The following is a 371186-nucleotide window of genomic DNA, read 5'->3' on the forward strand; positions in this document are numbered from 1 at the left end:
GGCTCGACGGGTTCCGCATCCATGCCGAAAGCGATGACATCGTCTCTCGTGACCATGCCCGGGCTGCGTGACCGAGACAGCAGGAACCGGTCCGGTTGATCGGGGTCCCGGACGCTGACGTGACCGAAGACGTCGAGAACGTCGTTGTGCGCCAGGATGTGGCTCGCCAGCACGAGTTCGTCCGCCAGTTCCACGCATCCCCCTTCGGACCATCCGAGCCAGAAGCAATAAAGGCCATAATATCAATCTTTTGCCAACAGCAAACCTGCAGACCCCGGGCGCCGTGGCGTCAATGACCGGGTCCGATCGCTGGCCCTTCCCGATTCCCCTCTCCTCAGCCTACGATAGGTGTCATGCCCCCTATTTGAGCGGAGTCGGCCCTTGAGTGACCTTGCCACCGATCGAAACGCACCCGGCGGTGACGCCACGCTGAGGGCCTGGGTGGAGCACTGGGCATTCGAGCGACCGGATCATCCCGCCCTGCTCTCTCCCGCCGGCACCGTCACCTACGCCGAGCTGCACACGCAGGTGCAAAGGCTGGCGAGCGGGCTGCGGAGCGCTGGAATTCCGCGCGGATCGCGCATTGCCGCGCAACTGCCGAACGCGCAGCAATTCGTCATCGCCTACATCGCGACCAGCTATGCCGGCTGCGTTTTCCAGACCATCCACATGCCCTACAGGGAAGCGGAAATCGTGCCGCTCCTGGCACACGGCAAAAGCGCAGCCTTCATCGGGCTCGCCGAGAGCAAGGACTTCGCGCCTACTGCCTTCGTCACGAGTGTCCGCGACAGCCTGCCCGACCTGAAGCAGGTGATCGCGGTGGGCGGACCTGTTCCGCAAGGTGCCGTGTCCTACGACGAGCTGGCAGCCAGCGAAGCACATGACGACCTGCCGGTTCCGCGCCCGGCCGACCCTTACGTGCTCCTCTACACGTCCGGAACGACCTCTGCCCCGAAAGGGGTCATGGTGGCCTACGAGAATTTCCTGCCAAACGCCGCCCGCAGCGCTCCGGAACTGGGTGTGGACGGCACGTCGATCATACTGTCGGCCGCGCCGTTCACCCACCTCTACGGCACCTTCTCCATCAACCTGGCCCTGTCCGTCGGCGCGACGATGGCGCTGCTGCCGGTCTACACGCCGCCAGCATTGGCCGAGGCACTCGCCTCCTACCGGCCCACGCACCTGTTCTCAGCGCCGGCCCACATGGTGGCGGCGGAAGCAAACGGCTTCCTCGCGCCGGATCTCCTCAACTCCCTGAAGCTCCTGCAGATTTCGGGCACCGCCTGCCCGCCGGCGCTGGCGCGTACGGTGCAGGAGCGGCTGCCGAACGGCGTCGTCGGCCAGCTCTGGGGCATGAGCGAATTACAGGCCGGGGCCTTCAGCCGGCTCAATGATCCGGAAGAGGCCCGTACGGAGTGGGCGGGTCGCGCAAATCCGGGAACCGAATTGCGCATCATGGACGGCGACGCACCCTGCCCGCCAGGAGACGAAGGCGAGCTGCAGGTGCGCGGACCCTCGCTCTTTTCCGGCTACCTCGACAATGCGGAGGCGAGTGCGGCGGCCTTCACCGCCGACGGCTTCTTTCGGACCGGCGACCTGGCGGTGATGAACGAGGCGGGCTTCATCCGCATCACCGGACGGTCCAAGGACGTGATCAACCGCGGCGGCGTGAAGTTCAATCCGGCCGACGTGGAGGAGCTTCTCGACCGCCATCCGGCGATCGCCCAGTGCGCCATCGTTCCGGTGCCCGACGACACGCTCGGTGAGCGCGCCTGCTGCGTCGCGGTCCTCGCGAAAGGGGCGGAGCCGCCAACCCTCGACGTTCTGCGCGCCTACCTGACGGAGGCCGGCGTCGCCAAGACCAAGTGGCCGGAGCGGCTGGAATTCGTCGACGAGATGCCGATGACGCCGACCCGCAAGATCAAGAAGGCCGAGCTTGCGCGGATGATCAGCGACCGCGACCCACGCTGATCGCTCCCGCAGCCGGCTACTTGTCGTCGCGCTTCTTGTCGTCGGCGATGCAGTTGATGTGGCCATCGGTGAGCCGGTAGGCCCAGCCGTGGACATGCAGATCCTGGCCGCGCTCCAGCGCGTCGCGGACGATCGGGCTCTGCAGCACGCGGGCGCACTGGCTCTCCACGGAGAGCTCGCACAGCCGGTCGAAGCGCTTGTCGTCGTCGGTGATGGCTTCCAGCTCATCCCGGTGACGGGAAGCGATGTCGCGGATCGGCTGCAGCCAGTGGTCGACGAGCCCGTGCGGCGAACGCTCCATGGCGGCGCGAATGCCGCCGCAGCCATAATGGCCGCAGACGATGATGTGGCGGACCTTCAGAACGTCGACGGCGAATTGCAGCACCGACTGGCAGTTGATGTCGGAGTGGTGGACCAGGTTGGCGATGTTACGGTGAACGAACACCTCGCCCGGAGGCAGGTCCGTGATGACGTTTGCCGGGACCCGGCTGTCGGCGCAGCCGATCCAGAGATAGTCCGGCGCTTGCTGCTCGACCAGGCGCTCGAAATAATGCGGGTCGCGCTCGATCTGCCTGTGCGCCCAGTCCTTGTTCTGCTTCAGGAGATCTTCGAGCACGTTCGTCTTCCCTTCCCGCTGGATGCCTGTCATGGCGCGGCCGACACCGCCAGCCGACGTCCGGCCGTAAGCTAGACAGAATCCTCTCCGCGACAAGGGCTGCCGGCAAAGCTTCCGCGAAAAATGCGCCGGCCGGATGGCTGCCGCTCAGGCCGCCGTGCCGGCAGCCACGTCTTCCGCCAGCTGCGCGCGGAGATGGAAGTGCTGCACCTTGCCGAGCGCATTCTTGGGAAGCGCCTCGATGAAACGGATCTCGCGTGGAACCTTGAAGCGGGCCAGATGCGCCCGGAGATAGGCGATCACCGCATCCTCGCGCAGGTCGGAACCGGGTCTCGGCACCACGAAGGCGACCGGCACCTCCTGCCACTGCGGATCCGGCCGGCCGATCACGGCGGCTTCCAGAATCTCCGAGTGCTCGTGCAGGACACGCTCGATCTCGGCCGGGTAGACGTTCTCGCCGCCGGAGATGATCATGTTCTTCTTGCGGTCGTGAACGTAGAAATAGCCCTCGGCGTCGCGGGTGCCGATGTCGCCGGTGTGGAACCAGCCGTTGCGCAACACGTCGGAGGTGGCGGCCTCGTCGCCCCAGTACTCGTAGAGCACCGTCGGCCCCTTCACGATGATCTCGCCGGCCGTCCCCGGCGCCACCTCGCGGCCGGCCTCGTCGACCACCCGCGCCTCGCAGGCCAGTCCCGGCAGACCGATGGTGCCTTTGCGCATGATGGCATCGACGCCGCCGATGCGGGTGTAGATGCAGATCGGTGCGGTCTCGGTCGACCCGTAGACCTGCAGCACCTTCACGCCGCGGCTCTGGAAGGCCTCGATCAGCGGCTGCGGCACGATGGTGGAGCCTGCACCCACCGCCCGCAGCGAGGAAATGTCGACGCCGCGGGCATCGGCCTCCTCCAGGATTGCCGCCATGGTGGCCGGCACGACGACGGTGAGCGACGGCTTCTCGCGGGCGATGGCGTCAACGGCCGCATCGACCTCGAACCGGTCGTGAAGCGTGACGGTGGCTCCTGCCTGCAGCGCCGGGGTCGTCTGAATGTTGAGGCCGCCGACGTGAAACATCGGCAGCGTCGTCAGCACGTGATCCTGGGACGTGAGGTCATGGAGATGGCAGGAATGGATGGCGTTCCAGACCAGCGCGTCCTGGCGCAGCACGGCACCCTTGGGCCGCCCCGTCGTTCCTGAGGTGTAGACGATCAGCAGCGGGCACGTGGTGTCGATATGCGGGTTGCGGCCATCGCCCTCGACACCCTCAAGCACGTCTTCGAACCGCGAGCCGCCGTCGGGTGTGAAGTCCAGCCCCACCGCCCGACACTCGGGCACGGTTTCGGGCATGGCTTCCAGGACACCGGAGAATGCTTCCTCGAGGAACAGCACCTTCGCCGAGGCATGATCCAGGATGTAGAGGTGCTCCGGCACCGCCAGCCGCCAGTTGATCGGCACCAGCACGGCTCCGAGCCGGGCGCAGGCATAGAGCAGCACCAGATAGTCCGGCCGGTTGAGCGACAGGATCGCCACCCGGTCGCCCCGGCCGATGCCGAAGCGCGTCTTGAGGACGAACGCCGTGCGGTGGATCCGGTCCGACAGGCCGGCATAGGTCAGCACCTCCCCCTTGAACCGGATCGCCGGCTTGTCGGGCGTGAAGGCGGCATTGCGGTCGATCAGATCGGAAAGATCCATGGGCGGCTGTCCCCGAGGCGGCTCAAACGCTGATCCGGCGCGGCGGCGTCGGATCACATCAACTCCGGTTTGTGTCCGGGCCTTTGTCTTTGCTGCGCAAAGCCGGACGGAAAACCGGTACCCACTTTCCCTGGCTTTGCTCTAGTCGTCGCTCTCGCCGTCTTCGTAGAGCGCGGCGCGGCCGAGCCGGTCGACGCACAGCTCCGCCGTCCACGGCAGCATGAGGGCGCCGCAGCGGCTGTCGCGATAGATGCGCTCCAGCGGCAGCGATTTCAGCATCGACTGGCCGCCGCAGGTGCGGATCGCCAGTCGGGCGATGTCGTTGGCGAACTCCATCACCGTGTACTGGGTGGCGTAGGCGCGCAGCACCTGGTCCTTGGAGGGGTGGGCGCGGGCCTCGGTCACCGCCTGGAACCAGAGCGACTTCAGCTGTTCCAGCTTGATGCGCATTTCCGCCACCGCGATCTGCTTGGTCGGATACATGCGCCGCTTCACCGGCGGCATGCCGGGCACCTCGCCGCGCAGATAGGCGACCGTGAAGTCGTAGGCGGCCTGGGCCTGGCCGACATAGGTCGGCGCAAGCGTCATGAACATGTGCGGCCAGTTCGATGCGGCCTGGAAGTAGAGGCCACGCGGCATCAGCGCGGCGTCTTCCGGCACGAACACGTCATCGAAGATGAGCGTGCGCGAGACGGTGCCGCGCATGCCCAGCGGATCCCAGTCGCCGACCACGCTGACGCCCTTCGCGTCCGCCGGAACGGCGAGATAGAGCGTGTTGCGCCGGCTCTTCTTGCCGTCGCCCTCGGTCTCCGTGCACAGGACGCCGTAGTAGTTGGCGTTGCCGGAGAGCGAGGCGAAGATCTTCTTGCCCCGCACGATCCAGCCGCCCTCCATCGGGATCGCCTCGGTGGAAAAGGCCACGCCGCCCGCGGCCGCCGCACCGCCCTCGGAGAAGGGCTGGGCATAGATGGCGCCCTCCTCGACGATGCGCTTGTAGTGACCCGCACGCCGGCGCTCGTGCTCGGCACGGTCTTCCTCGCTCATCTCCAGGTCGTCGGCGAGCGGGCCGGACCAGAGCGTCGAGCAGACGTGCATGTTCCAGGTCAGCGCGGTCGCGCCGCAGTAGCGGCCGATCTCTGCGGCTACCAGCGAATAGCTCTGATAGTCGGCCCCGCCACCGCCGAAGCGCTCGGGGATGCAGAGCGCCAGCAGGCCGGCCTCGTAGAGGTCCTTGTAGTTCTCGGTGGGGAAGCGGGCCTCACGGTCATAGTCGAAGGCGCGCGCCGCGAACTTCGCCTTGCCCAGCGCGCGCGCGGTCCGGCACCACTCTGCCTGCTGGTCGCTCAGGCGGAAGGCGGTCGGATCGAACATCGGCGCATCGAGGTCGACCGTATCCACGTCAATGGCGGGAACGTTCATGGGGGATCTCCTCTGGTCAGGCTCGAGCTGCGCCGTCTAGGCCGGCGAGAAAGCCGCGCATGGCCTCGGTGAAGGCGTCGGGTTGGTCGAGGTTGGCGAGATGGCCGGCACCCTGCATCTCCACGAACGTGGAGCCGGGGATCTTGTCCGCCATGCGGCTCATCACCTTGGACGGGGCGCTGGTGTCCTCGGTTCCGGCAATCAGCAGGGTCGGCACGGAAATGTTGGGCAGGTTCGCGCGCTGGTCGAAGTCGACGAGCGCGTAGACCATCTGGCGGAAGCTGTCCTCGGTCGTCGCAGCGAGGGCGTCGCGGCCGATCGCGAAGCCCGCCGGGTCCGGGTTCGGGCCAGTGAGGCCACGCATCATGCCGTCGGCGAGTTCGGCCATGGTGCGACCGGCATCGAGCGGCGCCAGCCGGCCCTCGATGAATGTCTTCTGGAAGTCGCCGTCGGGTCGGCCGAAAGCGGGGCTGGTCCCGGTCAGCACGATCGCCTTAGGCGCGACCAGGCCGGCGGCAAGCGCCTCCTGAACGATCATGCCGCCGAGCGACTGGCCGACGAGCACCGCGTCCTTCGCATCGACTGCGTCGAGAAAGTCGCCGAGCGCGACGGCAAGGGTGGGCAGCGTGGCCTCGGACAGCGGCTCGGACGAGCCGTAGCCGGGCACATCCCAGGACATCACCCGCCAGGCCGGTGCAAACGCCTCCAGCTGCGGGCCGAACACCTCGCCGCGGCCGCCGATGCCGTGAATGAACACGATCGCCGGGCTGGACGGGTCCCCGCCTTCGCAATAGCCGAAGCGGCCGTCGGACGTGGACTTGCGCTCGATTGTGGCGGACCCGCCTGACATGCGGCTGTGCCTCCCGAGGGTTGCCGGATCGGCTGAGGATAGCACAGTGAAATTACATGAAAAGGAATAGTTTTAAGCCCAAAGCATACTCCGACCCTGCGCGCAAACCGCGTGCATGAGATCGGCCGTCCGGACAGGCGCCGCTCGGTCTCAGTCGTAGGGGAGCCCCACATAGTTTTCCGCAAGCGCCGTCTGGGCGGCGCGGGAATGGACGAGATGGTCCAGTTCCGCCCGCTTGACGCGCACGTCGAAGGCCTCTTCATCGAACTTGTGAAGCAGAGTGGTCATCCACCAGGAGAAGCGCTCGGCCAGCCAGATCCGCCGCAGAGCCTTCTCCGCGTAGTGCTCGATGCCGGTCTCGTCGTCCGCCCGATAATAATCGATCAGGGCGTTGGAGAGGTAGAAGACGTCGGAGGCCGCGAGATTAAGCCCCTTGGCTCCGGTCGGCGGAACGATGTGTCCGGCATCTCCGACCAGGAACATCCGGCCATAACGCAGCGGCTCGGCCACGAAGCTTCTGAGCGGCGCGATCGACTTCTCGATGGACGGGCCGGTGACAAGGTCGGCGGCCACGTCGGACGGCAGCCGGCTCTTGAGCTCTTCCCAGAACCGGTCGTCGGACCAGTTGTCGACCTTCTCGTCGGCCGGCACCTGCACGTAGTAACGGCTGAGAACGCGCGAGCGCAGCGAACACAGCGCAAAACCGCGCGGGTGACCGGAATAGATCAACTCCTCCGACACCGGCGGCGTCTCCGACAGGATACCCAGCCAGCCGAACGGATAGACCTTCTCGAAGACCTTCAGCCGATCGGCGGGGATCGCCTTGCGGCTCGGACCATGAAAGCCGTCGCAACCGGCGATGAACTCGCAGTCCAGGCGGTGGGTCTCGCCATCCTTTTCATAGGTGACGTACGGGCTGTCACTGTCGACGTCGTGCAGCGCGACATTCTCGGCGTTGTGGATGATCGTGCCGCCCATGGCGTCGCGCGCCTTGTAGAGATCCCGCGTGACCTCTGTCTGGCCGTAGACCATCACCGTCTTGCCGCCGGTGAGTTCGGCGAAATCGATCCGGAGACGGTTGTCTTCGAAGGCGATCTCGCACCCGTCGTGGATCTCGCCTTCCGCGTCCATGCGGTCGCCGACACCGGCGGCACGCAGCATGTCGGCCAGTCCCTGCTCCAGTACACCCGCGCGAATGCGCGACAGGACATGATCGCGCGAATGGCGCTCGAGCACGACGGTCTCAACCCCGGCGAGATGCAGACGCTGGGAGAGAAGCAGGCCGGAGGGGCCGGCACCGATGATTGCCACCTGGGTCTTCACGCAATGTCTCCCTTCGTGCACAGCCATCCCCTCCAGCCCGACGGCAGAGGCGGGGAACCGAGCTCATCTGATTGTCGTGCAAACGGGTCCCGGCGCGGGATCCAACAACCTATACGCGCCCGGAGGCTGACCGGTTCACCGACCAGCCTCCGATCAGGACCTCAAACGTCGAAAAAGACGGTTTCCTTCGGGCCCTGGCAGTGAATGTCGAGCGTGTAGGTCGGCGTACCGCCACCGTCCTTGCGCTCGGCAATCATCGTCCGGCGTCGCGGCGGCGGGACCATTGCGAGGATCGGGTCTTCGTCGTTGGACGCTTCGTCGGCGAAATAGACTCGCGTGTTGAGCTGCAGGTTCATGCCGCGCGCGAACAGCGTCAGCGAGATATGCGGCGCCATCAGCTTGCCGTCGATATTCTCCACCCGGCCCGGCTTAACGGTCTCGAAGACATAGTAGCCGGACTTCAGGTCCGATGCCGCACGGCCGAAACCGCGGAAGTCGGACGCGATCTCGCTTGAGCGCGGATCGAGCGGATGGCGGTAGCGGCCCTTGCCGTCTGCCTGCCAGACCTCCACCACCGCATCAACGATGGGCGCGCCGCCACCGTCCCACAGGTTCAGCTCCAGCTTGATCGCCTCGCCCTCGGTCTGCGGGCCGGCCACCACATGCAGATTCTCCTGGGTGCGCGTCTGCAGTCCTGCGGCGGAAGGCACAAGGCCGATGTGGACGTAAGGGCCCGCCGTCTGCGACGGGGTTTCACGAAGCAGCGTCACGGGCATCTTACAGGCCCTCCGGGCGGTTCTCGAAAAAGATCTGGCGCGGACCGCGCAGCACGATGTCGAACCGGTAGGCGAGACAATCGTGCGGCGTGTTGGCGGTGGTGTCGAGCAGCGCGGTCATCGCGTCGACACCGGCCTTGTCGGGCACGGCATTGACGATCGGGCAGATCGGAATCAGCGGATCGCCTTCGAAATACATCTGGGTGATCAGCCGCGTGGCAAAGGCAGGACCAAACAGCGAGAAGTGGATGTGCGCCGGCCGCCAGCTGTTGCGATAGTTGCGCCACGGATAGGCGCCGGGACGGATCGTGCGGAAGTGGTAGTTGCCGTCCTCGTCGGTCACGCAGCGCCCGCAGCCGCCGAAATTCGGGTCCAGCGGAGCGAGATAGTCTTCCAGCTTGTGGCGATAACGCCCGCCGGCATTGGCCTGCCAGACTTCAACCAGCGTGTTGGGCAGCCCGCGGCCATTCTGATCAAGAACCCGGCCATGGACGATGATGCGCTCGCCGATCGGCTCGCCATCCACCTGACCGTTGACGATCATGTCGTCGTCGTGCGGCGCCAGGTCGTTATGTCCGAAGACCGGACCGGTCAGCTCGGACATGGTCTGCGGTATCGACAGCAGCGCCTGCTTCGGTGCGCGCGCGATGGTGGACTTGTAGCCGGGAAAATCGGCGGCCGGATGCAGGTGGCGCTCGCGCGGCTGATAGGCCCGTGCGTAGCGCTCCTGCGCGTTACGCCGGTCCGTCAGCGGTCCGGCCCAGCTCAGGTGGCTGTGCTCGTTCATGTGTCCTGTTCCTCCCTCGCTTGAGGACCCTCGCCCTCGGCGAGAATTTGCTTGGCGATGGCGATGCACGTGTTGGCCGCCGGCACACCGGCATAGATGGCGACGTGGAGAAGCAGCTCCTGCAAATCCTCCATCGTCGCACCGGTGCGGCGCATGGCCCGCACATGCATGGCGAACTCGTCGTGGTGGCCGAGCGCGGCAAGCAGCGTCACCGTCACGATCGAGCGTTCACGCTTCGTGAAACCGGGCCTGGTCCACACGGAGCCCCAGGCCATTTCGGTGATGAGGCGCTGGAAGTCGGCGTCGAAGTCGGTCTTCCGCTCCTCCGCCCGGTCGACATGCGCGTCGCCGAGAACGGACCGGCGCGTGGCCATGCCCTGATCGAAACGCTCTTTCACGCCCTTCGTTCTCCCACCTGTTCGCAGCCCGGGTCGACGAGGCCGCCCCGGGACAACGCCCGAAGCTTTTTTCGCGCTCACCGTGTCGTTCTGACCGGGAGCGCGCAAGCTCGTCTTTGACATTGGTCAAAGCTAAATATGGGCAAGTGAACATGTAAAATGACTTTTTACGCCCGATGGATAACCATGTGGGCATGATTCCAGGTCGCGTGAAGTTCCGACATCTCCAGTGTTTCCTTCAGACTGCGCGGCTCGGCGGCGTTGCCAAGGCCGCGCAGAGCCTGGGCGTGAGCCAGCCGGCCGTCTCCAAGTCGCTGGCGGAACTGGAAGAAATCCTTGGCGTGGAGCTCATGGAGCGCAGCCGGGCGGGCGTGTCGCTGACGCCGGTGGGCGAGATGTTCCTGCGCTATGCCGGGGCGAGCGTTGCGGCGTTGCGCCAGGGACTGGACGGCGTTGCGCGCTCCAAGATGGCGGAAGAGACGCTTCTGACCGTCGGCGTGCTGCCCTCCGTCGCCGGCCGGCTCGTGCCAACCGCCGTCGACCGGTTCCGTCGAGCGAATCCTGGCGTTACGCTGAAGATCGTTTCCGGCCCCAACCTGCATCTGCTCGACCAGTTGCGCCTGGGGGCGCTCGACCTGGTGCTCGGGCGCCTGGGGGCTCCGGCCTCGATGGCCGGGCTGAGCTTTCAGCACCTATATTCCGAAACGGTCAGCTTCGTCGTGCGTCCGGGTCATCCGCTGCACGCCGCACCGGACCTGGATCGGATCGTGGACTACCCGGTCCTGTTTCCAGACAATGAGGCGGCGATCCGGGGAATCGTCGAGCGCTATCTCATCGCCAACGGGATCGGCCATATTCCCGACCGAATCGAAACGGTCTCGAACGACTTCGGCCGCGCCTACACGCGGCGCTCCGATGCGGTCTGGATCATCTCGTCCGGAGTGGTCGCCATCGATGTCGCGGAGGGGATGCTCGAAGTCCTGCCCTTCGACGTCGCTGACACCACCGGGCCGGTCGGCGTCACCACACGCGCGGATACCGAGATCGCGCCCGCAACGCGGCTCCTGATCGATGCCATGCGCCATGCTTCGACCAGCGCACAGCCTTAAGAAGATACATCATTTATTAACCATAATTTATTGATATAAAAAATAAAATCTCCCTCACCTCAGGTCGCAGATCAAGCGGGCCAGCTTGATTGTGATCGCAAATGGTTTCATGCGGGTTGCGGCATCGAATGCCACCAGATCCGGACCTCCTCCGCCAGCCCGCTTGGCGCAAGCTTCGCCACCAGGACGCCATCGAGGATCATGCGGGGTAGCGGATCGCCGGGCCGGCGTTCCGGCAGCCCAGTGCCAGTCGACTGTGCCCAGATCCGGAACAGCTCCTCCGAGGCGACCTGATAACCGACCCTCCAGTGAGCAATCCCGCCGTCGTCGCTTTCGGCAAGCACCTCATAGCCGACCGAGATGTCTTCCTGGAGCTTGATCCGGTCCCAGTAACCCGCGCGGGCCTCCGGCGAGTCCTGAACCTGGAAAGGCGTGTTGTGATAGCGGCCGTCGGGGGTGAAGAGCGCGGCGAACCCATCCGAATCCTTCGCCTCCCAGACCTCCTTGTAGCGCGCCATGAACGCGTGAATGCTCATCGCATTCCCCTCCCCTCCGGTGTCCTGGACGAACTTGGGCCGTATGGGGCTCTCAGGCAAGGCGCAGCAGGGCCGCACCGCACCGCGCGTCGGGCCGCGCCGGTCGAGACACTAGTCGGCGCAATCCGCACCCGTCGCAACCGGCCCTGGATGAAAGACGGAGATGCGGTTCCGGCCGGCCGACTTGGCTTCGTACATCTCGGCCGAGATTCGCCGGACCAACTCCATCACAGGCTCGCCATCGCGCATCTCGGAAACGCCGATGGAAACGGACAGATCGACCGATCGGCTTTCGCAGACAAACGGCTCGGCAGTTACCGATGTCCGGATGCGCTCGGCGATGGCTGCTGCCTCCTCGATATCGACCTCCGGCAACAGAAGGACGAACTCGTCACCACCCCAGCGCACGAGGGTTTCGTAAGGATGCGCCGACCGGCGAAGGCGTTCGGCCGCATCATGGAGAAGGCCGTCGATCGCCACATGACCGTGTCGAACATTGAGATCCTTCAGACGGTCGATGTCGACAAACAGCGCCGAACAGGTCGAACCATCCTGGCGCTGCCGCACCACACTTCGGTCGATGATCCGATTGAAGCCTCGACGATTGTAGGCACCTGTCAGCGCATCGCGCTCGGCCAGATCCTCAAGCAGGCGGGTCGCGTGCAGGATCTCGACCAGGTCTGAGCGGAGGGCCCCCAGCGTCAGCTGATCATCCCCCTCGAGCAAGGTGGCGAGGCGGTCGGCAACTGCGGGCGCAGACGTGCCAGTTCTTTGCGGATCCACGCTCCGCATTCCTTCCCTTGTCCCGCGTTTCCGCTCCGCCCGACTGGAGCGCGCCACGAAACATACCTGGTCCGCAACGTCCGCCGGCTTGCCGGCTTCTGCAGCGCATCAGACGGGCTGATGCCGGCAAGAAGCTTTCGTCATGCAGACGGACGACACTGCCGCTTCGCCCCCGAGTGCGGTAGCGTCCGACGACGCTTTTACACAACGGCTACTGCAATGCACAGATATCAGGATCGCATATCGCAGGGGGAGCCATGCGCTACTCGTTGAGCTCGCTGATTGCGAACACGCTGAACGGCCACAAGTCGTGGCCCGTCGCGTGGCGCAAGGCAGAGCCGCGCCCCGCCTACGACGCGATCATCGTCGGAGGCGGCGGCCACGGACTGGCGACCGCCTACTATCTCGCCAAGGAACACGGCCTCACCAACGTGGCTGTCCTGGAGAAGGGCTGGCTCGCCAGCGGCAACATCGGGCGCAACACGACCATCATTCGCTCCAACTACATGCTGCCCGGCAACACCCACTTCTACGAGTGGTCGCTGAAGCTCTGGGAGACATTGTCGCGCGAGCTGAACTTCAATGCGATGGTCTCGCAGCGCGGCGTCATCAATCTCGCCCACACGCCTGCCCAACTGGATGCGTATGCGCGCCGCGGCAATGCCATGCGGCTCGCCGGTGTGGATGCCGAACTCCTCGACCGGGCCGAGCTGGCGCGGCGTGTACCCGGTCTCGACCTGTCGGACGGCGCCCGCTTCCCGGTCCTCGGCGGGATCTGTCAGCCGCGCGGCGGCACCGTACGCCACGACGCGGTGGCCTGGGGTTACGCCCGCGCCGCCGACCGGCTCGGCGTCGACATCATCGAGAATTGCGCGGTGACCGGCTTCACCTTCGACGGCGACCGCGTCTCCGGCGTGGAAACGACGCGCGGCGCGATTGCCGCAAAGAAAGTGGGCGTCGCCGTTGCCGGGTCGACCTCGGAGGTCATGCGGCTTGCCGGATTCGACCGGCTGCCCATCGAGAGCCACGTCCTGCAGGCCTTCGTGTCGGAAGGGCTCAAGCCGTTCCTCGACACGGTGGTCACCTTCGGCGCCGGCCACCTCTACATCTCCCAGTCCGACAAGGGCGGCCTGGTCTTCGGCGGCGACATCGACGGCTACAACTCGTACGCCCAGCGCGGCAACCTACCCGTCGTCGAGGACGTGGCGGCCACCGCCTGCGCCATGTTCCCGTCCCTCTCGCGGCTGCGGCTCTTACGCTCGTGGGGCGGTATCATGGACATGTCCATGGACGGCAGCCCGATCATCGACCGGACGCCGAAGCCGGGTCTCTATCTCAATGCGGGCTGGTGCTATGGCGGCTTCAAGGCCACGCCGGCGTCGGGATGGTGCTTCGCCCACACCATCGCAAAGGACGAGCCGCACCCGCTGAACGCCGCATTCTCCCTCGACCGCTTCCGCACCGGCGCGCTGCTCGACGAGCGCGGCGCCGGCGCCACGCCCCGGCTTCACTGAGGCGCCCCCATGCGTATCCCCTGCCCCGTCTGCGGACCGCGCTCCGTGTCCGAGTTCACCTACGAAGGCGATGCGACCGTGACGCGCCCGGCGCTGGATGCCGACGCCGACGCCTGGTTCGCCGCCGTCTACCAGCGCGCCAACCCGCGCGGGCCGCATTCCGAACTCTGGCACCACATGGGCGGCTGCCGGTCGATCATCCGGGTCGAGCGCGACACCGGCACCCATGCCATCACCGGGGCGTCCCTCGTTTCACCCCATGAGGCCTCCGAATGACCGGCTTCCGGCTCGACGAGGGCGGCGCGCTGATCGATCGCGCCCGGCCTCTCTCCTTCCGCTTCGATGGTCACAGCGAGATCGGTTTTGCCGGCGACACGCTCGCCTCCGCGCTGTTGGCTTCCGGACACCGGCTCTTCGGCCGATCCTTCAAGTATCACCGACCGCGCGGCCTTCTCGGCGCGGGACCGGAAGAGCCCAACGCTCTGATGACGCTCGGCGATAGCAGCGACCGGGAACCCAACATCCAGGCCACCATGGCGGAGGTCTATGAGGGTCTTTCCGCGGAAAGCCAGAACCGCTGGCCGTCGCTGAAGCACGACCTGATGGCCGGGCCGCTCGCCCTCATGGCTCCCGGCCTCAAGGCCGGCTTCTACTACAAGACCTTCATGGGGCCTGGCCGAAAGGCCTGGGATTTCTACGAGCCCATCATCCGCCGGGCTGCGGGGCTCGGCCGCGCCTCCCACGCGCCTGACGACAGCCGCTACGAGAAGACCAACGCCTTCTGCGACGTTCTCGTCGTGGGCGGCGGACCGGCCGGGCTCGCCGCGGCGCTCACGGCGGCACGGTCTGGCGCGCGGGTCCTGCTCGCCGACGAGACCGCCGCCTTCGGTGGTTCCCTGTTTGAAAGCCTGGCCAGCCTCGACGGGATGGCCGCGCAGGACTGGGCCGAGAACGCCGTCGCAGAACTGACCGCCTTGCCGACAGTCCGTCTCCTCCCCCGCACAACCGTCTACGGCTACTATGACGGCAACGTGCTGGGTGCCGTGGAGCGGGTTCAGGATCATCTCGCCGAGCGCGATCCCGACCTGCCCCGCCATCGCCACTGGACCGTCCACGCAGGGCGCGTGGTTCTCGCCACCGGCGCCATCGAGCGGCCGCTGGTGTTTGCCGGCAACGACCTGCCGGGGGTGATGCTGGCGTCCGCCGTGGAGCGCTATCTCACCCGCTACGCCGTCGCGGCCGGCCGCTCCGCCGTCGTCTTCGGCGCCAACAATGCGATCTACCGCTCGGCGGAACGCCTGAAGGCAGCGGGCGTGGATGTCCGCGCCGTGGTCGACGCGCGCCCCAACCCGCCGCAAGAGCCGGCTCACCACATCGCCAGCGCCGGTATCGCGCTGCATGCCGGCACCCTCGTGTCGGAAGCGACGGGCCGGCGCGGACTGAAAGCCGTGCGGCTCGCCCGCGCCGACGCCTCCGGCCAGCCGCGCGACGGCTGGACCGAGACGATCGAGACCGAACTTCTCGCCGTCTCCGGCGGCTGGACCCCGACGATCCACCTGGCGAGCCAGGCTGGCGGACCGCCGGTGTGGAGCGCCGACCGCGACGCCTTCCTTCCGGGCACCCCTCGCGAAGCCTGGACGGCCGCCGGCGCGGCGAATGGCACCGCCGACCTAGCCGCGCTGATGGCGGACGGTGCCCGCGCAGCCGGCGAGGCCGCTTCGAGCCTGGGCTTCGATAGCGGCGTCACCGTCGTTCCGACCATCGAGGACCCGGATGCGACGGCCACCCCCGTCCGTCCCCTGCGGGCGATCCGCACCCGGAAGGGACGGGGCAAGGCCTTCGTGGACTTCCAGAACGACGTGACCGCCTCCGATGTGCGGCTCGCCCACCAGGAGGGCTACCGGTCGGTGGAGCACCTGAAGCGCTACACGACCCTCGGCATGGCCACCGACCAGGGCAAGACCTCGAACGTCAACGCCCTGGCACTGATGGCCGAGGCGCAGGGAGCCGCGATCCCCGAGGTCGGAACGACCCGCTTCCGTCCGCCCTACACCCCCGTTTCGCTCGGCGCACTGGCTGGTCGCGAGGTCGGCGCGCACTTCCGGCCGGTGCGGCGCACGCCGATGCACGACTGGCACGTCGCCCAAGGCGCCGACATGATCGCCGCCGGCGCCTGGATGCGGCCCCGGGTCTACCGGCGCGACGGCGAGAGCGTTACCGACGCCTATATCCGCGAGGCGCGCACCGTGCGCGAGGCCGCCGGAATGGTCGACGTCTCGACGCTGGGCAAGATCACCGTGCAGGGCCCCGATGCGGGCGAGTTCCTGAACCGGGTCTATGTCAACGGCTTCGGCAAGCTCGCTGTCGGCAAGGCGCGCTACGGCGTGATGCTGCGCGAGGACGGCTTCGTCTACGACGACGGAACCACCTGGCGGCTGGCCGACGACGACTTCCTGATGACCACGACGACGGCCAACGCCGCCGGTGTGCTGGCGCGGCTGGAAAAGCACCTCGCCGTGGACTGGCCGGATCTGCGCGTCGCCGTGGCCTCTGCCACAGACCAGTGGGCCGGCCTGGCCCTCGCGGGACCGAAGAGCCGCGAGATCCTGCAACGGGTCATCGACGACCTGGACCTCTCCAACGAGGGCACCCCGTTCATGGCAGTGCGCCGGGCGCATGTCGGCTCGATGCCGGTGATCGTCGCCCGCCTCTCCTTTTCAGGCGAACTGGCTTACGAGGTCCACTGCGGCGCGCGGGATGGGCTGGCGGTCTGGGAAGCCATTCACGAGGCCGGCCAGACGTCGGGTCTTGTTGCCTACGGGACGGAGGCGCTCGGCACGCTCCGCATCGAGAAGGGCCATGTCTCCGGTCCGGAACTCGACGGTCGGACCACGCTCGCCGATCTCGGCATGGCGAAGATGGCCTCCACGAAGAAGCCGTTCGTCGGCCAGGCGCTGATGGACCGCGCCGCCATGACCGTCGCCGACCGGAAGCTGATGGTCGGTCTGAAGGTCCTCGACGACCGGCCGGTGCGCACCGGCGCCCACATCGTTTCGGACACCATGCCCGAGAGCGTGGCGAGCCTCGGCCATGTCACCTCGCCCACCTACTCGCCGGCGCTCGGCTGCCATATCGCGCTGGCGCTCGTGTCTGGCGGAGGAAAGGAGGGCGATCGACTGACGGTGGTGGACCCCATCCGCAGCGGCGAGCACATCCCGGTGGAAGTGGTGTCTCCGCATTTCTTCGATCCGGAAGGAGACCGGCTCCATGGCTGATCCGAGAGACCCGTTCGCGGGAGCGCTTGCAGACGGGCAGTCCGGCGGCCGGACCAATGGCGAGCCGATCCGGATTGCGCCCATCGTCGGTGTGGCAGCGGCACAGGTCCAGGCCTGGCCCGGCCGGAAGGCGGACCTGGCCCACTCGCTGGCGCCGCTCGGCTTGACGCTTCCCGACGGCCTTGCCTTCACCGAAACCGGCGGGCGGCTTTGCGGGCGTATCGCGCCGGGCCGCTACCTGATCTTCTCCCCGGACACCGTCGCCGATATTGCAACCGCCGTGCCGGGCAGCGTCGGTGCAGTGGCCGACCTCTCGCACGCTCGCGCCGGCGTGCGCATATCCGGCGGCTCCGTCGAGGCCCTCCTGGCAAAGGGTGCGGCGCTTCCGTTCGACCCGGCCGGTTTTCCCCCCGGCACCCTCGCGCAGACCTCTATCCACCACATGGGTGTACTGATCTTGCGCCGGTCGGAGACGGTCTTCGACCTCTACGTCCTGACGAGCTTCGCGCGCTCCTTCGCCGACTGGCTGACAGACGCCTGCCGGGAGTTCGGCTGGATCACCGCGCATCCCACGAGATTGGCGCCAACCGCGGACGTACCGGCCTGAGCCTGCGGACAAGACCGTTGATCGCCGCGCCGCAACCGGCGCAGGATGCGCGATCGACGTTCCCGCCTCCGGATGACACCCCGTGACCGATTTTCCCGCCGGCTTCGACCTGAAGGCCCTGCGTGTCTTCCACGCCGTCGTGGAAGCCGGCGGCATGACCCCGGCTGCGCAGCGCTTGGGCATGACCCAGTCCGGCGTATCCCAGACCATCGCCGCGCTGGAACAGGCCGTGGGGGCCAACCTGTTCGACCGCTCGCTCCGCCCGATAGCCCTGACAGGCGCAGGCACGGTGCTGATGGAGCGCAGCCGGACGCTGCTCGAGGAGGCTGGCGGCGCCCTGTCCGCGCTCCGCGACCTCGATCAACGGCCTCGTGACTGCGTCACCATCGCCATGGCGGAAAGCATGGCGGGAACCACCGGGCCCCTGCTGGTGCGCCGACTGGGGCCGCTGGCCGACCATTGGCGCATCTGGTCTGGCATTTCACCCGACCACCACGCCGCCCTTCTCTCGCGCGCCGTCGATCATGTCGTTTCCGCCGGCGACGAACTGGACGGGTTGGACGGACTGATCCGCCACGACCTCGTGAGCGAGCCTTTCGTGGTGGTCCTGCCGAAACGGGAGAGATTACCGGACGGAGCGTTTCCGGATCCCGGCCGGCTGCCGTTCATCCGCTACACGCTGCGCTCGACCATCGGACGACAGATCGAGCGGCAGGTAAGCCGGCTCGGGCTCGACCTTCCCAACCGCATGGAGTTCGACACGGCGACGGGACAGCTTGCCGCCGTGGCCGACGGGATGGGCTGGTGCCTCACGACACCGCTCTGCCTCATCCAGGAGGCCCACCGGCTGGAGCAGCTGCAGGTGTTGCCCATGCCGCGCGGCGCCTTCACCCGGACCATGGCCCTGTTCGGCCGCTCCGACGATCCGGGAGACCTGACCGAACGCATCGCCGGAGAGCTGAAATCAATCCTGAGCGAAACGATCCGGCCACGGCTTACCACCGCCATGCCGTTCGCGGGAGAGCAGTTCACGGTGGCGCGAGACTAGGTCACCGGTCCGGCGGGTGTGTCGTTCAGCGACGGGCCGAAGGGGCCTCTGTCGATGCAGACGGCCCAGACCGGTCGTCCCGAGGCGATGACTCCGCCGGCATGCGACGGGCGCGCTCCAGAAGCATCGCGATCTCGTTGCCCAGATCCCAGTCGGCACCCATCGCTTCCTCCATCGGTTCGTGACGCGCTGGCCTTGCAGACGTCCAATGCAGGAACAGTGCCGGATCCGCTTTAGTCCGGCTGTGACCCGGATCACGGTAAAGCGGAAAACCAGAGGGCGGCCTGCCGCCCGCCCCCTGGTCTGGTGTATCAGAAACCGACCGCGCAGCCGTCCTTGCGCGGGTCGGAACCCGCCACGTAGCCGCGGTCGAGCTTGCGGATAGCCTGCGCACCCCCAAACCCGAACGCTTCGCCTGGCGCATCGAAGGTGATTTCGTGGCCGAGCGCCTCGAGGCCATCCAGTGCCGCCTTGCCGATCTCCGGCTCGATCGCTACGCGCTTGGCGTCCAGCACGCGCCAGCGCGGCGCGTCGCAGGCCGTCTGCGGGTCCTGTCCGAACACCTCCATCCGCAGCGCCATCTGCACGTGGCCCTGGGCCTGGATCGGACCACCCATCACGCCGAAGCTCGTGAGCGGCGCGCCGTCGCGCATGAGGAAGCCCGGGATGATGGTGTGGAAGGGCTTCTTACCGGGGCCCACCTGGTTTGGATGTCCCTCGGCAAGGCTGAAGCCGGCGCCGCGGTTCTGCAGGCTGATGCCGGTGTCCGGCACGACCACGCCGGAGCCGAAACCGGAATAGTTCGACTGGATGAAGGAGACCATCATGCCGTCGGCGTCCGCCGCGGTGATGTAGACGGTGCCACCATCCTGGAACGGGCCGGGCTGGAACGCCTGGGCTTTCTTCGGATCGATGAGCTTTGCGCGGTCCGCAAGGTAGTTCCGGTCCAGAAGATCGGAGGACGACACGCGGTCCATGTGGCGCGGATCGGCCACGTAGGCGTGCAGGTCGGCGAGCGCCAGCTTCATTGCCTCGATCTGGCAGTGCAGCGACTGCGGGCTGTCCATCTCCGGCCCGAGATCCAGCGAATCGAGGATGCCCAGCGCCATCAGCGCCGCGATCCCCTGCCCGTTCGGCGGGATCTCGTGCATGGAGACGCCGAACGCGTCCATGTCGATGGTGCCCACCCATTCCGGCCGGTAGTCGGCCAGGTCGTCGGCCGTCATCGCTCCACCACAGGCGGCGGAATGGGCTGCGATCTTCTCGGCAAGTTCGCCACGGTAGAAGGTCTCGCCACCACTCGCCGCTATCATCTCGAGGGATCGGGCCAAAGCCTCCGAGCGGAACACCTCGCCCGGCGCCGGTGCACGGCCGCCCGGCATGAACATGTCCGCGAAGCCAGGCTGCGGTGCCAGTTCGCGGGCGCCCAGCTCCCAGAGCTTGCCGATGATCGGCGTGACCACGAACCCGTCCCGGGCATAGCGGATGGCCGGCTCGAACAGGTCGGCGAAATCCAGCCGACCGAACTCGCGCGACAGCTCCGCCCAGGCCGACACCGCACCCGGCACCGTCACCGCCTCCCAGCCGCGAAACGGGATCTTCGTCTGTCCCGCGAACCGGTCCGGCGTCCAGCCGGCCGGGGATGGGCCCGAAGCGTTGAGCCCGTGCAGCTGCTCGCCGTCCCACAGGATCGCGAACGCATCGCTGCCCAGGCCATTGCCGGTGGGCTCCACGACCGGCAGCGTGATCGCGGCCGCGAGCGCCGCATCGACGGCGTTGCCGCCCTTCGCCAGCATCGCAAGGCCCGCCTGGGCGGCAAGCGGCTGCGAGGTGGCGACCGCGTTTTCGGCAAAGACGGGCGAGCGCCGCGACGGGTAGAGCGGCGTGGGATCAAAGCGCATCAATGGTCTCCTCAATTCGGTCGGCCGCACTTTGATATGTGATGCACATCTGCGCCACCCTTACTTCAACTGCCCGCGATGCACCCGATTAACCGCAATTCACGTTGACAACACCTGACAGATGATTAGGTAAACGTGTGACCAAGCAGCCGCGGGTCCCACATCCCGACGTTTTCTTTGACCAAGCGGCAGAAAGTGGCATTACCCACCCACATGAGTTTTGAAACGCTCGGACTGAGCGAAAAAGTGCTGAGCGCCGTTACCGCCGCCGGCTACACCCAGCCGACGCCGATCCAGGCTGGCGCAATTCCTCCCGTGCTCGAGCGGCGCGACGTCCTCGGTCTGGCTCAGACCGGTACGGGCAAGACCGCGTCCTTCGTGCTGCCCATGTTGACGCTCCTGGAGAAGGGGCGCGCCCGGGCCCGCATGCCGCGCACGCTGATTCTGGAGCCGACGCGCGAGCTGGCCGCCCAAGTGGAGGAAAACTTCACCCGCTACGGGGTCAACCACAAGCTCAACCTCGCCCTGCTGATCGGTGGTGTCTCGTTCGAGGAGCAGAACCGCAAGCTGGCGCGCGGCGTCGACGTGCTGATCGCCACGCCGGGCCGGCTGCTCGACCATTCCGAGCGCGGCAAGCTGCTTCTGCAGGGCATCGAGATCCTCGTCATCGACGAGGCCGACCGGATGCTCGACATGGGCTTCATCCCGGACATCGAACGCATCTGCAAGCTTCTGCCGCCGTCGCGGCAGACGCTGTTCTTCTCGGCCACCATGCCGAAGGAGATCCAGCATCTGGTCGACAAGTTCCTGTCAAACCCGGCGCGCGTCGAGGTCGCTCCGCCCTCGTCGACAGCGGAGAATGTCGCGCAGGCGCTGGTCGCCTCCAGTGACGATCCGAAGGACAAGCGCGCGACCCTCCGCCGCCTCATCGAGGAGTCGGAGGAGCTGACCAACGCGATCATCTTCTGCAACCGCAAGCGCGACGTGGGCGTCGTGGCCCGCTCGCTCGAGCGCCACGGGCTCAACGCCGGCGCCCTCCATGGCGACATGGACCAGCGCTCGCGCATGCAGATGCTGGAAGGCTTCCGCAAGAACACGCTTACCTATCTGGTGGCGAGCGACGTGGCCGCGCGCGGCCTCGACATTCCGGCCGTGAGTCACGTCTTCAATTTCGATGTTCCGCACAGCCCCGAGGACTACGTCCATCGGATCGGGCGCACCGGTCGCGCCGGCCGCACCGGCACGACCAAGATGATCGTGACGCCGGCCGACAAGCGCGCCGTCGACAACATCGAGAAGCTCATCGGCAAGGAAATCCCCTGGGAAGGGGATGCGGTGAGCGAGGAGGATTCCGGTGCATCGCGCGGCGGACGGCGCCGATCCTCCGGTGGCCGCCGCGGCAAGGACACCGCGGAGACGACGGACAAGCCGGAGGAGGCCAAGCCGTCCTCCCGCCGTCGTAAGAGCTCCAAGCCGGCTCCGGCCGAGACCGAGGTCGAGGTTGCGACCGAGCAGCAGGGTCCCGTGACCCAGGCTCCGGTCTCCCAGGCCCCTGCCCCGGCTGCTCCGGCTCAGGCTGCCGCACCCGCCAAAGGGCGGAACTCTCAGCGTGGTGGCCGTGGCCGCTCGCGGGAGAAAGAACCTGTGTTCGGCGAGAGCGAATTCGTGCCGGCCTTCCTGCTGCGCCCGGTTCGCCCGAGCCCGGCCCCGGCGGCCGACAACATCGCCGACGACGACGGCGACGATGCAGAGACGGCTTCGGGCGACGCGCTCGTCGACTGAGGCCCACGATTCCTGCCGGAAACGGCGGGGATTAACCCCGGGTTAACCGAGTTTAAGCAAAACTCCCCCTGAGCCTTTGGCCGCCTTGTTGGTGGCCGGACGAGTGATGGGGAACCTGCGTTGACCAACGTCGCCACCGACACCTCGCTTTCGCTTGCCAGGGCCGCGATCCAGGAAGCGCACCGGCGCGGCTTCTCGGTCGATGCCGACAGCTTCCGCGTCTGGTTCGCCTATGTCAGCGAGGAAGACCCCCTCGTCACCGGCTATATCGAACGGCTCGACCGGCGCGGCGAGGACATCAGCCGCGACGACATCGACCGGCTCCTGATGCTGCTTCCCGCCGAACCGCCGATGGCGGTGGCGGACGGCCTTGCCGCCTCCGGCGCCACCGCCGCGACGCCCCCCCGTCCCGCACCGATTCCGAAAGCCGTTGCCGAGGCCGTCGCCTCCGTCAGCGCGCCCGCACCGCGCGAGACCGCTGCGCCGCGCGCACGTCCGGCTGCCGTTTCCGCCGACGCCCGCCCGTCCTTTCCGCGTCCGCAGCCTAGCGAGGGCGAACCGACAGTCGGGCGCTCCACCCCCTTCGACAAGCTCTCGCAGCTGCCGAACCGTCACGCCTTCTCCAAGGACGTGCGCCGCCGCTGGCTGCATCCGGACGCCAAGCGCGGACCCCAGACCCTCTTTCTGACCTCCTGCCGCCGCCCCGGCGATGGGAGTGCGGACGGTGACGAGCTGATGATCTCGCCCATGCAGGCGGTGATGCTGGTGGCGCTCACCCGGGTGTTCGAGAAGCTTGGTCCGGTCTATCGCTACGACGCCCAGACGATCGGGCTGATCCTGTCGGGAGTGAATTTGCGCCAGACCGTGTCCATTGCAGAGGCCGTGCGCCGCAGCCTGGAGACCCGCAAGGACCTGATCGAGATGCAGGGCAAGGCGAAGGTCGTGTTTGCATCGGCGGCCGTCTCGCTCATGGCCGACGAGGACCCGGCCAAGGCCGTCGCTCTGGCCGACCGGTGCCTGGCCACGGCTGCGAAGTCCGGTGAAAGCCGTGTCGTGTGCGAGACCGACCCCGACGTGCAGGCGATTCCCGATCCCCGGCGCTCCGACCGCCCCATCGAGGACCAGTACGCCCGCATCCGCGCCCTCCTCAAGGCGCGCTGAGCGCTCCCGCTCATTCAGTTTCCCTCGACCGCTACTTTCTTCCTCCGCTTCGGCTTCGCCGCCTTGGCAGCCGCAGCCCGGCGCGCGGCTTCCACCGCCAACTCCGCCCAGCTCCGGAACTCGTCGGGTTCGTCGAGTGCGCTCTCCGGGATCGTCCAGTAGGTGGTGATGACGCGCGGCCTGCCCTTGGCCAGATAGGTGAAGGGCCGCGATCCGGCAGCCTCGAAGGCGGGGATTGTTTCCGCATCGGCCTTCATGTGCAGCACGCCGTCGGCGACGAGCGCAATCATCTGGTCGCCGAAATGGATCCCCTGTCCGCCGAACATGCGGCGCACGCGCACCGGCCCGACAGGCGCGAAGAGGTCGTCGATATAGTCGGGATCGAGCATGGGCCAGCCGGTGAACACGAGCGAGACACGATCATGCCGCGCGGTGGCCGCCGACACCAGCAGCGCTACTGGGCGAGCGTGATGCCCATGTCCCAGAAATCCGCCTCGAGCCGGGTCGCCTGCCGGAAGATGCCGGCAAGCGCCGCCCAGCGCGCCTCCGTGAGGCGTTCCTGGGCAAGCCGGTCGAGGGTCGCGCGGGCATCCGCCGCTGCGGCCTGAAACGCCTCTCCCGAATATTCGGCCACCCATTCCCGGTAGGGATTGGCGGATCCGAGCGCACCCGGCACTTGGGAAAGAGCGGCCCCAATCTCCGCATAGCCGATCATGCAGGGGGCCAGCGCCGTATAAAGATCGAGCAAGTCGCCGCGCTGGCCCGTGTCGAGCACGAAGCGGGTGTAGGCGACCGTCGCGCGCGCTTCCTCGGCGGATTCCAGGTCGGCTCGGGTGAGGCCCCAACGCGCCGAGATGCGCACGTGAAGGTCCATTTCCGTCTCGACGATGGCGGAAAGGCCCGCCGTCGCCGCGCGCAGGTCCTCCAGCGACGTCGCCTTGTAGGCGGCAAGCGCATAGGCGCGGGCGAACTGGATCAGAAAGAGATAGTCCTGGACGAGGTAATGCTTGAACGCCGCCTCATCGAGGTCGCCGGACCCCAGTCCTTCCACAAACGGGTGGCCAACATAGGCCGCCCATTCATCGGCTGCCGCCTCCTTCAAGCGCTCGAATACGTCCATGCGATGTCATCCGTCTGTGCGGTGTTGAAAAGTTGGACGTTTGAACGCCCCTTTCCCACTATCGACCCGCGCAGTCTCTTTCTTCAAAACGGACGAGAGGATCGGAAATCAGACATGTGTGGTCAAGCAAAGACCGGGAAGACCGCTTTTTCCGTACGCCGTCTCGACGCGAGCGACGTGGACTTACTGATGGAGCTGACCGCTTTGTTCGCTGCAGAGTTCGAGGATGCGGCTTCCTACGCCTCAAGCCCGCCGCGAAAAGACTATCTTGCCGACCTGCTCCGCGACGCGGGCTTTATCGCCCTCGTCGCGACTTCTGAGAATCGGATCATCGGAGGGCTTGTCGCTTACACCCTGCGCAAGTTTGAGCAGGACCGCTCGGAGGTCTACGTCTACGATCTAGCAGTAGCTTTCCATCGCCGTCGGGAAGGCGTCGCGACCCACCTTATCCAGACCCTTAAGCCCGTAGCCCGCGAACTCGGTGCATGGGTGATATTCGTTCAGGCCGATTACGGTGACACGCCCGCAATCGCGCTTTACGAGAGCGTCGGCGTCCGGGAAGAAGTCCTACACTTTGACATCCCGGTCTCCTGATCGTCAGAGCCCGGCATGAGCGCCGAGCGCCCGAAGACTCAGGCGTTCTCGAGGCTCGACGGGCGGAGTTCCACGGATTCGCCGCAACCGCAGGCCGAGACCTGGTTCGGGTTCTCGAAGACGAAGCCGGCGCGGAACTTGTCGACCTGGAAATCCATGCGCGTGCCGAGCAGGAACAGGACGGCGGAGGGGTCGACGAACACGGTGACGCCCTTGTCCTCCACCCTGTCATCGGCCGGGTTCGGCTCCTCGACGGTGTCCATGGTGTATTCCATGCCGGCGCAGCCGCCTTTCTTCACGCCGATGCGCAGGCCGGCGAGCGGCTTGTCCGCGTTTTCCATGATCTCGCGGACGCGCTCGGCGGCCGCCTCGGTCAGGGTGATCACCTGCGGCTTCGGTCTCGCTGCGGTCATTGCCAATCCTCCAGCAAACCCAGTTCGCGTGTTCGGGGTCGGGACGTTTCTTTTCATCCGCACGCTTGAGCGGGAACCGGGTTCCCAGTCTTGCCGAGCGTGCTACCCAAAAAAATCCAGGGCCACCCGGGCCTCGTCGGACATGCGGCTCATGTCCCACGGCGGATCGAAGACCATGCGCACGCGCACATCGCCCACGCCCTCGACGGTGGACACGGCGTTCTCGACCCACCCCGGCATCTCGCCAGCCACCGGGCAGCCCGGCGCGGTGAGCGTCATGTCGATGTCGACCGTGCGGTCATCGTCGATGTCGATCCGGTAGATCAGGCCGAGCTCGTAGATATCGACCGGGATCTCCGGATCATAGACGGTCTTGAGGGCCGCAATGATGTCGTCGGTGATCCGGTCGAGTTCTTCCTGCGGGATGGCCGAACCCTGCCCTTCGCCGGACGAGGTGGCGTCCGGCGCCACATCCGGGGCGGATTCAAGCGTCGTCTCATCCATGCCGGCACTCCTCATACAAAGAATCTATGGGCCTTCTCGATGCCCTCCGCAAGGCGGTCGACCTCTTCGACCGTGTTGTAGAGGGCGAACGAGGCCCGGCAGGTGGCCGCCACGCCGAGGTCGGCGAGCAGCGGTTCCGCGCAGTGCGTCCCGGCGCGAACGGCGATTCCCTCCCGGTCGAGAATGGTGGCCACGTCGTGGGCGTGGGCCCCCTCCATGTCGAAGGAAAAGATCGCGCCCTTGTCGGGCGCATTGCCCATCAGCCGGATCATGTTGAGGCCCGAGAGCCGCTCGTGGGCGTAGTCCCGAAGGCGCTGCTCGTGCGCGGCGATCCGCTCGCGGCCGATGCCGGTCATGTAGCCGAGCGCTGCGCCCAGCCCGATGGCCTGCACGATGGGCGGCGTCCCCGCCTCGAACTTGTTCGGCAGATCGCCATAGGTGATCCGGTCACGGCCGACGGTGCCGATCATCTCGCCGCCGCCCATGTAGGGCGGCATCGCCTCGAGATAGGCCCGTTTGGCATACAGCACGCCGATGCCGGTCGGCCCGTAGAGCTTGTGGCCGGTCATCACGTAGAAGTCGCAGTCCAGATCCTGCACGTCGACCGGCATGTGCACGGCCGCCTGGCTGCCGTCCACCAGCACCGGGATGCCGCGTGCATGGGCAATCCGGACCACTTCCTTGATCGGAACCACGGTGCCGAGCACGTTCGACATGTGGGTGATGGCGACGATCTTGGTGCGATCGGTCAGCGCGCGCTCGAAAGCCTCGATATCGAAGGAGCCGTCGGGCCGGACGTCGACCCATTTGAGCACCGCGCCGCGATGCTCGCGGTGGAAGTGCCAGGGCACGATGTTGGAATGGTGCTCCATGATGGAAAGCACCACCTCGTCGCCCTCGCCCAGCACCATACCGCCGTAGCTCGACGCCACCAGGTTGATGGCCTCGGTCGTCGAGCGGGTAAAGATCACCTCCTCGCTCGACGGTGCGTTGAGAAAGGCCGTCACCGTCTCGCGGGCGCCCTCGTAGGCCTCTGTCGAGGCGTTGGCCAGCGTATGCAGCCCGCGATGAACGTTGGCATAGTCGTAAGCGTAGGCCTGCTGGATCCGCTCCAGCACGGCCGACGGCTTCTGCGCCGAGGCGGCGTTGTCGAGGTAGCAGAGCGGCTTGCCGTGGATCTCGCGATCCAGGATCGGGAAGTCGCGGCGGACCGCCTCTACGTCGTAGCCGTCGGCGGCCGTGTCGATCGCATCGGTCATGGCATCACCCAAGGTCGAGGGCGGAGCGCATCCGCCCGGACAGCGCGTCGGAGATCTCCTCGTCGCCGATCCCTTCCACCGCACCGATGAGGAAGGACTCGATCAGGAGCCGCTCCGCCTGCCGTCTCGGAATGCCGCGGGAACGGAGATAGAACAGCGCCTGCTCGTCGATCTGACCGGACGTCGCGCCGTGCGCGCACTGAACGTCGTCGGCGAAAATCTCCAGTTCCGGCTTGTTCACCGCCTCGCAACCCTCCGACAGGAGAAGCGCGTTGGACATCATCCGGGCATCGGTCTTCTGGGCGTGGGGCCAGACGTTGATGCGGCCCTGGACGACAGCCTGCGCCCTGTCGTCGACCACCGAGCGGAAGCGCTCCTGGCTGACGCCATTCGGCACCTTGTGGTCGATGACCAGGGTGTTGTCGGCATGCTGCTCGCCCTTGATGAAGGTCGCGGCATCAAACGATGCCTCGACGAACTCACCCTCCACCCGCGCGAAGATCTGCGAGCGCGCGAGCTTCGCGCCCAGCGTCATCGTGAGGTGCGCGAAGCGCGCCTCGGTGCCGATGGTCGTGGTCATCGTGCCGACATGGGTCGCCGCAAGCGGCTCCGCCTGGAGCTTGGCCCAGGTGACGGACGCGTTGGCGGCCACTTCCAGCTCGATGGCGGCATTGGTCGTGTGGGCCAGGTCAGATGTCGCCTCGTGGCGCTCCAGGAAGCGAACGGTCGCCCCCTCGCCCACGAACACCGCGTGACGCGGCATCGTCGTGACGGCGGCGTCGCCTGCCACGACGTGCAGGAGTTCGATGGCCCGAGCGACGGTTGCACCCGCTGTGACGGAGATGACGACTCCGTCATCGAAAAGCGCCGTGTTCAGCGCCAGCATCGGGTCATCGACACCTGCTGCCAGGGATCCGACCCTTGCCAGCGCCGGATCCGCGCTGCCGGCAAACATCTCGGAAAACCCGTGCACGGAGACCGCGCCATCGAGCCCGTCGAGGTCGGAGAGCTCCGGCACGAAGCGGCCATTGACGATGGCGATGCGCGCCGGGGCGAAGCCCTCGCCGGACAGCACCGGAGCGGCCGCGAGCGCCGCCTCGGCCGCCTCCCGGCTTGCCGGTTCGGCTGCGGCGGGCAGCGTGCGCAGCGTCGCGCGCAGGTCGGTGTACTTGTAGGCCTCGACGCGGCGGTGCGGGAGGCCCTGGCCGCGGAACCGGTCGAACGCCTCCGCCCGCATCTCGCCGATCGGCCCTTCGCCGGTGCGTCCGCTCTCGGTGGCGGCGAACCAGTCCGCCAGCGCGGCTTCCGCCGGCGTGCGGTTGATTTCGGGTGACTGTGCCATGTGCGCCGTCTCCCTTACGCGGCCTCGACGAAGTCGGCGTAGCCGCGCGCCTCGAGTTCGAGCGCCAGCTCCTTGCCGCCAGTCTTCACGATACGTCCGCCGGCCAGCACGTGGACCACGTCCGGGACAATATGCTCCAGGAGGCGCTGGTAGTGGGTGATGACCACGAAGGAGCGATCCGGCGAGCGCAGCGCGTTGACGCCATCGGCGACGATCTTCAGCGCGTCGATGTCGAGGCCGGAATCGGTCTCGTCGAGGACGGCCAGCTTCGGATCGAGAACCGCCATCTGCAGGATCTCGTTGCGCTTTTTCTCGCCGCCGGAGAAGCCGACATTCACCGGACGCCGCAGCATCTCCTGGCTGATGTTCAGCTTCTCGGCCGCGCCCTTGACCAGCTTCATGAACTCCGGCGTCGACATGGCGTCCTCGCCGCGCTCCTTGCGCTGGGCGTTCAGCGACGTCTTCAGGAAGGTCATGTTGGCCACGCCCGGCACCTCGATCGGATACTGGAAGGCCAGGAACACGCCGGCGGCGGCGCGCTCTTCCGGCTCCAGCTCCAGGAGATCGACCCCGTTGAACAGCACCTGACCCTCGGTGACCTCGTACTCGTCGCGGCCGGCCAGCACGTGCGACAGCGTCGACTTGCCGGAGCCGTTCGGGCCCATGATGGCGTGCACCTCGCCGGCGCCGACCTCCAGGTCGATCCCCTTGAGGATTTCGCGCTCGTCGATGCGGGCGTGCAGGTTCTTGATCTGAAGCATCTTGGTCATCGTTCTATCGTCCGTGTTCCTCTTCGGACCCGTCGCCCGCCTCCGAGACATCGTCTCGTGGCGGCGCCGGGCCGGTGTCGTCGTTACCGCCGCGCCAGGTCCAGTCTCCGTCGGTCCGGGCGCGGGCGAGACCCAGGAAGGCCAGGGTCCAGATGAGCAGGAAGCCGAGCCAGAGGGCGGTGGCGGCGATCGCCGGGCCGGTCGAGGCGACGGCAACGGCCGCGCCGTAGCCAAGCGTGGCAACCAGGGCGACGGCGGCGTAAACGACCGTGGCCGCCCATCCCTGCCAGGTCACCGGGACGGCGCCGTAGCCCCACCGTTTCGGCCTGAACCAATATTCCGGAGCCATGCCGCGCCGTCAGCCGACCGAGCCCTCCAGGCTCACCCCGATGAGTTTCTGCGCCTCGACGGCAAACTCCATCGGCAGCTGCTGGATGACGTCCTTCACGAAGCCGTTGACGATCAGCGCGACCGCCTCTTCCTCGCCGATCCCGCGGGACCGGCAGTAGAAGAGCTGGTCGTCGGAGATCTTCGAGGTGGTCGCCTCGTGCTCGAACTTCGCCGACGGCGTCTTCGCCTCGATGTAGGGCACCGTGTGGGCGCCGCACTGATCGCCGATCAGCAGCGAGTCGCACTGGGTGAAGTTGCGCGCATTTGCCGCCCGCCGGTTGGCCTGGACGAGGCCCCGGTAGGTATTCTCCGACTTGCCCGCCGCGATGCCCTTGGAAATGATCCGGCTCGACGTGTTGCGGCCGAGGTGGATCATCTTGGTGCCCGAGTCGATCTGCTGGTGACCGTTCGAGATCGCGATCGAGTAGAACTCGCCGCGCGAGTTGTCGCCGCGCAGGATGCAAGACGGGTATTTCCAGGTGATGGCGGAACCGGTCTCGACCTGGGTCCAGGAGATCTTCGAGTTCGCCCCGCGGCAGTCGCCGCGCTTGGTGACGAAGTTGTAGATGCCGCCCTTGCCGTCGACGTCGCCCGGGTACCAGTTCTGGACGGTGGAGTACTTGATCTCCGCATCGTCCATCGCGATCAGCTCGACCACCGCCGCGTGAAGCTGGTTCTCGTCACGCTGGGGCGCCGTGCATCCCTCCAGGTAGGACACGTAGGAGCCCTTGTCGGCGATGATAAGCGTGCGCTCGAACTGGCCGGTGTTCTGCTCGTTGATGCGGAAATAGGTCGACAGCTCCATCGGGCAGCGCACGCCCGGCGGCACGTAGACGAACGAGCCGTCGGTGAAGACGGCCGAGTTCAGCGTCGCATAGAAGTTGTCCGTGATCGGCACGACCGAGCCGAGATATTTCTGGACGAGCTCAGGGTGCTCGCGGATCGCCTCGGAGATGGAGCAGAAGATCACGCCGGCCTTGGCGAGTTCCTCCTTAAAGGTCGTCACCACCGAGACGGAATCGAACACCGCATCCACGGCCACCCGGCCGGACGGCGCGTTCAGGCTGTCCTCATCAAGGGTGCTGGCCTCGCCCTGCTTGCGCACACCGGCGAGTATCTCCTGCTCCTTGAGCGGGATACCGAGCTTCTCGTAGGTCCGCAGCAACTCCGGGTCGACCTCGTCCAGGCTCTTCGGACCGTCCGTCGATTTCGGCGCGGCGTAATAATAGAGATCCTGGAAGTCGATCTTCGGATAGTTCACCCGCGCCCAGGTCGGCTCCTCAAGCGTCTGCCAACGCTTGTAGGCCTCAAGACGCCACTGAAGCATCCAGTCCGGCTCGGCCTTCTTTTGGGAGATGAAGGCGATGATGCTTTCGTCGAGGCCCTTAGGCGCCTTGTCGGACTCGATGTCCGTGACGAAGCCGTACTTGTACTTGTCTATGTCGATCGACTGAACCTGGTCGATCGTTTCCTGCACTGCTGGCATCGGTCTCTCCATCCACGGCGGGTTCAAGGCCCGCTGGCTGTCGAAGACGATCAAAATGCGACGCCGGATCACCCGGTCGCCGCGCGAAACGGTGGCTGACGCTCTGCCACACGGAAAGAAGCCGCTCCACGTCTGCCTCGGACGTGGTCGGGCCCAGGCTTACCCGGATCGCACCCGCCGCGAGATCGAACGGGACGCCCATGGCATCGAGGACATGGGAGGCGCTCACCTTGCCCGACGAACACGCCGAGCCAGAGGACACGGCAACGCCGGCGAGATCGAGCGCAATCACGGCCGTCTCGGCGCTCACGCCCTCGAGAGCGAAGGCCGAGGTGTTGGGCAGCCGGGCGGCGGATGCGCCGAACACCGTCACACCCGGAGAAATAAGCATGAGGTCGCGCTCAAACCAGTCCCTCAGGCCCGAAATCCGAGACTGATCGGCAAGCTTTTCAACCGCTTCCCGCGCTGCGGCACCAAATCCGGCGATGGCAGGCGGGTTTTCCGTGCCGGCGCGCGCCCGCGCCTCCTGTCCCCCGCCGGTGATCAGCGGCGGAATGCGCAGCCCGGCGCGTCGGACGACGGCACCAACGCCGCGCGGACCGCCGATCTTGTGGCCGGACAGCGTGAGAACGTCGCAGCCCAAGGTCTCGATGGACATCGGCAGCCGGCCCGCAACCTGGACCGCATCCACGTGCAACACGCCACCGGCGGCATGAACGATCGCGGCGGCTTCGGCGACCGGCTGGATCACGCCGGTCTCGTTGTTGGCGGCCATGACGGACACCAGGGCCGGCCCCTCGACCTCTCCGAGCATCCGCTCCAGCGCGGCCAGGTCGACGACACCGTCGAAATCCACCGGGATCGTTTCCACGGCGCCCGGACCGAAGCGGCCGCCAGCCATGACGGACGGATGCTCCACTGCGGAAACGAGCAGCCGGGCGAAGCGGAGTGGCCGCCCGGCGATCTCCATGTCCGGCGAAAGCGCGGTCTGGTTGGCCTCGGTACCGCCGCTGGTAAAGGTCACGCCGGCACTGTCGGCGCCGCAGAGCGCCGCGATCGCTGAGCGGGCGGATTCGATCAGCGCCCGGGCGGCACGGCCTTCGGAGTGCACCGACGAGGGATTGCCGACGAGGTCGAGCGCATCCACGACGGCATCGCGCGCGGCAGCCGACAAAGGCGCGCCCGCGTTCCAGTCGAAGAAGACCCGGCTCTTCGCCGTCGTCGCCATCAGAACCCCGATCGAAATCCGGAAAAATCTTGCATTGGGCGGCCTGGCTGTGGATAAACCCGCCCACCTCGTCACCATCCGACACCAAGCGGTGCGCGGGCCCGGAGGTCCGCTATCGATTTCGAATGGTTCCAGATTATCTTAGTGTAGGAAGGTGACCCTTGCCGTCAAGATTTTCCTATCTTGAACCGACCGTCAGCGCCACCTCCCCCCGCAACCGCCTCCTAAAGGATTCGTTCCGATGCCCGAAGTGATCTTCGCCGGCCCGGCCGGCCGCATCGAGGGCCGCTTCCAGCCGGCCAAAAGCCGCAATGCGCCGATCGGGATCGTGCTGCATCCGCACCCGCAGTTCGGCGGGACGATGAACAACCAGATCGTCTACAACCTCTTCTACATGTTCCAGAAGCGCGGCTTCGCGGTCCTGCGCTTCAACTTCCGCGGTGTGGGCCGTAGCCAGGGCGCCTTCGACCACGGCTCGGGCGAGCTCTCCGACGCCGCCGCCGCGCTGGACTGGGTCCAGACGATCCATCCCGACGCGCGCTCCTGCTGGATCGCCGGCTTCTCGTTCGGCGCCTGGATCGGCATGCAGCTCCTGATGCGCCGCCCGGAGATCGAGGGGTTCATCTCCGTCGCGCCTCCGGCGAACCTGCACGACTTCTCGTTTCTGGCGCCCTGCCCGTCGTCCGGCCTGATCATCCATGGCGACGCCGACAAGGTGGTGCCGCAGAAAGACGTTCAGACGTTGGTCGACAAGCTGAAGACCCAGAAGGGCATCATCATCGACCAGGAGATCGTGCCGGGCGCGAACCACTTCTTCGAGGACCGGGTCGATGTGCTGATGGATCACTGCTCCGGCTATCTCGACAAGCGTCTCGGCGAGACCTCCGACGCCGCCTGATCCGCCACGCGCGACCACCTTCACGGGCGGGCGATAATCCCGCCCGTGAAGGTGGTCAGGGACGGGCGACGATGCCGCCCGTGTGGGGCCGCCTGACGCCCGTGGTCATCGGGAACGTGATCGGCAGGCCGAGCATCGAGCGCACGGCAAGGTAGCCGAACGCCTGGGCTTCCAGGAAAGCCGCCGACCAGCCGAACACGTCGGCGCTCTTCGGAGTGAGCCCTGTCGACCTCTCCAGCGCTTCCATCATCACAGGGTTGCGGGCCCCGCCCCCGCCGATCGTCAGGCTTTTCGGATAGGCCGGCAGGATCTCCAGCCCCTTTACCACCGCACCCGCCGTCACCTCGACGAGAGTGGCTGCCGCATCTTCCGTCGAGAGGTGCGCCACCAGGGACAGGTCGAAGTGGCTTCGATCCAGCGATTTCGGCGCCGGCCGGGCGAAATAGGCATCGGACAGGTAGGCCTCCACCACCGCCCGATCGGCCGTCCCGGCCGCCGCCCGCGCCCCGCCCTCGTCCATCAGGACGCCGTGTCGCTCCTCCATCAGGTCATCCAGCATCGCGTTGCCGGGGCCGGTGTCGAAGGCGGTGGGGTCGCCGTTGGCGCCGATAAAGCTCACGTTGGCGACGCCGCCTATATTCAGGACGGCGGCGGGCAACTCCAAGCCCGCCTGCACCACCAGCGCCCGGTGGAACACCGGCACCAGCGGCGCGCCCTCACCGCCGGCCGCCACGTCGGCGGCGCGCAGGTCGTAGACAACCGGGATCGACAGATCGCGCGCCATCGCGCCGCCGTCGCCGAGCTGCATGGTCATGCCGCGGTCGGGCGCATGCATCACCGTCTGGCCGTGAAAGCCGACGACGTCCGGCGGAGTGTCCAGCGTGGCGGCAAAGGCCCGCACGGCCTCCGTCTGCTCCCGCGTCACCCAGGCTTCGGCCTCCGCCAAGGGCTCAGGCCGCGCCGTCCGGTCGTCGAGGTCGAGCGCCACGGCGTTGGCGCGCTTGAGCAGCCGGCGCAGGTCAACCGGATAGGGCGTGAACTGGGTCGGACCGAGGCTGACCGCGGCTTCGCCGTCGGTGACCACCAGCGCGGCATCGACGCCGTCCATCGACGTGCCGCTCATCAGCCCGATCGCGCGGTAGAGGCGGTTTTCGGCCTTTTCGTCGTTCAAAATCGACTCCGCATCTGGAATTTGACGGCAGGGCTGATAAACCGCGAGCCGAACAGCGAGGCTGACCGGCCCCGCCCGAGATACCACAGGATTCGCGTTCCATGCCCGGCTTCAAGTCAGAGTTCCTGCAGACGCTCTTCGAGCGCGGCTTCATCCACCAGATGTCAGATGAAAGCGGCCTCGACGAGCTTTTCGCCAAGGAAACTGTGACGGCCTATGTCGGCTATGACGCAACCGCGACCAGCCTGCACATCGGCAACCTGATCTCCGCGACCATGCTGCACTGGATGCAGGAGACTGGCCACCGGCCCATCGCGCTGATGGGCGGCGGCACCTCGATGGTTGGCGATCCCTCCTTCCGCGACGAGCAGCGCGGACTGCTCACGCCCGAGGCCATCAACGCCAACATCGCCAGCATCAAGCGGATCTTCTCGCGTATCCTGCGCTTTGGCGACGGCCCCAACGACGCGCTGATGGTCAACAACGCCGACTGGCTGCTCGGCCTGAACTATATCGAGTTCATCCGCGACGTGGGGCGCCACTTCTCCGTCAACCGGATGCTCTCCTTCGACAGCGTGAAGCTCAGGCTCGACCGGGAGCAGTCGCTCTCCTTCCTCGAATTCAACTACATGATCATGCAGGGCTACGATTTCGTCGAGCTGAACCGGCGCTACGGTTGCCGGCTGCAGATGGGCGGCTCCGACCAGTGGGGCAACATCATCAACGGCGTCGACCTGGGCCACCGGATGGGCACGCCACAGCTTTACGCCCTGACCACGCCGCTGCTCACCACCGCCTCCGGCGCCAAGATGGGCAAGACCGCCAACGGCGCGGTCTGGCTGAACGAGGACGTCTTCAGCCCCTACGATTTCTGGCAATACTGGCGCAACACCGAGGACGCCGACGTCGGGCGCTTCCTGAAGATCTTCACCCGGCTGCCGCTCGACGAGATCGCGCGCCTGGAAGCCCTCGGCGGGGCGGAGATCAACGAGGCCAAGAAGATCCTCGCTACCGAGGCAACCGCGATCGTGCATGGTCGCGAAGAGGCGGAAAAGGCCGCCGAGACCGCCCGCCAGACCTTCGAGGCCGGCACGCTGGCCGACGACCTGCCGACGGTGACGGTTCCGGCCGCTGAGATCGAGGTGGGCATCGGATTGCTGGAGGCCTTCCGCCGGGCCGGCCTCGCCGCCTCCAACGGTGAGGCGCGGAGGCATGTGAAGGGCGGCGGCGCCCGCGTGAACGACACGGTCGTGGACGATGAGCGCCGTATCCTGGGAAGCGCGGATCTGACGGGAGACGGCGTGATCAAGCTGTCGCTGGGCCGCAAGAAGCACGTGCTGCTGCGGGCCGAGTAGGCTCTCGGCCCGGATCGCCGCCGGAGAGGCTCAGTAGCGGTTGTTACGGGCGTCGCGCGGCGCCGGTGCCGGATAGGCCGGCGCGCCGTCGGCGTCCTCGGCCTCGAACAGGCGTCGGAAGATGCCGGGCGTGACGGCCGAGACCGGGTTGAAGGAGAAGGTCGGGCTCTTCATCGGTCCGTCTAGCCGGAAGGTCACGCCGAACAGGCCGCCGTCCTTGCCGCCGCCCAGGATCTCGCCGAGGATCGGCACCCGCCCGAACAGATTGTTGATGGCATAGGCCGGGATCACCGTCCCGGTGATGGTCATCCGGTCGCCCTTCAGATCGAGCACGCCTCCGGCGGTACCGCCGATCGCGGCCCCGCGCAGGACGGCGTCGGTGATCTGGATACGCCCCTTGTCCTCGGTGAAGGGGACGTTCAGTTCCTCAAATCCCGCCGTGGTCCGGGCATCGCGCGATGGCTGGAAAGCCAGCGGACGCGGATCGGAAGCGCTGCGGCCGGCGCTGCGCACTGTCCGGTCGATCAGGCTGGCCACCTGCGGGTCATCGGTTATCTCGAAGTTGCGGACGGTGACCTCGCCGATCGTGGGTTGTCGCCTGCGCAGGGTGGCGTCGAGCCGGCCCTGCCCCCCGGCCAGACGTTGGTAGAGACCGAGGAATCGGAGCAAGCGACCGGTGTCCGCCGCATCAACGGAGAGCGTGCGTGTCCCGTTGCCGCCGGGCGTCAGCCGCGCGACAATATCGCGCGACCGGCCACCATTGCTGGAACCGGTCAGGTCCAGCGCGGTGAGCTGGTCGCCGCTCATGCTCAGCGAACCCGTGAGGCCGGTCAGGCTGACGCCACCGTTGCCCTGCACGGTCGCGAGGTCCATGCGCAGGTTGAGGGGACCACCGAGACCGGAGCCTCCGGTCCCTCCTTCGTCCGCCTGGTTCTTGAAAGAAGACAGCAGGCCGCGCCCGTCCAGTGACGACCCCTTCACCACCACGTCGTAGCCCTTGCCGCTTCGCGTGACTGTCAGCTTCGCCTTGTCGGTGGGGCGCAATGCGAACCGGTCGAAAATCGCCGAAACCAGTTCGCCGTTCTCGATGCGCACCTTGCCGGTCACGTCCAGCCCGTCCGAGGTGACCTTGAGGTCGTTGACCTCGACGGTCTTCTCGTCCTCGACGAGGTCGAAGCTCGCCTTGGCCGGAACGCCGGCGCCCTTGGTCCAGCCAAAGCCCGGCACCGTGAGGCGCGCGTCCTTCAGGTTCGCCTCGACCCGGCGCTTGCCGTCGGTCGAATCCACGACGGTGATCTCGATCGGCCCGCCGAGAAGTGACCCGACGTCCCAGCCGCGCTTCTTCCGTTCCGCCTCGGTCAGAACGAAAGACACGTCGCCAGCCCTGCCCTCGTCCGCGCCGGAAAACACAGCCGTATAGTCGATGGTCGCCGTGACACCGTCCACCGTGGCCTTCCCCTTGAGCGTAGCCTCCGTCGGATCGGCGATGACGGAGAGCGTCGCGCCGCTGACGGTCATGCCGTTGATCGGCGCCTTGCTCGCGACGTCGCTCAACTGCGCATCGACCGACCATTTGAGCGCATCGGGCTCGATGGTCTGGCCCATGGGACCGACGGCCTCGATGGCGGCGGAAATGCTTCCGGAGAGATCGGCGGGCGTCACGCCGATCCGGCCCAGCGCATCGATGGGCTCCAGGTCGACCAGCGAGGCGATAGCGGCCGCAGCGCCTTCCAGCCGGGTGCGGATCGTGCCGATCGGCGGCTTCGCGGTGACGGAGGGGATGTCGACGTAGAAATCCTCCACCGCGATGCGCCCCCCTTCGGGCGGCACGAGGGCGGCCGAGGACGCATCAAGAGTCACGTGCCGGTCGACCACCGTGGCCGAGCCGGTGGCGTCGATCATGGCCGGCAAGTCGCCCGGCAGGACAAGCGAGCCGTCGCGATAGGTCACGGCGATGTCGATGTTCCGCTTCATGGAACTTTGGGTCGACGGATCGCCGTCCATGTCGCGCGGCAGCAACGCGAACAGCATCTCGCCGCTTTCGATCTGGCCGCTGCGCACGTTCTCGACCAGCCAGTTGCGGGCCTCGTAGCCGACGATGACCGGCCACATGCGCATCAGGGTGGCAGCCGACATCGGCGACAGGCTCAGGGCTGCGGCGAGGTTCGGGCCATGCGGTCCGAAATCGAACGATCCCGACCCCATCATCGCTCCCTGAACCGAGCGGGCAACGAACCGGTCGAAGGTCAGGTAGCTCCGCGACGGCACGATGGTACCGGAGACGTTCAGGACCGGGATATCGAGCGGCGGCCCATCGACGTCATCCGGCCCCATCCGGGCCGTGTCGGCGCTGAGCTCGTAGGTCCACGTGTCGCCGTCGTCGCGCGGCGGGGTGAAGGTCCCCTTGCCGACCAGCAGGGTCGCACCGGCAACGATCTCGAGCGGCTCGACTCTGACCACGTCGTCCTTCGCGTCCCAGGTCGCGGCGACGAGCAGCCGGTCGATTGTCCGCGGCGGATCCTTGGCGATCTTGAAGACGCCCTTGTCGACACCCAGCTGCAGCCGCGCCCGTTCCAGATCTCCCTCCGGGGAGAACCAGGCCACCAGTTCGGGAGCCAGCGAAAATCCCGACTCGATGATCGGCAGGGCGATGATGTCGGTGAGCCCGACACCATGCCCCCCGGCCACCAGGCGCGACCCGTCCGCGATGGTGGAGCGCTCGATCGTGTAGCGCCAGGCGCCGGAGTGGGCCTGGCCGCGCACGTCGATGGCCACGTCGCCGTCGGTCTCCGGCAGCGCCGTTCCGTCGATCCCGGAGAACACCCGGTCAGGCAGGCGCGGATCGGGATCGGGTATGCGAATTTCGCCGCCAGACAGCCGGAACTGCTTCAGCCCGTTCTGACGGGCAATGGCCGCAAGCCGCGCGAGCCGCTGTTCCACCTCCGGCAGGAAACCGAACGAAAGCGGGGGATCCGGCCTCTGCTGCACCTCGCCCGTCTGGTCGTCCGCGCTGCGGACCGGATAGTTGACGCTCAGCGCCGGATCGATGATCTCGATGGAGTGGACGCGCACTTCGCCCTTGAGCAGGGCGGCGGCGGAGATGTCGAATACGGACTTCGGCGCTTCCAGCGTGCCCGCCGGCCCCCGGATCGAAACCTCCCGGACCACGATTTCGAGCGCCGAACCGGGCGCCCAGCCGAGCGACACGCCACCGACGGCCACGCGACCGTCCTCACCCGCAAGGCTCGTGAGTATCGTCCGGACCGTCCGGTCCGCGATCGGAATCGTCAGCGGCGCCGAGTAGACACGGATCACCAGGAGCACGACGAGCAGCGCCAGACCGGCCGCCGCGAAGAACGCCAGCCGCGCAGCCTTCCGCGGGCGGGAGCGGCCGCCGCAGAAAAGATGGGGATGGAAGAGCCGCGTGGGCCCGCGTCCTGCTCTCATGCTCCTTCCGTCACACTCCCAAAGCGGTTTTCCGACACCGCGCTTGACCGCAGACGCGGCTCAGGCAAAACCGCTCTTCCGCATCCGGTGCGGGGCCGGCAGGCCCGCGCGCGCCCGGGCGTCGGCAACGAAACGCGTTACACGCACACGAGGGCCATTCGATGAGCACGCTGTCAGAAGGCGACCACGCGCCGGACTTCACCCTTCCAACCGACACGATGGGCGACGTTTCACTGAGCGCCCTGGTTGGCAAACCGGTCGTTCTCTACTTTTACCCGAAAGACGACACGTCCGGGTGCACCAAAGAGGCCCTCGCCTTCTCCGAACTGATGCCGCGATTCGAGGATGCCGGCATCCAGGTCCTCGGCGTTTCCCCGGATTCGGCCGAAAAACACGCCAAGTTCCGGAAGAAGCACGCACTTTCGGTTCCGCTGGCAGCGGACGAAGCCAAAGACGTATGTCAAAGCTATGGCGTCTGGGTGGAGAAATCGATGTACGGGCGCACCTACATGGGCGTCGAGCGCTCCACCTTCCTCATCGCGGCCGACGGCACGATCGCCCGCATCTGGCGCAAGGTGAAGGTGCCCGGCCATGCCGAGGCCGTTCTCGAGGCCGCCAAAGCGCTGTAGGCCGTCCGGCAACGAGGGGCAGGACATGGAGCTACCCGAACAGGGCGCCGGGCGCCCGGCCTCGCTCGCGGCCGCGGCGCGTACCATCGTCGCGACTGCCGACCTGGACGCCAAGATCGCCCTGTCGCGCCGGACCGCGGACCTCTGGTTCGCGCGACAGCTGTCGCTCAGACGGCCGACGCTGGACCCGCCTGCCCCGAAGCGGCCCGGTCGCCCCGACCGGCCGCAGTTGCTGGCCCCGCGCGACATGCCGCGACGCTCGGCCGACAGCCGGACGGGCCACATCGCACTCCTGCATGCCATCGCCCACATCGAGCTCAACGCCGTCGACCTCGCCTGGGACATCGTCGGCCGCTTCGCCGGCGAACGCGTGCCCCGCTCCTTCTTCGACGACTGGGTCACGGTCGGGCTGGAGGAGAGCATCCACTTCGGCCTGCTGCGCGACCGCCTGGCCGATTTCGGCGCGGCCTACGGTGACCTGCCGGCCCATGACGGGCTGTGGCAGGCCGCCGAGGAAACCAGGTGCGATCTTTCCGCCCGACTGGCCATCGTGCCGCTGGTGCTCGAAGCCCGCGGACTGGACGTGACCCCGTCAATGATCGAACGGGCCGAGACGCGCGGCGACGAAGCCGACGCCGCGGTCTTCCGGCGCATCTACGAGGACGAGAAGAAGCACGTCTACTTTGGGGCGAAGTGGTTCAAGTTCCTCTGCGACCGGGAGGGCCGTCCGTTCGAGCCGACCTTCCACGCGCTGGTCCGCAAGCACTTCCGGGGCGCGCTGAAGCCGCCCTTCAATGACCGCGCGCGCTCCGAGGCCGGCCTGACGCCCGGCTTTTACAGACCGCTGGAAACCATCCGCACCTGACCCGCCACGAAAAAGGGCGCCCCTTCCGGGACGCCCCATTCCAGAACCGCGAGGGCCGGATCGTCACTCGACGTCGGAGACCTCGGCGGGCGTGTCTCCGTAGGCACGCTGGGCCAGCGTGGCTTCCATGAAGCCGTCGAGGTCGCCGTCCAGCACGTCGGAGGGCGCGGTGCTCTCCACGCCCGTGCGCAGGTCCTTCACCAACTGATAGGGTTGCAGCACGTAGGAGCGGATCTGGTGGCCCCAGCCGATGTCCGACTTGGTCGCGGCCTCGGCCATCGCCTTTTCCTCCCGCTTCTTCAGCTCCGCCTCGTAGAGACGCGCCCGAAGCATGTCCCAGGCCTGGGACCGGTTCTGGTGCTGGGAGCGGCCCGCCTGGCAGGCCACGACGATGCCCGACGGCACATGGGTCAGGCGGACGGCGCTGTCGGTCGTGTTGACGTGCTGCCCACCGGCGCCGGACGCTCGGTAGGTGTCCACGCGCACGTCGGACTCGATGATCTCGATCTCGATGGAATCGTCGATCACCGGGTAGACCCAGATCGAGGCAAAGCTCGTGTGGCGGCGCGCCTGGCTGTCGAACGGCGAGATCCGCACCAGCCTATGCACGCCCGATTCCGTCTTCAGCCAGCCATAGGCGTTATGCCCTTTGACCAGGATCGTGGCGGACTTGATGCCGGCCTCTTCGCCATCGTTGACCTCGAGCGTCTCGACCTTGTAGCCGGCGCGCTCCGCCCAGCGCACGTACATGCGCAGGAGCATGTTGGCCCAGTCCTGGCTCTCGGTGCCGCCGGCACCGGCATGGACCTCGACATAGGCGTCGTTGGCATCGGCCTCGCCCGACAACATCGCCTCTACCTGGCGGCGGGCAAGCTCGGTCTTGAGCCCCTTGAGCTGATCCTCGGCGTCGGTGACCACGGTCTCGTCGCCTTCCTCCTCGCCCAGCTCGATGAGGCCCACCGCGTCGTCGAGCTCCTGCTCCAGACGACGCACGGCGGTGATCTGGTCTTCGAGCGACTGGCGCTCGCGCATCAACCCCTGCGCCACGGCAGGATCGTCCCAGAGGCTCGGGTCCTCGGCCTTCGCGTTCAGCTCATCGAGCCGCTTGAGTGCCTGTTCCCAGTCAAAGATACCTCCTCAGCAGGCCGAGCGCCTGCTTGATCTCTTCGACCGTGTTGGTCGTTTCCGTTCGCATGGTCTTGTTCCGGTTGGGTTCACGACGGCCGCACGGGCGGCGGGTTCATCGACATAAGGCGTTCGGGCGGCGCACACAATCGCCCACCCTCGCCGGACCGGGATCGTTGGCCGGCACGCGTGCGACGCCCCGGAGCGTGGACGGCGCAGGCCGCCCTCTCCAGTTCGTCGATTTTCCTGGGATCAGTAGAGGCCGCCGGTGCCCGACAGCACGGCCCGCTCGCTCTCCCGGGTGACGGACGAGCGCGACGACTTGCCGTTGTTCATGCCGATCACCGAGAAGGTGTCGCCCGGCGCGGTACCCGGCTTGAAGGCCTCGAGGATGACGCCGGATCCGCCGTTCGGGGCGGGCTGGCCGCTCTTCAGGTAGACCGGCACCAGCTTGATGCCTTCCGGGACACGGAACTCGACGCCCGGCTTGTCGGCCAGCGCCTCTTCCATGAAGTTGATGAAGATCGGCGCAGCGATCTGGCCGCCGGTGGCGCCGCGCCCCATCGGCCGCGGGTTGTCGTAGCCCACATAGACGCCAGCCACGAGATCCGGCGTGAAGCCGATGAACCAGGCATCGCGCTCGTCATTGGTGGTGCCGGTCTTGCCCGCGATGGGCTTGCCGAGCACCCGCACCCGCGTGGCCGTACCGCGCTGGACGACGCCCTCCATCATCGACGTGATCTGGTAGGCGGTCATCGGATCGAGCACGTACTCCGACTCGTCGATGATCGTCGGCTCCGGCTGGTTGTGCCATTCCTCGGCGACGCAGCCCTGACAGACGCGGTCGTCGTGGCGATAGATCGTCCGGCCGTAGCGGTCCTGAATGCGGTCGATGAGGGTCGGGGTCACCTTCTGGCCGCTGTTGGCGATGATCGAATAGGCGCCGACCATCCGCATGATGGTGGTCTCGCCGGCGCCCAGCGACATCGGCAGGTACGGCTTCAGCTGGTCGTAGATGCCGAAGCGCCGGGCGTACTCGACGATCAGCGGCATGCCCATGTCCTTGGCCAGCCGCACCGTCATCACGTTGCGCGAGCGCTCGATGCCGTAACGCAGTGTCGAGGGACCGGCGAACTTGCCGCCGTAGTTCTTCGGGCGCCAGACGGGCTGGCCGGGGCCCGGATCGATCTCGATCGGACCGTCGAGAACCACGCTCGCCGGGGTGTAGCCGTTGTCGAGCGCGGTTGCGTAGACGAACGGCTTGAAGGACGAGCCGGGCTGACGCCGGGCCTGGGTGGCGCGGTTGAACTCGCTCTCCGCGTAGCTGAAACCGCCGACCATGGCGAGCACGCGGCCGGTGTGCGGATCCATCGCGACGATGCCGCCGGACACCTCCGGCACCTGACGCAGCCGCCAGATGTCGTCGCCCTCTTCCGAGCCCTCGGCCTTCTGCACGTAGACGACGTCGCCGCGCTGGACCAGGTCGGTCATGTTGCGGGCGCTCGTATAGCGCGCATAATCCTGACCCGGCTCGGGACCCTGCTGGATCCGGCGCCACGCCACTTCCTTGAAGGGCAGACGCCCGCGCTCGCGATCCATGGACAGCGCGCCGGAGACGAGACGCGGCGGCTGCAAGCCGATCACTGCCTCGGTGTTGTCCACCGACAGAACGACGGCGAGACGCCATTCAGGCACGTCGGAATAGGCCTCGACCTCGCCGACCCGCTGGCCCCAGTCGGCGCCGTTGTCGAGGTCGACCGTGGTGACCGGGCCGCGCCAGCCGCTGCGCTTGACGTCGAAATCGATCAGTCCTTCCATCAGCGCGTTGCGCGCCATCACCTGATAGGCCGGATCGAGCGTGGTGCGGACCGACAGGCCGCCCTGATAGAGGCCCTTCTCGCCATACATCGAGGCGAGCTGCCGGCGCACTTCCTCGGCGAAATATTCCGACGCAACGAGGTGCGAGCCGGTCTCGCGGGGGGTCACCTTCAGCGGCTCGTTCTTCGCTTCCAGCGACTGGGCTTCGGTGATGAAGCCGTTCTCCAGCATGCGGTCCAGCACCCAGTTGCGGCGCTCGATGGCGCGCGCCGGGTCGCGGAAGGGATTGTAGTTGTTCGGCGCCTTCGGCAGCGCGGCCAGGTAGGCGACCTCGGCCAGGGTCAGCTCGTGAACCGACTTGTCGAAATAGACGAGTGCGGCCGCCGCGACGCCATAGGCGCCCATGCCGAGATAGATCTCGTTGAGATAGAGTTCGAGGATCCGGTCCTTGGTGTAGGCCTGCTCCATGCGCAGCGCCAGGATCGCTTCCTTGATCTTGCGCTCGATGGAGACCTCGTTGGTCAGCAGGAAGTTCTTCGCGACCTGCTGGGTGATCGTCGACGCGCCCACCGGACGACGGCCTGAGCCGCGGTTGCGGAAGTTGGTGGCGGCGGCCCGGAACACGCCGCCGACGTCCACACCGTTGTGGATGTAGAAGTTCTTGTCCTCGGCGGACAGGAAGGCTTCCTTGATGATGGACGGGATGGCCTGGATCGGCAGGAACAGCCGCCGTTCCGTGGCGTACTCGGCCACGAGGCTGCCGTCGGTCGCGTGGATACGCGTCATCACCGGCGGCTCGTAGTTGCGCAGCTGGGTATAGTCCGGCAGGTCCTCCGACATCTTGGAGATGTAGAAGCCGACGGCTCCGGCCGCGATCAGGCCGAGGACCGCGCCGATCCCCAACAGGTAGCCGAAGGTGTTCAGAATAAAGCGCATCGTGCCGTCTCAACTCCACCCGGTGCCGAACCGAAGCCGGTTGCCGCGCCTCCCCCGGACGCTGGCACCAGTCCGATAGCTGTGTCGGAGATCGGCATGCCTCATAAACCGATCCCGACCCTGCCAAATAGCCCGCCCCCGTCGGCGGAAAGGGTCAATTCATCGCGAGCGGCAGGGATAGCGTTCGCGGTCGCCCGCCTGCAAGCGATTATGACTGGGGTCCGTAAACCCCTCGTATATCGGACAATGCGCCCGAAAAGTGGTGGCATCGCGGCATTCAGCGCGTCACCTGCTCGCTTTTGCCCTGCGCGATCCGCGGCCCGAAGAAGCGCGTCACCGCCCCCGAGAGCGCGTCCGAGGCGCGATCGCGCCATTCCTCGTCGGTGAGAAGCTGCTCGTCGTGGGCGTTGGACAGATAGCCCAGCTCGATCAGCACGGAGGGAATGTCGTGCGCCTTCAGCACGCGGAAACGCGCCGACCGATGTGGATTTTTGTGCAGTTTGACCGCGGTGCCGAGTTCCTGGATGACGTCCTCGGCGAAGTGGTGGGAGAACACCTTCGTCTCCCTCCGCGCCAGGTCCACCAGAATGTCGGTCACCTCATCGGTGGCCTCGTCCGCCTCGATGCCGGCCAGTACGTCGGATCGGTTTTCCCGCGCGGCGATCGCCGCGGCCTGGGCGTCCGACGCCCGCTCCGAGAGCGTGTAGACCGTGGCGCCGCGCACATAGTTCTGGGGTGCCGAATCGGCGTGGATGGAAACGAACAGGTCGGCGCCGTAACCGCGGGCCACCTCGACGCGCTGGCGCAGCGAGAGGAAGGTGTCTCCCTCGCGGGTCATGCGCACCTCGACCGCGCCGGTCTTTTCCAGGTCCGCCTTGAGCTCGTTGGCGAAGGCCAGCACCACGTCCTTCTCGAACACGCCTCCCTTGCCGACCGCACCGGGGTCCACGCCGCCATGGCCCGGATCGAGAACCACGACGGGCCGGTCACCACCGACGGGCCCCGCGGTCTTGGCCAGTTCCGGCTCCGCACCGGCCCTCTTGCCGAGATTGGCCTTCACCGCCGCCTCGAAGGCTTCCTGGGAGGTCGCGACGAGGTCGAGGACGAGGCGGCCGGGCTGGTCGCCCACGGGCGGAAGGTAGAAGGAGTGTTCGACCGCCACCGGCCGATCGACATCAAGCACAATACGCGCCTGGCCCGGCGCGAACTGGCCGTAGCGCCAGGCCGACACCATTCCGGCGCCGTCCCGGCCGGCATCCGCCGGCAGATCGAAGGAGACATTGGCCAGATCGACGATGACGCGATTCGGATCGGACAGGACGAACGTCCCGAATTCGACCTCTCCGGCCACATCGATGACGAAGCGCGTGCGGTCCGCGTCGCCGCTCACCCGGGCGTCCGAAGCAAGGATTGCGGCGCCGGTCTCGTCGGCCGCCAAAACCGCCGGAGACGACACCGGAAACACGGCCAAAAGGCCCGCGATTGCTGCCGCGATCACGGTTGAGCGCATCCAGTCACACCTCTTGCTGCAGCCCCCAGGCCGACGCCTATATCCGATATCGCAGCCTGCGTTAACCGCCGCTTGATGGCCGGTGCCCAACTCGGGTGCACCGATCATTTGCTTGCCATCTGGCCGGTACGTCCGTAAATATCTGTACTGCGGATGATTTCCTGCGTCCGAGCCTCGCTTTCCCTCGCGGAAAGAGAGGCGCTGCCCTCCTTCCAGTCTTCGGGCAAGGTTCCTGTCGGGCAATTTCAACCCCGATCAGAATTGGAATGGCGGGCAAGCCGGGCTCGGGAGCGCTGCTTGCGCCGACGCCGTTTGCCATCGGGCCGTTCCGTTCAGTCGGGTGCCCATTTCAAGCCGTCGAAGCGCAGTCGCGTCCCTGCCGAAACCCTCGGCCATTCGCCCGCGCCGTCAGTGACGCCGCGGTCTATGGATAAAGTTCGTTTTGAGCGCGTGATCGATGCAGTCCCTGTCCACAAGCACTGAAAAGGCCCAGCCGGTCCGTCAGGACCGCGCCGCCCTGTGCTTCGGGCCACGCCGCCGCGCTCGCACACCCCTGTTCGTACTATCGACCAACATCGCCTCCGTCCGGCTTCTGGCGCGCGCAGGACCGCCGCCGTCGCCTGGATGCGCAGGCAAGGAGTTTGCGCCCTATGGCCAACAAAATGCTCGTCGACGCAGCCCACCCGGAAGAAACCCGGGTTGTCGTCGTCCGCGGTAACCGCGTCGAAGATTTCGATTTCGAAGCTGCCGCTCGCAAGCCGCTCCGCGGCAACATCTACCTGGCGAAGGTGACCCGCGTCGAACCGTCCCTGCAGGCCGCGTTCGTCGACTACGGCGGAAACCGTCACGGCTTCCTCGCCTTCAACGAAATCCATCCGGACTACTACCAGATCCCGCACGCTGACCGCGCCGCGCTTCTGGCCGAGGAGGCCGAAGAGGCGAAGGCCCAGAGCGGCTCCGACGACGCTGACAAGGCAGACAAGCCGAAGCGGTCGCGCCGGTCCAAGGCCAGCGACGACGCGGACGCCAGTGTCCAGTCGTCGGATTCCGAGGACGATGCCGACACCAGGGCGAAGGCATCGGACGGTGAAGACGGCGAGAACGGCGACGGCGGCGATGAGGACAGCGTGGAGTCCGTGGGCGCCGAAGACGCCATGGACGAGGTCATGGACCGGCGCAGCAGCCGTCCGGCCCGCAAGACCTACAAGATCCAGGAAGTCATCAAGCGGCGCCAGATCCTGCTCGTCCAGGTCGTCAAGGAAGAGCGGGGCAACAAGGGCGCCGCACTGACGACCTATCTGTCGCTGGCCGGCCGCTATTCGGTCCTGATGCCGAACACCGCCCGTGGCGGCGGCATCTCCCGCAAGATCACCAGCCCGCAGGACCGCAAGCGTCTCAAGGAGATTGCCGGCGAGCTCGAGGTGCCGGAAGGCATGGGCGTCATCCTGCGCACCGCAGGCGCCAGCCGCACCAAGGCGGAGATCCGCCGCGACTTCGAATATCTGCTGCGGCTGTGGGAGACCGTTCGCGACCTGACGCTGAAGTCGGTGGCGCCGACCCTCGTCTACGAGGAAGGCAGCCTGATCAAGCGCTCGATCCGCGATCTCTACAACAAGGACATCGACGAGATTCTCGTCTGCGGCGAGCCGGCCTACAAGGAGGCCAAGGACTTCATGCGCATGCTCATGCCGAGCCATGCGAAGAACGTAAAGCCCTATCGCGACATCACCCCGATCTTCACGCGCTTCGGCGTCGAGGCGCAACTCGACGCGATGTTCTCGCCGCAGGTGACGTTGCCGTCCGGCGGCTACATCGTGCTGAACCCGACCGAAGCGCTCGTCTCCATCGACGTGAACTCCGGCCGCGCCACCCGCGAGCACAATATCGAGGCCACCGCGCTCCAGACGAACCTGGAAGCGTCGGAGGAAATCGCGCGGCAGCTGCGCCTGCGCGACCTCGCCGGCCTCGTCGTCATCGACTTCATCGACATGGAGGAGAAGCGCAACAACCGGTCCGTGGAGCGCAAGCTCAAGGACTGCCTGAAGGTTGACCGCGCCCGCATCCAGGTCGGACGAATCTCGCACTTCGGCCTGATGGAGATGTCGCGCCAGCGCATCCGTCAGGGCGTGGTGGAAAGCTCCACGACGCTGTGCACCCACTGTCACGGCACCGGCATCGTGCGCTCCACCGATTCCGTTGCGCTCTACGTGCTTCGCTGCCTGGAGGACCACCTCCTGCGCTCCGCGAACCATCATCTCAACGTTCGCACGCCGGTCGAGGTCGCGCTTTACATCCTCAACCAGAAGCGGGCGCACCTGGCCGAGCTGGAGGTCCGCTTCGGGCTGACCATCTCCGTCACCGCGGACGACACGCTCGGCACCAAGCATCTGGAAATCGACAACCGCGAGCCGGTCGTCCGTCCGGAAGGCGAAGAGCCGCCGCAGGCCGTCATCGAGGTGCACGAGGAAGAGCCCGAGGAGCCGCAGGCCGAAACCGCGTCCGAGGACGGCGACAAGGAGCCGCGTCGCCGCCGCCGGCGCCGGCGGGGCCGCCGCGGCGGTCAGGACGTCGAGCAGGCCGGCGGCCGTGATGAGGCCCGCCAGCAGGATGCTTCCGCGGACTCCGACGAGACCTCGACCGACGAGGGCGACGGCGACACCGAGGCCGAGGTCGCCCAGTCCGGCGAGGACGACGAGAACCGGCCGCGTCGCCGCCGTGGCCGTCGCGGAGGTCGCCGTAACCGCCGCAATCGCGACGAGGCGGGCGAGGAGAATGGCGAGACCCGGGCCGATGGTGCTTCGGGCGACGACGCCGAACGGGCCGGATCCGATGACGCTGGTGAGGCGGCAGGCTCTGAGGTGGCCGAGACGGCGTCCGACGTGACCGAGACGGGGGACAAGCCGCATGAGCCTCCTCTCTCTTCCGAGCCGCCGCATGCCCCCGAGGCCGCGTCGGACGCCGACGGACCGGCCAAGACGGAAACCCCGGTTGTGGCTGAAGCCGCCCAGGAGCCCATCGCTGACGAGATGGCGGCGGCTGGAACCGACGAAGCCATCCTGACGGCCGCTAACGATGCCGGTGCGCCGGTGGATAGCGACGTGGAGACCGTTGTCGCGGCGGAAGAGATCGTCGAGGCCGAACCCGAGCCTGCTCAGAAGGACGAGCCGGTAGAGGCGGAGAAGGACGAGCGCGCTGCCCGTCTCCACAGCATCCACGGCACGCCGCAGACGTCCACGGAAGCAGCCGACCAGGGTGCGGCCGAAGCCGACGAGGAAGGCTCGAAGAGCCGCTCCAAGCGCGGCTGGTGGCAGCGGCGCAGCTTCTTCTGAGAAAGCTCGACCGGCCGGCTGCCGGGCGAACGAGAGTAACGAGAGGCCGGTGCGCGAGCGCCGGCCTTTTTCGTCAGCTGCGTCCGAGGTGGTGCGCCAGCCGCTCCATGCCTTCCACCATGGCCGCGTGCTGCCCCGCCAGCGAGAAGCGTACGAACCGGTGCCCCCCGACGGGATCGAAATCCGGTCCCGGCGTTACGGCGACGCCGGCCTCCTGCAGCAGCGCCCTGGAGAAGGCGACCGAATCGTCCGCGAATGGCGTGATGTCGGCGTAGAGGTAGAACGCCCCGTCGGCCGGCAGGATCGTCTCGAATCCGAGCTCCGGCAGCCGACTGCGCAAAAGTGCGCGATTCTGCGCATAGACTGCGCGCACCGCCTCCAGCTCTTCCCGCGCATCGAATGCCGCCAGCGCGGCGCGCTGCGACAGGTCGGGAACCGAGATGTAGAGGTTCTGCGCGAGCCGCTCGACCGGCCGCACCAGGCGGTCCGGCACGATCATCCAGCCGACGCGCCAGCCGGTCATGCAGTAATATTTGGAGAACGAGTTGACCACGATGGCGTCCGGCGACGTCTCCAGCGCCGAGGCGGCGCGGCGCCCCTCATAGACGAGCCCGTGATAGATTTCGTCGGAGATGAACCACATGCCGAGTTCCTCGGCCTTGCGGATCAACGCCTCGAGCGCGTCGGGCTCCATCATCGTGCCGGTCGGGTTCGCCGGGCTCGCCACCAGTACGCCGGCGATGGGACCATCCCGCGAGACCTGCTCCAGGTGCTCCGGCGTCAGCGCCCAGCGGGTTTCCGCGGTCGTCTCGATTTCCACCGGGATGAGGTCCAGGGCCTTGAGGATGTTGCGGTAAGCCGGGTAGCCCGGCGACGGCAGCGCGATGCGCTGGCCGGCGTCGAAGCCCGCGAGGAAGGCCAGCATGAAGCCGGCCGAGGACCCGGTCGTGACGATGACGTTTCCCGGCGACACCTCGACGCCGTATGTCTCCGCGTAGTGCCTTGCGATGCGCTCGCGGAGAGGGGCTCGTCCGAGCGCCTCGGTGTATCCGAGCGGGCCGGCAAGAGCTTCGCGCGCGGCATCCAGCACGGCCTTCGGAGCTGGAGCCCCCGGCTGACCGACCTCCATGTGGACGATCGACCGTCCTTCACCTTCGAGGCGTGTGGCCTCGGCCAGCACATCCATGGCGAGGAACGGATCGACCGCGCTGCGCTCCGAAGCCCCGGTCGGCCCGCGCCCCTTACCGTCCCGTTTCACCTCGGCGTCCAAATCGATCCTCCTGCGCTTCCGCGCCGCTCCCGCAAGAACTGCCGTACACAACCCCGCGAGCCGGGCCCGGGAAGCGGCTTGCCGCCGCGATCTCGCCCCAATTCGACTTTGGATTGAGCCGCCCTTGTTGCAGCGTGCTGGCCAGCTGGCCTACCAGAAAGCGGTTTGCTTCTGGTAGCCTTCCTGCGCGTCAGAAATCCAGACAATGAGCAACCGATTGTTGGTTTCCATGGCTGATCCCGTCCGTTTGCCTTCCGCTTCGTTGCGCCGCCACTCGCGGACCCGCGCGCTATTCTCCGGGGCACTGGCCATCGTGGCAGCCGCCCAGCTCGCGCTGGCCCCAATCTCGGCAGAAGCGCAAGGGCGCGGGATCTCGATCGTGCGCGACGCGGAGACCGAACAGCTGCTGCGCGATTATACCGCGCCGATCTTCCGGGCTGCCGGACTGTCCAACACCAACCCGGAAATCATCCTCAACAACGACGACTCCTTCAACGCGTTCGTCGCCACGCCCCGACGGATGTTCGTCAACACCGGCGTGATCGAGCGGTCGGAGACACCGAACGAAGTCATCGGCGTGCTGGCCCACGAGACCGGTCACATGGCCGGCGGTCACCTGATCCGCCTGCGCGACGCCATCGCCCGAGCTCAGGTCATGGCAGCGCTGTCGACGATTGCCGGCGTCGGCGCCATGGCAGCAGGCGCGGCGACGGGCAACTCGTCGGCCGGAGCCGGCGGTGCGGCGATCATCGGCGGCGGCATGAACGCGGCCCAGCGCTCGCTGTTCTCGTATCAGCGCAGCGAAGAGATCACCGCCGACCGGGCCGCCCTCACCTATCTGGAGCGCACGGGCCAGTCCGCGAAGGGGCTTCTGAAGTCGCTGAACGACATCGCCGACCAGCAGCTCTTCTCCACGCGCTACGCCGACCCGTATGCGCGGTCTCACCCGATTGCCCGCGATCGCATCGCGCAGCTGGAAGAGCGAGCTCAGAAGAGCCCGTACTGGAACGCCACGGATTCCGCCGCGCTGCAGCACCGCCACGACATGGTGAAGGCCAAGCTCAAGGGCTTTACCGAGCATCCCAACCGGGTGCTGCGCGCCTATCCCCGCTCCGACCGCAGCCAGCCGGCCCAATATGCCCGCGCCATCGTCGCCTACCGCACCGGAAAGCCGCGCGAGGCGCAACGCGAGATCGACGCGCTGATCCGTACCCAGCCCAACAACCCCTATTTCTGGGAGCTGAAAGGCCAGGCCTGGATTGAGTCCGGCAACCCCAAGCAGGCGATCGCCCCGTTGCGCAAGGCCGTATCCCTGGCACCGGCGCCCGGCCTGATCCGCATCATGCTCGGTCAGGCGCTGGTCGCCTCCAACGACCCGGCGCTGCTCGGCGAGGCCATCCAGCAGCTCGAACTCGGGCTCAAGGCGGAGCCGGACTCCGGCCTTGGCTATCGTCAGCTTGCCATCGCCTACGCCCGGCGCGGCGATATCGGGCTGGCCGACGTTGCCACGGCCCGCTCCATGATGATGCAGGGCCAGTTCGCCGAGGCGAAACGTTATGCCGCCCGGGCTCAAGCGAAATTGAAGCGCGGGACGCCCGGCTGGCTTCAGGCCGACGACATCCTCGCGTATAGCCCGCCCAGGATGGGGCGCTGAGGCGGCCCGACAAAACGACCCGATTCGCACAACCGGCGCCGAAGGCGCCTGAAGGAGATCAGCCCATGCGGCTTCGGACCGCCTGCCTCGCCCTCGCCCTGACCACGGCCAGCTTCGCCGTGCCGGCATCCGCCGCGGAATTTTCGGCCGACCAGAAGTCCGAGATTGAATCCATCGTCCGCGGCTATCTCCTGGAGAACCCGGAGATCCTGGAAGAGGCGTTCACCGCCCTTCAGGAGCGCCGCCGCCAGGCCGAGAGCGTCGCCCAGCAGGATGCGGTTTCCGACAACAAGGAGGCGCTGTTCAATTCGCCGCGTCAGGTGGTGCTCGGCAATCCCGAAGGCGAAGTCACCCTGGTCGAGTTCTTCGACTATAATTGCGGCTACTGCCGCCGCGCGGGCGAGGATCTCAACAAGCTGATCGAAGCCAATCCCGACCTGCGCGTCGTCCTGAAGGAATTCCCGGTGCTCGGACCGGAGTCGGTCGAAGCCGCGCAGGTCGGCATCGCTGTCAACGAGGTCGCACCGGATCGCTACGGCGAGTTCCACGATGCGCTGCTTGCGTCTGACGGCCGGGTCGATGCCCAGGCCGCCCTCGCGGTCGTCGAGCAGCTGGGGCTCGACCGCAGCGCCGTCGAAACCGCGATGGACGCCGACGTCGTCCAGGCGACCATCGAGGAAGTCTACACCCTGGCCAACGCCCTCGGCCTGACGGGCACCCCCTCCTACGTGGTGGGCGACACGGTGTTCGTGGGCGCGGTCGGCTACGACACGCTCCAGGGCCGTGTGACCGAACTCCAGTAAACGGGCCCGCAGCGCGGAAAAGCGCCGCCCCTTTCTCTCGGCGGCGCGCCGTCCTATAAGGGCAGCGCCTCGCAAGGGGCGCGGACGGTGGCGCGCGACCCCGAACCATCACCGTTTACCGAACGTTGATGGGGTCGGGCGCAGCATGGTGACGTGACGGGGAACCGTCGTGTCTCGCTGACCAGCAGCAGCCGTCGGAGAACGGCTCGGTTTCGAGCGGGCGAAGCGCACCCTCTCCCGCTGCAGCCGGAGCCGTGCCCACCAATGAAGAAGCTATTCCCGCAACGACAACCACCACCGGACATGTCCAGCTCAACATCCCCGATCGACCAGGACCTCATCCGCGCCCTTGCCGGGCTGCTCCACGAAACCGACCTGACCGAACTCGAGGTCGAGCAGGAGGGACTGCGCGTGCGCGTCTCGCGCGCCGTCGCGGCGACGGCGGTTGCGGCAGCACCGGCTGCGCCGGTCGAGCGCGCCGCTCTCGCCGAACCCGCTCCGGCCCGCGGCGGTCGTGACGCGTCTGCCGACGCCGTGAAGTCGCCGATGGTCGGCACAGCCTATCTCGCGCCCGAACCCGGCGCCCGCCCCTATGTCGAGGTCGGCGACACGGTTCAGGAAGGACAGACGATCCTGATCGTGGAAGCGATGAAGACGATGAACCAGATCCCGGCGCCCCGCAGCGGCAAGATCACCGCGATCTACGTCGAGGATGGTCAGCCGGTCGAGTTCGGCGAACCCCTCGTGGCAGTCGAGTAGGCGGCCGCGCGATGTTCTCCAAGGTCCTGATCGCCAACCGCGGTGAGATCGCGCTGCGCATCCAGCGCGCGTGCAAGGAACTCGGTATCAAGACCGTCGCGGTCCATTCGACCGCCGACGCCGATGCCATGCATGTGCGCCTTGCCGACGAAAGCGTCTGCATCGGCCCGCCGCCCGCCCGCGACAGCTATCTCCACATTCCCGCCCTCGTGTCCGCCTGCGAGATCACCGGGGCGGAGGCCATTCATCCCGGATACGGCTTCCTTTCGGAGAACGCGCGCTTCGCGGAAATTCTCGAGGCGCATGGCATCGCCTTCATCGGTCCCAAGGCGGAACACATCCGCATCATGGGAGACAAGATCGAGGCGAAGCGCACCGCCATGGAACTCGGCATCCCGGTGGTGCCCGGTTCGGAAGGCGGCGTCGACAACTACGCCGACGCCCGGCGCATCGCCGACGACATCGGCTACCCGGTCTTGGTCAAGGCGGCCGCCGGCGGCGGCGGACGTGGCATGAAGGTCGCGCGCAGCCCGCAGGAGCTGGAAAACGCCCTGGCCAACGCCCGGGCCGAGGCCCAGTCGGCTTTTGGCGATTCGTCCGTCTACCTCGAGAAATATCTCGGCACGCCCCGCCACATCGAGATCCAGGTGCTTGGCGACGGCAAGGGCAATGCGGTCTATCTGGGCGAACGCGACTGTTCGCTGCAGCGCCGCCACCAGAAGGTCTGGGAAGAGGCCCTTTCCCCCGCCCTCAACACCGAGCAGCGCGAGCAGATCGGCGAAACCGTCGCGGCGGCCATGCGCAAGCTGCAATATTCCGGCGCAGGTACCATCGAGTTTCTTTACGAGAACGGCGAGTTCTACTTTATCGAGATGAACACCCGGCTGCAGGTGGAGCATCCGGTGACGGAGATGATCACCGGCATCGACATCGTGCACGAGCAGATCCGCGTCGCGGCAGGCGCGTCGCTGTCCTTCTCTCAGGAAGATGTCACGTTCGAGGGCCACGCCATCGAGTGCCGCATCAACGCCGAGGACCCGCGCACCTTCATGCCGTCACCCGGTCGAATCTCGCACTTCCACACCCCCGGCGGGCTTGGCGTGCGGGTCGATTCCGGCGTCTACCAAGGCTACGTCATCCCGCCCTATTACGACAGCCTGATCGGCAAGCTGATCGTGCATGGGCGCAACCGCGTCGAATGCCTGATGCGCCTGCGCCGCTGCCTCGACGAGTTCGTCGTGGACGGGATCAACTCCACCATCCCGCTGTTCCGGGCGCTGGTCGACCATCCCGATATCGCCGACGGCCGCTATGACATCCACTGGCTGGAAGCCTATCTTGCCGAGACGAGCTGAAGGCGCCACCCTTGGGACTGACGGTTCGGGACCCGCCTGATCCGGGCGTGCCCCGAGACCGCAGCCAGGAGCCTTGCCGGTCATGGCCGAACCCCAGGACGTTCTCTTCGAGATCACGCCCCACGTGCTGCTCAAGGCCTATGCCTGCGGCATCTTCCCGATGGCGGAATCGGCAGACGATCCGGGATTGTTTTGGATCGAGCCCGAGCGGCGCGGCGTGCTGCCGCTCGATGGCTTTCACCTGCCGCGCCGGCTGCAGCGCACCGTCCGCCAGGACAAGTTCACGATCCGCATCGACACCGCACTGCCGCAAGTGATCGAGGGCTGCGCCACGCCCGGCGAGAACCGGCGCCGCACCTGGATCAACGCCCGCATCCACCGCCTTTACACGGAGCTCCACACGCTCGGTCATTGCCATTCGGTAGAGGCCTGGCAGGGCGACGCCCTGGTCGGCGGCCTTTACGGCGTGCGCCTCGGTGGCGTCTTCTTCGGCGAGAGCATGTTCACCGGCGCCCGGGACGCGTCCAAGGTCGCGCTGGTCCATCTGGTGGCACGGCTTCGCGCCGGCGGCTTCGTGCTCCTGGATGCCCAGTTCCTGACCGATCACTTGGCCCGGTTCGGCGCCCTGGAAATCAGCCGCCGCGTCTACCATACACAGCTGGAGGCCGCCCTGCCCGTGGACGCGGACTTCTTCGCCCTCCCCCGCCAAGCAAGCGGCGCGGAGGCGCTCGCCGCGCTCGGCCAGTCGATCTGAACCGCTGGCCGCGGGCCACTGAGCCGACATGCCTCCCTACACCTTGCTCATGGAATTGCCGCCATCGACCACGAAGGCGGAACCGGTGACGAACGAGGCACCATCAGAGAGGAGGAAACCGGCTGCATTGGCGATTTCTTCCGGCGACGCCATCCGCTTGAGCGCATGCAGCCCGCTAACAAAGGCCCGGGCATCCGGGTCGTTCGGCGCCATCTCCGTATCTGTCCCACCCGGGAGCAGGGCATTGGCTCTGATACCTCGATCGCCGTAATCAACCGCGATCGATCGGGCCAGTCCGATCAGACCCGCCTTAGCCGCCGCGTAGGCGCCCATTCCGGGCAGGCCGGTGGTGTGTCCCACAAAGGACGAGGTGAACACGATCGAGCCGCCCCCACGCGCCTGCAGCGCCGGCAGCTGGTGCCGGGCAAGGAGGAAGCCGCTCGTGAGATTGGTCCGCAGCACGCGCTCCCACGTTCCCACCAGAAGATCGCCGACTGGGGCCATCTCGCCCACCGTCCCGGCATTGTTGAAGGCGGCGTCGAGACCACCGAACGTGGAGACCGCAGCGTCGACCAAAGCGCGGGCGTGGTCTTCCTCACCAACGTCTCCTCGAACGGTCACGACGCTCGAGCCCAGGTCGCGGACCTCATCGGCAACGCGTTCGAGGCGATCCTTGCGGCGAGCTGACAGGACGAGGCGCGCACCTTGTCTCGCGAGTTGCCGCGCCGCGGCCGCTCCGATGCCACTGCTGGCGCCGGTGACGATGACAACCTTGCCTTGAAGAAACATGATTCCTGCCTCCGAGGTTTCGATGCGCGAAACCTGACGGAGACGGCCGACCACGGCGACCCGTTTTGCCACCGAAGCCGGGAGCAAGGCTCCTTATCGAGAAGCTTTAGTCCTCGATGACCGACGGGTCCGGGATCTCGTAGTTTTCCTGCACCGGACGGCGCGGCGGCAGCGGGAACCAACCGTCGGGCCGGGTGATCAGCCCCATGGAATCCTCCGCAAACTGCGAGGAATCGAAGCCGGGCGGCGCCGGCACGTCGGAGCGGACCACGCAGTCGGTGAGCCAGACGTCATAGACGGCATGGTCGACGGCGTTGAGACCTGGGCTGGAGGCGAACATCCAGCCCGTGAAGATGCGCTGGATCTTGTTGTCGAGCGTGATCTCGTCGATCTCGACGAAGCCGGTGGTCTTCGGCTCCTCGCTGGGCGGCTGCGTGTGGCAGGAGCGCGGGGTAACGCGGAGCGCGCCAAACTGGACCGTTTCGCCGACATAGACGTCGAAGGAGATGATCCGGCCGGTGATCTTGTCCAGGCCGGAGAAGCGGGCCACCGGGTTCTGGATCGGCTCGGCCATGGCAGCGGGTGCGGCCGTCGTCACCGCCAACGCCAGGGCGGCCGCGCTGACGATGCTCCGTACGCTCAACACCATGATGGAGGCTGACCTCTCGTCTTTCTTGCCGACGAACGCCCACGCGCCCGTCCCGCCGGATCGGGCATCTGCTTAGCACTTGACCGGCAGGCGGAAAAGGCCGCAGGCGACACGCCGCTCCGCGCCCCTCTCGACCCGTGGTCAGGCCGGCTTCGTCGCGGCGACGCGCAGCCGCACATAGTCGGCCGTCCAGTTTCCCGCCTCGTCGCACAGCGACGGCTCCAGCAGGGCGACCACCTTGTCGAGAACCGCCTCACGGTCGGCGCCGCAGGCGTCGAAGAAGGGAGCGCGGAACACTTCGAGCCAGGCCCGCATGCCCGCCGGCACCGGCGTCGGCCTCGGGAAGCGAAGCGTGCGCTCGACTGTGAAGCCGGCCCGCGACAGAACGTCGGCATAGGCGGCCTCGGTCGGGAAGTACCAGGGCTTGGCGAGTTCGGCCGGCAGCCTCCTGTCCTGCGCGGCAGCGAAAAGCGCCGTGACGATGGCCGCGCAATTGGCGAAGCCCCCGAATTCCGCGACGAACCGGCCGCCGGGTTTCAGCGCCCGGAAGACGCCCGCCGCCACAGCATCGGCGCCCGTCATCCAGTGCAGCGCGGCGTTGGAGAAAACCGCATCGAATTCCGGGCCGAACGCCAGGTGCTCGCCATCGACCCGATGCGCGTCTAGGCCACGGGCCTTCGCCGCCTCGACCATGTCGGCACTGGCATCGACCGCCACCACCGTGGCGCCGGCCGCGGCGATGTCCGCCGTCAACGCGCCGTCGCCACAGCCCAGGTCGAGAATACGTTCGCCTGCCTTCGGGGCAAGCCATTCGACCGCCCCGGCCCCGAGGGTTGCCACAAACCCCGCGTCCCGCACGTAGCGCTCCGCCGACCAGTCCTGCGCTTCCGGCATCGTTGTCCCCCTTACTCACCGATCAGGGCTGTCCTACAGGCCTCCCGCAGCACCCGCGGCGCCAATCGGCGCAGGGCGGGCATGCGGAGGGCCGCGGGGCGGCCCGCGTTAGAGCCGGCCCAGGGCCGCCTCGACCTTCACCCGGCGGCTTTCTGCCTCCTCGCGGCGCTCGCGCTGTTCCTCGACGACCTCTTCCGGAGCCCGCTCCACGAAGGACGGGTTGGAGAGCTTGCCGTCGATCTTCTTGATCTCGCCGGCGAGCCGGTCGAGCTCCTTCTTCAGACGAGCGCGCTCGGCGTCCAGATCGACCACGCCTGCGAGCGGCAGGCAGACCGCCACGTCGCCGAGGATGACCTGCGCTGACTGGGGCGGCGGCGCATCGGCCTCGGAAATCTGTTCCACCCGCGCCAGCCGCTTGATCGCCGCCTTGTGGGTGGCGATCCAACCACGCTCCTGCGCCCCGGCCCCGACGAGCACGATCGGAATCGGGGAGCCAGCCGGGACGTTGACCTCGGCCCGGACCGAGCGGATCTGGCTGATCAGGTCGACGAGCCAGTTGATTTCGCGCGCGGCCGCGTTGTCCGCCACGGCCCGCTGCGGCCACGCGGTGAGCGCCAGAAGCTTGCGACGCTGAATGCCGGCCTCCTCGGCCGTGCGCGCCCAGAGCTCCTCCGTCAGGAACGGCATGAACGGGTGCAGCAGCTTGACGATCTCGTCGAGGACCCAGGCCGTCACCGCCTGAAGCTCGCGCCTGGCCGGGCTGTCGTCGCCCTGCAGGACAGGCTTGGACAGCTCCAGATACCAGTCGCAGAAGGAATGCCAGGTGAAGGAATAGACGGCACCGGCCGCGTCGTTGAAGCGGTAGGTCTCGATGGCCTCGGTGACGGCGGCAGCGGTGCGGGCCGTCTCCACCACGATCCACTTGGACAGCGTCTCCTGGACACCATCGGGATCGAAGTCGGCCACCGGCTTGCAGCCGTTCATCTCGGCGAAGCGGGCGGCGTTCCACAGCTTGGTCGTGAAGTTGCGATATCCTTGGACACGCGCCGGCGAGAGCTTGATGTCACGGCCCTGGGCCGCCATCGCGGCGAGCGTGAAGCGCAGCGCATCGGCCCCGAACTGGTCGATCAGCTCGATGGGATCGATGACGTTGCCCTTCGACTTCGACATCTTGGCGCCCTTCTCGTCGCGGACGAGGGCGTGAATATAGACCGTGTGGAACGGCGCCTGTTCGGTGAACTGCAGCCCCATCATCATCATCCGGGCGACCCAGAAGAAGATGATGTCGAAACCGGTGACGAGCACACTGGTCGGATAGTAACGCGCGAGCTCAGGCGTCTTCTCCGGCCAGCCGAGCGTGGAAAAGGGCCACAGCGCCGAGGAGAACCAGGTGTCGAGGACGTCCTCGTCTCGGTAGAGCGCGACGCTATCCCCTGCCCCGGCCTCCCACGACGCCACGGCTTCCGCCTTGCCGGCCACCGAGGCCGGTCTACCGAACCGCTCAGACGCGGCCGCCAGCGCCTCGTCCTCGGTCTTGGCGACGAAGACGGCACCGTCCGGCCCGTACCACGCCGGGATCTGGTGGCCCCACCAGAGCTGGCGCGAGATGCACCACGGCTGAATGTTTTCCATCCACTCGAAGTACACGCGCTCCCAGTTGCCCGGAACGAAGGTCGTGTCGCCCTTGCGGACCGCCTCCATGGCAGGCTTCGCCAGCGTCGCGGCATCGACGTACCACTGGTCGGTCAGGAACGGCTCGATGACGACGCCGGAGCGGTCGCCGTGCGGCACCATGTGGACATGCGGCTCGATCTCGGCGAGCAGCTCGCGCGCTTCCATGAGGGCGACGATCGCGTCGCGCGCCTTGAAGCGCTCGATGCCGTGAAGCGCCATCACATCTGCGAAGTTGGCATCGTCGCCGACACCGGCGAGAAAAGCCTCGTTGCCGTCGAGAGAGAGGCGCGCCTCCTCGTCGAGGATGTTGATCATCGCGAGGTCGTGGCGACGTCCGACCTCGAAGTCGTTGAAATCGTGGGCCGGCGTGATCTTCACCGCACCGGAGCCCGTCTCCGGATCGGCGTAGTCGTCGCCGACGATCGGGATCCGGCGCCCGACCAGCGGCAGCACGACGTGCTTGCCGATGAGGCCCTGGTAGCGCGGATCGTCGGGATGCACCGCGACGGCGGTATCGCCCAGCATCGTTTCCGGACGGGTGGTGGCGACGACGATGTAGTCGCGCGTCTCGTACTCGGTGGGCTCGCCGGTCTCCTCGTCCCAGGCGATGGGGGCCTCGTAGGTCGCGCCACCCTCGATCGGGTAGCGGAAGTGCCAGAGGTTGCCCTTCACCTCGACCTGCTGCACCTCCAGGTCGGAGATCGCGGTCAGGAAGCGCGGGTCCCAGTTTACCAGCCGCTTGTCGCGGTAGATCAGCCCGTCGGCATGGAGCTTGACGAAGACCTCCAGCACCGCAGCCGAGAGGCCGTCGTCCATGGTGAAGCGCTCGCGGCTCCAGTCGCACGAGGCGCCGAGCCGGAACAGTTGGTTCTGGATGGTGCCGCCGGATTCCGCCTTCCACGACCAGACGCGCTCGACAAAGGCCTCGCGGCCCATGGAGCGGCGGTCCGGTTCCTGGCGCTCGGCGAGCTGCCGCTCCACCACCATCTGCGTGGCGATGCCGGCATGGTCGGTGCCCGGCTGCCACAGCACGTCGCGACCACGCATGCGCTCGAAGCGCACCAGAACGTCCTGCAGCGTGTTGTTCAGCGCGTGCCCCATGTGCAGCGAGCCGGTCACGTTCGGCGGCGGGATCACGATGGTGAAGGGCGCAGCCCCCTCTTTCGCCCCGGCGCCCGCCCGAAAGGCGCCGGCCTCTTCCCATTGATTGGCGATGCGCGGCTCAACGGCCGCGGCGTCATACGTCTTGTCGAGCATTGGGAACCAAATCCGGGGTTTGCGTGGCGTTCTCGCCGAACGTTCCGTTCGTAAAGCCCATAGCGGACCGTGCCGTCAACATGGGCAGCGTGCCGAAGGGCGCATCGGCTTCTTTGCCCGGCAAAGCGACGCCCCGACAGAAGAACCGCGCCTTGCGGCGCGGCTTGGAGTTGGTGGGAGGAAGATACGCGAAACCGTACGCACCACAGACCGGCGGGCGATGCACTGCGCACTATCCCGCCGCACGCTCGACCGCACCTGTCAGGCGCAGGGCTGGCCGACAGGCGTGACGCGAAAGGCGCGTCCCACCGGCAGGCCGTATCCGTCGTCATGTCTGCCCGGGCGAAAGCCTGCCCGGTCCGGCACGGCAACTAGCGTCGACGGGCGACGCGGTCGATCTCCTGCTGCACCATCCGTTCCACGATGGGCGGCAAATTCTGATCCAGCCAGTCCTGCAACATCGGGCGCAGACAATCCTGGACGACGTCTTCCAGGCTACGGCTTACCGGCTGCTCCACCCGGCGAGCGAGATCATCGAAGGCTGCTCCGACCGTCTCTTCGCTGCGTCCTGACATGAGCCGTCGGATCTCCTGAGCATCCGCCGCGACGAACGCCTGCGAGGCGAGGATCGTGGGGTCAGGATCGGCCGACTCGGGCGCTGCCCCCTCGGGACGGGAGAAAGGCTCGAAGCTGTGGGTGTCGACGGAATCGGCAGCCTGCTGCTCCTCCCACTCGGCAGGTGCGTTGTCCTGCAAATAGGCGAGCGGATCGTCGCCTTCGTCCTCGTCCGCGGTGAGCGCGGCGGAGAAGGCGTTCATTTCCGCCTCTCCCCAGGTGCCGGACTGCTCCTCGGAAGGAAAGGCTTCGCGGATGCTCTGCTCGATCAGGTCCGGCAGCGTCGCCGGGTCGAGCCCGCCGAAGTCATCCTCGAGGGCCGGTTCGGTCCCGAAGGCGTTTTCAAGACCGAATGCGGGATCCTGGATTGCCGTGCCCGGCTGTTCGTCATCTTCGGAGATGATGCGCCGGATGGATGCGAGAAGCTCTTCCATCGACGGGTCGTATTTCGGCTGCGCCGAAGCCATCGCTCTACTCCGAATCCCCTCGCAGCAGGACCGACGAAAGCCGGAGACCGCGAATCATCTGCCGTTAACCATGGTACCAGCAGCAGCGTGCGTGGCGAACTCGCACGGCGACTTTACCTGTGATGGAATAGGGGAAAACCCAGCGTTGCACGCGGCGCCAGAGGCGCCGCGGCTGTTACGCGGCCCTTGCCCGGCTGATCAGCGCCCGTCCGGGGTCCGCAGGCCGAACCACTTGTCCTTGACGGCCTGGTAGTGCTGCTTCGGCTGATAGCGCGCCACTTGCAGGCTGAGCTCATCGACGCCGAGCTGGCCGGTGGCGGACAGGAGCGCGTAGGCCGCAACGACCTTATTGCGCTCGGCCTCCACCAGCGTCACCTGGGCGCTGACGAGGTCGCGCTGGGAGTCCAGCACGTCCAGCGTGGTCCGCTGGCCGACCTTCTGTTCTTCGATCACGCCCTGCAGGGCGAGCTGCTGCGCGAACACACCCGTCCGGGCGGCCTGGATCGAAGCCACCGCGGCCTTGTAGTTCGCCCACGCAGAGACGATGGCCTGACGAACCTGGTCGCGGAGGATGTCCACCTGGATGCGCGCGTATCCGAGGTCTTCCTTCGCCTGGCGCACCTGGGCCGAAACGCGGCCGCCCTGATAGATCGGGATATCGACGTTCAGCGTCACCTGGGCGGAATCGGAATAGTCGGCCGTGCCGGTGTCGTAGGTCCGGCCGACCTGGCCGTTGAGCGACACTTCCGGCAGGAACTCGCCTTCGAGCGTCTTCACGTTGAAGAGCGCCACGTCGACATTGTGGATCGCCGACTGGATGGCCGGATGATTGTCCTGGCCGATGGCGAGCGAGCGATCGAGCGTCGGAGGCAGCTTGGGCGCAAGGTTGATGTTGTCGACCAGCTTGCGGGCCTCAAGCCCGGTCACCTGCCTGTAAGTCGCCTGGGCCGACGCCAGATTCGCCTCGGCGAAGTTCAGATCCGACTGCGCCTCGGCATAGCGCGCTTCGGACTGGCTGACGTCGGTACGGGTGCCCTCTCCGACCTCAAGCCGGTCGTTGGAAGCCTTCACCTGTTCGTTGAGGAACGAGACATCGCTCTTGCGCAGCGAAACGATGGAGGCGTTCTGGATCACGTCCTGGAACGCGGTGGCCGCGTCGAGCAGCACCGACTGCTCGGTGTTACGGAGCAGTTCGCGCTGGGCCCGGACTGCGGCCTCCGCCTGCGCCACGGAGTTCTTGGTCTGGAAGCCCAGGAACAGCGGTTGCGTGAAGGTCATCGCCATCGTCAGCGGGTTGTTGGTCCCGCTGGAGTTGAACTTCGTGCTCGTCACCGACGAATAGACGCCGTTGAGGGACGTGTACTGCGACGACGCCGACAGATTCGCGAACACCTGCGGGCGGATGCCCGACTTCGCGATCGGCACCCCTTCGTCGATCGAGCGGAGCTGGGCTCGCGCCTGATTGAGCGTCGGGTTGGTGGAATAGGCGGAGACCAGCGAGTCCTTCATGGTCTGGGCGGCCACCGGGGCCATTCCCAGGGTCAGAACAATCGCGGCGAGCGTCAGCGGGGCGACATGCCCGGCTGCTTTCGACGATCCAATACGCAACAAAGCCCCCTTTTCAGCGGCGACGAAGGCCCCGCTGGAAATGGTGTTTAACGGACCATTAAGAGGATGGTGTAGCGTCGATTTTTCCGAACGGAAATCCGCCAGCCGCACTTCCGGACCTTTCCCCGTGCGAATGCGGCAAATCGGCAACAGCCCCGAAATCTTGGAGATTTCGGGGAACCCTTTGATTCATATCAAAAAACGAACTCTGCCGGCTTCTCGAACCCGGGCAGAACGGCCGCGGCCGCGTTGAAGGTCGGCCAGCGTCCCACGGTATCGCCACTGCGGCGATAGACGGTCGCCATCGCGGCAAGGCCCCGCCCCTCGATCACCACGAGCCGGCCGCCGTCCTTGAGTTGGGCAGTGAGCGTGTCCACCGGGGTTTCGACCGCGCCATCGACGACGATCACGTCGTAGGGGGCCTCCGGCGCCCAGCCGGCCTCGAGCGGGCCGACGACCACGGCCGCGTTCTCCACGCCGACCCGGGTCAGCAGATCGCTGGCCTGATTGCCCAGATCCTCGTCCGATTCCAGGCCGACCACCGAGTCGGCCAGCCGGCCGACCACCGCGCACGGGTAGCCCGTGCCGGCACCGACGACGAGGACCACGTCGGTGCTCTCGATCTCCGCTTCCTGAAGCATCTTCGCGAAGATGGCGGGACGGGTCAGGAACCGGCCGCCATCGCCTGGCCGCGGCTCGATCAGAGCCACCGGCTCGTCGAGATAGGCAAGCGAGCGCCGGCTGGCAGGGAGGAAGACCTCACGGGGAATCTCGCCCATGGCGTCCTGGATCCGCCGATCGGTGACGTCGTAGGTCCGCAGCTGGTTTTCGACCATTCGGCTGCGCAAAGTGGCGAAGTCGACCATGAGCCTCGTCCCGGGTCTTGAAACTGTGCCTCTTGCCTTAGCGGCGCAGCCCCGCGGAGGCAAGCGCGCGACGCCCCGAACCGGGCGTGGCGCGTTGGCGCGTCACTGCGGCGCCCCGATGACCCAGCGCCGCTCCGTCAGGTCGAGGCCGCAGATTCCGTCGGCGATCCCCTTGCGCTCGGCATAGTCAGCGACGCGGTCCAGATAGTCCGGCTCGAAGGGCGCGGTCACGTTCCAGTTCTCCGGCCAGAAAGTCGCCATGCCGTTGATGGATGGAATGCGGAGGTAGGAGCCGATGATCATCGCATCGACACCATGCGCGTAGTAGCGGTTGACCGCGTCGTTGTCCGTCGGACCAATGCGCGGGTTGAAGACATAGAAGCTCCTGCACTCTGCAGGCGGCTTGCCGAGCGAATCCAGGAAGGCCTGCTCGGCGTGGCGGTCGGTGCGCAGCGCGCTTTCGCTGTGGCCCTGCTCGACGAGTATGACCAGGGCCACGATGGCGACCACGACGGAGGCCGCCCTGCCCCGCCGCGCGAAGAGATCGAAGGCGTAGGCCGTCACCAGGGCGACGACGGGCACGATAAACAGCAGGAACCGCACCGGCAGCCGAATGGCCGACGCACCCGGCACGCCAACGAAGACCGGCTGGAATGGCGCCATGGGACCGAACCGCAGCGCGAAGAGCGCCAGCACGACCGCTCCGATGCCGAGCGCGCAGGCCAACGTCGCCCGGCTCACGTCGGGCTCCGTCGCACGTCCCGCGGCCGCCTTGTGGCGGCGGTGGAACAGACGCAGCAGCCAGATCAGTGAAGCCAGGAACGCGACAAGCAGCACCGGCGACAGGCCATAAGGATCGGCCGGGTTGCCCCCGAGCGGGCGCATGATCCGGTCCATGACCCCACCCCACACCCAGTTGGAGCTGCCGACATTGAACAGCTCCGCCGGCAGCCGGGTCCCGGCTTTCATGGACGACACGGAGTGACCGCCATGGCCTGACTGACTGTAGAGCCAGAAAACGGCGATGGCCGCCAGCGCCAGACCGGCGACCAGGACGATCAGAGCCGGCGACGGACGTCGGATGGCCTTCCAGACGCGGTCACACAGGGCCCTGTCGAGAAGGATGGCAGCGACCAGCACAACCAGCATGAGGAGGACGAAGGCGAACAGCGAATAAAAGGACGTCATCGCCCAGAGATAGAAGAAGGCGACCACCGCCACGGAGAGAACGATGGCCCCGCCTCCGGAGGGCGACCGACCGCCCGAGCGGGTCAGCTTCAGGAAATGCGGCCAAACCAGCAGCAGGCCAACGGGCACGAAGGCCGTAAAGACCAGCTGGGCGTGCATGAGACGAATGGACAGGGAATTCGACCACAGTCCAACCAGCGCTGCGAACAGCGCCAGCAGCACGGACACCCCGAGCAGCCGCCGACCGACCAGGTAGGTCGCGACAAAACCGATCGCGCAGACGACGGCATTGGTGACTTCCAGGCTGACGAAGGGATCGAGGCCCGCCGCACGCGGCACAGAGTAAATCAGCCCCCCGGCCAGCAGCGCATCGCCGTAGCTCAGCGTGAACGCATTGGGGTAGAAGTAACGCGGCGAGAGCGGCGGATTCTGCCCCTGCAGCACCCCGTACCAGTGTTCAAGGACGGCGATGAAGATGCGGCCGTCGAAAATGTCGCCGCTGACCCGGGGCAATCCCTCCTGCAGGGCCGGGCCAAAAAGAACGGCGAGGCCGGCCGCGAGTGTGGCGAGGACGACGAGACCCTCGAACGGACGTAGGCGCGTGCGGGGTTCCTGGGTCACGTTCTGACGGATTCTCGGCTAAGGACGGTGGACGCGACCTATGTCGCGCGTGCGTTGTCGTCAATCAAGCCGATATCGCACACTTGCCGCATGGACCGGGTGCAACCAACTCCGGCCTTACCCGTTGTTCCGCCGTCGCGGCTTCGCCCCGAGGCCCGCTTGCCAGGATTGGCCCCTTCTTTCCATGCAGACCCTCCGTATCAGCCATCACACCCGCTACCGCTACGACAAGCCGGTGACGTTCGGCGAGCACCGCCTCATGCTCCGCCCGCGCGACGGCCACGACATGCGGCTGCTTGAGTCCAGCCTCGTCGTGAGCCCGTCGGCGGAGATACGTTGGGGTTTCGATACGTTCGGCAATTCCGTTGCGTTCCTGACCTTCACCGAGCCTTCCGACACGCTGGTGATCGAGAGCGAACTTCACCTGGAGCGCTACGGTCTGGACGAGGCGGTTCGCACCTTCGAGGAGCACAGCGCCGCTTTCCCCTTCTCCTATGACGCCGACGACCGGATCGACCTGGCGCCGCTGCTGATGATCCAGTGCCCGGAGGACCGGCCCGTCGTGTCCCGCTGGCTGGAAGAGGTAATGCCGGAGATCCCGGACGCGACCATGGCGGTCCTCGACCACCTGTCGAGCGCCATTCACGACAATTTCGAGTACCGGCGACGCGACGAGGAAGGCGTTCAGACGCCAGCCCAGACCATCTCGACCGCGAGCGGCACCTGCCGGGACTTCGCCTTCCTGTTCATGGAGGCCGCGCGCGACCTGGGTTTCGCCACGCGGTTCGTGACCGGCTACCTCTACGATCCCGCGGCCGACGGCGGGGACGGGCTGACGGGCGGCGGCGCCACTCATGCCTGGGCGGACGTGTTCATTCCCGGTGTCGGGTGGATGGAATTCGACCCGACCAACGAGATCGTCGCGGGCCACGAACTGGTCCGCGTCGCCTCGACCCGCTCGCCGCACCAGGCGCAGCCCGTGGGCGGCACGTTTGCGGGCGACGGCCAGTTCGCAGGCATGGAGGTCGAGGTGACCGTCACCAGGACGACGCAGGACCAGTAGGCGCGCGAGCGGTCATCAAATCGGCCATCAGGCCGCCGGGTTTCCGTGGCCGGCAGCCTTCAGACCGCCAGGTCAGCCTCTACGGGACCGAGGGCGAGCCCGTCGCCTCCGCGTCCCCCGCGCGAACGATGCGAAGCTCACGCAGCGCGTCGCCCATCACCTGCGCTGCCCCCCAGAGCGCCAGCGTCGCCATCACTGCGGCCACCCCGATGTCCGGCCACCCGGTCCCGGTGCCGAAAACACCGAGCGCCGCCAGCATCACCGCGACGTTGCCGATCACGTCGTTGCGGCTGCATACCCAGACAGAGCGCATGTTAGCGTCGCCCCTGCGGAAACCGGTGAGCAGGACCAGGCAGATCACGTTGAGGACCAGAGCCATCAGGCCGATGCTGCCCATAAGGTCAGCCGACGGCACCTCGCCACGCCAGGCGTACCAGCCGGTGCTGCCCACCACCCAGAGGCCGAAGATGCCCATGGATGCCCCCTTGGCGAGCGCCGCCAGGGCGCGCCAGCGCAGCGCCATTCCGAACACCATGAGGCTGATCGCGTAATTGCCGGCGTCGGCCAGGAAGTCGAGCGCGTCCGCCTGAAGAGAGGCGGACCCGGCCTGCAGGCCCGCAACGATCTCGACGAGAAAGCCCGCGACGTTGATCGCCAGCACCACCCACAGGATGCGGCGGTGTTTCGGGTCGGGTGCGCTCGGCGTGGCCGCACAGCAGGAGGCACTCATCACTCTGTCCTTTGCATCGTCCGCCGCCTACAATGAGGGTTGTAGTGACTACAGGGTCAACAGTGATGCCGGAGCGATATTCCATAGGCCAACTGGCCCGGTTGAGTGGCTGCAAGGCGGAGACGATTCGCTACTACGAGCGGATCCGGCTGATACCGCCGCCGCAGCGGGCCGCGTCCGGCTACCGCACCTATGGGGAGGATGACGTGCGGCGGCTGCGCTTCGTGAGGCACGGCCGTGAACTGGGCTTCCCCCTCGACGCCATCCGCGCGCTTCTCGACCTGTCCGACCACCCAAACCGCGACTGCGCGGCGGCGGATCGGCTCTGCTCCGCCCAGCTGGCCGACGTTAGAGACCGGATCCGGTCGCTACAGAGGCTGGAGGCCGAACTCTCCAGTATCCTCGACCAGTGCCGCGGCGGTCGCGTCGCCGACTGCCGGGTCCTTGAAGCCCTGTCGGACTAGTGCCGGTCCGCGGGGCCCGGATTGATCGAACTCGAGACGCCAGATCTCCACCGGCCTGATCAGGCGGCTCCCTGCTCCCGCAGGGACTGATACTGGGCGACGGCCACCCGTGACGCTGCGCGCTCCTCCCGGCTGGAGCGCTCAGGAAGATCCCCCTCATCAGCACCGGCAGCCAGGGCCTCCCAAGTCTCCCGCTTGGCCGCGACCAGCCCCGGCAGCCCGAACGTGGCCAGCATGTCCTGGAACGCCGCATGGGCCGCTGCGTCGAACGGCCAGGTACGGCCGTAGTGATCCTTCAGCGGGTGCGCGGGATGCAAATGACCGCAGGGCACCCAACCGTCCGGGATCGGATCGTTGGCGGCGTGGGTGCGGCCGGTTCTGAGGAGTTGCGGCAGAACGTGAGTGTGTGGACCTTCCGGGCTGCGCTCGTCGGGTCGGGGAACGCGCTGCCGGACCTCGGCTCGACCGAGTTTCGTGACGAAAACCCGGTTCGGCGACAGCTGCGGCATCTCCTGCATCAGCGTGTTGCCCGGCTCTGCAAGCGACCGGCCGCAGCCAGCGCGCAGGCGGGCGATCACAGCCGGGTCTGCGCTGCGCACGCAGATATCGGCCTGCAGCGTCCCCAGCCCCATGTCGAACAGGATCGCTTCCCGATCTCGTGGATCGACAGCGCTCTCGTCGGGACCAAGCTCGGTCAAGACCGTCCGCTGGTTCATGGCGCACTCCGCCTCCGGCAGGCACAGCGCAACGGCGTGATTCCAGCTGCCTGGGTTCTTCGCCGGCGTTTCGAAGGCCACCAGCCGCACGGTCGTGCCGGATTCGATGCGGATGGCACCCCGCCGCGTGGAGATGGAGGAAGCATCCGAAAAGTCGACAGCCTCATCCGCGTCGTAAAGAAACTCCGCGATGGCCCCGAAGGTGCCGAAGTTCCAGCCGGCCCTGGGGTCACGCAGCATCCCGCGCAGGAAAGCTTCCGGTTCAACGCGCGTATCGAGCTCACTCATCCTCATCCCTCTCCGTCGGCTTTTCGCAGGCGTGTCCACGGCACAACGAACCGCGCACCATCACGGCTGCCCAGTTCCACCGAGACGCCGTAGACGGCGGCAATCCTGTCCTCCGTCAGCACCTGTTCCGGCGTTGCGTCTGCCACCACGCGGCCGCGGTCGAGAAGCACCAGCCGGTCGCAGAAGCGCGCCGCCAGCGACAGGTCGTGCAGCACGACGACGACGCCCCCGCCCCGCCTGACGACCGCGGCCAGCAGCTCCATCACCTCGATCTGGTGATAGGGGTCCAGCGCCGCGATGGGTTCGTCGGCCAGCAGCATCTCCGCCTCGACCGCCAGCGCGCGGGCAAGCAGCACCCGGGTGCGCTCACCGCCCGACAGCGTGTCCACGGTCCGGCCCGCCAGCGCCTCGACGTTTGCGGCATGCATCGCGCGCTGGATCGCCTCTCGGTCGTGCTCCGGGTCGGAGGCGGCGAAGCGGCCGGCATGGGGGAGCCGGCCGATGGCGACCACCCGGTCCACCGTCAGCGGCCACTCGACCCCGCCGGACTGGGCGAGCATGGCAAGCCGGCGGGCCAGCGCGCGGCCATCCATCCGCGCGGCTGGCGCCCCGTCGTAGGCGAGTGTTCCGGCTTGGGGCGTGCGCAGCCGGGCCAGCACGGAGAGGAGCGTCGACTTGCCGGCCCCGTTCGGTCCGATCAGGCCGACGAGTTCGCCAGGCTCGGCTGCGACATCGACCCCCGAAAGGATCGACGTCGCACCGATGCGGACCGTGAGGCCCGTTCCCTCGATCCTCATCGCTCGACCCTCCGGTAGCGCCAGACAAGCGAGAACAGGAACGGCGCGCCGATGATGGCCGTCACGACGCCGAGTTGCAGCTCCGGCCGGGTCGGGATCAGCCGCACGGCAACATCTGCAGCAAGCGTCAGCGATGCTCCGCTCAGCCCGCTGGCGATCAGCAGCCGCCCTGGCCGATGGCCCACGAGGGGCCGGACCAGATGCGGCACGATCAGCCCGACGAAGCCGATGACGCCGGCGACCGCCGTCGCCGCCCCCACAGAGAGCGCCACACCGCCGACCACCATGGCGCGGACACGACGCAGGTCGAAACCCAGCGTGCGGGCGGTGGCCTCGCCCAGCGACAGGGCGTCCAGCGCCCGCGCCGTGGACAGGAGCATGACCCAGCCGACGACCATCGGACCCAGTGCAACCCAGACATGCGAGAAGCTGCGGTCGGCGAGCGACCCCATCAGCCAGAACATGATCTCCATCGCCGCGTAGGGGTTCGGCGCGAGATTCAGGGTCAGCGAGATCAGGGCGCCGGCGAGGCTGTTGATGGCTACGCCCGCGAGGATCAGCGTCGTCGTGCTCATGCCCCTGCCCGCAACGGCGAAAAGCAGCGCACCGACGAGAAGCGCCGCCAGGATGCCGCCGGCAGGCAGGATCAGGGGCGAAAGCGCCGCCAGGCCGGAATAGAACACGAGCACGGCCCCGAACGCCGCGCCGCCGGAAACCCCCACCACGCCCGGTTCCGCCAGCGGATTACGCAGGAAGCCCTGCATCACTGCGCCGGCGAGCCCGAGCGTGAACCCGACCAGCAGCCCCAGGATGGCGCGCGGCAGCCGAAGCTCGACGAAAACCAGCGCCTGCACCGTTTCCTCACCACGGAACGCGTCTCCTGTCGCCGCACCGAGATCCAGCGGCGCATAACCGACGGCCAGTGAGGCCGCGAAGAGCGCCGCCGTAAGCGTCGCCAGAAGCATCAGGAGGCCGCCATGGGAAACCATCCGCGCGCTCACGTCTCGCGCTCCCGCGCCTCTGCAGCGGCGCCTCTCAGGATCGACAGGGCCCTCGCAATTTCCGGGCCCGCGCACGTCCACAGCCGCGGCGACAGGCGGACGATGACCGGTTGGCTCGGCAGCCGACTCAGAATCGGGTGATGCAGCACCTCGTAGGCCCGCGCCGGCGCGCTTTCGGTAGCCGCGAGGATCAGAACATCGGGTGCAAGCGCGAGCAGCCGCTCCAGCGGAAGGTGCCGGTAGCTGCCGAGATCCTGCTCAGCCCCCAGATTCCTGAGGCCCGCCGCGTTGATGATGGTGTCCACCAGCGAGCCCGCGCCAACGGTGAAGCCGTTCGGCGCAAAAACCACTGCCGTCGGCCTCGCAACGTCGTCGATCGGGTCGCCTTCCGCGAACGCGGCCGCGATTTCATCGGCAAGCGCCTGGGCCCGGTCCGGCTCGCCGAGCGCCTCGCCGAGCCTGCGGATCTGCTCCTCCACCTGCGGCAGTGTCGCCGGGGCGTCGAGCTCCAGGAGCGTCTCGCCATTCCGGCGCAGGAAATCCACCGTGGTCCGGGTGGTGTAGCGACCGGCGACCACGAGGTCCGGATCGAAGCGCAGGACATCCTCCGCCCGCCCGTAGTTGACCGGATGATCCCGGGCCAGATCCGCCACGGTCGACTGCTTCGGATCGCGGGAAAGGAAGGTGACGGAGGCGATCTGCTCCGGCCGCGCGAGCCGGAGCAGCAGTTCGTCGGCGCAGAGATTGAGGGACACCACCCGCGACGGCGGCTCGGCGGAGGCCGTGCGTGGCGCCCCTGCGCCTGTCGCCAGTGCGGCAAGGACGGTCACGCCGTAGATCGCCGCCCGTGTCGGTGCCCGTCGGGTCATCAGAAGGTCAGCTTGACGCCGGCATAGGCGCTGATTCCCTCCGTGCCGTAGCCCCACACCTCATAATAGTCCTCGTTGAGAAGGTTGTTCACGCGCCCGTAGATCTGCGCGGTCTCCGTCACATCGTAGGACGCGGCAAGGTTGACCAGGGTGTAGGCATCGAGATCGATCACCGTCCTCTGGGTGTAGAATGCGTTGTAGACCCAGTCCTTTTGCGCACCGTTGTAGTCGATGCCGAGGTTGACGTTCGCCCGGTCGTCCAGGAAGCGGTAGTTGATGTCCACACTGGCGACGTTGCGCGGCCGGCGGATCAGCTCCGCCCCGGTGGAATCGCGGCCGTCGGTATAGGTGTAGGACGCCCGCACCGTCAGGGGATCAATGGGCGTCACCGACAGGCCCACCTCCACGCCGTCGACCTTGGAGGTGCCCGGCATGTTGACGGAGGTCTGGCCGGATCCGGTGATGAGATCCGTGATGCGCTGGTTGAAGTATGTGACGTCGGCCGTTGCCATGCCGCCGAAGAGCGTCTGGTCGACACCGACGTCCCAGCCTGTTGCTTCTTCCGGCTTCAGGTCCGGATTACCGCGGTAGGTGTTGGTGTAGCCGTAGAGCTCGAACGTGCTCGGATTTTTCACGCCGGTGCCGTAGGAGCCGCGCAGCTTTGTCCCGGTCTGCTCGATCCGGTAGGCCGCGGTGGCACGCACCGTTGTGGAGTCCTCGAAGATCTCGTTGAAGTCTTGGCGCACGCTGCCGGTGACCGTCAGCGCATCGAACAGGCCAAGCTGGTACTCGCCGACCAGCCCGGTGGTGTGAATGGACCGATCGAAGCTGGAATAGATGCTGTCGGAGGTGACCATGTCCTCCTCGTCTTGCACGGCGACCGTGAGCGTGTGCTCGGCGTCCGCGACGTTCGGCGTCTCGAAGAAGAAGGTCGATTGGTAGTCCAGCCGGCGCTTCTTGCCCTGGTAGATGCTCGTCACCACGGTCGGATCGAGATCGCGATACTTGGTCTTCTGGTCCGTGTAGGAGATGCCGGCCGTCTGTTCCCAGTGATGGTCGAACAGGCTGAGGCGGGCCTGAAGTCGGCTGTAAAGATCCTCGCCGACGGCGTCCTGGAGCGAGTCGATCGGCCCGGTATGGCCGTAGGCCGGAAGGTAGGCCTCGCTGTCGAGGTCGGTGCGGGTGCCCGTGTAGCGCACCACGCCGGAGACATCGATGTACTCATTCGGCGCCACGCTTCCCTTCGCGAATACCGTTCCGTTGCGATAGCTGTCCTTCTCGGTGTTGCCGAGGTTTTCGCTGGCAACCGAGACGCCATCGGTCTTGAAGCCCATGGCACTGGCGATGAAGTTGCCGTAGGCGTTGCCGCCGCTGACCGAGGCGCTGCCGTTGACGGTACCGAAGGAGCCGCCTTCCAGTCGCCCGCCGACCTGGGTACCGGGCTCGCCCGTCCGGGTAACGATGTTGATCACGCCGCCCACCGCATCGGAGCCGTAGAGGGCGCTCTGCGGTCCACGCAGGACCTCGATGCGTTCGATGTCGTCGGCCAGCAGGCTGGAGAAGTCGAATTCCGAGCCGAAGGCCGGGTCGTTCACCGGAATGCCATCGATGTAGACCTTGGTCTGGTTGCCTTCCGCACCGCGGATCCGCACCTGGGTGAGCTGCCCGGCGGGGCCCGTGCGGTAGACGGACACGCCCGGCACCTGCCGCAGCGCATCCGACACGAAGCGTGTCTCCTGCTCGCGCAGCTCCTCGCCGGTGATGACCGTGATCGCGCTACCGACCTTGTCGAGCGCGGTGGGCGCGAGATTGGCCGTGACCGAGATTTCCGGCAGGGCGATCACCGCCGCATCGCCGAGATCAGCGTCCTGGGCGAAGGCGGCGGTTGACAGCACCAGCGGCGAAACAGCGGCCGCAAGGACAGAGGCGCGGCGAAACAGGCTTCGCCGCCCGGCAGGGCAGTTGGGGAAAGACGACATGGAAAACCTCGTGCGGCACACGGCCGAATGGCACGTCACCGCGATCGAGGCCGTGCCGGGCGAGGAACCCGGCAACCGTACCCATCGAGACACCCCGCCCGATGCGACCGCGCGTGACCACGGATGACGGCAGGTCTCCTGACTCGCGGGTCCTCGTTCGTCCGCCGCCTTCCCAGAGCCAGGGGCTCCAGTGGCCTTCGCGCGGAGAACTCGCCGCTCACAGTTGCGGGGGCAGCCACGGAGTTGGCGCGTTCCGCCTCACCGTGTTCCCTATTGAGCCCTTGCGGGCACCGTCGGCCGGGAGCATCGTCTGCACCCCGCAGCGAGTCAAGCAAGCAGCGGACAATGCAGGCGGATACCCAAAAAAACGAGGACGGCCGCGCTTAGGCCTTGCGCGGGCTCCTGATCCGAAATACCTCTCGCATCCGCTTGGCGACGTGGCGGAGTGGTTACGCAGCGGACTGCAAATCCGATGTCAGCCAAGTGTTTTCAAGGGATTTTCTGAACTGTTCTCGTGACGTTCACGGTTTTGGGGCCTTTGATTTCAAAAGGCTTTTCGGATAGTTCAGAAAATTATCCGGCATCAGAAGTGCCGTTTCAGCCTCTCGATCCCTGACCTTGAACTCCGTGCAGAACGGCCCGAAGAAGCGGCTGTTCTGCCGCCGGTCGCGCAGATCGTAGTTGGCGCAGACCCGGTACTCGCCTGCCGGCATTTCGCAGTCCTTGCCGACGAACTCGTCAAAAGGCATCGAGATCGTGCCTCGGTTCGCCGGGCTATACGGGGCATAGTCGCTGCCGGAGCAGTGATAGGTGAAACGCTGACCCGGCTGCCGAGACGACACCGTCACAGCCCAGATCCCGTAGACGGGCCGATTGATGGTCCGGGTGTACTTGACCATCGGATCCTCGCCCTCCAGGTGGTCTGGCGCCGCAATCTCGACGTCGAACTAGGGCTGGGGCGTGGTGAGGTCGTCCATGATGCGCTGCGCCGGCCTCAAGAGAAGCATCAGCAGGAAACCCATGATGAAGGCCCGGCCGAGGAAGCCATCAGACACAACGAACTGTTTTTGGGGTCATCTCGCCCCCCCTGAATGCACGGGCAAATTCGATGAGGGTCTGCCGATCCCAATTTGCCGCGAAGCGCTTGAAGGTGAAGCCGGGAATCGAGAAGGAGTGAGCGCGCTCAGTCGAGCGGGACGTAGCGGGCGGAGACCCGGCCGGCGTGCGCACCTGATACCAACCACGGTCGGTGTGGAGGATCGTCAGCGGGATGCCTTGAGGGAGGCCACATCTATGATCTCGCCCATCGGCGACCGGCGGAAGTTCGACCGCGGCGCAGTCGTAGTGCCGTAAAGGGACATCAAGCCGGCCTCAGCGCGATCTCCACCATGGGGCTCTCCAACTCCACAGGTGCAAACCCCGCCTCCAGGCGGGCTTTGATGTCCGTTCTAGCGCGGTCTCCGATTTCGCGAGCGCCTCTCGCCGACAGCTCGAAGGACAGCCGGGTGTAGTCCCACTTGCCGCGCGGCCAGATGGTGAGGTTCCCCTCGACCTACGCGTGGGAGAGGACCGTCTCTAGCGTCGGCTCGATGTTGTAGGTGCGGCAGAGCTCGGCGGCGACTTCGATCATCGCGTCCCACTTCGCCTCCATGATCGGGTACTTGCCCGAATAGAATGGGCTTTCGTTGGCTCCGGCCATCCAAGCGAACGCGACACCAGCCGAGTCGGTATTGCAGGCGCGCGTGCGCGCCACCTAATTGCCGCGGATTGGCGCCGCGTTGTCCGCGATCAAGCGGTCGCCGGTGGTCGAGGTAGCCCCGCTGGACGCGGTTCTGGTAGGCGATCCAGTGCCGGCAGCCAGGGCGCCGGTAGATCCAGCGCTCGGCCTTCAGCCAGGCGAAGAAATCCTTCGGCCGCAGGCCCAGCGTCTTGGCCGCGTCGGTGATGCAGAGGGTGCCATCGGCCCGGCTCAGTGCTCGTAGGCCTCGACCTTCGGCAGCGCCGCCTGCAGGTCCGCCTCGAGGGCGATCATCTTGTCGGAGTAGTCGAGCAGGAGCGCCCGGAGCTGGGCCGGGTTGTCCAGGTCGACCGCCGGCCGGCTCTCCAGCTCCATCCAGCGATCGATGATGCGCGCCCGCAGGTCGTCCCTGTAGCCCGAGACCACAACCAGCGTGTCGCGTTTCGTGAGGTCGTAGACGTCCATCGGACGCCCGCCGCCCTCCGGCTGGACGCGCCGCGTAGTTTTACGGCTCTCCCGTAAAACTCCTGCAGCCATCAAACGGCGGATGGTTTCGACGACCTGGTTATGCCGCGTCTCGCAGAGCTCGGCGATCTCCCGGCTGCTCATGGTCAGCGGCTGCTGGGCAGGGATCAGCATAGTCCAGTCTCCTTCGCCCCGCGCAGTGCGCAGGGTCTCGTTCGCCCGGCGCGGTGCGCAGGGTCGTGTGACGCCCCGTTCGATGGGCCGGATGACCGCCTGTGGCGGCCGGTTCAACCGCTGATTGGTTATTTCCCGAGGCTGAGAGACCCTTCGGCCAAGCCGCCACAACCGGTGGTCGGTGACGGAAGGCGGATCAGCCAGCCTCGTATTCGTCCAGCGCCTGTCGCCCGCGCTCGGTCAGCGTCAGATGGCGCGTGTAGACGCCGCCGGAGGCGCAGATCAGCCGTCGCCGGTAGAACTGATTGAACTGCACCGCCCAGATCAGCCCCAGCAGCGGGATGTGCCGCCACCAGGGCCCCAGGTCGCGCATCAGGACGGCGTTGCGTGCGTTGAGCAGGCTGACGGGCCGGAAGCCGCCACGCTTGCGGCAGCGGCGCAGGGCGTCCGCCTGGGCTCGGGAGAGCCCTGCACGGCTCATTCCTCGGCCTTGCCCTCGACCGGCTGGGCTTCAGCCGGCTCGGCCGGTGCGTTCGGATCAGGCCCGTAGCCGAACCAACGGCCGGTGGCCTTCTGCTGGCGCTTCAGGTCGTCCAGCCACTTCCGGATCGCCCCCTGGTAGGAGACGTCGTGGAAGGGCGTGCCGTACATGATGTGGTGCCGGCCGTCCGGGCGCGGCTTGGACCAGAGACGCTTGAGGATGCCCCGGTTGGCCTTCACGTCAGGCACGTCCGCGATGCAGGCCGTTTTGAAGTAGTCGACCTCGAGCAGGGCCGACGGGATGAGGCTCTGGTAGTAGGCCGCAGCGTCCCGGCAGGTGATGACGCGCATCAGGAGCCGGTTGAGGCGCGGGTAGCGGTCGGACGGGCAGTTGAAGCCGAAGACCTCGAACACCTCGCCGTTCTGCCCGGTGATGACCCGGTTGAACATCATCCCGAAGACGCCCAGGACGTAGCCGTCGATCAGGACCACGAAGTACCATTCGGAGCGGGTGGTCCCCAGCTTGTGGGCCCAGAGATCGCGGTAGTAGAACGCCTGCCCCCGGGTGATGGGCTGGATCGCCGCCCGGCTGTCCTCGGTGATCTCGTAGTCCGGCGGCAGCATGGGTGCGCCCATCGGCGCGACCTCGGTGTCGCTGCGGTGTTGGACGACCATCTCCAGCTCGGGCGGCCGGTTGGCACAGACGAACTCGTCCCGCCCCCCGGCCTGATTGCCGAAGACGGACTTGCCCTCGAGCAGCGGGTGGATGCCCGATCCGTTGTCAGCGTAGCGGTAGAGCAGGCTCAGCGCCTCGGACCCCATCATGGTCTCGTAGAGGGTGTCGAGATGCGTCTTGACCTCGAAGTACGGCACCTTGGGATCCTTCCAGAGGATCGACGTGCCGACGGCCTGGAACATCTTTTCGTAGCCGCCGGACCAGAACGGCGGGTTGCAGTAGATGATGGCGCTGGGATCAGAGGCCGCCTCGGTGATGTGCTCCAGCATATCCCGGCCCTCGAAGCTGATGCCCTTGTTCTTCTCGGCCATCGCCCAGGCTTTCTCGGAAAGCTGCTGGATGTAGCGCTCCGGATCGCGCTCCAGTTCCTCCATCATCACGCGATGGAAGTGCTTTTCGCGGGTCCACTGCGAGAGCTTCATCGCGTAGAGGACGGCGCCGACAGCGTGCTCGGTGTCAAGCCAATCTTGAAGGTGTCCGAATTGTTCGCTTTCAAAGCGGACCTTGAGCTCCCGGATATCCCCCCCGAAGCCAGATGGCCGAGCATGCAGGAGAAGAGGTTGTGGGTTCCATTGGAGCCCGCCAAGATGCGGGTTCAAATAACCCTAGGACCTACCGAGTCCAGCGAGTGTAAACTATCGTGTCGGGGCAATATTCGGCGCAATACCCCTCCCAACTGCCCTGCATGTAAGCTTGTGGATGGTTCCCGAGGTCACTCGTCGGTATCGCCTACGCTCTCTAGGCTGGTTCATCAGCAAGTGCGGATCGATCACAGCCCACACTTCGCCCTAATACCAGAACAACAGACGCGATATCTCCAGAAGCCTCCTACTGAAGCGGAGCGCCCATGATTGAGGATGCGCGCCGATCCTCAAGAGACTGATTGAGTTTGGCCCTCAACATGGGCCTGCGACGTGCGCGGATGGGGAGTTCTCACGAAAAGTACAGCGTCTCTAGCCGGCGAGGCGACGCTCGATGAGCCGAGCGTAGATCGAGGCGCCGACGGGCAGGATGCCATCGTCGAGCACAAAGCCTGGATTGTGCAGCGGCATATCTCCTGCGTGGCCGACCCAGCAATAGGAGCCCGGCACGATCCGCAGCATGTCGGCGAAGTCTTCGCTGCCCATGAACGGCCGCGATCCGGTCTCCACGCCCTCCGTTCCGACCACGTCACCAACGGCCGCGGTTAGGGCGTCGGTCTCGTCGGGATGGTTTTCCAGTACCGTGAACACATCCCTCACGTCTGCCTCGATCCGGACATCGAAACTTTGGGCGAACCCCTCGCAGATGCCGACCAGCCGGGTCCGCATCAACGCGCCCATGTCGTCGTCGAAGAAGCGGATCGTGCCGCCGAGCACCGCCTCCTCCGGAATGACGTTGTAGGCGGTTCCGGCAACGATCTTGGTGATCGAAAGGACGGCGGCCTTCAGCGGGTCGACGTTGCGGCTGACGATGCTCTGCAGGCTCTGCGCCAGAGCCGTTGCAACGACGATGGGATCCTTCGCGTCCTGGGGGCGAGCGGCATGGCTGCCTCGGGCGTGGATCCGGATGTCGAAGAAAAACGCGCCGGCCATTGCCTTTCCCGGGAAGACGGAGACCTGGCCAGGCGCAAGGTTCGGTGCGTTATGGAGGCCATAGATCTCGTCGCACGGGAAGCGCTCGAAAAGACCCTCGGCGATCATCGCACGCGCGCCTCCGAGCCCCTCCTCGGCCGGCTGGAAGATGAAGATGGCGGTACCCGTGAAGTCTCGCGTCTCCGCCAGGTAGCGCGCCGCGCCCAACAGCATCGTGGTGTGGCCATCATGACCGCAGCCGTGAAACCGGCCGGGGTTCTGAGAGCGGAACGGCAGGTTGGTTTGCTCGTCCATGGGCAGGGCATCCATGTCGGCGCGCAAACCGACGCGGCGATCGCCGGGATGACGGCCCTGAAGAACTCCGACCACCCCGGTGCCACCGATGCCGGTGTGAGTCTTGATGCCCCAGGAGGCCAGCCTCTCGGCGACGATGGCTGCGGTGCGGGTCTCCTCAAAGCCGATTTCGGGATGGGCGTGCAGGTCGTGGCGAATGGCAACGAGTTCGTCGGTGAAGTCAGAGATCCGTGAAAGGACGGTCATGTCGCGCTTCCTGTTTTCGCTCCGAAACGGGGTGGCTCAGTCCGGGCCGGCGCCGTTCCGGGCGGGCTGCGCCCCCGCGCCGAGCAGGGCGATGGCGTCCGCGAACTCGGTCAGCTGTTCCAGGAGCCGCTGCCGGCCTTCTTCGCCCAGCGGCTCCAGGCGGCTGGCCTGGGCTGCGAAAACGACCGGGATGACCTTGTTGATGACATCCTCGCCGGCGGCCGTCAGCTGGATGCGAACAGTGCGCCGGTCCGAAGGCTCCGGCAGACGGGCGATGAGGTGCAGGTCCTCGAGCTTGTTGAGACGGCTGGTGAGGCCCGCCCCGCTCAGAAGGAGGTGGCCGGACAGCTCCTTCGGCGTGAGGCAGTAGGGAGCGCCGACCCGCCGCAGCGCGGTCAGGACGTCATAGGTGCCGCGCACCAGTCCGTAAGGAGCCAGAACATCGTCGATGAACCCCGTTGCCTGCAGGTGGATCTGGCCGATCAGCCCGTAAATGCGAACCGGCGTCGGGTCGATGTCGGGCCGTTCGGTCTGCCATTGGCGGAAGATCTCATCGACCTGCTCGCACGCAGCCCGGTTGTCGGCCGTGCGACGACGCGGCTTGCGTGCGGCTGCTGCATCCGCGCTGCGGCGCGGGCGGTCTCTGGGTGCCATCTCCGCTCCTTCTGCTTTCCAGCCCACGCCGCATTCGACCAGCCGACCTCTTCAAGGTGTCCAGCGGACAACCCGGCGTTCCACCAGTTCGATTGCGCCGAATAGCACGATGCTGATCAGGGTGAGCAGAATGATCGCCGCAAAGGCAAGAGGCGTCTGAGACTGGGAGGTGGACATGAGGATCAGATAGCCCAGCCCCTCCTGAGCCGCGACGAACTCTCCGATCACGGCACCGATGACGGCGAAGGTGATCGCGACCTTGCAGCCGGTGAACAGGTGCGGGAGGGCGGAGGGCATCCGAAGGCGACGGAAGATCGTCATCTCCGAGGCGCGCATGGATCGCATCAGATCGAGCATTCCCCTGGGCGCAGATTCCAGGCCGGTCACCATGTTGACCAGGATCGGGAAGAAGCAGACCAGCACGACAATGACGATCTTCGGCCACTCGTTGATGCCGAACCAAAGCGTGACCAGAGGAGCGATCGCCACCTTCGGCACCGACTGGAGCGCCAGCACGATCGGATAGATCACGCGCCGGGCCCGGGCGCTGAAGGCGATCGTCACGGCAAGCGGCAGCGACAAGGCGAGGGCGAGCGCGAATCCGAACACTGTCTCGCGCAGCGTGACCAGGCTGTTGAAGAAGAGCTCGGGCGCCCACAGCACGGCCGCGCTCCAGATCTCCGTCGGTGCCGGCAGGATCCAGGTCGGGACCTGAAAGACGCGCACGCCGAGCTCCCAGGCCGCCAGCACCAGGATGTAGATGATTGGGGTGGTCGCCCGATCGACCAGGGTGGACAGGGTGCGCGCCGTCATCGCCGACCCGGGCCAAAGAACATGGCTCTCACCGTCTGCATGATTTCATGGAAGCGTGGATGATTTTCCGTCTCGATTGTGCGGGGCCGGGGCAGGTCCACGGGAATGTCCGCGCGGATCACCCCGGGTCGTGCCGACATGACGACCACTCGGTCACCGAGAAGGACGGCTTCTTCGATATCGTGCGTGATGAGCAGGGCGGTGCGCGCCAGCTCCTGCCAGAGCCTGGAGAGCTCGAGGGAGAGCTCCTCCCGCGTCAGGGCATCGAGAGCGCCGAAGGGCTCGTCGAGCAGCAGGAGCTGGGGATCCGACAGCATGGCCCGGCAGAAGGCCGCCCGCTGCTTCATCCCGCCCGACAGCATCTGCGGCATGTGATGGGCGAAGTCGGCGAGGCCGGTGAGTTCCAGGAGCCGGAAGGCCCGCTCGCGCGCCTCGGCCCGGTCCATGCCGAACACGTCCGCGGGGAGCAGCACGTTGTCCAGGACGCTGGCCCAGGGAAACAGCACGTGGTCCTGGAAGACGATGCCGACATCTCGGGACGGTCCTTCAAGCGGCGCTCCGCTCCGCGTCATGGTCCCGGCGGACGGGCTCTCCAGCCCCGCAATCAATCGCAGCAGGGTGGACTTGCCACAGCCCGACGGGCCGACCACCGACACGAAACTGCCTCTCTCGATCGTGAAGTCGATCGGCCCGAGCGCGTGAACGGGCTCGCCGTCGCGACCGCTATAGGTCTTCGCGACACCTTGCAGCTCGATCATGGCCGGCGCACTTTCCGTGGCAGAACAGACATCGCCCCGGCCCATGGCCGGGGCGACAGGCGGGGCATGTCCCCGTGTGCAGCGAACCCGATGATCACTCGACGAAGCCCGGCGCGTAGACGTCCTTCGGGTCGACCTCGGTGTTGAGCTGGAAGTTCTCCGAGATGACCTCAACCGTGTTCTCCACGCGCACCGGGTCGATCTCGCCGAGCCTCATCCCTGGAACCTGAGCAAGTTCGGCGACGGCCTCCGTCTCGCCCTTGCCGACTTCCGGGGCGATCTGCTTCTGGTACTTGGCAAGGATCTCCGCAGCCTCTTCGGGATCGGCAAAAGCGTCCTCCATGCCCTTGATCGTGGCGCGGATGAAGGCCTTCACCATTCCCGGGTTGGTCTCGATGGTCTCGTCGCTGGCGATGATGCCGTTGCCGTAATAGTCGAGCACGTCCTTGTAGGCGAGGCGGCTCAGATCGTTCGGCGCAGCCGCCTTGGCAAGAAGCGGCTCGCCGACGATGAACTGGCCGATGGCGTCAGCACGGCCGGTGGCCAGCAGGGTGGGCAGCGAGGCGCTTTCCGCCGCCACCCATTCAACCTTGTCCGCGTCGATGCCGGCGGCCTTTGCGTAGGCCGGGAAGAGCACGCGAATGGAACTCGACGCGGTATCCGCGATGGTCTTGCCCTCGAGGTCCTTGGGTTCGGTGATGCCGCTGTCGGCGAGAGCGTACAGCGCCTGGGGCGGAGAAGCATAGACGATCGCAGCGAGCTTCACCGGAACGCCGTCGTTTCCGCGCGCGAGGACCAGCGAGCCGGTGTCGGCGAAGCCGATGTCGGCCGCCCCGGCGCCGACCTTCTTGATGGCGTCCACGGAGCCCTCGCCACGCAGGATGCTGACGTCGAGGCCTTCGTTCTCGTAGTAGCCTTTATCCAGCGCGACATAGTAGTAGGCGTGCCGGCCGTTGAAGCCGAAGTCGGTGATGAAGTTCACCTCTTCCGCCTGCACCGTGGAGTGGGCACCGCCGATCATCACGCGGCCAGTGCCGCATATCTCAGCATCTTCATCGTGTACCTCGACTGTTGTGGGCCGCTTCGGTCGCGGGTCGCATCCGGCATTGGATCCGGCTGGTCTGACCGGACGGGCGATTTCGAGGCGCACCCGGAGGCTTCGTCTTTCCCGAGCCCAGACACGCCGCTTTCATATCGTTCGATATCGAATGAAAAGAGCGTATGTGTGCGGTGCGAGCCGGTCAACGCGGCCAGGCGCCAAATGATGGGCAGGCCGGTTGGTTTTCCGCCTATTCGTGCAGCATACTGTTGCAATACAAGGCATCACGCACCCCTCTTGCCTGCTGGTTGCAGCCTGATTGGTGCTCACTTGACACTCTTCACCCGCCGCGAATACCGTTGTTTTATTCGCTATCGAACGATATGCATTCAAGCGCCCGCCCGGTCCACCGGACGGGAGACGGCGGTTGCGTGCCGCTGTGCACGCCTGTCGATTTCGGAAGGGCAAGGAATGGATCTCGGAACCAGAATCGCTGTCGTTGGCGCAGGGCTCGGCGGCCTGACACTCGCCGGCCTGCTCCAGGAACAGGGGTTCACCGTCACGCTCTACGAGCAGTCGGACGCCTTCTCGCGGATCGGAGCCGGGATCATCCTCAGCGCCAATCCGGTAAAGGTGCTGCAGCGTCTGGGACTGGAGGCGGGGCTCGTCGCCCGCGGCATCAAGCCCGATGCCTATGTCAGCCGGCAGTGGGACAGCGGCGAGACGCTGTACGAGATCCTGTTCGACGAGGCGTCGGAAGAGCGATACGGAGCCCCCTACCTCAACGTCCATCGCGCCGACCTGCACGATGTCCTGCAGCAGCCGCTGCAGCCCGGAACGCTGCGGTTCGCGCACCAGCTGGAAGGGATAGAGGACCGCGGCGAGACACTGCTACTTCGCTTCGCCAACGGCGCGACGGCGGAGGCCGACATCGTCATCGGCGCCGACGGGATTCGCTCGCGGGTCCGCGAAACGATTCTCGGCAGCGAGGAGCCGCGCTACACCGGCCGGATCGCCCCACGCGCGGTGTTTCCGAGCGCGCAGATGGACCGGCTGGCCATCCGCGACTGCACCAAGTGGTGGGGCCCCGATCGCCACATCCTGACCTATTACATGACCAAGCGCCGCGACGAGGTCTACGTCATGGGGGCCACGCCGGCTCCCGGCTGGGACGTCGAGCAGGGTGTGGTGGAGGGCAGCCGGGACGATTTCCTGGAGACTTTCGGCCACTTTCACGCCGATCTCGTCAGCGTGATCGAGAAGGCCTCCAACGTCACAATCTGGCCGATCTGCGATCGGCCGCGCAACGACCGATGGAGCGATCGCCGGATCGCACTGCTCGGCGACGCCTGCCACGCGATGCGGCCCTACATGGCCGCCGGAGGGGCAATGGCCATCGAGGACGCCGCCATCCTCACCCGCTGCATCGCCCGCTACGGCGATCCTAAAAGCGCGTTCGGAGCCTACGAGGCGACGCGGATTCAGCGGGTCGGGGAGGTGCAGCGCATCTCAATCGAGAACAGCTGGATGCACGGCCCGACCGACGTCGACTGGTTCTTCTGCTACGACCCCTGCACGGCCGAGCTGGCCGACCCCGCAACCGCCCGACCGGCCTGAAAGGTGAATCGCAATGGCCCTTCTGCCCCCTGATCCCATGACCGAGCGCGACCTCGTCGGCTACGGCGAGACGGTGCCGGACCCGGCCTGGCCGGGAAATGCGCGCATTGCGGTCAACTTCAATCTCAACGTGGAGGGTGGGGGCGAGGCTACGCTCGCCAACGGCGATCCCGTCTCGGAAGGTATGCTCAACGACATCGGCGTGGAGACGAAGCCCGGCAAGCGGGTGCCGCTGGTGGAATCCGTCTTCGAGTACGGGTCGCGGCGAGGTGTCTGGCGCGTCCTGGAGATCTTCCGGGAATTCGGGATCCGGATCAGCGTACTGGGTGTGGTGCGCGCGCTGGAACAGAATCCAGACCTCGCCCGCGCCTTCGTCAGAGACGGCCACGAGGTGGTCAGCCACGGCTATCGCTGGATCGACTATGTCGAGGTGCCGGAAGAGATCGAGCGCGAGCATATCCGGCTTGCGGTGGAGGGACTGACGACCCTCCTGGGAGAGCGGCCCCGCGGCTGGATGACGGGTCGGCCCGGCCCAAACACCCGGCGGCTGATCGCGGAGGAAGGTGGGTTTCTCTACGATCGCGATTCGCTGGCCGACGAGCTCCCCTACTGGCTGACTATAGCAGGCGGCCCGCACCTGGTGATTCCGTATTCCTACGAGACCAACGACAACCGGTTCAACGAGAACAGCGGGTTTTCGACGGCCGACGACTTCTTCACCTACATGCGCGATGCCTTCGACCTGCTCTATCGCGAAGGCGAGAGAGGGGCGCCGAAGCTTCTCTCGATCGGCCTGCATGACCGCCTGATCGGCCGGCCGGGGCGCGCCGTGGGCCTCATTCGCCTGCTGGAGCACATGCGCTCCTTCGAGGGCGTTTGGTTCTGCCGGGGAATCGATATCGCCGACCACTGGCGCACGACGTTTCCCGCCCCCTATCGGGCTGCGCCAGGTTGAGGACTGGCCTGCTGCCGATACCGTGGACAGCGGGACATGTTGTTTGACGGAACTGGAGGATTGAAATGCGGAGAAGGACGTTCAACCGAAGGACTTCCTCCTGCTCTCAGACGACTCGCGACCGGCAGAAAGAGGGCTTCGTAGGAGATCAATCATTGGGTTTATGACCTTCGCTGGAAGGCCCACTCGGCCTACCCGACGTCAAACGCGTAGTTGACGAATACATAACCATCGCCCTTTCGCGAAATTGTCCTGTTGGAATCGACTTGCAGCTCGGCGGAGAGCCGCTCGACTATCTCCTCATCGCTGAGGTTCGACACTTGCTCTTCGAGAAGGATTGCCGAGAAGCCGATGATCCCATCGTAGACCCAGCTCTCCAGCAGGACATCAAGCCCAGAAATTGTTCGGCGCTCCTTCCCCACAGAGCGCGTATCCTCATCCGATGGACAGTTCGCAAACGGGTCGATCATCCTGTTTTCTCCTGGACGCAGATGATTTCCTGTAGTCACGAGACCCAACAGAGAGCCTCGCCCGCAACGAAGCCCCTAGGTCGAAATACCCGTCTTGAACCCGTCCGACGCTCCTTTCACGAGGACTCGCCCGGGCAACGCAGCCTTCAGCTTGTCGAGATGGAGCCCCCAGACACTCCCGCCCTTCTGGTCAGCATCGAAACCGAAGATGACGAGGCGTGGCTCACAGTCGATCACGAGAGGGAGCTTCCCGCTTACCACCAGCGCCATCAGCTCATCGCGGACCGGCTTGCGAATGGATTTCCCGTCCATGTCCAGGAGATATGAAAAGGCCTTGCGGTAGGCGGCGCAGACATCGTCTCGGCGCGCGCTCAGCAGAGCTCCGTACCCATTGATCTGTGCGACGACTTTTGCCTCGACCTCCCCGCTCGCCCTGAGTTCCTGGTTGGAAAAGTGCTTCGCTTCGAAAAACGTCAGGCGAACCTCGTCTCCGGTCCGGCGAAGCGCGGCAAAGTCCATTCGAGGAGCCGTCGCCTTCCCATCAGCCGATCCACCAGCTCCGAAGGCAATTTCCACATCGACGATGTTGGGATTGCTCTTGATGATCCCATGGACGCCAATCTTTTCGAGACCCGCATAGGGCTCGGCGGCTCTTTTCAGCGATGCCACGTCCGACAGGTCCGAAAGGAACAGCTCGCCTGGATCCGTAATGTCAGGCCTACCAGCAACAATCTTTGTGTACTCCGGCCTATGCGAAGGCTTGAGCAAATACTTGTAGTGAACCGATCCGCACAGCTCGCCTTTCGGCAATGTCAGCCGCATAAGGCTACTGCCCTTGTAATAGGCGTTCAGGTAGCCGCCGCGAACGGCGATGAAGATATCCGGGTCATCGGCCAGATTGCGCCACCATCTGTTCTCGGCGGCGTATGCTGTATTCAAGGCGGCCACGAAGCCACCGGGCAACTCGCGATTGAACTCAGCCTTGGTCATGCTTCCCACCATTCTCCGTCCTCCTTGGTGTCGACGTTCTCAAACAGTTCGGGATATTGGTCTGTCGCAAAGCTGTGGATCGGGATCATCCGCTTCGGAGCCACGGCCTTTGCAAAGCGACGCAGATCGCTCACCGACGCGTGGCCGGACGTGTGGATCCGCGACATCGGCAGCCCGTTTTCCTTCATCCAGGCAAGGAACTGCCCGGCCGCATCGTCCTCCAGGTACCCCTCCCACATCGACCAGACGACACGCGCACCGCCTAGACATTCCGCCCGTGTCAGGTCGTCTGTCATCGATGGGCGAAAGAGCATCGCGGCCTCCGGTGCGATGGCCTTCAGCGCTTCGGGAAAGATGCGGTTCTCCCGGTAGGGGGAAATCAACTCGAACAGCTTGTTGCGCTTGACCCACAACCTCTGGCGAAACGGCAGGAACACGCGGACCCCGTCCCACCAGCCCTGCGGGATCCGGTCGTTGCCGGTCGCCCGCAAGATCTCCGCCGTGTAGAGGTCGATGATCAGCGTCCGCCCCGTCTTCTTGCAGGCTCGGAAGAGGGTCACGAGACGGTCGATGTTCTGGCCGGACGCATAGGTGAGGACCATGCCCGGTGTCTCGTGCATCAGCCCGACAAACTCGCTCTCGAGCTCAGCCTCTGTCGGAAAGCTCTCCCCGTCGGGGATACGACCGATGGAGGAGCCTTCCATGAGAAGAACGTCCACCTGCGCAGGCGGCCGGCGGAGCATCCGGTCGAACAGGGTCGACTTGCGCCCGTGCCCCCTGAAGTCACCGCTGTAGAAAAGCCGCTTGCCACCCGCCTCCACCAGAATTCCGTAAGCGTCGTAGGCCGAGTGATCGACCAGATAGGGCGTCAGGCGAAACGGGCCGAGTTCGAACGTCTCCCCATCCCGGAAGTGATGGAAGTTCCGGAATTCCGCGCCAGAAGGCGTGAATTGGGCTGCAGCCCTGAGGATGCGCTCGGCAGCTGCGCCGACATAGACAGGCACCTCGGGACGAATGAACTTTGCCAGGCCATAGTGGTCCTGATGGGAATGCGAGATGACGATGCCGAGCAGGCCATCGTCCGGTGTCCTGAAGCCGTTCACATCCGGCAGCAGGGCCTCTGCATTCTCTTCGCCGTCCAGCGGCAACCCCACATCGAGAACGATCCTCTTCTTCCCCTGCTCGATCTCGACGCACGTTCCTCCGATCTCCCTGGTGCCCCTGTGGATACGAACTCTCATTCCATCCCCCACGGCGCTCCGACATCCCGCGTGCTCCTGTAGTGCGGATCGCTCATGATGCGCACACGGTCACGCGGAAGCGCCCATGCCTCCAGGACGATCTCGACGAATTCCGTCCGCAGCAGCTTGCGGTCCGCCAGCAGGAGCCACGCATCGTCCGCTTCCCGGTAGTTCGCCCGCCCCCGCGGATAGGCCTCGTAGGGCACTCCCTTCAGCGACGGATCCGCGCGCTTCACGGCCCTCCAATGATCGACATGCCCGGTTTCAAGCGTGCGAAACCCGCCGACCAGCGGCACATGGTCTGCCGTCTCGGAAAGCTCCACGAAACGCGACCTCCCCTCACCCGCCGGAACGAACCAGAAGATGCCGAGGCGGGGCGCATTTCCCTTGGTCCTCTCCTTCATCGAAGCCCCCCGCTCTCTTGAGCAAGCCCCCCTGGTGACCAACGCGCGACCATTCCCAGGCCGCCTGTCGGACCCATGGGGGATGATGGAATGGTCGCTCAAAACCCGATCCGCCTTGCGATGCTGGGCTTGAGCGCGACTTCAGCCTCGATCATCCGGGCGAGATCGAGCGGATCGCTGACACCGAGCACTTCTGCCTTTCGCGCCACGACCGCGATGTCGCCGGGTGTGAGTTGCGAAAGCCGCCGAACGGATGGCGGGGCCTCTGCAGCGAAGAAGCGCCGGAAGGCTTCCTCTATCTGCTCCGGCGTCATCGGGCCGAACGTCACCTTGAAGAGGAATCGTCGCTGAACTGCCGGATCCAGCCGGTCGGCGAGGTTGGTCGTTGCGGCGAAGGGGGTCGGGTGCCGTTCCATCCAGGTCAGCATCTCGTTGACCTGGCCGACCTCCCAGTTGCGATGGGCCGTCCCACGATCGGCGAGAAGCGAATCCACCTCGTCGAAGATCAGGAATCGCTTCATTTCCGCTGCCTCCGCGAACGCCTCGGCGATGCGCTTCTCGGTCTCGCCCACGAACATGCCGAGAAGGTCGGACCCGCGCCTCTCCAGAATCTCAAGGCCGAGCCTGGACGCGAGATGGCGCGCGAAGGCGCTCTTGCCGGTGCCCGGTGGCCCGGACAGCAGGAAGGACAGGGCCCCGTGACCGGCGGCTGCAACCTGCCCTTCCAGGGTGGCAAGGTCGACATCCGCGTTGGAAAGGCATGCATCGAACGCGGCCGTAGCTCCGAGAGGTTCGGCTACTTGCCGGTGCCCCTGGGCGGTCAGAAGCGAGCGCGTCACGGCAATCGCGACCTCGCCTGCACTGCCATCCCCCCACGACACTAACGAAGCAGCGCGCACCCCGGTGCCGAGAAGCGCCGGCGTGGCGGGAAGCCTCGCGAGGCGATCCACGTGATCGCTCGAAAGCTCGACGTTGCGTGCGCTGCAGTGGCGCTCGACGATGCGCCGCCGTGTCGCCTGGTCCACTTCACGAAACCGGACGGCATAGAGCATGCGACGGAGCACCGCCTCTCCCAGCCGATCTGCATGGTTGGTAATCCAGATCATCGGCACCGGGCACGCTTCGACGATGCGGTTCATGAACACCTTGGAACCGGACCGGTTGGAAAACTCGCCATCGTCGACACCGGTGAACACGTCGTCGGCCTCGTCAACGACGAGGATGACCCGCCCGGCCCGTTGGGCGAGGGCTGAGGCGAACGCGAGGTGGGAGAGGCGATCGGCCCGCGAAGGTTCACCGCGCAGGTTCCGATCACCCTCTTCCGGGTTCAGCTCCCCGACGAAAACCACGTGCGCACCCACCTGCTCACCGATCAGCCGGGCGAACTCGGTCTTGCCGGTGCCGGGAGGTCCGTAGAAAAGAAAACCGGCCCCTTTCTCCTCCCGTTCGAGTGCACCGGCGACCAGCGCAATCGCGGTTCGAGCGGCATCGCCAAGATAGGAGAAATCGGTCAGCGCAAGGCTGGACGGATCTGACCGGCCAAGCAGGACAGACCGCAACCTGTCGGCATCGGTCGTTCTCTGGGACAGGAGATCGATGATCGTCGCGGACACCGCAACGTCTCCTCCCCCGCGATCCTCAAGCAGTCCGAGCTGATGAAGCGGGCTCCGCAGATCCGTCGCGCGGCGGGCCTGCCGAGGGGAGAGGCCGGCAAGGTGAGCCACGGTCGTCGCCGCAACCTCGTCTTCGACGCTGCGGTCCCCAACAACCGCATCGTAGAGTTCGCGGAACGCGGCCAGGTGGGTCAACCGGACCACTGCCCCGAGAAAGCTTGCATTCACCGGGTCGAGACGAAGCGTGTCCGCGATCCAGTCAAGGCGCTTCTGGAGAGCGGAACGGGCGGGCGCCTTCCCGTCGAGCTTGGGAACACTCCCGCTGGCAAAACGCAGAACCCTGCCCTGCAGGAGACCACGTTCGGCCTCGGCCTTATGCAGGAGGGCATCGATCGGAGAGATGCGGTAACCGAGCAACTCCCTGTTGTCCCGGTACCAGATAACAAGGTCGTCCAGGATCTCGCGCTTGGCGCGACCGGCGTCAGGTGTCAGGGCCGCCAGTGCATAGGTGCGGAGAACATGCTTCTCGTAGGCACCGAAGGGCTCGTCGAGAACGATCGGCATGGTTGCGGCCTGGCTGCGAAGCCGTCTTCTCGGAAGCATCATAGTCACCTCGACCTCGATAGGCTAGGAAGCCGCGCGTCCACGGAAAATTTCCGCAGACGGATCGCAGCCAGCGACGTCGAGCAACCTCGCTCGACCAGTTTTAGCGGGACCACACTCCGGTGGACGGGGGCCGCCCCGGCCGAAGGACCAGGGTCGGCCCGGCCGGCCTGGCGGCGGGGCTACCGCCGGAAACGGCGAAGACGCTTGGCCGTCGTAATCAGCGTGCCGTCGTTGGAAACGACGAGATAGGCATCGAGGCCCTTTTCCAGGCGGGCGTACGCCTTCGCTCCAATGGCACCGCGGACCCGCTGACGCGCGGCCCGGTCCATGAAGTACACATCCGCACCGGACGAGCGCTCGCGCCTGCCGTAGGCGAACAACACCTCGACCACCTCGCCGCGGATGCCGCGCTGGTTCATCCGGGCATTGGCGTGTGCGCTGACGAACAGTCCCTCCATGACGGTCACCTCTCCCTGCGTTCATCCGTTGCGTCGTCTGAGCCTAGAGATGACAGCAAGGGTCGACAAAAACGGTCGACCGTGTCGTGATGGGGCGTTTGCTGCCCGTCGAACCCGGGGAAGAACGAGCAATGGCGTATCAAAAGGCGCGTGATCTCCTGGACCTCGCAATCGCCCTTGCCGGCAGCCACTACGGGCTGACGGCGGCGGAAATCGAGGAGCATCTCGTCGAGCGTGGTTCATCGTCCGGACCATCGCCGAAGGCACTGGAACGCCAGCGCCAGAGGATGCTGGCCCAGATCGAAGCGCTCTTCGGCCCCGCCTTGCGGACGGAGACTGACGACGAGAACCGGCGGCGCTGGACGCTGAGGACCAACGACCTGGCAAAGATGCCGCTGGTCGAGCTCGCCGACCTGGTGGCCCTGGACCGTGCCGGCGAGCTCCTTGCCCAGCTTGGTGACCGGGACAGCGCCGGCCGCCTGGACCGACTACGGAACCAGCTACAGATGGCTCTCGACGCGCGCTGGCGGGCGCGGGTCGAGGTGGACTTGGAAGCGCTGCGGGAGGCCCAGGCGGTCTCCGAACAGCCGGGTCCCTATGTCGAGATTGATCCGGAAGTCGCGCGTGTCGTCAGCGAAGCCGTCCTGGCGGGAAACTGTCTCGGCTTTGACTATCGCGGCCCGGAGAAGACGACACCGCGCGAGGTCGAACCGGTCGGGGTGCTGGTCGGCCCACGTAGCTATCTCGTCGCGCGCATCCGCCAGACGTCCGCGTCCAACGGCCCCGGCCATTGGCGCATGGACCGCATCATCGCCCCATACATCATCGATGAACCGGCACGCCCGATGCCGAAGGGCTTCACCCTTTCGGGTCATGCCCGGCGCCTGTTCGGAACCTTCTGGAGCGAGGCGGAATACGAGGAGGTGGAATGGCGCTTCTCCCCGAGCGCAGCCCCTGCCGTCAGGACATGGCGCTTCCACCCGGACCAGACATTCCAGGACCACGAGGACGGATCCGTCACCGTGCGCTTCCGTGCTTCGGGCCACCTGGAGATGGCCTGGCACCTCTACCAGTGGGGCGACAGCGTCGAGGTCATCAAGCCGAAGGCCGTTGCCGACCTCGTTGCCGGCCACCAACGGCCGGACTTCCCCGCCTTGCCCTGAGGGGCCGACCGTATTTGTCGGCGAACGCAAGCAGGATCGGGATGGCAGGCACGTTTTCGGCGCAAGCGACGCAACTAAGGCTCCTAGGGTCCGCACCCTAGCTAAACTCAGCTGCCAAACTGTCCAAGAAGGCGGGACCACCTCACGTTAGAGTTGGGTGTGAAGGGGGCCAAAAGAGAGGGGCTAATGGCGGGAGATCCGGTGTCAGCTGCAATAGAGAGAGGCATAAGCACCATTGCCCTCGAGATCCCACGATGTGATGCCGAGCGGCACGGGGCTGAACTGTACGGTGCACCGGGGTTCTCGGTGTTCTCGCTGTTCGGTGACCGGGAGACAACGCTCTCCAGAGTTCTTGCGGACCTTCTCGATCCGAACGGCAGCCACGGGCAGGGCCTCGTTTTCGTCAACGCCCTGTTGGAGATGCTCAAGCTGGACAGGCTTAGCCGTCTAGACCGCTCGGTTGACGTCAGAACAGAAGCGCCCGTGCCAGTGAAGGGGCGGGACACGAACCGCCGCATCGACATTCTGATTGAGACCTCGGATCGGCTGATCGGCATCGAGAACAAGAAGTGGACGGGACAGAGCGAGAACCAGCTGGCTGACTATTGGGCCTACTTACAAGGGCGGGCCGGCTCGAGACTGCGCCCTGTGTTGATCTACATATCGAATGAGGATCCTGGCGACCGATCAATCATTAAGGTTCCGTATTATGATGAAGACGAGCAGAATCCATCGATTGACCGGCTGCTCCGGCTGGCTCGGAGAGACGTAAAGGCATCGCGTATCAGCGATTTCGTCGACGATTTTTGCAGCTGGATCGGTCGCACGTTTGCAGGTTCGGAGAGTAGCGGGATGGATGTCTACAAAGAGACAGTTCTCAGCGCAATACGGCAAAGCGGTAACCCTGAACAAAGAAAAGCCGTCGGCGCGGTACTGCTCTCAAAGCGGAATATTATTCGCGCTTATATTTGCAATATTGAAGAACACATTGTACAGCATATCAAGGCCGAAATACCTAATATTTCTGTGGTCGAGACACCCGATCGCAACAATACATGCCCATTATGTGAGTGTATTGAAAATAAATGGTGGTGGTGGGCTCTTCGGTGTCCCGATTGGCCAGCTCACTGTTTTCTCTACATTCAGTCTAATTCAGGTGGCCGGCGTAGTTTGATCTACGGCGTTGGCGCGTTGGATCCGGAGAGCAGTGACGGGAAGGATCCCAAGCACGAGCACTACCGTTCCGAGCGCATTGCTGAGCTTGACCAAGCCGTTTCTGCGTACAGCAGCGATGGTCGTCGTAGCCCGTGGAGCCGCTGGGACAAAAGCCTTCCAACAGCTGACTGGACGGCAGAAGCTATCGGTATCGCCCTCGTTCTAGGAGAGCGGTTTCCGGGAGAATACTTTGGAGTTGGCAAGTTAATTGAAGATTTTATCGGCCTAGCAAAGGCGATAAACGCAATCAAATCAAAATAGAGAAAATTTAGGGAATAGCGCGCCTCCTTTAGGCGGTCTATTTTCAGATTTAATACATCGCGCTTTGTTTTGAACCCCAAGCTTGGATCGCCGGCTTCTAGAGGTTTCCTGCTCTGATCACGGTGACGGGCTGGTTGCGCCACTGGGATTATGCAAATCGATCGGGACGTTGTACCCAATCGACCTGTGGGTTCTGACCTCGTTGTAGTCTTTGCGCCAATCCTCCAGCTTTTCGCGGGCATCGGCAAGGTCCATGAACCAATGGGCGTTCAAGCACTCCGCCCGGAGCTTGCTGTTGAACGCCTCGATGAAACCGTTGTCGGTGGGTTTGCCGGGCGCGATGTAGCGCCATTCGACGCGATGATCCTTCGACCAGGCGAGGATGGCGTTCGAGGTGAACTCCGTGCCGTGGTCGGAGACGATCATGCCCGGCTTGCCGCGCCGGCTGATCAGGTCCGTCAGCTCACGTGCCACCCCACGACCGGAGATCGACGTGTCGGGGATTGCCGCCAGGCAAAACGCGGGTCACGTGCGCGGTAGAGCCGGTAGATGCGGTTGATCCCCGACGGCTCGCCCTCCCGCCGCAGCAGGATGAACAGGCGCCGGTATCCGAAACGTCGCCGCTCGTTGGCGAGGTCGCGCAGCTTGCCGCGCAGCTTCGCCTTCACCCGGCGCTTGGGGTGCTTGTTACGCAATTGCAGGCCCAACTCGTTGTAAGTCCTGCGTGTCTTCTTGATGTTAACCTGCCAGCCCTCCCGTCGCAGCAGCACGTGTACGCGCCGGTAGCCGTAGCGGACGCGTGTCTCGCAAATCTCCCTGATCCTTTGTTCGAGGCCGGCCTGTCCGGTGCAGCGGGACTTCTAGTGGTAGCTCGAGGTGTCGAACCGCAGCGCCTGAGAGGCCCGGCGGATCGACACGCCCCAATCGACCAGCATCCCGTCGACCTGCTTGGCGCTTCCGGGCAGGCCTCAGAGCTTTCGGCGGATGATGTCCTGCAGCATCTCCCGATCGGGCGTAAGGTCGGCCACGATCTTCTTCAACCGCGCGTTCTCGTCTTCCAGGGACTTCAGCCGCCGCATCTTGTCGGGCAACAGCCCGCCGTATCGCTTCTTCCAGTTGAAGTAGGTCGCCTGGCTGAGGCCCGCCTTCCGGCAGACCTGGGCCACCGGCGTCCCCTCCTCGCCCTGTTTCAGGATGAACGCCTTCTGCGCCTCCGTGAACTTCGATGTCTTCATCGTTCTCAGCTCCTCTCCCAGCCGGGAAAGCCTAGCCGAAAACTCAAGCTTCAAACGGTCCAGTTCTCAGGGAGCAGAGCAAGTTCCGACTTCGCATTGCAGTCATTCGTCGGCGACGAGAGCCAAGAAAACCGTGCAGGGTCGAATTCTCCCAAATAGAGTGCTTCCACCAGCAATGTCGCGAATGAACGTTGTGGCTTCTGAATAGTTCAAATGAGCCATCTCGAGCGATCTCTCCAAAGCAGCCACCTGACCCTGCCAAAGTTCGACTGGACCGGCTTCGGGTGGTGATTGCCTGCGGTGCCCCAAGGCCAACTCTCTGTTTCTTATATTTGATTGAAAATGGGCGCTTGCTTGCAAGGCGAAGCCTACAAGTTCTTTTCGGATCCCATTAAGGAGCGACGCCTTGTGGTGCTCCACCTGCGATGTGATCGCTGACAACTGTCGAGATCGAATCACATTCACAACCTCATGCTTCTCGAGGGGCGCGAGTGGCGTTCTACCCTTGGCCAACGCATTGTTGGTGGACGTAGTTATCGGCTGTAGGCACAGGTCCACTTGATCAACCGTCAAATCCTGCCAGCCATCGGGTGCTTTCCAAGAACCAACTCGAGCAAACCTTGCTGGCGCCGCAATCCTGATCTTGCGCTGGAGGGCGTGAATCAGAGCCTGAAGCGCATAGCGGTCGGCGCTGAGCGCTCGCCTTTGCGCATCTGTCGGCGTGGATTCGAGGATTTCCTTTGCTCTGGGCGTCCAAAGTGGTGGAAGCAGTTCATCCGGAAATGGATCGATCTGCGCTGCGGAAATGATCACCAGTGGGCCAATCCCTCTTGCCGGGTGGCCTTCGGGCAGCCTGACGCTCGTCTGGACAACCGGCTTTGCTGTTCCGAAACCATTGAAACATGCGGCTGTGTAGCCGGCGACCAGACCATCGTGCAGCTCTGCGCCGTGATCGAAAAAGCGTAGCGGGCGTCCGGATCTTTCCCCATCGTCCGTGACGACGATCTTCCGAGGCGGAGAAGAGATGTCCGCTCGACGATAGATGAACGGGACATGTCCCGACATCCAGTTCTCCCGCGACGCACCAGGTAGAGCGAAAGGGCTATCGCCCGCGCGCCCTTTTTCGCCAACGCCATGATACCAGATCGTCTGGAACCTATAGTCGTCGACCTTGTCACGTCGATACCCGATGTCGAAATCACGGGAAGCAGTTATTGACTTCAGCCATGCACCGATTGCGCGCTCTTCTCGCCGTACTGGTGTATCCGTTGCGCGCGAGAGTTCAGAAAGCATCGCCGGCGCTGGACACGGCTTCTGAAGCCACTGATCGAATTCATCAGCTGCCCGCTGATGGGTGAAAGGGTTTGCTTCCTTGAAACGAGAAGGTAGCCCGGTGCCGTTTCCCGTAAGTGGAGCAAGCGAAAGGGCTGCCTTGCGCCCGATGGCAGCGCGTCCCAGCACTGTCTGAAGCTCAGCCAGTTCTGTGGGTGAAAGTGGTGGCAGCGGAGCGTCGAATACACCAAGTTCCGCGACTGTGTCGGCAATCGCGGCTTCCTGGGATCCTTCGATCAGGATGCGCCAGATATCGATGACACGTCTAGAGCCTTTTCGGTCGCCCGTGGGGCCAAGACGGTCCACCCGCCCGATCAGCTGATCGATATCATCGATTCCCCAAGGCAAAGAAAAAAAGATGATCCCTTGGGCCACGTGGTGAAGGTTCAGCCCTGCTTGCACCCAGTCGCCGACGAGCAGAAGCCGGCTCTCACCGGACAGCAACGGTGCAAGCGTTTCCTGGATTTCGCGAAGATTGGTGGTACCTTCGACATCCGTCGCTGCGGGGCGCCGCAGCACTGAGATGCCATCTGCGAGGAAAGGGAAATACCTTGGAAGCGCTGCGCTCAGCATGTCGATGGTTGGATTGTCTCCACAGACAATAATGAAGGCGCGATTCTCATCATGGCACCATTGCTCCGAAAGGATATCGAGCAATGCTTCGAGGCGGCTGTCACCGGGATCTTCGAGTGACTTGATGCGAGCGGCTTCTGCCAGCTGAGCGAGGGGGCCTCCCCGTGTCGCAAGTTCTGTCAGAACCGTCCGCGCCGCTCTCGCGCTGCGCTGCAGGGCACGTGCGGCTGTCCAGGCAGGTCCTTGGATGCCTTCGGCTGGATCTGCGTCCGCAAGCACCAAGGCAGCGATCTCATGCCGCATTCGCTCGAAAGTAAGTGGTTGCAGCCGAACCTCATGATTGCGTCTCTGCGGCAGATATTCGCCCCATTCGGAGCGACCGTTCCTTATTATGCGCCGTGCCGCTCCCGACTGCAGAAAGCCTTGGGTCCAGTCTTCAGGGCTATCCGATCCGCCAATAGCCGCAATTGCCGCTTCCTCGCGGTCTTGAAGAATGTCAGCAACGGTGCGGCCCTTCATCCGCGCAAGTGCGGCAGCTTCCGGCTCGATCATTCGCAAGATCGGTTCGCGCCAGGCAGGATCGCCGAGTCTCGGAGTGGCGGATAGGACAAGAACCTGCCGGAACTCGTCCGCTGCCTGCGAAATCGCTTGAATCGCGTCTCGCGGCATCGTTTGGGGCTCGTCAACGATCAATAGATCGAACACAACAGGATCCGCACTTAGTGTTCGCGTACCCTGTCCAGGACGTGTCACCAGATCGCGTGGACGCGCTAACGTGACTGGCGACAGACCGTCCTGAATACCTTCTCCGATCGAACCGGCGATAGCCGGCATCACGTGGCCTCGTATCCAGCACTCCTCCTGCCACTGCGCCAATAGATTGTCTGGCGCAATCACAAGCGTTCGGTGTGCGGAATGTTGCCAGCGCAGGGCATTCACGATCATCAATGCCTGCACGGTCTTGCCGAGTCCCACCTCATCCGAAATCAAGTGACGAATGTGGGAGTCTCCAAGAACCCGGCGCACAGTTGCAATCTGGTGGGGCAATGGGTCAGCGGCGACCCCGAGGGCGCCGACCAGACCAATATCGAGAGCCGAAACCCTTCGCCGCAACGCCTGTACGCAATTCACAAACCGAAGGTAGTAGTCCATCAAACGGTAGTCCCGTTCGGCAGATCTCCGAGCGCGAATTTGCGTCGAAGCGCAACATAACGAACGGCTCTGCTGGTTCGGATGTCCGAAAGCCCCTTTGCCACGAACTCTCGCCAATCTTCTGTTTCCACCATTGCCTTCGGTGAAAGCCACAGCTGCAACATGGTTCGGATTTCAGAACGTCCGAGCCAACGAAGCCCGGGTCGTCTGGAGGCGTCAACATGGGTAGAGTCAAGAAGATCGACCAAGTCGTCCTCCGTAAGCTCGCTATAAGAGGGCTTGACAAGTGCCAACCACCTCGCCTCCGGCAGAATGAACGGGCGGAACATCGGAAACAGCGGGATTTCGCGCGAGCGTTCCAGCGCATCGCGCCATGAGTTTGCGGGACGGGCCATGTCCACTTCGTCGAAGGCTTCAATACCGTCCGCTTCCAATTTCTGTCGCAAGTCTTCATATGCCTCGATCACCGCAAGATCGAGTTCTCCCGCCAAATCTTCAGTCCACTGCAACAGCGCTTCCGAGATGTCCGGCACAGCTTCCCGAAGACGGACGGTCAGCCGCTCTCGCAGAAATTCCTTATCGTGAGCAGTCTCAATATTCGGCAAGTCCTCGCCTGAGACCAGGCCGAGGGCGTCGGCACAACGAAGAAGCGCGCCATGCGGGGAAAGTATCGAGTGATCGATACCTGCTTCCAACCTGCGCCATCTCGCTCCGCAAAGCTGCTCGATCAACGCGGCTTCAAGCTCCTCGACCACCGACCATCGTTGCCAGGTTCCAAGAAGGTCATTCGCTTCTGCAAGTTGCCACGCAACATTCGCGCGAGCCAATTCGATGATTCCAACGCCATCCTCGTTCGACGTCGGTTCCCGAAGTAATGCAGGAAGTGATACTCTCCTGCGATCTCCCAGGACAAGCCGAGTGGACTCCGATCCGGAAAGGATCAGGCCCGCCGTCAGCGCCTCGTGGTCGGCCGCATCCGGCAGTACCAGCCGGGTTCCCGGACTGCGGTCCCCTGCTGCCCCAAGAAGAGGCGCAACCACCGTCGCCGTGATCGAAGGGATCGCTCCAGCGTCTTCGCCGCCCCTTGTCCACTCGCCCGTCTCCCCGTCATAACGTATCTCGCGGCGAACCGGTGGAAGCAAAAACACCTTTTCCAGAAGCCCCTCGGCTTCGACATGCAGTCGCAAGCCGGTTTCGTTTGCTCGCTGCCCAGCCAACTTTGTCTGGATTTCATGCAGTACTGGAGAACGTCCCGTTAACCTCGCCGGAAGCCGGTCGATCACACCTTGAACCACGAGCGCCGGCTCGTTCGGGGAAACCACTCGAATGCGGATCGGAACAGCCTCAAGCGCAAGGGGAGCAGTCACTCTGATCTCAAGTCGGCCTGTCTCGAGATCGGAGACATTTACGTTGGCCGGCAACAATTTCACCATGGCCGGTTCAATGTCCGGCGGCTCTACTACTTCGAACTCCAGCCTGTCGAGTTCTCGACCTTCCGCCGGTTCGATCAGATGAAGACCAACAACCGGTCTGATTGCCTTCCAATCGGCGCCGCCGATACTCAGAAGATCACCTGAGGTCACCGCTCCATCGAGAAGGAATACAGCGTCTGCCACTCCCCGCTGCGATACCAGAACCGGAAAGTCATCAATGAACCTCGTCGAAGCCCCGGGCGCAGGCAGTCCAGCAACCCGCAGAGTTGAAACGCGGTCCGCTATCACAAACCCGCGGCGACGCAAGAACTCGATATCCGAGGGGTTGGATGTTTCGAGAGTCCGCGTTTCGACGTTATCGTCTTCACCTGCATGAATGAGCTGCAGGATCCTGGTGTCGGGCTGAAGCTTCTCGCCCGGAAAAACGGCGTGAGCTGCAAGGCCATTAGGCTCGACAGCGAAATACTCCGGTTCAAGCGGCTGCAAACGTTCCAAAGTGGTCTTTGCAATTCCCTCATCAAGATCGACAGCGTCGTCGCGGCGCAACGGAGACATCGGGAAAGGAGCAATATTCTTTAGAACGATTTCACCCCCGGCAAGGAATGCGCGAAGCGAGATCACATGAATCCCGTCAACCGCCCGTATGCGGTCGCCATGTATGCCCAAAGCGGCGATCACTTCATCTCGCAGCTGGGCCGGCAAAGTTGGTCCACGAATGCCCAGATGTTTTGGCTCGTCATCCCTCAGCGCAAGAACATAGCGGGATGCTGTAATCTGGGTTAGGCGTGCCGTTCTTCTTGCAACCGTCTTCCGTGCCTCGGTGATTGCTCGAAGCGCACGCCAATCCTTTCGGATATCCCGATCGACTCTCGCGAGAAGGCTCCCAGACAGCCAGCCTTCCGACGCAGGGGCAAGAAGCCTGCGCATGACCTCGAGGGCAACGTCCCTCTGAAGGAGCCAGTTCTCGAAGCGACGACTTGCATGCCCTGCCGCAAGCGCTCTCAGGTAGTCGAGCAGCCGGTCCGTATCGTCGGCTGAGACTCCTGCCCTGACGGCACGTCTGAGGGCGTCTGTGAGCTGGGGCTGAATCTCAAGAGGCACCAACGAGTTGCCGATAGGCCAAGAGATATGGGGGAAATGGCGCTCCCAAGGGCTGTCCCCGGGTCGCGCGAGGCGAAGCTTATTGTGCCCGAGTTCGAACAGCCGAGACAGACCGGAACGGAATGCAGGCCCCGTCTCTACTCCTAGTTCTTGAGAGAGTACCGGCCAGAAATCGGTTCCAGTGCCACGGTATCGGTACCCCACCTCCGTTGCGATCACCAGCAACGGAAGATAGTTCCAAGCCCACGCTGCTCCCGCGAGCTGCGGATCCTCCTCAATCTGTCGCGAAACCGCCTTTCTCAGCTCTTCCACCGCGGGATCGTCAAGCCCGTGCTCGATAGCAAATACCGGCAGTTGGCCTCGTGTCTGAGCAAGGTCGAGAAAGTGCTCGGCAAGTGCCTGATGTTGGTCGGTCAGCACATTCGCGCCATGCATCTTTCCATCCGAGTTTGTACAATATCGCTGAACACGATCACCGCAGCGATAGTCCGAAGTAACCATCGCAAGGTTGACTGCTAACTAATTGAACGTCAATCATAATTAGGAGCATAGAGAGAGGTGCCGTGTGACGTCTGAAACTACGTTTGCGCCCGGCCGGTACGTGCCAGACATACCGACCAACGGCAGCACAACGGCGATCGCGGATCTGGTCCGGCGCATCGTCCATGCGCGCCGTGGACTCAGCCGCGCCGAAGTTGTGAGTTGGGTATTGCAATTCCTCGATGATACGGACCGCGTTGACGCCACGGCACGGGTGGCCGGAGTGATCGACATGCTGTGCGAGTTGAAGGACATTGGCTACGGCACGATGCGCGACGAGCCAGTTCTGGTCAGCTTGCCGGAGCGTCGGGTTGCACTGCCGGACGGTACGATCGTAGCCCTCGGGGATCATGGTAACTCCGTCGGAACAGGTTCCGAGAAACTGTTTCCGGAAGTCACTGGAGGCGCGACCGAGAGTCTGGTCGAGGTTCTTGCGTCATTTGATGAACCCGTATCCCTGATTGGCCAACAGGCGATTGAGCCCATTGGGCAGTGGACTGGAGACGGAAAGATGCCTGCGGCCCTGCGCAGGGCACTTTCGCTCAGCGGAGCCTTCGATCCAGTCGAGCAGAAATGGTCGATAAGTGAAGAGAACGCCTCCTTCTTGAATGAGTGGTTCGGCCTCGTCCCCCTCGCTTCTTCGGATCTGGACGCTGTCCCCGATGAGACCCAGCTTCGCGTGGCGAAGGCTCCTGCTGGACTGAGAATGGTGGTCGAGGCTGGCCCCGGGTGCGGCAAGACCCATGTGGCCTGTGAGCGTGTCATCTCCCTAGTGGATGCAGAGGGTCTCGCCTCTTCGCGTATACTGCTACTCAGCTTTACACGCATCGCGGTGGCAGAGCTTCGCGACCGCATCGGTCGCCGCCTTGGTGAAGTACCGAATGCAGCCGCGCTGCAAGTCAGGACGTTCGACTCTTTCGCGGTGCGCCTGCTTGCAAATGCTGGTTTGGGTTCTTCAGGCGGCCATGATGCTGGCATTCGGGCTGCTACAAGACTTATGCGATCGGACAACCCACTCGTTGCAGATGCACTCGGTCAGCTGGAACACGTGATCATTGATGAAGCGCAGGATCTCGTCGGCGACCGCAAGGAGATGTGCGAAGCGCTTCTTGCGTTGCTAGATCCCGCCTGCGGCGTAACCGTATTCGGGGATTTTGCACAATCGATCTACGGCTACCAGCGCAGGGGCACTTCGAATGCCACATTGCTCGCAGAAGTCGCGACGCGTGCCGATTTCACTTGCAATCAACTTGTGCGCGACCACCGCACCCGGACGGAAGCCTTGAAGGGAATGTTCACCTCAGTTCGCGAGACATTGAGAGGCGATCCGGCGAGCTCACGGGAGGGCTACTTTCATGTTCGAGAGCAGATCAGGAGCGCTGCGGTTGAGAATGACATCAAGGGGTTTGAGTTTCATCCGTCTACAACAGGCGGCCTGATCCTGACACGAAGCCGCCGAGGCCTGTTCACTGCTGCCGAACGCATGCGCACCGCCGGCAGAAGCTTCCGGTTCCGTCTGCCCGACCGCCCACCCAGGATTGAGGCATGGATCGGCGCGCTTCTGGGGGGGCTTCCGGCCTCGACCCTTATGTCGCAGAATGACTATCGTTCCCTCCATGAGGCACTGAGCCCGGCGCCATGGCGGAACGTTGAGGAGTGCTGGGAGATCCTGCTCGACCTGGATGCTTCGGGTCGAGATATGATCTCTGTTGGCAACATCGCCGAAGGTCTTGAGGATCCACCCCTTGAGCTCCTCAGCGACCATGAGGGAAGCTCGGGACCCTTGCTCTCGACGATCCATGCGATCAAGGGGCGAGAAGCCGAAAGGGTCATGCTGCTCCTCATGCCGGCAACGTACAGCGACCATGTTGACTGGTCGGAGGAAGCCCGCACCTTGTACGTCGGTGCAACCCGCGCAAGCACGGAACTGAGGACAGGGTGGGTCAGCCCGAGAAAATTCTACAAGATCGGAGACCCGGAACGCTACTGGGCCGCGCATCCTGATCATAGGATGATCGAGATCGGACTTGAGGGAGATCTCGTCGACTGGGCCGAATTCGTGCGTTCGGGCCATATCGTCAATGAGGCCGAAGCAATCTCGTGCATTTGGCGTGCATCGATCGATGAGCCGAGGGTGGCGGCCTATCCTGATACGGATGGACGTCTCGTTCTGAGGATCGGAGATCATGACGGAGCGGCGATCGGGTGCCTGTCGCATGGCGTCATCGACTTGATCCAGGCGCTACGAAAGGTCGAGCGGGATTCCGGGCTTCCAGCCGTCGTCGCGGGAATTTCCGTCGTTGGAGCGACTACGGTTGTTGTGCCAGGGCGGTCCGGAGAGGCAGCGAGCCTTGCTCTCATGCCACTGATTGGCGGCTTTGGCAGCATTCCTCGCTGAGTGATAATTCTGGTGTCTGGAAAACGTAAATGATTGATGCGCGCGACACGCTACTGGAACGGATGAAGGTCGATCTCATCGGCCCGGACGAGCCGAATGAACTGATCTCGGATCGCCCGACTGATCGATACCTGACCGGAATCCTATTCCCGCCTCGCACGATGATTTCGCCGGAAGATGACGACGAAGCGAGCGATGCGGACGATGCGGATGCGGTGGGGACCGCGCTGGATGGGGTCAAGGCGGCTTCGGCATTCCGACCAAGTTCGGCTGGTCTTTCCTTTGCCGTCCGACCAAGCGGTTCGGCGCCCAGACTGCGGGTTCGGGTGGATGGGGCTCGTTACAGGCGTGAGAGCGCGGTCGAAGATAGCGCCGGTCTAGCCACGAAGCGGGTGCAGAGTTGGCGGCGATATCCTCAATTCGCAGAGAAGCGACTTGAACTCGCTGAACTGCGCGAGCAAGCGGCCCCTGTCGACAGCCTTGCCAGCAGCGGACTTGCCGGGGCTTCCTTGCACTGCCGGATCGCGCCTTGGGGTGATATCCTGCTCGTGACGATCGCAGTGACAAACGATGCGAGGCCGACTGAAGCAAAAAGTCGCGCAGCCAACGAGGAAGCAGCGCTTTTTCAATTCTCTTTGAGTGTAGAATGCGAAGCCGATTGCAAGTTCGTTCCAAAGCCGGACAGAACCGGATCGGCAAGCGACGAAAACGATGCCCGTGCATCTGCCTTGCTGTATCGCGACGTGCAGCAATTCGCGGTAGGTCACACCTGTTCCGCGATGTGGGACGAGCCCGTTGATGGGGCTGTACACCAGGTGAGGACAAGCTGGTTTCCGGAAGCCAGCGTCCATGTCGTCAGCGCGGAAGGCGATATCGAGTTTCAGCAGGACAAAGCTCGCTCACCGCTTGCGGCGTCGTGGCTTGCATCGGAAGACACCCCAAGTCTCATCGCAGGACTGAAGTCGTTCGTTGCAGCCTACGCGCAATGGATTTCCAGGATGGAAGGTGCGGCGCTCGACATGCCGCAGGAACATGTCAAGCAGGGACAACTGCATATGCAGCGCTGCCGAACCGCTGAACAGCGAATGCGATCTGGTATCGCGCTGCTGGAGTCGTCACCCGAGGCGCTGACCGCGTTCAGGCTCGCGAACACCGCTCTCGCGCTCCAGTATTCATGGCGCGTCAATCCGCAGCCTCCCGATCTGATCTGGCGGCCGTTTCAGCTCGGTTTCGCGCTCCTGTGTCTGGAGTCGATCGCAAACCCCGACTCCTCCAATCGCGAGACGATGGATCTTCTTTGGTTTCCGACCGGTGGCGGAAAGACCGAAGCCTATCTGCTTTTGACAGCTTTCACGATCTTCCTCCGTCGGCTCCGGGCAGCGGGGAAGCCGAGCGGCGCAGGCGTGACAACGTTCATGCGCTACACCCTCAGACTTCTGACCATCCAGCAGTTCGAGCGCGCAGCTGCTCTGATCTGTGCCTGCGAGATGGTCAGGCGCGGCAAGGTCAAGCTGCAAGAGGTCGATTTGCCTGCACACTTCGCAACGGATACGCCGATTTCCCTCGGACTTTGGGTAGGGGAAGGTGCCACACCAAACACGGTTTCGCAGGCGGAGCTGGTACTCGATACGGAAGCGGAAAGCTCGCCGGCTCAGTTGCGCAGTTGCCCATGCTGTCGTGAAGTCCTCGACTGGAAAATCTCGTCGGACAAGAGCCGTGTGGAGGTACGCTGCCTGACGAAGTCATGTGACGTGGGGCAGGAATTGGCATTGCTCCCTATCTGGACCGTAGACGAGGATGTCTATCGAGAGCGGCCGACATTGTTGATCGGCACAGTCGACAAGTACGCACAGATCACGAGAAACCAGAAAACTGGCTGCCTTTTCGGCATCGGAACGGCGGCGGATTCCCCGGAACTGGTGATCCAGGACGAGCTACACCTGATATCGGGTCCCTTGGGCAGCCTGGCGGGGCTCTACGAGACCGCGATCGATGAATTGTGTCGCTCAGGAACTGGCGTAAGGGCGAAGATCATCGGATCAACGGCAACGATCCGTAGAGCTGAAGATCAGATCAAGGCCCTGTTTGACCGCAGCTCCTTCCAGTTCCCCCCGCCTGGGCTGGATCACACCAATTCGGGTTTCGCGATCGAGAATCGTGAGGTGCCGGGCCGTCGCTATATAGGCATCTCGACCGTCGGTCGCTCGGCCAAATTCACTCAACAGGCTGTCGCTGCATCTCTGCTCCAGGGAGCTACCGACACGACGCTACCGCCAGACAGGCGCGACGGATACTGGACCCTCGTCAATTACTTCAATTCGCTGAGAGAGCTGGGTGGCAGCCTCGTTCTAATGCGCGACGACGTTGCGCGCAGTATCCGGGACTACGCTGCACGCAGACCGGGTGAGGCCGAGCGCGACGCAGGTATGCAGATCGAACTCACCAGCCGCGTCCGTTCTAGCGACATTCCGAAGCACCTCAAGGATCTGGAGCGTGCCTGGAGCGATCCCGACCACGTCGACATGGTTCTGGCGAGCAACATGATCTCGGTGGGGATGGACGTTTCCCGGCTTGGCCTGATGGTCGTCAATGGTCAACCAAAGACGATTGCCGAGTATATCCAAGCCACTAGCCGGGTTGGCAGAAGCCAGCAGGCGCCCGGGCTTGTGATCACCTTGTTCAATGCGGCCAAGTCCCGCGATCGCAGCAGATATGAGACCTTTGCCAGTTGGCATCGCAGTCTCTATCGGGATGTGGAAGCGACGAGCGTGACCCCCTTCGCCCCGCGTGCCCGCGACCGCGCACTTCACGCTCCGTATGTCGCGATGGTGCGCCATCTGGTTGATGGGATGGAGAATCCGGGCGCAATCGAACACCATCAAAGAGAAGCTGAAACACTCCTCGAAACCGTAATTGCCCGCATCGAGCGGATTGATGCGGTAGAGGCAGATGCTGCGCGCGCACAACTCAACTCATTCCTTGATGACTGGTTCGACCGACAGGGTTTGAAGGACTATTGGCAAGACTACGGAGAAGCACTTCTGACTTCGGCGGAAGCGGCAGCAGAGTGTGGCAACAAGGCACGCTTTGCGGGGCAGAAGCCAACTCCGAACTCGCTGCGTTCCGTTGAAGCTTCGGCATCGTATGTTCTTTTGGAAGGCGGATCCGACAGGGGGACAGCACAATGAAGCCGATCGGCAAAATTCGCCGGAGTCAGGTTCTGACAGGCAATGGCCCCGGTGCGATTATCGACTTCAGAGGCGAGAACGGCGCGCCTGTCTCCGTGGTGGCGGCTGGCCTTGAGGCGTGGGATCAACTGGCTATCAAGAAGGGGCTTCTGAACGATCAACGCATTCATCATGAGCCACTTCAGGCGAGGCTCCAGGTGAACGGGTTCAGGTTACCTCCTGTGGGCGACGAAAAAGTCGGAAGGGAAAAACGACCACGCCTCTTGCCCGCCTACAGGTTCCCGGATTGGCATGTCTGTCCGAAGTGCAACCTCCTGCAGCGTAGCCGCTTCTGGAGTTCCGAGATCGGTAAACCAGAGCTTTGGTGCCCTTCCTGCAGCTCCGGGCGAGGCAAGCGCATCAGGAAGGTATATGCAATGCCGGTCCGCTTCATCGTGACGTGCCCGGCGGGGCACCTTCAGGACTTTCCTTGGATGTCATGGCCGAAGCACGCCGAAGCCTGCTCTCGCAAGAAGGCACTTAAGCTCATCGGGGAAGGCGCTGGGTTGAAGGGGCTCAAGGTGCATTGCTCCGAGTGCAAGTCCGAACGCGACCTGGATGGTGCCTTGTCCCCCGGCGCGCTGGGCAAGATTTCATGCGACGGCAGGTCACCATGGCTCAGGAAGCAGCCAGAACCCTGCAACCATCAGCCAGTTGCTATTCAGCGTGGTGCATCGAACGCCTATTTCCCCGTAATTGAATCCGCGCTTGACGTGCCGCCATTCGGTGGTTCCTTCCGCGACATGCTGGAGGATTTCTGGCCGGACATCATTGCGCTGGACGATAGGACGCAGCTCCCCGACTTCGTCCGGAAGCGAATCCTTCCCGTGTGGCCTGAGCCTGACACGAAGCCGGAAGATCTGACCGCGCGGATACTGACGCTGCTGACAATGCTCGACAACAAGGCCGGTGACCTGCGTCCTAACGAGCACCTGATGCTTTGCTCGGGCGGCCCGGACGGAGAAGAGTTTCCGGAGTTCCAGATCTCGCCTCAGGCGGTCCCGAGCGATCTGAAGGGCGTTCTGGACCGTGTAGTCTCGGTCGAGAGGCTGCGCGAAGTCCGGGCTCTCAAGGCATTCAGCCGTCTCAGTCCGGTGGAGGCAGCCGACAACAGCGCTTTCGTGGCGCCGCTATCCGAGAAGAAGTTGAACTGGCTTCCGGCGATCGAGGTCCGCGGGGAAGGCATATTCATCAACTTCGACGAGACAGCCGTACGTTCATGGGAGAACGACCCGAACGTAGTCGAAAGGGCTGCAAAAGCGCATCAGGCCGCCGAACGTTCGTGGCAAGACCAAAACGGCAGCGATCGCCCCTTCCCCATGACGATCTCGGCGAGGTTGCTCCTGATACACACAACGGCCCACGCGCTCTCGGAGCGCCTGTCACTCGACAGCGGGTACTCGACCGCATCCATCCGAGAGAGGTTGTACGTCTCGCCAGGTCCCGGCGGGATGTGCGGATTTCTTCTATACACATCCGCACCGGACTCCGATGGAACACTGGGCGGGTTGTCGCGACAGGGGCGCACCAGCGAGATTGGCCCGATCCTGCTCGCCGCACTTCGGGATCTGGAGTGGTGCTCTTCGGACCCGCTATGCAGCAGCGGCATCCTCTCACTCTCAGAAGGATCTGGATCCTCGGCCTGTCACTGCTGCACCTTCCTTCCGGAAACCTCGTGCGAGCATTTCAACCGTCACCTTGACCGCGGTATGCTGGTAGGAACACCAGCGAACCCTGAACTCGGTTTCTTCCGCAAGCTTCTGGATGGAAGGTCCTGAAGATGGCTCGCATGTATCCAAGGGAACTGCCGCGCCACGTTCTTGAAAATCCGAAACTGTCGTCGGAGGTCCGCGTCTACGAACGCATGAGGGACAAACTTCCAGGGGATTACAACTGCTACTATTCGCGCTCCTGGCATGAAGCGGATCGCGACGGTGCCGAGTTCGACGGAGAAGCGGATTTCATCGTCGCGCATGCGGAACGCGGGTTGCTGTTTCTCGAGGTAAAGGGCGGGAGGGTGAGCTGCCGCGAAGCCGACGGACAGTGGCTCAGCGAGGACCGTGACGGGTTCAAGTTCCGGATCAAGAATCCTTTGTCGCAGGCACGCAGCAGCAAGCACCATTTCCTGAAGCGCCTCAAAGCAAGCCGGGCGCTGAACGGTCGTTTCGTCAGAGCACGTCATGGCGCTATCCTTCCTGGCAGTGCCCGACCTAGACGAGCGCTGGCACCAGATGCACCGCTCGAGATCATCGCGTTCGGGGACGACATGGAATCCCTTGATCGCTGGATCGTCCGTCGGATGACGGAAGGCGACGACCATCGTGAAAGCGCTTTGGGATTGGATGGCCTGAGGGCGCTGGAAGAACTACTTGCGAGCCATTTCGAACTCAGGGCTCACATCGGCATCAGCCTCGCCGACGATGCCAGAACCATCGAGCGGCTCACCGCCGAACAGTCGTGGATCCTCGACTCGCTCGCAGACAACAAGGAAATGGCAATTTCGGGCGGTGCGGGCAGTGGGAAAACCGTGCTGGCCGTTGAAAAGGCCACAAGATCGGCCGCTGACGGGCAACGTACGCTTTTGACATGCTACAACGCGCCGCTGGCCGCCCATCTTCGAACGATCTGTCAGGGAAATGAAGGCCTCGTGGTAGCCAGTTTCCATGCGCTTTGCCGAGCCCTCGCACAAAAGGCTGGCGTCGAACTGCCCTCTGACGGGGACCAATCGGTGTTCGACCACCTTCTTCCCGAGGTCCTTGTGGAGGCGGTTAGCAATTGCCCCGATCTCGGCTTCGATACTGTCATCATCGATGAGGGACAGGACTTTCGAGATTCCTGGTTGCACGCCCTGCGCCTCACCATCAACGACCCGGAGACCTCCGGATTCTATGTATTCTACGACGACAATCAGCGCCTGTTTTCTCCGGAAAAGGGGTTCATAGATGCTCTCCCGGCGTCGTCCATCGCACTGACAAGGAATCTTCGAAACACGCGACGGATTCATGCCCTGATGGCAAAATGGTATCAGGGCCGACGAAGCATCCCTGCAGGACCTGAGGGAGAGCCGGTTGGAACCATGGTATGTCGCAACGGAGAGATGGCCTTCGCGCGCCTGAACGAGCGAATTTCGCAAATGTTGAACTCCGGTCAAGTAGCGCCGGGGCAGATTGCGGTGCTCTCAGGGACAGGTGACGCCTTGACTGCTCTTGGCGAAAGGATCGCCGGCAAGCCAACCTGCCGTGCCGATGATGTGCGGCCTGACCAAATCGTCCTTGACACGGTCCGGCGCTTCAAGGGCCTGTCGCGTCCATGCATCTTCCTGATTGGCATCGAAGGTCTCACTGATCCCGAATTGATCTATGTCGCAACAAGCCGCGCAAATGTCCTGCTGGAACTCATCGGGACAGCGGAAGACATCGCGCGCCTCAAGCAGGAAGTTGCAGCCGCTGGACCGTAAAGTCGTCTCCACAAAGTGAAGGTTTATGAAAAGTCGAACAGGCTGTTCTGTGTCGGATGCGTATCCGCCGATGACATATCTGGATGTTGAGGATCGGTGCCGTTGCTCCCAGAATTAAGGCCGACGATGGCATTCAACACGATCTGTGCGATCTGGCGGGCCAGAAATGGTGGTACGGCGTTCCCGACCTGGACGTATTGCTGAGTCCGGTTTCCCATGAACAGGTAGTCGTCGGGAAATGTCTGAAGACGGGCAGCTTCGCGCACCGTGAGACTGCGGCACTGCAGAGGATCCGGATGGATGAAGTAGTGACCATCTTTCGAGATGTGACTCGTGACAGTGGTCGAAGCCTCATCGGCTAGCTGGACGCGGAACCGGTCATTGAACACCCCGCTGCGCCAGTTGCGATGATCCGGGCTCAGCGCGAGCGGAAAATCTGCGGCCTTCGGGCTGTAACCACGGACGGCCCCGAACACGGCTGCGAAAAGGTAGCGGCCGAGATCCGACGTCATGTGTCCCCGCGTCTCGTGCTGGGCAATTGCGCGAAGGTCCGTGCGCTCGAGCCAGTTCAGCAGTTCATCGTTCGAACCCCCGTAGCCCTCGGCAAGTCGTGTGTCTTTCCTACTGCGCGGGGCTTCTGTCGCCGTGCGCCTTGCTACTGAAGAGAATGCCTCGCGGAACGGTTCACTCTCCTTCTCGGGGCAAGTGCGCGCCAGCATTCTGGCAGCTTCGACAACCTCCTCCCGCCAGTCTGCAGCGCTATCCGCTCCTCGACTGAGGCCACTTCGCAAGCGCGGCATCGTGCCAATCGCGTCACTGACCGTTCGCCTCCGCTCGGGGGCGGCCATGCTGGCGCCCGCCGCCTTGCCAGCCAGATCGGACCTGATCCCGACGATGATTACCCGGTGACGCCTCTGCGGAACCCCGAATTCTTCGGCACGCACGACGAAGTCCGAAGGTCGCATCGCCTCCCGCAGGCTGACCTTCCCGCCGTCGACCCGAATGGCACGGAGTTCGTATTGATGGCCATGGCCACTCCCCAGGGAGGTAAGGTCCTCCATCAGCATCTCTAACACGAGCCGACTCTCGACCGTCGAGGACAACATGCCTTTGACGTTCTCCATCACGAAGGCTGCCGGCCGGAGCCTGTCGAGCACCCTGATGTACTCGCGGAACAGGTAATGCCGTTCATCCAACTCAGGCACATAGCCAACTTTGGCCTTCGACCGGGCCCGACCCACGAGGGAGTAGGCCTGGCACGGCGGGCCTCCGATCAGGATAGTGTCGTCGTACCCCGACTTCAGTTTCTCGATGGCGGCATCGATCACTGTTGCTGCGGCCTCAGTGCCGAGCTCGAGACTGCGGGCCTCCTCGACGGCCAATCGCCAAGCAGACGCATCGACTTCCGACCAGTCCGGTTCAGGAATTTCTCCCGCATGAAGATCGATGAAACGTTTTGGCAAGTTGCCATGACGCAACCGGTACTCGCGCAGAAATGCGCGCAAGGTGAGGGTCCGATGCGCAGATGCCTCCTTCTCGACAGAGATGCCGATCCGGAACGGCGCATGGCCATCCTCGACAAGGGATGCAAACCCCTCGCCAAGTCCGCCAGGGCCGGCGAACAGATCAACGATGCCAAAAGTCGAAGGCAAGACAGGCTCCTGACGAACTTCATTCAGGCGGTGTATACTAGGTTCAGGGACGGATACCAGGACGCATTTGACAGATATTGTGGATCAGCAGACCCGGTCCCGAATGATGGCAGGGATCAGGGGAAAGAACACCAAGCCCGAGCTTGCGCTCCGGCGGGCGTTGCACGCGCGCGGTTTCCGATTCCGGCTCCATTCGAAGGTGGTCCCCGGCCGACCGGACCTCGTTCTGCCGAGGTATCGCGCCGGCGTCTTCGTGCATGGCTGTTTCTGGCATCGTCACGAGGGGTGCCGCTACGCCACCACACCTTCGACCCGCCAGGAGTTCTGGCAGGGCAAGTTCGCCGCGAATGTAGCTCGGGACGCAGCGGTTCGCGGGTGGCTTCTGGAAGAGGGCTGGCGCGTTGCAACGGTGTGGGAGTGCGCGCTTCGGAAACCGGATCAGATAGTCGCGTCTGTAGACAGCCTGTCAGAATGGCTGCGATCCGAGGAAGATCAGATCGAAATCGGCGCCAGAGAGGTGCAGTCGCCATGAGATGTCCCATAACTTGGACGCGCACTCACCCGATCTTGGTGCCCCAAAAGGACGTGTGATCGGCGGCGAAGTAGCCGTCGGCGACGCGGAAATAGCCCTGCAGCTCGACGGTATCGCCCGCAGTCAGCGGCACCATGGCCTGCAGCCAGATCGCGATGGCGAGCGAGACATGGGTGGCCGAAGTTTCGCCGAGGGAGCCGCGGATTTCGGTCGTGCCGTTCAGTACGAGCCGCCCCCGCATGCGCGCCGTCGTGCTGGCGTTGACCTTGTAGAGCAGCGTTACGCCGAAGAGGTAGGTGCCATCGACCGGGGCCACGAACCGGTTGTTCGCGGCGTCGAAAGCGCCCTGATCGTTGTAGTCTTTGTTGTTCAGGCCGATCTTTGTCTAGGCCGTGTTGACAAAAGGGATTCCCGGGGCGTCTCCGGCGCGATTATGGGACGGCCCGCTCCTCTCGAAGCGATCGGGTAAGATCGATGCTGTCCCAGCTGTGGTGTAGCTGACGTCGGGCCTCGGGCTCTGATGCGGGCCGATTTGGCCAGTCGCGCTGCGCGGCAGGCAGGCTGACCATGTCATCGTCGCAGACTGGGGCGAACGTTTCCAGCGTCATGTAGCGGCCGCGCTGAACTGTCCGTTCCTCTGTCTGCTCCATCAGGATCGCCCCCACCAATCTCCGGATCGAGGCCTCATTGGGGAAGATCCCAACGACATCAGTCCGGCGCTTGATCTCGCCATTCAGACGTTTGATCGGATTCGTCGAGTGCAACTTCGCGCGGTGCTGGGCGGGGAAAGTCATGTAATCCAGCACGTCCTCCTCGGCGGTGTCCATGAGCGTGGCCAGCTTTGGCAGCTTGGTCCGCATCTGGTCCGCCACCAATCGCCACTGGGTCTTGGCCGCGGCTTAGTCCGGCTGCGCAAAGGCCGTGGCTATGAAGGCCAAGACGGCCCTACGGCTGCTCTTGCCGGCATGGGTCAGGGCATTGCGCTGGAAATGCACCCGGCAGCGTTGCCAGGTGGTGGACAGCACCCGCACCGTGGCCGCTTTGATGCCCTCATGCGTATCGCTGATCACCACCGCAGGTCCTGAAACCCACGCGAAAAGTATTCCGCACTATTTTTGATACACAATCTGCATCAGCGAATGTACCGCGACTATAGTTGCCTTACCTTGCCGCCGCACCAGAGAAGCTGCCATGCCTGCTGTGATGTCGCTGGAAGAAAGATGGACGGAACGTGATGGCGCTCCGGAGGTGAACCTCCACGGGATTCAAAAGACAACCAGAACCAGTATCGCTGCGGCCGATGCGCCGACTGCCGATCCTGCCTCCGCAAGCGGCCTGACTTCCTTGGCGATCTCCCCGAGTTTGGCTGAGGAGGCAGTCGCGCCGAAGCAGCTTTCCATATTCATCCGAGCAATAGAATGGCCCTACCGGCACGCCAACGGCCCCGTCACCGAGGAAGTGGCGCGCGATGCTGCCGAAGGGCGCCCGCCCCTCAGACGATCACGCTGCCGAGCTCAGGGAGTGTGCCCTGGCTCCGTGCGCGAGAGCCGTGACGGCACCGTCCATCCTCCTTCCAGTGCAGCCGGCCGGACCAGCCGAGAGCTCGTGGACGCCACCCTGGCTGCGGACCTTGAGATCCGCGCGCTGGTGAACCTCCACAAGGTCGAGGGCGCGTGATGAAGAACACGTCAAAACGCCTGAATGTCGAATGCCGCGGTTGCGGCTGGCGAGGCAAGTGCGCGCCCGGGAAACTCTTTCAGCGTCCTGAGTGCGGCTCGGCCGCCGCGTTCCAGCCGCCCCCCGGTGCAAGCGAGACTGCGAGGTAGCTATGAGCCGTGTTGGCGCTCGTTTCAGCCAGGTCGCCCTCAAGCGCGCGCTTCGCAGCGTGAGCGATGCTGGCATCCCCCTTGATCGTGCCGAGATCGACCCAGATGCCAAGATCGTTCTAGTCTTCGGGGGTCAGCAGCAGCAGACGGTGGAGGATCGTCGGTGGGAGGAAGGCACCCTGGACGCAGAGGACGCGCTGTAAACGTGCCCGTCAACAAACCGCCCTACGTGCAGGCGAAAACCCTCAAACACGGCATGTCCTTCTATTGGGTGCCGCCGAGCAAGTACAAAAAGTTCGCCGAGGCAGCCGGGGAGCCGTTCCCTTTCACGACCGTTGCTCTCGGCACCAACCTGTCACAGCACGAACTGGATGCAGCGGCCGAGCCGCACAACACCATCTTCGCGGCTTGGCTGTCCGACCGCACCGAACGCAACGCCGCCGCCGGCCCGCGCTACGGCACGCTCCGGTGGTTGCTGATGACGGTCTATCTCGAGCACAAGGTCTTCACGCGGAAGGTGTCCGAGCGCTCCCGGCCCGACTATGTCCGCTTATTCCGGCGCCTCTGCGAACTGCCGACGAAGAGCGGGAAGGGCAAGGTAGGTGAAATCCGCGTGGACACCATCACCGTCGCGGCCGCCCAGAGGCTCTATGATCGGCTGATCGACGAGTGGTCGGTGCCCCAGGCAAACAAGGCCATCCGCTATCTCACGCCGGTCTGGGAGCGGCTCCGGCAGTATTACCCTGAAATGTTGGGGCGCGAGAAACACTCAGCCCCCTGGCTCGGCGTGGCCAAGGAAAAGCATGTCAGGGTCGAGAAGACGGCGGTCGACCGCGACACCGTCTACCGCTTCGCCGAAGCGGCGATAGCCGAAGGACGGCCGGAGTGTGCTGCGGCAGCCGTGATCTGTTTCGAGTGGCTGCAGCGGCCGGAGAACGTCGTTGGGGGAAAGATCAGGTGGGGAGATTATCGCAATCGCGATTGGCCGAACGCTCTGAGGATTGAGCACCACAAGAATGGAGCGTTCGTCTGGCACCCGCTGGAGGCGGAAGACCCGGAGACGGGCGAGCAGGTGCTCTTCTATGCCGACGCAGAAGCGGTGCTGCAGCAGTTGCCAAGGCGCGGCGTGTCGATGATCCTCGGTCCACAGGGGCAGCAGTATCAAGGATCCAGGTTCGCACACATCGTGCGCGGCATTGCCGACAGAGCCGGCCTGCCGGAGTTCAGCCTCGATGCCTGCCGCCACGGCGGCCTGAACGAGCTGGAAGAGGCCGGCCTGACCGACGGCCAGGGCATGGCGCTCTCGGGCCACAAGACGAAGACCGCCTACCGCGGCTACATGAAGCGATCGCTGGAGAAGGCCCTCGCTCCGACCATGAAGCGGATGGCTCACCGAGACGCCGATTACGCCGCCGGAAAGGCGACCTCGGGACGGCCGCGGAGAGAACCGCCCGTGAACAGAGTTCAGAAAAAAGCGCGGATCTGAGTTCAGAAAATTCTGGATGATGCCGGATTGGGCTTGCGCAAGTGATTGGGCTTCAATACCTATCCCAGCCGAGTGGCGACGTGGCGGAGTGGTTACGCAGCGGACTGCAAATCCGTGTACGCCGGTTCGATTCCGGCCGTCGCCTCCAACCCCCCGACAATCCGATACCCGATGATGCCCGTTGCGGACGGTCAGCGGACGCGTTCGCGCGTTGCGCCGTCGGACGGCATCCGACATCGGTTCGATTGCACATGACGGTGTCAGGTTGTCCCGGTCGGAGACCTGACACCGGCGCAGGGTTCAGCCCCTCAGGCCCGGCTGGCGCGGACCTCGGGAACACGGGACCTAGAGCGCGCGGCGCTCGGCCTCGCCGGTCACGTCCTTCTTGGTCAGGCCCGGCAGGGTGAACACCTGGCCCGGATAGATCAGGTGCGGATCGCGGATCTGTCCGCCGTTGGCCTGGTAGATCGAGGTATAGTTGAAGCCGTCGCCGTAGAAATGGTGGGCCACGGTCCACAGATTGTCGCCACGCCGGATGAGAACCCGGACGCCCTCCTCGGTCTCGCCAACCACCTCGACTTCGGGGGCGGCGTCCGGCTCGGCGCTGGCTTCCGGTTGAGCACTGGCCACCGTTTTCTCCGGGGCCGGCCGATATCCGAACGGCACCTCAGCGCGCGCCGCGACCGATCCCTTCGCATCGGTGACCTGGTCGGCCCTGATGTTCGATTCGCCGCGCTCGAATGCCATTTCGGCCTCGAACTGCCAGCGCCCGTCATTGCCGGCGGTCGCCTCGCCAACGAACTCGCCACCGAGATAGACCCACACGTCCGTGCCGGGTTCGCTGGTACCGCTCACCCGAAAATGCCCCGTATCCGCTTCAGCGCTCTCGATGCTCACCGGCAGCATCGACGCGGGCGCCGCGCCTGCGTCCCGACCGGATGCATCGGCGGACGCGACAACCGCTTCGCTTTGCGTTCCGGTGCGGTCGGAGTCGGGCTGATCCGCTGCCTGCACCGTGCCCGAGGGCTCGCTCGCCGACTGCGCAGCATCGGCGTCATCGTCCGCAGACGGCACGGCGTCGGTTCCGCCGCTCGGCGCAGCGGCTTCGTCCACAGCCGGCTCTGTCAGCGTCTCCTCGCGCACCTTCAGCGTGCCGATCACCGTCTCCTCGGAGCCGGAGACCTCGCCACCGTCAGACGATACGGTATTGCCCGCCGGGGTACTGCCCTCGTCACCGGCGGGCCGGTCTTCGCTCGACTGCGTGGCATCGTCCGAGCCCGCGGTGTCTGCAGACGCGACCTGGCTCGCAGCCGGCTCAGGCTTCTGGATGATCGTGTCGGGCGCGTTGGGGCGGGTGACCGCGACAAGCGGCGTCGCGCTCTTGTCGTGCGGGATGGACACTGCAAGGCGTTCCACGGACGCCTTCTCCTGCTCGGCCTGTTCGTGGCTGGCGCGAACCGCGATGTCGTAGTTCCCCGGCTTGAGCGGCTCCTCCAGCACGATGACCCACTCGCCGTTGGCATTGGCCGTGGTCTGGCCGATCACGGTGCCATTGGCCTCCAGGACGATCGTCGCACCGGGGCTGGCGCGGCCGGCAATGACCGCCTCGCCCGACGGCTCCACACGCACGATGTCGTAGCTCGGCGTCTGAAGCTCGATGGTCGTGACGGTCTTCTCGACCGGCTCCGGTTCGCTCGCGGTCCGGGTGCCGGCTTCGTCCGATCCCGTGCTGTCGGCGCGCGCTGCAGCGGCCGTGCCGTTCTCCGACTGACCGTCAGTGGTCGCGGGCGTTTCGTCTCCAGCTGCAGGCGCATCCGTCGCGTCGTCGCCCGGCCCGGATGGGGCGAGGCCCGCCGTCTCCGTTTCGGTATCGGTCTCGCTCGCACTGGCAACATCCGTTCCAGCTTCGGGGGCGCCGTTGCCGGCCCCGGTCGGTGTGGCCGTCTGCGTGGCGGAGGGCGCCGGCGCCTCTGGCTGGAAGGCAACATAGAGGCCGATACCCAGCACGATCAGAAGAAACAGAATCGCGCCGCCGCTCGAACGTGAATTCATGGCTGTCTTGCTCCGGCGGCGCACGGAATGCGGTCCGCCACCGACTTTCATGTTGCGCGCCAGCACCGTCAAACACGAATCGGCGCAAGGTTCGTTGACAGGTTCGACCCGCACACGGTGCGGAACAAGCTCGGAACTGTCAGAGTTTCCCGCCTATTAGCGCCGAAACCCTGGGCGAACAACTGCACGGTCGGAAATCGCCCGCCCCGCGCAGTCGTTCTTGACGGTCTGCAACCCGCCTGCCACATCGACAGCCATGACAGAATTGAAGCGTGTTTGCGTCTATTGCGGCTCCGGCCATGGCAGGAATCCCGCCTACGAGGCCGCTGCGGCCGAGCTCGGGGGCGCACTCGCCGCCGCGGGGCTCGAGCTCGTCTACGGCGGTGGATCGATCGGTCTGATGGGCACGGTCGCCCACTCCGTCCTCAGCGCGGGCGGCCGCGTGACCGGGGTCATCCCGCAGTTCCTGAAGGACCGCGAGGTCATGCTCGCGGACGTCACCGAGTTGATCACAACGGCCGACATGCACGAGCGCAAGCGCATCATGTTCGAGCGCGCCGACGCGTTCGTGGCGCTTCCCGGCGGCATCGGCACGCTGGAAGAGGTCGTCGAGATGATGACCTGGTCGCAGCTCGGCCAGCACGAGAAACCGATCCTCCTCGCGAATATCGAGGGCTTCTGGGATCCGCTGACGGTGCTCCTCGATCACATGCGCGACGAGGCGTTCCTGCGCCCCGGCCTGGACGTCACCTTCGTGACCGCCGATCGGATCGCGGACGTGGTACCCCGCCTGCGCGAGGCGCTTGCCGCGCGCGACGAGCTGCAGGGCGACCGCGAGACCATCGAAAAGCTCTGACACGGATCCGCACGAAGCGGGAGCGGGCCGGCCGGAACCTGGTGACGGACGGCCCCCTTTCGCGCCCTACTCAGCCGCGACGCGCAGCTCCTCGCCCATCTTCATCAGCCGATAGGTGATGGAATCCGTCAGCGCCTGGAACGAGGCGTCGACGATGTTCGGCGACACACCGATCGTGAACCAGCGGGTGCCCCGGGAATCGCCGCTCTCGATCAGCACCCGGGTGATCGCCGCGGTCGAGCCGTTCAGTACACGGACCTTGAAGTCGATGAGTTCCAGGTCCGCGATCGCCTCCTGGTAGGGGCCGAGATCCTTGCGCAGCGCCAGGTCCAGCGCATTGATCGGACCGTTGCCTTCCGCCACCGACATCACCGTCTGGCCACCGACGTGGATCTTCACCACGGCCTCGGAGATCGTCACCAGTTCGCCGATGGCGTTGTGGCGGCGCTCCACCATGACGCGGAACGATTCCACGTCGAAGAACTCCGGCACGGAGCCGAGCGCGCGCAGTGCCAGCATCTCGAACGAGGCGTCCGCCGCCTCATAGGAGTAGCCCTGCGCCTCCCGCTCCTTGACCTGGGCGAGCAGCGTATCGAGGCGCGGATCGTCCGATGCGACGGTGATCCCGAGCCGCTCCAGCTCCGACAGGAGGTTGGACTTGCCCGCCTGGTCGGACACCAGAACCCGGCGGCGGTTGCCCACCTGCTCCGGCGGGATGTGCTCGTAGGTCTCCGGCTCCTTCAGGATTGCCGAAGCATGGATGCCAGCTTTCGTGGTGAAGGCGGCCGCCCCGACATAGGGCGCGTGGACGTCCGGCGAGCGGTTGAGCAGCTCGTCGAAACGCCGCGACAGGAGCGTAATGTCCGCCAGCGCGTCATCGCTCACGCCGATCTCGAACAGATCCCTGTAGGACGCCTTGAGCTTCAAGGTCGGGATCAGGGTTATCAGGTTCGCGTTGCCGCAGCGCTCGCCGATGCCGTTCAGCGTGCCCTGGATCTGGCGCACGCCGCCACGCACCGCGGCCAGCGAGTTGGCCACCGCGTGCCCGGTGTCGTTATGGGCGTGGATGCCGAGATGGCTGCCCGGAACCCGCTCGGCCACCGTGCGCACGACGCTCTCGATCGTCTCCGGCATGGTGCCGCCGTTGGTGTCGCACAGGATCACCCAGCGCGCGCCGGCCCGGTAGGCGGTTTCCACGCAGGCCACCGCGAACTCGGGATCGGCGGCATAGCCGTCGAAGAAGTGTTCGCAATCGACCAGCGCCTCCTTGCCGGCGGCAAGCGTCGCCCCGACGGACTCGGCGATGCCGTCGAGGTTCTCGTCCAGGCTGATGCCGAGCGCGACGCGCACGTGGTAGTCCCACGCCTTGGCCACGAAGCAGATGGAATCCGAAGCCGAGTTGATCAGCCCGGACAGGCCCGGGTCGTTGGAGACCGACCGCCCCGCGCGCTTCGTCATGCCGAAGGCGGTAAAGCGCGCGCGGGTCGTGCGCGGGCTGTTGAAGAAGGCCGTATCGGTGGGGTTCGCGCCGGGATAGCCGCCCTCGATATAATCGACGCCGAGCTCTTCCAGGATGTCTACCACCGCAATCTTCTCTTCCAGCGAGAAGTTCAGGCCGTGGGTCTGGGCCCCGTCCCTGAGCGTGGTGTCAAAGAGGGTGAGCGTCTCTTTCTCGGTCATCGCGCGACCTCCCAGGTCGTCTTCGGCTGGCCCGTCTCGGGGTCCTTGCCGTCCTTCAGAAGAATACCCCGTTCGGCGAGGCTGTCGCGAATGCGGTCGGCCTCGGCGAAGTCGCGCGCACCGCGGGCCGCGGCGCGCGCCTCGATCATCTCGGCGATCTCCGCTTCCGGGACCGGCGGGGCCTCTTGGGCCGCAGCCGCGAATCCAAGATCGAAGCCCAGCAACAGGAGCGAGGCCGACAGCGTCCGCGCCGCATCGCGATCCCGCCGACTGTCGTCGCCGATCGACTTGGCAATCTCGTGCAGGCGGGCGATCGCCTTCGGCGTGTTGAGATCGTCGGCGAGCGCCGCCACGACCTGCGCGTCCGGCGTCCCCTCCGAGACATCGTCGCCAATGCGCCGCTTCCAGCGCAGAAGGTTCGCTTCCGCCTCCTCCAGCGCGCGCACGGTCCAGTCGATCGGCTGGCGGTAGTCGGTACCCAGCATGGCGAGGCGGAGCACCTCGCCCGGCCACGTGCGGCCGCCGAACGCATCGGTGCTCAACAGATCGCGGATGGTGATGAAGTTGCCGAGCGATTTCGACATCTTCTCGCCCTCCACCTGGAGGAATCCGTTGTGCATCCACACCGACGCCATCCGGTCCGAATGGAAGCAGGCGCGCGACTGCGCGACCTCGTTCTCATGGTGCGGAAAGACCAGGTCGATGCCACCACCATGGATGTCGAACTGGTGGGGGTGCTCGCGGGCAGCCTCGCTCAGCCGGTCCTCCAGCGCCTCCCAGAGGAACCGGTCGGCCATCGCGGAGCACTCGATGTGCCAGCCGGGACGACCCATGCCCTCGATACCGCACGGGCTCGGCCAGCCGGGCTCGCCTTCCGACGACGGCTTCCAGAGCACGAAGTCGGCCGGATCCTTCTTGTAAGGCGCCACCTCGACGCGCGCGCCGGCGATCATCTCCTTCATCGGCCGCCCCGAAAGGCCGCCATAGTCGGCCAGCGACGGCACGTTGAAGAGCACATGCCCCTCGGCGACATAGGCGTGGCCGGCCTCGACCAGGCCCTCGATCATCGCCTTCATGTCGTCGATATGCTCGGTGGCACGCGGCTGATGCGTCGGCGGCAGGCACTGGAGCCCCGCGACGTCCTCGCAATAATCGGCCAGCGTCGTCTCGGTCAGCTCGCGGATGGAGATGCCGCGCTCGGCGGCGCGCGCGTTGATCTTGTCGTCCACGTCCGTGATGTTGCGGACATAGGTGACCGCGGCCTCGCCGTAGACCAGCCTCAGGAGCCGGAACAGGACGTCGAAGACGATCGCCGGGCGCGCATTTCCGATGTGGGCGCGATCGTAGACCGTCGGGCCGCACACATACATGCGCACATTCGCCGGATCGAGAGGCTGGAAGACCTCCTTCGTCCGGGTCAGCGTGTTGTAGAGCCGCAGCGTGATGTCACGCGCCATGCCCAGATCCCTCCGTCGCCGGCCGGGTCCGCGATCTCTTCCGATTGTCCATTTGGGCAGAAGAAGACGGCCACAGCCAGCAAGCGCTAGCTGTTAATAATGATCCCGCAGAGAATGGTCGCAGCGGTGCTCGTCTTCATGGGGATCGTGATCCTCCATCGCGGCGGCTTCGTCAAGTCTTGGTTTTGACGGCACGACGAGCGGTTCGCCCCGCGGCCCGCCGGATTGGCGGAACCGGATTCAGCTTCCCTTAAGACCTCTCCCCTAGGATTCCGGAAACGGAGCGGGCCCCGACCCGCACCGGCAACCGGACTGCGGACATTGATCCGCAGGCCGGGCCGGACAAGAAAACAGGAGTCGTCACGATGATCCGCATTGCCCTTCAGGCGGTCATTGGGTCCGCCGTTCTCGCCGTCATCGCCGTCGGTCCGGTCGTGCTGTTTGCCAGCACCGCCAGGCTCAGCGGCAACCCGGGCGTCATTTCCCAGCGCATGCCCTGCGGCATGACCGGTGCGGAGTGCGCGGAATCGCGCATGTTGGCCAGCCTTCACGGCATGCGGCAGTAGGCGATCCCCGCACCGCCATCGTCCCCTGACAGCTGATATCCAACGCCCGGCGCACGCCCGTTCGCCGGGCGCATTGTATTGCGAATACACCCCCACAGCCAAAGGGTTAACGAGACCGGTCATCATTCTGAACGCTGCCTAAACGGACCCCTCAGGCACGGTTCAGCCCGACTCCGCCAGGGTTGCGATCAACACGGCGCGCCAAGCCGCCGCGGCAATCGAAACCGGAGTAACCTCAATGACCCGCACCCTGATCCAGGCTGTTTCCGCTGGTGCCCTGATGGCTGCCGTGATGGTCGGCCCGATCGCGGCGTCCGCCGTGGCCTTTCACGGGACGCCCTCGTTCCTGTCCGACAAGGTGCTCTGCTACACCCGCGGCATTTCCTGCGGCCAGGGCCCGGTGATCATGCCGGCGCTGCTCGGGATGCGCTGAGGCTCGAGCCTGCGCCGACCCGCAGCCGATCGATGAAGCGCATTCGGTGGGAGCGCACCAAATCGCTTTCCCCGCAATCGCGGACGGAAAACCGCAAGAGCACTTTTCCCGGGATTGCTTACCGGTTCCAGCGGATCAGCTGGATATCCAGGTCGCGGATCTTCTTGCGCAGGGTGTTGCGGTTCACGCCCAGAAGTTCGGCCGCCTTGATCTGGTTGCCCCGCGTCGCCGCGAGCGCGGCGGAGATCAGCGGATACTCCACGTCGCGAATGATGCGGTGGTAGAGTCCGGGCGGCGGCAGCTGGTTGCCGAAGCTGCTGAAATAGGTGTTCAGATGCCGCTCCACCGACAGCGGCAGCGTTTCGTCCTCGCGCGGCTCCGGGGCCTCGTGATCGACGGGGGGCGCAGCCTCGGCCTGGTCCAGCTCGTGCTCCACCAGCGCGGTGGTGATCACCTCCTGCGGGTAGAGCGCGGCGAGCCGGCGGACCAGGTTCTCGAGTTCGCGCACGTTGCCCGGCCAGCGATAGGCCTGCAGACGCTCCAGCGCATCATTTTCCAGCCGCTTGGCCGCCAGGCCCTCCTTCTCCACCTCGACGAAGAAATGGCGCACCAGGTCGGGAATATCCTCGCGGCGCTCGCGCAGCGGCGGAATCCGGATCGGCACCACGTTCAGGCGGAAGAAGAGATCCTCGCGGAACAGCCCCTGGCGGATCAGCTGGCGCAGATCGCGGTGGGTGGCGGCAACGATGCGCACATTGGTCTTGATGGGCGTGCGGCCGCCGACGGTGGTGTACTCACCCTGCTGCAGCACCCGCAGGAGCCGCGTCTGCGCCTCCATCGGCATGTCGCCGATTTCGTCGAGGAACAGAGTGCCGCCCTCGGCCTGTTCGAAGCGGCCGGCCTGGCGGGTTGCGGCACCGGTAAAGGCACCCTTTTCGTGGCCGAACAGTTCCGCCTCGATGAGATCCTTCGGGATCGCCGCCATGTTGATGGCAACGAACGGGCCCTTGCGCCGCTTGCCGTAATCGTGGAGCGCGCGGGCCACGAGTTCCTTGCCGGTGCCGGACTCGCCGACGATCATCACCGACAGGTCGGTCTGCATCAGGCGCGCCAGCACACGGTAGATGTCCTGCATCGCCGGCGAGCGGCCGACCAGCGGGATTTTCTCGCCACTCTCGTCGGGCTGCGGGCTCTCCCGCGTTTCCTTCGGCTCCGACAGGGCCCGGCCGATGATGGAGGTCAGCTCCTTCAGATCGAAGGGCTTGGGCAGATATTCGTAAGCACCGCGCTCCGAGGCCTTGATGGCCGTCATGAACGTGTTCTGGGCGCTCATCACGACGATGGGCAGGTCCGGACGGATCCGTTTGATGCGGGGGATCAGGTCGAAGGCGTTCTCGTCGGGCATCACCACGTCGGTGATCACCAGATCGCCCTGGCCCTGGCTGACCCAGTTCCAGAGGGTTGCGGCGTTCGACGTGAGCCGGACATCGTAGCCCACCCGGGACAGCGCCTGGTTGAGGACCGTGCGGATCGCTGCGTCGTCGTCGGCGACGAGGATGGTTCCGTGCGACATTATTGCTCCGTGGCCAGGCCGGACTGCGGGCCTCTGACTTCGATGAAGGCCGGCATCAGGATCCGGAAGGTGGTGCCGCCGCTGCCGGTGTCGCATTCGATGACGCCACCGTGGTCGCCGATGATCTTGGCAACCAGCGCGAGACCCAGACCGGAGCCGTTCGTCTTGGTCGTGATGAAGGGATCGAACAGGTGCGGAAGGATGTCGTCCGGCACGCCCGGCCCGCTGTCGCGCACGCAGAATTCCAGCGGCAGGCTGACCCGATCGCTGGTCCCCGGAACCGACAGCCGGATGCCGGGGCGGAACGCCGTGGACAGCACGATCTCGCCGTCCGGATCCTCGCCGATGGCTTCCGTGGCGTTCTTCACGAGGTTGAGAAAGACCTGAATGAGCTGATCGCGGTTCGCATACACCGGCGGCAGCGACGGATCGTATTCCTCGTGGATCTTGATGGCGCGGGAAAATCCAGACTGCGCAAGGCGCTTAACATGCTCCAGCACCGCGTGGATGTTGACCGGCTCGCGCTCGATCGGGCGCTCGTCGCTGAACACCTCCATCCGGTCGACCAGCTTGACGATCCGGTCGGTCTCGTCGGTGATCAGGCGTGACAGCTGCCGGTCGTCCTCGCTGAGACCGGATTCCAGCAATTGGGCGGCGCCACGGATGCCCGACAGAGGATTCTTGATCTCGTGCGCCAGCATCGCCGCCAGACCGGTGACGGTTCGTGCAGCCCCCCGCGAGGTCAGCTGCCGATCCATCTTGTCGGCCATTGTGCGTTCCTGAAGCATCACCACGACTTCCTCGTCCTCTGCCGCCGGCGACGCGTAGATGTCGACCACCCGGTCGGCGCCGAGGCGCGGCGAGGACAGGTCGACGCGGTACTCGGCAACCGCCGCGCCACGGGTGCGCACCTGCATGAGAAGTGCCAACAGCGGGCTTCCGAACGGAACGAGGTCGGCCAGCTTCGTCCGCTTCAACACAGGCAGGCTGGCCTGGAAGAAGGCCTCGGCCGCGCTGTTGGCGGCCTGGATGTGATCGTCCTTGTCGAGGAGCACCACCGGATGCGGCAGCGCATCGAGCATGGCTTCGGACAAAAACGGCCGCGCCACGCTCATGCCGCTTGCTCCATCTCGATCTCCTCGAACCACAGTATCAGGAGGCGCAGGACGGCCTCTGGATCGCATTCTGTCAGGATCGCCCGGCGCAGCTGCGGCCGGTCCGTCGCACAGCCGGTTGCCACGCAATGATCGATCACGGCCGCGAGATGCTTGCGCGCGGTGCGCACGCCGACATCCGGGCCGTAGTGCTCGACGCAAGCCGCAAAGTGCGCGCAGGCGATGCGGCCGATCTCCCGGGCCGGCGGCGTCGGTGCCTCGTCCAGCCCTTCGTCCAGCGCCCGTGCGATGGCGCCGGGAAGCCAGGGCCGGCCGGTTGCCGCTCGGCCCACCATCACGGCGTCCGCACCGGACTGGGCCAGCATGGCGCGGGCATCCGCGGCGCTCGCACAATCGCCGTTGGCAACGACGGGGATCGACACGGCATCGACGATCGGGCGGATGGCACTCCAGTCGGCACGCCCTTTGTAGAACTGCTGGCGCGTGCGGCCATGGACCGTGACCAGCTTCACGCCCTCCGCCTCGGCCCGGCGGGCGAGCTCGGGTGCATTGATGGTCTCGTGATCCCAGCCAAGCCGCATCTTCACCGTCACGGGAACCGAGACGGCCGCCACCACCGCGCGGATCAGCGAGACCGCATGGTCGAGATCACGCATCAGCGCGGAGCCCGCGAGACCGCCAGTGACCTTCTTGGCCGGGCAGCCCATGTTGATGTCAATCAGATCGGCGCCGTTGGCCTCGACCATCCGCGCGGCCTCTGCAAGGAACGGCGCACGGCAGCCGGCGAGCTGAACCGCCCGCGGCGACATGTCGGCGCAGTCGGCTTTCACGGTGGCTTCGACGTCACCGATCAGGAGCCGGTCGCCCGCCACCATCTCGGAAAAGACAAGTCCCGCGCCCAATTCGTGGGCAAGCCGGCGGAACGGAAGATCGCTGATGCCCGACATCGGGGCGAGCAGCACCCTGTTGGGCACGGCGAGACGATCGATCCGCAGGGCCGGCTGGGAGGTTGGATCCGGCATGCCTACTCTCTACGCAAAACGCTGCGTTGCCTACAATGTAGCCATTTCCGTGACGACAGCAAGCAGCTCCACGCCTTGCCGCCGATGGCGCTCTGCAACTAAACGATTGACCGCAGGGTGCAAGCCAAGAGCGGATGGAAGGCGACAGGTGAACAACGACAAAGAAGGCGGTTTTCAGGTCGCCGTCCTCGTGGTGGCGGCCGGTCGGGGCGTGCGCGCCGCCGATCCAGCCTCCCCGCTGCCCAAGCAGTACCGGCTGCTGGCCGGCACGCCGATCCTGACGCGCACGCTGGATGCTGTGCTCCGCGATCCACGGGTGACCAGCGTTCGCTGCGTCATCCATCCCGACGATCTCGATCTCTACGAAGCCGCCGCCCCGGCCGACGACCGTCTGGGCGCGCCTGTCCCCGGCGGCGCGTCGCGCCAGGCGTCCGTGCGTCTCGGCCTCGAGGCCCTGGCCGGGACCGCGCCGGATGTGGTGCTCATCCATGACGGCGTGCGCCCCTTCGTCACGGCTGCCGTCATCGACCGCCTGCTCGCCGCGCTCGACACCAGCGACGGCGCCATCCCAGCCCTCCCCGTTACCGACACGGTCAAGCGCGTGGGGCCGGATGGCCTCGTCAGCGAAACGGTGCCCCGCAACGGTCTATGGGCGGTACAGACGCCCCAGGCGTTCCGCTTCGCCCCCCTGCTTCGGGCCCACCGCGCCGCGGCCGCCAGTGATCCGGATCGCTTCACCGACGACGCCAGCATTGCGGAATGGGCGGAGCTTCGCGTCGCGGCAGTGGAAGGAGACCCCATGAACCGGAAGATCACCACCGCTGCGGACATCGCGGACGCAGAGCGGGCGCTGCGCTCCGCGGCCCCGTCGGCGATGGAGACCCGTGTCGGCTCCGGCTACGATGTGCACCGGTTCGGACCGGGCAACGCCGTCATGATCGGGGGCATCGAAATCCCCCACGACCAGGCGCTGCTCGGTCACTCCGACGCCGACGTCGGCCTGCACGCCCTCACCGATGCCATTTTCGGTGCGTTGGCGGACGGCGACATCGGCTCGCATTTCCCGCCGACCGAGGCGCGCTGGAAGGGGGCGGCATCCGATGCGTTCCTGGCCTTCGCAGTGGACCGGGTCGCAGCGCGCGGCGGGCGCATCGTGCATCTGGACCTGACCATTGTCTGCGAGCGCCCCAAGATCGGCCCGCACCGCGACGCCATACGCAACCGCATTGCCGAGATCACCGGCCTTGCGCCCGACCGGGTCGCGGTGAAGGCCACCACCAGCGAGACGCTCGGCTTCACCGGCCGCCGCGAGGGCATCGCGGCGACCGCCACGGCGACCCTCTCCCTTCCCGCCGGCTCGGCCGGCTGAGACAGGAGGCTTCATGCTCCCCGATTTCCTGCTCGACCAGGCCACCGGCCTGCTGCAGCTCTGCCGCGATCGCGGCGTGATGATCGCCACCGCCGAGTCGTGCACCGGCGGGCTCGTCGCCGCGACGCTGACGCAGATCGCCGGATCCTCCGACGTGGTGGATCGCGGCTTCGTGACCTATTCCAACGCCGCCAAGCGCGAGCTTCTCGGCGTTCCGCTGGACATGATCGAGCAGGAAGGCGCGGTCAGCGAAGCGGTGGTGCGGGCCATGGCCAAGGGGGCGCTGGCCCGTTCCAAGGCCGACGTGACCGTTTCGATTTCCGGAGTGGCCGGACCGGGCGGCGGAACCGCCGAGAAACCGGTCGGCCTCGTCCATTTCGCCGCCGCGCGGACGGGCCGTCCGACGCTGCATCGCGCCTGCCGATTCGGCGAGGTCGGCCGTGCCGAAGTGCGCTGGAAAAGCGTTGCGGAGGCGATGGCGCTGATCGAGACCATTCTCGCCGAATAGGCGACAGCCCATTGCGCGGCCTCACGAAAGGCACAATTTAACGGGTGCCGATTGTCACGACCTGCCGGGAAAAGTATGGTCGGGATCAAGAAACGAAGCGGGTGGGACGGACGCTCAGGCTACGCGCCGGACCCGCTCCCGTATCGGCTGGAATTCGTACCGCTTCCGCTGTGTGCGGTGGATCGAGAACGGATCGTAAGGGGCCAGACGGGCCGGCCAAAAGGCGAATGACACCAAAGTCTTCCATGAGACGCTCTGTTCCTGCCGATCGTCCGTACGGGCGTCCGGCGCGCTGGATCCCGGGCATGCGGTTCGCCAATGGCCGCTTTGCCCCGCGTGACCGGTTCTCTCCCACCCTCGGACAGCTCGGCCCGCTTGAGGTCCGCCTGGCGCGTTCCGCTGCAGAGGTGCGCAAGGCGCAGAACATCCGCTACCAGGTGTTCTACGAGGAGATGGGCGCGATACCGGACATCAACGTCCTTGCAACGCGCCGGGACATGGATGCCTACGACCCCTTCTGCGATCACATGCTGGTTCTCGACCACGAGGCCCCGCAGAAGGCGTTCCGCCGACGCAAGCCGCGCGTGGTCGGCACCTACCGGCTGCTGCGCCAGGACATCGCCGACCTGAACGGCGGGTTCTACACGTCGGACGAGTTCGACATCCAACCGGTCATCGACCGGCATCCGGGCCTGCGCTTTCTCGAACTCGGTCGCTCCTGTGTGCTGAAGCCCTACCGCAACAAGCGCACCGTGGAGCTCTTGTGGCACGGCGTCTGGTCGTACGTGCTCATGCACAACATCGACGTCATGGTCGGCTGCGCCAGCCTGGAAGGCACCGATCCGGAGCGCATGGCCACCGCCCTCTCCTTCCTGCACCACAACTGCCAGGCGCCGGAGGAGTGGCAGGTGAAGGCGCTTCCCGAGCGCTACACGGACATGAACCGGATGCCGAAGGAAGCGGTGGATTCCCGCGCGGCCCTGCATGCCCTGCCACCGCTCATCAAGGGCTACCTGCGGCTCGGCGCCTTCGTTGGTGACGGCGCGGTGGTGGACCACCAGTTCAACACCACGGACGTGCTGATGGTGCTGCCGGTGTCCAGCATTTCCAGCCGCTACATCAACTATTACGGCGCCGACGCCAGCCGCCACGCGAGCTAGAGCAAATCGCAGGAAAAGTGCCCTTGCGGTTTTCCGGTCGCGATTTGCGGCTAAAGGATACCCCTCGCGCCGAATTCGCTTCGCTCACCGGCTCCGGATGGGCGGCCTGACCGGCCGGCCCGCGGTCGCGGGCTGATCAACCAAATCCCAGGAAAAGTGGGAACCGGTTTTCCGGCCGCGATTGGCGGCTAAAGGATACCTCTCACGCCGAGTTCGCTTCGCTCACCGGCTCCGGGTGGGCGGCAAACCGCTTCTCAAAGTGAGAGCCGCTCGCGACCGAGTTCGTAGAGCATCACGCCGGTGGATACGGCGAGATTGAGCGAGTCCGCCCGGCCGGCCATGGGGATCTTGGCGAGCTGGTCGCACGCGGCGGACAGCTCGTCGGTCAGGCCGCGCTGCTCCGTTCCCATGAGGAGCAGGATTGGCTGGTCCGTCTTCACTGTCCGATAGTCCACGGCACCCGCGAGATGCGCTCCGATCACCTGCCCGGGAAACGCCGGCCGCCAGTCGAGGAACGCTGCCCGGGTCACCCGGACCACCGGCACGTGGAAGATCGACCCCATCGTGGCCCGCACGGCCTCCAGCCCGAACGGGTCGGTGGTGTCGCCGATCAGGACGATGCCCGCGCCGGCCACCGAATCGACGGTGCGGACGATCGTGCCGAGATTGCCGGGATCCCGGATGTCTTCCAGCCCGACCCAGACTGGCCCGGGATTGGCCGCCACGGCATCCAGGCCCGCGAAACGCTGCCGGAAGACGCCGATCACCGCCTGAGGGTTCTCCCGCCGCGTCAGCCGCGCCATCACCGACTGGTTCGCCTTGACGATCAGCGCCCCCCGCGCCCGCGCCGTCGCCGCCACCTGGGCGGCCATCGGCTGGGTCTCGAAATCGGCGTTGAGCACGACCGTGCGCACCGGCCAGTCGGCCTCCAGCGCGTCGGCGACCAGCTTCAGCCCTTCCGCCAGGAACAGGCCCGTTTCGGCGCGATGCTTGCGCTGGGTGAGCGCGCGGATCTCCTTGACCACCGGGTTGGCGGCGCTGGTGACGTCCTTGATGGCGCCGGCGCGCGGCCTCCCCGTGCTCATCGCGACCACCTCGAAAAAAGCGACGTCGGCAGCAGGCGACCGCCGCCCTCCTGCAGAATGGCCAGGTCCCCGCTTTCGATCTCGCCGCCGAGCCCGTCGAAGGTCTGCGCCATCAGGCCGTGTGCGGCCAGTGCGGATGCCCGGATTGCGTAAGCGGTCAGCACCACGAAGCCGGCCTGGTCGGACACGATCTTGCGCAGATCGTCAAGCAGCGGCGGCAGGCTCTCGAACACCTGCCAGGTTTCCCCCTTGGGGCCACGGCCGAACTTCGGCGGGTCCAGCAGGACACCGTCGTACACGTTGCCGCGCCGAGCCTCGCGCGCCACGAACTTCGCCGCGTCTTCGCAGATCCAGCGGATCGGCCGGTCCTCCAGACCCGAGAGCGCCTGGTTGTCCCGCGCCCAGCCGATCGCCTTCTTGGAGGCATCCACATGGGTCACGGCGGCGCCGGCGGCAGCCAGCACCAGCGAGGCCACGCCGGTGTAGCCGAACAGGTTCAGGACCTTGAAGTCGGACCGGCCCGATGCCTTCACCCGCTCTGCCATCCAGTCCCAGTGGGCGCGCTGTTCGGGAAAGACGCCGAGGTGGCGGAAATTGGTCAGGCGCCCGTGAAAGGTCGCCGCGTCGTACCGCATCTTCCAGGTTTCCGGCACGGCGCGCGTCGTGCGCCAGCGCCCCGGACCCTCGTCGTCCTGGGCACCGGTGAAGACGGCGTCGGCCGCCTCCCAGACCGATGCGTCGAGGCGCTTCGCCCACATCGCCTGCGGCTCCGGGCGGACCACCGTGAATCGGCCGTAGCGCTCCAGCTTCTCGCCGCCTCCGGAATCGAGAAGCGCATAGTCGGCCCAGCCCTCGCTCACGAGAACCGAGAGGCCGGCCGGGACGGCGGACGGAGACGCGCTGGCGGCGCGGGCGTTGGGATCGGACGAGGCTGGGATCGCGGACATCGGCTCCTCATAGCACCCGCGGGCGGCTTGCGCACCGGGTCTCGGCATCATCCACGGCCGCCGGAAATCGCGGCCTCGAGCCGGTTGCCCCTTCGCGGGGGAAGTTGCAAGGTTGCGCCGTTCCGCCACGGGACCGGCGCCCGCCGGATGCCGACGGGCCGCCGCTGTCCGGGCGGCAAGCGAGGAGAGAACAATCCATGGAAATGAAGGGGGAATATGTGATCCCCGCCAGCCGTGAAACGGTCTGGGAGGCCCTCAACGATCCCGAGGTCCTCAAGGAGTGCATCACCGGGTGCAAGTCGCTGGACAAGGAGTCCGACACCGAGATGTCGGCCGTCGTCCAGGCCAAGGTCGGACCGGTCAAGGCCACCTTCAAGGGCAATGTCACGCTCAGCAACCTCAACCCGCCGTCGAGCTACACCATTTCCGGCGAGGGCAAGGGCGGTATCGCGGGGTTTGCGAAAGGGGGGGCCGACGTCTCCCTGGAAGAGGTGGAGGGCGGCACCCGCCTGAGCTACGAGGTCACCGCCCAGATCGGCGGCAAGCTCGCCCAGCTCGGCTCGCGCCTGGTCGATTCGACGGCCAAGAAATATGCCGACGACTTCTTCTCCTGCCTGTCGAAAAAGCTCGGCGGGGGAGAACCGGAGGGCGGCACCGAGGCTTCCTCCTCCTGATCCGGGCAGGCGCCGCAGTTCGCGCGGCGGCGCCGGCCCCATATGCCACCAGCAGGCCCCGCACGGGGTCCAGAATAGGAGACCGCGCCATGGAGATGTCTGGGGAATACCGGATTCCCGCCAGCCGCGAGGCGGTGTGGGAGGCCCTCAACGATCCCGAGATCCTGAAGGCCTGCATCCCGGGCTGCAAGTCGCTCGACAAGGCGTCGGACACGGAAATGTCGGCGGTCGTCCAGGCCAAGGTCGGCCCGGTCAAGGCCACGTTCAACGGTCACGTCACCCTGCAGAACCTGAACCCGCCAACCAGCTACACCATCGCCGGCGAAGGCAAGGGCGGCGTGGCCGGCTTCGCCAAGGGCTCCGCCGACGTGAACCTCGCCGAGCACGAGGGCGAAACGCTCCTGACCTACAGGGCGACCGCCCAGATCGGCGGCAAACTAGCACAGCTCGGCTCGCGCCTGGTGGATTCCACCGCCAAGAAATACGCCGATGAGTTCTTCTCCTGCCTATCGCAGAAGGTCGGCTCGGCGCCGCCGGCGGGCGGGTCCGAAGCCGCGTCCGACCGAAAGCCTGCCGCCGCGGCGGCTGCCCCCGCCGCCTCCCCCGCGCCGGCGGCCGCACGGGCCGAACCGGCGCCATCCGCCATCAAGCCCATTCCCGCGCCGACCGCAGAGCATCACCGTTCGACCCTCGGCGAGATCGAGCACGAGGTGGAGGAGGCCTATCACGAGGCCGAGGAGCGGCTTGAGGTCGAGGCTGGCAAGGGCACCCTTGGCGGTCCCTGGATGTGGGGACTGATTGCCTTTGCAGTCGTCATCGTCCTGCTGCTAATTTTTAATTGATGGAGTTTCAAAGACTGCCACAGTGTCGATCAAGGATCGGACGCGCGATCCGAGAAACGACAGCCGCGATATAAGGGAGGGCTGGATGACCAAAGTTTCCATGACCGTCAACGGACGGGCGGTTTCGGGCGATGTGGAGGACCGGACTCTCCTCGTGTCGTTCCTGCGCGAAACCCTCGGACTGACGGGCACGCATGTCGGCTGCGACACCACCCAGTGCGGCGCCTGCGTCGTGCACATGGACGGCAAGCCGGTGAAGGCATGCACGGTGCTTACCGGTCAGGCCGAAGGCGCCGAGATCACCACCATCGAAGGCCTCGCCAAGGGCGACGAGCTGCATCCGATGCAGGCGGCGTTCCGCGAGCACCACGGCCTGCAGTGCGGCTTCTGCACCCCGGGCATGATCATGATGGGCGTCGACATCGTCCGCCGCCACGGCGCCTCGCTCGACGAGAAGACCATCCGCCACGAGCTGGAAGGCAACATCTGCCGCTGCACCGGCTACCACAACATCGTGAAGGCCATCCAGGCGGTGGCAGAGGGGTCGGAGGTGGCCGAAGCGGCCGAGTAATCCACGCAGCAATAAAGCCGAAAAACGGCACATACGATCGGGAGGACGAGACTATGGGTGCGGAAGGATTCGGCGCACGCGTGCTGCGCAAGGAAGACAAGCGGTTCATTACCGGACGAGGACGCTATACCGACGACATCGAACTGAAGGACATGACGCATGGCGTCTTCGTGCGCTCGCCGCACGCCCATGCGAAGGTCCGTTCGATCGACACCTCCGCCGCGGAGAAGATGCCCGGCGTGGTGGGCGTGCTCACCGGCCACGATCTCGCCGCCGATAAGATCGGCGGCCTCATCTGCGGCTGGATGATCCACTCGCGCGACGGCTCACCCATGAAGATGGGGGCCCATCCGGCGCTGGCCGCCGACACGGTGCGCTACGTGGGCGACGCGGTCGCCATCGTGGTCGCCGAGACGCGCGACCAGGCGCGTGACGCGGCGGAAGCCGTCGAGGTCGATTACGAGGAACTGCCGGCCGTCACCGACCCGGCGAAGGCGACCGCTGCGGGCGCTCCGCAGATCCACCCGGAGGCCGAGGGCAACCTCATCTACGACTGGACCATCGGCGACGAGGCGGCCACCGAAGGCCAGTTCGCGAACGCCGCCCACGTCACGAAGATCGACCTCGTCAACAATCGTCTCGTGCCGAATGCCATGGAGCCTCGCGCCGCGATCGGCTCCTACGACCAGGCCGAGGAGCACTTCACGCTCTACAACACCACCCAGAACCCGCACGTCGCCCGGCTCGTGCTGTCCGCCTTCGTCGGCATGGCGCCCGAGCACAAGCTGCGCGTGGTGGCCCCGGACGTCGGCGGCGGCTTCGGCTCCAAGATCTTCATCTATCCGGAAGAGACCGCCTGCCTGTGGGCGTCGCGCAAGGTCGGCGGCCGGCCGGTCAAATGGGTGGCAGATCGCACCGAGGCGTTCCTGACCGACGCCCACGGCCGCGATCACGTCACGCACGCCGAGGTCGCCTTCGACGCTGACAACCGCGTCCTCGGCCTGCGCGTGAAGACCATCGCCAATCTCGGCGCCTACATGTCGACCTTCTCGTCGTCGGTGCCGACCTACCTTTACGCGACGCTGCTCTCCGGCCAGTACGCCATCCCGCAGATCTTCGCGGAGGTGCAGGCCGTCTACACCAACACCAGCCCCGTCGACGCCTATCGCGGCGCCGGGCGGCCCGAGGCGACCTTCGTCGTCGAACGGCTGATGGAGACGGCCGCGCGCGAGCTCGGCGTCGATCCGGCGGAGTTGCGCCGCAAGAACTTCGTGCGGGCCTTCCCGCACCAGACACCGGTGATCATGGCCTATGACGCCGGCGACTACGACGCGAGCCTCGACGCTGCGCTCAAGGCGGCCGACTATGCCGGCTTCCCGGCACGCCGGGCCGAGGCGGAGAGCCGTGGCAAGAAGCGGGGCATCGGCCTGTCCTGCTACATTGAGGCCTGCGGCATTGCCCCGTCCCAGGCGGTGGGCTCGCTCGGCGCCGGTGTCGGCCTGTGGGAATCGGCCGAGGTCCGGGTGAACCCGGTGGGCACCATCGAGGTCCTGACCGGTACCCACAGCCACGGCCAGAGCCACGAGACGACCTTCGCCCAGATCATCAACGAGCGCTTCGGCGTGCCGACCGACACCGTCTCCATCGTCCACGGCGATACCGACAAGGTGCAGTTCGGCATGGGCACCTACGGGTCGCGGTCCGCAGCCGTCGGCCTGTCGGCGGTGTTCAAGGCGCTCGACAAGGTGGAAGCCAAGGCGAAGAAGCTGGCGGCGCACCTGATGGAAGCCGCGGAGGGCGACATTGTCCTGGAGGACGGCTCCTTCAAGGTGGCCGGCACCGACCGCGCGCTCGCCTTCCACGAAGTGGCGCTGGCCGCCTACACCGCGCACAACCTGCCGGAAGGCATGGAGCCGGGCCTGAAGGAGACCTCCTTCTACGACCCGACCAACTTCACCTTCCCCGCCGGTTCCTATGTCTGCGAGGTCGAGATCGATCCGGACACGGGCGTGACGGAGATCGTGCAGTTCGTCGCCGCCGACGATTTCGGCCGGATCATCAATCCGATGATCGTGGAAGGCCAGGTCCACGGCGGGCTCGCCCAGGGCATCGGTCAGGCGCTTCTGGAAGGCTGCGTCTACGACCACGAGTCGGGCCAGCTCGTGACCGCCTCGTTCATGGACTACTGCATGCCCCGGGCCGACGACCTGCCGTCGTTCAACGTCATGACGACGGAGACCGTCTGCCCCGGCAATCCCCTCGGCGTGAAGGGCTGCGGAGAGGCCGGTGCCATCGGCTCGCCGCCCGCCCTCATCAACGCCCTCACCGATGCCATCGGCCGCAACGACCTCGCCATGCCCGCCACCCCGCAGCGGGTGTGGGCGGCGCTGAGGTCCTCGTCGGCCGCGGCCGCCTGAGATCCGAGCAAGGAAACGACGCCATGTACGCCACGACCTACCACAAGGCCTCTTCGCTGGACGACGCGGTCGCCAAGCTTGGCGGAGCGGAAGACGGCAAGTTCCTGTCCGGCGGCCAGACCCTGCTCGCCACGATGAAGCAGCGCCTCGCCGCCCCGACCGACCTGGTCGACCTGACGAAGATCCCCGAGCTCAAGGGGATCACCCTGGACGGCGACACCGTCACCGTGGGCGCCGCGAGCACCCACTATGAGGTGCATTCCTCCGATGCGGTGAAGTCGGCGATCCCGGCGCTTGCCGCCCTCGCCGGCCTGATCGGCGATCCCGCGGTGCGCAACATGGGCACCATGGGCGGCTCGGTCGCCAACAACGACCCGGCGGCGGACTATCCCGCCGCCCTCGTCGGCCTCAATGCCACGGTCCACACCAACAAGCGGGCCCTGTCGGCGGACGATTTCTTCACCGGCATGTTCGAGACGGCGCTGGAGGAGGACGAGGTCATCGTGAAGATCTCCTTCCCGGCGCCGGAGAAGGCCGGCTACGAGAAGTTCCGCAACCCGGCCTCCCGTTACGCCATGTGCGGCGTGATGGCGGTGAAGCTGAAGGACGGATCGGTCCGCGTGGCAGTCACCGGTGCCGGGTCTGACGGCGTCTTCCGGGTGCCGGAGATGGAGCAGGCGCTCGCGGCCAACTGGTCGCCGGACGCGGTCGCCTCGATCACCGTCTCGCCGGACGACATGATCGGCGATCTGCACGGCTCGCCTGAGTACCGGGCGCACCTGGTAACGGTCATGGCCAAGCGCGCGGTGGCCGCTGCCGGGTGAAGCCGACCCATCGAACGAGAAAGGCCCGGCCGATTGTGCCGGGCCTTTTTTTTTGTGTCAGCGGCCGGCGTGGCTGCGTCGGAAACCGGGCGCCCGCCCCTCAGAGATCCTCCACCGTCACCACGGTGAAAGTGTGCATCTCGCCCTCGTCGTCGCGGATGGAGACATACTCGCCCGGCACGAACGGATGCGCGGCAAAGCGGTAGCCGCCCTCGTCGTCCTCGTCGCCGTCGATGTCGTAGCGGAAGGCCCAGCGCCCGCCCGGCCCGTGCACGAGATGACCGATGTCCCACTCCTCGTCGCCCCAGAACCGGCGCACGCGGCACTTGTCGCGCTCGGCCCGCCAGACTTCGGCGTCGATATGCCCGTCCTCGTCGAGCGGCGCGACGAACTCGTAGCCGTGCTGGCTGGAGCCATGCGGAAAGTCCTTGGTCCGCGCGAGATTGAGGCGGATCTTCTTCAGCGCGTTGTCGCCCATGCGTTTTCTCCTGGCGCGGCTGCCACGGGCCTGTGGCGCCCCTGTCTCTTCATGTCGGTTTCCGCGGCCGGACCTTCAATCGACACGTTGGCCCGGAACTCGGCTCACTCATTCCGAAACGACCCTGTGCACCCGTTGTTCGCCTTGACGCGTGTCAATCGATCGGGCGACGTCGCGGTGTTTTCTGAGCATGCCGGACCAGCGAGGTGCAGGAAATGCCCGACGACCCGTCCACCGATGCCGAAACGGATCTGCAGGCCCGCGTCCTCGCCTTCCTGGAGGATGCCGCCACCCATGGCGGCCACCGGCCGCAGCGCCTGGAAACGCACGCCGCCATTGTCATCCTTGCCGGCGAAGACGCCTTCAAGATCAAGCGGGCCGTGCGCTACCCCTATCTCGACTTCTCGACGCTGGAGAAGCGCCGCGCGGCCTGCGAGCGTGAGATGGAGGTCAATCGGGCCTATGCCGGCCAGATCTATCACGGCGTCGTGGCCATCACGCGCGATGCGGAAGGCAGGCTGGCCATCGACGGCGACGGCGTGCCGGTAGAGTGGGCCGTCCACATGCAGCGCTTCGACGAGACGGCGACGCTCGACCGCACGATCCTGAATGGTCCGCTTCCCCCGGACGTGCTGGACGCACTCGGCGACCGGCTGGCCGAGGCCCACGGCGAAGCGGCCCGTCGCGAGGCCGAGCCCTGGATCGCCGACCTGGAGACCTATCTCGACGACAATGCCGCGTCCTTCGCGCGGGCGCCGGACCTCTTCCCCGAGGACGAAGCGCGGACGCTCGATCGACGCGCCCGGGAAGCGCTGGCCCGCATCCGGCCGCTGCTAGCGGCGCGTGGCGCGGAGGGGCGGATCCGTCACCTTCACGGCGATGCCCATCTGGGCAACGTCGCCATGACCGACGGCGCACCGCTGTTCTTCGACGCCATCGAGTTCGACGACCGCATCGCCACCGGCGACGTTCTCTACGACCTTGCCTTCCTGGTGATGGACATCTGGCGCCACGGCCACCGCGCGGAGGCCTCCCGCGTCTTCAACCGCTACCTCACCGTCCACGGCGACCGCAGCGACCTGGCCGCGCTCGCCGCCTTCCCCTTCTTCCTGATGATGCGCGCCGCCATTCGGGCGAAGGTCACGGCCGCCCGCATGGGTTTCCTGGAGGGTGAAGAGCGCCGTGCAGCCGCGGACGACGCCGTCGACGCCTTCCGGACCGCCTGTGACTTCCTGGCACCGGAAGAGCCGCGTCTCGTGGCGGTGGGCGGGTTTTCGGGAACCGGCAAGACGACCCTGTCGCGTCGCCTCGCCCCATCTATCGGCCGGCCGCCGGGCGCCGTCCACCTGCGCACCGACATCATCCGCAAGCGCCATGCGGGCGTGGCCCTGACCGAGCGCCTGCCGAAGGAAACCTACACCCGGACATCGTCCGACGCGGTCTACGACGACATGCTCGCGCAGGCCCGCATCGCGCTTGGAGCCGGTCAGGGCGTCCTGGTGGACGCCGTATTCGCCGCGGAGGGAGAGCGTCGGGCTGCGGAACGGGTCGCTGCGGACGCCGAGGCGGCCTTCTCCGGCCTGTGGCTCCAGGCGCCGATCCCGGCGCTTGAGGAGCGGGTCACGGCCCGCCGCGGCGACGCCTCCGACGCCGATGCCGCCGTGGTCCGCGCCCAGAACGGCTACGATATCGGCGATCTCTCCTGGGCGACCATCGAAACGTCGGGCGAGAAGGACGACACGCTCGGCGCCGCGCTGGCCGCCAGCGCTCCGGTGCGCGGTCGCGAGCCCACCGGCTGATCGCAGCGCCGCCCCAGGCCGCTCAGCCGCGTGGCAGCTTGAACCGTACGAACAGCGCTCCGACGAGCGCGGCGACCCCCAGGGCGGCGGCAAACACGGTCATCCCGTTCGCTTGCCCGTAGGCGTCGACGAGTACGCCCGTCGCCACGGCCGACAGTCCGCCTACCAGGTAACCGCCGAAGGAGAACAGGGCCATTGCCTCCGCCCGGTTGCCGGAGGGAACATGCAGACCGATAAGCGTGAAACCACCGAGCTGCGCCAGGCCCTGCGCGGCTCCGGCCAGCGGCGCGGCGGCGATAAGGAGGATTTCGCTCGACAGGTCCACTGCCAGCGCCGTCGACACGGTCGCGGCAAGCGTCGTAGCCGCGCCAAGCAGCAGCAGCCGCCGCACGGCGAGGCCACGCACGGCGAACTGCACCCCACTCGCTGCGATGAACATCAGGCACGCGCTGCCTCCCGCCACCAGCGGGCTCGTGACCCCGAGAAGCTTCGAAAGCACCGATGGTCCGAGCGACAGCACGAACGAGGTCGCAGCCATGGAAGGGGCGAAGACGGCGATGCCGGCGGCGAGGTTGAGCCCGTTGCCGGCTGGGATACGTGGCATCCCGAAGCGCCGGGGTTGGCCTTCCCCGAGCGGCGGAAACCGAAGCAGCGCCACCACCACGAACGCCGACAGAATTGAGGCGAACACCACCGAGAAGACCGGTCGAATCGGCTGCGCAAGCAGTTCGGAAAACCCGCCGGCCAGCAGCGGGCCGATCGCTGCGCCCAGCACCGGCGCCACGGAGGCAAGCAGGGAGGCGCGCCGGCGCCGCTCCGGTCCGCCGAGATCGACGATGGCCGCCGCCCCCACCGAGATGGTCGTGCCGCCGGCGACCCCGCCGAGGAAGCGGGCGACCAGCAGCATGGCCACGCTGTCGGCCAGCGCGAACAGGGCAGCGGCGACGAGGCCGCAGGCGATGCCGGGAAGCAGCACCGGCTTGCGGCCATAGCGGTCGGACAGCTGGCCGGCAACCAGCAGAGCGCCGAGCATTCCGCCGATATAGACGGCGAAGATGACCGTGATGGTGCTTGCGGAGAAACCGATCTCGTCCTGCCAGCGGACATAGAGCGGCTGGGTGGCGTTGGAGAGCGCGAACACCGCCGTCACCGCCCATGCGGCGGCCCACATCCGGTAGGCGGGAAAGTCCTGGCTGGAAGGAGACAAGGCGCCACTCGGCTTGGGATTGGGGTGGCACTCTACGCCCCCGGACCGGTCGACTGCAAAGTGCATCGATCGCGTGCGGGCGTCCGTGCGGCGGCGATGCGCTTCTGTCTTTCGCGCGTGCGTGCTATGCGCGAGGAAACGCCCGGATGCGCGGCCCTTTGGGAGGACCATGCCTGTGAAGGAAATACTCGGCGAACTGGAAGCCCGGCGCGCGGTCGCCCGTCTCGGCGGCGGCGAGAAGCGGATCCACGCCCAGCACGAGCGCGGCAAGCTGACGGCCCGCGAGCGGCTGGAGATCCTCCTCGACGAAGGGTCGTTCGAGGAGTTCGACATGTTCGTCGAACACCGCTGCACCGACTTTGGGATGGAAGACACCAAGTATCCCGGCGACGGCGTCGTCACCGGCTGGGGCACCATCAACGGCCGCACCGTCTACGTCTTCGCCAAGGACTTCACCGTCTTCGGTGGATCGCTGTCTGAGACCCACGCCCAGAAGATCTGCAAGATCCAGGACATGGCCGTGCGCAACCGCGTGCCGGTGATCGGCCTGTTCGATGCCGGCGGCGCCCGCATCCAGGAAGGCGTCGCCGCCCTCGGCGGCTACGGCGAGGTCTTCCAGCGCAACGTGCTGGCCTCCGGCGTGATCCCGCAGATCTCCGTCATCATGGGCCCCTGCGCCGGCGGCGACGTCTATTCGCCGGCGATGACCGACTTCATCTTCATGGTCCGCGACACGAGCTACATGTTCGTCACCGGCCCGGACGTGGTGAAGACCGTCACCAACGAGACCGTCACGGCTGAAGAGCTCGGCGGCGCCTCCATCCACACGACCAAGTCGTCGATCGCCGATGGCGCCTACGACAACGACGTCGATACGCTGCTGCAGGTGCGCCGCCTGGTGGACATGCTGCCGGCGTCGAACGTCGCCGAGATTCCCGAAATCGAGTGCTACGACGATCCCGAGCGCACCGAAGCCTCGCTCGACCGGCTGATCCCGGACAATCCCAACAAGCCCTACGACATGCGGGAAATGATCCTGAAGGTCGTCGACGAGGGCGACTTCTTCGAGCTGCAGGAAAGCTTCGCGAAAAACATCCTCACCGGCTTCGGCCGCATGGAGGGTCGCACCGTCGGCATCGTCGCAAACCAGCCGATGGTGCTGGCCGGCGTGCTCGATATAGACGCCAGCCGCAAGGCCGCGCGCTTCGTGCGCTTCTGCGATGCCTTCTCCATCCCCATCGTGACCTTCGTCGACGTGCCTGGCTTCCTGCCGGGGACGGCTCAGGAATATGGCGGGCTCATCAAGCACGGCGCCAAGCTGCTGTTCGCCTACGCCGAGGCGACGGTACCGAAGATCACCTGCATCACCCGCAAGGCCTATGGCGGCGCCTACGACGTCATGGCGTCGAAGCACCTGCGCGGTGACGTGAACTACGCCTGGCCCACCGCCGAGATCGCCGTAATGGGGCCCAAGGGTGCCGCGGAGATCCTCTACCGGTCCGAGCTCTCCGACCCGGAAAAGATCGCCGGACGCATCGCGGAATACGAAACGCAGTTCGCCAACCCGTTCGTGGCCGCCGAGCGCGGCTATATCGACGAGGTGATCATGCCGCAGTCGACCCGCCGCCGGATCTCTCGTGCCCTCCGTCTCCTGCGCAACAAGACGCTGGAGAACCCCTGGAAGAAGCACGACAACATCCCGCTGTAGGGGCGGGATGTTTGCTGCGCTCACGCTGGCCCCGGCTCAGCCCTTCAGCAACTTCGGATCTACTCGTCCGCCCGACGCGACGAACGACGGGTTGAGGAAGTCCGTCTCCTCCACCCGCCCCCGCTTGCCGTAGGCCAGCGCATCGCCGTCCAGCGTCACCACCGAGCCGCCGGCCGCACGCAGCACGGCGTCACCGGCCGCGGTGTCCCATTCCATCGTTGGGCTTAGGCGCGGGTAGAGATCGGCCTTGCCCGCCGCGATCCGGCAGAATTTCAGCGACGACCCGGCCGAGACGATATCGGCCGCCCCGGCCCGCTCGATGAAGGCGTCGGTCTCGGCGGACCGGTGCGAGCGGCTGGCCAGCACGGTCGGCCCCTCCGGCGGCGTTTCCCGGACGCCGATGGCAAAGGACTCGCCCAGGCCACCGCTCTCGATCCGTGCGGCGAAGGCGCCGTCGAGCATCGTGCCGTAGAAGAGTTCGCCCGACACCGGCACCGAGACGATGCCCCAGTAGGGTGCATGATCCGCGATCAGCGCGATGTTCACGGTGAACTCGCCGTTGCCGTTGATGAACTCCCGCGTGCCGTCGAGCGGGTCCACCAGAAAGAAGGTCCCACCGGTCTCCGGCACCCGGCCGGCCGCGACCTCCTCCTCAGCGATCACCGGGATGTCCGGCGCAAGCCGGGCGAGATGTGCCAGGATGATCGCCTCGGCTGCCCGGTCAGCCTCCGTCACCGGCGAGCCGCCCTCCTTCCTCTCCACCGGGGTCCCCTGCGCATAGAGCCGCAGGATGGCCTCCCCAGCCTCGATGGCGGCAGGCAGGAATTCGGTCACGGAGGGCCGTGTCATGGGGCTGTCGGGTCCTTTTCGCGGGGACTGTTGGGAAACGGCTCAGGCGCCGTCGACAAGCGCGATCCACTCGTCCTCGTCGAGGACCTCGAGCTTCAGGTCCTGCGCCTTCTTCAGCTTGGAGCCGGCGCCCGACCCGGCAACGACGATGTCGGTCTTGGACGACACCGAGCCCGACACCTTGGCACCCAGGGCTTCCGCCCGGGCCTTGGCCTCGTCCCGGGTCATCTTCTCCAGCGTGCCCGTGAACACGATCGTCTTGCCGGCCACGGGGCTGTCGATGGCGCGGACCTCGGCCTTTTCCGGCGTCACCTGCTCCAGGAGAGCGGCGACGGCCTCCAAGTTGTGCTCCTCCGCGAAGAACTGCGCCAGCGCTTCCGCCACCGTCTCGCCGATCCCGTCATGGGCGACGAGCTCGTCGTGGGCCGCCTGGTCGCCGCTGGCGAGCGCCGTCATCGCGGTCTCGAAAGCCTCCCAGGTGCCGTAGGCTTCCGCCAGAAGCTTGGCGGTGATGTCGCCGGCATGGCGGATACCCAGCGCGAAGATGAAGCGGCGCAGCGCGATCGTGCGGCGCGTATCGATCGCCTCGAACAGCTTCTTGACCGATGTCGGGCCCCACCCTTCCCGGTCCTTCAGCTTCTTCAGGTTCTGCTTGTCGCGCGCCTCGAGCGTAAAGATGTCGGCCGGCGTCCGGATCAGGCCGTCCTCGTGAAAGGCCTCCACCTGCTTGGCGCCCAGCCCCTCGATGTCGAAGGCAGCGCGGGAGACGAAGTGCTTCAACCGCTCAACCGCCTGCGCCGGACAGATCAGGCCGCCGGTGCAGCGGCGCACCACATCTTCCTTGCCGGTGCGGGGGTTGATCTCCCGGGCCGCATGGCTGCCGCACACCGGGCACGTGGTGGGGAACACGTAGCGCTCGGCCCCCTCCGGCCGGTGCTCCTCCAGCACCCTCACCACCTGCGGGATCACGTCGCCGGCGCGCTGCACGACGACGGTGTCGCCGACGCGCACGTCCTTGCGGGCGATCTCGTCCTCATTGTGCAGCGTGGCGTTGGAGACCACGACGCCGCCCACCGTCACTGGCTCCAGCTTGGCCACGGGGGTCAGCGCGCCGGTCCGGCCCACCTGGATCTCGATGGCGTTCAGCACCGTCGTTGCCTGCTCGGCGGGAAACTTGTGCGCGATCGCCCAGCGCGGCGACCGCGACACGAAGCCGAGCCGGCGCTGGTAGTCGAGCCGGTCGACCTTGTAGACGACGCCGTCGATGTCGTAGCCGAGGCCGGACCGGCCCTCCTCGATCTCGTGGTAGACGGCGATCATGTCCGAAGCCGTGGAACAGCGCCGCATCAGCGGGTTCGTGGAAAAGCCCCAGCTCTGAAACAGCTCCACCATGTCGTACTGGGTGTCGCGCGGCAGCTCCGGGATCTCGCCCCAGGCATAGGCGAAGAACCTGAGCGGCCGGCTGGCCGTCACCTTCGGGTCGAGTTGGCGCAGCGAGCCCGCCGCCGCGTTGCGCGGGTTGGCGAAGACCCGGCCGTGCTCGGCCTGCATGTGCTCGTTGAGGGCGCGGAAGTCGGCATGGGTCATGTAGACCTCGCCGCGCACCTCCACCACGTCCGGCGCGCCCTTGGGCAGCGTCTGCGGAATGTCATCGATGGTCTTCGCGTTCGCGGTCACCGCCTCGCCAACGGTGCCGTCGCCGCGGGTCGCCGCCACCACCAGGCGGCCCTTCTCGTATCGCAAGTTGAGCGACAGGCCATCGATCTTGGGCTCGGCCGTGAAGATCAGCTCCCCATCCTCGCCGAGGCGCAGGAAGCGGCGGATTCGGGCAACGAAATCGTCCACTTCCTCATCGGAAAAGGCGTTGTCCAGCGACAGCATCGCCACCGCGTGGCGGGCCTCGGCGAAGGCTTCGCTGGGAGCGGCCCCCACCGTCTGTGTCGGGCTGTCAGGAGTGACGAGGTCGGGAAACGCCGCCTCGAGCGCCTGCAAACGCTGGCGCAGCGCATCATACTCCGCGTCGGACACGCTCGGCGCGTCCTCCCGGTAGTAGCGTGTGTCGTGCTCGCGGATCTCGGTGGCGAGCCGTGCGTGCTCCTCGGCTGCCTCGACCGCGGTCAGCCTGTCGATGCTGGTTTCCGATCCGCCCTCGTCGGCGGTCTTGTCTGCGGATTTCGCCACCGTCGGCTCCAACTCCCGATCAAGCTTTTGCGATCTCTCTCGCACACTTTCAGGTCTGCCGCGACTGTTCCCGGATCGCGAACGGGCTGTTTCCCCGGCGCCGCTTTTCCCGCGCTGCGAAACGCCCATCTTGGCGGCACTTCGCAATCGCAACAGGAGCTTCGCCTCACATGCTGATCCGCACCGCCCTTCTCGCCTCCGCCCTCGCCTTCACCCCGGCCGTCGCGCTGGCCGACTGGCAGCTCGACCCGTCCCACACCGCCGTCGTCTTCGAGGTCGAGCACTTCGGCTACTCCGACGTGACCGGCGTCTTCCCGACGGTCGAGGCGACCATCGAGGCTTTCGATCCGGACAACCTCGAGGCCGCCAAGTTCAACGTGGTCCTCGACGCCACCGCGATCACCACCTTCTGGGACGCGCGCGACCAGCACATCAAGGGGTCCGACTTCCTCGACGTCGAGGCCTACCCGGAGATCACCTTCTCCTCCACGTCCGTGAAGGACAACGGTGACGGCACCGCCGAGATCACCGGCGACCTGACGATCAAGGACGTGACCAAGCCGGTCACCTTCCAGGCCGAGGTCAACCAGATCGGCGAGAGCCCCATCGCCAAGGGCACCCAGGTTGCCGGCTTCACGCTGACCGGCGAGATCGACCGCACCGAGTTCGGCGTCGACGCCTACGCGCCGGCCATCGGAGCGGTCCTCCCGGTGACCATCAACGTCGAGCTCAACAACAAGAGCTGACGACGCCATCGTCCGGACCCGCGCGGTCCGGACATCCCCCGGGGGCCCGGCCGACGGGCCCCCGCCGGCCGGCCGGCACCACCCCCGGCCAATTGTGCCGCCCCGCCATCATCCGGTGACCCGCCATGCAGACCACCAACACCACGTCCAGCTGGGGCTGGCCGGCCCGGCTCCTTCACTGGTCGATCGCCGCGATCATCCTGTTCCAACTCGGCCTCGGCCTCTACATGACGGACTTCGTGTCCGACGTGAGCGAGCAGTTCAGCCTGTTCCAGTTGCACAAGAGCTGGGGCTTCGTCGTGTTCTGCCTCGCCGTCGCGCGGGTGGCCTGGCGGCTGCTCAATCGCCGCTCACCCGCCTTGCCGGCCGCCATGCCGCGCTGGCAGAAGGCCGCATCACACGCCAGCCACGGCCTGCTCTATCTCCTAATCCTGATCATGCCGCTGTCGGGGTGGGTCATGTCGGCGGCCTCGCCCACCCAGGATTTCCTCGGCATCGAGAACCGCGTCTTCGACCTCTTCGCCATGCCCGATCCGTGGGTGCCCGGCGTCGCCGCGATCGCCGATGCGGCCGAAGTCGTCCATGCCTGGAGCGCGTGGGTGATGCTGGCGGTGCTGGCGGTTCATGTCGCCGCGGCCCTCAAGCATCATCTCGTCGACCGCGACGACATCCTCGCTCGCATGAGCTGGGGCCGATAGGCCGCTTGGCCCGGACTCCGGCAACGCGGGTCCCGGGTCTCGACGCGATCAGGATGCAGCCATCAGCTTTTCCGCCGCCGCACGGGCCTCGTCGGTGATCGTGGCGCCGGCGAGCATCCGGGCGATTTCCTCGCGCCGGTGGTCGCCCTCGATCAGCCGCACGCGCGTGGCGACCTGGTCGCTCTTCAGCGGTTCCTTGGCGATCAGCATGTGGTCGGCCGCCCGCGCCGCCACCTGGGGCGCATGGGTGACGGTCAAAACCTGGACCGTGCCGGCCAGACGGGCGAGCCGCATGCCGATGGCCTCCGACACCGCGCCCCCGACGCCCGAATCGATCTCGTCGAAGACCAGCGTCGGTGCCGAGCCGCGTCCGGCCAGCGACACCTTGAGCGCCAGCAGGAAGCGCGAGAGCTCGCCGCCCGAGGCCACCTTCATCATCGGCCCCGGTCGCGTGCCCGGGTTGGTGCGCACCCAGAACTCCACCTGGTCGATGCCGTCGGCGCCGCCGCCCTCCTCGACCCGCTCGGTGCGCACTTCGAAGGTGGCACGCTCCAGCTTCAGCGACGGCAGCTCATCGCCAACCGCCGCCTCCAGCGTCCGGGCCGTCTGCTGCCGGGCGTCCGACAGGCGCTCGGCGGCTGCGCGGTAGGCGGCCGTCGTCTCCGTCACCGCCGCGGTAAGGGCCACCAGACGCTCCTCGCCGGCATCGAGGTCGGCAAGGTCGGCCACCATCCGGTCGCGCAGCGCCGGCAGCTCGTCGACCTGAACCTGATATTTCCGGGAGGCCGCGCGCAGGGCGAACAGGCGCTCCTCGGTGGCTTCGAGAACGCGCGGGTCGAAATCGGTGCGGGCGATCGCATCCCCCAGCGAGGCGCGGGCCTCCTCCAGGTGGTCGAGCGCCTTGCCGAGCGAATCGGCAGGCGCCTGGAGAATATCGGGGGCCGTTTCCGCCTTTCGCGCCAGGCGGCGCATCAGGCTGGACAGGGCGGGGATCGGCGAAGCCTGGCCATCCAGTTCGGAATAGGCGTCGGTGAGATCGCCGGCGATCTTCTCCACCTGCATCATCTGGTGGCGGCGCTCGGCAAGCGTCTCCTCCTCGCCGGGCTCGGGCTCAAGGGCCACCAGCTCGGTCACGGCGGAGCGCAGGAAATCGGCCTCCCGCCGCGCCGCCTCGATGCGGGCCTCGGCGTCGGCCAGCGCCTTCTCCGCCTCGCGCCGTGCGCGCCAGGCCTCGCGCACCATCTGCACATCGCCGGCAAGCCCGCCGAAGGCATCGACAAGGTCGCGGTGAACGGCCGGGTCGATCAGCGCCCGATCGGCATGCTGGCCGTGGATCTCGACCAGCTGCGCGCCGATCTCCTTCAGCAGGGAGACGCTCACCGGCTGGTCGTTGACGAAGGCCTTGGAGCGGCCATCGGAGGATTGGAGGCGGCGCAAAATGAGATCGCCATCGGTATCGATGCCGTTCTCTTCCAGGCGCGTGAGGACGGGATGGACCGGCCCCACGTCGAACACGGCCGTGACCTGGCCCTGACTGCAGCCGTGCCGCACCAGCGCTGCATCGCCGCGCGCCCCGAGCGCCAGCGACAGCGAATCGAGCAGGATCGACTTGCCGGCGCCGGTCTCGCCCGTGAGCACGGTCAGCCCCTCGGAGAGGTCGAGGTCCAGCCGGTCGATGAGGACGATGTCCCGGATCGATAGACGTGTCAGCATGTCGGTGCACCGGCCGCTTTGCAGCCAGGGATGGAAACGGGATCCGGCAGCCACCGCGCCGGTTTCCCGGCGCGGCCGCGCGCCTGCCTAAAGCAGATTGAAGCCCTCGAAGGAGCGGCTGATCCAGCTCCGCTTGTTCTCGCTCGGCTCATACCCACCCGTCTTCAGGAGAGAATAGGCATCCTTGTACCACCGCGAATCGGGGAAGTTGTGACCCAGCACCGCGGCAGCCGTCTGCGCTTCCGGAATGATGCCGATAGCATAATAGGCTTCGGTCAGCCGGAATAGCGCCTCCTCGATGTGGCGCGTCTGCTGGTACTGCTCCACCACCACGCGGAATCGGTTGATGGCGGCGAGATAGTCGTCGCGCTCCAGATAGTAGCGGCCGACCTCCATCTCCTTGCCGGCGAGCTGGTCGCGGGTGACCTGGATCTTGTGGCGCGCGTCGTCGGCATACTCTGAGTCCGGATAGTTGCGGACCAGCTCATCCATGGCGGCGAGCGCCTTCTGGGTCATCTCCTGATCCCGCGTGATGTCGGGGATCTGCCGGAAATAGGAGTTGCCGATGATGTATTGGGCGTACGGCGCGTCCTCGTGGCCCGGATAGAGCGCCAGGTAGCGCTGGGCGGCGTTGATCGCCTCCTCGTAGCGGCCGCGCTGATAGTTGGCGTAGGCCAGCATCACGAGCGACTTTCGGGCCCATTCCGAATAGGGATGCAGCCGGTCAACCTCCTGGAGCTTGACCATGCCTTCCTTGTAGTCGCCGTCGTTCAGGAGAACGAGGGCTTCGTTGTAGAGCTGGTCGGCCGGAACGTCCTGGAACGCCAGCTTGTCGGCATCGTTGGACGAGCACGCGGCCAGCATCGCCAGGGACACCAGGGCAAAGACGCTTCGCTTCATCGGCAGACCACTCGCTCCGTCGCCAGATCCAGTCAGGGCCCCGACCGATTCGGGGCATTGCCGCGAGACCATACCGAACCTCTACCGGCGGATCATCCCCACCAGCGCCTCGCGGAGGCGGGGCGCGCAGGACGGGATCAGCCGGCGGATGGGCGGGTCACCCGCGCGGAAAATGACCGCTCAGGTGCTGGCCTCCGAATTGAGCAGAACTGTGACGCACGCGACGTTTCCCCGCGCCTCGACGACGCAAGCGCCGGGGCGGAGGTGCCGGTCGCGTCGAGCTACCGCCCTGCAGGAAAAAGAAGCGACTGGTTGAACCGGCTTCCGGATCCACCCGCGGCCGGATCTCAGACCGCGAGTTCGCGGACTTGGGCCGGCAGCTCCGGCGCGGCCACGGCCGGCGCAGGCACGATCTCGTAGTTGGCGCTGTCGGCGAAGAGCGCCTTCACCATCTCGTAGTTGAGACGATGACCGCCCTTGGAGGAGCGGTAGAGACCCAGGATCGCGTGGCCAGCCAGCGCAAGATCGCCGACGGCGTCCAGCGCCTTGTGGCGCACGAATTCGTCGGCCCAGCGAGTACCCTCGGGGTTCAGAATCCGGTCACCGTCGATGGCCACGGCGTTGTCCAGCGAGGACCCGCGAGCGTAGCCCATCGCCCAGAGCGCCTCGACCTCGTGCAGGAAGCCGAAGGTGCGTGCGCGGGCCAGCTCCTTGCGGAACACGCCCGGGGTGAGGTTGAAGGCCATCGCCTGCTTGCCGATCAGGGTCCCGGCGAAGTCGATCTCGATCTCGAAGCGCGGCATGTCGTGCGGCAGCAGCTCGGCCACGGCGCCCTTGCTCTCGACGCGAACCGGCTTCAGCACGCGGAGCATGCGGCGGCGCGTGGCCAGCGGATACAGGCCAGCGATCTCGAGCTCTTCGACGAAGTCCGCGGCGCTGCCGTCCATGATGGGAAGCTCGGGGCCGTCGATCTCGACAAGGGCGTTGTCGATGCCCAGCCCGCGAAAGGCCGCCATCAGATGCTCGATGGTGCCGATGGTGCGCCCGTCGGAGCCGGCCAGCATGGTGCAGAGCTCGGTGGCGGCCACAGACTGCCACACCGCCGGAACGGCAGGACCGGCGGTGCCGTCGATGCGCCGGAAGCGGATGCCCGTGTCGGCATCAGCCGGCACAATGGTGATCGTGACCGGAGCGCCGGAATGGACGCCCGTGCCCGTGAGCTCCACTTCGCGTGCGAGAGTGGTCTGCCGGGACGTGTCGAGATGCACCATAGGATCGCCTTACTGCCCAATACTAAGCGGGCCTTGGGGTGGGCCGGACCAGGCGACGGGAATCGGACGGGCCGGCGAAATTGAACGGCCAGAACCTAGCGATGCTGCCCTGCAGAACGGAATCAAGCTCTGTTACGGAATGTAACGTGGTGGACAAAGGGTAACTGCAGGCTGCCGCGGCGTAGTTCGGTGCCACCTGCATGACCCGTTCCCTCCCCCACGCACCCCGCGCAAAGCGCCGAAAACCGGGAAGAATTGACATAACTAGTTTTTTGGTTATGAATGACTTCTATGAACACGATCGAATCCGTCGCCCGCTCGCTCGCCGCCCTGGGACATGAAACCCGGCTGGAGGTCTTTCGCCTGCTCGTTCGCGCGGGCCGGAACGGTCTGAATGTCGGCGAGATCGGCCGCCATCTGGAAATGCCCGCTTCGACGCTTGCCCATCATCTCGGAACGCTCGTGGACGCGGGCCTGGTGATCCAGGAGCGGCAGGGCCGGCAGATCGTGAACCGGGTCGATTATACCGCCATGACCGGAACGGTCTCTTTCCTGACCGCTGAGTGCTGTTCCGGCGTCAAACTGATTGATGCAGACGCCGCCTGACCCGGCGGCCTATTTTTTGGCTCGAAGAAACCACTAATCTAGGTGTATCGTCATGTCTGATACGTCGCTGGTTCAACGCTCTCTCGCCGCCGATGTCGCCCGCCGGCTCACCCGGCTCGACCGCGTCTGGCTGGTAACAGCCGCGATCCTCGCCGCCCTCGCCATTCTCGCACCGTCGCAGGCAACGGCCAGCGCGGGTTTCACGCTGAAGAACCTCGTCGAGATCGCGCCTTACCTGCTGGTGTCCGTCGCCTTTGCCGCCACCGCCACGGCGACCGGGGCGGACGGGCTGATTGCCCGCGCTTTCGCCGGCTCTCCCCTTGTCATGATCCTCATGGGCGCGCTTGCCGGCGCGCTCTCGCCGTTCTGCTCCTGCGGCGTGATCCCGCTGATCGCGGCCCTCCTGGCGATGGGCGTGCCCCTGTCGGCCGTGATGGCGTTCTGGCTCGCCTCGCCGGTAATGGACCCGTCCATGTTCCTGCTGACGAGCGGCGTTCTGGGACTGGAATTCGCCACCGCCAAGACGCTGGCGGCCATCGGGCTCGGCCTGTTTGGCGGGTTCGCGGTGCACGCGCTGGCACGCGGCGGCCGGCTCGACAATCCGTTGCGCGACGGTGTCGGCAACGGCGGATGCGGCGGCTCCAGGGTCCGCGCGCGCAAGCCCGTCGTCTGGCGCTTCTGGACAGACAGCCAGCGCCGCATCAGTTTCCGTCGCGAAGGCGTCAAGAGCGGCCTGTTCCTTGCGAAGTGGCTGACGCTCGCCTTCCTTCTGGAGAGCCTCATGCTGGCCTGGATCCCAGCCGAGCTGATCGCCCGAACCCTGGGCGGCGACGGCGTCGTTCCCATCGCCACGGCGACACTGGTCGGCGTTCCGGCCTATTTGAACGGCTATGCCGCCCTGCCGTTCGTGTCCGGCCTTATCGGTCAGGGCATGGCGCCCGGTGCGGGCCTGGCTTTTCTGGTCGCCGGCGGCGTCACGTCGTTGCCAGCGGCCCTGGCCGTCTGGGCGCTGGTCCGGCCGCCCGTCTTCGTTCTTTACCTGGCGCTGGCGCTCTCCGGATCGTTTGCCGCCGGCATCCTGTTCCAGTTCTGGAGTCTTGTGTGACCGATCTACCGAACATCGATCCCGGGAGCCTTCTCCCGATCGACCCGGCGCTCTACGCCAGCCCGGACGATCCGGGCCACCGTCCCCGGATCCTGCTGCTCTACGGTTCCCTGCGCGAGCACTCCTACTCGCGTTTCGCCGCCGAGGAGGCCGGCCGTCTGCTCTCCTGGTTCGGCGCAGAGGTCCGTTTCTTCGATCCGCATGACCTCCCTTTCCCCGACGGCGCCGACGCCAACCACTCGAAGGTGGCCGAGCTGCGGGATTTGGCCATGTGGTCGGAAGGCATGGTCTGGTCGAGCCCTGAACGTCACGGCGCCATGTCCGGGCTGATGAAGGCGCAGATCGACTGGCTGCCGCTGTCACTCGGCGGCGTCCGGCCGACCCAGGGCAAGACGCTGGCCGTCATGCAGGTCTGCGGCGGCTCACAGAGCTTCAACGCCGTCAACCAGATGCGCATTCTGGGGCGCTGGATGCGCATGATCACGATCCCCAACCAGTCCTCCGTCGCCAAGGCCTGGCAGGAGTTCGACGACGATGGCCGCATGCGGGCCTCGCCCTTCTACAACCGCATCGTCGACGTGATGGAGGAGCTGATGAAATTCACCCTCATGACCCGGGGCCGCTCCGCAGCCCTCACCGACCGCTATTCCGAACGGGTGGAGAGCGCCGAAGCCGCATCGAAGCGGGTCAACCAGGCGAGCATCTGACCGGGGCGCGAGACCGGTGGCAGACATCCGGCTCGCTCCTCCGTCCGGAAAATGCAAAGGGCCGCCGATGCGAACATCGGCGGCCCTTCGTGTTTCGGTCCCTGATCCGGACCTGGCGGGATCAGGTCGCCTGGCGCCGCAGGAAGGCCGGGATTTCCAGCTGATCGTCCTCGCTGTAGCCACGCGAGGCGGGCCGGGTACGGGCCTCCGGCTCCTGACCGGCGGTGCGGGGGCGGCGGTAGCTGTCACCCTGCGGCCGGGTCTGCGGAGCGCGGCGGGCGAACTCGGTGCCGTCGGCGCGGCGCTGCTGCTGCGGTTCGCGAACCTCCTCGCGGACAACCGGGCGGGCCGGCTGCTGCGGGGCAGCCTGCTGGACCGGCTCCTCGCGGGGGCGCTGGGCCCGCGGCATCGGCTGATCGTCGAGGCCGAAGTCCTCGTCCTCGTCCTCCTCGCGACGGCCGAGGCCGTTCGCGAGGCGGCGCAGCAGGCCCATCGGGCGCCGGTTGTCGGCGTCACCGGGCTCCTCGCGGCGGCGCACCTCGCGCGGGGCATTGACTGGCGGCAGGTCGTCGGCTTCCGGCATCCGCGGCATGCGGGCCGGAGCGGCGGAGGCCTTCTCCGCACGCGGCGCGACCGGCTCCGCCGGCAGCTCCTCGTCGAGCAGATCTGCCTCGTCGAGCGGCTCCGCGTCGAAGGCATCCTCGGCCGCGAAGGCCTCGTCCTCGACGAAGGCGTCCTCGTCTTCGGCCATGAACTCCGTCTCGGCGGCGCGCACGTCGGACCAGCCGGCCGGCTCGGCATCGGCGTTCAGGTCGGTGGCCACCGCGGCGAGAGCGGTCTCGGGGACCGACGTCGTCTTGGCGCGGGCGCCCTGGGCGGCGCGGGCGCCGCCACCGCCACCGGCGGGCTGGCGCAGGCGGTCGGACAGGGCGACGACACGGTCGCCGTCCTCGTCGTGATCGCCGGTCTGCTCGAAGGGCTTGTCGATCCCGGTCGCGACCACCGAGACCCGCATCATGCCTTCCATGCTCTCGTCGAAGGTGGCGCCGAAGATGATGTTGGCGTCCGGATCGACTTCCTCGCGGATGCGGGTCGTCGCCTCGTCGACCTCGAAGAGGGTCAGGTCGTAGCCACCGACGACGGAGACCAGGAGGCCGCGGGCGCCCTTCATGGAAGTCTCGTCGAGCAGCGGGTTGGAGATCGCGGCCTCGGCCGCCTGCATGGCGCGGCCCTCGCCGGACGCCTCGCCGGTGCCCATCATCGCCTTGCCCATGCCGCGCATGATCGAGCGGACGTCGGCGAAGTCGAGATTGATGAGGCCTTCCTTCACCATCAGGTCGGTGATGCAGGCAACGCCGGAATAGAGCACCTGGTCGGCCATCGCGAAGGCGTCGGCGAAGGTGGTGCGCTCGTTGGCGATGCGGAAGAGGTTCTGGTTCGGGATCACGATGAGCGTGTCGACGTGGTGCGACAGCTCCTCGATGCCCTGGTCGGCGAGCTTCATCCGCCGGTGGCCCTCGAACTGGAAAGGCTTGGTCACCACGCCGACCGTCAGGATGCCCTGGTCGCGGGCGGCGCGGGCGATCACCGGAGCGGCGCCGGTGCCCGTGCCACCGCCCATGCCGGCGGTGATGAAGGCCATGTGGGCGCCGGACAGATGGTCGGCGATCTCGTCGATCACCTCCTCCGCGGCGGCGCGGCCGACGTCCGGCTGGGAGCCGGCGCCGAGGCCCTCGGTGACGGCGATGCCCATCTGGATGATGCGCTCCGCCTTGGAGAGAGCCAGGGACTGCGCGTCGGTGTTGGCGACGAGGAAGTCGCACCCTTCGAGCCCGGCCTGGATCATGTTGTTGACGGCATTGCAGCCCGCGCCGCCGACGCCGAACACCTGGATGCGCGGCTTGAGTTCGGTCAGGTCGGGAGTCTTAAGGTTAATCGACGGCATCACACCCTCACTGTTCTTTTCCGCTCCGCCGCTCTCGCGGTCCGTGGTCGACCAGTCCCACTCGGTGCCGAAATCTGGCTCGTCTTGGTTGCCCATGTTCAGAAGCTCTCCCTCAGCCAGCGTCCGACCCGGGCGAAGTATCCGTCGGTGCCAGTCATGGCGAACGACGGGCGCTCTGAGCCGGAGGTGTCGAGGACGGCGACTTGCGGGAAGATCAGAAGACCGACGACCGAGGCGAAGGATGGTCCCTTCGCTGCCTGCGGCAAGCCGGCGATACCGAGCGGCCGGCCAAGCCGGACGCTGCGGCCGAACACCGACCTCGCGACGTCGAGGAGCCCGGTCAGTTGACTGCCGCCGCCCGTAAGAACGATTCGCCGACCGACCCGGCTCGAACATCCGGACGCGACCAGCCGGTCGCGCACGAGTTCGAGGATTTCCTCCGCGCGCGGCCGGATGATCCGGTTCAGCGCAGCGCGAGGAATCTGAAGCGGCGCACCGCCGTCTTCTTCGCCCACGGGATGAATCGTGAGCATGTCGTGATCGTCGCTGGACACCGACACGCAGGTTCCGTGCAGCGTCTTCAGGCGTTCGGCGTCGTCCAGGCGGATCGACAGCCCGTTGGCGATATCCAGGGTAACGTGGTGGCCGCCGATGGCGATCGCGTCCACGTGCAGCAGGCGCCCTTCCCCGAACACCGCAATGGAGGAGGTGCCGCCGCCGATGTCCACCACTGCCGCGCCGAGTTCCGCCTCGTCGTCGACGAGGGTGGACAGCCCGCTGGCGTAGGGGGTCGCCACCATGGTCTCCACGTCGAGATGGCAGCGGTTGACGGTCAGGCCGAGATTGCGCTGCGGCGCCTCGTCGGAGGTCACCACGTGGACGTCGACACCGAGCTGGCGGCCGACCATGCCGCGCGGATCGCGAATGCCGCGCTGACCGTCCAGCGTGTATCCAATCGGCAGGGCATGCACGACGGAGCGTCCTTGTCTCACCGAGTGCGTGCTTCCGGCGGCCAGAACCTTGCGAATATCGTTGTCGCTCACCGACTCGCTGTCGAGATCGACTTTGGCGGTGAAGGTTTCACTGCCCAGGCGCCCGCACGTTTGGGTAAGGATAAGTGATTCGACCGTAACTCCGGCCATTCTTTCTGCCGCGTCCACGGCAAGGCGCACCGCATGCTCCGCCGCGTCGAGGTCCACCACCACGCCGGACTTGATGCCCCGGGCGCGCTGGTAGCCGTACCCGACCACCTCGATGGAGTGCGACCGGCCGGGCATCACCTCCTCGGGCGGCCGCGGCTTCAGGCGCGCGATCAGGCAGGCGACCTTGGTCGAGCCGACGTCGAGCACGGTGACGATGGAGGGGCGCCGGTTTGACAGACGCGGGCCGTCGTGGCCGCCCCTTGGGAGGAACAGGGTCATATCCGCGCCTCCCCGCGCCGCTTCCACGACGCACTGCCTTTGGCATCGGTCGCCAGCGCCTGCTCGCTCGGCCGGACGACGATCCGGTCGTCCAGGCGCACGTCGATGGAGGCGATGTCACGATCGAAGAGCTGTTCGCGGCGATCCATGTCCACCAGCCGGGCCAGCGCCTCGCGGGCGCCGTGCTCGGGCAGCCGGATCTGCACGCCGTTGGTCAGGAGCACGTCCCAGCGCCGGCCGCCGACGAAGACGGCGGCGCGGGTGCGCCCCTCTAGCTCCGGGAAACCGGACAGCAGCGTCAGCATCGTGCCGACATGCTTGTTGGCGTCCGTGCCGACCAGGAGCGGCAGCGACACGAAACGGGCATCGAACCCGTCGGAAAGGATGTTGCCGTCGGCATCGATGACCGCGACGTCCGCGCCGTGCTGCCAGAGCGCCGCGGCGGAGCGCTCGCGGATCTGCACGTGGACGGCACCGGGATAGGTCTTGCGGACGCTCGCCTGCTCGATCCACGGAAGCGCGACAAGGCGCTCGCGCGCCTCGCCGGCATCGACGGAGAGCAGCGACGAATCAGGCCCGATCCCCAGGGCCGCCAGGATGGCGCTCTCGGAGGTCTCGCGCTGGCCGTCGAGGTGAACCTGGGCGACTTCGAAACCGATCGCGTTGCCGGCGGCGTCCAGAACCGTGTCCGTGTGGCCACCGTAGGAGACGCCGGCCGCGACGGTTACGGCCAGCACCGTGAGCGCACCGAGCGAGCCGGCGCCGAGCACGCGGCTGCGCTTCGCGTCGAAGCGCGCGCCCTGGCGTCGTCCTTTCCGGCCTGTCCGTGCGATCATCGACGGCAACTTGCGTCCTCCACCAACCAGCTCACCAACCGCTCGAAATCGTAGCCCGCGTGGGCCGCCATCTCGGGCGCAAGAGACGTTTGCGTCATGCCGGGCTGGGTGTTCACTTCGAGACAGATCAGCGTCTCTGTCGCGTCGTCGAACCGGAAGTCGGCCCGCGAGATGCCGCGGCACCCAAGCGCCCGGTGCGCTTCGAGGGCCAATCTTTGAACTTGTTGGTAAATATTTGGTTTAAGATCCGCCGGAAGGATGTGTTTCGACCCGCCTGGCAGGTACTTGGCGTCGTAATCGTAGAAGGCGTCGCCCTTGGTCACGATGTCGATCACGCCGAGCGCCTCGTCGCCCATCACGGCGCAGGTCAACTCCCGCCCCGAGATGTAGCGCTCCACCATCACCGCCTCGCCGAACGCCCAGTCGGTCCGGTACAGCTCCTGCGGCGGATGGGTGGCGTCCGCGCGCACGATGATCACGCCGAAGCTGGAGCCTTCCGCCACCGGCTTGACCACGTAAGGAGGCTTCATGACGTGGCCCGTCGCCGCCTCGCCCCGTGCGACGACTGCATGGTCGGTCACCGGGATGCCGGCCGCCTCCATGACCGCCTTCGCCTTGACCTTGTTCATGGCCAGCGCCGAGGCAAGCACGCCGGAGTGGGTGTAGGGGATCTCCAGAATCTCGAGGATGCCCTGGATGCAGCCGTCCTCGCCAAAGGGTCCGTGCAGTGCGTTGAAGGCCACGTCGGGCCTGAGCTCTGCGAGTTGCTGCGCCACGTCGCGCTGGACGTCGACGCGGGTGACACGGTAGCCGGCGCGCTCCAGCGCGTCGGCGCACGCCTTTCCGGACGACAGGCTGACCGGGCGCTCGGCGGACCAGCCGCCCATCAGCACCGCTACATGGGTCTCGGACATGCTCACGCCTCCTCGAACGCGGTGAACTCGGGAACGGTCACGCCCTCGGAGAACCGGCCGATGCGCTTGATTTCCCACTCCAGGCGGACGCCGGACGTTTCCAGCACCCGGGCGCGCACGGTCTCGCCGAGCCGCTCCAGGTCGGTGGCGGTGGCCTCGCCGGTGTTGAGCAGGAAATTGCAGTGAAGCTCCGACACCTGTGCGCCGCCAATCCGGAGGCCGCGGCATCCGGCGGCGTCGACGAGCTGCCAGGCCTTGCCGCCTTCCGGGTTCTTGAAGGTCGAACCACCGGTGCGGCTCTTGACCGGCTGTGTCGCCTCGCGGCTCTCCGTAATCTGCGCCATCTGGGCGAGAACGGTTTCGCGGTCGCCCGGTTCGCCCTGGTAGAGCGCTTCGGTGAAGATCAGGTCGGGCGACACCGACGAGTGACGATAGGCGTAGCCGAAATCGGCATTCGACAGGACGTGAACGGCGCCCGAGCGGTCGACCGCCCGCGCCTCGACCAGCCGGTCCTTGGTCTCCCCGCCATAGGCGCCGGCGTTCATGCGCAGCGCACCGCCGACTGCGCCGGGAATGCCGCGATAGAAGGCGAGACCCTGCAGGCTTGCGTCCGCCGCCGCCTTGGCAAGCCGCACGTCCGGGACGGCCGTCCCCGTGCGCACCCGGTCACCCTCGACGCTCACCTTGCCGAACCCGCGCGCCGACAGACGGACGACGACACCCTCGACGCCACCGTCGCGAACCAGCAGGTTCGAACCGAGCCCGATGGGCATGACGGGGATGTCCCCCGGCAACGCCGCCAGGAAGGTCGCGAGATCGGCCTCGTCGGCCGGCTGGAACAGAAGGTCCGCCGGCCCGCCGACGCGAAACCACGCGATGTCGGCGAGCGGCCGGTCCGGCTCGAGGACCCCGCGGATCTCCGAGCGCGTCGGTCCAAGCGCCTCGAGGATGTCATGTCCGCTCATGCATCCCCCGAAGACGGGAGCGCTTCGAGCTGCTGCGGCAGGGCATTCGCCCACTGGCTGATGGACCCTGCCCCCAGGCAGACCACGAAGTCGCCCGGCTTGGCGTGAGATGCCACAATCTTCGCCAGCGCGTCGGGCCCTTCCAGCGCCACCACGTTGCGATGGCCGCGGGTCCGCAGGCCGGCGATCAGCGCGTCCCGGTCGGCGCCCGGAATGGGGCTCTCTCCGGCCGTGTAGACGTCGGCGATGATCACCACGTCGGCGTCGTTGAAGCAGGAACAGAACTCGTCGAACAGCGAGTGCAGCCGCGAATAGCGGTGCGGCTGCATGACGGCGATGACCTTGTTCTTGGTGGAGGCCCGCGCCGCCTTGAGCACCGCGGAAATCTCCACCGGGTGGTGGCCGTAGTCGTCGAAGATGTCGACGTCGTTCCAGGTACCGGTGTGGGTGAAGCGCCGCTTTACGCCGCCGAATGCCTGCAGGCCGGCCCGGATGGCCTCGCCGCCGATGCCCAGCCGGTCGGCGATGGCGATGGCGGCGGTCGCGTTGGAGACGTTGTGCAGGCCCGGCATGGGCAGCACGAGATCCGCGATTGTCTCCTCCCGGCCCGTCACCCGGTCGTAGAGATGCACGTCGAAGCGGCTGGTGCCGCGCTCCGACTTCACGTCGGCGAAGCGCACGTCGGCCTGGGGATTGGCGCCGTAGGTGATGATGCGGCGATCCTCGATGCGGCCGATCAGCGACTGCACCTCGGGATGGTCCAGGCACATCACCGCGAAGCCATAGAAGGGCACGTTCTCGACGAACTGCAGGAAGGCCTCGCGCTCGCGCTCGAAGGTTCCGTAGTGGTCGAGATGTTCCGGGTCGATGTTGGTGACCAGCGCGATGTCGGCCGGCAGCTTGACGAAGGTCCCGTCGGACTCGTCCGCCTCCACCACCATCCATTCGCCGTCGCCGAGGCGGGCGTTGGTGCCGTAGGAGTTGATGATGCCGCCATTGATGACGGTCGGATCGAGGCCGCCGGCTTCCAGCAGCGTTGCAACGAGCGAGGTAGTGGTCGTCTTGCCGTGGGTGCCGCCCACCGCGATCGACTGCTTGAGACGCATCAGCTCGGCGAGCATTTCCGCCCGCCGCACCACCGGCAAGAGCCGCGCCCGGGCCGCCATCAGCTCGGGATTGTCGCGCTTCACCGCCGACGACACGACCACCACGGTGGCGTTGCCGAGGTGCTTGGCGTCATGGCCGATCTCGATGCGGATGCCGCGCTCGCGCAGCCGCTTCACGTTGGCGTTCTCGGCGATGTCGGTGCCCTGCACCGTGTAGCCGAGATTGTCGAGCACCTCGGCAATGCCGCTCATGCCGATGCCACCGATGCCGACGAAGTGGACCGGTCCGATGTCGGTTGGCAGCTTCATTCCGCGTGTCCTTTTTTGTATCCGCCGGCCGGGCCGAGCCCCGCGACGGTTTCGACGTAGTCGGCGAGCCGCGCGGCCGCATCGGGCTGCGCCATGGCCTTCGCCGCGGCGGAGGCGCCGGCAAGCCGAGCCGGGTCCGCCATCAGGGGTTCAAGGTCGCTGGCGAGCCGCTCCGGCGTGAGCTCCGCCTGCTCCGCCATCCAGCCACCACCGGCCTCCGAAAACGCCGTGGCGTTGGCCTTCTGGTCCTGGTCGAGCGCATGCGGCAGCGGCACGAGGATCGCCGGCCGGCCGATGGTGCCGAGTTCGGCGACGGTGGACGCGCCGGAGCGCCCGATGACCAGGTGCGCCGCCGCGATGCGCCCTGGAAGATCGGAGAAAAAAGGCGCGAGTTCGGCATCGACACCGGCTTCGCCATAAGCGGCGCGGACCGCGTCGAGATCTTCCGGTCGGCATTGCTGAACGATGCGCAGCCTCTGGCGCTGCGCGGCGGGCAGCGCCGACACCGCCGGCGGCAGGATCTCGGAAAAAACGCGCGCACCCTGGCTTCCGCCGAAGACGAGCAGGTTGAACGGCCCATCGGCGGTCGGCGTCTCGTAGGGCGTGCGCGCCGCGTCCAGCACCGTCGGCCGCACCGGCATTCCGCTGTGGAAAGGCGGCTCCGAACCCGCCGCCAGGCCACGCGCGTTCGGGAAGGCGACCGCCACGTGCGCGAATCGCGACAGGAGACGGTTCGCCCGGCCCAGCACCGCGTTCGCCTCGTGCACGATGGCCGGACGCCCCAGCACGCGGGCCGCGATCACCGGCGGCAGGGTCGGGTAGCCACCGAAGCCGACGACGGCCGCCGGCTTCGCCCGGCGGATGATGCCCACCGATTGCATGAACCCGCCGCCGAGGCGCGTCATGGCCCGCGCCATCGCCGCCGGCGACATGCGGCTGGTGGCGGAGGCGGACGACACGACATGCATTTCGCGCGCCGGGAAGGTGGCGCGGAACGGCTCGGCGCGCTCGTCGGTGACGAGTTCGACGGCAAGATCGCGGCGCGCCAGCTCGTGCGCCACCGCCTCGGCGGGAAACAGGTGCCCGCCGGTACCGCCGGCTGCCAGGAGGATGGTTGCGCGCATGGCTCTAGCCGTCTCGTCTTGCCTACGCCGGACGCGGCGTGGCGTAGCTCGCCTCGGGAGCGAACGGGCCGATGTGAACGGTCTGCGGGCGGCGGCGGGTCAGCGCCAGCACGAAGCCCATGCCCAGCGCCACCGCGATCAGCGACGAGCCGCCATAGGAGATGAACGGCAGCGTCATGCCCTTGGCCGGCATCAGGTGGAGGTTCACCCCCATGTTGATCATGCTCTGGACGCCGAACAGGACGATCAGCCCGCAGACGGACAGCCGGGTGAAGGCATCGTGCATGCGCAGCGCGTGCGACAGCCCGCGCAGCACCACGAAGCCGAACAGCGTCACCATCAGGATGCAGATCACCACGCCGAACTCTTCCGCCGTGACGGCGAAGACGAAGTCGGTGTGGGAGTCCGGCAGGATGCGCTTCACGGTCCCCTCGCCCGGCCCCTGGCCGAACCAGCCGCCGCGCACGAAGGATTCGATCGCCGTGTCGACCTGGAAGGTGTCGCCGGAGGCGGGATCCAGGAACCGGTTGATGCGGGCAGCCACGTGCGGAAGGTTCATGTAGGCGAGCACCAGCCCGCCGGCGCCCATGAAGCCCAGCGACACCACCCATTTCCATGGCATCCCGGCCAGGAAGAACAGCGCGCACCAGACGATGGCGATGAGCATGGTCTGGCCGAAGTCCGGCTGCGCCACCAGCGGTGCGACCACCATGGCGAGCAGCAGCACTGCGAACAGCTTGCCGGGCAGCTCCGGCCGCTTGCCGCCCTCGGCGAACAGGAAGGCCGTCAGGATCACGAAGGCGGGCTTCAGGAACTCAGCCGGCTGCAGCGAGAAGCCGAAGATGGAGATCCAGCGCCGGGCGCCCTTGGCCTCGTCGCCGATGAACAGCGTCGCGATGGTGGCGATCAGCATCACCGCGAACAGGATCAGCGCCAACCGCCGCACCTTGCGCACCGGCAGGAAGGAGACCGCGATCATCACCGCCAGCGCGGGGATGGCGAAGAAGGCCTGCCGGATGACGAAATGGTAGCTCGCCAGGCCGAGCCTTTCGGCGACCGGCGGGCTTGCCGCGAAGGACAGAAGCACGCCGCCCGCCATCAGCGACACCAGCGCGACCAGCATCAGCCGGTCGACCGTCCACCACCATTCGGCAATCGTGCTGCGATCGGCGCGTGAAACCATCAGGCGACCCTCCGTTCGATGCCGGGAAGAGCAAGTACCCGCGCCTTGAACGCAGCGCCTCGGACTTCAAAGTTCGCGTACTGGTCGAACGACGCGCAGGCCGGCGACAAGAGCACCACTGGCTCCGCCGCATCGTCCGCCGCCGCATCCGCAGCGGCCTGGGCGACCGCCGTCTCCATGTCGCCGCACAGGACCGCGTCGGCGTGCCCCTTCAGCGTCGCTGCGAATTCCTCCGCCGCCTCGCCGATCAGGTAGGCGCGGGCCACCCGCGGGAAGAGGCCGGCCAGGCTCTCGATGCCGCCCGTCTTCGCCCGGCCGCCGGCGATCCAGTAGATCCGTTCGAAGCTCGACAGCGCGCGCTCGGTGGAGTCCGCGTTGGTCGCCTTGGAATCGTTGACGAACAGCACCCGTCCGCACCGGCCCACCTGCTCCAGCCGGTGGGCAAGCCCCGGGAAGCTCGCCAGCCCCGCGGCCGCTTCGCGCGGGTCATGCCCCAGCGCCGCCAGCGCCGCGAGCGCGGCGGCCGCGTTCTCCGCGTTGTGGCGTCCGCGCAGGCTGCCGATGTCGGCGAGATCCGCGATGGTCTCCTGCGCGCCGTCGCGCGCCAGCACGATCCGGGTACCCTCGGCGAACACGCCGGTCGCCAAGGGTCCGACGGTGGAGACGCGCAGCGTGGGAAGGCCCCGTGCCTCCCGGCGTTCCGCCATCGCCAGCGAGAACGCGTCGTCGACGCCGATCACCGCCGTGCCGGCCCGCGCCACCACCCGCTCCTTGATGGAGGCGTAGTGCTCGATGGTCCCGTGCCGGTCGAGATGATCCTCGGAAACGTTCAGGTGCACGCCAACGGTGGGCGCGAGCCCCGGCGCAAGGTCGACCTGATAGGAGGACACCTCCACCACGGCCACGTCGCTCGTGGACGGCTCCGGCAGTTCCAGCACCGGGATGCCGATGTTGCCGCCGACATGGGCGGGCGTGCCCAGGGCGTTGAGAAGATGGCCGGTCAGCGCGGTGGTCGTCGACTTGCCGTTGGTGCCGGTGATGGCGACGAGCGGCGCCCCGGGCGCGCGGGCGGCCCGCTCGCGCTCGTAGAGCTCCACGTCGCCGATGACGGGCACGCCGGCGGCCTGCGCCTTGATCACGCTCCAGTGCGGTCGCGGGTGGGTCAGCGGCACGCCCGGCGCCAGCACCAGCGCGGCGAAGTCCTCGAAGGGCAGCACCTTCAGGTCGCCGGTGGTGATGCCCGCGGCGGCCGCCTTCGCCACCGTCTCCGGATTGTCGTCGAATGCCGTGACCGACGCGCCGCCGGCCGCCAGCGCGCGCGCCGTTGCCAGGCCCGATCCGCCGAGCCCGAACAGCGCCACCTTGCGCCCGGACAGCGTGGAAACCGGGATCATCGGCCGCCTCCCGCGGTCGCGAGGCGCCGGTCGCCGGTCATCGCCCTGGGGTTGGAACGGGTCACGCAGCCGTCTCCTCAGCGCAGCTTCAGGGTGGACAGGCCGATCAGGGCGAGTACCACGGCGATGATCCAGAAGCGGATCACGACCTGCGGCTCCGTCCAGCCGAGCTGTTCGAAATGGTGGTGGATCGGCGCCATCTTGAAGACGCGCTTGCCGGTGAGCTTGTAGGAGGCGACCTGGATGATGACCGACACCGCCTCCAGCACGAACAGGCCGCCGATGATGGCCAGCACGATCTCGTGCTTGGTGGCCACCGCGATGGAGCCCAGCATGCCGCCGAGCGCCAGCGAGCCGGTGTCGCCCATGAAGATCGCCGCCGGAGGCGCGTTGAACCAGAGGAAGCCGATGCCCGCGCCGATCACCGCGCCGCACAGCACGGAAAGTTCGCCCGCGCCCGCCACGAAATGGATCTGCAGGTAGTCGGCGAAGACGGCGTTGCCGCACAGATAGGCGATGACGCCGAACGACCCCGCGGCGATCATCACCGGCACGATGGCCAGCCCGTCGAGGCCATCGGTGAGGTTCACCGCATTGCCCGCCCCCACGATCACCAGCATGGCGAACGGGATGAAGAACAGGCCCAGGTTGATGACGAAGTCCTTGATGAAGGGCAGCGCCAGCGCCGTGGCGAGCCGGCCTTCGCCCATATAGGCCACGATCCCGGCGGCCGCTCCGGCGATGACCGCTTCGAGCAGCAGCCGGATCCGGCCCGAAAAGCCGCGATGCGTCGCCTTGGTCACCTTCAGGTAGTCGTCGTAGAAGCCGATCAGCCCGAAGGACAGCGTGACCAGCAGCACCATCCAGACGTAGGGGTTTGAGAGGTCCGCCCACAGAAGCGTCGCCGCCAGCAGCCCGAACAGGATCATCAGGCCGCCCATGGTGGGCGTGCCCTTCTTGGTCATCAGATGGCTGGCCGGCCCGTCGGCGCGGATCGGCTGACCCCCGCCCTGGCGCACGCGCAGGCTCGCGATGATGCGCGGCCCGAACAGGAACACGAGGAACAGCGCCGTCAGCAGCGCGCCGCCGGTCCTGAACGTGATGTAGCGGAAGACGTTGAGGCCTGGAATCTGCCCGGAAAGATCGCCCAGTAGGTAGAGCATACGGTCCCTCAGCCCTGCGTGTTGTGTGAAAGGGGCGCGTAGTGCTCAAGCAGCGCCGATACGACTTCGGTCATCCGGCTCGCCTTGGAGCCCTTGACCAGAACCACATCCCCGGCCGAAACCGCGTCCGCGACGAACGGCGCCAGGTCGGCGGCCGTGCCCGCATAGGCGCCGCGCAGCGCCGTCGGCAGGGCGTCGAAGAGGACCCGCATCAGCGGTCCGGAACAGAAGACGCGGTCGATGCCCGCCGCCTCGATCGGGCCGGCCAGGTCGCGGTGGAAGGCCGGCGCGTTCTCGCCCAGTTCGAACATGTCGCCTAGGACGGCGATGCGGCGTCCGCCCGCGCCCGTGGGCGTCAGCGCCAGCGTATCGAAGGCCGCGCGCATGGAGGACGGGTTGGCGTTGAAGGCGTCGTCGATCAGCCGGATCGTGCCGCCATTGGCGGCGAGCACCGTCTGCTTGCCGCGCCCTGTCCCGGCTTCCAGCTCGGCCAGCGCCGCGGCGCCCGCCTGCACGTCGGCCCCCAGCAGGTCGACCGCGGCCAGCACGGCAAGCGAATTCATCGCGGAATGCCGGCCCGGCGCCCCGACAACGTAGCGCACCCGGCGGCCGAATACGTCGGCGACGACGGTGGAGCGCTCCGGTCCGGCATCCATTTCAAGAAGGCGGACGTCGGCGTCGGACGCCGTCCCGAAGGAGACGATGCGCTCCACGCCGCATTTGGTCGCGTCCTCGCGCAGCACCGACGTCACGGCATCGTCGGCATTGACGACGGCGACACCACCCGGCTCCAGCCCCTGGAAGATCTCCGCCTTGGCATGGGCGATGGCCTCCACCGAGCCGAAGAACTCGATGTGCACCGGCCCGACGGTGGTCACCACCGCCACGTGCGGCCGCACCATGCCGGTGAGCGGCACGATCTCGCCGGCATGGTTCATGCCGATTTCGAAGACGCCGTACGCGCTGTCTGCCGGCAGTCGGGAGAGGGTCAGCGGAACCCCCCAGTGGTTGTTGTGGGATGCCGAGGATGCATGAGTCGGCCCCGAAGCCGAAAGCGCCTTGCGCAGTGCCTCCTTGGTTCCGGTTTTCCCGACGCTGCCGGTAACGGCGACGATTCCGGCCTGCGATCGTGCCCGTGCGGCGCGTCCCAGGTCGCCGAGCGCCTCCAGAACGTCGCCGACGGCGACCAGCGTCTGGCCCTCGCCGGGGGCGCGTCCGTCGGACACGACGGACGTCGCTGCGCCGGCTTCGAACGCGCCGTCGACGAAGGCATGGCCGTCGAAGCGGTCGCCCAGAATGGCGAAATACGCATCGCCGGGATTGAGCGTGCGCGTATCGATCGAGATGCCGGTGACCGGGCGATCCTCGCCCAGGAGGTCGCCTCCGGCAGCGGTCGCGATCGCGCCGGCCGTCCACAGCGAAGTCCCCTCCGGACGCGACCCGGCTCCCGTCGCGGGCAGCGAAGCACCCGACAGCGCGGCCCGGATCTCCTCGTGATCGGAGAAGGGATGGGTGACGCCGCCCACGATCTGGCCGGTCTCGTGACCCTTGCCCGCGACGACCAGCACGTCACCCGTGGCGAGTTCGCCGATGGCGGTGCGGATCGCTTCGCGGCGGTCGCCGATTTCCCGCGCGCCGGGCGCGGCGGCCAGGATCTCGGAGCGGATCGCGGCAGGATCCTCGGACCGCGGGTTGTCGTCGGTGACGATGGCCACGTCGGCGAGCCGGTCGGCCACGGCGCCCATGAGCGGCCGCTTGCCGGTGTCGCGATCGCCACCCGCACCGAAGACGACGAAAAGACGGCCGTCCGCGATCTCGCGCAGCGTCTGCAGCACGGTGTCGAGCGCGTCCGGCTTGTGGGCATAGTCGACGAAGATCGAGGTGCCGTTGTCGGTCCGCGCCACCAGCTCGAGCCGGCCGGGCGCGCCTTCCAGACCGGAAAGCGCATCCAGCGCCACGTCGACCGGCACGCCAACGGCGATGGCAAGGCCGGCTGCCAGCAACGCATTCTCCACCTGGAAACCGCCGAGAAGCGGCAGGTCGACCTCGTATGAGCCGCCGCCGGCCTCGACCGTCAGGCGTTGGCCGGCCGCTTCCGTCGTCACGTCCATCAGCCGCAGGTTCGCGCCCGCGCGGCCGACGGTGAAGGTGGTGAGCCCACGCGCCTTGGCGGCACGGGTCACGGCCTCGGCGCCCGGTGACAGCGGATCGAGCACCACGATGCCGTCATCCGGCAGCAACGTCTCGAACAGCCGCAGCTTGGCCGCCAGGTAGGCTTCCACCGTCGGATGATAGTCCAGATGGTCTCGGCCGATGTTGGTGAAGGCGGCCGCCTTGATCGCCACGCCGTCGAGGCGGCGCTGATCGATGCCGTGACTGGACGCCTCGAAGGCCAGGTGGGTGATCCCCTCCCCCGCGAGTTGGGCGAGGTCCTCGTGCAGCGCCACCGGATCGGGCGTCGTCAGCCCGCCATAGTGCGTGCCGGCATCAGTCACGATCCCCAGCGTTCCGACGCTGGCCGCCTTGTGGCCGGCCCGGGCGAAGATCTGGCGGGCGAACGCGGCGACGGAGGTCTTGCCGGCCGTGCCGGTGACGGCGACCGTGATGTCGGGTTGGGATCCGGCAAGCCGCGCGGCCATCAGGGCGAGCCGCCGGCGCGGGTCGGCATCGCGCACCACTGGAACCGACAGCGAAGCCGGCAGCTCGGCGTCCTGTGCGGCAAGGACCGCCACGGCTCCGGCCGCCACGGCGTCCGGAACGAAGCGGACACCATCCACCTTGCTGCCCGGCAGTGCGGCGAAGAGCATGCCCGGACCGGCCTTGCGGCTGTCGGCCGTCAGACCCGAAATCGCGACACCGCCGGCGGTGCCGAGATCGAGGTCCGGGGCCAGGTCCTGCAGCCGCATCTGTCTTTCCCTTGAACATGACGGTGCCGCGCGCTGCCATGCCGCGCCCCGCCGGAACTACGAATCACTTTGAACCGGAAATATTGCCGGCTCGTTTACCATGTTCGCCGAAGCGAAAATGCAGCCCCGCGGAGCGCGGCCCCATCCATCCTGAACGTGTGTCCTGCGGGCGACGCCTGCCCGCTCAGCGGTTGTCGTAGGAGACGACCAGCGTTTCCGCGTCGGGGTCCTCGAACTTCGGCTGCACGCCCAGCATCGGAGCCACGCGGCGCACGATGTTCGCCACCGTCGGAGCCGCGTTCCAGCCGGCCGTCGCGTAATATTTGCCCTCTTCCGGCTGCGGCTCGTCGATGACGACCAGCACCACATACTGGGGATCGTCCATCGGGAACGAGGCAAGGAAGCTGTTGAGGCGCTTGCTGCCGACGTAGCGGCCGTTGACGACCTTCTCGGCCGTGCCGGTCTTGCCGCCGACGCGGTAACCCTCGACCTGTGCCTTGCGGCCCGAGCCCTCCTTGCCGTTCTTCAGGAACAGCTCGCGCATCTCCATGCTGGTGCGCGGGGAGATAACGCTTTTCGCCGTTGCCAGCGCTTCGGAGCGGGTGCGCGGGAAGAAGGTCGGCTGGATGAGATTGCCGCCATTCATCAGGGCGGCGGTAGCCACCACCGCGTTCATCGGGCTCACCGACACGCCGTGGCCGAAGGAGATCGTCATGGCCGCCAGGTCCGACCAGCGCGGCGGCAGGATGGGGCTGGCCACCTCCGGCAGCTCGGTCTTGATGGGTTCCAGCAGACCGACGCGCTTCAGGAACTCCTTCTGCGCATCCACGCCGACGCTCAGCGCCATGTGCGCGGTGCCAATGTTGGAGGAGTGCACGAAGATTTCCGGCACCGTCAGAACCCGGTTGGTGCCGTGGAAGTCGTTGATCGTGTAGCCGCCGACCCGGATCGGACGCCGCGCGTCGAAGCTGTCGGTCATCTTCACCTTGCCGCTGTCGAGCGCCATGGCCGTGGTGAAGGTCTTGAACACCGAGCCCAGCTCGAACACGCCGCCGGTCGCCCGGTTCATCCGGTCCTTGTCGAGCGCCTGGCCGGGCTGGTTCGGGTCGTAGTCCGGCAGCGACGACATGGCCAGCACCTCGCCGGTGTGGACGTCGAGGATGACGCCGATCCCGGCGATCGCCTGGTAGCGCTCCAGCGACCGCATCAGCTCGTCGCGCACGGCGTGCTGGACACGGATGTCGAGCGAGAGGCGGACCGGTGCGAGATCCTCACCCGTGCGGGCGAGACCGGCCTGGTGAAGCGCGGCGAGCCCGTTGTCGTCGATGTATTTCTCCAGCCCCGCGATGCCGACATTGTCGACATCCACCAGGCCGAGCACATGACCGGCCAGGGCGCCGCCGGGATAGAAGCGGCGATTTTCGGTCAGGAAGTCGATGCCGGGAACGCCGAGCACGTGGATGCGGTCGCGCTGCTCCTCGGTGATCTCGCGCTTCAGCCAGACGAAGCCTGCGTCGGAGGCGAGCCGGCGACGGGTCGTGGCGGTGGCGAGCTCCGGCATCACGGTGCCCAGCGACTCGATCGCCTCGTCCACGTCGAGAAGCCGGCGCGGTTCGGCGTACAGCGACGCCGTGGACAGGTCGGTGGCGAGGATCTCGCCGTTTCGGTCGACGATGTCGGGGCGCGCTGCGGCAACCGCCTCCTGCGCCGTCTGGTAGGCGACGTTCGGACGCTCTTCCGCCAGGCCCAGCGTCACCAGCCGTCCGGCGATCACCGCATAGGCGATAACGAAGGCTGACATGGCGAGCACGATGCGGCCGCGGCCGCGCTCCTCGCGCATGGCACCCGCATTGAGGGCACGCCGGGTCTTGTCGGCCTTGTCTCTGCGACCGGTCATTGCATGGCCTCCTTGCGTCCCTGGTCCGATCCCGCGTCCGCCGATCCGTCGAACGGATCGACCGGAGGCATCGGGGGACGGCGCGGAATATCCTGGATCGAGCCGATCTGTCGGGCCTCGATGGGCTGCAGATCGAGCAGGTCCTGGTGCTGGTCGACGAGCTGCTGCAGCCGGCCGGGATCGTCGGCCACGCTCCAGGCGGCGCGCAGTTCGCTGATGCGCGCCTTCTCCGCCACGATCTCGGACTTGAGACGGCCCGCGCGCTCGGCTGCGCGCTCGGCGTCCTTCTTGATGGCGAAGACCGCGGAGGCGGTGAACAGCACGCCGATGGCGAGAATGGTGATCAGCAGCCGGTATGCGGTCATGCGCCCCACCCTTCCAGTTCGGGCACGAGGGGAACCCCAAGCACCCTTGGGTCGACCGGGCGCGCCGGCGCAGCGGTTCGGATCGCGGCGCGCAGACGGGCGGAACGGGCGCGCGGATTGCGCCGCGTCTCGGCCTCGCCGGGCAGGTCCGGCTTGCGCGACACCAGGCTGAACGTCGGCTCCGGAATATCGGTCTCCGGCATGTGGCGGGAACCCCCGGGCCGCACCCGTGTGCGGTCCGCGAGGAAGCGCTTCACGATGCGGTCCTCCAGGCTGTGGAAGGCGACGACCACCAGCCGTCCCGCCTCGCCGAGGATCCGCTCCGCCGCGCCCAACGCGTCGGCCAGCTCGTCGAGCTCGCGGTTGATGTAGATGCGCAGCGCCTGGAAGGTCCGCGTTGCCGGATGGATCTGGTCGCGGGCGGACGGAACCACCCGCGCGATCAGGTCGGCCAGCTGGTCCGTGGTCTCGAACGGCGCCTTGGCCCGGTCCTGCACGATGGCGCGGGCCACGGCGCGGGCGCGTTTTTCCTCGCCGAGGCGCGCGATGATCTGTGCCAGCGCGCGCTCCGGCGCGGTGTTCACGAGATCGGCCGCCGTCGGGCCGTCGAGCCCCATCCGCATGTCCAGCGGACCGGCGTTCCGGAAGGAGAAGCCGCGCTCCGCCGTGTCGAGCTGGACGGAGGACACGCCCACGTCGAGCACCACGCCGTTGACCGATGACAGGCCGCGCTCGCTCGCATGCTCGTCGAGCGCGCCGAAGCGGCCCGGCGCGACGATGAGCCGGTCGCCCCATCGAGCGGCCATGGCCTCGGCCCGGACGATGGCGTCGGGGTCGCGGTCGATGGCGATGACGGTGGCGCCCGCCTCCAGCAGTGCGGTGGTGTAGCCGCCGGCGCCGAACGTGCCGTCGATGATGACGTCGCCGGGCGCCGGCGCGAGCCGCTCCACGACCTCGTCGCGCATCACGGGAAGATGGATCGAGCGGTCTTGCGGGGTGGTATCGGGGGCCATCACGCGCGCCCCTCGCGCGCCGGCGTGTCGCTGAGCATGCCCAGCGCCCGCCGCATGGCTTCGGCGCGGTGCTCGGCGAACCGGCCGGGCTCCCAGATCTGGAACTTGTAGCCAAGGCCGGCGAAGACGACCTGGTCGGTGATGCCGGCATGGGCCTTGATCGTATCCGACAACGTCACCCGACCTTCTCCGTCCACCTTCAGGATTTCACTGATGCCGAACAGCGCCGTCGACACGAGGTCGTGCTCCGGCGAGAGCGGCTGAATGCCGTCGAGACGGCTCTGGATCTCGTTCAACAGCCCGTTCCCGCCGGCATCGACGGCCGACTGGGAGAGCGAGGGAAAGCAGTACAGCCCGTCGAACCCGTCGCGGGTCAGCACGGCGCGAAAGGCTGCCGGGATCGACACCCTGCCCTTGGAGTCCAGCCTGTTCGTGTAGTGGGACACGAACCCGTGCATCGGCCCTCTCGCATTCCGTCTCGCGGGCCTTCGACCGGGCCATGTTCGCCCCTAGCGATTTTCCGATGCCGGCACGGCCCCGGCCGCCCCGATCACCCATCGCAGCAGACCAAAACCCCACCCGCGGAGGACGCCGTCGCTCGCCCCATCGACCGGGTGGATTTGGGGTAGCATGGAGTCATATGGGCGTCAATGGATTCACATGGATTCAAGCCCCACTCGGCGCTTGTGATTCGACCGGCGCAACCCCGTATTTCCGGAGCACGCTCGCGGTTGCGGGGCGTTCCGGAACCGGGCCATCCCCTTGATTGGAAAGGATTTTTATCGGGGACGCGAACCTGGCCTCGGACGCGGGCCGGACGCAAAGGCCCGCCGGCTCGTCCGGTCAGGATGACCGATGAGGCGTTAAGGAAGGGTCCACGCCGGATCGCCGGCGGAGGCGCCCGGATGGGGGCGCAGCCCAGGCGTGCCCAGGCCGGGACACGCGACGAGGCGGAATTGGATTGAGTGCGCCAGCCGGCCTGTAAGCCGGGTTCTGTAAGGCGTCCGGAGCGATCCGGACACGTGACGGCCATTCCTCTGGGACGCCCGTTGCCGGGCGCCTCACGCGACCTACCCGAACGGCTGGTCTGGAAACAGACTGGACGGCCTGACGGCCGGCCGCACCGTTCCTATTCGGTCTTGCTCCCGGTGGGGTTTACCATGCCGGTCCTGTTGCCAGTCCCGCGGTGGGCTCTTACCCCACCCTTTCACCCTTGCCGGCGCGGCGGCCGGCGGTTTGCTTTCTGTGGCACTTTCCCTGGGGTGTGACCCCCGCCGGGCGTTACCCGGCACCGTGTTTCCATGGAGCCCGGACTTTCCTCCCCGGCAGTCTTTCGACTGGTGCCGGAGCGGCCGTCCGGCCGGCTGGCGAACTCCAATAGGGCGTCGGGGCGCCGAAAATCAAGAAGCCGCCGCACCGGACCCGGCACGACGGCTTGCTTGACCCCGGAATTCGACCGGATGGGCGCCCGATCGCGCCGGCGTGGGATGCGGGCGGAAAACCGGTCCCCACTTTTCCTCACCCGGTCTCAGGACGCGGGATGCGGGCGGAAAACCGGCCTCCACTTTTCCTCATCCGGTCTCAGGACGCGGGATGCGGGCGGAAAACCGGCCTCCACTTTTCCTCATCCCGCTTAGTGCGACCCACTCTTGCGGCACAGGGCGCACACATCGACGATGCGCAGCCGGTCGTGCCGGTCGGCCGCCAGGAAGCCCTTGCGCTTCATGTCGGAGATGATGCGGCTCACCGTCTCGATGGTGAGGCCGAGATAGTCGGCGATCTCCTGCCGGGTCATGGTGATGCGCACCACGGCTTCGTCGTCATCGCCATCGGGGCGTCCGGCGCAGGCCTCGCCCAGCCCCCGGCCGGGAACCAGGTACATCAGGAAGCTCGCCACCCGCTCGAAGGCCGACTTCCGGCCGAGCAGCACCGAGTGGTCGCGCAGCCCGGCGATCTGGCGCAGCAGGCAGCCGTTGATATGGGCCTGGAACACCGCCGAGCCTTCGACGTCGCGCCGCTCGATGGCCTTCAGCACCGACGGCACCAGCGTCTCCGCGGCGCTGTCCTGGTCCTCTCCGGCCGGAAGTCCGAACAGATCGCCGGGGCCGAGCAGCCCGACCACCTGCCGGCGCCCGTCGGGCAGCAGCTTGAACAGCATCACCGCGCCGTCCACCACCTGGTAGATCCGGTCGGCGGGATCGCCCTCGTAGTAGATGACCGAATGCTGGGTCACCCGCATGGTTTTGGTGCGCGGCGCCGACAGGAGCGCCTCCCAGCTCTGCGGATCGCGCACCGTATCGCACGGGATGGACGGGCGATTGTCGACCAGAGTGTGAACCGTGTTCATGTCGCTCTCCCAGGACCCCTTGGGACCGGTCGAGCAAGGCAGCGCCGCCTCCCGGTCCGCGCCGGTCCGCGTCCTTCGCAACCGGCTACAGGACCCACGCTAGCGACATCGGCACGGGCCCGAAATTCGTCGGGATACGTACGACAAACCCCGTACGGGAAACCCCGGAGGGGCAGCACGCCGCACCCGGGTCCTTCCATCCGTCGCGCACCGCCCGCCGGCCGGCGTCCCGGGTTACCCTGTCGGGTCGGGACCGCCGCCGTCGCCGGTGCGTGCGTCTACCAGCAGGGCCAGCGCCGCCTCGTCGAGCGGCTTGCGCAACACCAGCGGCGCCGGTTCGTTGCGGAAGGCCCGGGCAAGATAGCGGTCCGACTGGCCGGAGATGGCCACGATCCTGGGCGCGCTCTCCAGCCGCCTGAGCCAGCGGATCACCTCCACGCCGCCGATCCCCGGCAACGCCACGTCCACCACCACAAGATCGCCGGCAGCCGGCGGCGGCGCCTCGAAGAAGCTTTCCGCAGATCGGTGCAGGACAGCCCGGTCCCCGGTCATTTCGAGCACCAGCCTCAGGGCGTCCAGAATACCGGTGTCATCTTCGAGAATGTGAATGGCCACGGATCGATTTCCAAAGCGGCGAACCACCCGAGAGTAGGTCGCCCCCCACGGCGTGCGACATGACGCAGGTCAAGCCGCGAGCGCCCCCCGCCCCGCGGGCCGCTGGACGGCGGCGCACCGGTTGCCCGTGCAGTTTTTCCGCCAACAACCACAGATACGGGTGGATCGCGCGCAGGTTCGGAGGTCGCTTGCCACGATCAGTTTTCCGGCAAGCCCCGCGGGCCTCTCGATTTTGCCAATTTCCGTCAAATCACCGATAATGGCGCAGACATGAAAGAGCGGAACCAGAAGGGCGCGATTACAAAATGAAAGCCGACGATTCCATTCTCGATCGCCTGTATTCGATGGATGGCGGACCGGAAACCTGTCGTGACATCTACTCGGACTGGGCAAAGGACTACGATCAGGACACGATCGAGGGCATGGGCTATGTGGGCCCGGCACTGGTCGCGGAAACGTTGTTCGAGCGCGTCGCGCTGGGCTCGAAGGTGCTGGATGCCGGCTGCGGCACGGGCCTCGCCGGGGCCGAGCTCGCCTCACGCGGGTTCACGCTGATCGACGGCATCGACGTTTCGCCGGACATGCTGAAGGTGGCGCGCGGCAAGAATGTCTATCGCAGGCTCGCCGAAGCCGACATGACCGCCCCGCTCACCCTGCAGGACGACGCCTATGACGCCGCCGTGTGCGTCGGCGTCTTCACCAACGGACACGTGGGGCCTGACGCCATCGACGAGCTTGCCCGCGTGGTCCGTCCCGGCGGGACCATCGTGGCCACGGTTCACGAGAATGTCTGGAGCCGCGACGGCTACCCCGACCATCTCGACGCCATGCAGAAGTCCGGCTCGGTAGAGGTGCTGTCCACCGCGGTCGCGCCCTACCACCTGAAGGAAGACTACAGCTGCCGGCTCTGTGTCCTGAAGGCGGCCTGAGGCGCCTTCGGCCGGATCAGGCGCCGGCCCGCATCAGCACGATGCGCACCAGGTCGGCGGCGTTCCGCGCCCCGAGCTTTTCCATGATGCGGGCCCGGTGGACCTCGATGGTCCGCGGGCTGATGCCGAGCTTGCGCCCGGCCTCCTTGTTGGAGGCGCCCGCCGTGATTTCCGACAGCACCTGGCGCTCGCGCGGCGTCAGGTTGTCCGCCCCGGGGAAGTCGGTCGACAGGCCGGATCCGGCCTCCTCCCGCTCCTGCCGCGAGGCAAGCGCCTCGCGCACCCGCCCGATGACCTTGTCGACGTCGAACGGCTTCTCGAAGAAGTCGAAGGCCCCGTCCTTGATGGCGCGCACCGCCATCGGGATATCGCCCTGGCCGGAAATGATGAAGATCGGCTCCGGGTAGGTGGCGGCGTTCAGGATCGACAGGATGTCGAGACCGGACCGGCCGGGCATGTGGACGTCAAGAATGCTGCAGGCCGGCTCTTCCTGGGCCCGCCGGATGAACTCGCCGCCATTGTCGAACATCTCGACCCGGAAGCCCTCGAGACGAAACAGCGCCCCCAGCGCATCGCGCACGGACGCGTCGTCGTCGACGATGTAAATGAGCGGGGCCGCGGCCTCGTGCTGCGTCATGGGGTCTCCGGCCTGTTGTCGTCTGTCGCGTCATCATCGCCCGTACCGACCGGCAGATCGAGCCGGAAACAGGCGCCTCGCCCCCCGCCCCCGGGATCGACGGAGAGGTCGCCACCATGGTTCTGGGCGATGGAGCGGGAAATCGCCAGCCCGAGGCCGAGGCCGCTTCGCTTGTTGGATGAAAACGCCTTGAACAGGTCCGGCACGGCCTCGGCGGGAATACCCGGCCCGGTATCGGCAACCGACAGCCGAACCCGGTCCTCGTACAGGCCCGCCGAGATCTCGATCCGCTGTTCCTCGCGGTCGACCAGCACCTCGGCGGCATTGCGAATGAGGTTGACCAGGATCTGCTCGATCTGGATCGGGTCGACCTCGATTTCCGGCACATCGGCGTCGATCGACCGGACCACTTCGATCCTTCGGCCCTTGCTGCCGACCAGCGCCAGCTCCAGCGATTCGTCCAGCAGCCCGGATACCGTGCAGCGTTTCCGTTTCGGCTCGCGCTTTTCGATGAAGCCCCGCATGCGCTGGATGATCGACGCGGCGCGTTCGGCCTCCCGCATAGCCTTGCCGACAACCTCCAGAACCATCTCGTCGGGTTCCGCACTGATGCTCTTGAAGCGCCGGGATGCCGCCTGGAGGTAGAGAATCGCCGCGGTCAGCGGCTGGTTCAGCTCGTGCGCGATGGCCGAACCCATCTCGTCCATGGCGCTGACCCGGGCCATGTGCAGCAGCTCGGTCTGGAGTTCGGCGACGCGCTGCTCGTACTCGGCGCGCGGGCGCGCGTCGCGCAGGATGCCGATGAACTGTCGTCCGTCCGGCGTCTGCGCCTCGCCCACCGAGAGGTCGAGCGGAAAGACCGCCCCGTCCTTGTGCTGCCCCTCCACCTCTCGGCCGATGCCGATGATCCGGGCAACGCCGGTGTGCCGGTAGCTGGAGAGATAGTCGTCGTGAGCATCGGCGTAGCGCCGCGGCATGATCGCCTTGACGTTCCGTCCGATCATCTCCTCGGCTGTGTAGCCGAACAACCTTTCGCAGGCCCGGTTGTAGACCAGGATGCGGCCCAACTCGTCGATGACGATGATGCCGTCGACCGCCGTATCGAGCACGCTCAGCAGCCGCGCCTGCGAGACGTCCGGCGCCTGCGTGGAAGCCCGCTCGGCTGCGGTGCGCGTCTCGGCTGTGTGGTCCACCCGTCGCTCTTTAGCTGGAACAGTTCGCTGTTGCGATCGACCATAAGGGCAATGGGCGAAAGCGGTAAAGCCGGGCCCGGAGGATGCCGGCCGGCCGCTTCGCGATGCCGCATCCCTCGGGGGAGCGGGGCCGAGCCGTCAGAGGGGCGCGGCAACCGAAATGTTGTCCCGCAGCTTTGCCTGCAGCCGCCGCCAGCGGACGACCAGCCAGATCGCCGCCACCACGTTGCCCAGCACGAACAGCGCCGCGATCAGCAGCACCGCCACGGGCCGGCTCGGCTCCGTCAGCGCGATCACCAGTCCGAACAGCACGAAGCCGAGATAGAGATCCGCGAGCGCGACGATTCCCCACGGGTCGGAAATGATCGCTCCGAAGCTTGCCAGGAACGGCGCTTCATAGGCGGCCCAGCCGATGAGGATGAACAGGGCGACGGCACAGACGATGAGAAGCGCGCGCATGAAGATCTCCACGAAAGAAAGGCGACGGGCGGGCCCGGCGCCTGGTCAGGTGCCCAGATAGTGCAGCGTCAGGGTCCGCGGCCGGCCACTGGCCCGATGCTCGATGAGGTAAAGCCCTTGCCACGTTCCCAGATCCATCCGGCCGTCGATCACCGGAACGGCAAGGCTCGCGCCGGTCACCATTGTCTTGATGTGCGCCGGCATGTCGTCCGGTCCCTCCGAACCGTGCCGGTAGCCGGCATGCGCCGGGGCGATCCGGTCGAGAGCGTCGAGAAGATCGGCCAGGACGTCCGGGTCGGCGTTCTCCTGGATGGTCAGCGAAGCGGAGGTGTGCCGGAGGAAGACGGTGATGAGGCCCTCGCCCGCCCCGATCTCGCGCAGCCAGCCGTCGACCTGCGCGGTCACGTCGTGCACATGGCGTGGCCTGGTGGAGACAGTCAGCCGGGTCAGCGCCTGTCCGAGGCCGGTTTCGAGCGCGTCTGCCATTTTCCGATTGCTCCGCATGGTCTATCTCCGGTTGGCGGACGCCCAAGGACCGCCTGAAAGGAATTCCAGCCGATGCCGGCCCTCCAGACCCAAGTCTCGTTCGTCAACGCCTGGGAATGCGATGAGAACGACCACCTGAACGTCCAGTTCTATTTCGGGCGCTTCACGGAGGCCGACCAGCACGTCCGCGCCATGCTGGCACTGGATCCCGCCTTCCGGCGCTCCGCCCGGCTGGTTCGCTACCACGCCGAGCTGCGCGAGGACGACCTTGTCGAGATCGAGAGCGGCTTCGCACTCGGCGATGACGGCGATGTCGCACTGGTCCATGCCCTGAAGCGCATGACCGACGGCAAGGTCTGCGCCACGGCCTGCGACAGTTTTGGCGACCATGCACGTGAACTCTACGCCTTCGCCCGCCGTTCGGATGCCATCACCGACGTGGACGCCAGACTCTACCGGCCGCGCGGTGTGACCGGCGGGCCGGCACCTGCCGCCAGTCGCACCGAGCTCGTGGCGGCCGGTGCCTTCGTCACGGCGCGGGCCGTCGTCCGGCCGGAAAACTGCGACCATGAGGGCCTCGCCCTCGACCGCACCCACATCGGTCATTTCTCCGACGGGGCGTCGATCTTCTGGGAGAAGATCGGCCTGACCAAGGCGTTCATCAATCGGCAGGGATGGGGTCGGGTCGCGGTTGAGATGCGGCTTGCCCTGCACGATGCGTTCGTCGCCGGCGACCTTGTCGAGCAGTTCACCGTCCTGCTCGCCAGAAGCGAGCGCACCATCACCTTCCGTCACTACCAGTTCGAGGCCCGTTCCGGCCGGCTTGTCGCCATCGGCGACTGTGTCGGCATGGCAATGGATCTTGCCACGCGCAAGGCGGTCCGCTTTCCCGAGGGACAGATCTCCGTCGCTCCGCAGCTTTCGGAAACCGCCGAATGACCGCCCGCGCGCCGCGCCCGGCGTCGTTCCTGAAAGCCGCGGCTCTCGCCGCCCTGCTTGCGCTGGCCGCGTGCCAGTCGGCGCCGGAGCCCGCTCCGGAGCCGGTCGAACCGCCGCCGCCGACCGTTCAGGCCGCGCCGCTCGAAGTTCTCCTGGGCACCGCCGAGGTGCGCGGCCATTCGGTCTATGTGGCCGACATGGCCAGCGGCAAATCCCTCTACGAGGAGAACGCCGAGGCCCTGCGCTTCCCGGCCTCGCTCACCAAGATGATGACCCTCTACCTGCTGTTCGAGGCGGTGGAGACCGGCAGCCTGTCCCTCAACGACGATCTGCCGGTGTCGACGACCGCGGCCTCCATGCCGCCGTCCAAGATCGGCCTGAAGGCGGGCTCCACCATCAAGGTCCGCGACGCCGCCCAGGCGATGGCCATCAAGTCGGCCAACGACGTGGCCGTCGTCGTTGCCGAGGCGCTCGCCGGGTCGGAGACCGAGTTCGCCGCCCAGATGACCGCCCGCGCCCGCGGCCTCGGCATGCAACGCACCCGCTTCGTCAATGCCTCCGGGCTGCCCGACACGCGGCAGGTCACCACGGCGCTGGACATGGCCATTCTCGGCCGCGCCCTGCAGACCCGCTACCCGCGCTTCGCCCCCTACTTCCGCGCCAAGGAGTTCCGCTACAACGGCCGCACCTACAAGGCGACCAACAAGCTTCTCGGCAAGGTGCGTGGCGTCGACGGTATCAAGACCGGCTACGTCCGGATGTCGGGCTACAACCTCGTTGCGTCCGCCCGGCGCGGCGGCCGGCGTCTCATCGTCGTGGTGATCGGCGGGCGGACGGGCCGCGACCGCGATCGCGAAGTCACCGAGCTGATCGAACGCTATATGTGAGCCCGGCCGGGCGCCGCTACCGGGCGGAGCCGCCATCCGGCTCCATGTCGCGCTGGAACTCGCGCAGCACGCCGAACAGACGGCGCATGGCGTCCTCGGTGAAGTCGAGGGCCCGATCGAGTTCCTCGTCCTCGGCCGCGAACCGTTCGGCCTCCGCCGCGCGGCCGGCCCCCTCGGCCAGGTCGGTCCGTGCCGCCGCTCCTGCCTCCACGGGCGCGTCGGCCAGGCCCGCGATCTCCGCAAGCCGCGTCTCCAGCGCCGCCACGCGGGCTTCCAGCGCGGCCTTCTCCGTTTCCAGCGCCTCGATCTCGGCCTCGTAGGCCCCGCGATCCTCGGCAATGAGTTCGCAGGTCCACGCCTCCCCACGCTCCCGGCACAGCGAAACGACACCGCTCTCCCGGTCGAGACGCAGATAACCGGCCCGCACTTCCTGAAGGACGTAGCGGCCCTCACCATCGGATGGCGGCGCCGACTGGGCCAGGACCGGGGCGGTGCAGAGAGCGGGCAGGACGACGAGAAGCCAGGCACGCGCGAACATGGCGGGATCTCCGAGACATGATCGAGCCGGACAGCGGGAGCGGCCGGCGCTCACCCTGACACCATACAGGACGTCGTGGCGCGAGCGTGGCATGCTCTCGGCCGAGACCGACGGGTACGGGAGGACGACCATGCGCGCCATGATCCTCACGCGGCCGGGCGAGCCGCTGGTGATGACGGAGCTGCCGACCCCCGAGCCGGGGCCCGGCCGGCTCAGCGGCGCCGCCGTCCTGACCCCGTGAGCCCGGTCAGGAGGAGCGCTGCACCGCCGCCGTGGCCAGGCCGGCGGCCACCAGCACCGAGCCGCCGATCTTCTGGGCAAGCCCCAGCGTGGCGGGACGCCGGAAGCGCTCCCGGACAGCCGAGGCGGCCAGCGCATAGGCGAGCGCGTTGACGATCGCCAGCACAACGAACGTCCCGCCCAGCAGGATAAGCTGCGGCGCCACCGCCGCTGTCGGCGACACGAATTGCGGCAGGAAGGCGATGAAGAAGACGATGCCCTTGGGGTTCAGCGCCGTCACCAGCCAGGCGTGGAACAGGATGCGCCGGCCCTCCTTCTCCGGCGGCGCGGCCACCTCCAGCGCGGCCGCCCCGGCCCGCCACATCTTGATGCCGAGATAGACGAGATAGGCCGCGCCGATCCATTTCAGCACCATGAACAGGCTTGCGGAGGCCGCGAGAATCGCTCCAAGCCCTAGGAGGGAGACGGTCGCGGCCGTCGCATCGCCCAGCGCCACCCCCACCACCGACGGCAGCAGGGCCGCCCGGCCGCGCGAGACCGCGTAGGAGATGACCAGGAGGATCGTGGGGCCGGGAATGGCGAGCACCACGAGGGTCGCCACGACGTAGGCGGCATAGATGTCGGCAGTCATGGCATGACGGTCTTTCGTGCAATCGGAACCCAAACCCGGATCAAGCCCCGGGCGTTGGCCTCTCGCAAGACCTTTTTTCGCCGCACAGGAGGCCTGACCGCCATCGACCGTTCAAGGCCCCATTTGCGATACACGGTCTGGACGGCGGTCTCCGTCCTGGCACTGGTGACGTGCGCGCGCGCCGCCGAGCCGGCCCCGACCCCCGCGCCGAAACCGGGCAGCGCCATCGACGGCGCAATCCGGCCGCCCATCGCAGAAGTGCCGCTTCCCGAACGCTCGCCGGAGAACTCGCCCGCTCCGCCCGCGCGGCCCGTCGCCCCTGAACCCGCGCCGTCCGCCGACGCCGTGCCGGCGCCACCCGAACCCGCACCCGAGCCTCCCGCCTCCGCCGCCGAGGCACTGCCGGAGCCCGCCCCCGCCCCTCCTGTCGCCGAGCCCGCGCCTGCGCTGGCCGACACCGGCCCCATCGGCGACCCGGCCCCGAAGCGGTCCATTGCCAATCTGCCGCTGCCCCGGCCGGCCTACGACCCGCCGCCCCGGCCGCCTCTCGATGACCAGGCCGTTGCCAGGCGCGAACCGGCCGGTCCGCCGCCCGCCAACCCGCTCATGGCCGAACGCGGCTGCCTGTTCCCGCCCGCCGTTCACGCTGACTTCGAGATCAGCCCGCCAGTCGCCGCCGAGGATGGCTGCTTCATCGTCAATCCCGTGCGCCTTCTGAGCGTCGGGGCCGATCCGGCCATCGCCTTCGTCGAGCCGCCACTGGTGTCCTGCGCCTTTGCCAACGCGCTCGCCGGCTTCCTCGTCGAAGACGCCCAGCCGCTAGCGCTCGACCTGCTGGAAAGTCCCATCGCCGAGGTCGGGCCGGGCACGTCCTATGCCTGCCGGGGCCGCAACAACGACCCGGACGCCAAGCTATCCGAGCACGCCTTCGGCAATGCCTTCGACTTGCAGGCTGTGAAGCTCGTCAGCGGACGCTTCCTGACCGTGGTGGGAGGCTGGAACACCGCCGGGACCGAGCGGGAGTTCTGGCACACGCTGCAACGCGAGGCCTGCGAGCGGTTCAGGACCGTCCTCGGACCGAACGCCGATGCCCTGCATGCCGACCATTTCCACCTCGACATGGCCCAGCGCCGCAACGATTACACGCTGTGCCAATGAAAAACGGCGGGCTTTCGCCCGCCGTCCTCGCGTCGTTCTCGGGGCAGATCGGTCCGCCTAGTCGTCGAGGCGCACCGCCACGAAGCGCAGCTCGCCATTGCCATTCGACAGAAGCAGCAGCGCGGTCTTGCGGCCGTCTTCCTCCAGCGCGTCGACCTTTTCCTGGACGTCGGCCGGAGAGCTCACCGGCTCCTGCGCCACCTCGACGATGACGTCGCCGGCCTGCACCCGCTTCTCCGCCGCCGGTCCGTTCGGATCGACCTCGCTGACGACGACGCCATTCACGTCCTCGGCCAGATCGAACTCCTCGCGGAGCGCGTCGGTCATCGCCGACAGCGTCATGCCGAGGAGCGTGGTCTGCTCGACCTCGGTCGCGTCATCGCCGGAAGTCTCCTCGTCGCCGCCTGTGGCCAGGACCGTCTTCTCGGCTTCCTCAAGGCGGCCGAGCGTCACCGGAATGGTCACCGTCTCACCGTCGCGCAGAAGCTCAACCGGCACGTCGACGCCGATATCGGTGTCGGCCACCATCCGCGGCAGGTCGCGCATGGACGGCACCTTCTCGCCGTTGAAGGAGAGGATCACGTCGCCGGCCTCAATGCCGGCATCCTCGGCCGGGCCGCCCTCGGTCACGCCGGCAACCAGCGCGCCATAGGAGCCGTTCATGCCCAGGCTGTCGGCGATGTCGTCGGTCACCGTCTGGATGCGGACGCCGAGCCAGCCACGGCGGGTCTCGCCATACTCCTTCAGCTGGTTGATGACGTGCACGGCGATCTCGGATGGGATCGAGAAGCCGATGCCGATGGAGCCGCCGGACGGCGAGATGATCGCCGTGTTCACGCCAACGACCTCGCCGCTCATGTTGAACAGCGGACCGCCGGAGTTGCCGCGGTTGATGGCCGCGTCGGTCTGGATGTAGTCGTCATAGGGACCGGAGTTGATGTCGCGGTCGCGCGCCGAGACGACGCCCACCGTCAGCGTGCCGCCGAGCCCGAACGGGTTGCCGATGGCCATCACCCAGTCGCCGATGCGCATATCGTCGGACGTGCCGAACTCCAGCGCCTTCAGCGGCTCTTCCGGCTCCACCTTGAGGAGCGCCAGATCGGTCTTCGGATCGACGCCCAGCACTTCCGCCTTCAGGCTGCGGTCGTCGTTGAAGTTAACCAGGATCTCGTCGGCATCCTCGATGACGTGGTTGTTGGTCACCACGAGGCCGTCCTCGGAGATCACGAAACCGGAGCCAAGCGACTGCACGCGCCGCGGCCGGTCGTCCTCGTCCTGCTGCTTGTCGAAGAACTCGTTGAAGAACTCCTCGAAGGGCGAGCCTTCGGGAATCCGCGGCGTCGGCGCCGACCGGCGGCCGCTCACCTCCTGCGAGGTGGAGATGTTCACCACCGAATCGAACAGCGGCTCGGCGATGTCGGCAACCGACTGCGGCCCCTGGGCGACAGCCGGCGCGGCGGCCATGACCGCACCCGCGACGAGGGCCGCCGCGGTGCCCCTGGATAGTGTCTGCCATACGCTCCGCAAGGGCTGCACGTTCGCCGTCATCATGTCTCCTCCAACGAGGTTCGCACGGCGCCGTGGCGCCCGTGTCTGCATCTGTCGGCCCGGGGGGCCTGCATGGCGCCCGGACCGTGTCCTGTCTGCCGCCGGTTTTCGGTCCGGCTGACCGGCCGCGTGGCGGCCGCCTCCTTCACCCGCAATCTGGACGCCAGCATGGCGGCGGGCTCAGCCGCGAGCCATCCACACGACAAGCACGCCGACGGCGAGCACCGCCACCCCGGCGATGCGCAGCACCTGGTCCGGCGTCTCGATGGCCTGGCTCATCATCCGCTTCAGCGGTCCGGGGAACGCTGCGTACAGCGTTCCCTCGATGGCGAGCACGAGTCCGATCGCGACGAGAAGGTCCGTCATTGCGCCGGCTGCGAAGCCGGCGCCGACGTGTTGCCGCTGGGAGCGGTGGACCCGGAGGACGAGCCGGAGCCCGTGGACGGAACGGCCACGCCCGTGGGACCGGTTTCGCCATTGTCGTTGGCGGCGGCGCCCGAGGCGTTGTCGTTGGCGGCCCCTGAACCGGACGCGTCACCCGACGCGGCCTTCTCGGCCGCCTCGGTTTCCTGACGGGCCCGCTCCTCGACGGCCTGGACCTCTTCCTCGACCTGCGCGTCAAGCGAGGAGGAGTCCACGGCGGAGCTGCTTTCCAACGGGGCTCCCGGCCCCGGCTGCGCCGCCCCGCCCTCGCTGGCCGAAGGCCGCACGACGGGGGTACCGAGACTCGGCAGGCTCTGCGCCTGCTGCGGATCCGGCAGGACGCGCGGATCCTCGCCACCGGTCGGGCTGTTGAAGTAGCGGAAGAACTCCGAGTTGGGCGAGATCACCAGACGGGTGTCGTTGGAGTTCATGCTCTTCTCGTAGGCCTCCATCGACCGGAAGAAGGCGAAGAAGCCCGGGTCGCGGTTGTAGGCATCGGCGAAGATGGAGCTTCGCTGGGCGTCGCCCTGACCACGGACCTGCTCGGCTTCCTTGTTCGCTTCCGCGACGATGACCGTCGCCTGGCGATCGGCGTTCGCCCGGATGCGCTGGGCGGCTTCCTCACCCTCGGCCCGGATCTCCGTCGCTTCCTGCTGACGCTCGGTCTGCATGCGGCGGAAGATCGCCTGGCTGTTGGCCTCCGGCAGGTCGGCGCGGCGGATGCGGACATCCACGACCTTGATGCCGAGCGCGTCGGCACGGCTCTGCACCTCGGTGCGGATCCGCTCCATCAGCTGCGGCCGGTCGTCCCGGACGATCTCGGTGAAGGAGGCGTCGGCCAGAACGGCGCGCAGCGCCGACTGCATGAAGGTCGACAGGCGGCTGGCGCCTTCCGCGATGTTGTTCACCGACTGGTAGAACAGCACCGGGTTGTCGATCCGGTAGCGGGCGAACGCGTCCACCACGAGACGCTTCTGGTCCTCGGCGATGATTTCCTGGGCCGGAACGTCGAGGTCGAGGATCCGCCTGTCGAGGAACAGGACGTTCTGCACGAACGGGATCTTGAAGTAGAGACCCGGCTCGGTCACCGCCCGGCGGACCTGACCGAACTGCAGGATGAGCGCCTGCTGGGTCGGGTTCAGCACGAACAGCGACGTGTTGATGAGGATGATGGCGCCGACGAAGACGGCGATGAGAGCAACGAGACCTGCGCGCATTACTGGCCTCCGCCGCTGCGGGTGGCGGAGTTGCCGGCCCGGTTGGTCTGCAACTGGTCGAGCGGCAGGTATGGCACCACGCCGGTTCCGCCGGCCTCGTCACCGATGATGACCTTGTCGGTCCGGCCAAGCACCCGCTCCAGCGTCTCCAGATACATACGTTGACGCGTCACGTCCGGCGCCAGGGCGTACTCGGTGTAGATCGCGGAGAAGCGGTCGGCCTGACCCTGAGCCTCGGCGACCACGCGGTCCTTGTAGGCGTTGGCCTGCTGGACGACCTGGGCCGCCTCGCCTCGCGCTTCCGGCACGACGCGGTTGGCGTAGGAGTTCGCCTCGTTCTGCAGGCGCTCCTGGTCGGCGCGCGCCGCCTGGACGTCGCGGAAGGCGTCGATGACCTGCTGCGGCGGGTCCACCTTCTGCAGCTGCACCTGCGCGATCTCGATGCCGGACTCGTAATTATCCAGGGTCTGTTGCATCAGCTCCTGCACTTGGATTTCGATCTGCTGGCGCTCCTGGGTGAGGATCGGCTGGATGTTCTTGGTGCCGACCACCTCGCGCATGGCGCTCTCGGCGACCGCCTTCACGGTGCCTTCGGGGTTCTGGATGTTGAACAGGTAATCCTCGGCGTTGGAGATCCGCCACTGCACCCGGAAGTCCACATCGACGATGTTCTCGTCGCCGGTGAGCATCAGGCTCTCCTCCGGAACGTCGCGGCCCGGGCTGGACACCGAGCCGACATCGCGGATGCCGACGTTCAGCTCGCGGATGCGTAGGACGTCCGGCGTGTAGACGGTGCCGATCGGATAGGGCCAGTTGTAGTTCAGGCCCGGCTGGGTCATGCCCCCATAGTGGCCGAGCACCAGCTCGACGCCGACCTCACCCGGGTTGACGCGGTAGAAGCCCGTGGCCAGCCAGATGGCGCCGACAGCCGCCACGGCGACCAGCGCGCCCTTCATGCCGACGCCGCGGCCGCCGCCGCCACGCCCGCCGCTGCCGCCGGGGAACACGCGCTTGATGCGATCCTGGCTACGCCGCAGGAGCTCTTCCAGATCCGGCGACTGTCCGCCACCGCCACCGCCGCCGGGCTTCTGCCCGCCGCCCCAGGGGCCATTGCTGCCACCGCCGCCGCCGCCCCAAGGACCGCCGCCGCCGCCTCCCCACGGGCCGCCGCTCTTGCCGCCGCCACCGCTCTGATTGCTCCAGGGCATTCGTTCTCCTTGTATCGCTCCGCATTCGCGACCGGCATCCGGGTCTTACCGGCCGGCGGGAACGGATCGGTCTTGTTCCGTCGCCTTTACCGGGGTGGCAGGCTCACGGTCGACCATAGCATTCCGTGGTCGGTTTATAGGAAACAGCCGGTCTGCTTTCAACGAAAGCCGCCACCCACCGCACACTTGAACGGGATATAGGCAGGCAGCCGCCCGGTTGCGACCGGGGTGACAGGACAAAGCGTCACAAGGACGCGACAATTCGCGCCGCCCGCTCCGCGGCCGCCAGCCCCGTCAGGCGCGCGCCGTGCGCGGTGGAGAAGGCGTCGGGCGACGTCGCCTCGCCTGCCAGCAGTACCCGCTCGCCGATCGGTTCGCCCAGCCGCGCCCTCAGGTCCGCCTTGCCCGGCAGCGCACACGAGTAGGCGCCGCGGATCAGCGGATCGGAGCCCCAGTGCGTCGTGTGAACGCGGTGCACCCGGTCACGGATCTCCGACCCGAAGGCGTCGGCGAGCGCGGCCAGCGCGAAGTCCGTCATCGCCGCCGCGCCGGCCTGCTCCAGCCCGCGCGCCACGCTGCCGCCCAGCTGGCCGATCATCAGCGGCCGGGCGTCGGCATCCTCGTAGACGGTGAAGTTGATGGCCGGCCGGTCCGGATCGTCCGGATCCATCGTGTCGATGTAGGCCGTGCTGTCGAGACCGGGCAGCGGACAGTCGAAGGAAATAGCCACCTTCTCCGCGTGACCGGTGGGGCACGCGGCGATCGCTTCGGCAGCATCCACCGGCAGCTCCGGCGTAAAACGGATGCCGCCTTCGGCCAGCACGTTGGTGGAAACGGTCACGATCGCGGCCTTCGCATGGACGGTGCCGGCGCTCGTCTCCGCCCGCACGCCCCTGCCCGACCAGTCGATGTGCGTCACCGCCACCCCGGTCCTGACCGGCACGTCGCGTCCGGCCCGGGCCACCAGCGCCCCGTAGCCGTCAAGAACCGGCCAGTTCTCGCCGGTATCGGCATAACGGCAGAGATCGAGGGTGGAAATCTGCGGTGCATCGAGGGCGGAAAGGAGCCGCATCCAGTGCAGCGCCAACGGCGCCCACTCTGTCGGCGGATCGATGACATCGGCCGCCGCCACGTCGAGGCCGCGCTCCCCGGCCGCTTCGGCCGCGCGGAAGGCACCCTGCACCGCCTCCCAGGCCGCCGCGCGGGTCTCATCGTCGGCCAGCCTGTCCTTCAGATAGAGATGGGCCGCGCGCCGGCTGGACCGCATCAGGTAGCGATGGTCCAGTGCATCGGCGATGGGCCGGAACGGGTTCCGCGATGCCGAGTGCATCCAGTGACAGCCGAGATCGAACGGCACCCCGAAGACCGACGTGTCGGTGAAGGCGCGCCCGCCGACCCGCTCGGCCGCCTCCACCACGATGGCCTCCACCCCGGTCTCGCGAAGCCGTTCGCCGGCGGCAAGGCCCGCGGCACCGGCGCCCACCACGACAATGTCGGTGTCGGTCATGACCGGTTCTCTCCCGCGTTCGCCCTGCGCCGGTAGGTCACGAAGCTCATGGCGTGGTCGTCGCGCGCGCCGGCCGGCAGCTCGCTGCGGTCCCTGGCCTCCCATGCGGCCGGATCGATGGCCGGAAACACCGCGTCGCCCTCGATCCGGGCGTGGACGTGGGTGATCTCCAGCCGGTCGGCGAGCGGCAGCGCCTCGGCGTAGATCTGGCCGCCGCCCACCACCATGATCTCCGCCACGTCGTGCTGGCGGGCATCCGCTGCGGCCCGCTCGAGGGCGGCGGCGAGGTTCGGCGCGGTCTCGATCCCGTCGGCGGTGAAGCCGGCATCCCGCGTCACGACGATGGTGCGCCGGCCGGGCAGCGCCTTGCCGATGGACTGGAACGTCTTGCGCCCCATGACCATCGGCTTGCCCATGGTCAGCGCCTTGAACCTCTTGAAGTCGCTGGAAAGGTGCCAGGGCATGGCATTGTCGCGACCGATCACGCCGGTTTCCGATACCGCCGCGACCAGCACGATTGCGGACCTGCCCTCCGACCCGCTCACGGCGCCAGCCGGCCCGCCGCGGCAAGCCCGTCGCCGGAGAGCCGGTAGATGCTCCACTCCGATAACGGCCTCGCCCCGAGGCTCTCGTAGAAGGCGATGGACGGCGCGTTCCAGTTCAGCACCGACCATTCCATTCGGCCGAGGCCCTCCTTCACGCAGCGCGCCGCAAGCCCGGTCAAGAGCGCCTTGCCGATGCCGTGGCCCCGCTTGTCGGGATCGACGAACAGATCCTCCAGCCAGATGCCGTGCCGGCCGACGAAGGTGGAGAATGTGTAGAACCAGAGCGCGAAGCCCACCGGCTCGCCGTCGAGGAGCGCGATGTCGCAGAAGGCGCGCGGCGCCGGCGAAAACAGCGCGGCGGCCAGATCCTCCTCGCTGGTGCGCACGTCGTCGAGCATGCGCTCGTATTCGGCGAGATCGCGGATCAGGCGCAGGATGGTGGCGGTATCGTCCGGTTCCGCCGGGCGGATGGTCAGGGCCAAGAGGGCCTCCCGATTGTCGAGCCGCTCCCGGCCGCCCCCGCCGCTCCGCCCGGGTGCGGAGCGAAATGCCGGGTCAGTGCGCGACCGTCTTGGAGAAGGTGTTGATGATGACGACGCCGCCGATGATGAACGCCATGCCGATCATCGCCGGAACGTCGAGCATTTCCTTGTAGATCACCGCGCCGGCGATGGCGACCAGCACGATGCCCAGGCCCGCCCAGATGGCGTAGACGATGCCGATGGGCATCATCCGGATGGTGAGCGTCAGGAAATAGAACGAGCAGAGATAGCAGGCGAACATCGCCACGGTCAGCCCGATGCGGCTGAACCCGTCGGTCGCCTTCAGCATGCTCGTCGCGATCACCTCGAACAGGATCGCGAGGCTGAGCGTCACATAGTGCACGGGATGGCCTCCCCTTGCGCGACCGCCGGCGCGGCTGACCGGTCCGGGCGGACGGTCAGACCGCCACCGCGGCGCGGATGTGCGGATGCGGATCGTAGTCGTCCACGCGGATGTGCTCGTAGCGGAACGCGAACAGATCGTCGACCGACGGGTCGAGATGCAATGTCGGCAGCGCCCGCGGCGCCCGGCTCAGCTGCAGCTCGGCTTGCTCGATATGGTTCTCGTAGAGATGGGCGTCGCCGAAGGTGTGGATGAAATCCCCTGCGTCCAGCCCCGTCACCTGCGCCACCATGTGGGTCAGGAGCGCGTAGGAGGCGATGTTGAACGGCACGCCGAGGAAGATGTCGGCGGAGCGCTGGTAGAGCTGGCAGGAGAGCCGCCCGTCGGCCACGTAGAACTGGAACAGGCAGTGGCACGGCGGCAGCGCCATCTCGGGAATGTCGGACGGGTTCCAGGCCGACACCACGAGGCGGCGCGAATTCGGGTTGGTACGGATCTGCTCCACGAGCTCGGCGATCTGGTCGATGGTGCCGCCGTCCGGCGTGGCCCAGGAGCGCCACTGCCGCCCGTAGACGGGACCCAGCTCACCGGTGTCCGGATCGGCCCACTCGTCCCAGATGGACACGCCGTGGGCGTTGAGGTCACGGGCGTTGGTGCTGCCGGCCAGGAACCAGAGAAGCTCGTGGACGACGGACTTCAAATGCACCTTCTTCGTGGTGACGAGCGGAAAGCCCTCGGCCAGGTCGAAGCGCATCTGGTGCCCGAACACCGAGCGCGTCCCGGTGCCGGTCCGGTCGCCCTTGCGCGTGCCCTCGGAGAGCACCCGCTCCATGAGCTCGTGATACTGGCGCATCCGCCGCCTCCGAATCGTGCCGTTTGCGTGTGGTCCATCATTCCCACAGCCGGTGCCCCGCGCCAATCGCGCCGGCCGCCCTGCGGGCCCCGATGTGGACAATTTCAGTTTGGCGATGATGCGGCAGCGGCACCGAAGGGGCTTTCGGAGCGGCCCGGAGGTGCCTATATTCGATCTGCCAGCGACGGTTGGCTACGGCGATAAACGGCCAGTGTAATAAACCCATGGGACCCGGGGGCAGTACCCGGCGCCTCCACCAGAGCCCACGACAGGCGGTCGTGGGTTGCGGCGGGGGCGAAACAGGATCGACCAGGGCGTAAAGACTGGGCTTTCGCTCGGCATGGTACCACCGATATCGGGCCAAACATTATAGTTGCCAACGACAACTATGCTGAGGCTCGTCTCGCTGCGTAATGCAGTGCGATACCTCTTTTAAGTCCTTGCCGGTAGCACGGTAAGGCGGGGTCCCGGGGGCACCTGGCAACAGAAGCCCCCACTTTGATTCCTGGCCTTGTGTGGTATGGGCATGGGCGCCCGGGCCCACGGGGGCCACCACTGCGAGAGCGAGGATTTTCCCACATGGCCGACGACCTGATCCGCTACGACGTCCTGGTTCAGGAGTCCCTGCGCGGTGTCGTCAGGAAAGTCCTCAAGGAGGTCGCCGAGAGCGGCCTGCCCGGCGATCATCATTTCTACATCGCCTTCGACACCGGCGCCCCGGGCGTGCGCATCTCGTCGCGCCTGCGCGAGCAGTATCCGGAAGAGATGACGGTGGTCATGCAGCACCAGTTCTGGGAGCTGTCGGTGACGGAGCACGCCTTCGAGGTGGGGTTGTCGTTCGGCGGCGTGCCCGAGCGGCTGCTGGTTCCGTTCTCCTCCATCAAGGGCTTCTTCGATCCCTCGGTCCAGTTCGGGCTTCAGTTCGAGCCGCACGAGACCGACGAGGCAAAGGAAGGCTCCAGCGCGGACATCGCCGCCACGCCCGCTCCTGCCGCCATGCAGGACGATGCGCCGGGCGGCGCTCCCGATCACGTGGCGGAAGAGGCCGCCGACGTCGACGAGCGCCCCGACGGGGCCGAGGTCGTCTCCCTCGACGCCTTCCGCAAGAAGACCTGACGGCCGACGCTCCGGCCCAACGCGAGCCCTGCGCGATGATCACCCTCTACTGGTGCCCCCAGACCCGCTCGCAGCGGATTGCCTGGCTGCTGGAAGAGACGGGCCTCGACTACGAGCGCTGCAAGGTGGACGTGCGCGTGCCGGAAACGCTTCCGGCGGAGTTTCGCGCCGCCAGCCCGATGGGCAAGGTGCCTGCACTCCGCGACGGTGACACCACGGTGTGGGATTCCGCCGCCATCTGCGCCTACATCGCCGACCACTATCCCGAGACCGGCCTTGCCCCGAAGCCCGCGCATCCCGATCGCGCGCGCTTCCTGCAATGGCTGATCTTCACGCCCAGCGTCATCGAGCCCGCCGTGTCCGAACGGGTATGGGGCTGGACCCCGTCGCCCGAGCGCAATGCATGGGGCGATTTCGACAAGATGATCGCCGCCTTCGAGACGGGCCTCGGCGACCGTCCGTGGATCATGGGCAACGCCTTCTCGGCCGCCGACATCATGCTCGGATCCTCGGCCGTGTTCCTGCGCCAGTTCGCCATCCTGCCCGACAGCGCGGTGCTGAACGCCTATGCCGACCGCTGCGAGGCGCGCCCCGCCTTCCGCCGCGCCCTCGCCTTCGAAGAGGCCGGCTGAGCCAGCCCTTTCCGCCGGGCTCCTTTCCCCTATCATTGTTGGGGACAGAGGGAGGCTGGCGCATGACGTCCCATCGCTTCTTTTCCGGCCTATCGGCCCCGTTGCAGCACCTGCTGCGCCTCGGGTTCCTCGCAGTCGCGCTTGCCGCTTCCGCGGTGCTGGCCGTCCCCGCCGCGGCCCAGTCCTTCGCCCCCTCCATGTGCCAGGCCGTGGCCCAATCGCTTCCCGGGGCCCGCTTCGCCGCGCTGATGCCGCAGGTCCCTGCCCGCCCGCTGCCGGTCCTGCCCAGCGCGACCGACACCGGCAGGTCCGTGACCATCACGTTCGTCGGTCATGCCACCTTCCGCATCGAGACGCCCGGCGGCGTGATCATCGTGACCGACTATTCCGGCCCCGCCGGCTCCGGCCCGGTCCCCACCGTCGCCACCATGAACCACGCCCATTCGTCGCATTGGACGAATACGCCCGATCCTCGCATCGAACACGTGCTGCCCGGCTGGAACCCCGATGGCGGCCCGGCCGATCACCATCTGCTGGTCGGCGACGTCCTCATCCGCAACGTTTCCACCGACATCCGCTCGTGGGAGCGCGGGCTCGAACTCGACGGAAATTCGATCTTCATCTTCGAGGTGGCGGATCTGTGCATCGGCCACCTCGGTCACCTGCACCAGGTGCTGGAGGACGATCACATCGCCCTTATCGGCCGGCTCGACGTGGTGATGGTGGCCGTCGACGGAACCTACACGATGAGCCAGGAATCCGTCGTTCAGGTCGTGCAGCGGCTGCGCGCCCGCATCGTTCTGCCCATGCACTATTTCTCGGCGTGGCGGCTGAACGAGTTCCTGGACGATGTGCGCCCGGACCTCGCCATCGATATCCGCTCGGATCCGACGATGACGGTGTCCCTCGCCACCCTCCCGCGCGAGCCGACCGTGGTGGTGCTGCCAGGCTATTGAACCCGCGATCCGGCAAGGTTCCGGATCGCCTGGCTCAGCCGTAGCTGGACCATTTTTCCAGGTCGACGTTGGTGATCATCCCGATTGGCCGGCCGTTCGGCGTTCCCGTGTCCGTGACGAACACGTCTCGGCAGGGATAGCCGCGCGCCGTCACCTCATCCATGGCCTTCTTCACGTCGGCCAAGGTCGCATCCGGCCCGACGAAGCCGACGGAATTTCTGAACCTGGGCGAGACCTCGCCGTCCTCGAGGAACTCGGCCAGCGTGGCCGCCGAAGCCGCTGCATCGGCACTGGTCGGCCGCACTCCATGCCTGAGCGCAAAGTCTTTCACCACGGAGTCGTGCACGATCCCGTAGAGCCGGTCCCGGCTGCTGCTGAAGACCGGCAGCCGGCCGATCTTCTCCGATGCGAGAAAATCCAGCACGCCCGTCTTGAAGTTCACCCCCTGCCAGCCGGCGTCGTCCGCCGCGATCCCCCTGACCGAGGAGACCGGCATCATGGCCCTCTGCACCGGAATCTGGCGAAGCCGCGCATCGCGGGTTTCCGCGAAGGTCAGCCGCGCCTGATTGGACGCGGTCTGGAAGCTGTCGTTAGTGAAGTAGAAGGCGAGCACGGTGCCAACCCATGTCCCGATCATCGGAAGCAGCGCGAACACGAACTTCTCGATCAGGTCGGTTGCCGTAGCGAGGTCTTTGGCGCCGAAATAGGCTGTTCGCGCGGCGTAGCCGATGACCAGCGCCAGCATCAGGAGTATCGCGCCAGACGACAGGATAACGGCGCGGGCAATCTTTCCCCTCACCGCCGCATTGAGATCCGTGCCGGCGCCGGGCGCGGCTGCAGCTGTGGCTGATCCGGCCGCGCCGACGGCACCATGGGGTTCCGACATCTCATGCTCCTCTACCCGCTACGGCTGAACTCGGAACTGAAACACTTTATACGAGTATTCCTTAATAATCGCAATCATTGCGAGCCGCCCCGCGCATTGCGCCATCGGCCCCTACCGGCTAGATCAACCGGCACAGATCATCGTGCTTTCCGGGAGATCCGCCGACATGACCGCCACCCGCACGGAGACCGATTCCTTCGGTCCGCTCGAAGTCCCCGCCGACAAGTACTGGGGTGCCCAGACCCAGCGCTCCCTCGGCAACTTCAAGATCTCCGGCGAACGCATGTCGCCGCCGGTCATCCGTGCGCTGGGCATCATCAAGAAGGCCGCGGCCCAGGCGAACAAGGAGCAGGACAACATTGATCCGAAGCTCGCCGACGCCATCATCGAGGCGGCCGGCGAGGTGATCGACGGCAAGCTCGACGACAACTTCCCGCTCGTCGTCTGGCAGACCGGCTCCGGCACCCAGTCGAACATGAACGCCAACGAGGTGATCTCGAACCGCGCCATCGAGATCCTCGGCGGCAAGCTCGCCTCCAAGGACCCGGTTCACCCCAACGACCACGTGAACCGCGGCCAGTCGTCCAACGATACCTTCCCCACCGCCATGCACATCGCCGCGGCGGAAGAGTTCAACAAGACGCTGGTTCCGGCGCTGGAGCACCTGCACAAGGCGCTGAAGGCCAAGTCGGACGAGTTCAAGGACATCATCAAGATCGGCCGCACCCACACCCAGGACGCGACGCCGCTGACGCTGGGCCAGGAATTCTCCGGCTACGCCGCCCAGGTCGAGCTCGGCATCCGGCGTGTGAAGGAAGGCCTTGACGGCCTTTATGATCTTGCGCAGGGCGGCACCGCCGTCGGCACCGGCCTCAACACCAAGAAGGGCTTCGCGGAGACATTCGCCGCCAACGTCGCGACCATCACCGGCCTGCCCTTCCGCACCGCGCCGAACAAGTTCGAGGCGCTCGCCGCGCACGATGCCTACGTCTTCGCCCACGGCGCGCTGAACACCGTCGCCGCATCGCTGTTCAAGATCGCCAACGACATCCGGCTCCTGGGCTCCGGCCCGCGCTCCGGTCTCGGCGAGCTGATCCTGCCGGAGAACGAGCCCGGCTCGTCGATCATGCCGGGCAAGGTCAATCCGACCCAGTGCGAAGCGATGACGATGGCCTGCTGCCAGGTGTTCGGCAACCAGACCACCATCACGGTCGCCGGCAGCCAGGGCCATTTCGAGCTCAACGTCTACAAGCCGGTCATGGCCAACGCGATGATGCAGTCGATCCGGCTGATCGCCGACGCCTCGATCTCCTTCACCGATCACTGCGTCGTCGACATCAAGGCCGACGAGACGCGCATCAACGACCTGATGCAGCGCTCGCTGATGCTGGTCACCGCGCTCGCCCCGACCATCGGCTACGACAACGCCACCAAGGTCGCCAAGACCGCGCACAAGAACGGCACGACGCTGCGCGAGGAAGCGGTCAAGCTCGGCTTCGTCACCGAGCAGCAGTTCGACGAGGTGGTCCGGCCGGAGAAGATGATCGGCCCGAACTAGAGCGAAGCCAGGAAAAGTGGGTACCGGTTTTCCGACCGGCTTCGCGGAGTAAGAAAGCGAAGCCAGGAAAAGTGGGCGCCGGTTTTCCGTCCGGCTTCGCGAAGTGAAAATGCGAAGCCGGCAAGGGTGGGAACCGGTCTCCCCGAGAGAGGAAGCCGGTCAGGCCATCCCCCCATGGCACCAACCGCGAGCGAGGTCCGGAATGGCCGAGATCGTCAATCTGCGCCGGACCCGCAAGGCCAGGAAACGCTCCGAGGACCAGGAGCGCGCGGCGGAAAACCGCGCGCTGCACGGGCTGACCAGGGCGGAAAAGGCCGCCGAGAAGAGCCGGCGTGACGCCGCCGGGCGCCATGTCGACGGCCACCGCCGCGAAACCGACGACGAGAGCTGACGAAAAGCGACGGCATGCCCCTGGAAAAGCGCTCCCTCACCCTCGAGCAGCACCAGACGAGCGTCGCGCTCGAGCCTGAATTCTGGGCGGAGCTGGAGGCCTGGGCGGCCGACGATGCCGCCTCGCTCACCTCCGTCATCGAGGGCATCGACCGCGACCGCGACGCCGTGGACAGCCTGGCGTCCAGCATTCGCGTCGCCGTCCTGCTCAGGCTGCAGGCAAAGGCCGACTGAGCCACCGCCAGCCGCCTCAGGCCGCCGCTGCCCTTTCAGACCCCCTCAGACGATGATCACGAAACGGCCGGCCCGGCATGCGCGGCGGCGCACCCCTCAGCGCACATCGTCGGCGCGGATGGAGAACGGCACGCTCGGCGTCGTGTCCGCCGGGGCCTGTGCGGTCTCCGCGTCCTCGTCCGCCGGCGCCTCGGAGCGCTGGTCACCCGGCGCGCGCAGGTCGATGGGACCGCGGCCGGAACTGCCGGGCGGCGGTCCGATCTCGATGGCCGGCCCGAGCGGCTCCGGCAGGAGCAGGCGCGGCCCGCCCTGAATTATGGAGCCGATCGGATCCTCCGGGCCGTCGATGGGCGGCAGCGGCCGCGCGGGCGGTCCGTCCGGCTTCGGCTCGGGCGCGGCAGGCGCCGCCAGGGCCGCTTCCGCGGCGGCACGCGCCTCTTCCTCGGCGCGGATCCGGGCCTCCTCCTCGGCCTTCAGCCGCGCCTCTTCCTCCGCCTGCCGGCGTGCTTCCTCTTCCTGGCGCAAACGCTCTTCTTCCGCCCGGCGCTCGGCCTCCAGCCGGCGCAGCAGTTCCTCCTCGCGCCGGCGCCGCTCCTGCAGCTCCTTCTCCAGCGCCTCCAGCCGGCGGCGTTCCGCCTCCGTTGCGCGCAGCGTCAGGTAACTCTGGAAGGCGGCCGCATCGACGCGGGCCTCGGGCGCCGACAGCGGCCCCTCGAACGCCACGGAGGCATCGGCCGTCACGTCCGGCACCAGGTCGGGATCCGGCGGCGCCACGCTCAGCCCGATGGCGCCCGCCGCGGTCCACTCGGCGAGGTCCAGCGTGCCGGAGCCGGACACGGCGACGCCGTCGGCCTCCACTTCCGTTTCGGCGATGCGCACCGTGCCAGCGGCGATGGCCAGCGTGCCGGAAATGCGGTCGAAGGCCAGCGGTCCCGTGGCCAGCTCCGCGGCAAGCGCCTCCTCCACCGCCGCCAGCTGCAGGTCGGCGCCCGCATCGACCGTCGCGATCACCGTCTCGAAGGCCTCCCGGTCGAGATGGCGCAGCTCTCCGTCGCGAAGGGCGAACGTGCCGTTGCCGGAAAGCGCCGCCACCATCGCCGAGATCGAGCGGCCGATGGCCTCCGCCTCCACCGCCAGGTCCAGCGTGCCGGTCGCAGCCGGCTCCCCGTCCACGTCCCACGACAGCGTCGCGAAATCGGCGTCGGTGAGCCCCAGCCTTGCGGCCAGCGTCGCCTGCCCGTCGGTCCGCGTCAGGTCGACCGTGCCCGAGACGGCGCCGCCGGCATACCGCCCCGTCAGGTCGCTCAGCCGCAGCCGGTCGGGACCGAGTTCCAGCCCGAACGCCGCCGCCTCGATCGCCCGCTCGCCGGCCCACAGCGTGTCGGTGGTCACGTCGAGGCCAACCCGCACCCCGGACAGCGCCGCCGGTCCGAACGCTCCGTCCGGCCACACCGTGTCGCCTTGCGGCACCCAGGCGTCGGAGCCCAGAACCAGCTCGCTCAGGAGCCGGCCGTCGACCTCGTCGGCCCGCAGCGTGCCCGACACCTGCGCAGGTTCTTCTGCAAAGGACACCGTCCCCTCGCCGGTGGCCCGCACCCCGGCCACCGTACCGGTCAGGTTCGACACCGTCAGGGCCTTGCCGTCCCCCTCCAGCCGGGCGCGCAGGTCGATCGGCGTGCCGCCGACCAGCAGCGGCAGCGGCCGCCCCGTCGTGAAGGCCAGCTCGGAGATGTCGTCGCTCGCCACCGCCACGGAGGCATCGACGCGCGCCTCGCCGTCGGCCGGCAGCGCCAGCGTGCCGTCCACCGTCACGTCGACCCCCACCAGCGACGCGTTCAGCGCGGTGGAAAGCCCGGTACGCGGCGTCCCGTCCACGGTGAGGTCGATGCGGCTTTCCGCCGCCGCGCCGATGGGCAGCGTCTGCACGCCAAGCTGTGACAGGAGCACGTCGCCGGCCGGATTGGCGAGCGTCGCCCGCGCCGTCAGCGTGCCGTTGCGCCACGCCGCGCGGCTGCCGGACAGGTCCGCCTCGACCGCAAGGTTGGTGCCGCCGGCGGTGCCGTCGAGCGACAGGTCCAGACTTGTGTCATTGCGGATTTCCTGGCCGGAAATCTCGAAGCTGAGGTCGGCGGGCGCCAACGCCGGACCGGCCGAGGCCAGCCGCCGCGCCAGGACCGAGGCCGGCGCGATCTCGTCCGCGAGAGCCGCGAGGCCGCCCAGCTCGCTGGCCGTAACGGTGCCCGACAGCGCCCCGCTCGGCCGGTCGCCGGCCAGCGCGAAAGTGCCCGATGCCTCGACCGCCGCCCCCGCCAAATCCGCCACCGCGAAGCGCTCCAGCGTCGCCGCCCCGTCGATGAGCGTGGCCTCCACCGCCAGCCCCTGGCCTTCCGCCTCCGCGTAGCGTGCCGTCTCCGCCGTCAGGAACAGCGTCAGGTCCGTGCCGATCTCCGCCAGCGCGGTGGGGTCGGGACTGTCCACCGACAGGGCCCGCGCCAGCGCCAGCATCGGCTTGGCATCCAGGCTTTCCGCCCTGAGGTCGAGGTCGAGCGCGCCGCGGACATCCACCCCTTGCGGCCGGTAGCGCAGCGAACCGAGCAGCGTGGTCCCCGCCGCGTCGAGGCGGAGCGCCGGCATGGCGACCTCTTCCGCCGAGATGCGGAGGCTGCCGTCGAGCGCCAGCTCCGAGCGCACCGGCACAGCCCCGCCGCTCGCCCCGCGCCACCAGCGGGCGAAGCCACCCGGCTCGGCGGACGACACGCTGATCTCGCCGACATAGGACGGCCCCTCCGCAACCCGCAGCTGGCCCGCCGTCGCGGCGTCCGTGTCGCCGGGGAACCCGGCCCGCGCCGACACGATCCGCCAGCCGTCCTCCGTTGGCCGCGCCTCGGCGGAAATGTTGCGGATCACCGCTCCGCCCGCCACGACCGAGGCGAGCCGCGCCGTCACCACGCCGTTGGTCGACACCCTGGGAACGGCTTCCAGCGCGTCCACCAGCGGCGCCAGTCGCGCCGCGGGGCGGCTGTCGTCAGAGCCCCGCCCCATCGCCTGCAGAACCCCGTCGAGGTCCATCTGCCGCGAGGCCACGTCGAGCCGGAAGCCGTCCTCCGACGAGAGCGGCAGGTCGAGCCCGGCGGCCAGCACCACCGGCTGCTCGATGGGCCCGTAGCGGATCTCGCCCTCGCGCACCGTCAGGCCGTCGGCCGTCAGGTCCAGTTCGCCGGTGACGCTCCACGGGATCGGCGCCTCGTCCGCCTCCGCGTCCTCAACCGGGCGCGGCGCGATGGTCAGCGCGCCAATGAAGTGCTCGGGCGTCTCGGCGGTATCCAGCGAGCCGTCGATGGAGAAATCGATGGCCCGGTCCTGCGGGCTGATGCGGGCCTTGATCGGGAAGGTCCCGGCGCTGGTGTAGACGCCGGTTGCGAAGCGGAAGCCGTAGGGCGTGCCGTCGAAACGCCCTTCTCCCGTCGCCTCGAAGGGCCCGTAGACCGACCGACCGGAGCCTTCCAGGGCGATCCGGTCGATCAGCGAGGCCTCGCCGGTGCGCATGTCGTCGACGAGGATCTGGCCGTCGATCACCTCGATCCGGTCGAACTGGATCTTGGCGGGGTCGACCCAGTCGAGCGGCCCTTCGGCCAGGCTCACGACGGGCCCGTGCAGCATGCCGGCCGGATCGATCGTGGCGCGCACGTGCGGACCGACGAAGGTGAGCGCCACCACGTCGATCTCGCGCTTCAGGAGGGGCGACAGGTCCACCTCGAGCTCGACCTGGTCGGCGGTGAAGATCGGCGCCTCTTCCGGCCCCACGCGCACCGTATCCAGCGCGATGCGCGGCGACGGCAGGAAGCGGACGTCCGCTTCGCCGAGAATGCGCACGTCCTCGCCGAGGAGCTGTTCCGCCTGGGCCTCTATCATGTCGCGATAGACGGTCCAGTCGATGAAAAACGGCCCCACGAGGGCGGCGGTGAGCGCAAGGATCACCGCGACGCCGAGGCTGATGAAGAACGCGTTCAGCGCCCGCCTCCGTCCTGTCCGCCCCCGTTCGCCCCGGCCCTCAGCGGCTTAGGCCTTCCGGCAGAATCTTGCCCGGGTTCATGATGTCCTGCGGATCGATCGCACGCTTGATGGTGCGCATGACATCCACCGCGTCGCCGAGCTCCGCCCTCAGATACTTCGCCTTGCCGTGGCCCACGCCATGCTCACCCGTGCACGTGCCGTCCATCGCGATGGCCCGTTCCACCAGCCGTGCCATGAAGCCGCTGGCCGCTTCAACCTCCGCGCCGTCGTTCATGTCGATCAGCAGCGAAACGTGGAAGTTGCCGTCGCCCACGTGACCGACGATGGGCGCCGTCAGCCCCGAAGCGTCGAGATCGCGCCGGCTCTCGGTGATGCACTCGGCCAGCCGCGAGATCGGTACGCAGACATCGGTCGCCACGGCCTTGGCACCGGGCCGCATCGCAACGCAGGCCCAGTAGGCGTCGTGGCGGGCCTGCCACAGCCGGGTCCGCTCCTCCTGCTCGCGCGCCCACTGGAAGTCGCCGCCGCCGAATTCCGCGGCGATCTCGCCGAACATCTCCGCCTGTTCCCTCACGCCCGACTCCGAGCCGTGGAACTCCAGAAGCAGCGTCGGCCGCTCCTCCAGCGACAGGTTGGAATAGGCGTTGGAGGCCTTCACCTGCAGCGTGTCCAGAAGCTCGATGCGCGCCACCGGGATACCGCACTGGATGGTCGCGATCACCGCGTTGCAGGCGCCCTCGAGCGTCTCGAACGGACAGATGCCGCCGGAGATCGCTTCGGGAATGCCATTCAGCCGCAGCGTCAGCTCGGTAATGATGCCCAGCGTGCCTTCCGCCCCGATCAGGAGCCGGGTGAGGTCGTAGCCGGCGGAGCTCTTCTTGGCGCGGGTGCCGGTGCGCACGATCCGCCCGTCCGGCATCACCGCCTCCAGCGACAGCACCACGTCCTTCATGGTGCCGTAGCGCACCGCGTTGGTGCCGGAAGCCCGGGTGGAGGCCATGCCGCCGAGGCTGGCGTCCGCGCCGGGGTCGATGGGAAAGAACAGCCCCTGGTCGCGCAGATATTCGTTCAGCTTCTTGCGGGTCACGCCCGGCTGGACGACGCAATCCAGATCCTCGGCGTGAACCGCCAGCACCTGGTCCATGCGCGACACGTCGATGCAGATGCCGCCGTGAAGCGCGTTCACCTGGCCCTCCAGCGAGGTGCCGGTGCCGAACGGGATGACCGGTACGGCCTCTTCAGCGCAGGCCTTCACGATCTCCGAGACTTCCTCGGTGCTTTCCGCGAAGACGACGGCGTCCGGCGGGAAGTTCGCGACCCACGTCGTGGTGTTGCCGTGCTGCTCGCGAATGGAGGCGCCAACCTGGCAGCGGTCTGCGAAGCGTTCGCCAAGGCGCGCCACCACGCGGGCGATGCCCGCCTCGTTGCGCTCCATCATGCGGACCGGTTCCGCGCCCATTACTCTACCTCCTGAAAACACCGTGAACGGGTGCCACTCGACATCGGCCGCACTTTCGTCACCCTAGCAAAAAGGCGATGATCCCCAAAGCGGTGGCGTCCAGCTTCCGTCCCCTCCGGACAACCACAGGAATTCCGATGGCACTCCCCGAGCTCCAGGCTCCGTTCACGTCTCCCGAGATGGCCGTGGAGGAAGGCTGGATCGACTACAACGGACACATGAACGTCGCCTATTACATCGTCCTGTTCGACCGTGGGCTCGACCTGGCCTTCGATGCGATCGGGATCGGCGAAGACTACAGGGCGCGGGAGCAGAAGTCCTTCTTCACCGTGGAAAGCCACATCTCCTATCTGCGCGAGCTGACGCTCGGCGACCTGTCCGTGACCACCACCGTTCTCGTCGAACACGACGACAAGCGCCTCCGCACCTTCCAGGAGATGCATCACGCCTCCGAAGGCTTCCTGGCCGCGACGATGGAGACGCTGCTGCTCCATATCGACATGGAAGCCCGCAAGGCGATTCCCTGGGGCGAGGATGTCGACGCGCGCATCCGCACGGCCTTCGATCTGCACCGCGACCTGCCCCGGTCCGAGCGCATCGGCCGCTCCATCGCCATCAAGCGCAAGGCCTGAGCTCGCGCGCTGCGTACGGGCGGCAACGCTGCCGCGCGCTGCGGTCGGTGCTATCCTCGTTGGCGGAGGCGCGCCCGAGCGATTCGCAGTCGCCCGCAGGAGCAGGGCGTGCCGGCCGCAGCGCGTCGACGCGCGCGATTGTGCTGAGACCGATCAGCCTGGAACCGGACGGCTCCATCCCGTCCCGGACTGGTCCAAGAACCCGGCTCGACGATGAGCGATCCGACCCGAGGCGACGACCCGCAACGGGAGCCTTACGACCCTCCCGTCACCCTTATCTGGAGCGGGATCCGGTCCAACCTCGTCACGTTTGCGGCCGGCCGCCAGCCGCTGATCTGGCTGCTTGCCCTTCTCGTGGGCGCGGTCGTGGCCGTCGCCGCCATCCTCTTCCGCCTGCTGATCGGCCTGGTGCAGCTTCCGTGGCTCGGCACCGCCACGGAGAATGTCGTCACCGCCGCGGCTGATGTGTCGCCCTGGGTGATCCTGCTGGTTCCGGCCGGTGGCGGGCTCGTGGTCGGCCTGCTTCTGAAGTACGTGCAGCCCCTGCAGCGCACCTACGCCGTCGCCGACGTCATCGAGGCGAGTTCCAAGGTCGGCCGCAGCTTCCCCTTCTGGCCGGGCATTTCCTCGGCGCTCCTGACCGCATTCTCGCTGGGCGTCGGCGCCAGCGCCGGCCGCGAAGGGCCGGTGGTGCATCTCGGCGCGACGCTGGGCACCGACATCTCCCGCGTCTTCCGGCTGCCGGACGCCAGCAAGCGTATCCTGCTTGGCTGCGGCGTCGCCAGCGCCATTGCCGCCTCCTTCAACGCCCCCATCGCCGGCGTGCTGTTCGCCCACGAGGTGGTGCTGCGCCATTACGCGCTCACCGCCTTCGTGCCCATCGTCATCGCCTCGGTCATCGGCGCGCTGCTGTCGCGGCTCTGGTTCGGCGATTTCGCGGCCTTCATCATCCCCTCCCACCAGATCACCTCCTACTGGGAGCTTCCGGCCTTCGCCCTGCTCGGTCTGACCTGCGCGGCGGTGGCGATTCTCTTCCACCTGGCCCTCCTCTGGTCGGAGTGGATCGCCCGGCACTCCCGGCTGCCGATCTGGATCATGCCGGCCCTCGGCGGGCTGGTGGTCGGTGCGATCGCCATCTTCTATCCGGAGGTCCTCGGCGTCGGCTACGAGACCACCGACGCCGCACTGAAGAACCACCTCACCATCCAGACCATGCTGATCCTGCTGGTGGTGAAATCGGCGGCCACGGCCATCTCGCTCGCCTCGCGGTTCGGCGGCGGCATCTTCTCGCCGTCGCTCTATCTGGGGGCGATGGCCGGCGGCGCGTTCGGGCTGATTGCCGCCGAGGTGTTTCCGGAGATGGCCTCCAGCGAGGGCCTTTACTCGCTGCTGGGCATGGGCGGCGTGGCGGCCGCCATGCTGGGCGCGCCGATCTCGACCACCATGATCGTGTTCGAGCTCACCGGCGGCTACGGCCTGTCCATCGCATTGCTCCTGACCGTCGCCATTTCCAACGGCGTGTCGCTGGCGATCCTCGGCCGGTCCTATTTCGAGGCGCAGCTCCTGATGCGCGGCGTGAAGCCGCCGGGCCGCGACCGCGACAGGGACGACAGCGGCTGACGCCCGGCGCGTACTTTTTTCCAAGACGCGGCCATCCGGAACCGCCACACTCGCCGTCATGGACCCGATGACCCAACCACAAGCGCTTGCCGCAACGCCGCCCAGCGCCCGGGAACGCGTGGAGTTCTGGCGCGCGCCGCGCTTCGACGCGCTGGAGTGCCTGTCGGCGACCTTCCGCACCCATGCCTATGCGCCGCACTCCCACGAAACATTCGTGATCGGCATCATCGAGACCGGATGCGAGACCTTCCGGGTGCGCGGGGTCCGCCACTACGCCGTCGCCGGCGACATCTGCTTCGTCAATCCGGACGAGGTCCACGACGGCGAACCGGAAGGCGATGGCTACAGCTACCGGATGACCTATCCCTCCATCGGACTGATCCGCGAGATCGCCGAGGATCTGGGCGGCGCACCGCTCAGCGGCACGCCGGGCTTCACCGAGACCTGCGTCCGCGATCGCGACCTCGCGCGGCGGTTCGCCATCGCCCATCGCCGGCTGGGTAACCACCCCGACAGCCTTGCCCAGGACGAGGGCCTGGTCTCCGTCTACGCCGACGCGGTCGCCCGCTATGCCCGCGTCGCGCCACGCCGGGTGGGCCGCGAGCCGCCCGCCATCCGCCGCACCATCGATTATCTCGACGCGCACTACGGCGACGACATCGGCCTCGACGAGCTCACCCGTCTTGCCGGCCTGTCGCGGACGGCGCTCATCCGCGCCTTTCGCCGGGAGACCGGCCTGACGCCGCATGCCTGGCTCACCGACCGCCGGGTCCGGGCGGCCCGGGCCCGGCTGGCCGGCGGCGCCGCGCCCTCCGACGTCGCCATGGCCTGCGGCTTCTACGACCAGAGCCACCTCAACCGCGCCTTCAAGGCGCGCATCGGCGTCACACCCGGCGCCTTCCGTCGCCAGTAGCGCCTCACCCTCCCCGTTCACCTGCTTCCGGCCGTGGCGTGCAGGCGCTCCCGGCCGGCATCTTCCGGCAGAAGCACCACCATGCCCACACCCTCTCCCACGCCCCGGCGCCGCTCCGACTGGAGCGAGGGCGCCCTTGCCATTCTCCCCGTCGCCGGCGCGGCGCTACCGTTCGGCGTCCTGTGGGGCGCGCTGGCAGCGCAGAAGGGCCTGTCGCCGCTGGAAGCCCTGCTCATGTCGGCGACGGTGCTCGCCGGAGCCTCGCAGTTCGTCGCCATCGATCTCTGGGCCCACCCGATCCCGATCGCCACGGTGGTGGTGGCCACCTTCCTGGTGAACACCCGCCACATCCTGATGGGCACCTCGATCCTGCCGAAGATGGAGGCCATCCCCCGGCGCTGGAAACCGGTGGCGCTGTTCTTCCTGGTCGACGAGGTCTGGGCGCTGGCGGAGAAGCGCGCCCGGGAGGGGCCGCTGACGGCCGGCTGCTATGGCGGCATGGCCGCGATGATCTCGGTGGCCTGGCTCGCCTGGACGACAGCCGGGGCGATCCTCGGCACGGGCGTCGGCGACCCGACCCGCTATGGTTTCGACTTCGCCTTCACCGCCCTGTTCATCGGGCTCCTGATGAGCTTCCGGGCGGCGCCGGGCTTCACGCTTACCGTCGCGGCCGCCGCTGCAGGCTCCACCGTGGTCCACCTGGTCGCGCCCGGCCCGCTGGCCATCGCCGCCGGCGCCGTGGCCGGCATCCTCGCCGCCGCCCTGAGACCGGCCCGACGGGAGGACGCGGCATGAGCGTCGATCCCCTGACCCTTCTCACCATCGTCCTGATGGGGCTTGCGACCTACTCGACGCGGGTCGCCGGGCTGTTCCTGGTCAGCCGGGTGCCGGCCGCCGGCCGGGTGCGCAACGCCCTGGAGGCGGTTCCGGCCGCCGTACTGACGGCGCTGGTGGCCCCTGCCGTGCTCACCGGCGGCATCGCCGAGCTTGCCGCCGGAGCCGTCGCCGGCCTCGCGGCTCTGCGCCTGCCGCTTCTCGCCGTGGTGATCCTGGGGGCGGCAACGGCCGGGCTGCTGCGCGCTGCCGGCCTCTGAGCGGCCGCGCAGGTCCGCGCACAAATGCGCAGGACTGCGCAACACTGCGCAGACGCCTTGCCGCGCATCCCGGTTGCGCGATTCGGCCCGCCGACCGCCGCAGACCTAGCCAGCGATCGGCCGGGTCGCGGCGATCAGCCAGGCCCGATCCGCCTCCGGCAAGTCGCCCACAAGCGCGCCCTGGACGCGGAGATGGTAGGTGTCCAGCCAGGCGATCTCGGCGGCGGTCAGGAGCGCCGGCACGATCAGCCGCCGGTCGATGGGCGCCAGCGTCAGCGTCTCGAAACCGAGCATCGGCCGATCCCCGCCCGGAATGGCCTCCGGCGGCGTCACCAGCACGAGATTCTCGATCCGGATGCCATAGTGATCCGGCCGGTAGAAGCCCGGTTCGTTGGAGACGATCATGCCCGGCTCCAGCTCGGCATGGCCCAGCTTGGAGATCCGCTGCGGCCCCTCGTGGACCGAGAGGTAGGCGCCGACGCCGTGGCCGGTGCCATGGTCGAAGTCGCAGCCAGCCTTCCACAGGGCGATGCGGGCCAGCACGTCGAGCTGGGCGCCGGAGGTTCCTTTCGGAAAGCGCGCCGTCGCGATGGCGATGTGGCCCTTCAGCACCTGGGTGAAGCGCACCTTCATCTCGTCGGTGGGTTCGCCCACCGGCACGGTGCGGGTCACGTCCGTGGTGCCGTCCTCGTACTGTCCGCCGGAATCGATGAGGAAGAGTTCGCCGGGCTGCGCGCGGCGGTCGGTGCGGTTGGTCACGCGGTAGTGGACGATGGCGCCGTGCTCGCCAGCGCCGGAAATGGTGTCGAAGGAGATCTCCTTCAGCGCGCCGGTCTCGGCCCGCAGCCGCTCCAGCGCGCTCACCGCCTCGATCTCGCCGAAGCCGCCGTCCGCGGCGCGCTCGTCCAGCCAGCGCAGGAAGCGCGTCAGGGCAACCCCGTCGCGCAGGTGCGCCGCCCGGCTGCCGCCGATCTCGGCGGCCGTCTTCACCGCCTTCATGGCAAGAACGGGATCCCTGCCCTCCTTGAGCGAGCCGCCGGCCGCCTCGATGGCACGCAGATGCGCCTCGGGCGTGACGTCCATGTCCACCAGAACGGACCGTCCGTCTTCGCCCAGGCTTCTCAGCGCAGCCGGCAGATCGGACGATTCTGCGATGTCCCCGATCTCGTCCAGGCCGGCGCGCACCGCATTGGACAGCTTGCGGGAATCAACAAACAGCGTCGGGCGCCCGTCCTTCGCAACCAGCGCCGTGGCCAGCACCACCGGGATGTGAGGAATGTCGCCGCCGCGGATATTGAACAGCCAGGCGATGGAATCGGTCGCGGTCAGCAACACCGCGTCCGCACCCTTGCCTCCCACCACATCCTGGACCGCCGCGATCTTGTCGGTCGCCGGGCGACCCGACAGCGCGTCCGGGTAGAGGGCTGCCGGCGCGCACGGCGGTTCCGGCCGGTCCGCCCAGATCGCGTCGATCGGATTGGTGTCGAGCGCCACCAGCTCGGCCCCGGCCTTCTCGCACGCGGCCTCGAAGCGACGCACCTCGGCCCGGGTGTGCAGCGCCGGATCGAACCCGAGCTTCGCGCCTTTCGCGAGCCGTTTCTCCAGCCACTGGGAGGGCCGGGTCTCGGCGATCGCAACCGGAGCGATCACGTCGACGTCGACTTGCCGGCGCGCCTGGGTCGTGTAGCGCCCGTCGACGAAGATCGCAGCCTCGTCGGCAAGCACCACGGCAATGCCCGCGGATCCGGTGAAGCCGGTCAGCCAGGCCAGCCGCTCGGCATAGGCAGGGACGTACTCGCCCTGGTACTCGTCGGTGCGTGGAATCAGAAACCCGTCCACGCCCACTTCCGCAAGCGCGCCGCGCAGAAGGCGCACGCGCTCCGGCCCGACACTCGGGTCCGCACCGTCTTCAAAGCTCTGAAACATCACACCCGATCCCGTCCACGATTTGCCGTCTTCTATGAAGCGACAAGGCCTGCGCGCCAAGGGCCGACGTGGCTGCACGTGTCACACCGCCGGCCCGTCGCGTCCGGTCGCCGCGCGACCGCGGTTCCCGCCCCCGCATCGCGGAAAAACGATTGTGCGATGCAGTATCGACAGGGCTGGCATGCAGCTGCCCACCTTGCGCATCGCCCGGCCAGCGGTCATGTTGCACCGCAGAAACTGGGAGCAACGCCCCGGAATTGAGCGTCACCACGGAAAGGATCTTTACCATGGCAATGACCACAACTTCCGGCGATTTTCGGCTGACTGGAACCGAGCGCGAGAGCTCGGTCTTCGCCCGGCTGATGAACCGGATTGTCGAAGCCCGTCAGCGGCAGGCGCAGCGCGCCATCAACGCCTACCTGCTGAGCCTCGACGACACCTCGCTCGACCGTCTCGGCTACGAGCGCGAAGAACTTCAGAAGGACGGCGCCGTCGGCTACCCGTTCCTCTGATCCGGATCGCCGGATCGATCACGATGACAGATTAGACGGTCCTTTCTTCCTCCCTAGGACCTGACGAGCGGGCGGTCGGCACAAGTCGACCGCCCGTTTCGTATCAGCTGGGCGCACCGTCGTGCGGCGCGGAGAAGACCAGCGTCACCCAGGCGCCCATCCGATAGTGACGCACCAGCCGGAAGCCCCGGGCCCGATAGGTCGCGCGGATCCGCCGTTCATCGGCAAGTCGCAGCCCCGACAGGACCAGCCATCCCCCCGGCGCAATCTGGCGCCGCATGTCCTGGGCCAGCGCCAAGAGCGGCCGCGCCAGGATGTTTGCGACGATCATGCCGGGCCGGAATGTCCGCAGCGTCGGATGATCGAACCCGGTGGCGGTGATGGTGCGCACCTGCGCCCCGACTCCAAAGCCTCTGAGGTTGTCCCGCGCCACATCGACCGCGATCGGGTCGATGTCGGTGGCGATGACCGAGCGCACGCCGAGCCGGACCAGCGCCGCAGCGAGGACGCCCGTTCCGGTTCCCAGATCCAGCGCGGTCTGCGGCAGGCGATTCGCCCGCCCGAGGTCCTCGATGGCCCGCAGGCAGCCCACCGTGGTCTCGTGGTGCCCCGTCCCGAAGGCCTGCCCGGCATCGATCTCGAGACGCCAGCGCGACGGCGCCAGTTTCGGTCCGTCGTGGCTGCCATGCACGATGAAGCGACCGGCACGGACGGGCTTCAGGCCCTCCAGGCTTTTCGCCACCCAGTCTTCTTCGCCCAGCCATTCGGCCGTCAGGGCATCCGCCAGGTCCGGATCGGCGATCCGGGCGCGGATGTCGGCCAGGGCGGTTGCGACGTCTTCCATGCCGAAGACCAGCGCCTCGACCGCCCACGGACCCTCGTCCTCGACCTCGTACTGGGTCACGACCGCGCTCTCGTCGTCGAGCGCAGCCTCGAGGGCGGCAGCGGCCGGAGTGGCGTTTTCGGCCGCGACCACGCCCCAGACCTTCAGCACCCGGCCCTCGCTCTCTCCTTCACTCATCGTCGCCGACCTCGCTGTCCTGACGCTCGCTGATGGCGGCACCGGCCCGGCGCGAACGCGCCTGCGCCTTGCGGCGCTTGAGGTTGGCGCGCAGTTCCTCCGCCAGGCGGCGGCTTCGCTCGTCTTCGGCCTGCTTGCGCTGTCCGCCGGGTTCGGTGGTCTCGTCGCTCACGCGTTTCGTCTCCAGATGCGCCGGCCACGGGGCTTGAAGGCCGGCGGAACACCAGACTGTGTGGGATTGCTGAACGGATTGCCCGTTTGCCTTGCGCACCGCGCGCCGCTGTGGCACAACGCGCCTCGCCTGCTTCGCCCGGCATGGCGGCGGATCGCTCCGCCGTCAAGTCCGGCGCCGGTTGCAGGCAGCCATCAGCTCCGACAGCAGACGGACGCAGGCCGCCTCCGGGGCGGACCATCGCACCGGCTGTGAACCGGTCGGCCGCAGTAGCTCAGTGGTAGAGCGCACCCTTGGTAAGGGTGAGGTCGGGAGTTCAATCCTCCCCTGCGGCACCATCCTAAGCCCTTGAAAGTTACGAACTCGCAGCCCGGCCTTCTGTCGTCGCCGGCGACGTGGCCTTCAGGCTGGCAACAGCTTGCGCATGATGGGACGGGTTTCCGACCTCCGCGCCACCTCCACGAATCCCGCCTCCCGAAATGTGCCCATGAAGCCTGTCCAGGCATAGACGGACGGGTATTTCGGCCTGTTCGCATCGACCGGATACCCCTCGACGATCGTGGCTCCGCGGTCGCGCGCCCAGTCCGTGGCGGCATTCAGAAGCCGGACTGAGAGCCCCTCGCGCCGGACCCGCTTGTCGACGAGGAAGCAGGAAACGCTCCAGACATCCTTGTCGTCGACCGGCTTGAGAACCCGGGACGACGCCAGGCGCGGAAACGCGGATCGGCGGTCGATCTGGATCCACCCCACGGCCTCGTCACCCCTTAGCGCAACCAGCCCGGGAACACCCTGGTCCTCGCAGAGCCGCTTCATGGCCGCGCGATTGCCGGCGCCCTTCCCGGCCTCCATTTCGCTGGCCGTGCGTCGCCACAGCATGCACCAGCAGCCGCCGCAGCCACCCTTCTCGCCCATCACGGCCTCGAAGTCGGCCCAGGAGGCCTGACGGATCTCAACGCTCATGTGGCCGTTCTCCCGGTTCCTGCGACACGTGGCGATTCGCACAGCGATGGGGAAGGATCGCACGGGTGGGTGGGCGTCTGCTGCCTGCGGCTTTTCGCACCATAACGGATGCTGGCGATCAGCCTGGCGCGGGCATGGTCTCGACGGTGTTGCGGCCGGCGGATTTCGCCGCAAGCCGGCGCTGCGCATTGCCCGGACAGAGCGACATCAGGCCCGGCCGGCGACAGGCCGCGGGCCAAGTCGAATAGCTGTATCGCGCACTCGAGATTTACCAAGCCTAAGGACATAATAGCGGCTATAGCGGCATCTTCTGCAATCGGACGCTGTAGCTTGGACAAGACAGACGATATCCGACCACCGGAGACGCCCCACCGTGCCGGCGCGATGTCCGGCGCGGCAGCCGAGCCGGCCAGCCCGGGAGGTCGCGGAGGCAGGAGCCGACTGAGACCGGCCTACGTGGCGACGCTGGCGATCGGCGTGATGCTGGCCATCTGGCTGTCGACGGTGGACATAATCGAGTGGCTCTACGTCTACAGCCGCCAGCATGCAGGCCTGCATCTCGACGAACTCTTCTCCGTGCTGCTCGTCGGTGGCGTTGTCGCAGTGGTCATTCTTGTCCTGCGAGACCGCGACCTGCGCCGCGAGGTTCATTGCCGGGAGGTTGCGGAGCGGACCGCGGAGCGGCTGGTTCGCTACGACGACATCACCGGCCTTCCCAACCGCCGGCTCCTGTTCGAAGAACTGAACCGGCGGATCGTCGGCGCCCGTATGCACGGCAGCTGCTTCGCGCTCTTCTTTCTTGATCTCGACCGGTTCAAGGCGGTCAACGAGAGCTACGGCCACGGCACCGGAGACGATCTCCTGCGGGCTGTGGCCGAACGCCTGGTGCTGACCCTGCGGCCGCAGGATTTCGTGGCGCGACTCGGCGGCGACGAATTCGCCGTTGTCATCAACGCGTCGACGGAAAAGCACGTCGAACACCATGTCGCCCGCCGAATCCTGTTCAGCCTCGCCCGCCCCTTCACCGTCCACGGCGTCCGGCACGAGATGAGCGCGAGCATCGGCATCACGCGCTTCCCCGACGACGCCGACGGCCCGGAAAGCCTCATGCGCTGCGCCGACACGGCCATGTACCGGGCAAAGTCCTCGGGCCGGAACACCTTCACCACCTACGACAAGGCAATGGAGGAGATCAGCGGCCAGCTGCGGGAGTCGCTCGACAAGGGGCTGTTCCACCCCTTCTACCAGCCGGTCATCGACCTGAAGACGGGGCGCGTGGTCGGGCTGGAGGCGCTGGCGCGCTGGGATCACCCGACCAAGGGCATTCTCGGACCGGACGCCTTTATCGCGGTCGCGGAGGATTCCGGCCTGATCGAGGAACTCTTCCGGCAGATGCTCCAGCAACTCTCCGAGCACGGCAAGGCGTGGGATCCCGGGCTGCGCATCGCGGTCAACATCTCGCCCTACCAGTTCCGGGACCCGAAGCTGAGCAGCCGGATCCTGCAGCAGATCGCGGCGGCCGGCTTCTCCTCCCAGCGCCTCGACGTGGAGCTGACCGAAAGCGCGCTGGTGATCGACGTGGAGACCACCCGCCAGGTCATTTCGGAGCTGAAGGCCCAGGGCGTGCGGGTGTCGCTCGACGATTTCGGCACGGGTTACTCGAGCCTGCGCTATCTGCGCGAGCTTCCCTTCGACAGCATCAAGATCGACCGCTCCTTCGTGCAGCGCATCGACAGCGATTCCGGCAGCCGGAAGATTATCGAATCGATTATCGATCTCAGCCACGCCCTCGGCTACGAGACCGTGGCGGAAGGCGTGGAAACGCGGGAGCAGGCGACCTGGCTGACCGAGGCCGGATGCGACCTTGCCCAGGGCTACCTGTTCTCCAGGCCGCTCCCCCGGGACGAGATCGACACCTTCCTGCTCGCCACCAATGCCGAGCCGGAAGGCTAGTCAGCAGGTTTCGTCGTCGCTGTCGGTGAGGCGGCGCAGAAGCCGCTTGAGCGTCGCCACCTCGACCGCATCCACGGAGCCGAGCTGCTCGAGTTCGAACCGCTCCGCGTGCCGGAACAGGGTTTTGAGCCGCTCCGCACCCGCCTCTGTCAGGCTGAGGCCGCTGTCCGCGGTGCCGGTCAGCATCCCCTGGCCGTGCAGCACCGCGATCGCCTCGTCGGTGGTCTGGTCGCCGAGATAGGATCCGCGGCTGACCAGCTCGGCCGTCGATCCCGGCCGGAAGGAAAGATAGGCAAGCACCCGCATTTCCGGACCGCTCGTTCCTTCCTCCTCCAGATGGACGGAAAAGCCGGAGAACAGGTTCGAATAGGCCCGGTAGAGAAGCGGAATCAGGAAATCGTCGTAGGGATGCGGCACGCCGTCGACCCGCGCGAAGCCGGTGGGCTCCTCCGCCCAGGGGTGCTCGGCAGTGATGCCGTAGCGGCCGCGGGCAAACACCAGCCCGGGGCGCTCGTAGCGGGCGAAGCGCTCCACCCGCCCCACCATGATGATGTGATCGCCGCCATCGTGCTCGGCATGGCGGGCGCACTCAAACACGCCGGCAACGCCCTCCAGCACCGGCGCGCCGCCCGCCCCAGGGCTCCACGCCACATCTGCGAACTTGTCCGAGCCCGGCCGCGCGAACCGGTTGGAGTGGTCGAGCTGCTGTTCTGAGAGGATGTTGATGGCGAAGTGCGTCGCCTCGAGGAAAACCGGCAGGCTCTTGGCTTCCCGAACGATCGACCACAGCACCAGCGGCGGATCCAGGGACACCGACGAAAACGAGTTCGCCGTCATCCCGACGACCTCGCCGGTCACCGGATGAGCGGCGGTCACGACGGTGACGCCGGTCGCGAACTGGCCGAGCGTCCGCCGGAGAGCGCGCCCGTCCAGGGCGCCTGCCTCGCCCGTTTCGATGGGAGTGTCCGTCTCGAGATGTGTCACGTCTGTCGATATCCCAGATCCCGTTGCCCCTGACAACCGCGGCAAGGGAGGATGCATCATGCATGCCGACGCAAGCGAAAAATGGCCGGCCGGAATGCAACCCGCCGCCACGCCATCCACGCAGGATGCAGGATTTCCACCTAAGATCACCCCACTGTGATGAACTGGAATCGATCAAAAATCGATAATCCAATTCTCCGCCACAATCCTGAGACACGGTGCAGTGCGAAATGCCTCGAACGACAGGCGAATCGCGCAGTCTTCGTCTCGTTTTCCGCCGCGCCCCAAGGGTGTTGCACCGGCAAAACGCCGCCCGTTTCGGTAGAGGATTTTGAACCGCCCGTCTTGCGTCCAAGGTTGCATTGCGTAAAAACGAATGCCATGCGTCAATCGGTAGATCCGACAGGAGGATAGATCATTGCGTTGACCGCTGACCGGTTTCGGCTTCGCGCCTGAACCGCGTGGCAACTCCCCGGCGGCCAGGCGTCCGACGCCTTCGCTCAGCCGGATCGGATGAGTGGAAACGATCGTTTTGGTGGGACTGCGACCGTTTCCGCACATGTCCGAACTCCAGACACGACCAACAACGTCTGGTGCCCTGCCGACCCGGTCGAGCCGCACGCGGTGCTCCGGGCGTATGGATCATTGCAACCGGCCGTTGGATGAAAACGGCCCGTGAGGCAACGCCTGCCAACACGATGCGGGCCTCGCGAAAGGTCCACCGACTACCTCCAGTCGGTAGATTGACCTCACAACAGGAAAGATTGAAATGCAGAACCAGCGTTCCGCCAACTCCGTCGACTACCACGTGGGCACCCGCCTGAGGCTTCGCCGCCTCGAGTTGGGGATGAGCCAGGAGCGTCTGGCCGAGAAGCTTGGTATCACCTTCCAGCAGATCCAGAAGTACGAGCGCGGCACCAACCGCATCGGCGCCAGCCGCCTGCATGACATCTCCCTCGCCCTGCAGGTGCCGATCAGCTACTTCTTCGAAGGCGCCGACGGCATCAAGCCGGGCCCGGTTTCCGGCGTCGAATCGCCGCTGTCGGAAGCGCTGAACGATTCCGCCACCGTGCGTCTGCTGCGTGCCTTCTCGCTGATCGAGGATGCCAGCGTCCGCCAGAAGGCGGTCACGGTCATCGAGGCAATCGCGTCCGCTTCCGGATCCGAAGCTGTCGCGGAAAAGGCCACAAGCTGATCCGCGTGGCCCGCCGGCGCCGACGCCGCCAGGGCCGATGAGCGAGAGCGCTCTGGGCGAAGTCGGAGGTCCTTCGCCCGGATGCCTCACCGAGTCCCGACCCGACTTTACAGCCCGAGCGCCGCCCGGGCCTCCGCCATCCAGCCAAGCCCCGCCTCTGTCCGCGCAGCCGGGTGATATTCGGCGGAGACGGCGTCGTCGTAGCCAAGCGACCTGAGCAGCCGGAAGGCTGCGGCGAGATCGATCTCGCCGGTTCCGGGCTCGTTGCGTCCGGGGTGATCGGCAAACTGGACATGGCCGATACGCCCGCCCGCCCGGTACAGGGCGGCCACCATGTCCGGCTCCGTTCGAGCCACATGGTAGATGTCGAACTGAAGGCTCACCGAGGGGTGGTCGATGGCGTCGATCAGGTCCAGCGCGTCTTCCAGATTGTCGATGAAATAGCCTGGCACGTCGATGGGATTGACCATCTCGACCATCACCCGACGTCCATCCGGCGCCACGGCATCGGCCAATGACCGCACATTCTCCACGAGAACGCGCCACGTGACGTCCCTCGGCTGCCCGGCCGGCGGCCGGCCGGTGAGCACGTTCACCTTCCGGCAGTCGAGAATGGCAGCGTAGCGGCGCGCGTCCTCCATGCCGGCGCGGAACGCATCCACCCGGCTGGCGTCGGTGGACAGGCCGACATCGCCGGAATCCGGGTCACCGGCCGGCGCGTTGATGAGGTGAACCGGACACCCTCGCGCCGCCTGCGCGATCAGTACCGGGTCGCTGTCATAGGGAAACTGTATCTCGACGCCGTCGAAGCCTGAGGCTGCAGCCGCCGGAATGCGCTCCAGCAACGGCCGCTCGGTGAACAGCAGCGAGACATTCGCGATAAGCTGCACGGACCCGTCCCTCCCCAAAAGACCGCGTTGTCGCCGGCAACGGTGCACGCCTGCGGATACGAGACTGCAGCGAGACCGTCGCCCGCGCACCTCGCTTGACCCGCCGCAGCCGCGCGGGCAAGAGCGGATACTAATCTCCGTCGCTCGATCGGACCATGACATGACGCGCCCCGACATTCGCATCAGACCGGCAACCGACACCGACGGGGCGGACATGGCGCGGGTGATCGCCACGATCTTCGCCGACTATCCGAACTGCCATTTCATTCCGGCCGAGTTTCCGGAACTGGCCGCGCCTGCGTCCCACTATGCCGCGCGCCACGGCCGGCTGTGGATCGCGGAGACCGCTGGCCGGCCTGTCGGCTCGTTTGCCGTCACCCGCACCACCGATCCCACCGTCTTCGAGCTGTTCAAGGTCTATCTGCTGCCGGACTGCCGGGGCAGCGGCACGGCGCAGGCCATGCTGGCCGAGGCCATCGATCTGGCAACGGCCGCCGGCGGACGACGCCTGCGGCTGTGGACCGACACGCGTTTCTTCGAAGGACACCGCTTCTACGAGCGCAACGGCTTTGTCCGCGTGCCCGGCAGCCGCGCCGTGCCGGACGGATCCGATACCTGGGAATATGCCTACACGCGCGCGCTCGCCGCGTCGGACCAATGAGAAACGAGACGGGCCTTGCCCCGGTCGCCCTCGTGGCCCTCGCCGTCGCGCTCCTGTCGGCCATGGATGCGGGCATGAAGGCGCAAACCGCCCTGATCCCGGTTCTGCAGGCGGTGTGGTTGCGCTACGCGGTGGCCACCATCCTGCTCGTGCCGGTTTTCCTCGCCCGGCCGCAACGCCTGTCGCGGGCCACCCTCACCGCCAATGCGCTGCGCGGCGTCGTGGTGGCGGCGACCGCACTGTGTTTCTTCTACGCCATCTCGGTGCTGCCGCTGGCGCTGGTGGTGTCCATCGCCTTCATCGCGCCGTTCCTGATCGCCCTCCTGGGGCGCATCCTCTTGGGCGAGACGATCCATCCGCGCATCGGCATTGGCATCGCCTTCGGTTTCGTCGGCGTTCTCGTCATCTTCGGGGGTGAACTTCGGGTCGGGGTCTCGGCCGACCAGTTCCTCGGCTTCGCGGCGGCGATCGCGGGCGCGTTCGGCTATGCCCTGGTGGCCGTGCTGATCCGCAAGCAGGCGGCCACCGACCGGGCGCAGACCATGGTGCTGCTGCAGACGGCGACGGCCGGGCTGATCCTGACCCCGCTGGCCATCGGCGTCTGGCAGCCGCTCGGTGCGACCTCGCTGTCGCTGGGCGGCCTGGTCGGGCTGCTCGGCGCGGCAGGCCAGTTGGCCATCGCCGCGGGGTTTGCCCGCGCGCCGGCCGCCCGGCTCGGCATTCTGGAATATACGAGCTTCGTCTGGGCGGCTCTGTTCGGCTTCCTGTTCTTCGCCGAAGTCCCGCGTGCGGAGACCTTCGCCGGTGCTGCGATCATCGTCGCCGCATGCCTCGTGGCCCTGCGGTCGGAGGGGCCGGAGCCGACCGGCCGGGCAACCGCGCGGGCCCCCTACCGGACCGACCCGCGCGATCAGGACTGAGTCCGGTCTACGCCGCCAGCTTGGCCGCGATCCTGGCTACGTGGCCGCCCTGGAAACGCGCGCCGTCGAGCTCGTTGTCGCTTGGCTGCCGCGAGCCATCCGCGCCCGCAAGCGTCGATGCGCCGTAGGGCGAGCCACCGGTGATCTCGTCCATCTTGACCAGTCCGGGGAAAGCATAGGGCAGTCCGACGATGACCATGCCGTGGTGCAGGAGCATCGTCTGGGTCGAGGTGATGGTGGTTTCCTGACCGCCATGCTGGGTGCCGGTCGAGGTGAACACCGACCCGACCTTTCCGACCAGGGCGCCGCTCATCCAGTGGCCACCGGTCTGATCCCAGAAGTTCTTCATTTGGGCCGACATGACGCCGAACCGGGTCGGGATGCCGAGGATGATCGCGTCGTAGTCGGCCAGTTCTTCGACAGTGGCCACCGGCGCGTCCTGGTCCATCTTGTAGCCGGACGAGCGGGCGACCTCGTCGGGCACCAGCTCGGGAACTCGCTTGATGTCGACCTCGGCGCCTTCGCCGCGCGCGCCCTCTGCCACCGCTTTGGCCATCGTCTCGATATGGCCGTAGCTGGAATAGTAGAGCACCAGAACCCTTGCCATGATCATTCTCCTCGACCGGCTGGGAAAGACTTTCGTCACACGCCGCAGATAGAGGTGCCGAGGGCCGCCTGTGAGACGCCTTGCGGTGAACGGTGCGTTGCGAATTCGCGAACCTGGCCCACATGAAGGGAATGACGGCACCCCAAAAGGCCGTCCGTCCCTTGACACGCCTCCCGCCCCCGCCTACCTCACTCGCGATCGCTAGCACTCGCTTTCAGTGAGTGCCAGCGAGCCGGCGGCCCGCCCCTACGTGGCCGGCGGCCTGCCCGATCGCATCGAGCGGATGTCCGTCCGCCTATCGAGTTCAAGAGGGAAGCAAGCGATGAATTTCCGTCCCCTGCACGACCGCGTGGTCGTCCGCCGCATCGAATCCGACACCAAGACCGCCGGCGGGATCATCATCCCCGACACCGCCCAGGAAAAGCCGCAGCAGGGCGAAGTCGTCGCCGTCGGCCCGGGCGCCCGTGACTCCAAGGGCGAGATCGTCGCTCTCGACGTCAAGGCCGGCGACACCGTGCTGTTCGGCAAGTGGTCCGGCACCGAGGTGAAGATCGACGGCGAGGATCTCCTGATCATGAAGGAGTCCGACATCATGGGCGTGCTCGCGTAAGCCGCGACCCCATCCCGACGTCCCCAGACACACCCGTTTGAGAAAAAGGAAGAGATCATGGCCGCGAAAGAAGTGAAGTTCTCGCTCGACGCTCGCGACAAGATGCTGAAGGGCGTGGACACGCTCGCCAACGCCGTGAAGGTGACCCTCGGTCCGAAGGGCCGCAACGTGGTCATCGAAAAGTCGTTCGGCGCGCCGCGCATCACCAAGGACGGCGTTTCGGTCGCCAAGGAAATCGAGCTTGAGGACAAGTTCGAGAACATGGGCGCCCAGATGGTCCGCGAGGTCGCCTCGAAGACCAACGATCTCGCTGGCGACGGCACGACCACGGCGACCGTTCTCGCCCAGTCCATCGTCCGCGAAGGCGCCAAGGCGGTTGCCGCCGGCATGAACCCGATGGACCTGAAGCGTGGCGTCGATCTCGCCGTCGCCGAAGCCATCAAGGACCTTGAGTCCCGTTCGCGCTCCATCGACACCTCCAACGAGGTCGCCCAGGTCGGCACCATCTCCGCCAACGGCGAGAAGGAAATCGGCGAGATGATCGCCTCGGCCATGCAGCGCGTCGGCAACGAGGGTGTCATCACCGTCGAGGAAGCCAAGTCGCTCGAGACCGAGCTTGAGGTCGTCGAGGGCATGCAGTTCGACCGCGGCTACATCTCCCCGTACTTCGTGACGAACTCGGAGAAGATGATTGCCGACCTCGAGGATCCCTACATCCTCATCTTCGAGAAGAAGCTCTCCAACCTGCAGGCCATGCTGCCGGTCCTCGAGGCCGTCGTGCAGTCCGGCAAGCCGCTCGTGATCATCGCCGAGGACGTCGAGGGCGAGGCTCTCGCCACCCTGGTGGTCAACAAGCTGCGTGGCGGCCTGAAGGTCGCGGCCGTCAAGGCGCCGGGCTTCGGTGATCGCCGCAAGGCCATGCTGCAGGACATCGCGATCCTGACCGGCGGCACGGTCGTGTCCGAGGACGTGGGCATCAAGCTCGAGAACGTCACGGTCGAGATGCTTGGCCGCGCCAAGAAGGTCTCGATCAACAAGGACGAGACCACGATCGTCGACGGCGTCGGCGAGAAGTCCGACATCGAGGCCCGCGTCAACCAGATCAAGGCCCAGATCGAGGAGACCTCCTCCGACTACGACCGCGAGAAGCTCCAGGAGCGCCTGGCCAAGCTCGCGGGCGGCGTCGCGGTGATCCGCGTCGGCGGTGCGACCGAGGTCGAGGTGAAGGAGAAGAAGGACCGCGTCGATGACGCCCTCAACGCGACCCGCGCGGCCGTCGAGGAAGGCATCGTCCCGGGCGGCGGCGTCGCGCTGCTGCGCTGCAAGGCGGCCGTCCAGAAGCTGTCCTCCGACGTCGCCGACGTCCAGGCCGGCATCTCCATCGTCTTCCGCGCCCTGGAAGCCCCGATCCGTCAGATCGCCGAGAACGCCGGTGCCGAAGGCTCCATCGTGGTCGGCAAGATCCTCGAGGACTCCAATCCGGACATCGGCTTCGATGCCCAGAACGAGGAGTTCGTGAACATGATCGAGAAGGGCATCATCGACCCGACCAAGGTCGTGCGCACCGCCCTTCAGGACGCCGCGTCGATCGCCTCGCTGCTCATCACCACCGAGGCGATGGTTGCCGAGCTGCCGAAGAAGGACGGCGGCGCCCCGGCCATGCCGGGTGGCGACATGGGCGGCATGGGCGGCATGGGCTTCTAAGCTCCCACCGCTTACGGCAACGCCGGGGATCGGAACCGATCTCCGGCCTGCCACAGACTTCGGAAAGGGCCGGCGCCGCGCGTCGGCCCTTTTTCGTGGCACGGCGGATTGTCGCGGCCGTCGCCCTTGACCCCACCCGCCCCGGAACCTCACCTGTGGACAGCAACCGAACGGCGCGACAGAAGGACCCCAGGCAGATGAACCGGCCAGGAATGCAGGCTTCCAACCCGCGCGCCGCAGCGTGATCGACCGCGTCGACATTGCCGTCGCCGGATCGGGTGTCGGCGGGCTGATGGCCGCCGCGCTGCTGGCCCGGCGCGGCTTCTCCGTGACCGTTGTTGAGCGCTCCGACACGTTCGGCGGCGCGGCAGCCGCCCATTCCCGTGCCGAACTGCCGCTGGGTCGCCCTGCCCCTGGCGCCACAGGTTCGGCAGGCGGCGAGCCGGTCGCCCGCTACCTGGCAGAGGCCGGCATCCTGCAGTCACTGCGCACGCTGGCCCCCGACGCCGTCTACGAGGTGCGCGGAGGCCCGGTGGGAACGCCGTTCCGGCTGCCGGTCGGGTTCGACGCAGCACGGGCCGCCATCGCCGACCGGTTTCCCGAGGCGGCGCGCGGCACCGGGCGCGTGCTTGACGACATGGCCCGCATCGCCCGGGCCACCGAGACCGCTGCGAAGCCTAGAGGCCGCCTCGGCTCGCTCGCCCACGCACCCGGCATGGCGCGCTCCCTGTGGCCGCTGGTCTCCGGATGGGACCGGACGCTGGCCGATGTGCTGGAGCGCTCGCTGGCTGGTCAGGAGGGCGCCAAACTTGCCCTGGCGGCCAATCTCCCCCGCTTCGACGACCGAGCCCACGAACTCTGGTGGCCGGCCTTCGCCACGGTGCAGGCCGGACGCCTCGCCGGAACGATCGTCCAGATCGCCGGGGGGCCCCGCGTGCTCGTCGACTGCCTGGTGGAAACCATTCGGGCGAACGGCGGCACCGTTATCGGCGGCCGTGCGGTCCGGGAAATCCTGCTGACGGACGACGGTGCCGTGCGCGGCCTGTCGCATGCGGCGAGCGACGGCGGCCCGTCGGACGAGATCGCCGCGCCGGTCGTGCTCGCCAACGCCGCTCCAACGGTGGTTGCGGGTCTGCTTCCCAACGATGCGCGCCCGGGCTTCGTCGACGCCTTCCGCGGCCGGGCCTTGTCCATCTCCCTCTTCGCCGCGCATTTCGGCCTGTCACGCAGCCCCTCCGAGCTGGGCGTGACGGCCGCCTCTTCCATTCTCGTTCCGGACTGGATCGAGCGCCTCTCCAGCAACGCCGACTGCGCCGCCCTGCTTGCCGACAGGCCGGGCTCGTCGGTGCCGCTCCTGGAGGTCTTCAACGCCTCGTCCGTCGGGGCGGGCAACGGTGCCGGCACGCCGCACGTGGTCACCGTCACCGGCTTCGACCGGGTGGCGAACTGGCAGGACCTGTCACCGTCGGAATCGGAGGATCGCAGCGCGGCGTGGATCCAGGCGATCGAGGCCGAGCTGAACTGGCAGTATCCGGGCTTTGCCGAGGCGATCAGCTCGCGGATGTTCGCCACCGCTGCAACCCACGCCCGCGCCCTGAACGCACCCGGCGGGGCGCTCTACGGCTTCGCGCCGATGCCACCGGGAACGCCCGTGTGGAAGGGTTATCCCCGCTCCGCCGATACGCCCGTTCCCGGCCTGCTGCTCGCCTCCGCCTATGCCGGTGCCGGAGGGGTAGCCGGCGCGCTCGCGGCCGGCGGCATGGCGGCCGACCGGATTACCCGGACCGGTGGCAAGCCGGCGCGGTAGAGACGGTGCGGGCGGTGTCGAGCGCCGTCAGGCCGCGTTCGCGGCCGCGGCCATCCGCTCGTCGCGGCGCCGGCGCACTTCCTTGCGCTTCATCGACAGCGAGGCGGCGATCACGCCGATTGTCACGATCCCGATCAGGATGGTGCAGACGGCGTTGATCTCCGGCGAGACGCCGAGGCGCACGGCCGAGTAGATCTTGATGGGCAGCGTCGTGGCGCCCGGACCGGTGGTGAAGGAGGCGATCACCAGATCGTCCAGCGACAGGGTGAAGGCCAGCATCCAGCCGGCCGCGACCGCGGGCGCGATGATCGGCAGCGTCACCGCGAAGAAGGCCTTCATCGGCGGCGCGCCCAGGTCCATGGCCGCCTCCTCCAGCGACTTGTCGAAGGAGATCAGCCGCGACTGCACCACCACCGCCACAAAGCACATCGAAAAGGTGATGTGCGCCATGGTGATGGTCCAGAAGCCGCGCGAGAAGCCGACGGCCACGAACAGCAGCAGCAGCGACAGGCCGGTGATGACGTCGGGCATGACCAGCGGTGCGTAGACCATGCCGGAAAACAGCGAGCGCCCGTAGAACAGGCCGCCGCGCACCAGCGCCAGCGCGGCCATGGTGCCCAGGATCGTTGCGATGGTCGCCGACAGAAGCGCCACGCGGATGGTGACCCACGCCGCCGCCAGGAGCTGATCGTTGCTCATCAGCTCCACGTACCAGCGCGTCGACCAGCCTTCCCAGACGGCGACGTTGCGGCCGGCGTTGAACGAGTAGATCACCAGGAGCACGATCGGGAGGTAGAGGAAGGCGAAGCCCACCACCATGGAGACGATGTTGAACCAGCTCGGACCGCGGTTCATTTCTCGCTCTCCTGCAGCCGCGCCTGCTGGTTCTGGAAGTAGACGATCGGGATTACCAGGATCAGGAGCAGCACCACGGCGATGGCCGACGAAATCGGCCAGTCGCGGTTGTTGAAGAACTCCGTCCAGAGCGTCCGGCCGATCATCAGGGTCTGCGAGCCGCCGAGCAGGTCGGGGATGACGAACTCGCCGACGGCCGGGATGAACACCAGGAAGCAGCCGGCGATGACGCCGGGAATCGCGAGCGGCACGGTGATCTGCCAGAACGCCTTCCACGGCGGGCAGCCGAGGTCGGCGGCGGCTTCCAGCAGCGTTTCGTCCAGCTTCTCCAGCGTCGCGTATAGCGGCAGCACCATGAACGGCAGGTAGGAGTAGACGATGCCGATATAGACCGCGGTGTTGGTCGACAGGATCACCAGCGGATTGGCCGGGTCGATCACGCCCAGCCAGATCAGGAACTGGTTGAGCAGCCCTTCCCGGCTGAGGATGCCCATCCACGCGTAGACGCGGATCAGGAAGCTCGTCCAGAACGGCAGGATCACCAGCATCACCAGGAGCGGGCGCCATTCGCGCGGCGACCGCGCCATGCCGTAGGCGAGCGGAAAGCCGATCAGCAGCGTCAGCACCGTGGAGATGGCCGCGATCTTCAGGCTGGACAGATAGGAGAGATAATAGAGCGCGTCGCTTGCCAGGAAGCCGTAGTTCTGGAGTGTAAACTCCTTGACCTTGGCCAGGTTGCCGGACACCCCGTCAGCCCAGTCGAAGACCGGCGTGTAGGGCGGCATCGCGATGGTTATGTCGGAGAAGGAAATCTTCAGAACGATGACGAAGGGCAGCAGGAAGAGGATCAGCAGCCAGAGATAGGGAACCCCGATCAGCCCCAGCCGACCGAGCCGCGAGCTGAGACGGCTGCGCGCGCGCAGGTCCGTTTCGCGACCGCCCGGCATGGGCTCGCCCGTCAGTTCGCTGATCCGGATCGCTTCCTCGTTCGCCATCCCACTCCCGTCCCCGTGGCGGATCCCGCCGCTCTCCCGGTTCGCCTAGCTGGTCAGCACCACGCCGGCATTCCTGTCCCAGGTCAGCCACACCCGGTCGTCCCAGGAGATCGGCCTCTCCACGAGCCGTGTGGTGTTGGCGGTGGTCGCCCGCATGATCGTGCCGTTGTCGAGCTTCACGTGGTAGATCGACACGTCGCCGAGATAGGCGATGTCCCAGATCTCGCCGCTGACCGTGTTGACCGCAATGTCGGCCGGCTGGTCCAGCGACACCCTGAGCTTTTCCGGTCGGATGGCGTACCAGGCGTTCTGCGCATCGCTCTCCACCGGCTGATCGGTCTCCACGACGAGGCCGTCCTCGGGCACGACGAGCCGGCTGATGCCGTTCGCGCCCTTCTCCAGCCTGCCCTCCAGGATGTTGATGTCACCGATGAAGTCGGCCACGTAGCGCGAGGCCGGCTGCTCGTAGATCTCGGCCGGCGTGGCCACCTGGCGGATGACGCCCTGGTCCATGACCGCGATCCGGTCGGCCACTGTCATGGCCTCCTCCTGGTCGTGGGTGACGATCAGGAAGGTCATCCCGAGGTCGACCTGCAGGTCGGTCAGCTCGAACTGGGTCGCCTCGCGCAGCTTCTTGTCGAGCGCGCCGAGCGGTTCGTCCAGCAGCAGGACGCGCGGTTTCTTGGCGAGTGAGCGGGCGAGCGCCACGCGCTGGCGCTGGCCGCCGGAGAGCTGGTGCGGCTTGCGCTTAGCAAAGTCCTGCAAGCGCACGAGCGTGAGCATCTCCGCCACCCGGTCGGCGATCTCGCTCTTCGCCATGCCGTCCTGCTTGAGGCCGAAGGCGACGTTCTTCTCCACGCTCATGTGCGGAAAGAGCGCGTAGCTCTGGAACATCATGTTCACCGGCCGGCGGTAGGGCGGTACCCCTTTGAGGCTCGCCCCGTCGAGCAGCACGTCGCCCTCGGTGGGCTCCTCGAAGCCGGCCAGCATGCGCATGAGGGTGGTCTTGCCGCAGCCCGACGGGCCCAGCAGGGCATGGAACTCGCGCTCGTAGATCGGCAGGTCGATCCCGTCGACCGCGGTGAAGTCGCCGTAACGCTTGGTCACCCCACGGAAATGGATGAGCGGCTTTGCCTCCGGGTCATCCCACGGTGCGAAGGAGCGCCTGATCGGACCGAGAGCCTGCTTCGCCATGCTGGGGGCCACCTGCCTGATGTGTCGGAGAGACCAGAGACCGGTCCGCCGCAAGGGTCGATCGTCGCGGGTCTGGAGGGAAGGCGCACCGTCGCGCGACGACACCCGGCCTGCCAGCGGAAGCGGCGGCTCGCAGTTGCGGCCGCCGCCTCGTCAGATCAGATGCCGGATTTCACCGACGTCCAGGTGCGGGTGAGGTTGCGCTGGTCGCGCGGATTGTAGACCTCCACCGTGTAGAGCCGCTCGAGCACGTCCTCCGGCGGGTAGATCTGCGGGTCGTCGAGGATCTCGGCTTCGATGAACTCCTGCGACGCCTCGTTGCCGTTGGCGTAGTAGACGTAGTTCGTCGCCTTCGCGATCTCCTCCGGCTTCATCATGAAGTTGATGAAGGCCATGGCGTTCTCTGGATGCGGCGCGTCCTTCGGGATCGCCATCTGGTCGAACCACATCAGGGCGCCTTCCTTCGGGATCGAGTACTCGACGCTGACACCGTTGTCGGCCTCGGCGGCGCGGTCACGAGCCTGGAACACGTCGCCGGACCAGCCGATCGCCACGCAGATGTCGCCGTTGGCAAGCGCGTTGATATATTCCGACGAGTGGAACTTCTGCACGTAGGGGCGGATCTTCGCGAGCATCTCCGAGGCCTTCTCGAAGGACTCCCGGTCGCGGGCATTCGGATCGAGGCCGATATAGTTGAGCGCGGCCGGAATGATCTCCTCGGGCGCGTCGAGCATGTGGATGCCGCAATCCTGCAGCTTCTCCGCATTGGCCGGGTCGAACACCAGTGCCCAGGAGTCCACCGGGGCATCCTCGCCGAGGCGCTCCTTCACCTTGTCGACATTGTAGCCGAGGCCGGTGGTACCCCACATGTAGTTGATCGAGTAGGTGTTGTCCGGATCGTAGATCGCGGTCCGCTCGGCGATCACCGGCCACATGTTCTTGATGTTCGGCAGCTCGGACTTGTCCAGCTCGCTGAACACGCCGGCCTGGATCTGCCGCGCCAGGAAGGATGCCGTCGGCACCACGACGTCGTAGCCCGTGGAGCCCGCGAGCAGCTTGGTCTCCAGGATCTCGTTGGAATCGAAGACGTCGTAATTGACCTTGATGCCGGTCTCGGCCTCGAAGTCCTTGAGGATCGACTCGTCGATATAGTCGGACCAGTTGTAGACGTTGACGACCTTGTCCTGGGCCGCTGCCGGCCCGGCCACGATCAGAGCCGCCGCGACGAGACCGCCTGCGAGAGCATCACGCATCGAGCACTCCTCCCTGTTTACGAAACCCCAACCGGGCGAGCCCGGCCCTGCCTAGCAGCAACGGTACGGAACCCGCAGGTTGGCCTCAACCGTTTTTGCACACGGTCCTGCCCATAGTCGCGTCGGGCGACAGCCGGATCTCGGGCATCCTGCGCAGGGGACAGGCAGCCATAGCTCCGCCTACAGGTAGGTCGAGCGCTCCAGCGGCGAGATCTCGGACCGGAAGGCGGCGATTTCCGCGTCCTTGATCGCCGCGAACATCGACCGATACTCCACCCCGAACGTCCGCCGGATGAAGTCGGACTTGCGGAACAGGCCGACGGCCTCCTCCATCTGGTCGGGCAGTTCCGGCGCGGGCGCCTCGTAGGCGTTGCGGTCGGTGGGCGGCGGCGGCGTGCGTCCGCCCTCGATGCCGTCGAGCATGCCGGCCAGGATCGCCGCCAGCACGAGATAGGGGTTGGCGTCGGCCCCGGCGATGCGATGCTCGACCCGCAGCGCGGCGGTCTCGCCGGCCGGAATGCGGACCGCGACGGACCGGTTGTTGTGGCCCCAGGCGGCGCGGGTCGGGGCGTAGGAGCCCGGCAGCAGGCGACGGTAGCCGTTCCAGGTGGGCACGAAGACGAGCATGGCCGGCGCCATGGTATCGAGCAGGCCCGCCACCGCTGCTTCCAGCAGCGTCTGGCCGCGCGCGGGATCGGCGAAGACGTTGCGCCCCTCCCCGTCAACCAGGCTGATGTGCAGGTGCATGCCGTTGCCGGCCCACGGCATGAACGGCTTGGCCATGAAGGTCGCCCGCAGCCCGTGGCGACGCGCCGTCTCCTGGATGAGCCGCTTCAGCATTAGGGCGTCGTCGGCGGCCGCCAGCCCGTCCACCCGATGCTTCAGGTTGACCTCGAACTGGCCGGGCGCAGCCTCCGAGATGATGGTGTCGATCGGGATCGACTGGGCCTTCGCCGCGGCACGCACGTCGGCGAAGAAGCCGGCATGGGCGGAGAGATCGGAAAGCGCGTACATGTTTTGCCGGTCCGGCCCGTCCCCCAGCGACAGGACCGGCCGGTAGGCCTCGGCCGCCGTCTGTCCGTCCGCAGCGGTCAGCAGGTAGAATTCCAGCTCGAACGCCACACACGGCCTGAGACCGGCCGCATGGGTGCGGGCCACCGTGCGCTCCAGGGCCTGGCGCGGATCGCCATGGAAGGGTTCGCCGCCCTCCGTCGCCATGGTGAGCATCACCTGCCCCGTCGGCACGTCCGCCCACGGCACCGGCCTGAGCGATCCCGGTACGGCCCGGCAGAAGCCGTCGCGGTCGCCGGTGTCCACATGCAGCCCGGTCTCCATCACCTCGCGGCCCCAGACATCGAGACCGAACATGGAGAACGGAAACGCCACGCCCGAGGTGAAGGCCTTTTCGATGGAGCCGGCCGGCGCCCACTTGCCGCGCATGACGGCATTGGTGTCGGTGATCAGGAACTCGACCGCTTCCGTGTCGGGATGCTCGGCCAGATAGCGCTCGACCTCGTGGAGAGGGGAGCCGGTGCAGTCCGCCGATGTCTGGAAAGTCATGCGCGAGGGGTCTCGAGGGCGCCGCTTCGGACCCCGCCCGCGGGCGGAGGCGACAGCGATGGGGTTTCGGAAGCCGGAGCGAAGGCCGGAAGTGGCGGCGCTCCGGGAAACCGGACGCCGCAACGCCGGACGCGTTCGGCCGGACGACCTCGCGAATGGGTTCGCGCAAGGCCGACTTAACCACCGAGACGCCCGTCCGCAGGTTGACCTAGGCAGTTTCCGGTCTGGCCTCTATGATGTCAATTACTGGCAAACGGGCCTGTCTCCGGCCATCCCCGGCCGAGTTCATGCCCCTGTGCGGCGCGCGTGCGGGGGGATCCAGGTCGCAACCAATTGAGGATGTCGATCGGCGTGAAAGCGCCGGTGGCACACGTGTGAATATGAGTGCCGAAGAACGCCCCGCCAGCGAAACCCAGAGCGCCCGTGGCGTCGCTTCCCACGAGGAGGCCGTGCGCTGGCTGAAGGAACGCCGCATTCAGGATGTCGAATGCATCGTGCCGGACCAGGCCGGCGTCGCGCGCGGCAAGCTGATGCCGACGGAAAAGTTCGCCGCCGGGCCATCGATCACCATGCCCACGTCGATCTTCACCCAGACGATCAGCGGCGACTACCCGGAAGACGACGAGAACTTCAAGCACGACCCCAGCGATTCCGACCTCATCTTCGAGCCGGACTATTCAACCCTCGCGGTCGTGCCATGGGCCAGCGACCCCGCTGCCCAGCTCATCCATGACGCGCGCCATCGCGACGGCCGCCCGGTGGACCACGCCCCGCGCCAGGTGCTGCGCCGCATCGTGGATCTGTACCGGCACAAGGGGCTGAAGCCCGTCGTCGCGCCGGAGATCGAGTTCTACCTGGTCAAGCCGAACACCGATCCGGACTATCCGCTGGAGCCGCCGATCGGCCGCTCCGGGCGCCCGGAGATCGGCCGGCAGTCCTTTTCGATCGCGGCGGTGAACGAGTTCGAGGACGTCTTCGACGACATCTACGCCTATGGCGAGGCGCAGGGGCTGGAGATCGACACGCTGATCCATGAGGAAGGCGCGGCGCAGATGGAGATCAACCTTCTCCACGGCGATCCGATCGACCTCGCCGACCAGGTGTTCCTGTTCAAGCGGACGATCCGCGAGGCGGCGCTTCGTCACAACATGTACGCCACCTTCATGGCCAAGCCGATGTCGAACGAGCCCGGCTCGGCCATGCATGTCCATCATTCGGTGGTGGACATCGAGACGGGGCAGAACATCTTCTCCACGGCCGACGGCACGCCGAGCCGCGAGTTCTTCTCCTTCATCGCCGGCCAGCAGAAATATCTGCCGAACGTGATGGCGATCCTGGCGCCCTACGTGAACTCCTATCGGCGGCTGGAGCGGTGGACCACGGCGCCGATCAACGTCTATTGGGGCTACGACAACCGCACCGTCGGCCTGCGTGTGCCGCACTCGCCCCCGGCCGCGCGCCGGGTGGAGAACCGGGTGCCATCCTCCGACGCGAACCCCTATCTCGCCCTGGCGGCGTCGCTCGCCTGCGGCTATCTCGGCATGACCGAGGAGCTGACCCCCGACGAGCCCATCGACGGCTCGGCCCGGGAACTGCCTTACGGCCTGCCGCGAGGCCTGCTGGAAGCGGTGGCGCTGTTTGAGGAAAGCGAAGAGCTGATGGAGATCTTCGGCAAGGGCTTCGTCCACACCTACCGGGCCATCAAGCAGGCCGAATACGAGACCTTCATGCGCGTGATTTCGCCCTGGGAACGGGAGTATCTTCTTCTCAATGTCTGACGCGTCGCTGTCGAACGATCCCCACTCAACGCCCGAGCTGCGGCGCCGCGACGCCACGCATCACATCCACCCCTTCTCCGACACTGGAGCCCTCAACAAGGAAGGCTCCCGCGTCATCGTGCAGGGCGAGGGCTGCTGGATCACCGATTCAGAGGGCAACCGGCTTCTCGACGGCATGTCGGGCCTGTGGTGCGTGCAGATCGGCCACGGCCGGCCGGAGATCGCCGATGCCGTGCATCGGCAGATGTCGAAGCTGAGCTACTACAACACCTTCTTCAAGACGACCCACGAGCCCGCCATCGAACTGGCCGAACGGCTGGCGCGGCTGGCGCCGGCGGGTCTGAACCATATCTTCTTCACCGGCTCCGGTTCGGAATCGAACGACACCGTGATCCGCATGGTCCGCACCTATTGGGACCTGATGGGCAAGCCGGAGAAGAAGACCATCATCGCTCGGCAAAACGCCTACCACGGCTCGACCGTCGGCAGCGCAAGCCTCGGCGGCATGAGCGGCATGCATGCCCAGGGCGGCATGCCGATCCCCGGCATCGTCCACATTCCCCAACCCTACTGGTTCGGCGAGGGCGGCGACCAGGATCCGGACGCGTTCGGCCGCTGGGCGGCGCAGGAGCTCGCCCGGGCCATCGAGGAGCAGGGCCCGGAGACGATCGCCGCCTTCATCGCAGAACCGATCCAGGGCGCCGGCGGTGTGATCATTCCGCCGGACAGCTACTGGCCGGAAATCAAGAAGGTCCTCGCTGCCCACGACATCCTGTTCGTGGCCGACGAGGTCATCACCGGCTTCGGCCGCCTCGGCACCTGGTTCGGATCGGACTATTTCGGGCTCGAACCGGACCTGATGTCCATCGCCAAGGGGCTTTCCTCCGGCTACCTGCCCATCGGCGGCGTGATGGTCTCCGACCGGATCGCCGACGCCTTCATCGAGAAGGGCGGCGAGTTCACCCACGGCTTCACCTATTCCGGCCATCCGGCCTGCTGCGCCGCGGCGCTGGAAAACCTCCGCATCATCGAGGAGGAAGGCATCGTCGAGCGCGCCGCCGAGATCGCCCCATACCTGCAGGAGGGCTGGCTGTCGCTGGGCGACCATCCGCTGGTGGGCGAGGCCCGCATGGTCGGGTTGGTGGGGGCGCTGGAGCTCGTGCCGGCGAAGCCGGACCGCAGCATCCGTTTCGACAACACCGGCGCCGTCGGCACGCTCTGCCGCGACCATTCGCTGAAGAACGGTCTGATCATGCGGGCGACGCGCGATTCCATGATCATCGCGCCGCCGCTGGTGATCAGCCGCGGCGAGATCGACATGCTGGTGGAGCGGGCCCGCAAGACCCTCGACGACACCGCCGAGGACCTGCGTCGGGACGGACGCCTCAAGCCATGACCGACGGGGACGCAGCGACGCCGCCGGACGGCGCGGTGCCGCCCCGCCCGGACACGCTCTACGCCGCGACCGTCCCCCAGCGGTTCCACCCTCCGCTCGCCGGCGACGCGACCGCCGACGTCTGCGTGGTCGGCGGCGGCTTCACCGGCCTCTCCACCGCCCTGCACCTGGCCGAGGCGGGCCGCTCCGTCATCCTTTTGGAGGCGAACAGGCTCGGCTGGGGGGCATCGGGACGCAACGGCGGCCAGGTCCATTCCGGCCAGCGCCGCGACCAGCTCTGGCTGGAGGAAACCGTCGGCAAGGACGACGCCCGCAAGCTGTGGGATCTGTCGGAAGCCGCCAAGGATCTCGTCCGCGCCCGCATCGCCCGCCACGACATCGCCTGCGACTGGATCGACGGGCTGATCGGCGCCGCCCACACCGAGGCTGCGCTGGACGACGAGCGCGCGATGGTCGAGCACATGGCGTCGGTCTACGGCGTCGACAGCCTGACCCTTCTCGACCGCGAAGAGACCGCCCGGGCCGTCGGCTCGACGCGCTTCGTCGGCGGCTACAGGGACGCGAGCGCCGGCCATCTCAACCCGCTCGCCCTCGCCGCCGGTCTCGGCAGCGCCGCGGTTGCCGTCGGCGCGCAGATCCACGAGGGGTCCGAGGTGAGCGCCATCGAGGCCGGCCGCAACGGCCGGCGGATCGTCCGGACCACCTGTGGATGGGTCGACGCGGAAACCGTCGTGCTCGCCGGCAACGGCTATCTCCACGACATCGCCCCTTCGGTGGAAGCCCGCGTGCTGCCGATCAACAACTATGTCGTCGCCACCGAGCCGCTCGGCGAGGAGCGCATGGCCCGTCTCATTCCGGGTCGGGAATGCATTGCCGACACGCGCTTCGTGGTGCGTTACTGGCGCCCGACGGCTGACGGCCGGCTAGTCTTCGGCGGCGGCGAGAGCTACACCCGCGCCCTGCGCAGCGACGTGGCCGGCCTCGTGCGACCCTATCTCGCGGAGATCTATCCCGACCTGGCCGACGTTCCCTTCGACTACGCCTGGGGCGGCACGTTGGCCGTCACCCGCCACCGGATGCCCTTCGTGCGCCGGGTCGAGCCCGGCCTCTACGCCGGCTGCGGCTATTCCGGGCAGGGTGTGGCGACGGCCACCTTCGCCGGTAAGGTTCTCGCCGACGCCATCGGCGGCGACACGGGCACGCTCGACGTCTTCTCGCGGCTGCCGGTGCCCTCCTTCCCGGGCGGCACGCTCTTGCGCACGCCGCTGCTGGTGCTGGCGATGACCTGGTTCGCCCTGAGAGACCGGCTCTAGGTCTTGTGCTAAGTCCTTTCCAGGGTGAGCTGGGAGGGAAACGATGTTCAGGGATCAGCCAAAGGCACTTTACGTGCTGTCGCTCACCGAGTTGTGGGAGCGGTTCGGCTACTACACGCTGACCACCGTCTTTACGCTCTACCTGATCGACGTCCTGAAGATGCAGGACGCTCAGGCCTATCTCCTCTTCGGCGCCTTCACCGCCTTCGCCTACCTGATGCCGGTCATCGGCGGCGTCATTGCCGACCGCGTCTTCGGCCACGGCCGCGCCATCGTCGTGGGCGCCGCCATGATGTCGGCCGGCTACCTGATCCTCGCCCTCTCCTCCACAGCCACGATGTATCTGGCGCTCGGCATACTCGTGGTGGGCAACGGGCTGTTCAAGGCGAACGTGTCCGCCCTCCTCGGCCACTTTTTCGAGGACAACGATCCGCGTCGCGCCTCCGGCTTCACCCTCTTCTACATGGGCATCAACATCGGCTCGCTGGCCGCGACGCTGGTGGCCGGCATCCTGGCCACCCAGTTCGGCTACTGGGTGGCGTTCGCCGCCGCCGGCTGCGGCAAAGCGCTGGCCCTCGCCACCTTCCTCTACGGGCGCAAATATCTGGAGGACAACCACCACCCTCCGGCGCACGCGATGCGCAGCCTGCGCCTCAACGGGCTGGTCCTGCTGGCGCTCGCTGGCATGGTGCTCCTGTCCATCTACCTGATCTCGCGCCCCAGCGAAGCCGGCATCTTCCTCGCCATCGTCGAGACAATCGCGGTGATCATCTACGTCGTGCTGGTGTTCCGCGAGCCCGCGCAGCTGCGCCGCCGCCTGATCGCCCACCTGGTGCTCGTCGGGTTCGCCGTTGCGTTCTGGGCGGTCTACCAGCAGGACGTCACGTCGGTGATCGTGTTCACCCAGCGCGACCTGGATCTCACCGTCTTCGGCTGGCAGTCGCCGCCGGAAGAGTTCGCCTCGCTCAACCCGTTCTTCATCCTGGCGCTGTCGCCCCTCCTGGCCTTCCTCTGGCCGGCGATCGAACGCCGCGGCATCAACTTCGACGACGTGATGAAGTTCGCCTTCGGGCTCGCCTTCCTCGGCGCCGCCTACTGGATCCTGACGCTGGGCATCTTCGAGACGCCGGACGGCGCCAAGACGGCGGCCTACTGGGTGGTGCTGTTCTTCCTGATGCTGTCCCTCGGCGAGCTGCTGCTCTCGCCGGTCGGCCTGGCGCTCACCACCGAACTGGCGCCTCGCCATCTCGCCGGCTTCGCCATGGGCATCTGGCTGATGGCGACCTCAGGCGCCAACTACATCGCCGGCCTGCTGGGCGGGCTCGCCTCGGTGCCGGACGGCGCCTCGCCTGCGACGGAGGTCGGAATCTACTCCCACGCCTTCTTTGTCTACGGCGCGATCTGCATCGCGGCGGCCGCGCTGCTGCTGGTGATGCTGCCGTTCATCCGGCGTGCCATCGGGTTCGCCAGGTAGGCTCGCAGGATCAGGCGTCGGAGGGTACAAGCGCCTTCGGTGCCGGCAGACCGCGGGCCAGCTTGGTAACGGCGGAGGACGCGGCCACCTTGCGGTCGTTCACGAAGGCCTCGTGGTTCTTCTCGATGTCCGGCAGGCGGTAGAGATAGTTCACCATCATGCCGTGCGCGGTGCGCAGCGCCTTCGGCGACAGATCGCCGGCGAAGTTCACCCGCTCGAGCCGCGCGCCGTTGCCGAGATGGAAGCGGGCCACCGGATCGGCCAGGCGGCCGCGCCGGTCCCGCGCGCGGGTCAGGTACCAGGCCGCCACCTGCGGGAGGACCCGGGACAGCTCGTCGCGTGCCGCGGCATCCTGCCACCAGCCGTCCTCGTCGAGCCGGTCCAGCACCGGGCGTGTCTCCGCCGGCAGGACGGAGGAGACCTCCGCGCTCCGCTCGCGCTCCAGCCAGCCGGCGAAGCCCGGCACCGGCGACAGCGTCACGAACGTCTTGAGATCGCGGAACTCGCGTTGCAGATCCTCCACCACCTGCTTGATCAGGAAGTTGCCGAAGGAGATGCCCTGCAGGCCCTTCTGGCAGTTCGAGATCGAGTAGAACACCGCTGTCGTCGCCGCCCCCGGCTCGATCGGCGTGCGGTCGCGGTCGAGAATCGGCTGGATGGCCGACGGGATGTCGCCGGTCAGCGCCACCTCCACGAAGATCAGCGGGTCGTCGCCCAGCCGTGGATGGAAGAAGGCGTAGAGGCGACGGTCCGGCAGGTCGATGCGCCGCCTGAGGTCATCCCAGTCATGGATGGCGTGGACCGCCTCGTACTTGATGATCTTCTCCAGGACCGCCGCCGAGGTCTGCCAGTCGATACGGCGCAGGAGCAAAAAGCCGCGGTTGAACCACGACTGGAAAAGCGTCTTCAGGTCATCGTCGAGCGTCCAGAATTCCGGGTGGTTGGGCAGCCGCTCCAGAAGATCCAGGCGCATGGCGACGAGGTCGGCCGTGCCGCCGGGCGCGAAGTTCAGCCGCCGGAACAGCTCCAGCCGGCGTGGCTCGGCGGAGCGCAGGATCGCCTTGGCGTTGACCTCGCTCGGATCCTCCAGGAACCGCGCGGCCGCACCGCCGAGATCGGACCGGTCGGCACTGTAGGTCTCCACCAGAAGCCGGAAGAAGGACGTCCGGCCTGCATAGTCGAGCGCCCGGTAGCCATCGAGCAGTTCGCGCGCCCGCGCCACGCCCGATGCCTCGCCGGGAACGGACAGGAGCAGGTCCGCCAGCTCGCCCAGCGCCCGGCCGCTGGGGCGGCGCGGTCTGCGCCAGTCGACCAGGGCCCGCCCCCGGTCACCGATGATTTGCAGGAGATCGTTCAAGACGGATGCCTCTGCCATGATCCTGAATCTGGGGCTGCCATGCCGGTCGTACAATGACCGCGGTCCGATACCGCCGCTCATGCTCCGGCCGGCGCCCCCCGCGCTCCTCTCCCGCCCCGCGAGAAAGGACGAAGGGCCGTTGAACCGTCTCGTGAAGGCGCGTTAGGACACCTGTCGAGATCGGTTCGACGCGCCCGCCCGTCCCGTGGGGCGACGCGGCGCACCCTCCAGCCCACCATTAGTCCGGCCAGGTGACGGCCCCGTGTCCGGCCCTGCCGCCAAAGGAAGTTTTCATGGTCGCACCCTCGAATGACCGGCACGTGTCGATCACCGGCACCGAACGGATCTACGACGGCTTCGTGCGCTTTGACCTGGTCGGCCTCCGGGTCGAGCGGGCCGGCCGCGAGCCGCTCGAGTACACCCGGGTGGTTCATGATCACGGCCACGCGGTCGGCGTCCTGCCGGTGGACGAAACCCGCCGGATGGCGGTGGTCGCGCGTCAGCTTCGGGTCCCCGTCCTGATGACCGACGATCCCGACCCGTTCCTGATCGAGGCCTGTGCCGGACTCATCGACCCGGAGGACCCCGACGAGGAAACAGCCTGCCGGCGCGAGTGCGAGGAGGAGCTCGGCATTCGCGTGCGCGACATGAAGAGCATCGGCCGCGTCTATCTTTGCCCGGGCACTGTGACGGAGGCGATCACCCTCTTCCTTGGAACCTACACCGAGACGGACCGCATCTCCTCCGGCGGTGGCATCGACGAGGACGAGGACATCGACGTGATGGAAGTCCCGCTGGCAGAACTCGACCGCTGGCGCACGGACGGCACCATCCGCGACGCCAAGCTCCTGATGCTCCTCCAGGCGCTGAAGCTCTCCCGGCCCGATCTCTTCACGGATTGAGGGCCCTCGCCGCCCCTTAGCCAGCCCTGCAAAGGCGAATTCTTCCAGTTCCGGATTGGTTGCGCGCGCTGGCCGCGGCAACCGAAATCCTTTTCTGCCCGCGCGACGGCATTTGGAATTCCATGTCCCGCAATTGCAGCGGGCGCAGCGTATCTCTGACGGAGTTGTCACAGCTGCACCCTGTCCTCGGGCAGGTCAGCGCCGTCCGGGAGCCGCGCGAACCATGCTCGCCGCATCCGATCCGACCTCCGACCGCAAGCTCGCGGTCTTTCCGGCCTTTCACCAGGTCGCCGGCCGCCGCGTGCTGATCGCCGGCGGTGGCGACGAGGCCGCCGCCAAGATCCGGCTTCTGTCGGAGACCAGCGCCGCGCTCGTGGTGGTCGCGGCCGAGCTGTCGCCCGCCGCGAAGGCCGCGATCGCCAAGGCTGGCGCCACGTGGATCGCCCGCCCCTTCGAGCCCGCCGATGTCGAAGGCGCCGCCCTCGCCTTCGCCGCTTCCGGCGAGGAAGCCGACGACCGCGCTGTGGTCGAGGCCGCCCGCGCCGCCGGCGTGCCGGCGAACGCCGTCGACCGTCCCGAGATCTGCGACTTCTATGTCGGCGCGCTGGTCAACCGCGCGCCCGTCGCCGTCGCCATCACTTCCACCGGCACCGGCCCGGTGCTCGCCCGTCATATCCGCGCGAAGATCGAGGCCATGCTGCCGGCCGAGACCGGCGCGCTCGCCCGCATCGCCGAAAGCCTGCGCGGCCGGATTGCTTCCGTCTTCTCCGACGGCGTCGAGCGCCGCCGCTACTGGGAGCGCTTCTTTTCCGGGCGCGTCTCCGATGCCCTGCGCCACGATGGCGAGGCCGCGGCGCGGCGCGTTGCCGACCGGCTGATCGGCCGCGCCGATGCCGGCGACGGTTACGTGACCCTGGTGGGAGCTGGCCCCGGCGCGGAGGACCTGCTGACGCTGCGCGCCCAGCGGGTGCTGCAGGAAGCCGACGTCATCGTTCACGACCAGCTTGTCCCCGACGCCGTGGTCGCCATGGGCCGGCGCGACGCCGAGCGCATCTCCGTCGGCAAGGCCAAGGGTGCCCACTCCGTCACCCAGGGCGAGATCAATTCCCTGCTCGTCGCCCGCGCTGCCCGCGGCGAGCGCGTGGTCCGCCTGAAGAGCGGCGACCCGATGATCTTCGGCCGTGCCGGCGAGGAGATCGCCGCGCTGGAGGCGGCAAACGTCGCCTACGAGATCGTCCCGGGCGTCACCGCGGCGCTCGCCGCCGCCTCGTCGGCGAAGATCCCGCTGACGCTGCGCGGCGTGTCGTCCAGCGTCGTCTTCGCCACGGGCCACGACCAGCACGGCTCGGTCCTTCCCGACTGGGCCAATCTCGCGCTGTCCGGCTCCACCGTCGCCGTCTACATGGGCCGCACGGTCGCCGGCCGGATCGCCACCCAGCTGATGGCCGCCGGCCTGGCTGGCGCCACCCCCGTCGCCGTGGTGGAGAACGCCGCGCGCACCGACGAGCGCTTGCTGACCGGCCGGCTGGATTCGCTCCCCCGGCTCGCCCGCCGCACCGAGATCGACGGCCCGGTGCTGATCGTCATCGGCGAGGCCGTCGCCCATGCCGGTTCTGCCGGGGCGGAAAGTCTCGATCCCGTTCCCGCACTCACGGCCGCCTGAGGATGAAAGCGATGAAGATCATCACCGCCAACCGCCTGGACGATGGGATCGTCGTCTTCCTCGGCCGCAGCCACCGCTGGGCCGAGCACATCGACGAGGTGACGCCCTTCGACGACGATGCGGCCGTGGAGGAGGCGCTGGTGCTCGCCGCCCAGGCCGTCGCCGACCGCAGGATCGTCGAGCCCTACGCCATCGACGTGCGCGCCGAGGCGCACGGACTGGTTCCGGTCCGCCTGCGCGAGGTCATCCGCGCCAAGGGCCCGACCGTTCGCCTCGATCTCGGCAAGCAGGCCGAGCGCGCCTCCCCGATCGACACCGCCGCCTGAGCCATCGCGCCAGACGAGGACAGACCCCCATGTATCGCTACGACGAATTCGACCACGCCTTCGTGCGCGCCCGCACCGAACAGTTCCGCGACCAGGTCCGCCGGCGCCTGTCCGGCGAGCTCAGCGAGGACGAGTTCAAGCCGCTCCGGCTGATGAACGGCGTCTACCTGCAGCTTCACGCCTACATGCTCCGCGTCGCCGTTCCCTACGGCACGCTGTCGGGAACCCAGATGCGCATGCTGGCCCGGATCGCGCGCGAGTATGATCGCGGCTACGGCCACTTCACCACGCGCCAGAACATCCAGTTCAACTGGCCGAAGCTCGCCGACATCCCGGCGATCCTCGACCTTCTGGCCGAAGTGGAGATGCACGCCATCCAGACGTCCGGCAACTGCATCCGCAACGTCACCGCCGACCATTTCGCCGGTGCTGCCGCCGACGAGCACGCCGACCCGCGCCCCTACGCGGAGATCATCCGCCAGTGGTCGTCGATCCACCCGGAATTCACCTTCCTGCCGCGCAAGTTCAAGGTCGCCGTGTCCGGTGCCGAGCGCGACCGGGCGGCGATCCGCGTGCACGACATCGGCCTGCAGATCCGCCGCGACGAGGCCGGCAATCTTGGCTTCGAGGTCTGGGTCGGTGGCGGCCAGGGCCGCACCCCGATGATCGCCAAGAAGGTTCGCGACTTCGTCGCCGAGGAGGACCTGCTCGCCTATCTCGAGGCGATCCTGAGGACCTACAATCGCTACGGCCGGCGCGACAACAAGTACAAGGCGCGCATCAAGATCCTCGTCCACGAGACGGGCATCGACGAGCTGAAGCGCGACATCGAGGCGGAGTTCGAGGAGATCCGTGGCGGCGCGCTGACGCTGCCGCAGGATTCCGTCGACGCCATCGAGGCCTATTTCGCCCCGCCGGCCTTCGAGGTCGAGGCGGTCGGCGAGACGCCGGCCTCCAACGATCCGCTGTTCGCGGCCTGGACCGAGACCAACGTCCACGCCCACAAGCAGCCGGGCTATGCTTCCGTCACCATCTCGCTGAAGCCCATCGGCGGCATTCCGGGGGATGCGACGGCGGAGCAAATGGAAGCGGTGGCCGAGATCGCCGAGCGCTTCTCGTTCGGCGAGATCCGTGTCTCCCACGAGCAGAACCTCGTTCTGCCGCACGTGGCGCAGCGCGATCTCCCGGCCGTCCATGCGGCGCTGATCGAGGCGGAGCTGGCGGAGGCCAACGCCGGCCTTGTCACCGACATCATCGCCTGCCCGGGCCTCGACTACTGCGCGCTCGCCAACGCCCGCTCGATCCCGGTGTCGCAGCGACTGTCGGAGCGCTTCGGCGACGCCGCCCGCCAGCGCGAGATCGGCCCGCTCTCGATCAAGATCTCGGGCTGCATCAACGCCTGCGGCCATCACCACGTCGGCCACATCGGCATCCTGGGCGTCGACCGGAAGGGCGAGGAACTCTACCAGATCACGCTCGGCGGAGCGCCGGGCGAGGATGCTGCCATCGGCGCCATCGTCGGCCGCGGCTTCTCCGAGGATGCGGTGATCGACGCGGTGGAAACCGTCGTCGACACCTATCTGGCCCTGCGCACCGGTCCGCAGGAGCCGTTCCTCGCGGCCTATCGCCGGCTCGGCGACCAGCCCTTCAAGGAGGCCCTCTATGGTCCTCAGCGAACCGCGGCCTGATCTCTCCGCCCTAACCTCGGCGGAGATCTCCGCGCTCTTCCCGACGATCGAGCGGGAGGTGCGGGTGCAGCGCTCGCTCGCCACGATCGCGTCGGTGCTGGTGGACGGCGTCGCCGGGAAGGCCGCCGTCGTCTCCTCCTTCGGGGCGGAATCGGCCGTGCTCCTGGCGCTTGCCGCCGAGGTCGACCCGACCGTGCCGGTGGTCTTCCTGGAGACGGGCAAGCACTTCCCCGAAACGCTGCGCTACCGCGACCGGCTGGTCGAGACGCTGGGACTGACGGGCGTTATCTCTGTGGAGCCCGACGCCGCCGATCTCGCCGAAGCCGATCCGGACGGCGTCCTGTGGGCGAGCGACACCGACCGCTGCTGCGATGTCCGCAAGGTGCGGCCACTGGAGCGCGCGCTGGCGCCCTTCGATGCCTGGCTCACCGGCCGCAAGCGCTTCCAGGCCTCGACCCGGCAGACCATCGAGCCCATCGAGTGGGACGGCCGCCACGTCAAGATCAACCCGCTCGCCGAGTGGGACCGCGACGACATCGCCGCCTTCATGGCCGCCCGCGACCTGCCGGCCCACTCGCTGGTCGCCCAGGGCTTCCCGTCCATCGGTTGCATGCCCTGCACCGACCGTGTGGCAGACGGCGAGGATCCCCGCTCCGGCCGCTGGCGCGGCCAGGGCAAGACCGAATGCGGCATCCATTTCTCGCGCGATCGCGCGGCCTGAGTTCGAACGGAGACACCCCATGTCCGACGTTTTCCGCAACGGCGCCTTCGTCGAGGATCCCTGGGTCCGCATCGACGACGAGGCCCCCATCCCCGACGACGGCTTCGTGCTGGTGCCGCTCGCGCGCTGGCTCGCCGAGCGCGACAACCTCATTGCCCGCAACCACCCGCTCGGCATCGTCGTGTCGGTCGGCGAGAAGATCGAGAACGTGGCCGGCGATCTCGACCGGTTCCAGGTCGTGGCGGTGGACTTTCCCGCCTATACCGACGGGCGCGGCTACTCCACGGCGCGGCTGGCGCGCGACCGCTACGGCTACACCGGCGAGCTGCGCGCCGTCGGCAACGTGCTGGCCGACCAGGTGCCGCTGATGGCACGCTGCGGCTTCGACACGTTCGCCGTCACCAAGCCCGCCGCCCGGGCCGTGCTGGAAGACGGCGGCGTGCCCGACGTGCCGGTCTACTACCAGCCGGTGACGCGGCCGGAATCCCCCGTCACCACCATCCGCCCGTGGATGCGACGCTCCCCTCCGGGGCTCGCCTGAGGCCCCCTGCCTGCTCACGCTGGTCCCGTCCGACGGATCGCACCAACCAGCGGGTAACCGTGCGCCGCCTGAGCAAAGCCAGGAAAAGTGCCGTTGCGGTTTTCCTGGACCCGCGAAGCCAGCGCGCAACCGCGCGCCGGCCGGTCAGGCCGCCCCCGCGGAGACGTCGCGCGAAGCGCGACTGTCGTGAGCGCCAGGAATATCTCTTTCAACGCAATCGCGGACGGAAAACCGCAAGGGCACTTTTCCTGCAATTGCTTCTAGTTCGGCGTGATCGCCACCTTCAGCACCCCATCGCGCTGGTGCGAGAAGAGGTCGTAGGCCTCGACGATATTGTCCAGCGTGTAGCGATGGGTGACCAGCGGCTTGAGGTCAACGCGGCCCGACGCGACCACCTCCATCAGCCGGCGCATGCGCTCCTTGCCGCCGGGGCAGAGCGAGGTAACGATCTTGTTGTCCCCGAGGCCCGCGCTAAAGGCATCCAGCGGGATGGTCAGGTCGCCGGAATAGACGCCCAGGCTGGACAGCGTGCCGCCGGGCTTCAGCACCCGCAGGCAGTTCTCGAAGGTCTCCTGCAGGCCGAGCGCCTCGATGGCCACGTCGACGCCGCGCCCGTCGGTGATCTTCATCACCTCGGCCACCGGATCGGTTGAGCGGAAATCGATCGTGTGGTCGGCGCCCATCTTCCGCGCGATCTCCAGTCGCTCCGGTACCGAATCCACCGCGATGATGGTGGTTGCGCCGCACAGCTTCGCGCCCGCCGTCGCGCACAGGCCGATGGGTCCCTGGGCGAACACCACGACCGTGTCGCCGATCTTGATCTTCCCCGCTTCCGCACCGGAGAAGCCCGTCGACATGATGTCCGGGCACATCAGCACCTGCTCGTCGGTCAGCCCGTCGGGCACCGGCGACAGGTTCGCCATCGCGTCCGGGACCAGCACGTACTCCGCCTGGGTGCCGTCGATGGTGTTGCCGAAGCGCCAGCCACCCATCGGCTTCAGGCCGTGCTTGTGGTGCTGGCCGTCCTGGGAGCAGAGCCCGTCCAGGCAGGCGTTGGAATAGCCCGACGGGCAGATCGCGCCGGCGATCACCCGCTGGCCCTCCTCGTAGCCCAGCACGTTGGAGCCGAGCTTCTCGATCACGCCCACCGGCTCGTGGCCGATGGTCAGTCCCTTCGCCACCGGATACTCGCCCTTGAGGATGTGGACGTCGGTGCCGCAGATCGTCGTGGTGGTGATGCGGATCAGGGCGTCGTTCGGACCGATATCGGGAACCGGCTTGTCGTCGAGCTCGATGCGTCCCGGCTCGATGAAAATGGCAGCTTTCATCATGGTCGGCATGGTGGTCGTCCCCTCGCGGATGGAATGTGCGAAACCCGTGCCCGCACTCTCTCCCAACGCGCATCGGCTGCATTGATTCAGCACAAGCGCGAACGGCTCTGGAGATGGCTCACTTGACGAATGTAAGCAGATCGCTTACATTCCCATTCAGGTCAGGTGGGCATGATCCGATCGATCCGGCACAAGGGCCTCCGGCAGTTTGCCAGGACCGGAGACGCCTCGAAGCTGAGCGTGCCGAACGCCGGTCGCGTCCGGCGGGTGCTGGCGCGTCTCGATGCATCGGTTACCCCCGCTGACATGAACCTGCCCGGCTTCCATTTTCACAGCCTGTCCGGCGTGGAGCGCTATTCGGTCCGTATCACCGGAAACCGGCGCCTGACGTTCGGCTGGGACGGGGAGGATGCAGTGGACGTCGACCTGGAGGACTATCATTGATGGAACGGATGCCGCTGCTCTCGGGTCTGCAGCCTACCCACCCTGGCGAACTCCTGCGTGAGGACGTGCTGCCGGCTCTCGGTCGCTCGAAGAGCGACATCGCCCGGCTACTGCGAATTTCGCGGCAACATCTCTATGACCTCCTGGAGGAGCGCAAGCCGATCACTCCACAGATGGCGTTGCGGATCGGCAAGTTGACCGGCACGACCGCAGTCTCGTGGCTCAGGATGCAGTCCGCTTACGACTTGGCGCTGGCCGAAGAGGCGACTGCGGCGGAGCTGGAGCAGATCCCGACACTCGCCGCTTCCGGCTGACTCCCCTGCCTTGTTCCGCGCGGGTCTTTCGTCTACTCCACCGGCACCGTCCGTCGCGCGCTGCCTTGCGCCGCGGGCCGTTTCGCGTTCGACGATCATCCGAGTTTTCAGGACCGAGTTTCCAGGGCGATGAGCCGAGAGACCAAAGACAATCTGCCGAAAGCGCGGCTGCCGCGCGGCTTCGCCGACCGCACCCCCGCCGAGATCAAGGCGGCGGAGCGGATCATGGGCGTCATCCGCACGGTCTACGAGCGCTACGGCTTCGAGCCGGTGGAAACCCCGTTCATCGAGTTCGCCGACGCGCTCGGCAAGTTCCTCCCCGACCAGGACCGGCCGAACGAGGGCGTCTTCGCCTTCCAGGACGACGACGAGGAGTGGCTTTCGCTGCGCTACGACCTCACGGCGCCGCTGGCCCGCCACGTGGCGGAGAACTACGAGCGCGTGGTGAAGCCCTACCGCACCTACCGGGCGGGCTGGGTATTCCGCAACGAGAAGCCCGGGCCGGGCCGGTTCCGCCAGTTCATGCAGTTCGACGCCGACACGGTGGGCTCGGCCTCCGTCGCGGCGGACGCGGAGATCTGCATGATGGCGGCCGACACGATGGAGGCCATCGGCATCCCGCGCGGCGACTACGTCATCCGCGTCAACAACCGCAAGGTCCTCGACGGCGTGATGGGCGGCATCGGCATTGGGGGACCGGAGTACGCGGAGACGCGGCTCAAGGTACTTCGAGCCATCGACAAACTCGACAAATTCGATTGGGAAGACGTAAAGCTACTTCTCGGGCCAGGTCGAAAAGATCCGAGTGGCGACTTCACTGAGGGCGCTCAGCTCGACGAAAAGCAGATCAACAGCCTTGAGCTGTTCATCAGAGGGCGAGCGAATTCCTTTCAAGTGGAGTTCGAACCGCCCGAGATTTCTCCTGCAATAGACGACCACCTCGTCGAAACTAATGCAGATGGCGTCAAAAGATTTCGACATTCATCTCGGAATCTGGACCTCCTCCTCGAAACATTCTCAGACAACGAGCTTATGTGCGAGGGCCTCAGCGAGTTGAGAGAGATCGTCAGGATATGTGAAGGCTCAGGCTACGGAACGAGGCGGATCATCGCTGACACATCCGTCGTCCGCGGCCTGGAATACTACACCGGCCCGGTCTTCGAGGCGGAGCTGACCTTCGAGATCACCGACGACGACGGCCGCCCTGTGCGCTTCGGCTCGGTCGGCGGCGGCGGCCGCTATGACGGCCTCGTCGGCCGCTTCCGCGGCGAAGACATGCCGGCCACCGGCTTCTCCGTCGGTGTTTCCCGCCTGGTGGCCGCCCTGGCCGCCCGCGAAGGTCCGCAGGAAAAGCCGCTCGGCCCCGTCGTGGTGCTCGCCATGGACCGCGATCCGGCCGCCATGGCCGGCTACCAGCGCTTCGCCAAGGAGCTCCGTGCGGGCCTGGCCAATGCCGGCCTGCCGCTCGGCGCCGAGGTCTATCTCGGTTCCTCCGGCATGAAGGCGCAGATGAAGTATGCCGACCGGCGCAACGCGCCCTGCGTCGTCATCCAGGGGTCATCCGAACGTGAGACGGGCACGGTCCAGATCAAGGACCTGATCGAGGGTGCCCGCATCGCCAAGGGCGTCACCGACAACAAGACCTGGCGCGAGGAGCGCTTCGCCCAGACCAGCGTGGCCGAGGCCGATCTGGTCGCGACGGTCGTCGAGGTGGTGTCGCGTTACCTGGCGCCCTCGGAGAACTGAGAACCGCCATGGCCCCCGACCGGCTCCGCGCCCTGCGCACCCTGATTGCCGACGCCTCCGACGAGATGGTGGATCCGCCGATCCTGCAGCCGGCGGAGGTCTTCCTCGATCTCGCCGGCGAGGACATCCGCCGCCGCCTGTTCGTCACCTCCACCGCGGCCGGTCGCGAGCTCTGCCTGCGCCCGGACTTCACCATCCCGGTCTGCCTCGCCCACTGCGAGGACCGGCGCCCGGCCCCGGTCACCTACGGCTATATCGGCCCGGTCTTCCGTCAGCGCCGCACGGGTGCCGCGGAATTCCTTCAGGCCGGTGTCGAGTGGATCGGCCACGACGACCGCGAAGTCACCGACGCCCACTCGCTGTCGCTCGCAATGCGCGCCGCCGCCACGCTCGGGCTCGCCGCTCCGCAGATCCGGGTCGGCGACGCGACCCTGTTCGCCGCGCTGGTGGATGCGCTGCCACTGTCCGATGCCTGGCGCCGCCGCCTCGTCGCCTGGTTCGGCGAGCCGGAGCGGCTCGGCCAGGCGCTGGCCAAGCTCGCCGGCGGCCAGGAACTCACTACCGGCAAGGGTCCGGCCGGCCTCTCGCGGGCGCTGGGCAGCGTCGAGCCCGACGAGGCCCGCCGCATCGTTTCCGACATGCTGGGTGTTGCCGGCCTGTCCGTGGTTGGTGGCCGCACGGCGGACGAGATCGCCGACCGGCTGCGCGACAGCGCCACGCTGTCGGCCGGCGACGGCGAAGCCCAGGCCGCCGCGCGCGTTCTCGAGCGCTACCTGGAAATCCGGGCACCGCTGGCCGACGCAGGCAGGGCACTCGCCGATTTCGCCGCTGCCGAGAGCGTCGACATCACCTCCGCCCTCACCGCCTTCGAGCGCCGCGTGGCGCTGTTCGGCGAGGCCGGCGTGCCTGTTGCCGACACCAGTTTCGCCGCCGATTTCGGCCGCCGCCTGGACTATTATACCGGCCTCGTCTTCGAGCTCTACGATCCCGCCCAGCCGGACGGCGCCCAGACCATCGGTGGCGGCCGCTACGACAAGCTCCTGTCGCTCCTCGGCGCCCCCGAGCCGGTGCCGGCCGTCGGCTTCTCGGTCTGGCTCGACCGGTTCGGCATCGAACCCGGCATCGGAGGAGACTGGTCATGAGCGATCTGATCATCGCGATCCCCTCCAAGGGGCGGCTGGAAGAAAATGTCAGCCAGTTCTTCGACAGGGCCGGCCTGCAGATCCGACGCGCGAGCGGTTCGCGGCGCTATCGGGCGGGCGTGTCCGGTGTGGATGGCGTGGAGATCGCCTTCCTGTCCGCTTCCGAGATTGCCCGCGAACTTGTTGCCGGCAACGTCCACTTCGGCGTCACCGGCCTCGACCTTGTGCACGAGACCCTGGCTGACGCCACCGAGCGCGCCGAGGCCATCCACCTGGTCACGCCGCTCGGCTTCGGCCACGCCGATGTGGTTGTCGCCGTGCCCTCGGTCTGGATCGATGTGGAAACCGTCGACGATCTGGCCGAGGTGGCGGAAGACTTCCGTGCCCGCCGGGGCCAGCGCCTGCGCGTCGCCACCAAGTACGTGAACCTGGCGCGGCGCCATTTCGCCGACGCCGGCATCGTCGACTACCGGATCGTGGAAAGCCTGGGCGCCACCGAAGGCACCCCGGCCGCGGGCTCGGCCGAGATCATCGTCGACATCACCACCACAGGCTCCACGCTGTCGGCCAATGCGCTGAAAGTGATCGAGGGCGGCGTGATCCTCGCCTCCGAGGCGCACCTCGTGGCGGCCCGCAGCGCCGACTGGACGCCGGCAGCCAGAACCGCGGCCACCACCGTGCTCGACCGCATCGGCGCCGAGTTGCGCGCTCGCGCCGTTCGCGAGATCCGGGCCGTGGTGGACGATGCGGGACAGCGTGCGGCCCAGGCCGCTAACCTGTTCGGCACCGCTGCGCCGTTCGGCACGACCGCCGTGCCGCTCACGCTTCACTGTCCCGCAAAGGATGCCTATCGCTGCGCCCAGTGGCTGAAGGAGCAGGGCGCCGAAACGGTGACGATCGCCCGGCTCGATGACGTCTTCGAGCCGTCGAACCCGCTGCTCGCCGCCTTCCAGGCGGCCATGGCCGACCGCTTCGCCGGCTGATCCGCGCCGCAAACGCAAAGAGGCCGTCTGCCGGGGGGGACAACAGACGGCCTCGGTTGCTTGTTGCGACCGGCGGTGAGGGAAGAGGAACGCTTTGCCGGGCGCTGTCCTGCAACTGTGAGATCTACGCCAGCCCCCTCTTGCCGGATCACGCCCGGCGATCACGGGAGCGTGAGCGGCGCCCTCTCCGCTTAGACCGGGCATCGGGCGGCCCACCAGAGGGCCGCGACGGGGGTCAGACGGGCCGCACGAACGCGGCGCGCTCCGCCTCGACCTGCTCCCGGATCACGCAGCCCTCGATGTGGTCGTTCACCAGCCCCACCGACTGCATGAAGGCGTAGAGCGTGGTCGGCCCGACGAAGCTCCACCCCCGCCGGCGCAGCTCCTTGGCCATGGCGCGCGACTGGTCGGTTTCCGTGAGGGTGCGCAGGCTGTCCCAGTCGGCCCGTGCCGGCCGCTCGGAGGGGTCCGGCTCGAAGCGCCAGACGAACGATGCCAGGGTCCCCTCGGTCTCGATGAGATCGCAGGCGCGCTGCGCGTTGTTGATGGCCGATTCGATCTTGCGCCGGTGCCGGACGATGCCCGGGTTCTCCAGCAGACGCTCCACGTCGGCTTCGGTGAAACGGGCCACGGCCTCGATGTCGAAGCCGGAGAAGGCGGCGCGGAAGTTCTCCCGCTTGCGCAGGATGGTCAGCCAGGACAGACCAGACTGGAAGCCCTCCAGCACGATCTTCTCGAAGAGCCGCCAGTCGTTGGCGACCGGCCGTCCCCACTCCTGGTCGTGGTAGGCCTGATAGTCCGGCAGGTTTCCCTGCCAGAAGCAGCGGGCGCAGCCATCCTCGCCCGTGATCAGCCCGTCCCTGCCGTCCTCGGCCATTGGTCCTCCGACTCGTTTGTCCAACCGCGCCCATCCTAGACCGGCGCCGCCCGCGGCCGATAGCGGCGTACATGTCTGGCGCAACCCTTCCCGACTAGTCAGGTTCCCGCACGGCGGCCACCCGATTGCGAGCGCCGCGCACTTGCGCTCCGCGATCGGGATTTGCGATGCTTTGGCCGCCTTCACGGGGATCCGGCAATCGGGCCATGTTCAAGCGACGGCTCGCGCTGGCGAGCACACTTCTGGCGGTGGTGATGGGTGCCGTCTTCTGGTCCGCGGACACGTCCGCGTCGACCTCGGGCGCGCTCGCGCCCGACCGGCTCCGCGACGGCTTCTTCAAGGTCGTGTTCGGGCTGGAATACGGGCGCCATCACGGCGATTCCCAACGCGTGAAGAAGTTCGCCGAAACGGTCCGCTTCCACGTCATCAATCTCGCCCGGGAAGATCACACCGCCAACGTTCATTCCTTCGTCGCCAGCCTGCCCACACGCGTCGGCGGCCTGCGCGCCATGCTGGTGCGCGAACGGGAAAAGGCGAACTTCGTGATCTTCCTCGTCGACCGCGACGAGTTCGCCACCGTGGTCTCCCGGGAACTCCGGGCCGACGCGGTGGCCATGGGCGCGCGTTGCCTGGTGGGCGTGCGCACCCGCCAGGGCCGCATCGTGTCGTCCACCGCGGTGATCGTCGCCGACGACCCCTACCTCTTCAAGCGCTGCATGGTGGAGGAGATCCTGCAGGGGCTGGGGCCGATGAACGACGACGACTCCCTGAGCGAGAGCGTCTTCAACGATACCTCGCGCCACACCAGCTTCACCGAATTCGACCGGCAGCTGATGCGCATCCTCTATCATCCGGCCATCCGTCCCGGCATGACCGGGGCGCAGGTGCACGAGGTCCTGCCGCGGGTCTTCCTCGATCTCGGCTATTATCGCTGAGGGTCCGATCGAGCCCAGGAAAGGTGTCGCGTTTCCGGATGGCGAACCGGTTCCCGCTTCGCCCGGAAACGCTTCAGTGCCCGAAAATGGTCAGCCAGAAGCCCATCATGAACAGCGAAGCCGCCGTCGACAGCGTGATGGTGGTGGCTGACAGGGCGTGCCCTGTCCCCACCCTGGTCGCGATCAGGTAGGCATTGACGCCCGTCGGGCAGGTGGCGCCGATGGTCGCCACCGCCACGTAGAGCGGCGGCATGTGGGCGACGTAGCGCGCGATCAGGTAGACGGTGATCGGCAGCACCAGCACCTTCAGACCGGTCAGCCAGAGCGCCGGCATGATGGAGCCGCTGACGCCGTAGCGCTTCAGCGCCATGCCGAGCGCCAGCAGCGCGCAGGGAATGGCGATATCGGCGATCCGGTCGATGAGCACGCGCGGCACGCCGTCGAACGGCAGTCCCGTCGCATTGTAGGCGACACCGCCGAGCGTGCCGATGATGATCGGGTTCTTGGCCAGCGCGATCACCACGCGCCGGGCCACGATCAGGATGTTGAGCCCCTCCTTGGACAACCCGTCTTGGTGCGCGGCGATCTCCGTGTGGATCGCGCTCACCGTCATCATCACCGCCAGGTGGATGGTGACCAGCACCAGGATGATGACCAGCCCTTCCTCGCCGAAGGCCTGGTTGACCACCGGGATGCCGAGCAGGACGAGGTTGGAGTAGCTCGCCGAAATGCCGGCCACCACACCGGCCCGGGCATCGCGCTTGAAGCCGCGGCGCACGATCAGCGTCGCCAGCGTCCAGACCAGCGCCACCCCGGCGAAGTAGGTCAGCCAGAACGGCCAGGGCGAGACCTCCGGCCAGCCCGCCGTCGAGAGCGTGCGGAACAGGAGCAGCGGCAGGCTGATGGTAAAGACGAACTCGCCCAGCGCATCGCCGATCTGATCGCCGATGAGCCCGACCGCCACGGCGAAATAGCCGATGCCGATGAGACCGAAGACGGGAAGGATGACGCCGAGCAGCGCTTGCGTGGACATGCTCGTTTTCTGGTATCGCACAAGAAGGTGGCTCGGAAGCCCCGCCGGCGGGACCCTCCCCCGCCGCTACGGCATGGGTCGGCTCAGCCGGTGTCGGAAACGCCGATGGCGAACAGGCCGGGGCCGTGAAGCTTGAGCCAGCGTCGGGCCTCCGGCGTGCGGGGCGCCAGCTCTTCCGTCAGCCGCCAGAACCGGTCGGAATGGTTGTGCTCGACCAGGTGCGCCACCTCGTGCGCGGCGACATAGTCGAGCACGAAAGCCGGCGCCAGGATGAGCCGCCAGGAGTAGGAGAGCGCCCCGGTCCGGGTGCACGACCCCCACTGGGAACGGGTATCGCGCACCCGCACGCTGGTGATCTTCCGGCCGACCGTCGCGGCATGGCGAACCGAGGCCTCCTCGAGGTCCTCGCGCGCCATGCGCTTCAGGCCGTCGCTCACGCGCCGTGCCAGGTGGCGCTCCTGCCCGGCCACGCAGAACAGGCGTTCGCCCTCGACCACGTCCAGCCAGACGGTGCCGCGCCGCCCGGGATAGTGGCGGATCCGATGGTCCTCGCCGCGCAGCGGAAACACCGCCCCGTCGGCAAAGGCCACCGCGGGCGCCTGGCGGGCCAACTTGTCTGCGAGCCAGCCGGTGTGGCCGCGCACGAAGCCGTCGATCACCGCGTCCGCCATGGCGACGGGCGCCGTTACGATGGGGGCGCCGCCGGTGGGAATGCGCAGGGTGGCGCGGCGCGCGCGCCGGGATCGCCGGACGGCGACGGTGATCGCGCGTCCGTCCAGGTCCAGCGCGATGGCGGTGAGCGGCGGCGTCGGCAAGGCGGTGGTCCGATGGCTGCGAGGTCGAATCGTGGTGGCTGAGATCTCTACCATGGCGCACCGGGCGCACCGCGCAACCGGACAAAAAAACGGGCCGCGTCGCGGCCCGTCGAAGGGGAGGTCAGGACCCGAAGGTCGGGATCGCAAGGGGCATGCGCCCCTTGCCGTCAGGCCCGATGCGGCTCGGGCGTCGTGTCCGTCTGCGGCGCGGAATCCGCCCCGTTGTGACGGGCGGCCATGAACCGGTCGAACTCCTCCTGGTCCCGCGCGCGGCGCAGGTTGTGCAGGAAGTCGTCGAACTCGGCACGCATGGCGTCGATCTTGCGGCGCTCTTCCTCGAGACGGGCAAGCTCGCGCTCGCGATACTCGTCGAAAGCGACGTTTCCGGTCCGGCTCGTGCCGGCAAAGGCGGTGTCCTTCATCTTGCGCATGGAGCATCCCCGAAAATGGCCGCGCGCGTCGTCCGCGACACGGTGAAAGTGGTCGCCCCACAGGATGTAGGCGAGCATGGCCAGACCGAGCGGCCAGAACACGATGAACCCGAGAATCATCAGGAAGGTCGTGAGCGGCGTCCAAGCCGGGCGAAGGGCAAGAGTGTTTGTCATCGTCCGTTCCATCCAATCCAACGATGACTTTGAGGTGGGGAGCCCCCCGGACAGCTTCAAGAAAAATCGGACAACCGCTTCTTCCGAAAGCTTGTTTCGCCCCACTGTTGGAGGGCGGCCGAAGACGACCGCGCGCGCGGAAGCTTGCGCGCACTTGCCGCACGTGTGCCATCCCGGCGAACACCCTTCCGGGCGGCCGGCGCCTACTGTGAAACGGCGCTGCCGCCGATCGTCTCCAGCCGGAACGCGGCGGCCATCAGGGCCTTGGTGTAGTCCGTCTGCGGATCGTCGAAGATCCGTTCCGCCGGGCCTGCTTCCACCACCTTGCCCTCGCGCATGACGATCACGTCGTTGGCGAGCGCCCGCACCACCTTCAGGTCGTGCGAGATGAACAGATAAGCCAGGTCACGGCGCTGCTGCAGGTCGCGCAGCAGGTCCACCACCTGCGCCTGCACGCTCATGTCGAGGGCCGAGGTCGGCTCGTCGAGCATCAGGAACTTCGGCTCCAGCACCAGGGCGCGGGCGATGGCGATGCGCTGGCGCTGGCCACCGGAGAACTCGTGCGGATAACGGTGCCGCGTGCCGGAGTCGAGCCCCACCTCGTCCAGCACCGCCGCGACGCGCTCCTCGCGCTCTGTCGCGGAAAGCTCCGGGAAGTGGATCTTCAGCCCCTCGCCGATGATATCGCCCACCGACATGCGCGGGCTGAGCGAGCCGTAGGGGTCCTGGAAGACAATCTGCATGTCGCGCCTCAACGGCCGCATGGACTTCCAGGAATAGGCATCGATTTCGGAGCCGAGGAACACGATCCTCCCCCGCGAGGAGATCAGGCGCAGCAGCGCGAAGCCCAGCGTCGTCTTGCCGGAGCCTGACTCGCCCACCACGCCGAGCGTCTGGCCGGCGCGCACCTCAACGTCAACCCCGTCCACTGCCTTCACGTGACCGACGGTACGCCGCAGGAGGCCGCGCTTGATCGGGAACCAGACCTTAAGGTCCTTCGCCTCCACGACCCGCTCTGCGGTGCGGTCGGTCTTCGTCGGCGCGCCCTTCGGTTCCGCCTCCATCAGGTGCCGGGTGTAGGGGTGCTGCGGCCGGTCGAGGACGTCCGTTACCGGCCCCTCCTCCACCAGCTCGCCTTTGGTCATCACGCAGACCCGATCGGCGATGCGCCGCACCGTGTTCAGGTCGTGGGTGATGAACAGCATGGCCATGCCGAGCCGGTTCTGGAGATCCTTCAGAAGTTCCAGGATCTGCGCCGCCACCGTCACGTCCAGCGCCGTCGTCGGCTCGTCGGCGATCAGCAGCTCCGGCTCGTTGGCCAGTGCCATGGCGATCATGACGCGCTGGCGCTGGCCGCCGGACAGCTGGTGCGGGTAGGACTTGATCCGCGTCTGCGGGTCGGGAATGCCGACGGCGTCGAGCAGCTCCAGCGTCCGCTTCGCGCTGGCCGTTTCCGACATGCCCTTGTGAACCCTCAGCACCTCGCTCACCTGCCGCCCCACCTGGTGCAGCGGGTTCAGCGACGTCATCGGCTCCTGAAAGACCATGGCGATGTCGTTGCCGCGCAGGCCGCGCATCTCCCGGTCGGACGCGGTCAGCAGGTCGCGTCCGTGGAACAGGATGCGCCCGCTCGGGTGAAACGCCGCCGGATAGGGCAGAAGCCGCACGGTGGACAGCGCCGTGATCGACTTGCCGGAGCCGGATTCGCCGACGATGGCCAGCGTCTCGCCCTTCCGCACCGACATGGAGACGTGCTTCAGCGCCTCCACGGGCGGTCCGTCCTCCTGCTGGAAGGAGACCGACAGATCCTCGATTTGGAGCAGCTCTTCGGCGGGTCCGGTCATCGCGGCCTCATACGAACGTCTTGCGCGGATCGAAGGCGTCGCGCACCGCCTCGCCGATGAAGATCAGCAGCGAGAGCATGATGGAGATCACCAGGAAGCCGGTGATGCCGAGCCAGGGGGCCTGCAAATTGTTCTTGCCCTGGGCCAGCAGTTCGCCCAGCGACGGCGAGCCCGGCGGCAGGCCAAAGCCGAGAAAGTCCAGCGACGTCAGCGTGGTGATCGAGCCGTTCAGGATGAACGGCATGAAGGTCAGCGTCGCCACCATCGCGTTCGGCAACAGGTGGCGCCACATAATCGTCCGGTTGCCGACGCCCAGCGCCTTGGCTGCGGTCACGTATTCGAAATTGCGCGCGCGCAGGAACTCCGCCCGCACGACGCCAACCAGCGCCACCCAGGAAAACAGCAGCAAGATGCCCAACAGCACCCAGAAGCTCGGCGCGAGCACCGCGGAGATGATGAGCAGCAGGTAAAGCGCCGGGATCGAGGTCCAAACCTCGATGACGCGCTGGAAGATCAGGTCGGTCCAGCCGCCGAAATAGCCCTGCACCGCGCCGGCGCCGACGCCCACCACCGACGACAGGACGGTCAGGACCAGACCGAACAGGACGGAAATGCGGAAGCCGTAGATCAGCCGCGCCATCACGTCGCGGCCCTGATCGTCGGTGCCGAGCCAGTTCCAGTTCCACACCGTGCAGTTGGGATCGGCGGTGCCGTCGACATAGCCCTGGCAGCGCTCGGCCTGGTCCAGCATCCAGGTCGGCGGTGACGGTGCGGGCACCGGCAGCTCGTTGTTGACGGTGTTGTAGGAGTAGCGGATCGGCGGCCAGACCATCCAGCCGTTGGCCTCGATCTCCTCCTGGATGAAGGGGTCGCGGTAGTCGGTGACGGCCAGGAAGCCGCCGAACTTCTCCTCCGGGTAATCCACGAACACAGGCGACAGGATCTCGCCCTTGTAGGAGACGATCAGCGGCCGGTCATTGGCGAGAAACTCGGCGAACAGCGTCAGCACGAACAGGACCAGGAAGATCCACAGCGACCAGAAGCCCCGCCGGTGGCCCCGGAAGTTGCGCCAGCGCCGCTTGTTCAGCGGCGACAGGGTGATCACGCCCCGCCCGGTCGCAGGCGCGTCCGCCACCGGCGAGAACTCGTCGTGGGAAGGTTCGAGACGGGCTTCCACCTCAGACCTCCCGGCTTTCGAAGTCGATCCGGGGGTCGACCCACATATAGGTCAGGTCGGTGATCAGGTTCACCACCAGCCCCACCAGCGAGAAGATGTAGAGGGTCGCGAACACCACCGCGTAGTCGCGGTTGATGATGGATTCGAAGCCCAGAAGCCCCAGCCCGTCGAGCGAGAAGATTGTCTCGATCAGCAGCGAGCCGGTGAAGAAGGCGGAGATGAACGCCCCCGGGAAGCCCGCGATGATGATCAGCATGGCGTTGCGGAAGACGTGGCCGTAGAGCACCTGCCGCTCCGTCAGCCCCTTCATCCGCGCCGTCATCACGTACTGCTTGCGGATCTCCTCCAGGAACGAGTTCTTGGTGAGCAGGGTCGTGGTGGCGAAGGCCGACAGCGACATGGCGATGATCGGCAGGGTCAGATGCCAGAAATAGTCGGGAATGACGACGGTAACGCAGCGATGGGCGTCGAAGGCGGCGTTCCAGGGCGCGCACGTCGCCCCCCTCACCCCTTCCGACAACAGCCCTCTCAGCGGGAACAGGTCGAGGAAGGATCCGCCGGCGAACAGCACGATCAGCAGCACGGCGAACAGGAAGCCCGGGATCGCGTAACCGATGATGACGACGGCGGATGTCCACACATCGAAGCGCGAGCCGTCGCGCATGGCCTTGGAAATGCCGAGCGGAATGGAAATGCCGTAGGAAATCAGCGTCATCCACAGGCCGAGCGAGACGGAGACCGGCAGCTTCTCGCCGATCAGCTCGAGCACGCCGATGTCGCGGAAATAGCTCTGGCCGAAATCGAACCGCAGATAATTCCACAACATCAGCGCAAAGCGCTCGACCGGCGGCTTGTCGAAGCCGAACTGCGCCTCCAGGTCGCGGATGAATTCCGGGTCGAGGCCCTGGGCGCCGCGATATTTCGAACTGATGTCGCCGGAGCCGGCGCTCGACGACCCCGGTTCGGAGCCGCCGGCGAAGTCGCCGCCCCCGCCGGAAATGCGGGCGGTCGCCGATACGTCCATGCCGGAGAGCTGGGCGATCACCCGCTCCACCGGCCCGCCTGGGGCGAACTGAACGACCAGGAAGGAAATCAGCATGATCCCGAACAGGGTCGGCAGGATCAGCAGCAGGCGTCGAAGAATGTAGGAGGCCATCGAGGCGGGATCCTAACCGTTCGCGTCTGAAGTGGCGACCTCGGTCGACCACCAGGTCGCGACCACCGGAAAGCCGTAGTGTGGAGGCTTGTCCGGGAAGCCGAACACGTCCCAGCGCGCCGTGCGATGGGTGGCGCTGTACCAGTTCGGCACCCAGTAGAAGCCGAGCCGGAGCACCCGGTCGAGAGCCCGGGCCGCGGCCGTCATCTCCTCCCGGGTCGGCGCGTTGACCAGTTTGTCCAGCAACGTGTCGACGGCTGGATCGGCAATGCCCGACAGGTTGCGGGACCCGTCGGAGCGGGCAGACTCCGAGCTCCAGAATTCCCGGATTCCCTCGCCCGGTGTCGCCGAGAAGGCAAAGCGCTGGCCGGTCATGTCGAAGTCGAAGGTGTTGAGCCTGGACTGGTACTGCGCCGGATCGACCAGGCGGAAGGTCATCTCGATACCGAGGCGCTCCAGGTTGCGCGCATAGGGCTGCACGATCCGCTCGAAGGTCGGCGCGAAGCTCAGGACCTCGATGGTGAACGGCGCGCCGTCGGCATCGACCAGGTTGCGCCCCTTGCGCGTCCAGCCCGCCGCCAGCAGGAGATCGTTCGCCTCCCGCAGAAGCCGGCGGTCGGACCCGGACCCGTCGGACACCGGCGGCGTCCACGCCTCGCCGAACACCGCCTCGGGCACCTGGCCGCGCAGAGGGTCCAGCAGCGCCAGCTCGTCCGGTCCCGGCGTGCCCTCCGCCATCATGGCGGAGTTCTCGAAGAACGAGGCCGTCCGCTTGTAGAGGCCGTAGAACAGGTTCTGGTTGGTCCACTGGAAATCGAAGGCCAGCCCGAGAGCTCGCCGGGTGCGCGGGTCGGCGAACTTCGCGCGCCGCGTGTTGATGAACCAGCCCTGGGCGCCGGAGGGGCGGTTGTCGGGAAACTCTTCCCGGATCACCTTGCCGCTCTCGACGGCCGGGAAGGTGTAGCCGGTGGCCCAATTCTTGGCGACGGCCTCCTCGTAATAGGTCAGCGTGCCGTTGGTCAGCGCCTGGAACGCGATCTGACGGTCGCGGAAGAACTCCTCGCGAACGGTGTCGAAATTGGCCTGCCCGCGCGCCACCGGAAGGTCCTTCGCCCACCAGTCCGCAACCCTGTCGAACTCGACGAACCGGCCGCTCTCGAACGATCCGACCCGGTACGGGCCCGACGACAGCGGCGGCGTCAGGGTCGAGCGTTCGAACTCGTGGATCTCGTAGTAGGCCTTCGACAGGATCGGCATGGTGGCCACCGTCGGCGGCATCCGGTTGCTCGCCTCGGGCTTCAGCACAACCACGACCGTCTGCGGATCCTCCACCCTGATCGCCTCGACCCAGGAGAGCACCTGGCGCAGCGTCGGATGGCCCTGCGTTCGCAGTGTTTCCAGCGAGAAGGCCACGTCCTCGGCGGTCAGTGGCGAACCGTCGTGGAACCGCGCCTCCGGCCGCAGGTGGAAGGCGAAGGTCTTCTCGTCGTCGGAGACCGACACACTCTCTGCCACCAGCCCGTAGACCGCGTCCGGCTCCTCCAGCTGACGCACCATCAACGTGTCGAAACACATGTCCATCATCGGCGGCGCGTCGCCGGCCAGGATGAACGTGTTGAAGGTGTTGAAGGTCACCGGGTTCTGGTTGAAGCCCCACTGGGAGGCCACCAGCCGGATGGTCCCGCCCTTCGGCGCATCCGGATTGACGTAGGGGAAGTGGCTGAAGTCGGCCGGCAACTGCAGGTCGCCGAACACCGAGAGGCCGTGCCGCCGTCCACTTGGCGTGGCGGTGGACTGGGCCCGTGCCGACGTCGGCCGCAGCCAGGGCGCCAGCGCGATGCCGGCGGCGCCGCCGGCGCCGATCTTCAGCGCCTGGCGCCGGTCGAGATGGAGCGAGCGCCGTCGGCTCACTTCTTCTCCCTCGCGATCTTCGCCGCCTTCTCCTCGTCGTACCACCACGCCATCGGGAAGGCGGTGGTGAACTTCGGCAGGTCGGCGTGGTCGAACCGGTCCCAGTAGACGATCCGGTCGTCCGGCGCGCGGAATTGCGGCACCACATACTCGTTGTGCAAGAGCACCCGGTCGAGCGCCCGGGTGGCGGCGACCAGCGTGTCGCGGTCGTCGGCGAACACGATGCGCTGGATCAGCGCGTCCACCGCCGGGTTCTTGATGCCGACATAGTTCTGCGAGCCTTCGCGATCGGCGGCCTGCGAGCCCCAGAACTCGTTCTGCTCGTTGCCCGGCGACAGGCTCTGGCCCCAGACGAAGATCGCCATGTCGAAGTCACGCGCCCGCACCCGCCGGATGTACTGGGAGGAATCGACCGTGCGCAGCGACACATGGATGCCGAGCTTCTCCAGGTCGGTCTTGTAGGCCAGCGCACCGCGTTCCGCCCCCGGCGACGAGAGCAGGATTTCCACCGAGAAGGGCTCGCCCGTCGTCGCGTTGATCAGCTTGCCGCCGCGGATCTCGTAGCCGGCCTCCTTCAGGAGACGCGACGCCTCGCGCAGGTTGGAGCGCAGCGCCTGCGGCGAACCGCCGACCGGCAGGTTGTACGGCTCGGTGAAGACGGTCTGCGGCATGCCTTCGCCGTCGACCTCCTCCTCCACGCTCTTCAGGATCTCGAGCTCCTCGCCCTCCGGCAGGCCGGTGGCGGCAAGCTCGGTCCCGGCGAAATAGGAGCCGATACGCTCGTTCAGGCCGTAGGAAAGGCGCTCGTTGGAGGACTCGAAATCGTAGGCAAGGTTGAAGGCGCGGCGCACGCGCGGATCCTGGAACTTGTCCCGGCGCAGGTTGAAGGCGTAGCCCTGCATCCGGCCGGAGCCGACATCGGGGAACTCCAGCTTCTTGACCCATCCCTTGTCTATGGCCGGGAAGTCGTACTGGGTCGCCCAGCGGTTCGCCGAGAGCTCCTGATACCAGTCATATTCGTCGGCCTTGAAGGCCTGCCGCGCGACGTCCTCGTCGCGATAATACTCGTAGCGGATCTCGTCGAAATTGTTGGTGCCGACATTCACCGGCAGATCGGCGCCCCAGTAGTCCTCCACGCGCTCGTAGACGATCGAGCGGCCGGGGTCGACGGACTTGATCCGGTAGGCGCCGGAGCCGAGCGGCGGCGTCACGGTGGCGGCGGTGATGTCGCGCCCTTCCGCAGTCCAGTAGTGCTTGGGCAGCACGATAAGCTGGCCCACGATCTTCGGCAGCTCGCGGTTGCCGGCCTGGTCGAAGGTGAAGGTCACCTCGCGCTCGCCGGTCACCTGCGCGTCCGTCACGTGGCGATAGTAGAAGGCCTGGCCGGGATTGTTCTCCGTCAGCGCCTGGAACGACCAGACCACGTCCTCCGGCGTCACCGGCTCGCCATCGTGCCAGCGCGCGCCCTCGCGCAGCCGGAACTTCACCCAGGAATGATCGTCCGGCCACTGCATGGCTTCCGCCAGCAGCCCGTAGTCGGCCGAGATGTCCAGCTCGTCGTAGGCCGGCGTCATCAGCGTATCGTAAAGGAAGCCGAGCCCGAGCGCCGGAGAGCCTCTGCGCGGCACGAAGTTCAGATTGTCGAAGGAGCCGACGCTGTGCAGCCGCACGGTGCCACCCTTGGGGGCATCCGGGTTCACGTAGTCGAAATGCTCGAAGTCGTCCGCGTATTTCGGCTCGCCGGTCAGCGCGGCCGCGGACCGCCACTTCGGGTCCTCGGCGACCGCAGGCACGACAGCGAGCGACGCCAGGAGGGCGGCCAGGCCGAACGAGAAGGAACGCATCATGAAAAGCGGCATCCGGTCATTGTGAATCTATCCCATTTTAGGGAGGCAAGCCCGTCGGCGACACCGCCGAGGGCCACAATGACCAAAATTTAATGCCGGAAGCGTGGCGGGCCGCGCGTTTGCGTCAGGGCCCTGCCGGAAATTGCGACGCCGAGGCGGCGTCCCCGGCGGTCTTCGGACCGCCGGGCCGTCAGGAGGCGGCTATCAGAGCGGCGCGGGGGTATCGGCCATGGAGCGCAGATACGCGACGACCGCGGCCCGGTCTTCTTCCTTGCGGATGCCGGCGAAGGCCATCTTGGTACCCTTCACGACCTTGGTCGGAGCCTCGAGATATTCGTCGAGGTTGGCGTAGGTCCAGGTCTTGTCGGCGCCCCACTCCTTCATGGCCTTGGAGTAGTTGTAGTCGGCGACATGCAGGACCGGCGCGTTCACGACGTTCCAGAGGTTCGGGCCGACCTTGTTGGCGCCGCCCTTCTCGAACGTGTGGCAGGCCACGCACGCCCGCGCGGCCCGCTTGCCGTCGTCCGGGTTGGCCGCGGCAACCAGCTTGACGAACCCGTCGGCGCCGCCCTGCACGGCGGCGTCCTTCTGGGGATCGCTCTCGGCCGGAGCGGCGGAGCCTTCCTTCTGCTCGGGCGCGGCGTTGCCGGAGCCCTCGGCCGGAGCGGCGTCGCCGGACGGGGCCGCATCACCCGCAGGAGCAGCGTCACCCGCCGGAGCGCCCTCGGCGGCCGGGGCACTGTCGCCCGACTGGCCGGACGCAGCGTCACCGCCAGAGGCTGCGTCGCCCGAAGCGTCGCCGCTGGCAGCACCACCCGCGGCATCGCCACCCTCGGCGGCCGCACCATCACCCGCGCCGGCCGGCGCGGCATCGGTGGCCGTGCCGGTATCGGCTTCGGCCGTCTTCTGCACTTCCGGCAGCGGCTCGGGGTTGTCGGCCAGCGACCGCAGGTAGACGATGACGTCGGCGCGCTTCTCGTCGTTCTTGATACCGGCATAGCTCATGGCCGTGCCCGGCACTTCCTTGCGCGGGTTCTCCAGGAACGCGTCGAGATTGGCGTAGGTCCAGGTCTTGTCGGCGCCCCACTCCTTCATGCCGGAGGAGTAGTTGAAGTCGGCGTGGCCGAGCACGGCGGCGCCCACGATGCCGTAGAGGTTCGGGCCGACCTTGTTCGGACCGCCCTTCTCGAAGCTGTGGCAGGCCTGGCAGGCCCGCACGCCGTTCTCGCCGGCAGACACGTCGGCGTTGGCGAGCAAGACCGGAAGCGGCGTCGCGGCCGGCGCCGGCTCGCTTTCGCCGGTGCTCGTCGCCTCGGGAATCGCGATCGCGTAACCGGGCTCCTCGGGCGGATGCGTCTCGAAGATCGCATCCGACACAACCGCGACGGCCATCACGAAAAGGCACGTCCCGAGTACGGCGCCTGCGACCTTGTTAAGTTCGAACGAATCCATCCTTGTCCTCATCCTCGTCGCGGAGGCCCAGGTTCCGGCCGGCCTCGCGGTACGGAAATCGCGGTGGACACTACCCGCTATAATAATTCTATGTCCACTCGTATAAAGCGCCGCGCACAAGACACAATCGGTTCGGTGCCGCGCGCTATTGCCGCGCCCCTCGGCGCCCGGCAGGGTGCCTCCCGAACCGCGGAGGACCGATGCCAGACGACATCCTTGTCATAATTCCAGCCCGACGCAGCGCCACCCGGCTGCCCGACAAGCCGCTGGCCGTCATCGGCGACGCGCCGATGATCGTGCAGGTCTGGCGGCGCGCCCGGGAGGCCGAAATCGGCCGTGTCGTCGTCGCCTGCGATGATGCCGACATTGCCCGCGCGGTCGAAGCGGCCGGGGGCGAGGCGGTAATGACCGCGGCTAACCATCCGTCCGGCTCCGATCGCATCAACGAGGCATTGCAGACCCTGGATCCCGCCGGCGCCGTGCAGGTGGTCGTCAACGTTCAGGGCGACCTGCCGACCATCGAGCCTGCGACGATCCGCGCATCCCTTGAACCGCTCGCCGATCCCCAGGTCGATATCGCCACGCTCGCCGCCGTGATCGAGATCGAGGAGGAGCGGACGAACCCCAACGTGGTGAAGGTGGTCGGCAGCCCGCTGTCGGAGCGCCGCCTGCGCGCGCTCTATTTCACCCGCGCGACGGCACCCTACGGCGATGGGCCGCTGCACCACCATATCGGCCTCTACGCCTTCCGCCGCGCTGCCCTCACGCGTTTCGTCTCGCTGCCGCCCTCCGCTTTGGAGCGCCGCGAGAAACTCGAGCAGCTTCGCGCCCTGGAGGCAGGCATGCGCATCGATGTCGCGGTGGTTGACGCCGTGCCGCTGGGGGTGGATACCCCCGCGGATCTCGACAGGGCCCGCGCGATCCTGTCCTGATCCCCGATTCCGGCGCGCCAGACGATTGAGCCGATGACCGATCCCAACCGCCCCCGTGTCGTCTTCCAGGGCGAGCCGGGCGCGAATTCCCACATCGCGACCAACACCGTGTTCCCCGAGGCCGAGGCGGTCCCCTGCCCCACCTTCGAGGACTGCTTCGCCGCGCTGTCCTCCGGCGCGGCCGATCTCGGCATGATCCCGATCGAGAATTCGCAGAACGGGCGGGTGGCCGACATCCATCACCTGCTGCCGACGGCCAACCTGTTCATCATCGGCGAGTATTTCCAGCCGATCCATCACCAGCTTCTGGCCCTCCCCGGCACCAGGCTTTCCGATCTCAAGACCGTGCAGAGCCACGTCCAGGCACTCGGACAGTGCCGCCACATGCTGCATCGGCACGGGCTGCTGCCGGTGGTCGCGGCCGACACCGCCGGCTCCGCGCGACAGGTGTCCGAACGCGGCGACCCGACGGTCGGCGCCATCGCCTCGACGCTGGCCGCCGAGATCTACGGGCTCGACATCCTCATGAAGGACGTCGAAGACGCCTCCCACAACACCACCCGCTTCGTCATCCTGTCGCCGGAAGACACGCGCGCCGCCCCGGGCAACGGCCCGGTGGTGACGTCCTTCCTCTACCGGGTGCGCAACGTGCCGGCTGCGCTCTACAAGGCGCTCGGCGGCTTCGCCACCAACGGCGTCAACATGACCAAGCTGGAGTCCTACCAGCTCGAGGGCGAGTTCTTCGCCAGCCAGTTCTACGCCGAGGTCGACGGCCACCCGGACGATCCGAACCTGGCACTGGCGCTTGAGGAGCTGGAGTTCTTCTCCACCGAGATCCGCATTCTTGGCGTCTACCCGGCGGCCGAATTCCGCGCCAACATCCGCGAGCCGGAGGAAAACCGGATCCTGCGGCCGAAGCGCTAGAGCAATCCCAGGAAAAGTGGGTACCGGTTTTCCGTCCGGGATTGCGGAGAAACGAATCTTGATCGCTCACGCGCGCTCACTTCGTTCGTAGCTCACGCGGGCGCGCCCTGACCGGGCGGCGCGCGGTCGCGCGCTGATCAACCAATCCCAGGAAAAGTGGGTACCGGTTTTCCGTCCGGAAGCGCGCAGAACTAATCAGCGCTTCCAGGCCTAAGCGGTGCCGCTGCCCTCAGACGACGCCGCCGTCCGCGTAGGCCTTGATGAGATGATGGGCGATGGCCATCGCCGGCGGCACCAGGAAGCCGTCGGGATGGGTCTTCGCCAGCATCGCCGACAGCTCGGCGCGCTCGAACCAGCGCACGTCCTCCAGCTCCTCCACCTCCCGGACCAGATCGAAGCTCGTCGCCTCGGCAAAGCAGCCGATCATCAGGCTGGAGGGAAACGGCCAGGGCTGGCTGGCATGGTAGGTCACCGCGCCGGTGCGGATACCGGCCTCCTCGTAAAGCTCGCGGCGCACGGCGTCCTCCAGCGTCTCGCCGGGTTCCACGAACCCCGCCAGGCAGGAGTAGACGCCGGGAGCGAAGCGGTACTGGCGCCCCAGCACGCAGCGGTCGCCGTCCACCGCCAGCATGATCACCACCGGATCGGTGCGCGGAAAATGCTGGGTGCCGCAGGCCGGGCAGTCGCGCCGGTAGCCGCCGTGCGAGGGCATGCTCTTCTGCCCGCAATTGGCACAGAAGCCGTGCCGGTCATGCCAGGAAATCAGGCTCCTCGCCTGGGCGATGGCGCCGAGATCGTGCGGCGCCAGAGTGCCGTCCACAGCCAGCGATCGCAGGTCGCGCGTCCAGGCGGCCGCACCATCCGACAAGCCCGGGATGCGGGCGGCAAGCCGGGGGACGCCGTCGTCGAAGCCGAGCACGATAGCCTGGTCGAGTGCGGCCCCCAGGTATTCGGCCGCTGCCCGGTCGTGAAGGGCCACGGGCGCCGCTTCCGGTCCGCTCAGGACCGCCCCATCATCGGTGAAGAGATAAAAACCGGCCCCGGGCCGTGCGGCGACCTCTGCCGCGGACAGGCCGGTCCGTGCTTCCGCGATCCGGTCGAGCCGGTTACCGGCGAACCCCGTCCGGGAGGAGGCGTCGACCACGGGGAACTGCGGAAACGATCTGGAACTCATTGCCAACCCATCAATGCCGCCCCCGCGCACAGTCTGGACCCCATAAAAACACGATTCGCCGCCCCCGGGCCGTCACGCGTCCGCAAAGGCCCGTTGCAGGCGTGCCGTGAAATTGGCCCGCTCGGCCGCGTCCCGGGCTTGGGCCGGCACTTTTCCCCAGATCGGTCCAGGCCAGGCCGGATCTTCCGGATAGCGCGCGATGACGTGGATGTGGAGCTGGGCGACCGCGTTTCCGAGCGCCGCGACGTTCAGCTTGTGGGCGTCGGTCAGGTACTTCAGCACCCGCGAAGCCATCGCGATCTCCTCAATCAGGATCGCCCGGTCGTCCGGCGCCAGGTCGATGATCTCCACGCATTCCGCGCGGCGCGGCACCAGAACGAGCCACGGATAGGTGGCGTCGTCGCTCAGGCGGACCGAGCACAGCGGCAATTCCACCACCGGCGTCGTGTCGGCGTGAAGCTGGGGATCGAGGGCGAATCCTTCGGACACGGCGGGGGTCTCCACGGCGTTCTTTGCGGCTGGACGGACGGTCGGAACGGACCTCTCCGGTGGGCGAATGAAAATTGCACGCCTCCCCCACCTTGCCAAAGGGGGGGCGACCTTTGATATAGAGAAGTCGGGAGGTTGGCGGTGGACGGGTCACTCGCCAACCGGGTCAGGTCCGGAAGGAAGCAGCCCTAACGAGCCAGGCACGGGTCGCCGTGCCAGCCTCCCACCTCCGTTCTTATCGAGAGGCACCGGCGCCGGGTCATGGACGACACATCCCCCCGCGACGCCTCGGCTGCGCCCTATCGCGTCCTTGCCCGCAAGTACCGTCCGCGGACCTTCAAGGACCTGGTTGGCCAGGATCCGATGGTGCGCACCCTCAGGAATGCGTTCGAGACCGGCCGGATCCCGCAGGCGTGGATGCTGACCGGCGTTCGCGGCGTCGGCAAGACCTCGACCGCCCGCATCCTGGCGCGCGCCCTCAACTACGAGACGGACACCGCCGACCAGCCGACCATCGACATGCCGGTCGAGGGCGAGCACTGCGCCGCCATCATGGAAGGTCGGCACGTCGACGTCATCGAGATGGACGCCGCCTCCCACACCTCCATCAACGACATTCGCGAGATCACCGACGCGGCGCGCTACAAGCCGGTCAGCGCCCGCTACAAGGTCTACGTGATCGACGAGGTGCACATGCTGTCGACGGCGGCCTTCAACGGCCTGCTGAAGACACTTGAGGAACCGCCGGAACACGTGAAGTTCGTGTTCGCGACCACCGAGATCCGCAAGGTGCCGGTCACGGTCCTGTCGCGCTGCCAGCGCTTCGACCTGCGCCGCGTCGACGCGGACCTGCTGGTCGCCCATCTTGCCGGCATCGCCGAGGCGGAAGCCGTCACCGTCGAGGACGAGGCCTTCCGGCTCATCGCCCGCGCGGCGGAAGGCTCGGTCCGCGACGCGCTGTCGCTGATGGACCAGGCCATCGCCCACGGCGCCGGCGCCGTCACGGCCGATTCGGTCAAGGACATGCTCGGCCTCGTCGACCGATCGCGCGTCGTCGGCCTGTTCGACATGGTCATGCGCGGCGACGTGGCCGCCGCCATCGCCGAACTCGACGACCAATATGCCGCCGGTGCCGACCCGGCCACCGTGCTGGCCGACCTCGCCGCCTTCGTCCACCTCGTCACCCGCTTCCGGCTCGTCCCCGACGTCGCCGCCGACGCCACCGTGACGGAGGAGGAGCGCGTGCGCGGCGCCGCCTTCGCAGAAAAACTCTCCGTCCCGGTGCTGTCGCGCGCCTGGCAGATCCTGCTCAAGGGTCTTCCGGAGGTGCAGACCGCCGGCAAGCCGCTCGCGGCGGCCGAGATGGTGCTGGTTCGCCTCGCCCATTCCGCCGATCTGCCGACCCCGGACGCCCTGATGAAGGCGCTGGCCTCCGGCGCCGACCTGGGCCCCGTGGCAGCCCCGCCGTCGCCTCCCTCATCGTCCGGCAACGGTGGCGGCCAGGGTCCCGCGAGCCATCTGCGGGCAGCCGCCGGCGGTGGATCGGCGCCGGAACCCATGCGCCAGCCTGCTCCCGCCAGCCGGCCGGAAACCGCCGCCGACACCGCCCCCGCCGTCACCTTGACCTCGCTGGCCGACGTGGCAGCGCTCGCCGAGCGCATGCGTGCACCCAAGCTCAAGTTCGCGGTGGAGCGCGAGATGCGACCCGTGCGCTTCGAGCCCGGCCGTATCGAAGTGGCGATGATGCCGAACGCGCCGATCACGCTGGCCGGAGAGCTAGGCACCCGGCTCACCGATTGGACCGGCAGTCGCTGGCTTGTCGTCGTCTCCTCCGAGGAGGGTGGCGACACCATTCACGAGGTCCAAACGCGCAGCGTGGAGGAGCGGCTGGCCAATGCCGCCGCCGACCCGATCGTCGCCGCTGTCCTCAACCAGTTCCCGGGCGCCGAGATCGTCGACGTCCGGATCGCGGAAACCGAAGAGCCGTCGGTCGAGGCCCCGCTGCCCGACGACGAGCCCGACGAGGAGTAGTCTCATGGACTTCATGAAGATGATGAAGCAGGCGAAAGAGCTTCAGTCGAAGATGGGCGACCTACAGGAGCAGATGGGCGCCGTCGAGGCCGAGGGTACGTCCGGCGGTGGGCTTGTGACGGTGCGCGTCAACGGCAAGCAGGAGCTCCTGAGCGTCAAGATCGATCCCTCGCTGCTCAAGCCCGAAGAGGCCGAGATCGTCGAGGACCTGGTCGTCGCCGCTCACACCGACGCCAAGGCGAAGGTCGACGTGGCCGTGCAACAGAAGACCCAGGAGATCATGTCCGGTCTCGGCCTGCCCCCCGGAATGATGCCTCCCGGCATGTAAGGGCCGGCGCGTTCCGCTCCAATGCCCGTCACCACCGGTCCCGAGATCGAGCGGCTGATCCAGCTGCTTGCCAAGCTTCCCGGCCTCGGCCCGCGCTCTGCGCGCCGGGCGGCGCTGGCGCTCGTCAAGAAGCGGGACGCGCTGCTGATCCCGCTCGCCGGTGCGCTGGCCGAAGTGGCGGAGGAAGTGAAGATCTGCTCCGTCTGCGGCAACATCGACACGGCCGACCCGTGCTCGGTCTGCACCGATCCGCGCCGCGACCGCTCGCTGATCGTGGTCGTGGAGGACGTGGCCGATCTCTGGGCACTTGAGCGCGCCGCCGTCGTCTCCGCCCAGTATCACGTGCTCGGTGGCACCCTGTCGGCGCTGGACGGCATCGGCCCGGACGCGCTCCACATCCCGAGGCTCATCGAGCGGGCCCACGCGGAGGAAGTGCGCGAGATAATCCTGGCGGTGAACGCCACGGTAGAGGGCCAGACCACCGCCCACTACCTGATGGAGCAGCTCGACGGTCTCGGCGTCACCGTCACCCGGCTCGCCTCGGGCGTGCCCATCGGCGGCGAGCTCGACTATCTCGACGAAGGCACGCTGTCCGCCGCCATGCGGCAAAGGCGGCCATTCTAGGGTTTTTGACCCCTCACGCCGAGTTCGCTTCGCTCACCGGCTCCGGGTGGGCGGCCTCCGGCCGGCGGACGGTCGTCCGCTGGTGGAGTGGTCCGGCGGGGCCTGAGTTGGTTCACGCCGCAAGCAGCCCAATCCTCCGCTCCCCTCCCTGCGCCGGGAGGGGGTGAGCGGAGATTGGGGCTTGCTCAAATTAGACCAACCCCTGCCTAACCGGATCACACGAACCAGCGCCCGACAGGGCGCCGCGCGGTCAGCCCGCCCCGTCGGAGGCGCGAGCGAAGCGAGCTGCCGCGAGACAAAAAGACCCGAGACTAAATCTCGAATCCTTCCTGGCGCACCAGGTCGACCAGGTTCACCTCCGGCCGTGCGCCGATGTGCTGGATGACCTCGCCGGCGGCAAGCCCGCCGATCGCGGCGCAGTCCGGCAGCGCCATGCCGCGGGCGAGCCCGAACAGGAAGCCGCCGGCATACAGATCGCCCGCGCCGGTCAGGTCGACGACCTTGTCCACCGGCGCCGCCTTCACGTGATGAGTTTCCTCGCGGGTGATCGTCAGCGAACCTTCCGCGCCCATGGTCACGGCGGCGAGCGTCGCGTCCTTGCGCAGTTCCGCCACGGCGGTGTCGAAGTCGGCCGTCTCGTAGAGTGCGCGCAGCTCGTGCTCGTTGGCGAACACGATGTCGACGGTGCCGGACTTGATCAGCTCCAGGAACTCGGCGCGGAAGCGGTCGACGCAGAAGGTGTCGGACAGCGTCAGCGCCACCTTGCGGCCGTTCTGGTGGGCGATCTCGGCGGCCTTGCGGAAGGCGTCCTTGGCCTGCGGCGGATCCCAGAGATAACCTTCCAGGAAGGTGATCTCGGCATCGGCGACCAGCGCCGGATCGACGTCGTCGGGGGTCAGGCTCTGGCAGGCGCCGAGGAAGGTGCTCATGGTGCGCTCGCCGTCCGGCGTCACCAGCACGAGGCAGCTCGCCGTCGGCGCCCCACCGGAGAGCGGCTTGGTGTCGAAGGCGACGCCCACGCCGCGCATGTCGTGGCGGTAGGCCTCGCCGAACTCGTCGTCGGCCACCTTGCCCACATAGGCCGCCTTGCCGGTCAGCGAGGCGATGCCGGCGATGGTGTTGCCGCCGGAGCCCCCGGAGATGCGGACCACCTGGCCGAGATCGCCGTAGAGGCGCGCGATCTCGTCGCCGTCGACGAGCCGCATGGAGCCCTTGGCAAGATTCTCGCGGACAATGAAGTCGTCGTCGACATGGGCGAGAATGTCGAAGATCGCATTCCCGATTCCGAGTACGTCGTAGCGCGGCGCGGCCATATCTGGTCGGTCCTCCTTGTGGTCGTCTCTAGGGGCGAAATCGTCCGGCCTGCGGACGCAGGCGGCGTGACCGGTCGAGGCGGTCTCGGGGGTGAGGCGAAGCCGGTCCGGCTCGCATCCGCTCGAGTGGCCCGACGGACGACGGCGAGCGATTTCGGACCCGTGAAGTGCCGCGAACCTTACAGAGATCGCGCCGAATTTCCACCCCGCCCCCGTTTCCGGCGAAGCCAGGGGGGCGCTTGAGCACGGGCCGCCGAGCGCCTATGTCGCTGGTCGACCCTTCCTCCCGGAGACGGCCCATTCCATGCTTGCGAGCGCCTCCCACGCCTTTTCGGAGATCTTTTCGCGCCCCTTCCGGCCGATCCTGCTCAAGACGCTGGGCATAACCGCCGCCATCCTGATCATGGCGTGGATCGGCGTCGAGGCAGCGCTCACCCACTATGTCGACCTAAAGTACGACTGGCTGGAAACGGTCATTTCGGTGGTTACCGGCCTCGGCATGATCATCGGCCTGGCCTTTCTCGCGGCGCCGGTCTCCGCCGCCGTTGCGGGCCTCTTCCAGGACGAGATCGCCGGAAAGGTGGAGCGTCTCGACTATCCCGCCGACCCGCCGGGCCGGGACATCCCGTTCGTGCGCGGCCTCTGGCACACGGTGAAGTTCACCGGCATCGTCATCCTCGGCAACCTTCTGGCGCTGCTGCTCCTGCTCGTCCCGGTGGTCAACATTGCCGCCTTCTTCGTCGTCAACGGCTACCTGCTCGGGCGGGAATATTTCGAGGCTGCGGCCATGCGGTTTCATTCCGAGGCCGAAACCAAGCGGCTGCGTCAGGACAACGCAGTCACGGTGTTCGCCGCCGGGCTGGTGATCTCCGCGGTGCTGGCGGTGCCGTTGCTCAATCTCGTTACGCCGATCTTCGCGACGTCGTTCATGGTGCACCTGCACAAGAGAATCGCCGCACGGGGGTGATTCCCGCGCCCCGGTCCCTGCTCGCGATGCCCCGTACCCGGCGCGGGCCAGGGCAATTCGGCCTTTTCTTCCCCGTGGAAGCGGCGCACAAAGCCCGTCGGCGGAAACCTCCCCCGGTGGCTTTGACGGGGGGCGGACCGCAGGCTAGAACGATGACAGAAACCGCCCGGCGGCCCATCCGGAGAACGCGTAATGTCGCAGGTCGACGCCAAGGCAAACCGACCCCTTTCGCCCCATCTGACCATCTACCGGCCGATCATCACCATGGTGATGTCGATCGTGCACCGCATCACCGGCTGCGCGCTCTTCTTCGGCACCCTCCTCGTGATGTGGTGGCTCGTCGCCGCGGCGAGCGGCCCCGATGCCTTCGCCACCGCGAACGGCTTCTTCGGCTCCTGGATCGGCATCATCATCCTGTTCGGCTACACGTGGGCACTGATGCATCACATGCTCGGCGGCCTGCGCCACTTCGTGTGGGACAGCATCCACGGCTTCGACGAGAAGCCCCGCGAGATGCTCGCCTGGGCCACCCTCATCGGCTCCGTTTCGCTGACGATCCTTCTGTGGATCGTCGGCCTGATCGTGATCTAGGAAACGACCATGGCTGACATGACCACCCCGCTGAAGCGCGTCCGCGGCCTCGGGTCGGCACGGTCGGGCACCGACCATTTCTGGCAGCAGCGCCTCACCGCGCTCGCCAACGTGCCGCTGATCATTTTCTTCGTGATCCTGGTGATCTCGCTTGCCGGTGAATCGTATGAAGTCGTGCACGATCGCCTGGCATCGCCCTGGGTCGCCATCTTCCTGATCCTGACGATCATCTCGATCACCCATCACATGCGGCTCGGCATGCAGATTGTCATCGAGGACTACGTTCACGGCGAACCGCAGCGCATCCTGCTCCTGGTCGCCAACATCTTCTTCGCGCTGATCGTCGCCTCGGCCTCGATCTTCGCGGTTCTGAAAATCAGCTTCGGAGGCTAAGCCCATGGCTGGCAGCAACGGCACCGGTTCCAACGGTGCGGGCTCCAACGGTGCAGGCAACGGAAGCGGCCCGGCCCTGATCGGCGAGGCCTATCCGGTCGTTGACCACACGTTCGACGTGGTCGTGGTGGGCGCCGGCGGCGCCGGACTTCGCGCGGTCACCGGCTGCGCCGAGGCCGGTCTCAAGACCGCCTGCATCACCAAGGTCTTCCCCACCCGGTCGCACACGGTCGCTGCCCAGGGCGGCGTCGCCGCCTCGCTCGGCAACATGGGCGAGGACGACTGGCGCTGGCACATGTACGACACCGTCAAGGGCTCCGACTGGCTCGGCGACCAGGACGCGATCGAGTATCTCGTGCGCAATGCGCCGGCCGCCGTCTACGAGCTGGAACACTGGGGCGTGCCTTTCTCGCGCACCGAGGACGGCAAGATCTACCAGCGCCCCTTCGGCGGCATGACCACGCACTTCGGCAAGGGCACCGCCCAGCGCACCTGCGCCGCCGCCGACCGCACCGGTCACGCCATGCTGCACACGCTGTACGGCCAGTCGCTGCGCCATTCGGCCGAGTATTTCATCGAGTATTTCGCCCTCGACCTCATCATGGAGGACGGCGCCTGCCGCGGCGTCATGGCGTGGTGTCTCGACGACGGCTCGATCCACCGCTTCCGGGCGCACAAGGTCATTCTGGCCACCGGCGGCTATGGCCGCGCCTACTTCTCCTGCACCTCCGCCCACACCTGCACGGGCGACGGCAACGCCATGGTGCTGCGCGCCGGCCTGCCGCTGCAGGACATGGAGTTCGTGCAGTTCCACCCGACCGGCATCTACGGCGCCGGCTGCCTCATCACCGAGGGTTCGCGCGGCGAAGGTGGCTACCTGACCAACTCCGAGGGCGAGCGCTTCATGGAGCGCTACGCGCCGAGCGCCAAGGACCTGGCGTCGCGTGACGTTGTCTCGCGCTCCATGACCATGGAGATCCGCGAAGGCCGTGGCGTCGGCAAGGAAAGCGACCACATCTTCCTGCACCTCGACCACCTGGATCCGGCGATCCTGCACGAGCGGCTTCCGGGCATTTCCGAGTCGGCCCGCATCTTTGCCGGCGTCGATGTCACCAAGGAGCCGATCCCGGTGATCCCGACCGTCCACTACAACATGGGCGGCATCCCGACGAACTTCCACGGCGAGGTCCTGACCAAGGTCAACGGCGATCCCGACGCGGTCGTGCCGGGCCTGATGGCCATCGGCGAGGCGGCCTGCGTGTCGGTGCACGGCGCCAACCGGCTCGGCTCGAACTCGCTCATCGACCTGGTCGTGTTCGGCCGCGCCACGGCGCACCGCTGCGCCGAGACGGTGCAGCCGGGCCAGTCCCATGCCGACCTTCCGAAGGGTGCCGGCGAGGCCGCCCTCGCCCGCCTCGACCACATGCGCTACGCCTCCGGCGGTACGCCGACGGCCGAGCTGCGCGACCGGATGCAGCGGACGATGCAGTCCAACTGCGCCGTGTTCCGAACCGGCGAGGTGCTGGAGGAGGGCCACGAGCTCATCCACCAGGTCTGGGCCGGCAGCGACGACGTTCGGGTCAGCGACCGCTCCATGGTCTGGAACACCGACCTCATGGAGACGCTGGAATACGACAACCTGATCTCCCAGGCGGTCGTGACCATGGACTCCGCCGTGAACCGCAAGGAATCGCGCGGCGCGCATGCCCGCGAGGACTTCCCGGATCGCGACGACGAGGAGTGGATGAAGCACACGCTGGCCTTCGTCGATCTCGACAAGCGCGAAGTGGCCATCGACTACCGTCCGGTCCACACCTACACGCTGTCGAACGACATCAGCTACATCGAGCCGGCCAAGCGGGTCTACTGAGGACCCGCGCACGGTGGCGATGATGATGGAGATGGCGGCAACCCCGACGGAGCCCTTCGGCAGCCTCCGGCCCGGTGCGTCCACGCGGGCAATGCTCGCCCTGGCGCGCGGCCGGCGGTTCGCTCCCGGCGTCCGCGGCTGGGTCCGCCGCCATGTCCGCCCGCTGATCCCGGACGCGGAGATCGACATCGACGTGGAGGGCTTTGCCTTCCGCGTCTCGCCGCGCGACAACAAGGACGGCTTCGATCTCGCCGCCAAGCACCGGCTGCCGGAAGCCGAAGAGCGGGCCTTCGTGCTGGCCCAGCTCCGGCCGGGCGACCTGTTCGTCGACATCGGCGGCAATCTCGGCGTCTACACCATTCCGACGGCGGCGCGCGCGCCCGAGGGCGTCCGCGTGGTCACCTTTGAGCCGCACCCCGTTTCCCGTGGTCGGCTTGCCTACAACATCGCCGCCAACGGCGTGGCCGACAGAGTGAGCGTCGAACCGGTGGCCGTGGGGCCCGAGCCGTCGACCGCCACCCTCTGGGCCAATGCCTCCGGCAACCAGGGCCGTGCCTCGCTGCACGCCTTCGCCGGCGACCGGTCGAAGGGCTACGAGGTCGAGGTTGCGCCGCTTGCCGAGCGGCTGGCCCGCTATGACGCGCCCGTCGGCGTCCTGAAGATCGACATCGAGGGTTTCGAGGACCAGGCGCTCGTCCCCTATTTCGCTTCCGTCCCGGCCGAGCGCTGGCCGCGTGCGATCGTCGTGGAGACGACCCACGCCGCGCTGTGGCGGGAGGATCTCCTGCAGGCGCTCGCGGCGCGGGGCTACGTCACCGTCGCCCGGAACGCCGAGAATGCCATGCTCATCATGACCGGGGCGGATGCCGCCCCTTCTGCAGAGCCCCGTTGAGGAAAGACGACAATGGTCGAGCTCACGCTTCCGAAGAACTCCAAGGTCTCCTCCGGCAAGGTCTGGGACAAGCCGCAAGGCGCGAAGTCGCTTCGGGAGTTCCGGATCTACCGCTGGAACCCGGATGACGGCCGCACCCCGCGCATCGACACCTACTATGTCGATACCGAGGACTGCGGTCCGATGATCCTGGACGGCCTGATCTGGATCAAGAACAAGATCGACCCGACGCTGTCGTTCCGCCGGTCCTGCCGTGAGGGCATCTGCGGCTCCTGCGCGATGAACATCAACGGCATCAACCACCTCGCCTGCACCTCGGGCATGGACGAGGTAACCGGGCCGGTGACGCTCTACCCGCTGCCGCACATGCCGGTGGTGAAGGACCTGATCCCTGACCTGACCAACTTCTATGCCCAGCTGCGCTCGGTGGAGCCGTGGCTGAAGACGGTCTCTCCGACCCCGCAGCGCGAGTGGCGCCAGAGCCACGAGGACCGGGTGAAGCTCGACGGCCTCTACGAGTGCATTCTCTGTGCCTGCTGCCAGACGTCCTGCCCGAGCTACTGGTGGAACTCCGACCGCTATCTCGGCCCGGCCGTGCTCCTGCAGGCCTATCGCTGGATCAACGATTCCCGCGACGAGGGCACCGGCGAGCGGCTCGACGATCTGGAGGATCCGTTCCGCCTCTATCGCTGCCACACCATCATGAACTGCGCGAACGCCTGCCCTAAGGGCCTGAACCCGGCCAAGGCGATCGCGGAGATCAAGAAGCTCATGGTCGAACGGCAGATCTAGAGCAATCGCAGGAAAAGTGGGAATCGGTTTTCCGTCCGCGATTGCGGTCTAAGAGATACCCCTCACGCCGAGTGCGCTTTGCGCACCGGCTCCGGGCGGGCGGCCTGGTTCACCCGCCCCAGGCGGGGCTGGTGAAGATGGCGATGGACAGGAGCCAGCCGGCCGTCCACAGGCCCGAGCGGATCGTGCCGACGCCCTTCAGATAGGCCGCTATATAGGCCACCCGCACCACCACGAAGACCAGCGCCAGCGCGTTGATCGCGCCCTGCGGCCCGGCGTTCATCTCCGCCACGATCACCGCCACCGCAAACACCAGGAACGCTTCCCAGGAATTCTGGTGGGCCGCGAACGCCCGGCGCCGGAAGCCGGTCTGGGCGGCGTGGCGCGCCTGCGGATCGCGGTTGTCGAGCTCAGGATCCGCCTTGGCCGGGAACACGGCCAGGAGCGGCAGGATGCTGGCGACGAGCACGCACCAGAGGGCGATGGACATGGAGTGTCTCCGTCAATCGTAGGGGGCCGCATTGGAGTTGGGCCGGCGGGAAGGCGTCGTGCGTTCCTACGGTGCGGCGCTCCACGTGGATCGCCGGACGCGCGCCGAACCCGTTGGACTCGCGCCCACCGGCCTCAGGCGTCGACGCGTTCCTGAGCGGCACAGACGGTGCGATTGCGCCCCGCCGCCTTCGCCTCGTAGAGCGCCATGTCCGCGCGCTGCAGGATCGTCGCCAGCGTGTCGCCCTCCACCCCGCCTAGCGACGGTGGCCGGTGATCGGTGATGCCGCTGGAAAAGGTGACCCCGCGGCTGCCGAAGGCCGGGCCCCGGCGGGCCAGGTCGTCACGGATCTGCTCGATCAGCCCTTCCGCCTTGGCGCTGCTGGAATGAACGATCAGGGCCGCGAACTCCTCGCCGCCGAGCCGGAAGAACCAGTCTTCCGGACGGAGATTGTCGCGAACCAGCCGGGCAAAGGTGATCAGCACCTCGTCGCCGACCGCATGGCCATACTCGTCGTTCAGGCGCTTGAAGAAGTCGAGATCGAGCATCGCCAGCGCGAACTTCCGGTCGGTGCGCTTCGACCGGCGGATTTCCGCCGAAACCACCTGTTCCAGCATGCGCCGGTTCCAGCTTCCCGTCAGGCCGTCCATGAGGGCGGCCCGCTGCAGCTCGAACTGGCTCATGGTCAAGGCGGCGAGGTCGGCGAGCATCGTCTGCTGCTCGGGCGTAAAGCGCCGCGCCGTGCGGTCGACGACGCACAGCGTCCCCACCGGCACGCGGTTCGGCGAGAACAGCGGTGCCCCCGCGTAGAAGCGGACGAACGGATCGCCCAGCACATGCGGATTGGTGGCGAAGCGCGGGTCCGTGCGCGCGTCCTCCACCACCAGCATCTCGCCGGCCTGCACGGTGTGGATACACAGCGACGTTTCCACCGGCGTATCGTCCAGCACCTGGCCCTCGGTGGTCTGGATCCACATCCGCTCCGCATCGAGCAGCGAGACGAATGCGGTGGGCGCGGAAAAGGCGGCAGAAGCGATGCGGCCGATCCGGTCGAAGACTTCCTGCGAGGCGATATTGAAGAGGCCGAGATCCTCCAGCTCGCGCTGACGCTGCGCGGCGGCGGCCCGGTTGACGATGGAATGGGTGCTGGCGGGCGGTGCAGCGGCCCGCACGTAGTCGGCGGCGGCTGCAGCGGCGCGCGCACCACCGAACGCGCCTTTGACCCAGGGGTGCACCATTGGACGCCTGTCCCGTTCCTCGTGGCGGGTTGCGCTTCGGCAGCCCCGCGACAACGGCAAACGCGGCGGCACCATCGGCGCCACCGCGTTCGCATGATAGGCGTGCTGGCCTTCGGACCCAAGCAAAAGCTGCGGAAAATCCGCGCCCGGCCTGGCCGTCAGCAGGTCAGGTCAGATCGTTGAGGATGGAGGAGGACACCACGTCCTTGTCGTCGACGTCCTTGAGCATGCTCCTCATCATCCAGATCTGCTTCTCGTGCTGCACGAGGCGATCGTCGAGAAGCGCGGCGGTGGCGTCGTCGCCAGCATCGTCCACCGCGGGCCTGATCTCGCGCATGGTACGCACCACGATCTCGTTGTCATGGACGAGCTTGCGGACCATCTCCCAGGGACCCGGCACGCCACGCTCCTCCTCGACCTCGGTCAGCTCGGCGAAGTCGGCATAGCTCGACGGCGCGTAGTGGCCCAGCGCCCGGACGCGTTCGGCGATGTCATCCAGCGCGTTCCAGAGATCGGTATACTGCTCCTCGAACATCAGGTGCAGCGTGCGGAAGCGCTGGCCCTCGACATTCCAGTGAAAGCCGTGCGTCTTGATGTAGAGGCCGTGCGTGTCCGCCAGCACCCGCGCCAGCCCCTTGGCGATGGTCTTGCATTCGGCTTCTGAAAGCGCGTTGTCATTGCGCATGGTGGTCTCCTTGCTGGTCCGTTTCGCGGATCGTGTCGTCGCACCGGTCGGGACGTCCCCCCTTCCGATCCGGCGCGGCCGGCTCCGCATCTCGAAGATGTGACATTCGGCGATTTGGCGTTGAGCCCGTCGAAGCGGTAGACGCTCCTGACAACACGGAAAGCCCCATCGCGTAATGAAGCGCACCGCACACCGGAATCGTTCCATCCTGTCTGCCCTGGCGCGACGCACTGCCGCAGCGGCGGCCGCGCTCGTCGCGCTGGCGGTCCCTGCTCTGGGCGCCCAGGCCACGATCCGCACCGACCACATCACCGCGGAGGTGACGCTGGCCGATACCGCCGTCGCGCCCGGCGACAGCGTCGAGATCGCCATCCGCCAGATCGTGGAGGACGGCTGGCACACCTACTGGGAAAATCCCGGCGATTCAGGCGCGCCGACCCTGTTCGGCTGGACCCTGCCGGACGGGGCCGAGCCGGGTGAGATCCGGTGGCCGACGCCGGAGCTCATGCCCTACCCGCCGCTTTTGAACTACGGCTACTCCGGTGAGATCACCTATCTCACGAGCATCACCGTGCCGTCCGGCTGGACGGCGGGCGAGCCCCTGCCGGTCTCGCTCGAGATCGACTGGCTGGTCTGCTCCGACATCTGCATTCCGGAAAGCGGCACAACCGCCTTCGAGATCCCCACCGCGGCGGCGAGCGAGGCGGATTCATCCGTCGCCTTCACCTTCCTGAAGGCGCGCCGCGCACTGCCCGAAACCGTCGACTGGCCGGCCAGTCTGTCGGGATCCGCGGACGATCTCCGGCTGGTGGTGGAGGCTGAAGGCATTGCGCCGGACAGCGTCTCCGACGCTTACTTCTTCCCGCTGGATCCCGACCTGATCGACCATTCCTCCCGCCAGTCCTTCGCCGTGGAGGAAGGCGATCTCGTCCTCACCCTGCGCCCGCAGGGCGCCACCGAGCCGGGCATGGTCCGGGGCGTCCTCGCCTTGACCGACGCCTCCGGCAAGCGGACGGGCTACAGGCTTGCCGTCGACGGTCCCGCCAGCGCGATACCCGCCCCCGCCGCGACAGCCCCGCCCGCCTCGGCTTCGGGCCCCGGATCAACCGTCGGGTCGGCCGGCAACCCAGGGGTTGCGTCTCTCGGCGGCGGCTCCGCACTCGCGATCCCGGCGGAGGCGACGCCCGGCCTCTGGCGCGCCATCCTTTTCGCGCTCCTCGGCGGCCTGATTCTCAACCTGATGCCGTGCGTCTTTCCAGTGCTGGCGCTGAAGGCCGTCGCCTTCGCCGGTCATGGCCACGAGCCGGTCCGCAGCCGCATTGCCCAGGGCGGCGCCTACACGGCCGGCATCCTCGTCTCGTTCCTGGTGCTGGCGGGGGGCCTGATCGCCCTCAAGGCCGGCGGCGCGGCGGTCGGCTGGGGCTTCCAGCTTCAGCAGCCCATCGTGGTCGCCATCCTCGCCTACGTGCTGGTCCTCGTGGGACTGAACCTGTCCGGCCTCTACGAGATCGGCCTCGGCATGACCCGCGCCGGCGGCCTCGTGCACGGCAGCTCCGGCACCGCCGGCTCCTTCTTCACCGGCGTGCTGGCCGCCGTGGTGGCGACCCCCTGCACCGCGCCGTTCATGGCGGTCGCCATCGGCTACGCCCTCACCCAGGGCGCCGCCCTGACGCTGGCCGTCTTCGCCGCCCTCGGCCTCGGCCTCGCCCTGCCCTTCCTGGTCGTGTCGCTGATGCCCGCGGTCGGCCGGCTTCTGCCGCGCCCCGGTGTCTGGATGGTGCGCTTCCGCCAGATTCTCGCCTTCCCGCTCTACGCCACCGCCGCCTGGCTCGTCTGGGTGCTTGCCCAGCAGGCCGGGGTCGACGCCATGTTCGCGGTGCTGGTCGGCTGCGTTTTGCTCGGCTTCGCCGCCTGGGCGATCGGGCTGCGCCAGGGCGGGCTGGCGCGCGGGCGCTGGGCGGCCGGCCTTGCCGCCCTCGTCGGCCTGGCCGGTGCGGTGGCCCTGCTCTCGCCGTCGCTTGCCACCGAACCGCCGGTGGTCTCGATGGCCGCCTCGAATGACGGAACCGGCCTCAACGCCGACGGCTCGCTGCCCTTCTCGCCGGACCGCCTCGCCGCCCTCAGGGCCGAGGGCAAGCCGGTGTTCCTGAATGTCACCGCCGCCTGGTGCATCACCTGCAAGGTCAACGAGCGGGTCGCCTTCCGCCAGGACTTCCGCGAAGCGCTTGCCCGCGACGGCGTCACCTTCATGACCGCCGACTGGACCCGCCGCGATCCCGCCATCACCAGCTACCTGGAGCGCTACGGCCGCGCCGGCGTGCCGCTTTACCTGGTGTTCCCGAGGGGCGACGGCGGGGCACGCGTCCTGCCGCAGATTCTCACCGAGGCCATGCTCGTGGATGCGTTGAACGACGCCGCGAGCGGCTGAGCCGTCAGACCCCGAAGATCGCCACGGAGGCCTCGCGGCCGCGCAGTTCCACCGCGCCAATCTTCCTGAGATCCGTCTCCGGCGACAGGCCGCTCGCCGTGTCGGCGTCCAGAAGCACCCGCGACTGAAGCTCCGTGTTCAGTGCCTGCAGCCGAAGCGCCCGGTCCAGCGTATCGCCGTAGACCGCGTAGGCCGGACGTTCGCCGCCGACGGCGCCCGCCGAGACCGGCCCGGTGGCAACGCCGATGCGCAGTTCCAGCCTGGCCCCGGCGAAGCTCTCCTTGCGCACCGCGTGCAGCAGCGCCCGCGCGACCCAGAGCGCCCGGTCGGGATGATCGTTGACCGCCAGCGGCAGGTTGAAGCTTGCCGTGAAGCCGGTGCCGGTCGCACCCGCGATCACGCCTCCCCCCTCCGCGACGATCTCCCCGGCCCGTGTGAAAAAGGCGTCCAGCACCGCGATGCCGGTCGCCGGATCGCCGGCCTCCGTGAGCGTGGTGAATCCCGACACCACCACCTGAACGATGCTGGCGTCGCGCTCGACGGGCTTGAGCACGCCCGGCGTCCTGACCAGCTCTTCCACCATCGAGGCCGGCATGTAACGGCCGAACGCGGTCTGGATCCGCCCCCGCGCCCGGCCGGCGCTGGCGCGTTCCGCCACCACCGCCCGCAGCCGCGCGATGGCCCAGCCCACCAGACCCGTAGCGGCCACGGCGATCAGGCTTGCCCCGGCAGGCACCGCCAGCGGTGGCAGCGCCCAGCCGGACGGCACCACGCCGCCCGTCATAGGCATCCAGCAGAGGGCGACACCGAGCGCCCCGGCCCAGATGAGCGGTCCGCGGGCCAGCATTGCCGCAGCCAGCCCGATGAGCAGGAGCGCGGCGGCTGGACCGAAGGCGCCGACGACCGCCGCCTCCTGCGCATCCGGCAAAAGCACCAGCAGCGCTGCCAGCCCGGCCGCGTCGAGGCCGAGGATCGCGTAGCGCGACCCGCTCCAGTCGAAGCGCGAGCCCACCGCGGCGTGCGCCGCGACGCCTGCCAGCAGCAGCAAGGCCACCGGCGCAAGCGCAACCGGCCACGCGTCCGTCGGAACTGCCCAGTCGAGCCAGGCCCCGGCCAGAAGAACGGCCACCATGTGCGCCTTGACGGCGATCTTGAATCCGCTGTCCTCCGCGGCGGTCAGGGCGCGCGCGGTCGACAGCTCCGCTGCCGTGGTCATGGCTCGTCTCAGCGTCCGGTCGAGAGGAAGCGGCGGGTCTCATCCTCAAGCACGAGGCAGGTCAGCGTCCCCGTGACCGCGGCACCCGTGTCGATGTCGATGCGGAACGGCCGCACCTCCGGCGCATCCACCGGCGTGTGCCCGTGAACAACACAGTGCGGCAGCGGCCCTGGGAACGACAGGAACGGCTCCCGGATCCACATCAGGTCTTCCGGATCCTGCTGCTTCAGCGCCACGCCCGGCCGGATACCGGCATGAACGAACAGATAGTCGCCCTCGACGTGGGTCAGCGGCAGGTTGGAGAGGAAGTTGAAATGACGGCCGAGCGCGCTCCTGAGCTCGCTGCGGATCTCCGCCATCGACTTCTGCCCCACCTCCGCCGGCGGCGTGATGCCGTAGGAGGCGAGCGTTTGCTGGCCGCCATTCTGCATCCAGAGAATCAACAGCTCCGGATCCTCCAGGAAATCCAGGAGCATGTCCTCGTGGTTGCCCTTGAGGCAGATGCGCTCGCCGTCGTGGCGCGCGTCGTCCTGCAGGATGTCCAGAACCGCCTTCGAGGCAGGGCCGCGGTCGACATAGTCGCCGACATAGATCTCCACCACGTCGTCGCACGGGTGGCGGACGAGATCGCGGTCGATCTCGGCCAGCATCGCTTCCAGGAGATCGGCACGGCCGTGCACGTCGCCGATGGCGTAGATGCGGGTTCCCTCGGGCGTGCGAGGGGCAGTCTCGGGAAAGGGCATGAGGCGCCGTCCAATCGTTTCGGCTTTTACGCACGACCTATCCGAAACGGAGCGCGGATGGAAACCGGCAAGCCGATTCGGAGACGTCCTTCAGCTTTTGAGATGTTTTTTCAGGCGGATCGGTGGCGCGCTGGCCGGATCCTCCGGCCACGCGTGCTTCGGATAGCGGCCGCGCAGGTCGCTGCGCACGTCCGCCCAGCTTCCCCGCCAGAAGCCGGGCAGGTCCATGGTCGTCTGGATCGGCCGGTCGGCCGGCGACAGCAATGTCACCACAAGCGGCAGGCTGCCGCCGGCGACCGAAGGATGCCCGGCGACGCCGAAGAGATCCTGCACCCGGATCGCGATGGCTGGCTGCTCGCCGGAATAATCGATCGCAGCGCCTTGGCCCGAGGGCATGACGAAGCGCTCCGGCGCCAACCGGTCCACCTGCCCACCGAGCCCCGCATTCGCCAGCAGGCCTTCCAGCGCCGCCGTCAAAGCCGCCCCGGTCACGTCGGAGAGCGCCACGGCGGACGGCACGAACGGCCCCAGCCAGTCCTCGAGCGTCCCCGCAAGTGCGGCATCTGACACGTCCGGCCAAGGCTCGCCCAGCGTCCGGTGAAGAAAGCCGATCCGCTCCCTCAGATGCCGGCTCTCCGCGCTCCAGGGCAGCCGGTCGATGCCGCGCTCGGCGAGGCCCGCCATCAGGGCGCTGAGCGTTTCCGCACCGGGTTTCGGCACCGTTCTCCGTTCCGCCAGCACCAGCGTTCCGAACCGGCGCTGCCAGCGCGACCGCACCGCCCCGGCCGCCGCATCGAAGGCCGAGACCTCCTCTTCCACGATCCGCTCGGCAAACAGCTCCTCGATCATGGCCGGATCCAGGGGCGCGGCCGACAGGATGCGCGCCTTCTGGGCCGCGCCCTGCAGCTCCGCCACCGCGAGATATGGCTCGCGCGCCAGCGGGTCGGCCGGATCCAGCACGCCGCCGCGCCCTCCGGCCGTCCGGTAGCCGCCCGGTTGCCCCCGCGCCTGCGCCACCCGGTCGGGAAAGGCGACGGCAACCAGCCGGCCGACACGGGCCGGATCGGGTCTTGAGCCATCCCCACCCGATCCACCGGCGGCCTTCGACCAGCGGGCCGCGGCAGTCCGCCCGGCCCGGGCACGCTCCGAGCGGTCGCGGGCGAGCGCGTCCAGGCGATGGGCAAGGTTGGTGTCGCGCCCGCCGAGCCCCTGCTCGGTCAGGAGAAGCGCGATTCGCGCGGCAAGATCCGCCTCGCCGGTGGCGGCCGCCTTGTGAACCATGTGCGCCAGGCGCGGCGGCAGCGGCAGGGCCCTCAGCGCCCGACCGTCGGCGGTGATCGATCCGGCGGGGTCGATGGCGCCCAGGTCGGCCAGCAACGCCCGCGCCTCGCGAAACGCGGCGATGGGCGGCGGATCCAGCCAGGCAAGCTGCGCCGGATCCTCGACGCCCCATTCGGCGAGATCGAGTGCGAGGCTGGAGAGATCGGCGTCGAGGATTTCAGGCGGGTCGAACGGGATGAGCGCAGCCGTCTGTCCTTCCGCCCACAGGCGGATGCAGCGTCCCGGCTCGGTGCGCCCGGCGCGGCCGCGCCGCTGGTCGGCGGCGGCACGAGACACGCGCTCGGTGACCAGCCGGGTCAGCCCGGTCGCCGGCTCGAAGCGCGGCCGGCGCACGTAGCCCGCATCGATCACCACCCGCACGCCCTCGATGGTGATGGAGGTCTCGGCAATGGGCGTCGCCAGCACGACCTTGCGCCGTCCCGGCTTCGCGGGGCGGATCGCCGCGTCCTGGGCGCGCCCGTCGAGCCCGCCGTGCAGCGGCACCACGTCGACGTCGGCCGGCAGGTCGGACAGCCGTTCCATGGTCCGCTCGATCTCGGCGCGGCCCGGCAGGAAGGCGAGCAGCGATCCCTTGTCGTCGCGCAGGGTCCGCCGCACCGCATCGGCAACGGCATCCTCCATCCGGGTATGCGGTGCCGTCGGCGCGTAATCCGTCTCCACGGGGAACGTTCGTCCCCGGCTTTCCACCACCGGCGCATCGCTCAGGAGCCGGGCTATCCGCTCCGCATCCGCGGTCGCCGACATGGCAACGAGCCTCAGGTCCGTCCGCAGCGCGCCCTGGCTGTCCAGTGCCAGCGCCAGCCCCAGGTCGGTGTCCAGTGCCCGCTCGTGGATTTCGTCGAACAGCACCGCCACCACGCCGTCGAGCTCCGGATCGTCGGCGATCATCCGCACGAAGACGCCGGACGTCACCACCTCGATCCGCGTGGCGGCCGACACCTTCGCGTCCATCCGCACCCGGTAGCCGACGGTCTGGCCCACTGCCTCGCCCAGCGTCTCCGCCATCCGGCGCGCCGCGGCCCGGGCGGCGAGCCGGCGGGGTTCCAGCACCAGGATGCGCCCGTCGCCGCGCCAGCCTTCCTCCAGCAGCGCCAGCGGCACCCGGGTCGACTTGCCGGCACCCGGCGGCGCCACCAGCACGGCCGACGGTCCGGCCGACAGCGCCTCCCTCAGGGCAGGCAGCGCCTCTTCGACGGGCAGGCGTGTCACGGTCGTGTGTTCCCCGTTCCCGGCTGTTGGCACCCGGCGGGCGCGCGACTAGAGTCGTCAGTCATCGTTCTCGACCCGTTCAGGCTTGCCATTCCGTGACCCGTTTCAAGGTTGTCGCCGCTCTTCTAGCCGCCCTGGCCGTCACCGGGCCAGCCCTCGCCGCCGACCCGGATCCCCAGAACTGGGCCGCGGTCGAAGAGGAGGCCACTGGCCAGACCGTCTATTTCCACGCCTGGGGCGGCGAGCCGCGCATCAACGCCTATATCGGCTGGGTCGCGGACCAGCTGAAGGCCCGCCATGACGTGGACCTGGTTCATATCAAGGTAACCGACACCTCCGGCGTGGTAGCCCAGGTGCTCGCCGAGAAGACCGCCGGCCGCGATACCGGCGGCAGCGTCGATCTCGTCTGGATCAATGGCGAGAACTTCGCGGCGATGGTCCGGCACGACCTCCTCATGAGGCCGGGCTGGGCAATGGTCCTGCCCAACTGGGATTACGTCGACACCGACGGCAAGCCCACCGTCCTCACCGACGCGACCCTGCGCATCGACGGCCTCGAATCACCCTGGGGCATGGCCCAGCTCGTCTTTCTCCACGACACGGAAACGCTGCCCGACCCGCCGCGCACCCTCGATGCGCTGGCCGACTCTGTCGAGGCCAATCCCGGCCGCTTCACCTATCCGCAGCCGCCGGACTTTCTCGGCACGACCTTCCTGAAACAGCTGCTTCTCACCTACGCGCCCGACCGGCTGGCCCTCGACCGGCCGGTCACCGATGCCGCGTTCGAGACCGCCGCCGGCCCGGTCTTCGACTGGCTCGACCGGGTCACGCCGCACCTCTGGCGCCAGGGTAAGGCCTACCCCCGGTCCGTCTCCGAGCTCCGCCGCCTGTTCGCCGACCGCGAGATCGACCTGGCCTTCACCTTCAATCCCTCCGACGCCAGCGCCGCCATCGCCGACGGCGAGCTGCCGGAGAGCGTCCGTCCCTACCTTCTGGAGGGCGGCACCATCGGCAACTCCCACTTCGTCGCCATCCCCTACAACGCCAACGCTAAGGCCGGCGCTCTGGTGGTGGCGAACGTCCTGCTGTCGCCGGAAGCCCAGGCGCGCAAGGCCGATCCGGACGTGTGGGGCGATCCCACGGTCCTCGACGTCGCCGGCCTGCCGGACGCCGACCGCGCCCGGTTCGACGCGCTCGCCGAGGATCCCGCCATCCTGCCGCCGTCCGCCATGCGGCCGACCCTGCGCGAACCCGATCCAAGCTGGACCGAGCGGCTGGAAGCCGCGTGGACCGCGCGCTACGGCGCGCGCTGAGACCCGGAAAGGCGCCGACTGCGATGCTCGTCCGGTTTGCGCCCGCCCTCGCCATCGCGGTGCTGATCGGTCCGGTCCTCGCGGGGATCGCGGGCGTGGCGCTGCCTGCCTTCGGCTACCTGCCGGCGCTCGGCGGCCACGTGGTCTCTCTGGCGCCCTGGCAACGGCTCCTGGCCGAACCGGGGCTTGCGACCTCCGTCGCCCTCAGCCTGTGGACCGGCCTCGCCTCCACCCTGATCGCCACCGCGATCGCGCTCCTGTTCGTCGCCGCCTGGTCGGACACCCGCGCCTTCGTGTGGATGCGCCGGGTTCTGTCGCCCCTGCTGTCGCTCCCCCATGCCGCCGCCGCGCTGGGGCTCGCCTTCCTGATCAGCCCGTCGGGCTGGATCGTCCGGCTCCTGTCGCCCTGGGCGACGGGCCTGGACCGGCCACCGGATCTCCTGATCGTGCACGATCCGGCCGGCCTCGCCATGATCGCCGCCCTCGTTGCCAAGGAAGTCCCCTTCCTGCTCCTGATGGCGCTCGCCGCCCTGCCGCAGACCGACGCCGGCCGCCTGTCGCGGGTCGCCACCGGCTTCGGCTATGGCGGCATTGCCGGCTTCGCCTACGCCGTGCTGCCGCGCCTCTACCCGCAGTTGCGGCTGCCGATCTTTGCGGTGATCGCCTTCGCCACCTCCACGGTGGAGGTCGCGCTGGTTCTGGGGCCGACCACGCCGGCACCGCTCGCCGTCCGCCTCGTCGACTGGATGGGCGATGCCGACCTGACCCGCCGCTTCTCCGCGTCCGCCGGCGCGCTCCTCCAGGTCGCGGTGACCGCCGCCGCGCTGCTTGCCTGGCTCGCGCTTGAACGGCTCGTCGCCGTCATCGGGCGCGGGGCCATCGCCTCGGGCCACCGGTTGCGGCGCGACGGGCCGTTGCGCGTGCTCGCCGCCGGCCTCGCCCTCCTCTGCGCGGTTATGATCGGGGCCGGCCTGGCGGGCCTGACCGTCTGGTCGCTGGCCGGTGTCTGGCGCTTCCCCGACGCCCTGCCCACCCGCTGGTCGCTGTCGGCCTGGACGGAAGCGTCGTCCGGAACCGGCGCCCTCGTCATCACCACGGTCGCCATCGCGCTTCTCGCCACGGCCGCCGCGACGCTGCTGACCCTTGCCTGCCTGGAAAACGAGAGCCGCCAGGGCCGCGCGCCCGGTACCCGCGTCCTGTCGCTTCTATACCTGCCAATCATCGTCCCCCAGGTGTCCTTCCTGTTCGGCCTGCAGGTCCTGCTCCTGGCCGTCGGCGTGCGTCCGTCCCTCGCCGCCGTCGCCTTCGCCCACCTGGTCTTCGTGCTGCCCTACGTCCTCCTGTCGCTGGGCGACAGCTGGCGCGCCCAGGACCCACGCTACGCGCGGGTGGCCGCCGCCCTCGGCGCCTCGGAGATCCGGATCTTCTGGCGCGTGCGCCTGCCGATGCTGCTGCCGGCCGTGCTCACCGCTGCCGCGGTCGGCTTCGCCGTCTCCGTCGGGCTCTACCTGCCGACCCTGCTGATCGGCGCCGGGCGGCTGCCCACCGTCACCACCGAGGCGATCGCGCTTGCTGCCGGGGGCAGCCGCGGCCTGATCGGGGTCATGGCCGTCTGGCAGATGCTCTTGCCGCTCGCCGCCTTCTCCCTGGCGCTGGCCATTCCGGCCCTGCGCGCCCGGCGCTTCGCCGCCGCCTGGAGGATTGCGGCATGAGCGCAGCCACCACCGAAGGCCTGATCCTCGACACCGTCGAAATCCGCCGGGGCACCGAGACCTTGCTCGCTCTTTCCGCCTGCATCGCTCCGGGCGAGACGCTGTCCGTCATGGGGCCGTCCGGCAGCGGCAAGTCGACCCTCCTCGCCTGCGTCGCGGGCTTCCTTGCCCCGCCCTTCTCCGCCACCGGTCGCATCGGGCTCGACGGAGCCGATCTCACCGCCCTGCCCGCCGCAGTCCGCCGCATCGGGCTGCTCTTTCAGGATCCGCTGCTCTTTCCCCACCTCACAGCCGGCGGCAACGTGCGCTTCGCGCTGCCGGCCGGAACGGCTCGCCGCGAGCGCACCGGCCTCGTCCGCACCGCCCTTGCCGAGGTGGGGCTCGCCGGCTTCGAGGATCGCGATCCCGCCACCCTGTCGGGCGGCGAGCAGGCCCGCGTCGCCATCGCCCGGGTGCTGGCCGCCCGCCCCCGCGCCCTGCTCCTCGACGAGCCCTTCTCCAAGCTCGACGCCGCCATGAAGGACCAGATCCGCGCGCTCGTCTTCACCACGGCCGCCGAGCGCCGCCTTCCGGTGCTCCTCGTCACCCACGACCCGGCTGACGCCGAGGCCGCCGGGGGACGCATCGTCCGCCTCGCCTGACGATCTTTCCCTTGCCCGCGCGCACGAAAAAGGGCGGATGCCGCGCACCCGCCCCTGTCCGAAAGTCCGTGTTGCACCCTCCGTCGAGACGGAGGGCGAAAGGCTTACTCGGCCTCGTTCGCCGGCGCCGCCTGCAGCAGGCAGTAGCGCTCCAGGCCGATCGATTCGAGAAGCTGAAGCTGCGTCTCGATGAAGTCGATGTGGCCTTCCTCGTCGGAGAGAAGCTTCTCGAACAGCGCCATGGACACGTAGTCTTCCTTGTCGTGGCAGAGCTTGCGGCCCTCACGATAGAGTTCCCGCGCCGACTGCTCCGCAGCGAGATCGCACTCCAGCACTTCCTTGACGTTCTGACCGATGCGCAGCGGCTCGAGCGTCTGCATGTTCGGCAGGCCCTCGAGGAAGATGATGCGCGTCGCGAACTCGTCCGCGTGGTGCATCTCCTCGATGGACTCCTCGCGCTCCTTCTTGGCGAGCAGCGTGAAGCCCCAGTCGTCCAGCAGCCGGTAATGCAGCCAGTACTGGTTGATCGCCGTCAGCTCGCTCTTCAGGCCACGGTTCAGGTAGTCGATAACCTCGGGATCGCCCTTCATACCGGCTCACTCCGCTCTCTGTCGGTTTAGAATTGGAATTATTCCAATAACCGGCAGAAACACGTCCGTCCAGTGTCGATCCGCGAAATGACGAAAAAATTCGCGCATAACAGTCAGGATTTCGCCCGCCGCGCGCACACCGTACGCGGACGGCCGGTTTCCGGCCTATTTCGAGTAGACGTGGATGCGGTGCAGGATCGTCAGGGACTCACCCGGCATGCCCGGAAAGGGCGGAGTCGATTCCACGTGCCGCCAGCGCCCATCGAAGCGCAGAGCCTCGATGACCTCGCCATAGCCCGGATCGATGCCCTCGTCGGCGCGCAGCGAGAAGATGATCCGCCCGCCCGGCCGGACGATGCGCAGCATCTCCTCGAACGCCTCGGGGCCGGCGTGTCCGGGCGTCAGCGTGCCGACGCAGGTGATAGCGGCGAAGCTGTCGTCCTCGAAATCGAGCCGGTCGCCGAGCCGCATGGACTTCAGGTCCTGGTAGACGCCCTTCTGGTCCGCCACCGTCAGCATCTCGTCTGAAAGGTCGATACCGACGATGGGATCGAACCCGATCAGCGAGAGGAACTGTCCGACCAGGCCCGTACCGCAGCCCGCGTCGAGGATTGCGCCGTCGCCCGTTGCGACATGGCGCGCGGCAAGCGTTGCCGCCACGCCGGGCAACAGGTAGCCGCACTTGGCGAGATCGCTCTCATAGTCGTTGGCCCAGGCCGAATAGGCTGACCTCCGCTCCTGATCCGACGTGGCCCCGTAGACCTGGGCCAGGCGTTCGGTGGCGGATTCAGACATGCGGGTCTCCTTGGCTGGAACTGGGCGACGTTACGCCACCGCGGACGGTCCGACCTCATCGATGCGGACCCCGCCGAAGCGCATTCGACTGCGTGTGCTGGTTGGCGGGACCATACCGGTTCCTCGCCGGATGGCCAAATCCGCACGAGGTGCGCTCCGGCCCGGGCAACCGGCCGGAGCCGCGCGCATCAGTTGAAGAAACGCATCCGCCGCTTGCCCTCGGAAGGCTCCTGCTCCCCGCCGTCCGGACCCGGATCGTCGGGCGGCGTCTCCAGCGGGAAGCGCACGGTTTCAGGCCCCTTGTGGCCATTGGCCTCGTCCGCCGCCTTCTCGGTCTCCGTGGTCCCGGTGGCGGGATCGCCCACGGGTTTCACGTCGGTCACGTTCTCCTCCGCAACCGGAGTGGACGCGGGCGCGGGCGGCGGCACGATCTCTTCCGGCTCCACCGGCTTCGCGGCCGGTGCCGCCGGGGCGGGCTCGGCGGATGCGCCCATCGGGTCGGCAATCGGCGGCGCGGGTTCTGCCGGCGCCGGCTTGGCCGGGGCCGCCGTGGTTGAAACCGCAACCACCGCCGCTTCGGCCGAGGCCGGTGCCGAGGACGGGACCGTCTTCAGGGCAGTGGCCGGCGCCGCAGCCATAAGCGCCTCGTCGATCGGCGGTTCGATCACCGTGCCAAGCGCCTCGTAGGGCACCCGCCATTCGAACGCATCGAGGCGACCGGTCACCGGCGAGACCGGCGCCCAGCTTTCCGACACGATGCCGTCGGCGGTCCAGGCCGGATCCTTCGGCGCCCGCACGGCCCGCGACAGCCATTCGCGCACGCGGCCCTGGTCGTTGGTCTCCGCTTCCTCCAGCTCCGCCATCAGGAGGCAGGCCCGCTGGGTCGGATGGTCGTTCAGCACCGGCCGCATGGCGGTGCGCGCCTCGTCGAACTCGCGGGCGTCGATCGCCGCCTCTGCCACCGCGAAGGCGCCCTCGTTGCTCTGCGGCTGCAGCGCGGCCAGCGTGCGCACCCGCTTCAGCCGGTCGCGGGCCGCGTCGCCCTGGCGGATGTGGGCGTAAGCCTCCGCGAGGTCGGGGTGCGGGGTGCGCTTCCAGGTCTGCTCGATCACCTTGGTCGCCCGGCGGACGTCGCCGAGACGCGCCAGAACCCGTCCCGCCACGGCGGCGGCCGGCACCAGGTCCTGGGCCAGGCTGTGCGCCTCCAGCGCCAGGGCGCGGCACTTCTCTGGCTCGCCCATTTCCAGTTCCAGAGCGCGGGCGGTCAAGAGCACCGCCTTGCGCCGGCGGGCGGTCGGCTTGTCCACCAGCTTGTTGTGGGCGTTGCGGTCGAGGATGCGGGTCGCCTCCTCCCAGTTGCGCTCCGCAGCGGCGTGCTCGAACTGGGCGCTGGCCGCCCACGGAAGGCTCGGCGCCAGCTCCGCCGCCTCGTTGGCGTAGTGCTTGGCGGCTTCCGCCTCACCCTCGCGGCTCGCCTCCACGTAGAGGCCGTGCAGGCCGAGAAGCTGCGTGTCGCGGTCTTCCAGCATCGTCTCGAAGACCGTGCGCGCCTGCGCCCTGTCGCCGCCAAGCTGCGCCGTCTGCGCCTCCAGCAGAGCCACGGCCGGCTCGTTGGGCAGCGTGCGACGCGCCTCGCTCGCATAGCGGCGCGCCAGCCGGTGATCGCCGGCCCCCACCGCGATGAGCCCATTGGACAACGCCCGGTAGCCCTTGTCCTTCTTGCGGCGGGAGAAGAAGCGCGACATGCGCCCCGGCGTGTGGACGATCGCCCGGAACAGCGACCACAGGATGATCGCCACCGCGATGACGGCGATCAGCGCGGCCATCGCGACCGTTGTCGAGGTCTGGATCTCGTAGCCCAGCCAGGTGATGTCGACAGCACCGGGCCGGTCGGCGATCCAGGCACCGCCAAGGGCCAGCGCGAAAACGACGAGCAGAAAGACTAGCAGGCGAATCATGGTCTCGTATCCGCTCGATCAGTTTCCGGGGGCGGTGGAGGCGGCGGGCGCCGGCTGCGGGGCAGCCGATGGGTCTTGGGAGAGGCTGGCCAGCACGTCCTGGGTGACCTTGGCCACCAGCGCATCGGCCGCAACGCGCGCCGCGACCTGGTCGTGCCAGGTCTTCGACGCCGCCTGGGCCGGTTCCGGCAGCTTGGTCCAGTCGGATGCGGCCGCGGCCAGATCGCCCTTGTCCAGGTCGGCACGGATCTGGTCCAGCGTGGCGCTGACGCCGCCATCTTCCGGCGCGTCGGTGCGACGCACCTTCACCAGCGACTCCGCGTTGGCGAGCAGGCCGGCCATGAAGCCCTCGTCCTGCGCCCCGCCGCGCACGGTGTCCCGGATCGAGTCCTCGACCTCGGGGAAGGCTGCAACGAGGGCCCGCCGTGTCGGCAGCCCCGTTTCGGCATAGGCATCCAGCGGCGCGACGATGGAGGGATCCTCCAGCCGCGTCTTCACCGCGGCAAGCGCCGGGGCATAGGGCTCGCCGGTCCTGAGCGCCTCGTCGAGCACCGCGGTGGAGAGTGCCAGTGCGGCGGCCTCGCGCGGACCGGTACCGCCGACGATCTTTTCCAGTTCCGTCACCCGCGACGACAGGTCGGACACCGTGCCGGACAGCTGCTGCAGCGACGACTGGAGAGCCGCCTGCGCGGTTTTGAGGCTTTCGATGGACTGCTGCATGGGCGCGATGGCGGCATTCGCCTTGCCGGCCTCGGCTGCCGCGTTTCCCGCGGCGCTTGCGGCCTGGTTCGCGGCATCGCTGGCCTTTGAGACCCCGTCGCGCAGCGCCTGGAGATCGTTCTGCGACACGGCGGGCGGGGCGTTCGCGACGTCCGTCACCTGCGATTCCAGCGCGCTCACCCGGCCGGGCAGATCAGAGCCCATGCCCTCGACCTGTGCCTTGAGGCCCTCGATATCCTGCTGCAGATCGTTGACGGCCTGCGCGGCTTCACCGCCGCCGGAGCCGGCATTCTCCACCCGCCGTTCCAACGTAGCGATGCGACTTTCCACCGACGGAGCCCCACCCTGGGCAACGGTGCGCGGCCCCGAACCGGGCGCGCCAAGCAGTCCGGCGTCGATGGCGATGTAGCCGGCGCCCACAACGAGGACCGCCGCCACCACCGCCGTGACGATGGCGCCGCCAAGCCCGATGCCGTCCGACTGCCGCGGCGGCGCAGGCGTGGCAGCGACATCGCTGTCGTCACCCCCGCCGTCTCCGGCAGGCGAGCCGGAGCCCGCCGACGATTTCTTCGAGGCTCCGTCCGCCGCGTTTTTGTCCGTCTTCGTTTCGGTCGATTTCGGGGCGTCGCCCGCCTTTGCCGCGTCGCCTTCGGCGCTGGTGCCCAGTGTCATGCCGGCCGCGCCGCTCTTGGCCGGACCGACGCTCGGCACCGGGCTCGACGCCTTGCCGGACGTGGTGGATGCCGTGGCTGAGCCCTTGGGCTGGCCGTCGTCCTTGCGCTTGGTGCCGTCCTTCGGCTTCGCGGCGTCGGCAGCGGACTTGGCAGTTCCCGCGTCGCCGGCCTTGGGATCCTTCTGGCCTCCCTTCTCGTCCTTGGACGGGTCGGCTGACCCGGACGTGCGCGGCTCGACCTCCGAGGCCGACAGGTCGAGCACCGGCGGGGTCTTCCGGCCGCTTCCGCCCTTCGGATCGCTCGGATCATTCGTCGCCGCCATTGCTCACCCCGTCCTCGTGCTGGCCCTGGTCGAACACTATCGTCGCCTCGGCCCCGGTTATACACCAATTCTCATCTGCCGCCGTCCGGGAGACCCCGTAGACGGCCTCTTCACCGTCGATCGGCGGACGGCCATTGCCGCGTAAGCAGCGCCAGAAGCGCCTCCTGGTCCGGCCGCTCCGCCACGATGATCCGGCGGGCGCCGGCTCCGCGCAGCACATCGGCCACCGACTCCGACAGGCACGCGTGGTTGATCTCGGCGAGCGCCGCCCCGACGCCCGCGCGGTCCGCGAGCCTCACCAGCGTCTCCGCCGAACGCGGCGAAAAGGACAATGCTGTGTCGATGTCCCCCTCCTTCAGGCCCGCGCTCGCCTCTGCCGTGAGCGCGGAGGCCGTCTCCGCGCGGTAGCAGACGCGCAGGTCGACGACCGTTCCGGCTTCCGCCAAAAGGCCGGCCAGGTCGCCGCTGCGGTCACGCCCCGCCAGGTAGAGAACGGCCCGGGGGCGATTTGGATCCGCCGCGAGCGTCGCAGCCAGGTCGGCGACCGTGCCACCGGCCGATCGGACGTCCCGGAAACCGGCCGCGCGCGCGGCTTCCGCCGTGGCGTCCCCCACCGTCACCGTCGGCATGGCGATCACCCGGGCGAGCTCCGGGTGCCGCGCCAGGGCGCGCACCGCCCCACGGCTCGTCAACACCAGCGCCTTCGCATCGCCGGGATCCAGAGAGACGGTGGGGTCCGGCACGATATCGAGAAGCGGCGACAGGACCGGCTCGTGGCCCATCGCGGCAAGGCGCTCCGCCGTCTCCTCGGCCTGGGGAAGCGGCCGGGTGACGAGGATGCGCATGGCTCAGACCCAGTCCACGAAGAATTCGGGGCCACCCCGCGCCTTCAGCTCGCGACCGACCGCGCGGCCGATCTCGGGCGCGTCCGCCGCCTTGCCATCGAGCACCATCTCCTCGACGCGGGCGCCGTCCGGAGTGGCGATCAGGCCGTGCAGGGACAAACCGTCGCCGCTGAGCGTCGCATGGCCGGCGATGGGCGTGCGGCAGGAGCCATCCAGGGTTTCCAGGAAGGCGCGCTCGGCGGCGAGCGAGGTGGCGGTCGCCCGATCGAGCAGCGGCCCCAGCGCTTCCAGCACCGGGGCATCCTGCTCGCGAGTCTCGATGGCGATGGCGCCCTGGCCCAGCGCCGGCGGAAACCGCTCCATGTCCAGCACCGAGGTGGCGATATCGGGCCGTCCGAGACGGTTGAGGCCGGCCATGGCGAGCAGCGTCGCGTCCACCTCGCCGGCCTCCAGCTTGCGCAGCCGGGACTGCACGTTGCCGCGGAAGTTCACCACCTGGAGATCCGGCCGCAGCCGCTTCGCCAGCGCGCCCCGCCTGAGGCTCGCCGTGCCCACGACCGCGCCCTCGGGCAGGTCGTCGAAGGTCTTCGCCTTCAGCGAGATGAAGGCGTCACGCACGTCCTCGCGCGGCAGGTAGCCGGCCAGCGCCAGCCCGTCGGGCAGTACCGTCGGCACGTCCTTGGCGGAATGCACCGCCAGGTCCAGCGAGCCGTCGAGCAGGCCGTCCTCGATTTCCTTGGTGAACAGCCCCTTGCCGCCGAGCTCCGACAGCGGCCGGTCGAGCACCTTGTCGCCGGTGGTCTTGATGACCACGACCTCCACCGCGTCCGGGTCGAAGCCCGACGAGGCGACGAGCCCGTCGCGCACGGCGTGGGCCTGGGCGAGCGCCAGCGGGCTGCCGCGGGTTCCGATGCGAATCCGTTTCAACTCTCAAGTCCAATTGCAAGAAGTGCGCTTCCGATGCTAACCGCATGGGACGAAGTCACGGACCATAACGACGCGCCCTCCGGTGGCCAAGCCGCTTGGCGCCGGCGGATCGCATGATCGTACTCGGCATCGAAACAAGCTGCGACGAAACCGCGGCGGGCATCGTCTCCTGCGACGCGCCCGGCGAGGGCCGGATCCTGTCCGACGTCATCCGGGGCCAGGTCGAGGAACACCGTGCCTTCGGCGGCGTCGTGCCGGAGATCGCCGCCCGCGCCCATGTAGAGGTGGTCGACACCGTGGTCCAGGCCGCGATGCAAGACGCCGGCCTCACCTTCGCCGACCTCGACCTTGTCGCCGCCACCGCCGGCCCGGGCCTGATCGGCGGCCTGCTCGTCGGCCTGACCACCGGCAAGGCCGTCGCCTCCGCAGCCCGGCTGCCGTTCCGCGCCATCAACCATCTGGAGGCCCACGCGCTCACCGCGCGGCTCACCGACGGCGTCGACTTTCCGTACCTGCTGCTGCTCGTATCCGGCGGTCACAGCCAGTTCATCCTCGTGGAAGGCGTCAGCCGCTACCGGCGCTGGGGCACCACCATCGACGATGCCCTCGGCGAGGCCTTCGACAAGACCGCCAAGCTGCTTGGCCTCGGCTATCCCGGCGGCCCCGAGGTGGAACGCCGCGCCGCAACCGGCGATGCCACCCGCTTCGCCTTCCCCCGCCCCCTCGCCGACCGGCCCGATCTCGCCTTCTCCTTCGCCGGCCTGAAGACCGCCGTGCGTCTCGCCGCGCTGCAGACCGACCCGCTCGACGACCAGGCGATCGCCGACATCTGCGCCAGTTTCCAGGCGGCGATCGCCGACATCCTCGCCATCAAGTCGGCCCGGGCGCTGGCCCGCTTCCGCGACGAGACCGGTTCCGACACCCCCGCCCTCGTCGCGGCCGGCGGCGTCGCCTCCAACACCGCCGTCCGCGCCGCGCTGGAGCGAACCGCCCGCGAAGCCGGCGGCCGTCTCGTGGTGCCGCCGCCACGCCTGTGCACCGACAACGGCGTGATGATCGCCTGGGCCGGCGCCGAACGCGCCATGGCCGGCCTCGACGACGATCCCGGCCTCACCGCCCGCCCCCGCTGGCCGCTGGATGCCGACGCAGCCCCCCTCGTCGGCCACGGCCGGCTCGGCGTGAAGGTCTGACCATGACAGAGCCCCGCACCATCGGCATTCTCGGCGCCGGCGCCTGGGGAACCGCGCTTGCCCAGGTCACGGCTCGTGCCGGCAACCGCGTCATTCTCTGGTCGCGCAACCCGGAGACCGTGCGCTCCATCGCCGAGGACCGGCGCGCGCCGAACCTGCCGGCCGTCACCCTCGATCCGGCGATCTCCGCAACCGGCGATCTCGCCGAGGCCGCAGGCTGCGCCATCGTGGTGCTCGCCACCCCGGCACAGACCACCCGCGACGTCACCGCTGCTGCCGCCGAGATGGTCGCGCCCGGCACGCCGGTGGTGATCACCGCCAAGGGCATCGACCGCGCCAGCGGTCGCCTGCTCTCCGACGTGGTTGCCGAGACGCTGCCCCAGGCCCGCGTCGCGGTGCTCTCCGGCCCGGGCTTTGCCGGCGAGGTGGCGCGCGGCCTGCCCACCGCCGTCACCATCGCGACCCTCGACCCGGCGCTCTCCGACCTGCTGGCCGAGGTCTTCGCCACGCCGGGCTTCCGGCCCTACGCCTCCGACGACCTGCGCGGCGTCCAGATTGGTGGGGCGCTGAAGAACGTGCTGGCCATCGCCGCCGGAATCGTCGCCGGCCGCGATCTCGGCGCCTCCGCCCATGCCGCGCTCACCACCCGGGCACTGGCGGAGATGATCCGCATCGGCGTCGCCGAGGGCGGCCGCCGGGAAACCCTCACCGGCCTGTCCGGCCTCGGTGACCTGCTGCTGTCGGCCACCAATCCGCAGTCGCGCAACTTCGCCTTCGGCGAGGCGCTCGGCCGCGGCACCACCACCGTCGCCGATGCGCTGCAGAGCGGGCCGCTGGTGGAAGGCGCCGCCACCGCGCCCGTGGCGATTGCCCTGGCCGAACGCCTCGGCGTCGACACCCCCATCATGCAGGCAGTCGCCGCCGTGCTGGCCGACCGGATGACCATCGATCGCGCCATCGAGGCCCTGCTCAGCCGACCGCTGAAGCGCGAGCACGACTGAGCCCCCGCATTCCGCCATCTGGCATCGGCGCGCCGAGTAGGGTACCGGAGGACAGCCGGCCCGTTCGAGGGCCGCACCGATCACCTGGAAAGGAACGCCATGCTCTTCGTCGCCATCTGCCGGGACCGCGCCGGTGCCACCGACGTCCGCGCCAACACCCGTCCGGATCACCTCGCCTGGCTCGAGGCGAACGCGGAGACCGTGAAGCTCGGCGGCCCGTTCACCAGCGAGGATGGCGCGACCTCCATCGGCTCCATGCTGATCGTCGAGGCCGACACGCTGGAGGGCGCCCGCGTCTTCCTGGCGAACGATCCCTACGCCGGCGCCGGGCTGTTTGACTCGGTCGAGGTGCTGCCCTGGCGCGCCACCGTCGGCGCCAAGATCTGACGGTCGGTTCCATGGCATACTGGCTGTTCAAGTCCGAGCCCAACACCTGGTCGTGGGACGACCAGGTGGCCAAGGGCGAGGAAGGCGAGGAGTGGGACGGGGTGCGCAACCACCTCGCCAAGAACCAGATGCAGGCCATGAAGGTCGGCGATCTGGGCTTCTTCTATCACTCGGTCAACGAGAAGCAGGTGGTCGGAATCGTCAAGGTGATCGCCGAGGCGCATCCCGATTCCAAGGACGGCACTGGCACCTGGTACTGCGTCGACATCGCCGCGGTGAAACCCTTCAAGACGCCGGTCACCCTCGACACCATCAAGAAGACGCCGGAGCTGGCCGACATGATGCTGGTGAAGAATTCGCGCCTGTCGGTGCAGCCGGTGAAGGACGAGGAATGGAAGCTGGTCTGCGAGATGGGAGGCGTGACCGCCTGAGCCCGGCCCCGCCCATCGATCCGGACACAGCGCCGGAGCGGCGCCGCGCCTTCATTCGTGCCCACACCCGTCTGTGGGCGCCGCCGCACGTCCCGGAAATCGTTCTCCACCTCGCCGACGAGGCCACCGATCTCTGGGAGAAGACCGAGGAAGAACTCGGCGCCCTCGGGGTTCCCCCGCCCTTCTGGGCCTTCGCCTGGGCCGGGGGACAGGCGCTTGCCCGCTACCTCCTCGATCATCCCGGCACCGTCGCCGGGCAGAGCGTCCACGACTTCGCAAGCGGGTCGGGCCTCGTCGCCATCGCGGCTGCGAAGGCGGGCGCCCGCAGCGTGATCGCCAGCGAGATCGACTCCTTCGCCGTCGCGGCCATCGGCCTCAACGCCGCCGTCAACGCGACCCCGATCACCGTCCATTTCGGTGACCTCCTGTCCGGCCCCGTCCCGGACGTCGACGTGCTTCTCGCCGGCGACGTCTTCTACGAGCAGCCCATGGGCAAGGCGGTTCTGGCGTGGCTGGATCGGTCCCGCGCGGCGGGGACCGACGTGCTGGTCGGCGACCCCGGCCGGAGCTACCTGCCGCGCGAGCGCCTGGAGCCGGTGGCGGAATACTCCGTCGAGGTCACCCGCGCGCTGGAAGACAGCGAGATCAAGCGCACCACCGTGTGGCGCCTGAAGCCGCCGCTTCGCAGGCCCCGCTAACCGGCTGTTAACCCTGTCAGGCGGATGCATGTTGGCGGGAAATGGCTGGACGCCGCGCCGTGAGGGTCCGGGCGCCGCCGCCCGCCGCGATCCAGTCAGCAAGGGGGCCGCCCGTGTTCAACCGCCGTCATTTCCTCCACGGACTTGCCTTCGCCGGCGTTGCCGGGATCGGCCTCGCCGGCCGCAGCCACGCCCTCGACGTCGATGCCATGAAGCCCGGGGAATTTCTCTGGGACCTCGACCGCGCTCCCGACGGGCCGGTCGTTATCCTGGTTTCCATCCCGGCCCAGCGGCTTTACGTCTATCGCGACGGCGTGCTGGTCGGCGCAACGACGGTTTCCACCGGACGGCAGGGACACGAAACGCCCACCGGCGTCTTCACGATCCTGCAGAAGGACAAGGACCACCACTCCTCGATCTACAACAACGCCTCGATGCCGTTCACCGAGCGGCTTACCTGGTCCGGCGTTGCGCTGCATGCGGGCAGCCTGCCCGGCTATCCGACGTCGCACGGCTGCGTGCACATGCCGCTCGCCTTCTCCAAGGATCTCTTCGGCATCACCCGGATCGGAACGCCCGTCATCATCGCCGACAGCCATTCCGGCCCGGCCGACGTGCTGCATCCCGGCCTTCTCCTGCCCGCCGATGCCCAGGCCGAGGCCCAGGCGGAAACCATCATGACCAATGGCGACACGGCCGGCGCCCCCGCGATTCCCGCGTCTCCCGTTCCCGCCGCCGTGGTCGCCTCGGCCGCCGACAGGACCATCTACGTGATGGAAAACGGCGAACTCACCTTCGAGGGACCGATCACGATTGCCGACGGCCCGCCGCTCGGCAGCACGATCTACGTCATGAAGGCGCAGCCCGACGGCCAGCCGGCCCAATGGGTGGCGATCAGCTACGAGACCGACAGCGGCAGCAAGGCGGCAACGCCGAGCGTCGATCCGCTCCACCGCATTACTGCGGACGCCTCGGTGCGTGAGTATCTGGCCACCCTGTTCGTGCCCGGCTCCACGCTGCTGGTCACCGACGATCCGGCCCATCCCGGCACACGCTCGAATCCCGGCTTCGTGGTGGCGACGCACCCGACGTCCTGAACGCGGATCCCTCCGCCGCCGCGGCCCTTTTCATCACGTTCGCGCGACCGGCCCCGGCAACCGGGACGTGTCACCTGCGCCATGCGCCATCTGCATGGATCGGTCGCGGCGCGGCCGGTTGATCGCCGCGGCCCGGTTGGCGCATTGTCCGCCGGTCGAGCGCTCCTTTTCGGATCATCGCCATGGACACCAAGCCGCCTGCCGCCGTTGTCGTCATTTCCTCCCTCGTCGCCCGGGGTGGCGTCGGACTGCGCGCCACCGGCTTCGCGCTGGAGCGCCTCGGCCACCCGGTCTGGTCGGTGCCCACGGTGTTCCTGCCCTGGCATCCCGGGCACGGCCCCTCGACCCGCATTGTTCCGCCGGCCGCCGACTTCCAAGCCGCGCTGGATGAACTCGCCGGCTCCGGCTGGCTGGACGAGGTCGGGGCCATCGTTTCCGGCTATCTCGGCGACGCTGGACAGGCGGCTGCGGTGGCGACCTTCGTGGCGGCGGTGAAGGCGCGCAATCCCGACATCCGCTATCTGTGCGACCCCGTCACCGGCGACGAAGAAGGCCTCTACGTACCGGAAGAAACCGCCGACGCGATTCGCACCGCCCTCCTTCCCATTGCCGACGTGGCCACGCCCAACCGGCACGAGCTTGCCTGGCTGACGGGGCTTGCCACCGACACCATCGGCGACACGCTCACCGCCGCCCGCGCCCTCGGGCCGGAGCGTGTCCTCGTCACCTCCGCCCCTGCCCTCATGCGCAACTCTGTCGCCACCCTCTACGCCACTCCGCGGGGCGCCTGGGTCGCCGAGCACCCGCTGGTGGCCCATCCCCCGCACGGACCCGGCGATCTCGCCGCCGCCCTCCTCATCGACCAGATCCTCGCCGGCCATCCCAACCCGGTGGCCCTGGAGAAGACCACCGCCGGCGCCTTCGAGATCGTCGCCCGCTCCGCCAAGGCCGGGGCCGACGAACTCGCCATCGTTGCCGATCAGGGCCGGCTGCCGCGCCCGATGGCAATGGTGCAGATGCGCCATCTGGGCGAAGTGAAGGCATGAACTCCGCCGGCACCGTCGTCGGCGTCGACGGGTGCCGGGGTGGCTGGGTCGCGGTGGTTCTTGACCGGGCACGAACGGAGGCCATCGACGTCCGTGCGGTCGCCCGCGTCGCGGACCTCATCCGGCTTCTTCCCGACGACGCGGTCTTCGCGATCGACATGCCCATCGGGCTGCGCGACCACACCGGCCCGAACGGGCGCGGTCCGGAACGCGCGGTGCGTCCGCTGCTGGGCATGCGCCAGTCTTCGGTCTTCTCGGTCCCCTCGCGGGCCGCCGTCTACGAGACCGACTACCGCGAGGCCTGCCGGGTCGCGATGGAGACGTCCGATCCGCCACGCAAGGTGTCGAAGCAGTGTTTCTATCTGTTCGACAGGATTCGCGAGCTCGATGGGTTGCTCCTCGACCGTCCGGAGCTGATCGCGCGGATGTTCGAGACCCATCCGGAGGTCGCCTTCTGGCGCCTGAACGGCGAAGAGGCCATGACCGAGCCGAAGAAGGTGAAGAGCCGGGCCTCCCGGCCGGGTCTCGATGAGCGCCGCGCCCTGCTGGAGCGCTGCGGCCTGCCCGGCCGGATTTTCGACGCCCCGCGGCTTCCCGGCGTCGGCGCGGACGATCTGCTGGATGCCGCGGCCAACGTCCTCATCGCCGCCCGCATCGCGGACGGCGAGGCCGAGCCCTTCCCCGCGCCGCTGGAGCACGATCCCCGCGGCCTCCCCATCGCCATCTGGGCGTGAGGATCAGTTAAGGGCGGCCGTCACCAGCCTGCGGTCGCTCTCCAGGCCGAGAACGATCACCTTCGCGCCCACCGGCACCCGTTCGTAGAGGTCGGCGACGTCCTCGTTCTTCAGCCGGATGCAGCCCGACGACACGGCGTAGCCGATCGACCAGGCCTGGTTGGTGCCGTGGATGCGGTAGAGCGTCGAGCCGAGATAGAGCGCGCGGGCGCCGAGCGGGTTCTCCGGCCCGCCGGGCATGAACTCCGGCAGGTTCGGCTGGCGCGCCAGCATGTCGGCCGGCGGCCGCCAGTCGGGCCATTCCGCCTTGCGGCTGATCCGTTCCACGCCGGACCAGGTGAAGCCGTCGCGCCCCACCCCGATGCCGTAGCGGATCGCCTGGCCGCCCGGCTGTACCAGGTACAGATAGCGGGTCTGGGTGTCGATGATGACGGTGCCCACCGGCTCGTTGGTGCGGAACGGCACCACCCGGCGCCGGTACTGCGCCTCGTGGATGGCCTGCATCTCCTCGCGCGAGGCCTGGTAGGTCTTCCAGCGCCCGGAGGTGGGATCGAAATAGCGGTATTGCGGGCGCGCCTGGGTCTTCGGCTTGGAACCGATCGGTCGGTAGTTGATCCAGCGCTGGTTCTGCTCGTCCCAGATCCGCACCGTCTGGCCAGCCGTAGCCGGCTCCGGCACGGTCCCGATGGAAAGCGCCAGGACGGCAGCGGATGCGACGAGTGCGGCGAGGCGGTTCATGGCCCTTCCCCCGGTCAACAGGCATGCGGAACCGGCGCGCGGCCGGCATCTGGTCAGGTCCAGACTGTCGCGCCAACATGGTTAGCGCCGGGTTAACGCAGCCCTGCCCTGCACACTCGCCGGTTGAAGCCGGCGGGCGGCGGTGCTTTGGTCGCGCACCGGGCGATCCGCCCGCTCCCCGCTTCCGGTCCGCCGTCCAGGAGATGCCGATTTGCCGCGCCGACCCGCCCGTTCCACCGCGGTTCCCCTGCGATGAGTGAGAGAGGATCCGGCAAGCCCGGCGGCGGCTTGCTCGTCGAATGGGCGATCCCGTCGACCTTCGTCCTGCTCTGGTCGACCGGCTATATCGGCTCCAAGTTCGGCGCCCCCTACGCAGAACCCTTCACCTTCTTGGCGCTGCGCTTCGCCGCCGTGGTTGCCGTGATGGGCATCGCGATCCTTGTCACCCGGGCGCATTTCCCGGACAGCCGTGCGCGGATCCGCGATTCCGTCGTCATCGGCATGCTGATGCACGGCGTCTATCTGGGCGGCGTCTTCTGGGCCATCGCCCACGGCATGCCGGCGGGCGTCGCGGCCCTGATCGTCGGCCTGCAGCCATTGATGACGGCCATTGCCGCCAGCGTCGGGCTGGGCGAGCGCCTGTCCATGCGCACCCTCGCGGCGCTGGCCGTCGGCCTCGTCGGCGTCGGCTTCGTGCTCGGTCCCCGCTTCACCCTCAGCGCCGGCGGCATCACGCCGGCCACCATCGTGGCGGTGCTGATCTCCGTCGTCGCGATCTCGTCGGCCACCGTCTACCAGAAGCGCTTCGCCACCGACATGAACCTGTGGATCGGCGGCCTGCTGCAATATGCCGGCGGTCTCGCCATCGCCCTGCCGGTGGCGCTCCTCACCGAGACCATGGTGGTGGACTGGACGCCGACCTTCATCCTCACCCTCACCTGGCTGGTGCTGGTCCTCTCCGTCGGTGCCGTCACGCTGTTCATGATCCTGATCCGCGCCGGTGCCGTCTCCAAGCTCGCCACCCTGTTCTACCTGGTGCCGGCCGTCACCGCGCTGATGGGCTTCGCCTTCTTCGGCGAGGATCTCCTGCCGCTACAGATCTTCGGCATGGCGCTCGCCTCGCTCGCCGTCGCGCTGGCCGGGCGGAAGAGCTAAAGCAATCCCGGGAAAACTGCTCTTGCGGTTTTTCCGTTCGGGATTGCGGCTCAAAAACTCCCCTCACGCCGAGTTCGCTTGCGCTCACCGGCTCCGGGTGGGCGGCCGCCGGCCGGCGCGCAGTCGCGCGCTGATCGACCAATCCCAGGAAAAGTGCTTTTGCGGTTTTCCGTCCGGGATTGTGGCTCAAAAAGACTCCCCTCACCCCCGACGCGACGCGCCCCTCAGTCCGACACCGGCGTGATGGACCGCTCCGAGCGGTAGCGCAGCAGCGCGGCGTTGATCTCCGCCCCGAGGATCAAAAGCCCGGCGGAGAGATAGAGGAACACCACCGCCGTCATGATGCCGGCAAGCCCCGCATAGGTCGCCGCGTAGTTGGCGAAATCCTTCAGGTAGTAGCCGAAGCCCGCCGCCCCGATCAGCCAGAAGGCCAGCGTCGCCGCGATGCCCGGCAACAGGTCGGCGAAGCGCCGCCGCCCCGCCGGCAGCCAGACGTGCGCCGCCACCAGCGCCACCACGATGATCATCGCCGCCAGGAAGAAGCGCGACAGGTGGAAGATCTTGGAGAAGGTCACCATCCACGGCGCATAGAGGAGCAGGTTCGACCACGTGATCGGCCCCAGCACCAGGAGCACCCCCACCGCCAGCATCGTCAGCGAGCCGAACGACACGAACCCGAGGCTCTGCAGCCGGCGGAAGATCAGGCCCCGGTCCTCGTTCGCCCGGTAGGCCCGGTTGAGGGCCAGACGCAGCGCCTCGATGCCATTGGAGGCCACCCAGATCGACGCCACGAACGACACCGTGAGCAGGCTGCCCCGCGGTCGGTCGAGCACCGCCGACACCTCGCCGGCGATGGCGTCGGCGACGCTGCGCGGCCAGGTGGAGAAGACCAGCGACGTCGCCTCCGTCGCCAGCTCCTGCGAGCCGAACATGGCGGCCAGCGTGCCCAGGATCACCAGGAACGGAAACAGCGACAACAGCATCGACAGCGCCACGTGGCTGGCGATGGCCCAGCCGTCGTCGGCGTCGAAGCGCACCACCGCGCTCGATATCACCCGCCAGGTGGCGCCCACCCACGGCACCCGGCGCAGCAGCTGGCGCATGTGCTCCCGGTAGCGGTGATGGTGGTCGGCGAAGGCCATGGCGGCTGTCCGGGTCCTCAACGCGTGGGGCGGTCTATGCCGCAATGCACAACTTCATTTGCCGATCCCCCCGACCTGTCTATATCGTCTTGCCGGGGAGTTGCCAGGGAGGTTGCCATGCGCGCAGACGAAGTTGGACCCACGATCGCACCGGATCAGCTCGTGGAGCGCGCCCGCGAGGCGGTCTCCGCCGTCGAGGCGCTCGCCGAGCGCGCCCGCGCCAGCCTGCGCGCCGAACTCGTGGTCGACGGCCGCATCGACGCCGCCCGGCTCGAGGCCGACCAGCACGCCGTGCATGGTTACGCCTGGCTCGCCACCTATGTCGAGGCGCTGCGCGAGATGGCCGACTACGCCGCCCGGCTCTCCGGCGAAGGCGCGCTGGGCGACACCGAGCTGCTCATCCTGAGCATCGGCTTCGGCGAGTATCTTTCCCAGGTCTTCGGCGGCATCCCGATGAATCAGGGCGAGATCGTGCGGCTGGCCGATCTCGGCCTCGACGACGACACGGTCGCTCCGGCCCGCACCGACGCCGTGCGCTGGTTCCTGGCCGAGGGCAACACCCGCGCCACCCGCGCGGCACTGGCGGAGATCCTCGCGGTCCACGACATCGGCTCGCCGGTGGGCGCGCTCGGCCTCGACGAGACCATCGAGGCAATGCGGGTGGAGATCCACCGCTTCGCCGAGGCCGAGGTCGCACCGTACGCCCACGAGTGGCACCTGAAAAACGACTACATCCCCATGGACGTGGTGGAGAAGATGTCGGAGCTCGGCGTCTTCGGCCTGACCATCCCCGAGGCCTATGGCGGGCTGGAGCTCGGCAAGGAGGCCATGTGCGTGGTCTCCGAGGAGCTGTCGCGCGCCTATATCGGCGTCGGCTCGCTGGGCACCCGCTCCGAAATCGCCGCCGAGCTCATCCTCGGCGGCGGCACCGAGACCCAGAAGGAAGACTGGCTGCCGAAGATCGCCTCGGGCGAGGTGCTGCCGACGGCCGTCTTCACCGAGCCCAACACCGGCTCCGATCTCGCCTCGCTGAAGACGCGCGCGGTGAAGGACGGCGACGTCTACCGGGTCAGCGGCAACAAGACGTGGATCACCCATCCCGTCCGCGCCGACCTGATGACGCTCCTGGTGCGCACCGATCCGTCCGAGAGCGGCTATCGCGGCCTGTCGATGCTGCTGGCCGAAAAGCCGCGCGGCACCGACGCCGATCCGTTCCCGGCGGACGGCATGTCTGGCGGCGAGATCGAGGTGCTGGGCTATCGCGGCATGAAGGAATACGAGATCGCCTTCGACGGCTTCGAGGTGGCCGCCGACGCGCTTCTCGGCGGCGTCGAGGGCCAGGGCTTCAAGCAGCTGATGCAGACATTCGAGGCGGCCCGCATCCAGACCGCCGCCCGCGCCATCGGCACCGCCCAGGCGGCCTTCGAGTTCGGCCTGCGCTATGCCCGCGAGCGCGTACAGTTCGGCAAGCCTATCTTCGGGTTCCCGCGGGTCTCCGACAAGCTCGTCATGATGGCGGTGGAGATCGCGCTCGCCCGCCAGCTCACCTATTTCTCCGCCCGAGAGAAGGACTCCGGCCGGCGCTGCGACCTGGAGGCCGGCATGGCCAAGCTGCTCGCCGCCCGCGTCGCCTGGGCTGCGGCCGACAACGCCGTGCAGATCCACGGCGGCAACGGGTTCGCGCTGGAATACCCGATCTCCCGGGTGCTCTGCGACGCGCGCATCCTCAACATCTTCGAAGGCGCCGGCGAGATCCAGGCCCAGGTCATCGCGCGGCGGCTGCTGGACGGGAGCAACTGAGCAATCCCAGGAAAAGTGGGAACCGGTTTTCCGTCCGGGATTGCGGCAAAAGGAATCCGTCACGCCGAGTGCGCTGGTGCGGGATCTTTTCGCTCACGCGAGTTCACTTCGTTCGCCGCTGCGCGGACGCGCCCTGACCGGGCGGCGGACAGTCGTCCGCTGGTGGGAGTGATGCGGGAAGGCCGTGCCTTTTTCTCCGCTCATTCCCGCGAAGGCGGGAATCCAGGGCCGCAGGCCGCAGCCTGTCCCTTTACCCCCTCACGCCGAGTGCGCTGGCGCGCACCGGCTCCGGGTGGGCCGCCTCCGGCCGACGCGCGGTCGCGCGCTGGTGGGTGCTGACCGGCAAGGCGGAGATTGTCTCACGCCGACGCCCGCCATTTTCTCCGCTCACTCCCGCGAAAGCGGGAGTCCATAGGGCCTATCGGCAGGCTCAGGCGGAATGATGGGTTAATCTAACACCCGTCTCATACTCCTCTCCTTCCGGCGAAGGCTGGAACCCAGTTGGGGCAGAAAATCCGGAGAACCCTGGCGAGAGGATGCGCGCTGCCACTGGCAACGGGCCTCGTCCCCCACACCGCCTGTTGCGACCTCGGCAACTGGGTTCCAGCCTTCGCTGGAAGGAGCGGGTGGGGAGAGGTCGGGAGAAAACCGGCGCGTCGCTATCCCTTCTCGGCCATTCCTAGCCCTTCTCCGCCATCGCGGTCTCATAGGCCGCCTGCAGCTCGACGAACACCGACCGCTCCGGCGGCGGCGCGGCGAGATGCAGATGGCGCAGCTCGTCCATGAACGCCTCCCAGAGGGGCGGCCCGCCGTCCTCCAGGAGCCCGGCGCGCACCGACAGCTCCCGGCTCGGCCGGGTGTGGCGGCGGCCCCAGGCGCCCATCTGGGCGAGCAGCGGCACCAGCTCGATCGAGGCCTCGGTGAGGCTGTAGATCGCCTTCTGCCGGTGGGCCGGGTCCGGCTCGCGGCTCAGGAGCCCCGCCGCCGTCAGCCGCTTCAGGCGGTCGGCGAGGATGTTGGAGGCGATGCCCTCCTCGCTGGAAGACAACAGCGCGCCGTAGCTGCGCCGGTTGCCGAACATCACGTCGCGGATGACGATCAGGCTCCAGCGGTCGCCGAGCTGTTCCAGGGTCAGGTTGATCGGGCACCCCGATCGGCCGTGCTGCGCCATGCGACTCGCTCCAGTCCCTCCACTTGCAATATGCAAGCAGATGGGCTACCCATCAACCACTTGCAATAAACAAGTGGATTTGAGGGAAGGACCGCCATGTCGCTCGCGCTCTACGGACACCCGTTTTCCTCCTACACCCAGAAGGTCCTGATCGCGCTCTACGAGACCGACACGCCCTTCGACTTCCACTGCCTGGAGCCGGATCAGACGGAAAACATGGCCGAATGGCTGCGCCGCTGGCCGCTGCAGCGCTTCCCGCTGCTCGTCGACGACGGCCGCACGGTGGTGGAATCCTCCATCATCATCGAGCACCTGCAGCTCGCCCATCCGGGCCCCGTCCGCCTGTTGCCCGAAGACCCGGCGGCGGCGCTCGACGTGCGGTTCATGGACCGCTTCTTCGACTATCACGTGATGGACGCCATGCAGGTCGCGGTGGACGCCGCGCTGAACCGGGCGCCGGTCTCCAAGGACCGGGGCCTCGAGATCGCCGCCGAGAAGCTGGAGCGGGCCTATGGCTGGCTGGAAGGCGCGCTCGCCGGGCGCACCTGGGCCGCGGGCGAGGACTTCACCATGGCCGACTGCGCCGCCGCGCCCTCCCTCTTCTACGCCGACTGGACCCACCCGATCCCGGAGACCTGTCCGACGCTGCGCGCCTACCGGGCGCGGCTCCTGGCGAGACCCTCGATGGTCCGCTGCGTCGACGGCGGCCGGCCGTTCCGCCACTATTTCCCCCTCGGCGCGCCCGACCGCGACTGAGCCGCCAGAAAGGCCCCCGCGATGCGCCCCCTGCGCTATTCCCTCAACGTGACCCTCGACGGCTGCTGCGATCACAACGCCGTCCCGGCCGACGAAAGCCTGCACCGCCATGCGGCCTCGACCCTTGAGCGGGCCGACGCACTGCTGCTCGGGCGGGTGACCTACCGGATGATGGAGGAGGCGTTCCGGCAGCCGGGACCCTCCGACGCGAGAATGAGCGAAACGGACCCCTTCCCCGGGATTATCGACGCGGCGAAGAAGTACGTTGTCTCGACCACGCTGGAGCGGGTCGACTGGAACGCCGAGCTGCTGCGCGGGGATCTGGGGAGCGCGGTGCAGGCGCTGAAGGACATGCCCGGCAAGGGGCTGCTGGTCGGCGGCGTGACGCTGCCGCTCGCCCTGGCGGAGCTGGGGCTGATCGACGAGTACGAGTTCGTCGCCCATCCCCGGGTCGCGGGCCACGGGCCTGCGGCGCTCGCCGGCCTGTCGAAGCCCCTGGACCTCAGGCTCGTGGAGCGGATCGAGCTCAGCTCCGGCGCGGTGGCGCTGCGCTACGAGCCCAGGAGCTAGCCCCCATCCTCCGCTAACTCCCGTGAAAGCGGGAGTCCATGCGGCCTGTCGGCAGGCGCCGAACGGAATGCTGGGTTACTCCAACACCCGCACAATCCTCCGCTCATTCCGACGGAAGTCGGAATCCAGGGCCGCAGGTCACAGCTTCGGAGTTCGGGCGCCCTGGACCCCGGCTTTCGCCGGGGTGAGCGGATTTCGGGGCTGAGGTGGGAGAAAATCACCCCTACCTGGGCAGCGTCGACGCCCCCGTCAGGTAGATGTCGATGGCCCGCGCCGCCTGGCGGCCTTCCTTGATCGCCCAGACCACCAGCGACTGGCCGCGGCGCACGTCGCCGGCGGCGAACACCTTCTTGACGTTGGTCTGGTAGCCCTCGGTGTCAGCCGCCACGTTGCCGCGCCGGTCGCGCTCGAGCGTCGACAGCTCGTCCAGGTAGGTGCCCTGCTTGGGGCCGGAGAAGCCGATGGCGATGAGCACCAGGTCGGCCTTCAGCAGGAACTCGGTGCCCTCGATGGGCCGGCGCTTCTCGTCGACACGGGCGCACTGGACATGGGTCGCGCGGCCGTTCTTGCCGACGATGCCGAGCGTCGCCGCGGCGAACTCGCGTTCCGCGCCTTCCGCCTGGCTGGACGAGGTGCGGAACTTGGTCGGCCAGTAGGGCCAGACCGTCAGCTTGTCCTCCTTCAGCGGCGGCATCGGGCGGATGTCGAGCTGGGTGACGGTGAGCGCGCCCTGGCGGAACGACGTGCCGATGCAGTCGGACGCCGTATCGCCGCCGCCGATGACCACCACGTGCTTGCCGCCGGCGAGGATCGGCTCCTCGTCGAAGGTCTCGCCGCCGACGCGGCGGTTCTGCTGCACCAGGAACGGCATGGCGTAGTGGACGCCGGTCAGGTCCATGCCCGGCAGGCCCGGGTCGCGCGGATGCTCGGCGCCGGCCGCGATCAGCACCGCGTCATGCCCGTCGATGAGCTCCTGCATGGTCGCGTTCACGCCGATGTCGACGCCGTAGTGGAAGGTCACGCCTTCCGCCTCCATCTGGCGGACGCGCCGCTCGATGTGGTGCTTCTCCATCTTGAAGTCGGGAATGCCGTAGCGCAGCAGGCCGCCGGCCTTGGGCTCACGCTCGTAGACGTGGACGGAGTGGCCGACCCGGGCGAGCTGCTGTGCCGCCGCCATGCCGGCCGACCCGGCGCCGATCACGGCCACGGTCTTGCCGGTCTGGAAGTTGGCCGGCTGCGGCCGCACCCAGCCATTGTCCCAGGCCTTGTCCGCGATGGCCTGCTCGATGGTCTTGATGGAGACCGGCACGTCCTCGAGGTTCAGCGTGCAGGCTTCCTCGCACGGCGCCGGGCAGACGCGGCCGGTGAACTCGGGGAAGTTGTTGGTGGAGTGCAGGTCGTAGGCCGCGCCCTGCCAGTCGTCGGAATAGACCAAGTCGTTCCAGTCCGGGATCTGGTTGTCCACCGGGCAGCCCTGCGGCCCGTGGCAGTAGGGAATGCCGCAATCCATGCAGCGGGCGGCCTGGCGCTGCACCTCCTGCTCGGACAGGGGCAGCGTGAACTCGCGAAAATGGCGCACCCGGTCGGATGCCGGCTGGTACTTCTGGTCCTGCCGGTCGATCTCAAGAAAACCCGTCACCTTGCCCATTCGGCCAATCCTGCCTTGACGTCGTCGTTGTCTCGTCTGCGCCACGCATCGCGCGCGCCCGGTGTCCGCCGCGGGTCCCCACGGCGGCCGGTCCGTCCCCTGTCCCCAGCCTGATAAAGGCGTTTCAGAGAAGGGTCGAGCCGGCGGTCTCCGTGCGGTCCGGTTTTCGGCCGCGTCCGGTGTCCGCCTTCCATGCCCGCGCGGGCGTCACCGCGCTCACTCGGCCGCCACGCCGACCCGCGCCCGCTCCATCTCGCGGAGCGCGCGCCGGTACTCCACCGGCATCACCTTGACGAACTTGGGACGGAACGTCTCCCAGTTGTCGAGGATCATCTGGCCGCGGCTGGAGCCCGTGTGCTCGACGTGGGCGGCGATCAGCGTGCGCAGCCGCTCGTCGTCGTGGTGGGTCATGTCGGAGGACACGTCCACCCGGCCCTTGGTCTCCACGTCGCCGCCGTGGTGGTGCAGCTTCTCCAGGAGGTCGTCCTCCTCCACCACCGGCTCCAGGTCGACCATCGCCAGGTTGCAGCGCGACGGGAAGTCGCCCGCCTCGTCCAGCACGTAGGCGACGCCGCCCGACATGCCGGCCGCGAAGTTACGCCCGGTCTGGCCGAGGACCACCACCACGCCGCCGGTCATGTACTCGCAGCCGTGGTCGCCGGCGCCTTCGACGACGGCGATCGCACCGGAGTTGCGCACCGCGAAGCGCTCGCCCGCGACGCCGCGGAAATAGCACTCGCCGTCCACCGCACCATAGAGCACCGTGTTGCCGACGATCATCGAGCGCTCCGGCTCGAACTGCACGTTCTCCGGCGGCCGCACGATGATCTTGCCGCCCGACAGGCCCTTGCCGACATAGTCGTTGGCGTCGCCGATCAGGTTGAGCGTCACGCCCTTCATCAGCCACGCGCCCAGCGCCTGGCCCGCCGTGCCGCGCAGCGTGATGTGGATCGTGTCGTCCGGCAGCCCGTCGTTGCCGTGGTGCTTGGCGACCTCGCCCGACAGCATGGCGCCGGCCGAGCGGTCGACGTTGCTGATCGTCTCCTCGATGCGCACCGGCGTCTTGTGGGCGATGCCGGAGATGGCCTGCTTGATCAGCCGGCGGTCGAGCACCTCGTCGATCGGGTGGTTCTGGCGGGCCGTGTGATAGAGGTCCTCCGGCTCACCCTCGGCGCGGAAGAACACCCGGTCGAAGTTCAGGCTCTTGGCCTTGAAGTGGTCGATCAGGCGCGTCTGGTCGAGGATCTGGGTCTGGCCGATCAGCTCGTTCAGGGTGCGCACGCCCAGCTGCGCCATCAGCTCCCGGGCCTCCTCGGCCACGAAGAAGAAGTAGTTGATGACGTCCTCGGGGGTGCCCTTGAAGCGCTTGCGCAGCACCGGGTCCTGGGTGGCGATGCCCACCGGGCAGGTGTTCAGGTGACACTTGCGCATCATCAGGCAGCCGGTGGCGATCAGCGGCGCGGTGGCGAAGCCGAACTCGTCGGCGCCCAGGATCGCCCCGATGATCACGTCGCGGCCGGTCCGCATGCCGCCGTCCACCTGCAGCGCCACCCGCGAGCGCAGCCCGTTCAGGACCAGCGTCTGGTGCGCTTCCGCCAGGCCCATCTCCCACGGCGAACCCGCGTGCTTGATGGAGGTCAGCGGCGAGGCGCCGGTGCCGCCCTCGAAGCCGGCGATGGTGATGTGGTCGGCCCGCGCCTTGGCGACGCCCGCGGCCACCGTTCCGACGCCCACTTCCGACACCAGCTTCACCGAGATGTCGGCGTCCGGGTTGACGTTCTTCAGGTCGAAGATGAGCTGTGCCAGGTCCTCGATCGAATAGATGTCGTGGTGCGGCGGCGGCGAGATTAGGCCAACGCCCGGCGTGGAGTGCCGGACCTTGGCGATGATCGCGTCGACCTTGTGGCCGGGCAGCTGGCCGCCCTCGCCGGGCTTGGCACCCTGGGCCATCTTGATCTGGATCTGGTCGGCGTTGACCAGGTACTCGGTGGTGACGCCGAAGCGGCCCGAGGCCACCTGCTTGATGGCCGAGCGCTTGGAATCGCCGTTGGGTAGCGTCAGGAAGCGCTCCGCCTCCTCGCCGCCCTCGCCGGTGTTCGACTTGCCGCCGATGCGGTTCATGGCGATCGCCAGCGTCTCGTGGCTCTCCTTGGAGATCGCCCCGAACGACATGGCGCCGGAGGCGAACCGCCGGACGATCTCCGAGGCCGGCTCGACTTCCTCGATCGGGATCGCCGTCGCGCCGCGCTCCTCCGCCGGCTTCAGCCGGAACAGGCCGCGCACCGTGTAGCGACCGGCGTCCTCATTCACCAGGTTGGCGTAGGCGACATACTCGTCGCGCTGCTTGGTGCGGACGGCATGCTGCAGGTGGGCGATGACGTCCGGCCCCCACATGTGGCTCTCGCCGCGGGTGCGGTAGGCGTACTCGCCGCCCACGTCCAGGCTGCGCACCAGGAGCGGGTCGTCGCCGAAGGCGGAGACGTGCCGGCGCACGGTCTCCTCGGCGATTTCCTGCAGGCCGATGCCGCTGATGGTGGTTGCCGTGCCGAAGAAGAAACGGTCGACGAGGTCGTCCGACAGGCCGACGGAATCGAAGATCTGCGCGCCGCAATAGGACTGGTAGGTGGAGATGCCCATCTTGGACATCACCTTCAGGATGCCCTTGTCGATGGACTTGATGTAGCGGAGCACCACCTCCTCGTCGTCGACCTCTTCCGGGAAGCCGGACTTCATCTCCGCCAGCGTCTCGAAGGCGAGATAGGGGTTGATGGCTTCCGCGCCGTAGCCCGCCAGCACGCAGAAATGATGGATCTCGCGCGGCTCGCCGGATTCCACGACGAGGCCCACCGACGTCCTGAGGCCCTTGCGGATCAGGTGATGGTGCACGCCCGCGGTGGCCAGCAGCGCCGGGATCGCGATGCGCTGCCGGCTCACCAGCCGGTCCGACAGGATGATGATGTTGAAGCCGTCCGCAACGGCCTTTTCCGCCCGGTCGCAAAGCCGCTCGATGGCTTCCGACATGCCGCCCGCGCCCTTCTCGGCGGAGTAGGTGCAGTCGAGCGTGATGGTCTGGAACTGGTTGTCGGCGATGTCGCCGATCTCGCGGATCTTCTCCAGGTCGTGGTTCGTCAGGATCGGCTGACGCACCTCGAGCCGCTTGCGGGTCGACAGCCCCTTCAGGTCGAAGAGGTTCGGCCGCGGCCCGATGAACGACACCAGGCTCATGACGAGCTCCTCGCGGATCGGGTCGATCGGCGGGTTCGTCACCTGGGCGAAGTTCTGCTTGAAGTAGGTGTAGAGCAGCTTCGGCTTGTCGGAGAGCACCGACAGCGGCGTGTCGGTGCCCATGGAGCCGATCGCCTCCTGCCCGATGGTCGCCATCGGCGCGAGCAGGAACTTCAGGTCTTCCTGGGTGTAGCCGAACGCCTGCTGGCGATCGAGCAGGCTCTCGTTGGTGGTCGGCGTGCGGCCGCGCACCGGAACGAGGTCCTCCAGCACCATCTGGGTGCGGTCGAGCCCCTTGCGGTAGGGGTTGGCGGTGGACAGCTGCCGCTTCACCTCCTCGTCGGAGATGATGCGCCCTTCCTCGGTGTCGATGAGCAGCATGCGGCCCGGTTGCAGGCGCCACTTGGAGACGATCTTCTCCTCCGGGATCGGCAGCACACCGACCTCCGACGCCATCACAACCAGCCCGTCCTCGGTCACCACGTAGCGGGCCGGGCGCAGGCCGTTGCGGTCCAGCGTCGCGCCGATCTGGCGGCCGTCGGTGAAGGCCACCGCCGCCGGCCCGTCCCACGGCTCCATCATCGCCGCGTGGTACTCGTAGAAGGCCTTGCGGTCGTCATCCATCAGCGGGTTGCCGGCCCAGGCTTCCGGGATCAGCATCATCACCGCGTGGGCGAGCGAGTAGCCGCCCTGGACGAGGAACTCCAGCGCGTTGTCGAAGCACGCGGTGTCCGACTGGCCCTCGTAGGAGATCGGCCAGAGCTTGTTGATGTCGGGGCCGTAGAGCTCCGATTCGGCGCTCGCCTGGCGCGCCGCCATCCAGTTGACGTTGCCGCGCAGCGTGTTGATCTCGCCGTTGTGGGCCACCATCCGGTAGGGATGCGCCAGCCGCCACGACGGGAAGGTGTTGGTGGAGAAGCGCTGGTGGACCAGCGCCATGGCGCTCTCGAAGCGCGGGTCGCTGAGGTCCTTGTAGTAGGGGCCCAGCTGGTCGGCCAGGAACATGCCCTTGTAGACCAGCGTCCGGCAGCTCATCGAGACGATGTAGAAGTCGGACTTCTCGCCCTCGGTCTCGCCGTAGATGGTGTTGGAGATGACCTTGCGCAGGATGTAGAGCTGGCGCTCGAAGGTCTCGTCATCGACGCCGGCGTCGCCGCGCCCGATGAACACCTGGGTGTGCACCGGCTCCACGTCGGTCACCAGCGGCGACAGGCCGGCATTGTCCACCGGCACGATGCGCCAGCCGAGCAGCACATGCCCCTCGTCGGCCACCGCCTTGGCGATGATCTCGCGGCAGTGCTCGCGCAGCGCCTCGTCGCGCGGCATGAACACCATGCCCACCGCGTACTGGCCCGCCTCCGGCAGCTCGAAGCCGAGTTCGCGGCATTCCTCCACCAGCAGCTGGTGCGGCACCTGGCACAGCATGCCGGCGCCGTCGCCCACCAGCGGGTCCGCGCCCACCGCGCCGCGATGCGTCAGGTTCTCCAGGATCTGGAGCCCCTGCTCGACGATGGTGTGCGAGCGGCGGCCATGCAGGTCGCAGACGAAGCCGACGCCGCAGGCATCGTGCTCCGCGCCCGGACGATACAGGCCCTCTTTGCCGGCCCGGGTCCGCGCGGCGCGCGCGGCCATGCCGCGGTCCTGCGTGCCCTCGCCCGCAAGGGCCGGGGCCGCGACGCTCACTGGTTCACCCGTGATCTTGCTCATCGTCCGCATGCCTCGTCTGGAGCCCGTTTCCCCGGCCTTGCGGCCGATGGCACCGGGTTCGCGTTCAACCACTTGAAGCGGCGTGCCGGCGGCGTGCCGGCCCGTGCTCCGGGGTCGGCAATCGGCGGAGCCTGGGCTCCGGACGACGACCGACCGATCTCGACTGTCTGGAGCAGCGCGCCGTCGGACGGCCCTGTGCTCCGGCGCGTCGGCTGTGCGGGCGGAGATCCGCCCGGTCGCTCGACGCTGAAACGCGCATGGATCCCGGGGGCGTTCGGTCCGGGCCTCCCCCCGGCATGCTGAGCCCCCGTCCGGCGTTATCCCGGCAGACTTCGGCCGATCGGGTCGCATCTCCGCTCGGGAGATTGCGGCTCGATCGATCGGTCGATCGCTGCCGGAAACGCCGCGCAGTTCTTGTGGCCGTTCTCCGGGTGCGCCTGCGCTGCGCCCCGTCCGGCGATCGGCTTATACCGTCCGCAGGCCGTGGTCGCCATCATCCAACCGGACGCCCTGGATTTCCAGCCCCAACGCTCCGTTCCGGTCGATTTATGACAGCAATCCTGTCCTAATCTCTTGCCAGAAATTGCCAGAAGAACGCCGTTTTCGCAAGATGTGTGCTGACAGCGGGTGCCCGCCCCCCTCGAAAGCCCCGGATTTCCTGGAATTCCTCCAGTCACGCGCGCCATGACGCGACCCTGTGGCGCGGGCAACCGTGCCGTGTAGACGCGACCGGGGTCCGTTCGCATAATGCGCCGCAAGTCGATGCCGGGCCGAACCTGGCCCGCCGAGAGGGAGGACACGCATGTCGGAGACCATCATCCCCGTTCAGGAATCGGTGGCGAAGGACGCCTATGTCGACGCCGCCGGCTACAAGGAGATGTATGAGCGGTCGATCGCCGATCCCGCCGCCTTCTGGGGCGAGCAGGCCAAGCGGATCGACTGGATCCGGCCGTTCACCAAGGTGAAGAACACCTCCTATGATCCGCACAACGTGTCGATCAAGTGGTTCGAGGACGGCACCCTCAACGTGTCCCACAACTGCGTCGACCGTCACGCGGAGAAGACGCCGGACAAGCCCGCCATCGTCTGGGAGGGCGATGATCCGAGCGAATCCCGGACCGTCACGTACGGCGAGCTGAAGGAACACGTCAGCCGCTTCGCCAATGTCCTCAAGGCGCACGGCGTCAACAAGGGCGACCGGGTCACCATCTACCTGCCGATGATTCTCGAGGCGGCCTACGCGATGCTCGCTTGCGCCCGCATCGGCGCCATCCACTCGGTGGTGTTCGCCGGCTTCTCGCCGGATTCGCTGGCCGGCCGCATCCAGGACTGCGGCTCCACCGTTCTCATCACCGCCGACGAGGGCCTGCGCGGCGGTCGCAAGATCCCGCTGAAGGCCAATGCCGACGCGGCCTGCGAGAAGTGCCCGACCATCGAGACCGTGCTGGTGGTGAAGCGCACCGGCGGCGACGTCTCCATGCAGGAAGGCCGCGACGTCTGGTACCATGACGTGTCCGGCGACGTGTCGTCCAACTGCCCGCCGGTGGAGATGGGCGCCGAGGATCCGCTGTTCATCCTCTACACGTCCGGCTCGACGGGCCAGCCGAAGGGCGTGCTGCACACCTCCGGCGGCTACCTGCTCTACGCCTCGATGACCCACCAGTACGTGTTCGACTACAAGCCGGACGAGGTCTACTGGTGCACCGCCGACGTGGGCTGGGTGACCGGCCACTCCTACATCGTCTACGGCCCGCTCGCGAACGGCGCCACGACGCTGATGTTCGAGGGCGTGCCCACCTACCCCGACGCCTCGCGCCACTGGCAGGTGATCGACAAGCACGACGTCGCCATCTACTACACCGCGCCCACCGCGATCCGGGCCCTGATGGGCGCCGGCGACGAGTTCGTGACGAAGACCTCGCGCGCCTCGCTGAGGATCCTCGGCTCGGTCGGCGAGCCGATCAACGCTGCCGCCTGGCTCTGGTACTACAACGTGGTCGGCGACGGCCGCTGCCCGATCGTCGACACCTGGTGGCAGACGGAGACCGGCGGCATCCTGATCACGCCGCTGCCCGGCGCCATCGACCTCAAGCCCGGCTCGGCCACCCTGCCCTTCTTCGGCATCAAGCCGGAAGTGGTCGACGCCAACGGCACCATCCTTGAGGGCGCCACCGAGGGCAACCTGATCATCACCGACTCTTGGCCCGGCCAGATGCGCACGGTCTACGGCGACCACGACCGGTTCGTGCAGACCTACTTCTCCGCCTATCCGGGCAACTACTTCTCCGGTGACGGCTGCCGCCGCGACGAGGACGGCTACTACTGGATCACCGGCCGCGTCGACGACGTCATCAACGTCTCCGGCCACCGCATGGGCACCGCCGAGATCGAATCGGCGCTGGTCGCCCACGAGAAGGTCGCCGAGGCGGCCGTGGTCGGCTACCCGCACGACCTCAAGGGCCAGGGCATCTATGCCTACGTCACCCTGATGGGGGGCGAGGAGCCCACCGAGGAGCTGCGCAAGGAGCTCGTCCAATGGGTGCGCCGGGAGATCGGCCCGATCGCCTCGCCGGACCTGATCCAGTTCGCGCCGGGCCTGCCGAAGACCCGCTCGGGCAAGATCATGCGTCGCATCCTGCGCAAGATCGCTGAGGACTCCTTCGACAATCTCGGCGACACCTCGACGCTGGCCGACCCGTCCGTGGTCGACGACCTGGTCGAGCACCGGATGAACCGCGCCGAGGGCTGACCGCCCTCTGCACCCGCGAAACGCAAAGGAGGCCGGGCGGCACGCTGCCGGGCCTTCTCTTTGGGAGTGTTGTTGACCGAGCCGCAACACGGGAGGCATGTGCGCTCAGAGTCCCGCATCCGAGCATGCTGCCCCGCCGCACACCTGAGAGCGACGTGATGATCGTCGAAACACGAAACATTCGTATTGCGTCGCAGACGTTCGGAGCGGCGAGCGATCCGGCCCTGCTCCTGATCATGGGCGCGACCGCCTCGATGCTGGGCTGGCCGGACGCGTTCTGCTCGGCCCTGGCGGACCGCGGGTTGTTCGTCATCCGCTTCGATCACCGCGACACCGGGCAATCCACGACCGTGCCGCCCGGCCAGTCGACCTATGCGGTTGAAGACCTGGCCGCCGATGTCATCGGCATCCTGGACGCCTACCAGGTCAAGACGGCCCATCTTCTCGGAATGTCGCTAGGCGGCCTTGTCGCGCAGATGGTGGCTTTGGACCATTCGGACCGCGTCCGGACCCTCACGCTCGTCGCCTCCGAACCCCTCGGTTGGGACGGATCGCCACTGCCGCGGATATCAGAGGATTTCCTCGCGCACTTCTCTGGTCTGAGCACGCTCGATTGGTCGGACGATGCCGCGGTGGCGGAATTCCTGCTGGGCAGTGAAAGGCTCTGCGCCGGCTCCGGTCAGGGCTTCGACGAACAGCAATTGCGGGCCCGGATCACGCAGGTCCTCGCGCGCACGGACAGCCCGGCAAGCATGTTCAACCACGCGTCCCTCGAGCTGCGCGCGGACTGGACCGGCCGTTTCCGGGACCTGTCGGTGCCTGTTCTTGTCCTTCACGGCGAGGAAGATCCGATCATCCCGGTCGAAAACGGCAGGGCCATCGCCTCGGCCATCGACGGGTCGGGGCTGATCGTGATGCCGGGTGTGGGACACGAACTCCCTGCGTCGCGCATACCCGTCATGGCAGACGCCATCGCGGCTCATCTGCTGAACTGATGCCGGCAGGCGAGCCTACTTGTCGGCCGGAGCCGATGGCGCCCGCCAACGCAGGACCTACGTCCCGTCCGTCTTGACGCCTTCGAGCTTGTGACGCTCGATCAGCGGGATCTGGGCCAGCGCGAAGACGATGGTGATCGGCATCACCCCGAACACCTTGAACGTCACCCAGGTGTCGCTGGAAAAGTTGCGCCAGACCACCTCGTTCAGCACCGCCAGGAAGACGAAGAAGAAGGCCCAGCGCAGGGTCAGCGCGCGCCAGCCGGCGTCATCGATGGCGATGACGGAGCCGAGCACGAGGCCCAGCAGCGGCCGCTTCCAGATGATCAGCCCGGCGAACAGCACACCGGCGAACAGCAGGTTCACGATGGTCGGCTTGAGCTTGATGAACAGCTCGTCCTGCAGCACCAGCGTCAGCCCGCCGAAGATCAGCACCACCACGCCGGTCACCACCGGCATCAGCGGCAGCCGCTTCTGCAGCAGGTAGGAGACGGCCAGCGCCACCACCGTTGCCGCCATGAACGCGCCGGTCGCCGTTAGCAGGTCGACACGCGCGTTGACCACGAAGAAGACGACGAGGGGGCCGAGCTCGAGCGCGAGCTTGAGCATCGGATTGATGGGTTTGGGTTCGGCCATGCCTCCATCTGCCGGGCGCGCGCGCGGCGATCAAGTCGAAAATCGACGCACCGCCTTCGCCGTGCCGCATCCCGACCGGACACCGCATCCGCGGCTGCGGGCTGGCGGGAGCCGCTCCGACGGCCCATATTCGGCGGCCTGGGCGCGGACCCGTCGCCCGGCGGCGTCGGGTCCGCTGCCGCAAAGCGTTAGGTCCCGGCCGGGATTCACCCTATGGGTCTTTTCATTGCGGCGCGGGATGATCTAACAGGAATTGGAATGAGACCAGAGTTGGAGCCCGCCTCGTGAATCGCCAGGAGCCGCCGCCTCGCCGCCGCAGGCCGGCACGGCCGATCACCGCGGATTCCAGGCCGGAGGGCGAGGCCCGTCCATCCGCCGATCCCGCAGCCGAGCCTGCTGCCGAGCCCAGGCGCCCCCGCCTGCGTCCCGCTGGCCCTCGGCCGGCGGCCGCTTCGGAGGCCGAGGGCGCCCCGAGGCCCGCTCGAAAGCCCCGCCCCGCGCCAGCCGGCAACGGCGCGCCGCCCCCCATGCGCAAGCCGCGCCGGGTGCGTCGCGGCGAAGGCGGCGAGGCGGGCGAGCCGCTGGGCGGCGACGGGCTTCTCGCGGTGCACGGCATCGCCAAGGCCTACCGCCGGCGCACCGTCGCCCACTCCATCTCCATCAACGTCAAGCGCGGCGAGGCCGTCGGCCTGCTCGGCCCGAACGGCGCCGGCAAGACCACCGTCTTCTACATGATTACCGGCCTAATCCGGCCGGATGCCGGCAAGATCACCCTCGACGGTTTCGACATCACCGGCCTGCCCATGTACCGGCGCGCCCGGCTCGGCATCGGCTACCTGCCGCAGGAAGCCTCGATCTTCCGGGGCCTGACGGTGGCCAACAACATCATGTCGGTGCTGGAGGTGGTCGAGCCGAACCGCAAGAAGCGCAAGGCGGAGCTGGAGAGCCTGCTCACCGAGTTCGGCATCACCCACCTGCGCGATTCCCCCGCCACCGCGCTGTCGGGCGGCGAGCGGCGGCGTTGCGAGATCGCCCGGGCGCTGGCCAGCCGTCCGTCCTTCATGCTGCTCGACGAGCCGTTCGCCGGCATCGACCCGATCGCCGTGGGCGACATCCAGGACCTCGTGCGCCACCTGACCCAGCGCGGCATCGGCGTGCTGATCACCGATCACAACGTCCGCGAGACGCTCGGCCTGATCGACCGCGCCTACATCATCGCCTCCGGCGAGATGCTGACCCAGGGCAGCCCGGCCGAGGTCGTGGCGCACCCCGACGTGCGCCGCCTTTACCTTGGCGAGCAATTTACCCTTTGATTCGGGGCAGGCGAGGCGCTACCCATAGGGAAGCGGCTACGCAAGAATTGGACCAACCATCGAAAATGGCGGTCGCCTGTGCCGATCAGTCTCGCGCCACGCCTTGATCTGCGGCCAACGCAGACCCTGATCATGACCCCGCAGCTGATGCAGGCCATCAAGCTGCTGCAGCTGACAAATCTCGAACTCTCCGCGGTCATCGACAGGGAACTGGAGGAAAATCCGCTCCTCGAGCGCGCCGATTCCGACACCGATCACGCCGATGCGGACGATGGTGGCGGCGCGGCCGAGCGGGCGTCCGTCGACGCCTCCGATCCCGGCGCGGCCGATGCCTCCGACGCCTCCGACGAGATCGCCCCTGCCGACCGCTTCGAGGATGCCTCGGGCGGCGACATGGACGTGCCCGTCAGCGCGCTGGATCCCGATGCACCCGCCGTGGCCGACGTCGCCCCGGAGGCGCTTGCCGGCGATCCCTGGCGCACCGTGGGCGCCGGCGGCAGCCGTCCCGACGAGCCCGTCGAGACGGCCGACGGCCAGTCCGCCACCCTGCGCGACCATCTCATCGAGCAGATCTCCCTCGGCTTCGAGCCGGGCGTGGAGCGCACCGTCGCCCTCTATCTGGTCGACTGCCTCGACGCCGCCGGCTACCTGCGCGACGAGGGCGACGACCTCTGCCGCCGCCTCGGCATCGCCCCGGCCCTGCTGGACGCCGTCATCGCCCGCTGCCAGCGGCTCGACCCGGTCGGCGTCTTCGCCCGCGACCTGACCGAATGCCTGTCGCTGCAGCTTGCCGAGGCCGGTCGCCTCGACCCGCCGATGACGCGCCTTCTGGACAATCTCGAGCGCGTCGCCCGGCGCGACTTCATCGGCCTGGAGCGCGCCTGCGGCGTCAGCGGGGCCCGGCTGGCGGAGATGCTCGGCGGCCTCAAGGCCCTCGACCCGCGCCCCGGCCACCGCTTCGACACCGAGCCGGTGCGCGCCGTGGTGCCGGACGTCCTCGTCACCCCGGATCCGGAGGGCGGCTTCCGGGTCGAGCTCAACGCCGACACCCTGCCCCGCGTGCTGGTCAATCGCGGCATCTACCAGACCGCCGTGCGCGCCGCCCGCAAGCCCGACGACCGCACCTATCTGTCGGAACGCCTGCAGGCGGCCAACTGGCTGGTGAAGAGCCTCGACCAGCGCGCCTCCACGATCCTCAAGGTGGCCGCCGTCATCGTCGAGCAGCAGGCCGGCTTCCTGGAGCACGGCGTGTCCCACCTGAAGCCGTTGACCCTGAAGATGGTGGCCGACGAGATCGGCATCCACGAATCGACCGTCAGCCGCGTCACCTCCAACAAGTATCTCGCCTGCGCGCGCGGCCTGTTCGAGCTCAAGACCTTCTTTTCCGCTTCGATTCCAGCCTCTTACGGCGCCGAGGCGCACTCCGCAGCCGCCGTGCGCCACCGCATCCGGCGGATGATCGACGGCGAGGGCGCGGAGAGCGTCCTGTCCGACGACGCGATCGTGAAGCAGCTCCGCGAGGACGGCGTCGACATCGCCCGGCGCACCGTCGCCAAGTACCGGGAAGCCATGCACATCCCCTCCTCCGTGCAGCGGCGGCGGGAGAAGCAGCACGCACTGCGTACGGCTCGTTGACCCTTGCGGCTGCGGCGTGCGGCGTTGACACTGTCCCGGCGCACTCGTAGAACCGCGCGGTTTCCGGCGGTGCCGACAGGCGCGCCAGGCTCCGGATTGCGGTCACCCCCTTGCCGCTCCGGATGGACGAAGAAAAAAGGGGCTTACCGAGACAGTTCTCGATCCTGCGACCGATACCCAGATGTTGAAGATTTCCGGCAAGAACATGGATATCGGCACCGCGCTCCGCGAACGCATCCAAGAGCGTGTCGACGAAGCGGTGCGGAAATATTTCGACGGCGGATACAGCGGCCAGGTCGTTGTCGAGCCCGAGGGCCACGGCTTCAAGACGGACTGCTCGGTCCACCTCGACACCGGCGTCGTGCTGAAGACCTCCGCCCAGGCCACCGACGCCACGGCGAGCTTCGACCAGGCTGCCGAGCGGGTCGAGAAGCGCCTGCGCCGCTACAAGCGCCGGCTCAAGTCGCACCAGCCGCAGCCCGGCGCCGAAGAGGCGTTCGAGGCCTCCGCCTTCGTGCTGGCCACGCCGGACGAGGATGAGGAAGTCCCGGTCGACTATTCGCCGGTGGTCGTCGCCGAAACCGCGACGCACATCCGCACGATGACGGTGGGCATGGCGGTTCTCGATCTCGACCTGACAGAGGCCCCGGTCGTTGTCTTCCGCAGCGCCGCCAACGGCGCCATCAACGTGGTCTACCGCCGCACCGACGGGAATGTCGGCTGGATCGACCCGGCCTTCGCAGACGGCTCCAAGAGCAGCTGATCCGCATATCGAGCCCCGGCCGCAAGAGCCGCAGCACGTCGCACGTCTGAGCGCTTCCGCTGCGGACCCGAACGGGAATTCGTCATGGAACTCAACGACCTCTTGAGCCTTGAGGGCGTCGTGCCCGCGTTGAAGGCCCAGAGCAAGAAGCAGGTCCTTCAGGAGATGGCGGCCAAGGCCGCCTCCCTCACCGGCCTGCCGGAACGCGAGATTTTCGACACGCTCCTGCACCGCGAGCGGCTCGGCTCCACCGGCATCGGCGATGGCATCGCCATTCCGCACGGCAAGCTCGTCCAGCTCGGCGGCATCGTCGGCGTGTTCGCCCGGCTCGACCGGCCGGTGGACTTCGACAGCCTCGACGACCAGCCGGTCGATCTCGTCTTCCTGCTGCTTGCGCCGGAGGGCGCGGGCGCCGACCATCTCAAGGCGCTGGCCCGGATCGCGCGCGTCTTGCGCGACGGCGAGACCGCCGCCAAGCTGCGCGCCTCGCGCGAGTCCGCCGCGCTCTATGCCCTGCTCACGCACCCCTCGGCCACGGTCGAGTGATGCGCGCCGGCCCGTTGCGCAGCGATCTTTTTTCGCCGCGCGCCGGTGCCCGAACTTGCCTTTCTGCGTAAACCGACCGAAGTAAGTGCCATGACGAAGCCCCGCACACTCTACGACAAGATCTGGGACGACCACGTGGTCGATCGGCAGGAGGATGGCACCACCCTCCTCTACATCGACCGCCACCTGGTTCACGAAGTCACCAGCCCGCAGGCATTCGAAGGCCTTCGCCTCACCGGCCGCAAGGTTCGCGCGCCGATGCGCACCCTTGCCGTGGTCGACCACAACGTGCCGACCACCGACCGGTCCCAGGGGATCGAGGATCCGGAATCGGCGATCCAGGTCGCGCAGTTGGGCGAGAACGCCAAGGAATTCGGCATCGAGTACTACAACGAGCTCGATCCGCGTCAGGGCATCGTGCACATCGTCGGTCCCGAGCAGGGCTTCACCCTGCCCGGCATGACCATCGTGTGCGGCGACAGCCACACCTCCACGCATGGCGCCTTCGGCGCGCTCGCCCACGGCATCGGCACCAGCGAGGTCGAGCACGTGCTCGCCACGCAGACGCTGTTGCAGCGCAAGGCGAAGAACATGCGCGTGACCGTCGACGGGACCATTCCCGAGGGCGTCACGGCGAAGGACATCATCCTGTCGATCATCGGCACCATCGGCACCGCCGGCGGCACCGGCCACGTGATCGAATATGCCGGCGAGGCCATCCGGGCGCTGTCCATGGAAGGCCGCATGACGGTCTGCAACATGTCCATCGAGGGCGGTGCCCGCGCCGGCATGATCGCGCCGGACGAGGTCACCTACGCCTACATCAAGGACCGTCGCCGCGCGCCGAAGAACGAGACCTTCGAGGCCGCCCGCGCCTACTGGGAATCGCTGCCCAGCGACGAGGGTGCGCACTTCGACAGCGAGATCCGTCTCGACGTCGCCAACCTGCCACCCATCGTCACCTGGGGCACCTCCCCGGACGCCGTCGCCTCCATCGAGGGCGAGATCCCGAACCCGGCCGACGCGCCCAACGAGGGCAAGCGCCGGGCGATGGAACGGGCGCTGGAATATATGGGTCTGACGCCGGGCACGAAGATCAAGGACATCGCGATCGACAAGGCCTTCATCGGCTCGTGCACCAACGGCCGCATCGAGGACCTGCGGGCCGTGGCCAAGGTGGTCGAGGGCCACCGGGTCCACGAAAGCGTCGAGGCGCTGATCGTTCCGGGCTCCGGTCTGGTGAAGGAGCAGGCGGAAGCCGAGGGTCTGCACAAGATCTTTCTCGCCGCCGGCTTCGAGTGGCGCGAGCCGGGTTGCTCCATGTGCCTGGCCATGAACGCCGACCGGCTGAAGCCGGGCGAGCGCTGCGCGTCCACCTCGAACCGCAACTTCGAAGGCCGCCAGGGCTTCCGGGGCCGCACGCATCTCGTGTCGCCGGCCATGGCCGCCGCCGCCGCGATCGCCGGCCGCTTCGTCGACATCCGGGAATTCGTCAAAGGCTGAGCAACGCCAGGAAAAGTGCTCTTGCGGTTTTCCGTCCGGCGTTGCGGGGATCAGAGCAATCCCAGGCGAAGTGGATACCGGTTCGCCGTCCGGCATTGCGATCTAGAAAGATCCCTCACGCCGAAAGCGCTTCGCGCACCGGCTCCGGATGAGCGACGCGAATTCCGCGTGAGGAAAAAAGAGAGCCGCATCGCGATCATTGCGATGCGGCTCTTTTCTTCTGCGGGTCGCCCCTCCCCGGGGTCGGCAGTTGGGCTCACCCGGTCAGCCCCTTACCGCCAGCGGCGGCCACCGCCGAAGAAGCAGGTCTCGCGCGGGACGATGCGGACGATCTTGCCGCGCGGCGTCCAGCGGACGATCTTGGTGGAGCGGACGCGACAGACCGGCCGGCCGTAACCGCGGCCATGCCCGCGCCAGTGGCGACGTCCATGGTCGCGCCGGTAATCCCGGCCCCGGTCGTAGCGGTGGTTGCGGCCGCCGCGGTCGGAGATCTCGACGGCCTTGGAGGTCTTGGACTGGGCGATGGCGGCGACAGCGCCTGCAGTCGGACCGGCGGCAGCGGCGGGAATCGCCGAAGTGGCGCCGAGCGAGGCAACGGTTGCGAAAACGATCATGGTCTTGCGAAGGATCATCCTTCTGCTCCTCTGGTGGAGACGGCGCGTCTGCCGTCGATGAGAGGAAGCTAGGCCCCTGCCGCTGAACCCGACCTGAGGCGGCCGTTTATCCGAGGTTCAGGCTGGGAGCCCGGGCTTCGAGACCGATCGGCGCGCCCCCTGCGAGCGCCGCGCACGCAAAAAGGCCGCCCCGGGACTGGCTCGGAGCGGCTCTCTCTGGTCGGCTGGGGCGGGCCGGACAGGCGCGTCAGTGCCAGCGCGGACCGACGGTGCGGCAGCTCTTCTTCGGGATCATGCGGATTACCTTGCCCTGGCGCGTGTGTTCCACAACGCGCACCTTCTGGACGGTGCACAGCTGGCGTGCCGTGGCGTGGTTGTGGCGCAGCATCCGCCCGCTGCGGCCGTATCGATCGCGGTCGTGATGCGAGCGATGGCCGCGCACATCGTGAACCTGCACGACACCGGCCTGGGACGCGGCCCCGGCAGACGTCTGCCCCCAGCCGGCGGCTGCGGCCGGGGCGAGGCTAGCCGCGCCCAGCGAGGCGATCGTGGCGAGGGCGATCATCGACTTGCGGATCATGTCTCTTCTCCTGTCGCGGCAGCACACCGTGGCCGCCGATGCAGACAACGCTAGCGATGGCCGGCTGAACCCGATGTGAGACCGGCATTCATCCGGCGTTCAGGCAGGCGGCCGCCGCAACCTGCCTGTCCGGCATGCGATTGGGACTGGCCATCGCCGGTCGTTCTGTGCAATCCGACTGGGCTCGAGTTTCGCATTCCCCACCGCGCCTTCCCGCGGCGGCCATCCGAGAGGCAACCCATGGACCTTCAGATCGGCGTTATCGGCCAGGAATCCGCTCACCAGCTTGCGCCGCTGGTCGCGGCCTATGCCCAGGAGATGCGACGCGGCGCGCCGCGCCGGCCGGACGAGTACTATGCCGAACTGCTGCTCGCCGATCAGACGGCGGAGCTTCTCGGCGCGAGCCTCGACGGGAAGCTGGTGGGCTTCGCCATCTTCTTCGACCTGCCGGAGACCATCAGCGGCCGCCGCGCCGGCCAGCTGGACGATCTCTACGTCTCGCCGGATGCCCGCGACCACGGCGTCGGCCGCAAGATGATCGAGGCGCTGGAGGAGATCGGCAAGACGCGGGAATGGGCACACCTGCGCTGGCTCGTTCCGGAAACCAACGCCGCCGCCATCGGCCTGTACGAGCGCGTCGCCAAGCCCGCCCCCTGGAAGAGCTTCGTCATCGAGATTTCGTAACGAGCAATCCCAGGCGAAGTGGGAACCGGTTCGCCGTCCGGGATTGCGACCAAAGAAACCCCTCACGCCGAATTCGCTTCGCTCACCGGCTCCGGGTGGGCGCCCTGACCGGGCGGCGCGCAGTCGCGCGCTGACCAAGCAATCCCGGGCGAAGTGGGTACCGGTTCGCCGTCCGGGATTGCGACCAAAGAAACCCCTCACGCCGAATTCGCTTCGCTCACCGGCTCCGGGTGGGTGCCCTGAGTTTGTTGCGTCGCGATCGCGGACGGAAAACCGCAAGAGCACTTTTCCTGCGCTCGCTCGGCGGCGGACCGTCGTCCGCTGGCGGGTGCTGTCCGGCGATGCCTCGTTTGGGTCACAGCGCCAGCCCCCTTCTCCGCTCCTTCCAGCGAAGGCTGGAATCCAGTTGCCGACTCCGCAATGGATGCCGCGGTGGAATGAGGCCCGTTGCCACCGGCAGCGCGCATTCACTTTCCCTCTCGGCCCGTTCCCCTCTGTATCCACCTTCCAGCCGTCGCTGGAAGGAGCGGAGGTTCAGTCGGGTCCGCGCACAGAAACCGCAGCGCCCCCCTACGCCGTCCGAACCGCCACGAAGCGCGCGGCATCCACCAGCACCGCCGCCGCCTCGCCGTAGGGGGCAAGCGTCTCGCCGGCCTCCACCACCAGCGCGTCGAGCCTCCGGCGGGCCCAGTCCTCGCCGTGGATCGACACCAGCGTGGCCTTGCCGCGTGCCGCATCCTTGCCGATCCGCTTGCCGACCTCCGCCTCGCTGCCAGTGACGTCGAGAAGGTCATCGGCGAGTTGGAAGGCCGCGCCGACGATAGCGCCGTATCGCTTGAGCCGCCCCCTGTCCGCCGCGTCCGCGCCGGAGACGATGGCCCCCATTTCGCAGGACGCGGCGATCAGTGCGCCCGTCTTGAGGGCCTGCAGCCGCATCACGTCGGCCTCGCCAAGCGCCTCGGCGGCCGTTTCCGCCTGCAGGTCCAACATCTGCCCGCCGACCATCCCCGCGCTGCCGGCGGCGCGGGCAAGACACAGCACCAGTTCGGCGCGCACCGCCGGGTCGGCATGGGTGCGCGGCGAGCCGAGGATCTCGAAGGCCACCGTCAGGAGCGCGTCGCCGGCGAGGATCGCGGTGGCCTCGTCGAAGGCCTTGTGGACGGTCGGCCGGCCCCGGCGCATGTCGTCGTCGTCCATGGCGGGCAGATCGTCGTGGACGAGGCTGTAGCAGTGCACGCATTCCAGCGCGGCCGCCGCAGCCCGCGCCGCCGCCGGATCTCCCCCCAGGAGCGCGGCCGATTCGATCGCCAGGAACGGACGGAACCGCTTGCCGCCGCCGAGTGCGGCATAGCGGACGGCCTCGGCGATGCGCTCCGGCCCGTCCTCAGCGGTCGGCAGCAGCGCGTCCAGGGTCTGTTCGGTGACCGTGGCGGCATCGGCCAGGCGGGTCTGGAACGCGGTCATGGACTTTCCTTCTGGCCTCGTCGCCGGAGCCGGCGCGCCGCATTGCCCGGAGCGCGGGACACGGGCTTCCTGTGCGGTCCGGGCGCGCGTGCGTCAAGGGCGGCGCGCGAACCATCGCCAGCCGCGCGAGTTGACGGGAGGGCCGCTTCCGGTCACATCGGGCGCAACCGAGGACTGGATCGCCACCGTGTCGGACACCAAGACATCCTCCCGCCGCCGCACCCGCCTGCTGCGCCGGATCGGCCTCGCCGTCCTGGTGGTGGCAGCGCTGCCCTTCGTCCTGTCCGTCCTCTATTCGGTGGTGAATCCGGTCTCCACGCTGATGCTGGGGCGCTGGCTGACCGGCCAGTCGGTGAGCCGCGCCTGGGTGCCGCTGGACGAGATCTCACCGCCGCTCATCCGCGCGGTCATGGTCTCCGAGGACGCGCGCTTCTGCATGCACTGGGGCGTGGACGTCGCCCAGTTCGCCGACGTCGTGAGCGGCTTTCTCGACGGCGAGGAGACCCGCGGCGCCAGCACCATCTCCATGCAAACGGCGAAGAATCTCTTCCTCTGGCCGGGCCGCTCCTATGTCCGAAAGGCGCTGGAGTTGCCCATTGCCCTGTGGCTCGACCTGATTCTCTCAAAGGACCGTGTTTTGGAGATCTATCTCAACATCGCCGAGTTCGCGCCGGGGGTGTTCGGCGTCGAGGCGGGGGCGCAGCACGCCTTCAACCAGCCGGCATCGGCGATCGGACCACGTGCTGCTGCGCTGATGGCCACCACCCTGCCCAACCCTGCCGCCCGCGATCCGGCCCGCCCTACAGCCAACCAGACCCGGCTGGCAACCCGTGTCAGCCGCGAGGTGGCCCGCTCCGATTGGGTGTTCTACTGTCTGGGCCCGCACGCCCGGCCGTGACCGCCGCCTGCGGGCCGCGTGGGAACCGTGTCGGCGGACGGACACGCGAATTTTCTTTGTGACGTCTTTGCAACTGGCGGCACAGTTTGTATATACACGCGCTCAATATCCAAAGTGCATGGACGGTTGCCAAACCCCAGCCCCGGTCTGGGGTGTCGGAGCTTCATGGTCCGCACTGTCCACGAAGGAGACGACAATGGCAGTTCCGAAGCGCAAGACCACGCGCATGAAGCGCGGCTTCCGCCGTTCGGCTGACGCCCTGGCCCAGCCGAGCTATATCGAGGACAAGGAGTCCGGCGAGCTGCGCCGTCCGCACCACATCGACCTCAAGACCGGCAAGTATCGCGGTCGCCAGGTGCTGGAGCCGAAGGGCGACGCCTGAGCGTCTCCCTTGCCGGTTCGCCTTCCGGTGATGAGCCCGGTCTCATCCCGTCGATCCCGCGCCGTCATGGCGCCGCGCTCCCTGGCATCGCCGATGCCGGGGCGTTTCGCGTTGACGCGCCTTGCCGCGTGACGGCAGCCGCCAGGAGGCCCGGATGATCTCCGCTATCCCGCTGACCATCGTTCCGCTGATCCTCTACAACGTGATCGCGTTCGTGTTCGCGGGCGGCGAAGCCACCTCGCCCATCTGGCAGAGCAGCCTGTTCACGCTCACCCTCGCCTCTGGCCAGCCGTGGACACCGACGCTCGCCGGGCTGATCCAGGTGGTCGCCGTCTGCCTGCTCGGCGCGGAGATCCTCAAGGGCGTGCGCTACCACAAGCGCTCGGTGCTCGACACTCTGGTCTCCACGGTGGTGATGATCGTCTACGTGGTGGAGTTCCTGGCCGTTTCCGCTGCCGCCACCTCGACCTTCTTCCTGCTGACGGTGATCGCCATCGTCGATGTCGCCGCCGGTGGCGCCATCTCGCTGGGCGCGACAAAGCGCGGCATGCCGGCCGACGGGGCCGATCACTAGATCAGGTCAGGACCCTGGAAGAGGAGCTGACGGATCCATGTCGAACACCCCGCACGAGCTGGCCGAGGAATTTCCCGAGCACGTCGATGCCATGCATCGCCTCAAGGCCGAGAATGCCCATTTCGCGAGGCTCTCCGACGAGTATCACGAGGTGAACCGGGCGGTGCATCGGGCGGAGACGGACGTGGAGCCCACCGACGACGCGCACATGGAAGAGCTGCGCAAGCGCCGGCTGGTCCTTAAGGACGAAATCTACGCCATCCTGACGGCCTAGGAGGCGATCCGGGCGCCGTTTCCGACGGCGGACCGGACGCCCGGCCGGTGCGCGTCCGCGCGCGCCGGATCGCGCGAAATCGCGCAAGACTGCGCAGGATCGCGCAACGCCCGCGCGGCCTGACCCGCGCACTCGTCACACGCCCCCTATCCTACTGATCCATTTGAGATAATCGGCCTGCGCAGCCGGATACCCGGGCCGCGCAGCCCGCCCCCGGCGCCTTGCGCAGGCGTCAGTCGACCTGCGCGGTGAACCCGGCCGCCTCGATGCCGGCGACGGCACAGGCCTCGTCGTTGTCGGAGGTGTCGCCGGAGATGCCCACGGCGCCGACCGTGCGGCCGTCCTGGGACTTGATCAGCACGCCGCCGGGGACCGGCACCATCTTGCCATCGGTGATGCCCGACAACGCCTGCACGAAGTGCGGCCGCTCCATCGCGGCGGCGTTCAGGAACCGGCTGCCGTGGCCCATGGCCAGCGCCCCGTAGGCCTTGCCCTCGGCAACATTGGTGCGGAGGATCGAGGAATTGTCCTGGCGCACCAGGGCGACGGGATGGCCGCCGGCGTCGAGCACCACCACACCCAGCGGCCGGAGCCCGAGCTCGGCGGCCTTTTCAAGCGCGGTGTCCACGATGGTACGGGCGTGAGCGAGGGTCAGTTCGGACATGATCGGCCTTCACGAGAATCGTCTGGATTGAGATACGCGATCCGGCAGCCCCGAACCCCGGGGCCGCCAGTCGGTCGGTTGGAACGGGGGCTCAGCCGCCGCCTTCGCCGGAACCGCCCTTGCCGCCGCCCTTGGAGCGACCGGTCTCGGGCTTGCCGCCGGCCGCCGCCATGCCGAAGCCGGCCAGCGCGTTGAGCGTTTTCTGCATTTCCGCCATCTGACGCTTCATCGCATCGAGTTCGGCATTGCCTGCGCGGTCCTGCTTCGCGGCCTCGCCGTCGGGCTGTGCGGCGCGGGCCGCCTGCTCCTCCGGCTGCCCTTGCTCACCGGCAGCGCCGAACGGCATGAACATGCGCATGGCCTGTTCGAACATCTGGGTGTTGCGCCGGACCTGCTCGTCGAGACTGTCGAACGGGCTCACGCCGAAACTCGACGCCATCTGATCGCGGAACTTCTCCTGTTCGCGAACGAACGATTGCAGGGAATATTCCAGGAAGGACGGCACGACGTTCTGCATGGAATCGCCGTAGAAGCCGATGAGCTGCCTGAGGAAGGCGATCGGCAGCAGGTTCTGCCCCTTGCTCTCCTGCTCGAAGATGATCTGCGTCAGCACCGAACGGGTGATGTCGTCGCCGCTCTTGGCATCGAAGACGATGAAATCCTCCTCGGCCTTCACCATTTCGGCGAGGTCCTCGAGGGTCACGTAGGTACTGGTGCCGGTGTTGTAGAGCCGCCTGTTGGCGTACTTCTTGATGACGGTCGGCTCGTCTGTCTTCGCCATGAGTGCGTCGACCCTCCCTATGCGCGCGTCGCAGTCCGACAGTGCGGATTGCGCCTGCCGGCTACGATAGGGGTTCGTTTGCCGCGATGCCACAATCCATTTTTCGCACCGCATATTCGGGCGTGTCGTCCCGGACGGCAGCGACGGCAACGGGCGTTGACAGCATCCCGCCGGCAGGTCTCTATCGGCCGGCAAGAACCACACGTGGTTAGCACACCGTCGTCTTGCCCATATATGAGGACGAAAGCGCCGCATCCCCTGCGGCCTGACAGTTCGTCCCATCCAACACTCGGAGGTCTCCGATGAGCCAGGACCAGATCGTCATCGCCAGCGCGGCCCGCACGCCGGTCGGCGCCTTCAATGGATCGTTCGCCACAACGCCCGCCGCCGAACTCGGCAAGGTTGCGATTGCCGGTGCCATCGAGCGCGCCGGCATCTCCGCCGACGAGGTCGACGAGGTGATCATGGGTCAGGTCCTGACCGCGGCCCAGGGCATGAACCCCGCCCGCCAGGCCGCCATGGCCGCCGGCGTACCGAAGGAAAAGACCGCCTGGACCCTGAACCAGGTTTGCGGCTCCGGCCTGCGCACGGTCTGCATCGGCATGCAGCAGATTCTCACCGGCGACGCCGACATCATCGTGGCTGGCGGCCAGGAGAACATGTCGCTGTCGCCGCACGCCGCGCACCTGCGCGCCGGCCACAAGATGGGCGACGTCTCCTTCATCGACACGATGATCAAGGACGGCCTGTGGGACGTCTTCAACGGCTACCACATGGGTGGAACCGCCGAGAACGTCGCCAACCAGTGGCAGATCACCCGCGAGATGCAGGACGACTTCGCCGTCGCCTCGCAGAACAAGGCCGAGGCCGCCCAGAAGGCCGGCAAGTTCAAGGACGAGATCGTTCCGGTCGCCGTCAAGGAGCGCAAGGGCGAAAAGATCGTCGAGGATGACGAGTACATCCGCCACGGCGCCTCCCTCGACAGCGTCGCCAAGCTCCGCCCGGCCTTCGCCAAGGAGGGCTCGGTGACCGCCGGCAACGCGTCCGGCATCAACGATGGCGGTTCCGCCGTTGTGCTGATGACCGCCGCCAATGCCGCCGAGCGCGGCATCGAGCCGCTGGCCCGCATCGTCTCCTGGGCCACCGCCGGCGTCGACCCGTCGATCATGGGCACCGGGCCGATCCCGGCCTCGCGCAAGGCGCTGGAAAAGGCCGGCTGGAAGCCGGAGGATCTCGACCTGGTGGAAGCCAACGAGGCCTTCGCCGCCCAGGCCTGTGCCGTCAACAAGGACATGGGCTGGGACACCTCGATCGTGAACGTGAACGGCGGCGCCATCGCCATCGGTCACCCGATCGGCGCCTCCGGCAACCGCGTGCTCGTCACGCTGCTGCACGAGATGAAGCGCCGTGGCGCCAAGAAGGGCCTCGCCACGCTGTGCATCGGCGGCGGCATGGGCGTTGCCATGTGCGTCGAGCGCGACTGAAACGCCTTCGCCTGACGGACTGACACAGGCCGCGCCGGTTTGCCCGACGCGGCCTTTTTCTTGGCTGCCGATCCCAGCCCGCGTCAGGCGCGGGCCGGCCATCCGTGGCCGTCGTCTGCGCGAAACAGCCAGCGGCTGAAGGCGCGGTCGGAGACGCCGGCAAGCACCGTGGCGACGATAGCCGTGGCGACGATCGCGAAGGCCAGGCGGCCGACCAGGACGCTGGTGAAGTCCGCCCCAACCGCCATGACCACGAGCGTGTCTTCCACGAGGCCGTGGGCGAACCCCATGAACACGCAGGCGAGGAACACCTGCCGCGGCGCGATCCCCCCGGATCTCGCCTCGGCAATCAGCAGGCCGCCGCCAAAGGCGAGGCCGAGCACCAGGCCGACGGCGGTGAAGTGGGTCGCCTCAGGAGCCAGGCCCGCCAGGCGGAAGAGCGGTGCGAGCGCCCGATTGACCCAGGCCATGGCCCCGAGCAGCCGCAGGATCTCCACCCCCCAGGAGAGGCCGATCAGGATTGCGAGCATCAGGAGCATGCCCCAGCCGAGATCGACCAGGAAACTGGTCCAGCCCGCCGTGTCCTCGACCGGGACCCAGGCCGGATCGATGGGGTCGGCAAACCAGCCCGTGGTTGTGAAGACGGCGTGCAGAACGGCGGCGTAGGCAAGACCGCCCGCGATTCTGAGCAACGTGGTGACGGTAAAGGACGGCCCTGCCCGCGCAACGATCCGCTGTTCCACCGGAAGCGCATGAATGAACAGGAGCATGGTGGAAAAGATCGTGACGTCGGCGGTGGTGATGGACCCGACCGGCACGAGCGTGAAGACGACGGCAAGGCCGCCCCAGATGCCGACCAGCGCGCCTGTGAGCAGGCCGAGCGCATACTCCGGTGGCAGGCCGTAGAGGCTCATGAGGGGCGCGAGAACTGGGGCCACGAGGTCGATCGCGCCAATCTCGGACAGGAAGCGAGTCGCGATGGAGATCGGAACGATGATCCGCACCAGCATCCAGTAGATGCGAAGCATCTCGGCGGTACGGCGGACGGCGTAGTCGAGGCGGGTCATGGGGTCTTTCCCTCGCGGCAACCACCCATGGCTAACCCGAACCGGTTCGCAGTTTTGGTCAAAATGCGCGCCCTTGTGCAATAATATTGCAGGGCAGCCGTCCCGTTGGGGCGCCTGCCATACGGCATCGCGGCAAGGAGCGCAGCCCCATGGACCGGATCGACAGGACGCTCCTGACGCTGCTGCAGCGCGACGCCTCGCGCACCAACGCCGCGCTTGCAGACGAGGTCGGGCTCTCACCGTCGAGCTGCCTGAGACGGATCCGCCGACTGCGCGCCAGCGGGATCATCAACCGCGTGGTCGCGATCCTCAACCCTTCGCGGGCCGGGCGTTCGCTGCGAACCATCGTGACGGTGGAGCTGAAGGAACACGGCGAACAGCAGATGCGCCGCTTCCTCACCCTGGCCGCACAGGAAGAGGCGGTGACCCAGGCCTTCGCCGTGACCGGTTCCGTAGACGTCGTGCTGGTGATGCGGCTTGCCGACATGGAGGAGTTCGACGCGCTGTGCGAACGCCTGTTTCGCGAACGCACGAATGTGGTCCGGTTCTCCACCCTCGTGGTGATCCGCACCGCGAAGGACGAGACGGCCATTCCGCTGGAGGGGACCATTTCCGGCCCGGCACACAGGGCCAGGACCCGCTGACCCGAAAATCCGCTACCACCGCCGACGCTTTGATCTAACTCCTTTACGCCACGGCTGGATCGGCTACGGTCTCGCAGAGGTTGTTCGGAGAAATGCTGGCGGATGTACCCGCCGGAACCTCCTCCGACCGGCTCGCAATATGCCGACGGCGGAAAACCGCCGCGGACACAGGGAGGAATAGCTGGAGACGCCGCGCCGGTCCGTTCACTGGGCCGCCGGATGGAGGTGCCTGCGACGACGGTGCGAGGGCTTGAGGCTGCGGGTGACGCCCGCAAACGCCTCGCGTGGATCGGGAGGGAGCGCGGCGCGACGAGCCGGCCGCCCGGAACCACTGCCCTGAAACTGTCGCCGAATCATGAAGTTAAGGCAGCTCCGCCCGGAAATTCGGCATTGGATTGTCACGGAGTTGGGCTAGATCGGGCGTGGCTGACACGCACGGCTCCGCACTCCGCGCCATCCGCCGCCAGAACCAGGCGGCACGACCGGATCGTTGCGTTTCCTGACTGCACAGCCGTCTGCGGCGCACAGCCGGAGACACCGTCACGCCCCGTCCGGGGCGGACATCATTGTCGAAAGAGGGAGGCAACATGAGCAAGGTCGCACTCGTCACCGGAGGAACCCGCGGCATCGGCGCCGCCATTTCAAAGGGGCTCAAGGAGGCGGGCTTCACCGTCGCGGCCAACTTCGCCGGAAACGTGGAGAAGGCGGAAGCCTTCAAGGCGGAGACCGGCATCGAGGTCTTCAAGTTCGACGTGGGCGACCACGAGGCCGCGGCTGCCGGCATTGCCGAGATCGAGGCGGCGCTCGGGCCGGTGGAAGTGCTCGTGAACAACGCCGGCATCACCCGCGACGCCACGCTCCACAAGATGAGCTGGGAGCAGTGGAAGGATGTCATCGACACCAACCTCAACTCCATGTTCTGCATGACCCGCCCGGTCATCAACGGCATGCGCGACCGGGGTTTCGGCCGCATCATCAACATCTCGTCGATCAACGGCCAGAAGGGCCAGATGGGCCAGGCGAACTACTCCGCCGCCAAGGCGGGCGTGATCGGTTTCACCAAGGCGATCGCTCAGGAGAATGCCCGCAAGGGCATCACCGTAAACGCCATCTGCCCGGGCTACATCGACACCGACATGGTCGCCGCCGTGCCGGAGAAGGTGCTGGAAAGCATCATCGGCCAGATTCCGGTGGGCCGGCTCGGCAAGGCCGAGGAGATCGCCTCCATCGTCGCGTTCCTCGCCTCCGACGCCGCCGCCTTTATGACCGGCTCGGTGGTGACCGCGAACGGCGGCCAGTACATCGCCAACGGCTAGGCGGGTCCATTCGCCCGTTGGCCGATTGCAGCCATGCCTCGCTGCGCCCCGATCGGGGCGCAGCTTTGCGTTCCGGACCTCGGCTCAGTAGCCCACCGTGAAGCGCTGGCGGACATGCGCCGGGCGCTCGATCTCGTCGACCAGCGCGACGGCATAATCCTCGAAGGAAATCGACGACCCCTCTTCCGTCGCAAGAAGCCGGTCCTTGCCGAGCCGGAAGCTGCCGGTGCGCTCGCCTGGCACGAACATCGCGGAGGGTGACAGGAAGGTCCACTCCAGATCGTCCGCCCCCTTCAGGCGGTCGAGGAAGGCGATCCCCGCCGCAGCCTCACCCCGATAGATTTCGGGAAAGTCCGGCTGGTCGATGAGCCGCGCGCCGGGCGCGACCTCCAGGCTGCCGGCACCGCCGACGATCAGGTAGCGCTTCACCCCGGACGCGCGGACCGCGTCGATCAGGAGCTGTGCGTCGCTCGCCAGGAAGTGAACCGAGCTCACCACGGCGTCGTGACCGGCGAGCAGCGTAGCAAGGCTTTCTTTGTCGTGAACGTCGCCGGCCTTTGCCATGACGCCAGGAAGCGCGGCGATGCGGTCGGGGTTGCGGGCAATCGCCGTGATCGCGTGGCCGCGATCGCTGAGTTCCCTGAGAATGCGCGAGCCGGCATTGCCGGAGGCTCCGATGAGCGCGATGGTCGCCATGTCCTGTTTCCTGGTCTAGGATTGATACCTGGTCTAAAAGATAGACCTACCTAGGAGCGGTGCTGCATTGGCTGCAAGACGTCCCGCGATCGGGACAAGGTCAGCGCGCAGTGACCTTTTGAGAAAGGCTGGACAATGAGCGGCGCGATTCATGTCGATTTCAGCCAGCCCTGCCCCATCCGGGACGTGCTCGACCGGATCGGCGACCAGTGGAGCCTGCTGGTTCTCGTCTCGCTGGCACCGCGCACCAAGCGGTTCAACGAGCTGCTGCGCGAAATCGGAGACATCTCCAAGCAGATGCTGGCGCGCACGCTGCGGCGGCTCGAGCAGGACGGTTTCGTGGAGCGCACGGTCTATCCGGAGGTGCCGCCGCGCGTGGAATACACGCTGACCGAGCTCGGCCGCTCGTTGCTGGAGCCGATCGGCGGATTGGTGCGCTGGGCGGACACGCATCATCTCGCCATCGCCGAGGCGAGGAAGCGGCATTCCGGCTAACGCCTGGCTTCGACGGGCCTACGGGAACAATCGGCCCCGGCGCCGGTTTGCAATGCATCAGCCTCCACCAACGCGAATACGCGCCTGCCGTTAAGCCGGATGACGCCGCCTGACCGACACTCCTCAACGCGCGGAGCCAGTCCTGCCGCGCACGCGCAAGTCGAAGGGACAGACGGGTGATCCAGACTGCCGTTGACCAGGGCGTCGCGATCGACCGCCACGTCGCGGATGCCGTGCCATTCGAGCTCGTCATTTTCGATTCATCGGGACAGATCCGGTGGGCGAATGCGGCCTGGGACAGGCTCACCGAGCACCGCGTCTTCTCCGACGCAACGCCGTCGGTGCTGACCAACTATTTCGATGCCTTCTATTCCGTGACCCACGGCCGCGCCGGCCAGCAGGAGTTTTCCCGGATCGTCGATTTCGTCCGCCTGACGGACGAGCGGGTGGCGATGAACTACCAGATCCGCATCCGCGGCGGGCGCTGGTTTCACGTCCACCTGCAAAGCCTCACCATCGACGGCGAGCCGCTGCTTCTCGCCACCCATGTGGACATTTCCGACCAGAAGCAGCGGGAAGACTTCATCCGTCAGCTGGCGGATGTCGACGGGCTGACCAACCTCACCAACCGCCGCGGCCTGGATGCCTTCCTCACCAACGAGTTCAACCGCGCGCAGCGTATCGGCCACCCGGTTTCGCTGCTGCTGATCGACGTCGATCACTTCAAGACCTACAATGACCGGTACGGGCATCTGGCCGGCGACGACGCCCTGCGCGCGCTGGCCCGCGCCCTCAACCGGTTCGGCCGGCGGCCGACCGACCTCGTGGCCCGCTATGGCGGCGAGGAGTTCGCCATCGTGCTGGGGGACACGGACCGCAAGGGCGCGCTGACGATGGCGCGACGCGTTCACCGGGCGGTCGCCAAACTCCACCTGCCCTTCCCGGAAGGCCCTGATGGGCGGATCAGCGTCAGCGTCGGCGCCGCCACCATCTATCCGGATCGATCAAGCCGTCCCGACGGACTGATCGCGCTGGCGGACACCGCGCTCTACACGGCGAAAACGGAGGGGCGCGACCGCGTGGTCGCCGCCAGTGAAGGCCGCCAAACGCCCCGCTGACACCATACCGCGGACCGGGTTCAGAACCCGGCGGCGAGGCCGGGCCAGTCGGCGATGAACGCGTCGCGGGCGCGCAGGCCGGGCGAGACCGAATGCCGGGTCTCATCGCGGATCAGACGCGCGAAGACGTAGATCTCGCCGTTCTTCTCCGCCCAGCCCGCATACCAGCCCCAGCCGCGTGCCCGGTCGAAGCCGCCGCCGGCGAGGCGCGGGAATGCGCCGCCGGTCTTGCCGTGGATGGTCCACCCATCACCGCCGCCGCGCGTCTCCACGATGGTCCGCGTCAGGGTCATGGCGCGCTGCGAGACGGGCAGCGTGCCGGTGACGAGGCCACGGAGGAACCGCACCTGCTCGCGCGGAGACACCTGAAGCGACGAGGCGATCCAGGATCGATCGAGGCCGTTGTCCTTGCCCGGATCACCGGAGAAATCGGCGTTGCCGTAGCCGAACGCCCGGGCGTAGCGGGCGAGACGCTCCGTGCCGAGATGATGGGTGATCTGCTGCGAATACCAGACGACGGAGTATTTGAGCCAGCGTGTCGGATCGGCCGGCTCCTTCCAGGCGTCCAGCCAGTCGACATAGCCGTCCCTGAACGGCAGCACCGGATCGTGCGGCCCCTTCAAGTAGCCGGCATCGAAGCCCATCACGGCGAGCGGCAGCTTGAAGGTGGATGCCGGGGTGACACGGCCGGCGCAGTCGCCCTCCTCCAGAACGGTCCGGCCGCTGGCGGCCTCGACGACGAGGGTACAGAGCGTTTTCGCAACTACCGGGGCAGGCGCAAGCCCGGCCATAATCACCAATGCCAGGGCCAGAAGTGCCGAACGTGCGATCCGTTGCATGGTCCACCCGCGTTTCGCTCTGTGATCGCCTCAGCCGTGACGGGGAATCCGGGCCGGGATGGGGCGATCCCGCGCTGCCCGCTGAAGCGTGTCCGTCATGGTAAACCGCCGGTTAACGGGTCCGGGGCGCGGGTTCCGCAACCTTCCTGCCGCGCCGGAAGATCATTTCCTGGGCCGCGACGACGGCACCGACCGTGATGAGAATGCAGGCGGCAGCGACGGGCCAGGTGAAGGCGCCGTAGCCGAAGGCAATCAGAAGCAGCGTGGAGAGGAGCGGCGCCAGGTAGGCGGCGGCCCCGAGCACCTGGATGTTGCCGCGCTTGAGGCCGTAGTCCCAGGTGAAGAAGGCAGCGCCCACGGGAAACGCGCCGAGCGCCAGGACCGCAGCCCACTGCCCCGGCGTGGCCGGCCAGACGGTTTCCTCCAGCGCCAGATGGCACAATGCCGACAGCACCGCGGTGGCGAGGCAGAAGCCGGCGACGGCATCCGTAGGGACCGAGCCGAACCGACGCGAAATCACCGAGTAGCTCGACCAGGTGAGTGCGGAGAGGATCGCAACGCCGTAGCCGAAGGCGTAGCGCGGATCGAGATCGAGCCCCTGCCCGCGCGTTACCAGGAGCGCCGCGCCGACCAGGCCGAGCCCGGCACCGGCGAGATGGAACCAGCGCAGCCGCTCACCGGGCAGGAGCCCGGAGAACAGCACGATCAGGAGCGGCCAGAGATAGTTGATCAGGTTGGCCTCGACCGGCGGCGCGTTCCTGAGCGAGGTGAAATAGAGGAAGTGAAAGCCGAACAGCCCGAGCACGCCCACGAGCCACGGCGCCAGCGGTTGGCGGAGCGCCTTGAACGAGCCGGAGCGCAGCCGCACGACGATCAGCGCCAGCGTGCCGGAGAAGGCAAAGCAGAGCGCGTTCATCAGGAACGGCGGCACGGCGCCCGACGCGGCCGTGAACAGGCCGAGCGTCGCCCACATCAGGACGGCGGTGAGACCGATGAGGGTGGCGGCGACCGAGGCCCGGGACGAGGAAGAAGTCTGTGACACGACGTGAATCGATTCCGGAAGTGATCTGGCCGGTCACAGGTAGAGGAGAAGCCGGGCCTGCGAAAGCTGGGCGGATGGGCGGACCCGTCCGGGCCTCCCGGGGCCAAACGGAAAGAGGCGCGCCCCGCAGGAACGCGCCTCCCGTCGTCAACGGGCTCGGAGCCCGACCCGGCCTCAGCCGAGATAGGCGTTGTCGTCGCGCTTGATCACGATGATCGAGGAGCGCGGCAGCTTGCCCTCCCCGTCCGGGAACGGCGCGCCCGGATGCTGAATGCCAACGAACATCGACCGGCGGTCGGCCGACCAGCACAGGCCGGTGACTTCCGAGCCGTTCGGACCGGTGAGGAAGCGCTCGATGCGGCCCGTGACCGGGTCGCCGGCGAGCATCTGGTTGTTGCCCTGGCCGGCGAAGTCGCCCTCGTTGGAATCGTCGCCGTCGGTCTGGATCCAGACCAGGCCCGAGGAGTCGATCACCATGCCGTCCGGAGAGTTGAAGAGATTGCCCTCGTTGATGTTCTCCGAGCCGGCGTAGGCATCGTCATGGACGGTCGGGTTGCCCGCCATCACGTAGAGGTCCCACTGGAACGCATCGGCAGCGTGGTTGCCGCCGTCCGGACGCCAGCGGACGATCTGGCCGTAGTTGTTGGCCTCGCGCGGGTTTGGGCCGCCAACCGGCTGTTCGTCGCCACCGGCGTTGGTCTTGAGCCCACGATTCTTGTTGTTGGTGAGGGCGCAGTAGGCTTCCGCCGCAACCGGGCTCACGGCCACCCATTCGGGACGGTCCATGGTGGTGGCCCCGACCTTGGAGGCGGCGATGCGCGAGAAGATCGCAATCTCCGGCTCCGACATGTCGGTGGCGTCCGGGGTCAGCGCGACCCATTCGCCGGTCATGTCGTCATTGAACTTCGCGACGTAGAGCTGCCCCTCGTCGAGCAGCGTGGAGGTGTCCCCGCCAGGCACATAGACGTCGCGGGAAACGAACTTGTAGAGAAACTCGCCCCGCTCGTCGTCGCCAAGATAGACCACCACGCGGCCGTCCGGCGCGACGGTGACGGCTGCATTCTCGTGCTTGATGCGGCCGAGAGCGGTGCGCTTCACCGGCACGCTCTCCGGATCGGACGGATCGATCTCGACGATCCAGCCGGCGCGGTGCGGCTCGTTCGGGGTCTTCGACGTGTCGAAGCGCTCGTCGAACTTGTGGTACTCGTAATCCCAGCCGTCCTTCGACAGGCCGTAGCGCTCGTATCCAGCGGCCACCTGCTCCGGCTGCTCGACTTCCTCGGTGGCGCCGAAGTAGCCGTTGAAGTTTTCCTCGCAGGTCAGATAGGTGCCCCACGGCGTCTTGCCGGCGCCGCAGTTGTTGAAGGTGCCGAGGCTCTCGGTACCGGTCGGATCGGCGTCCGTCTTCATCAGGTCGTGGCCGGCTGCGGGACCGGAGATCTTCATCGGCGTGTTGTGGGTGATGCGCCGGTTCAGCGGGCTGTCCTTGACGATAGACCAGCCATCCGGACCTTCGGCGACTTCCATCACCGTCACGCCCTGCAAATTCTGCAGCTTGCGGACGTCCTCGGCGTTCTGCGGAATGCCCTCGGGAGCGTTCGGCAGGTTGATGTCGTTGTTGGTGTATTCGTGATTGACGGCGATCACCTGCTTGCCGTCGACAACGAAGAATTCCATGCCGTCGGTGTTCTCACCGAAGATCTTGTCGGCGTCGTCGGCGCTGCCGGCGGTCTCCTGGTCCAGGTCGGGAACGCCGGAGAAGAGCGGATCGCCCCAGCTCGCCAGCACCTTCCAGGTGTAGCCTTCAGGCACGTGCACGGTGCCGTCGGTGGCGATCGGGATCGGCTTGAACGCGAAGCGGTCGCTCTGCTGGGCCAGCGCCGGAATCGCGTCGAGCAGTCCGGCGCTCATCACGGCCGCGCCGGAACCGAACGCCAGCGCACCACTGAGGAAGCCGCGCCGCGAAATGGCGCGCTCGACAACGCGGTCGAAGTCGTTCTCTTTCGGGCGCGGAAAATTGATCTCATCCCAATCGTCGGCGGAAAGCCGGGTATGCGTCTTGTCGGACATGGTCGATCTCGATGGCTGCGTGTGGGGGGCCGCTCCGGTCGCGGATCGCGAAACCAGATCCGAAATCTTCTAGTTTCAATCTTGCACAGCTTGATGACGGTTCGAATGCGTCCAGAATGCAGCATCAAGCCTATGTTTTCCTTCTCTTTTTTGAGCCGCCAGACCAGTCAGGGCCGCGCGTCGTGGTGGCCGGAAATGCACAATCCGTCCCGCGCAGATTGCATAGGCTTTCGGGATGGATCCGGGCTCGACCCCGTGGTCCGCAAGACAAAGGGGAACAGACATCATGCAGACCATCATTCGAGGCGCGGTCCTCGGGGGAAGCCTTGCCGCGATCGCGGCGGCGGCCCCCGGCGTGTCCGCGCACCCGCTCGACGGGCTGAGCGAAGCGGAGATCACCGAGGCTGTAACGATCCTCAAGGAAAGCGGCGAGGCCGGCGACGGCACGCTGTTTCCCTACATCTCGCTGAAGGAGCCGGCGAAGGACGTGGTGCTCGGCTGGTCGGACGGCGATCCGGAGCCACGCGCGGTTACCGTCCACTTCAAGACCCCCGATGGCGCGTTCATCGCCGAGGTGGACCTGGTCGGCGACAGCGTGACCTCGGTGGAGCCCGCCCCCGGCGAGACCATGATCCTGCTGGCGGAATTCCTCGAGGCCATGAACCTCGCCGTTTCCGCCCCGGCCTTCGTGGAAGGGCTGGAGAAGCGCGGCCTCACACCGGACGACGTGTTCTGCCTGCCGCTGACTGCAGGCGCCTTCGGCTTGCCGGAAGAGGAAGGCCGGCGCCTGATGAAGGTGCCGTGCTACGTCCTGCCAGAGAGCTCCAACTTCTACGCCAAGCCCATCGAAGGGCTCTATGCCGTCATCGACCTCAATGCCGACGAGGTGGTCGAGGTGTTCGACACCGGCGCCGTGCCGGTACCGGAGGACGGCTGGGGCTATACCGAGGACGAGGTCGCACAGCGCACTGAACTGCGGCCGGAGATGAACCCGGCCGGCCTATCCCAGACCGGCGACGCCAATTTCACCATCGAGAACGGGCTCATCAACTGGGACATCTGGCGCTTGCGCGTGCGGGTCGACAAGCGGCCGGGCGTCGTCATCTCCAATGTCGAGGTGAAGGACGAGGACGCCTGGCGCGAGGTGCTCTACCAGGCGCATCTGTCGGAGGTGTTCGTGCCCTACATGGACCCGGATGCCGGCTGGTACTGGCGCACCTACATGGACAGCGGCGAGTATGGCTTCGGCATCTTCCTGAGCCCGCTGCGCCCGGGTGTCGATTGCCCGGACTATGCGAGCTTCCTGCCGGCCGTCGTGCACACCGATGAGGGCGAGCCGCTGTCGATCCCCGGCGCCATCTGCGTGTTCGAACGCAGCATCGGCGACCCGGCCTGGCGGCATTTCGAGATCTTCGCCCAGTCGGAGGAGCAGTTCGTTCCTGCGGAGGGGCGCCCGGCCACCCAGCTGGTGGTGCGGTCTGCCTCGGAGGTCGGGAACTATGACTATCTGGTCGACTACGTCTTCCACCAGGATGGCCGCATCGACGTGATGGTCGGCTCCACCGGCCTCGACGCGGTGAAGGGCGCGGCGATCACCTCCATGAACGACGAGGGCGCAGCGGAAGCGACCCGCTACGGCACGCTCATCGCCCCGAACCTGATCGCGCCGAACCACGACCACTTCTTCAACTTCAAGCTCGACTTCGACATCGACGGGCAGGACAACACCTTCATGCGCACCGGGCTGGTGAAGGCGGAGGTGCCGGACGACCTGCCGCGCCGGACGATGTGGGTGACGGAGACGACGCCTGCGAAGACGGAGATGGAGGGCCGCTACAAGGTGAACCCGGCGACGCCGGCCATGTATCACGTGATGAACATGGGCGCGGAGGGGCCACTCGGCCACAAGCCCGGCTACATGATCGTGCCCAACAACTCGGTCGCCTACGGGCCCTACGACTACGAAAACGACCCGCCGATGAAGCGCAACGCCTTCATCGAGTACACGATCTGGAACACGCCCTACGCTCCGGACGAGCGCTATGCCGGCGGCGAGTTCGCGTTCCAAAGCGACGGCTCCGACACGTTGGCGACCTGGGTCGACCAGGACCGACCCATTGCCAACACCGACATCGTCACCTGGTACACGATGGGCTTCCACCACGTGCCGCACACCGAAGACTGGCCGGTGATGTCGACCATGTGGAAGGGCTTCATGCTGCGGCCGTTCAACTACTTCGCCTACAACCCGGCGCTCAGCATCCGCGCGCCGGCCGACGAGAGCCAGCAATAGGCTTGCACGCCGGGGCGGAGAGATCCGCCCCGGTTTCCTCCGTCGTTGCCCGGCGCCCCTCTCACCGCCCGATGATTGACATTCCCCGACGGCGCAGCGACGCTTTCCGCTGGCTCTGGGGCGGACAGGCGGGAGGCGCACGGCCATGGGAGCGGTGATCGTCGACGGGCCGACCATCTCCGGCGAGCCCCTGCCGCTGATCGCCGAGGCGTTCGGCGCCAGCCGGATCGACGCCGGCCGTGCCTTCGCCGCCTGCGGCCTGGGCGACGCCGCCCCTGCCGCGCCGCATCCCGATCCGATCCCCCTCAGCCAGTTTGCCAGGCTGATGCAGTGCGCCGGGAACGCGGACGACGACGAACCGCGCCTGTGGCTGAGCGGGCGCGCGATCGCCGCCCCGTCCCTCACCCATCTGTTTCCCGCGGCCGGGGCCGAACGTCGCCTGGGCACGCTGCTCTCCCGCCTCATCGCCGAGCTGGACGCGCTGCAGCACGGATCCGATTTCCGCCTGTGCGTGGAGGGCGATCTCTGCACCCTGACCTACCGGATCGTCGATCCGCGCATCTGGCCGCGCTCGCGCGACGCGGAGTTCACACTCGGCTTCTTCGACGGGATCGTCAGGCACGCGGCGGGAGCGCACGATTTTCTCGAAGCGGTGACCTTCGAGCACCGCCGTGACGCGCGCGCGGACGTGGACCGGCTCACGCACGTGCCGGCGATCTTCGAGGAGCCGGTCAACCTGATCGCGTTTTCCGCCGGCCTGCTCGACCGGTGTGTGGGAGATGGAAGCGCGCGGTGCACGCAAGAGTGTCCCGGCATCCCCGAGATCGCCAGCGGTCCGGGCGCCTCACGCGAGGCTCCCGCGGCACGCGCCGGTGCGACCTCGCCGCTCGCCGGATCGCGCCCGCCCGCAACCGATGCGGCAGACTCGGGCAGAGCCGACGTCTCGCACGACGACCACCAACAGGGCGAATCCGCTGAACCGGACATCGCCACCGCGCTTTACCGCAGGCTCGGTTGGGGACCGTTCAGCGAAGCCGACATCGCGCGCGATTGCGGGCTGTCCGAACGCTCGCTGCGCCGGCGCCTCATGCGCGAGGGGGCGTCGTTCCGGTCGCTCACCGAGGCGGCGCGCATCGATTATGCCGAATGGGCGCTGACGGCGACGGACCTTCCCCTGGCCGAAATCGCCTTCCGGGCCGGCTATATCAGCCAGAGCGCCTTTTCCCGGGCCTTCCGCCGCCGGACGGGCGTGGCACCGAGCGAGCGGCGCAAGCACAGGCCGTCGCCGGTCGCCTCGCCGGCCACCATGCAGTAGGCTCGGCGCACTCCGGGCAAGATCCGGTCCCGCCGGGCAGCGACAGTTTCGGGATCCAGCCTTCCATGCCGCATCTCTTCGTGAACCGGCCGCGCCTGCACGACCTCGTTGGCGACGATCCGGATCAGAAAAAGCACTTCCGCTGGGAGACCATCAACGCCATCGCCTACGAGCTGGGCGGGCTGGTCTTCATCGCCGGAAGCATCTGCTTCTTCCCTTCCCTGTCGGAATGGGCAAACGCCGGCGCCTGGATCTTCTTCGCGGGCTCGATCCTCTACCTGGTGGTTACCGGCCACGACATGGGTGAGGTGCTGCGCGCGGCGCGCGAGCGAGAGGGACCGCCCGACCTCTGGGACCGGTTCGAATTCGTGGCGGCGTTCAGCTATCTGGCAGGAACGCTGCTGTTCGTCGTCGGCAGCGTGTTCTTCCTGTCCTATGTGGGCCTCTTCACCGCCGGCGCCTGGTGCTTCATCGTCGGCAGCCTGCTGTTCGTCGTCGGCGCGACGATCAACGTCCTGCAGATCGTCCAGGCGGACGACCTCGTCACCCTGCAGATGATGAACCTGACGGCGCTGACCTTCGTGGTCGGCTCGGTGCTCTTCGCGGTCGCCTCCATTCCCTATCTCTGGAACTTCGACAACGCGGCCGACGACCGGATCCTCGATGCATTCCTGGCCGCCCAGTACCTGGTCGGCAGCGTGCTGTTCTTCGCGGGCGGCCTGATCAACTATCGTCGCGCCTACCGGGTCGTCGCCCGGGCCGTCGGCTCGCCCACCCCCTACCCGGCCGAACCGATCCCGCCGACAGGGACCGGCCCGCGGGGCTGACGTCGGAAGCCCGCGCGCAGCGGCGACTGCCTGCACGAAAAAAGCAGCGGACGATCGCTCGCCCGCCGCTTTTCGTGTCTGGGCGCGGAAGCCGACGGTCCCACCACCGCCGACTTTCCGCGCCGCCCCTCCGCCATCCGAGGTTGTGCCCCGGTTTGGCTGAGGCGCTCCCCTATTGGCCGCCGCCCAGACCGTGCACGTAGACGGCGAGCGACTTTACGGTGGTCGGATCCAGGCGGGTGACCCAGGGCGGCATGACGCCGGCCCGTCCATGCTGGATGGTCGTCTGGATGGTCTCCGTGTCGCCGCCATAGAGCCAGATCTGGTCGGTCAGGTTCGGCGCGCCGAGCTCCTGGTTGCCGGTCCCGGCCTCGCCGTGACAGACGGCGCAATTGTCCGCGAAGATCTGCTTGCCGGCTTCCGCGTCGGCGTTGGAGGCGGGTGCCTGGCCCGACAAGGTGCGCACGTAGGCGGTCACGTCGCGGATCTGGGCCCGGTCGAGGATGCCCATGTCGCCGAATGCGGTCATTTCGCCCATCCGGGTGTCGGGATCGTCGGAGCGGATGCCGTGGGCGATGGTGTGATAGATCTGGTCGAGCGAGCCGCCCCAGATCCAGGCGTCGTCCTGCAGGTTCGGGTAGCCGGGCGACCCGGTGGCCGCCGAGCCATGGCACGGGGCGCAGTTGTCGCCGAAGGCCGCCTGTCCCTGTGCGGTGGCGAATTCCAGCATGCCCGCATCGGCGTTGATCGCCGCCAGGTCGGCGCTGGCGATCTCCTGACCAAGCTCGGAGCGTTGGGCCACGACCTCCTCGTAGGCGATCTCGCCCTCGCGGCGCTGGCTGTCGCCCAGAAGCCCCGGCGTGTAGCCGTTGACCAGCGGCCAGGCCGGCATCAGGATCCAGTAGACCACGGCGTAGACGACGGTGGCGTAGAAGATCCACAGCCACCAGCGCGGCAGCGGATTGTTGAGCTCCTTGAGCCCATCCCACTCGTGACCGGTCGTTTCAACTCCCGATACGGCATCGATTTCCTTCTCGGCCATGTCGGCTTACTCCGGTTTCTTGCCGTTGCGCCGGTCGTCGGGCTTCGGCTTGTCGTCTTCGAGCGGGATGCGGGCAGCCTCGTCGAAGCGCTTCTTGTTCTTCGGCCAGACGGCGTAGGCCACGATCACGGCGAACACCGCGACGAAGATGAGAAGGCCCCAGGTCTGGGCGAAGGAGGCAACGTCTTCGTAGCTCATGGCGTCACCGCTGGTTGGCCTGGTTGTCGTAGACGTCGAAGTCCACGAGCGTGCCGAGCATCTGCAGGTAGGCGATCACGGCGTCGAGTTCGGTGACGCGCTTGGGATCGCCGTCGAAGTCACGCACGACCGCTTCGGGCCAGCGCTCCAGGAAGGCGTCGACGTCGTCGGAGTTGGGATCAGCCTGGGCGCGGAAATCGGCCGCGGCGTTGTCCATCTGCTCTTCCGTGTAGGGCACGCCGGCGGTGGCCAGCGTCTCCAGGCGCGGCTTCATGGAGCGGGCGTCGATGCGGGCGTCCGCGAGGAAGGGATAGCCCGGCATGATGGAGGCCGGGACCACCGAGCGCGGGTCGATCAGGTGCGCGCGATGCCACTCGTCGGAATACTTGCCGCCGACGCGCGCCAGGTCCGGACCGGTCCGCTTGGAACCCCACTGGAACGGATGGTCGTACATGGACTCCGCCGCCAGGCTGTAGTGGCCGTACCGCTCGATCTCGTCGCGCATCGGGCGGATCTGCTGGGAATGGCAGAGATAGCAGCCCTCGCGGATGTAGACGTCACGGCCGGCGAGCTCGAGCGGCGTGTAGGGACGCATCCCGTCCACCTTCTCGATGGTGCTCTTCAGCCAGAACTGCGGCGCGATCTCGACGATGCCGCCGATGGCCACGGCGATGAGGATGCCGACCATCAGCCACGGCGTGTTTTTCTCGAAGAACTGGTGCTTGTTCCAGATGCTCATGGATCGGTCTTCCTCAAGCGGCCGCGGGGGCGGGTGCGGCGGCTTCGACGTCCACCGCCTCGCCGGCGCGGATCGTCATCCAGACATTGAACGCCATGATCAGCCCGCCGATGAGGAACAGAACGCCTCCGAGCGCGCGGATCACGTAGAAGGGATGCATCGCCTCGACGGTCTCGATGAAGGAGTATTCAAGGAAGCCGAAGTCGTTGTAGGCGCGCCACATCAGGCCCTGCAGGATGCCCGACACCCACATCGAGGTGATGTAGAGGACGATGCCGATGGTGGCCGTCCAGAAGTGCCAGTTCACCAGCCGCAGCGAGTAGAGCTCCTTCTTGTTCCACAGCCACGGAACGAGGCAGTAGATGGCGCCGAAGGAGATGAAGCCGACCCAGCCGAGCGCGCCGGAATGGACGTGGCCGATGGTCCAGTCGGTGTAGTGCGACAGCGAGTTGACCGCCCGCACCGACATCAGCGGCCCCTCGAAGGTCGACATGCCGTAGAAGGCGATCGACACGACCAGCATGCGGATGACCGGATCGGTGCGCAGCTTGTCCCAGGCACCGGACAGCGTCATCAGGCCGTTGATCATGCCGCCCCAGGACGGCATCCACAGCATCACCGAGAAGGTCATGCCGAGCGTCGAGGCCCACTGCGGCAGCGAGGTGTAGTGGAGGTGGTGCGGGCCGGCCCAGATGTAGAGGAAGATCAGGGCCCAGAAGTGCACGATCGACAGCCGGTAGGAGTAGATCGGCCGCTCGGCCCGCTTCGGCACGAAGTAGTACATGATGGCCAGAAAGCCGGCGGTCAGGAAGAAGCCCACCGCGTTGTGGCCGTACCACCACTGGATCATCGCGTCCTGAACGCCGGACCAGGCGATGTAGGACTTCGACGAGAAGACCGACACCGGGATCGTCAGGTTGTTGATGATGTGCAGCATCGCGATGGTGATGATGAAGGCGAGATAGAACCAGTTCGCCACGTAGATGTGGCTCTCGCGACGGCGCATGACCGTGCCGGCGAAGACGACCAGGTAGAGGACCCAGACGATTGTCAGCCAGAGATCGGCGTACCACTCCGGCTCGGCATACTCCTTCGACTGGGTGACGCCCATCAGGTAGCCGGTGGCCGCGATCACGATGAAGGCGTTGTAACCGAGCACGACGACCCAGGGCGTGATCTCGCCGAGCATGCGCACCCGCGACGTGCGCTGGACGACGTAGAGCGACGTTCCGATGAGGACGTTGCCGCCGAAGGCGAAGATTACCGCGCTGGTGTGCAGCGGCCGCAGCCGGCCGAAGGACAGGAACGACAGGTCGAAGTTGAGGACCGGGAAGGCCAGCTGGAAGGCGATGTAGACGCCGGCGGCGAAGCCGGCCACGCCCCAGAAAACCGCGGCGATCGTGGCAAAACGCACCGGCCCCATGTTGTAGTTCGGCAGGCCGCCGATCTCCTGCGGGACCGGTTCGTACGGCCGCTCGAGATAATGCTTCACGATAAGGAACAGGCCGATAAACGCCATCGCGGCGCCCATCACTCCGTGGACGCTCATCGGGGTGTCGTGCGCCTTGCCGGCGACGAGCAGGCAGAACAGCGCAAGGACCGCCAGGAAGCCGGCGTAGAGGCCTTCCTCCAGGGTCATGATCTTGGGTGGGCGGGCAGTCGCGGCGTGCGCCATGTCCTAGCTCCGGTCGGCGAATCGTGACGACAGCCGACGGGAGCCGGCCGAACGGACCGGACCCTAGATCCCGGGCGCGGAGCCGCCTTGACGTATATCAAGCGGCCGCCGGCCCTGGAGTCATCGATTGAGCAGAAAGGCTCTGACGGAGGTCAGTCGCCGGCGAACCTGCGCCGGATCCAGCCTGATAAGATCGGCAGGGCCGCGATGATGATCAGGAAGCGGACGAAATGGAGACCGGCCACGTAGGCCGCGTCGAAGCCGAGCAGAAAGGCCAGCGTGGTCATCGATTCCAGCGCGCCAGGCGAGATCGCCAGGATCACCTGTCCGGCAGGCAGCCCGGTGATCTCGATCAGCAGGACGGCGGCGACGATCGACACGGCGAGTGCCGCGGCAAGCGCCCCGAGCGAGGCTGCAGCGATCCGGAAGAAGAGCCCCCGATCGATCCCGGCAAAGCGGGTCCCGATCAACGCCCCCAACACCAGGAAGCCGGGAACGAGAAGCCAGGCCGGCAGCCAGGTTGTAACGACGCCGGAGGCATGCAGGACACCGCTGACCAGCAGCGAACCGAGCAGCATCCCCGCCGGCTGGCCGAGCCGGACAATCAGGTAGCCCACGACAGCTCCGAGCCCGAAGAGGAGCGCGAGATCGATGATGCCGGCTTCCGCGTGGGCCACGCTCGCCCCGGCATTCTCGGTCATTCCCGGGAAGAGGCCGATGAGCGGCGGCAGCGCCGCCACGAGGAAGATCAAGCGGATCGACTGCGACAGCGCCACCCGGCGCAGATCCGCGGTGCTCGTCATCGCAACCGCCAGCACATAGGAGAGCGCACCGGGGACGGCACCATAGACGGCTGTGGTCCTGTCCCAACCGGCGACCCGATGCAGCATAAAGTAGGCTGCGGCGGTGACGAAGACGCTGGCAACGATCACGAACACCACAGAGACCGGCCAGGCCGACAGTCGGTCCAGCGTATCCGGCGAGACACTAGAGCCCATGCCGGTGCCGATCACCAGGAAGGCGATGTCGCGCATCGGCTTCGGCATCGTCACCTGCGCGCCGACAAAGGCCGCGATCGCAACAGCCACCGCTGAACCGGACAACCACCCTGCCGGAACTCCGGCGAGCGTAAAGGCGCCGCCGCCGAGCGCGGCGAGCAGAAGTGTCAGTCCCACGCGCAGGAGAAGGGATCGGTCGAGGAATTTCACGAACCGCGTTTAGGCGAGGCAGCGCGTGCTGGCAAGGCGGATGGCAGAGCTGCAGGGCCATCGCGCGGCGCATCCCGAGCCACCAGAGACAAATCGCGCGCTCGAACCCGATGGCCCCCGAGACGGTTTTGACGTCGATCAAGGCACCAGACCGCGCTCCGGGAGACAGTTTCGGCCATGGACACCCTCGCGACCAAATATGCCGGACGGGCCGTTCCGCGGTACACGTCCTATCCCACGGCCCCGCATTTCACCGATGCCGTGGACGGCAAGGTTGCGGCGCGCTGGCTCGCCACGCTGCCGGAGGAAACGGTCGCGTCGGTCTACCTGCACGTGCCCTTCTGCTCGGAGATGTGCGCCTATTGCGGCTGCACCACGAAGGCGACACGCAAGATCGAGCCTGTCCTAGCCTACACCGAGACGCTGGCCCGCGAGATCGCGCTGGTGCGCACCACCATCGGCCGTCGCCAGAAGGTCAGCCACGTGCACTGGGGCGGCGGCACGCCGAGCATGATCCCCGGCGGCACATTCCTGGCGCTGACGGCGCGCCTGCGCGAGGCGTTCCAGTTGACGCCGGACGCGGAGATTGCCATCGAGCTCGACCCACGCACCGTCGACCGGACGCTTGCCAGCACGCTGGCAAAGGCTGGCATGACCCGTGTCTCCCTCGGCATCCAGGACACCGACCCGAGGGTTCAGGCGGCTATCGGCAGGGTTCAGCCCGACAGCGTGGTGACCGCCGCCTTCGAGCACCTGCGCGCCGCCGGGCTCGCCCGGATCAACGCCGACCTGATGTACGGCCTGCCCCACCAGACGCCGGAAACCGTGCGCCGGACGGTGGAGGCGATGGCCCTTCTCTCTCCTTCCCGGGTGTCGGTCTTCGGCTACGCGCACGTGCCGTGGGTGAAGTCGCACCAGCGGCTGATCGATGAGAGCGCCCTGCCGCGCGCCGAAGAGCGTCTTCTTCTGGAAGCGACCATGCGCGCAGCGCTGGTGGAGGCCGGCTACGTGCCGATCGGCCTCGATCATTTTGCGCGCCCAGACGACCCGATGACCCTCGCCGCCCAGACCGGTGTCCTGAGGCGCAATTTCCAGGGCTACACCACCGATACCGCCGACGCGCTGATCGGTCTCGGCGCTTCTTCCATCGGCAAGCTGCCCCAGGGCTATGTGGCCAACGCCCCCGACGTGGGCGGCTGGAAGCGCGCCGTGGACGGCGGGCGTCTGCCTGTGGTCCGCGGCTTCGCCCTGACCCACGACGACCGGCTGCGCGGCGCGGTGATCGAACGGCTGATGACCGACTACGCCATCGACTTCGCCGATCCGGACCTTGCACGGCTCGGCGATCCGCTGACGCTCCTTGCCCGGTCAAGGGACTGTCTGCGCGAGCCGCTGCGCGACGGGATCGCCACGCTCGAACAGACCAGGCTGCGGGTTACCCGCGCGGGCCGGCCCTATGTTCGCGTGCTGGCCGCCTGTTTCGACGCCTACCTGCCGACAGGCCGGGCGCGCCACTCCGCGGCGGTCTGACCGAACCCCGCTTTTTCCCGGCGTGCACTTTGCGCCTGTACGAAAATGCGACCATTCTCCCAACCTGATCGTGTCGCGCCCGGCGACGGGCCCGGCATGCGAGGGGGAGCACGAATGGACGCCATCACGCCGCCGATGGACGCGGATCAGGCCGCGCCCGACGACCGGCCGTCCCTGGAACGGGCCCAGGGCGCGATCCGGCTCGCCGTCGGTCCCGGCCGGCTTCGCGGAACGACGGCACTCAAGACTGCCTTCCAGCAGGGCTCCTTCAAGGTCCGCTTTCCCAGTCGCTTCGGCAACGCGGGCGTCGAGGCCGTGCTTCTCAACACCGCCGGCGGCCTGACCGATGGCGACCGCTTCACCGTCGAGGCGGAGGCCGGGCCGGCCAGTGCCCTCACCCTCACCACCCAGGCGGCTGAACGGGTCTATCGCTCGCGCGGCGACGTGGCCTACCTCGACGTGGAGCTGCGCGCCGGGCCCGACGCGACCCTCCTCTGGCTTCCGCAGGAAACCATCTTCTACGACCGCGGGCGCGTCCGGCGCAGCCTGACCGCGGAAATGGCCGGATCGGCGCGGATCTTGCTTTGCGAGATCCTCGTGCTCGGGAGAACCGCGCACGGCGAGACGGTGCGGGAGGGAACGGTTTCCGACAGATGGCGCATCCGGCGCGACGGACGGCTGGTCTATGCGGATGACCTGCGCCTCAACGGCGACATCCAGGCGATGGCCGGCGGCTCCGCAACCCTTGCCGGCGCGCGGGCCTTCGCCTCACTGGTCAGCGTGGCGCCCGACGCCGAGACACAGCTCGACGCGGTGCGTGCCGTTCTCGACCGCCACGACATCCATTCCGGCGCCAGCGCCTGGGACGGGCTTCTTGCGGTGCGGGCCGTTGCCAGTGACGCCGCGCGGCTGAGGGCTGCCGTCGTTGAACTCCTGTCACCGCTCGCGGGCACCGTGCCGCGCGTCTGGTCGATCTGAACCGAAAGACGAACGAGGAGGGATCGTTGAAGCTCACACCGCGGGAAAAGGACAAGCTGCTGGTCGCCATGGCGGCCGTGGTGGCACGCAAGCGGCTGGAGCGCGGCGTAAAGCTGAACCACCCGGAGGCGATTGCGCTGATCACCGACTTCGTCGTCGAGGGCGCGCGGGACGGCCGCACGGTTGCCGAGCTGATGGAGGCCGGCGCCCACGTCGTCACCGCGGACCAGGTGATGGAGGGCGTCGCCTCGATGATCGAGGACGTGCAGGTGGAGGCGACCTTCCCCGACGGCACGAAGCTCGTTACCGTCCACCATCCGATCCGATAGAGCGGGGGGCTCGATCAACATGATCCCGGGCGAAGTCATCTGTCCCGACGGGGACATCGAGTTGAACGCCGACAGCCCGACGACGGTGCTGACCGTCGCCAACACTGGCGACCGGCCGGTCCAGGTCGGCTCGCACTACCATTTCTTCGAGGTGAACGAGGCGCTGGATTTCGACCGCGAGGCGGCGCGCGGCATGCGGCTGGACGTGGCGGCGGGATCCGCGGTGCGCTTCGAGCCTGGCCAGAGCCGCAACGTGACGCTGGTGCCGCTGGCCGGCACACGCACCGTCTACGGCTTCCAGGCCAAGGTGATGGGCCCGCTCTGATCGCAGACAGTCGAGGCCCGATCGGACGCCAGGAGATGAGCCATGCCGATGACGCTTGAAGGATCCTGCCACTGCGGCGCGGTGCGCTTCTCGGTGAAGAGCCACACGCCGCAGCCCTACCAGCGCTGCTACTGCTCGATCTGCCGCAAGACCGACGGGGGCGGCGGCTACGCCATCAACATCATGGGCGTCGCCGACACGCTGAACATCGAGGGCGAGGATGCCATCGGCAGCTTTCACGCAACGGTGCACGGCGACAACGGCTCGGTGCGGGCCTCCTCCGGCAAGCGGCACTTCTGCACGAGATGCGGTACGGCGCTCTGGCTCTGGGACGAAAGCTGGCCCGAGCTGGTCCACCCGCTCGCCTCGGCCATCGACACGGAGCTCCCGGTGCCGCCGGAGAGCGTGCATCTGATGCTCGCCTCCAAGGCGTCGTGGGTGGAGCCGCAGATCGGGCCGAACGACCAGTGCTTCGACGGGTATCCCGACGAGTCCATCGAGGACTGGCACAAATCCCGCGGTCTCTGGATCGACTGAGCCGAGCCACCCCTCCCCGCCCTCTCGTCGCAACGCGACTGCCCCTTCCCAACGGAGCCGACCATGCCCGCCAGGATCTCCCGACAGAGTTATGCCGCCATGTTCGGCCCGACCACGGGTGACAAGGTGCGGCTTGCCGACACCGAGCTGTTCGTCGAGGTGGAGAAGGACCACACGACCTACGGCGAGGAGGTGAAGTTCGGCGGCGGCAAGGTGATCCGCGACGGCATGGGCCAGTCACAGGCGACCCGAGCGGAAGGCGCCGTCGACACCGTCATCACCAACGCGCTGATCATTGACCACTGGGGGATCGTGAAGGCCGACGTCGGCCTCAAGGACAGCCGCATCGTCGGCATCGGCAAGGCCGGCAATCCCGACATTCAGCCCGGGGTGGAGATCCTCGTCGGGCCGGGTACCGAGGTGATCGCCGGCGAAGGCAAGATCCTGACGGCCGGCGGCTTCGACGCCCACATCCACTATATCTGCCCGCAACAGATCGACGAGGCGCTGTCCTCTGGCGTCACCACCATGCTCGGGGGCGGCACCGGCCCGGCGCACGGCACGCTCGCCACCACCTGCACGCCGGGCCCCTGGCACATCGGCCGGATGATCCAGGCAGTCGACGGGCTGCCGATGAACATCGGGCTCGCCGGTAAGGGCAACTCGTCGCGCCCGGCGGCGCTGGAGGAGATGATCGCGGCCGGCGCCTGCGCCATGAAGCTGCACGAGGACTGGGGATCGACACCCGCCGCCATCGATTGCTGCCTGACGGTGGCCGACGCCATGGACGTGCAGGTGATGATCCACACCGACACCCTCAACGAGGGCGGCTTCGTGGAGAGCACCCTCGATGCCATCGGAGGCCGCACGATCCACGCCTTCCACACCGAAGGCGCCGGCGGCGGCCACGCGCCGGACATCATGAAGGTGTGCGGCGTCGCCAACGTGATCCCGTCCTCCACCAACCCGACGCTGCCCTACACGGTGAACACCATCGACGAGCATCTCGACATGCTGATGGTATGCCATCACCTGGACTCCTCCATTCCCGAGGACCTGGCGTTCGCCGAAAGCCGCATCCGTAAGGAGACCATCGCCGCGGAGGATATCCTTCACGACATGGGCGCCTTCTCCATCGTTTCCTCCGACAGCCAGGCCATGGGACGGGTCGGCGAGGTGGTGATCAGGACCTGGCAGGTGGCGCACAAGATGAAGGTGCAGCGCGGGCGGCTCGCCGAGGAGACCGGCGACAACGACAATGTCCGGGTGAAGCGCTACGTCGCCAAGTACACGATCAACCCCGCCATCGCGCACGGCATGAGCGCGCATGTCGGCTCCGTCGAGGTCGGCAAGCGGGCCGATCTGGTGCTCTGGGACCCGGCCTTCTTCGGCGTGAAGCCGGAGATGGTGCTTCTTGGCGGCACCATCGCCGCGGCGCTGATGGGCGACCCGAACGGCTCCATCCCGACCCCGCAGCCGGTGCACTACCGGCCGATGTTCGGCCAGTATGGAGGCTCGCTTCCGGCGAGTTCCGTCACCTTCGTGTCCGGCGCGGCGGCCGCAAGCGGCCTCGCGGAGCGGCTCGGCGTCGCCAAGGAACTGGTAGCGGTGGAGAACACCCGCACGGTCACCAAGGCGTCGATGATCAACAACTCCGCCACGCCGGACATCTCCATCGACCCGGAGACCTACGAGGTGGTTGCCGACGGCGAGATCCTGACGGCGGAACCCCTGTCGGAGTTGCCGATGGCGCAGCGGTATTTCCTGTTTTGAGAGCCGCGACCGTCCTTCCCGCCGGCAGCTACACCGAGGCCGCCGATAGCGTGACCCTCGACCACGACGGGCGGCATCGGCGGCGGATCGCGCTCACCGGCACCGGCGGGCTCGCCTTCCTGCTCGACCTGCCGGAAGCCGTGGCGCTGCGCCATGGTGACGGGCTCCTTCTCGAGGATGGCCGCATCGTGCGGGTCGAGGCTGTGCCCGAACCGCTCCTGGAGGTGACGGCGAACGACCCGCACCATCTCCTGCGGCTCGCCTGGCATCTCGGCAACCGCCACCTGCCGGCTATGATCGATGCGGAACGCATCCTGATCCGCCGCGACCATGTGATTGCCGACATGGTGCGCGGGCTCGGTGGCCGCGTGACGGAGATCGACGCGCCGTTCGACCCGGAAGGCGGCGCCTATGGCGGCCACGGGCATGCGCACGCCCATGCCCACGCGGAAGCACACGGCCATGCCCATGCCCACGCATCGAGCCACAGCCACGCGCACGACCATGACCACTGAGGCCGGCGCGCTCTACCGGCTGATGGCCTGGCTGTCGCCCTCCTATCCCGTGGGGGCCTTCACCCTGTCGCACGGCCTGGAGTGGTCGGTGGAGGACGGAACGGTGACGGATCTCGCCAGCCTCGCCGGCTGGGTGGAGGACGTTCTCGCCCAAGGCGGCGGACGGCAGGACGCCATCCTGTTCGTCGCAGCCTGGCGGGCGCGGCGCCAGCACGACATCCCTGTCCTAGCCGAAATCGTCGAGCTGGCGGCCGCGCTCAACCCGTCGAAGGAACGGCGCACGGAAACCCTCTCCCAGGGCGATGCCTTCCGCACCATCACCGAGACGGCGTGGCCCGCCGAAGAGTCCTGGCCGGACGGGCGGCTCGCCTACCCCGTGGCCGTGGCGATCGCGGCGGCCGATCACGGGATCGCGCTTGCGCCGGCGCTAGTCGCCTACCTCCACGCCTTTTCCGCCAACATCGTCTCCGCCGGCGTGCGGCTGATACCGCTCGGCCAGAGCGACGGCCAGCGCGCCATCGCCCGGCTGGAGCCGGCGATCGCCGCGCTCGCGGCCGAGGCGGAGACCTCCACCCTCGACGATCTCGGCGGCTGCGCCCTTTTCGCCGACATCGCGTCGATGCGTCACGAGACCCAGTATACGAGGCTGTTCAGGACATGATGAGCTCCCCCAACGGACCGCTGCGCGTCGGCATCGGAGGCCCCGTCGGATCCGGCAAGACGGCGCTGATGGAAGCGCTCTGCAAGACGATGCGGGACGGCTACGACATCGCCGCCATCACCAACGACATCTACACCAAGGAAGACGCGCTGATCCTGACGCGCGCCGGCGCGTTGCCGGTGGAGCGGATCATGGGCGTGGAGACCGGCGGTTGCCCGCACACGGCGATCCGCGAGGACGCCTCGATCAACCTGGCGGCCATCGCGGAGATGCGCGGCCGCTTTCCCGATCTCGACGTGGTGCTGATCGAATCGGGCGGCGACAACCTCGCGGCCACCTTCTCGCCGGAGCTCGCAGACCTGACGATCTACGTGATCGACGTGTCCGCCGGCGAGAAGATCCCGCGCAAGGGCGGGCCGGGCATCACCCGCTCCGACCTCCTGGTCATCAACAAGATCGACCTGGCCGACCAGGTGGGCGCCTCGCTCGCGGTCATGGACGCCGACACCAAGCGCATGCGCGGAGACCGGCCCTACGTCTTCACCAACATGAAGACCGGCGAGGGCCTGGACACCATCCTGGGCTTCCTGGTGGACAAGGGCGGGCTCGCGCCGGCGGCCTGAGGGTCGACGGACATTTCTCTATCGCGTTTCCGGACAGCGATCCGGTTCCCGCTTCGCTTGGAAGCGCATGGGCGCTCAGGCGGCCAGCCGGTAGGTCGCCTCGAAGGCGAGCACCGGATCGGTCGCCACCGACCCGCGCGCCACGAGATCCTCCAGGTGGGCCAGCAGCGACAGCCCGGCCGCCTTGTGCAGCGCCGGATCGAGCGCGACGTAGATCTGGCGCACCATTTCCGGAATCGTCCGGGGGCCGTCGGCCAGAGCGCGCAGGATCGCCTCCTCGCGCCTGAGCCGGTGGCCCTTCAGCGCCGTCACGTAGGCCTCCGGCTCTTCCACCGCGCCGCCGTGCCCCGGCAGGTAGCGAACGTCGCCGCGGCCCAACAGCACATCGAGAGAGTCCATGTAATCGGCCATCGCCCCATCGGGCGGCGCGACGATGGACGTTGCCCAGACCATCACGTGGTCTCCGGAAAAGAGCAGCTTCTCGTCCGGCAGTGCGAAGGCAACGTGGTTGGCGGTGTGGCCGGGGGTGGCAACCACCTCGACCCGGCGGCCGCCGGCCACGATCTCGCCGCCGTGGCCGAGCACGATGTCGGGGACGAAGGCGGTGTCGGCGGCAGCATCCAGCGGGTTGGTCTCGCCGGCGCGCAACGGCCGGGCAGCGCGGTGCGGCCCCTCGCCCACCGTTGGCGCACCGGTGGCCTGCTGCAGCGCCGGCACCGCGAGCGAATGGTCTCCGTGGGTGTGCGTCACCAGGATATGGCTCACCGGCCGCCCGGCAATCGCCGCGACGACCGCGTCCACGTGGGCGGGCAGCGCCGGGCCGGGATCGATCACCGCCACCGTGTCGTCGCCCACCAGGTAGGTGTTGGTGCCGTGAAAGGTCATCGGGCTGGGATTCGCTGCGGTGATGCGAACGACGCCGGGGGCAACCTCGACGGCCTCGCCATGGCGCGGGTCGAAGCTTCGGTCGTGGGTAAGGGATGCCAAGGCGAACTCCTGGACTGGTCCGGTGCTGCTCGCGAGCGCGGACAGCAAGCGCTCAGAAAGCAGATATGCGGCGCGACTTCAAAGGGAGCGGGCGCCGGCCTGACATGGCCGTGCGGAATCCGGTCGCGAGGTCCCGATCTCCGGGCCGGGCGGTCGGTGACGAAAGCCATGCGGGAAAAGCGGTGCAGGAACGCGATCTGACGTCTTGCGGCGTCCGAACACCCTCGTTATAAGACCGCCCACTGTCGGAGTGTAGCGCAGCCTGGTAGCGCACCTCGTTCGGGACGAGGGGGTCGCAGGTTCAAATCCTGCCACTCCGACCATTCATTCCAAGCCCAGTCCCGATGGGCATTTCCTGTCAGACCAGATGCGTTTCACCGGCCCCGATCCGGCCCCTGTCGTCGTGCGCCGGCCGCGTCATACGCCCCGGATCGCTCTCACGTCCTAAGCCGTTCGAGCACCTCGCCCGAAGGCATCACGTCGCCGAATTGCTGGATGATGGTTTCAAGCGCCGCGCGGTGCTCGTCGTCGGAGAGCGCGGCACAGCAGTCCTCCACCATGACGGTTCGGAAATCGAGCATCATGGCGTCGCGGGCGGTGGATTCGCAGCACACATTGGTCTTGGTGCCGGCGATCAGGATGGTGTCGACGCCGAGATTGCGCAGGATGCGCTCCAGGCTGGAAGCGCCGGGCACAAGCGCGCTGTAGCGGTTCTTGATCACCGTCAAATCGTCCGGCCCCACCACGAGGTCACGCCAGACTTCCTGCCGCCCGGGCCGCATGCTTTCCAGAGTCCGCTCGCGCACGTGGTCGGCAACGATATGGTTGTAGAAGAGCTCCCAATCGCTGGCGCCACCCACCTGGACGTTGGCGTGCAGCACCCAGATGACCGGCACCCCCATCGGCCTGAGCGCTTCGGTGAGCGCGTTGATCGGCGCGACGATCCCGCGCGAGGCCTCCACCTCCGCCGGACCACCCGGCTCGCAGAAGGTGCCCTGCATGTCGATGACCACCAGCGCCGTCGTCGCCGGATCGAGTCTGTCGAAGATGTGGTAGCGGCCGCGGCGCTTCATCACCCGGTCGACGATCTCCTGGCGAACGGTCACGCTGTGCATTGCATACTCTCCTGCCGATCAGCCTCATCCGAACCTCTGTGAAATAGAGGAACTTCGCTCCCGACCCAACCGTCGACGCGCAACCGCCCTGCCCGGAAAACAGGCAAAGCGCCCCTCAACGCGCAAGCGACGCAGGATTACTTAAAGCCGAAACCATTAATGCTTCGAAACTGCGGTACAATAGAGTTTTTATAAAGTAATATTTGCAATATGCTTGCGCATTGCACGGATTCACGGCTAGGAATGGGAATCATCGACCCTGTCGGTGGTGATCAATGCTCCTCCTGCCCCGGATGACTCGTGCGCCTGACCGACGACACCAATCCAAGCCAGCCCTGCCAGGCCGCGTCGCTCGAGATGGACGACGCGCGTGCGCTGCTGGATGAGGCGATCGCCGCGCACTACCACGAGATCCGCACGGCGATCCGCCGCCACGGCGCGGGACGGGGCCAGGCGACGGAAATCGTCCACGACCTCTATGTGCAGCTGTCGCGCCGGCCGGAGCGGATTCTCGGCAAAGCATCGCTGCGCGCCTTCCTGATCCGTGCTGCCATCAATCTCGGCATCGACCGGGCCCGGCGATCCGCTTTCGAGGCCAGGCTCTTCCAGTCGCTCGACATGGACGTCCACCCGGTGCCGGCAGTCGTGCCCCAGGCGGAGGCGCGTATCGACATGCCGCGGCGCCTCAGGGCCTTGCGCGCCGCCATCCTCGCTCTCCCGCCGCAGCGTCGGGACGTCTTTATCGCAAGCCGTCTTGCCGGCATGGACAAGGACGAGATCGCCGAGCGCCTCGGCATCACCCGCGGCATGGTGAACCGGCACCTGCGCAAGGCGATGGTCCATTGCATGGATAAAATGGACGAATTCGAAGCGGGATAGGCCGCGATGCGCCCTCCCGTTCGTCTATCTATCGAAGGTAGACAGAGAAGCATCATGGCGCCCGCATCCAAGCCGACCGCAAAGCTCTCCATCCGCGAGCAGGCCATCGACTGGCTCCTCCATTTCGAGGACGGCCCGGCATCGCGCGCCGACCGGAAGGCGTTCGAGGCCTGGCTGGCCGCCGACCCTTCCCATGCGAAGGCCTATGCGCACGCCAAGCGGCTGTTCGGTGAAAGCAGCGACGCGCTGAAGGCCGACCCCGCAGACACCCGCGAAGCGATCCGTCGACGCACCGGGACCGGCGCAACCGTGCCTGCGCTCCTGCTGGCGGGATTCCTACTTCTTGGCGGGCTCTTCCTGTGGACCGATGGCCCGATGCGGCTGAGGGCTGACGCGCTGTCCGGCCATCACGAGACGCCCGTCGTGCGGCTTGAGGACGGATCCACCATCCAGCTCAATGCCGACAGCGCGATCGCCTTCGACATCGGCGACAGAACCCGCACCGTGCGACTGCTGCGGGGCGAGGCGTGGTTCGACGTGGCGTCCGACCCGGAGCGGCCCTTCGTCGTCGAGGCTGGCGGTGAGCGGATCACCGTGGTCGGAACTGTGTTCGACGTGAACCGCATGCCCGGGGAGACCGAAGTCACCGTCGCGGAAGGCCGGGTTCGGGTGCGCGCGGAAAACGGCAGCGCGGTTCTGCTCACCCCCCAGATGCGGGCGCGGGTAAGCGACGGGGCAATGGAATCGGTCGACAGGGTCGCATCGGGCACGGAGGCCACTTGGCGCTCCGGACGGCTGGTGTTCGAGGATCGGTCGTTCCGGTGGGTGGTGGCGAATCTTTCCCGGCGCCTGCCGGGCCGGATCGTGATTGCCAGCGAGAGCATTGCCGACCGCCGCCTCACCGGCTCCCTCGACCTCTCAGATCCGGACAACGCGCTGGTCGACCTGACCGCCGCGCTAGGGCTCAGAACGGCGAGTGCAGGCGCCTTCCTGACCGTCGTCTATTAATCTGGACAGAAAAACTCATATTTATTTGCCGGAGGCAGGCCCCGGCAGCGGATCTCGTTCGTCCCCCAACCAAGAGCAGCGCGCAAGCCGCTGCCGATCAGGCGCGTCAAACTCAGTGGGGACAGTGTATGAGCGATCGATCGACCGGATCCGGACGGACCAGAAGGCTGCCCGCCCGGGCTCTCGGAGCAACCCTGGCCGCGGCCACCCTTGCCGCGACGGCAACGGCCCTCCCGCTTACCGCGCAGGCCCAGGCAGAACGCTCGACGCTCGCCATTTCCCCCGGCCCGCTGTCCACGGCGCTCAACCAGCTGGCCGCCCAGACCGGGCTCCAGATCGTCGCCGACAGCCAGCTCGTCGACGGCGTGACCACGTCCGGCCTGACCGGCGCCTATACGTCTGAAGAGGCGCTGAACGCCCTGACCTCGGGCACGTCGCTGCGCTACACCTTCACCGGCCCGCGCACCGTCCGGCTGGCCAGCGCCCTGCCCGGCGATGCGGCAACGACCGCCAGTGCGGACTCCGGCGAGTTCATCGCGCTGGAGCCAATCACCATCGCCGGCGAGAAGTTGCCGCGCGACGTGTTCCGCACCTATGCCAGCGTCGGCGTTGCCACGGCCCAGGAGCTGAGCGACTTCAACGACACCACGTTTGACCAGGCCGTCAGCCGGATGGCGAACGTCACGGCCACCCAGACCGCGAGCGGCAACAACAGCTTCTCGATCCGAGGCCTCAACGCGGAAGGCGTGACCCAGCCAAGCCGGTCGGCGCCGGTTATTTCGGTGATGGTGGATGGCGCCATGCAGGGCGTCGAGGCCACCCGGCGGGGCAGCCGGGGCGTCTGGGACGTTGAACAGATCGAAGTCCTGCGCGGACCGCAGTCGACGCTGCAGGGCCGCAATTCGCTCGGCGGCACCGTGATCGTGGAGACAAAGGATCCGACCTGGACTCCTGAAGCGATCGTCGACGGCCAGATTGGCAACCTCGACTATCTGAACGGCGCCTTCGCGGTCTCCACTCCGATCGTCCAGGACCAGGTGGCGATCCGCATCGCCGGCCAAGCGTTCCGCAAGAGCGCCGACATCGATTACACGCAGGCCGATCTCGCCTCGCTCGGAGACGACGAGTTCGAGGAAATCCGCGGCAAGATCCTGATCGAGCCGGATGCGATCCCCGAGCTGAGCGCCCTGTTCACCGTCAGCCGCACCCACGACAAGCCGTCGTGGAACGCAGTCAGCGGACCGGACTATTTCGACCGCGTCTACTCCGATCCGACCAACACCGCCGCGGAGTTCCGCGACACCTATGTGAACCGCTACATCGCCGAGCTCGGCTACGACTTCACGCCGAGCCTCTCGCTGAAGTCGATTACCGCCTTCAACGACGCGAACGTGTCGATCAACTCGCCCACGGGCTCGTCCTTCGACCGCTCCGACACCCGCGACGAGCACGACCTGTCCCAGGACATCCAGCTGGCCTACGACAATCCCGGCGTTCCCGTGTCGGGCGTCGTCGGCTTCTTCGCCGGCAAGTTCCAAACAGACCTGAATTCGTCCATCGACACCAACGCGTTTGCCTCTTACGGCATCCCGTCGGCCAGCATCCAGAAACTCGATGCGACCAACGAGACGAGCTCGTTCGCGGCCTACGCCGACCTGCGCTACGAGGTCCTGGACCGGGTGACGCTGCTGGGCGGTGGCCGCATCCTGCAGGATACGGTGTCGTCGGATTACACGGGCACCGCCCTCGATCTCGACCAGACCCAGCTGAACATCCTGCAGTGCTTCTTCCTGGGCTGCGTGCCCGAGCCGGCCTACGGGCCGCTCGACGAGGACACCTCGGTCACCAACACCGTCTTCCTGCCGAAAATCGGCATTGCCTTCGACCTCACCGAGGACCAGATCCTCGGCTTCACCGCCAGCCGCGGCTACCGGGCCGGCTTCGCCGAGGCCGTCCCTGGCTCGACCACCATCAACGAGGTCGATCCGGAGTTTCTCTGGTCCTACGAGGTTGCCTATCGGTCGCGCTGGGCGGAGGACAAGGTCGCCTTCAACGCCAACGCCTTCTACTACGACTACGAGAACCAGCAGATCCTGACCTACAATCCGAATTTCCCGGGTCAGACCATCACCGAGAACTCTGCCCGCTCACACGCCTACGGCGCCGAGTTCGAGGTCCGGTACAGGCCCTTTGCCTCGCTGGAACTCTTCTCCACCCTCGGCCTTCTGAAGACCGAGTTCGACGAGGGCATCACCACCGCCGGCAATCTGGAAGGCAAGGAATTCCCGGAATCGCCGGCCGTCACCGCCGCGATCGGCGGCGTCTGGCGCCATCATTCCGGCTTCTTCGCCGCCGCCGACGTGACCTACACGGACGGCTATTACAGCGCCGCCGATCTGGACAATTCGCCGGATCAGTTTGTCGACGCGCACACGCTGGTCAACGCCCAGATCGGCTACGAGACGCGCTACGCCATGGTCTCGCTGTTCGCGCGCAACCTCCTCGACGAGGACTACCTGACCAGCATCTCCGAAACCGGGAACGAGGCGACGATCGGCGAGGGCCGCTTCTTCGGTCTCCGGGTCAGCGCGCGCTACTGACGGAGCGTTCATGCTGGCAAGACTGGCGCTCAGCGCACTCCTGTCCATCGCTGCCTGTGGGGCATGGGCATGCGACGGACGGCTCGTCGACGACGGAAACGTCGTCGGCGGGCCGATCTGCGTTCCGGAGGAACCCAAACGGATCGTTGTCCTTGATCCGACCTACAGTCTCGGAATGTCGCTTGAGCTGGATCTTCCGGTCGTCGGCGCCCCGCTGTTCGGAATGAGCGACAAGGTACTCCAGGCCGAAGCGGAAGCCCGTTCGGTCACAGACCTCGGCGGGTTCACCGAACCCAGCCTGGAGACCATCATCGCGCTCGAGCCGGACCTGATCCTGGGCTCCGGCTTTGTCGGGACGGGTGTGCAGGAAATGCTGTCAGGCATCGCTCCGACGGTCCTGAACACGTCGCAGAACTGGAAAGACTTCTATCGGCTTCTTGCCGAGATCACCGGCCGGAGCGAAAGGGCCGAGGAGCTGCTGGCAGGCTACGAGACGCGGGTGGCCGAGGTCAGGGCGTCGGTGCCGGAGGTCGCGGTTTCGGTGATCCGCATCACCGGCTGGGATTTCCAGGTCTACCTCGACGCGCCCAACTCCTATGGCCCGTTTCTGGTGTTACGCGAGGCCGGCGTGCACCGCACGCCCTACGAGACATCGGACGGCACCGGTCCGCGCCTCAAGCGGCCCGATCTGGAGGACCTGTCCGCGCTTTCCGGCGACATCCTGCTCTATATCGTCGGCGGGGCGAACGATTCCGATACCAGCGGACGCCACGACGAGGTGCTCGCCAATCCGCTGTGGCAGATGCTTCCGGCGGTGAAATCCGGCAACGTGCACCGCGTCGACGCCGCCACCTGGATGGAGTTCAGCGGGGTGACATCGGCCCATCGGGTGCTGGACGACATCGAACGCTACATCGTCCGCGGACCATGAAGCTGGACCGGCCACTGCCGGCCGGGTCGAGGCCGCACCAAACCCTGCCCATCGACCCGCGCGCCGCAGCTCTTGCCGTCCTGACGGCCGGCCTCGCCCTGACCGCGATGTGGGCGGTCACCATCGGTCCGACGCGGATCCCGGCGTCCGACATCATCGCGGCGGTCACCCGCTTCGATGCCTCCCATGATCACCTGGTGATCGCGACCGTGCGCGTGCCGCGCGTGCTTGCAGGCATTATCGCAGGCGCAGCGCTGGCCGTTGCCGGGGCCATCATGCAGGCCGTGACCAACAACCCGCTGGCCTCGCCCGGACTGCTCGGCGTGAACGCCGGAGCCTCCTTCGGCGTGGTGATGGCGCTGACCCTGTGGCCGCCCCTTCCAACCAGCACCTATGTCTGGGCTGCTTTCGCCGGCGCGGCCGTGGCAGCGACCATCGTCTATTCGCTCGGCTCCATGGGAGTGACCGGCGCGACCCCGGTCAAGCTGGCGCTTGCCGGCGCCATCGTCTCTGCCTTCGTCGCCTCGCTGACCTCTGCCGTCCTGATCTTCGACAAGACGACGCTCGACGCGATCCGGTTCTGGTCTGTCGGCTCGCTCGCCGGCCGCTCGATGACCACGATTGCCAGCGTCTCGCCCTACATCCTCGCCGGATTGGCGGCTGCGATGCTCACGCGACGCCAGATCACCACCCTGAGCCTCGGTGCCGACGTGGCCCGTACCGTCGGCCAGAACCTGGTGCTGTGGCGGGCCGTCGCCGCCGTGACGGTGGTGCTTCTGGCCGGCAGCGCGGTTGCGGTGGCCGGACCGATCGGCTTCGTCGGCCTCGTCGTTCCCCACGCGGTCCGTCTTCTCACCGGGCTCGACTATCGCTGGATTCTGCCCTTCTGCGCGGTCGGCGGGGCATTGCTGGTCACGGGCTCGGATGCGCTGGCACGCAGCCTCCTGCCCGAGCGAGAGCTGCCGGTCGGCATCACCATGGCGCTCATCGGAGCCCCGTTCTTCGTCTACCTGGCCCGCTACCGGATCGGTCGGTCGCGATGACCCGCGCGCACGTTCTCCTCGCCCTCGCGGCCTTCGTCCTTTTCGGTCTTTCACTGATCCAGGGCGACCAGCCGCTGTCTCTGGCCGACGTGGCAGGCGCACTCGCCGGCAGCGACGACGCCAGCCCGACAGCGACGCTGATCGTCCACACCGTCCGCCTGCCGAGGGCCCTGCTGGCGCTGCTGGTCGGTGCTGGTCTGGGAATCGCGGGCGCCATCACCCAGACGGTGATGCGCAATCCGCTGGCCGAGCCGGGCCTCCTCGGCATCAACAGCGGCGCGGCGCTCGCGGCCATGATCCTCATCGTCGGATACGAGACGACCGAACCACACCTGATCCCATGGGCCGCGTTCGCCGGAGCGCTTGCCATGGCGCTGACGATCTACGGGCTCTCCTGGCGCAATGGCGCCTCGTCGATCCGCATCATCCTGATCGGGATCGGCCTGTCGGCGCTGGCGGGCGCGGCCATCGGCTTCGTCTCCGCCTTCGGCGAGATCAGCGCGGTGCAGCGCGCCCAGGTCTGGTTGGCCGGCAGCATCTACGACGCGCGCTGGGAAAAGGTGCAGGTTCTGGCAGCATGGTTCGTGGCCCCGATGGCGTTGGCACTGCTGGCAAGCCGCGATCTCGACCTGGCCGGCTTCGGCACGTACTCCGCCCGCGGGCTCGGGCAGCGCGTGCATCTGGTGGTGGCGCTGGCGATCCTGCTGTGCAGCCTCATCTCGGCGGCAGCGGTGGCGGCGGCCGGGCTGATCGGCTTCGTCGGTCTGATCGCTCCCCACATGGCGCGGCGGCTCGTCGGCCACAGGCACCACCGGCTCCTGCCGGCCGCGGCCCTCGCTGGCGGTGTCCTGGTTCTCGCCGCGGATTTGATCGGGCGGTCGGTGATCGCCCCGGCACAGCTTCCCGCCGGGCTCGTGACCACGCTCATCGGTGCCCCCTTCTTCGCCTTCCTGCTGTGGAGACGCCGTCATGTCGCGGCCTGACACCCGCACGGACCCTGCGCTCGAAGCCAGGGCCGTCTCGACAGGCTATCCGGGCGCCCCCGTGATCGAAGGTCTCGACCTCGCGATCGCACGCGGCACGTTCACCGCGCTCATCGGCCCGAACGGCTGCGGCAAGTCCACGCTCCTGCGCGCCATCGCCCGTCTGCTGCCCCTCGCCGACGGCGCCGTCCTCCTGGACGGCCGGGCGATCGCCTCCCAGTCGACGAAAGAGGTGGCCCGCCAGGTCGGCATCCTGCCGCAAGCCCCGGAGGCGCCGGAAGGACTGGCGGTAATCGACCTCGTTCGCCAGGGCCGCTATCCGCACCGCGCCCTGTTCGGGCGCTGGTCGCCGGCCGACGGGGCCGCGTGCGAGGAGGCGCTTGCCCTGACCGGCCTTGAAACCTTGCGCGACCGCAGCCTCGACAGCCTGTCCGGCGGCCAGAAGCAGCGCGCCTGGATCGCCATGACGCTCGCCCAGAAATCAGCCACGCTGCTCCTCGACGAACCGACCACCTACCTGGATCTCGCCCACCAGCTCGACGTTCTGGACCTGCTGAAAAGCCTCGTCCGCGAACGCGGTGCCACCGTTGTGGCGGTGCTCCACGACCTGAACCAAGCCGCCCGCTATGCCGATCGGATCGTGATGATGAAGGCCGGCGAGATCGTCGCGGAAGGGCCACCCGGCACCACGGTGACGCCGGAGGCGATCGGCGCGGTCTTTGGGGTCGATGCCAAGGTGGTGGCCAACCCGGTGGACGGCACACCGCTGATGATCGCGGTGGGACGTTTGCCCTGACCCTCCGGGCTCATTCGAAGTGGTAGACCACGTCATCGAACCGCGCCTCTGGAAAGAAATAGAGAATGCGCATCGGGCCTGAACCCGTGTTCCGGGTCTCGTGCCAGCAACCGCCCGGCACGTAGGCCGTCGAGCCCACCGCCAGCCGGTGCACCTTGCCGTCGATCTCGACTTCGCCCTCCCCCTCGATGACGTGATAGACTTCTGCCGGCTCGTGATGATGGAAGGGCAAGGCGCCCCCGGGATCGATGTCGGCGATGCCGACCACCGGGCTCAGGTCCCTCGGAAACACGGTGGTCCAGGACACGCGCTCGTCGCGTCCGTTGACCGGGTCTTCCCAGGGCTTCCACGTCGTCTGACCGAAATTGACGCTCAATCCGTCCATCTGGGTCCCCTTCCTCCTCGCAGGTGGCGTTCCTGTCAGGCAAAGCGCATAAGCGTGGCCACGGTTCCGGATCCGTGACGGAGAGCGAAGGCATGATCGTGAGAGACGCAACGCCGGCCGACACGCCCGCGCTGGTGGCACTGTTTACAAGGTCGGTGCGCACACTCGGCCGCGCCCGCTACAGCGACGCACAACTTGCCGCGTGGGCACCGGACGATGCCGACATCGACGGCTGGAGTGCGCGTTACGCGGCGTTGATCATGCGGATCGCCGAAATCGAGGGGGAAATTGCCGGCTTCGTCGGCTACGAGCCGAACGGTCACATCGATCTCCTGTTCGCCTCTCCGGTCTATGCCGGCCGTGGCGTCGCCCGGACGCTCGTCGAGCATGCCGTAACCGATCTTGCCGGCCGAGGGGCAACGACGCTGACGGTCGAGGCAAGCCTGGTGGCCGCGCCGGTCTTCGCCCGGTGCGGCTTCACCTTCGTCGAAGAGCAGGAAGTGGAGCGCAACGGCGAGCGGCTGCGCCGCTTCGCCATGACTAAGACCGGGATCGACGGCTGAGAGAGCGGTCCGCCTTGCCGCTCAGAAGCGGAAGGAGGCTTCGGCGGAGAAGGTGTGGCCGGTGAGGTTGTCGCGGATCTCCGCCTGGTAGGAGGCGCCGAAGGCGAA

333 protein-coding genes, 3 tRNA genes, 3 other RNA genes, 4 pseudogenes and 1 riboswitch (1 of these 344 running past the window's edge) are annotated in these 371186 nt (G+C 67.3%); of the genes and pseudogenes, 161 read left to right on the top strand and 182 right to left on the bottom strand.

Annotated features, from left to right (window positions below; genetic code table 11):
* Nucleotides 1–194, bottom strand: the 5' end (the start) of a protein-coding gene (locus tag C507_RS0111365; RefSeq protein WP_018699822.1) for a class II aldolase/adducin family protein. The gene continues 502 nt to the left of window position 1, outside the view; the window shows 194 of its 696 coding nt (coding positions 1–194); its start codon is at nucleotides 192–194; its stop codon lies beyond the left edge, outside the window.
* A gap of 187 nt (nucleotides 195–381) precedes the next feature.
* Here C507_RS0111365 and C507_RS0111370 point away from each other — a divergent pair, with 187 nt between their 5' ends.
* Nucleotides 382–1971, top strand: a complete 1590-nt coding sequence (locus C507_RS0111370; RefSeq protein WP_018699823.1) for a class I adenylate-forming enzyme family protein — start codon at nucleotides 382–384, stop codon at nucleotides 1969–1971.
* Nucleotides 1972–1987: 16 nt separating this feature from the next.
* On the opposite strand, the gene C507_RS0111375 is transcribed toward C507_RS0111370, so the two are convergent.
* From C507_RS0111375 to pcaC, 8 genes are all read right to left on the bottom strand, one after another.
* The gene (locus C507_RS0111375; RefSeq protein ID WP_018699824.1) at nucleotides 1988–2620 is read right to left on the bottom strand and encodes a carbonic anhydrase; all 633 of its coding nucleotides are present in this window, start codon (nucleotides 2618–2620) and stop codon (nucleotides 1988–1990) included.
* A gap of 114 nt (nucleotides 2621–2734) precedes the next feature.
* Nucleotides 2735–4276 carry a class I adenylate-forming enzyme family protein gene (locus C507_RS0111380; RefSeq protein WP_018699825.1) on the bottom strand — a complete coding sequence of 514 codons (1542 nt, stop codon included), beginning with the start codon at nucleotides 4274–4276 and terminating at the stop codon, nucleotides 2735–2737.
* 141 nt (nucleotides 4277–4417) lie between these two features.
* Nucleotides 4418–5695: an acyl-CoA dehydrogenase family protein gene (locus C507_RS0111385; RefSeq protein ID WP_018699826.1), complete on the bottom strand. Its 1278-nt coding sequence runs from the start codon at nucleotides 5693–5695 to the stop codon at nucleotides 4418–4420.
* 16 nt (nucleotides 5696–5711) lie between these two features.
* A complete protein-coding gene (locus C507_RS0111390) occupies nucleotides 5712–6545 on the bottom strand; it encodes an alpha/beta fold hydrolase (RefSeq protein WP_018699827.1) in 834 nt (277 codons plus the stop codon).
* Nucleotides 6546–6695: 150 nt separating this feature from the next.
* The gene (gene pobA / locus C507_RS0111395; protein ID WP_018699828.1) at nucleotides 6696–7868 is read right to left on the bottom strand and encodes a 4-hydroxybenzoate 3-monooxygenase; all 1173 of its coding nucleotides are present in this window, start codon (nucleotides 7866–7868) and stop codon (nucleotides 6696–6698) included.
* A gap of 161 nt (nucleotides 7869–8029) precedes the next feature.
* Nucleotides 8030–8644, bottom strand: coding sequence for a protocatechuate 3,4-dioxygenase subunit alpha (gene pcaG, locus C507_RS0111400; RefSeq protein ID WP_018699829.1), 615 nt, complete (start codon nucleotides 8642–8644; stop codon nucleotides 8030–8032).
* A gap of 1 nt (nucleotide 8645) precedes the next feature.
* A complete protein-coding gene (gene pcaH, locus C507_RS0111405) occupies nucleotides 8646–9431 on the bottom strand; it encodes a protocatechuate 3,4-dioxygenase subunit beta (RefSeq protein WP_018699830.1) in 786 nt (261 codons plus the stop codon).
* Nucleotides 9428–9829 carry a 4-carboxymuconolactone decarboxylase gene (gene pcaC / locus C507_RS0111410; protein WP_018699831.1) on the bottom strand — a complete coding sequence of 134 codons (402 nt, stop codon included), beginning with the start codon at nucleotides 9827–9829 and terminating at the stop codon, nucleotides 9428–9430. The genes pcaH and pcaC overlap by 4 nt, the downstream gene beginning before the upstream one ends.
* 194 nt (nucleotides 9830–10023) lie before the next feature.
* Between pcaC and pcaQ the strand changes: the two genes are divergently transcribed.
* The gene (gene pcaQ, locus C507_RS0111415) at nucleotides 10024–10938 is read left to right on the top strand and encodes a pca operon transcription factor PcaQ (protein ID WP_026319027.1); all 915 of its coding nucleotides are present in this window, start codon (nucleotides 10024–10026) and stop codon (nucleotides 10936–10938) included.
* Between the two features lie 107 nt (nucleotides 10939–11045).
* Here pcaQ and C507_RS0111420 read toward each other — a convergent pair whose 3' ends face one another.
* Nucleotides 11046–11474, bottom strand: coding sequence for a nuclear transport factor 2 family protein (locus C507_RS0111420; protein ID WP_018699833.1), 429 nt, complete (start codon nucleotides 11472–11474; stop codon nucleotides 11046–11048).
* Between the two features lie 111 nt (nucleotides 11475–11585).
* Nucleotides 11586–12257: a GGDEF domain-containing protein gene (locus C507_RS21105; protein WP_018699834.1), complete on the bottom strand. Its 672-nt coding sequence runs from the start codon at nucleotides 12255–12257 to the stop codon at nucleotides 11586–11588.
* A gap of 257 nt (nucleotides 12258–12514) precedes the next feature.
* On the opposite strand from C507_RS21105, the gene C507_RS0111430 reads away from it, so the two are divergent.
* The 5 genes from C507_RS0111430 to C507_RS21115 all read left to right on the top strand — a co-directional run bounded on the left by C507_RS0111430 (nucleotide 12515) and on the right by C507_RS21115 (nucleotide 18701).
* Complete coding sequence (locus tag C507_RS0111430) at nucleotides 12515–13771, top strand: sarcosine oxidase subunit beta family protein (protein ID WP_018699835.1); 1257 nt, start codon at nucleotides 12515–12517, stop codon at nucleotides 13769–13771.
* Between the two features lie 9 nt (nucleotides 13772–13780).
* The gene (locus C507_RS0111435) at nucleotides 13781–14047 is read left to right on the top strand and encodes a sarcosine oxidase subunit delta (RefSeq protein ID WP_018699836.1); all 267 of its coding nucleotides are present in this window, start codon (nucleotides 13781–13783) and stop codon (nucleotides 14045–14047) included.
* Entirely contained in the window at nucleotides 14044–17046 is a 3003-nt protein-coding gene (locus C507_RS0111440) for a sarcosine oxidase subunit alpha family protein (RefSeq protein WP_018699837.1), read from the top strand. The genes C507_RS0111435 and C507_RS0111440 overlap by 4 nt, the downstream gene beginning before the upstream one ends.
* On the top strand, nucleotides 17039–17653 hold the full coding sequence (locus C507_RS21110; RefSeq protein WP_018699838.1) for a sarcosine oxidase subunit gamma: 615 nt from the start codon (nucleotides 17039–17041) through the stop codon (nucleotides 17651–17653). The genes C507_RS0111440 and C507_RS21110 overlap by 8 nt, the downstream gene beginning before the upstream one ends.
* An 82-nt stretch (nucleotides 17654–17735) precedes the next feature.
* Nucleotides 17736–18701 carry a LysR family transcriptional regulator gene (locus tag C507_RS21115; protein WP_018699839.1) on the top strand — a complete coding sequence of 322 codons (966 nt, stop codon included), beginning with the start codon at nucleotides 17736–17738 and terminating at the stop codon, nucleotides 18699–18701.
* A gap of 311 nt (nucleotides 18702–19012) precedes the next feature.
* Here the strand turns inward: C507_RS21115 and C507_RS0111455 are convergent, their stop codons facing one another.
* Nucleotides 19013–20602 carry a gamma-glutamyltransferase family protein gene (locus tag C507_RS0111455; protein WP_018699840.1) on the bottom strand — a complete coding sequence of 530 codons (1590 nt, stop codon included), beginning with the start codon at nucleotides 20600–20602 and terminating at the stop codon, nucleotides 19013–19015.
* 213 nt (nucleotides 20603–20815) lie between these two features.
* Between C507_RS0111455 and C507_RS0111460 the strand changes: the two genes are divergently transcribed.
* Both C507_RS0111460 and C507_RS0111465 read left to right on the top strand, forming a co-directional pair.
* Nucleotides 20816–22384: a DEAD/DEAH box helicase gene (locus C507_RS0111460; protein ID WP_018699841.1), complete on the top strand. Its 1569-nt coding sequence runs from the start codon at nucleotides 20816–20818 to the stop codon at nucleotides 22382–22384.
* A gap of 120 nt (nucleotides 22385–22504) precedes the next feature.
* Nucleotides 22505–23545, top strand: a complete 1041-nt coding sequence (locus C507_RS0111465; protein WP_018699842.1) for a GGDEF domain-containing protein — start codon at nucleotides 22505–22507, stop codon at nucleotides 23543–23545.
* Between the two features lie 14 nt (nucleotides 23546–23559).
* On the opposite strand, the gene C507_RS0111470 is transcribed toward C507_RS0111465, so the two are convergent.
* Nucleotides 23560–23991 carry a TfoX/Sxy family protein gene (locus C507_RS0111470; RefSeq protein ID WP_018699843.1) on the bottom strand — a complete coding sequence of 144 codons (432 nt, stop codon included), beginning with the start codon at nucleotides 23989–23991 and terminating at the stop codon, nucleotides 23560–23562.
* Nucleotides 23992–23999: 8 nt separating this feature from the next.
* Nucleotides 24000–24665, bottom strand: a complete 666-nt coding sequence (gene tenA, locus C507_RS0111475; protein WP_018699844.1) for a thiaminase II — start codon at nucleotides 24663–24665, stop codon at nucleotides 24000–24002.
* Nucleotides 24666–24779: 114 nt separating this feature from the next.
* Between tenA and C507_RS0111480 the strand changes: the two genes are divergently transcribed.
* Nucleotides 24780–25259 (top strand): AAC(3)-I family aminoglycoside N-acetyltransferase, encoded by a 480-nt coding sequence (locus C507_RS0111480; protein WP_018699845.1) that lies wholly within the window; start codon nucleotides 24780–24782, stop codon nucleotides 25257–25259.
* Nucleotides 25260–25297: 38 nt separating this feature from the next.
* Here the strand turns inward: C507_RS0111480 and sufA are convergent, their stop codons facing one another.
* From sufA to C507_RS21125, 8 genes are all read right to left on the bottom strand, one after another.
* Nucleotides 25298–25672 (bottom strand): Fe-S cluster assembly scaffold SufA, encoded by a 375-nt coding sequence (gene sufA / locus C507_RS0111485; protein ID WP_018699846.1) that lies wholly within the window; start codon nucleotides 25670–25672, stop codon nucleotides 25298–25300.
* 102 nt (nucleotides 25673–25774) lie between these two features.
* Nucleotides 25775–26176, bottom strand: a complete 402-nt coding sequence (locus tag C507_RS0111490; protein ID WP_018699847.1) for an SUF system Fe-S cluster assembly protein — start codon at nucleotides 26174–26176, stop codon at nucleotides 25775–25777.
* An 11-nt stretch (nucleotides 26177–26187) separates the two neighbouring features.
* Nucleotides 26188–27435 (bottom strand): cysteine desulfurase, encoded by a 1248-nt coding sequence (locus tag C507_RS0111495; protein ID WP_018699848.1) that lies wholly within the window; start codon nucleotides 27433–27435, stop codon nucleotides 26188–26190.
* Nucleotides 27436–27439: 4 nt separating this feature from the next.
* Nucleotides 27440–28777 carry a Fe-S cluster assembly protein SufD gene (sufD, locus tag C507_RS0111500; RefSeq protein WP_018699849.1) on the bottom strand — a complete coding sequence of 446 codons (1338 nt, stop codon included), beginning with the start codon at nucleotides 28775–28777 and terminating at the stop codon, nucleotides 27440–27442.
* Nucleotides 28778–28791: 14 nt separating this feature from the next.
* Nucleotides 28792–29538, bottom strand: a complete 747-nt coding sequence (sufC, locus tag C507_RS0111505; RefSeq protein ID WP_026319029.1) for a Fe-S cluster assembly ATPase SufC — start codon at nucleotides 29536–29538, stop codon at nucleotides 28792–28794.
* A gap of 13 nt (nucleotides 29539–29551) precedes the next feature.
* On the bottom strand, nucleotides 29552–29896 hold the full coding sequence (locus tag C507_RS21120; RefSeq protein ID WP_018699851.1) for a hypothetical protein: 345 nt from the start codon (nucleotides 29894–29896) through the stop codon (nucleotides 29552–29554).
* A 9-nt stretch (nucleotides 29897–29905) separates the two neighbouring features.
* Entirely contained in the window at nucleotides 29906–31423 is a 1518-nt protein-coding gene (sufB, locus tag C507_RS0111515) for a Fe-S cluster assembly protein SufB (protein ID WP_026319030.1), read from the bottom strand.
* Entirely contained in the window at nucleotides 31323–32651 is a 1329-nt protein-coding gene (locus C507_RS21125) for a cysteine desulfurase family protein (RefSeq protein ID WP_018699853.1), read from the bottom strand. Before C507_RS21125 ends, sufB begins: the two co-directional genes overlap by 101 nt.
* Nucleotides 32652–32892: 241 nt before the next feature.
* Here C507_RS21125 and C507_RS0111525 point away from each other — a divergent pair, with 241 nt between their 5' ends.
* The gene (locus tag C507_RS0111525; RefSeq protein ID WP_018699854.1) at nucleotides 32893–33549 is read left to right on the top strand and encodes an alpha/beta hydrolase; all 657 of its coding nucleotides are present in this window, start codon (nucleotides 32893–32895) and stop codon (nucleotides 33547–33549) included.
* A 55-nt stretch (nucleotides 33550–33604) separates the two neighbouring features.
* Here C507_RS0111525 and C507_RS0111530 read toward each other — a convergent pair whose 3' ends face one another.
* Nucleotides 33605–34720: an anhydro-N-acetylmuramic acid kinase gene (locus C507_RS0111530; protein ID WP_018699855.1), complete on the bottom strand. Its 1116-nt coding sequence runs from the start codon at nucleotides 34718–34720 to the stop codon at nucleotides 33605–33607.
* A gap of 101 nt (nucleotides 34721–34821) precedes the next feature.
* Between C507_RS0111530 and tyrS the strand changes: the two genes are divergently transcribed.
* On the top strand, nucleotides 34822–36075 hold the full coding sequence (tyrS, locus tag C507_RS0111535) for a tyrosine--tRNA ligase (RefSeq protein ID WP_018699856.1): 1254 nt from the start codon (nucleotides 34822–34824) through the stop codon (nucleotides 36073–36075).
* Between the two features lie 30 nt (nucleotides 36076–36105).
* Here the strand turns inward: tyrS and C507_RS0111540 are convergent, their stop codons facing one another.
* A complete protein-coding gene (locus C507_RS0111540; RefSeq protein WP_018699857.1) occupies nucleotides 36106–39522 on the bottom strand; it encodes a YhdP family protein in 3417 nt (1138 codons plus the stop codon).
* 161 nt (nucleotides 39523–39683) lie between these two features.
* Between C507_RS0111540 and bcp the strand changes: the two genes are divergently transcribed.
* Both bcp and C507_RS0111550 read left to right on the top strand, forming a co-directional pair.
* Nucleotides 39684–40151, top strand: coding sequence for a thioredoxin-dependent thiol peroxidase (gene bcp / locus C507_RS0111545; RefSeq protein WP_018699858.1), 468 nt, complete (start codon nucleotides 39684–39686; stop codon nucleotides 40149–40151).
* A 25-nt stretch (nucleotides 40152–40176) separates the two neighbouring features.
* Nucleotides 40177–41016 (top strand): ferritin-like domain-containing protein, encoded by an 840-nt coding sequence (locus C507_RS0111550; RefSeq protein ID WP_018699859.1) that lies wholly within the window; start codon nucleotides 40177–40179, stop codon nucleotides 41014–41016.
* Nucleotides 41017–41079: 63 nt separating this feature from the next.
* Here the strand turns inward: C507_RS0111550 and prfB are convergent.
* From prfB to C507_RS0111565, 3 genes are all read right to left on the bottom strand, one after another.
* A protein-coding gene (gene prfB, locus C507_RS0111555) for a peptide chain release factor 2 (RefSeq protein WP_245559679.1) occupies nucleotides 41080–42211 on the bottom strand; the annotation gives its coding sequence in 2 pieces (ribosomal slippage) (nucleotides 41080–42141 and nucleotides 42143–42211; 1131 coding nt in all).
* Between the two features lie 182 nt (nucleotides 42212–42393).
* A complete protein-coding gene (locus C507_RS0111560; protein ID WP_026319032.1) occupies nucleotides 42394–44886 on the bottom strand; it encodes a penicillin-binding protein 1A in 2493 nt (830 codons plus the stop codon).
* Nucleotides 44887–45172: 286 nt separating this feature from the next.
* Nucleotides 45173–46654 carry an N-acetylmuramoyl-L-alanine amidase gene (locus C507_RS0111565; RefSeq protein ID WP_245559680.1) on the bottom strand — a complete coding sequence of 494 codons (1482 nt, stop codon included), beginning with the start codon at nucleotides 46652–46654 and terminating at the stop codon, nucleotides 45173–45175.
* Between the two features lie 401 nt (nucleotides 46655–47055).
* Here C507_RS0111565 and C507_RS0111570 point away from each other — a divergent pair, with 401 nt between their 5' ends.
* Nucleotides 47056–49734, top strand: coding sequence for an Rne/Rng family ribonuclease (locus C507_RS0111570; RefSeq protein WP_018699863.1), 2679 nt, complete (start codon nucleotides 47056–47058; stop codon nucleotides 49732–49734).
* A 73-nt stretch (nucleotides 49735–49807) separates the two neighbouring features.
* Here the strand turns inward: C507_RS0111570 and C507_RS0111575 are convergent, their stop codons facing one another.
* Nucleotides 49808–50920 carry a pyridoxal phosphate-dependent aminotransferase gene (locus C507_RS0111575; protein WP_051089769.1) on the bottom strand — a complete coding sequence of 371 codons (1113 nt, stop codon included), beginning with the start codon at nucleotides 50918–50920 and terminating at the stop codon, nucleotides 49808–49810.
* A gap of 313 nt (nucleotides 50921–51233) precedes the next feature.
* On the opposite strand from C507_RS0111575, the gene C507_RS0111580 reads away from it, so the two are divergent.
* From C507_RS0111580 to aat, 5 genes are all read left to right on the top strand, one after another.
* Nucleotides 51234–52658 carry a M48 family metalloprotease gene (locus C507_RS0111580; protein ID WP_169508967.1) on the top strand — a complete coding sequence of 475 codons (1425 nt, stop codon included), beginning with the start codon at nucleotides 51234–51236 and terminating at the stop codon, nucleotides 52656–52658.
* Nucleotides 52659–52723: 65 nt separating this feature from the next.
* Nucleotides 52724–53461, top strand: coding sequence for a DsbA family protein (locus tag C507_RS0111585; protein ID WP_018699866.1), 738 nt, complete (start codon nucleotides 52724–52726; stop codon nucleotides 53459–53461).
* Nucleotides 53462–53764: 303 nt separating this feature from the next.
* Complete coding sequence (accB, locus tag C507_RS0111590) at nucleotides 53765–54220, top strand: acetyl-CoA carboxylase biotin carboxyl carrier protein (protein ID WP_018699867.1); 456 nt, start codon at nucleotides 53765–53767, stop codon at nucleotides 54218–54220.
* An 11-nt stretch (nucleotides 54221–54231) separates the two neighbouring features.
* Nucleotides 54232–55575, top strand: coding sequence for an acetyl-CoA carboxylase biotin carboxylase subunit (gene accC, locus C507_RS0111595; RefSeq protein WP_018699868.1), 1344 nt, complete (start codon nucleotides 54232–54234; stop codon nucleotides 55573–55575).
* Between the two features lie 82 nt (nucleotides 55576–55657).
* Complete coding sequence (gene aat, locus C507_RS0111600; protein ID WP_018699869.1) at nucleotides 55658–56329, top strand: leucyl/phenylalanyl-tRNA--protein transferase; 672 nt, start codon at nucleotides 55658–55660, stop codon at nucleotides 56327–56329.
* A 36-nt stretch (nucleotides 56330–56365) separates the two neighbouring features.
* On the opposite strand, the gene C507_RS0111605 is transcribed toward aat, so the two are convergent.
* From C507_RS0111605 to C507_RS21135, 8 genes are all read right to left on the bottom strand, one after another.
* Nucleotides 56366–57121 carry an SDR family oxidoreductase gene (locus C507_RS0111605; RefSeq protein ID WP_210162131.1) on the bottom strand — a complete coding sequence of 252 codons (756 nt, stop codon included), beginning with the start codon at nucleotides 57119–57121 and terminating at the stop codon, nucleotides 56366–56368.
* 103 nt (nucleotides 57122–57224) lie between these two features.
* A complete protein-coding gene (locus C507_RS21130) occupies nucleotides 57225–57767 on the bottom strand; it encodes a DUF2155 domain-containing protein (protein ID WP_156829270.1) in 543 nt (180 codons plus the stop codon).
* Nucleotides 57768–57908: 141 nt separating this feature from the next.
* Nucleotides 57909–58661 (bottom strand): class I SAM-dependent methyltransferase, encoded by a 753-nt coding sequence (locus C507_RS0111620; RefSeq protein WP_018699873.1) that lies wholly within the window; start codon nucleotides 58659–58661, stop codon nucleotides 57909–57911.
* Between the two features lie 108 nt (nucleotides 58662–58769).
* Nucleotides 58770–61592, bottom strand: coding sequence for a valine--tRNA ligase (locus tag C507_RS0111625; RefSeq protein WP_018699874.1), 2823 nt, complete (start codon nucleotides 61590–61592; stop codon nucleotides 58770–58772).
* Between the two features lie 371 nt (nucleotides 61593–61963).
* Nucleotides 61964–62674 carry a DUF2497 domain-containing protein gene (locus C507_RS0111630; RefSeq protein ID WP_018699875.1) on the bottom strand — a complete coding sequence of 237 codons (711 nt, stop codon included), beginning with the start codon at nucleotides 62672–62674 and terminating at the stop codon, nucleotides 61964–61966.
* Nucleotides 62675–62872: 198 nt separating this feature from the next.
* Complete coding sequence (locus C507_RS0111635) at nucleotides 62873–64207, bottom strand: TolC family outer membrane protein (protein ID WP_018699876.1); 1335 nt, start codon at nucleotides 64205–64207, stop codon at nucleotides 62873–62875.
* Between the two features lie 269 nt (nucleotides 64208–64476).
* The gene (locus C507_RS0111640) at nucleotides 64477–65148 is read right to left on the bottom strand and encodes a protein-L-isoaspartate O-methyltransferase family protein (protein ID WP_018699877.1); all 672 of its coding nucleotides are present in this window, start codon (nucleotides 65146–65148) and stop codon (nucleotides 64477–64479) included.
* 102 nt (nucleotides 65149–65250) lie between these two features.
* A complete protein-coding gene (locus tag C507_RS21135; RefSeq protein ID WP_018699878.1) occupies nucleotides 65251–66957 on the bottom strand; it encodes a hypothetical protein in 1707 nt (568 codons plus the stop codon).
* 184 nt (nucleotides 66958–67141) lie between these two features.
* On the opposite strand from C507_RS21135, the gene C507_RS0111650 reads away from it, so the two are divergent.
* Nucleotides 67142–68020, top strand: a complete 879-nt coding sequence (locus C507_RS0111650; protein WP_018699879.1) for a transglutaminase family protein — start codon at nucleotides 67142–67144, stop codon at nucleotides 68018–68020.
* A 79-nt stretch (nucleotides 68021–68099) separates the two neighbouring features.
* On the opposite strand, the gene C507_RS0111655 is transcribed toward C507_RS0111650, so the two are convergent.
* Nucleotides 68100–68750: a cation efflux transmembrane domain-containing protein gene (locus C507_RS0111655; protein WP_018699880.1), complete on the bottom strand. Its 651-nt coding sequence runs from the start codon at nucleotides 68748–68750 to the stop codon at nucleotides 68100–68102.
* Nucleotides 68751–68815: 65 nt separating this feature from the next.
* On the opposite strand from C507_RS0111655, the gene C507_RS0111660 reads away from it, so the two are divergent.
* Nucleotides 68816–69214, top strand: a complete 399-nt coding sequence (locus tag C507_RS0111660; RefSeq protein WP_018699881.1) for a MerR family transcriptional regulator — start codon at nucleotides 68816–68818, stop codon at nucleotides 69212–69214.
* A gap of 59 nt (nucleotides 69215–69273) precedes the next feature.
* Here the strand turns inward: C507_RS0111660 and C507_RS21140 are convergent, their stop codons facing one another.
* From C507_RS21140 to C507_RS0111685, 5 genes are read right to left on the bottom strand one after another with little or no spacing between them, the layout of a single operon-like run.
* On the bottom strand, nucleotides 69274–70218 hold the full coding sequence (locus tag C507_RS21140; protein ID WP_018699882.1) for a DUF6925 family protein: 945 nt from the start codon (nucleotides 70216–70218) through the stop codon (nucleotides 69274–69276).
* A 2-nt stretch (nucleotides 70219–70220) separates the two neighbouring features.
* A complete protein-coding gene (locus C507_RS0111670; protein ID WP_018699883.1) occupies nucleotides 70221–71015 on the bottom strand; it encodes an ABC transporter ATP-binding protein in 795 nt (264 codons plus the stop codon).
* Nucleotides 71012–72004 (bottom strand): FecCD family ABC transporter permease, encoded by a 993-nt coding sequence (locus C507_RS0111675; protein ID WP_018699884.1) that lies wholly within the window; start codon nucleotides 72002–72004, stop codon nucleotides 71012–71014. Before C507_RS0111675 ends, C507_RS0111670 begins: the two co-directional genes overlap by 4 nt.
* A gap of 8 nt (nucleotides 72005–72012) precedes the next feature.
* A complete protein-coding gene (locus C507_RS0111680) occupies nucleotides 72013–72885 on the bottom strand; it encodes an ABC transporter substrate-binding protein (protein WP_018699885.1) in 873 nt (290 codons plus the stop codon).
* Complete coding sequence (locus tag C507_RS0111685; RefSeq protein ID WP_018699886.1) at nucleotides 72885–74864, bottom strand: TonB-dependent receptor plug domain-containing protein; 1980 nt, start codon at nucleotides 74862–74864, stop codon at nucleotides 72885–72887. Before C507_RS0111685 ends, C507_RS0111680 begins: the two co-directional genes overlap by 1 nt.
* Between C507_RS0111685 and C507_RS23555 the strand changes: the two genes are divergently transcribed.
* Nucleotides 74863–74991: a hypothetical protein gene (locus tag C507_RS23555; RefSeq protein WP_018699887.1), complete on the top strand. Its 129-nt coding sequence runs from the start codon at nucleotides 74863–74865 to the stop codon at nucleotides 74989–74991. The two genes, C507_RS0111685 and C507_RS23555, sit on opposite strands and share 2 nt — an antisense overlap.
* Nucleotides 74976–75174: riboswitch (cobalamin riboswitch) on the bottom strand. It overlaps the preceding gene by 16 nt.
* A gap of 211 nt (nucleotides 75175–75385) precedes the next feature.
* Here the strand turns inward: C507_RS23555 and C507_RS0111695 are convergent.
* The 11 genes and pseudogenes from C507_RS0111695 to C507_RS0111745 form a co-directional block, all read right to left on the bottom strand.
* Nucleotides 75386–75763 carry a hypothetical protein gene (locus C507_RS0111695; protein WP_018699888.1) on the bottom strand — a complete coding sequence of 126 codons (378 nt, stop codon included), beginning with the start codon at nucleotides 75761–75763 and terminating at the stop codon, nucleotides 75386–75388.
* 653 nt (nucleotides 75764–76416) lie between these two features.
* A complete protein-coding gene (locus C507_RS22775) occupies nucleotides 76417–76563 on the bottom strand; it encodes a hypothetical protein (protein WP_083923494.1) in 147 nt (48 codons plus the stop codon).
* Between the two features lie 160 nt (nucleotides 76564–76723).
* Nucleotides 76724–76837 (bottom strand): annotated as a pseudogene (locus C507_RS23665) (phage antirepressor KilAC domain-containing protein); the annotation flags it as partial.
* The gene (locus C507_RS21150) at nucleotides 76834–77241 is read right to left on the bottom strand and encodes a Rha family transcriptional regulator (protein ID WP_018699890.1); all 408 of its coding nucleotides are present in this window, start codon (nucleotides 77239–77241) and stop codon (nucleotides 76834–76836) included. The gene C507_RS21150 and the pseudogene C507_RS23665, both read right to left, overlap by 4 nt.
* Before the next feature lie 196 nt (nucleotides 77242–77437).
* Complete coding sequence (locus C507_RS0111715) at nucleotides 77438–77722, bottom strand: hypothetical protein (protein WP_018699891.1); 285 nt, start codon at nucleotides 77720–77722, stop codon at nucleotides 77438–77440.
* Nucleotides 77719–79056: a putative antirestriction adenine methyltransferase gene (locus C507_RS0111720; RefSeq protein WP_425386852.1), complete on the bottom strand. Its 1338-nt coding sequence runs from the start codon at nucleotides 79054–79056 to the stop codon at nucleotides 77719–77721. The genes C507_RS0111715 and C507_RS0111720 overlap by 4 nt, the downstream gene beginning before the upstream one ends.
* Nucleotides 79057–79410: 354 nt before the next feature.
* A complete protein-coding gene (locus C507_RS0111725; RefSeq protein ID WP_018699893.1) occupies nucleotides 79411–80571 on the bottom strand; it encodes a M20 aminoacylase family protein in 1161 nt (386 codons plus the stop codon).
* Between the two features lie 36 nt (nucleotides 80572–80607).
* The gene (locus tag C507_RS21155; protein ID WP_018699894.1) at nucleotides 80608–81225 is read right to left on the bottom strand and encodes a MarR family winged helix-turn-helix transcriptional regulator; all 618 of its coding nucleotides are present in this window, start codon (nucleotides 81223–81225) and stop codon (nucleotides 80608–80610) included.
* Between the two features lie 51 nt (nucleotides 81226–81276).
* Nucleotides 81277–82038 carry an ABC transporter permease gene (locus C507_RS0111735; protein ID WP_018699895.1) on the bottom strand — a complete coding sequence of 254 codons (762 nt, stop codon included), beginning with the start codon at nucleotides 82036–82038 and terminating at the stop codon, nucleotides 81277–81279.
* A complete protein-coding gene (locus C507_RS0111740; RefSeq protein ID WP_018699896.1) occupies nucleotides 82035–82796 on the bottom strand; it encodes an ABC transporter ATP-binding protein in 762 nt (253 codons plus the stop codon). Before C507_RS0111740 ends, C507_RS0111735 begins: the two co-directional genes overlap by 4 nt.
* Nucleotides 82797–82890: 94 nt before the next feature.
* Nucleotides 82891–83817 (bottom strand): ABC transporter substrate-binding protein, encoded by a 927-nt coding sequence (locus C507_RS0111745; RefSeq protein WP_018699897.1) that lies wholly within the window; start codon nucleotides 83815–83817, stop codon nucleotides 82891–82893.
* A 489-nt stretch (nucleotides 83818–84306) separates the two neighbouring features.
* Between C507_RS0111745 and C507_RS0111750 the strand changes: the two genes are divergently transcribed.
* Complete coding sequence (locus tag C507_RS0111750; protein ID WP_018699898.1) at nucleotides 84307–85452, top strand: FAD-dependent monooxygenase; 1146 nt, start codon at nucleotides 84307–84309, stop codon at nucleotides 85450–85452.
* A gap of 13 nt (nucleotides 85453–85465) precedes the next feature.
* Nucleotides 85466–86407, top strand: a complete 942-nt coding sequence (locus C507_RS0111755; RefSeq protein ID WP_245559681.1) for a polysaccharide deacetylase family protein — start codon at nucleotides 85466–85468, stop codon at nucleotides 86405–86407.
* Between the two features lie 191 nt (nucleotides 86408–86598).
* Here the strand turns inward: C507_RS0111755 and C507_RS0111760 are convergent, their stop codons facing one another.
* The 6 genes from C507_RS0111760 to C507_RS0111785 all read right to left on the bottom strand — a co-directional run bounded on the left by C507_RS0111760 (nucleotide 86599) and on the right by C507_RS0111785 (nucleotide 92189).
* Complete coding sequence (locus C507_RS0111760; protein WP_018699900.1) at nucleotides 86599–86877, bottom strand: hypothetical protein; 279 nt, start codon at nucleotides 86875–86877, stop codon at nucleotides 86599–86601.
* A 75-nt stretch (nucleotides 86878–86952) separates the two neighbouring features.
* Nucleotides 86953–87867, bottom strand: coding sequence for a hypothetical protein (locus tag C507_RS0111765; RefSeq protein ID WP_210162124.1), 915 nt, complete (start codon nucleotides 87865–87867; stop codon nucleotides 86953–86955).
* Complete coding sequence (locus tag C507_RS0111770) at nucleotides 87864–89108, bottom strand: MBL fold metallo-hydrolase (RefSeq protein ID WP_026319038.1); 1245 nt, start codon at nucleotides 89106–89108, stop codon at nucleotides 87864–87866. Before C507_RS0111770 ends, C507_RS0111765 begins: the two co-directional genes overlap by 4 nt.
* Nucleotides 89105–89512: a hypothetical protein gene (locus C507_RS0111775; RefSeq protein WP_018699903.1), complete on the bottom strand. Its 408-nt coding sequence runs from the start codon at nucleotides 89510–89512 to the stop codon at nucleotides 89105–89107. Before C507_RS0111775 ends, C507_RS0111770 begins: the two co-directional genes overlap by 4 nt.
* A gap of 98 nt (nucleotides 89513–89610) precedes the next feature.
* Nucleotides 89611–91728 carry an AAA family ATPase gene (locus C507_RS21160; protein ID WP_210162125.1) on the bottom strand — a complete coding sequence of 706 codons (2118 nt, stop codon included), beginning with the start codon at nucleotides 91726–91728 and terminating at the stop codon, nucleotides 89611–89613.
* Between the two features lie 182 nt (nucleotides 91729–91910).
* Complete coding sequence (locus tag C507_RS0111785) at nucleotides 91911–92189, bottom strand: DUF4258 domain-containing protein (RefSeq protein ID WP_018699905.1); 279 nt, start codon at nucleotides 92187–92189, stop codon at nucleotides 91911–91913.
* 131 nt (nucleotides 92190–92320) lie between these two features.
* Here C507_RS0111785 and C507_RS0111790 point away from each other — a divergent pair, with 131 nt between their 5' ends.
* A complete protein-coding gene (locus C507_RS0111790; protein ID WP_018699906.1) occupies nucleotides 92321–93352 on the top strand; it encodes a helix-turn-helix transcriptional regulator in 1032 nt (343 codons plus the stop codon).
* Nucleotides 93353–93538: 186 nt separating this feature from the next.
* Complete coding sequence (locus C507_RS22785) at nucleotides 93539–94828, top strand: PDDEXK-like family protein (RefSeq protein ID WP_083923497.1); 1290 nt, start codon at nucleotides 93539–93541, stop codon at nucleotides 94826–94828.
* A 162-nt stretch (nucleotides 94829–94990) separates the two neighbouring features.
* On the opposite strand, the pseudogene C507_RS23670 reads toward C507_RS22785, so the two are convergent.
* From C507_RS23670 to C507_RS23085, 5 genes and pseudogenes are all read right to left on the bottom strand, one after another.
* Nucleotides 94991–95490: pseudogene (locus tag C507_RS23670) on the bottom strand (integrase core domain-containing protein); the annotation flags it as partial.
* A 78-nt stretch (nucleotides 95491–95568) separates the two neighbouring features.
* A pseudogene (locus tag C507_RS23675) lies at nucleotides 95569–95649 on the bottom strand (hypothetical protein); the annotation flags it as partial.
* A 147-nt stretch (nucleotides 95650–95796) separates the two neighbouring features.
* Entirely contained in the window at nucleotides 95797–96063 is a 267-nt protein-coding gene (locus C507_RS23680) for an IS3 family transposase (protein ID WP_018699907.1), read from the bottom strand.
* Nucleotides 96064–96165: 102 nt separating this feature from the next.
* Nucleotides 96166–99120 carry a DEAD/DEAH box helicase gene (locus C507_RS23080; protein WP_156829273.1) on the bottom strand — a complete coding sequence of 985 codons (2955 nt, stop codon included), beginning with the start codon at nucleotides 99118–99120 and terminating at the stop codon, nucleotides 96166–96168.
* Nucleotides 99120–102089, bottom strand: a complete 2970-nt coding sequence (locus C507_RS23085) for a hypothetical protein (RefSeq protein ID WP_156829274.1) — start codon at nucleotides 102087–102089, stop codon at nucleotides 99120–99122. The genes C507_RS23080 and C507_RS23085 overlap by 1 nt, the downstream gene beginning before the upstream one ends.
* A 130-nt stretch (nucleotides 102090–102219) precedes the next feature.
* On the opposite strand from C507_RS23085, the gene C507_RS0111830 reads away from it, so the two are divergent.
* The 4 genes from C507_RS0111830 to C507_RS0111845 are packed head-to-tail and all read left to right on the top strand — an operon-like array spanning nucleotide 102220 to nucleotide 111276.
* Nucleotides 102220–104592, top strand: coding sequence for a UvrD-helicase domain-containing protein (locus C507_RS0111830; RefSeq protein ID WP_018699912.1), 2373 nt, complete (start codon nucleotides 102220–102222; stop codon nucleotides 104590–104592).
* A gap of 29 nt (nucleotides 104593–104621) precedes the next feature.
* Complete coding sequence (locus C507_RS0111835) at nucleotides 104622–107780, top strand: DNA helicase (protein WP_026319039.1); 3159 nt, start codon at nucleotides 104622–104624, stop codon at nucleotides 107778–107780.
* Nucleotides 107777–109597 carry a DUF1998 domain-containing protein gene (gene drmB / locus C507_RS0111840; protein ID WP_026319040.1) on the top strand — a complete coding sequence of 607 codons (1821 nt, stop codon included), beginning with the start codon at nucleotides 107777–107779 and terminating at the stop codon, nucleotides 109595–109597. The genes C507_RS0111835 and drmB overlap by 4 nt, the downstream gene beginning before the upstream one ends.
* 2 nt (nucleotides 109598–109599) lie before the next feature.
* Nucleotides 109600–111276 (top strand): NERD domain-containing protein, encoded by a 1677-nt coding sequence (locus C507_RS0111845; protein WP_018699915.1) that lies wholly within the window; start codon nucleotides 109600–109602, stop codon nucleotides 111274–111276.
* A gap of 23 nt (nucleotides 111277–111299) precedes the next feature.
* Here the strand turns inward: C507_RS0111845 and C507_RS0111850 are convergent, their stop codons facing one another.
* Nucleotides 111300–112928 carry a DNA cytosine methyltransferase gene (locus C507_RS0111850; protein WP_018699916.1) on the bottom strand — a complete coding sequence of 543 codons (1629 nt, stop codon included), beginning with the start codon at nucleotides 112926–112928 and terminating at the stop codon, nucleotides 111300–111302.
* A gap of 79 nt (nucleotides 112929–113007) precedes the next feature.
* Here C507_RS0111850 and C507_RS0111855 point away from each other — a divergent pair, with 79 nt between their 5' ends.
* Nucleotides 113008–113460 (top strand): very short patch repair endonuclease, encoded by a 453-nt coding sequence (locus tag C507_RS0111855; RefSeq protein ID WP_342662900.1) that lies wholly within the window; start codon nucleotides 113008–113010, stop codon nucleotides 113458–113460.
* 25 nt (nucleotides 113461–113485) lie between these two features.
* On the opposite strand, the gene C507_RS0111860 is transcribed toward C507_RS0111855, so the two are convergent.
* Together C507_RS0111860 and C507_RS21170 are read right to left on the bottom strand one after the other, a co-directional pair.
* Complete coding sequence (locus C507_RS0111860; protein ID WP_210162133.1) at nucleotides 113486–113839, bottom strand: C1q-like domain-containing protein; 354 nt, start codon at nucleotides 113837–113839, stop codon at nucleotides 113486–113488.
* Between the two features lie 160 nt (nucleotides 113840–113999).
* Nucleotides 114000–114548: pseudogene (locus tag C507_RS21170) on the bottom strand (transposase); the annotation flags it as partial.
* Nucleotides 114549–114996: 448 nt separating this feature from the next.
* Between C507_RS21170 and C507_RS23090 the strand changes: the two are divergent.
* From C507_RS23090 to C507_RS0111885, 4 genes are all read left to right on the top strand, one after another.
* Nucleotides 114997–115137, top strand: a complete 141-nt coding sequence (locus C507_RS23090) for a hypothetical protein (protein WP_018699921.1) — start codon at nucleotides 114997–114999, stop codon at nucleotides 115135–115137.
* A 151-nt stretch (nucleotides 115138–115288) separates the two neighbouring features.
* Nucleotides 115289–115489, top strand: a complete 201-nt coding sequence (locus tag C507_RS0111875; RefSeq protein WP_018699922.1) for a hypothetical protein — start codon at nucleotides 115289–115291, stop codon at nucleotides 115487–115489.
* Between the two features lie 2 nt (nucleotides 115490–115491).
* The gene (locus C507_RS0111880) at nucleotides 115492–116772 is read left to right on the top strand and encodes a hypothetical protein (RefSeq protein WP_018699923.1); all 1281 of its coding nucleotides are present in this window, start codon (nucleotides 115492–115494) and stop codon (nucleotides 116770–116772) included.
* A gap of 74 nt (nucleotides 116773–116846) precedes the next feature.
* Nucleotides 116847–116920, top strand: a tRNA-Cys gene (locus C507_RS0111885).
* 197 nt (nucleotides 116921–117117) lie between these two features.
* On the opposite strand, the gene C507_RS0111890 is transcribed toward C507_RS0111885, so the two are convergent.
* Complete coding sequence (locus C507_RS0111890) at nucleotides 117118–118824, bottom strand: LysM peptidoglycan-binding domain-containing protein (protein ID WP_156829275.1); 1707 nt, start codon at nucleotides 118822–118824, stop codon at nucleotides 117118–117120.
* Between the two features lie 256 nt (nucleotides 118825–119080).
* On the opposite strand from C507_RS0111890, the gene C507_RS0111895 reads away from it, so the two are divergent.
* Complete coding sequence (locus tag C507_RS0111895; protein WP_018699925.1) at nucleotides 119081–119680, top strand: LOG family protein; 600 nt, start codon at nucleotides 119081–119083, stop codon at nucleotides 119678–119680.
* A 66-nt stretch (nucleotides 119681–119746) separates the two neighbouring features.
* Here the strand turns inward: C507_RS0111895 and cimA are convergent, their stop codons facing one another.
* Entirely contained in the window at nucleotides 119747–121360 is a 1614-nt protein-coding gene (cimA, locus tag C507_RS0111900; protein WP_018699926.1) for a citramalate synthase, read from the bottom strand.
* Nucleotides 121357–122817: a cysteine--tRNA ligase gene (gene cysS / locus C507_RS0111905; RefSeq protein ID WP_018699927.1), complete on the bottom strand. Its 1461-nt coding sequence runs from the start codon at nucleotides 122815–122817 to the stop codon at nucleotides 121357–121359. Before cysS ends, cimA begins: the two co-directional genes overlap by 4 nt.
* Before the next feature lie 365 nt (nucleotides 122818–123182).
* Here cysS and C507_RS0111915 point away from each other — a divergent pair, with 365 nt between their 5' ends.
* Together C507_RS0111915 and C507_RS0111920 are read left to right on the top strand one after the other, a co-directional pair.
* The gene (locus C507_RS0111915) at nucleotides 123183–123383 is read left to right on the top strand and encodes a hypothetical protein (RefSeq protein ID WP_018699929.1); all 201 of its coding nucleotides are present in this window, start codon (nucleotides 123183–123185) and stop codon (nucleotides 123381–123383) included.
* A gap of 238 nt (nucleotides 123384–123621) precedes the next feature.
* Entirely contained in the window at nucleotides 123622–123816 is a 195-nt protein-coding gene (locus C507_RS0111920) for a hypothetical protein (RefSeq protein ID WP_018699930.1), read from the top strand.
* 118 nt (nucleotides 123817–123934) lie between these two features.
* Here C507_RS0111920 and ntrC read toward each other — a convergent pair whose 3' ends face one another.
* The 3 genes from ntrC to dusB are packed head-to-tail and all read right to left on the bottom strand — an operon-like array spanning nucleotide 123935 to nucleotide 127526.
* Entirely contained in the window at nucleotides 123935–125389 is a 1455-nt protein-coding gene (gene ntrC / locus C507_RS0111925; RefSeq protein ID WP_018699931.1) for a nitrogen regulation protein NR(I), read from the bottom strand.
* The gene (locus C507_RS0111930) at nucleotides 125389–126504 is read right to left on the bottom strand and encodes a two-component system sensor histidine kinase NtrB (RefSeq protein ID WP_018699932.1); all 1116 of its coding nucleotides are present in this window, start codon (nucleotides 126502–126504) and stop codon (nucleotides 125389–125391) included. The genes ntrC and C507_RS0111930 overlap by 1 nt, the downstream gene beginning before the upstream one ends.
* The gene (gene dusB, locus C507_RS0111935; protein WP_018699933.1) at nucleotides 126501–127526 is read right to left on the bottom strand and encodes a tRNA dihydrouridine synthase DusB; all 1026 of its coding nucleotides are present in this window, start codon (nucleotides 127524–127526) and stop codon (nucleotides 126501–126503) included. Before dusB ends, C507_RS0111930 begins: the two co-directional genes overlap by 4 nt.
* Before the next feature lie 148 nt (nucleotides 127527–127674).
* On the opposite strand from dusB, the gene C507_RS0111940 reads away from it, so the two are divergent.
* From C507_RS0111940 to olsB, 3 genes are all read left to right on the top strand, one after another.
* Entirely contained in the window at nucleotides 127675–128895 is a 1221-nt protein-coding gene (locus tag C507_RS0111940) for a bifunctional 2-C-methyl-D-erythritol 4-phosphate cytidylyltransferase/2-C-methyl-D-erythritol 2,4-cyclodiphosphate synthase (protein ID WP_018699934.1), read from the top strand.
* A gap of 13 nt (nucleotides 128896–128908) precedes the next feature.
* A complete protein-coding gene (locus tag C507_RS0111945) occupies nucleotides 128909–129403 on the top strand; it encodes a CinA family protein (RefSeq protein ID WP_018699935.1) in 495 nt (164 codons plus the stop codon).
* 305 nt (nucleotides 129404–129708) lie between these two features.
* Nucleotides 129709–130563 carry a l-ornithine N(alpha)-acyltransferase gene (gene olsB / locus C507_RS0111950; protein ID WP_018699936.1) on the top strand — a complete coding sequence of 285 codons (855 nt, stop codon included), beginning with the start codon at nucleotides 129709–129711 and terminating at the stop codon, nucleotides 130561–130563.
* Between the two features lie 254 nt (nucleotides 130564–130817).
* On the opposite strand, the gene C507_RS0111955 is transcribed toward olsB, so the two are convergent.
* Nucleotides 130818–131648, bottom strand: coding sequence for a TrmH family RNA methyltransferase (locus C507_RS0111955; protein WP_018699937.1), 831 nt, complete (start codon nucleotides 131646–131648; stop codon nucleotides 130818–130820).
* On the bottom strand, nucleotides 131645–132595 hold the full coding sequence (locus tag C507_RS0111960; RefSeq protein ID WP_018699938.1) for a class I SAM-dependent methyltransferase: 951 nt from the start codon (nucleotides 132593–132595) through the stop codon (nucleotides 131645–131647). The genes C507_RS0111955 and C507_RS0111960 overlap by 4 nt, the downstream gene beginning before the upstream one ends.
* 197 nt (nucleotides 132596–132792) lie before the next feature.
* Here C507_RS0111960 and C507_RS0111965 point away from each other — a divergent pair, with 197 nt between their 5' ends.
* From C507_RS0111965 to C507_RS0111985, 5 genes are all read left to right on the top strand, one after another.
* Nucleotides 132793–133269, top strand: coding sequence for an SRPBCC family protein (locus C507_RS0111965; protein WP_018699939.1), 477 nt, complete (start codon nucleotides 132793–132795; stop codon nucleotides 133267–133269).
* 89 nt (nucleotides 133270–133358) lie between these two features.
* A complete protein-coding gene (locus C507_RS0111970) occupies nucleotides 133359–134111 on the top strand; it encodes an SRPBCC family protein (RefSeq protein ID WP_018699940.1) in 753 nt (250 codons plus the stop codon).
* An 85-nt stretch (nucleotides 134112–134196) separates the two neighbouring features.
* Nucleotides 134197–134682 (top strand): (2Fe-2S)-binding protein, encoded by a 486-nt coding sequence (locus tag C507_RS0111975; RefSeq protein WP_018699941.1) that lies wholly within the window; start codon nucleotides 134197–134199, stop codon nucleotides 134680–134682.
* Between the two features lie 53 nt (nucleotides 134683–134735).
* A complete protein-coding gene (locus tag C507_RS0111980; RefSeq protein ID WP_018699942.1) occupies nucleotides 134736–137099 on the top strand; it encodes a xanthine dehydrogenase family protein molybdopterin-binding subunit in 2364 nt (787 codons plus the stop codon).
* A 23-nt stretch (nucleotides 137100–137122) separates the two neighbouring features.
* The gene (locus C507_RS0111985) at nucleotides 137123–137923 is read left to right on the top strand and encodes an FAD binding domain-containing protein (RefSeq protein WP_018699943.1); all 801 of its coding nucleotides are present in this window, start codon (nucleotides 137123–137125) and stop codon (nucleotides 137921–137923) included.
* A 100-nt stretch (nucleotides 137924–138023) separates the two neighbouring features.
* Here the strand turns inward: C507_RS0111985 and C507_RS0111990 are convergent, their stop codons facing one another.
* Nucleotides 138024–138401 (bottom strand): hypothetical protein, encoded by a 378-nt coding sequence (locus tag C507_RS0111990; protein ID WP_018699944.1) that lies wholly within the window; start codon nucleotides 138399–138401, stop codon nucleotides 138024–138026.
* A gap of 215 nt (nucleotides 138402–138616) precedes the next feature.
* Between C507_RS0111990 and C507_RS21175 the strand changes: the two genes are divergently transcribed.
* Entirely contained in the window at nucleotides 138617–140200 is a 1584-nt protein-coding gene (locus tag C507_RS21175) for a bifunctional aminoglycoside phosphotransferase/ATP-binding protein (RefSeq protein WP_018699945.1), read from the top strand.
* A 22-nt stretch (nucleotides 140201–140222) separates the two neighbouring features.
* Here C507_RS21175 and C507_RS0112000 read toward each other — a convergent pair whose 3' ends face one another.
* The gene (locus tag C507_RS0112000) at nucleotides 140223–141407 is read right to left on the bottom strand and encodes an MFS transporter (RefSeq protein WP_245559682.1); all 1185 of its coding nucleotides are present in this window, start codon (nucleotides 141405–141407) and stop codon (nucleotides 140223–140225) included.
* A gap of 175 nt (nucleotides 141408–141582) precedes the next feature.
* Here C507_RS0112000 and C507_RS0112005 point away from each other — a divergent pair, with 175 nt between their 5' ends.
* Complete coding sequence (locus tag C507_RS0112005; RefSeq protein WP_018699947.1) at nucleotides 141583–143115, top strand: acyl-CoA carboxylase subunit beta; 1533 nt, start codon at nucleotides 141583–141585, stop codon at nucleotides 143113–143115.
* Nucleotides 143116–143151: 36 nt separating this feature from the next.
* Here C507_RS0112005 and cysQ read toward each other — a convergent pair whose 3' ends face one another.
* Together cysQ and ligA are read right to left on the bottom strand one after the other, a co-directional pair.
* Nucleotides 143152–143964: a 3'(2'),5'-bisphosphate nucleotidase CysQ gene (gene cysQ / locus C507_RS0112010; protein ID WP_018699948.1), complete on the bottom strand. Its 813-nt coding sequence runs from the start codon at nucleotides 143962–143964 to the stop codon at nucleotides 143152–143154.
* 42 nt (nucleotides 143965–144006) lie between these two features.
* A complete protein-coding gene (gene ligA / locus C507_RS0112015) occupies nucleotides 144007–146157 on the bottom strand; it encodes an NAD-dependent DNA ligase LigA (RefSeq protein ID WP_018699949.1) in 2151 nt (716 codons plus the stop codon).
* 158 nt (nucleotides 146158–146315) lie between these two features.
* On the opposite strand from ligA, the gene C507_RS0112020 reads away from it, so the two are divergent.
* Nucleotides 146316–146891: a YceI family protein gene (locus C507_RS0112020; RefSeq protein ID WP_018699950.1), complete on the top strand. Its 576-nt coding sequence runs from the start codon at nucleotides 146316–146318 to the stop codon at nucleotides 146889–146891.
* Nucleotides 146892–147016: 125 nt separating this feature from the next.
* Nucleotides 147017–147589, top strand: coding sequence for a cytochrome b (locus C507_RS0112025; protein WP_018699951.1), 573 nt, complete (start codon nucleotides 147017–147019; stop codon nucleotides 147587–147589).
* 48 nt (nucleotides 147590–147637) lie between these two features.
* On the opposite strand, the gene recN is transcribed toward C507_RS0112025, so the two are convergent.
* From recN to lpxC, 3 genes are all read right to left on the bottom strand, one after another.
* Nucleotides 147638–149302 (bottom strand): DNA repair protein RecN, encoded by a 1665-nt coding sequence (gene recN, locus C507_RS0112030; RefSeq protein ID WP_026319046.1) that lies wholly within the window; start codon nucleotides 149300–149302, stop codon nucleotides 147638–147640.
* 87 nt (nucleotides 149303–149389) lie between these two features.
* Entirely contained in the window at nucleotides 149390–150202 is an 813-nt protein-coding gene (locus C507_RS0112035) for an outer membrane protein assembly factor BamD (protein ID WP_018699953.1), read from the bottom strand.
* A 347-nt stretch (nucleotides 150203–150549) separates the two neighbouring features.
* Nucleotides 150550–151473 carry a UDP-3-O-acyl-N-acetylglucosamine deacetylase gene (gene lpxC, locus C507_RS0112040; protein ID WP_018699954.1) on the bottom strand — a complete coding sequence of 308 codons (924 nt, stop codon included), beginning with the start codon at nucleotides 151471–151473 and terminating at the stop codon, nucleotides 150550–150552.
* Nucleotides 151474–151764: 291 nt separating this feature from the next.
* Between lpxC and C507_RS0112045 the strand changes: the two genes are divergently transcribed.
* From C507_RS0112045 to arsH, 3 genes are read left to right on the top strand one after another with little or no spacing between them, the layout of a single operon-like run.
* Nucleotides 151765–152079, top strand: coding sequence for an ArsR/SmtB family transcription factor (locus tag C507_RS0112045; protein ID WP_018699955.1), 315 nt, complete (start codon nucleotides 151765–151767; stop codon nucleotides 152077–152079).
* A gap of 52 nt (nucleotides 152080–152131) precedes the next feature.
* Nucleotides 152132–153184, top strand: a complete 1053-nt coding sequence (locus tag C507_RS23095; RefSeq protein WP_018699956.1) for a permease — start codon at nucleotides 152132–152134, stop codon at nucleotides 153182–153184.
* Nucleotides 153181–153891 (top strand): arsenical resistance protein ArsH, encoded by a 711-nt coding sequence (arsH, locus tag C507_RS23100; protein WP_018699957.1) that lies wholly within the window; start codon nucleotides 153181–153183, stop codon nucleotides 153889–153891. The genes C507_RS23095 and arsH overlap by 4 nt, the downstream gene beginning before the upstream one ends.
* Before the next feature lie 121 nt (nucleotides 153892–154012).
* Here arsH and ftsZ read toward each other — a convergent pair whose 3' ends face one another.
* The 18 genes from ftsZ to C507_RS21195 form a co-directional block, all read right to left on the bottom strand.
* The gene (ftsZ, locus tag C507_RS0112060; protein WP_040401074.1) at nucleotides 154013–155836 is read right to left on the bottom strand and encodes a cell division protein FtsZ; all 1824 of its coding nucleotides are present in this window, start codon (nucleotides 155834–155836) and stop codon (nucleotides 154013–154015) included.
* Between the two features lie 98 nt (nucleotides 155837–155934).
* Nucleotides 155935–157257 (bottom strand): cell division protein FtsA, encoded by a 1323-nt coding sequence (ftsA, locus tag C507_RS0112065; RefSeq protein ID WP_018699959.1) that lies wholly within the window; start codon nucleotides 157255–157257, stop codon nucleotides 155935–155937.
* Nucleotides 157254–158093, bottom strand: coding sequence for a cell division protein FtsQ/DivIB (locus C507_RS21180; protein ID WP_018699960.1), 840 nt, complete (start codon nucleotides 158091–158093; stop codon nucleotides 157254–157256). Before C507_RS21180 ends, ftsA begins: the two co-directional genes overlap by 4 nt.
* Nucleotides 158090–159007: a D-alanine--D-alanine ligase gene (locus tag C507_RS0112075; RefSeq protein ID WP_018699961.1), complete on the bottom strand. Its 918-nt coding sequence runs from the start codon at nucleotides 159005–159007 to the stop codon at nucleotides 158090–158092. Before C507_RS0112075 ends, C507_RS21180 begins: the two co-directional genes overlap by 4 nt.
* 2 nt (nucleotides 159008–159009) lie before the next feature.
* Nucleotides 159010–159972, bottom strand: coding sequence for a UDP-N-acetylmuramate dehydrogenase (gene murB / locus C507_RS0112080; protein WP_018699962.1), 963 nt, complete (start codon nucleotides 159970–159972; stop codon nucleotides 159010–159012).
* The gene (gene murC / locus C507_RS0112085) at nucleotides 159969–161387 is read right to left on the bottom strand and encodes a UDP-N-acetylmuramate--L-alanine ligase (protein ID WP_018699963.1); all 1419 of its coding nucleotides are present in this window, start codon (nucleotides 161385–161387) and stop codon (nucleotides 159969–159971) included. Before murC ends, murB begins: the two co-directional genes overlap by 4 nt.
* Nucleotides 161384–162511, bottom strand: a complete 1128-nt coding sequence (gene murG / locus C507_RS0112090; RefSeq protein ID WP_018699964.1) for an undecaprenyldiphospho-muramoylpentapeptide beta-N-acetylglucosaminyltransferase — start codon at nucleotides 162509–162511, stop codon at nucleotides 161384–161386. The genes murC and murG overlap by 4 nt, the downstream gene beginning before the upstream one ends.
* Nucleotides 162512–162533: 22 nt before the next feature.
* The gene (gene ftsW, locus C507_RS0112095; protein ID WP_018699965.1) at nucleotides 162534–163694 is read right to left on the bottom strand and encodes a putative lipid II flippase FtsW; all 1161 of its coding nucleotides are present in this window, start codon (nucleotides 163692–163694) and stop codon (nucleotides 162534–162536) included.
* Entirely contained in the window at nucleotides 163694–165088 is a 1395-nt protein-coding gene (murD, locus tag C507_RS0112100; RefSeq protein ID WP_018699966.1) for a UDP-N-acetylmuramoyl-L-alanine--D-glutamate ligase, read from the bottom strand. Before murD ends, ftsW begins: the two co-directional genes overlap by 1 nt.
* A gap of 77 nt (nucleotides 165089–165165) precedes the next feature.
* The gene (gene mraY, locus C507_RS0112105) at nucleotides 165166–166251 is read right to left on the bottom strand and encodes a phospho-N-acetylmuramoyl-pentapeptide-transferase (protein ID WP_018699967.1); all 1086 of its coding nucleotides are present in this window, start codon (nucleotides 166249–166251) and stop codon (nucleotides 165166–165168) included.
* A gap of 8 nt (nucleotides 166252–166259) precedes the next feature.
* Nucleotides 166260–169157 carry a UDP-N-acetylmuramoyl-L-alanyl-D-glutamate--2,6-diaminopimelate ligase gene (locus C507_RS23615; RefSeq protein ID WP_018699968.1) on the bottom strand — a complete coding sequence of 966 codons (2898 nt, stop codon included), beginning with the start codon at nucleotides 169155–169157 and terminating at the stop codon, nucleotides 166260–166262.
* Nucleotides 169158–169341: 184 nt separating this feature from the next.
* Nucleotides 169342–171054 carry a peptidoglycan D,D-transpeptidase FtsI family protein gene (locus C507_RS0112115; protein ID WP_018699969.1) on the bottom strand — a complete coding sequence of 571 codons (1713 nt, stop codon included), beginning with the start codon at nucleotides 171052–171054 and terminating at the stop codon, nucleotides 169342–169344.
* Nucleotides 171051–171419 carry a cell division protein FtsL gene (gene ftsL, locus C507_RS21190; protein ID WP_018699970.1) on the bottom strand — a complete coding sequence of 123 codons (369 nt, stop codon included), beginning with the start codon at nucleotides 171417–171419 and terminating at the stop codon, nucleotides 171051–171053. Before ftsL ends, C507_RS0112115 begins: the two co-directional genes overlap by 4 nt.
* Nucleotides 171416–172432 (bottom strand): 16S rRNA (cytosine(1402)-N(4))-methyltransferase RsmH, encoded by a 1017-nt coding sequence (rsmH, locus tag C507_RS0112125; RefSeq protein ID WP_018699971.1) that lies wholly within the window; start codon nucleotides 172430–172432, stop codon nucleotides 171416–171418. Before rsmH ends, ftsL begins: the two co-directional genes overlap by 4 nt.
* Nucleotides 172432–172890, bottom strand: a complete 459-nt coding sequence (locus C507_RS0112130; protein WP_018699972.1) for a division/cell wall cluster transcriptional repressor MraZ — start codon at nucleotides 172888–172890, stop codon at nucleotides 172432–172434. Before C507_RS0112130 ends, rsmH begins: the two co-directional genes overlap by 1 nt.
* Nucleotides 172891–173398: 508 nt before the next feature.
* An RNA gene (rnpB, locus tag C507_RS22445) (RNase P RNA component class A) lies at nucleotides 173399–173800 on the bottom strand.
* 265 nt (nucleotides 173801–174065) lie between these two features.
* The gene (locus tag C507_RS0112135; protein WP_018699973.1) at nucleotides 174066–174779 is read right to left on the bottom strand and encodes a helix-turn-helix domain-containing protein; all 714 of its coding nucleotides are present in this window, start codon (nucleotides 174777–174779) and stop codon (nucleotides 174066–174068) included.
* A gap of 234 nt (nucleotides 174780–175013) precedes the next feature.
* Nucleotides 175014–175394 (bottom strand): response regulator, encoded by a 381-nt coding sequence (locus tag C507_RS21195; protein WP_018699974.1) that lies wholly within the window; start codon nucleotides 175392–175394, stop codon nucleotides 175014–175016.
* Nucleotides 175395–175699: 305 nt separating this feature from the next.
* Between C507_RS21195 and C507_RS0112145 the strand changes: the two genes are divergently transcribed.
* Nucleotides 175700–176323 (top strand): class I SAM-dependent DNA methyltransferase, encoded by a 624-nt coding sequence (locus C507_RS0112145; RefSeq protein ID WP_018699975.1) that lies wholly within the window; start codon nucleotides 175700–175702, stop codon nucleotides 176321–176323.
* A 16-nt stretch (nucleotides 176324–176339) separates the two neighbouring features.
* Here the strand turns inward: C507_RS0112145 and C507_RS0112150 are convergent, their stop codons facing one another.
* From C507_RS0112150 to C507_RS0112165, 4 genes are all read right to left on the bottom strand, one after another.
* Nucleotides 176340–176960 carry a response regulator transcription factor gene (locus tag C507_RS0112150; RefSeq protein ID WP_018699976.1) on the bottom strand — a complete coding sequence of 207 codons (621 nt, stop codon included), beginning with the start codon at nucleotides 176958–176960 and terminating at the stop codon, nucleotides 176340–176342.
* Nucleotides 176957–178153: a two-component system sensor histidine kinase NtrB gene (locus tag C507_RS0112155; RefSeq protein WP_018699977.1), complete on the bottom strand. Its 1197-nt coding sequence runs from the start codon at nucleotides 178151–178153 to the stop codon at nucleotides 176957–176959. Before C507_RS0112155 ends, C507_RS0112150 begins: the two co-directional genes overlap by 4 nt.
* A gap of 138 nt (nucleotides 178154–178291) precedes the next feature.
* Nucleotides 178292–178612 (bottom strand): hypothetical protein, encoded by a 321-nt coding sequence (locus C507_RS21200; RefSeq protein WP_018699978.1) that lies wholly within the window; start codon nucleotides 178610–178612, stop codon nucleotides 178292–178294.
* A gap of 45 nt (nucleotides 178613–178657) precedes the next feature.
* A complete protein-coding gene (locus C507_RS0112165) occupies nucleotides 178658–179098 on the bottom strand; it encodes a secondary thiamine-phosphate synthase enzyme YjbQ (RefSeq protein WP_018699979.1) in 441 nt (146 codons plus the stop codon).
* Between the two features lie 72 nt (nucleotides 179099–179170).
* On the opposite strand from C507_RS0112165, the gene C507_RS0112170 reads away from it, so the two are divergent.
* Nucleotides 179171–180037 carry a thioesterase family protein gene (locus tag C507_RS0112170; RefSeq protein ID WP_018699980.1) on the top strand — a complete coding sequence of 289 codons (867 nt, stop codon included), beginning with the start codon at nucleotides 179171–179173 and terminating at the stop codon, nucleotides 180035–180037.
* Nucleotides 180034–180924, top strand: a complete 891-nt coding sequence (locus C507_RS0112175; protein ID WP_018699981.1) for a D-alanyl-D-alanine carboxypeptidase family protein — start codon at nucleotides 180034–180036, stop codon at nucleotides 180922–180924. The genes C507_RS0112170 and C507_RS0112175 overlap by 4 nt, the downstream gene beginning before the upstream one ends.
* A gap of 16 nt (nucleotides 180925–180940) precedes the next feature.
* Here the strand turns inward: C507_RS0112175 and C507_RS21205 are convergent, their stop codons facing one another.
* Entirely contained in the window at nucleotides 180941–181462 is a 522-nt protein-coding gene (locus C507_RS21205; RefSeq protein ID WP_018699982.1) for a hypothetical protein, read from the bottom strand.
* 247 nt (nucleotides 181463–181709) lie between these two features.
* On the bottom strand, nucleotides 181710–182333 hold the full coding sequence (locus C507_RS0112190) for a LysE family translocator (RefSeq protein ID WP_018699984.1): 624 nt from the start codon (nucleotides 182331–182333) through the stop codon (nucleotides 181710–181712).
* Between the two features lie 123 nt (nucleotides 182334–182456).
* On the opposite strand from C507_RS0112190, the gene C507_RS23560 reads away from it, so the two are divergent.
* Complete coding sequence (locus tag C507_RS23560; RefSeq protein WP_018699985.1) at nucleotides 182457–183491, top strand: extensin-like domain-containing protein; 1035 nt, start codon at nucleotides 182457–182459, stop codon at nucleotides 183489–183491.
* Nucleotides 183492–183548: 57 nt separating this feature from the next.
* Here C507_RS23560 and C507_RS0112200 read toward each other — a convergent pair whose 3' ends face one another.
* From C507_RS0112200 to C507_RS0112240, 9 genes are all read right to left on the bottom strand, one after another.
* On the bottom strand, nucleotides 183549–185039 hold the full coding sequence (locus tag C507_RS0112200; protein WP_018699986.1) for a DegQ family serine endoprotease: 1491 nt from the start codon (nucleotides 185037–185039) through the stop codon (nucleotides 183549–183551).
* A 180-nt stretch (nucleotides 185040–185219) separates the two neighbouring features.
* Nucleotides 185220–185405 carry a DUF2065 domain-containing protein gene (locus tag C507_RS0112205; protein ID WP_018699987.1) on the bottom strand — a complete coding sequence of 62 codons (186 nt, stop codon included), beginning with the start codon at nucleotides 185403–185405 and terminating at the stop codon, nucleotides 185220–185222.
* The gene (hflC, locus tag C507_RS21215; protein WP_018699988.1) at nucleotides 185402–186679 is read right to left on the bottom strand and encodes a protease modulator HflC; all 1278 of its coding nucleotides are present in this window, start codon (nucleotides 186677–186679) and stop codon (nucleotides 185402–185404) included. Before hflC ends, C507_RS0112205 begins: the two co-directional genes overlap by 4 nt.
* Nucleotides 186679–187887, bottom strand: a complete 1209-nt coding sequence (gene hflK / locus C507_RS0112215; RefSeq protein ID WP_018699989.1) for an FtsH protease activity modulator HflK — start codon at nucleotides 187885–187887, stop codon at nucleotides 186679–186681. The genes hflC and hflK overlap by 1 nt, the downstream gene beginning before the upstream one ends.
* Nucleotides 187888–188131: 244 nt before the next feature.
* The gene (locus C507_RS0112220; RefSeq protein WP_018699990.1) at nucleotides 188132–189394 is read right to left on the bottom strand and encodes a flavin monoamine oxidase family protein; all 1263 of its coding nucleotides are present in this window, start codon (nucleotides 189392–189394) and stop codon (nucleotides 188132–188134) included.
* The gene (locus C507_RS0112225) at nucleotides 189391–189939 is read right to left on the bottom strand and encodes a dihydrofolate reductase (protein WP_040401012.1); all 549 of its coding nucleotides are present in this window, start codon (nucleotides 189937–189939) and stop codon (nucleotides 189391–189393) included. Before C507_RS0112225 ends, C507_RS0112220 begins: the two co-directional genes overlap by 4 nt.
* A complete protein-coding gene (locus C507_RS0112230; protein ID WP_018699992.1) occupies nucleotides 189936–190421 on the bottom strand; it encodes a GNAT family N-acetyltransferase in 486 nt (161 codons plus the stop codon). Before C507_RS0112230 ends, C507_RS0112225 begins: the two co-directional genes overlap by 4 nt.
* 73 nt (nucleotides 190422–190494) lie before the next feature.
* Nucleotides 190495–190824 (bottom strand): DMT family transporter, encoded by a 330-nt coding sequence (locus C507_RS0112235; RefSeq protein WP_018699993.1) that lies wholly within the window; start codon nucleotides 190822–190824, stop codon nucleotides 190495–190497.
* Between the two features lie 55 nt (nucleotides 190825–190879).
* Entirely contained in the window at nucleotides 190880–191677 is a 798-nt protein-coding gene (locus tag C507_RS0112240; RefSeq protein ID WP_018699994.1) for a thymidylate synthase, read from the bottom strand.
* Nucleotides 191678–191815: 138 nt separating this feature from the next.
* On the opposite strand from C507_RS0112240, the gene ssrA reads away from it, so the two are divergent.
* The 4 genes from ssrA to C507_RS0112255 all read left to right on the top strand — a co-directional run bounded on the left by ssrA (nucleotide 191816) and on the right by C507_RS0112255 (nucleotide 194381).
* Nucleotides 191816–192175, top strand: a transfer-messenger RNA (tmRNA) gene (gene ssrA / locus C507_RS22805).
* An 81-nt stretch (nucleotides 192176–192256) separates the two neighbouring features.
* The gene (locus C507_RS0112245) at nucleotides 192257–192793 is read left to right on the top strand and encodes an SspB family protein (protein WP_018699995.1); all 537 of its coding nucleotides are present in this window, start codon (nucleotides 192257–192259) and stop codon (nucleotides 192791–192793) included.
* A gap of 35 nt (nucleotides 192794–192828) precedes the next feature.
* Nucleotides 192829–193425 (top strand): glutathione S-transferase family protein, encoded by a 597-nt coding sequence (locus C507_RS0112250; RefSeq protein WP_018699996.1) that lies wholly within the window; start codon nucleotides 192829–192831, stop codon nucleotides 193423–193425.
* Nucleotides 193426–193487: 62 nt separating this feature from the next.
* Nucleotides 193488–194381, top strand: a complete 894-nt coding sequence (locus tag C507_RS0112255; RefSeq protein WP_018699997.1) for an MBL fold metallo-hydrolase — start codon at nucleotides 193488–193490, stop codon at nucleotides 194379–194381.
* A gap of 34 nt (nucleotides 194382–194415) precedes the next feature.
* Here the strand turns inward: C507_RS0112255 and C507_RS0112260 are convergent, their stop codons facing one another.
* A complete protein-coding gene (locus C507_RS0112260; protein WP_018699998.1) occupies nucleotides 194416–195267 on the bottom strand; it encodes a CBS domain-containing protein in 852 nt (283 codons plus the stop codon).
* A gap of 166 nt (nucleotides 195268–195433) precedes the next feature.
* On the opposite strand from C507_RS0112260, the gene fumC reads away from it, so the two are divergent.
* The 3 genes from fumC (at nucleotide 195434) to C507_RS0112275 (ending at nucleotide 197449) form a co-directional block, all read left to right on the top strand.
* Nucleotides 195434–196825 (top strand): class II fumarate hydratase, encoded by a 1392-nt coding sequence (gene fumC, locus C507_RS0112265; protein WP_018699999.1) that lies wholly within the window; start codon nucleotides 195434–195436, stop codon nucleotides 196823–196825.
* Between the two features lie 202 nt (nucleotides 196826–197027).
* The gene (locus tag C507_RS0112270) at nucleotides 197028–197216 is read left to right on the top strand and encodes a DUF4169 family protein (protein ID WP_018700000.1); all 189 of its coding nucleotides are present in this window, start codon (nucleotides 197028–197030) and stop codon (nucleotides 197214–197216) included.
* Between the two features lie 14 nt (nucleotides 197217–197230).
* Nucleotides 197231–197449 carry a ribbon-helix-helix domain-containing protein gene (locus C507_RS0112275; RefSeq protein WP_018700001.1) on the top strand — a complete coding sequence of 73 codons (219 nt, stop codon included), beginning with the start codon at nucleotides 197231–197233 and terminating at the stop codon, nucleotides 197447–197449.
* Between the two features lie 96 nt (nucleotides 197450–197545).
* Here the strand turns inward: C507_RS0112275 and C507_RS23565 are convergent, their stop codons facing one another.
* A complete protein-coding gene (locus C507_RS23565) occupies nucleotides 197546–201460 on the bottom strand; it encodes an AsmA family protein (protein ID WP_281167849.1) in 3915 nt (1304 codons plus the stop codon).
* A gap of 40 nt (nucleotides 201461–201500) precedes the next feature.
* Nucleotides 201501–202922 carry an FAD-linked oxidase C-terminal domain-containing protein gene (locus C507_RS0112285; protein WP_018700003.1) on the bottom strand — a complete coding sequence of 474 codons (1422 nt, stop codon included), beginning with the start codon at nucleotides 202920–202922 and terminating at the stop codon, nucleotides 201501–201503.
* 137 nt (nucleotides 202923–203059) lie between these two features.
* Here C507_RS0112285 and C507_RS0112290 point away from each other — a divergent pair, with 137 nt between their 5' ends.
* From C507_RS0112290 to C507_RS0112310, 5 genes are all read left to right on the top strand, one after another.
* Nucleotides 203060–203554, top strand: coding sequence for a thioesterase family protein (locus tag C507_RS0112290; RefSeq protein WP_018700004.1), 495 nt, complete (start codon nucleotides 203060–203062; stop codon nucleotides 203552–203554).
* A gap of 213 nt (nucleotides 203555–203767) precedes the next feature.
* Nucleotides 203768–205174: a chloride channel protein gene (locus tag C507_RS0112295; RefSeq protein WP_018700005.1), complete on the top strand. Its 1407-nt coding sequence runs from the start codon at nucleotides 203768–203770 to the stop codon at nucleotides 205172–205174.
* A gap of 67 nt (nucleotides 205175–205241) precedes the next feature.
* Complete coding sequence (locus C507_RS0112300; RefSeq protein ID WP_051089772.1) at nucleotides 205242–206087, top strand: AraC family transcriptional regulator; 846 nt, start codon at nucleotides 205242–205244, stop codon at nucleotides 206085–206087.
* 81 nt (nucleotides 206088–206168) lie between these two features.
* On the top strand, nucleotides 206169–206882 hold the full coding sequence (locus C507_RS0112305) for an AzlC family ABC transporter permease (protein ID WP_018700007.1): 714 nt from the start codon (nucleotides 206169–206171) through the stop codon (nucleotides 206880–206882).
* The gene (locus tag C507_RS0112310; protein WP_018700008.1) at nucleotides 206879–207181 is read left to right on the top strand and encodes an AzlD family protein; all 303 of its coding nucleotides are present in this window, start codon (nucleotides 206879–206881) and stop codon (nucleotides 207179–207181) included. The genes C507_RS0112305 and C507_RS0112310 overlap by 4 nt, the downstream gene beginning before the upstream one ends.
* 105 nt (nucleotides 207182–207286) lie before the next feature.
* Here C507_RS0112310 and C507_RS0112315 read toward each other — a convergent pair whose 3' ends face one another.
* Nucleotides 207287–209107 (bottom strand): aminopeptidase P family protein, encoded by a 1821-nt coding sequence (locus C507_RS0112315; protein WP_018700009.1) that lies wholly within the window; start codon nucleotides 209105–209107, stop codon nucleotides 207287–207289.
* A 287-nt stretch (nucleotides 209108–209394) separates the two neighbouring features.
* Here C507_RS0112315 and C507_RS21220 point away from each other — a divergent pair, with 287 nt between their 5' ends.
* Nucleotides 209395–209619 carry a hypothetical protein gene (locus C507_RS21220; protein WP_040401015.1) on the top strand — a complete coding sequence of 75 codons (225 nt, stop codon included), beginning with the start codon at nucleotides 209395–209397 and terminating at the stop codon, nucleotides 209617–209619.
* Nucleotides 209620–209722: 103 nt separating this feature from the next.
* Here the strand turns inward: C507_RS21220 and C507_RS21225 are convergent, their stop codons facing one another.
* Together C507_RS21225 and C507_RS0112330 are read right to left on the bottom strand one after the other, a co-directional pair.
* Nucleotides 209723–210640, bottom strand: coding sequence for a 50S ribosomal protein L11 methyltransferase (locus C507_RS21225; RefSeq protein ID WP_083923501.1), 918 nt, complete (start codon nucleotides 210638–210640; stop codon nucleotides 209723–209725).
* Nucleotides 210633–210812 (bottom strand): hypothetical protein, encoded by a 180-nt coding sequence (locus C507_RS0112330; protein ID WP_018700012.1) that lies wholly within the window; start codon nucleotides 210810–210812, stop codon nucleotides 210633–210635. The genes C507_RS21225 and C507_RS0112330 overlap by 8 nt, the downstream gene beginning before the upstream one ends.
* A 263-nt stretch (nucleotides 210813–211075) precedes the next feature.
* Here C507_RS0112330 and C507_RS0112335 point away from each other — a divergent pair.
* Nucleotides 211076–211150, top strand: a tRNA-Thr gene (locus C507_RS0112335).
* Between the two features lie 64 nt (nucleotides 211151–211214).
* On the opposite strand, the gene C507_RS0112340 is transcribed toward C507_RS0112335, so the two are convergent.
* Nucleotides 211215–211772, bottom strand: a complete 558-nt coding sequence (locus C507_RS0112340; protein WP_018700013.1) for a GNAT family N-acetyltransferase — start codon at nucleotides 211770–211772, stop codon at nucleotides 211215–211217.
* A gap of 456 nt (nucleotides 211773–212228) precedes the next feature.
* Here C507_RS0112340 and C507_RS21230 point away from each other — a divergent pair, with 456 nt between their 5' ends.
* Nucleotides 212229–213725, top strand: a complete 1497-nt coding sequence (locus tag C507_RS21230) for a putative bifunctional diguanylate cyclase/phosphodiesterase (protein WP_018700014.1) — start codon at nucleotides 212229–212231, stop codon at nucleotides 213723–213725.
* Here C507_RS21230 and C507_RS0112350 read toward each other — a convergent pair whose 3' ends face one another.
* Together C507_RS0112350 and C507_RS23110 are read right to left on the bottom strand one after the other, a co-directional pair.
* Nucleotides 213726–214709, bottom strand: coding sequence for a flavin reductase (locus C507_RS0112350; protein WP_018700015.1), 984 nt, complete (start codon nucleotides 214707–214709; stop codon nucleotides 213726–213728). It lies immediately after the preceding gene.
* A gap of 174 nt (nucleotides 214710–214883) precedes the next feature.
* Nucleotides 214884–215330, bottom strand: a complete 447-nt coding sequence (locus tag C507_RS23110) for a hypothetical protein (RefSeq protein WP_156829282.1) — start codon at nucleotides 215328–215330, stop codon at nucleotides 214884–214886.
* A 148-nt stretch (nucleotides 215331–215478) separates the two neighbouring features.
* Here C507_RS23110 and C507_RS0112355 point away from each other — a divergent pair, with 148 nt between their 5' ends.
* Nucleotides 215479–215904, top strand: a complete 426-nt coding sequence (locus C507_RS0112355) for a helix-turn-helix domain-containing protein (RefSeq protein ID WP_018700016.1) — start codon at nucleotides 215479–215481, stop codon at nucleotides 215902–215904.
* A gap of 107 nt (nucleotides 215905–216011) precedes the next feature.
* On the opposite strand, the gene C507_RS0112360 is transcribed toward C507_RS0112355, so the two are convergent.
* Nucleotides 216012–216794, bottom strand: a complete 783-nt coding sequence (locus C507_RS0112360) for a hydroxypyruvate isomerase family protein (RefSeq protein WP_018700017.1) — start codon at nucleotides 216792–216794, stop codon at nucleotides 216012–216014.
* 160 nt (nucleotides 216795–216954) lie between these two features.
* Here C507_RS0112360 and C507_RS0112365 point away from each other — a divergent pair, with 160 nt between their 5' ends.
* Entirely contained in the window at nucleotides 216955–217455 is a 501-nt protein-coding gene (locus tag C507_RS0112365; protein WP_018700018.1) for a GNAT family N-acetyltransferase, read from the top strand.
* Nucleotides 217452–218375, top strand: a complete 924-nt coding sequence (locus C507_RS21235) for a DMT family transporter (protein ID WP_018700019.1) — start codon at nucleotides 217452–217454, stop codon at nucleotides 218373–218375. Before C507_RS0112365 ends, C507_RS21235 begins: the two co-directional genes overlap by 4 nt.
* Nucleotides 218376–218382: 7 nt before the next feature.
* Here C507_RS21235 and wrbA read toward each other — a convergent pair whose 3' ends face one another.
* Nucleotides 218383–218982 carry an NAD(P)H:quinone oxidoreductase gene (gene wrbA / locus C507_RS0112375; protein WP_026319051.1) on the bottom strand — a complete coding sequence of 200 codons (600 nt, stop codon included), beginning with the start codon at nucleotides 218980–218982 and terminating at the stop codon, nucleotides 218383–218385.
* Nucleotides 218983–219304: 322 nt separating this feature from the next.
* On the opposite strand from wrbA, the gene groES reads away from it, so the two are divergent.
* The 3 genes from groES (at nucleotide 219305) to C507_RS0112390 (ending at nucleotide 223103) form a co-directional block, all read left to right on the top strand.
* Nucleotides 219305–219592: a co-chaperone GroES gene (gene groES / locus C507_RS0112380; RefSeq protein WP_018700021.1), complete on the top strand. Its 288-nt coding sequence runs from the start codon at nucleotides 219305–219307 to the stop codon at nucleotides 219590–219592.
* Between the two features lie 57 nt (nucleotides 219593–219649).
* Nucleotides 219650–221296 carry a chaperonin GroEL gene (gene groL, locus C507_RS0112385; protein ID WP_018700022.1) on the top strand — a complete coding sequence of 549 codons (1647 nt, stop codon included), beginning with the start codon at nucleotides 219650–219652 and terminating at the stop codon, nucleotides 221294–221296.
* 241 nt (nucleotides 221297–221537) lie between these two features.
* Complete coding sequence (locus C507_RS0112390; protein WP_018700023.1) at nucleotides 221538–223103, top strand: phytoene desaturase family protein; 1566 nt, start codon at nucleotides 221538–221540, stop codon at nucleotides 223101–223103.
* A 27-nt stretch (nucleotides 223104–223130) separates the two neighbouring features.
* Here C507_RS0112390 and C507_RS0112395 read toward each other — a convergent pair whose 3' ends face one another.
* The 5 genes from C507_RS0112395 to C507_RS0112415 form a co-directional block, all read right to left on the bottom strand.
* Nucleotides 223131–223958 (bottom strand): ABC transporter permease, encoded by an 828-nt coding sequence (locus tag C507_RS0112395; protein WP_018700024.1) that lies wholly within the window; start codon nucleotides 223956–223958, stop codon nucleotides 223131–223133.
* Complete coding sequence (locus C507_RS0112400; RefSeq protein ID WP_051089774.1) at nucleotides 223955–224905, bottom strand: ABC transporter permease subunit; 951 nt, start codon at nucleotides 224903–224905, stop codon at nucleotides 223955–223957. The genes C507_RS0112395 and C507_RS0112400 overlap by 4 nt, the downstream gene beginning before the upstream one ends.
* A gap of 93 nt (nucleotides 224906–224998) precedes the next feature.
* Nucleotides 224999–226147, bottom strand: coding sequence for an ABC transporter ATP-binding protein (locus C507_RS0112405; RefSeq protein ID WP_018700026.1), 1149 nt, complete (start codon nucleotides 226145–226147; stop codon nucleotides 224999–225001).
* A 158-nt stretch (nucleotides 226148–226305) separates the two neighbouring features.
* The gene (locus C507_RS0112410) at nucleotides 226306–227400 is read right to left on the bottom strand and encodes a polyamine ABC transporter substrate-binding protein (protein ID WP_018700027.1); all 1095 of its coding nucleotides are present in this window, start codon (nucleotides 227398–227400) and stop codon (nucleotides 226306–226308) included.
* A 180-nt stretch (nucleotides 227401–227580) separates the two neighbouring features.
* Nucleotides 227581–228960 carry a glutamine synthetase family protein gene (locus C507_RS0112415; protein ID WP_018700028.1) on the bottom strand — a complete coding sequence of 460 codons (1380 nt, stop codon included), beginning with the start codon at nucleotides 228958–228960 and terminating at the stop codon, nucleotides 227581–227583.
* A 380-nt stretch (nucleotides 228961–229340) separates the two neighbouring features.
* Here C507_RS0112415 and C507_RS0112420 point away from each other — a divergent pair, with 380 nt between their 5' ends.
* From C507_RS0112420 to C507_RS0112435, 4 genes are read left to right on the top strand one after another with little or no spacing between them, the layout of a single operon-like run.
* The gene (locus C507_RS0112420; RefSeq protein ID WP_018700029.1) at nucleotides 229341–230738 is read left to right on the top strand and encodes a glutamine synthetase family protein; all 1398 of its coding nucleotides are present in this window, start codon (nucleotides 229341–229343) and stop codon (nucleotides 230736–230738) included.
* Nucleotides 230731–232134, top strand: a complete 1404-nt coding sequence (locus C507_RS0112425) for an aspartate aminotransferase family protein (protein ID WP_018700030.1) — start codon at nucleotides 230731–230733, stop codon at nucleotides 232132–232134. The genes C507_RS0112420 and C507_RS0112425 overlap by 8 nt, the downstream gene beginning before the upstream one ends.
* Nucleotides 232131–233447: an NAD(P)/FAD-dependent oxidoreductase gene (locus C507_RS0112430; RefSeq protein WP_018700031.1), complete on the top strand. Its 1317-nt coding sequence runs from the start codon at nucleotides 232131–232133 to the stop codon at nucleotides 233445–233447. Before C507_RS0112425 ends, C507_RS0112430 begins: the two co-directional genes overlap by 4 nt.
* A gap of 43 nt (nucleotides 233448–233490) precedes the next feature.
* Entirely contained in the window at nucleotides 233491–234921 is a 1431-nt protein-coding gene (locus C507_RS0112435) for a peptide MFS transporter (RefSeq protein ID WP_018700032.1), read from the top strand.
* Between the two features lie 10 nt (nucleotides 234922–234931).
* Here the strand turns inward: C507_RS0112435 and C507_RS0112440 are convergent, their stop codons facing one another.
* Nucleotides 234932–236296, bottom strand: coding sequence for a malonyl-CoA decarboxylase (locus C507_RS0112440; RefSeq protein ID WP_018700033.1), 1365 nt, complete (start codon nucleotides 236294–236296; stop codon nucleotides 234932–234934).
* A gap of 275 nt (nucleotides 236297–236571) precedes the next feature.
* Here C507_RS0112440 and C507_RS0112445 point away from each other — a divergent pair, with 275 nt between their 5' ends.
* From C507_RS0112445 to C507_RS0112470, 6 genes are all read left to right on the top strand, one after another.
* On the top strand, nucleotides 236572–237180 hold the full coding sequence (locus C507_RS0112445; protein ID WP_018700034.1) for an NUDIX domain-containing protein: 609 nt from the start codon (nucleotides 236572–236574) through the stop codon (nucleotides 237178–237180).
* 223 nt (nucleotides 237181–237403) lie between these two features.
* Nucleotides 237404–238843, top strand: a complete 1440-nt coding sequence (gene cysG, locus C507_RS0112450; RefSeq protein WP_018700035.1) for a siroheme synthase CysG — start codon at nucleotides 237404–237406, stop codon at nucleotides 238841–238843.
* Nucleotides 238844–238854: 11 nt separating this feature from the next.
* Nucleotides 238855–239169: a DUF2849 domain-containing protein gene (locus C507_RS0112455; RefSeq protein ID WP_018700036.1), complete on the top strand. Its 315-nt coding sequence runs from the start codon at nucleotides 238855–238857 to the stop codon at nucleotides 239167–239169.
* A 29-nt stretch (nucleotides 239170–239198) separates the two neighbouring features.
* Nucleotides 239199–240857, top strand: a complete 1659-nt coding sequence (locus C507_RS0112460; protein ID WP_018700037.1) for a nitrite/sulfite reductase — start codon at nucleotides 239199–239201, stop codon at nucleotides 240855–240857.
* Nucleotides 240832–241578, top strand: a complete 747-nt coding sequence (locus tag C507_RS0112465; RefSeq protein ID WP_018700038.1) for a phosphoadenylyl-sulfate reductase — start codon at nucleotides 240832–240834, stop codon at nucleotides 241576–241578. The genes C507_RS0112460 and C507_RS0112465 overlap by 26 nt, the downstream gene beginning before the upstream one ends.
* Before the next feature lie 19 nt (nucleotides 241579–241597).
* Nucleotides 241598–242119: a DUF934 domain-containing protein gene (locus C507_RS0112470; RefSeq protein WP_018700039.1), complete on the top strand. Its 522-nt coding sequence runs from the start codon at nucleotides 241598–241600 to the stop codon at nucleotides 242117–242119.
* A gap of 260 nt (nucleotides 242120–242379) precedes the next feature.
* Here the strand turns inward: C507_RS0112470 and C507_RS0112475 are convergent, their stop codons facing one another.
* On the bottom strand, nucleotides 242380–243459 hold the full coding sequence (locus C507_RS0112475; protein ID WP_018700040.1) for an NAD(P)-dependent alcohol dehydrogenase: 1080 nt from the start codon (nucleotides 243457–243459) through the stop codon (nucleotides 242380–242382).
* A 162-nt stretch (nucleotides 243460–243621) separates the two neighbouring features.
* Here C507_RS0112475 and C507_RS0112480 point away from each other — a divergent pair, with 162 nt between their 5' ends.
* From C507_RS0112480 to hisG, 5 genes are all read left to right on the top strand, one after another.
* Nucleotides 243622–243894 carry a type II toxin-antitoxin system RelE/ParE family toxin gene (locus C507_RS0112480; RefSeq protein ID WP_018700041.1) on the top strand — a complete coding sequence of 91 codons (273 nt, stop codon included), beginning with the start codon at nucleotides 243622–243624 and terminating at the stop codon, nucleotides 243892–243894.
* On the top strand, nucleotides 243894–244208 hold the full coding sequence (locus C507_RS0112485) for a HigA family addiction module antitoxin (protein WP_018700042.1): 315 nt from the start codon (nucleotides 243894–243896) through the stop codon (nucleotides 244206–244208). Before C507_RS0112480 ends, C507_RS0112485 begins: the two co-directional genes overlap by 1 nt.
* Before the next feature lie 129 nt (nucleotides 244209–244337).
* Nucleotides 244338–245954, top strand: a complete 1617-nt coding sequence (gene hisS, locus C507_RS0112490; protein WP_018700043.1) for a histidine--tRNA ligase — start codon at nucleotides 244338–244340, stop codon at nucleotides 245952–245954.
* An 8-nt stretch (nucleotides 245955–245962) separates the two neighbouring features.
* On the top strand, nucleotides 245963–247096 hold the full coding sequence (locus C507_RS21240) for an ATP phosphoribosyltransferase regulatory subunit (protein WP_018700044.1): 1134 nt from the start codon (nucleotides 245963–245965) through the stop codon (nucleotides 247094–247096).
* Nucleotides 247093–248079, top strand: coding sequence for an ATP phosphoribosyltransferase (gene hisG, locus C507_RS0112500; protein ID WP_018700045.1), 987 nt, complete (start codon nucleotides 247093–247095; stop codon nucleotides 248077–248079). The genes C507_RS21240 and hisG overlap by 4 nt, the downstream gene beginning before the upstream one ends.
* Nucleotides 248080–248314: 235 nt before the next feature.
* On the opposite strand, the gene C507_RS0112505 is transcribed toward hisG, so the two are convergent.
* Nucleotides 248315–248956 carry a DNA-3-methyladenine glycosylase I gene (locus C507_RS0112505; RefSeq protein WP_018700046.1) on the bottom strand — a complete coding sequence of 214 codons (642 nt, stop codon included), beginning with the start codon at nucleotides 248954–248956 and terminating at the stop codon, nucleotides 248315–248317.
* A 206-nt stretch (nucleotides 248957–249162) separates the two neighbouring features.
* On the opposite strand from C507_RS0112505, the gene C507_RS0112510 reads away from it, so the two are divergent.
* Nucleotides 249163–249891 (top strand): DUF2927 domain-containing protein, encoded by a 729-nt coding sequence (locus C507_RS0112510; protein ID WP_018700047.1) that lies wholly within the window; start codon nucleotides 249163–249165, stop codon nucleotides 249889–249891.
* Nucleotides 249892–249964: 73 nt separating this feature from the next.
* Here the strand turns inward: C507_RS0112510 and C507_RS0112515 are convergent, their stop codons facing one another.
* The 9 genes from C507_RS0112515 to C507_RS22815 form a co-directional block, all read right to left on the bottom strand.
* A complete protein-coding gene (locus C507_RS0112515) occupies nucleotides 249965–250924 on the bottom strand; it encodes an AEC family transporter (protein ID WP_018700048.1) in 960 nt (319 codons plus the stop codon).
* An 83-nt stretch (nucleotides 250925–251007) separates the two neighbouring features.
* Nucleotides 251008–251739, bottom strand: a complete 732-nt coding sequence (locus C507_RS0112520) for a M48 family metallopeptidase (RefSeq protein WP_018700049.1) — start codon at nucleotides 251737–251739, stop codon at nucleotides 251008–251010.
* A 167-nt stretch (nucleotides 251740–251906) separates the two neighbouring features.
* Nucleotides 251907–252344, bottom strand: coding sequence for a DUF2852 domain-containing protein (locus C507_RS0112525; RefSeq protein WP_018700050.1), 438 nt, complete (start codon nucleotides 252342–252344; stop codon nucleotides 251907–251909).
* 203 nt (nucleotides 252345–252547) lie between these two features.
* Nucleotides 252548–254188 carry an ABC transporter ATP-binding protein gene (locus C507_RS0112530; protein ID WP_018700051.1) on the bottom strand — a complete coding sequence of 547 codons (1641 nt, stop codon included), beginning with the start codon at nucleotides 254186–254188 and terminating at the stop codon, nucleotides 252548–252550.
* Between the two features lie 7 nt (nucleotides 254189–254195).
* Complete coding sequence (locus C507_RS0112535) at nucleotides 254196–255323, bottom strand: ABC transporter permease (protein ID WP_210162136.1); 1128 nt, start codon at nucleotides 255321–255323, stop codon at nucleotides 254196–254198.
* Nucleotides 255324–255366: 43 nt separating this feature from the next.
* Nucleotides 255367–256521, bottom strand: a complete 1155-nt coding sequence (locus tag C507_RS0112540; protein WP_018700053.1) for a microcin C ABC transporter permease YejB — start codon at nucleotides 256519–256521, stop codon at nucleotides 255367–255369.
* A gap of 12 nt (nucleotides 256522–256533) precedes the next feature.
* Nucleotides 256534–258432 carry an extracellular solute-binding protein gene (locus C507_RS0112545; RefSeq protein WP_018700054.1) on the bottom strand — a complete coding sequence of 633 codons (1899 nt, stop codon included), beginning with the start codon at nucleotides 258430–258432 and terminating at the stop codon, nucleotides 256534–256536.
* Nucleotides 258429–260279, bottom strand: a complete 1851-nt coding sequence (locus tag C507_RS0112550; RefSeq protein ID WP_026319053.1) for an extracellular solute-binding protein — start codon at nucleotides 260277–260279, stop codon at nucleotides 258429–258431. Before C507_RS0112550 ends, C507_RS0112545 begins: the two co-directional genes overlap by 4 nt.
* 204 nt (nucleotides 260280–260483) lie before the next feature.
* Nucleotides 260484–261731: a c-type cytochrome gene (locus C507_RS22815; protein ID WP_018700056.1), complete on the bottom strand. Its 1248-nt coding sequence runs from the start codon at nucleotides 261729–261731 to the stop codon at nucleotides 260484–260486.
* Between the two features lie 200 nt (nucleotides 261732–261931).
* Here C507_RS22815 and C507_RS0112560 point away from each other — a divergent pair, with 200 nt between their 5' ends.
* A complete protein-coding gene (locus tag C507_RS0112560) occupies nucleotides 261932–262663 on the top strand; it encodes a 3-deoxy-manno-octulosonate cytidylyltransferase (RefSeq protein ID WP_018700057.1) in 732 nt (243 codons plus the stop codon).
* Between the two features lie 33 nt (nucleotides 262664–262696).
* Entirely contained in the window at nucleotides 262697–263587 is an 891-nt protein-coding gene (locus C507_RS0112565; RefSeq protein WP_018700058.1) for a prephenate dehydratase, read from the top strand.
* A 229-nt stretch (nucleotides 263588–263816) separates the two neighbouring features.
* On the opposite strand, the gene nudC is transcribed toward C507_RS0112565, so the two are convergent.
* Both nudC and C507_RS0112575 read right to left on the bottom strand, forming a co-directional pair.
* Nucleotides 263817–264761 carry an NAD(+) diphosphatase gene (gene nudC, locus C507_RS0112570; RefSeq protein WP_051089763.1) on the bottom strand — a complete coding sequence of 315 codons (945 nt, stop codon included), beginning with the start codon at nucleotides 264759–264761 and terminating at the stop codon, nucleotides 263817–263819.
* Nucleotides 264762–264833: 72 nt separating this feature from the next.
* Nucleotides 264834–265250, bottom strand: coding sequence for an HIT domain-containing protein (locus C507_RS0112575; protein ID WP_040401103.1), 417 nt, complete (start codon nucleotides 265248–265250; stop codon nucleotides 264834–264836).
* Nucleotides 265251–265380: 130 nt separating this feature from the next.
* Between C507_RS0112575 and ffs the strand changes: the two genes are divergently transcribed.
* From ffs to recR, 4 genes are all read left to right on the top strand, one after another.
* Nucleotides 265381–265477: signal recognition particle sRNA small type (ffs, locus tag C507_RS22820), an RNA gene on the top strand.
* A gap of 34 nt (nucleotides 265478–265511) precedes the next feature.
* A complete protein-coding gene (locus tag C507_RS0112580; protein ID WP_018700061.1) occupies nucleotides 265512–267281 on the top strand; it encodes a DNA polymerase III subunit gamma/tau in 1770 nt (589 codons plus the stop codon).
* 4 nt (nucleotides 267282–267285) lie between these two features.
* Entirely contained in the window at nucleotides 267286–267609 is a 324-nt protein-coding gene (locus C507_RS0112585; RefSeq protein ID WP_018700062.1) for a YbaB/EbfC family nucleoid-associated protein, read from the top strand.
* Between the two features lie 21 nt (nucleotides 267610–267630).
* The gene (gene recR, locus C507_RS0112590; protein WP_018700063.1) at nucleotides 267631–268233 is read left to right on the top strand and encodes a recombination mediator RecR; all 603 of its coding nucleotides are present in this window, start codon (nucleotides 267631–267633) and stop codon (nucleotides 268231–268233) included.
* A 311-nt stretch (nucleotides 268234–268544) separates the two neighbouring features.
* Here recR and C507_RS0112595 read toward each other — a convergent pair whose 3' ends face one another.
* A complete protein-coding gene (locus C507_RS0112595) occupies nucleotides 268545–269546 on the bottom strand; it encodes an adenosine kinase (protein ID WP_018700064.1) in 1002 nt (333 codons plus the stop codon).
* A gap of 304 nt (nucleotides 269547–269850) precedes the next feature.
* Here C507_RS0112595 and C507_RS0112600 point away from each other — a divergent pair, with 304 nt between their 5' ends.
* The 6 genes from C507_RS0112600 to C507_RS0112625 all read left to right on the top strand — a co-directional run bounded on the left by C507_RS0112600 (nucleotide 269851) and on the right by C507_RS0112625 (nucleotide 275051).
* Nucleotides 269851–270513, top strand: a complete 663-nt coding sequence (locus C507_RS0112600; protein WP_018700065.1) for a sulfate transporter family protein — start codon at nucleotides 269851–269853, stop codon at nucleotides 270511–270513.
* Between the two features lie 192 nt (nucleotides 270514–270705).
* Entirely contained in the window at nucleotides 270706–271104 is a 399-nt protein-coding gene (sdhC, locus tag C507_RS0112605; RefSeq protein WP_018700066.1) for a succinate dehydrogenase, cytochrome b556 subunit, read from the top strand.
* A 9-nt stretch (nucleotides 271105–271113) separates the two neighbouring features.
* On the top strand, nucleotides 271114–271497 hold the full coding sequence (gene sdhD / locus C507_RS0112610; protein WP_018700067.1) for a succinate dehydrogenase, hydrophobic membrane anchor protein: 384 nt from the start codon (nucleotides 271114–271116) through the stop codon (nucleotides 271495–271497).
* 4 nt (nucleotides 271498–271501) lie between these two features.
* Nucleotides 271502–273367 (top strand): succinate dehydrogenase flavoprotein subunit, encoded by a 1866-nt coding sequence (sdhA, locus tag C507_RS0112615; protein WP_018700068.1) that lies wholly within the window; start codon nucleotides 271502–271504, stop codon nucleotides 273365–273367.
* Nucleotides 273368–273386: 19 nt separating this feature from the next.
* Nucleotides 273387–274259 (top strand): FkbM family methyltransferase, encoded by an 873-nt coding sequence (locus tag C507_RS0112620; protein WP_018700069.1) that lies wholly within the window; start codon nucleotides 273387–273389, stop codon nucleotides 274257–274259.
* Between the two features lie 12 nt (nucleotides 274260–274271).
* A complete protein-coding gene (locus C507_RS0112625) occupies nucleotides 274272–275051 on the top strand; it encodes a succinate dehydrogenase iron-sulfur subunit (protein WP_018700070.1) in 780 nt (259 codons plus the stop codon).
* Nucleotides 275052–275160: 109 nt separating this feature from the next.
* On the opposite strand, the gene C507_RS0112630 is transcribed toward C507_RS0112625, so the two are convergent.
* From C507_RS0112630 to C507_RS0112640, 3 genes are all read right to left on the bottom strand, one after another.
* Complete coding sequence (locus C507_RS0112630; RefSeq protein WP_018700071.1) at nucleotides 275161–275541, bottom strand: MAPEG family protein; 381 nt, start codon at nucleotides 275539–275541, stop codon at nucleotides 275161–275163.
* 134 nt (nucleotides 275542–275675) lie between these two features.
* Nucleotides 275676–276779, bottom strand: a complete 1104-nt coding sequence (locus C507_RS21250) for a GGDEF domain-containing protein (RefSeq protein ID WP_018700072.1) — start codon at nucleotides 276777–276779, stop codon at nucleotides 275676–275678.
* A gap of 166 nt (nucleotides 276780–276945) precedes the next feature.
* Nucleotides 276946–277464 carry a Dps family protein gene (locus C507_RS0112640; RefSeq protein WP_018700073.1) on the bottom strand — a complete coding sequence of 173 codons (519 nt, stop codon included), beginning with the start codon at nucleotides 277462–277464 and terminating at the stop codon, nucleotides 276946–276948.
* 175 nt (nucleotides 277465–277639) lie between these two features.
* On the opposite strand from C507_RS0112640, the gene C507_RS0112650 reads away from it, so the two are divergent.
* Nucleotides 277640–279892, top strand: coding sequence for a protein-disulfide reductase DsbD family protein (locus C507_RS0112650; RefSeq protein WP_018700075.1), 2253 nt, complete (start codon nucleotides 277640–277642; stop codon nucleotides 279890–279892).
* Between the two features lie 4 nt (nucleotides 279893–279896).
* Here the strand turns inward: C507_RS0112650 and C507_RS0112655 are convergent, their stop codons facing one another.
* The 3 genes from C507_RS0112655 to hrpB form a co-directional block, all read right to left on the bottom strand.
* Nucleotides 279897–281108, bottom strand: a complete 1212-nt coding sequence (locus C507_RS0112655; protein ID WP_018700076.1) for an adenylate/guanylate cyclase domain-containing protein — start codon at nucleotides 281106–281108, stop codon at nucleotides 279897–279899.
* Between the two features lie 8 nt (nucleotides 281109–281116).
* On the bottom strand, nucleotides 281117–281851 hold the full coding sequence (locus tag C507_RS0112660; protein ID WP_018700077.1) for a metallophosphoesterase family protein: 735 nt from the start codon (nucleotides 281849–281851) through the stop codon (nucleotides 281117–281119).
* 90 nt (nucleotides 281852–281941) lie between these two features.
* On the bottom strand, nucleotides 281942–284401 hold the full coding sequence (gene hrpB, locus C507_RS0112665) for an ATP-dependent helicase HrpB (RefSeq protein WP_018700078.1): 2460 nt from the start codon (nucleotides 284399–284401) through the stop codon (nucleotides 281942–281944).
* A 95-nt stretch (nucleotides 284402–284496) separates the two neighbouring features.
* On the opposite strand from hrpB, the gene C507_RS0112670 reads away from it, so the two are divergent.
* The 3 genes from C507_RS0112670 to C507_RS0112680 are packed head-to-tail and all read left to right on the top strand — an operon-like array spanning nucleotide 284497 to nucleotide 288067.
* Complete coding sequence (locus tag C507_RS0112670) at nucleotides 284497–285714, top strand: ABC transporter substrate-binding protein (protein WP_018700079.1); 1218 nt, start codon at nucleotides 284497–284499, stop codon at nucleotides 285712–285714.
* A gap of 23 nt (nucleotides 285715–285737) precedes the next feature.
* Nucleotides 285738–287426, top strand: a complete 1689-nt coding sequence (locus tag C507_RS0112675) for an ABC transporter permease (protein ID WP_018700080.1) — start codon at nucleotides 285738–285740, stop codon at nucleotides 287424–287426.
* Nucleotides 287423–288067, top strand: coding sequence for an ATP-binding cassette domain-containing protein (locus C507_RS0112680; RefSeq protein ID WP_018700081.1), 645 nt, complete (start codon nucleotides 287423–287425; stop codon nucleotides 288065–288067). Before C507_RS0112675 ends, C507_RS0112680 begins: the two co-directional genes overlap by 4 nt.
* A 104-nt stretch (nucleotides 288068–288171) precedes the next feature.
* Here the strand turns inward: C507_RS0112680 and bfr are convergent, their stop codons facing one another.
* The 6 genes from bfr to hemC all read right to left on the bottom strand — a co-directional run bounded on the left by bfr (nucleotide 288172) and on the right by hemC (nucleotide 294898).
* Complete coding sequence (gene bfr / locus C507_RS0112685) at nucleotides 288172–288657, bottom strand: bacterioferritin (RefSeq protein ID WP_018700082.1); 486 nt, start codon at nucleotides 288655–288657, stop codon at nucleotides 288172–288174.
* 165 nt (nucleotides 288658–288822) lie between these two features.
* Nucleotides 288823–289452 (bottom strand): class I SAM-dependent DNA methyltransferase, encoded by a 630-nt coding sequence (locus tag C507_RS0112690; RefSeq protein ID WP_018700083.1) that lies wholly within the window; start codon nucleotides 289450–289452, stop codon nucleotides 288823–288825.
* A 188-nt stretch (nucleotides 289453–289640) separates the two neighbouring features.
* Nucleotides 289641–291410 (bottom strand): heme biosynthesis protein HemY, encoded by a 1770-nt coding sequence (locus C507_RS0112695; protein WP_018700084.1) that lies wholly within the window; start codon nucleotides 291408–291410, stop codon nucleotides 289641–289643.
* A gap of 18 nt (nucleotides 291411–291428) precedes the next feature.
* Nucleotides 291429–293126, bottom strand: a complete 1698-nt coding sequence (locus tag C507_RS0112700) for a hypothetical protein (RefSeq protein WP_018700085.1) — start codon at nucleotides 293124–293126, stop codon at nucleotides 291429–291431.
* A 110-nt stretch (nucleotides 293127–293236) separates the two neighbouring features.
* Nucleotides 293237–293971, bottom strand: coding sequence for a uroporphyrinogen-III synthase (locus C507_RS21255; RefSeq protein WP_018700086.1), 735 nt, complete (start codon nucleotides 293969–293971; stop codon nucleotides 293237–293239).
* Between the two features lie 3 nt (nucleotides 293972–293974).
* Entirely contained in the window at nucleotides 293975–294898 is a 924-nt protein-coding gene (gene hemC, locus C507_RS0112710; protein WP_018700087.1) for a hydroxymethylbilane synthase, read from the bottom strand.
* 113 nt (nucleotides 294899–295011) lie between these two features.
* Here hemC and tsaD point away from each other — a divergent pair, with 113 nt between their 5' ends.
* The 8 genes from tsaD to C507_RS0112750 all read left to right on the top strand — a co-directional run bounded on the left by tsaD (nucleotide 295012) and on the right by C507_RS0112750 (nucleotide 301482).
* Nucleotides 295012–296088 carry a tRNA (adenosine(37)-N6)-threonylcarbamoyltransferase complex transferase subunit TsaD gene (tsaD, locus tag C507_RS0112715; protein WP_018700088.1) on the top strand — a complete coding sequence of 359 codons (1077 nt, stop codon included), beginning with the start codon at nucleotides 295012–295014 and terminating at the stop codon, nucleotides 296086–296088.
* Between the two features lie 2 nt (nucleotides 296089–296090).
* Nucleotides 296091–297089, top strand: coding sequence for an NAD(P)H-dependent glycerol-3-phosphate dehydrogenase (locus C507_RS0112720; protein WP_018700089.1), 999 nt, complete (start codon nucleotides 296091–296093; stop codon nucleotides 297087–297089).
* A gap of 99 nt (nucleotides 297090–297188) precedes the next feature.
* Nucleotides 297189–297476: a YciI family protein gene (locus C507_RS0112725; protein ID WP_018700090.1), complete on the top strand. Its 288-nt coding sequence runs from the start codon at nucleotides 297189–297191 to the stop codon at nucleotides 297474–297476.
* An 11-nt stretch (nucleotides 297477–297487) separates the two neighbouring features.
* A complete protein-coding gene (locus C507_RS0112730) occupies nucleotides 297488–297907 on the top strand; it encodes an EVE domain-containing protein (protein WP_018700091.1) in 420 nt (139 codons plus the stop codon).
* Nucleotides 297868–298605, top strand: coding sequence for a class I SAM-dependent methyltransferase (locus C507_RS0112735; protein ID WP_018700092.1), 738 nt, complete (start codon nucleotides 297868–297870; stop codon nucleotides 298603–298605). Before C507_RS0112730 ends, C507_RS0112735 begins: the two co-directional genes overlap by 40 nt.
* Nucleotides 298606–298718: 113 nt before the next feature.
* Nucleotides 298719–299702 carry a L,D-transpeptidase gene (locus C507_RS0112740; RefSeq protein ID WP_018700093.1) on the top strand — a complete coding sequence of 328 codons (984 nt, stop codon included), beginning with the start codon at nucleotides 298719–298721 and terminating at the stop codon, nucleotides 299700–299702.
* A gap of 182 nt (nucleotides 299703–299884) precedes the next feature.
* On the top strand, nucleotides 299885–300748 hold the full coding sequence (gene pdxY / locus C507_RS0112745) for a pyridoxal kinase PdxY (RefSeq protein WP_018700094.1): 864 nt from the start codon (nucleotides 299885–299887) through the stop codon (nucleotides 300746–300748).
* Nucleotides 300745–301482 carry a DUF429 domain-containing protein gene (locus C507_RS0112750; protein ID WP_018700095.1) on the top strand — a complete coding sequence of 246 codons (738 nt, stop codon included), beginning with the start codon at nucleotides 300745–300747 and terminating at the stop codon, nucleotides 301480–301482. Before pdxY ends, C507_RS0112750 begins: the two co-directional genes overlap by 4 nt.
* A gap of 3 nt (nucleotides 301483–301485) precedes the next feature.
* On the opposite strand, the gene C507_RS22825 is transcribed toward C507_RS0112750, so the two are convergent.
* Entirely contained in the window at nucleotides 301486–302220 is a 735-nt protein-coding gene (locus C507_RS22825; RefSeq protein ID WP_018700096.1) for a L,D-transpeptidase, read from the bottom strand.
* A 252-nt stretch (nucleotides 302221–302472) separates the two neighbouring features.
* On the opposite strand from C507_RS22825, the gene C507_RS0112760 reads away from it, so the two are divergent.
* Nucleotides 302473–303375, top strand: a complete 903-nt coding sequence (locus C507_RS0112760; RefSeq protein WP_156829286.1) for a DMT family transporter — start codon at nucleotides 302473–302475, stop codon at nucleotides 303373–303375.
* Between the two features lie 224 nt (nucleotides 303376–303599).
* Here C507_RS0112760 and C507_RS0112765 read toward each other — a convergent pair whose 3' ends face one another.
* A complete protein-coding gene (locus tag C507_RS0112765; protein WP_018700098.1) occupies nucleotides 303600–304517 on the bottom strand; it encodes a YihY/virulence factor BrkB family protein in 918 nt (305 codons plus the stop codon).
* Nucleotides 304518–304634: 117 nt separating this feature from the next.
* Here C507_RS0112765 and C507_RS0112770 point away from each other — a divergent pair, with 117 nt between their 5' ends.
* The gene (locus C507_RS0112770) at nucleotides 304635–306317 is read left to right on the top strand and encodes an acyl-CoA dehydrogenase family protein (RefSeq protein ID WP_018700099.1); all 1683 of its coding nucleotides are present in this window, start codon (nucleotides 304635–304637) and stop codon (nucleotides 306315–306317) included.
* A gap of 679 nt (nucleotides 306318–306996) precedes the next feature.
* On the opposite strand, the gene C507_RS0112775 is transcribed toward C507_RS0112770, so the two are convergent.
* A complete protein-coding gene (locus tag C507_RS0112775; protein ID WP_018700100.1) occupies nucleotides 306997–307488 on the bottom strand; it encodes a winged helix-turn-helix transcriptional regulator in 492 nt (163 codons plus the stop codon).
* A 96-nt stretch (nucleotides 307489–307584) separates the two neighbouring features.
* Between C507_RS0112775 and C507_RS0112780 the strand changes: the two genes are divergently transcribed.
* Nucleotides 307585–308244, top strand: a complete 660-nt coding sequence (locus C507_RS0112780; protein WP_018700101.1) for a glutathione S-transferase family protein — start codon at nucleotides 307585–307587, stop codon at nucleotides 308242–308244.
* Between the two features lie 21 nt (nucleotides 308245–308265).
* Nucleotides 308266–308814, top strand: coding sequence for a dihydrofolate reductase family protein (locus C507_RS0112785; protein WP_018700102.1), 549 nt, complete (start codon nucleotides 308266–308268; stop codon nucleotides 308812–308814).
* Nucleotides 308815–309037: 223 nt separating this feature from the next.
* Here C507_RS0112785 and C507_RS0112790 read toward each other — a convergent pair whose 3' ends face one another.
* The gene (locus tag C507_RS0112790; protein WP_018700103.1) at nucleotides 309038–310462 is read right to left on the bottom strand and encodes a glutamate synthase subunit beta; all 1425 of its coding nucleotides are present in this window, start codon (nucleotides 310460–310462) and stop codon (nucleotides 309038–309040) included.
* A 216-nt stretch (nucleotides 310463–310678) separates the two neighbouring features.
* A complete protein-coding gene (gene gltB / locus C507_RS0112795) occupies nucleotides 310679–315319 on the bottom strand; it encodes a glutamate synthase large subunit (protein ID WP_245559689.1) in 4641 nt (1546 codons plus the stop codon).
* A gap of 877 nt (nucleotides 315320–316196) precedes the next feature.
* Between gltB and acs the strand changes: the two genes are divergently transcribed.
* Together acs and C507_RS0112805 are read left to right on the top strand one after the other, a co-directional pair.
* Entirely contained in the window at nucleotides 316197–318143 is a 1947-nt protein-coding gene (gene acs / locus C507_RS0112800) for an acetate--CoA ligase (RefSeq protein WP_018700105.1), read from the top strand.
* 158 nt (nucleotides 318144–318301) lie between these two features.
* Nucleotides 318302–319138, top strand: coding sequence for an alpha/beta fold hydrolase (locus C507_RS0112805; RefSeq protein WP_018700106.1), 837 nt, complete (start codon nucleotides 318302–318304; stop codon nucleotides 319136–319138).
* 57 nt (nucleotides 319139–319195) lie between these two features.
* On the opposite strand, the gene C507_RS0112810 is transcribed toward C507_RS0112805, so the two are convergent.
* Nucleotides 319196–319774, bottom strand: coding sequence for a septation protein A (locus tag C507_RS0112810; RefSeq protein ID WP_018700107.1), 579 nt, complete (start codon nucleotides 319772–319774; stop codon nucleotides 319196–319198).
* Between the two features lie 332 nt (nucleotides 319775–320106).
* Here C507_RS0112810 and lptB point away from each other — a divergent pair, with 332 nt between their 5' ends.
* The 5 genes from lptB to leuC all read left to right on the top strand — a co-directional run bounded on the left by lptB (nucleotide 320107) and on the right by leuC (nucleotide 325534).
* Nucleotides 320107–321087 (top strand): LPS export ABC transporter ATP-binding protein, encoded by a 981-nt coding sequence (lptB, locus tag C507_RS0112815; protein ID WP_083923524.1) that lies wholly within the window; start codon nucleotides 320107–320109, stop codon nucleotides 321085–321087.
* A 78-nt stretch (nucleotides 321088–321165) separates the two neighbouring features.
* Nucleotides 321166–322722, top strand: a complete 1557-nt coding sequence (gene rpoN, locus C507_RS0112820; RefSeq protein ID WP_018700109.1) for an RNA polymerase factor sigma-54 — start codon at nucleotides 321166–321168, stop codon at nucleotides 322720–322722.
* Nucleotides 322723–322903: 181 nt separating this feature from the next.
* Nucleotides 322904–323485 (top strand): ribosome hibernation-promoting factor, HPF/YfiA family, encoded by a 582-nt coding sequence (hpf, locus tag C507_RS0112825; protein WP_018700110.1) that lies wholly within the window; start codon nucleotides 322904–322906, stop codon nucleotides 323483–323485.
* An 84-nt stretch (nucleotides 323486–323569) separates the two neighbouring features.
* The gene (gene ptsN, locus C507_RS0112830; RefSeq protein ID WP_018700111.1) at nucleotides 323570–324031 is read left to right on the top strand and encodes a PTS IIA-like nitrogen regulatory protein PtsN; all 462 of its coding nucleotides are present in this window, start codon (nucleotides 323570–323572) and stop codon (nucleotides 324029–324031) included.
* A 90-nt stretch (nucleotides 324032–324121) separates the two neighbouring features.
* On the top strand, nucleotides 324122–325534 hold the full coding sequence (leuC, locus tag C507_RS0112835) for a 3-isopropylmalate dehydratase large subunit (RefSeq protein ID WP_018700112.1): 1413 nt from the start codon (nucleotides 324122–324124) through the stop codon (nucleotides 325532–325534).
* A 272-nt stretch (nucleotides 325535–325806) separates the two neighbouring features.
* On the opposite strand, the gene C507_RS0112840 is transcribed toward leuC, so the two are convergent.
* Nucleotides 325807–326166, bottom strand: a complete 360-nt coding sequence (locus tag C507_RS0112840) for a hypothetical protein (RefSeq protein ID WP_018700113.1) — start codon at nucleotides 326164–326166, stop codon at nucleotides 325807–325809.
* A 229-nt stretch (nucleotides 326167–326395) separates the two neighbouring features.
* The gene (locus tag C507_RS0112845; RefSeq protein ID WP_018700114.1) at nucleotides 326396–326728 is read right to left on the bottom strand and encodes a hypothetical protein; all 333 of its coding nucleotides are present in this window, start codon (nucleotides 326726–326728) and stop codon (nucleotides 326396–326398) included.
* 240 nt (nucleotides 326729–326968) lie between these two features.
* On the opposite strand from C507_RS0112845, the gene C507_RS0112850 reads away from it, so the two are divergent.
* A complete protein-coding gene (locus tag C507_RS0112850; RefSeq protein ID WP_018700115.1) occupies nucleotides 326969–327412 on the top strand; it encodes a GNAT family N-acetyltransferase in 444 nt (147 codons plus the stop codon).
* Nucleotides 327413–327982: 570 nt separating this feature from the next.
* On the opposite strand, the gene C507_RS0112855 is transcribed toward C507_RS0112850, so the two are convergent.
* Nucleotides 327983–328876: a polyprenyl synthetase family protein gene (locus C507_RS0112855; protein WP_018700116.1), complete on the bottom strand. Its 894-nt coding sequence runs from the start codon at nucleotides 328874–328876 to the stop codon at nucleotides 327983–327985.
* A gap of 187 nt (nucleotides 328877–329063) precedes the next feature.
* Here C507_RS0112855 and C507_RS0112860 point away from each other — a divergent pair, with 187 nt between their 5' ends.
* From C507_RS0112860 to C507_RS0112875, 4 genes are all read left to right on the top strand, one after another.
* On the top strand, nucleotides 329064–329774 hold the full coding sequence (locus tag C507_RS0112860; protein ID WP_051089775.1) for a transglycosylase domain-containing protein: 711 nt from the start codon (nucleotides 329064–329066) through the stop codon (nucleotides 329772–329774).
* A 196-nt stretch (nucleotides 329775–329970) separates the two neighbouring features.
* Nucleotides 329971–330156 carry a 50S ribosomal protein L32 gene (rpmF, locus tag C507_RS0112865; protein WP_018700118.1) on the top strand — a complete coding sequence of 62 codons (186 nt, stop codon included), beginning with the start codon at nucleotides 329971–329973 and terminating at the stop codon, nucleotides 330154–330156.
* Between the two features lie 154 nt (nucleotides 330157–330310).
* Nucleotides 330311–330730 (top strand): hypothetical protein, encoded by a 420-nt coding sequence (locus C507_RS0112870; protein ID WP_018700119.1) that lies wholly within the window; start codon nucleotides 330311–330313, stop codon nucleotides 330728–330730.
* Between the two features lie 37 nt (nucleotides 330731–330767).
* Nucleotides 330768–331004 (top strand): HP1242/YdcH family protein, encoded by a 237-nt coding sequence (locus C507_RS0112875; RefSeq protein WP_018700120.1) that lies wholly within the window; start codon nucleotides 330768–330770, stop codon nucleotides 331002–331004.
* Nucleotides 331005–331236: 232 nt separating this feature from the next.
* On the opposite strand, the gene C507_RS0112880 is transcribed toward C507_RS0112875, so the two are convergent.
* Nucleotides 331237–331668: a GlcG/HbpS family heme-binding protein gene (locus C507_RS0112880; protein WP_018700121.1), complete on the bottom strand. Its 432-nt coding sequence runs from the start codon at nucleotides 331666–331668 to the stop codon at nucleotides 331237–331239.
* Between the two features lie 91 nt (nucleotides 331669–331759).
* On the bottom strand, nucleotides 331760–332449 hold the full coding sequence (phaR, locus tag C507_RS0112885; protein ID WP_018700122.1) for a polyhydroxyalkanoate synthesis repressor PhaR: 690 nt from the start codon (nucleotides 332447–332449) through the stop codon (nucleotides 331760–331762).
* A gap of 302 nt (nucleotides 332450–332751) precedes the next feature.
* Here phaR and C507_RS0112890 point away from each other — a divergent pair, with 302 nt between their 5' ends.
* Nucleotides 332752–333933, top strand: coding sequence for an acetyl-CoA C-acetyltransferase (locus C507_RS0112890; RefSeq protein ID WP_018700123.1), 1182 nt, complete (start codon nucleotides 332752–332754; stop codon nucleotides 333931–333933).
* Between the two features lie 83 nt (nucleotides 333934–334016).
* On the opposite strand, the gene C507_RS0112895 is transcribed toward C507_RS0112890, so the two are convergent.
* A complete protein-coding gene (locus C507_RS0112895; protein WP_018700124.1) occupies nucleotides 334017–335000 on the bottom strand; it encodes a nucleoside recognition domain-containing protein in 984 nt (327 codons plus the stop codon).
* A gap of 149 nt (nucleotides 335001–335149) precedes the next feature.
* Here C507_RS0112895 and C507_RS21265 point away from each other — a divergent pair, with 149 nt between their 5' ends.
* Nucleotides 335150–335644, top strand: coding sequence for an Lrp/AsnC family transcriptional regulator (locus tag C507_RS21265; RefSeq protein WP_018700125.1), 495 nt, complete (start codon nucleotides 335150–335152; stop codon nucleotides 335642–335644).
* A 587-nt stretch (nucleotides 335645–336231) separates the two neighbouring features.
* Nucleotides 336232–336960, top strand: a complete 729-nt coding sequence (gene phbB, locus C507_RS0112905) for an acetoacetyl-CoA reductase (RefSeq protein WP_018700126.1) — start codon at nucleotides 336232–336234, stop codon at nucleotides 336958–336960.
* An 84-nt stretch (nucleotides 336961–337044) separates the two neighbouring features.
* Here phbB and C507_RS0112910 read toward each other — a convergent pair whose 3' ends face one another.
* Nucleotides 337045–337656, bottom strand: a complete 612-nt coding sequence (locus tag C507_RS0112910) for an NAD(P)-dependent oxidoreductase (RefSeq protein WP_018700127.1) — start codon at nucleotides 337654–337656, stop codon at nucleotides 337045–337047.
* Nucleotides 337657–337791: 135 nt separating this feature from the next.
* Between C507_RS0112910 and C507_RS0112915 the strand changes: the two genes are divergently transcribed.
* Both C507_RS0112915 and C507_RS22440 read left to right on the top strand, forming a co-directional pair.
* Nucleotides 337792–338151 (top strand): winged helix-turn-helix transcriptional regulator, encoded by a 360-nt coding sequence (locus tag C507_RS0112915; protein ID WP_018700128.1) that lies wholly within the window; start codon nucleotides 337792–337794, stop codon nucleotides 338149–338151.
* Between the two features lie 176 nt (nucleotides 338152–338327).
* The gene (locus tag C507_RS22440) at nucleotides 338328–339269 is read left to right on the top strand and encodes a sensor domain-containing diguanylate cyclase (RefSeq protein ID WP_018700129.1); all 942 of its coding nucleotides are present in this window, start codon (nucleotides 338328–338330) and stop codon (nucleotides 339267–339269) included.
* Nucleotides 339270–339289: 20 nt separating this feature from the next.
* On the opposite strand, the gene blaOXA is transcribed toward C507_RS22440, so the two are convergent.
* From blaOXA to C507_RS0112935, 3 genes are all read right to left on the bottom strand, one after another.
* The gene (gene blaOXA, locus C507_RS0112925) at nucleotides 339290–340108 is read right to left on the bottom strand and encodes a class D beta-lactamase (protein WP_018700130.1); all 819 of its coding nucleotides are present in this window, start codon (nucleotides 340106–340108) and stop codon (nucleotides 339290–339292) included.
* Nucleotides 340109–340220: 112 nt separating this feature from the next.
* Nucleotides 340221–341081, bottom strand: a complete 861-nt coding sequence (yddG, locus tag C507_RS0112930) for an aromatic amino acid exporter YddG (protein WP_051089776.1) — start codon at nucleotides 341079–341081, stop codon at nucleotides 340221–340223.
* A 243-nt stretch (nucleotides 341082–341324) separates the two neighbouring features.
* The gene (locus C507_RS0112935; RefSeq protein WP_018700132.1) at nucleotides 341325–343220 is read right to left on the bottom strand and encodes a PhoX family protein; all 1896 of its coding nucleotides are present in this window, start codon (nucleotides 343218–343220) and stop codon (nucleotides 341325–341327) included.
* A 286-nt stretch (nucleotides 343221–343506) separates the two neighbouring features.
* Between C507_RS0112935 and C507_RS0112940 the strand changes: the two genes are divergently transcribed.
* From C507_RS0112940 to C507_RS21275, 3 genes are all read left to right on the top strand, one after another.
* A complete protein-coding gene (locus C507_RS0112940) occupies nucleotides 343507–345513 on the top strand; it encodes a copper amine oxidase (protein WP_018700133.1) in 2007 nt (668 codons plus the stop codon).
* 145 nt (nucleotides 345514–345658) lie between these two features.
* Nucleotides 345659–346828 (top strand): AraC family transcriptional regulator, encoded by a 1170-nt coding sequence (locus C507_RS0112945; RefSeq protein WP_018700134.1) that lies wholly within the window; start codon nucleotides 345659–345661, stop codon nucleotides 346826–346828.
* Nucleotides 346829–346893: 65 nt separating this feature from the next.
* Entirely contained in the window at nucleotides 346894–347655 is a 762-nt protein-coding gene (locus C507_RS21275; protein ID WP_018700135.1) for a YrhK family protein, read from the top strand.
* A gap of 172 nt (nucleotides 347656–347827) precedes the next feature.
* Here the strand turns inward: C507_RS21275 and ccoP are convergent, their stop codons facing one another.
* The 5 genes from ccoP to C507_RS21280 form a co-directional block, all read right to left on the bottom strand.
* Nucleotides 347828–348697, bottom strand: a complete 870-nt coding sequence (gene ccoP, locus C507_RS0112955; RefSeq protein WP_018700136.1) for a cytochrome-c oxidase, cbb3-type subunit III — start codon at nucleotides 348695–348697, stop codon at nucleotides 347828–347830.
* Between the two features lie 6 nt (nucleotides 348698–348703).
* A complete protein-coding gene (locus C507_RS0112960; protein ID WP_018700137.1) occupies nucleotides 348704–348895 on the bottom strand; it encodes a CcoQ/FixQ family Cbb3-type cytochrome c oxidase assembly chaperone in 192 nt (63 codons plus the stop codon).
* Nucleotides 348896–348899: 4 nt separating this feature from the next.
* Nucleotides 348900–349634 carry a cytochrome-c oxidase, cbb3-type subunit II gene (ccoO, locus tag C507_RS0112965; protein WP_018700138.1) on the bottom strand — a complete coding sequence of 245 codons (735 nt, stop codon included), beginning with the start codon at nucleotides 349632–349634 and terminating at the stop codon, nucleotides 348900–348902.
* A gap of 13 nt (nucleotides 349635–349647) precedes the next feature.
* Nucleotides 349648–351309, bottom strand: coding sequence for a cytochrome-c oxidase, cbb3-type subunit I (ccoN, locus tag C507_RS0112970; protein ID WP_018700139.1), 1662 nt, complete (start codon nucleotides 351307–351309; stop codon nucleotides 349648–349650).
* Between the two features lie 152 nt (nucleotides 351310–351461).
* On the bottom strand, nucleotides 351462–352517 hold the full coding sequence (locus C507_RS21280) for an AbrB family transcriptional regulator (protein ID WP_051089764.1): 1056 nt from the start codon (nucleotides 352515–352517) through the stop codon (nucleotides 351462–351464).
* Nucleotides 352518–352694: 177 nt separating this feature from the next.
* Here C507_RS21280 and hemN point away from each other — a divergent pair, with 177 nt between their 5' ends.
* The 9 genes from hemN (at nucleotide 352695) to ureG (ending at nucleotide 359788) form a co-directional block, all read left to right on the top strand.
* Entirely contained in the window at nucleotides 352695–354047 is a 1353-nt protein-coding gene (hemN, locus tag C507_RS0112980; RefSeq protein ID WP_018700141.1) for an oxygen-independent coproporphyrinogen III oxidase, read from the top strand.
* A 114-nt stretch (nucleotides 354048–354161) separates the two neighbouring features.
* Nucleotides 354162–355025 carry an urease accessory protein UreD gene (locus C507_RS0112985; protein WP_018700142.1) on the top strand — a complete coding sequence of 288 codons (864 nt, stop codon included), beginning with the start codon at nucleotides 354162–354164 and terminating at the stop codon, nucleotides 355023–355025.
* Between the two features lie 26 nt (nucleotides 355026–355051).
* Nucleotides 355052–355354: an urease subunit gamma gene (locus C507_RS0112990; protein WP_018700143.1), complete on the top strand. Its 303-nt coding sequence runs from the start codon at nucleotides 355052–355054 to the stop codon at nucleotides 355352–355354.
* A gap of 19 nt (nucleotides 355355–355373) precedes the next feature.
* Nucleotides 355374–355679, top strand: a complete 306-nt coding sequence (locus tag C507_RS0112995; RefSeq protein WP_018700144.1) for an urease subunit beta — start codon at nucleotides 355374–355376, stop codon at nucleotides 355677–355679.
* A 42-nt stretch (nucleotides 355680–355721) separates the two neighbouring features.
* On the top strand, nucleotides 355722–356216 hold the full coding sequence (locus C507_RS0113000) for a GFA family protein (protein ID WP_018700145.1): 495 nt from the start codon (nucleotides 355722–355724) through the stop codon (nucleotides 356214–356216).
* Nucleotides 356217–356279: 63 nt separating this feature from the next.
* Nucleotides 356280–357989, top strand: a complete 1710-nt coding sequence (ureC, locus tag C507_RS0113005) for an urease subunit alpha (RefSeq protein ID WP_026319061.1) — start codon at nucleotides 356280–356282, stop codon at nucleotides 357987–357989.
* Nucleotides 357986–358504, top strand: a complete 519-nt coding sequence (locus C507_RS21285) for an urease accessory protein UreE (RefSeq protein ID WP_018700147.1) — start codon at nucleotides 357986–357988, stop codon at nucleotides 358502–358504. Before ureC ends, C507_RS21285 begins: the two co-directional genes overlap by 4 nt.
* Nucleotides 358494–359165: an urease accessory protein UreF gene (locus C507_RS0113015; protein WP_018700148.1), complete on the top strand. Its 672-nt coding sequence runs from the start codon at nucleotides 358494–358496 to the stop codon at nucleotides 359163–359165. The genes C507_RS21285 and C507_RS0113015 overlap by 11 nt, the downstream gene beginning before the upstream one ends.
* Complete coding sequence (ureG, locus tag C507_RS0113020) at nucleotides 359162–359788, top strand: urease accessory protein UreG (protein WP_083923512.1); 627 nt, start codon at nucleotides 359162–359164, stop codon at nucleotides 359786–359788. Before C507_RS0113015 ends, ureG begins: the two co-directional genes overlap by 4 nt.
* Nucleotides 359789–359863: 75 nt before the next feature.
* Here ureG and C507_RS0113025 read toward each other — a convergent pair whose 3' ends face one another.
* Complete coding sequence (locus tag C507_RS0113025) at nucleotides 359864–360775, bottom strand: MBL fold metallo-hydrolase (protein ID WP_018700150.1); 912 nt, start codon at nucleotides 360773–360775, stop codon at nucleotides 359864–359866.
* Nucleotides 360776–361021: 246 nt separating this feature from the next.
* Between C507_RS0113025 and C507_RS0113030 the strand changes: the two genes are divergently transcribed.
* Nucleotides 361022–361098: transfer RNA gene (locus C507_RS0113030), tRNA-Pro, on the top strand.
* 114 nt (nucleotides 361099–361212) lie between these two features.
* On the opposite strand, the gene C507_RS0113035 is transcribed toward C507_RS0113030, so the two are convergent.
* The gene (locus C507_RS0113035) at nucleotides 361213–361890 is read right to left on the bottom strand and encodes an isochorismatase family protein (protein WP_018700151.1); all 678 of its coding nucleotides are present in this window, start codon (nucleotides 361888–361890) and stop codon (nucleotides 361213–361215) included.
* 300 nt (nucleotides 361891–362190) lie between these two features.
* Between C507_RS0113035 and C507_RS0113040 the strand changes: the two genes are divergently transcribed.
* From C507_RS0113040 to C507_RS0113070, 7 genes are all read left to right on the top strand, one after another.
* Nucleotides 362191–362769, top strand: coding sequence for an RNA polymerase sigma factor (locus C507_RS0113040; RefSeq protein WP_018700152.1), 579 nt, complete (start codon nucleotides 362191–362193; stop codon nucleotides 362767–362769).
* Nucleotides 362770–362823: 54 nt separating this feature from the next.
* Nucleotides 362824–363777: a FecR family protein gene (locus C507_RS21290; protein WP_018700153.1), complete on the top strand. Its 954-nt coding sequence runs from the start codon at nucleotides 362824–362826 to the stop codon at nucleotides 363775–363777.
* Nucleotides 363778–363905: 128 nt separating this feature from the next.
* Nucleotides 363906–366377, top strand: a complete 2472-nt coding sequence (locus C507_RS0113050; protein WP_018700154.1) for a TonB-dependent receptor — start codon at nucleotides 363906–363908, stop codon at nucleotides 366375–366377.
* Nucleotides 366378–366387: 10 nt separating this feature from the next.
* Nucleotides 366388–367308 (top strand): iron-siderophore ABC transporter substrate-binding protein, encoded by a 921-nt coding sequence (locus C507_RS0113055; protein WP_018700155.1) that lies wholly within the window; start codon nucleotides 366388–366390, stop codon nucleotides 367306–367308.
* Complete coding sequence (locus C507_RS0113060) at nucleotides 367305–368351, top strand: FecCD family ABC transporter permease (RefSeq protein ID WP_018700156.1); 1047 nt, start codon at nucleotides 367305–367307, stop codon at nucleotides 368349–368351. The genes C507_RS0113055 and C507_RS0113060 overlap by 4 nt, the downstream gene beginning before the upstream one ends.
* Nucleotides 368348–369334 (top strand): FecCD family ABC transporter permease, encoded by a 987-nt coding sequence (locus tag C507_RS0113065; protein WP_018700157.1) that lies wholly within the window; start codon nucleotides 368348–368350, stop codon nucleotides 369332–369334. Before C507_RS0113060 ends, C507_RS0113065 begins: the two co-directional genes overlap by 4 nt.
* Nucleotides 369321–370130: an ABC transporter ATP-binding protein gene (locus tag C507_RS0113070; protein ID WP_018700158.1), complete on the top strand. Its 810-nt coding sequence runs from the start codon at nucleotides 369321–369323 to the stop codon at nucleotides 370128–370130. The genes C507_RS0113065 and C507_RS0113070 overlap by 14 nt, the downstream gene beginning before the upstream one ends.
* 10 nt (nucleotides 370131–370140) lie before the next feature.
* Here the strand turns inward: C507_RS0113070 and C507_RS0113075 are convergent, their stop codons facing one another.
* The gene (locus tag C507_RS0113075) at nucleotides 370141–370515 is read right to left on the bottom strand and encodes a cupin domain-containing protein (RefSeq protein WP_018700159.1); all 375 of its coding nucleotides are present in this window, start codon (nucleotides 370513–370515) and stop codon (nucleotides 370141–370143) included.
* A 92-nt stretch (nucleotides 370516–370607) separates the two neighbouring features.
* Here C507_RS0113075 and C507_RS21295 point away from each other — a divergent pair, with 92 nt between their 5' ends.
* Nucleotides 370608–371078: a GNAT family N-acetyltransferase gene (locus C507_RS21295; protein WP_018700160.1), complete on the top strand. Its 471-nt coding sequence runs from the start codon at nucleotides 370608–370610 to the stop codon at nucleotides 371076–371078.
* Nucleotides 371079–371186: the final 108 nt, after the last annotated feature.

This window comes from Amorphus coralli DSM 19760 (genome assembly GCF_000374525.1).
GTDB classification, from domain to species: Bacteria; Pseudomonadota; Alphaproteobacteria; order Rhizobiales; family Amorphaceae; genus Amorphus; species Amorphus coralli.

Bases quoted from the DNA above. Each gene is read 5' to 3' on its own strand.
- C507_RS0111375 (WP_018699824.1), bottom strand. From the start codon at position 2,620: ATGACAGGCATCCAGCGGGAAGGGAAGACGAACGTGCTCGAAGATCTC.
- C507_RS0111380 (WP_018699825.1), bottom strand. From the start codon at position 4,276: ATGGATCTTTCCGATCTGATCGACCGCAATGCCGCCTTCACGCCCGAC.
- C507_RS0111385 (WP_018699826.1), bottom strand. From the start codon at position 5,695: ATGAACGTTCCCGCCATTGACGTGGATACGGTCGACCTCGATGCGCCG.
- C507_RS0111390 (WP_018699827.1), bottom strand. From the start codon at position 6,545: ATGTCAGGCGGGTCCGCCACAATCGAGCGCAAGTCCACGTCCGACGGC.
- pcaG (WP_018699829.1), bottom strand. From the start codon at position 8,644: ATGCCCGTGACGCTGCTTCGTGAAACCCCGTCGCAGACGGCGGGCCCT.
- pcaH (WP_018699830.1), bottom strand. From the start codon at position 9,431: ATGAACGAGCACAGCCACCTGAGCTGGGCCGGACCGCTGACGGACCGG.
- pcaQ (WP_026319027.1), top strand. From the start codon at position 10,024: ATGATTCCAGGTCGCGTGAAGTTCCGACATCTCCAGTGTTTCCTTCAG.
- C507_RS0111420 (WP_018699833.1), bottom strand. From the start codon at position 11,474: ATGAGCATTCACGCGTTCATGGCGCGCTACAAGGAGGTCTGGGAGGCG.
- C507_RS0111430 (WP_018699835.1), top strand. From the start codon at position 12,515: ATGCGCTACTCGTTGAGCTCGCTGATTGCGAACACGCTGAACGGCCAC.
- C507_RS0111435 (WP_018699836.1), top strand. From the start codon at position 13,781: ATGCGTATCCCCTGCCCCGTCTGCGGACCGCGCTCCGTGTCCGAGTTC.
- C507_RS0111440 (WP_018699837.1), top strand. From the start codon at position 14,044: ATGACCGGCTTCCGGCTCGACGAGGGCGGCGCGCTGATCGATCGCGCC.
- C507_RS21110 (WP_018699838.1), top strand. From the start codon at position 17,039: ATGGCTGATCCGAGAGACCCGTTCGCGGGAGCGCTTGCAGACGGGCAG.
- C507_RS0111455 (WP_018699840.1), bottom strand. From the start codon at position 20,602: ATGCGCTTTGATCCCACGCCGCTCTACCCGTCGCGGCGCTCGCCCGTC.
- C507_RS0111460 (WP_018699841.1), top strand. From the start codon at position 20,816: ATGAGTTTTGAAACGCTCGGACTGAGCGAAAAAGTGCTGAGCGCCGTT.
- tenA (WP_018699844.1), bottom strand. From the start codon at position 24,665: ATGGACGTATTCGAGCGCTTGAAGGAGGCGGCAGCCGATGAATGGGCG.
- C507_RS0111480 (WP_018699845.1), top strand. From the start codon at position 24,780: ATGTGTGGTCAAGCAAAGACCGGGAAGACCGCTTTTTCCGTACGCCGT.
- sufA (WP_018699846.1), bottom strand. From the start codon at position 25,672: ATGACCGCAGCGAGACCGAAGCCGCAGGTGATCACCCTGACCGAGGCG.
- C507_RS0111490 (WP_018699847.1), bottom strand. From the start codon at position 26,176: ATGGATGAGACGACGCTTGAATCCGCCCCGGATGTGGCGCCGGACGCC.
- C507_RS0111495 (WP_018699848.1), bottom strand. From the start codon at position 27,435: ATGACCGATGCGATCGACACGGCCGCCGACGGCTACGACGTAGAGGCG.
- sufD (WP_018699849.1), bottom strand. From the start codon at position 28,777: ATGGCACAGTCACCCGAAATCAACCGCACGCCGGCGGAAGCCGCGCTG.
- sufC (WP_026319029.1), bottom strand. From the start codon at position 29,538: ATGCTTCAGATCAAGAACCTGCACGCCCGCATCGACGAGCGCGAAATC.
- C507_RS21120 (WP_018699851.1), bottom strand. From the start codon at position 29,896: ATGGCTCCGGAATATTGGTTCAGGCCGAAACGGTGGGGCTACGGCGCC.
- sufB (WP_026319030.1), bottom strand. From the start codon at position 31,423: ATGCCAGCAGTGCAGGAAACGATCGACCAGGTTCAGTCGATCGACATA.
- C507_RS21125 (WP_018699853.1), bottom strand. From the start codon at position 32,651: ATGGCGACGACGGCGAAGAGCCGGGTCTTCTTCGACTGGAACGCGGGC.
- C507_RS0111525 (WP_018699854.1), top strand. From the start codon at position 32,893: ATGCCCGAAGTGATCTTCGCCGGCCCGGCCGGCCGCATCGAGGGCCGC.
- tyrS (WP_018699856.1), top strand. From the start codon at position 34,822: ATGCCCGGCTTCAAGTCAGAGTTCCTGCAGACGCTCTTCGAGCGCGGC.
- C507_RS0111540 (WP_018699857.1), bottom strand. From the start codon at position 39,522: ATGAGAGCAGGACGCGGGCCCACGCGGCTCTTCCATCCCCATCTTTTC.
- bcp (WP_018699858.1), top strand. From the start codon at position 39,684: ATGAGCACGCTGTCAGAAGGCGACCACGCGCCGGACTTCACCCTTCCA.
- C507_RS0111550 (WP_018699859.1), top strand. From the start codon at position 40,177: ATGGAGCTACCCGAACAGGGCGCCGGGCGCCCGGCCTCGCTCGCGGCC.
- C507_RS0111570 (WP_018699863.1), top strand. From the start codon at position 47,056: ATGGCCAACAAAATGCTCGTCGACGCAGCCCACCCGGAAGAAACCCGG.
- C507_RS0111575 (WP_051089769.1), bottom strand. From the start codon at position 50,920: ATGGATGTGCTGGCCGAGGCCACACGCCTCGAAGGTGAAGGACGGTCG.
- C507_RS0111580 (WP_169508967.1), top strand. From the start codon at position 51,234: ATGGCTGATCCCGTCCGTTTGCCTTCCGCTTCGTTGCGCCGCCACTCG.
- C507_RS0111585 (WP_018699866.1), top strand. From the start codon at position 52,724: ATGCGGCTTCGGACCGCCTGCCTCGCCCTCGCCCTGACCACGGCCAGC.
- accB (WP_018699867.1), top strand. From the start codon at position 53,765: ATGTCCAGCTCAACATCCCCGATCGACCAGGACCTCATCCGCGCCCTT.
- accC (WP_018699868.1), top strand. From the start codon at position 54,232: ATGTTCTCCAAGGTCCTGATCGCCAACCGCGGTGAGATCGCGCTGCGC.
- aat (WP_018699869.1), top strand. From the start codon at position 55,658: ATGGCCGAACCCCAGGACGTTCTCTTCGAGATCACGCCCCACGTGCTG.
- C507_RS21130 (WP_156829270.1), bottom strand. From the start codon at position 57,767: ATGGTGTTGAGCGTACGGAGCATCGTCAGCGCGGCCGCCCTGGCGTTG.
- C507_RS0111620 (WP_018699873.1), bottom strand. From the start codon at position 58,661: ATGCCGGAAGCGCAGGACTGGTCGGCGGAGCGCTACGTGCGGGACGCG.
- C507_RS0111625 (WP_018699874.1), bottom strand. From the start codon at position 61,592: ATGCTCGACAAGACGTATGACGCCGCGGCCGTTGAGCCGCGCATCGCC.
- C507_RS0111630 (WP_018699875.1), bottom strand. From the start codon at position 62,674: ATGGCTTCGGCGCAGCCGAAATACGACCCGTCGATGGAAGAGCTTCTC.
- C507_RS0111635 (WP_018699876.1), bottom strand. From the start codon at position 64,207: ATGGCCCCGGTGGCCGCCCAGACCATGAAGGACTCGCTGGTCTCCGCC.
- C507_RS0111640 (WP_018699877.1), bottom strand. From the start codon at position 65,148: ATGGTCGACTTCGCCACTTTGCGCAGCCGAATGGTCGAAAACCAGCTG.
- C507_RS0111650 (WP_018699879.1), top strand. From the start codon at position 67,142: ATGCAGACCCTCCGTATCAGCCATCACACCCGCTACCGCTACGACAAG.
- C507_RS0111655 (WP_018699880.1), bottom strand. From the start codon at position 68,750: ATGAGTGCCTCCTGCTGTGCGGCCACGCCGAGCGCACCCGACCCGAAA.
- C507_RS0111660 (WP_018699881.1), top strand. From the start codon at position 68,816: ATGCCGGAGCGATATTCCATAGGCCAACTGGCCCGGTTGAGTGGCTGC.
- C507_RS21140 (WP_018699882.1), bottom strand. From the start codon at position 70,218: ATGAGTGAGCTCGATACGCGCGTTGAACCGGAAGCTTTCCTGCGCGGG.
- C507_RS0111670 (WP_018699883.1), bottom strand. From the start codon at position 71,015: ATGAGGATCGAGGGAACGGGCCTCACGGTCCGCATCGGTGCGACGTCG.
- C507_RS0111675 (WP_018699884.1), bottom strand. From the start codon at position 72,004: ATGGTTTCCCATGGCGGCCTCCTGATGCTTCTGGCGACGCTTACGGCG.
- C507_RS0111680 (WP_018699885.1), bottom strand. From the start codon at position 72,885: ATGACCCGACGGGCACCGACACGGGCGGCGATCTACGGCGTGACCGTC.
- C507_RS23555 (WP_018699887.1), top strand. From the start codon at position 74,863: ATGGAAAACCTCGTGCGGCACACGGCCGAATGGCACGTCACCGCGATC.
- C507_RS0111685 (WP_018699886.1), bottom strand. From the start codon at position 74,864: ATGTCGTCTTTCCCCAACTGCCCTGCCGGGCGGCGAAGCCTGTTTCGC.
- C507_RS0111695 (WP_018699888.1), bottom strand. From the start codon at position 75,763: ATGGTCAAGTACACCCGGACCATCAATCGGCCCGTCTACGGGATCTGG.
- C507_RS22775 (WP_083923494.1), bottom strand. From the start codon at position 76,563: ATGGCCGGAGCCAACGAAAGCCCATTCTATTCGGGCAAGTACCCGATC.
- C507_RS21150 (WP_018699890.1), bottom strand. From the start codon at position 77,241: ATGCTGATCCCTGCCCAGCAGCCGCTGACCATGAGCAGCCGGGAGATC.
- C507_RS0111715 (WP_018699891.1), bottom strand. From the start codon at position 77,722: ATGAGCCGTGCAGGGCTCTCCCGAGCCCAGGCGGACGCCCTGCGCCGC.
- C507_RS0111725 (WP_018699893.1), bottom strand. From the start codon at position 80,571: ATGACCGTCCTTTCACGGATCTCTGACTTCACCGACGAACTCGTTGCC.
- C507_RS21155 (WP_018699894.1), bottom strand. From the start codon at position 81,225: ATGGCACCCAGAGACCGCCCGCGCCGCAGCGCGGATGCAGCAGCCGCA.
- C507_RS0111735 (WP_018699895.1), bottom strand. From the start codon at position 82,038: ATGACGGCGCGCACCCTGTCCACCCTGGTCGATCGGGCGACCACCCCA.
- C507_RS0111740 (WP_018699896.1), bottom strand. From the start codon at position 82,796: ATGATCGAGCTGCAAGGTGTCGCGAAGACCTATAGCGGTCGCGACGGC.
- C507_RS0111745 (WP_018699897.1), bottom strand. From the start codon at position 83,817: ATGATCGGCGGTGCCCACTCCACGGTGCAGGCGGAAGAGGTGAACTTC.
- C507_RS0111750 (WP_018699898.1), top strand. From the start codon at position 84,307: ATGGATCTCGGAACCAGAATCGCTGTCGTTGGCGCAGGGCTCGGCGGC.
- C507_RS0111755 (WP_245559681.1), top strand. From the start codon at position 85,466: ATGGCCCTTCTGCCCCCTGATCCCATGACCGAGCGCGACCTCGTCGGC.
- C507_RS0111760 (WP_018699900.1), bottom strand. From the start codon at position 86,877: ATGATCGACCCGTTTGCGAACTGTCCATCGGATGAGGATACGCGCTCT.
- C507_RS0111765 (WP_210162124.1), bottom strand. From the start codon at position 87,867: ATGACCAAGGCTGAGTTCAATCGCGAGTTGCCCGGTGGCTTCGTGGCC.
- C507_RS0111770 (WP_026319038.1), bottom strand. From the start codon at position 89,108: ATGAGAGTTCGTATCCACAGGGGCACCAGGGAGATCGGAGGAACGTGC.
- C507_RS0111775 (WP_018699903.1), bottom strand. From the start codon at position 89,512: ATGAAGGAGAGGACCAAGGGAAATGCGCCCCGCCTCGGCATCTTCTGG.
- C507_RS21160 (WP_210162125.1), bottom strand. From the start codon at position 91,728: ATGCTTCCGAGAAGACGGCTTCGCAGCCAGGCCGCAACCATGCCGATC.
- C507_RS0111785 (WP_018699905.1), bottom strand. From the start codon at position 92,189: ATGGAGGGACTGTTCGTCAGCGCACACGCCAATGCCCGGATGAACCAG.
- C507_RS0111790 (WP_018699906.1), top strand. From the start codon at position 92,321: ATGGCGTATCAAAAGGCGCGTGATCTCCTGGACCTCGCAATCGCCCTT.
- C507_RS22785 (WP_083923497.1), top strand. From the start codon at position 93,539: ATGGCGGGAGATCCGGTGTCAGCTGCAATAGAGAGAGGCATAAGCACC.
- C507_RS23680 (WP_018699907.1), bottom strand. From the start codon at position 96,063: ATGAAGACATCGAAGTTCACGGAGGCGCAGAAGGCGTTCATCCTGAAA.
- C507_RS23080 (WP_156829273.1), bottom strand. From the start codon at position 99,120: ATGGACTACTACCTTCGGTTTGTGAATTGCGTACAGGCGTTGCGGCGA.
- C507_RS23085 (WP_156829274.1), bottom strand. From the start codon at position 102,089: ATGCATGGCGCGAATGTGCTGACCGACCAACATCAGGCACTTGCCGAG.
- C507_RS0111835 (WP_026319039.1), top strand. From the start codon at position 104,622: ATGATTGATGCGCGCGACACGCTACTGGAACGGATGAAGGTCGATCTC.
- drmB (WP_026319040.1), top strand. From the start codon at position 107,777: ATGAAGCCGATCGGCAAAATTCGCCGGAGTCAGGTTCTGACAGGCAAT.
- C507_RS0111845 (WP_018699915.1), top strand. From the start codon at position 109,600: ATGGCTCGCATGTATCCAAGGGAACTGCCGCGCCACGTTCTTGAAAAT.
- C507_RS0111875 (WP_018699922.1), top strand. From the start codon at position 115,289: ATGAGCCGTGTTGGCGCTCGTTTCAGCCAGGTCGCCCTCAAGCGCGCG.
- C507_RS0111890 (WP_156829275.1), bottom strand. From the start codon at position 118,824: ATGAATTCACGTTCGAGCGGCGGCGCGATTCTGTTTCTTCTGATCGTG.
- C507_RS0111895 (WP_018699925.1), top strand. From the start codon at position 119,081: ATGACAGAATTGAAGCGTGTTTGCGTCTATTGCGGCTCCGGCCATGGC.
- cimA (WP_018699926.1), bottom strand. From the start codon at position 121,360: ATGACCGAGAAAGAGACGCTCACCCTCTTTGACACCACGCTCAGGGAC.
- cysS (WP_018699927.1), bottom strand. From the start codon at position 122,817: ATGGCGCGTGACATCACGCTGCGGCTCTACAACACGCTGACCCGGACG.
- C507_RS0111915 (WP_018699929.1), top strand. From the start codon at position 123,183: ATGATCCGCATTGCCCTTCAGGCGGTCATTGGGTCCGCCGTTCTCGCC.
- C507_RS0111920 (WP_018699930.1), top strand. From the start codon at position 123,622: ATGACCCGCACCCTGATCCAGGCTGTTTCCGCTGGTGCCCTGATGGCT.
- ntrC (WP_018699931.1), bottom strand. From the start codon at position 125,389: ATGTCGCACGGAACCATCCTCGTCGCCGACGACGACGCAGCGATCCGC.
- C507_RS0111930 (WP_018699932.1), bottom strand. From the start codon at position 126,504: ATGAGCGTGGCGCGGCCGTTTTTGTCCGAAGCCATGCTCGATGCGCTG.
- dusB (WP_018699933.1), bottom strand. From the start codon at position 127,526: ATGCCGGATCCAACCTCCCAGCCGGCCCTGCGGATCGATCGTCTCGCC.
- C507_RS0111945 (WP_018699935.1), top strand. From the start codon at position 128,909: ATGCTCCCCGATTTCCTGCTCGACCAGGCCACCGGCCTGCTGCAGCTC.
- olsB (WP_018699936.1), top strand. From the start codon at position 129,709: ATGCGGTTCGCCAATGGCCGCTTTGCCCCGCGTGACCGGTTCTCTCCC.
- C507_RS0111955 (WP_018699937.1), bottom strand. From the start codon at position 131,648: ATGAGCACGGGGAGGCCGCGCGCCGGCGCCATCAAGGACGTCACCAGC.
- C507_RS0111960 (WP_018699938.1), bottom strand. From the start codon at position 132,595: ATGTCCGCGATCCCAGCCTCGTCCGATCCCAACGCCCGCGCCGCCAGC.
- C507_RS0111965 (WP_018699939.1), top strand. From the start codon at position 132,793: ATGGAAATGAAGGGGGAATATGTGATCCCCGCCAGCCGTGAAACGGTC.
- C507_RS0111970 (WP_018699940.1), top strand. From the start codon at position 133,359: ATGGAGATGTCTGGGGAATACCGGATTCCCGCCAGCCGCGAGGCGGTG.
- C507_RS0111975 (WP_018699941.1), top strand. From the start codon at position 134,197: ATGACCAAAGTTTCCATGACCGTCAACGGACGGGCGGTTTCGGGCGAT.
- C507_RS0111980 (WP_018699942.1), top strand. From the start codon at position 134,736: ATGGGTGCGGAAGGATTCGGCGCACGCGTGCTGCGCAAGGAAGACAAG.
- C507_RS0111985 (WP_018699943.1), top strand. From the start codon at position 137,123: ATGTACGCCACGACCTACCACAAGGCCTCTTCGCTGGACGACGCGGTC.
- C507_RS0111990 (WP_018699944.1), bottom strand. From the start codon at position 138,401: ATGGGCGACAACGCGCTGAAGAAGATCCGCCTCAATCTCGCGCGGACC.
- C507_RS21175 (WP_018699945.1), top strand. From the start codon at position 138,617: ATGCCCGACGACCCGTCCACCGATGCCGAAACGGATCTGCAGGCCCGC.
- cysQ (WP_018699948.1), bottom strand. From the start codon at position 143,964: ATGACACGGCCCTCCGTGACCGAATTCCTGCCTGCCGCCATCGAGGCT.
- C507_RS0112020 (WP_018699950.1), top strand. From the start codon at position 146,316: ATGCTGATCCGCACCGCCCTTCTCGCCTCCGCCCTCGCCTTCACCCCG.
- C507_RS0112025 (WP_018699951.1), top strand. From the start codon at position 147,017: ATGCAGACCACCAACACCACGTCCAGCTGGGGCTGGCCGGCCCGGCTC.
- recN (WP_026319046.1), bottom strand. From the start codon at position 149,302: ATGCTGACACGTCTATCGATCCGGGACATCGTCCTCATCGACCGGCTG.
- C507_RS0112035 (WP_018699953.1), bottom strand. From the start codon at position 150,202: ATGAAGCGAAGCGTCTTTGCCCTGGTGTCCCTGGCGATGCTGGCCGCG.
- lpxC (WP_018699954.1), bottom strand. From the start codon at position 151,473: ATGGTGCATCTCGACACGTCCCGGCAGACCACTCTCGCACGCGAAGTG.
- C507_RS0112045 (WP_018699955.1), top strand. From the start codon at position 151,765: ATGAACACGATCGAATCCGTCGCCCGCTCGCTCGCCGCCCTGGGACAT.
- C507_RS23095 (WP_018699956.1), top strand. From the start codon at position 152,132: ATGTCTGATACGTCGCTGGTTCAACGCTCTCTCGCCGCCGATGTCGCC.
- ftsZ (WP_040401074.1), bottom strand. From the start codon at position 155,836: ATGCCGTCGATTAACCTTAAGACTCCCGACCTGACCGAACTCAAGCCG.
- ftsA (WP_018699959.1), bottom strand. From the start codon at position 157,257: ATGACCCTGTTCCTCCCAAGGGGCGGCCACGACGGCCCGCGTCTGTCA.
- C507_RS21180 (WP_018699960.1), bottom strand. From the start codon at position 158,093: ATGATCGCACGGACAGGCCGGAAAGGACGACGCCAGGGCGCGCGCTTC.
- C507_RS0112075 (WP_018699961.1), bottom strand. From the start codon at position 159,007: ATGTCCGAGACCCATGTAGCGGTGCTGATGGGCGGCTGGTCCGCCGAG.
- murB (WP_018699962.1), bottom strand. From the start codon at position 159,972: ATGAGCGGACATGACATCCTCGAGGCGCTTGGACCGACGCGCTCGGAG.
- murC (WP_018699963.1), bottom strand. From the start codon at position 161,387: ATGAAGCTGCCAACCGACATCGGACCGGTCCACTTCGTCGGCATCGGT.
- murG (WP_018699964.1), bottom strand. From the start codon at position 162,511: ATGCGCGCAACCATCCTCCTGGCAGCCGGCGGTACCGGCGGGCACCTG.
- ftsW (WP_018699965.1), bottom strand. From the start codon at position 163,694: ATGGTTTCACGCGCCGATCGCAGCACGATTGCCGAATGGTGGTGGACG.
- murD (WP_018699966.1), bottom strand. From the start codon at position 165,088: ATGATCCCGGTTTCCACGCTGTCCGGGCGCAAGGTGGCGCTGTTCGGG.
- mraY (WP_018699967.1), bottom strand. From the start codon at position 166,251: ATGCTCTACCTACTGGGCGATCTTTCCGGGCAGATTCCAGGCCTCAAC.
- C507_RS23615 (WP_018699968.1), bottom strand. From the start codon at position 169,157: ATGCGGCTGCAGGACCTGGCCCCGGACCTCGATCTCGGCACCGCCGGC.
- C507_RS0112115 (WP_018699969.1), bottom strand. From the start codon at position 171,054: ATGACCGGTCGCAGAGACAAGGCCGACAAGACCCGGCGTGCCCTCAAT.
- ftsL (WP_018699970.1), bottom strand. From the start codon at position 171,419: ATGACCGCATACCGGCTGCTGATCACCATTCTCGCCATCGGCGTGCTG.
- rsmH (WP_018699971.1), bottom strand. From the start codon at position 172,432: ATGGCCCCCGATACCACCCCGCAAGACCGCTCGATCCATCTTCCCGTG.
- C507_RS0112130 (WP_018699972.1), bottom strand. From the start codon at position 172,890: ATGCACGGGTTCGTGTCCCACTACACGAACAGGCTGGACTCCAAGGGC.
- C507_RS0112135 (WP_018699973.1), bottom strand. From the start codon at position 174,779: ATGAACACGGTTCACACTCTGGTCGACAATCGCCCGTCCATCCCGTGC.
- C507_RS0112145 (WP_018699975.1), top strand. From the start codon at position 175,700: ATGAAAGCCGACGATTCCATTCTCGATCGCCTGTATTCGATGGATGGC.
- C507_RS0112150 (WP_018699976.1), bottom strand. From the start codon at position 176,960: ATGACGCAGCACGAGGCCGCGGCCCCGCTCATTTACATCGTCGACGAC.
- C507_RS21200 (WP_018699978.1), bottom strand. From the start codon at position 178,612: ATGCGCGCGCTTCTCATCGTCTGTGCCGTCGCCCTGTTCATCCTCATC.
- C507_RS0112165 (WP_018699979.1), bottom strand. From the start codon at position 179,098: ATGGCAGACGCGCTCGAAACCGGCCTCGGACAGGCGCTGACCCGGCTG.
- C507_RS0112170 (WP_018699980.1), top strand. From the start codon at position 179,171: ATGCCGGCCCTCCAGACCCAAGTCTCGTTCGTCAACGCCTGGGAATGC.
- C507_RS0112175 (WP_018699981.1), top strand. From the start codon at position 180,034: ATGACCGCCCGCGCGCCGCGCCCGGCGTCGTTCCTGAAAGCCGCGGCT.
- C507_RS21205 (WP_018699982.1), bottom strand. From the start codon at position 181,462: ATGTTCGCGCGTGCCTGGCTTCTCGTCGTCCTGCCCGCTCTCTGCACC.
- C507_RS0112190 (WP_018699984.1), bottom strand. From the start codon at position 182,333: ATGACTGCCGACATCTATGCCGCCTACGTCGTGGCGACCCTCGTGGTG.
- C507_RS0112200 (WP_018699986.1), bottom strand. From the start codon at position 185,039: ATGACGGCGAACGTGCAGCCCTTGCGGAGCGTATGGCAGACACTATCC.
- C507_RS0112205 (WP_018699987.1), bottom strand. From the start codon at position 185,405: ATGACGGACCTTCTCGTCGCGATCGGACTCGTGCTCGCCATCGAGGGA.
- hflC (WP_018699988.1), bottom strand. From the start codon at position 186,679: ATGCGCGCAGGTCTCGTTGCTCTCATCGCCGTCTTCGTCGGCGCCATC.
- hflK (WP_018699989.1), bottom strand. From the start codon at position 187,887: ATGCCCTGGAGCAATCAGAGCGGTGGCGGCGGCAAGAGCGGCGGCCCG.
- C507_RS0112220 (WP_018699990.1), bottom strand. From the start codon at position 189,394: ATGACCGACACCGACATTGTCGTGGTGGGCGCCGGTGCCGCGGGCCTT.
- C507_RS0112240 (WP_018699994.1), bottom strand. From the start codon at position 191,677: ATGCGCCAGTATCACGAGCTCATGGAGCGGGTGCTCTCCGAGGGCACG.
- C507_RS0112245 (WP_018699995.1), top strand. From the start codon at position 192,257: ATGGCCGACGACCTGATCCGCTACGACGTCCTGGTTCAGGAGTCCCTG.
- C507_RS0112250 (WP_018699996.1), top strand. From the start codon at position 192,829: ATGATCACCCTCTACTGGTGCCCCCAGACCCGCTCGCAGCGGATTGCC.
- C507_RS0112255 (WP_018699997.1), top strand. From the start codon at position 193,488: ATGACGTCCCATCGCTTCTTTTCCGGCCTATCGGCCCCGTTGCAGCAC.
- C507_RS0112260 (WP_018699998.1), bottom strand. From the start codon at position 195,267: ATGTCGGAACCCCATGGTGCCGTCGGCGCGGCCGGATCAGCCACAGCT.
- fumC (WP_018699999.1), top strand. From the start codon at position 195,434: ATGACCGCCACCCGCACGGAGACCGATTCCTTCGGTCCGCTCGAAGTC.
- C507_RS0112270 (WP_018700000.1), top strand. From the start codon at position 197,028: ATGGCCGAGATCGTCAATCTGCGCCGGACCCGCAAGGCCAGGAAACGC.
- C507_RS0112275 (WP_018700001.1), top strand. From the start codon at position 197,231: ATGCCCCTGGAAAAGCGCTCCCTCACCCTCGAGCAGCACCAGACGAGC.
- C507_RS0112285 (WP_018700003.1), bottom strand. From the start codon at position 202,922: ATGGGCGCGGAACCGGTCCGCATGATGGAGCGCAACGAGGCGGGCATC.
- C507_RS0112290 (WP_018700004.1), top strand. From the start codon at position 203,060: ATGGCACTCCCCGAGCTCCAGGCTCCGTTCACGTCTCCCGAGATGGCC.
- C507_RS0112295 (WP_018700005.1), top strand. From the start codon at position 203,768: ATGAGCGATCCGACCCGAGGCGACGACCCGCAACGGGAGCCTTACGAC.
- C507_RS0112300 (WP_051089772.1), top strand. From the start codon at position 205,242: ATGACCCAACCACAAGCGCTTGCCGCAACGCCGCCCAGCGCCCGGGAA.
- C507_RS0112305 (WP_018700007.1), top strand. From the start codon at position 206,169: ATGCCCACACCCTCTCCCACGCCCCGGCGCCGCTCCGACTGGAGCGAG.
- C507_RS0112310 (WP_018700008.1), top strand. From the start codon at position 206,879: ATGAGCGTCGATCCCCTGACCCTTCTCACCATCGTCCTGATGGGGCTT.
- C507_RS0112315 (WP_018700009.1), bottom strand. From the start codon at position 209,107: ATGTTTCAGAGCTTTGAAGACGGTGCGGACCCGAGTGTCGGGCCGGAG.
- C507_RS21220 (WP_040401015.1), top strand. From the start codon at position 209,395: ATGGCAATGACCACAACTTCCGGCGATTTTCGGCTGACTGGAACCGAG.
- C507_RS21225 (WP_083923501.1), bottom strand. From the start codon at position 210,640: ATGAGTGAAGGAGAGAGCGAGGGCCGGGTGCTGAAGGTCTGGGGCGTG.
- C507_RS0112340 (WP_018700013.1), bottom strand. From the start codon at position 211,772: ATGAGCGTTGAGATCCGTCAGGCCTCCTGGGCCGACTTCGAGGCCGTG.
- C507_RS0112355 (WP_018700016.1), top strand. From the start codon at position 215,479: ATGCAGAACCAGCGTTCCGCCAACTCCGTCGACTACCACGTGGGCACC.
- C507_RS0112365 (WP_018700018.1), top strand. From the start codon at position 216,955: ATGACGCGCCCCGACATTCGCATCAGACCGGCAACCGACACCGACGGG.
- C507_RS21235 (WP_018700019.1), top strand. From the start codon at position 217,452: ATGAGAAACGAGACGGGCCTTGCCCCGGTCGCCCTCGTGGCCCTCGCC.
- wrbA (WP_026319051.1), bottom strand. From the start codon at position 218,982: ATGGCAAGGGTTCTGGTGCTCTACTATTCCAGCTACGGCCATATCGAG.
- groES (WP_018700021.1), top strand. From the start codon at position 219,305: ATGAATTTCCGTCCCCTGCACGACCGCGTGGTCGTCCGCCGCATCGAA.
- groL (WP_018700022.1), top strand. From the start codon at position 219,650: ATGGCCGCGAAAGAAGTGAAGTTCTCGCTCGACGCTCGCGACAAGATG.
- C507_RS0112395 (WP_018700024.1), bottom strand. From the start codon at position 223,958: ATGAACCGCGGTCCGAGCTGGTTCAACATCGTCTCCATGGTGGTGGGC.
- C507_RS0112400 (WP_051089774.1), bottom strand. From the start codon at position 224,905: ATGCCGGGCGGTCGCGAAACGGACCTGCGCGCGCGCAGCCGTCTCAGC.
- C507_RS0112405 (WP_018700026.1), bottom strand. From the start codon at position 226,147: ATGGCGAAGCAGGCTCTCGGTCCGATCAGGCGCTCCTTCGCACCGTGG.
- C507_RS0112410 (WP_018700027.1), bottom strand. From the start codon at position 227,400: ATGCGTGATGCTCTCGCAGGCGGTCTCGTCGCGGCGGCTCTGATCGTG.
- C507_RS0112415 (WP_018700028.1), bottom strand. From the start codon at position 228,960: ATGACTTTCCAGACATCGGCGGACTGCACCGGCTCCCCTCTCCACGAG.
- C507_RS0112420 (WP_018700029.1), top strand. From the start codon at position 229,341: ATGAGTGCCGAAGAACGCCCCGCCAGCGAAACCCAGAGCGCCCGTGGC.
- C507_RS0112425 (WP_018700030.1), top strand. From the start codon at position 230,731: ATGTCTGACGCGTCGCTGTCGAACGATCCCCACTCAACGCCCGAGCTG.
- C507_RS0112430 (WP_018700031.1), top strand. From the start codon at position 232,131: ATGACCGACGGGGACGCAGCGACGCCGCCGGACGGCGCGGTGCCGCCC.
- C507_RS0112435 (WP_018700032.1), top strand. From the start codon at position 233,491: ATGTTCAGGGATCAGCCAAAGGCACTTTACGTGCTGTCGCTCACCGAG.
- C507_RS0112440 (WP_018700033.1), bottom strand. From the start codon at position 236,296: ATGGCAGAGGCATCCGTCTTGAACGATCTCCTGCAAATCATCGGTGAC.
- C507_RS0112445 (WP_018700034.1), top strand. From the start codon at position 236,572: ATGGTCGCACCCTCGAATGACCGGCACGTGTCGATCACCGGCACCGAA.
- cysG (WP_018700035.1), top strand. From the start codon at position 237,404: ATGCTCGCCGCATCCGATCCGACCTCCGACCGCAAGCTCGCGGTCTTT.
- C507_RS0112455 (WP_018700036.1), top strand. From the start codon at position 238,855: ATGAAGATCATCACCGCCAACCGCCTGGACGATGGGATCGTCGTCTTC.
- C507_RS0112460 (WP_018700037.1), top strand. From the start codon at position 239,199: ATGTATCGCTACGACGAATTCGACCACGCCTTCGTGCGCGCCCGCACC.
- C507_RS0112465 (WP_018700038.1), top strand. From the start codon at position 240,832: ATGGTCCTCAGCGAACCGCGGCCTGATCTCTCCGCCCTAACCTCGGCG.
- C507_RS0112470 (WP_018700039.1), top strand. From the start codon at position 241,598: ATGTCCGACGTTTTCCGCAACGGCGCCTTCGTCGAGGATCCCTGGGTC.
- C507_RS0112475 (WP_018700040.1), bottom strand. From the start codon at position 243,459: ATGCCGACCATGATGAAAGCTGCCATTTTCATCGAGCCGGGACGCATC.
- C507_RS0112480 (WP_018700041.1), top strand. From the start codon at position 243,622: ATGATCCGATCGATCCGGCACAAGGGCCTCCGGCAGTTTGCCAGGACC.
- C507_RS0112485 (WP_018700042.1), top strand. From the start codon at position 243,894: ATGGAACGGATGCCGCTGCTCTCGGGTCTGCAGCCTACCCACCCTGGC.
- hisS (WP_018700043.1), top strand. From the start codon at position 244,338: ATGAGCCGAGAGACCAAAGACAATCTGCCGAAAGCGCGGCTGCCGCGC.
- C507_RS21240 (WP_018700044.1), top strand. From the start codon at position 245,963: ATGGCCCCCGACCGGCTCCGCGCCCTGCGCACCCTGATTGCCGACGCC.
- hisG (WP_018700045.1), top strand. From the start codon at position 247,093: ATGAGCGATCTGATCATCGCGATCCCCTCCAAGGGGCGGCTGGAAGAA.
- C507_RS0112505 (WP_018700046.1), bottom strand. From the start codon at position 248,956: ATGGCCGAGGACGGCAGGGACGGGCTGATCACGGGCGAGGATGGCTGC.
- C507_RS0112510 (WP_018700047.1), top strand. From the start codon at position 249,163: ATGTTCAAGCGACGGCTCGCGCTGGCGAGCACACTTCTGGCGGTGGTG.
- C507_RS0112515 (WP_018700048.1), bottom strand. From the start codon at position 250,924: ATGTCCACGCAAGCGCTGCTCGGCGTCATCCTTCCCGTCTTCGGTCTC.
- C507_RS0112525 (WP_018700050.1), bottom strand. From the start codon at position 252,344: ATGACAAACACTCTTGCCCTTCGCCCGGCTTGGACGCCGCTCACGACC.
- C507_RS0112530 (WP_018700051.1), bottom strand. From the start codon at position 254,188: ATGACCGGACCCGCCGAAGAGCTGCTCCAAATCGAGGATCTGTCGGTC.
- C507_RS0112540 (WP_018700053.1), bottom strand. From the start codon at position 256,521: ATGGCCTCCTACATTCTTCGACGCCTGCTGCTGATCCTGCCGACCCTG.
- C507_RS0112550 (WP_026319053.1), bottom strand. From the start codon at position 260,279: ATGATGCGTTCCTTCTCGTTCGGCCTGGCCGCCCTCCTGGCGTCGCTC.
- C507_RS22815 (WP_018700056.1), bottom strand. From the start codon at position 261,731: ATGGATTCGTTCGAACTTAACAAGGTCGCAGGCGCCGTACTCGGGACG.
- C507_RS0112560 (WP_018700057.1), top strand. From the start codon at position 261,932: ATGCCAGACGACATCCTTGTCATAATTCCAGCCCGACGCAGCGCCACC.
- C507_RS0112565 (WP_018700058.1), top strand. From the start codon at position 262,697: ATGACCGATCCCAACCGCCCCCGTGTCGTCTTCCAGGGCGAGCCGGGC.
- nudC (WP_051089763.1), bottom strand. From the start codon at position 264,761: ATGAGTTCCAGATCGTTTCCGCAGTTCCCCGTGGTCGACGCCTCCTCC.
- C507_RS0112580 (WP_018700061.1), top strand. From the start codon at position 265,512: ATGGACGACACATCCCCCCGCGACGCCTCGGCTGCGCCCTATCGCGTC.
- C507_RS0112585 (WP_018700062.1), top strand. From the start codon at position 267,286: ATGGACTTCATGAAGATGATGAAGCAGGCGAAAGAGCTTCAGTCGAAG.
- recR (WP_018700063.1), top strand. From the start codon at position 267,631: ATGCCCGTCACCACCGGTCCCGAGATCGAGCGGCTGATCCAGCTGCTT.
- C507_RS0112595 (WP_018700064.1), bottom strand. From the start codon at position 269,546: ATGGCCGCGCCGCGCTACGACGTACTCGGAATCGGGAATGCGATCTTC.
- C507_RS0112600 (WP_018700065.1), top strand. From the start codon at position 269,851: ATGCTTGCGAGCGCCTCCCACGCCTTTTCGGAGATCTTTTCGCGCCCC.
- sdhC (WP_018700066.1), top strand. From the start codon at position 270,706: ATGTCGCAGGTCGACGCCAAGGCAAACCGACCCCTTTCGCCCCATCTG.
- sdhD (WP_018700067.1), top strand. From the start codon at position 271,114: ATGGCTGACATGACCACCCCGCTGAAGCGCGTCCGCGGCCTCGGGTCG.
- sdhA (WP_018700068.1), top strand. From the start codon at position 271,502: ATGGCTGGCAGCAACGGCACCGGTTCCAACGGTGCGGGCTCCAACGGT.
- C507_RS0112620 (WP_018700069.1), top strand. From the start codon at position 273,387: ATGATGATGGAGATGGCGGCAACCCCGACGGAGCCCTTCGGCAGCCTC.
- C507_RS0112625 (WP_018700070.1), top strand. From the start codon at position 274,272: ATGGTCGAGCTCACGCTTCCGAAGAACTCCAAGGTCTCCTCCGGCAAG.
- C507_RS0112630 (WP_018700071.1), bottom strand. From the start codon at position 275,541: ATGTCCATCGCCCTCTGGTGCGTGCTCGTCGCCAGCATCCTGCCGCTC.
- C507_RS21250 (WP_018700072.1), bottom strand. From the start codon at position 276,779: ATGGTGCACCCCTGGGTCAAAGGCGCGTTCGGTGGTGCGCGCGCCGCT.
- C507_RS0112640 (WP_018700073.1), bottom strand. From the start codon at position 277,464: ATGCGCAATGACAACGCGCTTTCAGAAGCCGAATGCAAGACCATCGCC.
- C507_RS0112650 (WP_018700075.1), top strand. From the start codon at position 277,640: ATGAAGCGCACCGCACACCGGAATCGTTCCATCCTGTCTGCCCTGGCG.
- C507_RS0112655 (WP_018700076.1), bottom strand. From the start codon at position 281,108: ATGACCACGGCAGCGGAGCTGTCGACCGCGCGCGCCCTGACCGCCGCG.
- C507_RS0112660 (WP_018700077.1), bottom strand. From the start codon at position 281,851: ATGCCCTTTCCCGAGACTGCCCCTCGCACGCCCGAGGGAACCCGCATC.
- C507_RS0112675 (WP_018700080.1), top strand. From the start codon at position 285,738: ATGCTCGTCCGGTTTGCGCCCGCCCTCGCCATCGCGGTGCTGATCGGT.
- C507_RS0112680 (WP_018700081.1), top strand. From the start codon at position 287,423: ATGAGCGCAGCCACCACCGAAGGCCTGATCCTCGACACCGTCGAAATC.
- bfr (WP_018700082.1), bottom strand. From the start codon at position 288,657: ATGAAGGGCGATCCCGAGGTTATCGACTACCTGAACCGTGGCCTGAAG.
- C507_RS0112690 (WP_018700083.1), bottom strand. From the start codon at position 289,452: ATGTCTGAATCCGCCACCGAACGCCTGGCCCAGGTCTACGGGGCCACG.
- C507_RS0112695 (WP_018700084.1), bottom strand. From the start codon at position 291,410: ATGATTCGCCTGCTAGTCTTTCTGCTCGTCGTTTTCGCGCTGGCCCTT.
- C507_RS0112700 (WP_018700085.1), bottom strand. From the start codon at position 293,126: ATGGCGGCGACGAATGATCCGAGCGATCCGAAGGGCGGAAGCGGCCGG.
- C507_RS21255 (WP_018700086.1), bottom strand. From the start codon at position 293,971: ATGCGCATCCTCGTCACCCGGCCGCTTCCCCAGGCCGAGGAGACGGCG.
- tsaD (WP_018700088.1), top strand. From the start codon at position 295,012: ATGATCGTACTCGGCATCGAAACAAGCTGCGACGAAACCGCGGCGGGC.
- C507_RS0112720 (WP_018700089.1), top strand. From the start codon at position 296,091: ATGACAGAGCCCCGCACCATCGGCATTCTCGGCGCCGGCGCCTGGGGA.
- C507_RS0112725 (WP_018700090.1), top strand. From the start codon at position 297,189: ATGCTCTTCGTCGCCATCTGCCGGGACCGCGCCGGTGCCACCGACGTC.
- C507_RS0112730 (WP_018700091.1), top strand. From the start codon at position 297,488: ATGGCATACTGGCTGTTCAAGTCCGAGCCCAACACCTGGTCGTGGGAC.
- C507_RS0112735 (WP_018700092.1), top strand. From the start codon at position 297,868: ATGGAAGCTGGTCTGCGAGATGGGAGGCGTGACCGCCTGAGCCCGGCC.
- pdxY (WP_018700094.1), top strand. From the start codon at position 299,885: ATGGACACCAAGCCGCCTGCCGCCGTTGTCGTCATTTCCTCCCTCGTC.
- C507_RS0112750 (WP_018700095.1), top strand. From the start codon at position 300,745: ATGAACTCCGCCGGCACCGTCGTCGGCGTCGACGGGTGCCGGGGTGGC.
- C507_RS22825 (WP_018700096.1), bottom strand. From the start codon at position 302,220: ATGAACCGCCTCGCCGCACTCGTCGCATCCGCTGCCGTCCTGGCGCTT.
- C507_RS0112760 (WP_156829286.1), top strand. From the start codon at position 302,473: ATGAGTGAGAGAGGATCCGGCAAGCCCGGCGGCGGCTTGCTCGTCGAA.
- C507_RS0112765 (WP_018700098.1), bottom strand. From the start codon at position 304,517: ATGGCCTTCGCCGACCACCATCACCGCTACCGGGAGCACATGCGCCAG.
- C507_RS0112770 (WP_018700099.1), top strand. From the start codon at position 304,635: ATGCGCGCAGACGAAGTTGGACCCACGATCGCACCGGATCAGCTCGTG.
- C507_RS0112775 (WP_018700100.1), bottom strand. From the start codon at position 307,488: ATGGCGCAGCACGGCCGATCGGGGTGCCCGATCAACCTGACCCTGGAA.
- C507_RS0112780 (WP_018700101.1), top strand. From the start codon at position 307,585: ATGTCGCTCGCGCTCTACGGACACCCGTTTTCCTCCTACACCCAGAAG.
- C507_RS0112785 (WP_018700102.1), top strand. From the start codon at position 308,266: ATGCGCCCCCTGCGCTATTCCCTCAACGTGACCCTCGACGGCTGCTGC.
- C507_RS0112790 (WP_018700103.1), bottom strand. From the start codon at position 310,462: ATGGGCAAGGTGACGGGTTTTCTTGAGATCGACCGGCAGGACCAGAAG.
- gltB (WP_245559689.1), bottom strand. From the start codon at position 315,319: ATGGCCGCGCGCGCCGCGCGGACCCGGGCCGGCAAAGAGGGCCTGTAT.
- acs (WP_018700105.1), top strand. From the start codon at position 316,197: ATGTCGGAGACCATCATCCCCGTTCAGGAATCGGTGGCGAAGGACGCC.
- C507_RS0112805 (WP_018700106.1), top strand. From the start codon at position 318,302: ATGATCGTCGAAACACGAAACATTCGTATTGCGTCGCAGACGTTCGGA.
- C507_RS0112810 (WP_018700107.1), bottom strand. From the start codon at position 319,774: ATGGCCGAACCCAAACCCATCAATCCGATGCTCAAGCTCGCGCTCGAG.
- hpf (WP_018700110.1), top strand. From the start codon at position 322,904: ATGTTGAAGATTTCCGGCAAGAACATGGATATCGGCACCGCGCTCCGC.
- ptsN (WP_018700111.1), top strand. From the start codon at position 323,570: ATGGAACTCAACGACCTCTTGAGCCTTGAGGGCGTCGTGCCCGCGTTG.
- leuC (WP_018700112.1), top strand. From the start codon at position 324,122: ATGACGAAGCCCCGCACACTCTACGACAAGATCTGGGACGACCACGTG.
- C507_RS0112840 (WP_018700113.1), bottom strand. From the start codon at position 326,166: ATGATCCTTCGCAAGACCATGATCGTTTTCGCAACCGTTGCCTCGCTC.
- C507_RS0112845 (WP_018700114.1), bottom strand. From the start codon at position 326,728: ATGATCCGCAAGTCGATGATCGCCCTCGCCACGATCGCCTCGCTGGGC.
- C507_RS0112850 (WP_018700115.1), top strand. From the start codon at position 326,969: ATGGACCTTCAGATCGGCGTTATCGGCCAGGAATCCGCTCACCAGCTT.
- C507_RS0112855 (WP_018700116.1), bottom strand. From the start codon at position 328,876: ATGACCGCGTTCCAGACCCGCCTGGCCGATGCCGCCACGGTCACCGAA.
- rpmF (WP_018700118.1), top strand. From the start codon at position 329,971: ATGGCAGTTCCGAAGCGCAAGACCACGCGCATGAAGCGCGGCTTCCGC.
- C507_RS0112870 (WP_018700119.1), top strand. From the start codon at position 330,311: ATGATCTCCGCTATCCCGCTGACCATCGTTCCGCTGATCCTCTACAAC.
- C507_RS0112875 (WP_018700120.1), top strand. From the start codon at position 330,768: ATGTCGAACACCCCGCACGAGCTGGCCGAGGAATTTCCCGAGCACGTC.
- C507_RS0112880 (WP_018700121.1), bottom strand. From the start codon at position 331,668: ATGTCCGAACTGACCCTCGCTCACGCCCGTACCATCGTGGACACCGCG.
- phaR (WP_018700122.1), bottom strand. From the start codon at position 332,449: ATGGCGAAGACAGACGAGCCGACCGTCATCAAGAAGTACGCCAACAGG.
- C507_RS0112890 (WP_018700123.1), top strand. From the start codon at position 332,752: ATGAGCCAGGACCAGATCGTCATCGCCAGCGCGGCCCGCACGCCGGTC.
- C507_RS0112895 (WP_018700124.1), bottom strand. From the start codon at position 335,000: ATGACCCGCCTCGACTACGCCGTCCGCCGTACCGCCGAGATGCTTCGC.
- C507_RS21265 (WP_018700125.1), top strand. From the start codon at position 335,150: ATGGACCGGATCGACAGGACGCTCCTGACGCTGCTGCAGCGCGACGCC.
- phbB (WP_018700126.1), top strand. From the start codon at position 336,232: ATGAGCAAGGTCGCACTCGTCACCGGAGGAACCCGCGGCATCGGCGCC.
- C507_RS0112910 (WP_018700127.1), bottom strand. From the start codon at position 337,656: ATGGCGACCATCGCGCTCATCGGAGCCTCCGGCAATGCCGGCTCGCGC.
- C507_RS0112915 (WP_018700128.1), top strand. From the start codon at position 337,792: ATGAGCGGCGCGATTCATGTCGATTTCAGCCAGCCCTGCCCCATCCGG.
- blaOXA (WP_018700130.1), bottom strand. From the start codon at position 340,108: ATGCAACGGATCGCACGTTCGGCACTTCTGGCCCTGGCATTGGTGATT.
- yddG (WP_051089776.1), bottom strand. From the start codon at position 341,081: ATGTGGGCGACGCTCGGCCTGTTCACGGCCGCGTCGGGCGCCGTGCCG.
- C507_RS0112935 (WP_018700132.1), bottom strand. From the start codon at position 343,220: ATGTCCGACAAGACGCATACCCGGCTTTCCGCCGACGATTGGGATGAG.
- C507_RS0112940 (WP_018700133.1), top strand. From the start codon at position 343,507: ATGCAGACCATCATTCGAGGCGCGGTCCTCGGGGGAAGCCTTGCCGCG.
- C507_RS0112945 (WP_018700134.1), top strand. From the start codon at position 345,659: ATGGGAGCGGTGATCGTCGACGGGCCGACCATCTCCGGCGAGCCCCTG.
- C507_RS21275 (WP_018700135.1), top strand. From the start codon at position 346,894: ATGCCGCATCTCTTCGTGAACCGGCCGCGCCTGCACGACCTCGTTGGC.
- ccoP (WP_018700136.1), bottom strand. From the start codon at position 348,697: ATGGCCGAGAAGGAAATCGATGCCGTATCGGGAGTTGAAACGACCGGT.
- C507_RS0112960 (WP_018700137.1), bottom strand. From the start codon at position 348,895: ATGAGCTACGAAGACGTTGCCTCCTTCGCCCAGACCTGGGGCCTTCTC.
- ccoO (WP_018700138.1), bottom strand. From the start codon at position 349,634: ATGAGCATCTGGAACAAGCACCAGTTCTTCGAGAAAAACACGCCGTGG.
- ccoN (WP_018700139.1), bottom strand. From the start codon at position 351,309: ATGGCGCACGCCGCGACTGCCCGCCCACCCAAGATCATGACCCTGGAG.
- hemN (WP_018700141.1), top strand. From the start codon at position 352,695: ATGGACACCCTCGCGACCAAATATGCCGGACGGGCCGTTCCGCGGTAC.
- C507_RS0112985 (WP_018700142.1), top strand. From the start codon at position 354,162: ATGGACGCCATCACGCCGCCGATGGACGCGGATCAGGCCGCGCCCGAC.
- C507_RS0112995 (WP_018700144.1), top strand. From the start codon at position 355,374: ATGATCCCGGGCGAAGTCATCTGTCCCGACGGGGACATCGAGTTGAAC.
- C507_RS0113000 (WP_018700145.1), top strand. From the start codon at position 355,722: ATGCCGATGACGCTTGAAGGATCCTGCCACTGCGGCGCGGTGCGCTTC.
- ureC (WP_026319061.1), top strand. From the start codon at position 356,280: ATGCCCGCCAGGATCTCCCGACAGAGTTATGCCGCCATGTTCGGCCCG.
- C507_RS0113015 (WP_018700148.1), top strand. From the start codon at position 358,494: ATGACCACTGAGGCCGGCGCGCTCTACCGGCTGATGGCCTGGCTGTCG.
- ureG (WP_083923512.1), top strand. From the start codon at position 359,162: ATGATGAGCTCCCCCAACGGACCGCTGCGCGTCGGCATCGGAGGCCCC.
- C507_RS0113035 (WP_018700151.1), bottom strand. From the start codon at position 361,890: ATGCACAGCGTGACCGTTCGCCAGGAGATCGTCGACCGGGTGATGAAG.
- C507_RS21290 (WP_018700153.1), top strand. From the start codon at position 362,824: ATGGCGCCCGCATCCAAGCCGACCGCAAAGCTCTCCATCCGCGAGCAG.
- C507_RS0113050 (WP_018700154.1), top strand. From the start codon at position 363,906: ATGAGCGATCGATCGACCGGATCCGGACGGACCAGAAGGCTGCCCGCC.
- C507_RS0113055 (WP_018700155.1), top strand. From the start codon at position 366,388: ATGCTGGCAAGACTGGCGCTCAGCGCACTCCTGTCCATCGCTGCCTGT.
- C507_RS0113060 (WP_018700156.1), top strand. From the start codon at position 367,305: ATGAAGCTGGACCGGCCACTGCCGGCCGGGTCGAGGCCGCACCAAACC.
- C507_RS0113065 (WP_018700157.1), top strand. From the start codon at position 368,348: ATGACCCGCGCGCACGTTCTCCTCGCCCTCGCGGCCTTCGTCCTTTTC.
- C507_RS0113070 (WP_018700158.1), top strand. From the start codon at position 369,321: ATGTCGCGGCCTGACACCCGCACGGACCCTGCGCTCGAAGCCAGGGCC.
- C507_RS0113075 (WP_018700159.1), bottom strand. From the start codon at position 370,515: ATGGACGGATTGAGCGTCAATTTCGGTCAGACGACGTGGAAGCCCTGG.
- C507_RS21295 (WP_018700160.1), top strand. From the start codon at position 370,608: ATGATCGTGAGAGACGCAACGCCGGCCGACACGCCCGCGCTGGTGGCA.